Genomic DNA, 461,373 nt, shown 5'->3' with positions numbered 1-461,373 from the left:
CGAGCCTGATGACGTCGTCGGCCCGTTCAACGAGCCGCTGGTCGTGGGTGACGACGAGCACCCCGGCGCCGGCCTTCGTCCACTCCTCCATCAGGTCCATGACCAGGGCGCCAAGGCTCTCGTCACTGCCCGCTGTGGGCTCGTCGAGGACGACAAGGGCGGGCTCGCGCATGAGCCGTGTGCGTGCGAGCGCCACCCTCATCCGTTCGCCGCCGCTGAGGGAGGCCACACGCCTACGCGCGAAGGCCGTTACACCGGTGCGGGCCATGACCTCCGTCACGAGGCCCGTGCGCTGCCGCCACGGCAGGGCGAGCGACCACGCGGCGTGCCACAGGTTGCGTGCAACGCTCCAGGAGTCCTCCAGCAGGAGGTCCTGGGGCTGAAGGGCGATCGTGCGACGGTGGAGGGAACGTAGGGACCGCGCGCTCATCTCGCGGGCGGGGACGCCGTCGACGGTGATAACACCGGAACAGTCGCGGTCGTGGAGGCTCAGGCACCACGCCGTCGTCGACTTGCCGGAGCCGTTGGGGCCGGTCAGGGCGGTGACGGCGCCCCGGGGCAGCGAGAGGTCGAGATCCTCGACGAGGGTGCGTCCCCCGCGTGCGATGGTCAGTCCGGTGGCGGTGAGCGCATCAGTCATGGCGTGTCCTCGTGAGGTGGTGGCCGGTGGCCTGTCGGTACGCGATGACGGCGGCCGCGGTGAGTGCGGTGGCGCACACGGCATGGGTGATGGCGACAGGAGCATCTGGGGTGAGCAGCGAGTGCAGAGCCAGGACGACGAGCTCGATGAGGACGAGGACAAGCGGCACGAGACGGACCATCAGGCCTGTGCGCCCGCCAAACAGTCGTCCGATCTGCTGCTGTCTGCGGTGCACCTGCACCCAGGATCGTGTGGCGACGCTCGTGCTCACGACAGCAGCCGCGCCGGAGGCCGCCAGGACCAGGACGTCGAGGACGAACCGGTGCGTGCTAAGACCGATGGTGGCGGTGTGTCCGCCGCCAACGGCGTCGACCCGAGCGACCAGACCGGCCAGACGGTGGGCACTGAGGTCATTGAGCAACTCCTCCTGGGTGTCGGCGGTGACAAGGGCGGCGCCCTGCGACAGCGCGGACAGGTAGTTCGTGGGTGCGAAGTACCCGTCGGGCACGACGACGATGAGGCAGTCGCTCGTGGTCGTTGCGGTGGCGCCGAGGAAGAAGCTGATCTCGGGCAGGGACTGGGGTAGGTGCGCGGTGGTCTGCTCCAGGTCGTGGATGGAGACCGTGGGTGTGGCGACGCTGCCGCCGAGCTGAGCCTCGAAGGCTGCGTTCCGGCTCAGCTGGGATGAGAGGTTCGCGTCATCGTCGGCATCCTGCCGAGGCCGGTAGAGCGCCATCTCGGTGGGGCTGACGGTCCCCAGGCCATAGTGGGTGGCGGCGGCGTTGTTGAGGTAGAGGGTCGGTGGGCCGCTCGCGTCTGGGGTCGTGCCGTCAGGGATGGCCCAGGCGAGCACGAGGGAGCCGGAGGTCTCGAGATCGTTGACGAAAGCGCCGATGCGCGGCATGAGGCTGTCGTAAGTGGGCTCTGAGGCGGTGCGGATGCTCAGGGAGTATGCGGCGGGCAGTGAGTTCTGCGCCTGCGCCTGCCGCCGCAGCGACTGGTCCTGGAGGATGCCAGTGACTGCGGTGCTGCTGGAGGAAGCGAATGACCATGTCATGGACACAGCCACGACGCACAGGAGCGCGCCGAGCACCGTCCGCACCCGCGGAGCAAGTGCGGATGATCCAGCGCCGCGCCCCCGGCTGGTGCGCGCAAGCACCCCCCACCCGATGGTGATGCCGACGGCGGTGGCGCTGAGGGCGGCAAGCGCGGCGACAACGATGAGCTCCGTCATGAGGCGGTGGACGCTGAGCAGGGCGTTGGCGTAGACGTCGTAGACGATGGCGAGTCCGAGAGCGCCCAGGGGGATGAGGACCCAGGTGCTGACCGAGACGAGTCCCAGCCTCATCAGGTGGATGAGCAGACGGGCGCGCGAGCGCCCTGAAAGGAGGCTGCTGCGCCAGGGCGCAGGGCGTGTGAGCACCGCTGATGCGGTGACGACCGCGTGCGTGGCCAGTGCGAGAAGCAGCGCCCGGCCGAGGGGGGCATGCAGCATCATCTCCGTCGCTGTTCCCGGGACCAGGACGCGCGAGCTCTGGATCGCGTGGCTCCACTGTGCCTGCACCGCGTCGAGTGCGTGATAGACGTTCGCCTCACGGCCAATGACGTGCCATGCGCCAAGCGCCGAGTCCTGAGCGTGGCTGCCTGCGTACACGATGGGTGCCTCGGCGAACATGGGTGTCAGCGGCGGGCGGATGTAGTCGTCCGGGTCGTGGCCGAGTATCTCGATGACATTCGTGGCGAGCGGCTCGCTGTTAAGGCCCATGGTGTCCGTGGTCATGAGCAGCTGCACGAACTCGACGTCGTGCTGCTCGGACAGTTCCAGCAGTTCGCTGGGGCTGACGCCCGTCTCGGTGATGATGAACTGACAGGTGCTCTCAGCTGGGAAGGTGTATTCCACTTGTCTCGGGACGAGGAGAACTGTCGCGAACGTGAGAGTCAGTAGCAGGGCCCAGGTGGCGCGAGTGATGAGGGTCATGTTTGAGATGGCGGTGGTCCTGGGTGCCCTTCAGCAGAACTGAGCACCCAGGACAACCGCAACGCGTCACTTGAACCAGTAGTACGCCTCATTGGAGTCTGCTGAGCGAGTCATTTGCGCGTGAGACCACGCGCCAGGCGCAGTGACGGGACTGCGCAAAAACACACCCCCGTCGTACTTACTCACTGTGGAGCCGTGATAGCGAGTCGGGTGATAGAACCTCGACCAGACGGTGGTTGCGTTTGTCCCGTAACTCCACTGGCCTCCAGCAACTGAAACCGTGTGGGAACCAACAATGCCGTAAGGCCTGGCGCCGCTACTCCATGTCGTCGCCTGGTCCTCAATGACGACCGATCCCGATCCTGCGGCGTCGTCTGGAACTGGTGATTCGGCGGCTGAGGCGGTTGGTGTGACTGCGAGTGCGAGAGCGAGAAGTGGGATAGCGAGTAGTGATGAGAAGTGGGGAATACGCATGAGTCCATCCTCTCTGACGATCCGTCCTCTTTGACGGTACCCTAAAGCATACCTTTACTTGCCAGTCTCTTCCAGTGGGCGACGAGACTCGTCGGGAGCGCCCGCGAAAGCGCGTGTTGGCGCAGCGCTGTCAGCCCCAGTGCTTCCTCAGTTCCTGGACGGCACTGGTGAAGACGGCCCGGCTCATCGTCGCGCCCTCACGTCGCACCGCGGAGGGGTCGACGAGGAGCAGGCGGTCCAGGCGCATCTCGCTGGGGCGCCCCTTGGGGTCCCAGGCGCCGGTGCCGACGTCGAACCAGTAGCGGCCGTGACGCGCCTGTTGGGCGCGGTCGTGGTCGTGGTCCTTGCTCGTGAGCTGGGCGACGATGAGGCGCGCGGAGGAGCCGGAGCCCTCGCGTGCCAGGACGAGGACCGGACGGTCCTTGCCCTGGGTGGCGTCCTCCTCGTAGGGCACCCACGTCCACACGACCTCGCCAGGATCGGCGTCGCCGTCGGGATCGGGGGAGTAGGAGAAGGCGGGCAGGCCGTGTGTGGCGACGTCGTACTCGGTGACGTCTGCCCGGGGGCGGCTGGCCTGCGCGTGGGGGCGTGCAGGCCGCCCGGCCTTCGGGGTCCGGCCGGAGCTGGCGTCCTCGAGGACGTCGCGGACGACGCGGGCGAGGATCGCGATGATCCGGTTGAGCAGAGAAACCATGCCCCGACCCTACCCGCGAGAACTGGTGTTATCCGGCGCGAGAACTGGTGTTGTCTGACGCGAGAACTGGTGCTGCGTGCTGGAACCGGTGTGGTGGAGGACAACACCAGGTCTGGTGAGGTTTAACACCAGTTCTCGTGGGGAATGACACCAGTTTTGGTGAGGTTTAACACCAGTTCTCGCGGGAAGGAAGGAGGAGGATATGGAGGTTACTAGCTGTCTGTGCGGAGGGTGGCGGCCTTCATCGCGCACACGAAGCCCACCAGGTCCTCGCACAGTGCCCCCTGCGCCACCTGGCGCGTGCTGGCATCGCCGCCCAGCAGCGCCGGCACGTGGGACTCGATGATCCTCACCACCGCCGAGCCGGAGATCGCCCCGTCCGCCCCGGCCGCCACCGCCTCGGCAACCTGCTGCGGTGTCGAGATGCCGAAGCCGAGCATGACCGGCGCGGCCGCGTCCGCACGCAGACGTGCCACCGACTCTGCCAGCCCCACGGTCGACGAGGCCCGCTCGGTGCCCGTCACCCCGACGCGCGAGACCGCATACACGTAGCCGCGCGAGCGGCGGGCCACACCGTCAAGGGTCTCGGCGGAGGCCGAGGGCGGGGCGATGTAGACGGCGTCGACCCCGGCCGCCTCGGCCGCGGCCGAGAAGGCCTCGCCCTCGCGCACCGGCACATCCGGCAGCAGCACCGAGTCCACGCCGCTGGCGGCGCACAGGCGGTAGAACTCCTCCAGCCCGACGGCGAAGGGCACGTTGCCGTAGACCAGCAGCCCAACCGGCAGCTGCGGGTGGCGCTCGCGCACCCGCAGCACGATCTCCAGCGAGGTGCGCAGCCCCGCCTCGGCCCGAAGCGCCCGGATGTGGGCGCGCTGGATCGTCGGGCCGTCGGCCACCGGGTCGGAGAAGGGCACGCCCAGCTCCAGGGCGTCGGCACCGCCCTCAATGAGCGCCTCGATGACGGCCTCACTGAGTTCGGGCGTGGGGTCGCCGAGCATGACGAAGGGGACGAAGGCCCCCTCGGCCTGCTCGTTCAGACGACGGAACATCTCGGGGTAGCGGGTCATCTCAGGCCTCCTGGCCGGCGTCGGCGGACTCGTGCTGGGTCAGTCCCAGGTACTCGGTACGCGTGCCCATCTCCTTAAGCATGCGCGAGGCGTGGCCCACGGCGCCGTCGGTGGAGAAGGATCCGCCCAGGCGCAGGCGGACCTGGTCCAGGTCCTTGTCCCCGCGGCCGGACAGGCACACGAGCAGGTGCGGGGTCGGAGCGTCGGGCGGGGTCTCACGCGCGATCCGCAGGGCCATGGCCAGGGCGTGAGCGGACTCCAGGGCGGGGATGATGCCCTCCCATCGGGAGAGCTGGACGAAGGCGTCGATGGCCTCGTCGTCGGTGACACCCACGTAGCCGGCGCGCCCGGTGTCCGCCAGCCAGGCGTGCTCAGGGCCGACCCCCGGGTAGTCCAGGCCCGCGGAGACACTGAAGGACTCCTCGACCTGCCCCTCCTCGGTGCGCATGAGGTAGGAGCGCGCACCGTGCAGGATGCCGACCCTGCCCGCGTTGACCGGGGCGCCGTGACGCCCCGAGTCCAGGCCCTCACCGGCCGGCTCGACGCCGATGAGGCCCACACCCTCGTCCGCGATGAACTCGCTGAACATCCCGATGGCATTGGATCCGCCGCCCACGCAGGCGATGACATGGTCGGGCAGGCGCCCGGTGAGGGCGAGCACCTGGGCGCGCGCCTCGGTGGAGATGCACCGGTGGTACTCGTGCACGATGGTGGGGAAGGGGTGGGGGCCGGCGGCCGTGCCCAGCAGGTAGTGGGTGGTGGCGAAGGAGGCGGTCCAGTCACGCAGGGCCTCGTTGACGGCGTCCTTGAGCGTGCCCGCCCCACTGTCGACCGGCACCACGGTCGCGCCCATGAGCTCCATGCGCTCGACGTTGGCGGCCTGGCGCACGACGTCGGTGGCCCCCATGTACACGGTGCACTCCAGGCCCAGCAGCGCACAGACCATCGCGGTGGCCGTGCCGTGCTGGCCTGCGCCGGTCTCGGCGATGATGCGGCTCTTGCCCATCCGCTTGGCCAGCAGCGCCTGGCCGAGCACCTGGTTGCCCTTGTGGGCGCCGCCGTGGACGAGGTCCTCGCGCTTGAGGAAGATGCGGGCGTTGCCCTGGCGCGGCAGGTTGCGCAGCTCGGTCACCGGGGTGGGACGCCCAAGGTAGCGGCGCAGGAGCTCGTCGAACTCGGCCTGGAAGGACGGGTCCGCCTGCGCCTCGATGAAGGCGTCCTCGAGCTCATCGAGGGCGGGGATGAGCAGCTCGGGCACGTACTGGCCGCCGTAGGGGCCGAAGTACGCGCTCAGCCGGGGGTGGTGGTGCCCGTCGTGCTCGCGCCCACCCTGCGGGGGGACGGTGGCCGACGGCGAGGCGGCAGGAGGCACGGCGGCATCGGTTCCGACGTCGTCGGCTCCGACAGCGGTCGGCGCGCTCCGGGGGTGGGCACCCGTGTCGGCGGGGTTGGCAGTCATGGTCTTCTCCCGGGTGGTGGGGACGGGGATGGCGGTGGCGAAGGAGGCGGCCAGGGCTGCCGGGTCCTCGGCGGACGACAGGGAGGAGCCGATGAGCAGGGCGTCAACGAACGGCGCCAGGCGGCGCACGTCGTCGGCACTGCCCACCCCGGACTCGCCCACGAGGACCACCCCGGCCGGAGCCAGCGGCGCCATCTGCTCGGTGCGGGCCACGTCCGTGGCCAGGGTGCGCAGGTCACGGTTGTTGATCCCGACGACGGCGGCGCCCAGCGCGGCCGCCCGGTGCATCTCCTCCACGGTCGAGACCTCCGTGAGCACCTCCATGCCCAGGCAGGAGGCCAGGTGTGCGAGCTCGCGGTAGACGTCGTCGGGCACGATGGAGAGCATGAGCAGGATTGCGTCGGCCCCCAGGTGGCGGGCGGCGAGCACCTGCACCTCGTCGACGATGAAGTCCTTGCACAGCACCGGGCAGTCGACGACGGCGCGCACGGCCGCCAGGTCCTCGAAGGAGCCGTTGAAGCGGTCCGGCTCGGTGAGCACGGACACGGCCGCCGCGTAGGGCCGGTACATGCGGGCCAGCGACGCCGGGTCGTAGTCGGCGCGGATCGTGCCCAAGGACGGCGAGGCGGACTTGCACTCCAGCACCAGGGCCGGTTGCGGGGATGCCAGCGGGCCCGAACGGTGGCGCAGGGCTGCGCTGAAGGAGCGCTCACTGCGGGGCAGGTCCTCGGCGCGCAGGTGGCCGAAGCGCTCGCGCAGCTCGGGCAGGCGGGCGCGGCGCGCCTCGACGATGGCGTCCAGGACGGTGCCGGAGACGATGAGACGCTGCGAGACGGGCAGCCGCTCGGGGCGGTCGGCGGCGGTGGTTGAGGCTCCCATCAGGCGACCGTCCCGTCCGCCTGGCCGGAGTCGGCGCCAGAGATGGTGGCAGAGACAGTGGCAGCGGCGGCGACCATGCGCTCCAGGTGCTTGGCCACCCGGCCGCTAGCCAGCTGCTCAAGCGCCGCCTCGGTGCCCTCGCGCAGCGTGCCCACCCGGCCCGCGAGGTACAGCAGCGCCCCCGTGTTGACCGCGATGGCGTCACGGTGCCCCGCCCGCCCCCGGTTCTCGAAGACGTCGCGCAGGATCCGGGCGTTCTCGGCGGGCGTGCCACCCAGCATCTCGGACAGGTGACGCGTGGGCACCCCCAGCTCCTCGGGGGTGACCGTAAAGGAGCGCACGCCGTCGGGAGTCACCTCGCGCACGCTCGTGGCCCCGTGGACGGTGATCTCGTCCAGGCCCAGGCCGTGGATGACCAGGGCGCGCTCGCGGCCCAGGCGCTGGAGGGTGGAGGCGATCATGTCCATCATCGCCGGGTTGGAAACGCCCATGACCTGGTAGCTCAGGCGGGCGGGGTTGATGAGCGGTCCCAGGACGTTGAAGATCGTCGGGGTGCGCAGGGTGGCACGCACGGGGGCGACGAAGCGCATGGCCGGGTGGTAGGCCTGGGCGAAGAGGAAGGTGAAGCCGACCTCCTGAAGAACCTTGGCGGACTGCTCGGGGCTGAGCTCCAGCGGCAGCCCGAGGGCGCTGATGACATCGGCGGCACCGGTCTTGGAGGACACGGCACGGTTGCCGTGCTTGGAGACCGCCAGGCCCATCGAGGCGGCGGTGATGCCTGCGCCGGTGGAGATGTTGATGGTCCCCACTCCGTCACCGCCGGTGCCGACGATGTCGAGCAGGGGCATGGGGACCTCGGGGAAGGGCCGGGCGGCTGCCCTGAAGGCGTGGGCGGCGCCGGCGACCTCCTCGGCGCGCTCGCCGCGGGCGTGCATGGCCGCCAGCAGGGCCGCGGTCTCGACCTCGCTCAGCAGACCTGCGCCCAGTGCGGCGAAGACGGTGGAGGCGTCCTCGTAGGACAGGACCTGTCCCTGGACAGTGGTGCGCATGAGGGCGCGTGCGGCCTCGGTGCGCTCGTGACGGCTGTCCGTCCCGGTACTCATGGCGTTGTTCTCGGCGGGGGCGGTGGTCATGGTGTTCTCCTCGGGGGTGGGCGCCGGTGGCCGGGTGGGGCTGGGCGCTGTGTCGTGGTCGGGTGTGGGCCCGGGCGCTCGCGGCCCGGACGGGGCGGCTCAGGCGGTGCTGCTCTCGCCGGTCAGTGAGACGGTCAGGGCCCGCAGGAGCGCCGGCCCCTGGGGCGTCAGGAGCGACTCGGGGTGGAACTGCAGGCCGACGGCGGGGCGATACCGGTGGCGCGCCGCCATGACGACGTCGGCGCCGACCGGGTCCTGCTCACGGGTGACGGCCAGGGCGGCCAGGTCCGGGGGCAGGGTGCGCGTGCCCAGCGAGTGGTAGCGGGCGACGTCGAGCGGGCCGCCCGCCAGGACGGCGAGTGCGGCATCGTGGCGCCCGGCCTCGGTGACGTGCACGCGCGCGCTGCGCCCGTGGACCGCGCCCACCGGTCCAATGACGCCCCCACAGGCCTCGACGAGCGCCTGGAAGCCCAGACAGATGCCGAGCGTGGGCACGCCCCGCTCCAGGGCCGCCTCGGTCAGGGGCATGAGGCAGCCGCTCGTGCGGGGGTGGCCGGGGCCGGGGGACAGGCACAGGAGGGGGTGCTCACCACGGTCCCGCTCCTCAGCCGTGGGCTCGAGGGCCGCAAGCAGGACCTCGGTGGGCAGGGTGTTGCGGTAGACCCCGGTCCGGGCGCCCAGCAGGGCGAGCTGGTCCACGAGGTTGTAGACGAAGGAGTCGCGGTTGTCGAGCAGGACGACGCGCATCTCAGGCCTCCTTGGGAGTGTCGGAACCGATGAGGAGCTCGGCCCCCTGGGCGGCGGCCACCGCCTGCAGGACCGCAGCCGCCTTGTGGACCGTCTCGGCGGCCTCCGCCTCGGGCACGGAGGCGGCGACGACGCCGGCCCCCGCCTGGACCAGGGCGCGGCCTGCGGCGACGAAGGCCGAGCGGATGACGATGCACGTGTCGAGTTCGCCGTCGCCGCGCAGGTAGCCGACCGAGCCGCCGTAGGAGCCGCGGCGCACGCCTTCGGTCAGGCGGATGAGCTCGGCGGCACGCAGCTTGGGGGCGCCGGTGAGCGTGCCCATCGTCATGGAGGCCCGCAGCGCATCCAGCGCGTCGAGCCCCGGGGCGAGCGTGCCGCTGACCTCGCTCACCAGGTGCATGACCCGGCTGTAGCGGTCCACGCGCAGCAGGTCTGTGACGTGGCGGGTGCCGGGCACGCTCACCCGGGCCACGTCGTTGCGGGCCAGGTCCACGAGCATGACGTGCTCGGCGACCTCCTTGGTGTCCGTGCGCAGCTCCAGTTCCAGGCGCGTGTCGAGCTCGTGGTCCACCGAGCCGTCCGGGGCCAGGCCGCGCGGGCGGGTGCCGGCGATGGGGCGAATCGAGACCGTGCCGGTGCGTGCCGAGTGCAGCAGGGCGGACTCGGGGGAGGCCCCCAGCAGCTCGAAGCCGGGGGCGGCCACGTAGAACATGTAGGGGCTGGGGTTGGTGCGGCGCAGCTCGTGGTAGGCGGCCAGTGCGTCCGGGCAGGGCATCGTGAAGCCCCGGGAGGGCACCACCTGGTAGATGTCCCCGGCGCTGATCGACTCCTTGAGGCGGCTGACGGTGGCTGCGAAGTCCTCGTCGCTCTGGGTGGGCACGGCCCGCACCACTGGGCGCTCTGTGCCGACGGCGTGTCCCGTGCCGACGACGCGCTCCGGCTCGTCGTCGTGCCCCGGCTCGAGCGGAGCGAAGGAGTCGATGGCCCGGGCCAGCGCCTCCATTCGGGCCGCCAGGTCCTCGGCGTCGACGCTCGCCCCCACGAGGGTCGCCTCGCGAGTGGGGTGGTCGACGACGAGGATGATGCGCGCATCGTAGAAGAGGTAGTCGGGGCAGGTATTGGCCCCCATTGCCACCGCCGGCAGCGTCTCGAAGGTCGCCAGGTAGTCGAAGGCGACCACGCCCGCCTCCAGGGGCAGGTGCGGGTGGTCGACCTCCACGCCGGCGAGCACCCGCAGCGGCTCCACCGTTGAGCAGGCCCTCAGGCGCTCGCTCTCCTCCAGGTGGGCGGCGTCAGCCGTCGGGATCATGAGGGCCAGGCGGTACTCGGCGTCGGAGCTCACGTGCTCACCCAGCGCAGTGCGCAGGCGGGCGAGGGCGGCCTCGCCGTCGGCTCGCGCTTGCGGCAGGGCCTCGATGAGGACCTGCTCGCCCTCGCAGGTGAGCCGGGCGGAGGCCTCAAGGACCGCGATGGTGGTGCGCGAGACCTTGGTGGCGATGTCGACGGACTCCAGCAGGACCGTGTCCACGGGCCGACGGCGGCCGGTGTGGGGGTCCGTCGTCGTGGCCAGGAGGTCGGCTGCGACCAGGTGCTCCAGGAGGCGCCCGCAGTCCGGCTGGTAGCGCACCTGCTGGGTGAGCACCGTCGGTGGTGGGGTGGGTGTCGTCATGGGAGGTGGTCTCCTCGGTTCGTGCCACCGACGACCTGCTCCGAATGCACGAAGAGCCCGCCTGGTGGCGAGCTCTGGTGTTCTGCTTCCGCGTACGCGACTGGGTGGCTCGCCCTCAGGGGAGCCACCACCAGCAACGGGAGAAGAACGTGGTCACGGCCGTGAGCCTAGGCCACGCCGTTCCGGTGACCCAAATCCGTGCCGAGTCGTGTCTCATCGTGAGACGGACCGGGCGGGCGCTGCCCGGCCGCCGGGATCAGGCCTCGACAGCCTCACGGACCCGGATAGGTGCGGCGTGCTCCTGGACAGTGGCGTCGACGGCGGACTGGGCCCGCTGGCGGCGGCCGCGCGCCCAGATGACGAGCGCGGCGACCGCGACGAGCGCGGCGATGGCCCAGCCTCCGCCGGCACCGACCCACGCGGCGAAGACCGCAAGGCCCACGGTGGCGTAGATCGTCGCCCAGATCGCTGCCCCGACCATGACGGCGGGCAGGTAGCGGCGCAGTGGCATGAGGGTCACGCCCGCCCACAGCTGGACGAAGGACTGCACCCCGACCGTCATGAAGGACAGCGGGACCGCGATGATCCCCCAGCGCTCGGCCATCGCCTGGGCGCTGACGTACATCGGGCTGGTGAGCATCCCGGAGAAGCGCGAGTGCTCTGCCCCCTTGCCCAGCCCTCGGCCCATCCAGTGGATGAGGTTGGCGCGCAACATCGCCACGCACCACAGCACACCCCAGGCCCAGATGAGAGGAAGCTCAAGAATCCGATCGATCACGGTCGGCAAGCGTAGGGCGGCAGGTGACGCCACGGCCATCGGTGTCAGAAAAACTCGGAGGTTCGGGCCCGAGCGCGGGTCATGAGCCGTGCGGACGACGAGCCGTGCAGACCGGGTCCGTGCAGGCCGGGGCCGCGCAGATCATGAGCGCACAGCGACAGGTTGTGCACAGCGCGGTGCACCACCCCCGGTTGCCACGGTGAGATGAGTACGTCACCTGGCCCGGCCCCTGCCGCGCGCCAGCGCGTGAGAACCGTATGAGTTCCACCCAGACCGTGCTCACCCCGGCGCGGCGAGAGAGAGGAAACCCCCGACAATGCTGTCGATCAACTGGGACGACGTCATCAACGTCCTGGTGAGCCTGCGCACCCAGCTCATCATCATCGGCGTCGCCCTTGCCCTGGCCATCATCGTCACGATTGCCGCGCACTGGCTCAGGAGGCCTGAGCGCAAGCTCGTCCGCTCCACCACGTGGGTGGCCGCCGTCGTCGCGGTCGCCCTGGCAGTGACCGCCATGATGTACGGAGGCCTCAAGACAATCCTCGACCTGTCCTCCGGCTCGGGTGTGCTGTCCGCCCAGACCTCCGCGATGGCCGAGGAGCTCGGCAACGCGATCGCCGACGAGGGCATGGTGCTGCTCAAGAACGACAACGCCACCCTGCCGCTTGAGGACGGCTCCGCCCTCAACGTCCTGGGCTGGGCATCGACCAACCCGGTCTACGGCGGCACCGGCTCCGGCTCGCTGAGCGCCGAGAACCCGACGACCTCGCTGCTCGACGGCCTGACGAACGCGGGCTTCACGCTCAACAGCACCCTCACCGACCTCTACACCGGCTACCGCGACGCGCGCCCGGAGGTCGGGATGTTCGCCGCCGACTGGAGCCTTCCCGAGCCCACCGCCGAGGCCTACACCGAGGACGTCCTGTCCTCCATCCGCTCGTACTCCGACACCTCCGTCGTCGTCATCAGCCGCTCCGGTGGCGAGGGCTTCGACCTGCCCCAGGACGTCAACGCCGAGATCGCGGCCAACCCGGCCTTCTCCTACACGAACAACTCCAGCTCCGAGCCGGACTTTGACGACGGTCAGGGCTACCTGGAGCTGACCAACCCTGAGAAGCACCTCATCGAGGTCGCCACACAGAACTCCGAGAAGGTCGTCGTCGTCATCAACGCCGCCAACGCCTTCCAGCTCGGCGAGCTGGCCGACAACCCCGAGATCGACGCCATCATCTGGGCGCTTCCCCCCGGCCAGGTCGGCTTCAACGCGCTGGGCCGCATTCTCGACGGCGAGGTCAACCCCTCCGGCAGGACCCCCGACACCTTCGCCTACGACATCGCCTCCTCCCCGGCGGCCAACAACTTCGGTGCCTTCACCTACACGAACATGGAGGAGTTCGCCCAGACCTCCGTCTTCACCGGCGCCACCACCCGCCCCGGCTTCGTGTCCTACAACGAGGGCATCTACGTCGGCTACCGCTGGTACGAGACCGCTGCCGCTGAGGGCGTCATCGACTACGACTCGAGTGTTGTCTACCCCTTCGGCTACGGCCTGAGCTACACGACCTTCGACCAGGAGCTTGTCGACGTCGAGCACGCCGCCGACGGCGAGATCACGGTGACGGTCAACGTCACCAACACCGGCGATGTCGCGGGCAAGGACGTCGTCGAGGCCTACTACACCCCGCCGTACACCAACGGCGGCATCGAGAAGGCCGCGGTCAACCTTGTCGAGTACACCAAGACCGGGCTGCTCGAGCCCGGGCAGTCCGAGACCGTCACCCTGACCTTCGAGCAGGACGACATGGCCTCCTACGACGAGAACGGGGCCAAGGCCTACGTTCTCGAGGCCGGTGACTACGTCATCTCCCTGCGCTCGGACTCCCACACGCAGATCGCCGCCCAGACCCTCACCGTCGCCCAGACCGTCACCTACGACACGGCGGACAACACCCACGACGGCGACGTCGCGCCCGCCACGAACGTCTTCGACGACGCCGACGGCGCGGTGACGTACCTGTCGCGTGCCGACTCCTTCGCCAACTACGCCGTGGCCACCGCCGCTCCCGCCTCCTTCGAGTTGAGCGAGGCACTCAAGGCCACCTTCATCAACAACGACACCTACGACGCCGCCGCTGCCGACGCGGCCGCCGATGACGTGACGATGCCGACGACGGGCGCTGACAACGGCCTCGTCCTGGGCGACATGTACGGCCTGGCCTACGACGACCCGACGTGGGACCAGCTGCTTGACCAGCTCACCGTCGGGGAGATGAACAACCTCATCGCCAACGGCGGCTACGGCTCGGTCGCCATCGGCTCGGTCGGCAAGCTGCGCGTGTCCGACGTCGACGGGCCCGCCGCCCTGAACAACAACTTCACGGGCGTGGGCTCCATCGGCCTGCCCGTGTCGGTGGCCGTGGCCGCGACCTGGAACAAGGACCTCGCCCACGACTTCGGTACCGCCATCGGCACGATGGCGCACGACATGGACGTCGCCGGCTGGTACGCCCCGGCCACGAACACGCACCGCTACGCCTACGCGGGCCGCAACTTCGAGTACTTCTCGGAGGACCCGCTGCTGGCCGGAACGCAGGTCGCCCAGGAGATCCGGGGCGCATCCGAGCTGGGCGTGTACGCCTTCATCAAGCACTTCGCCCTCAACGACCAGGAGTCCAAGCGCACCGACATGCTCATGACCTGGTCCAACGAGCAGGCCATCCGCGAGATCTACCTGCGCTCCTTCGAGATCGGCATCAAGGAGGGCGGCGCCGGCGCGGTCATGACGGCCTTCAACTACATCGGCACCGTCTATGCGGGCGCTCACCCCGGGCTGCTGCAGACCGTCCTGCGTCAGGAGTGGGGCTTCACCGGCATGACGCTGACGGACTACTTCGGTGGCTACGGCTACCAGAACGCCGACCAGCTTGTGCGCAACGGCGGTGACATGATGCTCGCCACCACGGATATCGGGGTCAACTTCGTCCAGGTCACCAACTCGCCGGTGGCGGTCACGGCCATGCGAGAGGCTTCGCACAACATCCTCTACACGGTGGCCAACTCCTGGATCTACGCCAACGGCCAGCCCGAGGCCGAGCGCGCCCGCTGGGAGTACATCACCTGGACGGTCCTGGGCGTCGGCGCCGTGCTACTCATCGGCCTGGAGGTCATTGCGGTGCGCCGCTTCCTCGCCCGACGCGGTGAGGTGACGGCCGCTAGGAAGGACCCTGTGTCGTGACCGTCAACGCCTCGGACCTCAGTCTCATCGAGGCTGCCGCCCTGCTGTCGGGCGCCAGCGAGTGGGACTCACGCGCCCTGCCCGCCAGGGGCATCCGCTCCTTCGTCATGTCCGACGGCCCGCACGGGGTGCGACGCCAGCTGGGCAGCGGCGACCACCTGGGCATCGCGGAGTCCGAGCCGGCCACCTGCTTCCCGACGGCGGCGGCGCTGGCCTGCTCCTGGGACCCGGCCCTCGCCGAGGAGATGGGTGCGGCCCTGGGGCAGGAGGCGCGCGCGCTCGGCGTTGACGTCCTGCTCGGCCCGGGCCTCAACATCAAGCGCTCACCCCTGTGCGGACGCAACTTCGAGTACTACTCGGAGGACCCGCTCCTGGCGGGCCGTATGGCGGCGGGGCTGGTGCGTGGCATCCAGTCCCAGGGTGTGGCGGCCACGCCCAAGCACTTCGCCGTCAACTCTCAGGAGCTGCGGCGCATGTCCTCCGACTCGGTCGTCGACGAGCGCACCATGCGCGAGATCTACCTCACCGCCTTCGAGATCGTCGTGCGCGAGGCCCATCCCCGGGCCCTCATGAGTGCCTACAACCGGGTCAACGGCGTCTACGCCAACGAGAACCGCCACCTGCTCACCGAGATCCTGCGCGAGGAGTGGGGCTACGACGGGCTTGTCGTCTCGGACTGGGGCGGGTCCAATGACGCCGCCGCGGCGGCCGGTGCCGGCTCCTCCCTGGAGATGCCGGCTCCGGGCCTGTACGGGGCGCGCGCCATCGTGCGTGCCGTCATGGAGGGTCGCCTGAGCCGTCAGTCCCTGCGTGAGCGCGCCACGGAGGTCATCGCCATGAGCGAGGCCGCCCTGTCCCACGGCGAGCGTCCGGCGCTGGAGGCTGAGGCCCACCATGACGTGGCCCGCCGGGTTGCCGAACAGTCCATCGTCCTGCTCAAGAACGATGACGCTGTGCTGCCGCTGGTCGGCGGCACCCGCGTCGCCGTCATCGGGGACATGGCCGCCACCCCGCGCTACCAGGGCTCCGGCTCCTCCCAGATCAACCCCACGCGTCTGGAGACCTTCCTCGACGTCGTGGGCGACAGCGACCTCGACGTCGTCGGCTACGCCCCGGGCTACGACCGCCAGGGCGCCGACGACGAGGCCCTGGTCCGCGAGGCCGTTGAGCTGGCCCGCCGTAGCGACGTCGTCCTGGCCTGGATCGGCCTCGACGAGCTCAGTGAGTCCGAGGGCCTGGACCGCTCCCACATGCGCCTGCCGGCCGTGCAGACCCGGATGCTTCAGGCCGTGGCGGAGGCGAACCCCAAGGTCGTCGTCGTCCTGTCGGCCGGATCCGCCGTCGAGACCGCCTGGGAGGCGCACGCCCGCGCCGTCATCCACACCTCCCTGTCGGGGCAGGCCGGAGCATCGGCCGCACTGCACGTGCTCACGGGCGAGGTCAACCCGTCGGGCCGCCTGGCCGAGACCTACCCCGTCTCCTACGAGGACCACCCCACCTCCGCGTGGTTCCCGGCCACCGGCGAGCTCGCGCTGTACACGGACGGCCCCTACGTCGGCTACCGCTACTTCCAGACGGCTGGCGTCGAGGTGGCTCACCCCTTCGGCTTCGGCCTGTCGTACTCGACCTTCGACTACTCCGACCTGCGGGTGGACGCCGACGGGGCGAGCGTGACGGTGACGAACACCTCCGAGGTCGACGGCGCCGAGGTCGTCCAGCTCTACGTGAGCCCGCCGCAGGGCGTGTGGGGCCCGGTGCGCGAGCTCAAGGGCTTTGCCAAGGTCATGGTGCCCGCCGGCGCGAGCGTGACGGTGACGATCCCCTTTGACGAGTACACCTTCCGTCACTACTCCACGGCTGCCGGCGCCTGGAGGGTCACCGGCGGCGCCTGGACGGTGCTGGTGGGGCGCAACGTGGAGGACCTGCCGCTTGAGGCGGTCCTCGACGTCGAGGGTGAGGCCCCCGAGCCCGCCGACCCCGCCCTGGGGGCTTACCTCACGGGGCGGGTCGACCAGGTTGGTGAGGCCGAGTTCGCCGCCCTGCTGGGCCGGCCGGTGCCCACGCCCGCCCCCGACGGCGAGATAGGGCCCAACGACCCGCTGTCGGCGATGAGCGGGGCCCGCTCGCGCCTGGCGCGCACCGTTGCCGCCTTCCTCACGCGCCGTCGGGCCAAGGCCGACGCGACCGGCAAGCCGGACCTCAACATCCTCTTCGTGCTCAACATGCCGCTACGGGCCACGAGCAAGATGACCCGCGGCGCCGTGTCCGACGAGATGGTCGGAGGCCTGGTGGACCTCGTCAACGGCCACACCCTGCGCGGCCTGCGCGCCGCGCTCGGCGGTTACGTGCGCAACCGTCGAGCCGACAAGGCGGTCCAGCGGGTCCTCGACCACCCGCGCCGCTGAGCGGCGCCTGACCAGCAACAGCTTGACCAGTTAGACACAGACACTCCTGAAAGCAGACCAACCATGAACGCCCTGACGGCCTGGTGGAAGAACGTCGAGAAGAAGCACGAGACCGCTGCCCAGTTCGTCGTGTTCTTCATCCTGTCCAACGGCATCACCGTGCTCCAGCTCGTCCTCATGCCGGTCTTCCGCTGGTTCTTCGGCCTGACGTCCTTGGAGGGCACCGCCTTCCAGTTCCTGCCGGTGGGCTCCAGCGGCGGCCAGACCGTCTACCTCTTCGACTACACGGCGGGGCCCATCCTGCCCGACGGAACCGGCGGCGGCCTGGCCTACTTCCTGGCCGTCGAGGTCACCCTGCTCATCGCCCAGGTCATCAACTTCTTCGCGCAGCGCTCCATCACCTTCAAGTCGAACTCCTCGATCTGGAAGGCGGCCATGTGGTACGCGATCGCCTACGTCGTGATCACGATCGTCGCCGCCGCCCTGCAGGTGCTCTACAAGGCCCCCATCTACTCGTGGAGCATCGACCTCCTGGGCGCGCGCACGGGCGAGACGGTTGCCGACGTCGTCACGATGATCATCAACGCGGCCGTCTCCTTCTGGGTGTTCTTCCCGATCTTCAAGGTCATCTTCACGCAGGTGCCCGAGAAGACCGAGGCGGCCGAGACTGCTGAGGCAGCTGAGGCGGTTGAGGCAGTTGAGGCGCGGTCCTGAGCGCACCGGCTCTGCCTGCCCCGTCTCACCGTACGACCGCGGTGCCGCCCGTCGCCTTGCTAGGCTCGGCCCGTCCGCGTTCCCCTGAGAGGACCTGCTGCCCGTGGAGCCGCTGCTGAGCGTCGTCGTGCCCTCCTACAACGCCGAGGCATGGCTCGAGCGCTGCGTCGACAGCCTCGTTGTCGACGGCGGCGAGGTCGAGGTCATCATCGTCGACGACGGCTCCACGGACTCCACTCTCGCTCTGGCCACGGACCTGGCTGCACGCGCCCCCGGCGTCGTCGTCGTCCACCAGGACAACAAGGGCCACGGGGGCGCCGTCAACACCGGCGTCGCCCACGCCACCGGCACCTGGCTCAAGGTCTGCGACGCCGACGACGCCCTGGACCCCGTCGCCCTGCGCGACCTGCTGGCCCGCCTGCGCCAGTGGGACATCGACTCCACCGCCCCGGACCTCGTCGTGACCAACTTCGTGTACGTGCGCGAGGGCTCCGAGGCCTGGCACAGCATGGGGCGGCGCTCGCGCCTGCTCGTGCCCCACCGTCCGACGGCCAGGCGTGCCGCCCACGCCGTGCGCTTCCACGGACTCATTCCCGAGGACCGGGTGGGCACCTGGGACGACGTGGGCCGCTTCCGTGCGGACCAGTACCTCATGATGCACGCCCTGCTCTACCGCACCGAGGTGCTGCGCGCCTCGGGCACGGTCCTGCCAGAGCACTGCTTCTACGTCGACAGCGTCTTCGCCTTCGAGCCGCTGACCGCCGTGAGGTCCCTGACCTACCTCGACCTCGACCTCTACCTCTACACGATCGGGCGTGAGGGCCAGTCCGTCGCCGACGACGTCATCGTGCGCCGCCTTGACCAGCACGACCGGGTCAACGCCCTCATGCTCGAGGCTCTGCCGCAGGAGGGTGAGATCGGCTCCTCCCTCTACGGCTACCTCCTGCACTACTACCTCATCAACTGCGTCGTCATCTCCACTATGGCGCTGCGCTCGGGGACCGAGCAGAACCTTGCCATCAAGGAGCAGCTGTGGACGCGGATGGCTGAGCGCCGCCCGGACGTTCACCGTCGTCTGCGCCGCACGGTGCTGGGCCGTGCCATGAACCTGCGCGGGCCGCTGGGGCGGCGCGTGCCCGTCGTCGGCTACCACGTCGCCCGCCGCGCCCTCAACCTCAACTGATCCGGCCCGGCTGCCGTGAGAGGCGGCTCAGCCCTCGCCCGCCTGCACGGGGCCCGGGGGAGCAGCGCTCGTGGGGGAGGCGCAATCACAGGGCCAGGCCGCAGCGTCACTTGACCGGGGGAGCAGCGCTCGTGGGGGAGGCGCTCTCCGGCACCGGCAGGAGCACGCGCAGCCGGAAGGTGCCGTGGCCGGTGGGCGAGGCACTCATCTCGCCGTCGTAGCGGGCCGCCGCCTGACGGATGGAGGCCAGGCCGAAGCCGTGCTGGGATGTGTCCTCCTTCGTCGTGGCGAACAGCCCGTCCCTGCTCACACCGCTCACAGCGGCGCCAACCAGTGGGTTCTCGATCTCGATGACAACGAAGCCCCGACGTCGTCGGATATCGAGACGGATGACGCGGTCCTCGGGCGCTGCGACCCTCACGGCGGCCTCGATGGCGTTGTCGAGCCCGTTGCCGAGGATCGCCGCCATGTCCATGGGTGACAGGAAGGCCAGGGCGGCGCCGTCGGCCATCATCCTCAGCGTCACCTCCCGCTCGGCGCAGACCTGCCCCTTGTCGGTGAGGATGACATCAAGGACCGGGTTGCCTGAGCGGACGAAGGCCGCGTAGGGGCGCACACTGGCCTCGAGCTCGTCGAGCTGGTCGCGGCGCACCTGAGGGTCCTCCTCGCCCCGGATCGCCGTCACCAGGTTGCGCAGGTCGTGGTACTTGCGGTTGACGACGTCCATCGCCCGCTTGGAGGCCAGGTACTGGTCGTACTGCGAGCGCAGCAGCGCACGCGAGGTGGCCAGCTCGCGTGCGGCACTGGTCTGGCGCGCCGTCTCCCGCTGGGCGTACAGCACGACGTAGCCGCACAGGTCCACGAGAGTGCGGATGTAGAAGATCTCGCGGCCCAGCCGCCCGGAGAAGGGGGTCGCCGTCGACACGAAGGACAGGTTGGACAGGGCGAAGGTGATCGCCGCGATCGCTGTGGAGACGGCCACGTCCACCGGCGTGGGGGACGGGTCCGAGTGCATCTGGCGGCGCTCGATGGCCAGGAGCAGGCCCAGCATGAGGGTGTCGAAGACGACCATGGTGGCGACTGCGAGCGCGAATGACGACGCGGGGGCGGCGATGGTGGACAGGCTCAGCTGCCACTGCAGGGAGGCTACGAGCTCGGCGACGACGAAGGCCCGTACGACCAGATACGTCGAGCGCCGCACCGAGCCGCCCAGGGCGAGGTGCAGGACGAGCCACATGAGGCCGACCGCCCCCACCATGGCCGGCAGCCACGCCCACATGGGCAGGGTGCCGGCCAGGAGCTGGTAGAGGGCGATGACCGGCAGCGCGGTGCCCAGGACGACGACGGCCCGCCGGGCCGGGTCCGTGGCGCGCCAGGCGGCCAGCACGTAGACGAGGCAGGCGCCCCACTCGGCCGCCGCTGTCCACAGCCGGGGGATGTCGGGCAGCTCCTCGCTCATGGGTCCGCCCCGGCAAGGTGCTCGGTCAAGGCCTCTATGAAGCCCTTCTTGCGTGGGCGCGAGATGCGCAGTCCCTGCCCGGTGCTCATGACCGACTCCTGGTCGTGCACCCGCATGACGTGGGCGAGGTTGACGATGTAGCAGGAGTTCGAGCGGTAGAAGCCGTGCGGGACAAGCAGCGGCTCCATCTCCTTCAGGGTCCCGGTCAGGGAGATGACCCGTGAGGTCAGGTGGATGTCGAGGCGGTGGCCGACGGACTCCAGGTAGACGATGTCAGCCATGGGCACGCGCTGCACGCCCGAGGAGTCGCGCACGGTGAGGCTGCGCCGCTCGCGCCGGCCCAGCGACTCCAGCGCCCGCGACATCTCCTGGGCGAAGGAGGAATAGGGCACGGGCTTGAGGAGGTAGCCCAGGGCGGAGACCTCATAGCCGTTGATGGCGTACTGGGGGGCGGAGGTGATGAAGATGATGATGACGCTGGGGTCTCGGCGTCGGATCTGGCGGGCGGTGTCCAGGCCGTCCGTGCCCGCCATCTGGATGTCGAGCAGGAGGATGTCGTACTCGGGGCGGTAGGAGCGCAGGAGCTGGTCGCCGTCGGGGAACAGACGGGTGCGCAGCTCCAGGTCCCGCTCGGCGGCGAAGCGCTCGAGGTAGTCGGTGATGACGCGCGCGTGCCTCGCGTCGTCCTCGACGACGCCGATCAGCAGGCCCGCCACACATTCCTCCTCCCGTCGTGCCATCACCCTTCATCATGCCCGTTTGGGACGGCGACGATGAAGGACCTCGGGGCCGAAGGGGCCCGTCTCACAGCGCACGGCTGGGAGCGTGCACGCGGGGCGTGGGAGACTGGAGGACATCTCCTCGCACCTCACCCGGAAGAACCCACGTGTCACCGATCCCCACGCCCGAGCAGGCCGCCACCGTTACCCCTGCGGCCACCGCGCCCGAGCTGCTGCGGAACTTCTCGATCATTGCGCACATCGACCACGGCAAGTCGACCCTGGCGGACCGCATGCTGCAGGCCACCGGTGTCGTCCAGCCCCGAGACATGCGCGCCCAGTACCTCGACCGCATGGACATCGAGCGCGAGCGCGGCATCACCATCAAGTCGCAGGCCGTGCGCATGCCCTGGACCGTCGGCACCGGGGATGCGGCGCGCACCTACGCGCTCAACATGATCGACACCCCGGGGCACGTCGACTTCTCCTACGAGGTCAACCGCTCCCTGGCCGCCTGCGAGGGCGCCGTCCTGCTCGTTGACGCCGCCCAGGGCGTCCAGGCCCAGACGCTGGCCAACCTCTACATGGCCATCGAGGGTGACCTCACCCTCATCCCGGTGCTCAACAAGATCGACCTGCCGGCGGCGGAGCCGGAGAAGTACGCGCGCGAGATCGCCTCGATCATCGGCTGCGACCCCGAGGACGTCCTGCGGGTCTCCGGCAAGACCGGCGACGGCGTGCCCGAGCTGCTGGACCGCATCGTCGAGACTGTCCCCGCGCCCGCGGGGGAGCCGACGGGCCCGGCCCGCGCCATGATCTTCGACTCCGTGTACGACACCTACCGCGGCGTCGTCACCTACGTGCGCGTCGTCGACGGCGCCTTGCGGCCCCGTGAGCGCATCGAGATGCTCTCGACCGGCGCTGTGCACGACCTGCTGGAGATCGGCGTCATCAGCCCCGAGCCGCAGCCCTCCACGGGCCTGGGCGCGGGCGAGGTCGGCTACCTCATCACGGGCGTCAAGGACGTACGCCAGTCAAAGGTCGGTGACACGGTCACCACGGCCCAGGACCCCGCCACCGAGCCGCTCGAGGGCTACCAGGACCCCAAGCCCATGGTCTTCTCCGGCCTGTTCCCCGTGGACGGCTCGGACTTCCCGAACCTGCGCGACGCCCTGGACAAGCTCAAGCTCAACGACGCCGCTCTGACCTATGAGCCCGAGACCTCCGTGGCGCTGGGCTTCGGCTTCCGCTGCGGCTACCTCGGCCTGCTGCACCTGGAGATCATCCGCGAGCGCCTGGAGCGCGAGTTCAACCTCGACATCATCTCCACCGCCCCCTCGGTGGTGTACCAGGTGACGATGGAGGACCGCAGCACCCACACGGTCACCAACCCCTCGGAGTTCCCCGAGGGCAAGGTGGTGGACGTGCGCGAGCCGGTCGTCTCCGCCACGATCCTGACCCCCAGCGAGTTCGTGGGCACGGTGATGGAGCTGTGCCAGTCGCGCCGCGGCACGATGACGGGCATGGACTACCTGTCCGAGGAGCGCGTGGAGATGCACTACACGCTGCCGCTGGCGGAGATCGTCTTCGACTTCTTCGACGCGCTGAAGTCGCGCACCCGCGGCTACGCCTCGCTCGACTACGACATGGACGGCGAGCAGAGCGCCGACCTGGTCAAGGTGGACATCCTGCTCAACGGGGACAAGGTGGACGCCTTCAGCGCCATCGTCCACAAGGACGCCGCATACTCCTACGGCCTGATGATGACCAAGCGCCTCAAAGAGCTCATCCCGCGCCAGCAGTTCGAGGTCCCGGTGCAGGCCGCTGTGGGCTCGCGCATCATCTCGCGTGAGACGATCCGCGCCCTGCGCAAGGACATGCTCGCCAAGTGCTACGGCGGTGACATCTCCCGCAAGCGCAAGCTGCTGGAGAAGCAGAAGGAGGGCAAGAAGCGCATGAAGGCCATCGGCCGCGTGGAGGTCCCCCAGGAGGCCTTCATCGCCGCCCTCGGGGCGGACACCCCCACCGGTAAGGACAAGTGAGCGATGGCCCAGGTCCACCCGTTGCAGTCGCACGCCATACACTCGCGCGTGCGCTCCTACTCGCGCGCCGGCGGGCGCCTGACGCAGGCGCAGAGGCAGGCGCTGGCCGAGCACGGTCCCGCCTACGTCGTCGACGTGCCCCGGGCCGACGCCATCCGCACCGTGGACGCCGGCTTCCGGCTCGACCCCGCGGCCGCCCTGGGCCACCTCGGCCAGGCCCGCCCCGTCGTCGTCGAGGTCGGCTCCGGCGGCGGCGAGGCGGTGCTCTCGGCCGCCGCCGCGAACCCGGGCACGGACTACCTGGCCGTCGAAGTGTGGGAGACGGCGATCGCCAGGATCGTGCGCGAGGCGGCCCGGGCGGGGCTGCGCAACCTCAAGGTGGTGCCGGCCGACGCCTCCCAGCTGCTGGCCACCGCGCTGCCCGTGGCGAGTGTGAGCGAGGTGTGGGTCTTCTTCCCCGACCCCTGGCGCAAGCCGCGCCACCGCAAGCGCCGCCTCGTCAACGAGGCTTTCGCGGACGCAGTGGCGCGTGTGCTGCGCCCGGGCGGCGTGTGGCGCCTGGCCACCGACTGGGCGGACTACGCCTGGCAGATGCGCGACGTCCTCGAGGCAGCCTCCGCCCTGCCCGAAGGGTTGGAGACCGACCAGACCCGCCCCTACTTCAGGTACGACGACGCCGGGGCCCGGGCCGAGCTCGGAGCGGCCAGTGCCGAACCGGGCTCGCGGGGCAACGGGCCGGACCCCGGCTCGCCGTCGGGCGTCCTGGGCGGCTGGTCCGAACGCTTCGAGGGCCGGGGCCTCACCCGTTTCGAGCAGCGCGGCATCGACGCCGGGCGCACGATCCGTGACCTGACCGCCGTGCGCACCGAGGAGGCCTGGGTGCCGCGCCGCCGCCAGCCGGTGCTTGAGCAGATCGATGACCGGACAGCCACCCAGGCCCCGGCCGCCTGGCGGAGCGCGGCGGGCGGGCACGTGTGAGCCCGCGCCAGCCCGACGGCGAGCCCCTGCCAGGGGCGGGCGACCTGCCCGCCCAGGTCCTGGCCCCGGCGCCCGACGGGAGCGCGCGGCCCTTCTCGGTGTACCTGCACGTGCCCTACTGCCGGGTGCGCTGCGGCTACTGCGACTTCAACACGTACACGAACCTCAACATGGGCGGCGGGGCGTCGGCGTCGGACTACGTGAGCACCCTGGCGGGCGAGCTGCGCCTGGCGCGCGAGGCGATGGACCGGGCGGGCCTGCCGAAGCGTGCCGCACAGACGGTGTTCCTCGGCGGGGGCACGCCCACGATGCTTCCGGCCGGCGACCTGGCGCGGATGGTCGCCCTTGTGCGCTCCACCTGGGGGCTGGCCGAGGACGCGGAGGTGACGACCGAGGCCAACCCGGAGACCGTCGACGAGCGCTACCTGGTGGCGCTGGCCGAGGCGGGTTTCACACGCGTGTCCTTCGGGATGCAGTCGGCTGTGCCCCATGTGCTGGCGACGCTGGACAGGACGCACACGCCCGAGCGGGTGCCGCTCGTCGTCGAGTGGGCGCGCAGGGCGGGGCTGTCGACGAGCCTCGACCTCATCTACGGCACGCCGGGGGAGTCCATGGAGGACTGGGCCCGGAGCCTGGAGGCGGCGGTGCTCACCGGGCCGGACCACATCAGCGCCTACGCCCTCGTCATCGAGGAGGGCACGCGGATGTGGGCCCAGGTGCGTCGCGGCGAGCTGGAGATGCCGCAGGACGACGACGAGGCCACGAAGTACGAGATGGCGGACGCCGCCCTGGCCGCCGCCGGGTACGAGTGGTACGAGATCTCCAACTGGGCCAGACCCGGGGCGCAGTGCCGCCACAACCGGGCGTACTGGCAGGACTGGGACTGGTACGGCGCGGGGCCCGGGGCGCACTCGCACTTCGGTGACGTGCGCATGTGGGGCCTCAAGGCTCCGGTGGCCTGGGCCGCGCAGGTTGCCGCGGGGTGCCTGCCGGTGGCCGGGCACGAGGTCGTCGACGCCGAGGCGCGCGAGCTCGAGCGGGTCATGCTCGGCATCCGCCTGCGCGAGGGGATCGCGCTGGACGCTCTGGCGCGCCCCGGTGAGGCGACGACGTCGGACGGCACGCCCCGGCGGCTCGTGCCCGTGGTGGCGCGCCTCGTGGGGCAGGGGCTGCTCGAGGCGGCGCCCGCTCTGCGCGGGCGCGCCGTGCTTACCCTGCGCGGTCGGCTCATGGCGGATCACGTCACCGGCTGCCTCGTCGGGCAGTGAGGCCCGGGCGGGACCTCGGGTGCGGCGGCGGGGTGTGCGGCGGACGGCGGTCCTCCCCGAGATCGCCCGTGCCCGCCCTCCGCTCTCCCCGGCCATGGCGGCCAGGGAGGCCTCGGCGGTCGCCGCTATCGCGCGCTTCGACCAGGACTCGGGAGCCGCGCTCCTGCCCTACACAGCCCTGCTGCTGCGCAGCGAGTCATCCGCCTCGTCCCGGATCGAGAGACTCACCTCCTCCGCCAGGAAGGTCATTGAGGAGGAGTCCTTCGGCGGGATCGGGGGCAACGCCAGGGCCGTCGTCGCCAACACCCGAGCCATGCGAGAGGCGCTGGCGCACGACGGAGCGCTCAGCACGGGCTCGCTCCTGCGCATGCACGAGGCCCTGCTTCGTCCCCATGCCCCTGACGTCGCCGGGCGGCTGCGTGACGAACCCATATGGATCGGCGGCGGCGAGCACGCACCCGTCGACGCACTGTTCGTCCCGCCCGTCCACACTCGGGTCCCTGGCGCCCTCGACGACCTCATCGCCTTCACCGTGCGCACCGACCTCCCGCCCCTCACGCGTGCCGCCATCGCCCACGCCCAGCTCGAGACCATCCACCCCTTCGCCGACGGCAACGGACGCACGGGGCGGGCCCTCATCCACGTGCTCCTGCGGCAGTCGGGGCTGGGGGTCTATGCGCCCCTGCCCATCTCCGCGGTCCTCCTGGCAGACACGAGCACCTACTTCCACGCCCTCGACGCCTACCGTGAGGGCCGTTGCGAGGCGGTCATCGATCTCGTCGTCGACGCCGCCCAGGAGGCGGCCGACCTCGGCCTCAGGGCCGGGACGTCCCTGCGCGCCGTCCACGAGCACTGGGAGACGCTCATCACCTCTCGTACCGGTACTCCCGACAGGTCGATCGTCCGTCTGCTCCTCAGCCAGCCGGTGCTCGACGTCGCCACGACCGCACGCGAGCTGGGCGTCAGCGAGCAGGCCGCTCGGCGAGCCTTCTCCCGGCTCGAGAGCGCGGGCGTCGTCGTCGGCTACCAGGTGGCGCGGGGCCGTCGGGCGTGGCGGGCGCCGGACGTCCTCGATCTCATGGACGACGTCACCGCGGGCCTGCGCCGCCCCCGTGAGCCCTGCCCGGCGGGCGGGGCCCGCGCCACCGCGGCGCGGGGGAGATGACACGACGTCGGTCAACAGACGTCGTCGCGGCGGCTAGACTCCCGTGACGACGAAACGGCGGGATGTGTCGCGAAATGCCGTCACGATCCCCGCACCCCCATGACCCACCGAAGGAGGGCCAGTGGCCCCCGACGCCGACGCACGTCCACTCGACCCGCGCCCCGCGCTCGTCATCGCCAACCTCGGCACCCCGGCAACCCCCACCGCCAAGGACGTGCGCCCGTACCTGCGCGAGTTCCTCTCCGACCGCCGCGTCGTCGAGATGCACCCCCTCCTGTGGCGCCCCATCCTCGAGACGATGGTCCTCATCCGCCGCCCCGCGGACTCCGCCGCCAAGTACCGCACCGTCTGGCGCGAAGGGATGGAGCACACCCGCTCCGGCAGCCCCCTCATGCACTACACCGAGCGGCAGGTCGCACTCGTCCAGGAGGCCCTGGGAGACGACGTCGTCGTGCGCGTGGCCATGCGCTACGGCGATCCCGGCGTCCAGGACGTCATGCGTGAGCTCATGGACTCGGGCCACCGCCGCATCGCCCTTCTGCCCGCCTACCCCCAGTACTCCGCCTCCAGCCAGGCGCCCGTCATCGACGAGGCCATGCGCTTCATGCTCGCCTCACGCAACCAGCCCGAGCTGCGCACCGTGCGCTCCTTCCCCGTCAACGAGACCTACATCGAGGCCCTGGCCGCCCCCATCGAGGCCCACTGGGCCGAGCACGGACGCCCCGACCCCTCGCGCGGGGAGCACCTGCTGTGCTCCTTCCACTCCATCCCCGCCGCCATGCACGCGGCCGGCGACCCCTACCGCTCCGAGTGCGAGGCCACCGTCGCCGCCCTCGCTGAGCGCCTGGGCGTCACCGTCAGCCAGGACAACGGGGACGACGGCGCTCTCGTGCTCACCACCTTCCAGTCCGTCTTCGGGCGCTCGGAGTGGATCGGCCCCGCCACCATCGACACCGTCGAGGCGCTGGGGCGGGCGGGTTGTCCGCGCCTGGACGTCATCTGCCCCGGCTTCATGAGCGACTGCCTGGAGACCCTGGAGGAGATCGACCAGCTCAACCGCGAGACCTTCACCGAGGCCGGCGGCGGCACCTTCACCTACCTGCGCTGGGGCAACGATTCCGAGGGCTGCGCCCAGACCCTCATCGAGCAGGCACGAGGGCTCCTGGCCGGCTGGCTCTGACTCTCCTCCCTGATCCTGGGACGTGCAGCGTCGTACAGTGGAGCGGCGCGCCCGGCCGCCCTTCTCGTGGGCCCCAGCCGCACCAGACCGATCCGTCCTCGAGGAGTCTCAGTGCACCTGCAGTGGTGGTCCATCCTGCCTTTTGCCGCAATGCTCGCGTCTATCGCGGTCCTGCCGCTTGTGCCCAGGACCGCCCACTGGTGGGAGAAGCAGTCCAGCCAGCTCGCCGTCGCCCTCCTGCTGGGCCTGCCCGTGGCCGTGTGGATGTGGTTCGCCCTCGGCTGGCAGGCGGTCTTCGCCTCCGTCGTCGAGTACGGGCAGTTCATCGCCCTGCTGCTCGCCCTCTTCATCGTCTCCGGCGGCATCTTCCTCAAGGGAGACATCGAGGCCACCCCGCGCAACAACACTCTCTTCCTCGCCGTCGGTGGCGTGCTCGCCTCCTTCATCGGCACCACGGGCGCGGCCATGCTCCTCATCCGGCCCCTGCTCAACACCAACCAGGAGCGCCGCTACCGCGTGCACACCGTGCTGTTCACGATCTTCGTCGTCGCCAACTGCGGAGGTCTGCTCACCCCGCTGGGGGACCCGCCGCTCTTCCTCGGCTTCCTGCGCGGCGTCCCCTTCACCTGGACCTTCAGCCTCGTGTGGGAGTGGGCCTTCGTCCTGGCCATGATGCTCGCCGCCTACTTCGCCCTCGACTCCTACTACTACGCCCAGGAGCCCGCCTCCGCCGTGCGTGAGGACCGCGAGGACATCGAGCCCCTCGGCCTTCGCGGTGCCAGCAACCTCGTGTGGTTCGTCGTCATTATCGGCGCTGTCGCCCTGACTCCGTCCGTCGACGTTGAGGCCATCGAGGCCGGACACGCCACCCTCACCGACTGGGTGCCGCTACGCGAGATCATCATGCTCGCCGCCGCCTGGTGCTCCTACCGCTTCGGGGACAAGCGCGCCCGCTTCGAGGACAACCAGTTCGAGTGGGGCCCCATTGCCGAGGTCGCCACCCTGTTCATCGGCATCTTCCTGACGATGATCCCGGCCCTGCACTACCTCGACCAGGTCGCCGGCTCCCTGCCGCTGAACGAGATCACCTTCTTCGTCTTCACCGGGGGCCTGTCCTCAGTGCTCGACAACGCCCCCACCTACGCGACCTTCTTCGAGATGGCCGGGCAGGTTGCCCACCCGGGCGGTGCGACGGTGGCAGGCGTGCCCGAGACCTATCTCGTGTCCATCTCGCTGGGTGCGGTGCTGTGCGGGGCGCTGACCTACATCGGCAATGGCCCCAACTTCATGGTCAAGTCCGTCGCCGAGGGCCGTGGGGTCGAGATGCCCTCCTTCGGTGGCTACGTCGCCAAGTCCTTCACCTACCTGGCGCCCGTGCTCGCCGCCATGGTGTGCCTGTTCATCGCCGAGCCGCTGTGGGCCAAGGCCCTAGGCTCCCTCATCGTCGCCCTCCTGCTGGGCAACAACGTCCGACTGCTCGCTCACGCCCGCCGCCTTAAGCTCCAAGACTCCTAACCGCGAGAACTGGTGTTATTCCCCACGAGTTCTGGTGTTATCCGCCGCGAAAACTGGTGACGTTCCCCGCGAGGCCTGACGTACCGGCTCAGCAGGTGCCCGGGGCGGTGACGAAGTCGATGAGCTCCTCCATGCGCCCCAGCAGGCTCGGCTCAAGATCCTTGTAGTTGCGCACGGTGGCGAGGATGCGCTGCCAGCCGCGGGCGACGTCGGCCTGGTCCGCGTGCGGCCAGCCAAGGACCTCAAGAGTGCCGCGCTTGATGTCGGTGCCGCGCGGCACGTGCGGCCACGCCCGCAACCCCAGGCGCTCAGGCCGGACCGCCTGCCACACGTCCACGTAAGGGTGGCCTAGGACCAACACGTTGTCCCCGCCGGGCATGGCGCGCACGCGCTCGGCGATGCGCGACTCCTTGGAGTCGGGCACGAGGTGGTCGACGAGCACGCCGGCACGGCGCTCGGGGGAGGGGCCGAAGGAGGCCATGACCTCCTCGAGGTGGTCGACGCCGTCGAGCATGAGCACGACGACGCCCTCGTGGCGCAGGTCATCACCCCACACCTTCTCCACGAGCTCGGCGTCGTGGCGGCCCTCGACCCAGATGCGTGAGGCCCGCGCGACCCTCGCCGGGCCGCGCTCGACCGCGTAGGAGCCGGAGGCCGTGAGCCTCCTGCCGGCGGCGCTGACGGGGCCGGTGGGCGCCGTCGGACGGGTGACGGGCGGGTCGAGGATGACGGGCCGTCCATCGATCCAGAAGCCGGGGCCCAGGGGGAAGCCCCGGCGGGTGCCGTGACGGTCCTCGAGGACGACGACGTGGCGGCCACCGGACTTCTCGACGGCGACGGCGGCGCCGACGAAGCCGGTCTGGCGGTCCTCGACGACGAGCCCGTGGCTGACAGGCACGTGGACGGACTCGGGGCGCACCGCATGGGGCCCCACCCGGTGGGGGTCGGTGCGCAGTACGTCCCCGCCATAGCGGTCCGACGTCGTGGGTCGAGCGGACGGGGCAGCCTCGGCCCGGCGCCGCTCCAGTGGGGTCATGGCGCGCCTGCCGGCAGCGCGCATGGCCTCCTGCTCGCGCTGGGCCTGCTCTCGCAGGGCGGCGCGTCTGGCCGCCGTCGAACCTGGCACGGGTGCGGTGCCCCGCATAGGCACGGGTGCGGTGCCCCGCATAGGAGCGGGTGCGGTGCCCCGCATGGCTCCGGGGGTGGTGCCGGCTGCTGAGGGTCGTCGGGGCGTGTTCACTCAGGGCACGGTAGGGGAACCTCACGGCTAGGGGTGGCCTGACCCGCCGAGCCCCGGCGTAGGATGGCACTCACACCGCGAGAGTGCTAACAGCCCGGCGCGCTGCCGGGGTGAGAGCGGGACGAGGAGGAAAGGAGACCCGCATGGCCGACGACCGCCGCCTCAAGGTCCTGTCCGCCATCGTCACTGACTTTGTGCGCACCCGCGAGCCGGTGGGCTCACGCGCCCTGGTCGAGCGCTATCAGCTCGGCGTCTCCCCGGCCACGATCCGCAACGACATGGCGGCCCTCGAGGACGAGGGCTACATCCAGCAGCCCCACACCAGCGCCGGGCGCGTGCCCACAGAGAAGGGCTACCGCCTCTTCGTCGACGAGGTCGCCCGCGTCAAGCCTCTGTCAGCCCCCGAGCGGGCCGCCATTACCGCCCTGCTCACCGGAGAGGCGGACCTTGAGCAGGTCGTCGCCCGCACTGTGCGCGTGCTCGCCCAGCTCACGGGCCAGCTCGCCGTCGTCGAGTACCCCAGCCTCAGACTCACCTCCCTGCGCCACCTCGAGCTCGTGGCCCTTGGCCCCACCCGCATCCTGCTCGTCATCATCACCGACACCGGCCGCGTCGAGCAGCGCACCGTCATCATGGACGGCGACGTCGTCAGCCTCCCGGCCCTGGAGCACCTGCGCGTGCGGCTCAACGCCGCCCTCGTCGGCTGCCGCGCGGCCGACGTCGTCCCCGCCCTGGAAGCCCTGGGCGAGCAGGCCCCCGCCGAGGAGCGCGTCTTGCTGCGCGCCGTCACCGGCGCCCTCGAGGATGCCCTGTGCCCCGACGCCGAGGAACGCCTCGTTGTCGCCGGGACCGCGAACCTGGCCCGCTCCACCCCGGACTTCTCCTCCCTGGGCCCCCTGCTCGACGCCGTCGAGGAGCAGGTCGTGCTGCTGCGCCTGCTGGCCGACGGCGGCGCCCCGGCCTCACACGCCGCCGACGACGGCATGCGCGTGTCCATCGGTTCGGAGAACCGCGACGACGCCCTGGCGGAGGCCAGCGTCGTCTCAGCCTCCTACACGGCCGGCTCGGACGACGCCGTCGCCCACCTGGGAGTCATCGGTCCCACCCGCATGGACTACCCGGCGACGATGGCCTCCGTACGCGCCGTCGCCCGCTACCTCACCCGTTTCCTCGCGGGGTCTGCTCACCAGTGAGCCCCCGCCCCCTGCTGAACGCACGATGATGAACACGAAGGACGATCCCCACCTGTGAGCGACTACTACGAGCTGCTGGGCGTGAGCCGAGACGCCACCGCCGACGAGATCAAGAAGGCCTACCGCAAGAGGGCCCGACAACTGCACCCCGACGTCGCCGGCCCGGGGCACGAGGACGAGTTCAAGGCCGTGTCGGTCGCCTACGACGTGCTCTCGGACGCTGACAAGCGCAAGATGTACGACCTCGGCGGCGAGGATGCGCTGCGCGGTGGCCCCGGCGGCTTCCCCGGTGGGGACTTCTCCGACCTGGGGGGCATGTTCCAGGCCTTCTTCGGAGGTGGGCAGGGCCGGGGCCCGATCTCACGGGCCCGCCGCGGCCAAGACGGGATGGTGGCCGTGCCGGTCACGCTCGCGGACGTCGCCTTCGGGGCGACCAAGAGCGTGAAGGTGGACACCTACGTCCAGTGCGCCACCTGCCACGGCTCGTGCTGCGCGCCGGGAACCTCCCCGGTGCAGTGCACCGGCTGCAACGGCCAGGGCCAGGTCCAGCGCGTTCAGCGCTCCTTCCTGGGCAACATCATGACCAGCGTCCCGTGCCCCGAGTGCGGCGGCTACGGCACGAAGATCGTCACCCCCTGCCGCGACTGCGCGGGCGAGGGACGCAACCACGTGCGCCGCGACATTGAGATCAACGTTCCCGCCGGCGTCTCCACGGGCACGCGCCTGCGCCTGTCCGGCCAGGGGGAGGCCGGGGTCGGCGGCGGCCCCGCGGGTGACCTCTACGCCATCATCCAGGAGGAGCAGCACCCCAGCCTCGAGCGCGACGGCGACGACCTCTACACCGAGCTGCGGGTGCCGATGACCGCCGCGGCCCTGGGCGCCAACCTCAGTGTGGAGACTCTGGACGGGGACCAGGAGGTGACCGTGCGCGCGGGCGCCCAGTCGGGTGACGACATCCGCTTGGAGGGCCTGGGCGTGGGGCGCTTGCGCCGTAAGGGCCGTGGTGACCTGCACGTCGTGCTCACCGTCGAGACGCCCACCCGGCTCACCGACCGCCAGAGGGAGCTGCTCGAGGAGCTGGCCGCCCTGCGCGGTGAGGACGGGTTCGTCGCCGTCGAGGAGGGGCTGCTCGACCGGATCAAGAACGCCGGCAAGGGCGGCAAGTCCCGCAAGCGCCGCTGAGCCCGGCCCCCACCGGCTGGGGCTTGCACGCTCATGTGACTGGTGTGACTTGGCCGATTCGGACTTTTCGTTGGTATTCCGCCGTTTGGGCCGTTTTGCCGAACGTGGCCTTTTTTGCTCCCATGTGCATGGGCAACCTCCATGCACATGGGAGCTGAAGCACTCGAGAACGCCGATCGAGAAAACCGCATGATTCCGCCGTTTTCAACAGACGTCGACGAGCGTGAGCGTGCAAGCCCGCCAACACGGGTCTTCGCGGGGCCACCACGCCACGGAGCTCAGTCCTCACCCCGTCGTGAGCCATGGGTGACGCCACCCGCTGAGGCTCAGCGACCGCTGGGACGGCCGGGCCAGTAGAGGCTGTCCGGGGTGGGACGCCGCCCGAAGATCGCCTGGCCCACCCGCACGCAGGTCGAGCCGTGCTCGACGGCGAGCTCGAAGTCGCCGCTCATCCCCATCGACAGCTCACCCTCGCCCACGGTGCCGGCCTGCCGGGCCGCGTCACGCAGATCGCGCATGAGCTGGAAGCAGCCGATGACGCGCTCACGGTCCTCGGTGTGGGCGGCGAGCGTCATGAGCCCGCGGACCCTGAGTGAGGAGTAGACGCTCAAGGAGGTCAGGAATTCAGGCACATCCTCGGGCACCAGACCGAACTTGGTGTCCTCGCCGGAGGAGTTGACCTGGACGTAGACGTCAAGGCCGCGCCCGGCGGCCTGGAGACGCCGGTCAAGCGCCTCGGCCACACGTAGGGAGTCCAGTGCCTGGAACTCGTGGGCGAAGGCGGCGACGTCCTTGGCCTTGTTGGTCTGGAGGTGGCCGATGACGGCCCAGTGGATCGCCAGGTCCGCCATGGCCCGGGCCTTGCCCAGGGCCTCCTGGACCTTGTTCTCACCCATCTGGGTCACCCCGGCCTCGTAGGCGGCGCGCAGGCGGGGCTCGGTGACGGTCTTGGTCACGGGCAGGAGCCGGACGGCGGCGCCCTCGCGCCCGACGCGTGCGGCAGCGGCGTCGATGCGTGCGCGCACCGCCGCCAGGTTCGCGGCGATCTCGGTGACGCTGTGGGCGTGCTCGGGGAAGGTGTCGGACTCACGGGCGCTCATGGCAGGCGACGCTAGCACCGGGGTGCCAGGGTGCCGAGGTGCCCGGGCCCGGCCCGTAGGCTGGGGCGCGTGACCGCCCCTGTCTTCGTTCTCACCGCCGACACCCTCGAGCCCGCCGGGGTGGCCGCCACCGCGCAGGCCGGGACCTCCCTCGTCCTCACCGGAGCGGAGGCCCGCCACGCGGTGACGGTGCGGCGTCTGCGCCGCGGTGAGCGGGTCGATCTGGTCGACGGCGAGGGGCTGCGTCTCGTGTGCGAGGTCACCGAGGCGGGGGCCGACGGCGCGAAGGACCGGCTGGGCGTGCGCGTGAGCGAGCGCGTGGAGGAGCCGGCCCCACCGGTGCGGCTGACGCTGGTTCAGGCGCTGGCCAAGGGCGGGCGCGACGAGCAGGCGGTCGAGACAGCGACGGAGGTCGGCGTCGACCTCGTGCTGCCCTGGCAGGCGGGGCGCTGCGTGTCGGTGTGGAACGGGCCGAAGGCCGCCAAGGGCCGGGCCCGATGGGAGACGACGGCGCGCGAGGCCGCCAAGCAGGCCCGTCGGGCGCGTGTGCCGGTGGTGGATGAGGCGCGCTCGACGGCGCAGCTGTGCACCTGGGTGCGAGACACGGTCGGGGCCGGGGGAGTGGTGCTCGTGCTGCACGAGGAGGCCACGGCCCCGGTCGGTGGTGTGAGCCTGCCGACGGCGGCCGGGTACACCGGTCAGGCTGCCGAGACTGTCGGTGGCGGGGCAGGCGGTGCCGGGCACGGGCACCTCGGTCAGGCCGACGGCGGAGCCCAGGCCGGGGCCGACGCCACGAGCGCACCCGCCCCGGTGGTGGCCGTCGTCGTCGGACCCGAAGGTGGTATCAGCAGTGAGGAGACCGCAGCCCTGGAGGCGGTGGGGGCGACGACGGTGCGGCTGGGACCGCACGTGATGCGCACGGCCAGCGCCGGGCCGGTGGCCCTCGCGGTGATCGCCCAGCGGGCCGGGCTGTGGCGATGACAGGCAACCGGGGGACGCGCCCGTGCGGGGCGTGCTCGGCCCGACAGTGACCGGCGGAGAGCGACTGACACGTGTGGATCCTCCTGGCCGTGGCCTCCGCCCTGTTCGCGGGGCTGACCGCCGTGCTCGCCAAGCTCGGCGTGCGCACCACCGACTCCGTGCTCGCCACCGCGCTGCGCACCCCGGTGATCCTCGTGGGGGCGTGGGCGATGACCGTCCTCAGCGGGTCGGTCACGCAGCTGGGGCACGTGCCGCTGGCCGGGCTCGGCTGGCTGGCCTGCTCGGGTCTGGCGACGGGCGCATCATGGCTGTGCTACTTCCGGGCGCTCCAGCTCGGCAACGTCTCCCAGGTGGCACCCGTGGACAAGATGAGCACCGTGCTCACCGTGCTGCTGGCGGTCGGCCTGCTCGGTGAGCCGCTCGGCCCGCTGGGCTGGGTCGGCCTGGTGACCATGACAGTTGGGACGCTGCTCATGCTCGAGCCCGACGACCTGCGTGCGCTGGCCCACTCGCTGGGACCGGGGGTGCGGGAGAGGGGATGGCTCGTCTACGCCTGCGGGTCGGCGTTCTTCGCCGCCCTGACGGCGATCCTCAGCAAGCTCGGAGTGGCCGGCGCCGATGCGGTGCCCTCAGACCTGGCGACGGCGGTGCGCACCCTCGTCGTGCTCATCATGGTCTGGACCATGGTTGCGGTCTCCCGCTTGAGCCAGGGAGCGGCCTCCGGTGGCCGGCTGCGCGTCGTGCGCCGCGAGCTCGGCTGGGTGCTGGCCTCCGGGGCGGCGACCTGCGCGTCGTGGCTGTGCTACTTCGCGGCGCTGGCGGACGGTCCTGCGAGCGTGGTCGTGCCGATCGACAAGCTCGGTGTGCTCGTCACCGTCGGCTTCTCGGTCCTTGTGCTGGGAGAGCGGGTTGGGTGCCGGTCCCTGGCCGGCCTGGTGCTGCTGACGGCCGGCACCATCATGATGGCCGTGGGGTGAGGCCGGGTCGGGCGCCGCCTCAGCGGGCGCCTGACGCCAGCGGGCGCCGGGACGCTCAGGAGGCCCAGCGGAAGCTGTCGCAGCCGGCACCGACCTCGAAGAAGTACCTCACGATGCCGCGGTCCTGGCCGCGTCATCGCCCTCGGGGCGCGTCAGCGTCGCCTTGTCGCCCCTGCCGGTGAGCGTAAAGGCCTGCGTGCCGAGGCGTTGGCCTGCTCGACGTGCGAGCGCAGGGCCGCGACAACGTCATCGGCGAGGGGAGTGTCGAGGTACTCCCGCACCGCGTGGCAGGTACGCATGGCATTGGTGACGGGTATGAGAAGCCGTTCCTTTCGTTGCGTACTACGAATCCTATGGCTCGCTCGATGGCCCGGTAAGAGGCGTCGGTAGCCGCGGTCGAGCTCGTCCTGGTCCCTACCGCCGTTCGGCGACGCTACCGACGGTTGCTGATGTTCGTGACGGTGGCGCCGCCGTCGGACTTCGTGGCCTTGGCCGTCCAGTTGGGGACGTACGGGCGCTCAAGCGCCGCGAACCAGTTATCGATGTGCTCGGGCGCGTTGGGGGGCGGGACGAGTGCAGTGGCGATGAGCCAATGGACGGGCTGGTCCGGCCCGCAGAGGGAATCAACCCACCCCTCCCACTCTTCTTCCTCGACGGTGGTGTTGTCCTCAATGAGGAGGTCGTGGGAGGCGATGACAGCTCCGAGGGCGAGGATGTCGTGGAGGACGAGAGCCTCAGCCATGCTGCGCACCAGGGGCTCCGCGGGCGCAGGGGCTCCGTCGTGCAGACGCCGGGTGAGGTCCATTGCCACTGCCCGCATCTGGAAGACGAACTCGTAGTCGTACCGGGTCAGCCACAGCGCGGGCAGGGTGTCGGCGATGTGCGACTCATCGAGCAGGCCCAGGTGAGCGCCGCGGGGCAGGAGGGCGAGATCGCGGAGGTTCTCCTCGACGGCCTGGTGGTAGAGGAAGGAACCCAGGGCGAAGCAGCGGGCCGCCCGCTCGCCCAAAGTGCTGGCGAGAAGAGGTGAGTAGGCGACGGCGAGCATCGTAGGAATCTTGTCCCACGGAGGCACCCCGAGGTCGTCGGTGGGGGCATCATCGTAGATGCCGGTGAGGGCGATCCGCTCCTCCCAGGTGGGCAGGTGCCAGCCCAGGGCGTCCCACACCTGTTCCTGCTTGTCGCCACGCACCTGAGTGCGTCCGGCCTCGTAATTGCGCCAGGTCTGTTCCGTCACGCCGGCGAGCTGGGCCATCTGCTGCACGCTCAGCCCCAGTTGCCGACGGCGATCGCGCATGTCCTCCCCGATGGCCGGGTCGTAGGGGTCATGAAACATGAGATGAAGGTGGCCTGGCTCCTGCTTGTCAACCATGGCGGGTGCTCCTCGTTATCGGAACGTGTGATGCCGACGACGGTAACAGGGGGAGGGGCGGGCAGCGAGAGGTGGTCGATCTAGGGCGCGCCGAGGCTCGGCGTCTGTCAGTGCGAAGGCCGTTGACAGGTAGTCGACGACTGCGGCGCGGATGTGCTCATCCTGGAGGCTGGGGAGCAGGAGGGGCATGGTGCTGTGGTGAAGGGTGAAGAAGAGCGCAGGCTGGTGGCTGGTGCTGGGCTCGTGGGCCTGAGGTGAGGCTAGCGCAGAGGGAGCATGTCTGGGCTGAGCCTGGAGGCAAGAGATAGGCTGGGGCAGTGGTGCTGTGTGCTAGGGCGCAGTGAGGTCGTGATGGTTGTGTGCGAGGCCGGTCTGGTCGAGTCTGACCAGCACGATCATCCTTGGATAGGTCAATAGAATGGTCTGAGAATGTGGGGAGGGGCTCGCTGTGGCAGGGAATCGCGAGGGTGAGGACCGCGGCGCGATCAACGCTGCGAAGCGCCGCCACCGCTCTGTGCCGACGGCGCCGCAGCGGCGGATGTTCTTCTCTGACGTGAAGCCTTACGAGGTCCCGGAGAAATCGGATGACTTGAAAGGACCGGCGTCTGGTGTTGTCCACCTGCCGCACAGGGTGCTGTGGGCGCCGGGGAATGGACGCATTGATCTTGATGCGGAGGGAGGCGTCGGGTTGGCCTATCGGGCGGTGTTGGCTGAGGGTACTGTCGAGGATCAGACGGCCGTTGTCAATTGGGATCGGCTTGTGGAGGTGTGGCCGGAACTGTTGCTGCCGCACCGGGTGCGGCGGCTGTGGGAGGAGCGATTTCCTGAGCTACGTGCTGGGGCGAGCGCATGAGCGAGAAAAACCACACGCAGCGGGAAGTGACCCGTATTGCCCTGGCTGGAATTGCGCAGGCCGGCTTCGCCTTGGCTGGGTCCGGTGCTATCCGTGAGCACGGCGTCATCGATCGGCCAACGGAGGATGTCGATCTGTTCACTACGATGCAGGACGCTGACGAGTTCGCGAGAGCTATCGATCGGGTGGTACGGGACCTGCGCGAGAACGGCTACGAGGTTGAGGAGGTTCGTCGGGTCGAGTATTTTGCACGCTTGGAGGTACGCGCCGGTGGCGAACTCCAACTCGATGTTGATATGGGGGTGGACTGGCGTGCGAACGATCCAGTGTGGCTTGATATCGGTCCAGTTCTCAGCGTCGAGGACGCGGTGGGGAACAAGATCTCTGCGGTCTACTCGCGGGGAGAACCTCGTGACTATCTCGATGTCGATGCCATCCGTCAGTGGGGCCGTTTCACTGACGAGCAGTTGCTGACTGTTGCTGCTGCACGTGATGACGGATTCGAGATGGCTATGTTCGCCCACCAGCTGGAGGCAGTACGCCAGGTGACGCTTCTGGATGTCGAGCGTTATGGAATCGGTGCGGAGCAGTTGGAGGCTGTCAAGGCGCGTTGCCTGCAATGGGCTGTAAGTGTGCGCGGACAGTCAGGTGGTGCTGACAGGACTGGCGGAGGCTAACGGACGGGGTCGGAACGGCCGTGAACGCTAGTTTAGCGTCACACCGTCGTCGGCGCGGGCGCCCAGATGCTGCCCTTCGGAGGGGCCTCTGACGCCCCGACGCTTGGTGACGCCGTCAATATGATCGACAACAAGGCCATCGACTCCTTCGAAGACCCGCGCCTCGCAGCTCCCACGGTGCCGGAGCCCCACGTGCTGGACCCTGGGAGGACGGACGACGAGGCCGACCATTCGCACAGCGTGCGTCAGGCGCTGCGGTGGCTGCTGTCGGCGGGTGAGAGTGTCCTCGCCCTGGTGGAGACCGACCAGAGTGCGCACGACCTTGTCGTCACCACGAGCCGCTGGGGGCATGTCACGCTTCGTGACCTGCTCACTGCACAGTCCGACGCTCGCGATCCTCTTGGGGACGCTCTCACACCCCTTGAGGACCTGCGTCACGTCGTCGGCCCCGGACCCAAGGACGCCAAGCGATGCGTGGAGATCGTCACCCGCGAGCGTGTCGTCACCGTCGACCTCACAGGCATCGAGGAGGGCACGGCTCACGCCAGCGCCGTCGACCGGACGTTGTGCCTGCTGCGCACCGCGATGAACCTGCCCGACGACGAGCGCGAGCACGACCCGCTCCTGAGCCGGTCGCAGCCGGCTTGTGCCGTGCTGCTCCCGACGGGCGCCTGACAGGGCCGGGATGAGCAACACGTGCAGGTGCTGGAGGTCGCGGTCGTCGCCGTCACCGGACTCGTCTTGGTCCTCGCCGCCGTCCGACGGCCCCGCCGCGGACGGTGGTGGCCGGACTCCGCCCGGTGGCCCGTCCCCGAGACGGCGATGGCCGTCGCACTGCTGACGCCCCTCGTCCTCCACCTTCTCGTCGACGGCTACCGCACCGTCATGCTCCCGGCCTACACGATGTGCGTCGGCCTTGTCCTCATGCTCGCTCGGCGCGCCCGCAGGGCCAGCGGGATCCTGGCCCCGTCCACGGCGCGCCGGCACCCGCGGCTGCGAGCGCTCGGCCGCGTCGTCACCGCGCTGCTCGGGCTCGTCGCGCTGGCCGCAGCGTCCCTGGGCGCCACGCTCCTGCCCGTCTTCGGGCTTCCCGCCCCGCGGGCCCCTACGCCGTTGGACGCACCGATCTGCACCTGACCGACATGCAGCGTGAGGAGTGGGCCACCAGTGCCGACGACGACGTGCGGGAGGTGGTCGCCACCGTCTGGTACCCCGCCGACCCCGCGCCCGCTCACGACGCCGACACCGAGGTCCTCGGCGACGAGTCGCCCAGTCCGTCGCCGGCCTGGTGGCGGCCGCTGTGTCCTCCCTCAGGCCGGTGGCCGGCGTGCTGGGCGCGCCCCTGGGCCACCTCCAGCGGATCGAGACCCGCGCGGTGCGCGACGCTGCACCCGCGGCCCACGACGGGGACGGGTTCCCGGTCGTCCTGTACTCACCGGGGCTGGCCTCCAGCCGCTTCGAGAACGTCGCGCTCATGGTTGCTGCGGTCATCGACGCGGAGGACCTTGAACTTCTGATGGAGGCGGCGGAGGACCTCGCGGACATCGAGGCCGCGGAGGCCGCTCGCACCGCGATCACTGAGAATGGAACTGTTCCATGGGATGAGGTCAAGGTGGAGCTCGGGCTCGCATGACCTACCGGATCGGGCTCAGCCCTGCGGCGGTACGTCAGCTGCGCAGGCTGGACGAACAAGCGCGGCGTCGGATCCAAGCGGCCGTGGAGCTGCTAGCTGTACTGACCGGGATCGCTGTCTACCGTGGGAAGCCTCAAGGAGCCGCCCGCTCATACACACTGGCCTCCAGGTCCCACATCTGCTTCTCGACGCTCGCTGCCAGGGCAGAGTCATCCACGCGCAGGCCGAGCTCGACGTTCCGCTCCTCGGCGCTGTAGGAGAAGTTCGCGCTACCCACCAGCAGGAACCGGTGGTCCACACTGAGAAACTTCGCATGACTCGTCACCGGCCGCTCGCCGTCGCCCGGCACCCGTGTTCGCAGCACGGCGGCGCCCGGAAGCAGTTGCGCCATCTCGTCAGTACTGAGTCTCTGCGCACCTCGTGATCCGCCCTTCAAACCAGCCCCGCCACCATGACGCCGGGCAGATCGGCCATCCGTCCTCGCGAACCACCCATCAGCCGCCTGCGCATCGACATACAACCGCACCGCCACGCCCGGCCGCTCCCGCACCAGCACCGTGAGCGCTGTCCACAACGCGGAGGAGGGCTGCAGGTTGTAGGTGGCGCAGACGACCGACGTCATCGCATTGCTCACCATGCCGAAGACGTCTCCCGTGAGGGCGCCCGCGCCCAACAGACCCGCAGGCGCCGTCCATACGGGTTCGGCCACGCGCATCCTGCTCGCTGCCCCGGCAATGGCAGACAGGACCGCAATGCTGCGCTCCCGCGCCCGGGGCCCGAGCTCGGCCGTCTCGAACAGCTCCCGGGCCCGAACGCGGTGCTCAGCGGGAACGACGACGAGTGCCTGGCTGAGCGTCGCACCGGCAGCCAGACGCGTAGCGATCCCCTCCGCCTCGGTGCCGGTGAGAAGGGCGCCGAGCATCCGCAGGGGTTCGCGATCAGCCGATGACATGCGACAGCCCTGTCTTACCCGAGCCGGACATCGCGGAAGAACGCCAGATCCGCAGAGGTCACCGTTCTGCCGTCTACCGTGTAGCCCCCGGTCAGTGGCACGACGAGGCGGCGGTCGAGGAATCGGTTCGCTCGCTCGCAGGACGTCTCCGAGACCATCGTGCAGCAGTGGCAGGCGGCACCGTGAAGGAAGTCCTCGGGATCCTGCGGCACGCGCCTGGTACACACCGGGTCCGATGAGCAGCGCATCATCCTTGTGAGCGCGGCATCGACCACCTGGGCAAGACGGTCGGGTGCCGAAAGTGCCACAAGGCCGCCGAGCGTCCCGTCGGAGTCGGAGGCCGTCGTGGTCAGCAGCATCCCGGCCGCTGCGGGCCGCGACTTACTCGCCACCCAGGCGTAGATGCGTTCGGAGATCGAAGCGGCGCCGTAGCCCGAGGACATCGCCATCTCGCGAATCAGCGCATGAGCGAGCGTGTGTACCAGCCAGTAGCGCGGCGGGACGAAACGCTCATCAGGATTGACCTCCTTGGCGGTCTCCGAGAAGCGCCGCTCCACGTTCCGCCGGTGCGCCTCCCGATGCGCCGCCCACAGCGGGCTGACGAGCACCCGCGCCTCCCAGGCAGCAACTGCCTGCTCATCGAGTTGGAGGAAGATCCCCTCACCACGGTCCTCCGTGGCGGGCACCCAGGTCGGGCAGCCACCCCGGGCAAGAGGCACGAGCCGCGCCCCGGTGTCATCGATGCGGTCGAAGTCGTCAATGCGGGTAAAGCCGAGGACGGCGTTGACCTTCCTCAGCCGGTCGACGGCGAGGACCCGGTCGACCCCGCTCGGCATCTCCCCAAGTCGGCGGGGTGAGACCACAAGCCCGCTGGCGGGGTCCTCGTGCCGTTCACCCGAAGGCTCCTGCTGGAGGTAGTTCCACTCAGGGACGAGGAGGTCCACCGGGTTCCACTCCTCACGGCGGCGCAGCCGGGCCTCCTCGCTCTCAGCCGGAGCCGCGAGCTTCCTCAGCAGGCCGATGAGCTCGGCGTTGCTGAGACCAAGCAGTCCCACGGCCTCGGCGTCACCGCGCTTGAGAAGCATCCGGGCCATGGGCACATCCTCCCCGACGGTCTCACGGTCCTCCCCGAGTGCCCTGCCGAGCGCCGCCACCCGGTCCCGCTCAACCTCGGCGGGGTCGAGTCTCGGCATGTCGATGATGGACTGCGTGGTGGCGAACCAGAGGTTGGAGGCGCCCACGAGCATGACCCTGGGCTCGGCCTGGCACCCCTGGGGATCGAAGATACCCAGGTGCGGGTGGCGTCCGCGGCAGCGCGGCAGTCGGCTGCGCCCCTCCTCGCCCTGGGCCTGGGACATGGGGCGGCTGGCCCCGCAGGCCCGGCAGCTGATGATGGCGGTGGCTCCGCGCTGGGAAGTGTCGCGCATCTCCAGCTCGGGATTGGGGGCCTTGGTGCAGTGCGCCCCCTCATGCACCCACCAGTCGTAGGGGAACTCGTCGAGGTGTCCGGTGGGGCAGGCCAGCAGATAGCGCGCGGGCACGCACGGAGACCGGCGCTTCCCCTGTTTCCGCCCCGCCGATCCCGTGGGGCGCGAGCCGGATCGACGCCGACCGCGCCCGGGGCAGTCGAGGTGCTCGAAGACAGCCTGGTCCGGGCGGTAGGGGTGGGTATTGGAGTACCCGGCGACGAAGCGGCTGACCGGCGCGAGCAGGTCGCAGCCGGTGCAACGCAGCCACTGGGGGAAGATCCTTGCGGGCACGCCCAGGTCATCGCCCTCGCGGCGCCGTCCTGGCCGGGTGGGCTGCCAGGGGAAGCGCCGCAGCTCACCGACCTGGTGGCCGAGCATGAGCTGAACGGTCTCCAGGAGGCGGGGCGCGTGGACGGTGACGGGGGCGGAGTCCCGGCGCCGCCAGATGCGCTCCCAGTCATCCAGGCCGACGGGCATGATCGTGAAGTGCGGCAGGTCGATGACCGCACCGGGCCCGTAGGTATACAGCAGAGTCGTGGGCCGTGCGGAGCCGACCTTCGCGTAGTTCTTCTTCGCCTGATCGGCTGCGAGCCGGTCACCGTCACCCAGCGGGTCGACGGCGGTGGGCTCGTCCTCGATCACGGTGGCGTCAGGCTCGTTCCCCTGCGCGGTGCCCTGCTTCACTGCTCCTCCTCCTGCTCGGCGTCATCACTACTCGCGGGTTCCTGCCTCTGCCAAGCCGGTCCGTCCTCCACGGAGCGATCCATGAGACGGCTGGGATCGGGGGAGACGAGCAGATTGATCTCCGGCTGCACCTCCCGCATCGAGCCGGCGACGGCGAGGGGCGCCTCGTCTCGCTGTGGGGCGTGACCGCCACCGGATTCCGCCGAGTGTAGGAGCGCGAAGAAACGAGCGTCATCCGCGCCGCGCTCGTAGACGAGCTCGCCGCCCCGTTTCATGACGTCGGTCCCGCGGCGCGCCCATTCGCTGAGTCGAGACCGCAGGCGATCAGTCGTGTAGCGGGCGGCCTCCTCACCTCCTGCGGACCGCACCCGGTTGCGGAGGGTGTCCGCGAGACCGTCGAGCCTTTCCCGTTGGCCCGCGATGTTCCCGGCGTCGTGCTCGGGGTTGACTCCCCCGGAAGTGGCGGCCTGGGTGACGCGGGCGGCGGCGACGAGCGCCCCGTCGAGGCCACGGTCCACGGCGGTCACTGAGAACGGCGTGACGGACAGCGGCTCGACGCGGGCGTAGAAGGTCTCGTGGAAGTGCCGGAACTGCTCATAGTGGGCAAGGTCCCTCGGGCGCGCCCAGTTGCCCAGCGTGACGACGAGCCCGGGGCGGCTCGCGTCGCGGCCGACTCGGGAAGTCGCCTGGATGTACTCGGCGGTGTTCTTGGGCTGCCCGACGACGAGCATGAGGCCGAGCCGGGACACATCCACCCCCACCTGGAGCATGGAGGTCGCCAGGACCACGTCGTAGGGGTTGGCCGCCGCCTGCCGGCGTGGGACGCTCTTGCCAGCAAGGGTCGCCGCCATGGCCGCGTCCTTCGCGGCCGTGGAGTCGACATCGGGATCGAAGGTGAGTCCCATGCGGTCGAGGGTCGCGGTGATGTCGGCCGAGGAGATCCGGGAGGTGAGCTCGCCCAGGTGCAGGGCGCCGAAGTCCGTGCCCCGGCGGCGCGGCAGGCGCGAGTCTCGGCCGGGCTTGGCCAGGCCGGTCTGGATGTCGTCCTGGACGTAGCGGGCCATGCCGGCGAGCTCACGGGTGGCGGAGAAGTAGCCGACGAGCGTCATGTAGGGATCGGCCGCCTTCCCGACGCGGTCGAGGAGCAGCTGGGCGCCGGCCATGAGCACCTGGGTCACCTGGATCTCGGCGGCGGTCAGGCGCACTCCGGTGGTGGACAGGCCCACGTACAGGCGCCCCGGGTGCTCCTCGTCCACAGGAGTGACTCGGGAGAAGAACGTGTCCGAGGCGTCGAGCACCTGAGGTGGGAAGATGGTGAGGTCACGGCCGTAGAGGAGCCGGACCTGGTCGGCGGCCTTACGGACGGTAGCCGAGGAGGCGACGAGCAGTGGGGCGGCGGGGCGCCCGTCAGGGGCGGTCCAGGCGCACATGGTTTCGACGGCGGTCTCGAACAGGCCGACGGTGGTGCCCAGCGCCCCGGTGATGAGGTGGAGCTCGTCCTGGATGATGAGGTCCGGCGGCCGGAGCCTCACGGCGGGCCGGACGGTGGCGGCGGGAAGGCTTCCTTTGGCCTGGTGCCGTCCGTTGTCCGCCAGAGCGCAGCCCGCGTAGTCCGACTTTCCCCGGTGGTCGAGGCGAGGGACGTAGCCGTGGCGCTCACAGCGGCGGGCGACGTGCCCGAAGAGCGTGGCGGCGTGCCCCTCGCGGGCGAGCCGGGCGAGCTTGTCCACGGTGGCGATGACGAAGGCGGGGACCAGCCGGTAGATCTCCTCGTCCGTTGTCAGCACGGGCAGGCCGTCGGGGACGTTGTGGTCCTCGGCGGAGAAGGGGCACTCGCCATAAGGGTCGGGGCAGCGCACGACGACGCGCTCGGCCATCCCGGCCGCGTCGCCCACGGTCACGTCGTTTGGGGTCAGGGGCAGGCCGCACCAGGGGCAGTGACCGAGTTGGAGGGCGGAGAAGCGGCGTCCGGCACCGCTGCCGGGGCGGTCGCGCAGGCGCTGGAGCTCCTCGGCGGCCTCGCTCACGCGTTTGGGGGAGACGCTCGTGCCGACCCACAGGCCGATGCGGAAGGGCTCACTGCCCCAGGTGGCGGGGTCCTCGCGGCGGGCTAGCTCGGCGGCGCACACGAGGGTGGTGGCGCGCTGGAACTGCTGGGAGGTGAGCAGGCGCAGCGTGTAGCGCATGAGGACGGTGACGCCGGCGCGCCCGTCGATCGGCCCGTCCGGGGTCTCAAGGAGTCCCTGGCGGCGGCGGATGGCGAAGGCGTAGGCGGCCAGCCCCAGGTAGGCCTCGGTCTTGCCGCCACCGGTGGGGAAGAAGAGGAGTTCGACGGTGGCGAGGTCCCCGGCGCGCCGCTCGGCCGCTGGGTCGGCGAGGGCGGGCAGCTGCATGAGGATGAAGGCGAGCTGGAAGACGCGCCAGTGGTGTGGGTAGCCGCCCGCGAGGACGCGCGCCTCGGCCTCATCGAGGCTCAGGCGCCGATCTGCTGCCCGGAGGACGGCGATCTGGGAGTGGACACGCTGGTCGGCCATGACCCGGTTCATGAAGGCGAAGCAGCGGCGGACCTCCGCGCCTTCCGAGGTGTCAGCGGTGAGGTGCTCGATGCCCTCGGCGAGCTGGTCGAGGACCTGGCGGGCCTCGGCAAGAGCCTCCTCGGCCGTTACCCGCAGGTGCTCGGGCAGATTCGCGGCCGCTCTCGCCTGCTTATCCAGCCAGGTGCGGTAGGCGCTGACCATGGGCTCTAAGGCGTCGCGCAAAGCAGCAGGGCTGTTCGGGGCGGCGGAAGCGGCGGCGAGGGCACGCATGTCGAGGAGTGCACCGGGGACGTCCGCGGCGGTGGTCTGGGGCGTCTCGACCGTGGGGATCCAGGTGGTGCGGACCTGGATGGCGCGGCGGGGCGCCTCCTCGCCGGGGCACGTGCGCGGCAGGCACCAGTCGGCAGAGCAGGTGCGGCCGACGGCGAACTCAAGCCGGTCCCGGTACTGGAGGTCCAGGCGGGCTTCCTCGCTGCCGGGCTGCGGCCGTGGCCCGGAGCCCGGGGCGGGAGGGAGCATCGGGTCGTGGACGGGGAGGAAAACGGCGCGACCGTCCGCGTCCACGTCGATGTGGGTCTGGAACATCCAGGCCTCGGTGGGGATGCGCCGGGGCGTGGTGCGGTCGTTGCACAGGGCAAGCTCAATGAGGTACCGGTCGGCGGACTCATCAAGGTAGGAGTCAATGCGGAGGGTGACGTCCCCTTCGAGGAGCCGGTCCTCGGTTCGGCCCGGAGTGAGGGCAGCGGGTTCGAGGTGGATGCTGTGCTCGTGGGGGATGCGCCGGTAGCGGGTGCCCGCACCGGCAGCGTCCTGGCCTGCGTCGGTTGCCGCGGAGGTGGGTTCGTAGGTGCCCCAGCTGACGTGGACGTTGAGGGCGTCGAAGTCGGCGGGGACCTGGAAGCGCAGGCCCATGGAGGCGGGGATCATGAGCCCACGACGGACGGGCTCATCATCAGTGTCCTCGCCCCGGTCCTCCTCGGCGGTGGCATCGAGCGTGTCCTCCTCGGAGCCGGTGACGGGGACACCGGTGGAGGCCGCCGCGTCCAGCGGGTCAATGCCCTCGGAGCTGTCACCTGAAGCATCGGCGTTCGGACTCTCACCAGCGCCGCGCAGGCGGGTGGGCGCGATACGCCCGAGGAGGTAGCGCTGACTGGGCTGGGTCGAGAGAACCTCCCGGTCGCCCTCGGCGGGGCCAAGGACCTCGCGGCGCAGGACCTCCAGGAGCCCGTCTCTGGCCGAGGCGGAGGCGGTGGAGGGCTCCTCGTCGAAGACATAAGCAGTGCCATCGTGAGGAGGCGTGCTAGCGGCGCCGGGGCCGGTGGGCGGACGGAGTGGGGTGTTAGACATCGAGGGTCTCTTCCTGGACGGGGGCGGGGCTGTGCTTCCGACGCTGCTTCGTCGCGGGCTGCGCGGGTGCCTGGGTGGCGGCGCGGCGGTGGTTCTCCTCTAGGAGCCGGTCGAGGAGCTCGACGCGGGCGGCTGGGGAGATGGTCCAGCGGGTCATCTTCCGGTAGGTGTGGAAGCCGTGGCCCAAGGGGATGTCCTCCCAGCCGTAGGCGGCGGCCACGGCCTCGTCCAGCTCGCGGTGAGTATCCCGCAGGCGGTCGACATCCAGGTCCACACCGGGTGCGATGCTCGGGTCGTTGACGAGGTTGTAGAGCCTCGTGAGGCCGAGGTCCCGGCACAGCATGATCTCCCGGCGCTCCGTATCCAAGGCGCGGCCGACCGTCTCCAAGGCCTCGGTGGGCTCGGGGCGAGGGAAGGTCTCGAAGACGTCCGACGGCGTGTAGCGAGGATCGCCCCGCATTCCCGAGCCGTTCCTGATCGCCCAGGCCTGATGCAGAGAGGAGGACAGCGCCGCCTGCTCGCCGTAGGAGTCCGTCGCGAAGACGCCAAGCGCGTGGCTGAATACCTGTCCGGTCGGTACGCGCATGGGCATGACCGCCTTGCTCACCAGGGCGATAGCCAGCACCTCGTCGAGGTCCGCAATCGCCCGCCGCATGGCAGGTCGCTTCTCTCCGTACTGCCACCACCGCTGAGGCAGTGGCCTGCGGAGCGCGTAAGACCCGTCCTCCTTGAGGCGCTGACGTTCAGGCTTCACCTCGCTGAGTAGTCGCCGATAAGGTTCTTCATACGTTGAAGACCGTTCCTCCGGCCAATCATTGAAGTCAATGACCCACCGGGAGGCCGAGCAGTCGGGGCGGGAATTGAGGTCCTCGCCGTTGAGGTAGGGAAAGAGCACCTCGGCATTGCGCGGGTACTGCTCGATCCAGGCCTGCGCTTCTGTCGGTTCCAGGATGAAGCCCTTGCCGAGGACGATGCAGCCTTGGAAGGCGATGTCGGCGTTTTCCGCCAGTCGCTCGGGCCTGCCAGTCACGCGCCCCTCTGGTTCCAGGAGGGTGCTGATGCGGGCGACGGGCGCGTCGTCGCACACGCGTGGCACATTGTCCAGGACGTGACCCCGGGTGCCCCAGACGGCGGCGTATTCGAGGTTGGCGCTCTTGGCCGGCCAGGCGCGGGATTGGATGGCGCGGGTGATGGTGAAGCCTCCCTCGACCATGCGGTCGAGCCCAACTTCGCGAGTGTCTCCCTGGGCGAGGGTGTTAGTCGCGATGAGCCCGAGTGTTCCGTGACGCCGCAGCAGACTGAGAGTACGGAGGAAGAAGTAGGCGACGAGGTCCGCACTCCCCCGCTGTCCAGAGGCCAGGACGTGGACGAACCAGTCGCGGATGTTCTCACCCATGGACCCGGTGAGCTTCTGCCCACCGAGGAACGGCGGGTTCCCCACGATCGCATCGAATCCGCCGCGCTCCATGACCTCGGGGACGGCGAGCGGCCAGTGCAGGCAGTGCCAGCGCTTGTAGTCCGTCTCCACCGTCGGGATGAGACCGCGCTCGAGGATCGCCTCCAGCATGGTCACGTCTTCCTCACCCTCAGGCGGGAAGGCGCGGCCGAGGGCGACCGCCAGGTCTCCGTAGGCCTCGTTGAGCTTCTTGCCGGGCTTGGCGCCGACCGCCGGGTTTAGCCCCACGGCGACCACGGCGTCGGCCACACGCTCCAGGAGGCGCAGGTCCTCCTCGTTCTCCCGCTGAAGCCGCTGCTTCGTCGTCGTTGAGCGAGCCGGGTCTCCATCATCTACCTCGGAGGCGAGAGTGCTGCGCCGCTCCTGGACCCGCGCCAGGATCGAGTCCACATCCAAGTCCTCCGTGTGCTTGCCTGCGTGGCCGAAATCGAAAGGCCTGATGCCACTGGCGGCAGCCGGGTCAATGTGCTGGGCCCTCAGCTGGCGCAGGTCCGTGATCCCCAGCAGCGAGTTGCCCACGAAGACCTTGTCGTCCACAAAGCTGAAGGGCTTGTCCTTGTCCAGGGAGACGAGCCACAGGGAGAGCTTGCACATCTCCACGGCCATCTCGTTGATATCCACCCCATACAGGCAGCGGGCCACCACCTGGCGCAGGGCGTGGCTGCGGGCCCCGCCGGGTGAACCCGCATAAGTTCCGATGACCCCTTCGCGGGTCCACGCCTCCACCAGGTGGTCGGAGAGGAAGCGGGCCGCGGCCACGAGGAAGGCGCCCGAGCCGCAGGCGATGTCCGCCACGTGCAGGCCGAGGATCTGGTCCGAGCTCAGCGGCCGCCACGCCGATCGGTCGTTCGTCTGGTGCGGGCCCGGGTGGAAGACCAGTGGCTCCAGGGCGTAGTGCACGACCTCCTCGGCGAGGGCGCGAGGCGTGTAGTGGGCACCGGCGTTGCTCCGCGACGGCGTCTCGGTCACCACCAGGCCACCGGCCTCAATGACCACCGGACGGCCGCGCAGGTCGCGGCGGATCGCACCGATCCATGGCCGCAGGGCATCGCGCAGCTCCGGGTCCCGGGTGACAGCCAGCAGGGCCCGCTCCGCCTCTGCCGGATCCATCGTGTCCCCGGAGCGGAAGGCCTTGGCCAGGGCGCTCTTCGTGGGAGGCTTCGCCGCGCTCTGGTGCTCCTTGAGCCAGGCGATGACGGCCTCGGCGAGGTCGGCGTCATCAGCGTGCTCCTCGGCCAGGTCCTCCAGGAGACTCAGGGGCACCTCCGGCTCCGCTCCCTCGGTGCCAACGAGCCCCAGCACCGTCTCCCGAGCGCGCGTGCACGTGTAGCCGAGCAGGCCCTCGTAGATGTAGCCGATCTGCTCCACGTCAATGTCCCGGAAGGACAGGCGACGCACTTCCCCTCCTTTACCGGTCCGGGCCGTCTGGAGCGAGCGCAGCACGTGCATCATGACCCGGTCGGAGACCGCCAGGCGCAGAGCACCACTCGCGTCCGTCGCCGTGAGGAAGGGAAAGCGGGCAGGGTCGACAAGCGAGCCACCATAGGCAGGGATCCGCATGTCCTCCGTGTTGACGCCGCTGTACAGAGCCCGGGAGGTCGCCAGCAGCCGGTGCCAGGTCAGGCTCGTGCCATCCATGGACTCCTCGCCCTCGTCCCGGGCGCGCGCCTCCAGCACGTCCAGGACGCCCGCCAGGCCGTAGCCGCCGGTGTAGAGGGCCTGCGCGGGCAGGAGCCCGCGCTCCTCGGCGAAGAGCAGGAAGACGGCGCGCATCATGACGGTGACGACGGCTTCGTAGACCTCGTGGGCCTCCTCGGGCAGCGGGTCCGACCGGTCACTCGCCTCGGCGTTGAGGGCGGCCTCGGACAGGGCCGTCACCACGAGCTCGACCGCCCGGCGCACCTGCGTGCCCAGAGCCTCCGTCACCTCCTCCGCCGCCAGGACGGAGCCCTCGAAGAGGGTGGGCAGCCGGTTCTCGCTCTCCCCGCCCAGGAGGCGGCGCACGGACAGGAGCTCGCAGAAGGCGTCGCGGGTGGCCGGCTCCTCCACCCAGGTCTGGCAGTCCACGACGCCCGAGGCCGTCGCGCCGCCCTGCGGGGCGCTGACCAGTGCCCACCAGCGCCCGTCCGTCACCACGCCGATCGTGCAGGCCGACTCCCGGCTGCGCAGCATGGCCGTCATCCGGTCAATGGGGCTCGCCGCCCAGCCGTCGTCACCCGCAGCCCGCAGAGAGTCCACCGGGTCGGTGACGAGTACGAGGGCGCCGATGCTCGTCCCGTGGGCCAGGGCACCGTTCGGTGTCACCGTGACCGAGGGGAAGCCGTCGGAGACCACCCGATAGACCTCGCCGAGGGCGGGGCGCTTCGCTGCACTCGCATAGTCCCCACTCCAGCCGATGACATCGGTGAGGACCGTTTCTACCCAGGCTTCGCGCGCCCGGCGGTAGTCGGCCAGAGCCCGCTCCGAGTCCCGGTGGCTGTCCCAGGCGTCCCAGGCGCGGTCGAAGGAGGGCTTCGCCGCGCGCAGGGCCTCCCGGCGGGCCCGGTCCAGTAACGGCATACCCTGCGGGTACAGCCCTGTCATGACCGGGACCGACAGGAAGGGCCCGTCGGTGTCCACCAGCTCCAGCCACTCGCGGTGCTGCTGGGCCGCCGAACGAGCGGCGCTGCTCTTCGCACCCGCGGCACGACCTCGCCCCGCCGTCGTTCTCCGGCCTGCTCCACGCCTCGGGCTCATGACTGCGCCTCCCACTTAGTCGCGTCCTCCTCGGTGATCGCCAGCACGAGGGCCACGGGTGAGACGTAGGGCCGCACGTCCTGGTATCGCAACGCCATCGCTTCAGCCTCTCGCGCCTCCTCGCCGTCGAGGTCAACCAGGCGGTCCTCCATGGCGCGCACGTCCCGGGCACGCTGGTGGCGCTGGTCCTCCGCCCACAAAGCGAGCATCCCCTGCTGCTCGCGCTCCTCGGCGTGCAGATGCTCCAGGGAGTCGGCGAGGTTGGCACGGAAGGCCGCGAAGATGTCGTGGACGCGCTGGCTATCCGCCTGCCGACGCTCCTCAAGGTTGGCTGCCACCCTGTTCTGGAGGGTTACCGCCCGTCGCTCCGTCTCCTCCACGAGTCGGGCGCGCAGGTGCCCGTCGTCGTTCCACAGGTCGGTCAGGCGGCGGCGCACCTCCGGTCCCGCCAGCCGGTAACCGTCCGGGTCCAGGGCGCGATCCAGCACGCGGGAGAGCGTTTCCTCGGCGACCCTGTGCCCACGCAACCGCACCCCGGTGACGAAGACCTCCTCGTGCAACCGCAGGCCCCCGCGGCCCACGAGGACCAGTCGGGACAGGGAGGCGGCACACGAGTGCTCCAGACCCGGTAGCACCACCGCCGTGACCCGGCTCATCTGAGAGTGCGGGCTGAAGAGGTTCGCCCGCAGGGTGCGGGTCGCCTTGCGCATGAGCGCATGACCGAGGTGGACGTGGACGATCCCGGGCACGCGCCCCGCTTCCTCGTCGAAGGTGATCGGCCGCAGCTGCCCCGGCGCCAAGCGGGTATCGAGGCCCACCAGGGCGTCCTGCCAGGAGCGCCCCAGGAGCGGCACGGCAAAGACCGGTGCGTCGGTGTCCTCGCTGCCGACCTCCTCCAGGTGCGGCTGATGCGTGAGACTCAGTGCCTCATCGACCACTCGTCGGCCCGCTGGGGCCGTCAGGTGCATCCGCTCCTTACGGTTCTCGTAACCTGCCGCGAGGGCCGTCAGCTGCTGGTTGAGCGTGGCCGAGCCGGCCAGAGCCCGGACGATGGCCTGCTCGTCGCTCCCCCCCCCCCCGCGGGAGCCTTGCGCAGAGCGTGCCCGAGGAACTGGGTGGTCACTTCCTCGTCGATAAGCGGGTTGACGACACCCAGGTCCTGGGTCTCGGTGGCGATCTTCTCCGCAAGCCGCCCCAGGAACTCCTGGTGGCCCGCGTACAGGCCGGTTCTGCCCGTGGGAGTGAGGTAGTAGATCTCCGGGACCTCCCGCTGACCGTAGCGGTCGATGCGCCCCACCCGCTGCTCCAGCCGGGAGGGGTTGAAGGGGACGTCGAAGTTCACCAGGCGGTGGCAGTAGTCCTGAAGGTCGATGCCCTCCCCGGCGGCGTCGGTGGCCACGAGGACGCGCACCTTCTCCTCGGAGGGGCTCGCGGTGAAGCGTGCTCTGACCTCCTCGCGCTCCTCCGCGGAGGTCGATCCCCGGATCACCTCCAGGCGCTCGCCGTAACCCTGCTGGCGCAGCACAGAGACGATCCAGTCGAGGGTATCCGTGTACTCAGTGAAGATGACCACCCGCTCATTCGTCCACGTCTTCCCGTCGGGCCGGCACACGGCGTCGAGGAAGGAGAGGAGGGCCTCCAGGCGGGAGTCGGGGCGGGACTGATAGCCCCGGCCCCACGCGGCCAGTTCCTCCAGTTGCTCGCGCGTCGCAGTTGAGAGCGGGTCCGAGGCGCGGGTGGCTAGGAGCGTGTCCATCTCCGGCTGGGCGGTCAGCCCCTCCTCCTCATCGGACTGCCCCGAGCCCATGACCTCCGTGTAGTAGTCGTCATCCAGGTCGTCGAAGTCGTCGAGGCCACCGCCGGGGAGCGACTGGTCGAGGTAGCGCTCCAGGGTCTGTGCAAAGGCCCAGGGGCTGGACAGCAAGCGCTTCTTGAGCAGGAGCGCGGCGATGTCCAGGTGGCGGCGACCCTGCGAGCGGCCGGAGTCCCGCAGGAGGCCGTCGAGGGTGGCGTAGGCCTGCTCCTCATCGGGGGACGCGTCATAGGGCAGGACCTTGACCTGGCGGTTGCGGAAGTCCTTCTCCTTGATCTGCGACTTCAGGCGGCGCACCGTCACCTCGTCCAGGGCGGTGGTGTCGATGCTGGCGCCGCGGGCAAAGCGACGCGGGTCGATCATTTCCAGCAGGGCGGAGAAGGACTCGGTGTACCCGTTGTGGGGTGTGGCCGACAGGAAGAGGCGGTGCTCGCAGTTCTCGGCCAGGCGCCGCAGCGCGCGGGTGCGTTGGGAGTCGACCGCGTAGCCGCGTCCACCGCCCACCGCCGAGGGGGCCGCCGGGGCTACATGGTGCGCCTCGTCGACGACGAGCACGTCGAAGGCGTAGGAGCGGGCCGTGCCGGACCGGGCGGCGTCGGCCAGGACCTCGCGCAGGAGTCGCTGGGCGCGTACGCCGGGCAGCCATGCCATGGAGACGATGACGCGCGGGTGGAGGCGCAGTGGGTTGGCGGCCAGCCCGTAGGTGCGCCGGTCGCTGGCCATGCGGGCCGAGTCCACGATGACGAAGTCGAGGCCGAACTTCTCGCGCATCTCGTCGCGCCACTTGAGGGCCAGGCTCGGTGGGCACACGATGATGACAGAGCGGGCACGGTGGCGCAGCAGCAGTTCCTGGACCACCAGGCCCGCCTCGATCGTCTTACCCAGGCCGACGTCGTCGGCCAGTAGGAGGTTCGTACGCGGGGCTGCCAGTGCCCGGCGCAGGGGCTCGAGCTGGTAGGGCTCCAAGGTGGCCCCGGAGCGGAAGGGCGCCTGGAAGGCCTTGGGGTCGGCGGAGGTGACGGTGCCCCAGCGCACGGCGTCGACGAAGGCGCCGAGCGTGTCGGGACCGTCGAAGGCATCCGCGTCGATGGTCTCAGGCAGGCCGCGGTCCGGCACCACCGACTGCCCGACCTCCAGCTCCCAGACCACGGTGAGCTCCTCACCCATGCGGTCCTCGTCGAGGGACTGGAGGTCGACGACATGCTCGAGACGAGCGGTGCCGTCGTCGGCCGAGCTGCGGAGAAGTCCCTGGGCCTCGACATTGGTGACCGCCCAGACTGAGCCGCGGACCTGGACGACCTGTCCGGGTTCTGGCGGGGCCGGGAGGCTTCCGGCGGGAACAGGGACGTCGGTGGGTGCCGGGGTGGTCTGGGTGGTCATGATGCCTGGGTTGGGGGTTGCTGAGCGGGGCGGTGGGGGAGTGGACCTGCATCGCACTATAAGCGAGTCGTTGTGAGAGTCCTCGTATGGCAGGCGTTGCTATCGGGTCGCGAGCTACCTGGTGCCTGGGTCGATGCGCTCAGCTCTCGGTAGATCAACGGTTGCTCTGGCTCACTCAGGTGCTCGTGCCGCCCAGCGCAAGGCGGACACCGGTGCGGCGGAGCATCTCGAAGGTGTTGACCCATGCGACGCCGAGAGCCTGACAGGCATTGGGGATCTTGACTCGCTTACGTGAGCCGGACCCTGCCGTCTCGTGAGCGACGACGGTGCACGCGTGAGCGTGGTCGAGCCAGGCCCAGAAGCCGGGTGCGATGTCGAAGGCGTAGTAGCGGTTCTTCACCTTGATGAGGATGTTGGCGTCGACGAGGTACATCACGCGACTCCTACCTTCTCCGCCAGGTCCTCAAAGGTCGAGTGCTTCGCCGTCCCGAGCAGCCTGTATGCGTCGCGGTACGTCGTCCGGCCCTCCAAGGCCGAGGACACCACGGCCCGGGTAAACGGGCGCCCAAGCCGATCCAACTCGTCCTCGCCGTAGGTCCCATCCCACTCGTCCCGGAGGGAGTTGAGAGGGACGAGCGCCTTCGCTGCGACCTGGTTGCACCAGCGCTCCTCATCCTGGCCACCCCGGGCGTCGGTGTCGGCGTCGGACAGGGCGCTGCGTCCCAGCCACAGGTGCGCGAGCTCGTGAACGAGGGTGAAGATCTGAGCAGCCTTCGTGTCCGCACCGTTGACGAAGATCAGTGGTGCGACGTCGTCGGCCAGGGCGAAGCCCCGGAACTCCGCCGGGTCGAGCCTGCGGTGCGTGTCGGCGTCGACGACACCGTTGACCATGACGAGGACGCCCGATGGTCTCGGCGCGTGCGATGAGGTCGGTCATCGCCTCGGACCGGCTGTTCATGGATCGCCCGTCGAGATGGAGCGTGGAACGAATGCGAGCGGCGGCTTCCTCCACCGGAGTGGACAGCGTTGCGGAGCCGATGAAGCCGAGCGGGCTCGCGCCGGAGTTGATGACCTCGTCGCGGTACCGGTCCTGGCGCCTCTGGCAGAGGTAGATCGTCTCCAACAACTCCGCCGAGGGCTCGTCCACCCCGGCGTCGCGCATGGCCCGCATATCCGGGATGGGGAGGTTCTCAACCGGCGGCTCGGGCAGGAAGAGGAGCCCGAAGGGCGTGTGGGTGTCGGCGGCGAACTTCTCGATCTGCTTGAGGGTAGGGCGAGCGGTCCCTGTGACCCACGCGTCGAGCTTGGGGGCACGCCGGTGGGTGGTCTCCTCGTCCCAGCGCGCCCGCCGCACGGCCCAGCGCAGCTGGTCGGGCGCGACGTCAACGCGGACAGTCGTCATGTCCCCTCCTCTGCGCGCGGCCCTCTGGGCCAGTCTGCCTCATGCGTCCGGCGTGATCCGCGTGCGCTCGGGACCTGCGCGGGCGCTGATACGGCAGAGGCGCCCGCTACCTCTCCCGGGGCCGGGCTCGATTCCTGTCCGACCAGGCCACTACAGTGGACCCTGCATACGGAAGGAGGATCAGCATGCCGACTAGCAACCTGGTCCGCGTCTTCACCGAGGAAGAGCTTGAGACCCGCAGGGCGACCGTGATCGCCGAGCTGGAGCGCCGCTTCGGCAGCCTCGAGCGCGCACTCGAGCGCGAGCAGGACTGGGACTACGACGACGAGGAGGCTCGCCTGTTCTCCGAGTACCACGCCGTGGTCTTCCTCCTGTCCGACTGATGGAGGACCTCTCTGCGCAGGAGCGTCAGACCCACGACTTCGCCGCTCAGACCACGACGACCGTGCGCACGGTGTGCCCTACTGCACCCGACTGGGTCGCTGAGGTCAGCATCCACAAGGGTGTCTGGAAGGCCACCATTGCCGCCCCTGACGACAAGCCGGTTGTCCTGACCGTCGAGGGTAGAAGGCTCCTCCGGCTCAAGGTGTCTTACGAGTGCACGACTTCTGCACGGCACTCCTACATGCTGGTGGAGACGTCGACCTTCGAACTGCTGCCCGCTAAGGGGAGAGAACCGCTGGTGCGAATTGACTACCTTCGTCATCCAGAGTCGGACGTGCCGTGCGGCCACCTTCACGTGCACGCGCACCGAGACGACTGGACCTTCGCGATGACCCGTAACGGGGTCGGAAGCAGACGGCGTTCAGTCGCCCGGCGAGCGAGCGCGGAACGTGCCCCTCAACTCTCCGATGTCCACTTCCCGGTCGGCGGTCCGCGACTGCGTCCCACCCTCGAGGACTTCTTGGAGATGCTCATCCACGACATCGGTGTGGACCACACCGATGACGCCCTTGTGGTCCTGGCCCGGCAACGTCAGGCATGGCGCATCGACCAGATTCGGGCTGCCGTCGCCTCACTGCCTGAGGTTGCTGCCGACGTCCTGCGCGACGCGGGATACACCGTAAGCCCAGCTGCTGAGAAGGATCGGCCTCTTGCCGATCCCCGCGCCTGGCTCACCCGGTACTAACCGTTGTCGGCCACGACGCCAGCATGAGCAGTCATCGGCGAGCCCGATGCAGGGCGGTCGCGTAGTCTGCCGACGAATCCTCGTGCAGGCCTGATACGACGGCCTCTCGGGTGATCCCTCAAGCCGCCCGGCACCGCTGGCTGCCAGGTGCGCTGACCGTCTGTCGTCAGCGGCGTCGGCCGCATCCCAGGGGGTTCGCGTGGTCGTCGGGGGTGGCATCCTCCAGCTACCCGCCCACCGCGCCCGTGGCACAGTCGCTGGCCTGACGGGCTCAGCCGCCGGTCGCGCACACCGCCCATGTCCACGCGGCGGACATGAACCGTGAGCGCCGTCGGCACCCCTGCCTAGATTCGCGGAATCGCGCCGTTTCCTTTCGGCAGGTTGAGTGTGTGGGTCGGTCATGTCCGCCGCGTGGACACTGCTCGCGCCGAGGGGCTGACTGGGATCGCGACCACCTGGGTGGGCTCGGCGGCGGGATACTCCTCGCGCCAGGGCGCTGCCCCTCGAGCCCACCAGTGGCCCAGAGGCGTCAAGAGTCAGGCCAGACGACCAGGTCCTGACCCAATGCTCCTGTGGCTCTGGGGTGACTGGTGCTGGCGGGTGAGGCTGTCGGTGGGACGGCCCCGGCGCGTCTGCTCACCAACGATCGCTCGAGGGGCCCGTTCGGACTCCGAGGGCCTGTCTGACGATACGATTTCTGAAGCCACTCGGCGCCGTTGGCTGCCGGGTGCGCCGACCGTCTGTCGTCAGCGGCGCCGGCGGCATCCCAGGAGGTTCGTGTGATCGTCAGTGCCCGCCGTGCCTGTATCCGGCCCGCCGCGCCCCGGCTGGCGTCTTCGCGCCCCGCCGTGTCCCGGCCCGCTTCGCCCGGGCCGGCCTCCTCGCGCCCCGCCGTGTCCCGCCCCGCCGCCCGCCTCGGAGCCGCCTCATGACCCCCCGCGGACGCCGACCGGCGGGCAGCCCCGACGCGCGCGAGGCGATCCTCGCCGCCGCGCGCACGGCCTTCGCCCGCGACGGCTACACCACCTCCCTGCGCGGGATCGCCCGCGACGCCGGGGTGGACCCGGCGCTCGTCCACCACTACTTCCCCGACCGTGCCGCGCTCTTCTCCCAGGCGGTCGTCGGCGGCGTTGACAGCATCGACGTCACCCTCGACCCCGCCGTCATCGAGCAGGTGCGCCAGGCCGAACCGTCGCGGCAGGGGGAGATGATCATTCGGCTGTTCCTCACTACCTGGGACCGGATGGGGCGCGAGCGCTTCACCGCTGTCGTGCGCGCCGCCATGAGCGACGAGTCCGTCATCGCCGGCATCCGTGACGTGCTCGTCGGTGTGGTCATCGCCCCGGTTGTGGCCGCCGTCGCCCCCGACCGGGTCGAGCTGCGCACCCAGCTCATCGCGAGCCAGGTCATCGGCCTGGGCATGGTGCGCTGGGTCGCGCAGATGTCCGCCGTGCGCGACGCCGACCGTGAGGCGCTGGTGCGCGCCGTCGGACCGGTCGTCCAGCGCTACCTCACCGGCGACCTCGGCCCCGAGGCCTGAGCGTCCGGCGGGGCTGGCCGACCCGGCCGGCCGCCTCGCGCATTCCGGCTGAGCCGACCGGCGGGCCCGCCCGACCCGGCCGGCCGCCTCGCCTGCTCCTCTTGACCGGGGAAAGCCCCGTTCCTATATTCATCACATGATGAAAAACGTCGGAGGCGCCCCCGGCGCCGCATCCGGCCTCCCGTCGGCCGCATCCCGCCCCGCCGTCGAGGTCCGCGACCTGCACGTGAGCCGCTCGGGCACCGAGATCCTCCACGGCCTCGACCTCACCCTCGACCCCGGCACCGTCACCGGCCTGCTCGGTCCCTCCGGCAGCGGCAAGACGACCCTCATGCGCACCCTCGTCGGCGTCCAGCGCTACCACGGGCACGTCACCGTCCTCGGCTGTGAGCCCGGCCGCCCGTCCGTGCGCGGGCGCGTGGGCTACATGACCCAGGGCCTGGCCGTCTACCGCGACCTCACCGGCAGGCAGAACGTGCGCTACTTCGCCCGCCTGGCGGGTACCCGCGCCCGCGACGTCGAGGAGGCCCTCGACACCGTCGGGCTCAGCTCCATCATGGACCGGCCCGTGTCCACCTACTCCGGGGGAGAGGCCAACCGCGTGAGCCTGGCCTGCGCACTCGTCGCCGACCCCGACCTGCTCGTCATGGACGAGCCCACCGTCGGCCTCGACCCGCTCACCCGCGAGGACCTGTGGACCACCTTTAGGACCATGGCCGACTGCGGCACCACGCTGCTCGTCTCCAGCCACGTCATGGACGAGGCCTTCCGCTGCGACCGGGTCCTGCTCATGCGCGAAGGCCGGCTCCTGGCCTCCACCACCGCCGACGACCTGCTGGATACCACCGGCGAAAACACCCTTGACGCCGCCTTCCTCGCCGTCGTCACCGGCTCTCAGGCCGGTCACCCCGGTTCCCCGGCCGGCACGAGCCCAGGCTCTCCGGCCGGCCGCCCCGGTTCCCCGGCCGGCACGAGCCCCGCCGGCCCGGCCGACCACCCTGCCACCCCCTCCAACCCCACCCAGGACGCCCGATGATGACACTGCGCACCTACCTGGCCACCACCGCCCGCATCCTCGCCCAGCTGCGCGCCGACCGGCGCACCGTCGCCCTCATCGTGGCCGTGCCCTCCGTCCTGCTCACCCTGCTGTACTTCGTCTACCAGGACTCGCCGGGTGCTGACCTGCTGTTCAACCGCATCGCCGTGTCCATGACAGCGATCCTGCCCATGACCGTCATGTTCCTCGTCACCTCCGTCGCCATGCTGCGCGAGCGCGTCAGTGGCACCCTCGAGCGGCTGTGGACGACGCCCACCCACCGCGCCGACGTCCTGTTCGGCTACGCCGCCGCCTTCAGTGCCACGGCCGTCGGCCAGAGCCTCGTCCTGTGCGCCGTCGCCGGGTGGGCGCTCGGCGTCACCGTCGAGGCCGGATGGGCCTGGGTGGTCCTGCTCGCCCTCATGAACGGCTTCGTGGGCGTGTCCCTGGGCCTGCTCGTCTCCGCCTTCGCCCGCAGCGAGTTCCAGGCCGTGCAGTTCATGCCCGTCGTCGTCGCCCCCCAGCTCTTCCTGTGCGGCCTGCTCGTGCCGCGCGAGAACATGCCCCGCCTGCTGGAGGTCGTCGGCGACGCCCTGCCCATGAGCTGGGCGGTCGACGCCGTCACCGAGGTGGCGGTCTCAACGGATGTCTCCACGGACTACGCGCGCCGCCTGGGCCTCCTGCTGATCTTCGGCCTTGTTGCGCTCACGGTGGCTGCTCTCACGGTCCCGCGCCGCACCCGGTGAGCGACGGCGGGCCGCTAGCATGTGCCCACGATGACGAATCCGCCCATCAGCCCAGTAGCCGCACCGACGGCGACCATCTCCCGCAGCCCCCGGAGTACAGCGACCGCACCTCGCGCAGCGCACACCGTGCGCACAGTGCACACAGCGCACGAGGACGTCACCCGCAGCCTCGTGCTGCCCAGTGACCTCGCCCCCGTGACCCTCCTCGGCGCCCACGACGAGGTGCTGCGCGCCATCGAGCGCGGTTTCCCCGACGTGCGCATCCACGTGCGCGGTACGGGCGTGTCCGTCACCGGCGACAGCACCCGCGTCGACATGGTCATCCTGCTCGTCACCGAGCTCATCGACGTCGCCCGCGCCGGGACACCCCTGACCGCAGACGCCGTCGAGAGGTCCATCGGCCTGCTGGACGCCGCCGCCCGCCCCACCGAGGTCCTCACCGACGACGTCCTGACCACCCACGGCCGCTCCATCCGCCCCAAGTCCCTCGGACAGAAGGCCTACACCGACGCCATCGAGACCTCCACGATCACCTTCGGCATCGGCCCCGCCGGCACCGGCAAGACCTACCTCGCCATGGCCAAGGCCGTCGACGCCCTCGCCCGGCGCCGCGTCTCACGCATCATCCTCACCCGCCCCGCCGTTGAGGCCGGTGAGAACCTCGGCTTCCTGCCCGGCTCCCTCACCGACAAGATCGACCCCTACCTGCGGCCCCTCTACGACGCCCTGCACGACATGCTCGAGCCCGAGGCCCTGCCCAAGCTCATGGCGGCCGGCACCATCGAGGTCGCGCCCCTGGCCTACATGCGCGGGCGCACCCTCAACGATGCCTTCGTCATCCTCGATGAGGCCCAGAACACGAGCCCCGAGCAGATGAAGATGTTCCTCACCCGCCTCGGCTTCGGCTCCACAATGGTCGTCACCGGCGACATCTCCCAGATCGACCTGCCGGGCTCGCGCCCCTCCGGCCTCGTCCTCGTGCGTCGCATCCTCGACGGCGTGGATGACATCAGTTTCTGCGAGCTCTCCAGCGCCGACGTCGTGCGCCACCGCCTCGTGGGCCGCATCATCGACGCCTACGCCCAGCATGACGCCGAACGCGCCGCCGCCCAGGCGCAGGCGGGCCTGGCGCACGCGGGGGAGGATCACCGCCCCCGGCCCGCCACCGCCCGCCGCGCACGCACACCCCAGGACGTCCGCAACGCCACAGGGAGGACCAGCGCATGAGCACTGAGGTCAACAACGAGACCGAGGTCGCCCTCGACCTCGCCGAGTTCGCCGCCATCGCCGAGCACGTCCTGCACCACATGCACGTCAACCCCCGCGCCGAGCTCAACATCCTGTTCATCGACCCCGAGCCGATGGAGGAGCTGCACGTGCGTTGGCTGGACCTGCCCGGCCCCACCGACGTCATGAGCTTCCCCATGGACGAGCTGCGCCCGGGCACCGCCGAGTCCGAGACCCCCGCCGGCACCCTCGGCGACATCGTCATCTGCCCGCAGGTGGCCGCCCGTCAGGCCCTGGAGGCCGGGCACTCCACCGCCGAGGAGATGCTGCTGCTCACCGTCCACGGCATCCTCCACCTCTTGGGTTACGACCACGCCGAGCCCGAGGAGAAGAAGGAGATGTTCGACCTCCAGCGCACCCTCCTGCTCACCTTCCTCGCGGAGCGAGGCGCATGAGCGCACCCCCCGCCGCGCTCCTGCTTGTCGCCGCGGTCCTCACCCTGGCCTGTGGCGCCCTGCTGTCCGCCGGGGAGGCCGCGCTTACCCGCATCACCCGGGCAGCCGCCGAGGACCTCGTGGAGGAGGGGCGCCGGGGTGCCGAGCGCGTCCTCGACCTCGCCAGTCGGCGCAGCCGGGTGCTCGCCTCCGTCGGCGCGGTGCGCGTGGGCGTCGATATGCTCGCCGCAGTCCTGCTCACCCTGGCCGTCTCCGGTCTCATCGAGGTCTGGTGGGCCGTCCTGGCGGTCTCCGTGGCCGCCAACGCCGTCCTGCTCGGGCTCGTCGTCGGCATCTCCCCACGCTCCCTGGGCCGACGAAACCCCAGCGGTACGCTGCTCTTCCTTGCCGGTGCCCTCGAGCGCGTCGACGCCCTCGGCGCGCCCTGGCGCTGGTTCGACGAGCGCTTCGGACGCGCCTCCACCCTCACCGACGCCGAGGCCCTGGCCGAGGTCACCGAGGACCTGCGCGAGATGATCGACGAGATCGGCGAGGCCGAGTCCATCGAGGACGAGGACCGCGAGATGCTGCGCAGCGTCGTCGCACTCGGCCAGACCCTCGTGCGCGAGGTCATGGTCCCACGCACGGACATGGTCACCATTGACGTCAACGAGCCCGCCAGCGCCGCCATGCGCCTGTTCACCCTTTCCGGCTACTCACGCGTTCCCGTCGTGGGGGAGGACGCCGACGACGTGCGCGGCATCGTCTACCTCAAGGACGTCCTGCGCCGCCTGGCCGACCACCCCGAGCACGCCGAGCGGCCCGTCCTCGGCTTCGTGCGCGAGGCCACCTGGGTGCCTGAGACCAAGGCCGCCGACGACCTCCTGCGCGAGATGCAGACCGACCACGTCCACATGGTGCTCGCCGTGGACGAGTACGGCGGCACCGCGGGCCTGGTGACCATGGAGGACCTGCTCGAGGAGGTCGTCGGCGAGCTCCAGGACGAGCACGACCACGCCGAGCCCGAGGTCGAGGACCTGGGGCAGGGCGCCTACCGCGTGCCCGCCCGCCTTGGTCTGGATGACCTGGGTGCGCTCTTCGACCTGGAGATTGACGACGACGACGTCGACACCGCCGGTGGTTTGCTCACCAAGGCCATCGGCCGGGTCCCGCTGCCCGGCGCCACCGGCCGCACGCAGGGGCTCAGGCTCGTCGCGGACGAGGCCACGGGCCGGCGTCGGCAGGTCACGAGCCTCATCGTCAGCCGCGACGAGCAGAGCAGCCAGGAGCACTGACCCCGGCGCCCAGGTGGGACGGACGACGCAGCCGGGTCCACGTTCAGCTCCAGCCGCCTGACCCCGGCGCCCAGGTGGGACGGACGCTCCCACCGGCGGGGAGTACCGATACCATCTCAGCCGCGGCACCCGCCCGCACGAGTAGGCCCCACGGGCCGTGACCACCTAGGAGAACCCATGTCTGACGCCCCCTTCCGCTTCCCCAGCGACGACGAGCTCATGGCCGGCCCCAACGCCTTCGACGACGAGGGCGCTGAGTCGGTCGAGGATGAGCATGAGGGCCAGGACGACGACGGCGCCCTGCCCGCCTCCGCCCGGGTCGAGATCACCGTCCCCGAGGTGCCCGAGGGCCACCGTGCCGGCTTCGCCTGCCTCGTCGGCCGCCCCAACGCCGGCAAGTCCACCCTCACCAACGCCATGGTCGGCCAGAAGGTCGCCATCACCTCCGGGCGCCCTCAGACCACCCGCCACAACGTGCGCGGCGTCGTCAACCGCGCCGACGCCCAGCTCGTCCTCGTCGACACCCCCGGCCTGCACCGCCCCAGGACCCTCCTGGGCAAGCGCCTCAACGACCTCGTGCGCGAGACCCTGGCTGACGTCGACGTCATTGTCTTCTGCGTGCCCGCCGACGAGAAGGTCGGACCTGGGGACCGCTTCATCGCACGTGACCTCGCGGACTCGCGTCGCCCCGTCGTCGCCGTCGTCACCAAGGCGGACACCGTCAGCCGCGAGGCCCTGGCCGCCCAGCTGCTCGCCGTCAACGACCTGGGCGACTGGGCCGACATCGTCCCCGTCTCCGCCCTGCGCGGCGAGCAGGTTGACGTCCTCGAGGACGTCCTCATCGGCCACCTGCCGCCCTCCCCGCCCCTCTACCCGACCGGCGAGGTCACCGACGAGCCCCAGGCCGTCATGATCGCCGAGCTCGTGCGCGAGGCCGCTCTCGAGGGCGTGCGTGACGAGCTGCCCCACTCCCTGGCCGTCGTCGTCGACGAGATCGTTGACCCCCGCACCGACCGCACCGGCTCCTTCATCAAGGGCGCCGGGGGCCGCCTGCAAGTGCGGGTGAGCCTCGTCGTCGAGCGGGACTCGCAGAAGGCCATCATGATCGGCAAGGGAGGCTCGCGCCTGAAGGAGATCGGCGTCATCTCCCGCAAAGGCATCGAGACGCTGCTCGACCGCCCCGTCTACCTCGACCTGCACGTGCGTACCTCCAGGGACTGGCAGTCGGACCCGAAGGCGCTCGCCAGGCTCGGCTTCTGATCCCCGGTGCGCCCCGTCGAGCCCGAGGAGCGTGAACGCAGGCAGCGGGAGCGCGCCTCCCGCCGCCGGGCCCGGCGCGCCGACCCGGCCCACCTCACACGTGGCGAGCTCACCGCCACGATCACCTGGCTGCGCGTCGTGCCCCCACGCGCCTGGAGCCTGCTCACGCGCCTGTGGCGCGAGGAACGTGCCCGCCTGGCCGTCATGGCGGCCGGTGTGCTCGCCGCCGTCCTGGTCCTCACCCTCGTCGGTGCCGGGCAGGCCGAGATCGTCGGGATCGTCACCACGGTGGCCCTGGGTGCGCTCGTGCTCGCCGTCTCCTGGGACCACCGCACCGCCGGGTCCGTCGTCGTCACGGTCCTGGCACTGTCACTGCTGGGCTCCCTCGCCGGACCCCGATGGTCCCCGCAGCCCGCCCAGGACGCGCTCGTGCCCTCCACCACCGACACGCGCATCGGGGGCGCCGTCACCACCGCCGACGTCGGTACCTACGCCATCCGCGCCACCGAGGTGAGCCTGCCGCAGAAGGACGGCACGACGGTCACCGGCCTGCTGCGCCAGCCCCTGGGCGCCGACGGCGAGCCCCTGACCGGCACCGTCGGCGTCGTCTTCATGCACGGTGCCGGCACCCACACCTGGCGCGGCTTCCGCGAGCAGGCTGAGGCCCTGAGCGGCGCCGGCGCCACCACCCTGGTCCCGGACAAGCCCACCCAGGACTACACGCTCACCGAGCGCGACTACGAGCTTATGGCGGACAACTACGCCTACTCGATCAGCTACCTGCGTTCCCTGCCCACCGTCAAGGCCGACGGCGTCGGTGTCTATGCCGAGTCCGAGGGCGGATTCCCCGGCGTCATCGCCGCAGGGCGCGATGCGGACCTCGCCTTCCTCGTGCTCGCCAGCGCCCCCGTGGTCCAGTTGCGCCAGCAGGCGACATACGCGGCAGGCACCTACCTGAGCAGGGTCGGGGTGCCCGGCCCGCTGCTGACCGCCGTCGCCCGTCTGCTGGGCACGCGCGAGCTGCCGCGCGGCGCCTTCCGCTACGCCGATTTCGACGCCACCTCCTACCAGCAGCGCGTCACCGCTCCCGTGCTCATGCTCTACGGCACCGCGGACTCCTCCATGCCCCTCGTCCAGGGGCCGGCGACCATCTGGCGCGACATCCAGGTGGCGGGCAACACTCAACTGACCGTGCGCTACTACGCGGACGCCAACCACGGCCTGAAGCTGGGCAACAGCACCGACGGCGTCCTCGCCCCCGGCGTGGCCCGTGACCTCGCCCGCTGGGTCACCGGCCTGCCGATCACCGCCTCAGCTGAGCCGCGCGTCGCCGGGGCCACCCCCGTCCAGGACTTCTGGGCCCAGGCGCCGGGCCGCACGCGCTGGTACGCCTCGGGGGACCTCATGCTTGCCGGCATCCTCACCGGCCTGGCGCTGCTGGTCGCCTCGGGGGCCGGCTGGGCGCTGGGACAGCTGCCCAGGCTCGTGGGACGGCGGGGCATGCACCTGCCCGATCCCGTGGGGCGCTGGGCCGCCGCCCTGGCACTGGCCGTGCTGGCCGCCTGGGTGCTCTACCTCGCCTATGTCGGGATGGTGGCACGCCTGGCCCTGTCCTACTCGTCCAACCCGTGGATCTCCTACGGCGGCTGGCTGGCGGCCCAGCTGACTGCGCTGCTCGCCGTCGTCATCCTCGTCAAGCTCGTCGGGCGGGTCCTGCTCGTGCGTGGGCACGTGCGCCACGGACGAGACGAGGGCGGACGCTGGCTCACGCTGCCCTCGGCCGCGGTGCTGGCCGCCGCGGTGACGGGCTCGGTGCTGCTGCTGGCCGCGCTGGCCTACTGGGGGCTGTTCCCCATGCTCGGCTGAGCAGGGGAGCGGGGCACCGTCGTCGGAACAGCAGGTGGGAGTCCACCGGAGCGTCCACGGAGTGACGCATCATGCACGGACGGGCGGATCGCGGTAACGTCGCACCCGTGCGAGCGACCATGAGCCTGCTGCTTAGTCGCCGCGGCGGGGCCTGACCGGGCCGGCGACCCGACCGCGGCTGATTCGTGTTGCCGGCCCCCGGGCGTGCTCCGTGCCGCCCGCTCACCACACCGCCCAGGAGAAGCCCATGCGCACCGCCCGCCCCGCCCCCCAGCAGCCCTCCGGCATGCCCTACACGAAGTACGCGCCCTTCCAGGACACGGTTGTCACCGACCTGCCCGACCGCACCTGGCCCACCAAGCGTCTGACGCGCGCACCCCGCTGGCTGTCCACCGACCTGCGCGATGGCAACCAGTCCCTCATCGAGCCGATGGGGCCCGAGGCCAAGCGCGCCCTGTTCGACCTGCTCGTGCGCATCGGCTTCAAGGAGATCGAAATCGGCTTCCCCGCCGCCTCCCAGACCGACTTCGACTTCGTGCGCTCCCTCGTCGCCGACAACGCGATCCCCGAGGACGTGACGATCAGCGTCCTGACCCAGTCTCGCGAGGACCTCATCGACCGGACCCTGGACGCCTGCATCGGCATCCCGCGCGCCACGGTCCACCTGTACAACGCCCTGTCCCCGCTGTTTCGCGAGGTCGTCTTCCGCATGGGCAAGGACGACGTGCGCGAGCTCGCCGTCGCCGGCACCCGCATGGTCATGGCCCGCGCCGAGAAGGTCCTGACCGAGGACACCATCTTCGGCTACGAGTACTCCCCGGAGATCTTCGTCGACACCGAGCGCGACTACACCCTCGAGGTCTGCGAGGCCGTCATGGACGTGTGGCAGCCGGAGGCTGATCGCGAGATCATCCTCAACTTGCCCGCCACCGTCGAGCGTGCCACCCCCAACGTGTACGCGGACCAGATCGAGTGGATGAGCCGCAACCTCTCGCGCCGCGACGTCGTCGCCCTGTCGCTGCACAACCACAACGACCGGGGCTCGGGTGTCGCCGCCGCCGAGCTGGGTCTGCTTGCTGGTGCCGACCGGGTCGAGGGCTGCCTCTTCGGTCACGGTGAGCGCACTGGCAACGTCGACCTCATCACCCTGGCCCTCAACCTCTTCAGCCAGGGTGTGGACCCGATGCTCGACCTGTCGGACATTGACGAGGTCCGCCGCGTGGTGGAGACCTCCACCCAGATGGACGTGCCTCCGCGCACGCCCTACGCCGGTGAGCTCGTCTACACCTCCTTCTCCGGCTCCCACCAGGACGCCATCAAGAAGGGCTTCGCCGCCCGGGCCGAGGCGGTCGCCGCCGCGCATGCCGAGGGGCTCGACGGCGAGGCCGCGGAGACGGCGGTGCCCTGGGTGATGCCGTACCTGCCCATCGACCCGCACGACGTCGGCCGCTCCTACGAGGCCGTCGTGCGCGTCAACTCCCAGTCCGGCAAGGGGGGCGTGTCCTACCTGCTCAAGCACAGGTACAACCTCGACCTGCCGCGCCGGCTCCAGATCGAGTTCTCCCGCATTGTCCAGCGGCACACGGACACCTATGGCGGCGAGATCGACGCGGCCACCCTGTGGTCGATCTTCGCCGACGAGTACCTGCCCGCCCGCCAGGCGCCCGAGTCGGGGCTGGAGTCCTGGGGCCGCTTCGAGCTCAAGGGCGCGACGCTCACCTCGGCCGGCGACGAGGACTCGATCCTCACGGTCACGGTGCGCGACAACGGCGAGCGTCGACTGCTGACCGCCTCCGGCAACGGTCCGCTCGGCGCCTTCGTCACTGCGCTGGAGCAGACGGGCGTGAGCGTGCGCATTCTCGACTACGTCGAGCACGCGCTGAGTGAGGGCCGTGACGCGCGCGCCGCCTCCTACGTCGAGTGCGAGGTCAACGGCCAGGTCCTGTGGGGTGTGGGCATCGACCCGTCGATCACGACCTCCTCCTTCAAGGCCGTCATCTCCGCCGTCAACCGCGCCCTGCGCTGACACCCCTGACGCCCAACTCGCGACGTTCAGGGCCGAAAGTCCTGCGCGTCGCGGCGTTGTGTCGCACACTCGGATCTGTCCCTGATCATCGAGTGAGAGCGAGCCGCATATGGCGACCCAGGACAGCCCCACCCCGACGAGCCCCGCCCACACCCGCGCCTGCCCCGACGACCTGTGGGCCGTCGGCCAGCGTGCCACCGCCCGAGCCCGCCGCTGGGCCGACGCCTCCGCCCACGAGCCCGTCCCGCGCAGTGCCTCCCTCCTGGCCGGCATCCTCGCCGACCCCGATGGCCTCGAGTTCATCACCCGCTTCACCGACGACGTCGTGCGCCCCACCGACCTCGACGTCGCCGGGGCCGCGCTCGCCCGCCTGGCCGCCAGGCGCACCAGCTTCCTGCCGAGGCTGCTCGGTGCCGCCACCGGCGTCGGCGGGCGCGTTGCGCGCCTCGCCCCGCGCACCTCCGCCAGGATCGCCCGCCGCACCTTCCGCGAGCTCGTCGGCGACCTCGTCGTCGACGCCACCGAGGCCAATCTCGGACCCGCGCTCGCCCGCCTGCGCGAGGGCGGCAACCGCCTCAACGTCAACCTCCTGGGCGAGGCCGTCCTGGGGGAGAAGGAGGCCGAGCGGCGCCTCGCCGCGGTCACAGGACTCGTCACGCGCGACGACGTCGACTACGCCTCCGTCAAGGTCTCCGCCGTCACCGGCCCCCACAACCCCTGGGGACACGAGGAGGTCGTCGCCCACGGCGTCGAGGCCCTCACACCCCTGTACCGCACCGCCCGCGACCACGGCACCTTCCTCAACCTCGACATGGAGGACTACAAGGACCTCGATCTGACCATCGAGGTCTTCACCGCCATCCTCGATCAACCTGACCTGCGAGGCTACGAGGCGGGCATCGTCCTGCAGGCCTACCTGCCCGACTCCCTGGCCGCCATGGAGCGCCTCCAGGACTGGGCCGCCGCCCGCGTCGCCTCCGGCGGAAGCCGGGTCAAGGTCCGCATCGTCAAGGGCGCCAACCTGTCCATGGAGCGCGTCGACGCCGAGATCCACGGCTGGGAGCTGGTCACCTGGCCCAGCAAGCAGGCCACCGACACCAACTACAAGCGGATGCTTCAGTGGGCCATGACGCCTGAGCGCCTGGCCAACGTCCGCCTGGGCGTAGCCGGCCAGAACCTCTTCGACGTCGCCTTCGCCTACGAGCTGCGCGAGGCCCGCGGCGCCCAGGACGACGTCGAGTTCGAGATGCTCTCCGGCATGGCCCCCGGCATCGCCGAGGTCGTGCGCCGCGACGTCGGCCAGCTCCTCCTGTACGTGCCCGTGGTGGACCCCGGCGAGTTCGACGTCGCCATCTCCTACCTCGTGCGCCGTCTCGAGGAGAACGCCGCCCCCGAGAACTTCATGTCGGGCGTCTTCGACCTCGCCTCCGACCCCGTCGTCTTCGCTCGCGAGCAGCAGCGCTTCCTCGATGCCCTTGCCGACCTCGACCCCGGTGCCCCCGTGCCCGCGCCTCGCCGCGCCCAGGACCGCCTCGCCGAGCAGGGAGCCCCCGTTGCCGGGCCGCCCGCCCCGGGTCCCCTGCCCGAGTACGCCCCCGCCCCCGACTCCGACCCCGCCCTGCCCGCCAACCGCGAATGGGCGCGCCGCATCGCCGCCGCCATCCCCGGCTCGAAGCGCGGCATCGACGACGTGCGCTCCGGCGAGGCCCTCCTGGCCACCGTCGAGGATGTGGACAGCGCCATCGCCGGACTCACGAGCGCGCAGAGGGCCTGGGCGGCCCGACCCGCCGCAGAGCGCGCCGCCATCATCGACCATGCCGGGGACATCCTCGCCTCCCGCCGGGCCGAGCTCATCGAAGTGGCCGCCGCCGAGACCGGCAAGACCATCGACCAGTCCGACCCAGAGGTCAGCGAGGCCATCGACTTCTGCCGCCACTACGCGCGGATGGCCCTGGAGCTGGCCGATCCCGACTACCTCACCGGCGCCCGCTTCACCCCCGCGCGGGTGAGCGTCGTCGCCTCGCCCTGGAACTTCCCACTGGCCATCCCCACCGGGGGAGTCGTGGCCGCCCTGGCCGTGGGCAGCGCCGTCGTCCTCAAGCCCGCCCCTCCCGCCCGCCGCTGCGGCGCCGAGATCGTGCGCGCCCTCCACGCCGCCGGGGTGCCGCAGGACGTCCTCATGCTCGCCCCCATCGAGGATGGTGATGTCTCCCAACACCTCGTCACCCATGAGGGCGTCGAGCGCGTCATCCTCACCGGCTCCTACGACACCGCCCGCCTCTTCCGCTCCTGGAAGCCCTCCATGCGCCTCCTGGGGGAGACCAGCGGCAAGAACGCCATCATCATCACCCCCTCGGCCGATCCCGACCTCGCCGTGCGCGACGCCGTCGCCTCGGCCTTCGGGCACGCCGGCCAGAAGTGCTCGGCCGCTTCCCTCCTCGTGCTCGTCGGCTCGGCGGGCCGGTCGGAGCGCATCGCCCGCCAGCTCGTCGACGCCACCGCCTCCCTGCGGGTCAAAGGGCCGGAGCACCTGGACTCCCAGGTGGGGCCCGTCGTCGTCCCGGACGACCCCAAGGCGCGGCGGGGGCTGACCACCCTGGGGCGCGGGGAGCACTGGGTGCTCGCCCCCAAGCATCTGGGCGGGGGCCTGTGGCGCCCCGGCGTCCGCGCCGGTGTGGCCCCCGGCAGCGAGTATCACCTCACCGAGTACTTCGCGCCGGTCATCGGCATCATGAGGGTGGATACGCTCGCCGAGGCGATCGAGGTGGTCAACGCCGTCGACTACGGGCTGACCTCCGGGCTGCAGACCCTCGACCCCGCCGAGCTCGCCCAGTGGCTCGACGGGATCGAGGCCGGCAACCTCTACGTCAACCGTGGCATCACCGGCGCCATCGTGCGGCGCCAGCCCTTCGGCGGCTGGAAGCGCTCCGCCATCGGCGCCACCACGAAGGCCGGCGGCCCCTCCTACCTGCTCGGCCTGGGGGAGGTCTCCCCGGCGGAGGGCGCCGAGGCGGAGGCCGAGAGCGGCTCACTGTCCGACGTCGATGAGCGCGTCGCGGGGCTCTTCGAGGCTGTGCGCCACGAGCTCGTCCGCGCCGACGCCGCCTGGCTGCGCCGCGCCCTCGTCGCAGACGCCGCCGCCTGGCAGGAGCGCTACGGCCGGGCGCTCGATGTCACGGGGCTGGTCTGCGAGCGCAATATCCTGCGCTACCGGCCCACCCCCGTCATCGTGCGCTCCGTGCGTGGCGTGGAGACGGTCGACCTCGTGCGTGTCCTCGCCGCGGGCGTGCTCGCGGGCTCCGACGTGGAGCTCTCCGTGGAGGCGCCGCTGCAGGCGGGCCTGACCGCCGCAGCTCAGGCGGCGGGCGTGCGCGTGGCGCTGGAGCCCGAGGGCGTGTGGTCCGCCCGCCTGGCGGACCTGGGCACCTCTCACGCCTTGGGCACGCGCGTGCGCATCCTCGCCCCGCGCGGCGTCCCCGAGGCCTCCGTCTGGGAGGAGGCGACGTCGTTGACCATCGGCAGTCCCGACGTCGCCCTCTACACGGGGGCAGTCACCCCCTGCCCGCACACGGAGCTCCTGCCCTTCCTGCGCGAGCAGTCCGTCGCGATCACCAACCACCGCTTCGGCACACCCCTCGACCTCGCCGCCGGCCTCATCTGAGCGCCCTCGGCCCGGCCTTGCACCTCATCCTGGCAGTTCGAGGGCGCAAGACCGGGCCGAGAGGGTTTCTGGGCGCGACGGCGCGGCGGCCCGCCTCGCCCCCGGGTGGCGCGGCGCGTGAGAGACTGCGGCCGTGCCCAGCAAGCTCTACCGCGACGAGGCCCTCGTCCTGCGCACCTACACGCTGGGCGAGGCGGACCGCATCATCGTCCTGCTCACCCGCACCCACGGGCAGGTCCGCGCCGTCGCCAAGGGCGTGCGCCGCACCACCTCCCGTTTCGGCGCCCGCCTCGAGCCCTTCTCCATGATCGACATCCAGCTCCACCAGGGCCGCACCCTCGACGTCGTCACCCAGGTGGAGACCATTGAGCCCTTCGCGCGTGACATCACCGACGACTACGCCGTCTTCACCTGCGCCTCCACCATGGTCGAGACCGCCGAGCGCCTGACCGAGGACGACGGCGACCTCGGCACCACCGACTCCGCCCAGCAGTTCCTCCTGCTGTACGGCGCCCTGTTCGCCCTGGCCCGCCGTCGGCACGCCCCCGGACTGGTCCTCGACTCCTACCTGCTGCGCGCCCTCGCCCTGGCCGGCTGGGCCCCCTCCTGCTTCGAGTGCGCCACGTGCGGCGCCCCCGGCCCCCACACGGCCTTCCACGTCCAGGCCGGTGGCGCCGTGTGCCCCTCGTGCCGCCCCGCGGGCAGCGTCGAGCTCGAACCGGGCACCATGGTGCTGCTCGGCGCACTCCTGTCCGGGCACTGGCCCGTGGCGGAGCGCTCGACCGACCGCGAGCGTGCCCAAGCCTCCGGCCTGGTCTCGGCATACGTGACCTGGCACGTGGAGCGCCGCCTGCGCTCCCTCTCCCTCGTCGAAAGGGTCTGACGATGGCCGCCAAGAGCACCGCCGTGTACGAGACCGTCCCCCTGCACCGCGAGGGGCTGACGCCCCCGCCCCTGGCGCCCGCCAGTGTGCCCGGCCACGTCGCCTGCGTCATGGACGGCAACGGACGCTGGGCCAACAGCCGCGGGCTGCCGCGCACCGAGGGGCACCGGGTGGGCGAGTCCACGATGATGGATGTCGTCGCGGGCGCCGTCGAGATCGGGATCAAGGAGCTGAGCGTCTACGCCTTCTCCACGGAGAACTGGCGGCGATCCCCGGCCGAGGTCCGCTTCCTCATGGGCTTCACCCGCGAGGTCCTGCGCGCCCAGACCGACGACCTGCTCGCCTGGGGCGTGCGCGTGAACTGGGTGGGGCGCGAGCCGCGCCTGTGGCGCTCCGTGCTGTCCGAGCTTCGTCGTTCCGAGCGGATCACGGCCGGCAACGAGACGCTCGTGCTCAACATGTGCCTCAACTACGGCGGGCGGGCGGAGATCGCCGACGCCGCCCGGGCACTTGCGGCCGATGTCGAGGCGGGCCGGATCACGGCGTCGTCCGTCAACGAGCGCACAATCCAGCGCTACCTGTACTCGCCGTCGATGCGCGACGTCGACCTGTTGATCCGTACCGGCGGGGAGCAGCGCACGAGCAACTTCCTCATGTGGGAGTCGGCTTACGCCGAGCTGTACTTCTCCGACCTGCCATGGCCGGAGTTCGACCGCACCCGGCTGTGGCACGCCGTCGAGGCCTACGCCCACCGTGAGCGCCGCTTCGGGGGAGCCGTCGACGTCGTGACAGGTGCGGGTACGCCGCACGGGCCGGGCGTGACCGCCTGAGCCGGACCCAGCACCGGGTCCGCCGGGCCCAGCGCTCAGGCGCGCTCCGGGGCCAGAGGCACGGCCGCGGTGGTCTCTGCCAGCAGGTGATGGACGACGGCGAGCCCCGGGTCCGCACCACGCGCCTCGGCGGAGCGCGCCACGGCCAGCTGACGCTCGGAGCCGTTGCCGACCTCAAGCACCGTGCCCGCCCACGCCAGCTCGGCCTCGCAGCCGAGATCCTCGGCGATGGGCGCCAGCCGCGCCAGGAGCCCGGGCAGCGACTCGCGCAGCGGCACCGGGTCCGCCCCGGCCTCCTCAACGAGTGCGGCGTCAAGACCGTAGCGCGCCGAGTACCACTTGTTGGCCGCCAGCAGCCAGCGGGGCATGCGGCGCAGCGCTCTCCCGGCGTCGAGGATGCGCGCGGCCTCCTCGACCAGGCAGTGCACGAGCGCGGCGACGGCACCCACCTCGGCGAGGTTGGAGGAGGCGTCGCAGGCGCGCACCTCGACCGTCCCGAAGGCGGGGGCCGGGCGCACGTCCCAGCGCAGCTCGTTGACCTCGCGGATCGCCCCGGCCTGGCGCAGGTCACGCGCGCAGTCCTCGAAGTCCTGCCAGGTGCTCAGGGGCTCGGGCAGGCCCGCCGTCGGCAGCTGCTGGAACATCATGGCGCGGTTGTCCGCGTAGCCGGTCTCCTGCCCGGCCCACGTGGGGGAGGAGGCGGCCACGGCCTGAAGGTGGCCGATGTAGGTGGCCATGTGGGTGAGGATCGGCACGGCCCGGTCGACGTCGTCGACGCCGACGTGCACGTGAGTGCCGAAGATGAGCATCTGGCGCCCCCACCAGCGCGTGCGCTCGACGAGCTCGACGTAGCGGGGCGTGCAGGTGACCTCGTGCTCCGCCGGGTTCTCGAAGGGGTGGGTGCCCGCGCCGGTGAGCGCGGCACCGTGGGCGGCGAAGGCGGGGGTGACGAGCTCGAGGGAGGCGGCCAGGTCCCCGAGCGCGTCAGGGACCCGGGTGCGCCGGGCCGAGACAAGCTCGATCATGCAGCGGTGCATCTCCTTGTGGACGCGCTCGGCGCCCGAGGTCTCGGCCGCGTGGAGCTCGCCGAGGACGTCGGGGCCGAGGGGGGCCAGGCGGCCGGTGGCCGGGTCGACCACCTGCAGCTCCCACTCGACGCCGACGCTCGAGCGCGGTGAGCGCGCGAAGACGATACTCATGGGGTGTCCTCGCGGTAGCGCTGGACGAAGCCGCTGACGATGCGGTTGGCAGGGCGCACGTCCGCGGCGTCGCAGCGCTCGATGACGGCGGCGCGCTCATGGGCGGGGTAGTAGGCGTCGCCGTAGGTGTCGATGCGTATGCGCATCCCGGCCGTGGTGATCTCGGGATGGAACTGGGTGCCATAGACATGGCGTCCCCAGCGGCCCATCTGGATGGGGCAGTGTGCGCCCGTGGCCAGGACGACACCCCCGCCGGGCAGGCTGGTCACCGAGTGCGAGTGCCCGACGTAGGCCCTGAAGCTCGGGGCCAGGGGAGCGGTGAGCGGGTCCTCGGCGCCGGTGTCGGTCAGAGTCATGACGGGTGCCTGGAGCTCCTCGCCGACGTCGTCGCGCAGGCTGCCGCCCAGCGCCAGGACGATGGACTGCAGACCGAAGCACAGGCCCAGGGTGGGCACGTCCTCCTGGACCAGACGCAGGGACAGGGCCAGGACGCGCTCGCGCAGCCGCTCGTGGGCGGGGTCGGCGGACAGGGGGCCGGTGAGGGACAGGGGCGAGCCGGTGATGAGCACGCCGGCCCAGGACGACAGGTCGAGCGTGTCCGGCTCCGGGCAGTCGTCGTCGAGCAGGCGGATGACGTCGAGCCCCCGACCGGGCGTAAGGCCCGTCTGCTGGTCGAGGAAGGTGATCTCGTCGTCGGCGATGGCCCCGGGGCGGCGGCAGACGGCGAGGAGGAAGGGGGCGCTCACGCTCGCAGGCTACCGCGTGTTCTGCTCATCGTCGGCCAGGGCCGAGCACTGTGCGCACAGGCCGAAGAACTCGGCGGTGTGCTCCATGCGGGTGAAGCCGTGGGTGGAGGAGACCTGAGAGACCCAGGTCTCCAGGGCGGAGTCGGAGACCTCGACGGCGTGCCCGCAGCGCCGGCACACGAGGTGGTGATGGTGGTGGCCCAGGCCATCGCAGGCGCGGTAGAGGATCTCGCCGTCGGCGTTGCGCACCTGGTCGACGTCACCGGCCTCTGCCATGGCAGTGAGGTTGCGGTAGACGGTGGCGAGCCCCACCCTGGAGCCCTCGGCTTCGAGGGCGGCGTGGATCTGCTGGGCGGAGCGGAACTCGGCCGTGCGGGTGAGCAGGTCAGCGACGGCGGCCCGCTGCCAGGTGGCACGGGGCCGGCTGGACGTGGAGCCTGAGGTCGAGCGTGCCGTCGTCATGGGGAGACCTCCTGGTGACCGGTGGTAACGGCATCGAGCATATCGGTACGGTGGCCGCGACGGTTGCGTCGCAGGATGTGCAACGCCGCGCTGAGAACCGCGGTCAGGGCATACAGGCCCACCAGCAGCACGACGATCATGGCGCCGGGCGAGGCGGGCACCACGTAGGTGATCGTCAGGCCGGTGACGCAGGTGATGACACCGATGGCCATGGCCAGGTGCATGGTGCGGATGAAGGAGCGCGAGACGAGCTGGGCGATGGCCACCGGCACGATCATGACGGCGGAGACGAGCAGCGCTCCAACGACCCGCATGGACACCGACACGGTCAGGGCAGCCACGACGGCGATGGTCACGTTGAGCAGGCCGGTGGGCAGGCCGGTGGCGCGGGCGAACTCCTCATCGTTGGACAGGGAGAACAGGGGGCCGCGCAGCCCGAGGCCGACGAGCAGGACGGCGGTGGCGAGCACGGCGGTGTAGGCGACGTCCTGGTGTGAGACGGTCGAGATGGAGCCGAAGAGGTAGGAGTTGAGGTTGGTGGTGGTGCCGCCCGCCAGCTTGATGAGCAGGACACCGCCGGCGATCCCGCCGTAGAAGAGGATGGCGAGGGCGACGTCGCCGCGGGTGCGCCCGCGGGCCCGGATGAGCTCAATGAGCACGGCCCCCAGGACGGAGATGACGACGGCGAAGGGCACGGCGAGCGTGTCCTGGGGGCTGAGGTGGGCCACACCTCCGGCGATCCAGCCGAGCGCGACTCCGGTCAGGGCGATGTGGCCGATGCCGTCGCCCAGCAGGGCCAGTCCCCGTTGGACGAGGTAGGTGCCGACGACGGGGGCGGCCAGGCCCACGAGGACGGCGACGACGAGGGCGCGCTGCATGAGGGCGCTGGAGAGCATGGTGGCGATGGTGTCCGGGGTCATCGCTGGTCCTGACTGGAGCGGGTGGACAGGACGGGGGCGTGGTGCGCGATGGGCGGGCCGGCGTGCGGGTGGTCGTGGTCGTCCTCGACGCGCTTCGCCAGGACGGTGCGCAGGTCGTGCTGGTCGGCGCCCAGGTCCTGCACGGGCGCGTCGAGCACGACCCGGCCCTCGTCCAGGACGACGGCCCGCTCGACGACCTGGGCGAGCTCTCCCATCTCGTGCAGGACGGTGACGAGGGTCAGGCCGCTGCGGCGCAGGTCGGTGAGGATCTGGGCCAGTGACTCGCGGCTGGCGCGGTCGATGCCGGCCAGGGGCTCGTCGAGCAGCAGCAGCTCGGGCGCTCGCACGAGGGCGCGTGCGATGAGCACGCGCTGCATCTGCCCACCGGAGAAGACCTGGACATGGTCCTGGGCGCGGTGGGCGAGGCCGACGGCGTCGAGTGCGTTCATGGCGGCCTGGCGGGCGCGTCGGCCGCGGTCGGCAAGCAGGTGCCTGGGACCGAGCAGACCGGAGCGCACCACTTCCAGGGCCGTGGCGGGCACGCCGGAGGCTGAGCCGATGCGCTGGGGGACGTAGCCCACGCGCTGCCAGGCGACGTCGCGGCGGTTGGTGACGTCGGAGCCGAAGAGCGTGACGGTACCGGAGGCGACGGGCAGCAGCCCGAGCACGGTGCGCACGAGGGTCGATTTGCCCGAACCGTTGGCCCCGAGCAGGGCGACGGACTCACCGGAGCGAACGAGAAGGTCCACGCCGTCGAGGACGAGGCTGTCGCCCAGGACGACGCGGACTCCTTCCGCGTGGATCGGGTGCGTGAGGGTGCTCACTTGCAGGCGAGCGCGGTGCGCAGGGCCTCGAGGTTGGCGCTCATGCCCGCGGCGTAGTCCCCGGCTTCGGGCTGGGACTCCATGGGGGACAGGACGGCGGTGGTGGCGCCGGTCTCGTCGGCGAGGGCCTGGGCCGTCTCGGGGGAGACGAGCTCCTCGGTGAAGATCGTCGTCGTGCCGGTGGCCTGGACGACCTCCTTGACGGCGGCGAGTTCCGCGGGGCTGGGCTCGCCCTCGGGGTCGACGCCGGAGACGGAGACCTGGGTGAGCCCGTAGCGGTCCGCGAGGTAGCCGAAGGCGGAGTGGGAGGTGACGAAGGTGGTGCGCTCGCAGCTGCCCAGCCCGGTGGTGTAGTCCTCGTCGATGCCGTTGAGAGTGGTGACGAGCTCGGCCAGGCCGGCCTGGTAGGTGGCGGCGTTGTCGGGGTCGGCCTTCTCCAGGGTGGCCTCGATGGCGTTCGCGGCGGCGATCATGCGCTCGGGGTCGAGCCAGAAGTGCGGGTCGGCGCCATCGGCGTGGTCGTGATCGTGTCCGGCCTCCTCGCTCTCGTGGTCGCGGTCGTGACCGGCCTCCTCGCTCTCGTGGTCGTGGTCGTGACCGGCCTCCTCGCTCTCGTGGTCGTGCTCGACGCCCTCATGCTCGTGGTCGTGCTCGACGCCCTCGTGGTGGACGAGGTCGACGGCGTTGGAGATGTCGAGGACGGTGGGGCCGTCGATCTGGGCCAGGGCCTCGTCCAGGGAGGTCTGGAAGCCGGAGGCGTAAGCGACGAGGTCGGCCTTCTCCAGGGCGGCGACGTCGGCGGGGGAGAGCTCGAAGTCGTGCGGCTCGACGTTGACGGGGGTGACGCTGGTGACGTTGACGGCGTCACCGCCGATGGTCTCGACGAGGTACTGGATGGGGTAGAAGGAGACGGAGACGTCCAGGATGCCGTCGTCGGTGGACGTGCCGGAGGAGGCGGCACCGCCACAGGCGGCGAGCGAGCCGGCCAGGGCGATGGCGGCGGTGACGGCGAGGGGACGGCGCAGGCGCGACAAGTTCATGGGAACCATTCTCATGTCTTTACGTCAGGCCGTCAAACCTGTCATGACACGCCGCCTGAGGAACGGGTCGCCGTCGTCGTCGCCACGGCGCAGCGTCCGCGTCCGCCGGAAGCACAGCTGTGATCGTCACGGTGACCGCGCCACGGCCAAGACGATCGCGACGGGGGCGCCGGCGGCTGCACCGCTCTCAGCGGTACCTCCGGCGCTAATTCGATATATCAGTGGTGATGGAATTGTCGCATGTGAGTAAATCGCATATGATGCAACTCGGCGACACGGAGCGCCGAAAACGGTTGTCCTTAGTATGGACAACCGGGCAAACAAGGAGGTTTGTCGTGACAAGACGAAGTTGGGGGCGGGTGGCCGTCCTGGCTGCACTGCCCCTGACGCTTATGGGCATGACGGGAACTGCCCATGCGGCGCAGGGTGACTGCGGTAGCGGATACACCTGCATGTGGGAGCAAAACTACGACCAGGAGGGGGGAGGTATCTCATTCCAGAGGTACATCCCTGATCTCTCTTTATGGGATCTGACCAACGGGCATGGGGCCAATGACACCATCAGCTCGGTGAAGAATCGCGGTTCCTATGAAGGAACCTGCCTCTTCCCTGACGCCTACGCAGGAGGGTACGGGATCCATCTGGCGAGGGGATACAGTTTCAGCAACCTTGCCGTGAGCACGAACCTCAACGACGCGATCTCCTCCGCATACGTCGACGGGTTCGCATCGTGCTGAAGCGACGGGCTGGCTCGCCCGCGGTGGCGGTGTTGGCCGCTGTCGCGGGCGCGCTCCTGCTCAGCGTGACCGTTACCTCCTGTGAAGCTGGCGACGGTGGGAGCGCGGAGGCAGGTGCCGCGGAGACCGGTGCCGCGGAAGCGATGAGCGTAGACGTCACCTCCATGACGGCCGAGGATGTCCCCGCTGACGGGACGGCCTCGGCGAACGGCCTCATTGTGATGAGCTATGAGACGGGTGCCCTGCCACTGGACCCCTACGTGCAACCGGATGTCCGCCTTCAGGGCTACGCCCACGACGTCGCCATGGCGCTGTGCATGAAGACCGAGGGGTACCACTACCCCGTGATCGAGTTCGACTGGAACTCACCTGATGCGACACCTTCCACGCGCTACAGGCGAGCACGTACCCCGGAAGAGGCGCAGCTCTACGGCTACCGGCTCTCGCCCTCCGACGGTGACCCACGGGTTCGCGAGGCGGGCGACTACATCTCCTCCCAACCCGCCGCTTACCAGACCCAGCTGGGCGCCTGTGCCGACTCCGTCAGCGAGATGGATATGTTCTCAACCGTCGTCGTTGGCACCAACGCTGAGATCGCCGGGATCGAGGAGAACCGGCCCCTGAGGGACGCCATGCAGCAGTGGCGCGACTGCATGATGCCGCTGGGCATCCCGGACCTGCCGGAGGACCATCCCGGCCTGGCCCCCTCACTCGCCAGCACGTGGGAACTCAACCTGCCTGACAGCAACGCGCTCATCGACCTGACCTCACTGACCAGCGAGGAGGTGACCATCGCCGTCCAGGACGCGCAGTGCAACGCCTCCAGCGGCTACGACCGCCTGCGCTACGGGCTGTACTGGGCCGCCGAGGACCAGATCCTTGCCGAGAACGGTCCCGAGTACGCCGCCAGGCGTGAGCAGATCGCCGCACAGGAGCAGGTCTTCAAGGATTACATCCTGGAGCACCGCGATGAGCTCTGAGCGCCGCCGCACGGTTCCCCGCCTGCTCATCGCCGTCCTGGCCGTCCTCGTCGCCGTGGGGCTGGTGGCAGGAACCTGGGCAGTGGCGAGAACGATCCAGTCACCCGCCCAGAGGGACGCCGCCGCCGCCCCGCCGTCGGCCGCGCCGGTGACCACAACCGTCGCCCTGGGAGACCTCAGCGACGAGATCACGGCGATGGCTTCGGTGACCTCGGCCCACACTCTCACCGTGCCCCTCAGCCTGGCCTCCTCGGGCCGCAGCGTCGTCACCAGGACCCCGGTCCGTGCAGGCGAGGCCCTCTCCGCGGGAGCCGCAGCGCTGTGGGTCAACGGTCGGCCGGTCCTCGCCCTGCCCGGGACCTTCCCCGCATACCGGGACCTGGTCCAGGGGGACGCCGGCGACGACGTCGCCCAGCTCCAGCGAGCCCTCATTGCGCTGGGCTACTCCCTCACCGACGACGGGCAGTTCGGTCCCGTCACCGCGGACGCGCTGAGCCGGCTCTACCGGTCGCTCGGCTGCACCGCGGCGACCGTGACGCGAACGAGCCCGACGACGCCGGACCAGGGTTCCGCCGCGGGTACCGACTCGGCCGCTGGATCGGCCAGAGGCGAGGACGCCGGCGCGGCGAGTGCACCCGACGGCACCGGGACCCAGCCCGGCGGAACCGGCGGACAGAGCGCTGGGCAGGCGGCCCAGCAGACGACGCTCGGCGCCCTGCCAATGAGCGAGGTCGTCTACATTCCTGCACTGGACACCAGCAGCCACACCCTGGCAGCGGTTCCAGCGGAGGGCACGGTCCTCAGCGCGGATACTGCCGTCCTCACCCTCGCCTCCGGCCAGCCCCAGGTCGTCGCCGAGGTCCCCGCGACGGTCGCCGACGCGCTCGCGCCCGGAGCCACCGCCATGACGACGCGTGACGGGCAGACAATCACGCTCAGGCTGCGCGAGCTCAACGAGCGACCGGTGGACACATCCCATCAGGTCGCCCCCGGCCAGCAGGGCGTGTACACCCCCGCGGCGACCTGGGACCTTGTCTTCGACCAGGTGGACGGCGAGCCCCTGTCGGCGACGACGGGCACCCCTGACACGCTCCTGACCATCCAGCGCACGGTAACCCTGACCGACGTGCTCCTCGTGCCCAAGCGGGCGATCACGCAGGGCTTGACCGAGAACACCGGCTCGGTGCTGCGCCAGGAGCCCGACGGCTCCTACACCACGGTGGCCGTCACGGTCCTGGGCTGCGTCGGAGGAACCTGCGCGCTCGACCCGGGCGGCGAGGTCGCACAGGGCGACGAGCTCAGGATCGACGGCGCATGACCGTCCTCGAGCTGCGGTCCCTCGCCCGTACCTACCCCGGTGCCGTGCCCGTCGAGGCGCTGCGGCCCGCCGACCTCGTCATCAACCAGGGTGAGATGGTCGCCATCGAGGGCCCTTCGGGAGCCGGCAAGTCCACCCTCCTCAACCTCCTCGCGCTTCTGGACACACCCACCGACGGCGACTACCTCATCGGCGGGCGCTCGACGAGAGGACTCGACGATGCTTCCCGGGCGCGTCTGCGCTGCGAGACCTTCGGCTTCGTCTTCCAGTCCTTCCACCTCCTGACCTCGCGCACCGCCGAGGAGAACGTCGCCCTGGGCGCCGCCTACCACGGCCTGGACCCCCAGCCGGCCCTGGACCGGGCCCGCAACGCGCTTCAGTTCGTCGGCCTCGCCGAGCGCGCCGGATTCCGCTCGGAACTCCTCTCCGGAGGGGAGAAGCAGCGCGTTGCCATCGCGCGGGCCATCGTCGCGGACGCGCCCGTCATCCTGGCGGACGAGCCCACCGGCAACCTCGACTCCGCCAGCTCCGACGCCGTCATCGGCGTCCTGGAGCGTCTCAATCGCACGGGTGTCACCGTCGTCATCGTGACGCACGATCCACGTGTTGCGGCCCGCACCACCCGACGCCTGCACGTGGAGGACGGAGTCGTCACCGACAGGACGTCGGCCTCCCAACAACAGGTCGTACAGCAACAGCCCTCGCAGCCGGGTTATGAGCCCGACCGCCGGAACGACCGCACAGCCCCACGAGCCGCCTCGCGGGCATCCTCACGGGTCACCTGGCGCGCCATGCTGACCGACGCCGCCGCCTCGCTGCGCTCCGACAGGCGGCGCACCGCCCGACTCATCGGGGTCGTCGTGCTGTCCGTCACGCTCGCCCTGACCACCCTCAGACTCTCCCAGAGCGCCCGCAGCCAAGTCTCCGACGCCTTCGACGCGCAGCGCAACCGGCGCGTCGCCGTCGGCTCCACCCTGGGCGGAGCCGTCCCGGCAATCGACGTCCTGACCGCGACGGACCCCGAGTCGCTGCGCCGCGTGCGCTCCGTACCCGGGGTGGAGGAGGTCCTCGCGCTGTCCACCCACATCCAGGTCCCGGCCTCTGCCCAGCCGGGAGACCTCACGAACAAGGAGAGGCTGTTCGGCATCGACGCCGTGCCCGCCAACACCTCCCTCCTGGTGGTCACGGGCGTCGAGGCGGGCACGACCCTGAAGGACAACCAGGTCCTTCTCGGAGCCTCGGCCGCCAGCCGGCTCGGCATCGGGCCGCTGGAGACCTCCCCGACCGTGTGGCTCGCCGGCCAGCCCTACGAGGTCGTGGGAATCGTGACCTCCGCCGGGCTGAGAACCGAGGTCGAGACCGGGGTCATCGCCTCCCTGAGCGAGGCCTCGCGCCTGACCGCGACCGAGTCGATGTCGCTCGAGATCCGCGTGGTGCCCGGTGCCGGGGCACAGGTGGCCCGCGCCGCGCCGCTCGCCTGGGCACCGCAGTACGCCGACTTCCTCGTCGTCGCGGCCCCGCCGGACCCGACCTCGATGCGCGAGACGATCGAGTCCAGCGTCAGGGCGATCCTGCTCACCCTGTCCGTCGTGTCCGCGGCCGCCGCGCTCATCAGCCTGTCCAATGCGATGTCGACGTCGGTTGCCGCCCGCACCGGCGAGTTGGCGCTGCGCCGAGCGATGGGGGCCAGACGCGTCCACCTGCGCTCCCTCATCGGCTACGAGGCCGCGGCCATCGGTCTTGTGGGAGGACTGCTCGGCGCCGTCGCCTCCGTCCTGACCGTCCTCGTCGTCACCATTGCTCAGCGCTGGCAGCCCGTCATCGACCCCTGGTCGCTGCCGATCGGCGTCCTGGGCGGGCTGGTTGCCGGCGCCGTCGGGTCGCTGGGCGCCTCCCGCCGGGCCTCGCGCATCGACCCGGCGTCGGCCCTTCGCTGAGGCTAGGTGTAGTGCCCTTGAGAGTGGTATCACCGATACACCTTCGGGTGTGAAGAGCCCCTCACGCAAACCATCGAAGTCCTTGGACTGCCACATCCGGGCCTCACCAGTATGACGAGTCCCAGTCGACGGCGGCCTTTGTGACCTCCACTATATTACCGGTGTCGTAAACCCTCAGATCGTGCTCGCGCAACAGGTCTTTCAGCACGTCTTGCTGCTCGTCGCCGTTCATGTCATAGAACTCCGAGCAGGTGGTGCTTCCTGCGCTTGGGCACCCTGCCGGTGGCAGGACGCCGACCGCCAGCATGAGACAGGGCATCGAGGTGGTCGCCATGGACAGCTTCACGGGGTACCAGGACCGCCACCAAGGAGCTGTTCAAAGACGACGACCACACCCAGGTCAAGGCGACCTGGGACGTGTACCAGAAGATGGTCGCCGCCTACCGCCATCCCGACAGGGCCAAGAGCAAGACCCTCATGCGACTACCACCGCTTCTTGAGGTAGCTCGGATCGACGTCGACATCGACCTCCGTGTTGCCGAACATGCCTTCGAGGGTGAAGTGGACGCGGCAGCTCGAGCTGGTCCAGCTCGAACTCAGGACGACGCCTTTCGATCCTGCGGGCACGTCCTGTGAGAAGATCCCACCTCTAATGTCGACGACAGCCTCAACCTTGTCGCCCTGCGAAAATGACATTTTCTACTCCTTCTTTCAGCTAGTCGCTGCGACGACCATCTGTTTGGTCGCTTATGCACATCGAAATACGCGAGAAGTCCTTGGACTGCCGCATCCGGGTCTCACCAGTATGACGAGTCCCAGTCGACGGCGTCCTCCAGGGTCGCGCTGCCCGGGTTGGAGGTGCAGTACCCGAGCACGGCCTTTGTGACCCCCGAGAGGTTAACAGGGTCGTAAACCACCAGATCGTGCTCGCGCAACAGGTCTTTCAGCACGTCGATCCGCTCGTCGCTGTTCATGTCATAGAATTCCGAGCAGGTGGTGTCTCCTGCGCTTGAGCACCCTGCCAGTGGCAGGACGCCGACCGCCAGCATGAGACAGGCGGCGAGGCGGCGGGAACGAGTGGACGTGGACACGGTCATGGCGTCTCCTGTGTCGTGGTGTGGGTTCTTGTCATTGGTCCGGTGACGCGGAGCTCACAGCTCTTCGTTGATGCCGCCGAGTCGTTTGGCAGCCATTCTCAGTGCGCGTTCCTTGGCCACGAAAGCGGAGCCCGCCAGCGCAACGCGCCCGACCCACGCCGTCTTGGGCATGGACTCGACGGTGACGACGGTCCTGGGGCCCTCGCCCACCGCCGCCGCCTCGCCGCCGTTCCCACTGGCCGCGGCCTGCACTGACACGCACACCGTGGAGCCGTAGTCGCCGTCCATCACGAGGACGCTGGGCCTGGCGTCAATGACAAGATGGTTGTTCTTGACGCTGACGACCTGCATACCGGGTGTCGCCTCGGCGCCTCGCCGGTAGGCGTCCAGGACGCTGTCGGGCGGGGCGAGCATGATCCGCTGGTCCCGGTGGTCCGGCTCGAACTGCGTGAGGTCTGCGGGCGGCCCGAATCCCCGGAAGGTCACGTAGGCCTGCAGCGCCCCGACGCCGATGCCCAGGACAATGAGCAGGGTGGTCATGTCAGTCGTCCAGGGGGCGGGTCGTCACCTGAGCGCTGGGATCGAGGAGCTGGATCTCCTTGACGAAGGCGTCCAGCCGCATCCGCAGGGTGTAGGCCTTGTTGGGCGCGCCGTACTTCTCGCTCCACCGGATGACCTCGACCGTTGCCCGGCACCGTCCCGCGTCCTGGTCGGTCTCCAGGGCGATCTGCTGACGGATCCCCGTGATGAGCGGACTCTGGGCGATCATGGGGTTACCGTCGTCGGTGATCTTCCACGTGCTCCCCGCGACCTTCTGGACGAAGACCTCGCGCACCCTGTCCGCCGGCAGCGTGGTCACCACGACCCGGGTCGCCATTCCCTGCGTGAGGAACTTGGTGTAGACACTGAAAATGACGAAGCCGCCGCCGAAGATGGCAATGAAGATGATTGTACCTAACATGTCCGCTACAGCTCTTCCTGTTCAGCCTGTCTCGCTGTCCCCGCGAGCGCGTCGTCGCGGCGGTCCTGACGCTAAGCGTCCCGGCGAGGGCCATCCAGGTCCATTACTCGTATACAAAAAATGCACCTTGACCAGGAATCGGGGGTCTGCCGCCTACGTGGTACGACGTGCAGCCTGGGATCGGATGCGCTAGCCTGCGGCCAGGCCTCACCGGCCCAACGCCCGGTCCCCACGGCGAGTATCCCCGACCCCGCACAGGCCCAGCATGAGCACCAGCGTCCATATCATCTGCGTCGATGACCACAAGATCGTCGCCTCCGGCTGTCAGGCCGAGTTCACTCGGGTCGGCCTGCCATGGATCGTCTCCTGGTACCCCCGCCTGGCCGATATCGTCTGGCCGGTCAGTGAACGCGTCGTCGCCCTGTTGGACCTGCGGCTCGCGGACAGGACGGACCCCGCGAAGAACATCGCCGACCTTGAGGGCCGTGGCGTCCCGGTCGTCGTCTACACCTCGGGCGAGAAGCGATACCTCCTGCGACAGGCGATTGAGGCGGGCGCCTTGGCCATCGTCAACAAGAAGGAGGAGATCTCGGTCCTCATCGAGGCCGTCGACAGCGCCCTGGAGGGCCGGGCGACCGGCAGCTTCGACTGGGCCACGGCCCTGGATGAGGACGAGGACTTCACCAAGCGCCTGACGGTAAGCAAGCTCGAGGTCCTGCGCCTGTATGCGGGGGGCCTGTCCGCCAAGCAGGTGGCTCACCGTCTCGACCTTGCTCTCAACACAGTCAACAAGTACGTCTCCGAGATCAAGGACGAGTACCGCAAGGTGGGCCGCCTGTCACAGGGGGACCGGGTGACCCTTTTCCGAGAGGCTGTCCACGACGGGATCCTTCCTGACTGATCCCCGTTGATTCGTCGAGGCGCCTGTCGCTCATAGGAAAGGCTCAACTATCGGAACTGGTATCTTGACGGCCCGCTGACCAGGGGATGACCGTGTATCTGAGGGCTGTGTTGTGTGGCCTTGCGCACCTGGGCCACGCCCATTCACTGATGGTGGTATCTCATGAACATCCCCGGTTCCGGAATCACTGACATCCGTGCCATGTCGGCTAGGGATCCTCACTCATGACATCGCGCAGCCCCACTGCACGCTCCCAGGTCTTGTGGCCCGAGTTGTTCCTGCTGCGCCCGGTTGACGACGTCGGCCCGCAGACGCGCAACCTGCGGCGGCTCGTGACCACCCTCGTGGCCCTCGCGGCCTGCTCCGTCACCCCCTTCCTCGCCGTGGACGTGCGGGCCATGACGTCAGCGAGCGGCCAGCAGTGGTACTGGCTGGTTCTCCCGGTCCTTGTCGTCCCACCGGTAGTGGCGGGCATCGCGGGCCGGATGGCCAGAAGGCTCGACTCGCGCCGTGCGGGCGCCTGGGCGCGCTGGTCGCTGCTGGCCACCCTCACGCTCTTCGCCCTCCTGTGCCTGACCGCGGGCCTCCACCTCCTCATCCCCTCAGACGACTGGGCAGAGGCGGGTGCTTCACGCTCTCATGTCCTGGTCACCTACCTCATCGTCGTGGCTGTCGCAGCTGTCGCCGCTCTGCGACCTCGCGCAGCAGTCGCGTACCTTCTCACTCTCGGCGCCGCCATCAGCGCCTCCTACCCGGTCGCCGTGGCGTGGGGTGCCAGGACGGTGGAGATTCTCATCTACCTCACCGCAGCCCTCGAAGACCTGAGCATCCTCGCCTGGCTGCTCATCCAGGCCGAGCAGTTTGATGAGGAGGACGCCAGGGAACGCGCCCTTCGTCTCGAGCTGGCGACCCAAGCGTCGCTCACGCGCAGCCGCCAGGAGTCCAACAGCTTCATCCACGACCACATCCTGTCCGTCCTCAGGGCCGTGCCCATGCTGTCGGGACGTGCCCCGGACCTCCGCGCCGCCGCCCGCGAGACCCTGGCGTCGCTCCACGAGGCCCGCAGGCCGGTACCCTCACGCCCCAGCGAGCTCGCCGAGGCGCTCGCCCACGACGCGAGCAGGTTCGGCAGCGACGTCGATCTGACCACGAGCCTGGCCGCTGACCTGCCACTGCCGTCTGACGTCGCCCACGCCTTGCGCGAGGCTGGAGGGGAGGCACTTCGCAACTCGATCATCCACGCCGGCCGGGGGCCGGTCGCACGCAGCATCACGCTCAAGGCCACTGCCGACACCGTCACGCTGAGGGTGGCCGACGACGGCTGCGGCTTCGACCCCACGAATGCGCCACGAGACCGCTTCGGCTTGCGCGAGTCCGTCATCGCCGCCATGGACGGTGTGGGCGGGTGCGCAGAGATCGATTCCCAGCCCGGCCGGGGAACCGCTGTCACACTGTCCTGGCGCCGTGACCGGGCGGATGCCGAGCGGCCGGTTCCCGGCGCGCGCACGGCCCCGCTCGCCCTCGTGTCCTGTATGGAGTCTCCCACTGCGCGGCTGTTGAGCGGGTTGATCTTCCTGGCCTACATCGTCATCGCATGCCGGGAGGTCAGCGTTGGCTCCTATGCCAGTGGGCAGGCTGTGCTGCTGGCGGTGGACATTGATGCTGCCGCAGCCCTCATGCTCGTGTGGTCCTGGCCTGGGCACCGCCTGCCGGGCTGGGCGAGCCTCGCGGTCGTCGTCATGGCCGCGAGCGCCAACGCGCTCACCATGAGCCAGATCGCCCTGGACGGACATCCTGGATACACCAGCTGGTCGGTCGGAGCGAGCACCGCCCTGTCCTGTGCTCTGCTGGTGCGCAGCCGACCGGGCTCCTCCTGGGCGTTGCTCACCCTCGTCACCGTGACGACCACCGTCTGGACCGTCTCGACGGGTCGTAGCCTGTGGGTCGCAGTCGGAATATCTGTGGGGCACATCGTGTCCCTTGCCATCTGGCACCTCATGGCGCGCCTGTCTGCGAGCCTCACGGCCCGCACCGCTCGGGCTCAGGCCGTCAGCGCGGAGATCATCGCCCGTCAGCACGCCCAGGAGATCAGACGCAACACGATGCGCGCCCACCTCGACGCCGTACGCAGCCGCGTCACCCCTGTTCTCGCTGCCATCGCCGTCGGTGGAGCGCTGAGTGAGGACCTGCGCACCCGTGCCCGTCTGCTGGAGGCCGAGTTACGCGATGAGCTACGCGCCCCCGCCTTCACCCGCACACCCGTCACCACCGCGGCCCGAGCCGCCCGTGAGCGAGGTGTCGACGTCACCCTCCTGGATGACCACAGCCCTGTCCTACTGGACACCGCCGCTCAGCGCACTGCCATCGAGCATGCCGCCGCCGCGCTCCAGACCGCCACCGCAGGACGAGCCCTCATCCGGCTTCTTCCACCTCATCAGCATCCTAACCTCATGACGATCATGATCGACGACGGCGCCAACCCCAGCCTTCACACCGTCACCATCCCCGCCACAGAGTCTGCATGAGTGGGTCGTCCCGCCGGGCCTCGCGCATCGACCCGGCATCGGCCCCGCGCTGAGGCTCCCCGAACACTCCGTACACTGTGCCCACCTCGTTCCCACCATCCAGGTGCGGACAACGACGACATCAGGAGACCCACGGTGGCCAAGACCCCCTCCACCCTTGACAACGTCATCAACCTGGCCAAGCGCCGCGGATTCGTCTTCCCCTGCGGAGAGATCTACGGCGGTACCCGCTCCGCGTGGGACTACGGCCCGCTGGGCGTCGAGTTCAAGGAGAACATCAAGCGCCAGTGGTGGCAGTACATGGTCCGCTCACGCGACGACGTCGTCGGGCTGGACTCCTCCGTCATCCTGCCGCGCGAGACCTGGGTCGCCTCCGGCCACGTCGGTGCCTTCACCGACCCGCTCGTGGAGTCCCTGCACACCCACAAGCGCTACCGTGCCGACCAGCTCATCGAGGAGTACGCCGAGCGCAAGGGCCTCGACCCCGAGACCGTCACCCTCGACATGGTGCCGGACCCCGTCACCGGACAGCCCGGCTCCTGGACCGAGCCGCGCGAGTTCTCCGGCCTGCTCAAGACCTTCCTCGGCCCCGTGGATGACGAGGCGGGCCTGCACTACCTGCGCCCCGAGACGGCCCAGGGCATCTTCATCAACTTCGCCAATGTCATGAGCGCGGCCCGCAAGAAGCCGCCCTTCGGCATCGGCCAGGTCGGCAAGTCCTTCCGCAACGAGATCACCCCCGGCAACTTCATCTTCCGCACCCGCGAGTTCGAGCAGATGGAGCTGGAGTTCTTCTGCGAGCCCGGTACGGACGAGCAGTGGCACCAGTACTGGATCGACTACCGCAAGGCCTGGTACGTGGGCCTGGGCATCGACCCCGCCAACCTGCGCGAGTACGAGCACCCCGCCGAGAAGCTCTCCCACTACTCCAAGCGCACTGTTGACCTGGAGTACCGCTTCGGCTTCCAGGGCTCTGAGTGGGGCGAGCTCGAGGGCATTGCCAACCGCACCGACTTCGACCTGTCCACCCACGCCGAGCACTCGGGCAAGGACCTGTCCTACTTCGACCAGACGAAGAACGAGCGCTGGACCCCCTACGTCATCGAGCCCTCCGCAGGCCTGACCCGCTCCCTCATGGCCTTCCTCGTCGAGGCCTACACCGAGGACGAGGCCCCCAACACCAAGGGCGGCACCGACACCCGCGTGCTGCTGCGCCTGGACCCGCGCCTGGCCCCCGTCAAGGCCGCCGTCCTGCCCCTGAGCCGCAAGGAGGAGCTCACCGGCCCCGCCCGCGAGGTCGCCGCCCGCCTGCGCCAGATCTGGAACGTCGAGTACGACGACGCCGGCGCCGTCGGCCGCCGCTACCGCCGTCAGGACGAGATCGGCACCCCCTACTGCGTCACCTACGACTTCGAGTCGCCCGAGGACGGCGCCGTCACCGTGCGTGAGCGCGACACGATGGCCCAGGAGCGCGTGCCGCTCGAGGGCCTTGAGCGCTACCTGGCCGAGCGCCTCGTCGGCTGCTGAGTCCGGTGTGACCCAACGCCCCGCCGTCGGATTGAGGACCGACGGCGGGACGTCCTCATCTGACGCCCGTGAGCCGCCCATCGCCGTCGGAGCTCACGGACCGTGGCTCGAGCGTCACCGGGACGATCCCCACGCACTGCACCTGGTCGGGCACTGCGTCGAGGCCCTGCGGCCACGGATGGTCACGCCTTGCGTCCGCACTGCCGTGCTGACGCTGCCCTGGTTCCCCTTCGCGATCGCGTGGTTGAGCACCGGGGGCATGTGGGCCTGGCACGCCCGTGCGGCACGGCCGTCTGCCCGATGCGCAGACGTGGCCGCCGCACTCCACGCCAACTCACCGCCTCGCGAGCGGGGGCAGTGGCGTCGGGCATGATGACCGGGTGACACACGCAGCAGGACCCAGCACCCCCTCCGCGCCGCACGCCGACACCGACGCCCCCGCGCACGGCCACTCGCACTCGGGCCCCCTGCACCTGAGCCAGAACGAGCACCGCCGGGTCGTCACCGTCCTGGCCGCCCTCGTCGTCCCGCTCGTCGTGGCTACCCTCGTCGGCCTGGCGGTGCTGTGGCCGGGGCGCTCCGACCTCGTCGGCTCCCAGTCCTTCAACGCCCAGGGCACGAGCACCGAGTCCGCCACCGTCACCAGCCTCGACGTCGCCGACTGCGCCCAGGCCGCCGCGCCGCTCGGTGCTGTGAGCGACGGCTCGCTCCTGGACTCGGCCGTCTGCGCCGAGATCACCACGGGCGCGGCGGCCGGTGCCATCATGCCCGTGCACGTGCCCGCCGAGTCCCTGCCCGCCGCGGATGTCGGCGACCGCCTCAACGTCATCTACACGGCCGACGCGCTCGTGGGAGGTACCCCCTTCATCTTCGTCGACTACCAGCGGCAGCTGCCCGTCGGGGCGCTCGCCCTGGTCTACGCCGTCGTCGTCGTCGCTGTGGCAGGCCGCAAGGGGGTGCTCAGCGTCGTCGGCCTCCTGCTGTCCTCCGGTGTGCTCCTGCTGTTCATGATCCCGGCCCTGCTCGAGGGCGGCTCGCCCATGGCGGTGACGCTCACCGGCTCGGTCGCCATGATGCTGCTGGCCGTCTACGTCGCCCACGGGGTGAGCGTGCGTACCACCACCGCCCTGCTGGGGACCCTCGCAGGCGTCGTCATCACCGTGATGCTCGCCCTGTGGGGCGTGGGCGCGGCGAACCTCACCGGCGCGGTGGGCGACGACGCCCTCACCCTCACCACCCGCGTGCCCGGCCTGGACCTGCGCTCCCTGCTGACCTGCGGCATGGTCATCGCGGGGCTCGGAGTTCTCAACGACGTCACCATCACCCAGGCCTCCGCCGTCTGGGAGCTGCACGCCGCGAACCCTGCGCTCGGGCGCGGGCGCCTGTTCACCGGCGGGATGCGCATCGGGCGCGACCACATCGCCTCGACCGTCTACACCCTCGCCTTCGCCTACGCCGGAACCGCCCTGCCGCTCATCCTGTCGGCCTCGCTCATCGACCGGGCGGTTATCGACACGGTCCTGTCGGGCGAGATCGCCGAGGAGCTTGTGCGCACGCTCGTGTCCTCCATCGGTCTGGTCCTGGCCATCCCCGCGACGACGCTCATCGCCGCCCTCCTGTGCCGCACCGAGCGTCCTGAGCACGCTGAGCCCACTGAGCGCACCCCACACGCTGAGCCCTGACCCGGGGTATCAGGGCTCAGCATGAACGCTCAGGCGTCAGCGACGGGGCAAGCCGAGGACGTGCGGGCCAGGGTCATCCGCCGGAGACGTCGGACTCGGCGTCGAGCAGCAGCACCTTCTGCTCCTCAGTGAGGTACGGCGAGTCCAGCCAGCCGTCAGGCAGGTGCGGGCGCTTGGGCCTCCCGGCCCGCCCACGTGGCCCCTCCACCGTCTCGCCCGGGTAGGGCACCACCTCAGGCAGGCGCGCGCGCATGGCCGCCAGCGCCTCGTGCAGCTCCTCGAGCGTGTCCACATGCATGAGCGCGTCGCGCGCCGCCCCGCCCACCGGGTAGCCCTTGAGGTACCAGCCCACATGCTTGCGCAGGTCGCGCACACCGCGCCGCTCGCCCATCTCCTGCGCCAGCAGCCGCCCGTGCTCCTCGATGACCTCGATGACACGGTCCAGGTCCGGGTGCGTGCGCACCTCAGAGCCGTGCAGGGCGCTGACGATGTCCGCGAAGAGCCACGGGCGCCCCTGGCAGCCGCGTCCCACGACGACGCCGTCGCAGCCCGTCTCGCGCATCATCCGCAGCGCGTCGTCACCCGTCCACAGGTCCCCGTTGCCGAGCACCGGCAGGCTCGTCGCCTCCTTCAGACGAGCGATCGCCTCCCAGCTGGCGTGCCCCGCGTAGTGCTGTCGGGCCGTGCGCCCGTGCAGCGCGATCGCCGCCACACCCGCGTTGGCGGCCGCATGCGCCACGTCCAGGAAGGTCTCGTGCTCCTCGTCCACGCCGACACGCGTCTTGACCGTCACCGGCACCGGGTGGTCACGGCCCGCCGCCGCCGACGCCGCCTCCGAGGCCCGCACCGTCTCACGCAGGATCGCCGCCATGAGGTCACGCTTCCACGGCAGGGCCGCGCCGCCACCCTTGCGCGTCACCTTGGGCACCGGGCAGCCGAAGTTGAGGTCGATGTGGTCCGCCAGGTCCTCCTCGACGAGGATGCGCACCGCCGTGCCGGCGACGGACGGGTCCACCCCGTACAGCTGGATCGAGCGCACCCTCTCGCCGGGGTCCGTGCGCACCATCGCCAGCGTCTTGTCGTTGCGCTCCACCAGCGCGCGGGTCGTCACCATCTCGGTGACGTACAGCCCGGCCGGGGCGGACAGCCGCCCACCGGGCAGCGGGACGGGCCCCTCGCCGTCGGGACGCAGCGCCTCGGGCAGCGCACTCTCGCCATACAGGCGGCACAGGCGCCTGAAGGACGCGTTCGTCACCCCCGCCATCGGCGCGAGCTCGACCGGGGTGGTCACCTCGATGGGACCGATGCGCAGCGGGGGCATGAGTTTAGCGGGCACGTCGGTCGTCGCGGGAGCCTGAGTCACCCGGACACTCTCGCACACCCCCGTCGCTGGGGCGCAGCCGTCGTGGTTGTCCGACGGCCAGGGCCCGGCCACGTACCCTGAGCCCATGACCAGCGAGACCGCCGTGCACGACGACGCCCGGCACGACGGCGATGCCGGCGGCGTCCCGGCGCGCACCGTCGTCGTCACCGGCGCCTCCCGGGGCATCGGTGCCGCCGTCGCCACGGCCCTGGCCCGACGTGGAGACCGCGTCGTTGGCCTCTCGCGCACCGGCACCGCCCCCGACGGGGTGCTCGGCATGGTCGCCGACGTCACCGACCCGCAGGCCGTCGAGCGCGCCGTCGCCACCGCCCTGGTCGAGACCGGCTCCGCAGTCGTGGACGTCCTCGTGGCCGCCGCGGGCACACACGTCGACGCCCTGGCCATGCGCACGTCCGACGCCGCCTGGGACGAGGTGCTGCGCACCAACCTCACCGGCTCCTTCCACGCGGCCCGCGCCGTCCTGCCCGGGATGCTGCGCGCGCGCCGAGGCCGCATCGTCCTCGTCTCCTCCGTCATCGCCGCGCGCGGCGGGACGGGGCTGGCGGCCTACGGCGCCTCCAAGGGCGGTGTGGAGGGCCTGACCCGCAGCCTGGCGCGCGAGGTCGCCGGGCGGGGGGTGACGGTCAACGCCGTCGCCCCGGGCCTCGTCGCCACGGACATGACCGCCTCGCTGGGTGAGCGGGCCCGCGCCTCCTACCTCGCCGCGATCCCGGCCGGACGCTTCGCCACGGTCGAGGAGGTCGTCGACCCCGTCGTCTTCCTCGCCTCGCCCGGGGCCTCCTACGTCACCGGCACGGTCCTGGCCGTCGACGGCGGAATGGGGATGGGACGGTGAGCGCGCCCGCGGGCCTGCTGACGCACCGCACCATCCTGGTCACCGGGGTGCTGCGCCCACGCTCGATCGCGGCCGCCGTCGCCCGCACCGCGAGCGAGCAGGGGGCGCGCGTCCTGCTCACCGGCCATCCGCGCACCCTGCGCCTGACGCAGCACCTGGCGGCCGGCCTGGGGGTCACCGACCCGGTCCTGCCCCTGGACGTGGCCGACGCCGCCTCCCTGGACGCGCTGCCCGGGCGGCTGGCGCACATGGGAGTCGAGCGTCTGGACGGCCTCGTCCACGCCGTCGCCCACACCGGGCGCGACCTGCTCGGCGATGCACTCGCCGGATCGCTCACGGCCCATCCGGCCGACGCCTCCGGCCCCACCGCCGGGTCGGCTTGCGCGGATGTGCTCTCCCGCCGCCTCGACGCCCTCGCCGCGGCCGGCACCGTCAGCGCCGCCTCGCTCGCCGCGCTCGTCGGCGTCCTGGCCCCGATGCTCGGTGCGGGCTCGAGCGTCGTCACCCTGACCTTCACCTCCGAGAGGGTGATGCCCGGCTACGGCTGGATGGGGCCGATCAAGGCCGCCCTGGAGGCCAGCGTGCGCGGGCTCGCCGTCGAGCTCGGGCCCGCTGGGGTGCGCGTCAACGCGGTCTGCTCCGGCCCCCTGCGCACACCCGCCGCCGGCGCCGTGCCCGGGCTCGAGGCGCTCGCCGCCACCTGGCAGGAGCGGGCGCCTCTCGGCTGGGAGGCCGACGACGCTGCGCCGGTGGCCCGAACAGTGGTCTCACTCCTGTCTGATTGGCTGCCCGCCACCACCGGCCAGGTGGTGCGCGCCGACGGAGGAATGGGCCTCCTGGGCGTCTGAGGCCCCGTGGGCGCCAGGGCGCGGCCTGTTGACCCGCGTGCCGTATGGTGGCCGCCGTGACGACACCCGCTCCCGTTGGCCCTGTCACGCGCACCCTTGTGCTCGTCAGGCACTCCAAGGCCTCTCATAACGCTCTGACCGACCTTGAGCGGCCCCTGACCTCCCGGGGCTGGGACATGGCCGACGACCTCGCCCGCGACCTCCACCTCGCCGTCGGGGACGCGGACCTGCTGCTCGTGTCGCCCGCCGCCCGTGCTCGCCAGAGCGCCCAGCCGGTCGAGCAGCGCCTGAGCCCCGCCGAGGTTCGGGTGGAGCCCGCGATCTACCACGAGGGGCCCTCCGGGATCCTCGACCTCGTCACCGCCCTCGACGACGAGGTCCGCACCGTCGTCGTCGTGGGCCACGAGCCGACGGTCTCGGTGCTGGCCCACATGCTTCACGACGCCGATGACGCCCTGGCCTCGCAGGTGTCCTTCGGCGTGCCCACGGCCACGGCCCTCATCCTTCAGGTGTCGACCTCCTGGGCGGAGCTCGGCCCGCGCACCGCCCACCTGGGGCGCGTCCTGACCGCCGCCCGCTGAGGCGCACACTCGTCGGCGTGGCCGCCGGGCGCGACACCGGTTAGCCGAGCAGGTCGAGCACGGCCCGCAGGTCACGCACGTGCACCGCGGCCGGAGCCTGCTCCACCACCACGGGCTTGGCGCAGAAGGCCACGCCCAGGCCCGCCACCGAGATCATCCCCAGGTCGTTGGCACCGTCGCCCACCGCCACGGTGCGCTCGATCGGCACGGCGTCGGCCTCGGCCCAGGCACGCAGGCAGCGCACCTTCTCGTCGCGGTCCACCACGCGCCCCAGCACCCTGCCGGTGAGCACGCCGTCGGCCACCCCCAGGCGGTTGGCCGCCACGTGATCGATCCCCAAGCTCTCCGCCAGCGGCACGACGACCTCCTCGAAGCCGCCCGAGACCACGCCGACCCGGCAGCCGCGCGCGTGCAGCGCGTCGATGAGCTCACGGGCCCCACGGGTCACGCGGACCTCGGCCAGCACCTCGGCGACGACCTGCTCCGGCACACCGGCCAGGGTCGCCACCCGCTCGTGCAATGACTGGACGAAGTCGAGCTCACCGCGCATGGCGCGCGCCGTCACCTCGGCGACCCGCTCGCGGGTCCCCGCACGCTCAGCGATGAGCTCGATGACCTCCTGCTCGATGAGCGTGGAGTCCACGTCCATCACCAGCAGGCCCGGGCCCTGGGCGGCCAGGGCCCCCGTGGCCCGGGCACCGCTGACCCGGGGCAGGGCGGTGGGGCTCAAGGCGTCACTCATGGCACGGATCGTATCGGCAGCACGCGAGGGGCCCCGGGACCCGCTCACAACGGCGGTCCCGGGGCCCATGTCCTCGTGGCGGCCCCCTCGGGCGCCGGGGTGGTGTCAGCGGGTGACGACCTGCCCCTTGGCGACGACGGTGATGCCGGACTCGGTCACCGTGAAGCCACGCTCGCGGTCGTGCTCGTGGTCGAGGCCCACCATGGCGCCCTCCTCGACGACGACGTACTTGTCGAGGATCGCGCGCGAGACCACCGTGTTGCGGCCGACGTTGGCCCCGTCCATGAGGACCGACTCACGCACGCTGGACCAGGAGTTGACGCGCACGCCGGGCGAGAGCACCGAGGAGATGACCTCACCACCGGAGACGATGACACCCGGGGAGACGATGGAGTCCACGGCGTGGCCCAAACGCTCGTGGTAGCCATAGACGAACTTCGCCGGGGGCATGGCGTTGGTGTACCCGGCGAACAGCGGCCAGCGCTCGTTGTACAGGTTGAAGACGGGGTTGACGCTGATGAGGTCCTGGTGGGCCTCGTAAAAGGCGTCGACCGTACCCACGTCACGCCAGTAGTCGCGGTCGCGGTCGGTGGCGCCCGGGACATCGTTGTCCTTGAAGTCGTAGACGCCGGCGGCACCCTTGGCCACGAACCAGGGGACGATGTTGCCGCCCATGTCGTGCTTGGAGGTCTCGTCCGCGGCGTCGACCGTCACGGCCTCGAGCAGGGCGTCGGCGTCCATGATGTAGTTGCCCATCGAGGCCAGGATCTCGTCGGGGGAGTCCGGCAGGCCGGGCGTCTCCTGCGGCTTCTCGACGAAGGCCTTGATCCGGCCGGGGTCGGTCGGGTCCGTCTCGATGACGCCGAACTGGTCCGCGAGGGAGCGCGGCTGGCGGATGCCGGCGACCGTCAGCGGCAGGCCGGAGGCGATGTGGTGCTCCAGCATCTGCGAGAAGTCCATGCGGTAGATGTTGTCCGCACCGGTGATGACGACGTAGTCCGGACGCTCGTCGTCCAGGAGGTTGAGGGACTGGTAGATCGCGTCCGCCGAGCCCAGGAACCAGTGCTTGCCGACGCGCTGCTGCGCGGGTACGGGGGCGATGTAGTTGCCGAGCATGTCGGACATGCGCCAGGTCTTGGCGATGTGGCGGTCCAAGGAGTGAGACTTGTACTGGGTGAGCACGACCACCTTGAGGAAGCCCGAGTTGATCATGTTCGACAGCGAGAAGTCGATGAGCCGGTAGATGCCTCCGAAGGGGACGGCGGGCTTAGCACGGTCGACCGTCAGCGGCATGAGGCGCTTGCCTTCGCCACCGGCGAGGATGATTGCGAGGACGCGAGGGGATGCCATAGGCACAGGTTAGGTGAGCCGCCCCCGGTGCGGGAGTAAACCGTGTGAACAGATGCGGTGGTGTCGGTGACGCCGGAGGGCTGGGGCGCCGGAATCCTCCCCCGTGCGCGTGGGGAACCGATAGCGTCAGCACTGGCCGCGGGTGCGCCACCCCAGCGGCCGACCCGGACCGGAGCCCGCCGGAGCCGGTACCTTCGAGCGAGGAGCACCAGACTATGAGGGTTGACCTGCTGACCAAGGAGTATCCGCCGTTCATCTACGGCGGTGCCGGAGTACATGTCAACGAGCTGGCGAAGGTCCTCAGAGCCCATGCCGACGTGCGCGTCCACGCCTTCGGCGGCCCTCGTGAGGGCGCTGAGGAGGGCGTGACCGGGTACTCGGACCTGCCCGAGCTGGCGGGCACCAACGCCGCCCTGCAGACCCTCGGCGTGGATCTCCAGATGGTGCCCGGCGTCGCCGGGGCGGACATCGTCCACTCCCACACCTGGTACGCGAACATGGCCGGCCACCTCGCCGGGCTCCTGCACTCCATCCCGCACGTCGTCTCCGCCCACTCGCTGGAGCCCATGCGCCCCTGGAAGGCGGAGCAGCTCGGTGGTGGCTACGCCCTGTCCTCCTGGGCCGAGCGGCAGGCCTATGAGGGGGCCTCCGCGATCATCGCGGTGTCGAACGGGATGCGTGCGGACATCCTGCGCTCCTACCCGGCTGTCGACCCCGGGCGCGTCAAGGTGGTCCACAACGGCATCGACCTGGAGGACTGGGCGCGCCCCGAGGATGCTGAGTTCGAGGCCCTGAGCGTGCAGGTGCGTGAGCGCTTCGCCATTGACCCCACGCGGCCGACGGTCGTCTTCGTCGGTCGCGTCACCCGTCAGAAGGGCCTGCCGCACCTACTGCGCGCGGTTGAGATGCTGCCCGCTGAGGTGCAGGTCATCCTGTGCGCCGGCGCCCCGGACACCAAGGAGATCAAGGCCGAGGTGGACGCCGCCGTCGCAGCGCTCCAGGCGCAGCGCACGGGCGTGGTCCTCATCGAGGAGATGCTTCCGCACCGCGAGCTCCAGGCGGTGCTGGCCTCCTCGGACGTCTTCGTGTGCCCGTCGGTCTACGAGCCGCTGGGCATCGTCAACCTCGAGGCGATGGCCATGGGGCTTCCCGTCGTCGGCTCGGCCACCGGGGGCATCCCGGACGTCATTGTCGACGGCGAGACCGGCTACCTTGTCCCCCTCGAGCAGCTGCAGGACGGCACCGGTACCCCGATCCACCCCGAGGTCTTCGCCTCCGACCTGGCTGCGCGCCTGACCGACCTCGTGACCGACGAGGGCAGGGCCAAGCGGATGGGGGCGGCTGCCCGCGCCCGCGTGGAGGAGCACTTCTCGTGGGCCGCGATCGCCGAGCGGACCATGGAGGTCTACCGGTGGGCCTTGGACAACCCGCGCTGAGGACTGTGTGACGTGGCGCCGCCGTCCCGTGGAGGGGCGGCGGCGCCCGTGTTCTCGGCAGCCGTGAGCCGGCCGCGCTCACCCCTGGTGCGCGCCCCAGGTCTCCGTGGCGGCCGCCACCCCGTGGCGCGCCACCGCGCCGAGCCGGCGCAGCACCCGGCTGCGTGCCAGGCCCTGGGAGGCGGTGGCCGCAGCCCCATCGTCCTCAAGCGCCAGCTCGCAGATGCCCAGCAGGCGCAGCGAGCGCTCCAGCAGGTCGCGCTGACGCGCCGGTAGCGAGGGCGGCAGGAGCCTCGGGTCCAAGACGGCCGTCACCAGATCCGTCAGCGCCTCGGCCATCTGAGGGCGCTCACGAGCCAGGTCCAGCGCCACCAGCGCCTCAATGGCCTCCTCGGTGGCGCGGTGCACGTCGCGGCGCGCCTGCGAGGCGTCGAAGGGGGCGGGGGAGGCGGACAGCACGTGCGCCGCCCAGGTGACGCTCGTGCCTGAGGCTCGGGGCACCAGCAGGACGCTGAGGCCCTCGAGGGACGAGCCCGCACCGCCCTCGAGCAGGACCGCCTGCCCCTCATCGAGTGCCAGCGCCAGACCCGGCACCGGGTCCGCGGGCGAGGGCAGCACGGCCGCGCACCGGCGAAACGGGCGCGCCGCCTCCAACCAGGACGCCAGGTCCACCGCCGTCGTGACACGACCGGGGGCTTTGTGCGCGTCCCACCCGGCGGCCCCGGACCCGTCCCAGCCGGAGGCCGCGGGTCCCGTGGCGGCGGCGACGACGTCGTGGACGCCGTCGGGACCTTGCACGAGGGCGGTCCCGACGGAGGAGGGCACGGGCGCCCACAGTGCGAGCAGGACGCCGACCGGCGCATCGAGGATGGGCATGGACGGACCCTACCGGCCCGGCCGGGCACGGGTAGCGCTGCCCGTTGCGCCACGGCGTGGACATAGGACTCAGGTCACTGAGGCACGCTAAGGTAACGCTATGACCAGCGTGCTGCGCCTCGACGACGTCTCCCTGCACCGGGGGACCAAGCAGATCCTCTCCCACGTGAGCTGGCGCGTCGACGAGGGCCAGCACTGGGTCGTCCTTGGACCCAATGGCGCCGGTAAGACCACCGTCTCGCGCCTCGCCTCGGCCCGGCTCTTCCCCTCCTCCGGGACGGTCGACGTCCTCGGCGAGCGCATGGGCCGCGTCGACGTCTCCGAGCTCCGCCCGCGCATCGGCCTGTGCTCCTTCGCCCTGGCCCAGAACGTGCCGGCCTCCGAAACGGTCCTGAGCATCGTCCTGTCCGCCTCCTACGGGCACATCGGGGTCTGGCGCGAGGAGTACGACGACTTCGACGTCGAGCGCGCCCGCGCCCTGCTCGGGGCCCTGGGGGCCGGCGCCCTGGTCGAGCGCGCCTGGGGGAGCCTGTCCTCGGGGGAGCGCAAGCGCGTCGAGATCGCCCGCGCCCTCATGCCCGACCCGGAGCTGCTCGTCCTCGACGAGCCCGCCTCCGGCCTCGACGTCGCCGGGCGCGAGCTCCTGCTGGCGGCTCTGAGCGAGATCATCGCCGCCCCCGGCTCGCCGTCGATGCTGCTCGTCACCCACCACCTTGAGGAGATCCCCGTGGGCTTCACCCACGCCCTGGCCCTGCGCGACGGACGCGTCCAGGGCAGTGGGACGCTTACCGAGGTCCTCAACGGCCCGACGATGTCCACCACCTTTGGCCTGCCGCTGGAGATCACCCTCGAACGCGGCCGCTACAGCGCACGAGGCGCGTTCCCGGCCGCTGTGGCCACCTGACCCCGCACCCTCAGACAGGAGAACACCCATGGTATGGCTCTGGTGGCTCGGAGGAGCCCTCGTCCTCGCCGTCGTCGAGACGCTCAGCGCGGACCTCACCTTCATCATGATCGCCGGGGGAGCCCTGGGCGGTGCGGCCGCCGCCGGACTCGGCGCGAACCTGACCGTTCAGGTCATCGTCTTCTGCGTCGTCTCCGTTCTCCTGCTCTTCCTTGTGCGGCCCTGGGCCAAGGCCCAGCTCGCCAGGCGCACGCCCCACATGCTCACCAACGTCGAGGCCAAGATCGGCCGTGAGGCCACCGCCCTGACCGCCGTCGACATTCACGGCGGCCGTGTGCTCCTGGCCGGGGAGGAGTGGAGCGCCCGTCTCGCCGACCCGCAGGCCGACCACCCCGCGCCCCCGGTCATCCCGGCCGGCGCCCACGTGCGTGTCATCTCGGTCGACGGCGCGGTCGCCGTCGTGCGATCCGAGTGACCCGGCGCCGCCCCCACCCCCGCTGAACCACCACACCACCCACCCGAAAGGAGCCCGATGGACACCGCAACGGGCCTTGGAATGGCCACCCTCATCGTCCTCATCCTCGTCGCGCTGCTCGCCGTCGTCGCGATCTTCAAGGCTGTGCGGATCGTCCCGCAGTCCTACGCGATCATCGTCGAGCGCCTGGGCAAGTTCCAGGCCGAGTACGGCGCCGGCATGCACTTCCTCGTGCCCTTCATCGACCGGGTGCGCACCATGGTGGACCTGCGCGAGCAGGTCGTCTCCTTCCCGCCCCAGCCGGTGATCACCTCCGACAACCTCGTGGTGTCCATCGACTCCGTCATCTACTACCAGGTGACCGACCCCAAGCGCGCCACCTACGAGATCGCCAACTACCTCCAGGCCATCGAGCAGCTGACCGTCACCACGCTGCGTAACGTCATCGGCGCCATGGACCTGGAGCAGACGCTCACGAGCCGTGACCAGATCAACGGCCAGCTGCGTGGCGTCCTCGACCAGGCCACCGGCCGCTGGGGCATCCGCGTGAGCAACGTCGAGCTCAAGTCCATCGACCCGCCGGCCTCCATCCAGGGCGCCATGGAGCAGCAGATGCGTGCCGAGCGTGACCGCCGTGCCGCCATCCTGACCGCTGAGGGTGTCAAGCAGTCCCAGATCCTCACGGCCGAGGGTGACAAGCAGTCCGCCATTCTGCGCGCCGAGGGTCAGGCCCAGTCCGCGATCCTCAAGGCCCAGGGCGAGTCCCGCGCCATCCTCCAGGTCTTCGACGCCATCCACCGCGGCAACGCCGACCCGAAGCTGCTGGCCTACCAGTACCTGCAGACCCTGCCGAAGATCGCCAACGGCAGCTCCTCCAAGATGTGGATCGTGCCCACCGAGTTCACCGCCGCCCTTGATGGCATCGCGGGGGCGCTGGGCGGCAAGGGCTCCCCGGCCCCCGGCTCGGGCGCCTTCTCCGCGGACTCCGATGAGCCCGTGAAGGTGGACATGTCCGGCCTGGGCGACCTGTCCCTGACCTCCGAGCTCGCCTCCACCAACCTGGCCGCCCCCGAGGAGGCCCTGGCTGAGGCCAAGGGCGAGGCCGAGACCGCCTCGAGCGTCGCCGAGCAGAACGCCTCGGACGCCACGACGACGCTGCCCGCCCGCGGCACGCACGCCGCCCCGGCCCCCTCGGACGACGGGCTGCCCCCGGTGGTGCCTCCGGCCGGCACCTGACCGGCCTGTCGGGGCATGTGAGACGTGTCCCAGAACCCTCCAGACGGCGGGGAGACACAGGAACCGTTCAGCAAACGGTCCTAGTCTCCCCGCCGTGCTGTTCACGACCCTGCGTCATTACCTGAGGCCTTACCGCTTCCCACTGCTCGCGGTCCTCGTCCTCAAGGTGGCTGAGACGATCGCCGTCCTGACCCTGCCGACCCTCAACGCCTCCATCATCAACGAGGGCGTTGTCGCCGGGGACACGGACCGGATCTGGAGCCTGGGCGGCCTCATGCTCGCCGTCACCGTCGTCCAGGGCATCGCCGCCGTCGTGGCCACCTACCTCGCCGCCAAGGCCTCCATGGGGCTGGGCCGCCAGATGCGCCGCGACATCTTCACCCACGTCCAGCGCCTCAACCTCGAGGAGGTCTCCCGCTTCGGGGCGCCCTCCCTCATCACCCGCTCGACCAACGACATCCAGCAGATTCAGATGCTCGTGTTCATGGTCTGCGCCATGATGCTCATGGCGCCGATCATGCTCGTGGGCGGCACCATCATGGCGCTGAGCGTGGACGTGCCCCTGTCCGGCCTCCTGCTCGTTCTCATCCCGCTGCTGCTCGTCGTCGTCGGGGCGCTGACCACCCGCCTGCTGCCGCACTTCAAGGTGATGCAGTCACGCATTGACCGTGTCAACCTCGTGATGCGCGAGCAGATTCAGGGTGTGCGCGTGATCCGTGCCTTCGTGCGCCAGGACGAGCGCCGACGCGTCTTCGACGAGGCCAACGACGCCCTGACCGCCACCTCGCTGTCCATCGGGCGGCTCTTCGCGCTGCTCATGCCCGCCGTCCAGGTCATCATGAACCTGTCCGTCATCGGCGTGTACTGGTTCGGCAGCCAGCGCGTCATCAGCGGCGGCATGGAGATCGGGGACCTGACGGCCTTCGTCAACTACATCATGCAGATCCTCTTCTCCGTCATGATCGCCATCATGCTGGTGGTGCAGCTGCCGCGCGCCCAGGTGGCCGCCGAGCGCTACCAGGAGGTCATGGCCGTCGAGCCCGCCATCACCGCGCCCGCCACGCCGGTGCACCTGCCCGCCCCGACCGGATCGCCCGCCGGGCCCAGGGGCCGTGAGGTGCGCTTCGAGCACGTGACCTTCCGCTACCCCGGGGCCGAGGCCGCGGTCCTCAGCGACGTCGACCTCGTCATGCGCCCTGGCCGTACCACCGCCTTCATCGGCTCCACCGGCTCCGGCAAGACCACCCTCGTCAACCTCATCCCTCGCCTGCTGGACGTCACCGAGGGCCGTGTGACCATCGACGGCGTCGACGTGCGCGACCTGGACCCCCACGAGCTGCGCAGCGCGGTGGCCACCGTCCCGCAGAAGGCCTTCCTCTTCTCCGGCACCATCCGCAGTACCCTGAGGCACGGCAAGAAGGACGCCGACGACGCCGAGATCTGGGACGCCCTCGAGGCCGCTCAGGCCGCGGGCTTCGTCCAGGACCTCGACGACGGCTTGGACCACGACGTCGACCAGGGCGGTGTCAACTTCTCCGGCGGCCAACGCCAGCGCCTGGCCATCGCCCGTGCCCTCGTGCGCGACGCCGGCGTCTACATCTTCGACGACTCCTTCTCCGCTCTCGACTACGCCACCGACGCGCGCCTGCGCGCCGGCCTGCCCGCCGCCACCGACGGCGCCACGCTCGTCGTCGTCGCCCAGCGAGTCGCCTCCATCCGTCACGCCGAGCAGATCGTCGTCCTTGACGAGGGGCGCGTCGTCGGCACCGGCACCCACGAGGAGCTCATGAGCACCTGCCCCACCTACTCCGAGATCGTCCTGTCCCAGATCAGCGAGCAGGAGGCGGCATGAGCCACGGACCCGGCCCCCGCGGCCCCCAGCAGAAGGCCGCCGACTTCCGCGGCACGTGGAGGCGCCTGCTCGGCGAGCTGCGCCCCGAGCGCGCCCGGATCGCCCTCGTCATCGCCCTGACCACCATCGCGGTCGTCCTCACCGTCGTCGCCCCCAAGATCCTCGCCCACGCGATGAACATCCTCTTCGAGGGGATCATCGGCACCGTCCTGTCCAACGCGGGCCTGCCCGCCGGCCTCAGCGGCGACGCGCTGGCCCAGGCGCTGAATGTCGGCGGCATGAGCGAGTACGCGGACATGGTCGGCGCCTACAACGTCGTCGTCGGCCAGGGCATCGACACCCACGCCCTGCTTGTCGTCCTCGGCCAGGTCCTGGCCGTCTACCTGCTGTCCGCCCTGTTCATGTGGGTACAGGGCTACATCCTCGCCGGGGTCGTCCAGCGCACCGGCCGGCGCATGCGCGCCGAGGTCGAGGCCAAGCTGGGCCGCGTGCCCCTGTCCTACCTCGACTCGGGTTCGCGCGGCGACATCCTCTCGCGCGTGACCAACGACGTCGACAACATCACCCAGACGCTCCAGCAGACCCTCTCCCAGGCGCTGAACTCCATCATCTCCGTCGTCGGTGTCCTGGCCATGATGGTGACGATCTCCGTGCAGCTCTCGCTCGTCACCGTGGCGATGGTGCCCGTGGCCGTGATCATCACCGTGCTCATCGCCCGCCGTGCCCAGCCCCACTTCACCCAGCAGTGGGACGCCACCGGCAAGGTGACCGGCGTGGTCGAGGAGGCCTTCACCGGTCACGAGACCGTCGTGCTGTTCGGCTCGGAGGAGGAGTTCGCCCGCCTGTTCGACGAGGAGAACACGCGTCTGTACGAGGGGTCCTACAAGGCCCAGTGGATCTCCGGCACCATCCAGCCCGCAATGCGACTGGTCTCCAACCTCAGCTTCGTCATCGTCGCCGTCATCGGTGGCGTGCGCGTGACCAGCGGGACGATGACCCTGGGTGACGTCCAGGCCTTCATCCAGTACACGCAGCAGTTCACCCAGCCCATCACCCAGCTCGCCTCCATGGCGAACCTCCTGCAGTCCGGCGCCGCCAGCGCCGAGCGCCTGTTCGGCATCATGGACGCGCCCGAGGAGGAGCAGGCGGACGCCCCCGCGCACCTGGCCGAGCGCGTGGCCGGCAGGGTCGTCTTCGACCACGTGCGCTTCTCCTACAGCCCCGACACCGAGCTCATCACGGACCTCAGCCTCACCGTGGAGCCCGGCCAGACGGTCGCCATCGTCGGCCCCACCGGGGCCGGCAAGACGACCCTGGTCAACCTCCTGCTGCGCTTCTACGACCCCCAGGCCGGCAGGATCACGCTCGACGGCGTCGACACGCGCGAGCTCAGCCGCGACCGTCTGCGCGAGCAGATCGGCATGGTCCTACAGGACACGTGGCTGTTCGAGGGCACGATCCGCGACAACATCGCCTTCGGCGCCGCCGGGGCGAGCGAGGAGCAGGTGCTGGCCGCCGCCCGCGCCGCCAACGTCGACCACATCGTCCAGGCCCTGCCCAAGGGCTACGACACGGTCATCGACGACTCCGGTTCCGGCGTGTCCGCCGGTGAGAAGCAGCTCATCACGATTGCCCGCGCCTTCCTGGCCGACCGCCAGATCCTCGTCCTGGACGAGGCGACGAGCTCGGTGGACACCCGCACCGAGCTGCTGGTTCAGAAGGCGATGGTGGGTCTGCGCCAGGGGCGCACGTCCTTCGTCATCGCCCACCGACTGTCCACCATCCGTGACGCGGATATCATCCTCGTGATGGAGCACGGTGACATTGTCGAGCAGGGTGGGCATGACGAGCTCATCGCCGCCCGGGGAGCCTACTACCGGCTCTACCAGAGCCAGTTCAGCGGCCCGGCCGGTCAGGACGAGCCCGCCGTCGTCGCCGACCCGCTGCTCAAGGCCTTGGGCCGCACGGAGCGGCACTACTCGTGATCATCCGCATCCACGCCCTCGAAGAGCTCGACGACCCTGCCCTGGGTCACCTGCTGGCCGACTACACGGGCCTGACCGACATCGCCCTGCGCCGTCGTCTGGAGACCGAGCGCGGCCTGTACATGGCCGAGTCCTCCAAGGTGATTGAGCGGGCCGTGCGGGCCGGTCACGAGCCGCGCTCCTTCCTCATGGCCGAGCGCTGGCACGAGCCGCTGCGCGACCTCATCGCCGCGGCTGCGGGCACCGGTGGCAGGGACGACGGCGGCGACGTGCCCGTCATCCTCGCCCCTGAGGAGGTGCTGGAGCGGCTCACGGGCTTCCACCTGCACCGCGGCGCCATGGCGGCCATGAACCGGCCGGTGCTGGCGGGCGTGACCGAGCTGCTGTCCTCGGCACGCGGCGGGCTGGGGGCGCGTCGGGTGGCGGTCCTGGAGGACCTGGTGGACCACACGAACGTCGGTGCCGCTGTCCGCAGCGCTGCCGCCCTGGGCGTTGACGCCGTGCTCGTGACCCCGCAGTGCGCGGACCCGCTCTACCGGCGCAGCGTGCGCGTGTCGATGGGCACGGTGTTCCAGGTGCCGTGGACGCGTATCGAGCGCTGGCCCGCGCTGGACGAGCTTCACGCCGCCGGTTGGACGGTGGCGGCCATGGCGCTGAGCGAGGGTGCGGTGAGCCTGGAGGAGTTCTCGGCCTCGCCCGCCTGCACCGCCCCGGACTCCAAGGTCGCCGTGGTGCTGGGCACGGAGGGCGATGGGCTCAGGGCCCGGACGGTGGCGGCTGCCGACGTCGTGGTGCGCATCCCCATGGCCGGGGGAGTGGACTCCCTCAACGTGGCCGCGGCGGCCGCCGTCGCCTTCTGGGAGCTGCGGGTGCGCAACTGAGGTGGTGCCGACGGCGCCGGACGAGTCGTCGGCACTGGGACGTCGTCGTCGGAACTGAACGAATGGGGGCGGGCCCGGCAGTGCCGGGCCCGCCCCCATTCGTGTGCTCACGCGGTGACGCGCAGGAGCAGGTCGCCGGCGGCGACCTCGCCCTCGGCGGCGGCATCCACCGAGGCGAAGGTCGCCGTGTTGGTCACGAGCACCGGGGTGGTCAGCGCGTAGCCGGCCGCCTCGACGGTGGCGCGGTCCACGCGGACGAGCTCCTGCCCGTCCTCGACCCGGTCACCCTGGGCGACCTTGATGTCGAAGCCCGTGCCGCCAAGGTTGACGGTGTCGATGCCCACGTGGATGAGGACCTCGATTCCGTTGTCGAGGGTCAGCCCGTAGGCGTGACCCGAGGAGGGCGCGACAACCACCGTGCCGGCGGCCGGAGCCGTGACGACGATGGTCTCGCCCACGGGCTCGATGGCTGCGCCGTTGCCAAGGGCGCCGGAGGCGAAGACCTGGTCCTCGACGTCGGCCAGGGCCAGGACGCGGCCGGCCAGCGGGGCGACGACGTCGGTGACGCTACCCGCGGTCGGCGGGGCAGCCGGCACCGCAGCGGGCGCGGGGCCGCCGTCCTGCACCGCGGTGGCGGTGGTGGAGGCGGACTGGGCGGCCAGGTCCGCGGCGGTCTCGGCCGGGTCCGCCTGGACCGCGCCACCCGCGACGCCACCGGCGGCGGCCAGGGCGGCAGCATCCTGAGCCTTGTCCTCCTCGGTGCGGTAGTCCGTGACAAGGATGATGAGGAAGGACGTCATGAAGGCCGCGAGCACGGCCAGGGCGTACAGCCCCATGGGGGAGAAGACCGGGATGGTCAGCAAAGAGGTAAAGGCAAAGGTGGAGGCGTTGACACCGCCGCCGATGCCGACGACGAGGCCGCCGACGACGCATCCGACGAGCATGCGCGGGTAGATGCGCTTGTAACGCAGGTGGATGCCGTACAGGCTCGGCTCGGAGATGCCGCCGAACAGGCCGGCGAACAGGGCGCCGGAGGCGGTCTGCCTCATGGCGGAGTTGCGGTTGCGGATCGCGATGACGAGGACCGCGGCGGTGGCCCCGAAGCAGGCGAAGTTCCAGGCACCCATGGGGCCCTGGATGAAGTCGTAGCCCAGGGTGTCGATGTTGGCCAGCATGAGGGCGTTGAGCGGCCAGTGCAGGCCCAGCGGCACGAGGAAGGGGTAGATGATCGGGATGAGGATCGCGAAGATGATGGGCGCGGTGGTGTTGAGCCAGGCGAGCGCCGAGCCGAGGGCGGAGCCGACCCAGATGCCCAGGGGGCCGATGAGGAAGCCGGTGACCGGCATCATGATGAGGAAGGACAGGAAGGGCACGAAGACCATCTGGAGGTTGGCCGGGATGATCTTGGTCAGTGCCTTGTAGATGGGGGCGAGGATCGCCACCATCATGAGCGGCACGAAGACCTGGCCGCCGTAGTCGGCCAACTGCATCGGGATCCCGAAGACGCTTGCGGTGCAGGACTGGGTGTCCAGGACCTCGTTGGTGGTGCAGGTCACGCCGGTGGTGGTGCTCGGATCCGCCAGAGCGATGAAGTTCGGCGTGAGGAAGGTGGCCATGACGGCGGTGCCCACCCACGGGTCGATCTTGAGCTTCTTGGAGGCGTTGTAGGCCACCATGATCGGCAGGAAGTAGAAGACCGAGCGGAACATCGCGTCGGTGAAGACGAGCCAGGCAGGCTTGATGGGGGCGCGCGTGTCGATGTAGCCCAGGGCCTCGAAGACGGCCTCGAGGGCGATGATGATCGAGGTGCCCAGCAGCACCGGCAGCAGGGGTCTGAAGGAGTCGGACAGGTACTCGAAGAAGGCGTCCACCCAGGCGTTCTTGCCGCGGGCCCGGGCGCGTGCGGCGGCCTTGACCTCGGCGTCGCTGGGGGCGGCGGCCCCGCCCTTCATGGCGGGCAGGGAGGTGATCTGCTCGTAGACGCTCTGCACGGCCCCGCCGATGATGATCTGGTAGCGGTCCCCGGACTGGGGGACGGCACCCATGACTCCGGGGATGGCCTCGACGGCGGCCTTGTCGACCACGGAGGCGTCGTGGAGCTCGAAGCGCAGGCGGGTGGCGCAATGGGTGAGGCTGGAGATGTTCCCGGGGCCGCCGACGGCCTCCAGGATTGCTTCTGGTACTGACGTGGTTGTCGTCATGATGAACCTTTCGCAGGCCTGCGTGCGGTGGCGCCGACGCGGCGGGGTGCCGCGGGCAGCCAAGGACGCGCAGGAGGTGGGGGTCACCGTCAGCGCGCTGACGGTCCAAAGAGGGTAGCCCACGGCCGGGGCTCCACAGACGGTCTCGGCGGCAGGGGGTGGGCGGGTGCCTGGGGAAAGCCTTGTGAGCACAGGGGAAGGTGATGGCGGGTGGACGACACGACTGCCCGTCATCTATGGAGGAGGACCTGTTGTGAGCACGACGACGACCCCGAGCACCGCTGTGGCAGACGACGGCGGGGAGGAGGGCTACGAGCGTGGCCTGTACGGGCCCCGCGGCTGGAGCGTGAGAGTGGGTGTCTGGGACGTCCTGGATACCTGTCACGACGAGATGCGTTCGGCCACGGTGCCTGCCGCTTTCGGGTTGAAGCCCCGCGGCATCATCGAGGACGGTGAGCCCGTGGACGACTACACACCCTTCCACGACTTGGGCCCGAGCCAGGCCCGCCGTCTGCTGGAGATCCTGCCCGCGGCCCAGCTCGAGGACCGCCAGAACCTCTCGCCGACCCTCGGCTCCCTGTTGCGGGCCTGTGCGCGCTCGCAGGGCCGCATCAGGCTCTCCGGCTACGGGATCGGGCCGCAGCGGCCTGACGAGAGGGTGACGGTCGAGGCCCTGTGGGTCCAGGACCCGGACCTTCTCGACCTCGAGCTCCTTGAGACGCACGACGACGGCTGCCACTGCCGCGAGGTGTGGGACCTGGTGCGCCAGCGCTATGACCTGGACGCCCAGTGCGTGCCCGACGAGATACGGGTGTGCCGACGGCGGTGGACCCGTGGACAGACGGGCACCTGGCTCTGGTGGGACTGAGCGCGGTGTGACCGATGCCTGGTGGCCGGACGGCAGGCCCTGAGCAGGCCGGCGGCAGCGGGCCCGTAGCATGACGGGCGTGATCAACGTCCAGGACCTCACCATGCGTATCGGCGCCCGCCAGCTTGTCGCCGGTGCGAGCTACCGCGTTGACAAGGGCATGCGCATCGGTCTGGTCGGGCGCAACGGCGCAGGCAAGACGACCATGACCAAGCTTCTGGCCGCCCAGTCCGTCGCCCAGGGCGCGAGCCAGGCGGTGGCCGACGCCGACGAGACCCACGGCCTGCAGGCCGTGGAGTACGAGGGCACCATCAACTGCAACGGCTCGGTCGGCTACCTGCCCCAGGACACGAAGGTCGGCGACCTGGAGGAGATCGCCCGCGACCGCATCCTGTCCGCCCGCGGCATCGACGCGCTGCTGGCCCGCATCCGCAAGGCCGAGGAGCGCATCGCCACCACCGAGGGCGACGCCATGGCCAAGGCCCTGGACCGCTACACCCGCCTGGACCACGAGTTCACCATGGCCGGGGGATACGCGGCCGCCAGCGAGGCCGCCCGCATCGCGGCCGCCCTCGGCCTGCCCGACCGCGTGCTCGACCAGCCGGTCGGCACCCTGTCGGGTGGCCAGCGCCGACGCGTCGAGCTGGCGCGCGTGCTCTTCCAGCAGCCGGACACCCTCCTGCTCGATGAGCCCACCAACCACCTCGACCACGACTCCGTGCTGTGGCTGCGCGACCACCTGCGCACCTACGCCGGCGGCTTCATCGTCATCTCCCACGACGTCGAGCTCCTGCGCGACACGGTCAACCAGATCATGTACCTCGACGCCAACCGGGGTGTCCTGGACGTCTACCACCTGGGCTGGGACGCGTACCTGCGTCAGCGCGCCGAGGATGAGGCGCGCCGTCGCAAGGAGCGCGCCAACGCCGAGAAGAAGGCGGCCGCGCTGCGCGCCCAGGGGGAGAAGATGCGGGCCAAGGCCACCAAGGCCGTTGCCGCGCAGCAGATGTTGCGCCGCGCCGAGCGCCTTCTCGAGGGCCTGGACGAGCAGCGTGCAGCCGAGAAGGTCGCCCACCTGCGCTTCCCCGACCCCGCCCCCTGCGGCAAGACCCCCCTGAGGGCCTCGCGCCTGAGCAAGGCCTACGGCTCCCTCGAGGTGTTCTCCGGCGTGGACCTGGCCATTGACCGCGGCAGCCGCGTCGTCATCCTGGGTCTCAACGGTGCGGGCAAGACGACGATGCTGCGCATCCTCGCCGGCGTCGAGACCCCGGACTCCGGTGAGGTGGTGCCCGGTCACGGGCTCAAGATCGGCTACTACGCCCAGGAGCACGAGACCATCGACACCGACCGCACGGTGGTGGAGAACCTGCGCAGTGCCGCCCCGGACATGGACGACACTCAGGTGCGCAGCGTGCTGGGCTCCTTCCTGTTCTCCGGCGCCGACGCGGACAAGCCCGCCCGCGTGCTCTCCGGTGGGGAGAAGACCCGCCTGGCGCTCGCCATCCTCGTGGTCTCCAGCGCCAACGTCCTGCTGCTGGACGAGCCGACGAACAACCTCGACCCGGCCAGCCGCGAGGAGATCCTGCGCGCGCTGGGCACCTTCGAGGGCGCCGTCGTCCTCGTCACCCACGACGAGGGAGCGGTCGAGGCCCTTGAGCCGGACCGGGTCCTGCTCCTTCCCGACGGCGACGAGGACCTGTGGGGCGAGGAGTACCTCGAGCTCGTCACCCTGGCCTGACCCTCGCCTGCCCAGCTGTGCTGCCGGGCTTATGATCGCGCTGGGCCCGGCGCGGTGAGTGCCGCCACAGCGGTTCTGGACGGGGATGGACGTAGGCTGACGGGGAAGAACCTGCCCGACCTGGGTGTTGGAGCCCGCGCAACCGTACCCCGGGCCCGACGGACCCACGAACGAGGAGACTCACATGTCTCAGACCACCCTGACTGACCAGACGACGGCCGTGCCCGAGCACGAGGTGCTTCTCACCGAGGCCGCCGCTGCCAAGGTCGCTGCACTGCTGACTCAGGAGGGCCGCGACGACCTGCGTCTGCGCGTGGCGGTCCAGCCCGGCGGCTGCTCCGGCCTGGTCTACCAGCTCTACTTCGACGAGCGTCTGCTCGACGGTGACGCCGTGCGCTCCTTCGAGACGGGCTTTGACGAGATGTCCACCGTCGAGGTCGTCGTCGACCGCATGAGCGTGCCCTACCTGTCCGGTGCGACCATCGACTTCGCCGACTCCATCGAGAAGCAGGGCTTCACCATCGACAACCCGAACGCCTCCGGCTCCTGCGCCTGTGGCGAGTCCTTCCACTGAGGGGTGCACGGTCCGGCCCGCCCGGACCGCACCACGGCCGCTGTGCCCACGCGCACGCCGACCGTCTCACGCCTCACCGCCACACAGACTGCCCGCCAAGGAGACCATGTTGCGCCGCCCCCACCTCGTCCTGAGCGCCCTCGCGCTCACGTCCAGCCTCGTCCTCGCCGCCTGCGGCTCCTCCTCTGGGGGGAGCGATGCGACGGCCTCCGCGACGGCGACGGCGAGCGCCGCGACCTCGGGCGTGGCCACCAACGTGGTCTGCTCCGACCTCACCATCGACGACTCCTCCGCCGCGCTGCCGTCGCTCGCCGGTGAGGCCGACACCACCCCGACGCCCACGTGGACGGGTGAGGCGGCCCCCGCCAACCTCACGGTCGCCACCCTGGAGGAGGGCGACGGCCCGACGGTGACGGAGGCCGACTTCATCACCGTGTCCTACGCGGGCTGGAAGTGGGATGACAACGCGACCTTCGACTCCTCCTACGACCGCGCTGCGCCGACGACCTTCAGCCTCCAGGGCGTCATCACCGGCTGGCGCTGCGGTCTTGCCGGGCACAAGGTGGGTGAGAGGGTACTCATGAGCGTGCCCTCCCAGTACGCCTACGGCGACGTCGCGACCGGTGGTGGTGCCCCGACCGGCCCGCTCGTCTTCGTCGTCGAGATCAAGGCCGTCGGCAGCACCGCCGACGCGACGGTCGAGGGCGAGCAGGCCCTGGCCGACCGTGGCATCACGGTGACCGGCGATCTCGGCTCCGCCGCGTCGATCAGTGTGAGCCCGGACGCCGTCGAGCCCACGCAGACGGAGGTCATCGTCCTGGCCCGCGGAACGGGCGCCGCCATCACCGCCGAGGACACGATCGGCCTGCACATGGCCTTCACCTCCTGGGACGGAACGGTCAACCAGTCCTCCTGGGAGCAGGCGAGCCCGCAGCGCGTGACGATGGCTCAGGCGCCGGGCCTGACCGGGCTCATCGGCGTGCCGGTGGGCTCCCGGGTGGTTGTCCTCATGCCCGCGGGCACGGACTCCTCCTCGGGTGAGGCCCTCCCGGCCATGGCTTACGTCCTGGACATCGCCGCGATTCTTTGACATGTGAGCCTCCGGCGGCTCCGGTCGTCCTGAGGAGGCAGCGTCCCGGCCACCCATGAGGGGTGGCCGGGACGCTGTGTCGAGATGGGGCGGGCAGCCCGTAGTGCTCAGCGGACGATGAGGCCCGGGGCCTGGGTGGTCGCGGCGGCCAGGCGCTCGGAGACGTCCTGCCAGTTGGCGATGTTCCAGATGGCCTTGACGTAGTCGGCCTTGACGTTGAGGTAGTCGAGGTAGAAGGCGTGCTCCCACATGTCGACCTGGAACAGCGGGATGGTGCCGACCGGGACGTTGCCCTGCTGGTCGAAGAGCTGGAAGGTCACGAGCGTGCCGGAGACGGAGTCCCAGGCCAGGACGGCCCAGCCGGAGCCCTGGATGCCCAGCGCGTTGGCGGTGAACTGGGCCTGGAACTTCTCGAAGGAGCCGAAGGAGTCGTCGATGGCCGCGGCGAGCTCGCCCTCGGGGCGGCCGCCGCCGTTGGGGGAGAGGTTCTTCCAGAAGATCGAGTGGTTGATGTGGCCGCCGAGGTTGAAGGCGAGGTTCTTCTCCAGGAGGTTGATGGCGGCGTGGTCACCGGACTCGCGGGCGGCCTTAAGCTGCTCGAGGGCGGCGTTGGCACCGGCGACATAGGCAGCGTGGTGCTTGTCGTGGTGGAGCTCCATGATCTTGGCGGAGATGTGGGGCTCGAGAGCGGCGTAGTCGTAGGGCAGCTCGGGGAGCGTGTACACGGCCATGTGCGGGTGCCTTTCGTGCGGGCCGGGATGCCCCGGCGCGTCGACTCCGGCTCATAGCGTGAACCGAGGTCCTGGACGTCATTTATCGTATCCGCCGATTGAAGGCTTCGCCAACACAGCGGCTGTGATTACACTGACGGCGCAGCGCCAACCGTGCCGTTCCCCGACGTGCCCGGACAACAACCGGCCCTGCCACGCACGTCCGATCGCACGGAGGATCCATGACTGACCAGGCCGCCAGCTCCCGCCTCGACCTCCTTGTCTTCTCCGACGACGCCAACGTGCGCCAGGAGGTCATCACCGGCGTCGGACGACGCCCCGCCAAGGGACTGCCCCTTGTGCGCTGGACCGAGTGCGCCACCGCCGAGGGCGTGCGCCTGGCCCTCAAGGACCGTGCGGCCGAGGGACGCGCCCCCTTCGACGTCCTCATCTTCGACGCCGAGGTCAAGGGGCTGGGCGGAATGGGGCTGGCCCACGAGCTCCTGGTCGAGCTCGACCAGCGTCCCCCGGTGGTGCTGCTGACCGCCCGCCCCCAGGACGCCTGGCTGTCCGCCTGGGCCAAGGCGCAGACCATCGTCCCGCGCCCCCTGGACCCCATGGCCCTGCAGGAGGCCGTCACCTCCGCGCTGAGCGCCCGCCGCGGCGCTGTCGTCGCCGTCGGCTGACCACCCCGAGCCCACTCAGCCCTCGGCTCGCAGCACCCGCTGGTGGCGCGCCGCCGCCCCCACCGGCCAGGTGAGGGCCGCGTACACCTCGCCTAGCGCCCCGCCGTCGGCAGCGCCGACCTCCACGATCCTCGCCCCGGTCTCCAGCACCCACTCGGCCAGCAGTAGCGTCTCCTCGGTACTCGTCGTCTCCCCGACCCTGTCGGGGCGCCCGACCACCTGCGCCGTCGCCCGCAGCGCCTCCACGGCCGGGCGGGGGTCTGCGCCCGGCGGCGTCACCGCACTGCCCGCCAGGCGCCCCCAGCGCACCACCACGAGCTCCCAGCCGCCGCCCTCACGACGCCGAGCGGCCACGAGGTGCGGACAGGCCAGTAGTGGGCGCGCCGCCTCCGCGCGCCGCGAGGCCGCCAGGAAGGAGCGCAGCCGTGTCGTCCACAGGCCCGCCTCCTCGAAGCGCTCGGCGGCCGCCAGCGACGCCACCCGCTCCAGCAGCGGCACCGCCACAACATCGCACTCGCCAGACAGGGCCCGGCGGGCCAGCGCCACCCGCTGATCGCCCTGTGGGGCCGGGTCGGCGGCGCCGTGACCGTCCCAGGAGCGCAGGCGTAGCACCGACTCCGCCGCACGCTGGGCGTCGAGCAGCGCACTGCGCGAGGAGAAGGGCCCCACCGCGCAGCCCACCTCCTCAGTCGGCAGCCTCGTGGTGGACGCCAGGTGCGGCTCGGCCCCGGCCGCCAGACGCAACCACGGCCGGCGCTGCGGGCTGCGCGAGCGGCGGTTGACCGGAGGGTCGAGCTCAGCGATGAGGCGCAGCTCGCGCACCCGGGCCTCGATCTGCGTCGGCGTCGGGATGACACGCACGTCCACGGTGGTGTCAAGCATCTGCGCCACCCGCGAGCGCTTCTCGGCCGCCGTGAAGTAGGAACGCACCCGCCGACGCAGGTCCACGGCCGAGCCCACATAGAGCACCTCGCCGGTGGCGGACAGGAACTCGTAGACGCCCGGGGTTGAGGGCAGGCCCTGGGCCAGGCGGCTCTTGGCCCGCCGCCTGGGCGGGACCGGGTCGGTTGCCGTCGCCAGATCCTCAACGTGGGTGACGCCCAGGGGGGCCAGCGCCTCCAGGGCGGCGTGCAGCACATCCACCGTGGCGCGCGCGTCGTCCAGGGCCCGGTGGGTGGGGCGCGTGGGGGAGCCGACGAAGGAGGCGAGGGTGGCGAGCGTGTGGTTGGGCACATCCGTGCGGCTCCAGGCCCGTCGTGCCAGGGCCAGCGTGTCCAGCACGACCGGCTCCGGCCAGTCCAGCCCCAGGGTGCGGGCGGCGGCGGTGAGGTGGCCGACGTCGAAACGGGCGTTGTGCGCGACCAGCACAGTTCCCGGCTCATCCAGGCGGGCCCAGGCGAGGAAGCGCTCGAGCGCCTCAGTGACGACGGGCGCGCCGGCGACCATTGCGTTCGTGATGCCCGTGAGCACGGTGATCTGGGCGGGGATGACAGCGCCGGGGTTGACGAGCGTGCTCATGTCGGAGTCGACCTGCCCGCCGCGCACCCGCACCGCCCCGATCTCCGTGATGGCGTGGGCTCCCGGGGCGCCGCCGGTGGTCTCCAGGTCGACGACGACGAAGACCGCCTCGCTCAGCGCCAGCCCCATCTGCTCGAAGGCGGGCTGCACCGCCTGCTCACGCGCCGATTCCGCGGGGCGGAGGGAGACGTGGAAGGGCACACGTTGAGGCTAGACTCCGGGCAGCGGCCGCGTACACCAGCACGCCGACTCCAGACGAGCTCAACCCAGGCGCAGGAGGTCCCCGTGGGATACCGAGGTATCAAGACGGCCGTCGGCCCCGCTTTTGAGATGCTCTACCAGCCCTGGATCCGTGGGGAGGAGAACATCCCCGCCGAGGGGGCCGCCATCCTCGCCTCCAACCACCTGGCCGTCATCGACTCCTTCTTCCTGCCGCTGCTCATCGAGCGCGAGGTCGCCTTCATCGGCAAGTCGGACTACTTCACCGGCAAGGGCGTCAAGGGGTGGGCCGTGAAGAACTTCATGACCGCCGTCGGCACGATCCCTGTGGACCGCTCCGGCGGGCGAGCCTCCCAGGCGGCCCTGCAGGCCGGCATTGACCGCCTGCGTGCGGGCGAGCTCTTCGGGATCTACCCGGAGGGCACGCGCAGCCCCGACGGGCGTCTGTACCGCGGCAAGACGGGCGTGGCCCGCATCGCCCTGGCCACGGGTGCCCCCGTCATCCCCGTGGCGATGATCGGCTCGGACCTCGCCCAGCCCATCGGCCAGGTGGTGCCCTCTACCCGCCACCGCGTGGGCATCGTCGTCGGTGAGCCGCTGGACTTCTCGCGCTACAAGGGCCTGGAGAACGACCGCTTCGTCCTGCGCTCGATCACCGACGAGATCATGTACTCCCTCATGGCGCTGTCCGGCCAGGAGTACGTCGACCTCTACGCGGCCGAGGTCAAGAAGGCCATGGACGCCGAGAAGAAGAGCGCTGACGAGGTCGTCTCCGAGATGCTCCAGGCGCGGGCCGTGCGCCGCCCGGCTGCCGCGCCCGTGCAAGCCCCCGGTGGCCGCCCAGCGCCCGAGACCAGCGTGCCCGAGCCGCCTGAGGAGCCCGAGGAGGCTGCCGAGCCCCAGGACCCCGGCAGCGAGGGCCCCCGGCAGACGGGCACCGACGACGAGGCCTGAGCGGGCAGACCGGACAGGACGGACCGCTCAGGGCCGGAGGACGAACGGGCTCTGATCGGCCCCTGCGGCGGCGGGTAGACTGCGCGTCGAGGCGCGGCACGTGCCGCCCCCGCCCCGGTCCGCGGTGCTCTCGCCCCGGCACCGGGCTGCAAGCTCCCAACCTGAAAGGTTCTCGATGTCGATCCGTCGCGTCGCCCTGCTCACCGCGGGTGGTTTCGCCCCCTGCCTGTCCGCCGCCGTCGGCGACCTTATCGAGCGCTACACCGAGGTCGCTCCCGAGGTTGAGATCATCGCCTACCAGTACGGCTACCACGGCCTGCTCACCGGCAACTACATCGTCATCGACGACGAGGGCCGCAAGAACGCCGGCATCCTGCGCGAGTTCGGCGGATCCCCGATCGGCAACTCCCGCGTCAAGCTCACCAACGCCAAGAACCTCGTCGAGCGCGGCCTCGTCGCCGAGGGCGTCAACCCCCTCGAGTTCGCGGCTGAGCAACTGCGCAAGGACGGCGTCGACGTCCTGCACACCATCGGTGGCGACGACACCAACACCACCGCCGCGGACCTGGCCGCCTACCTCAAGGAGCACGACTACGACCTCACCGTCGTCGGGCTGCCCAAGACCATTGACAATGACATCGTGCCCATCCGCCAGTCCCTGGGCGCCTGGTCCGCCGCCGAGGAGGGCGCCGGCTTCGCCTTCAACGTCATCGGTGAGCACCGCTCCAACCCGCGCATGCTCATCATCCACGAGTGCATGGGCCGCAACTGCGGCTACCTCACCGCCGAGACCGCCAAGCGCTACCACGAGTTGCTCAAGACCAAGCGCTGGGCGCCGTCGCTGGGCCTGTCCCGCGAGCGCTGGGACGTCCACGCCGTCTTCCTGCCCGAGATGACGCTCAACCTTGAGGCCGAGGCCGAGCGGCTCAAGGCCCTCATGGATGAGCAGGGCAACGTCAACATCTTCCTGTCCGAGGGCGCCGGCGTGCCCGAGATCATCGCGGAGATGCAGGCCCGTGGCGAGGAGGTCCAGCGCGATCCCTTCGGCCACGTCAAGCTCGACACCATCAACCCCGGCCAGTGGTTCGCCAAGCAGTTCGCGAGCCTCATCGGCGCCGAGAAGGTCATGGTTCAGAAGTCCGGCTACTACTCGCGCGCCACCAACGCCAACGCCGAGGACCTGGACCTCATCACGTCCATGTGCGACCTGGCCGTCGAGTGCGCCCTCAAGGGCGAGTCCGGCGTGATCGGCAACGACGAGGAGAACAACGACGAGCTGAGCCTCATCGCCTTCCCGCGCATCGCCGGCCACAAGGCCTTCGACATCACCCAGCCCTGGTTCACCGAGCTCATGGCCGAGCTCGGTCAGGGTGTCGAGCCCGCTGAGGCCAACTGAGGTCGCAGCGGAGCACTGAGCCCCGTCCTGACGACGACTGACGACGACGGCCCCCGTGTCCCGCCTGGTGGTGGGCACGGGGGCCGTCGCAACCCCTCCGTATGATGCTGCTGTGATGAACGAGCTCGACGCCCCCCGGACCCCCGCCAGCTGGCGCGACCGCCCCGCCGCCCAGCAGCCCTCGTACCCGGACGCCGACCGTCTTGCCGAGGTCGCCGCGGACCTGCGCTCCCGGCCCCCGCTCGTCTTCGCCGGTGAGGTCGACTCCCTGCGCCAGCAGATGGCCAAGGCTGAGCGCGGCGACGCCTTCGTCCTCATGGGCGGTGACTGCGCCGAGTCCTTCCGGGACAACACGGCCACGAACATCCGTCTCAAGCTCCAGACCATCCTCCAGATGGCCGCGGTGCTCACCTACGGCGCCTCCACCCCGGTGGTCAAGATCGGCCGCATGGCCGGCCAGTACGCCAAGCCCCGCAGCGCGGACACCGAGACCCGCGACGGCATCACCCTGCCGTCCTACCGGGGCGACTCGGTCAACGGCCACCCCTTCACCCCCGAGGCGCGCGTGCCCGACCCCCAGCGCATGCTCGACGCCTACCTGCGGGCCGGCACCACGCTCAACCTCATCCGCTCCTTCACCATGGGTGGCTACGCGGACCTGCGCGAGGTCCACTCCTGGAACCGCGGCTTCACCGCCAACCCCGCCTACAAGCGCTTCGAGTCCTTCGCCGAGGAGATCGACCGGGCCATGCGCTTCATGGCCGCGGCCGGCGTCGACTTCGACGCCCTGCGCCAGGTCGACTTCTACGCCTCCCACGAGGCCCTGCTGCTGGAGTACGAGGACGCCATGACGCGCGAGGACTCGCGCTCCGGGCGCCTGTACGACACCAGCGCCCACATGCTGTGGATCGGTGAGCGCACCCGCGGGGCCGAGGACGCGCACGTGGCCCTGCTCGCGGGCGTGCACAACCCGGTGGGCGTCAAGGTCGGTCCGACGACGACGCCCGAGGAGCTCCTCAGCCTCATCGACCACCTCAACCCACATGGCGAGGCCGGCAGGCTTACGGTCATCACCCGCATGGGTGCCGAGCGCATCCGCGACGTCCTGCCGGTCCTCATCGAGGCGGTCAGGGCGGACGGCCGCCCGCTGACCTGGGTGGCGGACCCCATGCACGGCAACACGATCACGGCCGAAACCGGCTACAAGACCCGCGAGTTCGACACGATCATGGATGAGGTCCGCGGCTTCTTCGAGGTCCACCGCTGCCTGGGCACGGTCCCCGGCGGTATCCACGTCGAACTCACGGGCGACGACGTCACCGAGGTTCTGGGCGGTGGCGAGCACATCGACGTCGAGCGCCTGGCCGAGCGCTACGAGACGCTTGTGGACCCGCGCCTGAACCACCAGCAGTCCCTCGAGATTGCCTTCGAGGTCGCCGAGATGCTGCGCGGCTGAGGGCCCGCTGCGGGCTCGTCTCAGACCACGTACAGCTCTTAGACGACGTACAGCGTCACCGTCGAGCCCTTGCGCACGCTCTGGCCGCCCGCCGGGTCCGTTGAGCGGGCCGTGCCGAACAGGCCGCCCCACACGTAGGAGACCGTGACGACCAGACCGGCCGCCTCCAGGGCGCTGACCGCCTCCGACTCACTCTTGCCGGTGACCTCCGGGACGGTGACCATCTCGGGACCGAGTGAGACCACGAGGTCGACGCCGTCCCCGACGTGCACGTTGGCGGCACCAGTCGCGGGGCTGGAGGAGATGACGCGTCCTTCCTCCACCGTGTCGTGGTAGGAGGTCGTCACCTCGCCCAGGGTCAGGCCCGCGTTCCCAAGCGCCGTGGTGGCCTCCTGCTGGCTCAGCCCGGCCAGCGTGGGCACGGTCGCGGGCTGGCGGCCCTTGGAGATGACGACGGCGACGGCGGAGGAGTGGTCGGCCAGCTCACCGGCGGCCGGGCTGGTGGAGACCACCTGCCCCGCGGGCACGGAGTCGGAGAAGGACTGGGTGACGGCGCCGACGGCCAGGCCCGCCTCCGTGATCGCCGTCGTGGCCTCCTCCCGGGTGCGCCCGAGGACGTCGGGCACCTGCTTCTGCTCGATGCCGCGCGAGATGACCGCTGTGACGGCCGCCCCCAGCCGCACCGAGGAGCCCGGCTCCGGGTCGCAGGAGATGACGCAATCCAGGGCGACCGTGTCGGAGAAGGCGCGAGTGGGGGCCGCCCAGACGAGGCCGGCGGCTTGGACGGCGGCCTGTGCCTCCTGCTGAGTAAGCCCGACGACCTGGGGGACGTCGACGTGGCGTCCCGGCCCCTCCTGCGTGTACCACCAGCCCGCTCCGGCCCCGCCCACGCCGAGGACGGCGAGGGCCCCCATGACGACGGCACGACGGCGCACCCGCCCGTGGCGCGGGCGGGCCAGCGACGTTGTCGCCTGGCTGGAGGTGGCGAGCCCCGAGCGGTCCAGGGAACGCGTGGCCCCCGCGGCGTCGGTGCCGATGGACCCGATGGGCAGGGAGACGGTCCTGAATCCGGCGGCCGGGGTCACGTCCTCGTCGTCGGCCTCGGGTTCTTGGCGCACGGCCTGGCGGGCCGCCTCCGCGTTGGCGGCCAGCACCTCCTGCGTGCGCAGGGAGCCGGTGGCGCCCCCGCGCTTGACGCTCATCTCACTGGGGGACAGCTCGGCGACGACGGCGCGCAGCCGGGCCAGGGCCTCGTCGGCGTCGGCCAGGCGCTCATTCGGCTCGCGACGGGTCATGGCGGTGACCAGGGCGTCCACGGGCGCGGGCGTTTGCGGCACGAGCGTGGAGACCAGGGGCACATCCTCGTGGACGTTACGGAAGGCGATCTGGATGGGGGTGTCCGCCGCTAAGGGCTGCTCACCGGTGAGCAGCTCGTAGAGGATGACGCCGGCGGAGAAGACGTCGGCGCGCGGCGAGGAGACGCCTGCGGTGATGAGCTCGGGGGCGAGGTAGGCGACGGTGCCGAGCACGTTGCCGGTGGTGGTCTGCGCGGACTCGGTGACGGCGCGCGCCAGCCCGAAGTCAGCAACCTTGGCGACTGAGCCGTCAGAGGGAAGGAGCACGTTCTCCGGCTTGACGTCGCGGTGGACGAGGCCGGCACGGTGCGCAGCGCCCAGCGGCCGCAGCACCTGGGCGATGAGACCCAGCGCCTCCTTGACGCTCAGCGGGCCGGTGGCGATGAGGTCACGCAGGTTGGGGCCCTCGACGAGCTCCATGACGAGGTAGGCGACGCCGTCGAGACTGCCCTGGTCGTAGACGGCGACGACGCCGGGGTTGCTCAGGCGGGCCGCGGCGCGCGCCTCACGGCGGAAGCGGGAGACGAAGTCGGGTGAGTCCGCCAGGTGCGGGTGCATGAGCTTGAGGGCCACACGGCGCTCGAGCCTGCGGTCATGCGCCTTGTAGACCGTGGCCATGCCGCCACGGGCCACCCGGTCGACGATCTCGTAGCGAGAGTCGACGAGACGTCCGATGAGGGGATCCGTGACCACGCGGGCAGTCTACGGGTGGCCGGGTCCCGCACCGGAACCAACGCGCCCGGCCGCTCAGGCGCGGCGGCGCGTGAGGGCGTGGGCCGCCTCCTCAAGGGTGCGTGAGGAGACCTCGGGCATCGTGCCCGCCTCCAGGCCGTGCAGAGCCGCCAGGCCGGCCGTCAGGTGGGCCTCAACCTCGGCCTCGTGGGCCTCGCGCGCACCGCAGTCCTCGATGACCCGGGCCGCGGACGCCAGATCGGCCTCCGTGGCCCCGGGCTGGGCCAGGACGGCGCGCAGGGCGTGGCGGCCGTCGTCGTCGGTCAGGCGCCAGGCCAGGGACAGCAGGACGGTCCGCTTGCCCTCGCGCAGGTCGTCGCCCGCGGGCTTGCCGGTGACCCGCGGGTCGCCGAAGACCCCGAGGTCGTCGTCGCGCAGCTGGAAGGCGGTGCCGACCTCCTCGCCGAAGACTGCCAGGGCCTTGTACAGGGCGGTGCCGGGCTCGACGCCTCCCAGGAGCGCGCCGATGAGCAGCGGGTGCATGACGGAGTAGCGCGCGGACTTGTGGCGCACGACGGCCAGGGCGTGCTCGTGCATGTCCTGTGCGCAGGCGAGCGGGTCGTCCCCCGGGGCGGACAGGGCAGTGACCTCGCTGCGGATGTCGAGGTACTGGCCGACGGCGACCTCCGCCGTCATGGAGTCGAAGGCGCTGCGCGCCAGGGCGCGACGGGCGGCGTCCGGGCCGGGTCCGACGAGTCGGTCGGCGGCCAGGCCGCTCATCTCCTCGGCCGCCAGGGACAGCAGCACGTCGCCCAGGAGGAGGGCGCCGTGACGCCCGAAGGTCTCTGAGTCCCCGAGCCAGCCGGAGTCTCGGTGCAGGACCTCCAAACGCCGGTGCGCGGCCGGCATGCCGCGGCGGGTGTGCGCCGAGTCAATGATGTCGTCGTGCACGAGGGCGCTGGCCTGGTAGAGCTCAAGAGCCGCGCCGGTGCGTGCGACCACGGGGGAGGCGAGCGTGAGCTCCCTCTGGTCGCCGTCGAGCAGGAGGGTGGCACCGAGCGCGCTGAGCAGGGCGCGGGTGCGCTTGCCGCCGCTGAGCAGCTGGGCGGCGGCGTCGAGGAGCTCGTCACTGGCGGGCACGAGTCCGCGCCAGCGCCGACGGTAGTCCTGCAGGACCTGGATGAGGCGGGCGTCGACGGCGGCACCCACGCGCTCACCGGTACCCGGCAGGGCGGGCGCGTAGGCGCCGTCCGGCTGAGGATGGGGGGAGGTGGTCGAGCTGGTGGCGGGTGCGCTCATGGGCGCAGCGTAGCGGGCGGGGTGTGCGGACCCGGGGGTGATCGGCCGCGGCTATGGGCGCGCAAGGGCACGCGGGAATAAACGCTACAATGGCGCGGTTGCCTGCTGCGTCGGTGGCTGCGTGCGCCCTGCGCGCACCGCCGCCGGAGACGTCACCCCACGTGAAAGGACATCCGTGGCCACTTCCACAGCCTCGCGCAAGCGCGCCTCCTCGCGCAAGGACGACATCGAGGAGGTCGAGGAGGTCGAGGACTTCGACCTCGACGACTCGGACGAGGATGACGAGGACTCGGATGACTCCGACGACGAGTTCGACTCCGGGGACGAGGAGGATGACAAGGCCTCGGAGGACTCGGATGACTCGGATGACTCTGACGACGAGGCGGGCGACGCCGACGCCCCGAGCCAGGACAGCGAGGACGATGAGCCCGCCCCGGAGCTGCGCGACTACTACCTCGACGTGAGCCTGGAGAAGGACGGCGACGGCACCAAGCGCGCCCCCTTCAACTCCCCGGCCTCCCTCAAGGGCGTGCGACTGGCCCCCGGCGCCACCCTCTTCGTGCGCTCGCGCACCGTGGTCGAGGGCTTGGAGATCGCTGGTAACGGCACGCTCGAGAACCCCATCACCCTGGCCCCCTACGGCCACGGCCCCGTGCCGCGCTTCGTGCTGCCCGACGAGGAGGAGCCCGTCGTCGCCCGCGACTTCCTCACCCGCAACGGCTTCATCTTCCGCGGCTGGATCATCAAGGGCATCAAGATGGAGCCCTCCATCGCCGCCCTCACCGGTGAGCTCGAGCGCATCCGCCGCGAGGAGGCGGAGAAGGCCGCCGCCAAGAAGGCGGGCAAGCGCTCGCGCTCGTCCAAGGACAAGGACGGCTCCTACACGGTCTCGGACTCCGACGAGGCCGACGAGCCCGCCCAGAAGGTCGTCACCGCAGGCGCCACCGCGGACCCGGTCAAGGACTACCTCAAGCAGATCGGTAAGGTCGCGCTCCTCAACGCCGAGCAGGAGGTTGAGCTCGCCAAGCGCATCGAGGCCGGCATGTACGCCGAGTACCTGCTCAGCACCGACAACGGTGAGCTCGAGGCCAAGTACCGCCGTGAGCTCCTGTGGATCTCCAACGACGGCCAGCGGGCCAAGAACCACCTGCTCGAGGCGAACCTGCGACTGGTCGTCTCCCTGGCCAAGCGCTACACGGGCCGCGGCATGCTCTTCCTCGACCTCATCCAGGAGGGCAATCTCGGTCTCATCCGCGCCGTGGAGAAGTTCGACTACACCAAGGGCTTCAAGTTCTCCACCTACGCGACCTGGTGGATCCGCCAGGCCATCACCCGCGCCATGGCGGACCAGGCCCGCACGATCCGCATCCCCGTCCACATGGTCGAGGTCATCAACAAGCTGGCCCGCGTCCAGCGCCAGATGCTCCAGGACCTGGGCCGTGAACCCACCCCGGAGGAGCTGGCCGTCGAGCTCGACATGACCCCTGAGAAGGTCATTGAGGTCCAGAAGTACGGGCGCGAGCCCATCAGCCTGCACACGCCCCTGGGCGAGGACGGCGACAGCGAGTTCGGCGACCTCATCGAGGACTCCGAGGCCGTGGTCCCGGCGGACGCGGTGAGCTTCACGCTTTTGCAGGAGCAGCTGCACGCGGTGCTTGACACGCTCTCTGAGCGTGAGGCGGGCGTGGTGTCCATGCGCTTCGGCCTGACCGACGGCCAGCCCAAGACGCTGGACGAGATCGGCAAGGTCTACGGTGTCACGCGCGAGCGGATCCGTCAGATCGAGTCCAAGACGATGAGCAAGTTGCGCCACCCCTCGCGCAGCCAGGTCCTGCGCGACTACCTCGACTGACCGTCGCCTCAACGCCTGGGGGCCCGGACCACCATGAGGTGGTCCGGGCCCCCACGCGTGTGGTGCGCGGCGTCACGCGGTTCGGCGAAGGTCTCCCGCTGCCAGTGCACCCAGCGGGCGTCTGCTCACTGGGCGGGGGACAGGGTCGCGGTCTCGTCCTGGATGTACAGGGCCTGACGCTTGAGGGCCGGCATGTGTGCGCGGGCGTGGTGTCCGCACAGCAGCAGCTGGCCCGAGGTCAGGACTGCGCGGACGAAGGCCTGCGCGCCGCAGGCGTCGCAACGGTCAGCGGTTGTCAACGGGCGCTCGATGGTGCCCGCAACGGTGACCTCGGACTCGGCAGGGACAGTCGCCTCGGCGGCGATGTCTGGGGCGCTTATCTGACTCATGACCCCATCCTGCGGTCTTCGCAGGCACCGGAGGGGCCGCTTTCCGCCCCGGGCGCAGCCGCTGAGCCGTGGGCGAACCCGGGAAGGTGGAGGAACACCACATCGCTCAGGCCGCGCGGGAGAACGGTCGGCGAACATCTGTCCGATAGGTTGCGTGCGTGTCCGAGAGCTCGACCTCCTACTCAGCCCGCCACCTCTCCGTCCTCGAGGGGCTTGAGGCCGTGCGCAAGCGGCCCGGCATGTACATCGGCTCGACCGACCAGCGTGGGCTCATGCACTGCGTCTGGGAGATCGTGGACAACGCCGTCGATGAGGCCCTGGAGGGCCACGGCACCTCCATCGACGTCGTCGTCCACGCCGACGGCTCCGTCGAGGTCCGCGACACCGGCCGCGGCGTGCCCGTCGACGTCGAGCCCGCCTCGGGCCTGACCGGCGTCGAGCTCGTCTACACCAAGCTCCACGCGGGCGGGAAGTTCGGCGGCGGCTCCTATGGCGCCGCAGGCGGCCTGCACGGTGTGGGCGCCAGTGTCGTCAACGCCCTGAGCGTGCGCATGGACGTCGAGGTGGACCGGGGCGGCAGCACCTACGCCATGAGCTTCCACCGCGGTGTGCCCGGCGTCTTCGACGACGGCGGTAAGGCCCCTACGCCCGACGCCCCCTTCACCGAGTTCACTGAGGCCTCCGGGCTGCGCGTCGTCGGCAAGGTCCGCCGCGGTGTCTCCGGCACCCGGGTGCGCTACTGGGCCGACCCCCAGATCTTTCCCCGCCCCACCGAGTACGACGCCTCCGCCCTGCGCGCCCGCCTGCGCCAGACCAGCTTCCTCGTGCCGGGCCTGACCCTGACCCTGGCCGACGAGCGCCCCGCAGAGGAGGCCGCCCGGGCCGAGCGCCGGCCGTCGTCGGACCCGGAGGCCACGCAGCTTGCCGGTGTCCGCAACGTCACTGTGGGGGCCGGGGACCTGTTCGACACCAGCGGGGACGACGGCGTCGAGACCTTCCTCGCCAAGGGCGGCACCTGCGACTTCGTCGACTTCCTGGCCACCGACGCCTCCGTCACCGACACCTTCCACCTCACCGGCCAGGGCACCTACAGCGAGACCGTCCAGCAGCTCGACAAGCGTTCGGGACACCTGCGTCCCGTTGAGGTTGAGCGCACCTGTCAGGTCGACGTCGCCCTGCGCTGGGGCATCGGCTACGACACGCTGGAGCGCTCCTTCGTCAACATCATCGCCACCCCCATGGGCGGCACGCACCTGACGGGCTTCGAGCAGGCGGTCACCAAGGTCCTGCGCAAGCAGATCGAGACCAACGCCCGGGCACTGAAGGTCACCGCCCGCGACGCACGTATTGAGAAGGACGACATCCTCGCGGGCCTGACCGCCGTGGTGACGGTGCGTGTGCCTGAGCCGCAGTTCGAGGGGCAGACCAAGGAGGTGCTGGGCACCGCACCCGTGCGCCAGATCGTCGCGAAGGTGGTTGAGACCGAGCTGGCCGCCCTGCTGACCTCCTCCAAGCGAGACCTCAAGACCCAGTCGCGGGCCCTGCAGGAGAAGATCGTGGGGGAGATGCGCGCGCGTGTCAGCGCCCGCATGCACAAGGAGCTCACACGCCGCAAGACAGCCCTGGAGACCTCCACCCTGCCCGCCAAGCTCGCCGACTGTCGCAGCGACGACGTGACGTCCTCCGAGCTGTTCATCGTCGAGGGTGACTCGGCACTGGGCACCGCCAAGAATGCCCGCAACTCCGAGTTCCAGGCGCTGCTGCCCATCCGCGGCAAGATCCTCAACGTCCAGAAGGCCTCCCAGGCGGACATGCTGCGCAACGTTGAGTGCTCCGCCATCATCCAGGTGGTCGGTGCCGGCTCCGGGCGCACCTTCGACCTGGACGCGGCGCGCTACGGCAAGGTCATCCTCATGACGGATGCCGACGTCGACGGCGCCCACATCCGCACGCTCCTGCTCACGCTCTTCTTCCGCTACATGCGCCCCATGATCGAGGCCGGCAGGGTCTACGCGGCCGTCCCGCCGCTGCACCGCATCGAGGTCTCGGCGCAGGGGCGACGCAAGAAGGAGATCGTCTACACCTACTCCGACGACGAGCTGGTGCGCACCCTGCGCACGCTCGAGAAGCAGGGCCGCTCCTTCAAGGAGCCCCAGCGCTACAAGGGCCTGGGGGAGATGGATGCCCACCAGCTGGCGGAGACGACGATGGAGCCCGAGCACCGTACCCTGCGTCGTATCACCCTGGGTGATGAGGCGGAGCTGCTGGCGGCGGAGGCTGTCTTCGAGCTCCTCATGGGTCAGAGTGTCGAGCCCCGGCGCGACTTCATCATTGAGGGGGCGCACGACATCGACCGCGAGCGCATCGACGCCTGAGACAGGAGGGACCAGTGGCCGTCTACGGATGCACCCGCCACCCCGGCGAGAACGAGCTGTGGGGCATGATGCGCCCCGGTCCGCGCTCGGCGCTGCCCCGGGACCTCGCCTGGCTGCCGCTCGGTCCCGCCGACAACCAGGACCTGGCGCACCTGCTGCACCGGGCGGAGGTGGTGGACGACCCTCCCTACCGCACGACGGCGCAGGAGACGGCCGAGTACTTCATCGACCCGACCTACTCGGGTGTTGCCGGTCGTGACGCCGAGGGTGTCATGCGTGCCTTCGGGCTCGTGCGGCTGCGCCCGGCGGAGAAGGTGTACGCCTCCATCATCGGCATCGTGGACCCGCTGTGGCGCCGCCGTGGCATCGGCGGGGCCCTGCTGCACTGGCAGGTCGAGCGGGCTCGCCACCTCATCGGCGTCGAGCGCGCCGCGGCGGTGGGTACGCCGCGTGCCGAGGCCCCCGCGCATGTGGTGACGACCGTCCTCGAGGGTGATGAGCGGATGATGCAGCACCTGGCCGAGCTCAACTTCGAGCCGCGACGCTGGTACCGCGAGCTGCGCCGTGACCTGTCCGTGCCGGTGCCCGACGTCGACCTCGACGGGTTCCTCTCGGTTGAGCCGTGGAGTGAGGAGCTGGACGACGCGGCCCGCCGCGCCCACAACGAGGCCCTGCTGTCGGACTCCACTGGCCAGGCGCCCATGAGTGTGGAGGAATGGGCGTCCGGGCGCGCCTACTTCGCGCCTGCCTGGAGCTTCATGGCGGTGGACCGCTCGGGAGACCGGGCCCGGGTGGCCGGCTATCTGCGTTCGGGGCGTTACGAGCAGGACTGGGAGGCACTGGGCTGGCGCGAGGGCTACACGGACATGCTCGGCGTCAGGGCCGAGTACCGCGGCCGGCAGGTGGGCGAGGCCCTGCTGACGGCCGCCATGCGGGCCTACGCGCGTGACGGCATGCAGTTCGCGGCCACGGGCGTGGACTCGGACAACCCGACGGGGGCGCTGGACCTGTACCACGAGCTCGGCTACACCCCCACGCGCGGCTCGGTGCTGTACTCCCTGCAGGTGTAACTCCCACGTCCGGGCCCGCCCGCTGCGGAGCCGGTCGGCCCTGTCACAGAGCCTGCTGTCCGCCTCAACGAGGCGTCTCCACGCGGTGCGCACACCACGAGGGCAGTGCGCACCTGGGGACGTCAGCCGATGCCGGTGATCGGCGCGGCCAGCGGCGTGCCGGAGGCGTCACGGCGCTCGTCCACCTCGGGCAGCACCACGTCCTGACCACCGGAGCCGACCGCACGCGCCGGGCCGACCCCCACCCAGGCGAGCACCAACTGGCTCTCACCGCGCAAGAAGCGCTGGGCGCGCACACCACCGGTGGCACGCCCCTTGGCGGGGTAGCGGTCCAGGGGCGTGACCTTGACCGAACCGGAGCCCATCCCCGGCAGCGCCTCCTCGGAGTCCGCGACCGTGACGACGACGGCCTCGGCGAGCAACGCCTCCGGTACCGCGGCCCCGGACAGGACCGTCGCCCCCTCACGCAGGCTGACGCCCACCATGCCGCCGGCAGCGCGCCCCTGCGGGCGCACCTTCACCGCCTCGAAACGCAGCAGCTGGGCGTCGGAGGTGACGAGCACGAGCACGTCGGTGTCCGCGGCCGTTCCGGCGAAGACGATCCGGTCGCCCTCGGACAGGCTGATGACCTCCCAGGAGGAGCCGCGCACCGGCTCGTCACCGGGCTTGACGCGCTTGATGACGCCCTGGGCCGTGGCCAGCACGAGCGGTGTCGAGGCGCCGCTGCCCACGGGCACGAGCCCCACGACCCGCTCTGAGGGCTCGAGGTCCACGAGCAGGTGGGCGGGCTGACCTCCAGCGAGGGAGGGCGCGCCCTCCAGGCGCGGCACCTCGGGGGTGGCGAGCACGTCCATGAGGACGAGTCGGCCGGTGTCCGTGACCGCACCGACCTGGCCGCGCGCCGTCGTCGGCACCTGGCTCGTGAGCGCGTCGTGGCGCTGGCGGGCGCCCGCGCGGGAGACCGGCTCCGGACCGCTGACACGGGCCACCAGCCCCGTGGCAGACAGCAGCACCCGGCAGGGGTCGTCGGGGACGGTCAAGGGCACGTCGCCGGCGCCCGCCATGACGCTGGCGGCGATCGCCGCGGTCATGGCGTTGGAGGCCCCGGCCCCCGCCCCGCCGGGCGCGCCGCTGCCGCCGGTGAGGGCCCCGGCACCGGCACCCGCGGCCTCGAGCAGCACGGTGCGCCTGGGTGTGCCGTACTGCTCGGCGACCTGGGCCAGCTCGCGCGAGACCACCCTGCGCAGCAGGACCTCATCGGCCAGGATCGCCTCCAGCTCGGCGATCTCCTGGGCGAGCGCGTCGCGCTCCTTCTCCAGCTCGATGACCGAGAACTTCGTCAGGCGCCGCAGCTGCAGCTCGAGGATGTAGGAGGCCTGTGCCTCGGACAGGTCGAAGACCTGCATGAGCCGGGTGCGGGCGGTGGCCGCGTCCTCGCTGGAGCGGACCACCTGGATGACCTCGTCGATGTCGAGGATGGCGATGAGCAGGCCCTCGACCAGGTGCTGGCGCTCGCGTCGCCGGGCCAGGCGGAAGCGCGTGCGCCGCTCGACCACGGTCAGGCGGTGGCGCACGAAGACCTCGAGCAGCTCGCGCAGGCCCAGGGTGCGCGGCTGGCCGTCCACGAGGCACACGTTGTTGATGCCGAAGGAGTCCTCCAGCGGCGTGTGCTTGTACAGCTGGGCGAGGACGGCCTCCGGGTTGTAACCGTTCTTGACGCTGATGACCAGGCGTGTGCCGTTCTTGCGGTCGGTGAGGTCCGCGACGTCGGTGATGCCCTGGAGCTTCTTGGAGGCGACCGTCTCCTTGATGCGCGCGATGACCTTCTCCGGACCCACGAGGTAGGGCAGCTCGGTGACGACGATGCCCTTCTTGCGCGGCGTGATGTTCTCGATGCGCGCGGTGGCGCGGGTGAGGAACTTGCCTCGCCCCGTGCGGTAGGCCTCGCGGATGCCGTCCAGGCCCACGATCATGCCGCCGGTGGGCAGGTCCGGCCCGGGCACGAAGGCCATGAGGTCCTTGAGGCTGGCGTCGGGGTGCTCAAGCAGGTGCCGGGCCGCGGCGACAACCTCGATGAGGTTGTGCGGCGCCATGTTCGTCGCCATGCCGACGGCGATGCCGGAGGTGCCGTTGACCAGGAGGTTCGGGAAGGCTGCGGGCAGGACCTCGGGCTCAGTGAGGGTGTAGTCGTAGTTGGGGGTGAAGTCGACCGTGTCCTCGTCGATGTCCGCGGTCAGCGCCAGGGCGGGGGAGGCCAGGCGGGCCTCGGTGTAGCGGGGTGCGGCGGGGCCGTCGTCGAGGGAGCCGAAGTTGCCGTGACCGTCGACCAGCGGCAGACGCATGGTGAAGGGCTGGGCCAGGCGCACCAGGGCCTCGTAGATGGCGACGTCGCCGTGGGGGTGCAGACGGCCCATGACGTCACCGACGACGCGCGAGGACTTCACGTGCGGGCGGTCCGGGCGCAGGCCCATGCGGTCCATCTGGAACAGGATGCGGCGCTGGACGGGTTTGAGGCCATCGCGGGCGTCCGGTAGGGCGCGCGCGTAGATGACGGAGTAGGCGTACTCGAGGAAGGACGTCTTCATCTCCGTGGAGAGGTCCATCTCCACGATCTCGCCGTCAACCGGGGAAGGGGTCTTGGTAGGCGTCGGCATGTGCGCATTGTCCCGGCCGGGTGCGGCTGCCGCGACAGCGACACCCGGGCGTGATGAGGACGACGCCGGCCTTACCCGGACGAGACTCGTATCGCGCACGTCAGGCGGGCCCTCGCCGCCTGGGGTGAGGAGGCTTAACCCCGCTGCCGGTGACCAGCGACCTGTCGTCGTCGGCAGGCGTGTGTCGCCCCCGTCGTCGGGGCTCGTGCGCTCGTTCGTGTCGGGGGCGGATGGCATGATCGCTCCCATGACCCAGCCCGAGATGACAACCCTGACGGACGAGGTCACTCGCGCCGGCTACTACCCCGAGCTCGTGCTCGGCACGCTGCGCACTGCCCTCGCCGGGGAGGAGCCCGTTGCGAGCCTCGTCCAGGCGGAGACCACCTTCGACGAGGCCGTCCACCGCCACCTCACCGTCCTGGCGCTCACGCCCAGCCGCCTCGTCATCGTCCACGTCGACGACGCCCTGCGTGAGGACGGCACGCCCGCGGCCGTCGCCACGAGCGAAGCCGTCCCCGTGGGACGCATCTCCTCCGTGGCCCTTACCCACGGCGTGAGCATGCCCGCGGCCGGTGGCGGCCGACTGACCGAGATGACCATCGCGCTGTCCTGGGGCGCCGTGCGTCGCATCGACCTGGAGCCGGCCAGCTGCCCGGACCCCGACTGCCAGGCCGATCACGGCCTGACCGGCGTGTCCGTGCCCGACGACATCGTCGTGCGCGTCGCCCTTGGGGTCGAGGGGGACACGGCACTGGCCCGCGCTGAGGCCTTCGCCATGGCGCTCTCACGCGCCACCGCACGTTCCTCCCTGCACGCCCAGGGCCTGGTGTGAGCACCGCAGGGACCAGCCCGGGTGGTACCCGCGCACCCCACCTGCGTCAGGTCCTGGGTGCGGCCGCCGTCAGCGCCGGCCTGCGCCTGCGCGAGTCCATCGTCCCGGCCACCCTGAGCCAGGAGGAGGCCCTCGCCGCCGCCACATCCTGGGGGATTCGTCCCGACGGCGACCGCGGCCCCCGCGCGGGCGGCGGCACCGTCGTCGTCCTCGTTGATGGCCTTGGGCTGGAGAACCTGCGGGCCCGCAAGGGCCACGCCCCCACACTGCGCTCCTGGCTGTCCAGCGCCGAGGCCAACGCCCCCGGCCCCGAGGCCCGCACCTGCCTGCCGTCGACCACCGCCGCGGCCCTGACCACGCTGGGCACCGGTGCTCTTCCGGGCACCACCGGCATGGTCGGCTACAGCGTCCTCAACCCCCTGCTGTCACGTGAACGCCTGGCCGGGCGTGAGCCCTCCCGTGAGGACCAGCTGAGCCTCATCAGCTGGGAGGGCCACAACCTCGACCCCCGCGCCTGGCAGGACGTGCCCACCATCTTCGAACGCCTCGAGCGCGACCCCGGCAGGTCCCATCGCACCGACGGTCAGAGCGCGCCGCTCGCCGTCTCCATTGGCCCCGCGCGCTTCGCCGGCTCCGGGCTCACCCTGGCCGGCCTACGCGGCGCCGCGCACCGGGGGGCCGACCGCATGGAGGACCGCCCCGCCCTCGCCGCCCGCGCCCTCGCCCAGGGCGTGGCGCTGGTCTACCTGTATGTCGGCGAGCTCGACCACGCTGGACACGCCCACGGCTGGCGCTCAGCCCAGTGGCTCACCCAGCTCGAGCGCCTGGACGGCATGCTTGCCGAGCTCGCCCGCCGCGTCCCGCGCGGCACCCGGATCCTGCTCACCGCCGACCACGGCATGGTGGACACCGAGGCCGCTCACCGTGTGGACCTGTCGGCGGACCCGGTGCTGGCGCGCGACGTCGTCGCCGTCGCCGGGGAGCCGCGGTTCACCCACCTGTACGTCACCGGATCAGACCCCGAGGTCGCCGCCGAGACCGCCGCACGGTGGCGCGAGAGGCTGGGGGACAGGGCGCTGTGGGTGGGTACACGCGACGAGGCCCACACGCTGCTCGGGCCGCTGAGCGAGCGTGCCCGCTCAGTCGTGGGCGACGTCGTCGTGGCAATGGCTGACGCCTGGGTGCTCGTGGACCCGCGTGTGCACTCGCCCGAGGCCATCGCCATGCCCGGGGTACACGGTTCGCTCACCGTGCAGGAGACGACCATCCCCCTGCTTCTGACCCGAGCCTGAGGGCGCCGTGACGTCGGCGCTCAGCGGGCAGGACGCCTCACTCCGGCTTGGAGCCGAAGACGATCTCGTCCCAGGAGGGCACCGAGCGGCGCGCCCGCCGCTTCGGCTTGGGCTCTGGCGCCGCAGGCATGTCCGGCAGGGTGTCCTGCGTGGTCCCCTCCCCGGAGGCCTGCGAGGCGGCCTCGGGCTCTGCGGCCGCGGATCCGGGTGAGGGTGCCGACACCGGCGTGGAAGCAGCGGATCGCCCATGGGGCAGGCGTGATCCTGCCGGATGGCTACCGGTCAGGGCCCGGCGGCGCTCCTGCATGGAGACCACCTGGGCGTTGCCATAGGGCGAGGTGACGGGGCCTTGCGCCTCGGCGCCCTCCTCGTCGTCAACAGGTGAGACGACCTCGGTGCGTCGGCCACGGTTGGAGGCGAGGTCCGCCAGCAGCGCCTCCGTCGGAGAGGCCGCAGCATCTGCCGACCCACCGGCTGACTCCGCGGCGCCCGGCTCGGGGCCGGCCTCCTGGACGGCACGGTCATGGCCGTGGGGGGCCTCAGGCGCGGGGGTCGTCCCCTGCGGGCGGGAGGAGGCCCGCACGGCTGAGGAGTCCTGGTCGAAGACCTCCGCCATCCGCGGGGCGGCCGCCGCCTCGGTCAGCCAACGGGACTCCTCGTCCATCGCGGACACCGAGTGGGCGGCGAGGTCGAGCTCCCAGCGGGCCTGCTTGTTCTCCGCGCCCTGCACGAAGGTGAGGACCACCTGCCACGGCTCACGGCCCTCGCGCAGCGCGTCCCACTGCAGGCTGGAGGGCTCCACACCCCGCGTGGCCAGACGGTCGACGACGAGCTCGCCCAGCACGGGGGAGTCCTTCTCCCAGCCGATGCGGCAGGCCTGCGCCTGGGACACCGCCCAGGCACGTTCGGCGGTCACCGGGCCCTCGAAGCGGCGCACGTGCGCGACGTCCATCCCGGCGGCCTGGGCGACCTCCTCCGCGGAGGCGCCCGCACGCATGAGGGCCTGAAGGTCTCGCGGGCGCACCACCGCGCCGGGCGCGGGAGGCTCAGGTGCGGGGACGAGCGCCGCTGGCCGGGCCCGGCGCACGGCGGCGCGCAGGGCGGCGTCGACGACGATGGCGTACCGCTGTCCGTCCCGGTCCGTCATGACGACGCGGTCGCCGTCGGCGCCCAGCAGCTCAAGCTCGATCATGGGGTCGGCCTCCTCAGTACCCTTCAGCGGTCCCGCAGGTTCCGGGTGCCACCGGCGCCCTGCGGGACCCAGACTGCCACCTTCAGGACCGACCCCCCGGGAGGCGGGCCCGGTGAGCCGTGCAGGCAGTGCGCGAGACCGCTCACGACTGTGTGACACATGGTGTACCGACACCGGTGCGGTGGTGCTATGGTGCGCGTGCCCTGCCCACAGGGGCGTTCCGGCTCGTCCTACGGGCGGGATGGAACCCCCGGTACCGCTCAAGCCACAGCGACCGCCGTCCATGAGGAGAGAGTGACGAGCCATGGCCACTGACTACGACGCCCCGCGCAAGAATGACGACGAGCCCGAGGCCGACTCTATTGAGGAGCTCACCGCCCGGCAGAAGGACCACTCCTCGGAGGCCATCGAGGAGGACGAGAACGAGGTCGCCGAGGGCTTCGAGCTCCCGGGCGCGGACCTGTCCCGTGAGGAGCTGAGCGTCCACGTGGTGCCTCAGCTTGAGGACGAGTTCACCTGCTCTGAGTGCTTCCTCGTTCACCACCGCAGCCAGCTCGCCTACGTCGACGACGCCACGGGCCTGCCCGTGTGCACCGACTGCGCCGGCTGAGACCGTCGCGCGACCACGTCGGCGGGACCACCACCCGCCGCACCCTGACAACGACAGAACCTGGGGTCGCCCGCACCGTCCCCATCAGAGGAGCTCCCATGGGCCTGTTCTCCCGCCGACGCGACGAGGCTCGCGCCGTCGACACAGATGAGGAGACGACCCCGGCGGGGACCGACGCTGCCGCCGGGGCCGGCACCGGGGCGGCCAGTGCCACCGGTCCGTGGGATGCCGCCGCCGCGCCCGACACACCCCGCATCGACCTCGGCTCCCTGCGTGTGCCCGCCGTCGACGGCATGCAGATGCGCCTGGATCAGCCCCGCGAAGGGGGATCGCCCGTCGCGCTCGTCCTCGCCCTGGGCGGCTCCACCCTTGAGCTGCGCGCCTTCGCCGCCCCCCGCAGCGACGGCATCTGGGAGGAGCTGCGCGCCGACATCACCGCCGAGCTCACCCGCGCCCACGCGAGCCTCAAGGTGCTCCAGGGGCCCCACGGCACCGAGCTGCTGGCCCAGGTCCCTGTGCGCAGCCCCGAGGGGGACAGGTCCAGCGTCCCCGCCCGCTTCATCGGCGTCGACGGCCCCCGCTGGTTCCTGCGCGGCGTCCTGCAGGGGCGTGCCGCCACGGATGACGAGGCCGCCGCGGCCCTGCGCGAGGTGTTCGACGACGTCGTCGTCGTCCGTGACAGCCAGGCCCGCCCGCCCCGCGAGGTCCTGCCTCTGCACGTACCCGGTGCGGCCCCGGCGCCCGTCGTGGAGAACCTGCCCGGCCTGGCCCCCCTCGAGCCCGGCCCGACCATTGCCGAAGTCCGATGAGCCTGTGGTCACGGATGTCCCATGCGGTTGCCGACCTGCGCATCAGCCGCGAGCAGATCGACGCCGATGACGAGGCCCGCATCGCCGCCCGCCGGGGCACGACGCCGGTCGGTGAGGTCGTCCCCCGCACCCGCGCCACCGTCTCCGGGGTCCTCAGGGCCGTCACCTACGGCCCCGTGACCGCCAAGCCCGTGCTCACGGGCCAGCTCTACGACGGCACCGGCAGTATCGACCTGGTGTGGATCGGACGCCGCTCGATCGCCGGCATCCGCCCGGGCGTGCACCTGCGCGCTGAGGGCGTGGTGGCCGCCGGCCGCACGCGCCCCACGATGTCCAACCCCGCCTACGAGCTCCTGGGGGAGGACCAGTGACCCAGCCCGTTCGCGACGGCGTGAGCGACGCCGCCGTCGCCCACAGCGCCCAGGACCCCACGGCCCAGGCCTCCGCCGCTCAGGTCCCCGCCGGTCCGCGCACCGGCCTCGGTGCGATCAGTGGTGAGCGTTTCGACGCCGCCGCCGCAGTGGGCGGCTGGCGGGGGGCGGCGGAGTCCGTCCTGCCGACACTCGTCTTCGTCGTCGTCATGGCGCTGCGCCCGACGGCGCTCGTGGCGGCCGTGGCGGCCTCCCTCGCCCTGAGCGCCCTGGCCACGGCGGCGCGCCTGGCCCAGCGCCAGCCGCTCACCCAGGCCCTGGGCGGTGCGGCCCTCGCCCTTGTGAGCGCCGTGTGGGCCTGGCGCAGTGGCCAGGCGTCGAACTTCTACGCCACCGGCCTCATCATCAACGCCGTGTGGCTCACCGCCTGCCTCGTGTCCCTCGCGGCGCGCTGGCCGCTGGTGGGCGTGCTCATGGAGCTGTGGCGCGCCAGTGCCCAGCAGCCCGGCCAGGAGACGGCGGACGGCACCGCCTCACCCGGCCGCTCCTCCTGGCGCACCGACCCCGAGCGTGCCGCCGACCGCCGCCGCTACGTGCTGGGCACCGTCGTGCTCGCCGCGATGTTCGCCCTGCGCCTGGTGGTGGAGGTGCCGCTCTACCTCGCGGGCCAGGAGACCATCAGCGCCCTGGGCGTGGCGCGCCTGGTCCTGGGGGTGCCGCTGTTCGCCGTCGTCCTGTGGTTCGTCTGGCTGCTCGTGCGGCCCGCCCACCGGCCCTGAGGCGCCCCGGCGGGGCCACCCTCAGCCAAGCATCGGCGCCTCATCGTCCCGGGGGACCGGCTCGTCCTGGGCGGTGAAGATCACCGGGATCTCCTCCAGGGCGCTCTCACCCTCCTTCGCCGTGAGGAACAGCAGCTCGTCACCGCGCTCGAAACGCTCATCCGTGTCCGGCGTGATCGGCCGGTAGTCGCGCAGGATCGCCGAGAGCACCGTGTGCGGGGGCAGCTCCACCTGGCTGACCAGCTGACCGATGACGGGTGAGTCGTCCGGCAGGGTCAGCTCGTGCATGTGCGCGCCCGACTGGTGGAAGCGGAAGACCGGCACGAGCGAGCCGACGCTCACGGCCTCCTCCACCAGGGCCGTCATGATGCGCGGGGTGGACACGGACACGTCCACGCCCCAGGTCTCGTCGAACAGCCACTCGTTCTTCGGGTTGTTCACGCGCGCCACGGTGCGCGGCACGCCGTACTCCGTCTTGGACAGGAGCGAGACAACGAGGTTCGCCTTGTCATCACCGGTGGCGGAGACCACGACGTCGGCATCACCCGCGCCGGCCTGCGCCAGGGAGTCGACGTCGCAGGCGTCGGCCAGCAGCCAGTCGGCGTCTGCCACGGAGGCGACGCGCATGGCCTCGGGGGAGCGGTCCACGAGCGTGACCTCATGGCCGTGGGAGATGAGCTCGCGAGCGATGGAGCGGCCGACGGAGCCGGCACCGGCGATCAGGACCTTCATGGCTCAGGCCTCCTTCACGGGGGGACGGGACAAGGCGCGCTGCACCGCGGGCAGACGGTCCGTGGGCACTGCCACGTGGAGACGGTCGTGCTCCTGCAGGATCGTCGACGCCGTCGGCACGATCGCGGAGGAGGCGCGCGAGAGCCAGGCCACACGCACCTGGAGGCGCTCCTCCAGGACCGCGACGCTCGTTCCCACCCAGGCCTCCGACACGTCCGGCTGCACCAGGGCGACGGCGCCCGACGGGTCCTCCGCCTCCCTCGTGATCACACCGGGCAGGACCCGGCGCATCATCTGCTCAGCCGTCTCACGCACAGTCGCGACCGTGGGGATGCCCAACCGCTCATAGACGTCCGCACGGCGCGCGTCGTAGATACGCGCGACGACGTGCTCCACGCCGAAGGTCTCGCGGGCCACACGAGCCGCCAAGATGTTCGAGTTGTCTCCCGAGGACACGGCGGCGAAGGCGTAGGCCTCGTCGATGCCGGCCTGCTCCAGAGCGTCACGGTCGAAGCCGACGCCCTTGACCTTACGGCCCTGGAAACCCGAGGACAGGCGCCTGAAGGCCTCCGGGTTCTGATCGATGACGGCCACCGAGTGACCCCTGCTGTCCAGCTGGGAGGCCATGGTGGATCCCACGCGGCCGCAGCCCATGATGACGAAGTGCACGAGCCGAACGGTACCCCTCGTGTGGCCCTCGCCGGGAAGCGGACGTAGGCTCCTGCACCATGCGTGACTTCGCAGACCGCCTCAAGCGTGTCCTTGTCGGGCGCCCGGTGCCCAGCAAGGCTCTTGGCGGGACACTTCTGCCCAAGCGGATCGCCCTGCCGGTGTTCGCCTCCGACGCCCTGTCCTCAGTCGGCTACGCCCCCGACGAGGTGCTCGTCACCCTCGCCGTCGCAGGCGTGGCCGCCACGGCCCTGTCTCCATGGATCGCCCTGGCCGTCGTCGCCGTCCTCGTCGTCGTCGTCGCCTCCTACCGCCAGACCGTCTACGCCTACCCCTCCGGCGGTGGCGACTACGAGGTGGTCACCACCAATCTTGGTCCCCGGGCCGGGCTGCTCGTGGCCTCCTCCCTGTTCGTGGACTACATCCTGACCGTCGCCGTGTCCGTCTCCTCCGGCGCGGGCTACCTCGCGACCGCCGTGCCCGCCGTGGCCCCCTACAAGGTGGAGGTCGCCGTCGGCATCGTCACCGTCCTGGCGCTGCTCAACCTGCGCGGCTCACGCCAGTCGGGCAGCGCCTTCGCCATCCCCACCTACCTGTACATGGCGGCGATCGGGGCCATGGCCGTGGCCGGTCTCGTCCAGGAGGTCACCGGCACCCTGGGCCAGGCGCCCAGTGCCGCCTACGAGGTGGTCGCCCAGGGAGGCTGGGAACAGGGGCTGACCGGCCTGGCCGGTGCCTTCCTCGTCCTGCGGGCCTTCTCCTCCGGCTGCGCCGCACTGACCGGCGTCGAGGCCATCTCCAACGGCGTGCCCTCCTTCCGGCGGCCCAAGTCCAAGAACGCGGCCACCACACTGCTGCTCCTGGGCGCCATCGCCGCCGCCATGCTCATGAGCATCATCCACCTGGCCGGAGCCACCGGCGTGCGCATGGTGGAGGACCCTGCCACGCAGCTGCTCGACCACGGCGCCCCACTGGGCGAGAGCTACCACCAGGACCCCGTCATCGGTCAGATCGCCGCCACCGTCTTCACCGGCTTCGCCCCGATGTTCTACCTCGTCACCGCCGTCACCGGACTCATCCTCGTCCTGGCGGCCAACACGGCCTTCAACGGCTTCCCGGTGCTCGCCAGCGTCCTGGCCCGCGACGAGTTCCTTCCCCGCCAGCTCTCCCAGCGCGGAGACCGGCTGGCCTACTCCAACGGCATCCTCGTCCTGTGGCTGGGCGCTACCGCCTTCATCATCGGCTTCGGCGCCAGCACCAACCGCCTCATCCAGCTCTACATCGTCGGCGTGTTCATCTCCTTCACGCTGTCCCAGGTGGGGATGGTGCGCCACTGGACCCGTGCGCTGGCCACCGCCACCGACGCGCGCGAGCGCTCGCGCATGCAGCGCTCGCGCGCGGTCAACCTCGTCGGCATGGTCGGCACCGGCCTCGTCCTGCTCATCGTGCTCGCCACCAAGCTCACGCGTGGCGCCTGGATCACGCTGACGATCATGGCCCTGATCTACCTCGTCATGACCGCCGTGCGCCGCCACTACCGGCGAGTCTCCCAGGAGATCGCCATCAAGGACCTGCACGACGCGCGTGTCCTGCCCGCCCACGTACACGCCATCGTCCTGGCCTCGCGCCTGCACCAGGCAACCCTGCGGGCCCTGACCTACGCCCAGTCCACGCACCCGACCTCCATCGAGGCCGTCACCGTCGACACCGGCGACGGCGGCGCAGAGGCGCTTCTGGAGGCCTGGGACGACGCCGAGCTGCCCGTGGCGCTGACGGTCCTGGACTCGCCCTTCCGCGACATCACCCGGCCGATCATCTCCTACGTGCGCAGTGTGCGCCGCGAGTCCCCCCGCGACCTCGTCGTCGTCTTCCTGCCCGAGTACCTCGTGCGCCACTGGTGGCAGCAGGCCCTGCACAACCAGACCGCTCTGCGGCTCAAGACGGCGCTACTGTTCACCCCCGGCGTCGTCGTGGCCTCCGTGCCCTGGCAGCTTGGCCTGCCGGGCGACCGGCTCATCCACCACGGGGTGCGTCAGACCTCCCCGACCGGCATCATCGACGCCGACCAGGCCATGCGCGACGCCGCGGCCGACCGCCAGCACAACCTGCACGGCCAGCACGGCCAGCACGGCGAGCACAGCCAGCACAGCCAGGAGACCCGATGACCACCCGCCCCGCACGCAGGAGCCCCCGCCCCGAGACCACCCGCCCCGCCGCGCGCGAGGAGGTCCTTCTCGACGTCGGCGCCCCCGCCCACGGCGGGCACTGCGTCGCCCGCACCACCGACGACCCTGACGGACGTGTGATCTTCGTGCGCCACGCCCTGCCCGGCGAGCGGGTCCGTGCGGTCATGACCCAGAAGACCTCCAAGATCTGGCGCGCCGACGCCATCGAGATCCTCAGCGCCTCCCCGGACCGGGTCGAGCCCGTGTGGCCCCAGGCCGGTCCTGGTGGAGTGGGCGGGGGAGAGCTCTCCCACGTGGCGCTGGGTGCCCAACGCACCTGGAAGCGGTGGGTGCTCGCCGACTGCCTGCGCCGCATCGGTGGCCCGGACGTCGCCCAGGCCGTCACCGAGGCCGCCGGGGGCACCGCGGTCAGCGTCGAGCCCCTGCCCTCCGAGGTGCGCGCGGAGGCCTCTGAGGATGCCCGCACCCGCGCCCTGGCCGGGACCGGCACCCGCACCCGCCTGGCCCTGACGGCCGATGAGCGGGGCCGTTTCGGTATGCACGCCTTCCGCTCCTCCACCGTCCTGGACCCCGGCCGCCTGCCGCTGGCGGTGGCGGCCATCGCCGACCTGGGCCTGACCGAGCGCGCCCTGTGGCGCAGGCATGCCCGTCCCGGCAGCCGCCTGGAGGCCGTGGCCCCCTCCGTCGGCGAGCCGCTGGTCCTCATCGACGGTCGGGTGCTCACCGCTGAGGGCCGCGCCGCCAGCCGTCGGCGCGTCGGCGAGGTGGTGGACGCCTCCGGCCTGGGCCTGGGCGAGCTGCGCTACAGCGTGCACGCCGACGGCTTCTGGCAGGTCCACAAGGACGCTCCGGCCGCCCTGGTCGACGCCGTCGTGCGGGCCGTCGTCACCGGCTCGCCCTCGGGCGGCGGGGCCTCCTTGGTCGCGGACCGGGTGGCTGGGACCAGTGTCCTCGAGCTGTACTCCGGTGCCGGACTGTTCACCCTGCCGCTGGCCGCCGCCGGGGCCCGCGTCGTCAGCCTGGAGGGCTCCGCACAGGCCGTCGGCGACGCCCGGCGCACCCTGCACGGCTACGACACGGTGAGCCTGCACACCGGGCGTGCGAGTGCCCGGGCGGTGGACGAGCTCGGCCGGCTCGATGGCACGCCGGCCGATGTCGTCGTCCTCGACCCGCCGCGCCAGGGTGCCGGCCGGGAGGTCATCGAGGCCGTCGCAGCCCTCGGCCCGCGCCGGGTGGTGCTCGTGGCCTGCGACCCGGCGGCCCTCGCCCGGGACCTGGGCTCCCTGCTGCACTCGGGATACACGGTCCGCGGGGTGCGTGCGCTCGACATGTTCCCGCACACCCACCACTTCGAGACGGTCGTGGTCCTCGACCGACACTGAGCCGACCGAACACTGAGCCCGACGCCGTTGGGTAAAGCGGGTGTGACGTAAACGCGGGGCCGCTCGTCGGCAAATGCGGGCTATTGCCGTCTTCATCCCGCCTTGTGACGCAGTGTCGTCTACGGTGTGACTGAGCACTCACGACTTCTGACCGCTAGGAGCGACGTTGACCAGCCTCGACACCTTCCACTCCCGCGCCACGCTCGACGTGGAGGGCACCGCCTACGAGATCTTCCGCCTCGACGCCGTCGAGGGCCTGGAGCGCCTGCCCTACGCCCTCAAGGTTCTCGCCGAGAACCTGCTGCGCACCGAGGACGGCGCCAACGTCACCGCGGACCACGTGCGCGCCCTCGCCCAGTGGGACCCCGCGGCCGAGCCGGACACGGAGATCCAGTTCACCCCCGCGCGCGTCGTCATGCAGGACTTCACCGGCGTGCCCTGCATCGTCGACCTCGCCACCATGCGCGAGGCCGTCGCGGAGCTCGGCGGTGACCCCAAGGTCATCAACCCGCTCGCCCCCGCCGAGATGGTCATCGACCACTCCGTCCAGATCGACTCCTTCGGCCTGGCCAGCTCGCTGGAGACCAACAAGGAGCGCGAGTACGAGCGCAACGCCGAGCGCTACCAGTTCCTGCGCTGGGGCCAGGGGGCGCTGGACAACTTCCGCGTCGTGCCGCCGGGCACCGGCATCGTCCACCAGGTCAACATCGAGTACCTCGCCCGCACCGTCGTCACCCGGCCGGTGGCCGGAGCCGACGGCGAGACGGTGACCCAGGCGTACCCGGACACCTGCGTGGGCACGGACTCCCACACGACGATGGTCAACGGCCTGGGTGTGCTCGGTTGGGGCGTCGGCGGCATCGAGGCCGAGGCCGCCATGCTCGGCCAGCCGGTGTCCATGCTCATCCCGCGCGTCGTCGGGTTCCGCCTGACCGGCGCGATCCCCGCCGGTGCCACCGCCACCGACGTCGTGCTCACCATCACCGAGATGCTGCGCCGCCACGGGGTTGTCGGCAAGTTCGTCGAGTTCTACGGCGAGGGCGTCGCCGCCGTGCCGCTCGCCAACCGCGCCACCATCGGCAACATGAGCCCCGAGTTCGGCTCCACCGCCGCGATCTTCCCCATCGACGACGTCACTCTGGACTACCTGCGCCTGACCGGCCGCAGCGAGCAGTCCATCCGCCTGGTCGAGGCCTACGCCCGCACCCAGGGCCTGTGGCACGACCCCTCGCGCGAGCCCGCCTACTCCGAGTACCTCGAGCTCGACCTGTCCACGGTTGTGCCCTCCATCGCGGGTCCCAAGCGCCCCCAGGACCGCATCGTGCTCAGCCGGGCCAAGGAGGCCTTCCGCCAGGCACTGCCGGCCTACGCCTCGCAGACGTCCAAGCCGACCCCGGTGACACTGGCCAACGGCACCGTCACGGAGCTCGACCACGGGCACGTCGCCATCGCCTCGATCACCTCCTGCACGAACACCTCCAACCCCTCGGTCATGGTCGCGGCCGGCCTGCTGGCCCGCAACGCCGTCGCCCGGGGCCTGACGTCCAAGCCGTGGGTCAAGACCTCGACGGCTCCCGGCAGCCAGGTCGTCACCGAGTACTACGAGAAGGCCGGCCTGTGGCCCGCCCTCAACGAGCTGGGATTCAACGTCGTCGGCTACGGCTGCGCCACCTGCATCGGCAACTCCGGGCCCCTGCCCGCCGAGGTCTCGGCGGCCGTCAACGATGCGGACCTCGCCGTCGTCTCCGTGCTCTCCGGCAACCGCAACTTCGAGGGCCGCATCAACCCCGACGTCAAGATGAACTACCTGGCGTCCCCGCCGCTGGTCATCGCATACGCGCTGGCCGGCACGATGGACTTCGACTTCGCCACCGAGCCGCTGGGCCAGGAGCCGGACGGCAAGGACGTCTTCCTCGCCGACATCTGGCCGGACCCGGCCGAGGTGCAGGCCACCATCGATGCCACCATCGACCGCGAGATGTACGCCTCCGGCTACGCCGACGTCTTCGCCGGTGATGAGCGCTGGCGGGGCCTGGACACGCCCGAGGGCGAGACCTTCGCCTGGGACGAGGACTCCACCTACGTGCGCAAGGCCCCCTTCTTCGAGGGGCTGACGATGGCTTTGACCCCGGTCGAGGACATCACCGGTGCCCGTGTGCTCGCGCTGCTGGGCGACTCAGTGACCACGGACCACATCTCCCCGGCGGGTGCCATCAAGGCGGACTCCCCGGCGGGCCGCTACCTGGCCGAGCGCGGTGTGGAGCGCAAGGACTTCAACTCCTACGGGTCCAGGCGCGGCAACCATGAGGTGATGATCCGTGGGACCTTCGCCAACATCCGCCTGCGCAACCAGCTGCTCGACGGTGTTGAGGGCGGCTACACCAGGAACTTCCTCACCGGTGAGCAGGAGACGATCTTCGACGCCTCCCAGGCCTACCAGGCGGCCGGTGTGCCGCTCGTGGTGCTGGGTGGCAAGGAGTACGGCTCGGGCTCCTCACGCGACTGGGCGGCCAAGGGCACGGCGCTGCTGGGTGTCAAGGCCGTTATTTGTGAGTCCTTCGAGCGCATTCACCGCTCCAACCTCATCGGCATGGGCGTGGTCCCGCTCCAGCTGCCCGCGGGGCAGACGACGGCGAGCCTGGGCCTGGACGGTACGGAGACCTTCTCCATCGAGGGGCTGACGGCCCTCAACGAGGGTGTCACGCCGTCCACGGTGCGGGTCACCGCGGTCAAGGACGACGGCGGCCAGGTGGTCTTCGACGCCGTGGTTCGCATCGACACCCCCGGGGAGGCGGACTACTTCCGTCACGGGGGCATCCTGCAGTACGTGCTGCGTCACCTCGCACGAGGCGAGTGAACGGAAGTACCGCGTGAGTCCGGGTGGCCCGGGGATGCGTCCTCGGGCCACCCGTCTGTCACTTCTTGCCGGGGGCGTAGGCGGTGACCTGCCCGTCGTCGTAGGCGATGACGAGCGAGGGCGTCGCCAGCCACATGAGTTGCTCGCCCAGGTCGGACCCTGCGAAGTGCACGGGCTTGCCGTCCGCCATGGACCACATCCCGACCAGCCCCATCGACACGTTCGTCTGGGCGGGGTGACCAGTCACGGCCATGAGCAGGGAGTCGTCGGAGGAGAGGCTGTACCAGGAGTTTTCAGCGGAGACGCATTCGCCGTCCTCCAGGGAGGGAACGATCGTGCGCTCACCGATGGTCAGGGTGATGGCGCAACCGTCGTCCCTCTTGTCCTTGTCCGGGTCGTACCGGGACGTTATGGCCGACGACGAGAGGTCCTTGTCGACGACGTAGGCACGAGCCTGTGCGACGGTTATCCGGGGAGAGTCGAAGGTGGTCGCGTACCGCTCCTCATCGAAGTCGGGGAAGGTGCCCTCGAAGGCGTCGATCTGCTCTCCCGAGGGGCTCAGGACCCGCATCTCCTCATCGTCGTTATCGATGACGAGCCATCCATCAGCCAGAGGGACAACCTGCTCATCGTTGTCGATGTCGAGCTCGGTGAGCGTGCCGTCCTCGAGCCGGATGGCAGTGTCCTTGGCGACGAGGGTGACCAGGGCGCCGTCATGCACGGCCCAGCCGTAGTAGGCGACGTCTCCATACCCCCAGTCGGCGGAGCCGTCGACCTCCTGCTCCCACAGTGGCGTGGTGGGGTCGGAGGCGGACCATCCGGTGCAGTGGTCGCGTGTGTCGCAGTGCCAGGCGTAAGTGCCGATGAAGGAGAGGTGGTCGTCCTCGTCCCAGTCGGCCTCAACGGAGGTGCCGTCAGAGGCCTTGAGCAGCTGGTTGTCACCGACGCGGATCCAGTCGCCCCAGTAACTGAGGTTTCCGTACTCCTGGTCGACCTTGACCTCCCACTGCTCCTCGGGCTCGGAGCCGGAGATGTCGTAGGCGGTCACGCGTGTGAGATTGTGGCTGCGGTTGTACGAGCCGACGATCATCTGGTTCCCGTTGACGGCGATCGCTGCGTCGTCGACGTCGAGCTTCCAGATCTTGTGGCTGCCCTCAGTCCAGTCGGAGGAGACGTCTTGGAGGGTCTCTGCCGCCGAAGAGGAGGCGCCGCCCCGTCCCAGCAGTGCCCACACTCCCCATCCTGCGCCGACCAGAGCCAGGACCACGACGGCGGCGCCAATGAGCAGCGGTGCGTGCCTGCGGCGGCGTGGCGCGGCCGGGAGGCCCGGGGCTCCGGCCGAGGGAACCTGGGGGTAACTGCCCAATATCGGAGCGTTGTACTGCGGGTAGCCCGCCGAGGGGGGCGAGCCGACCACGGGAGCGGAGCTGACCACCGGAGCCGAGGTCGCTACGGGAGCCGAGCCCGTGGTGAGGCCCGTCGGTGGGAGTGGAGCCGGGGCCGCGGCGTCAGGCTGGGCGTCGCTGCGGTTGAGGAGGGCGGCCTGGACTGCTGGGTCATGGGACTCGCGCAGCCACTCCAGCAACTCGGGGTAGGTACCCGGGTTGGCGGCCAGGACGGCGTGCAGATCCGGGCGCTCGCCGGCAATGCGCTGCTGCTCCGAGGGGGGCGTGCTGGGAGACAACGCAGCCAAGAGGTCGGGGTCAGGGCCCGTCTGGGGCTGATGGGGGGAGGGAGGCAGAGGGGGAGTGCTCATGGGCCGATGCTAGGAATCCCCGTGCGGGCTTGTCGAGACGTGGACGGACTGCGCCGTGGCAGGATGTGCGCCGTGCTGCACGTGATCTTCTTCGAGCCCCGGATCCCCGGCAACTCCGGGGCGGCGATCCGCCTGTCGGCCAACACGGGCTCGATGCTGCACCTGGTGGACCCGCTCTTCGAGATGGACGACGCGAGGCTGCGCCGGGCGGGCCTGGACTACCACGACCTCGCCCTGACCCGGGTGCACGCGACCTGGCAGGAGTGTCTGGAGCAGGTGCCGGGCAGGATCTTCGCCTTCACAGCGCACACGGACACGCTCTACACCGACGTCGACTGGCATGACGATGACGCCCTCCTCTTCGGCCCGGAACCCACGGGACTACCGCAGGAGATCATGGAGCACCCGCGTGTGGACGCACTCGTGCGCATCCCCATGGTCGAGGGCAACCGCTCTCTCAACCTCGCCAACTCCGCCGCCATCGGCCTGTACCAGGCCTGGCACAGCCTCGGCTTCCCGGGTGGGCGCTGACTGCGGCGGAGGGGCCCACAGCGGACTCAGTGGTCGCAGTGGTCGCAGTGGTCGCAGTGGTCGCAGTGATCTTGGTGCGGGGCGGCTACTGCCCGCCCGTACCGGTGGCCGGGTCGAGCGCTGCGCGGGCACCCGGAGACAGTGGCCCGGGCATCGAGTACGCGGCGGTGAGCAGGGCACGGCCCAGGCTGTGGAAGGAGACCTGGCAGGCGACGGCGGCTGCGGAGGCCTCGTCGTCCAGGCCGAGGGTGTCGACGTCGAGGGCGTGTACCGCGAAGACGTAACGGTGCTCGCCGTCGCCGTCGGGCGGGTAGGGGCCGTACCAGGCGTGCGTGCCGCCGTCGTTGCGCACGTGCGTGGCAGCGCCCTCCAGGAGCAGGTCGGACTCACCGGCCCCACGGGGAAGAGCGGTGACGGAGGCGTCCAGATCGAGGATCGTCCAGTGCCAGAAGCCTGAGGGGCTCGGGGCGTCGGGGTCGAAGCAGGAGACGACGAAGGACCGCGTGCCCTGTGGCGCCCCGCTCCAGTGAAGCTCGGGGGAGACGTTGTCGTGGACGGCGGTGAACTGGTCCTCCATGCGCTCGCCCTCGGCGATGTCGTCGGAGGCCAGTGTGAAGGCGGGGACCTGGGGGAGCAGGTCGTAGGGGAAGGGGCTGCGCGGGCGGCTGACGTCGGCGGTCACGTTCGTCTCCTGAGTGCGGGGCGGCCTGTGGTACTCGTCTGGTGAGGTGCACCACTGTAGACGGCTGTGGGTGGCTGTGGCAGGCCCGTGGGGCGCGGGGGAGGGCCTCTCAGGGGGCGAGGGGCATGTCGAGCGGTGTTGCGTGTCCCTGCCTGGCGCTACTCTGATATCGGATCGAACGCCTGTTCGATCCGTGCGTGCCGGATGAGTGAGGAAGGGGAAGGGATGCGGGCACAGAACATGACCACAGCCGTGGCAGCCGAGGCAGCCGCACCGCTTCGCGCGGGTGCCGCTGGGGCGCCCGCCGCTGGAGCGCCGTCGCGTCTGGCTGCCGCCCGCACTGCCCTCGCGCAGGCCGAGGCCCGCACTGGTCTGCGGACCCTGCTGCCCACTGGTGCCCGGCCCGCCGCCCCGGTGGGCGTCTCGGCCTCCGCATCCGGCGCGCGTGCCGCGGCCCTTCCTGCCCCGGCTCTCGCACCCTCCGAGCCCGCCCCCGAGGCCGTGGGGCCCTGGGAAGCCATCGGCCTCGCCACCATCGGCTCCCTGTCCCTCACAGGCTCCATGACCCTCCTGCTCGCGGCCGCCGCGCGCCGCCAGGGCCTCCGGGGCTGGTGCGCCGTCGTCGGCGGGAAGGACCTGTGCTGGTGCGCCGCCGCGGAGCTTGGCCTGGACCTCTCGCGCGTCCTCGTCGTGCCGACCCGGGACCTCGCTCCGGCCTCCCTGCCCGCCGTCCTTGCCGCTCTGGTCGACGGTCTCGACGTCGTCCTGCTCACGGACGGGATCGCCCGGCTGCTCACCGCGCGGCAGCAGCGGACCATCGCCGCCCGCGCCCGCGAGCGGGGTTGCCTCGTCCTGCTCGACGAGCCCTGGGAGGGGACCCGCCTCCTGCAGGCCCGCGCCCTGGGGGGCACCCGCCTCGCGGACGCGGGTCGGGAGGCTGAGGGGGGCGACGCCGTCGTCCCGCGGGTCGAGGGCGCGCGCGTCCTGCCGCTGCGCCCCGGGCAGGAGCGTGCGCAGGCTCCGGTGGAGATGCCCGAGGGCTACCTGCAACACCTCGACTGGGCGCTCACCGAGCCGCAGCGGGGGAGGGCCGACACCCTCCTGCGCTGCGGCCCCCACGGGGTGCACACCCTGAGGGCCCAGGCCCCGCAGCAGGCCCACTGGCCGGAGCCCGCGCTCACCGTCCTGCCCGGAGGCCTGCCGTGAGCGGGACGCACCAGCCCTCCGAGCAGAACGGCGCCCGCCCCCGCGACACGGGTCCCGTCCCGGCCGTGCCACGGCTGCTCGCCATCTGGGTCCCCGACTGGCCCGTCGTCGCCCTCACCCTCGAGCAGCACCATCACCCACCCGGGCTCCACCACCCGGACAAGGGGCCCGGCTCCCGGCCCGGGCGCACCGCGCCGCCTAACCCCGCCCTCGAGCCCGTCGCCGTCGTCGGTGCCCGTGGCGTCCGGGCCGCCTCCGCTCCCGCCCGCACTGCCGGGGTGCGCCGTGGCATGAGGCTGCGCCTGGCCCGCTCCCTGTGTCCCGAGCTCGTCGTCCTGCCGCCGGACCCCGCACGCGAGGCCCGTGCCTTCGAACCCGTCATGGATGCCCTGAGCACCGTCCTGGCCGAGCCTGTCGTTGCGCGCCCCGGCCTCGCCCTGTCTGGCGCCCGCGGCCCCGCGCACTGGTTCGGAGGTGAGGAGGAGGTTGCGTCCGCCCTCGTCGACGCTGTCGCCCGGGACGTCGGCGTCGAGTGCCTGGTCGGCGGTGGCGACTCCCTCCTGGCAGCCATCCTCGCCGCCCGCAGAGGGATCCTCGTCCCCGAGGGACAGTCCGCCGCCTTCCTCGCGCCCTGGGACCTCGGCCGCGTCCTGGCCGCCCTGCCCACCGAGCAGGAGCGGGCGCGGACCGAGCCCGTCCTTGAGGCACTGGCCCGCCTCGGGGTGCGCACGCTCGGGGACCTGGCCGCCCTGCCCCGCGCGGACGTCACCGCCCGTTTCGGCCCCGCCGGTGAACGGGCGCACCGCCTCGCCACAGGTGAGGCGTGGCAGGTCCCCTCCAGCCCGCGCCCCGCCGCGGACATTGAGGCCGCCCTCGTGCTCGACCCTCCCGTCGAGCGCGCCGACGCCGCCGCCTTCGCCTCCCGGACCCTCGCCGAGAGGCTCTCCTCCTCTCTCGTGGCACACGGCCTGGCCGCAGGCCGGCTCCTCGTCGAGGCCGAGTGCGAGGACGGCAGCCTCCTGTCGCGCTCCTGGGCCCTTGAGACCGTCCCCAGCCCCGCCGACCTCACCGACAGGGTGCGATGGCAGATCGAGGGCTGGCTCGCCGCACGCCCGGGCGCGCGCCTGGCCGGAGCCCTGGTCCGCCTGCGCCTGCTCGCCCGCGAGACCTTCGCCGCCGGCACCTCTCAGACGGGCCTGTGGTCCGCCCCGGGAGAGGAGGGCCGACGCCGTGCCGCGCGCGCCGCCGAGCGCGTTGAGTCCCTGCTGGGCGCCGGCAGCGTGAGTGTGCCCGTCCTGGACGAGGGCTGGGACCCGCGCTCACGGGCACGGCTCGTGCCCTGGGGACAGCACGGTCCGGATAGTCCTGTCCGTGCAAAGCCGGGACGGGGCGCGGCCTCCGACGACGGTCGGGCGACCTGGGTGGGGTCCCTGCCCTCGCCGTCACCCTCACGTGTCCTGGCTGAGCCCGCGCCGACGGTCCTGCTCGACGCCCAGGGGCGAGAGGTTCTTGTCGACGCCCAGGGACAGCTCACATGCGCGCCCTGGGAGGTCCTGGTGGACCTGACGGACCTGGTGGACGCAGGGTCCGCGCCCGACGGACGGCAACGGGTGCGGTCCTGGGCCGGCCCGTGGCCCGTGGACGAGGGGTGGTGGCGGCCCACAGGGGCCTTGCGACGCGCCTACCTGCAGCTCGTCCCGCAGGACGGGCCCGCCCTGCTGCTCGTGCGCCGCTCAGGCTGGTGGCTCGAAGGCATCTACTCCTGAGCCGGCCCCGGCTCGCTCCGGAGCCCCCACGGGCGGTGCCCGCGCAGCAGCAGCACCGTCGCCGCCACCAGCGACAGCCACGCCACGGCCAGTGACCAGCCGGCAAGCACGTCCGTCATCCAGTGGTACGCCAGATAGACCCGTGACAGCCCCACGAGGAGGGAGGCCACCACGGCCCCCAGGACCGCCACCGCCTTGCGGGCCCGAGGTGCGCCGGACAGCAGCACGACCCCAGCCAGGGCCCCGACCAGCACCGCGGTGTTGAAGGAGTGGCCTGAGGGAAAGGCGAAGGAGGAGGACGGCTCCCCGAGCAGCAGGGCGACCGAGGGGCGCTCACGGCCGAAGGCGAGCTTGAGCAGCACGGTGAGCGCGGCCGAGCCCGCCATCATCACCGCCAGCACACCCGCCTGGAGTCGGCGACCGTGCACCGCCAGCACTGCGCAGGCCAGAAGGGCAAGCAGCGTCAGGCCCGTCGTCCCACCCAGGTGCGTTGCCACCCAGGCGACCTGCGTGAGCCACGGACGTCGCAGGCTCACGGCGTGCGCCGTCGCCGTCGGGTCAAGGAGCGTCAGCGCGCTGCCCGTGACCACCTGGGCGGCGATCGCGGCGAACAGCGCCAACCCGATGGCCCCTGCCACCAGGATCGTGGGCACGAGCCGGTGGCTCGGATGGGGGTCGGCGGATGTCGAGGGCGTGACGGGCATGAGGGAGACGGTAACGGAGACCGGTAGCATCCCGGAGGGTGCCCTGCCGCGGGGCCGCCCGGTCCCCGAGGAGAGGCGCGCACGATGGCCAAGCTCTACTTCCGCTACGGCGCGATGAACTCAGGCAAGACCACCGGCCTGCTGCAGACCGCCTACAACTACGAGGAGCGCGGGCAGAGCGTCCTGCTCGTCAAGGCGGGTGTCGACACCAAGGGCGACGACACGGTCGTCTCGCGCCTGGGCATGGTGCGCCGGGTGGATCTGCTCGTCGGCGTCGGCGACGATCTGCGCGCCCTTGTGCGGGAGCGCGCGTTGGGCGATCGGGCCTCGCACGAGGGCGTGAGTGTGCGCGAGACGGTGGACTGCGTGCTTGTGGACGAGGCTCAGTTCCTCACGCCCCTCCAGGTGGACCAGCTCATGACTCTCGTGCTCATCGACGACGTGCCCGTCCTCGCCTACGGCATCCGCACGGACTTCCGCACCGTGTCCTTCCCCGGCTCACGGCGCCTGCTGGAGATCGCCCACTCCCTGGAGGAGCTCAAGACGATCTGCCGGTGCGGGCGCAAGGCGATCTTCAACGCCCGCAAGGTGGGCGAACGCTTCGTCTTCGACGGCGACCAGATCGCCATCGACGGGGAGGACGTCACCTACGAGTCCCTGTGCGGCAAGTGCTACCTGGCGGCGGGTGGGGTGCTGGCGGGCGAGTAGAACCCCGCCCGGCACTCAAGCCGATGACTTGTATTCCCTGGAATATAAGAGAATGACGTGAGCGGAGGTCGTGGCCTGCCCGTGTTGCGCGTCGACGACAAGTAGAGTCCCTGAGCATGTCCGTCTCCTACGCGATCCTCGCCGACATCGTCGGCTCCCGGACCCTCTCCGACCGGCCTGACGCGCAACGGACCTTCCACGAGGCCCTCAGGTGCGCGGCCCGGGACCTCGGGCTCCTCCAGGAGCCCTACGCCACCGTCGGCGACGAGTTCCAGGCCCTCGCCCCCACGCTCGACGGCGCGCTCCTGCTCACCCTGCGCACCCAGCTTCTCCTGCCCGAGGGCCTCGAGCTGCGCTTCGGCATCGGGCAGGGCGAGGCCCGCACCGTCTCCGACGACGCCGCCACCCCCATCCAGGACGGCCCGGCCTGGTGGAGGGCCCGGGAGGCGATCGACGCCGCCCACGAGGCCCAGCAGCGCACCGGCTTCGTGCGCACCCGCGCCGTCCTCGACGACGCCGGGGCCACGGCGACGCTCAACGCGATGCTCGTGCTCAGGGACCAGGCCGTCTCCCGCCTCCAGGACCGGCCCCGACGCATGCTCGCCGCCCTGCTGGGCGGCGCCACCCAGGTGGAGGTCGCCGCCCAGCAGGGCGTGAGCCAGTCCGCCGTCTCCTCTGTCGTCAGGGGCAGCGGTGCCGGTCTCCTGGAGGCCCAGCACCTGCTCGAAGCGCTCGGTGGGGCGGGGGAGCAGGAGCGGGCGTCATGACCGCCCTCCTGCTCCTGGCCGCGGGACTCACCGGGGTCCTGGAGGGCTGGGCCCGATACCGCCCCCGTCGCACGCAGCCTGCCCTCCTGTGGGGCGGCGGAGCCCTCGCCACCGTCCTGGTGGCGCTGCTCGGCCTCGGGCCCGCCGACCTGAGCGTGCCGGCCCTGCTGCCCGGCCTGCTCACCCCCGTCCTGTGGCTCGCCTGGGGCCGGGCCTGGGGAGGAGGGCGCGGCCCACTCGCCCGGGTGGTGGCGCTCGCGGCCGCGCTCGCGCTGTCGCTCGTGCCCCTGCTCGCCGCCGGGGCCCCCGAGCCCACGGCGGGGGAGCAGGTCCTCGCCGTCCTCGGTACCGGCCTGCTCATGGGCGGGCCGTCCAACGACGCCGTCGCCGCCCTGCTCACGCTCGTGCGCGAGGGTGCGGCCGGGGCTGAGGGGGCGAGTGGCGCCCTGCTGCGCGGAGGACGCTGGATCGGGGCCCTGGAGCGCATGCTCGTGCTCGTCCTCGCCTTCTCGGACGTGCCTGCGGCCGTGGGGGCCGTCGTCGCCGCCAAGGGCGTCATCCGCTTCCCCGAGATCAGCCGGGACGCGGGCGAGGGGACGAACGGCGGGGCCAAGGCCGAGGAGTTCCTCATCGGCTCCTTCTCCTCCTGGCTGCTGGCCGCCGGGGTCTACCTCCTCCTGCGGGCCCTGGGCGTGGGCTGAAGGATGGTCTGAGGGGGCACCGGGACGGTCCCGGTGCAGGGCTGTGCGGCCCTTGTCCTCTGTGGCGTGCCCCTCTCTCGGACCGTGGAGCGTGTCGGAGCCCACTATGCTGTACATATGTTCGATTCCTGTGCGGTGGGGGAGGGCGTCCCCCGCGTCCGTGCCCACCGATACGCCGAGCTGCACGCCCACTCCGCCTACTCCTTCCTCGACGGTGCCAACGAGCCCGAGGACCTCGCAGCCGCCGCCGTCGCCCTGGGCCTTGAGGCCCTCGCCCTCACCGACCACGACGGCATGCCCGGCATCGTCAAGCACGCCGAGGCCGGGCGCAGGTACGCGCTGCCCACCATCCACGGCACCGAGCTCACCCTTGAGGACGGCTCCCACCTGCCCGTCCTGGCCCGCAGCCCCCTGGGCTACCGGCGCCTGTGTGCAGCGGTCTCCCGCCACAACCTCGACGCCGGCCAGCGCGCCGAGCCCGCCCACCGCCTGGCGGACCTCGCCACCGCTCTGCGCGAGGGCTACGGGGCCGCGGTGGGGGACACCACCGGGAGCAGACCGGGGAGCGGGGGCGCTACCGCCTCACCCGTCCTCGTCCTGACCGGCACCGCCAACGGCCCCCTGCGCCGCGCCCTGGGCGACCCCCGGCACCCCGGCACCTGGAACCACCGCGCCGCCGACGCCGTCCTGGGCCACCTGGTCGAGCTCTTCGGCACCGAGGGCGTCGCCGTCGAGATCACCCTCGACGGCGGCCCCACCGACGCGGCCTTGACCAAGGCCCTCAGCCGTCTCGCCGCCACCCACCGCCTGCCGCTGCTGGCCACCGGCGCCGTGCGCTGCGCCCGCCCCGCCGACGCCCGTCTCGCCGACGTCCTGACCGCCACCCGCCTGTGTACCGACCTTGAGGGCGCCCGCAGCCACCTGCCCGCCCTCGGCCGCTGGCTGCGCGGCCCCGACGACATGGCCCGCCTGCACCGGCGCGCCCCGCAGGCCGTCGACGCCACCGCCGAGATCGCCACCGACCTCGCCTTCGACCTGTCCCTCGTCGCCCCCGACCTGCCCGCGCCCGAGGTCCCCGAGGGACACACCCCCGCCAGCTGGCTGCGCGAGCTCACCTACCGCGGCGCACTGCGCTGCTACGGCACAGCCCAGCAGGACCCCCGGGCCTGGCAGGTCCTTGCCCACGAGCTCGAGGTCATCGAGTCCTTGGACTTTCCCGGCTACTTCCTCATCGTGCGCTCCGTCGTCGACTTCTGCGAGCAGGCCGGCATCCTCTGCCAGGGCCGGGGCAGCGCCGCCAACTCCGCCGTCTGCTACGCACTGGGCATCACCGCCGTCGACGCCGTGCGGCACCAGATGCTCTTCGAGCGGTTCCTGTCACCCGGCCGATCCGGCTACCCGGACATCGACCTCGACATCGAGGCCTGCCGCCGCGAAGAGGTCATCCAGCACGTCTACGCCCGCTACGGACGCGACTACGCCGCCCAGGTCGCCAACGTCATCTCCTACCGGTCCCGCTCGGCCGTGCGCGACGCCGCTCGGGCGCTCGGCCACCCCCCGGGTGTCATCGACGCCTGGACCCGTTCCCTGGAGCACCGCTGGTCCCCTCTGCCCGAGCCCACCGCGCAGGCGGGTGCCGATGAGCCGCCCGAGCAGGTGCGCGCCGTCGCCAACCGTCTTCTGCTGCTGCCGCGCCACCTTGGCATCCACTCCGGTGGCATGGTGCTCGCCGCTCAGCCCGTCACCGAGGTCTGCCCCGTGCGCTGGGCCGCCATGGAGGGACGCACCGTCCTGCAGTGGGACAAGGACGACTGCGCCGCCGCCGGCCTGGTCAAGTTCGACCTGCTCGGCCTGGGCATGCTCACCGCCCTGCGCCTGGCCTTCACCACCCTCGCTGAGCGCGGTGAGACGGTCCCCGAGCCCCTGCACGAGGACGGGGCAGGCACCCTGCGCCCCGCCCAGAGCGGGCGCCCCTGGGGCCTGCACACCCTGCCGGAGGAGGACCCGGCGGTCTACCGCCTCCTGAGCGCCGCGGACACCATCGGCGTCTTCCAGGTCGAGTCCCGCGCCCAGATGGCGACCCTGCCACGTCTGCGGCCCTCGACCTTCTACGACATCGTCGTCGAGGTCGCCCTCATCCGCCCCGGCCCCATCCAGGGCGACGCCGTCAACCCCTACCTGCGTCGCCGCCTGGGCGAGGAGCCCGTCACCTACCCTCACCCCCTCCTTGAGCCCGCTCTTTCCAAGACCCTCGGCGTGCCGCTCTTCCAGGAGCAGCTCATGCAGATCGCCGTCGACACCGCCGGCTTCAGCCCCGCCGAGGCCGACGCCCTGCGCCAGGCCATGGGCTCCAAGCGTTCACGTGCGCGCATGGAGGCCCTGCACACCCGCCTCGTCGAGGGCATGGGGCAGCGGGGGATCGACCGCTCCACGGCTGAGGCCATCTACGACAAGCTGTGCGCCTTCTCCGACTTCGGCTTCCCCGAGTCCCACGCCTTCTCCTTCGCCTACCTCGTCTACGCCTCCGCCTGGCTCAAGGTCCGGCGCCCCGAGGACTTCTACGCCGGGGTCCTGGCCGCCCAGCCCATGGGCTTCTGGTCCCCACAGACCCTCGTCGGTGACGCCCGCCGCCACGGGGTGCGTGTCGAGCCCGCTGACGTCAACCGCTCCGGCGTCCAGGCCGGTGTGGAGCGGATTCCCGACGACGGCGTCCGGCCCGCCGGTCCCACGCCCTACGCCCTGAGCCCCCTCGACGTCCACCCGGAGCTGGCGGTGCGCCTGGGACTGGCCCCCGTCAAGGGGATCGGGGCGCGCGCCGCTGAGGAGATCGTCAGCGAGCGCGAGGCCCACGGCGCCTACCGGAACGTGGCCGACCTCGCCCGCCGCGTGAGGCTCAGCCGCGCGCGCCTGGAGAACCTGGCCGCCGCCGGGGCCCTGGCCAGCCTCGGGATGAGCCGCCGTGAGGCCCTGTGGTCCGCCGGTGCCCTGGCCGGTGAGCACGGGACCCGGCACACTGTGCGCCTGAGCGCCCGCCCGGCTGGAGGGCACCAGTCAGACGGCGTGGCGGGCGCCAGTGCCGAGCAGCCCGCCGCCTGGTACCAGCCCACCCTGCCCGGGACCACGCCCGGCGTCCGGGCCCCGCAGCTGAGGGCCATGAGCGCCCACGAGGAGCACGTGGCAGACCTGCGCCTGACCGGGGTGTCCGCCTTCACCCACCCTCTGGCCTTCCTGCGTCCCCTGCTGCAGGCCGATGGTGTGATGAGCGCCGACGCGCTCATCCGCGGCGGCGGCGTTCTTCATGGCCACCGGGTGCGGGCGGCGGGCGTCATCACGCACCGCCAGCGTCCCCACACCGCAGCAGGCACCATCTTCCTCAACCTCGAGGACGAGACCGGCCTGCTCAACGTCATCTGCAGCGCTGGCATGTGGAAGCGCTACCGCGGCGTCGGGCGCAGGGCCGCAGCCGTCGTCGTCACCGGCAGCGTCGAGAGTGCCGACGGGGTCACCGCTGTGCGGGCCGACCGCCTCGAGGCCCTGGGTGGTGTCCCCACCACCGGCAGCCGAGACTGGGCCTGAGCCAATTGCGGCGCCTAGCGGGAAGCGTCAAAACGAGGCAGGTCGCCCTGAAGGGGTGCGTCCTTCGTGTGCAGCACCGAGTACACCGACCACGCCACGCTCACCACCGGGACGGCGACGATCGCACCCAGCAGGCCGGCCGAATAGGTCCCCACGGCCACTGCGATGATGACGACCACCGGGTGCAGGGACACCTGCCGGCCCATGATGAGCGGCTGGAGGATGTGCCCCTCGATCTGGCCGATCCCCGCTACGCCCAGGCCCACGACGATCGCCATGACGAGACCCTTGGCCGCCAGCGCCACGATCATGGCCACGATCATGGCGGCCGGGGCTCCCACGATGGGGATGAAGGCACCGATGAACACGAGCACCGCCAGGGGCGCCGAGAGCGGGATGCCGATGACCTGCAGGAAGGCGCCCGCCATGATCGCGTCCGTCAGCGCCACGATCATCGTGCCGCGCGCGTAGCCGGCGAAGGTGTACCAGCCTGCCCCAGCGGCCCGGTGCACCTTGGGGCGCAAATGCGTCGGCATCTCGTTGAGGAACCAGCGCCACATGCGCCCGCCGGAGGCCAGGAAGAAGATCGTGCAGAACAGGGCCAGGGCCAGGACCGTGAAGACCTCCACGACTGTGCCCGCGTTGGACAGGACCTCGCTGGCCAGCGACGGCGCGTTCGACTCCACGTACTGCTGGCCCTTCTCAAGCCACGTGTGGAACTGGTTGACGAGCTCTTGCTGGGTCAGGTGCAGCGGCAGGGGCCCGTTTTCCAGGTAGTCGAGGATCGTCGTGACACCGCTGGAGAACTGCTTGGCCAAGGAGGACCACTGGTTCGTCACCGAGGTCACGACGTAGGTGACCAGGCCCGCGACAATGCCGAGTGTGCCCAGCAGTGCCAGGAAGGTGGCCGGGTAGCGGGGCATCACCCGCGTCAGCAGGCCCACGACCGGCTGCAGCAGGGAGGTGACGACGAGCGCGATGAAGATGCCGATGAAGACCTGCACGATCTGCGAGGTCGCGAAGACCACGAGGCCGATGACGATGACGATGCCCAGCAGGAGCCAGGCGCTGAGGCCGCCGCGCACGAGCCAGGAGGGCAGCGACTCCAGCGGCGTCGTCGGGGACGGGGCGCTCTCGGGTTCCTCTTCCTCAACCGGGCGGTCGGGGGAGGGCTCCGGCTGGGCGACGGCCATGGAAGCAGGGGCGATAACCATGCCCGGATCGAGCCGCAGCACGATCTGGCGGCGCTCTTCACGGTGCTGCTCCGCCCGGTCGATCTGTGCTCTGAGAGTGCGCCGGGCACGACCCACCAGGCGGGGCAGGCCGGCCCTCAACCGCGCTGAGGTGGGTGCCGGGGGCGTGGAGGCAGCATGCTCGGTGGCAGGGGTGGCAGGAGCGCCGTCCTGGCTTCTGGCGTCGACGCTGTCCCGGGGGCTGACGCTGTCCTGGGGATCGGTGCTCACAGCCCCGCCTCCGAGACGTGCGCGCCCAGGGGGAGGCCGGTCAGCCCGGTCAGCAGATCGCTCAGCTGTGCGGGGGAGTCCACCAGCCAGTCGGCACCGGCCATCTCCTCGGCGTCCCCGTAGCCCCACAGGACGCCGACGCACTCGACACCCGCCTCGTGAGCGCCCTCGACGTCGTGCGCGCGGTCACCCACATGCACCACCCGGGAGGTGTCCGCCCCGGCCTCGCCCAGGCGCCGCACGGCGGTGCCGATGACCTCGGCCTTGCGCCCTCCGCGGTCCGCCAGGTCCGCGCCCGCCGTGGCCGTCAGACGGGAGACGAGCCCCTTGTGCTCAAGAAGCCTGACCGCCAGGTCCTCCCGCTTCGAGGTCGCCAGGCAGGTGGGCACGCCCGCGGCGGCAAGGGCGTCGAGCAGCCCGGGCACGCCGTCGTAGACCGGGGCCTTGTGCATGTGCCGGGTGTAGTGGGAGCGGTAGATGCGCACCGCCTCGTCCACGTCCTGCCCCTCAAGGCCCGCGTGCAGCCGGAAGCCCTCGTGCAGGGGCGGACCGATGAACACGCCCAGCTCCTCGCGGCTGCCCACGGCAAGACCCAGGTCGCTCAGCGTGTGGGCAAAGGCGTCAAGGATCGTGGGGCCGGAGTCGATGAGCGTGCCGTCCAGGTCCAGGAGCACGGCCGTCACCGGCGTCGTCGGTGGCCCGGGGGGTCTCAGGGCGTCCACGCGCGTCTCCTCCTGTGTGCCTCGGATGTGTGTCCCACACTACTAGGGTGGTTCCGGGCCCCCGACCACCTGACGCGGGGCACGTGCCCCGACACCTGACGACAAGGAAGCACCGTGCACCACACGAACGTGTCCCTTCCCCGCACCGCCGCCCTCAGCGCCGGACGAGGGGGCCGGCCCCGTCTGCTCATTGACGCCCCCGCGGGCTCCGCCGAGATCTACCTCCACGGCGCGCACCTGGCCTCCTGGCGCCCCCGCGGTGGTAGTGAGGTCCTCTTCCTCTCCCGCGACGCCGTCTTCGACGGCACCCGCGGGATCCGCGGCGGAGTGCCCCTGTGCGCCCCCTGGTTCGCCAAGGGGCCCCGGGGCGACAAGCAGCCCATCCACGGCACGGTCCGCCTGTCCACGTGGCGGTTGCGCAGTGTCACCTCCCGGCCCGACGGCGGGGTCAACGCCCTGCTCGCCCTCGAGTCGGATGGGCTCAGGTTCCTCTACGAGGTCGGGGTGGGCGAGGAGCTCACCCTGTCGCTGTCGGTGCGCAACAATGGCGACGCCCCGAGGTCCGTCGAGATGGCGCTGCACAGCTACTACAGCGTCGGCGACGTCACCGCGGTCACCATCGACGGCCTGGAGGACCTCGCGTTCTGGACCCTTGCCGAGGGTTCGGACCAGCACGAGCCCGGCGCGGTAGTCCTGCGCGGGGTGACAGACCGCGTCTACGACGTGCCCGCCACGGGCCACACCATGACGGTCAACGACCCGGCTAAGGGACGTCGCCTCCTCATCACCGGCCAGGGCACACCCAATTCCATCGTCTGGAACCCGGGGACCGAGACCGTCGGGACCATGACGGACCTCGCCGACGACGAGTGGCCCACTTTCGTGTGCGTGGAGAACGCGATCATCCGGGACAATGCAGTCGTGCTCGCACCCGGTCAGACCCTGAGCGTGGGCACGCGCGTCGTCGTCGAACCGCTGGACTGAGGCGTACCCGCACGGCGCCGTCACGTCCCCGGTCCTTGTGACACACCTCCTTGTGACACACCGCACCGGTGACCGATTTGCCCGGCCCAACCGGGACCGTGCTAAGTTTCTCTTCGTTGTCAGCGGGGTTGAAGCCCTGCGGGCAGTGACAAAGTCCGAGTGGCGGAATAGGTAGACGCGCTAGCTTGAGGTGCTAGTGCCTTATTAAACGGGCGTGGGGGTTCAAGTCCCCCCTCGGACACCCGGTGCGAAGGCCCCGACAGCATGCTCGGGGCCTTCGTCATGCCCGGGGTTACCCTCGGCCCATGCAGCCCTTCGAGATCCGCGTTCCGGCCGCCACCCACAACGGCAACGCCCTGCCCGAGCTTCTCCTGAGCACACCGACCGCCGCCGACGTCGAGCGCATCACCGAGATCTGCCAGGACCCCGAGATCGCGGCCTGGACGTCCATCCCCTCACCCTACCGGCGCGAGGACGCCGTCGCCTTCATCGAGTCGGTCGTCGTCCCCGGGTGGGAGGCGGGCACCGACATCACCTTCGCCGTGCGCGAGGTCCAAAGTGCCGGTGAGAACCTGCTCGTCGGCATGGTCGGCATCCAGCGCTCGGGCTCGGGCCGCGGCGAGGTCGGCTACTGGCTCGCCGCCGAGGCACGCGGGCGTGGCACGATCCTGCGGGCAACGCGCGCCCTCATCGACGTCGTGCTCGACCCCATCGGACCCTTCCCCGTCAAGGCGCTCGGCTGGGCCTGCGACATCCACGACGGCGTGCCCAACTGGGCCTCCTGGCGCGTGGCCTGGCGCCTGGGCTTCGTCTGTGACGGGCGCACCCGCGCCGCCCTCGCTAACGGCGGCGAGCTCGTCGACTCCCTGCGCGCCACCCTCCTGCCCACCGACCCGCGCGAGCCCCAGGCCCCCTGGGACGGCCCCGTCCCGGTGTCGGACGAGCCCACCGGCCGGGGCAACGGCTCGGCCAACACCCAGGGCGACGCGACACCGCTCGTGGCCCAAGACGGGGTCGGACGGCGCGAGGGCGACGACCCCGAGGCCCTCGTGCGCCGCTTCCACCGGGTCTACGGCCTGCCGATCCGCACCGACGGGCCGAGCCTGGAGCGTGAGAGCCTGAGCATGCGTATGAGCCTCATCGCCGAGGAGTTCGCCGAGCTCACCGGCGCGGTCTACGGCCAGGCCGCCCGGAGCGAGATCGAGCAGGCCTACGCGCGGGCTGTGGCCGCCGACGACGCCACCCGCGACACCGTCGAGGCGGCCGACGCCCTGGCGGACCTCATCTACGTCATCTACGGCATGGCCCTGGAGACCGGCATCGACCTTGCGGCCGTGCTCAGCGAGGTCCAGCGTTCCAACATGTCCAAGCTCGGTGAGGACGGCCGGCCGATCTACCGCGAGGACGGCAAGGTCCTCAAGGGCCCCGGCTACTTCCAGCCCGACGTCGCCGGGGTGCTGGGGCTCAGCGAGAACTGACCCCGGGGCTTCCCGGGGCTCTCCTGACGCTCCCCTGGGCAGCGACAGGGCGCTGGGGTCGGTCAGCGGGGCACCAGCGGCGCCAGCCTGGGCTGCGGCCTCCATGTGACGGCAGACGCGTGTGGCATGGAACGATTGGGCCCATGACTAAGACCGGCCTCCCGCAGCTGCCCGACTCCAACCCTTTCGCCACCCCCTGGAGCCTGGACCTCGCTCTGCCCGACTTCGCCGCCGTGGCCCCAGCGGACATCGAGCCCGCTGTGCGTGTGGGCATGGCGCACCAGCGCGCACAGTGGGAGGCCGTGGCCACTGACCCCGCCGAGCCGACGGTGACCAACACGGTGGCGGCGCTGGAGTCCTCCGGCGAGCTGCTGGAGCGTGCGCTGACGGTCCTGTATGCCCTGACCTCAGCCACCGACTCACCTGAGCTCGACGAGCTTGAGGAGCGGCTGGCTCCGGAGCTGGCGGCCCACAACGACGCCCACGACCTCGACCCCCGCCTGTACCGGCGGTTCAAGGCCCTCGATGAGCTCGTGGCCCAGGCCCGGCAGGCCGGGCGCACCCCGGTGGACGCCGCGGGTGAGGAGATCGACGAGGAGACCGCCCGCTACATCCGGCTCGCCGTTGAGGCCTTCGAGCGCGAGGGCGTGGCCCTGACCGGCAAGGCGGCCGAGCGCCTGCGCGAGATCAACGCCGAGCTGACGTCCCTGAGCACACGGGTCGGCACGCTCATCGCCAAGGCCATGCACGAGGCCGGCGTGGCCAACTACACCGCCACCCCCGAGCTCGCGGAGCTGACTGAGCACGCCGACCGCGTCGCGCTTGCCACCAAGGCCATGAGCCGCGGGCTCACGGGTCAGACGGACACCCGCGCCCTCATCCTGCGCGAGGTGGCGCTGCGGGCTGAACGTGCCCAGCTGCTCGGCTTCGACCACCACGCCGCCCTCACCGCTGCTGAGTCGGCTGCCGGCACCACGCAGGCGGTGACCGAGATGCTCTCGCGTCTGGTCCCACCGGCCATGGCCAACGCCCGCCGGGACGCTGAGGTCTACGCCGCCCGCATGGCCGCGGATCCCGCTACGAAGCCGGGGGAGGCCTTCGGGACGGCGGACTGGCCGCGTTACGAGGAGGCCGAGCGCAAGGACCGCTTCGGCGTCGATGACGCAACCCTGGCCCCCTACCTGGAGCTGGACAGCGTCGTGGTCAAGGGCGTCTTCTATGCGGCCACCCGCCTGTACGGCATCACCTTCCATGAGCGGGCGGACCTCGCCCAGCACATGTACGACCCGGATATGCGGGTGTGGGAGGTGCGTGACCCGGCGGCCCTGAGCGAGGCCGAGCGCGAGGCGGGGGCCCAGGCCCCGGTGCTGGGCCTGTTCGTGGGCGACTACTACGCCCGCACCGGCAAGCAGGGCGGGGCGTGGATGGACAACCTGGTCGAGCAAGGGCACCTGACCGGTCGCAGGCCGGTGATCATCAACTGCCTCAACCTCACCAAGCCGGAATCCGGCCCCACGCTGCTGACGTGGGACAACGTCATCACCGCCTTCCACGAGTTCGGCCACGCCCTGCACGGGCTCTTCGCCGACACCCGCTGGCCCGGCGCCTCGGGGACCAACGTGCCGCGTGACGTCGTGGAGTTCCCCAGCCAGGTCAACGAGTCCTGGGCCCTTCACCCCCAGGTCCTGGCCTCCTACGCCCGTCACGTCGACACCGGTGAGCCGATGCCGGCCGAGCTGGTCGAGCAGCTGCGCAGCCAGGGATCCTTCGGCCAGGGCTACACGACGACCGAGTATCTGGGTGCGGCGCTGCTGGACCAGGCCTGGCACACCCTCGGCCCCGAGCAGGTGCCGACCGGTCCCGAGGAGGTGGAGGCCTTCGAGCACGCGGCGCTGGAGGCCGTCGGCATCGACGACTGCCTGGTCCCGCCGCGCTACCGCACCACCTACTTCAACCACATCTTCGCCGGCGGTTACGCCGCGGCGTACTACGCCTACATCTGGAGCGAGGTGATGGACGCGGACACCACCCAGTGGTTCCGCACCGACGGCGAGGGCGCACGCGACGGGGACCTGGGGCTCAACCGTGAGGCGGGCGAGCGCTTCCGCCGCGAGTTCCTCTCGCGCGGAGACTCACGTGACCCGCTGGTCTCCTACCGGGCCTATCGCGGGCGTGACCCGCGCCTGGAGCCCCTGCTCGAGCGTCGAGGACTGGCCTGAGGGCCCTGACGGCAGAGCACTCAGGCCGGACAGGCCCGGCCCCTCAGGCCGGCTCAGGACGGTGAGGGGGTGGCGAACCCAGTCTGGTCGAAGTGGAGGAGTCAGAGGCCGTTGGAGCCGGGACTGTGCCCGAACACCCGGCCAGTCCCCAGGCTGCGGCCCCGGCCACGAGAAGGATGCTGAAGCGCTCGAGCACGGTGCCGTGGTCACTCATCGAGAGCATCCACAGGCATGGAGAGGAAAAATGTGGCGAGGAGGATGACGATTCGGGAACGATGACGGTGAAGACGGGACACGGTGTACTCCTTAAATCACACATCGGCCGATCGGTGACACTCGTCATAGTGTGAGATCGGACATAGGTCGAGGGTCCTGTTCGGGATGTCTGGGTCGGGACCGTGACGGTAGTCTGCCCCTACCACCCGAACGGAAGAAGAGGACTCCATGGTTCGCGTCACCATCGTCGGAGGCGGCTACGGCGGAATCACTGTCGCCAAGGCTCTCGACGACGTTGCCGAAGTCACCCTCGTCGAGCAGAAGGACACCTTCGTCAACCACGCCGCCGCCCTGCGCGCCGCCGTGGACCGCGAGTGGGCCGAGAAAATCTTCATGCCCTACGACCGGCTGCTGACCCGCGGCCGCGTCATCCACGGCACCGCCCTCGCCGTCAAGGGCACCACCGTCGAGGTCTCCGGTGGAGTCGGCCCCATTGAGGCCGACCACCTCGTCCTGGCCACCGGCACCGTCTACCCCTTCCCGGCCAAGCACCTGGAGTCCTCCTCCGTGGTCGCCAAGGCCCGCATCGAGCGCATGCACACCAACCTCGAGCAGGCCGGCCGCGTCCTCGTCGTCGGTGGCGGCGACGTCGGCATCGAGCTCGTCGGTGAGATCACCTCCGCCTTCCCCAAGATCGAGGTCACCCTCCTCGAGGCCGCCGAGGACATCCTCGCCACCAAGGACTACAAGCCCGAGCTGCGCCAGGCCATCCGCTTCCAGCTCGAGCAGCGCGGGGTCGAGGTCATCACCGGCGAGACGCTCGCCGCCCTGCCCCCGGTGGACCCGGGCGTGCTCTCGCCCTTCCGCGTGCCCACCACCGGTGGACATCGCCTCGAAGCGGACATGTGGTTCCGCGCCTGGGGCTCGTCCGCCGCCACGGGCTTCCTCGGCGACGACTACGACGACATCCGCCACCACAACGGCACGATCCGCGTCGACAGCCACCTGCGCGTCGTCGACCACCCGGGCGTGTGGGCCGTCGGTGACATCACCGACGTGCGCGAGTCCAAGCGCGCCGACGCCGCCCGCGCCCACGCGAAGGTGGTGGCCGACAACATCCGCTCCCTCATCGCCGGCGGCGAGGCCACCGCCACCTACCAGCCCCGGCCCGAGCTCGTCGTGCTGCCGCTGGGCCCGGACGGCGGCGCCTCCCAGGTCATGCGCGAGGGCGTGCGCGTCGTCGTCGGCCCCGAGGAGACCGCCCGTTTCAAGGGCGAGGACCTGTACCTGGGCTACATCACCCAGCAGCTCGGCATCGAGGAGTGAGCGCCACCGCACGCGACCGAGGCTGAACGCCGTCGGGACTGCGGCCCTGCTGCCCGCGTCCGGATCGCTCATCTGGACGCGGGCAGCACTCGTGCCGGTATTCTGACCGCATGACGAATGACCCGCGGTCCGCGCTCAACCGACTCATCGCCGCCTTCGAGGCGCACCTGGACGCCGCAGCCGCGGGCGACGAGCTCTCGCCCGCGGTCGTCGCCGCGGAGAACAACCTCCAGGACGCCTTCTTCACCTATGACGACGCCCTCTTCACCGCTCACGGCATCGAGCTGCCCTTCGACATCGTCGACTCCGACGACGCCGACGACGACTACGAGACCGGGTCCGATGAGGACGATGACTATGACGACGACTACGACGATGATGAGGACGAGGACGAGGAGGACTATGAGGACGAGGACTGAGCCTCGCCCATCCTGAGCCTGTCCTGAGGGGTCCGCACCGCTGGTGCGGACCCCTCAGCCGTCTATCACCGGGCGGTTGTCACAGGGCGGTGACGTCGTCGAGCGCGTGGCGGATCTGCGCGGGAAGCACCAGGTCCTCGGCCGCCAGCACCCCCTGCAGCTGGGCGGGCGTGCGAGCTCCGACGACGGTCGCGGCGATCCCCGGGGCCTCACGGGCCCAGGCCAGAGCCACCTCCACGGGCTTACGGTCCAGGCCCGCGGCCGCCGTCGCCACGGCCTCGACCACGCCCTCGTGCCCGGGCTGGAGGTAGGGGGCCACGTAGGAGCGCAGGTGCGGCGATGCCCCGCGCGAGTCCGCCGGGACCGTCGCCCGGTACTTGCCGGACAGGACCCCTCGTCCCAGCGGGGCGTAGCCGATCACCCCGAAGCCCAGCGCCTCGGCCGCAGGCAGGACCTCACGCTCGGCACCGCGCGCCAGCAGCGAGTGCTCGACCTCGACCGCCGCCATACCGGGCCCTGTGTGCTCACGCAGCAGGTTGGCCGCGTGCACGCTGGACCAGGCCGGGTGGTTCGACACGCCGACGTAGCGGGCACGGCCAGAGGCGACCGCCAGGCGCAGCGCGTCGACCGTCTCCTCCATCGGGGTGGTGTCGTCCGGCACCTGCACAAGCCACAGGTCGAGGTGGTCGGTGCCCAGGCGGTGCAGGGAGGCGTCGAGCGTGTCCAGAAGGGTGCCGCGCGAGGCGTCCGCGGTCGCGGGCCGCTCCCCGGTGCGCCACGTGCGCACACCCGCCTTCGACACGAGCACGATGTCCTGGCGCTCGACATGCTCACGCAGGAGCGAACCGATGACCTCCTCGCTCAGCCCTCCGCAGTAGGAGGCGGCCGTGTCCAGGAGGGTGCCGCCGGCGTCGAGGAAGACGTCGAGCTGGTCGCGGGCCTCGATCTCGTCCGTGTCGCGCCCCCAGGTCATCGTGCCCAGGCCGACCGACGAGACCCTCAGGCCGGTGCGGCCCAGTCTGCGATGCTCCATGGGCCCACCGTAGGCCAGTGGCCGCGATCCAGAGCCGATCAGGCGGTCGGGCGGCGTGCCGTGAGCAGCTGTGCGATGCCCTCCCCGGGCAGGGGTGGCGTCGTGCCCCCGAAGAGCGGGCAGGAGGACTGGAAGGCGCACCAGTCGCACAGGCGGGAGCGCTGCGGCGCGAACTCGCCGCGTGCGGCACAGTCCTCGACCTCGTCCCAGATGTGCTCCAGGCGCGTCTGCGCCGCATCCAGCTCGCCCAGGTGAGGGTCGTGGGTCAGGGTGCGCCCGTCACGCAGGTAGAGCAGCTGGAGGCGCTGGGGTGCCCGGCCGCGCAGCCGCAGCAGCACGAGCGCGTAGAAGCGCATCTGGAACAGCGCCTCCTGTGCGAAGCGCGGTGCGGGGGAGCGGCCGGTCTTGTAGTCGACCACGCGCATCGCCCCGTTGGAGGCGACGTCGAGGCGGTCGACGAAGCCCCGCAGCAGCAGACCGCCCTCGGTCTCGACCTCGACGAAGAGCTCGCGCTCGGCGGGCTCGAGCCGTGAGGGGTTCTCCATCGTGAAGTAGGAGCGCAGCAGAGTGCGCGCCTCCTCCAGCCACGGCTCGACCTGCTCGGGGGACTCGAAGAGCTCCATGACCACCGGGTGGTGCTCCCGGTGGGCCTGCCACTGCGCGGGCAGCATGTCCAGGGCCGCCTGCGGGCGGCGCTCGGGCGCGGGCAGGTCGTAGAGGCGCTCGAGCACCGCGTGCACGAGCGTGCCCTTGTGCGTGGCCAGCGAGCCGGGCTCGGGCAGGTGGTCGACCGTGCGCAGACGGAACAGGAGCGGGCACTGCAAGAAGTCCTTCGCCCGCGACGGCGACAGGGCGGTGCGCCTGGGGCCGGAGGTCGCGGGCCTGCGGGCACCGGGGCCGGTGGCCCGGGTCGTGTCGCTCGTCGTCTCGTTCGTCGTGCTCACATGACGAACCTATCCTGACGCGCTGACATGTCTCCCCAAGCCGGGCGCGCACGGCCGCACCCTGCGACGCTGTGGAGCCCGGTGCGCTTGTCCCACCCGTGCCACCGTTAGGCTCCCGGTCATGACCCCGACACAGCGACCCGCACGCACCAGCACCCAGGGATGGGTCCTCGGCACGGTCGGTGGCGCCCCCATCGTCGTCGCCCCCACCTCCCTGCTGCTGGGCCTGCTCCTCGCCGGCTCCTGGCTGCCAACGGTCCGCTCCTACCTCGGTGCACTCGGCTGGGTCGCCGTCGTCGGCGTCGTCGTGCTCACCGTCATGGGCGTGGCCGTGAGCATCCTGCTCCACGAGCTCGCCCACGGGCTGACCGGCACCCTTCTGGGCCGCCGCCCGGTCCTGTACCAGCTGCACCTGTGGGGCGGGCGCACGACCTTCGGCCCCGCCACCAACTGGCGGCCCTGGAAAGACATGCTGACCTCCCTCGCGGGGCCGGTGACCAACCTCGTGCTGTGGGCACTGTGCCGCGGGGCTTTCAGCGTCCTCTCCCTCGCCCTGCCCCTGGGGATCTCCTTCACCCTGTGGGCCCTGAGCTGGGTCAACCTCGCCCTGGCCGTCTTCAACGCCCTGCCCGGGCTGCCGCTCGACGGCGGCCACGCCCTGGCCGCGCTGGTGGAGCAGCTGAGTGGCCGCCGTCGTCTGGGTCTTCAGGTCGCCGCCTGGGGAGGGCTCGGCGTCGTCGCCCTCATCGCCTGGTACTGGGTGCTGCGCCCCCTGCTGCTTGTGCACCGCCAGCCCGACGCCTTCGACCTCATGATCGTCGTCCTTGTGGCCTGGCCCATCGCCTCCACCTGCTGGACGGTTCTGGGCCTGGGTGGAAGGAACCGGGCCGCCGCGAGCCTCGACCTGCGAGGCCTCCTCCAGCCCGTGGCCACCGTCGGCGCCACGGCGACCGTGAGCCGGGTGCACGCCGTCCTGTCCGACGGCGCCCGGCTCGTGCTCGTGTCCGACGGCGCACGCCTCCTCGGCACCATTGACGCCGTCGGCCTGGAGGAGCTCGGGCCGCTGGACGAGCACGTCGCCACCGCCGGCCAGGTGTGCACGGCCCTGCCCGCCCGCGCCGTCACCACCCAGGTGGTGGGGGAGCAGGCCGCTGCCGCGCTCCAGGCGGCTCGCAGCGTCTCGCGCTGGCTGCTCGTGGTCGAGAGCGGCTCAGTCCTCGGGGCGGTACCCACCGGGGCCCGGTGAGTGTCCCCGGGGCATGTGGCCCACAGGCGGGTCGGCACCCTCTGATGCGGGCCGTGCGGACGAGCTGATCGTGGCCGTGCCCCTTTCTCGTGGACGGTGCAGCGGGACCCAGAACCCGCTCACTACACTGCGCTGCGATGAGTGACACGCAGCCCGAGCACGTCGACCCCACGACGCCGCCCCCCGCCCACGACCCCGCCCGGGACACGGTCGTCATCCCCACGGCACCCTCGCGCTACGACGAGCACGACCCCTCCGAGCCCAAGCAGTCGGCGCCCAAGCTGCCCCCGCGCATGCTCACCCAGGACGTCCTGGGCCAGGCCGGGCGCCGCGGCCCCCTCCACTACGGCGAGCGCGTCCAGGTCACGGACGTCAAGGGCTCCAAGCACACCTTCCAGCTCGACCCACACGGCTACTTCCAGTCCGGGCGCGGCTCCTTCCACCACCGCGACGTCGTCGGCCTGGACGAGGGCACGGTCCTGACCACCGCCTCCGGCCATGAGCTGCTCCTGCTGCGCCCCCTGCTGGCGGACTACGTCCTGTCCATGCCCCGCGGCGCCCAGGTCGTCTATGCCAAGGACTCCGGCCAGATCATCGCCCTGGGAGACATCTTCCCCGGGGCCCGTGTGCTCGAGGCCGGCGTCGGCTCCGGCGCCTTGACGATGAACCTGCTGTCCGCCATTGGGGAGAGCGGCCACCTGCTGTCCATTGAGCGGCGCACCGACTTCGCCCAGATCGCCGCCTCCAACGTTGACTCCTGGTTCGGTCGCCACCACCCCGCCTGGGAGCTGCGCACCGGTGACTTCGCCGAGGTCACCGCCGCCCGCGTCACCGATGCGAGCGTCGACCGCGTCGTGCTGGACATGCTCGCCCCCTGGGAGAACATCGCCGCCAGCGCCCGTGTGCTCGTGCCCGGTGGGGTGTTCCTCGCCTACGTCGCCACCACGACCCAGCTCTCGCGTACCGTCGAGGCGCTGCGGCACTCCGCGCTGTTCACCGAGCCCGAGTCCTGGGAGTCGATGGTGCGCACCTGGAATGTGGACGGCCTGTCGGTGCGCCCGGACCACACGATGGTCGCTCACACGGGCTTCCTGCTCACTGCCCGCCGCCTGGCCGCCGGCTCCACACCGCTGACCCGTAAGCGCCCGCCCGCCCGCGGCGCCTACGACGAGGGCGGCTACTGGCTGCCCGAGGACGTCAAGGAGCGCACGAGCACGGACCGCAAGGTCCGCCGCGTCCTGCGCGATAGCCTCGCCAAACAGCCCGTGGACGCCACCCCCGTCCTTGGCGGCACCCGTGATGAGGAGGCCGACGGCGATGCCTGAGTCCCAGCACCACCCCACCGGGCCGGACAGCCCCCGGCCCGCCGCCCCGGCCGAGGCGGCCACGGCCCGGCAGCAGCTGGGCCCGCCCCCACCCTCCTTCGCCTCCCACCAGCTGCGCGAGGCCCGCGCCGAGGCCGTGAGCCTGGCCGCCAAGAACGAGCGGCTGGTCGCAGCGCTGCGGTCGGCCCGCGAGCAGATCACCGAGCTGGCCACCCAGCTCGACGCCGTCACCCTGCCGCCCGTCACCCTCGCCCTGCTCACCGGGCTGCCTGCCGCCGGTGCCGCGACCGCCGTGCGCACGCAGGCCCCGACGTCGGCCGACCACGCACACGCCGCCGCCCGCGCCCGCACCGACGCCGCCCCCGCTGCGCTGGAGCGCCCCGCCGAGGTCGAGGTCGTCCTTGGTGGACGCACCATGCGCCTGGGCCTGCACCCCAGCCTCGAGAGCGCCCGCCTCAGCGTCGGCCAGCTCGTCGCCGTCAACGACCAGATGCTCGTCGTCGACGCCCTGCCCGCCCCCGACACCGGTGAGGCCGTCACCCTCGACGAGGTCCTCTTGGGCCCTGGGCGAGTCGGGCCACGTGCCCTCGTCACCACGGGCTCCGGTGCCACCCGCGTCCTCACCCTCGCCGGGCACCTGGACCCCGCCGCCCTCCAGCCGGGGGACACCCTCGCCGCGGACCTCAGGGCGGACGTCGCCACCGAGCACGTCGAGCGCACGAACGTTGAGCAGCTCGTCGTCGCCGAGACCCCGGACGTCTCCTGGGAGGACATCGGGGGCCTGGGTCCCCAGATCGAGGAGATCCGCGACGCCCTCGAGCTGCCCTTCAGCCACCCCGGGCTCTACCGCTCATACGGGCTGCGCGCCCCCAAGGGCGTCCTGCTGTACGGGCCCCCCGGCTGCGGCAAGACCCTCATCGCCAAGGCCGTGGCCACATCCCTGGCCAACAGCGCCGGTGGTGCGACCACGGGCCGCTCGGCCGCCTTCCTCAACATCAAGGGCCCAGAGCTGCTGAGCAAGTTCGTGGGCGAGACCGAGCGGCAGATACGCGCGATCTTCGAGCAGGCCCGCAAGGTCGCCGCCGAGGACCGTCCCGTCGTCATCTTCTTCGACGAGATGGAAGCCCTGTTCCGCACCCGCGGCACGGGCGTGTCCTCCGACGTCGAGACGATGATCGTCCCCCAGGTGCTGGCCGAGATCGACGGCGTGGAGTCCCTGCGCAACGTCGTCATCATCGGCGCCTCGAACCGCGAGGACATGATCGACCCGGCGATCCTGCGCCCGGGTCGCTTGGACGTGAAGATCCGCATCGACCGGCCCGACGCCGACGGCGCCCTCGAGATCATGGCCCGCCACCTGACCGCCGACCTGCCGCTGGATCCCACCGAGCTCGCCGCCCACGACGGCGACGCCCAGGCCACCGCCCAGGACATGCGCCGCGCCGCCGTCGAGGCCCTGTACGCGCGCACGCCGGCCAACGCGGTCCTGGAGATCACCTATGCCTCCGGCGCCACCGCACCCCTGTACCTGGCGGACCTCGCCAGCGGCGCCATGCTCGCCGCCGTCGTCCGACGCGCCAAGACCCAGGCCGTCAAGGACGAGCTCGCGGGCGGCCCCGGCGGCCTGAGCACCGCGGCACTGCTCGAGGCCGTCGCCACCGAGGCCCGCCAGAACGAGGAGATCACCAGCGCCACCAACCCTGAGGGGTGGGCGCGCGTCGTCGGCCACCGCGGTGAGTCCATCCGGGCCGTGCGGCGCCTCGGGCTCGACGCGACCCGCCGGAAGGAGCACCTGTGACGGAGCCCGTCCACCGCCCGGTTGGCCTCGAGACCGAGTACGGGGTCCTGCAACCGGGCAACCCCTACGCCAACGCCGTCGCCATGTCCACCCGGGTCGTCGCCGCCTACGCCGCCCGCTCACGCCCCGGCCTGACCAGCGCCGACGGCGCTCCGGTCGCACCCGTGCGCTGGGACTACGAGGGCGAGGACCCCCTGGCCGACCTGCGCGGCGGCCACCTGACGCGCGCCGGCGCCCACCCCTCAATGCTCACCGACGACCCCACGCGCCCGGCACCCTCCGGCGACGCGGCTGAGGACCTGGATCTGCCGCCCGCCCCCTGGGGGGCGCGGCCCCGCCCCGGCGAGGCAGAGGCGGCCCTGCCGCGGGCCACGACGGCGGTCCTCGCCAACGGTGCGCGCCTGTACGTCGACCACGCCCACCCCGAGTACGCCTCCCCGGAGGTCCTCAGCCCCCTGGATGCCCTGACCTGGGACCGTGCCGGAGAGGTCATCGCCCGGCGCGCCATGACCGCCCTGGCCCAAGACGAGGGCACAGCGGATGAGGAGGTCGTGCTCTACAAGAACAACGTTGACGGCAAGGGCGCCGCCTACGGCTCCCACGAGAGCTACCTCGTGCGCCGAGACCTGCCTGTCGACCTGCTCGTCGCCGCCCTCATCCCCTTCCTCGTCACCCGACCCGTCATTGCCGGCGCCGGACGGGTGGGCATCGGTCAGCGCTCCGAGCGTGCCGGTTTCCAGATCAGCCAGCGGGCCGACTACGTGCAGACCGACATCGGCCTGCAGACCACCTTCAACCGGCCCATCGTCAACACCCGCGACGAGCCCCACGCAGACGCGACCCGCTGGCGCCGCCTGCACGTCATCAACGGCGATGCCAACCGCCTCGACACCCCCATCTACCTCAAGGTCGCCACCACGAACCTCCTGCTGTGGTACCTCGAGCGCGCCCGCGGCGAGGACCTCGGCACACTCACGGGCCTGGCCGAGCTCGCGCTCGTGCGAGACCCCGTCGAGGAGCACTGGGCCATGTCGCACGACACGAGCCTTAGCCACGAGCTCGTCACCGCCTCCGGGCCCCTGACCGCCCTCGTGATCCAGCGCCGCTACCTCGACCTCGTGCGCACCGCCCTGGAGGAGGACGCGCAGGCAGGAGCCGTCACCGGACCGGACACCCGCGCGGCCCTGGCCCTGTGGGACGAGGTGCTCGGCGGTCTCGAGACCTACGCGGCGGCCCTGGGCACACCCCATGAGGCGGCTGCGACCGCCGTCGTGGCCCGCGACGTCGAGTGGGTCGCCAAGAAGCAGCTGTGCGAGGCCCTGCGTGCGCGCACCGCCACCGGCTGGCAGGACGAGCGCCTGGCGGCCCTCGACATCCAGTGGGCGGACCTGCGCGCAGGCAAGGGCATCGCGGAGAAACTCATCGCCGCCGGGCGCACCCGGCGCCTGGTGACCGACGCCGAGGTCGAGCGCGCCGCCGACACCCCGCCCAGTGGCACGCGGGCCGCCGTGCGCGGCCGGGCCGTAGCGGGCGCGGCCGAGGTTGTCGCCGCCTCCTGGACGAGCCTCGTGCTTGACGTGCCTGGAAGCCCGAGCCTCATGCGCCTGGCGCTGCCCGACGTCGCCTGCGACGAGGCCCGGGCCCAGGCGCTGCTCGAGGAGCTGCGCACCGCCGCACATCCCGACGCAGAGCGACCCGCAGGCGGCCCGATTGGGCCCAGCACCACCACCGGAGGAAGACTGACCCCATGAGCCTCAACGAGCAGATCCAGCCCACCGGCGGCCCCGCCGAGGACGCGACCGACCTGGGCCCCACCACCGGCGGCCAGGTCCAGGTCACCGGCGTCGACGACATCCTTGACGAGATCGACGCCGTCCTGGAGACCAATGCTGCCGCCTTCGTCCAGGGCTTCGTGCAGAAGGGCGGCGAGTGAGGTGACGGCCCCGGCGCGGCGCGTCATCGGCATCGAGACGGAGTACGGCATCACCTGTGCCTCCACCGCCGGGTCCGTGCCGCCGCTCGACGCGGACCACGCCGCCCGCGAGCTCTTCGCTCCCGTCGTCGCCCGGGGCCGCTCCTCCAACGTCTTCACCCGCGCTGGGGCCCGCCTGTACCTCGACGTCGGCTCGCACCCCGAGTACGCCACCGCCGAGTGCGACCGCCTTGAGGACCTGCTCGCCCAGGACCGTGCTGGTGAGATTCGCATGGCGCGCCTGGCCCAGCAGGCCAATGACCGGCTGGCCGAGCAAGGCGTGCCCGGCCGCATCCACCTGCTCAAGAACAACCTCGACGCCGAGGGCAGCGGTTTCGGCTGTCACGAGAACTATCTCGTGCGTCGGCGCGGCGACTTCTGGAATGACGCGCGCACCCTTGTGTCCCACCTCGTCACCCGGCAGGTGCTCGTCGGCGCCGGGCATGTGATGGACGCGCCGGACGGCTCCGGCGCGCGCTACGTCTTCTCCCAGCGCGCCGACCAGATGGAGGACGCCGTCTCCTCCGCCACCACTCGTTCACGCCCCCTCATCAACACCCGCGACGAGCCCCACGCCGACGCCGAACGCTATCGGCGCATGCACGTCATCGTCGGGGACTCCAACATCGCCCAGGGCTCCACCCTGCTCAAGACCGGGCAGATGGACCTGCTGCTGTCCTACCTGGAGGAGGGGGGCTCGCTCGCGGACCTGCGCCTGGCCCAGCCCATGCGCGCGATCCGCGAGACCTGCCACGACCTGAGCGGCACCGTGGTCCTCGAGCTCGCGGACGGGCGCACCATCACCCCCCTCGACCTGCAGGAGGAGCACCTGGCGCGCGTGAGCCGGCACGCCGACGGCCTCGACCTGACGCCGCTGCACCGCGATGTCCTGGACCTGTGGGAGCGGGGCCTGACCGCTGTGCGCCACCAACGCCCCCGGGACGTGGTCACCGAGCTGGACTGGGCCGCCAAGCACCAGCTGCTCACCCGCTACGCCGAACGTGCCGGTACGGGGCTTGACGACCCGCGCGTGGCCCGCCTGGCGCTGGCCTACCACGACGTGTCTGCCACCGACGGGCTGCGTGGCCGTCTGGAGTCCGCGGGCCTGCTGCGCCGCTGGGTGTCCGAGGCTGACTGCGAGGCCGCGACGCGAATCCCGCCGGCCACCACCCGGGCCCATCTGCGCGGTAGCGCTATCGGCCGGGCCGAGGACCTGCGTCTCGACCTGAGCGCCGACTGGGTCAATCTCAAGCTGGACGACGGGCGCACGGCCCCGGTTGCTCTGCGCGACCCCTTCGCGGTCGTCGACGCCCGGGTCGATGCCCTGCTGGAGACGATGGACGCCCTGGCCGCCGCTCGTGACGGGCGGGTGCCCGCTGGAGTCTGAGGGACGTCTCAGGCAGTGACGGTGGACGTCTGACATACTCGGTGGTCTCATGAGTGACGACGCGACGAATCCGGGCACGGCCGTGTCCCGCGACGCCCTGCTGCCCGACGGCAGACCCATGACCCGCAAGCGTCTGCGCGAGCTCGAGCGTGCCCGCCAGGCGGAGCTGGAGAGGGCCCGTGCGGTGGAGGCCGAGCGTGCCCGCCAGGCGGAGCTGGAGAGGGCCCGTGCGGTGGAGGCCGAGCGTGCCCGCCAGGCGGAGCTGGAGAGGGCCCGTGCGGTGGAGGCCGAGCGTGCCCGCCAGGCCGAGCAGGAGCCGGCGCCCCGGTCCACTCCCGCGCAGACCGAACCCCCCGCCGTCACCGGCGCACAACGCGCCATCGGCGCCACTCTTGGCCGCCCCCGCCCACGCGGCAAGGCCGCCGTCGCACTCGCCGTTCTCGCAGCCCTCGCTGTCGTCCTCGTGCCCCTTGGCCTGGCCAACCGCGGCGGTGGGCTCTCCAACGACTCCGCCGTCGGCACCTTCGGCTCGAACACGCCGTCACTGCCCACCGTCGACGCGGACGCCCCCATCGGCGACGTGCTCGAGGTCGCCGGGCGCCTCGGCTCGACTCCCGTCGTCTCCGTGCTGGCATCGGCCCCACCCCCCGCCGGCATCCTCACCGACGTCCTCCTCGAAGGCGACGGCCGCACCGTCAACAGCGGGGACGCGGTCCTGCTGTCCGTCTCGGTCTTCAACGGCACCGACGTCACCAACACCACCGGAACCGCCGTCGGCACCCGGCTCTACCGGGGCCTCCTCGACGCCTCCCAGCTGGGGCGGGTGCTCGCCGAGGCGGTCGAGGGCGCCACCGAAGGCACCCGCCTCGTGCTGCGCGCCCCCGCCGAGGCGGCGGACGGCGGCCCCTGCACCGAGATCACCGTCGTCGACGTCCTGCGCACGAGTGCCAACGGAACCACCCGCGAGGTGCCCGACGGCACACCGCTCGCCGTCCTCAACGCGGACGGCACCATGACGGTCTCCCTCAACGGGCTACCGGCCCCCACCCGTCCGAGAGCCACCGTGCTCATCGAGGGCGACGGGCCGCAGGTGTCCTCCACGGACACCGTCATCGCCCGCTACCAGACGGTCTCGTGGGCCGACGCCGCAGCGCGCACGGACAGCTATGGCTGGGACGTCGTGCCGGGCATCATCCGGATGACGGACACCCTTACGGGCATCTCCTCACTGCTTGTCGACGTCACGGTTGGCTCGCGCGTCATCCTGTCACTGCCGACGGACCAGGCCCGCGGTGAGGAGCCGGTCGCCGTCGTCATCGACGTCCTCGCCGTCGTCTCTGAGGACGCGCTCACCAACGTCAGTGCCGAGCCCAGCCCCACCGCCAGCCCTGAGGTCGTGCGCGTGACCCCCTCGGCCACCGCCTCCCCAGACAGCACCGGCTCCTAAGACAACTCACCGGTCTGGGAGGCAGGACCCTGGCCGTGGCGCACGAGCACCTGCGGCCACCACGCCGGGGTCTGCTCCCAGGCCAGGCGCACACGCTCCTCCTGCGCCTGCCAGGCCTCAATGTCCCACGTGTAGCTGTCACGCGCGGCAATACGCGTGTATCGCAGCTCCTGCGGCGCCTCGACAAGCACCCTTACGACGGTGAGCGGCGCCAGATCCTGGGCGGCTGCCGCCAGCGCACCGCAGCCCTCCACCACCAGCACCCCGTCGGCGAGTGCCGGCAGGCGCAGCTCGTCACCAGGGGCCATGCGCTCCCAGTCCCAGGTGGGTGCCCGCCCCTCGCCGCCGCGAGCCAGGGCCGCCAGCAGCTCGGCGGTACGCGTGACGCCTTCCGCCAGCGTCTGCCAGCCCGGCACGAGCAGGTCCGTCGGCAGCAGGTACGTCTCACGCCCCTGGTGCGCCAGGAGCTGGCGCACACGACCCGCCAGGTCCGTCTTGCCCGAGCCCGTCGTGCCGTCGATGACGACGAGCGTGCCCGCGCCCGAGCGCCCGACCCGGGAGACGACGGCGTCGGGTGCCCCGGCCGGGCCCGTGAGGAGAACACCGGGACGGCCGGTCAGCAGGTCCGAGCGCCAGCCGCCGGGGGAGTGGACGGTGTGGGAGGTGTCGGCGGGGGAGGGTGTGCTGGACACGTCGGCAGGCTACCGTCGCCACCGCGCTACCCTGGCCGCGAGCCGACGGCGCGCCCGGGCGCCGGCACAACGACAGGAGCCTTCATGAGCGTGGCCGTGCGCGTCATCCCCTGCCTCGACGTCAAGGATGGCCGCGTCGTCAAGGGCGTCAACTTTCAGGGGCTGAGGGACGCCGGTGACCCCGTCGAGCTCGCCCGCCGCTACGACGAGCAGGGTGCCGACGAGATCACCTTCCTGGATGTCTCCGCCTCCTCCGAGGGCCGGGCGACGATGCTCGACGTCGTCTCCGCCACCGCGGAGCAGGTCTTCGTGCCACTGACCGTCGGCGGGGGAGTGCGCAGTGTCGACGACGTCGCCACCCTCCTGGCGGCCGGAGCCGACAAGGTCGGGATCAACACCGCCGCCATCGCCCGGCCCGAGCTGCTGACCGAGGTCTCACGGCGCTTCGGTGCCCAGGTCATCGTCCTGAGCGTTGACGCCCGCCGCTGCCCCGAGGGTGTGAGCACCCCCTCGGGCTATGAGGTCACCACCCACGGCGGCCGACGCTCCACCGGCATCGATGCCGTCGAGTGGACGGTGCGCGCCTGCGAGCTGGGGGCGGGGGAGATCCTGCTCAACTCCATGGACGCCGACGGCGTCACCGGCGGATTCGACCTGCAGATGCTCGATGACGTGCGCCGCCGGGTGAGCGTGCCCCTCATTGCCTCCGGCGGCGCCGGGTGCCCCGAGGACTTCGCCGCGGCCGCGGACCACGGCGCCGACGCCGTCCTGGCCGCCAGCGTCTTCCACTACGGCACGATGACCATCGGTCAGGCCAAGGAGGCGCTGAGCTCGGCCGGGCACCCGGTGCGTGCTCGGACCCGTTGCGATGGGTAGTACTCCACAGTGACATCCACTGGCTCTGGGAGGGTGCTGGCATATAGTTGCCGGGCCCGGTCCAGAGGGGTCCCCGCACGCCTGGCCTCATCGCCGAGAGACCGGGTACCTTATCCTGCGCGCCTCGCCGGCGACACCGACTTCTCAGCAGAAAGGCTACGATGAGTACCTACGACCCCGGCCAGTACCCGACCGGACAGCCGACTCCCCAGTACCCGCAGGGGCAGGGAGCCCCGACCGGACAGCCGATGGGCTACGTCGGCCAGCAGTCCACCGAGAAGAACAACCTGGGTGCCTGGGCGCTGGGCCTCGGCATCGCCGCGCTGGCCTGCTGTGGCCTCTTCACCGGCATCCCGGCGATCATCCTCGGCATCATGGGGGTGCAGGCGGCCAACCAGGGACGCGCCAGCAACAAGGGGCTGGCCATCGCCGGTATCGTCCTGGGAGTCCTGTCCATCATCTGGACGTTCGTGGTCTTCAACCTGGGCCTGTATGACCAGTTCCTGCAGTAGGGCTGAGCCCGACGCCAGGGCGGAGGGCCGCCGTCGTGTCCTGACGGGAACGGCGGTGGCCGTCTCCTTCCTCCCGGGAGCCGCGATCGTCGCAGCGGGTCTGCTGCGCGCACCGGGCACGGGGGTGGACCTGTGCCCGGTTCACCGTCTCACCGGCTTCTGGTGCCCCCTGTGCGGGGGGACTCGAGCGACGAGGGCCCTGCTGCACGGCGACCTGCTCACGGCCGTGGGATACAACCCTGTCGCGCCGGTCGTCCTCGCGCTGGCTGCGGCGGTCGCCGTGCGTTGGGTCCTGAGCCGTCGCGCGGGCCGCGAGCGTCCGATCCTCACCGGCAGGGAGATGGTGGCCCTGTTCTGCCTCGCCGGCGCCTTCGGCGTGGCGCGCAACCTTCCGGGCATGTGGGTCTACCTCGGCCCGCTGCTGGGCCCCGCCGGCTGAGACTCGGCCACGGCGACGGGCATGAGAGGATCATGTCGTGACCACGGCCCCGCCCTCACCGGGTTTCCCGCCCCTGCCCGACGCCCTGAGCGCACGCCTCAAACGGGACGAGCACGGTCTTGTCGCCGCGATCATCCAGCAGTACGACACCCGTGAGGTCCTCATGCTCGGCTGGATGGACGACGAGGCGCTGCGGCGCACCCTCACCGAGGGGCGCGTGACCTTCTGGTCGCGCTCGCGCCAGGAGTACTGGCGCAAGGGAGACACCTCCGGCCACCGCCAGTACGTGAGGTCGGTGAGTCTGGACTGTGACGGCGACGCCCTGCTGGTCGAGGTCGACCAGGTTGGGGCCGCCTGCCACACGGGAGCACGCACCTGCTTCCTCACCGGAGGGGACCTCGGCGCCGCCGTCGGCACCCGCCCCTGAGCGTCCCGACGAGGGGAGGATTTGCCAGGCCGCGGCGCCACCGAGGACGATGGGGGTGCAGGACGTCGCCGTCTGTCGAGGAGGTGCACCGTGATCGACTTGCCCGAGCTGGCCGCCGCGGCCCGCGCCGCCGTCGCCGAGCGCGAGCAGCGCGTGAGCCTTGACGCCCTGCGTGAGGCGGTCCGCCAGGCCCCCAGCAGCGTCGACGCCGTCAGTGCCCTGCGCTCGCACGGGCGCGCCGTCTCCGTCATCGCGGAGGTCAAGCGCGCCACCGCCACCTTCGCCGACCTCAGCGGCGTCGGCGACGTCGCCGTGCTCGCACGCTTCTACGAGGCCGGGGGCGCGGCCTGCGTCTCCGTGGTCACCGAGCCCACCCACGCCCGCGGCAACCTTGCGGACCTCGACGTCGTGCGTCGGGCCGTGGACGTGCCCGTCATGGTCAACGACGTCGTCGTCACCCCCTACCAGGTGCACGAGGCGCGTGCCCACGGCGCCGACCTGCTCATGCTGGACGCCCGCCTGGAGACGATCGTTCTGGAGTCGCTCATCGAGCGCACGCACTCCCTGGGCATGCTCGCCGTCGTCGAGGCGCACTCACGCCGCGAAGCCCTGACCGCTGTCGAGGCCGGGGCCCGCGCGATCTTCGTCGACGCCCGCGACCCCGTCTCCCAGCACGTGTACCACTCGCGTTTCGAGCAGGTCGCCGAGCTGCTGCCCTCCTCCGTCATCCGCATCACCGGTGGTGGGGTTGCCAGCGCGCGTGACGTCATGACCTACGCTCGGGCGGGAGCTGACGTTGTGCTCGTTGGTGAGGCGCTCATCCGCTCGGGCGACCCTCAGCAGTTTGTCGCCGAGCTCGTTGCTGCCGGCTCCCACCCCTCCCTGCTTCACGCTGTTCACCGAGAGGCCATGTGAGTGCACCCCCTTGATGCCGCCGTCGCCGTCCTGACGACCTCAATCCCCAGCCCATCACAGAGCGTGTGGCACCTGGGTCCCTTCCCGTTGCGTGCCTACGCCGTGTGCATGCTCACCGGCATCTTCGTTGCCGCCTGGTGGACCCACCGGCGCTACCGGGCCCGTGGCGGGGACGAGGACACCACCTACGACATTGCGCTGCTGGCCGTGCCCCTGGGCATCATTGGGGCACGGGTCTACCACGTGCTGTCCTCACCGGACGCGTACTTCGGGGCCAATGGGGACCTGTCCCTCATCCCGCAGATCTGGCGCGGCGGACTGGGCGTGTGGGGGGCGATCCCCGCGGGCATTGCCGCCGGCGCCTGGCTGCTGCACCGACGTGGTCTGCGTTTGGGGCCCTTCGCGGACTCCGTCGCCCCCGCCTTCCTCGTCGCCCAGGCCATCGGCCGGCTCGGCAACTGGTTCAACCAGGAGCTGTTCGGGGCGCCGACGACGTTGCCCTGGGGGCTGGAGATCGACGACGCCCACCTGCCCGCCGGCTTCGCCTCCGGCACGCTGTTCCACCCGACCTTCCTGTACGAGGCCCTGTGGAACCTCGCGGGCGCCGTCTTCCTGGTGTGGCTCGAGAAGCGGCTGCGCACGCGCGACGGCGCCGTCGGTGGGCGGCTCATCTGGGCGTACGTCATGGTCTATGCCTTGGGGCGCGTGTGGATCGAGTACCTGCGCATCGACGAGGCCAAGCACGTGCTCGGGCTGCGCCTGAACGTGTGGACCTCGATCGTCGTGGGGATCATCGGGCTGGTCGGCTACATCGTCGCCTCCCGTCGCACACCCAGTGACGTCATCGCCCGGCGGGACGGGCCGCAGACGGCGGTCGCCAAGGACATCACAGAAGACGGCACGGAGGACATCACTGACGACGTCACGGGCGTCGCAACGGACATTGAGGCCGACGTCGACACGGAGGAACATCCGTCCGCGCGACGAAGGTCCCGCCGCCACGGTGCTGTGGACAGCGCTTAGGTTCTGGCTGTCCGGTCCCGTAGGCTGAGACCATGCGTAGAGCCAAGATCGTGTGCACCCTCGGCCCCGCCACCGACTCCCCAGAGCAGGTTCAGGCGCTGGTCGACGCGGGCATGAACGTCTGCCGTATCAACCGTTCCCACGGCCGTGCGGAGGACCAGGAGGTCCTCATCGCACGTGTGCGCGACGCCGCTGAGGCCTCCGGCCGGTCGATCGCCATCCTCGTCGACCTCCAGGGCCCCAAGATCCGTCTGGGCAAGTTCGTCAACGACCAGAAGGTCATGCTCAACAAGGGCGACGAGTTCACCATCACCGTCGAGGACGTCCTCGGCACGGTCAAGCGCTGCTCCACCACCTTCAAGGGCCTGCCGGGCGACTGCCGCCCCGGCGACCGGCTCCTCATCGACGACGGCAACGTCGCCGTGCGCGTCACCGCCGTCACAGACACCGACGTCGTCACCCGCGTCGAGGTCCCCGGCTACGTGTCGAACAACAAGGGCATCAACCTGCCCGGCGTCGCCGTCTCCGTCCCGGCCCTGAGCGAGAAGGACCGCGAGGACCTGCGCTGGGCCCTGACAATCGGTGCCGACCTTATCGCCCTGTCCTTCGTGCGCGACGCCAACGACATCGCGGACGTTCACGAGATCATGGACGAGGTCGGGGTGCGCATCCCCGTCATCGCCAAGATCGAGAAGCCGCAGGCCGTCGACAACCTCTTCGACATCGTCTCCGCCTTCGACGGCATCATGGTGGCCCGCGGCGACCTCGGCGTCGAGATGCCCCTTGAGGCCGTGCCGCTCGTCCAGAAGCGCGCCATCGAGCTCGCCCGCCGCCAGGCCAAGCCGGTCATCGTCGCCACCCAGGTGCTGGAGTCGATGATCCAGAACCCGCGCCCCACGCGCGCCGAGGCCTCCGACTGCGCCAACGCGATCCTCGACGGCGCCGACGCCGTCATGCTCTCCGGTGAGACGAGCGTGGGCGCCTACCCGATCGAGGCCGTGCGCACCATGGCCCGCATCATCGAGAACGTCGAGGAGAACGGCGGCGAGCGGATCGCCGGCCTCGGCTCCTACCCGCAGACCCGCGGCGGTGCGCTCACCCGCGCGGCCGCGGAGATGGGCGAGCAGCTCGACGCGACCTACCTCGTGACCTTCACGCAGTCCGGCGACACGGCCCGGCGCCTGTCCCGCCTGCGCTCTCCCATCCCGCTGCTGGCCTTCACCCCGCTGACCACGACCCGCAACCAGCTCTCCGTGTCCTGGGGCGTGGCCACCTACGAGACGCCCGAGGTGCGCCACACCGACGAGATGGTCGCGCAGGTCGATGAGGTCCTGCAGGAGAAGGCGCTCGCGCAGCCGGGCGACCAGATCATCATCGTCGCGGGCATGCCGCCGGGCACCCCCGGCTCGACGAACTCCATCCGCATCCACACCGTGGGCGAGACCGGCGACTACCGCCTCTGAGCCGCCCAGACGGAGCCCCGTGCCGAGGCAAGACCTCAGCACGGGGCTCTTGCTGTCCCGTGCGGGCGAAAGCGTGCCCCCGGTGGGATTCGAACCCACAACCCTCCGATTTTGAGTCGGATGCCTCTGCCAGTTGGGCTACGGGGGCCTGTCGTGCGTGGCTGAGCATACTAAGGTTGCCCCGTGAGCAACGAGTCCATGAGTACCCCCGCGTCCACCACCAGCCGCCGAGTCGTCGTCGCTGAGGACGAGACCCTCATCCGCCTGGACATCGTCGAGACCCTCACCGAGGCCGGCTACGAGGTCGTCGGAGAGGCCAGCGACGGTGAGGAGGCTGTGCGTCTCGTCGACGAGCTCGAGCCCGACCTGTGCGTCATGGACGTCAAGATGCCCGTCATGGACGGCATCACCGCGGCCGAGAGGATCCTCGACAAGCACTCCGTCGCCGTCGTCATGCTCACCGCTTTCTCACAGACCGACCTTGTGGAGCGCGCCAGCGCCGCGGGCGCCATGGCCTACGTCGTCAAGCCCTTCACCCCGGCAGACCTCATCCCCGCGGTGGAGATCGCCGCCTCCCGCCACGAGGAGCTGCAGTCCCTGGAGAACGAGATCGCGGACCTGCAGGAGCGCTTCGAGACCCGCAAGCGCGTGGACCGCGCCAAGGGCCTGCTCATGGAGAAGACGGGGCAGACCGAGCCCGAGGCCTTCCGCTGGCTGCAGAAGACCTCGATGAACCGCCGTCTGACCATGCGTGAGGTCGCGGATGCCGTCATCGAGCAGGTCGGCGGCGGTAAGGAGTGACGCCCAGGGGCGCCCCTCCCGAGCCGGAAGGCGCCTCAGCCCGCCTCGATGTAGAGGCAGCGCAGCGTCCCGCGGGCGACGGCGCGCCCCTCGTCGTCATTGACCGTCACCTCGTGCACCGCCGTACGGCGCCCCAGGTGCACCGGCACCGCCACAGCCGTCACATGCCCCGACCGCACCGGCCGCAGGTGCGAGACATGCAGCTCGGCCCCCGCGGGCACCATGCCCTGCGGCGCAGCCTGCCGGGCCGCCACGGAGGCGGCCGTCTCAACGAGCGCCGCGCTGGCCCCACCGTGCAGGACCCCCGCCACCTGCGTGGCCCCAAGCACCGGCATCCGTACGACAACCCGCTCAGGCCCGCGCTCGACCACCTCCATCGCGAGCGTCGTCATGAGCGTGCCCTGCTCCCAGGCCTCCAGGCCCGCCCGTAAAGCGCTGGGCGCCGAGACAGCCGAGCCGGCAGGCCGCGTGGCGGGGAAGGGACGCGTGCCGTGCACCGGGAACGCCACCGGGGCCTCGACGTCGGCCGGCGACATGGTGGGGGAGGGGGCAGCAGGCAGGACGTCCTCATTGCTCATGCCCGTAGGCTGACACGGTGAGCACCACGAAGACCACCCCGACCGCCGACACGACCCGCACCGAGCCCCGCGGCCGGCTCCTGCTCATCGACGGCCACTCGATGGCCTTCCGCGCCTACTACGCCCTGCCAGTGGACTCCTTCACCACCTCCACCGGCCAAGCCACCAACGCGGTCCACGGCTTCACCTCCATGTTCCTGTCCCTCATGGAGAACGAGGAGCCCACGCACGTCGCCGTCGCCTTCGACCTGGCGGGCGGCACCTTCCGCACCCAGGAGTACAGCGAGTACAAGGCCACCCGTGACGCCGCTCCGGAACCCTTCGTCGGCCAGGTCGAGCTCATTCAGGACGTGCTCAGCGCCATGGGGGTGCGCACTGTCACCGCCCCCGGCTACGAGGCCGACGACATCCTGGCCACGTTGGCCGCGCGCGCCCAGGAGCAGGGGATGGAGGTGCTGGTGTGCTCCGGCGACCGCGACTCCTTCCAGACCGTCACCGACCACTGCACCGTCCTGTACCCGGTCAAGGGCGTCTCCACGCTGCGCCGCATGACGCCCGCGGAGGTCGAGGAGCGCTACGGCGTGCCCCCGCAGCGCTACCCGCACCTGGCCGCCCTCGTGGGCGAGACGAGCGACAACCTTCCGGGCGTTCCCGGAGTGGGCCCCAAGACCGCCGCGAAGTGGATCAACCTCTACGACGGTCTCGACGGCGTCATCGCCCACGCCGAGCAGATCTCCGGCAAGGCCGGGGCGTCCCTGCGCGAGCACCTCGACGACGTCCTGCGCAACCGCAGGCTCAACCGTCTGCTCACGGACCTTGACCTCGGCATCGATCCCGCTGCCGACCTGCCCGCCGGTCGCGCGGACCGCGCCGCCCTGGCCCGCGTCATGGAGTCCCTCGAGTTCCGCACCCTCGCCCAGCGGGCCCAGCGCGTCCTGACCTTCTCGGACGCCGTCGAGCCGGGCGAGGCCGACGACGCCCTCACCGGTCCCACCACCGATGTCCTTGGCCGTGACCTCCAGCCCGGCGACGTCGGCCGCTGGCTGCACCGCCACCTCGGCGACGCCGGGGTGCTGCTCGGCCTCGACGTCGTCGGTACACTGATGCCCGGGCAGGGCGACGCCCGTCTGCTGGCCGTCACCGACGGGCGCCGGGCACTGGCCGTCGATCTGGCCGATCTCAGCGCCGACGACGAGGCCGAGCTGGCAGAGCTGCTGGCGGACCCGGACCACCCCACGGTGGTCGCGGACGCCAAGGGCGTGTGGCATGCCCTGCGCGCCCGGGGCCTCGACCTCGACGGCGTCGTCGCCGACCCCTCGCTCGCCGGCTACCTGTGCCGCCCGGAGCAGCGCACCTACGACGTCGCCTCCCTCGCCCAGCGCTGGCTCGGCGTGGACATCGACGCCCTCGGCAACGGGGAGGAGCCCGCCCAGGGCGAGCAGCAGTCCGCCTTCGACCTCGAGGCGCTGTCCGCCGACGACGCCGCCCCCGCCCAGCTGCTCGCCTGCGCCCGCCGCGCCGGGGTCCTCCTGCCGCTGCAGGCGGCTCTCGATGCGCAGATGACGGCACGCGGCGTCGCGCACCTGTTCACCGACCTGGAGATGCCCGTCGCCGCCCGCCTGGCCCAGATGGAGGACGCGGGCATCGCCGTCGACGACGCGGTCCTCGCCGAGCGCGAGAGCGAGCTCGACTCCCGTGTCACCCGGGCCGCCGAGTCCGCCTACGAGGCGGCCGGGCACGAGGTCAACCTCTCCAGCCCCAAGCAGCTGCAGACCGTCCTGTTCGACGAGCTCACGATGCCGCGCACGCGTCGCACCAAGACGGGCTACACCACGGACGCCGGGGCCCTGGCGGACCTGTACGCCAAGACCGGCCACCCCTTCCTCCAGCACCTGCTCGAGCATCGCGACGCCATCAAGCTGCGCCAGACCGTCGAGGGGCTGCGCAAGGCCGTCCTGCCCGACGGGCGCGTCCACACGACCTTCCAGCAGACCGTCGCGGCCACCGGCCGCCTGTCCTCAACGGACCCCAACCTGCAGAACATCCCCGCCCGCACCGAGGAGGGGATGCGCATCCGCGAGGCCTTCATCGTGGGCGAGGGCTATGAGTGCCTGCTCACCGCGGACTACTCCCAGATCGAGATGCGCATCATGGCCCACCTGTCGGGCGATGAGGCCCTGGTTGAGGCCTTCCGCTCGGGCGAGGACCTGCACCGCTATGTCGCCGCCCTCGTGCACGGCATCGACGTCGAGGACGTCACCGCCCAGCAGCGCAGCCATGTCAAGGCCATGAGTTACGGCCTGGCCTACGGCCTGTCCACCTTCGGCCTGGCCAAGCAGCTGGGTATCGGCAACGCCGAGGCGACGGCGCTGCGCGATGCCTACTTCGACCGCTTCGGCAAGGTCCACGACTACCTCGAGGACGTGGTGGAGCAGGCCCGGCGCGACGGCTACACCGAAACCATGCTTGGTCGGCGCCGCTACCTGCCGGACCTCACGAGCGACAACCGTCAGCGCCGCGAGATGGCCGAGCGGGCGGCCCTCAACGCCCCCATCCAGGGCAGCGCCGCGGATATCGTCAAGAGGGCGATGATCAACGTCGCCGACCGTCTCGAGGCGCTGGGGCTCTCCTCGCGCATCCTGCTGCAGATCCACGACGAGCTCCTGCTTGAGGTGGCCCCGGGGGAGGCGAGTGCCGTCGAGGAGGTCGTGCGCCAGATGATGTCGGGGGCCGCGCACCTGTCCGTGCCGCTGGACGTGTCGGTCGGGATGGGACGCACCTGGCGCGAGGCTGCCCACTAAGACCGGGGCGGCTGGCTGGGCCCGAAGTCCTGACCGCCGGTGTGGTGCCCGCGCTGTGGCGTCGCATGTGATTGATGACATGGCGAAACAAGCGCGTTTGGGCGCTTTCCCCAGGTTCTTCCGCTGGGACGGTCCTGGTAGACTCCTGTAGGTGCGCCCCTGGGCGCCCGTCAGGGCCCCACCGCGCGTCGGTGCCAGTCCGGGCTGGCCCGAAGTGACGGGGGACGCGCGGTACCTGACCACCCGACCCATCTGTCCGTATTCGGAGCAACCACTCAATGACCACCAACACGCCCAGCCCCGCCCCGGTCGCCGTCAACGACATCGGCTCGACCGAGGAGATCCTCGCCGCCGTCGACGAGACCATCAAGTACTTCGACGACGGCGACATCGTCGAGGGCACTGTCGTCAAGGTCGACCACGACGAGGTCCTGCTCGACATCGGCTACAAGACCGAGGGCGTCATCCTCGCTCGTGAGCTGTCCATCAAGCACGACGTCGACCCCGACGAGATCGTCTCCGTCGGCGACGAGATCGAGGCCCTTGTGCTCCAGAAGGAGGACAAGGAGGGGCGCCTGCTTCTGAGCAAGAAGCGCGCCCAGTACGAGCGTGCCTGGGGCACCATCGAGCGCGTCAAGGAGGACGACGGCGTCGTCACCGGTACCGTCATCGAGGTCGTCAAGGGCGGTCTCATCCTCGACATCGGCCTGCGTGGCTTCCTGCCCGCCTCCCTCGTGGAGATGCGCCGCGTGCGCGACCTGCAGCCCTACGTGGGCCGCGAGCTCGAGGCCAAGATCATCGAGCTGGACAAGAACCGCAACAACGTCGTCCTCTCCCGCCGCGCCTACCTCGAGCAGACCCAGTCCGAGGTCCGCACGAACTTCCTCCAGACCCTGCAGAAGGGTCAGGTCCGCACCGGTGTGGTCTCCTCCATCGTCAACTTCGGTGCCTTCGTGGACCTCGGCGGCGTCGACGGCCTCGTCCACGTCTCCGAGCTGTCCTGGAAGCACATCGACCACCCGTCCGAGGTTGTCGAGGTCGGCAACGAGGTCACCGTCGAGGTTCTCGACGTCGACTTCGACCGCGAGCGCGTCTCCCTGTCGCTCAAGGCGACCCAGGAGGACCCGTGGCAGGCCTTCGCCCGCACGCACGCCATCGGCCAGGTCGTCCCGGGCAAGGTCACCAAGCTCGTCCCCTTCGGTGCCTTCGTCCGCGTCGAGGACGGCATCGAGGGCCTGGTCCACATCTCCGAGCTGGCCCAGCGTCACGTCGAGGTGCCCGAGCAGGTCGCCAAGGTCGGTGACGAGGTCTTCGTCAAGGTCATCGACATCGACCTCGAGCGTCGCCGCATCTCGCTGTCCCTCAAGCAGGCCAACGAGGGTGTCGACCCCGCCTCCGAGGACTTCGACCCGTCGCTGTACGGCATGGCCGCCGAGTACGACGAGAACGGCAACTACAAGTACCCCGAGGGCTTCGACCCGGAGACCAACGAGTGGCTCGAGGGCTACGACGCCCAGCGCGAGGCCTGGGAGGCGGAGTACGCCGCCGCCCACGCCCGGTGGGAGGCCCACAAGGCTCAGGTCGCCAAGGCTCTCGAGGAGGACACCGAGACGGGCGACGCCGCGGCCCCGGCCGGTGCCGCCTCGTACTCCTCGACCTCGAACGAGTCCACCGGCACCCTGGCCTCCGACGAGGCGCTGGCCGCTCTGCGCGAGAAGCTGACCGGCAACTGAGCACATTGAGCAGCCGGGTACGCGCGCGTACCCGAAGCTGACAGGACGAACGTCGCCCCGACCACTGCGGTGGTCGGGGCGACGCCGTGCTGGGCCCGTGACGTCCAGGACCTCGTTGGACGTGGGCCGCAGTCCCCGTCGCGCACCCCGCCCCGTGTGCCAGGCTGTGCCAGGAGGGTCGGGCCGACCTTCCGAGCACCCCTTGACGAGAGGCAGACATGACCCGCTGGAGCAGCGTTCCCGAGGCCCTGGCGGCGGCCGGCGACCCCCGCAGCCCCCAGACCGCCACTCGGCTGCTCGAGCTACTCGTCTCCGACGCGCCCGACGAGGAACCCTCAGCTGAGGAGGCCGTTGGAATTGCCGCCGCCGTGGCCGCGGTGGACCGGCGCTGGCTCGTCACCCTCGGCGAGGACCCGGCCCACCCGCTCGGCGTCATTGAGGCGGCCACCGCCGCCTGCCGGGCCTGGCGCATGCTCACCGGTGCCTCACTCCTGCCCCTGCGCTACGCCGCCGTCGAGCTCTGCGGACCGCTCGGCACCCCCGACGAGGCCGTGCCCGCCCTGCGCTCGGCACGTCTGGACACCTTCGGCGCCCCCGATGTCCACGCCACGCTCGCCACCGCCCGTCTCCACGACGACGACACCGGCGCCGTGCGCACCGCGACCGCCGCCTCCGGGCCCCTCGCCCAGGACCCCCTGCTCCTGTCCGGTGTCCTGCTCGCCCACCTCGCCCAGGGCCAGCGCGTCGAGGCCGAGGACGCCCTCATGCGCCTGACACTCTCGGAGGTGCCCGGCGTCGTTGCGGCGCGTGTGCGCGCAGACGTCAGCAGCTACCTGGCCCTGTCCGGTCAGTGGGAGCGGGGCCTTGCGCTCCTGCGGCACGCGACCGCGCCCGAGCCGACGGCGGCCACGCCCTGGTCGGTACTCCAGCAGGCCGTCGGCACCGGCCAGCTGCTCGCCGAGGCGGTGCGCCAGGGCGACAGTGCGCGGGCTCTGGGCGCCGACATCCTCCTGGAGGCGGCCGGGCAGCGGCTCAAGGTCTCCTCCTGGGACACCCTCAGCCACGCCCACGAGGACGTTACCGCCTTCGCCCGGGCCCTGGCCGCCTCCTTCGACATGCGCAACGGCAGCACGGGCGTGGGCACGAGGGTGGGGCGACGGCTGTCCGCCGCGGCGGGCTCGCTTGGGCCCAGGGCCTACGGCACCGTCACCGGCACCGTGGCCGACCGGCGGGTCCTGGCCAACCAGGCGCGTTTGCTGGCCCGCACCCGGGAGGTGCTGGTCACCGCCTCCGGCTACGGCGTGGACAGTGTGCGCGAGCAGGCGATGACGACGGCGGAGGAGGTCAGCCAGTCGCTGGCCCTCGTCATCGACGAGTCCCAGCTCGAGACCATCGTCGAGCTGCGCCTGGCCTTCGCCCGCCTGCTCGTCCTGCTCGGCGCGAGTGAGCGGGCCTGCCGCGAGTGCGAGGACACCACGGAGCTGTGCCTGTCCCAGGGGTGGACGGACCTGGCCCTGGCCTCAACGGTGATCGGCGCGCGCGCCGCGGAGAACTCCGGGGCCACGGCCCGCTCGGAGCACGGCTGGGAGCGGGCGGCCGAGCTCGTCGGGGCCTGGAACGTCTCACGTACCCGCGAGCGCCTGACCGTCCTGGCCGACGCCATCGGAAACGCCGCCACCACGGCACGCACCATGACGCTTATCGCTGAGCACCTGACGCGCCGTCTCACCGACGCCCCGGCTGAGGACGCCTCCGACGCCGCCCACGAGGCACTGTCGCGCGCCCGCGCTCAGCTGGCGCGCACCCCCGAACCGGACGCGGACCTCGTCGCCCGGCTGGAGGCTGTGGCCGCGAGCCTGGCCGGACCGGAGGCGGGCAGCGAGCAGTTGTGAGCCCGGTACACCCACACGGCAGCGGCCTCGTTACCCTCACGACATGAACGGCGCCGACCACGCCCTCACCGCCCTCGTCACCGCCTGCGCTCCCACAGCCGGCGGCCGGGACCTCCTGAGCCTGGTGCCGACACAGATCCCCCTGGCCGGGGCCGGCCCGCTGCGCCTGGAGCGCAAGCTCCTACCCGCTGACCCTGCCGGGGCCGGCGCCCGGGCCGCCGCGCTCATCGAGACCCTGAGCCCCGACGTCGTCGTGCACCTGGCGGTCGGCACCCAGGCCGCCGGACTGTGCCTGGTGGCCACGGCCCGCACCGAGGACGGCACCCGTCTGGAGCCCACGTGGCCGGCGGACCCGCTGGCCGGGCGGCTGCGCGCCCACGGCGCCACCGCTGAGGTCTGCAACAGCACCGACCCGCTGAGCGCCGCGGTCCTGGCAGCCTGCCTCACCGCCTGCCGGGCGCAGGGGCGTGACGAGGCCCTCGCTGGGATGCTGCACCTGCCCGCCGCCGAACCCTCCACCGCTGTGGAGCAGGAGGCCCTGGCACGGCTCCTCGTCGAGCTCATCGACCAGGTCCGTCGACACCGGGCCTGGCGCGAGGGCCACAGCAGGATCCGCGTCCCGCGCCCGGCGCGCCCCCTGCGCGTGGGCCTGACCGGCGGCATCGGCTCCGGCAAGTCCACCGTCGCCCGCCTGCTCGCCCACCACGGCGCCCTCGTCGTCGACGCCGACGCCCTGGCCCGCGAGGCCCTGGCTCCCGGCTCCGCCAGGATCGGGCGGCTGCGTGAGCGCTTCGGCGACGAGGTTCTCACCGCCGACGGGGCCGTCAATCGCCCGGCCCTGGCCGCACGGGTCTTCGAGGACCCGCGGGCACGCGCCGACCTGGAGGCGATCACCCTGCCGTGGATCGCCCAGACCGCCGCCGAGCAGCTTGAGGCCGTCGGCCCCGGTCGCGTGGGCGTCTACGACGTCCCGCTGCTGGCCGAGGCGGGCATGGCGGACCTCTTCGACCTCGTCGTCGTCGTCGAGGCCCCCATGGCCCAACGCCTGGCCAGGCTCGAACAGCGCGGGCTGCCTCCGGAGCAGGCCGAGGCACGAGTGCGTGCCCAAGCCACCGACACCCACCGGCGTGCCCTCGCCGACGTCGTCCTGCTCAACGACGGCACCGAGGAGGCCCTCGCCGACGGCGTCGCCTGGCTCTGGGAGCACCGAGTCCAGCAGGCGCGTGCCGAGGACCCCGAGATCGAGAACTGAGGCACGCGAGCGTAGCCTGCACCCATGCGACCCGTCACCGACTTGCGCCGTACCAACAAGCCCTTCGAGGTCGTCAGCCGGTACACCCCCAGCGGTGACCAGCCCATCGCCATCACCGATCTCACCGAGCGCCTCAACGCCGGTGAGAAGGACGTCGTCCTGCTCGGTGCCACCGGCACGGGCAAGTCCGCCACCACTGCCTGGCTCATCGAGCAGGTCCAGCGCCCCACCCTCATCCTCGAGCCCAACAAGACCCTCGCCGCGCAGATGGCCGCCGAGTTCCGTGAGCTCCTGCCGAACAACGCGGTCGAGTACTTCGTCTCCTACTACGACTACTACCAGCCCGAGGCCTACGTCCCGCAGACGGACACCTTCATTGAGAAGGACTCCTCCATCAACGACGAGGTCGAGCGCCTGCGTCACTCCGCGACGAACTCCCTGCTTACCCGCCGCGACGTCGTCGTGGTGTCCTCGGTGTCCTGCATCTACGGCCTGGGCACGCCCCAGGAGTACGTCGACCGGATGACCCCACTGTCCGTGGGGGAGGAGATCGACCGCGACGAGCTCCTGCGGCGCTTCGTCACCATGCAGTACACGCGCAACGACATCGACTTCACGCGCGGCACCTTCCGCGTGCGTGGCGACACCGTCGAGATCATCCCCATGTATGAGGAACTGGCGATCCGCATCGAGTTCTTCGGCGACGAGATCGAGTCCCTGTCCACCCTGCACCCGGTCACCGGCGATGTCATCGCCAAGACCGACCAGGTCTACGTCTTTCCCGCCTCCCACTACGTCGCCGGCCCCGAGAGGCTCGCCAAGGCCATCGAGGGCATCGAGGTCGAGCTGGCCGAGCGGCTGGCGATCCTTGAGCGCGACGGCAAGCTCCTGGAGGCCCAGCGCCTGCGCATGCGCACCACCTACGACCTTGAGATGCTCCAGCAGATCGGCAGCTGCAGCGGCGTCGAGAACTACTCCATGCACATGGACGGGCGCAGCCCCGGCACGCCCCCCAACACGCTCCTGGACTACTTCCCCGAGGACTTCCTCCTCGTCATCGACGAGTCGCACGTGACCGTCCCGCAGGTGGGCGCCATGTACGAGGGCGACGCCTCGCGCAAGCGCGTCCTCGTCGAGCACGGCTTCCGTCTGCCCTCCGCCCTGGACAACCGGCCGCTGACCTTCGCCGAGTTCGAGGACCGGGTCGGCCAGACCGTCTACCTGTCCGCCACGCCCGGCACCTATGAGATGGAGCGTTCCGACGGCGTCGTCGAACAGATCATCCGACCCACGGGTCTGGTGGACCCCAAGGTCGTCGTCAAGCCCACCGAGGGGCAGATCGACGACCTCTTCGAGGAGATCCGCTCGCGCACCGACAAGGACGAGCGCGTCCTGGTCACCACCCTGACCAAGCGCATGGCGGAGGACCTGACCACCTACCTGGCGGACCGGGGTGTGCGGGTGGAGTACCTGCACTCCGACGTCGACACCCTGCGCCGCGTCGAGCTCCTGCGCGAGCTGCGGCTGGGGCAGTTCGACGTGCTCGTGGGCATCAACCTCCTGCGCGAGGGCCTGGACCTGCCCGAGGTCTCCCTCGTGGCGATCCTGGATGCGGACAAGGAGGGCTTCCTGCGCTCGACCACCTCCCTCATCCAGACCATCGGGCGTGCTGCCCGCAACGTCTCCGGTGAGGTCCACATGTACGCCGACAAGGTGACCCCCGCGATGCGTGAGGCCATCGAGGAGACCGAGCGGCGCCGCATCAAGCAGATCGCCTACAACACCGAGCACGGGATCGACCCTCAGCCCCTGCGCAAGAGGATCGCGGACGTCACCGACATGCTCGCGCGTGAGGACGTTGACACCGAGGAGCTCCTGGCCGGCGGTTACCGCGGGCACGAGCCCGCGAGCGTGACCGCCCGGCGCAAGCGGGCGGCCGAGGCGACCGTGCGCGAGAGGCTCGCCGGGGCTGCGCAGGAGGACCTGGTGGGTCTCATTGACGAGCTGAGCCAGCAGATGCACCAGGCCGCGGAGAACCTCAGTTTCGAGCTTGCCGCCCGCCTGCGCGACGAGATCCAGGACCTCAAGAAGGAGCTGCGCGACATGCGCGGCGCCTCCTGACGGCCCCGAGAGCGTCGGCGGGTGCGCAAGCGCACACCCGCCGTCCGGATGCGGGTCGTTTCCGGGGGACTGAGGGCCTATAGACTCTGCCTGTCGATTCGGAGGGGAGTACTCCCACCAACGGCGGCGTCGTCATCACGGCGGACCGGCACCGGGCCACGGCCCGTGACGGCCCCCGGCGCCGCAGGCCGCCCCCGGCGCCCCATGCGGGCGGGGAGGCGGGAGGAGACCTCCGGTACCACCCCTGTACCGGAGGAGCATCACGTGGACGTCCACGTCCTTGGATGGCTGGCACTGGCCGTCATCATCATCGTCATGATCGGCGTCGACATCGTCGGCCACGTCAAGACCCCGCACGAGCCCTCCATGAAGGAGGCCGCCTCGTGGTCCATCGCCTACATCGCCATCGCCATCGTCTTCGGCTTCATCGTGTGGGGCGTGTGGGGCGGTGAGTACGGCCAGCAGTACGTCGCCGGCTACATCACCGAGAAGTCGCTGAGCGTCGACAACCTCTTCGTCTTCGTCATCATGATCTCCTCCTTCCGGGTCCCCCGGAAGTACCAGCAGGAGGTTCTGCTCGCGGGCATCGTCATCGCCCTGATCCTGCGCCTGGTCTTCATCCTCGCCGGCGCCGCCCTCATCGAGAACTTCTCCTGGGTCTTCTACATCTTCGGTGCCTACCTGCTGTGGACGGCCATCTCCCAGGCCCGCCAGGGGGTTGAGGATGACAGCGCGCAGGACGAGGAGTGGAGGCCCACGGGCTTCGTCAAGCTCATCGCCCACGTCATCCCGATGACCGACGGCTTCGTGGGCGGCAAGCTCCTCCACCGTCACGCCGGGCGCACGATGATCACCCCCCTGCTGCTGTGCATCATCGCCGTGGGCACCACGGACGTCATGTTCGCCGTCGACTCCATCCCCGCGATCTACTCGCTCACCTCCGAGCCCTACCTCGTCTTCGCAGCCAACGCCTTCTCCCTGCTGGGCCTGCGTCAGCTCTACTTCCTCATCGACGGCCTGCTCGACCGCCTCATCTACCTGCACTACGGCCTGGCCGCGATCCTCGGCTTCATCGGCTTCAAGCTCGTCAACCACGCCCTGCACACCAACGAGGTGCCCTTCATCAACGGTGGTGAGCACTGGGAGGTCATCCCCGAGCCCTCCACCGCCGTCTCCCTGGGCCTTATCGTCGTCGTCGTCCTCATCACCCTGATCGCCTCGGTCATCGGCTCGCGACACCGCTCGCGTGCCCAGAGCGAGGCCACCCGGGTCTGAACGGCGCCGGTCGAGTACGAGGAGGCGAATGGTGAGTGACAGCGAGGGCGGGCAGCGTCCCGTCGAGGGCACCGGGCGCAGCCGTGCGCGCGCCATTGCCAGCCGCACCGGGGCGCGCATGTCCCGCGAGAGCCAGGACCGGCGCGCCCGGCGTGACACCAGGCGCGCTCGGTGCCGCGGTGAACCCACGGGAGTGCCCAGCGCCACCGGCCTGACGGGCCTGAGTGCCGCCGAGGTCGCCGCGCGGGTGAGGCAGGGGCGCACCAACGCCTTCAGGGTGCGCACCTCCCGCTCGGCCGCCCAGATCCTGCGCGGCAACGTCTTCACGATCTTCAACGCGATCATCGTCGTCGCCCTCGTCCTCACCCTCATCTTCGGGCACTGGGCGGACGCCCTCTTCGGCTTCGTCCTCGTCATCAACACGGCCACCGGCACCCTTGCGGAGGTCAAGGCCAAGCGTGCGCTCGACCGCCTCAGCCTCCTCGACGCCCCCGTCGCCCACGCCATCCGCGACGGGCACGAGGACGATATTGACCCCGCCGACGTCGTGCTCGACGACGTCCTGCGCCTGCGCAGTGGCGAGCAGGTGCCCGCTGACGCCCTCGTCCTGGAGGCGGACGGCCTTGAGGTCGACGAGTCGATCCTCACCGGGGAGTCGGACCCGGTACGCCCCGACCCGGGGGACCGGGTGCTGTCGGGCACCACCGTCACCGCCGGCACGGCGCTCGTGCGCACCACCGCGGTGGGCGCCGACGCCTACGCCAACCGCCTGGCCACGGAAGCCAGGCGCTACAGCCTCGTGACCTCCGAGCTGCAGGCCGGCACGAACCGCATCCTGCGGTGGATCTCCTGGGTCATCGTGCCCGTCGGCCTACTCGTCTTCTGGTCCCAGCTGCGTCTGTCCGACGGCGGCACGGCGGCCGCGCTGGCCGACGGTCAGTGGCGGACCGCGCTCGTCTCGGGCGTCGCCAGCGTCGTCGGCATGGTCCCGCAGGGCCTGGTCCTGCTCACCAGCGTCAACTTCGCCACGGCCTCCCTCAAGCTCGCCCGTCGGAAGGTCCTCGTCCAGGAGCTGCCGGCCGTTGAGGTCCTGGCCCGCGTCGACACGCTGTGCCTGGACAAGACCGGCACGCTCACCACGGGCCGCATCACGCTGCACGACGTCCTCGGTCCCGATGGGGCCCCGGGGGCGATGGAGTCCCTGCGCCAGCCGCTGCTCGCGCTGACGGGCACCACGGACCCCAACGCCACCGCAGAGGCCGTCCTTGAGGGGCTGAGCGGACGGTCCATCGGCTCCGGGACGGACGGCCGGCTCGTCGAGGGGGTGCGGGCGGTGGCCCCCCGTAGCCACTCGGCGGTTGCCTTCTCCTCGCGCCGCAAGTGGTCCGGCATCGTGCTCGACGGCGAGGCCTGGGTGCTCGGCGCCCCCGAGATCGTTCTCGACGGCGCAGGCGACCCCCACGGCCTGCTGGCGCGCTCACGTGATCTGGCCGGCGAGGGCACGCGCGTCGTCGCGCTGGCGCGCTCAGCCCAGACCTTCGGCACTGCCGACGACGGCGACGCAGCCCTGCCCGCTGACCGTGAGGCGGCCGGCCTGGTCCTGCTGCGCGAGGAGATCCGGCCCGACGCCGGGCAGACCCTGGGCTACTTCGCCGAGCAGGGCGTCGAGGTCAAGGTCATCAGTGGCGACAACCCCGTCACCGTCGCCGCCGTCGCCCGCGGCGCCGGTGTGCGGGCCCCCGACGGCGGGGCCCCCGTCGCCCTGGACGCACGGGATCTGCCCACCGAGGTCTCCGACCCCGACGACCTCGAGCGCCTGGCGACGGCCCTCGACGCGGCGCAGGTCCTGGGCCGGGTGACGCCCGAGCAGAAGAAGGCCGTCGTGCGCGCCCTGCACCACCGCGAGCGCACCGTCGCTATGACCGGTGACGGCGTCAACGACGCCCTGGCCTTGAAGGAGGCGGACCTGGGCATCGCGATGGGCAACGGGGCGCCGGCCACCAAGGCCGTGGCCCGCATGGTCCTGCTCAGCGGCGAGTTCTCCACCCTGCCGGGGGTGGTCGCCGAGGGCCGGCGCGTCATGGCCAACACTGAGCGCATCGCCTCCCTGTTCCTGGCCAAGACGGTCTACGCCAGCCTCATCGCGGTGGTTGTCGCCATCACGGCGATCTCCTACCCCTTCCTGCCGCGCCAGCTCACCATCGTCTCCTCGCTCACCATCGGCATCCCGGCCTTCGTCCTGGCCCTGGCGCCCAACACCCAGCGCTACCGCTCGGGCTTCCTGGGCCGGGTGCTCGCCCTGGCGGTGCCCGCCGGGCTCGTCGCCGGCACGGCCACGCTACTGACCCGCCAGTGGCTCGTCATCGCCGGCGCCCCCGACGGGCAAGTGACGACGGCAGCCACCCTCGTGCTCGTCGTGGCCGGGCTGTGGCTGCTCACGCTCACCGCCCGACCGCTGCTGGGCTGGCGGCTCGGCCTCATCATCCTCATGGGATCCCTGGCGGTGCTCGGCGTCCTCATCGCGCCGGTGCGCGAGTTCTTCCTGCTGCAGTGGCCCACCTGGGGAACGTGGAGCGTCATCGCCGTCGGCGGTGGGGCAGCGGTGGCCGGGATCCAGACACTGGCGATGGCCCGGTGGATGCTCGCACTGAGCGACCGGGTGAACCGAGACCGGCGCTAAGACCAGTCCCGGCTGACGCGAGGACTACGCGAGGATGCCGATAACCGGGTTGTACTCGCGCACGGCGCGCTCGGCGATGAAGCCGGCCTGGTGGAAGGGGTCCTCCTCGAGCAGGGCCAGCGCCCCCGCCTCGTCCTCGGCGCGCACGATGATGAGGGCGTCGTGGGAGCCCACATAGGGGCCGGCCGCCAGCAGACGGTCTTGCTCGGCCAGCGAGGCGTTGAAGGCCCGGTGGGAGGGACGGACCTCGGCCATGGCCTCGTCCCGGTCGGTGACGTAGTGGTACTCGACGGCGAAGATCTTGCTCATGGTCACACCCTAGAACCAATGCCATCCGTCACGGCAGGGGAGCCGGGAGGGCGGACCCTGGGGTGATGAACGTGGGCAAGGCCTCGCACACTCCAATCGAACACGTGTTCCACAGCCGCCTGAACCCCCATAGACTGAACGCCGTGAACGACTCCCTCATCATTCGCGGCGCCCGCGAGCACAACCTCAAGGGCGTGAGTCTGGACCTGCCCCGTGACACGATGATCGTCTTCACGGGCTTGTCCGGCTCAGGCAAGTCCTCCCTCGCCTTCGACACGATCTTCGCCGAGGGGCAGCGTCGCTACGTCGAGTCCCTGTCCTCCTACGCCCGCCAGTTCCTCGGCCAGATGGACAAGCCGGACGTCGACTTCATCGAGGGCCTGTCCCCGGCCGTCTCCATCGACCAGAAGTCCACCTCACGCAACCCGCGCTCCACCGTCGGCACCGTCACCGAGGTCTACGACTACCTGCGTCTGCTCTACGCCCGCGCCGGCGTACAGCACTGCCCCGTGTGCGACGCCGTCATCTCCTCCCAGACTCCCCAGCAGATCGTCGACCGGGTGCGCTCCATGGACGAGGGCACCCGCTTCCAGGTCCTCGCGCCTGTCGTGCGCGGACGCAAGGGCGAGTACACCGAGCTCTTCGAGGAGCTCACCGGCCGTGGCTTCTCGCGCGTGCGTGTGGACGGCGAGACCCACCGCCTGGGTGAGGTCCCCGCCCTGAATAAGAAGATCAAGCACGACATCGAGGTCGTCGTCGACCGCCTCGTCGTGCGCGACGGCATCCGCCAGCGCCTCACCGACTCCGTCGAGACCGCCCTGCAGCTCTCCGACGGGCTCGTCATCATCGACAAGGTGGACCTGGCCGAGGAGGACCCGGACCGCTACCACCGCTACTCCGAGAAGCGCGCCTGCCCCAACGAGCACCCCCTCCAGCTCGACGAGATGGAGCCGCGCACCTTCTCCTTCAACGCCCCCTACGGCGCCTGCCCCGCCTGCACCGGCCTGGGTAGCCGCCTCGAGGTCGACCCCGACCTCGTCGTCCCCGACGAGGAGCTGACCCTCGCCGAGGGCGCCGTCGCCCCCTGGACCATCCACCAGAAGTATTTCACCCGCACCCTCAAGGCGCTGGGAGCCGACCTCGGTTTCGATGTCGACACCCCGTGGCGCGCCCTGCCCGAGCGCGCCAAGGAGGCGATCCTGCGCGGCAATGACTACGAGGTCAAGGTCCGCTACCGCAACCGCTGGGGCCGTGAGCGCATCTACTCCACCGGCTTTGAGGGCGTCATCGACTACGTCATGCGCAAGCACGACGAGACCGACTCCGAGTGGTCCAAGGAGCGCTACCAGGGCTACATGCGCGAGGTGCCCTGCCCCGTCTGCTCCGGCACGCGCCTGAAGCCCGAGGTCCTGGCCGTGCGTGTGGGGGACAAGTCCATCGCCGAGCTGTGCGACATGAGCGTGAGCGACACTCGCGACTTCCTGCACGACCTCGAGCTCACCGGCCAGACCGCCCAGATCGCCCGCAGCGTCCTGGCGGAGATCAGCGCCCGCCTGGGCTTCCTCGTCGACGTCGGCCTGGACTACCTCAGCCTCTCGCGCGGTGCCGCTACCCTGTCCGGCGGCGAGGCCCAGCGTATCCGCCTGGCCACCCAGATCGGCTCCGGGCTCGTCGGCGTCCTGTACGTCCTGGATGAGCCCTCCATCGGCCTGCACCAGCGCGACAACACGCGCCTGATCGAGACGCTGGAGAAGCTGCGCGACCTGGGCAACACGCTCATCGTCGTCGAGCACGACGAGGACACGATCCGCTCGGCCGACTACGTCGTCGACATCGGCCCCGGCGCGGGGGAGAAGGGTGGCGAGATCGTCTACGCCGGTCCCGTCGCCGGGCTGCTGGCCTGCGAGGGCTCCGTCACCGGCGACTACCTTGCCGGCCGACGCCGCATCGAGGTGCCCGCGAAGCGTCGGCGCCCGGTCAAGGGACGTGAGCTCACCGTCGTGGGTGCGCGCGAGAACAACCTCAAGGACGTGACCGTCTCCTTCCCGCTGGGCCTGCTCACGGCGGTCACGGGCGTGTCCGGCTCCGGCAAGTCCTCCCTCGTCAACGCGATCCTCTACCAGGTGCTGGCCAACCGTCTCAACCACGCCCGGGGCGTGCCCGGACGGCACAAGACCGTGCGCGGGCTCGAGCACCTGGACAAGGTGGTCCACGTGGACCAGTCGCCCATCGGGCGCACCCCGCGCTCGAACCCGGCGACCTACACCGGCGTGTGGGACCACATCCGTAAGATCTTCGCCTCCGTGCCCGAGTCGAAGGTCCGTGGCTACGGCCCCGGCCGCTTCTCCTTCAACGTCAAGGGCGGGCGCTGTGAGTCCTGCAAGGGTGACGGCACGCTCAAGATCGAGATGAACTTCCTGCCGGACGTGTACGTGCCCTGCGAGGTCTGTGACGGTGCGCGCTACAACCGCGAGACCCTGGAGATCCGCTACAAGGACAAGACGGTCGCCGACGTCCTTAACATGACGATCCGCCAGGCCGCGGACTTCTTCGCGGCGACGCCGATTATCGCCCGACACCTCAACACGCTTGTCGAGGTGGGACTGGGCTACGTGCGCCTGGGCCAGGCGGCCACGACCCTCTCGGGCGGTGAGGCCCAGCGTGTCAAGCTCGCCACCGAGCTCCAGCGCCGCTCGACCGGCCGCACGATCTACGTGCTGGACGAGCCGACGACGGGCCTGCACTTCGAGGACATCCGCAAGCTCCTCGGCGTCTTGCAAGGGCTGGTCGACAAGGGCAACTCGGTGGTCGTCATCGAGCACAACCTGGACATCATCGCCAACGCCGACTGGGTCATCGACATGGGCCCCGAGGGCGGCAAGGGCGGCGGCACCGTCGTCGCCACGGGCGCGCCCGAAGCGGTGGCCAAGGACGAGGCCTCCTACACGGGACGCTACCTGCGCCCGCTTCTCGAGCGCGCCCGGGCCTGAGCCCGCCGCAGATTCGGGCTCAGGACTGCGGCGGCTGCCAGCGCCCCGCCCCCTCGGGAGGCACGCCATACGAGGGCGGCGCCACCGGTGCCTGGGTCCCGGAACCCGGCTGGGTCCCGGAGCCCGGCTGCGGCCCGTTGGCTCGTGAGGCCTGGGCGGCGTCACTGGCGTCATTGGCCACCTTGTTGTAGGCCAGGGACAGGCCGAAGCAGACCAGGCCGGCGGTCAGCAGGGCCAGAATCCTCGTGAGCGGGCTCTGGTCGCCGATGTCGAGTACCGCCAGCTTGAGCACGGACACGAGCACGAGCACAAGACCGTAGTGGCGCAGCATCGTCAGACGCGCCTTGAATCCCAGCACGATGCACACGGAGCCCGTCGCCAGGATCGTGACCGTCATGAGGACGCTCTGCATGCCGGTGTCCGCCAAGGTGAGCACACTGGCGCACGTGACGACGGTCAGCAGCACGGCGCTGGCTATCAGCGGCGCCGTCCGGCGGATCCAGGGGCTCAGGACCCGCACGGCGAGCACCGCCAGGCCGAGCGCCACGACGACGTGCGCTCCGTCCCAGACGACGCCGGTCGTGCGCGTCACCGCCAGCTGGGACACGCTCAGCAGACCCGAGGCAGCGAAACCCAGCCAGGCCAGTGGTGCCGGCGCCGGTGAGGCGGGAACGGGTCGGCTCAGCGCCTGGCCCCGGATGAGCTCGAGGGGCGTGACTGGCTGCCGGAACAGGCCGGCGAGCACGAGGCCGGCGCCCACACCTCCGGCCAGCAGCGTCGGGAACGAGGCCTGTTCCTGGCCCTCAAGCCAGCCGGAGACGATGACGGGCAGTGCTACGCCGAGGGCAGCGGCCAGGACCCAGGTCGCGGCCAGGAGCGTGCGGTGGCGCTGCGCCAGGGCCGCCGCACGCATGTCCGGAGCCTCGGTGTGCCCACCAGCCTGCGCGGTGGTCGGAGGGACCCAGCCGGCCGGCGGCATGACGGGCACCTGCACCGGCGCAGTGAGCAGCTGCGCCTCGAGCATGGGCGCCGCGGCCACGGCGACGAGCAGGGCGATGAGTTGTCCCAGGCGCTCGATGGAGGACACGCGGTACTGCTGGACCACCGTCAGGAGCATGATGACGGTCGGGGTGAGGACGGCGAAGGCGAAGGACTCGCTGACCGCCGGCAGGGCCGCGATCACGATCGCCGCTGCGGCGAGAAGGCTGAGTGCCGGCTCGGCGAGCACGGACATCCCGCTGACGACGGCGACCACCACAAGATGGGCGATGACCGAGGGTCGCCGCCAGCCCTCACGTGAGGGACGCAGGAGCAGCAGGACCAGCGTGAGGGCGGTCAGCAGCAGGAGGACGCCGGCGGCACCGATGGTGGGACCGTGCTGTGAGCGCCACTGGGGCCACGGCGCGGCCAGCAGCTGGCCGACGACAACCAAGGACATGAGACCCGCGGCGCCAATACCGAAGCCGGCGGGAAGCCGCCACCGGTTGGGGACAAGAGCATCATCGATCGTCTCCGCGTACAGCGCCGCCACCGGCACCAGCATGAGGACCAGCACGAGGAAGGCGTAGGAGGAGGTGAGGTCGTACAGCGGCGCCATGAGGATGGCACCGAGGGCAACGGGGGAAGCGGGACGTACGAGGGCGGCGGTGTCAGCGCGCATGCGCAGCAGGACGGCGGAGGTGATCGCCAGGACGACGATGAGCAGAGCAACCATCGCCCAGGTCTGTACCGCGTCTGCCGCACCGGTGCGCACTTGGTTGGCCGAGAAGCCGACGGTGACGAGGCCGCCGAGGGCCGAGATGATGGAGGTGAAGCCCTGGGCGGTCATCCGGGAGACGAGTAGCAGGACCACGCCCCACAGGGACATGAGCCCGAAGGCGTCCAGGGAGCCCATGCCGGTGTCGAGCAGGACCGCGCCGATGACTGTGACAAAGCCAAGGGCCCCGCCGGTGCCCGTCAGCGTCGCCGCGGCAACCGCCTGACGCAGTCGGCTCCGGCCCAGCAGGGTGCCGCCGACGACCAGGCTGATGCTCACGACCCCCAGGGCGACGACCTTGACCGTGTCGGGGATCGAGTCCCACACGTAGGCGATGAGCGTGACGGCGGCGAGCAGCACGAGCAGCGCGGCGGCGCCGGACAGCGCGTAGCGGCCGATGTTGCCCTCCGAGCGCGCCTGGCTCCACCACCCCGGACTGGCTGGGGCCACTGGCCTGGCCGTTCCCACCGGGCCGACCGGCCGGGGCGTTGGCATCGGCTGGGGCTGGGAGGAGCTGGCCGCCGTCGGCCTGATGAAGGGGTCGGCCGCCGGGGAAACAGGGGCCGCCGGGCGGGGCGTCGCCGTCGGCGCGGCGAAGGGGTCCGCAGACGATGGCCGGGGCTGGGACGGGGCGGCCGCCGTCGGCGGGGCGAAGCGATGTGCCGTGGCCGGTTCAGGCACCGTCGACCGGGCGGGAGCCGCCGCCACGGGCGCCGCCGACCGCTCAGCCGCAGGTGCCTCTCCAGGACTGACGCGGCGCGCGATCCAGTCGATCTTGCGGTCCAAGACGTCGAGGCGGCGTAGGACCTCAGAGAGATCGACGGGCCGCTCTTCGCGACGTGCCCTGGGGTCGTCGGCGTCAGTGTCGAGGGACATGGGGATGCCTCCGTTCGGGGTCTGCAGGGCCAGGCTATGCGCTCAGGTGCCTGACGCCCAGGGGAAGTGCGTCCCCTGTGGACAACTCGCCGGATGCACTGGTGCACTGATGGGTCACGGAGGGGCCACTGAGTCTGGTCAAGGCCCGGGCAATCCGTGGTCACATACGTTGCCGCCAGGGAGATAACCTGCGTCCATGAGCGAGAACGGACTCACTGCTGCCCAGGACAAGATGCGTGCCGGCGGCGTCGCCGAGCAGGCCATCGGCGTCTTCACCCACTACTACCGCTCCCTCGAGCAGGGCGCGACCGGTCTCATCCCCGAGGAGACGATCGAGCCGCTCACCGAGATCGACTCCATCGAGGACGTTGAGGTCAGCGAGGAGCAGGCGCGCGAGGCGCTCTCACGCACGGTGCTCATCAAGCTCAACGGCGGGCTGGGCACCTCCATGGGCATGGACCAGGCCAAGTCCCTGCTGCCGGTGCGCGACGGCAAGACCTTCCTCGACCTGCTCGTCGACCAAGTGATGGCCGCGCGCGCCACCTACGACGTCGAGCTACCGCTCATCTTCATGAACTCCTTCCGCACCCGCCAGGACACCCTCAACGCCCTCGCGCAGCACCCCGGCATCGAGGTCGAGGGCCTGCCCCTGGACTTCCTGCAGAACCGCGAGCCCAAGCTGCGCGCCGACGACCTGACCCCCGTGACGTGGGAGGCGGAGCCGTCGCTGGAGTGGTGCCCGCCGGGCCACGGCGACATCTACACGGCGCTCGTCGCCTCCGGGGTCCTCGACGCCCTCCTTGAGCGCGGCTTCCGCTACGCCATGACCTCCAACTCCGACAACCTCGGTGCCGCCCCCTCCGCCCACATCGCCGGCTGGTTCGCCGCCTCAGGCGCCCCCTACGCCCCCGAGATGTGCCGACGCACCCCGGCCGACGTCAAGGGTGGACACCTCGCCGTGCGCAAGAGTGACGGCCGCATCATCCTGCGCGACACGGCCCAGACGCCGCCGGAGCAGATGCACTACTTCACCGACCAGTTCCGCCACCCCTTCTTCCACACCAACAACCTCTGGTTCGACCTGCAGGTCCTGCGCGACACACTCGTTGAGCGCCAAGGCATCCTCGGCCTGCCGCTCATCAGGAACGAGAAGACCGTCGACCCCTCCGACGCCTCCTCCACCCCCGTCATCCAGATGGAGACGGCCATGGGGGCAGCCGTCGAGGCCTTCGAGGGCGCGACCGCGGTCGAGGTGCCCCGCAGCCGCTTCCTGCCGGTCAAGACCACCAACGACCTGCTGCTCGTGCGCTCGGACGTCTACGAGGTCGACGAGGACGGCCTGCTGCAGATGGTGCCCGACGAGGCCTGCACCGTCAGCCTGGACCAGCGCTACTACAAGCGGATCGCGGACTTCGAGGCCCGCTTCGCCCAGGGAGTGCCCTCGATCCGCGAGGCCCACACCCTCACCGTCACCGGTGACTGGACCTTCGAGAACGACGTCGTGGCCACGGGTGACGCCGTCGTGGGGGAGGAGGGCGCCCCGGGGGTCATCGCCTCCGGCACGCGCCTGTGAGGCGTCGGCCCCAGGTACCGGTAAGCAATGAGGGCCCGGAACCACCACGGTTCCGGGCCCTCACGCATCCGGTGGGCGATACTGGAATCGAACCAGTGACCTCCTCGGTGTGAACGAGGCGCTCTAACCCCTGAGCCAATCGCCCGGTGCGCGGCCAGGCTAACGGCAGGCGGGCCACCGGAGCAAACAGGGTGCCGGTGAGGTGGATCACCGCCATGTCATTTGCACAGCCTTGAGACGCCGGGCTACTGTTCAATCTGTCGCGAACGTCTCCTCGGAGCAGTTCATGGCAGCACGCGGATGTGGCTCAGTTGGTAGAGCATCACCTTGCCAAGGTGAGGGTCGCGGGTTCGAGTCCCGTCATCCGCTCTGAGGAGCCGGGAGCTCTCCCAGCAGCCCCCAGCACTCAGCGGTGGGTTGGCCGAGAGGTTAGGCACCGGCCTGCAAAGCCGTTGACACCGGTTCGAATCCGGTACCCACCTCGGGCGATTGGCGCAGCGGTAGCGCGCTTCCCTGACACGGAAGAGGTCACTGGTTCGAACCCAGTATCGCCCACCACCCACGGTGCCACTGTGGCACCCCGATACGCTGCACCTCATGGCCGACCCCTCGACGTACCGCCCCGCACCCGGGGAGATCCCCACGTCGCCCGGCGTCTACCGCTTCATCGACGCCGAGGGGCGCGTCATCTACGTCGGCAAGGCCAAGAACCTGCGCGCGCGCCTGTCGAGCTACTTCCAGGACCTGGCGGCCCTGCACCCGCGCACCCAGAAGATGGTGACCACCGCCTGCGCGGTCGAGTGGACCGTCGTGTCCACCGAGGTCGAGTCCCTGGCCCTGGAGTACTCCTGGATCAAGGAGTTCAACCCCCGCTTCAACGTCATGTACAAGGACGACAAGTCCTACCCGTACCTGGCCGTCACCATGCAGGAGACCTACCCCCGGGCCATGGTGGTGCGCGGCGCCCGCAAACCCGGCACCCGCTACTTCGGCCCCTACGTCCAGGCCTGGTCCATCCGCGAGACCCTCGACCAGCTCTTGCGAGTCTTCCCCGTGCGCTCCTGCTCCTCGGGCGTCTTCAAGCGCGCCCACGCGTCGGGCCGCCCCTGCCTGCTCGGCTACATCGACAAGTGCGCCGCCCCCTGCGTCGGGCGCGTGAGCGCTCCCGAGCACCGGCGCCTCGCGGAGGACCTGTGCGCCTTCATGTCCGGGCGCACAGGCCCGTACCTGCGCGAGCTCGAGTCCGAGATGCAGGTGGCCGCAGCCGCCCTCGACTTCGAGAAGGCCGCCCGCCTGCGCGACGACGTCGCCGCCCTGAGGAAGGTCATTGAGCAGAACGCCGTCGTCCTCGACGACGCGACGGACGCCGACGTCTTCGCCCTCGTGAGGGACGAGCTGACCGCCGCCGTCCAGGTCTTCCACGTGCGCGGCGGGCGCGTGCGCGGCCAGCGCGGCTGGGTCATCGACCTTCTCGACGAGGCCTCCGACGCCGAGCTGGTGGAGCGCCTGCTCCAGCAGGTCTACGCCGATCTCGTCACCCCCTCCGACAACGTCGACGCCGCCGACGCGGCCCCGGCCGCCACCCCCGTGGGCACCGCCATGGGCGCCCCGGCCGCCTCCGGCCCGACGACCTCCCTCGGCGTCGGGCACCGCGCCCCCTCCGCCCCCGCCCAGCGGGTCGGCACGGGGGCCGAGGGTCGCGACGGCCGCCTGCGCGAGGACCGCACAGCCGCCGCCACGAGCGTCGACGACGTCGCCCACACCGCCACCACCGCCGTGCCCCGCGAGATCCTCGTCCCCGTCCTGCCGCCGGACGCCGCCTCCGTGACCTCCTGGCTCACCGCCCTGCGCGGTGCCAAGGTGGACCTGCGTGTGCCCCGCCGCGGAGACAAGGCCGCCCTCATGGACACGGTGCGCAAGAACGCCGAGGAGGCCCTGCGCCTGCACCGCACCCGACGTGCCGGGGACCTGACCCAGCGCGCCCAGGCCCTGGAGGAGCTGGCCGACGCCCTCGACCTGCCCGAGGCGCCGCTGCGCGTCGAGTGCTACGACATCTCCCACACGCAGGGCACCTACCAGGTCGGCTCCATGGTCGTCTTCGAGGACGGCGCCCCCAGGAAGTCCGACTACCGCCGCTTCACGGTCCGCGGGCCCGAGGGCCACGGGGCCGCCGACGACACCGCCGCCATGAGCGAGGTCCTCACCCGCCGCTTCACCCGCCTGCTGGCCGAGCAGGGCGCTGAGCTGAGCGAGGCCGAGCGCGAGCTCGTCGGTGAGGAGGGCGACGGCGTCGCCATCGCCTCGGGCCCGGTGGACCCCACCACCGGCCGCGCCCGGCGCTTCTCCTACGCCCCCGGCCTCGTCGTCGTCGACGGCGGCCTGCCACAGGTCAACGCGGCCCGTGCCGTCCTGGACGGACTCGGCCTGGACACGCCCCTCATCGGCCTGGCCAAGCGCCTGGAGGAGGTGTGGGTGCCGGGGGAGGAGTTCCCCGTCGTCCTGCCCCGGACCTCACCGGCCCTCTACCTGCTGCAGCACCTGCGCGACGAGTCGCACCGCTTCGCCATCACCCACCACCGCTCCAAGCGCACCAAGGGGATGACCCGCTCGGTCCTCGACGCCGTCCCCGGGCTCGGGCCCGCCCGCCAGGCGGCCCTGCTCAAGGCCTTCGGGTCGGTCAAGCGCCTGCGCCAGGCCACGCCTGAGCAGGTCGCCGCCGTCAAGGGCATCGGCCCCGTGCTGGCCGCGAGCGTCCTGGAGCACCTGGGCGGCCAGACGCCCGCCCCCACCCCGAGTGAAGGAGAACGATGATGACCTGCGCACCTGCCGGCCCCAGCGCGCCGGAGCGCTTCCCCGACGGCTTCCTGTGGGGCGGAGCCCTGGCCGCCAACCAGTACGAAGGAGCCTACGACGTCGCCGGTAAGGGCCTGAGCGTCCAGGACGTTATGCCGCGCGGCGTCGTCGGCCCTCCCACCGAGGGACCCACACCGGACAACCTCAAGCTCGTCGGAACCGACTTCTACCACCGCTACGCCGAGGACATCGCCCTGCTGGCGGAGATGGGCTTCACGACCTTCCGCTTCTCGATCGCCTGGTCGAGGATCTTCCCCCGCGGCGACGAGGAGCGGCCCAACGAGGATGGCCTGGCCTTCTACGACCGCGTCCTGGACGAGCTCGAGCGCCACGGCATCGAGCCGGTCGTCACGATCAGCCACTACGAGACGCCACTCGCCCTCGCCCGCGAGTACAACGGGTGGACCGACCGGCGCCTCATCGGTTTCTACGAGCGCTACGCACGCACTCTCTTCGAGCGCTACGGCTCGCGCGTGCGCTACTGGCTGACCTTCAACGAGATCAACTCCGTCCTCCACGAGCCCTTCATGTCGGGCGGCATCGCCACCCCCAAGGAGGAGCTGAGCGAGCAGGACCTCTACCAGGCTATCCACCACGAGCTCGTCGCCTCGGCCGGCGCCACGCGCATCGCCCACGAGATCGACCCCGCGCTCAAGGTCGGGTGCATGATCCTGGCCGTCCCCTTCTACCCCCTCACCCCGGACCCGCGCGACGTGTGGGCGGCCAAGCAGGCCGAGCGCGCCAACTACGCCTTCGGCGACGTGCACGTGAGGGGCCGCTACCCCGGCTACTTCCTGCGCTCCCTGGCCTCCAAGGGCGTCGAGCTGGTGGTTACCGAGGAGGACCGCCGCACCCTGGCCGAGCACACGGTCGACTTCGTGTCCTTCTCCTACTACATGTCCTCGTGCGAGACGGCCACCCGGCCGCGCCAGCCCGGGGGCGGCAACCTCATGGGCGGCGTCGTCAACCCCACCCTGGAGGTCTCCGACTGGGGATGGGCCATCGACCCGCTGGGCCTGCGCACCATCCTCAACGACTACTGGGACCGCTGGGGCAAGCCCCTGTTCATCGTCGAGAACGGCCTGGGCACCCACGACGAGCTCGTCACCGGTGCCGACGGTCGTCCCACGGTGGAGGACTCCTACCGCATCAGCTACCTCAACGACCACCTCGTCCAGGTGCGCGAGGCCATCGCCGACGGCGTCGAGGTCATGGGCTTCACCGCGTGGGGCTGCATCGACTGCGTCAGCGCCTCCACCGCGCAGATGTCCAAGCGCTACGGCTTCGTCTACGTCGACCGCCACGACGACGGCACGGGCAGCCTGGAGCGCTACCGCAAGCAGTCCTTCAGCTGGTACCGCCGGGTCATTGCCTCCAACGGCGCTGTCCTGACTCCCTGAGCCCGGCTGCGCCCGGGGCGCGCAGGGCCGTGTCCACCGGCAGCCCCAGCGGGGCGGCGCTCGTCGCGCTCGTCGTCCAGGGCGTGCCCAGCGGACCGAGAGTGCTGCTCATGGGCCCACGTCGCCGGGGTGCATGCCATGATCGCTCCATGAGCGTCCAGCGCGACCCGGTCCAGGACACGGTGCCCATCGAGATCCCCGCCATCGACGAGGCCACGCCTCCGGTGCCTCCCGCCGGGCGCCCCGAGATGATCATCATCACCGGCATGTCCGGGGCCGGACGCTCACGCGCCGCCAACGCGCTCGAAGACCTCGACTGGTACGTCGTCGACAACCTGCCGCCCCAGCTGCTGCCCGCCCTGGCGGGCATGATGACCACCGTCGGCCCCGGCGTGCACCGCCTGGCCGCCGTGGTGGATGTGCGCTCACGGGCCTTCTTCTCCTCCTTCCTGCGCTACCTGGGCGAGCTGCGCGACACCGGCACGACGGTGCGCGTCATCTTCCTCGACGCCGACGACACCTCCCTCGTGCGCCGCTTCGAGTCCTCGCGCCGCCCCCACCCGCTGCAGGGCTCGGGCACCATCCTCGACGGCATCGCGCACGAGCGCACGCTCCTGGCGGGACTCAAGGGCATCGCCGACGAGGTCATCGACACCACCAGCCTGTCCGTGCACGAGCTCGCCCGGCGGGTGCGTGAAGTGGTGGCCGACGACGCCGAGCTGCCGCTGCACGTGACGGTCATGTCCTTCGGCTTCAAGTACGGGCTGCCGATGGACGCCGACCACGTGCTCGACGTCCGCTTCATCCCCAACCCCTACTGGGTCTCCGAGCTGCGCCACCTCACCGGCCGCGACGCGCCCGTCGCGGAGTACGTCTTCCGGCAGGACGGGGCGGCCGCCTTCGTCGACGGTTACGCCGACCTGCTCGCCCAGGCACTGCCGCACTATGTTGACGAGCTCAAGCCCAACGTCACCATCGCCGTCGGCTGCACCGGGGGCAAGCACCGTTCAGTGGCCACGGCCGAACGGGTGGGGGCGAGGCTGCGCTCCCAGGGCCTGAGCGTGGTCACCCAGCACCGGGACCTCGGCAGGGAGTGAGGCGTCGTGACTGAGAACACTGTGTCCACAGCACACACCGCAACCACCACCGTTGACGCCGAGGGCTGGCGCCGACGCGGTCAGGAGGGCCCGCGCGTCGTCGCCCTGGGTGGTGGGCACGGCCTGTCCGCCACCCTGCGGGCCCTGCGCCACGTCACACAGCGCCTGACCGCCGTCGTCACCGTGGCCGACGACGGCGGCTCCTCGGGCCGGTTGCGCCAGGAGTTCGACTGCCTGCCCCCCGGGGACCTGCGCATGGCCCTGGCGGCCCTCACCGACGACTCCGAGTGGGGCCTGACCTGGCGTGACGTTCTCCAGCACCGCTTCGCCGGTGACGGCGAGCTCGACAACCACGCCCTGGGAAACCTCCTCATCCTCGCCCTGTGGCAGCTGCTGGGTGACGACGTCGGGGGCCTGGACTGGGTGGGGCGCCTGCTGTCCATCCACGGCCGGGTCGTGCCCATGAGCTCCTCGCCACTGGTCATCGAGGCGGACGTCGTCGACGGCGAGCGGCGCTCACGCGTGAGCGGGCAGGTCGCCGTCGCCACGGCACGCGGACGCATCGAGCACGTGTGCCTGAGCCCGGCCGACGCCGTCGCCCACCCCGTGGCCGTCAAGGCCATCGCCGAGGCCGACTGGGTCGTGCTCGGCCCGGGCTCCTGGTACTCCTCCGTCCTTCCCCACCTGGTGCTCGACTCCATGCGCGAGGCCCTGGTGAGCACCCGCGCCCGCAAGGTCCTCGTGCTCAACCTCACCGCGCAGCGCGGCGAGACTGAGAACATGACGCCGGCGGACCACGTGCGCGTGCTGCACGAGTACGCCCCCGAGCTGCGCCTGGACGTCGTCGTGGCCGACCCCTCCACCGTCGACGACGTCGCCGCCCTCGAGGAGGCGGCCCGCCTCACGGGCGCCGTGCTCGTCCTGCGCCAGGTCCGCACCAGTGACGGTCTGGGCCACCACGACTCGCTGCGTCTGGCCGCCGCCTTCCGCGACTCCTTCGACGGGGTGATCGCGGACCTGGCAACGCCCCCGACCCCTGACACCACAGGCTGAGGCGTTACCCTGCACCCCAGTACAACCACCACCCCAGTACCGCCACTGCCCCGACGAACAGGAGCCACCCCATGTCGCTGACGGTGACCGTCAAGGACGAACTGGCCCAGGTGGCCCCCGGCACCTCCTCCCAACGCCGTGCCGAAGTCGCCTCCATGCTCCGTTTCGCCGGCGGACTGCATATCGTCGGCGGCACGATCGTCGTCGAGGCCGAGCTCGACCACGGGGGAGCGGTCCGCCGCCTGCACCGCGAGCTCAAGGACCTCTACAGCGTCGAGCCTGAGGTCGTCGTCGTACGCGGCGGCTCCCTGCACCGGGGCAACCGTTACGTCCTGCGCGTGAGCGAGCGCGGAAAGGACCTCGCACGCCTGACCGGCCTGGTCGACGGGCGCGGCAGGCCCGTGCGCGGCATGCCCGTCGCCGTCATCCAGGGTGGGCGCAGCGCCGCGGCGGCGGCCTGGCGCGGTGCCTTCCTCGCGCGCGGATCGCTCACCGAGCCAGGACGCTCCTCCTCCCTCGAGGTCACCTGCCCGGGCTCCGAGGCGGCCCTGGCCCTGGTTGGGGCCGCACGGCGATTCGACATCGTTGCCAAGGCGCGCGAGGTGCGCGGAGCCGACCGCGTGGTCGTGCGCGACGGTGAGGCCATCGGCATCCTGCTCGAGCGGATGGGTGCCACCCAGGCCCACACCGCCTGGGGGGAGCGCCGCTCGCGCCGCGAGACGCGCGGCACCGCCAACCGGCTGGCGAACTTCGACGACGCGAACCTGCGGCGCTCGGCCCGCGCCGCCGTGGCCTCCGGTGCCCGCGTCGAGCGCGCCTTCGAGATCCTGGGGGAGGAGGTGCCCGAGCACCTGCTGCAGGCCGGCCGCCTGCGCGTGGAGCACAAGCAGGCCTCGCTGGAGGAGCTCGGTCAGCTCTCCGATCCGCCGCTGACCAAGGACGCCGTGGCCGGGCGCATCCGCCGCCTGCTGGCCATGGCGGACAAGCGGGCCCACGAGCGGGGGGTGGCGGACACCGAGTCCGTGCTCACCCGGGACATGCTCGACCTCTGAACCCTAGGACCAGGGTCCCTGACGTCAACGCCGACCCTGGTGCGCCGTCGCCTCACGGTCCGCGTCGGGCCGCCGTGTTCGCCTGTGGCGTGCCGGGCGCTCGCGGTGGGACCCGACGTGACGCTAGACTCCCGAGCGTCGGGACTGCGGCTCCGCCGTGAGATCCCGTAGGGCACACACGCTTGTGCCCTTCAGTAACAAGGACGTGCGCCCACCGGCGCACTAGGAGGACACAAAGTGACCACCCGCGTTGGTATCAACGGCTTCGGCCGCATCGGCCGCAACTTCTTCCGCGCTGCCCTGGAGCAGGGGGCGGACATCGAGATCGTCGCCGTCAACGACCTCACCGACACCAAGACCCTCGCTCACCTCCTGAAGTACGACTCCATCCTGGGCCGTTTCACCGGCGAGGTCTCCTACGACGAGGAGTCCATCATCGTCAACGGCAAGACCATCAAGGTTCTCGCCCAGCGCGACCCCAAGGACCTGCCCTGGGGCGACCTCGGTGTCGAGGTTGTCGTCGAGTCCACCGGTTTCTTCACCGACGGTGAGAAGGCTGCCGCCCACATCGCGGCCGGCGCCAAGAAGGTCGTCATCTCCGCTCCCGCGAAGAACGTCGACGGCACCTTCGTCATGGGTGTCAACGAGGGTGACTACGACGGCGCGACGATGAACATCGTCTCCAACGCCTCCTGCACCACCAACTGCCTCGCCCCGCTGGCCAAGGTTCTCCACGAGAACTTCGGCATCGTCCGCGGCATCATGACGACCATTCACTCCTACACGGGTGACCAGCGTGTCCTCGACGCCCCGCACAGCGACCTGCGCCGCGCCCGCGCCGCCGCCCTCAACATGATCCCGACGAAGACTGGCGCCGCCCAGGCCGTCGCCCTCGTCCTTCCCGAGCTCAAGGGCAAGTTCGACGGCCTCGCCGTCCGCGTGCCCACCCCGACCGGCTCCCTGACCGACCTGACCTTCCAGGCCGAGAAGGAGGTCTCCGTCGAGTCCATCAAGGCCGCCGTCAAGGCTGCCGCCGAGGGAGAGCTCAAGGGCATCCTCAGGTACACCGAGGACCCGATCGTCTCCACCGACATCGTGGGCGACCCGCACTCCTCGATCTTCGACGCCACCGAGACCAAGGTCATCGGTGACCTCGTCAAGGTCCTGTCCTGGTACGACAACGAGTGGGGCTACTCCAACCGCCTCGTCGAGCTCACCGCTCTCGTTGGCTCCAAGCTCGCCTGAGCATCTGACGTCAGCCGCATGAGCACCTGAAGGCCGACGCCCGCGCACGCCCACGCGTGCGCGGGCGTCGGTCCGTCAGCGGCTGACGCTCGGCCGCTCACCCGGCACCCGACCACCACCACAACCAGCAGGTAAGAGGTTTCATGAAGACCATCGAGTCCCTGGGCGACCTCAAGGGCAAGCGCGTCCTCGTCCGCTCCGACTTCAACGTCCCGCTCGACGCGGACAAGAACATCACCGACGACGGCCGCATCCAGGCCGCCCTCCCCACCCTCACGACGCTGCTCGACGCCGGCGCCAAGGTCATCGTCACCGCTCACCTCGGCCGCCCGAAGGGCCAGGTCAACCCGGACTACTCCCTCGCCCCCGTCGCCGCCCGCCTCGCTGAGGTCACCGGCGTCAAGGTCACCCTCGCCAAGGACACCGTCGGCGAGTCCGCCAGGGCCGCCGTCGCCGCCATGAGCGAGGGCGAGATCGTCCTGCTCGAGAACGTCCGCTTCAACGCCGCCGAGACCAGCAAGGACGACGCCGAGCGCGCCGCCTTTGCCGCCGAGCTCGCCGCGCTCGCCGACGTCTTCGTCTCCGACGGCTTCGGTGTCGTCCACCGCAAGCAGGCCTCCGTCTATGACGTCGCCACGATCCTCCCGGCCGCCGCGGGCCTGCTCGTGCGCAAGGAGATCGAGTCCCTGTCCAGGGCCGTCACCAACCCCGAGCGCCCCTACACGGTGGTGCTCGGCGGCTCCAAGGTCTCCGACAAGCTCGGTGTCATCGCCAACCTCCTGTCCAAGGCGGACCGTCTGCTCATCGGCGGCGGCATGGCCTACACCTTCCTCGCCGCCCACGGCCACGAGGTCGGCACCTCCCTGCTGGAGAAGGACCAGATCGACACGGTCAAGGGCTACCTCGCCACCGCCAAGGCCAACGGCGTCGAGCTCCTGCTGCCCGTCGACACGGTTGTCGCCCCGGCCTTCGCCGCGGACGCCCCCGCCACCGTCGTCGCGGCCGACGCGATCCCCGCCGACCAGATGGGCCTCGACATCGGCCCGAAGACGGCCGCCCTCTACGCCGAGGCCATCTCCACGTCCAAGACGGTCGTCTGGAACGGTCCCATGGGCGTCTTCGAGTTCGAGGCCTTCGCGGCCGGAACCAAGGCCGTCGCCAAGGCCATGAGCGAGTCCGACGCGTTCACCGTCATCGGCGGTGGCGACTCCGCCGCGGCCGTGCGTACGCTCGGCTTCGACGAGTCCACCTTCTCCCACATCTCCACCGGTGGTGGCGCCTCCCTCGAGCTCCTCGAGGGCAAGGTGCTGCCCGGCGTCTCCGTCCTGGAAGGCTGATACCACTATGAGCAACCGCACCCCGCTGATGGCGGGCAACTGGAAGATGAACCTCGACCACCTCGAGGCCAACCACCTGGTCCAGGGCCTGGCCATGGCCCTGAAGGATGCCGAGCACGACTACTCCAAGTGCGAGGTCCTCGTCATCCCCCCGTTCACGGACATCCGCACCGTGCAGACGATCGTCGAGGCTGACTCCCTGGGCATCGCGTACGGCGCCCAGGACGTCTCCGTCCATGACAACGGCGCCTACACCGGTGAGATCTCCACCGCGATGCTCGGCAAGCTTGGCGTCACCTACGTTGTCATGGGCCACTCCGAGCGTCGTGAGTACCACCAGGAGTCCGACGAGCTCGTCGGTGCCAAGGCCCGCAAGGTCCTCGACGCCGGTATGACGCCGATCCTGTGCTGCGGCGAGGCCCTTGAGGTTCGCAAGGCAGGCACGCACGTGGACTTCGTCCTCAGCCAGGTCCGTGCCGCGCTGGCCGGCTGGTCCGCTGAGGACGTCGCCAAGATCGTCATCGCCTACGAACCCATCTGGGCCATCGGCACCGGCGAGACCGCCACGGCCGCCGACGCCCAGGAGGTCTGCGGCGCGATCCGCGAGGCGCTGCGCGCCGACTACGGCGACGCCACCGCGGACGCCACCCGCGTTCTGTACGGCGGCTCCGCCAAGCCGGACAACATCAAGGAGCTCATGGCTCAGAGCGACGTCGACGGTGCTCTCGTCGGTGGCGCCTCACTCAAGGCCGAGTCCTTCGCCGCCATGGCGGGCTTCTACGCCTGAGGCGCACGTCGGCGTCTCCGGCCCCTGATGGGCTGCCACCCGCACCTGACCTGACCGGGGCCCGGCAACCTCACACGTGAGGTGGCCGGGTCCCGGTCCGTGTATCCGCGCCCCGTGGGGTAAAGTCCGTTGCGCAACCTTGCCCCGTCACGAAGGACACCGCAGCATGGACATCCTGGAGATCATCCTCAAGATCCTCCTCGTGCTCTCGAGCTTCTTCCTTATTGCCACGGTCCTGCTGCACAAGGGACGTGGCGGCGGCCTGTCCGACATGTTCGGCGGCGGCGTCTCCTCGGTCGCCGGCTCCTCCGGCGTCGCCGAGCGCAACCTCAACCGCATCACCATCGGCGTCGGCATCGTCTGGGCTCTGGCCATCGTCGGCCTGGGCCTGGTCGCCAGGTTCGCCTGATCCCACCCGCGGCCCCGACGACGTGGCTGCCGACATCCTCACCCGCGCCCTGGGCGGCTACCTCGCTCACCTCAGGGTCGAGCGCGGGCTGAGTGCCAACACCCTGGCCGCCTACGAGCGCGACCTCGGCCGCTACACGTCCTTCCTCGCGTCCCGGGGCCTGGATCGCCCCGAGAGCGTCACCGAGGTGGACGTCGCCGCCTTCCTCGAGGCCATCCGTACCGGCGCCGACGGCGGCCGCCCCCTGTCGGCCTCATCCGCCTCACGCACCGTCACGGCCGTGCGCGGCTGGCACCGCTTCCTCCTGGCCGAGGGACGCACCAGCACCGACCCGTCGGCCGCCGTACGCCCGCCCCAGGTGGGTCGGCGCCTGCCCAAGGCCCTGAGCGTTGAGCAGGTCCAGGCGCTGCTTGAGGCCGCCTCCACAGACGAGAGCGCCACCGGCCTGCGCGACCGCGCGTTGCTCGAGCTGCTGTACGCCACCGGCGCGCGCATCTCAGAGGCCGTCGGCCTCGTCATCGACGACCTCGACCGCGACTCCGGCTGCCTGCGGCTGTTCGGCAAGGGCCGCAAGGAGAGGATCGTGCCCGTGGGGCGCCTGGCCTGGGACGCCCTGGACGCCTACCTCGTTCAGGGCAGGCCCGAGCTTGCCGCCCGGGGCAGGGGAGTGCCGGAGGTCTTCCTCAACACGCTGGGACGCCCCCTGTCGCGCCAGTCCGCCTGGGGGGTGCTGCGTCAGGCGGCGGCACGCGCCGGACTGGAGGAGGACCTGCACGTGTCCCCCCACACGCTGCGCCACTCCTTCGCCACCCACCTGCTGGCCGGTGGGGCGGACGTGCGTGTCGTGCAGGAGATGCTCGGCCACGCCTCGGTCACCACGACCCAGATCTACACGAAGGTCACGGTGGATCACCTGCGTGAGGTCTACGCAACCAGCCATCCGCGTGCTTTCGGTTAGGCTGCCCGTGTGAGTACCTCCAGCACGACGGACCGCCAGCAGCCCGGGCTCATCGACTTGCCCTCCGAGGGCGAGGACGTGACGTTCCCCGTGCCGGCACCCCTGGAGTCCCACGGCCCCGCGCGCGTGATCTCCATGTGCAACCAGAAGGGCGGCGTCGGCAAGACGACGACGACCATCAACCTGGGCGCTTGCCTGGCCGAGTACGGCCGCAAGGTCCTCATCGTCGACTTCGACCCCCAGGGCGCCGCCTCCGCGGGCCTGGGCATCAACGCCAACGAGCTCGACGCCACCATCTACGACACGCTCATCGCCGCGCGCCCCGACGTGCGCCCCATCATCCGCCAGACCTCCACCCCCGGGCTCGACATCGTCCCGGCCAACATTGACCTGTCGGCCGCGGAGGTCCAGCTCGTCAACGAGGTGGCGCGCGAGCAGTCGCTGGCACGGGTGCTGCGGCCCGTGCTGGACGAGTACGACGTCGTCCTCATCGACTGCCAGCCCTCCCTGGGCCTGCTGACCGTCAACGCGCTCACCGCCTCGCACGGCGTCATCATCCCGCTCGAGACCGAGTACTTTGCGCTGCGCGGCGTCGCCCTGCTGGTTGAGACGGTCGAGCGTGTGCGTGACCGCCTCAACCCGCGCCTGCAGATCGACGGCATCCTCGCCACCATGGTGGACCACCGAACCCTGCACTCGCGCGAGGTGCTCGAGACCCTCACCAAGGCCTTCGGCGACCAGCTCTTCCACACGCAGATCCGCCGCACCGTCAAGTTCCCCGACGCCTCCGTGGCTGCCGAGCCGATCACGAGCTACGCTCCCACCCACGCTGGGGCCGACTCCTACCGCCGCCTGGCGCGCGAGCTCGTCGCCCGCGGCGATGTCGCCTGAACCGCCGCCCCCCTCCGCGGGCGCCACGGATCGGCCCGCCGACACCCACGAGGAGGAGTCCGGGCCCGAACGGGTGCCGGGCTTCCGCGTCAGCCTCGAGCAGTTCGAGGGCCCCTTCGACCTCCTGCTCACCCTCATCGCCCGCCGTCGCCTCGACGTCACCGAGCTCGCCCTGGCGGAGGTCACCGACGAGTTCCTGGCCCACATGCGCGCCGACTGGGACCTCGGGCACGCCAGTGAGTTCCTCGTCGTCGCCGCCACCCTCCTGGCGCTCAAGGCCCACCGTCTGCTGCCGCACGACGGCGAGGAGGACGACGACGAGGACCTCGAGCTCCTCGAGGCCCGCGACCTGCTCTTCGCCCGGCTCCTGCAGTACCGCGCCTACAAGCAGGCCGCAGCCCACCTGCGTGAGCGCGCCGAGAGTGCCCAGCGCAGCCACCCGCGCGTCGTCGGCCTCACACCGGAGCTCGCCGCCCTGCTGCCCAAGCTGGTGGCCACCCTCGGCGCCGAGGACCTGGCCCGTGTGGCCGCCGAGGTCTTCTCCCGCCCCGCCGACGAGGGCGTCCAGACCATCCACCTGCACGAGAGCGTGCCCGTGGGGGAGCAGGTCAGCCTCGTCGCCCTGAGGCTGCGGCACCACGGCACCCTCACCTTCACCCAGATCGCCGCCGACGCCGAACGCACAGCCGTGGTCGTCGCCCGCTTCCTCGCGCTGCTCATCCTGTACCGCCAGGGCAGCGTCGAGCTCGACCAGGACCGGCCAATGGACGAGATCACGGTCACCTGGTGCGGCGGCCAGGACGACCTGACGGGCATCATGACCCCAGACGTCGAGGAGGAGTTCGCATGAGCGAGAGCACGCAGGCGCCCAGGAGCAGCCGGCTCGACCGCCTCCTGGGCCTGACCAGCACCACCCAGCCCGGCCAGGCCGGCACAAGCGCCACCGAGCCCTTGTTCGAGCAGGGCTCACTCAGTGCCGTGCCCGACACCCAGCTGCGCGCCGCCGCCGAGGCCGTCCTCATCGTCGCCGACGAGCCGGTGACAACCGCGGCCCTCGCCGAAGCCCTGGGCATCGAGGAGGACGAGACCGAGGCCCTGCTCGAGTCCCTGGCGGCCGAGTACGAGGGACGCGGACCCGACGGCGAGGGCACCGCGGCACCGCGTGGATTCGTCCTGCGCCGAGCCGCCGGCGGCTGGCGGCTCGCCTCCGCACCCCTGTTCCACGACCTCGTCGAGCGCTTCGTCATCGGCGGCGCCACCTCGCGCCTGTCACAGGCCGCGCTCGAGACCCTCGCCGTCATCGCCTACCGCCAGCCCGTGACCCGCGGGCGCGTCGCCGCGGTCCGCGGCGTCAACGTCGACGGCGTCGTGCGGACCCTGCACGCCCGCGGCCTCATCGAGGAGGCCGGGCAGGAACCCTCCGGTGCCTACCTGTACCGCACGACCCGCGAGTTCCTCGAGTTCCTCGGGCTCGACTCCCTCGATGAGCTGCCCCCGCTCGCCCCCTACCTCCCGGACGCCTCCGCCCTCGCCGAGATCGACGACGAGGCCGGCGAGCGCGCCGCCGACACCACCCACCGCAGGAGCCACGCATGAACCACCACCCCAAGGACCCACGTCCCGGCACTCAGGCACGCCCCCGCTGGGATGACGGGCTTGCGCCGACCGGCGAGCTCGGCGCCGAGGAGTTCTACGACGAGGACGACCTCGAGGAGCTCGATGAGCAGGCCGACGCCGATCTGCTGGCCCGCTTCGACGCCGAGGCCATCGGTGAGGACGAGGAGGCCGCCATTCTCGCCGCCCGCCACCGGGCCGGGCGCGGGGGAGAGGCAGACCCCCACGTTGAGGACGGCGAGCGCCTCCAGAAGGTTCTGGCCCACGCCGGCATCGCCTCCCGACGCGCCTGCGAGAACCTCATCGCCTCCGGGCGCGTGAGCGTCGACGGCGTCGTCGTCACCGAGGTCGGGGTCCGCGTCGACCCCCTGACCCAGGAGATCCGCGTGGACGGCACCCGCGTGCTGACCAACCCCGACGTCATCACCGTGCTGCTGCACAAGCCCGCCGGCATCGTCACCACCATGGAGGACCCTCAGGGGCGGCCCACCGTCGCCGAGCTCGCCGAACGCTACATCGCTGAGCACGCCGAGGAGATCGATCACCCCGCCTCCGTGCGCCTGGTGCACGTCGGTCGCCTCGACGCCGAGACCGAGGGGCTCATCCTGCTGTCCAACGACGGCGAGCTGTCCCACCGGCTCATGCACCCCAGCTATGAGATCTCCAAGACCTACGTCGCCATCGTCAAGGGCGAGGTCGAGCACTGGGTGCCCCGCAAGCTCAAGCGCGGCATCGAGCTCGAGGACGGGCCCGCTCAGGCCGACCGCGTCGTCGTCAAGGACTCCGGGCCCGCCGGCTCCATCGTCGAGATCACCCTCCACTCAGGTAAGAACCGCATTGTGCGCCGCATGCTCGAGGCCGTCGGTCACCCGGTCACGCGCCTGGCCCGCACCCGCCTCGGGCCCCTGTCCCTCGGCACCCTCAAGCCCGGGCAGATGCGCCGCCTGAGCGGTGACGAGCTCGTGGCCCTGCAGCGGGAGGTGGGCCTGTGAGCACGGGCCCCTCGCCGCGGACCAACCCGCACGCCGTCGTCTCCACCGAGGGGCCGGTGCTCATCGTCGGCACCGGACTGCTCGGCACCTCCCTCGCCCTGGCGCTGAGCGCGGTCGGCGTCGAAGTCCAGCTTGAGGACACCTCACCGACCTCCCTGGCTCTCGCCCGCGACATGGGGGCCGGGACAGTCCGCGAGGCCTCCAGCCCCGAGCCGCGGCTCGTCATCGTCGCCACCCCGCCGGACGTGGCCGCCGCCGTCGTCCTGCGCGAGCTGCAGGCGCACCCGCAGGCCGTCGTCACGGACGTCGCCAGCGTCAAGGACCGTGTGCGCGCCGAGGTCCTGGCCCACGCAGGCGAGCACGCACGCCGCTACGTCGGCTCCCACCCCATGGCGGGGCGTGAGCGCTCCGGTGCGGCCGCCGCCGACTCCGACCTATTCGTTGGCCGCCCTTGGATCATCGTGGCTGACGGCGCGGATCCCGCGGACGAGCTCGTCGTGCGCAACCTCGCCGTGGACGTCGGCGCCACCCCGGTCCGCATGGGCTCAGCGGACCACGACGCCGCGGTCGCCGCCGTCAGCCACGTGCCCCAGCTCATGTCCTCCCTGCTGGCCGCACGCCTGGAGGACCTGCCCGAGAGCGCTCTCGCCCTGGCCGGGCAGGGCCTGCGCGACACGACCCGTATCGCGGCCTCCGACCCGCGCCTGTGGGCCGCGATCCTCGTAGGCAACGCCGGACCGGTGGCCGGGCTCCTGCGCGAGGTCCGCGCCGACCTTGACGCCCTCATCGACGGCATCGAGCAGGCGGCGCTGGAGCCCGGATCCGAGCAGTACGCCGCTAGCGGTGGCGTCGAGACCATCGCTCCGGGGGCTGTCGGGGCGGTCGTGGACGTCATGGCCCGGGGCAACACGGGCCGCTCGCGCATCCCCGGCAAGCACGGTGGACCGCCGCGCCGCTACACCGAGGTCCAGGTCCTCGTGCCGGACGTCGCCGGCTCGCTGGGGCGCCTGTTCTCCGACGTCGGAGAGGCCGGCATCAACATTGAGGACTTCTCCATGGAGCACTCCGCCGGCCAGAGCGTCGGCGTGGCGATGCTGTCGGTCGTGCCCGCTGCGGCCGCGGGCCTCGAGGAGGCCCTGGACGCTCGCGGCTGGCGCGTCATCCCGGGCTGAACGGAGGCAGTGGTGCGCGTCCTCGTCATTGGTGCCGGCACGATCGGCTGCGCCTACGGGCTCATGCTGAGCCGTGTCGCCGAGCTGTCCGTCCTGGCCCGTCCCGAGTCGGCCAGCAGGGTGCGCGGGGGTGTGCCCGTGACCTTGCGCAGTCCCGACGGCGGCCGGCTCATTCGCCGGGTCCTGCGCCCCCGGGTCGTCACCGAGGCGGTGGACGCCGATCTCGTGCTCGTGGCCGTCGACCGGACGCGTCTTGCCACGGTGCTGCCGCTTCTCGACACGCTCTCGCGCGCGACTGCGGTCCTCTTCATGCTCAACCACTGGGACCTCCTGGCCGAGCTCGGTCACCGCTACGACGAGCGTGACTGGCTCCTCGGCTTCCCGGGGCAGATCGGTGGGGGACGCGACCGGGAGGGCGTCGATGTCACCCTGTTCCCCCGGGGGACCGTCCTGGAACGCGGGAGGGGGAGCAGACGGGACCTCGCCGACGGTGTCGGAGCACTGCTCGCCCGCGCCGGGCTGAGCGTGCGCCGCGAGGCCCGGATGAACGAGTGGCTCGCGGTCCACTGGCTCCAGCAGTCCGTCACGCCCGGCGCGCTCGCCGAGGCCGGCGGCTACGAGGCGCTCCTGACCGACCGGCGGGCGCTGACGCGCATGGCCCGTGCCCTGCGCGAGGGCGTGACGGTGTGCCGGGCGCGTGGGATCAGGACCGAACGGATGATGCCGGCGCCCCTCCTGTCGCTTCCTGCGCCTCTCGTAGGGCGGTCCCTGGGCACGATGCTCGCCGCACCGTCGACCCGCCGGATGGTGGAGTCCCATATGGCCCACGGCCTGCCGGAGTGGCGGGCGGGGCTCGTCGAGGTGGCCCGGACCGGGCGCCGGCTCGGTGTCGACATGCCGGTGTGGTGGTCCTATGAGGCGGCGCTGGGCGTCGGCCCGGAGCTGCCGCCTGGGCCCTGAGCAGTGCGAGATCTCATGGGTGCGGCGCAGGAGTCCCGCCCCCGGGCATGGCAGGCTAGTGCGGGATCGTGATCAACCGAGCCCGAGGAGGCAGCCCCATGGGAATCGTCGTCGCCATTGACGGACCGAGCGGGTCGGGCAAGTCCACCGTCGCCAGGCGGGTGGCCGCCGAGCTCGGCCTGGCCTACCTCGACACCGGTGCCATGTACCGTGCCGCCGCCTGGTGGTGCGAGCGCACCGGCATTGATCTCGCGGCCCACGACGTCGACGCCGCGGCCGTCACCCGCGCCGTCGAGACCATGCCCCTGGACATGGGCCTGAACCCCGACGCCCCCGACGTCGTGTGCGACGGGGTGGACGTCTCCGCCGCCATCCGTGAGCCGCACGTGGCCGCCGTCGTCTCCACGGTCGCCACGAACCTCGACGTGCGCGCCGAGCTCGCCCGGCTCCAGCGCGAGATCATCCGCAAGGAGGCAACGGGTCCGGTGGGTAGCTTCTCCGGCGGGGCCGGCGTCGTCGCCGAGGGCCGTGACATCACCACCGTCATCGCCCCCGACGCCGACGTCCGCCTCCTCATCACGGCCAGCGAGGAGGCCCGCCTGGCCCGTCGTGCGGGCGACCTCGAGGCCGCCGGCAAGGACGTTGACGCCGCCGCCCTGCGCGACCAGGTGCTGCGCCGCGACCGCGACGACGCCACCGTCTCGCAGTTCCTCACCGCGCCGGAGGGCGTCACGCTCGTCGACACCAGCGACATGGACCTGCCCGAGACCGTCGAGCACGTCATCAACCTCATTGAGACCGCCGTCGATGAGGCGGCCACCCGCGACGCCGAAGACGACCTGCGTGCCCAGGCCCTGCGCGCCGGGCTGGAGGACTACGCGCTCGACGAGGAGGACCTGGCCCTGCTTGAGGCCGACGAGGTTCCCCAGGCTGACGAGGGCATGGAGCACGGCCTGCCCGTCCTGGCCGTCATCGGCCGGCCCAACGTCGGCAAGTCGACGCTCGTCAACCGTGTGCTCGGCCGGCGCGTCGCCGTCGTCCAGGACACCCCCGGCGTCACCCGCGACCGCGTCTCCTACCCGGCGGAGTGGGCCGGGCGCCGTTTCACCATCGTGGACACTGGCGGCTGGGAGGTGGACGTCGAGGGCCTGGACTCCGCCGTCGCCACCCAGGCGGAGGTGGCCATCGCCATGTCCGACGCCGTCATCCTCGTGGTCGATGCCACTGTCGGCATCACGGAGACCGACGCGCAGGTCGTGCGCATGCTGCGCAGGAGCGGCAGGCCGGTCGTGTTGGCCGCCAACAAGGTGGACTCACCCGCCCAGGAGGGTGACGCCGCCGCCCTGTGGAACCTCGGCCTGGGCGAGCCCTACGCCGTCTCCGCGCTCCACGGGCGCGGCTCCGGGGACGTGCTCGACGCCGCCATGGCGATCCTGCCGGAGGTCTCCGCCGTCGCCGCACCGTCCCCGGCCGAGGGCTCGCTGCACCGCATCGCCCTTGTCGGCCGACCCAATGTCGGCAAGTCGAGCCTGCTCAACGCCATCGCCGGCAGTGAGCGCGTCGTCGTCAACGAGCTGGCAGGAACGACCCGCGACCCGGTGGACGAGGTCATTGAGCTCGATGGGCGCCAGTGGCTCTTCATTGACACCGCGGGGATCCGTCGGCGTGTGCGCCAGTCGCGCGGGGCCGACTACTATGCGGTGCTGCGCACCCAGGGCGCCATCGAGAGGGCGGAGGTCGCCGTCGTCCTCCTCGACGTCTCTGAGCCGATCACCGAGCAGGACGTGCGCGTCATTCAGCAGGTGGTGGACGCCGGGCGTGCCCTTGTGCTCGTCAACAACAAGTGGGACCTTGTGGACGAGGAGCGTCGCACGATGCTCGCCTGGGAGACGGAGCATGACCTCGCGCACGTCGCCTGGGCGCCGCACATCAACCTCGCCGCCGCCACCGGCTGGCACACGAACCGGCTCGTGCGTGCGCTCGACGCCGCGATCGAGGGGTGGACCACCCGCATCCCCACGGGACGGCTCAACGCCTTCCTGGGAGAGATTCAGGGGGCGACGCCGCACCCGTTGCGCGGGGGCAAGCAGCCCCGCATCCTGTTCGCGACCCAGGTGCAGACGGCGCCGCCGCGCATCGTCCTGTTCACCACCGGCTTCCTTGACGCCGGCTACCGGCGCTTCATCGAGCGCAGGCTGCGTGAGGAGTTCGGCTTCGTCGGCTCGCCGATCCAGATCGGTGTGCGCGTGAGGGAGAAGCGCCGGCGGCGGTGACGGGCGTCACCCGACGGCCAGGAAGAGGAAGACCCACCCGACAAGGCTGAGTGGCAGGCTGAGCGGCACGCTGACGCCGACGGCCAACTTGAGCACGCGCTCGTCCGTCGCACACTGCCATCCATCGGCGCAGTTACCGGGGCGGGGCCCCCGCCGCCCGGCCCAGGACTAGAGTTATCAACGTCACACGGTGGTCGGTTCTTGGCTAAAATTGGGTGCATGATTGATCACATGTCGGTGCCCGTCGCCGTGCCCGCCGTCTCAGCCGACTTCTACTCCAAGGCCCTCGCCCCGCTCGGCTACACCGTCGTCATGGAGATGGGGCCCGTGTCTGCCCTGGGAGCCCCGGGGGAGGCGGGCGAGGCTCTCCCAGACCTGTGGCTCACGCCTGGTGAGAGCTTCGCGCCCCTCCACCTGGCGCTGACGGCCACCAGCCCTGAGCAGGTGGACGCCTTCCACGCGGCGGCCCTGGCAGCGGGCGGTCGGGACAACGGCGCCCCTGGGGAGCGCGCCCACTACCACCCCGGCTACTACGCCGCCTTCGTCCTCGACCCCGACGGGCACAACCTTGAGGTCGTCTGCCATAACGGCCCCGTGGGGCAGGCGCCGTCCTGAGACGCCCGAGGCGCGGCTGGCTTCCCCGCCGGTCGAGTCAGGCGGGGGAGCCGCAGTCCTGGGTGGCTGACTGCTCGGCCGCCCAGGCGGCGACGCGGCGGGCGCTCTCGGCCTCGGAGATGTCCTCGACTCGGGTCATGAGCGACCATCGCACGCCGAAGGGGTCGCGCAGGGAGGCGTAGCGGTCGCCGGACACGAAGGTCGCGACGGGCTTGCGGATGAGCGCGCCGGCCCGGACGGCGGCCTCGACGACGGCGTCGACGTCCGGGCAGTACAGGCCCATCGAGTAGCAGACCTCCTCGCCGTCGGGCGGGGGTACGAGGCCGTAGTCGGGCAGGGGAGCGCCGAGCTGGAGCTTGCCATGACCGAAGTCGAGCTCGGCGTGCGCGACGACGCCGCCCATCTCGGTGACGTCGACGACCCTGGCGCCGAAGACGTCACGGTAGAAGTCGATGGCCCCACGGGCGCCGGCGAGGACGAGGAAGGGGGTGAGGTTCGTCGAGCCGTGCGGTCGGCCGTCGGTGCTGTACTGTCCGGTGGCCCCGGTGCGGGGCACCTCCTGCGTGCTGCTCATGCGGCGACGCTAGGCGGTGCAACTCGCTCGGAACCCGCACGACGAACCGTCCCGAGTGAGCGCTCGGCCAGAGGAGCGGGAGGCTCCTCACCACTGTGTGCCATGTCTGTGACGACGTTCGCAACGAGCGTGCGCGGGCCCGCGAAGGCCTGCTCTGGGCTGGGAGACAGCCAGGAGAGAGACGGGAGCTCAGCGACCGTCGCGAGGTACTCGCCGTCCTCCGCCGACCAACGTACGCAATACGCGTAGTGCTCGGTCATCACTTCTCCTCGAGGTGGGCGATGGCTGCCAGGACCCGTCGCAGCTGGTACGCCGTCGCTGTTGCGGATGATGACGCAAGGATCTCCGGTCTCGAGCGGTCGGTGCCAGTGGGGAAGAGGAACCGTAGACTGACTCCATGCTCACTCCGGTTGACCCCACCACCACACCCGCCTGGGCGGCGCTCACCGCCCTCCACGACTCTCTCACCCCCGACCTGCGCGCCTGGTTCGCCGCCGACCCCGGCCGTGCCGAGCGCTTCTCCTACGAGCTCGGCGACCTCTTCGTCGACCTGTCGAAGAACCTCCTGACCGACGAGGTCCGTGACACCCTCGTCGCCCTGGCCGAGCAGGTGGACGTGCCCGGCCGGCGCGACGCCATGTACGCCGGCGAGCACATCAACGTCACCGAGGACCGGGCCGTCCTCCACACCGCCCTGCGCCGCCCCGCCACTGACACCCTCACCGTCGACGGCCAGGACGTCGTCGCCGACGTCCACGCGACCCTGGCGAAGATCTACGCCTTCGCCGAGCGCGTGCGCTCGGGGGAGTGGACGGGCGTGACCGGCAAGCCGATCGAGACGGTCGTCAACATCGGCATCGGCGGCTCCGACCTCGGCCCCGTCATGGTCTACGAGGCCCTGAGGCCCTACGTCCAGGAGGGGCTCACCGCCCGGTTCATCTCCAACATCGACCCCACCGACTGCGCCGAGAAGGTCAAGGACCTCGACCCCGAGACGACCCTGTTCATCATTGCCTCCAAGACCTTCACCACCTTGGAGACCCTCACCAACGCGCGCATGGCCCGCGACTGGTTCCTCGCCGCGCTTGAGGCCAAGGGCATCCCCACCGACGGCGCCGTCGCCAAGCACTTCGTTGCCGTGTCCACCGCCCTGGACAAGGTCGCCGAGTTCGGCATCGACCCGGACAACGCCTTCGGATTCTGGAACTGGGTGGGGGGCCGCTACTCGGTGGACTCCGCCGTCGGCACCGTTTTGGCCGTGGCCATCGGCCCGGAGAGCTTCGCCGACTTCCTCGCCGGCTTCCGCGCCGTCGACGAGCACTTCGCCACCAAGGCGCCCGCTGAGAACGTCCCCATGCTCATGGGCCTGCTCAACGTCTGGTACGTCAACTTCTTCAAGGCCGCCTCCCACGCGGTACTGCCCTACGCCCAGTACCTGCACCGCTTCCCCGCCTACCTCCAGCAGCTGACCATGGAGTCCAACGGCAAGTCCGTGCGCTGGGACGGCTCCCCGGTGACCACCGAGACCGGTGAGATCTTCTGGGGCGAGCCGGGCACCAACGGCCAGCACGCCTTCTACCAGCTCATCCACCAGGGCACCCAGCTCATCCCCGCCGACTTCATCGCCGTCGCCAACCCCGCCCACCCCACCAAGGACGGGGGAGTGGACGTCCACGAGCTGTTCCTGTCCAACTACCTCGCCCAGACCGCGGCGCTGGCCTTCGGCAAGACGGCCGAGGAGGTGCGCGCCGAGGGCACGCCCGAGGATATCGTCCCGGCGCGCGTCTTCAGCGGTAACAGGCCGACGACGTCGATCCTCGCCCCCGCGCTCACCCCGAGCGTCGTGGGCCAGCTCATTGCCCTCTACGAGCACATCACCTTCACTCAGGGCATCGTGTGGGGCATCGACTCCTTCGACCAGTGGGGCGTCGAGCTGGGCAAGAAGCTCGCCCTGGAGATCGCTCCAGCCGTGCAGGGCGACGAGGCCGCGCTGGAGGCCCAGGACGCCTCGACGCAGCAGCTCATCCGCCGCTACCGCGCCGAGCGCCATTGAGACGGGACGCGAGCCGTGGAGGATGTAAGCGCGCAGGAGTTGCGTGACCGTATCGCGTCCGGTTCTCGGGCGGCATGAGGGAGTGGAACGCCTCAGCCTGAGTATCAGGGACACCTGAGAACGGTGGGCGGTGATGGGCGTCACCGCCCACCGATTTCGGCCCCGGGGCTCCGATGGGCTAGGGTTCTTCTCGTTCCGAGCGGATGCAGTCCGCGAGGTACGGGCTGTGGCGCAGTTTGGTAGCGCACTTGACTGGGGGTCAAGGGGTCGTGGGTTCAAATCCCGCCAGCCCGACCGAGAGGTCCCGGAAACTCAAGGGTTTCCGGGACTTTCCAGTTGGTGAGATTTGATCCGGTCATCACAAACCTATCTTTTTGACCTCCCTGCGCCCCTCTGCGGCTGCTGCGTTCTGGCAGGGGCGCGACCGCTCTGGTTGATTCCGATGGTTGTGGGTGGGTGCTTCGCACCTGCTCGACATGAGCATCGAACACTTCACGACAGACCACCCCTGGGGCCTGGAGTCCCTGCTCGACGTCGGCGAACTGGCGGCCTATCTCGGCGTTCCGGTCTCGACGGTCTACGACTGGCGGACCCGCGGCCTTGGACCCCGCGTGTATCGCTTCGGCAAGCATCTGAAGTTCGCCGTCTCCGACGTGCGTAGCTGGATCGAAGAGCAACGCGACGTGTCCTCTCCTCAGGGGAGGTGATCGTGTGGCACGTCAGCGCCTGACCATCGGCACCTTCGGCGACATCGGCTTTCGGACGGGCCCGAACGGCCGCGTCGTGGCTCGCGCTCGGTATCGCGACTGGGACGGCAAGAGTCGGCTTGTGCAGGCCACCGGCGATACCCGGAAGCAGGCCGAGCGGACGCTGAAGGCAAAGCTTGCTGAGCGGAGCCTGTTCCAGCCGACCTTCTCGACATTGACGGCAGACAGCCCGTTGACCGATCTGGTCTCCTACTGGCTGGAGGACATCGAGCTGGAAGACAGACTCTCCAAGACCACGCGCAACCTCTACGAGCGCAACATGCGTACGCTCGTGCTGCCGGTCTTGACAAAGAGCTGGTGGTGGAGCCGCATGGTCTGGTGTCGGCCGGTAGCGACTGGTATCTGTGCGCGAGCGGCGAGGAGACGGTGCGGTTCTTCAAGGCAGTCCGTATCAAGCACGCCGCCCTGTTGGCTGAACCGTGCTCCGGTCCTGAGCTGGATGTGGCCCAAGCATGGCGGGATCACCGCGCTCGGTTCCTCAACCAGTTCACTCCTGTCAGTGTTGATGCCTGGGCCCGGGCGGCTCGGTGGGATGACGCGCGCGAGTGGAGTATTTGCTCCAGCCCGATGGATGCGGCCGGGAGCCCGCCGGGTGAGGGGTGGCGGTCGGTGCGCCTGGAGTTCATGGATGACCTGCACGCGGTCACTGTCCTCTTGCGTCTCGGCTCTGACGTCCGCGTCGAAGCCCCCGACGACATCAAAACCAAGCTCCTGGACAACATCGACCAGATCGCCACGCTGTACCGCTCCTGATCCCGCTCCGTGCGGTCGCCTCTGAGCACCCGGGCTTTCAGCCTGCTATGGCCACCTTCTGGAGTTGCCCTGGAGCTGCCACGCCTCTTGCAGATCGAGGAGAAGCGACCCGTGGGCGACGGTTGGCGCTGCACCGAGCGTCGCTGGAAGTGTTCTCGTTGAGCTGGAACCGATGGGTCGAAACCTCGATTTGCAAGAGGCGTGGCCCGTTCGTGTGAGTGTGCAGCGATGTCCACTTTGTCCTCGGGCTTGAGGAAGGGGCCCTCGCGAAGATGACGCATCATCGATTTCAGGGATGACGAATCCTAGAGTTGAGACATGACGGATGACCGATTTCATGTCGGGCGGTCCGAACAACGCGGGGTCGGTTTCCACAAGCTTGCTGCGTGAACCTGCCCGAAGCGCAACCCAAGCGAGCTGGTTATCGTCATCAGTCGGCCGTTCACTCCCAGGCGCTGAGGTGCGGGTTCCATCATCCTGTCGCCGTGCCTGACAGTACCGGATTGGCGAAGCGCGCGACAGCGGCGAGTACGTCGGCGAACGCTGTCGGGAGTTCGTCTTCACGGTGGGATCGGGTGCGCCACGCACGGTACTTCTGCTGCGCTCGTTCATTCATTGGCGCGAGCGCAGGCAACAGAGGCGCAAGTGCGACCTTGCGGTACTTGGCAACGGTCTCTATCGACGTGCGGAGTTCGTCCGCGTCGACCGGGTGGAGCCTGATGAGCGTGTAGACGTCAGCGAAGTCGCGCCAACGGGTGTTGGCGATGCCACGATCGAAGGCAGTGACGATCTTCTCTGAGAGCACCATCGTCAGTGGGTAGCCCAGCAACGTCATGGCTGGCAGATCGAGAGGCACGACGCGGGGCAGTTCGATGAGGCGCGGCGCGGGCCAGATCGGGTCGCCGAAGTTCACGTCCACGCCGATCGTCAGTCGGGCGGTGCCGAGCTTCGTGGTGAGCTTCACTCGAACCCCGGCGTACTCGTCCTCGTCACGGATCATCGTCGCGGCGACGCTGGCAGGATCGAACACGAGCCCGTCGGCAACATCCAGCGCAGCGATGACGCGGACGCGCTCTGCGACCTCCGCGGGGTTGCCGGTGAGTCGGGTGGCCTGCAGGTCGATGTCCTTCGTGGGGCGACGCGCGTTGAACACGGCAAGCAGGACGCCGCCCTTCAGGACGAAGTCCTCTCGGTACTCAGAGCGCGCGATCCGCGCCAGCAGTCCATCGAGCGCGTACAGAGTCATGAGTTCCTGTACGTCCGCGCCGGTCCGCCGGGCGAGACCGTGAATGGCGATGGTCGCGTCGCCCGCCGGGGTGCCGTGCTGCGGCTTCGGGCTCATAGAAGCACCTCCAAGGCCTGCTGGATCGCGGGGCGAGCTTTCGGGAAGCTCTCCGCGAGCGCCAGCAATGTGCCGGGGCTGTTGTTGCCATGCCCGCGCAGCCACCGCTTCAGCGCGCCATGGGCAAGGTCACTGCCCCAGGTGTGTCGCAGCCGGAACAGGTCGATCAGAGTGCGCTCGGCTGTGTACAGACCGATGGATCGCCCGCCCGGCAGGGCATGTTCGCCGCGGCCGATGCGGAACGTGTCGGTGTCGAAGCGGTGCCAGGCGATGGGTGCGTGATGGATGGTGACCGGCTGCGTGCCGCGCGGGATGGCGATGTCGCTCCGGGCGGGGATCTCATCGGTCAACTCGTGCAATGACAGTGCCGTGAGCAGGCACAACGTTGCGTCTGGCTTCTTCGCAGCGATCGCGATCCACGCCGCCGTCGTGTCGTCCGCGAGTCCCGACCGTATGAACAGACCGGGGGCGACGCGCTCGAACTCTCCGGCCTCGATCAGCCGGTCGAGGCCATGCCGGGTGAGGCCCTGCAGCGCCAGGTCGTCATAGCGGAACAGATCGGGCAGCGTCGCGGTGTCCATCACTACCTCCTCGTCAGCGGAATCCATGACAGATAGAGCATACCTGTGATGGATTCTGTCGGGTGGGGCGCAGCGCGATCCGGTGACCGGATTTGCGAAAAAAGCCTCCCGCGTGGCCCGCTCGGACGAGCCAGCCGGCTCTCGCGTGTTCTTGATTCGAGCCTTGCGGCGAAGTCTTCGGGAACCCATCTCAATCACCCGCCACGGTCCGCCACCAACCGGCTACGCTCGGACCTAGCGAACCGCCCGGTTCCCTGTCAACACAAGGGAGTCCGCGAGTTCCCGAGACGATCGGTGGAGTCCGGCAGATGCCAGTAACCTCCAAGGGGTCATGGGTTCAAATCCCGCCAGCCCGACGAAAAGCCCGGAATCTCAACGATCGAGGTTCCGGATCATATCGTCTCCGGGACCAAGAACGGATGCGGTCCGTAGTGCGCTCAGCTGCGCAGCGGTGTCCAGCCGACAGGCCGCGGGCCACCAATGGCCGCGCGGTCCTCATCGGCCTGCTGTGACCAGCCCTGCCCGGCGTGGGCACCGGCCTCGCCGACAGGCCCCTGCGCAACACGGAACCCGACGTCGTCCAGCTGCGCGCCCGGCATGCTGCCCCGGCGCACCGAGGCACGCACGCTCCAGTGCTTGTCCGCGTACCCGCCGCCGCGCAGCACACGGTAGTCGGCGTAGCGGGCGGGGTCGGAGTAGTCCCAGCACCACTCCCACACGTTGCCGAGCATGTCGAACAGGCCGAAGGCATTGGGTTGCTTGCGCCCCACAGGCTGCGCACCGGCGACGGCGTCGCCATCGCTCCAGGCAATGGCCTCGAGCGCGCCGTAGCGCGGGCCCGTTGAGCCCGCCCGGCAGGCATGCTCCCACTCGGCCTGAGTGGGCAACCGGAACCCGTCGGCACTGACGTCCCAATGCACCCCGGCCTCGTCGACCTCGTAGGCCGGAGCGAGTCCAGTCTCGGCAGACAGGGCGTTGCACCAGGACACGGCATCGGTCCACGACACCGACTGCGCGGGCGCGTCCGCCTCCTCGCCGTTGGGCACGGCCGTCCCCAGCAGGTGCGAGTACAGCCCCCACGTCACCGGGGTGGCGGCGATACGGAAGGGCAGCAGTTGTACCTCGCGCTCGGTCCTCGTCCGGGCGTCGCGCAGCACGACGGTCCCGACGGGCACCGGAACCATCGTGGGCGCGAGCACAGACACCCTGCGATCGTAGCCGCAGGCCGCTGCCCTCTCAGGGGAGGCGAGTTCCAGGGGCTCAGGCAGCCCGCGGGGTGTGAGACCGCTTGCGCGTGGCGAGATAGGCGGCCGAGTGGACCGCCAGCCCGAAGACGGGGAATGCGGGGATTGTCCACAGGTGAGGCTTGAGAGCCACGCCGTCGGCCTTGAGCGCCTTGCTGGCCATGGCCCAAAAGGGAAGGACAATGGGCAGTGCCGTGGCACTCCCACAGGTGTAGCGGCATGCGGCGGCCGCCGACGCCAGGTGGAGCACGCCGTGCATTCCGTAGCCGTAGAGCACCGACTGGTAGAAGGCCGAACGCCCACGGGTGCGGTAGCCGTCGACGGAGGCGGCCGCCATGAGAACGCCGACAGCGCTGATGGCGAGGGTGACGTGAGCGCGTGTCGGTCCGTGCTCGCGCAGCTCCCGGGGCAGCCAGGGCGCTGAGCCGACGAAGGGGGGCGGCCGCCCCGGCATCGTCACCAGCTCCTCGACGTCGTGGGCGAGCCAGGAGAAGAAGAGTCCTGAGGTCGCCAGATCCACCGTGTCCACCGCGCCCTCCTGGAGGCTGTTCGTCACCGCTTCCGATACTGATGGTAGCGTAACTCACGTAGTCTCGCTACCATTGGTAGCGGAACTAGTGGTGTCGCGAAGCCCCGCCCTCTGAGAGGATGCGGGCGTACGAGCCAGCAGGCGGACGCGACCGGACGGAGGTGATGACATGCCCGCACGGCAGCGTCCCGGGGGCGGTCGCCCCCGGGACGCCTCCCTGGACGAGCGGATCCTGGCCCAGACCTTCGCACTGCTCGCCGCCAAGGGCTTGCGCGGCCTACGCGCCGACGAGGTCGCCCGCGGCTCGGGCGTGCCGAAGTCGACGATCTACCGCCGCTGGCCCTCGCTCGCCGAACTCGCCGTCGACGCCGTGGACGCGGCCCTGGGGCCCCGCGAGTGCGTGGCGGGACCGGACCCGTTGGCCGACCTCACCGAGATCATCGTCAAGGCCCACACCGCCTTCGTCTCCTCCCCGCTGGCGCCGGCCCTGCCGCAGCTGGCGATCGAGCTCGCCTCGCACCCCGAGGCGGCCACCTCCTACCGCCAGCGTGTCATCGCCCCCCTGCGCTCCGGCGCCATCGCCGCCGTGCGGCGCGCCCAGGCCATCGGGCAGTGGCCCGGTCCCGACCCGGTCACCAGCGTCGACATGATGCTGGGCACCGTCGCCTACCGCATGAACTACCTCGGGCACACCGCCGACCTGGAGGAGACCTTCGAGGTCGCCGAGGCCGTCGCCCGACGCACCCTTCCTCGCCCCGCGCGCAGCGAGCCGGACGGTGAGCCGGGCGGCGCCGCTACCGCCCGCCTGCCGTAGCCGGAGCTACCCGCGCAGCGCGGCGACGACCTCGCGCCGCCAGGACCCGACAAGGTGGGTGTTGACCAGACCGATCGCCTCCATGAGCGCGAAGGCCGTCGTCGGCCCGACGAAACGGAAGCCCCGCCTCTTCAGCTCACGGTCCAGGGCCTGGGACTCCGCTGAGCGCGTGGGAACCTGCGCGAGCGTGCGCGGTGCCGGCTGCGTACGCGGACGGTAGGACCACACGAGCCCGGCCAGGGCGCCGACGACGTCGTCGGCCTCGCGCAGGGCGAGCGCGGCCCGTGCATTGCCCACGGTCGCCTCGATCTTGGCCCGGTTGCGCACGATGCGCGCGTCACCCATGAGCCGCTCCACGTCCTCGGGTCCGAAGGCGGCCACGACGGAGGGCTCGAAGTCCTCGAAGGCCTCACGGAAGGCCGGGCGCTTGGCCAGGATCGTGCGCCAGGACAGCCCCGATTGGAAGGCCTCCAGGCTCAGCCGCTCGAACACGCCCCGCTCGTCGCGTACCGGTACGCCCCACTCGGTGTCGTAGTACTCGCGCAGCAGCGGGTCCGAGGCCGCCCAGACCGGTCGTGCCAGCCCGTCCTGACCGATGACCAGGTCACTCATGCCCCCACCCTCGCAACCGACGGGGCCGTGCGCAAGCGCCCGGCGTGCGAGTGGTGCCGTCCGCCCGCCGTCCCGCTCAGGTGCGCGAGCACGGCCACCGGCCAGCGCACCCACCGCGACGGCCAGGCAGGGGCACTCGTGCTCGTCGCCTCATCTGACGAGGGCGCCACGGAAGGCCTCCTCGAGCTCCGCGTTGAGCCGCGCCATGAGTGCCGGCTCCACCTTGACCACCTCGCGGTCGTAGGTCATGAGCCCATTCGTCTCACGCTCGACGTCGCTGACCTGCGTGTACGTGCAGGCCGCCAGCCCGTGGGCGGCCAGCGGCACGAGCTGCTCGCGGTACAGGCGCGTCATCGCCCGAGCCAGCTCCTTGGCGTCGGCGCTGAACCCGTAGCCGAACTGCGCGTCCAGCCCCTCGCCGTCCCACACATGCCCGTGCACCGCCAGGTTGAGGCCCCCGAACTCGGAGAGGTAGAAGGGGCGGCGGTCATACCGGGGCGCCCGGCGCAGCCGCAGCACGTAGCGGTGGCGCGAGCGCAGGTCCCCGCGCCCCTGGTCGAACCAGCCGGAAACGGCGTCAACCAGGCGCGTGGGGTCCAGGCGTCGCACGGCCGCCTCGGCACGACGGCTGTCGAACTGCCCCCAGCCCTCGTTGAAGGGCACCCACATGATGATCGAGGGGTGGCCGCGCAGGTGGCGCACCATGGCGGTTAGCTCGCGTGCGAACTGCGCACGGTCCGCCGCCTTGCCACGCCCGGTCCACTGGCGGAACAGACGCGAGCGGTCCGGCACCGTGTACCCCAGCGCCTGCATGACGCCCGAGGCCTGGATCCCGAGCGGCGGGCGGCCGCCAGAGACCATGTCCTGCACCACCATGAGCCCCAGCCGGTCGCACAGGTGGTAGAAGCGACGGCTCTCAACCTTGACGTGCACGCGCACCGCGTTGAAGCCCATGTCCTTGAGCGTGCGCAGGTCGTGCTCGATGGCCTGCTCGTCGGGCGGGGTCATGCCCGAGGACGGCCAGTAGCCCTGGGACAGGGGCGCGTTGACGAGCACCGGCCGCCCGTTGAGCACAATCCGACGACGCCGGACGCCGGCGCGCCCGGGGGTCAGTCCCACCGTGCGCAGGCCCGCCCAGCTGGACACCTCGTCCTCGCCGACGCGCACGCGCACCCGGTACAGGGCGGGGGAGCGGGGGCTCCACAGCTGGGGGCGGTCGACCGGCCGGAGGAACCAGGTGCCGGTGCGCGCCCTGGTGACCGTCCGCTCGCCGTCGGGAGCGACGAGGCTCAGCTCGCAGTCCGCGGGCCGGGCGGCGTCGGTGTCCACCCGGACGCGGAAGCCGTCGAGCCCGGGCAGGGGCTCCACCCGCAGGCCGGTGACGGCGACCTCGGGCACGGGCTCCATCCACGTCGTGCCCCAGATGCCGGAGGTTGCCGTGTACCAGATCGTGCGCGGGTTGAGCACCTGCTTGCCGCGCTGGATGGAGGCGGTGTCCGTCGGGTCGGTGACGAGCACCGTCAACTCCAGGCCGCCCGCGACACCGGCCGCCACCACGTCGGGTCTGAGCACCGCCTCGACCGGCAGGTACCCGCCCACGTGCTCGGCCACGACCCGGCCGCCGACTCTCACCTGGCAGGAGTGGTCCACTGCGCTGAGCACGATCCGTAGCCGGCGCCCGGCCCACGTGGCCGGGACCTCGAGCCGACGGCGGTAGACCAGCGTCTTGTCAGGCTGCAGCGCCCGCTCCACACCGGAGTCGCGGGTCTCGACGGCGAAGGGCACGCGCACCGGCGCCCACCCCTGCTCGGGCAGGTCCTGGCGGTCGAGGTCCGCTCCAGGCAGGACCACGTGCTCCCACCAGCCGTCGAGCGGCACGAACGCGGCGCGTTCGAGCATCGGGTCAGGGTGCTGAACGTCCAGAGCGTCCATGGTGCTCCTCTCGGTGCCGGACCCTCATGTTATGCAGCCATGGCCGCATAGCCTTAAGGGCATGAGCAAGAACCTGCATCTTCCCGCCATCGGACTGGGCACCTACAACCTGCGCGGACGCGAGGACGGCCGGGCCGTCACCTCGGCGATCGCCGTCGGCTACCGGCTCATCGACTCCGCCTTCTCCTACGAGAACGAGGGCATCGTGGCCGAGGGCGTGGCCCGTGCCGTCGATGAGGGACACGCTGCACGCGAGGAGCTGGTCGTCACCTCCAAGGTTCCCGGGCGCCACTTCGGACGCGACCGCGCCCTGTGGGCCGTGGAGGAGTCCGCCGCCAGGATGCGGCCCATCGGTCCGATCGACCTCTACCTCATCCACTGGCCCAACCCTGCACAGGACCTCTACGTCGACACGTGGCGCGCCCTCATCGAGGCCCGCGAGCAGGGCCTCGTGCGCCACATCGGCGTCTCCAACTTCCTGCCCGAGCACATCGCGCGCCTGGAGGACGAGAGCGGCGTCCTGCCGGCCGTCAACCAGATCGAGTCCCACCCCCGCTTCCCCAACACGGAGCAGATCGCCTACGACGCCTCGCGCGGCATCCTCACCGAGGCCTGGAGCCCCATCGGCCGCTCCGGTGAGCTGCTGACGGACCCGGTGGTCGCCGCCGTCGCCCAGGCGCACGGCGTCACACCCGCCCAGGCGGTCCTGGCCTGGCATGTGGCCCGCGGGGTCACCCCGATCCCGAAGTCGAGCAGCCCGCAGCGCCAGGCCGAGAACCTGGCGGCTGCGGACGTGGTCCTCACCGCTGAGGAGGTTGCCGCCCTCACGGCGCTCGGGCGGCCCGACGGGCGGCTCAAGGGCCAAGACCCGGCCGTGTATGAGGAGATGTGAGTACCAGGTCCACTCCGGTGAAGCCCACCCCCGCCACCGACCTGCCCGCTGAGTGGTCTGAGACGGCGTCGTCAGGGAGTTCCGTCGTGACCGGGCTGCCGGCTACCTGTCCATCGTAGAGGACGGACCGAGTATCCGTGGCGCCCGGCGGGTGGCGCCTTGAGTTCTCGTGTCCGCCAGAGCTCTTGTACGAGCGCCTCTGCGAGCACTTGCAGCGTTGGGGTAAGGCAGCGTGTTGTCAAACATCTGCATGCCGACCTCCCAAACCCGAACTGGGGGGGGGTGACCACCACCGCGTCGAGCGTTGGACCTTCGACGTGATATCGGCTGAGCTTCGCCCGTCGAGCCCTGGGACGTGGGCAGACGAGAGTCCGGGCGTCCATCTCTCGGTAGTGGAGGCCGATCCCCGGATCCCTTGGATTAGGCTGCTCACCGCCGAGATGGCTCCCGCATTCCCGCCGTCCAAGGACGGATCGTGTTCCGCCGATATCGAGGTCTTGGTCCAACGAGAGTCGGCAACGATCAGCGTTGTCTCCTGTAGCCATTTAGCCCCATGATGTTTCTATTCCCTTCACCTCCCAGGAGAGAGATTTAAATGAACTACGGTTTGCTCTCAGTGGCACCTGATCGAACCAATCAGGACCTGACTTACACGCCTATGGACATGGAAACGGCGAGAGTTATCGCCGATAACTGGAAATACTCGCCTCCTTACGACTTTTACAACATGACCGCGGATCCGGAAGATTATCAGGAGTTTGTGACTCCGGAACTGTGGCCCAACTTCTTCCTACAGGTGCGGCAGGGCGGTCAATTGATCGGTTTCCTTTCCGGTCGTGTTGCCGAAGAGGGTGACTGCGTGGAGATCGGACTGGGGCTGCGCCCCGACCTCACGGGCCGCGGCCTGGGCCGCAACTTCATGAGGGGCAATCTGAAGTGGATCCAACAAGAGTATTCGGGCATGGAGATTCGCTTGTCGGTAGCATTATTCAACCGGCGTGGCATCAGGGTGTATGAATCCATTGGGTTCAAGGTCATTCGCCACTTCACGCAGGTGACCAATGGTGGCGAATATGACTTCGTAGAGATGAAATTCGTAGAGACGAGACAAGGCACCTGAGTCGCTGACCTCGTCCCAAGCACACTTAAACCCAGGCCATTGATGAGAACTGCATGACTACCACGTCCGGAACTCCTAATAGCATGTTTTGGCGAGTAGCCGCGACCTCCGGCTTCGGAGAACTCGCGCAGGGGGTCGCTGACGTCGTCCTGCCGCTCATCGCGGTAGGTACCCTCGGCGCAACCGGATGGCAAGCGAGTGCCGTCACGTCCGCTGAGTCTGTCGGACTGGTGGCCTTCGGCCTCCTGGCGGGTGTCGTGGCCGATCGGTATAACCGAGTATCAGTCATCACGACCGCCAACTTGCTACGCGCGGCGGCATTCCTTGCGCTGCCTATCGGGGGCCTCTTCCACGTCGTCAACACTCCTATGCTCATCCTGCTTGGCGTCATCGCCGGCGCGTGTGGCGTCTTCGCCGATGCAGCGGCCCAAGCACTGACCCCCACCATCGCATCGGAGGAAGCCCTTCTCGCGCGTAACTCCCAGTTGCTCGCTGTGGACTCCGCGACCCAAATCGGCGCCCCGGCGCTTGCAGGAACGATGACCCAGTGGTTGAGCAGCCAAGTAGCGGCCGGTGTCACGTCGATCGGCTACTTTCTGGCCGCCGCCCCGCTGTTCGGCTGCCACGCGATCGACGCAGCCCGAGTCACCGGCGCGGTGGCGCCTGGAAGACAGCCTAATCTCATGCGGGAACTGAAGGATGGGTTCACGGAGCTTTGGCACCAGCGCGAACTGCGGAGCACCATCGCTTGTACGGCAACATTTAATTTCGCCTACGGTATGCTGCAGCCCGTGTTCTTTCCCTTTTTGTTGCAGGAACTCGGTGTTAGCGAAGGCATTGTCGGCTTGGTTCTTGCAATGGGCGGTATTGGAGCCGTCCTGGCCGCCATCTTTGCGGAGAAGGTCGTTGCAAGAATTGGTATTGGTGCCGCGATCTGGCTGCCAGCAATTCTGGCGGGATGCAGTATCGCGGCAATGGCGTTACTCAGCCCACGCACCGCCCTTCTCGTGGGAGGACTGCTTCAAGGAGTCCTGTCGATCTCAGTCACTGTATATAACATCACCGTATTTACGTTACGACAGGCCGGCACATCGCCGGACATCCTAGGTCGAGTCGGCGTCTCCAGTCGCGTGATTGTATTGGGAACCGCCCCCTTGGGAAGCTTCTTCGCCGCCTCATCCATGATATTCTTTGAGATCCGCGGATCCTTGATCGCATCAGGTTCGATTGCTTGCCTTTCGTCTCTCTGGATCCTTGTCTCCCCGATCCGAAAGGTGCAACGCATGACGGAGTTCCGACGTGATTGCTAACATCGCGAACCTGAGTGGAACAACGTCAACGGTCCCAGCTCCACGACGCGTGCGGTACCGAAGCGACTGTTTGCTGCGCAGCGCTGGTCTTCCGGTGGCCACTTTGCATGCCCTGCGCATCCAGCGGCCCACGCACGCAACGCAGTGCTCCGAGGCCGCCCAGGACGCAGACGAACTGTTCATCGCGCGGGTGGCGCAAATTTTCCGCGAGACACCCGTCGGTGAGGCGTTGGCGTGGCAAAATCCACGCATCTGGAAGAACAACTTGGCAACTCTCGAACCGATCAACAATAGCAAAAACCGACGCCGCGCCGCCGCGCTGTTCGCCTACATCTCGCGATATGTTGCAAGGAACGACACCATAGGATTCTTTGGCTCTCTTTGCTGGGGAACGGTCGATCAGTCGATGCATACCTCCTTTGTGGCTGACGAGCCGACCCTTAAGCAGCGTGAAGTCTATTTCGAGTCTTGGACGGTAGACGAGTTGGCTCGCGTTTTGGCCTCCGTTCTTGGTATCTTCCCTTACCTGCCCCTCATAGCGCATGGGACGTCGCCAAGGCATGCGCCGCGCCATCAACATGATCCGAACGGCCTCGAGACACGGATCTTGGAGCTTCAAGGGGAGTTCGACACCATCGGCGAACTTGCCTGTCATCTACGGGAAGAGACCGGTGATGATTTTGAAGAGGTCGCTCTCGCTATTGCTAGGCTAGTGTGACAGGGCCACCTGACTTGCATCCCCGCCCCAGATATCAACGAGGACGGCCTCCGCTACCTCGACCAATGGCTGGCGGAGGTTCCCGATACCGAAGTCCGCCGCCGCGGTCAACGCTTACTGCAACCGTTCACGGCCTTGCGTACAGAACTCGAACACGCGCGAGGTGACGCAAACGCTGTGGCCCGGCTACAGGAGTTGCTCGGGGACAGATTCAATCAGTTGACGAAGTCTGACGCGTGGCGCCGACCAGGCGAGCAATACGCCGGCAGGGGCTTGGTGTACGAAGATTCGACACGTAACGTGGAGTTCGTCATCGGCCAAGATTATCTTGACCTCTGGGACCGGCCTCTGGCTATCATGCTTCGGGCAGCCGATTGGTACATCGACCTGTCGGGCGTACGTTCGCGCATCTCGCGGAGGAGGTATTTACCAAGGCGGTGGCGAACGCTGGTGGCCAGCAGATGTCCCTAGAACGGCTCTTCTTTATGCTCACCGACCAGTTGGCTCGTGGAGTTCGTGAGGCCCCAAGTTTCGCGACCGTCGGCCAATGAGAACTGCAGAAGCGATGGGCGGTGCTCGCGCGACGAGGGGCTGAACCGTACGTCACCGCCGACGGCCTCGAGCGCGGCCACCGTGCAGATGACGGACATGATGATGCCGATGACGTCCCACGGGATGTCCTCGGTTGAGGTTGGCACGCCTGTGGCGGTCAGCACGAGCACGCCCGCGGCACCGGCCAGGCCGATGCCAATGCCGCCCAGGCGCGCACCGATGACGATGAAGACGAGCACAACGATGAGATGGAACCAGATCATGGTTGGGGTCTCCTTTGACTCGGGGAGGCGCTCGGTCGCCTCCGAGGGCTGCGCACCGCTGAGCACGGGTGAGGTCCGAGTGGCAGTGCGGGGGACTCACACTCACAGCACGTGTGACATTGCCCATAGTGCGCTCTTATAACGATAGGGTGTGCTGCCTGCGTGCCGCTCGATTCATCGAGATGTCTCACCTATCGGCGCCCGCCGTGACCGCATCGTGGTAGCTGGTCCCGCCACGGGGCGGCGGCATCGGTCACGTTCCGGCCCGCCCGGCGCCGTCGGAGCCGATGGCGGGGGAGGATCACCCCATGACGTCCATCCAGCCCACCCCCGCCGCCGACCTGCCCGCAGAGATCGACCTGCGGCTGGTCGTCACCGACATGGACGGCACGCTCCTTGACAAGGACTCGCGCCCGCCCGCCGGGATCACCGCCCTCATGGATCGGATGCGTGCCCACGGCGTCGCCTTCTGCCCGGCCTCTGGCCGCCAGCTGGCCAACCTGCGCGCCGTGCTGGGCCCCGGCATCGACGACGGACCCGTCATCCCGGAGAACGGCCTGTTCTCGCTCGTCGGTGGCGTCGAGCTCCACTCGGACCTGCTCAGCCGTGAGCAGGTCCTGCGCGTCATCGCGGCCGTGCGTGACCTGCTCGCCCGCGGCGGTGACGTCGGCGCCGTCGTCGCCACCCGGCACATGGCCTACATCGAGCGCGGGGACGAGCGGTTTGCCGCCCAAGTCGCCAACTACTACGAGCAGCGCGCCCTCGTACCCGACCTGACGGCGCTGGACCTCGACGACGTCCTCAAGGTCGCCGTCTACGACTTCGGGGTGGCGGAGCAGGAGTCGGGCCCGCGGTTGCGCGCGGCCGTCCCCGATGTGCGGACCGTCGCCTCCGGCCTGCAGTGGACCGACGTCATGAACCCGGCCGGCTCCAAGGGGCGTGCGCTGAGCATCATTCAGAAGCACCTGGGGGTGGGCCCCGAGCAGACGGCCGTCTTCGGCGACTACCTCAATGACCTCGAGCTGTACGCGCACTCCACGCTGGGCTTCGCCATGGCCAACGCCCACCCCGGGATCCTTCAGGCCGCGCAGTACGTCGCGCCGGCCAACACCGAGGACGGCGTCGTGCGCACGGTCAACCTCCTGCTCAACCGCCTGCCCGCCGGACGCTGAGGCCCGCCGGTCCCGCCAGTCCCGTCAGGCTCGTTGGTCTGCGTCGAGGATCCGCTCGATGTCGACGGCGGGGCCGGTGTCCCGCAGCCGGTCAAGCGCCCGACGCTCCTTCTTCGTGGGCCTGCCCGCACCCCGGTCGCGCACGATCGCCGCCGGGGCCTCCAGCGGTGAGGGCCGTGGGGGAGTGCGGTCGAGGTAGGCGGTGCGGGCGATGGGGGCGCCGACCCTCTTGGACAGCAGACGCAGCACCACGAGGTCACGGTCGAAGCCGGCCACCCGGTAGCGGATCTCGTCACCGACGGTGATGCGCTGCGCCGGCTTGGCGGTCTCACCGTTGACCCGCACGTGCCCCGCCTTGCAGGCCGCCGTGGCCGCCGCACGCGACTTGACCTGCCGCACGCTCCACAGCCACGCATCCACCCGCACCGATGCGGGGTCACCGGCCTCGGCGGCGGCGAGGCGTGCCTGCGCGATCCTCGAATCCTGGCTCGTCATGCCGGGATCCTAACGGCGCTGCGCCCGCGCCCGGCGCCGCCGCAGGTCTCGCCGCCGACCGACGCGCGGCACAATGCCCACCACGAGCAGCGCCGCGCCAACGGCGGCCATGGCCAGGAGTCCCGGACGCTCCGTCAGCCCGTGGCCGACCGCCCCGACGACCCGCTCAGCCTCGCCGAGCGCACTGCCCGCGCCATCCCCACCGGCCACACAGTCCTCGAGCACCTCGCGCAGTGCGGCCGTGTCCGCCTCGGGCACGCCCACCTCGTAGGCGGCCAGCACGGAGACGAAGCGTGCGGCGTACGTGCAGCGGTAGCCGTCATCCTCGGGCCACCAGCCCGAGCCCCCGGACGGGTTCCAGGAGTTCGTCCCCGTGGATCCCACCGGGCAGGTTGCGGGCCCGCAGGCTCCCTTGTCCTGGTTGGCCTGCCCGTCCACGGCGAGCAGGTTGAGCGGGTCGTTCGCGACCAGCAGCCGTCTGCGCGCGTCCCAGGCCCAGGCGCCGTGCGCGTACAGGTAGTTCAGCGCAACCACGTGGTCGATCTGGACCTCAGCGGAGGTGTCCGCACCCCGGGTGAAGGTGATGGTCGCGCCGGTGTACGGGTCGTGGAGCGTGCCGAACCACACCGTGGCGTTGGGGCACACACCTGCCCCTTCGCCCACGCCCTGCTCCACCGTCTGGATGCCTGCGGCACGCGAGTAGTCGGCGTTGGTCAGGTCGCGCGCGAGGATCTCGTTGCGGGTGTCGCAGCCGTCGCCGTCGACGTCCTCCCAGGACTCGCCGAACCACCCCGTGCGCGAGCCGCCCTCGGCCCAGGAGACCGGGGCGGGGTTGTCGTCGGGCAGCAGTGCCAGAGCCTCCAGGGCCTCCGCACTGCTGAGGACGGCCTCGCCCCGCTCGTCCCAGGCCGGCGCCTCGTCGGCAAGCGCCGCCGGGACGGCCAGCACGGTGGCCAGCGCGGCCGCCGGCACTCCGGCCAGTACAGCGGCCAGGGCACAGAGGACGGCCACGAACCTCATCCTCGTCATGTCTCCAGGCTAGAGGCTGCCTCGGACACGATCCCCAGGCCGAGGCCCCGGCCCGGGCAGCCAACAGGTCAGGGGCCGATGAGGGGATGGTCAGGGACAGTCACGGGACAGTTAGGGGCCAGTTAGGGGACGATGTGTCCCGCGGCACGGAAGAGCTCGTACCACTCCTCGCGCCCGAGCCTCAGCTCCGAGCCGGCGGCCGCAGCACGCACGCGCTCGGGCCGGGTGGTGCCCAGGACCACCTGCATGTTGGCCGGGTGGCGGGTGATCCACGCCGCCGCGATCCCGTCGGGGGTCACCCCGTACGTCGCGGCGAGACGGTCGAGGACGTCGTTGAGCTCGGCGTACTGCTCGCGGTTGCCGATGAAGGGCCCCGAGCCGTCACCGGACTGGTAGGGCGACCAGGCCTGGATCGTCGTCGAGGTCAGGCGGCAGTAGTCGAGGATCCCGTCGGTGCGCACCACGGACTGCTCGTGCTGCATGTTCTGGGTCATGCCCTCGGCGACGAGGTGGGCGTGCGTGAGGGAGAGCTGCAGCTGGTTGGCCAGGAGAGGCTGGTCGATCGTGGCGCGCAGGAGCTCGAGCTGACCGCGGGTGTGGTTGGAGACGCCGAAGTGACGGACCTTTCCGGAGGCGGCGAGCGTGTCGAAGGCGGAGGCGACCTCCTCGGGCTCGACGAGGGAGTCAGGGCGGTGGAGCAGGAGCACATCGATGTAGTCGGTGCGCAGAGCCTTGAGGGAGGCGTCGACGTTGTCGAGGATGTGCTTCTCGGAGAAGTCGAACCAGACGGAGGGGTCGGCGATGCCGCACTTGGTCTGGAGGATGACCTTCTCGCGCTCGGCCGCGGACCAGTCGAGCGCGGCACCGGCGCGGGCCTCGCAGGCGTGGTCGGAGCCGTAGATGTTGGCGTGGTCGAACATCGTGATGCCCTCGTCGAGGGCGGTGGAGACGAGCTCGCGGATCTCCGCGTCGCTCTTGTCCTTGATGCGCATGAGCCCGAGGACGATGTTGGGCACGACGGGCCCGCTGGCGCCGAGGGTGAAGGTTCTCATGCACCCACGCTAACGAGGTTCGCCTCACCCTGGAAGGATCGTCAGCGCTCGATGTGCGCGGCCCGGTGGTCCGCCGCCAGCGCAGCCAGGACCTCCTCGTAGACGACGTCGGGGCTGAGCCTGCGAAGCTCCTCGTTGAGCGTCGTGATCGGCTCACGGCGCGGCATCGTGACGATCTGCGGTTGCGCGGCGTCGGGGGAGGAGATGCGTACCCGCTCCTGGTCCGCGCGCTCGATGCTCCACGTCCCACCGGAGGTCGCCACCGCCACCTGGGCGATCCCGGAGAAGTCCTCGACGTCCACACGCTCCACCGGCACGCCCAAGCGCAGGCGCAGCCAGTGGAACATGAGGGACAGAGAGGCGTTCGCACGTTCACCGGCCACCGTGACGCTGCGGACCTCGTGCTCGCGCAGCACCGGCCCCAGGGTGGCGGCGACGATCGCCCGCCACAGGGTCATCCGGGTCCAGGCCAGGTCGATGTCGCCGCGTGCGTGGCTCGGGGCGAGCGCGCTCAGTGCGGCCGCGGGGTCGGCCTGGGCCGGGGCGTTGGTGATACGGGTCGAGGCCAGGCGCCCCAGCGGGTCCTGGGCGGCGCAGGCCGGCATCGTCGTCGGCCACCACGTGACCACCGGCACGTCCGGCAGCAGGAAGGGCACGACGAGCGTGTCCGGGTGCGCCGCGGCCGCACCGTGGGGGCGCAGCACGAGAGTCTCGCCCGCCCCGGCGTCGTGACCCACGCGGATCTCGGCGTCCAGGGTGTCCGCACCATCGTCACTGCCCGCCCCGTCCTCGGGGTGGACGACGGCGATGATCCGGCTCGGGTGGTCCAGTGAGGCGCCGTGGGCCGCCGTCAGCGCCTCCTCCAGGTCCGCGGCATGGGTCGAGATGAGGAGCGTGAGGACCCGGGAGCCGCCCATCGTCCCCTCGGCGTCCAGCAGCTCGGACACGATGCGCTCGGTGGATGCGGCCGTGAGCGTGGTGATCATGAGCGCCTCCAGGTGCGCGAGTCGCGGGCGAGCAGGTCGTGGGCACTGTGCGGGCCCCAGGAGCCCGGCCGGTAGTCCTCAGGCGCCCCTGAGCGCGCCCAGTGCTCCATGACCGGGTCGAGGATCTTCCAGGACAGGTCCACCTCCCGCTGGTGCGGGAACAGGGGCGCGTCACCCAGCAGGGCGTCGAGGATGAGACGCTCATAGGCCTCCGGGGACTCCTGGTTGAAGGAGCCGCCGTAGGCGAAGTCCATGAGCACGTCGCGTAGCTCCATCTGGGTGCCCGGCACCTTGGAGGCCAGACGCATCGTCACACCCTCGTCCGGCTGGATCCTCACGACGATGGCGTTGGCGCCGACGGCGGCGGTCGAGGCGGCGTCGAAGGGCAGGAAGGGCGGCTGGCGGAAGACGACGGCGACCTCGGTCACCCGCCGCGCCAGGCGCTTGCCGGCGCGCAGGTAGAAGGGCACACCCGCCCAGCGCCGGTTGGCGATCTCCAGGCGCAGCGCCGCGAAGGTCTCCGTCGTCGAGTCGTCGGGAACGCCGTCCTCCTCGAGGTACCCGGCCACCGCCGCACCGCCCTGGAAGCCGGCGGCGTAGCGACCACGGGCCGTGGTGGCCGACAGGTCGAGGACCCCGCCGCGCTCAAGACGGACAGCCGCCAGGACCTTCTCCTTCTCCGCGCGCACGGCGGCAGCGCTCATCGACGTCGGCTCCTCCATCGCGGTCAGGGCCAGCAGCTGCAGGAGGTGGTTCTGGATGACGTCACGGGCCGCGCCGATGGAGTCGTAGTAGCCCGCGCGCGAGCCGATGCCGATGTCCTCCGCCATCGTGATCTGCACGTGGTCGACGTAGCGCTGGTTCCACAGCGGCTCGAAGATCGTGTTGGCGAAGCGCAGCGCCAGGATGTTCTGGACCGTCTCCTTGCCCAGGTAGTGGTCGACGCGGAAGACGTCGTCGGGACGCACGATGCGCGAGACCAGGCTGTCGAGCTCGGCAGCCGAGGCGCGGTCATGACCGAAGGGCTTCTCGACGACCACTCGCCGCCAGGCATTGCCGGAGGCGTCCACGAGCCCGGAGGCGGCCACCCGCTTGGTCACGGCGGGGAACCAGGCCGGCGGGATCGACAGGTAGAAGGCGCGGTTGCCGCGCGTGAGCCGCGTCGCGTCCAGGTCCTCCACCACCTCGGTGAGGCGGGCGTAGGCGGCTTCGTCCTCGAAGGAGTCCAGGGTGACGAATCGCATCCCCGCAGCCAGCTGCTCCCAGATGCTCTCGTGCCAGGCGGTGCGCGCGTAGGCCTCGACGCTGGCACGCACGTAGGCGCGCATGGCGTCATCGTCCCAGTCGCGGCGGCCGACGCCGACGAGGCTGAAGGCGGGGGAGAGCAGGCCCCGGTTGGCCAGGTCGTAGATCGCCGGCAGCAGCTTGTGGCGCGCCAGGTCCCCGGTGATGCCGAACATCACCAGCACGCACGGGTCCGCGACATGCGGCATGCGCAGGTCGCGGGGGTCCAGGAGCGGGTTGTCGGGGGCGCTCACATCAGCCTTCCTTAGTACGCGACAGTATGCGACGCGCACGGTGCGCGTGCCCGCCCCACTGTACTGAGCAGCAGACCTCCGGCGTGACAGGGGCCTTGGCGGTTTTGGCGTCACAATCGTGGGCAAAAAGGCAGACCTCCGGCGTGACAGGGGCCTTGGTCCGTTCATCCTGCGAGAAGGTCCGCTGTGCGCGAAAGTTCGTCCTGAGTCCCAACCCTCATGCGTCCATCGTCCTGGGGTCCCACCCGCGTTAGGCTCCGACCGGATCCCGGCAGAGCCCGCGCAACCGCTGCGGGCCTCAGCCCCGCCGCCAGCACCAGTTGGAACACCAGTAGGAAGAGGCCAGCCCATGAGCGCGACCAGTGCCGCCACGACCTTTACCCCGGCCCCCGCGAGCGCCGACATCGGCGTCTACGGCCTCGGCGTCATGGGAGCGAACCTCGCCCGCAACCTGGCCCGTCACGGCCACGCCGTCGCCGTCTTCAACCGCTCGCACCAGCGCACCGAGCGGCTCATGGCCCGCTACGCCGACGAGGGGGCCTTCGTGCCCGCCAGCGAGCTCGCCGACTTCGTCGCCTCCCTGCGCCGCCCGCGCGTGGCCATCATCATGGTGCAGGCCGGTGCCGGTACCGAGGCCGTCGTCGAGCAGCTGCGCGCCCTGCTCGAGCCGGGCGACATCATCGTCGATGCCGGCAACACCTTCTACAAGGACACCCAGCGCCGTGAGGCCTCCCTGCGCGAGCAGGGCATCCACTTCGTCGGCATGGGTGTCTCCGGCGGTGAGGAGGGCGCGCTGCTGGGGCCCTCGATCATGCCCGGCGGCACCCAGGAGTCCTACGACCGCCTGGGCCCCATGCTCGAGTCCATCTCCGCCCACGTGGACGGTACGCCGTGCTGCACCCACGTCGGTCCCGACGGCGCCGGCCACTTCGTCAAGATGGTCCACAACGGCATTGAGTACGCCGACATGCAGCTCATCGCCGAGGCCTATGACCTCCTGCGTCACGTCGGCGGGCTCAGCGTGCCCGAGATCGCCGCCGTCTTCCGCTCCTGGAAGGACTCCGAGCTCGACTCCTACCTCATCGACGTCACCACCGAGGTCCTTGAGCGTGTGGACCCCGCCACCGGTGCCGCCTTCGTTGACGTCATCGTTGACGCGGCCGGGCAGAAGGGCACGGGCTCGTGGACCACGCAGAGCGCCCTCGAGCTGGGTGTGGCCGTCCCGGCCATCGCCGAGGCGACCTTCGCCCGCGCCGCCTCCTCCTCGTCCGCTCAGCGCCGGGCCGTGCGCGAGGCCGCCTTGGACTCGGGCGCCCGCGAGATCGGCTACGACACCGCCGAGGAGCGTCAGTCCTTCATCGACGCCGTCCGCCAGGCCCTCTACGGCTCGAAGATTGCCGCCTACGCCCAGGGCTTTGACGAGATCGCCACGGCCTCGACCACCTACGGCTGGGACGTGGACCTGGGGGCCATGGCCCGCATCTGGCGCGGGGGCTGCATCATCCGCGCCCGCTTCCTCGATGACATCACCCGCGCCTACGAGGCCGAGCCGGCTCTTGCCTCCCTGCTCGTGGCACCGACCTTCGCCACCGCCCTGGAGTCGGTCCTGCCCGCATGGCGTGAGGTGGTCGCCACCGCGGCGCTGGCCGGTGTCCCGGCACCCGCTTTCGCCTCCTCGCTGGCCTACCTCGACCAGCTGCGCGCCGAGCGCCTGCCCGCCGCCCTCATCCAGGGCCAGCGTGACTTCTTCGGCTCGCACACCTACCACCGCACGGACGACCCCACCGGCGTCTATCACGTGCTGTGGGCTGAGGACGGCCGCGCCGAAGAGAAGTGGGACTGACGGACGTGGAGCCGATGCCCCCAGCCGGCCGGGCCCCGCAGCGCCTGGACTCACTGACGAACCTCTCGCGCGAGGAGGCCACCTGGCGCTCGGGCGTGCTGTCGCTGACCTCGCTCACCGTCATCATCGACGTCACCAGCGCTCCCGACACCTCCCGCACCGACTTCGCTGTGCGCAGCGAGGCGGTCGTTGACCTGCGCGAGGCCGCCGAGGGCCTGTGGCTGGACTTCCTCGGCGAGGCGGTCACCGGCCTCGAGATCGACGGCGCGGCACTCGAGCCGCAGTGGGACGGGGTCCGCGTTGCCCTGCCTGTCCTGGGCCCGGGCACGCACCGGGTGGTGGTTGAGGCTCGTGGCCGCTACTCCACCTCCGGCCAGGGCCTGCACCGCTTCCACGACCCCGTGGACGGCGCGACCTACCTCTACACGCACTTCGAGCCTTCGGACGCGCGCCGGGCGTGGCCATGCGCGGACCAGCCGGACCTCAAGGCTCCCTTCAGCCTCACGGTCCGCCACCCCGAGGGGTGGACGGTGCTGGCCAACGGGACCCCCGTGCGAACTGAGCCGACTGTGGCGACTGGGTCGGCTGAGGGCCGGCCCGGCGCCGAGACGACGGCCATGGCCACAACCATGACCACGACGCAGCCCCTGCCCTCCTACCTCACGGCAATGGCCGCCGGGCCGTGGCACCGCGTGCACGGCCAGTGGTCCTCGCGCCTGCGCCCCGACGACGCCCCGGTCCCCCTGTCATGGTCCTGCCGGGCGAGCCTGGCCCGGCACCTGGACGCCGACGAGCTCCTGGCGGTCACCCGCTGCGGCATGGACCTGTTCGACACGACCTACGACTACCCCTACCCCTGGGGCACCTACGACAGCGTCCTCGTGCCCGAGTACAACATCGGCGCCATGGAGAACCCGGGCTGCGTCACCTTCAACGAGGACAGATTCCTCTTCCAGGGGCCCGTCACCCGGGCACAGCACGCAGGCCGGGCCAATACGATCCTGCACGAGATGTGCCACATGTGGTTCGGAGACCTCGTGACCCCGCGCTGGTGGGAGGACACCTGGCTCAAGGAGTCCTTCGCCGACCACCAGGGCACCTGGGCGCAGGCACTGGCCACCGAGTGGATCGAGGCCTGGGCGACCTTCGCGCTGGGCCGCAAGGCCTGGGCCTACGCCGAGGACTCGCGCCCGCTCACAACCCACCCCATCACCGCCACCGTCGACGACGTCGAGGCAGCCCGTCAGACCTTCGACGGCATCACCTACGCCAAGGGCGCCGCCGTCCTCAAGCAGCTCGTCGCCCACGCCGGGCAGGACGCCTTCGTTGAGGCGGCCCGCAGCTGGTTCCGCGAGCACGCCTTCGACAACGCGGGCCTGGCGGACTTCCTCGACACGCTCTCGCGTGCTTCGGGCCGGGACATGCAGGCCTGGGCACGGGTGTGGCTGTCGACCTCCGGTCCCTCTGTCCTGACCCCTGAGGTCGAGTCCGACGGCGGTCTGCTCACGCGTCTGACCGTCCGCCAGGAGGGGACGGACCTGTCGACGGGCCAGGCCGTGCTGCGTCCGCACACGCTCGTCGTCGGCCTGTACTCCTTCGACGACAACGGCGACCTCGTGCGCACCGACCGCTGTGAGGTGACCCTGGAGGGGGCTCGGACGGAGGTTTCCAGCGCGGTGGGCCTGGCGGTGCCCGACCTCGTGACGCTCAACGACGAGGACCTCACCTACGCCGTCGTGCGCCCCGATGCGGCCTCCCTGGCCACCGCGCGCCGGGCCCTGGGACGGCTGAAGGACCCGCTGGCACGGGCAGTGTGGTGGTCGAGCCTGACCCTGCTGACCCGCGATGCCCTGCTGGTGCCCGAGGACTTCATCGCCACCGTCCTGAGCCAGGCAGACGACTCGGCCCAGCCGGCGGTTCTCGCTCAGCTGCTGGCCGACGCTCGCCTGTGCGCCACGCGCTACACCCCGCCGTCTGAGCGGGCCGCGGCCCTCGCCCCGCTCGTGGGTACCGGCTCGGCCGCGCAGCCCAGTGCCTGGGATCTGCTGCTCGCCGCAGCACCGGGCTCGGACGCCCAGCTGGTACGCGTGCGCGCCTGGGCCGAGGCTGCGGGCCAGGGGCTGGAACTCACCGACGGCGAGGCCGACCTGCTCGCCGAGCGCCTTCGCACGGTGCTGGAGGGCGGGCTGGCCGGCGTCGTCGTCGACTCTGACCTGCGCTGGCGCCTGTTGACCGCACTGGCGCAGCTGGGGCGGACCCGTGAGGAGGAACTCGACGCCGCGCTGGCCAAGGCGCCCGAGGCCTCCAACGTCACCCGCCACCTCAGGGCCCTGTCCTCGACCCCTGACGCCCGCGTCAAGGAGAACATCGTCGAGCGTGCGCTGACGGATGAGTCCTTGAGCAACGATCACCTGGCGGCCCTGCTGGACGGCTATGCGGTCGACGCCCACCGTGACCTCACCGCGCCCCTGACGGGGCGCTACCTCGAGGCTCTCGAGGGCCTGTGGGCCTCGCGCGGCCAGGAGACGGCGACGCGGCTCGTCACGGGGCTCTTCCCGTCCTGCGGCGACGCTGAGGACCTGGAAGCGGTGGACGCCTGGCTGGCGGAGCACGGACAGGCGCCCGGGGCGCTCAGGCGCCTGATGCTCAAGCATCGTGACGACCTCGCCCGTGCGCTGCGGGCGCGAGAGCGATACCAGGAATGAAGGGCGGTGACCTTCCTCGCCCGCGTTTCGATGGAGCGCGGGACGGGTATGGTGTAGGCACACGTGGCGTGTCCTGGCGCCACCCGACCTGAGGGGGAAAGATGTCGAGCACTCCGACCGAGCCGGACACCTCGTCCACCCAGATCTTCGGGGCTGTTGACCTCACGGATGACCGCGAGGTTCCCCTCCTCGGACTGTCTCAGCAGGACCGTGCGGCGATCACGGCACTGCCCGTCGGCACCGCCCTCATGCTTGTGGGCGAGGGGCCCGCGACGGGCTCGCGCTTCCTGCTCGACGCCGATCAGACGACCGTTGGCCGCCATCCGCGCGCCGACATCTTTCTCGACGATGTCACCGTCTCGCGTAAGCACGCGGTGTTCATTCGGCAGAGCGACGGCGGTTTCGCCGTGCGCGACTCCGGCTCGCTCAACGGCACCTACGTCAACCGTGAGCGCGTGGAGCAGGCTGTGCTGCACCCCGGTGATGAGGTTCAGATCGGCAAGTACCGCATGACCTACCACCCCGGCCCGGCCCCGGCCCCCGCCCCGCAGTGAGGACGGGCGCCACCGGCGCGGCCCGCCGGGACACTCCCGCCGGCCAGGAGTCGGCTGCGTCCCGCTCCTGGCCGCAGAACGTCTCCCATGAGCCGGGAATGAAGATCGGGGAGGTCGTCGGCCTCCTCAAGGGGTCTTTTCCGGCGCTGTCGATCTCAAAGGTCCGCTACCTCGAGGCCGAGGGCCTCATCAGCCCGCACCGGGTGGGAAACGGCTACCGTCAGTACTCGCAGGCCGACGTCGAGCGACTGCGTTTCGCCCTCACGGCGCAGCGCGATGAGTACCTGCCGATCTCCGTCATTCGTGAGCGGCTGACCGAGCTCGACGCCACCGGCACCTCGACCGGGCCCGTCGCCCGGGTGATCGCCGCTCACGGCAGGCGCCTCGACGACGGCCCGACCGATCTCGATGGCTTGCTGGAACGCACGGGTGTGAGCGAGGAGGAGCTTGACGAGCTCATCGCCATCGGCCTGGTGGCCGCCGACGCGCACGGCCGCTTCGACTCTCGGGCGGTGCGCACTGTCTCCCTGGCGCGTGAGATTCACGCCCTGGGTGTGCCGCTGCGCAACCTGCGGATGTTGCGCACCTCGGCCGAGCGCGAGGCCGACGTTATTGACCAGGCGGTCCAGCACAAGCGTTCTCGCTCGTCCTCAGCAGGGGAGGAGGCCGCCGCAGAGCTCGCGGGCAGGGTCGGCGAGCTGCATGCGCTGCTGCTGCGGCGCGCGGTCGACGCTCTCGCCTGACCTCGTCGCGCGCGTCGTCGGTCTGCCGGTTTCCAGGACACCGGGTGCCTGGCGACACTAGCCTGGGCAGGTGCACGGGATGAGCCTCATGGGCGTTCGCGCCTCGCAGGAGGGCGGTGGGCTCGTCGCGATCCTCGTTGAGGAGGACGGCCCCCGGATGGTTGCCGTGCCTGTCAGTGCTCGTGACGCACTCACCCTGTCCTCGGGGGAGGGGACGGCCTCGTCGACATGGTCGGCGCTGCTGACCTCCACCCTTCACGCGGTGGGGGCGCAGCTGAGGGGCCTCGTGCTCGATGTTGACGCTGATGGGGCACTGTCCACGGGGGTGCGAGTGGTGGCCGCTGACGGCGGGGAGCATCTGGTGCCCTGCTGCCCGGCGGAGGCCCTCATCCTCGCTTACGAGCGGCGTGCGCGCCTGCGGGCCTCCTCGGCGCTGCTGCGGCTGCGCGCGGTCGATCTGACGGGGGAGACGGTGCAGGAGCAGGTGGCGCGCCTGCGCTCGGCCTTGGACGCGGGTCCCGGGGGCCTCGGCCCCTGAGCCGGTCATCGCTTCTCGCGACACGCGGGATGCGTGTGACTCATGTGACTCGTGTGACTCAGCATGTGCAATACATCACACAGCGATTCCTTGGGGTCGTGAGCTTTGCCCGGAATCACGCCCGAAGGTCCAGGGCGTTCGGGCGCCTACTCAACCTCATCCTCAGGTTGAGGTCGATTCCTGCCTCAGCCACCGCGTGGCCTTCGTTGAGGAGGGCCCCAACCGGCCTTATCGTGGTCCCCGCTGGGGCCACACAGGCACCGCACCAACAGCCCGTGCCCCCAGCACGGATCCCGAACCGACAGGAGCAGGCAAGTGAGCGCGAACGAAGCGGTCAGTCACGGGCTCGCACCCCAGCGCACCCAGGGCATGCTCTTTGGGGACCCGCTCCCTGAGCTCGACGTCCACACCGGTTACCGCGGCCCGGTGGCCTGCCGCGCCGCGGGCATCACCTACCGCCAGCTCGACTACTGGGCCCGCACGGGCCTGGTCGAGCCCTCCATCCGTGGAGCCAAGGGATCCGGCTCCCAGCGCCTGTACTCCTTCCGCGACATCCTCCTGCTCAAGGTCGTCAAGCGTCTGCTCGACACCGGTGTCTCCCTCCAGCAGATCCGCACCGCCGTCAACGCCCTGCACGCCCGCGGCGTCGACGACCTCACCAGTATCACGCTCATGAGCGACGGCGCCTCCGTCTACGAGTGCACCAGTGCCGACGAGGTCATCGACCTCGTCCAGGGCGGACAGGGCGTCTTCGGTATCGCCGTCGGCCGCGTGTGGCAGGAGGTCGAGGGCTCCCTCGTCAACATGCCCACCGAGCAGGCCGAGCCCGTCGTCGAGGACGAGCTCGCCCGGCGTCGCGCCGCCCGCCGCCGCGCCATGTGACCCGCGGGGCGCGCCCAGAGCGCCCCGCCGCGGGGCCACCTCAGGACGCATCGCCCCCGATGAGCCGGGACCGCGAGTAGCCGTCCGTCAGGTCCGTCAGCGTCACCCGGACGACGCCGTCGGCACCCACCTCGTAGCGCTCGCGCAGCAGCGGCCCCTGGCCCGTGCGCACGACGGGCACCCCGGACAGGTCCTCCACCTCACGCAGGCCGCGCTCAGCCGGGAACAGCAGCTCACCGCAGGGTGAGACCCGTCCCGCAGGCCCTCCGTTCTCGTCCGTGCCCGCGCACTCGACGTAACGCAGTCGCGCCACGTTGTGCACCGCCCGGTACTCGCGCTCGACGACGGCGGTGTGCGCCTGGGTCGAGCCGTCATGGGACAGCACCGCGTCGGGGGAGAGCACGAGGTCGAAGGTCACGGCACTGCCGTCATCGGCCTCGCGGAAGACGCCCAGTGCGCGCGACAGGCGGTCGGTAAGGGTCATGCCGGAGCTCGGGTCCACCGCGATGGCCAAGCCGATCGCCGTCGACGCCCCCGGCTGGGCCGCGCGGTGCACACGCCTGCCGAAGGCCTCCCGCAGAAGCCGGGGGACCTGCGGGTAGGACGAGGCCCCGCCCACGAGGTAGAGCCCGGCCACGTCCGTCAGCGCGGGCGCCCCGTCCTCCAGCCGACCGACCAGGGGCGTGAGGACCTCGAGCGAGCGCTGTACCAAGGGGAGCGTGGCCTCGTACAGGTCCGCGACCGGCAGGACCACGGGCTCGCCGTGCAGCTCGACGACAAGGCGCCGCGTCTGCGGTGACAAGGACTCCTTCGCCTGCTGGCACTGGTCGAGCAGGTCGTCGCGCTCGGCCAGGGTGAGCTCTCGCTCCGCCACGCCCGCGCGCTCAAGCACCAGCTGGGATAGGACGAGGTCGATGTCGTCACCGCCGAGGTCCGGCAGGCCGCGAGAGGCCAGCACCTCATGGTCGGCGCCCGCGACATCGACGAGGGACGTGTCGAAGGTGCCCCCGCCCAGGTCGTAGACGAGCACCCGCGTGCGGCGCGAGGTCACCGTCGCACCCTGGCGGTGCGTGTACTCAAAGCCCGCCGCCGAGGGCTCGTGGAGCATGTGCGCGACGTGGAAGCCGGCCGCTGCGAAGGCGTCCAGGGTGAGCATGCGCTGCGCCCCGTAGGCGTGGGCCGGCACCGCCACCGCGATCTGGTGCTGCGGGGCGGACAGGTCGGTGCCGGTGAGATCCGGTGCCGTCTCCAGCTCGGCTCGTAGGTGGCGCAGGAAGCCCGTGAGGATCTGGCCGACCTCGTGCTCCTCGTGACCGATGCGCACGGGCGTGCTCCAGGACACGGCGGGGGAGGCGAGGACCCGTTTGAGGCTGCGCAGCACGGGAGCGCCGCTGCGGGCGGCCTCCTGCGCCTCGAAGCCGTGGACAAGACCGTCCTCAGTCAGGGCGGTGAGGGAGGGCAGGAACTCATGGCGGTCGCCACGGGTGTCGGCGAAGCCCAGGACGGGGTAGTTGCCTCGGTCCACGAGGCTGACGACCGTGCGGGTCGTGCCCAGGTCGATCCCGAGGCCTACCGTGCGCTCGGCGGCGTCAGAACCACCGCCCCGAGAACGGTGCCCACGGGAGGCGGTGCGCTCAGTGGACATGTGCCTGCTCCTCGTCTCGATGATCCAATCGCTCTGGCTGTCGCAGCCTATCGTCCGCGAGAGGACTCACCGAGGGACTGTTGCCGGGTTGTACCCTCCACCACATGACCGAGAACCTCAGGACGCTGGCTCTCGAGGCTGCCGCGACCTCCGCCGCCCAGGCCGACCCGGACTACCCGCTGGTCCATCTTGCCCCGCCCGTGGGCCGTCTCAACGATCCCAACGGCCTGCTCGTCGATACCGGCACCTGTCACGCCTTTTATCAGTACACGCCCATGCACGGCAGCCGTCGGCTCGTGTACTGGGGACATGCGAGCTCGGCCGACATGCTCCACTGGGAGCACCATGACCCGGCAGTGGTGCCGGACTCGTACTACGACGCCAACGGTGCCTACTCGGGCAACGCCATCGTGCTGGAGGGCGAGGAGCTCACCGAGGCCCCGGCCGCAGCCCCGTACCAGCTCTTCTACACCGGCAACGTCAAGGACCCGCTGACCGACGAGCGCACGGCCAGCCAGTGCCTGGTCACCAGTGCGGACCTGGTCACCTTCACCAAGTGGCCCGGCAACCCTCTGCTGCCCACGCACGCGCCCGGCTACACCGCTCACTTCCGCGACCCCCAGGTGGCGCGGGACCCCGAGCGGCCGGGCGGCTACCGCATGCTGCTGGGCGTCCAGCGTGAGGATGAGACGGGCGCTGCGCTGCTCTACCGCTCAGCGGACCTGCTGTCCTGGGAGCTCGACGGCGAGATCACCTTCCCCGGCGCCGGCGGACGCCTCGACGCACTGGGCTACATGTGGGAGTGCCCCGGCCTGGCCACGCTCACCGACGAGCTGACCGGGCAGGACTGGGACGTCCTCATCTTCTGCCCACAGGGGGCGGACAGTGAGGCCGCCGGTGGCTACCGGACGGTCTTTCCGTGCGTGTACGCGGTCGGGCACCTAGTGGGTACCGAACTGCGCGACTGCGATGGGACCCTGCGCCAGGTGGACCACGGCTTGGAGTTCTACGCCCCGCAGATCTTCGCGCGTCGCCCGTCCGAGCCCGGAGAGGTGCTGCTCGCCGGGTGGGCGGGTAACGCCGGCCAGGACGACCAGCCCTCGATCGGCACGGGTGGCTGGGTCCACTGCCTGACCGTGCCGCGCGCGCTCAGCCTGCGCGGCGGGCGCCTGATCCAGCGGCCCTGCATCGAGGCCGGGCCGACGACGTCGGCGAACCTGGCGAGTCTGGAGGGGCACCGTTCCTGGCACCTCGTGCTCGACCTGGCGCGGCAGGCGGGTCGGGTCGGTGCGCAGACAGGGGCGCAGGCAGAGCCGGAGGCCGAGGCGGGCGTGTGCCTGACCATCGGTGATGAGGAGTGCTTCGTCACCGTTGAACTGGTCGCGGGGGAGGTACCGCGGCTTGTCATCGACCGTGGGCACTCGCGCTACCACGAGCCCGAGGCCGTGCGCATCGTCGAGCTGGACCCGGCGACGCCGCTGCGCCTGGAGGTCCTCCACGACCGTTCGGTGACGGAGGTCTTCGTCGGTGACGGTGACTGCGCCGCGACGTTCCGCTCCTTCGTGGCGCCGACGGCGAGCGGTGCGCGTCTTGCCTGTGGCACCGGTGTGCGGGTGGTGGAGGTGCGGGCGACCGCCCTCGACTGAGCGCGCGCGACACCCACCGCCAGTATGTGCTCCGCATCACGTTATGCGAGTCTGTTGGGACAGAAGTAGGCCGCGGTAATGTGACCATCGATTGACACAGGTCTGGTCGGACTGGTGGTCGCGACGTCCCCGCGTCCCGCCTCCCATTCCCGCTCACCGCCGAGCGACCGGGCCCCAGAGAAAGGAGACCCGGGTGGCAATGGATCATGCCCGCGTAGCCAGGGACGTCCTGACGTATGTCGGAGGCGCCGACAACATCACCGCGGCCGCGCACTGCGCGACACGCCTGCGACTCGTTCTGGCCGACATGGACAAGGTCGACCAGGCCGCCCTCGACAAGGACCCCGACCTCAAGGGCACCTTCATCGCCGGCGGCATGTTCCAGATCATCGTCGGCCCCGGCGACGTCGACCAGGTCTTCGCCCACATGGTGCGCAGCGGAGGCGTCAAGGAGGTCTCCAAGGACGAGGCCAAGGAGCAGGCCGCTAAGGGCGGCAACGTCTTCTCCCGCTTCATCAAGATGGTCGCGGACATCTTCGTCCCGGTCCTGCCCGCCCTCATCGCCGGCGGCCTCATGATGGCGCTCAACAACGTCCTGACCGCCGACTTCTTCACCTCCTCGGCCTACATCACCAACGACAACCCCCAGGGCATGTACTCCCTCGTCGACCGGTGGACGTGGCTCACCGACTACGCGGCCCTGGTCAACATGATCTCCGCGGCCGCCTTCTCCTTCCTGCCGATCCTCATTGGCTTCTCCGCAGCCAAGCGCTTCGGGGGCAACGTCTACCTCGGTGCCGCCATCGGTGGTGCCATGGTCTCCAGCGACCTGCTCAACGCCTGGAACACCGGCGCAGCACTCGTCGGCGAGTCCACGGTCGAGTACTGGCACCTGTTCGGCATGGAGGTCGCCAAGATCGGCTACCAGGCCCAGGTCATCCCGACGCTCGCCGTCACCTTCGTCATGTGCGTCATCGAGAAGCGCCTGCACACGTGGCTGTCGGGCACTGCCGACTTCCTGCTCACGCCACTGTTCACGATGCTCGTCACGGGCTTCCTCGCCTTCATCATCATTGGCCCGATCACCCGCCAGCTCGCCCAGTGGCTCACCGACGGCATCGCCTGGAGCTACGACAACCTCAGCCTCTTCGGCGGCCTGCTCTTCGGCCTGGTCTACTCGCCCATCGTCGTCACCGGCCTGCACCAGTCCTTCCCGGCCATCGAGATCCCGCTCATCACCCAGGGCGTGGGCGACTTCATCTTCCCCATCGCCTCCATGGCCAACGTCGCCCAGGGCGCCGTCGCCCTCGCCGTCTTCTTCAAGACCCAGGACGCCAAGATGAAGGGCCTGGCCGGTGCCGGTGGTGCCTCCGCCGTCTTCGGCATCACCGAGCCCGCCATCTTCGGTGTCAACCTGCGCCTGCGCTGGCCCTTCTTCATCGGTATGGGCGCCGCTGCCATCGGCTCCGCCCTCGTCTCCATCTTCGACGTACGCGGCCAGGCCCTGGGCGCTGCGGGCTTCGTCGGCTTCGTGTCGATCCGCCCGCAGGACATCGCGACCTACCTCATCCTCGAGCTCATCGTCTTCGCCCTCGCCTTCGCCGCCGCCTTCGTCTACGGCTCCACCCGTGGCGCCGCCTCACTGGGCGGTGACGTCGTGACCGACGAGGACGAGAAGGCCCTGGAGGCGGCCGCAGTCACTGCCCACGAGAGCCACGCCGTCGAGCTGCCCGCCGAGGCCGCCACCGACTACACGGTCACCGCTCCCATCGCGGGCCGCGCCATCGCCTTGGCCGAGGTTGAGGACCCGACCTTCTCCTCCGGCTTGCTCGGCCCGGGCCTGGCCGTTGACCCCGCTGAGGGACCGGTCGTCTCGCCGGTCGACGGCGAGGTTCTCGTCGCCTTCCCGACGGCCCACGCCTACGGTATCCGCTCCGCCTCAGGCATCGAGCTGCTCATCCACGTCGGCATGGACACCGTCCAGCTCGACGGCAAGCACTTCACGGCTCGGGTCAGGGCGGGCGACACCATCCGTCGCGGCCAGCCGCTGGTCGACGTCGACTGGGCCGCGGTCAAGGCCGCCGGGTATCAGACCGTCACCCCCGTCGTCGTGTCGAACGCGACCGCCTTCGGCGGCCTGGCTGACGAGCACACCGGCGAGGTGCAGCGCGGCGACGCCTTCTACAGCGTCGTGCCTGCCCCGGTGCAGGTGTAAGGCCTGACGTACGCAGCACGAGGGCCGGCATCCCGGAACACGGGGTGCCGGCCCTCGGCCGTCTAGGTGGGGGAGAGGACGCTCGGTGGGGGAGAGGGTCAGGTCGTGCGGCCCTGGAGCAAGGTGCCCGGCAGCTCGATGACCTGGTGTGCCGGCCGGGGACGTTCGTCGTCGTCACGTAGGGCCGTGATCTGCTCCAGGAGCAGGTCGACGGCGGTGCGGGCGATGGCGCGAATCGGCTGCTGCACCGTGGTCAGCCCCGGCAGTGCCCGGCGCAGCGCCGCCGTGCCGTCGAAGCCGACCACCTTGAACTCGCCGGGCACGTCAAGCCCGCGCGCATGGGCCCACTCCAGGGCGTCGGCTGCGGACAGGTCATCCGTGGCGAAGACGGCGTCCACCTGGTCCCTCAGCGCATCGAGGCCCTCACGGATCATCTGTGCGCGCCGCTCATCGGGGGTGTGGAAGTCGATCGCGATGATGACCGGCTCGATACCGGCCTCCTCGAGCACCGCCCGGTAGCCGGCCTCACGACGGTTGTGGGCTCCCGTACGGGAGGTCAGCAGCGCCGGACGGCGCGCACCGCGCGCGAGCAGGTGCTCGGTGGCCTGGCGGGCGCTGTCCTCGTTGGCGCAGCGCACGTTCGGCACGATGGGCGACAGGTCCCGGTCCACTGCGACCAGCGGCTTGTGGATGCTGCGGTACTCGCTGAGGTCCTCGTTGTGGGCGCCGGAGATGATCCCGTCGACCCGGTGGGAGACGAGCAGGTCGAGGTAGTCGTGCTCACGGTCCCGCCGGTCCAGGGAGTTGCAGATGAGCGTACGGTAGCCGTGCTCCGCCAGGGCGTCCTCGATCTCGGACGACAGCTCGCCGAAGAAGGGGAGGGCCACGGTGGGCACGATGATGCCGATGCTGTGTGTGGACTTGCCGTGCAGGGCACGTGCCACCTGGTTGGGGCGGTAGCCGAGCTCTTTGATGGCTTCGGCGACGCACGAGCGCGTGGCTTGGGAGAGGTAGCCGCGGTTGTTGAGCACCCGGGAGACGGTGGTGAGGGAGACCCCCGCCCGTTCGGCGACGTCGGCGAGCGTGGGCTCGCGGTGGTGGGGCACAGGGAACTCCTCATACATGTGACACAGGTATCCCGCACACACTATGCCACCGGGTGGCCTCTCCGGGCGGTGAGCGCTGTTGTCAGCGCCCGGTGACCGCTCCTTTCAGGCTGAAGGGCCGGGCGCGGGGGAGCACAGCGCCGGGACCAGGTCCTCGTAGAGGCGGATCATCGAGCGGGCGATGGCGGCGTGACCGGCGTCGTTCGGGTGGATGCCGTCGACGCTCAGCAGGTCCTCGTCGCCGTCGATCGCCAGGCTCATGGCATCGGTTGAGACAAGACCGAGTGTCGTTGCCTGCTCGTGGACCATGCGGCGCACGAGCTCGAAGCGCGGCCCGACGCCGAGGGTGGGGAAGTAGGGGGCGACGACGACGCTCACGCCCCGCAGCCGGGAGGCGAGGAAGGACAGGTCGTGCTCAACAGCCTGCTGGATGAGCTCGAGCTGGGAGGGCAGCAGCACGGCGTCGTTGAGCCCGAGGCTCACGGTGACGACATCGGGCTCGGCGCGCAGGACGGTCTCGAGCCAGGTGGTGTCCCGGGACGAGGGGGTGCGCCCACCGCCGGGCAGGTGTCCGCCGCGGCGGGCGAAGAAACCCATGCCGTCGTCGGCGAGGTTGACCTCGCGCCAGCGCAGGTGCTCGCACACGAGTGAGGTCCAGCGGTTGCGCGGGTGCGTGATGGCCTGCCAGCCGGTGGTGATGGAGTCCCCGAGGAAGACGGCGGTGGGGAAGGGGGTGGAGCGTGGAAGTGCGGGCACAGACCAACACAGTAGCCCCTGCATGTGTTCCGGCCTCACACAGGTCCCGTTTCTCAGAGGTCTCACAGGTGCACAGGGGGATACGAGCAGGAGATGGGCCTAACGTCATACGTATGACAACGATGAGAGGCGCGCAGACGCCCGATGGTGCCCGGGGTACCTTCCTCATAGGGCCGCACGGTCCGTTGCGCGACATGAATGTCTATGACACCAACTCCACGGGGAGCGAGAGGGTCGTCGCCGACGACGGTGCGTCGGGTCAGTGGGAGGTGTCTGCCACTGACGGGTCGGGGAACGTCTCGGGGGTGCTCAGCCCGGTGTGGCACACGGGGACGGTCGTCGGGGTGCTGGGCGTCGTCGTCGGCCTGGCGATGATTCTTGGCACGAGCGGGCTGGCGGCGGTGGTGCTGTGGCCGATAGGCGCGCTGTCCTTCATCAGCGGTGCGAGCGTGCTGTGGGCGACGCACCAGGCGCGACGCGCCGCGCGCAGCATGAGCGTGCGGATGACTCAGGTGCGGGTGACGCGATCCTGGCCGTGACGCGGCTGGAAGGGGAGGATGCCCGGCGTGCGGTCGGGCATCTCCGCATCGCCAGAATGACATAATGTACATTATCGGCGATATGTGAGAGAGGGCGTTCAGGCCGGGCGCATCTCCAGGCGGGCGACGATCGGGGTCGGGTCGTCCTTGAGACGCCCGTAGATGACGACATCCTCGCGCACGAGCACCACGTCCTCGCCGTCGTGCACCTCGACCAGACGCGCCTCGCGCAGCACGCCCTCCTGCAGGAAGCCCGCGGCGCGCGCAATGTTGCCGGCGTGACGGTACGAGGACACGTGCTCGAGCTCCAGACGGTCCAGGACCAGGCCGTCGTCGGACAGCGCCCAGTCAGCCACCGTCGCCACCGCACGGCGGGTCAGCCCGCGGCCGCGGTAGTCGTCCCCCATCCAGAAGCTGAGCGCGCCCGTGCCGTTGTCCTCATCCGCGGCAACGGAGACGAGACCCATGAGGACGTCATCCCCACCCACGATGGCCCAGCCATGCAGGGGCGAGCTCGCGTCCGAACGCGTTCTGACATAAGTCTGCGCAGACTCGAGGTCGACCACGCTGCCCTCCAAGGACATCCCCGTCGAGCCCGTGAAGGCACGGCGCACGGCCTCGGCGTCGTCGTCGCGCAGCGGACGCAGGTAGACGGTCTCAGCGGACGGAGAAGAAGCGACGTTGCTACTCATACGACTATCCAATCATCCCGCGTCGGCCCTCGCACAGGGGGCTCAGTCCCCCAGCGCCGTTCCGACGGCGCGCGCCGCCTCGATCCACTCGTGATCACGCGGCACGTACTTGACCTTGCCCGCCACCCGGCGCAGCGGCACAAGCTCCGTGCCGTGGCCGCGGTCCGCCACCATGACACCGAAGGAGCCGTCGGCGATCGCCCGCGCCCCGGCCACGCCCAGGCGGGTGCCCAGCAGGCGGTCAGCGGCGTTCGGCGTGCCACCGCGCTGGACGTAACCCAGGATCGTCACCCGGGCCTCAAGCCCGGTGCGCTCCTCGAGCTGGGAGGCCAAGGTGAAGGTGTTCGCCCGGTGGGAGGCCTCCAGGCGCTTGACACCCCGCTTGGCCGCCGCCTTCGACTCCGGCGACGAGGCCTCCTTGACCAGGGCCTGCGCGTGGTCGATCTCCTCGCGGTCCTCGCGCGACAGCGCCCCCTCGGCGACCGCGACGACGGAGAAGTTGGAGCCGTGCGAGCGGCGCCGCTCGATCCTTTGAGCGATGGCGTCGACGTCGTAGGGGATCTCGGGCAGGAGGATGACGTCCGCTCCCCCGGCGATACCGGCGCCGAGCGCCAGCCACCCCGCCCGGTGGCCCATGATCTCGGTGAGGATGATGCGGTGGTGGGAGTGGGCGGTTGAGTGCAAGCGGTCCACGGCCTCGGTGGCGATCTCCAGCGCCGTGGAGAAGCCGAAGGACGAGTCCGTCTCGACGATGTCGTTGTCAATCGTCTTGGGCAGGTGGAGGACGTTGAGCCCGGCGTCCATGAGTCGGCGGGCGTTCTTGGCCGTGCCTCCCCCACCGAGGCACACGAGTGCGTCCAGCTCGTTGCGCTCGTAGTTCTCAACGATGGTGGGCACCATGTCCCGCTCCTCGCCGTCAACCATCATGCGGTGGACCTTGTCACGGCTCGTGCCGAGCATGGTCCCGCCGGTGGTGAGGATGCCGGACAGCGAGAATGCGTCCAGCGCAGTCAAGCGGTTCTCGGCCAGACCGCGCATGCCGTCACGGAAGCCGATGAGCTCCCACCCGTACTCCTGGATCGCCGCCTTGCCGAATCCGCGGATCGCCGCGTTGAGTCCAGGGGCGTCTCCGCCAGCGGTCAGGATGCCGATGCGCTTGGTGGCCATGGGCTGATTATGCCCTGCCCTCAGCGCTCACGTGCCCGCCCAGACGGGTGTACATGGCGCCTGCCCGCCACCCGGTAGCATGGCCGCCGGACACACACGCACGTCCCGCCAGGAACAATCCGGTCGGTGGAGGCGTTGCAGCCAACAGGTCCCGTGCCGCCGTCCCGGGCTGCTATGTCATGTATGCCATGGGACCGACGGTGATCATCAGGTGATCTTCAAGGAGAGGCAACAACATGGCAGACCGCGCACTGCGTGGCATGACCATCGGCGCGAAGTCGATGGAGTCCGAGGAGGGCGTCGAGTTCGCCGAGCGCCAGATGGTCACCTTCGAGTGCCCGATGGCCCATGTGACAACCGTCCCCATGTCCCTGGAGGCGGAGATCCCGCCCACCTGGGAGTGCCCCGAGTGCGGTCAAACCGCGAGCCTGCGCGGCGAGGAGGAGACCGAGTCCGACGAACCCAAGAAGGCGCCGCGCACCCACTGGGACATGCTCCTGGAGCGCCGTTCCCTCGACGAGCTCAAGGTCCTCCTCGAGGAACGGCTCGAGCTCCTGCGCTCGGGCGAGATCTACCGCCAGCGCTTCTGAGCGGCTCAGCGCCTCACAACCCGCTCGCGCACCTCGCGCACGAGGCCATCGAGCTGAGCGACGCGTCGGCGCAGCCCCCACTTGGTCACCAGGGTCAGCTCCTCGGTGAAGATGCCCCCTGAGAGCTTGGACTGGCCGGCCTCACGCTCAACGAAGGTGATCGGCATCTCCACGATCCGGCCGCCCGCCTCCTCGACCAGCAGGGTCATGTTGACCTGGAAGCCGTAGCCGAGGGCCTCGACCCGCGACAGGTTCAGGCGGCGCAGGATGGAGGCGGTGTACACGCGGAATCCCGCCGTCGCATCCTTCACGCGCGTGCCGAGCATGACGTTGATGTAGAGGTTGCCCGCTCGCGACAGGGCCACGCGCCGCGCGTCCCAGCCCTCGGTGGCGCCGCCCGAGACCCATCGCGAGCCGATGACGAGGTCGGGAGCGTCCGACATCTCGGCGCGCTGGAGGAGCAGCGCCATGTCCTCAGCGCGGTGCGAGCCGTCCGCATCCATCTCCACGATGAGCTCGTAGCCGGCGTCCAGCGCCCAGGCGAAGCCTGCGAGGTAGGCCGGGCCGAGGCCGTTCTTCTCCTTGCGGTGCAGCACGTGAACGTGGTCGTCCTCCGCGGCCCGGGCGTCCGCGAAGGCACCCGTGCCGTCCGGTGAGGAGTCGTCGACGACGAGGATGTGGGCCTCGGGCGCCGCGGCGCGCACACGCTTAAGCGCGCCGGGCAGGGACTCGATCTCGTTGTAGGTCGGGATGACGACGACAGTCCTCACAGCACTCTCCTCCTGCGTCAGCGGCCGGACCGGCGTCGACGCCGGACCTGTGCACGTGCGTGGGACACGATACCTGCGGCGGCCAGCAACCCCGCCCCCACCATGATCACCGTGGCGGGCCAGGCACCGAGCCGGTCAGCCACGGTGATGGAGTGACGCAGCCCCACGTCGGCCACGAGCGCTCCCTGGACGCCGTCGTCGAGACGCTGGACGACCGTCCCGCGGGGGCTGATGACAGCGGTGATGCCGACCGTCGAGACCTGCACGACGCTGCGCCCGTGGATGACCGCCTGCACCCGCCCCTGGGCGAGCTGCTGCGCGGACTCGGAGGAGCCGACGAAGGAGGCGTTGTTGGTGGGGATGACGATGATGCTGCCGCCCTCGAGCACGCCGGTGCGCAGCACGTCGTCGTAGGCGACCTCGAAGCAGATCCCCAGGGCCAGGACGACGTCACGCTCCTGGGTCGCGGCCCGCACGGTCAGCGTGTGGGGGCCCGTGCCGGCCACCATGTCCGTGCCGATGCGGTCGGCCTGAGCGGTGACCGAGCGGATGAAGGAGCGCAGCGGGATGAACTCGCCGAAGGGCACAGGACGGTGCTTGCGGTAGTAGTCGCCCGCCCCCTGGCCGGGAGTCCACACGACGACGTCGTTGTAGCGTACGCCATCCGCATACGGGACGGCACCGACGAGCACCGGGGCCCCTATGCCCTGGGCCGCGCCCTCAACGAGGACAGCGCTGGCCGAGTACTCCCTCGGGTCGCGGTCGGCGGCGTTCTCCGGCCACACCACGAGGTCGACACTCCCCTCCCCCAACTCCTCCGCCAGGTCCAGGGTCGCCCGCGCATGGTTGTCCGTCACCTCCAGGGCACGGGCGAAGGCCTCCTCGTCGTGAGCCACCGACCCCTGGACGGCGGCGACACGGACCGTGCCGTCCTGCGTCGCTGAGGCCAGTGGCAGGGCCAGCGGTGCCAGGACCAGCACGCCTGTCACGGCGCCGGCGGCTAGCGCCCCCAGGAGGCGGCGCTCACGCAGCCCGTCCACCGCCTCGGCCAGGCAGCCCGCGGTCAGGGCGACGAGCAGGCTAAGGCCCACCGACCCGCCGTAGGCTGCCAGTGGCAGCGAGGGTGAGTCCGCCATGGCGAAGGCGAGCCGACCGAAGGGGAAGCCTCCCCAGGGCCAGCTCGAGCGCAGCTCCTCAACCCCGCACCACAGCACTGCGAAGGAGGCCGCACGCCCGGCCAGTGCCCACCGCTGCAGCATCTGGCTGCGCGAGACACATGCCCAGGCGGCGCCGAAGGCGGCGAGGTAGAGGCTCTCGACGACGGTCAGTGCCACCCAGCCGATGGGGGTGCCCATCGAGACGTGGGTGAAGTGCAGCAGCGGGGCGAAGAAGCCGACGCCGAAGAGCAGGCTCGTGGTCGCGGCCTCGACGGCGCCCCGGCCACGCGTGGTCAGGGCGAGCAGGGCGAGCGCCACAGGGGCGAGGAACCACAGGTCGTGCGGCGGGAAGGCGGCCCACAGCAGCAGGCCCGCCACGAGGCCGCCGGCCAGGCGGCGCAGGCGCGCGCGTGAGGACCGGCGGGTGCTCCCACCCCGGGCCGCCGAGCCGGGCCGCCGACGCACGTCCCGGCTGCGCACGCCCTTCTTCGGCACATCCCTTCTGCCCGCCACCTCAGCGCGCCAGCCTCGTGACTGCCGTGACCAGCAGGGCCAGGACGATACCCACGAGCGCCCCGAAGACGCAGGCGGCCGCCGTCGTCAGCACCCAGGAGACGACACCCACGTGCACCAGCTGCCCCACGTGCTCCATGAGGTGGTGCGGGCCCGCCACCCCGAGCGCGGCGAGGTTGTGGGCAAGGATCTGCCCGCCCACCCACAGCATGGCCACCGTGCCGAGCACCCCGATGGCGCTGAACAGGCCCGGAGCCAGGCGCACGACGGCGCGGCCGGCCCGGCGGGAGTGCTCGGTGCGCGCCCCGGAGGCCAGACGCAGGCCCAGGTCGTCGAGCTTGATGAGAGCGGCAACCAGCCCGTAGACGGCGAAGGTGATGAGCAGGGCGATGAGGATGAGCACGACGACCCGACGCCCCGATGACTCCCCCTGCACCTCGGCCAGCGCGAGCAGCATGATCTCGGTGGACAGGATGACGTCCGTCGTCGTGGCACGCCGGACGATCGTGTCCTCATCGACAGGCCCGCTGCTCTCGGCGCCGTGGTGGGCGTGCCCGAGCCGGTGGGCGATGGTCTCAAGGACCTTCTGCCCGCCTTCGAAGCACAGGTACGTGCCGCCGATGACGAGCGCCACCGGCAGCAGCGTGGGCGCGATCCAGCTCAGGGCCAGGGCGAGCGGCAGGATGATGAGGAGCTTGTTGCGCAGCGACCCCAGGGCGATGCGCCGAATGATGGGGATCTCCCGGTCCGGGGTGATGCCGGTGACGTACTGCGGCGTGGCGGCGACGTCGTCGACCGCGGCGGCGGAGACCTTCGCGGAGGTCTTGACGGCCATGGCCGCGGTGTCGTCGACGGTGGCCAGGGTGAGCTTGGCGAGCGTGGCGATGTCGTCCAGCAGGGCGAAGAATCCGGACACGGGAAGGGTGCTCCTCACGGTGGGGGCGGGCGCCCGTGCTCACACACAGCGGGCGTCCCGGAGCCTACCGTCCGGCGGCGGGCGGATCAGACCGAGGACCAGGCGACGACGCCGCGGCTGATGTCCAGGCTCGCCTCGGCGGACAGGACCGCCAGGCCCGCGACGCGGGCGGACAGCTCCGGGTCCTCAGCGTCAGGCGGCAGGCTCGCGACCTGGCCGAGCAGGTCGAGCAGCTGCTTGACCCAGCGGACGAAGTCGCCCGCCGTCAGCTCAGAGTCCTCCAGCACGTGGGCCAGACCCGCCCCCTGGGCCCAGGCCGCGACGGCCCCGGCCAGGGCGGGCTCGGCGCCGGAGGAGGCCGGCAGGCGCATAAGGGACTCCAGGTCGTTCAGGCGCCGCGAGACCCGCGCCTCGGCACGCAGCGCCGCGCCGAGGGCCGTGCCCGGTGCCACCGGCAGCCACATGCCCTGGGCGGTGGCGCGCGGCTCGTACACGCAGGCGGACAGGGCGGCAGCAAGCTCGGCGGAGTCCAGCCCGTCCCACACGCCCTGGCGCAGGCACTCGGCGACAAGCAGGTCACGTTCGGCGTAGACGCGCGCGAGCAGGCGCCCGGCGGCGCTCACGCGCAGCTCGCGCTCGGGGTGTCCGCGGTCAACGGGCTCGAGGTAGCCCAGCTCGAGCAGGACCTGGCAGACGGCGTCGAAGACCCGGGCGACGGTTCCGGTGCGTGACTCGATCCGGGCCTGGAGCCGGTCCGCCTCCGCCAGGGCCTTGGACCAGGTGCGTCCCACCCGGGCGTGCTCCTCGCGGTCGGGGCAGGCGTGGCAGGGGTGGGCGCGCATCTCGTGGCGCAGCGCCTCGATCCTCTCCTGGGCACCGCCCGTACCATCACTGCCCCCGCCGCCGCGGGTCCGACGGCGTCGGCGCTCCTCCTGCTCCAGGCCGCCCGAGCGCAGCGCCTCCACCAGCCTGCCCACCAGGCGGTCGCGCTCGCGCGGCCTGCGCACGTCCACGGTCTCGCTCACGCGCAACGAGCCGACGCGCACCACGCCGTCGGGCACCGTGTCCGGGCTGAGGGTGAGCACGCGCGAGTCCTCCCCCAGGACGGTCAGGGCCGGGGTGGCGGTGCGGTCCTCACCGACCTCCAGCACGACACCGTGGCGCGAGCGGCGCCCCGTGCGGAAGACGACGACGTCTCCCCTGCGCAGGCTCGACATCTCGCGGCTGGTGTCGGTGCGGCGTGAAGCGCGGTTCTGCCGGGACAGGTCCGCCTCGGCGTCGGCGATGCGTTGGCGCAGCAGCGCGTACTCGCGGAAGTCCCCCAGGTGGCAGGCCATCTGCTCCTCCAGGCCGGCGACCGAGTGGCGTCGGCGCCGGGCCTGGGCGGCGAGCTCAACCACCCCGCGGTCCGCCTGGAACTGCGCGAAGGAGGACTCCAGCACCTCGCGGGCACGCTGGCGCGTTGAGCGCCCCAGGAGGTTGACGGCCATGTTGTAGGTGGGCCGGAAGGCGGAGACGAGTGGGTAGGTGCGCCGGGAGGCGAGGGAGGACACGAGTGCGGGCTCGACGTCGTCGGCGGCCAGGACGACGGCGTGGCCCTCGACGTCGATGCCGCGACGGCCTGCGCGGCCGGTGAGCTGGGTGTACTCCCCCGGCGTGAGGGTCACGTGCGCGGAACCGTTCCACTTGCGCAGGGACTCCAGGACCACGGTGCGCGCGGGCATGTTGATGCCCAGGGCGAGGGTCTCGGTGGCGTAGACGACCTTGACAAGGCCCGCGCTGAACAGCTCCTCGACGGTCTCCTTGAACACCGGCAGCAGGCCTGCGTGGTGGGCGGCGACGCCGCGCTCGAGGGCGTGCGCCCAGGCATGGAAGCCCACCACCGTCAGGTCCGCCACGGGTACCTCGGCGGTGCGCCGTTCGATCACCTCGCGGATGCGCCGGGCCTCGGCCTCGGTGGTGAGGTCTACTCCCCCGGCAACCACCTGGGAGACGGCCTGCTCGCAGCCGGTGCGCGAGAAGATGAAGATGATGGCGGGCAGGAGGTGGGCGGCCTCGAGGGCGTCGATGACGCTCAGGCGCGAGGGAGGGCGCAGGCGTGCGATGCGGGCGCCGCTCTCGCTCCGGCGCGGGGCTCGACCGCCGACCGCACTACCCCGCCGCCACGGCTGTTGGTACCGACGTGCGTGTGTGGAGGCGCCCGTGCCCCCGGCCGCGGCGCGACGGGCGCTGCGCACGGCCGTAAGCAGCTCGGGGTTGAGCGGGGGCAGTACGGAGGCCGCGCCGTCCGCCTCGCCGGGGGTGCCCACGGTGCTGTCCGGGACCGTGTAGAGGTCCAGCAGTCGCCGTCCCACCATCATGTGCTGGGTCAGTGGCACCGGCCGCTGCTCGGAGACGACGACGGCGGTGGTGCCGCGCACGTGCCCGAGCCAGTCGCCGAGCTCCTCAGCGTTGGAGACGGTCGCGGACAGGGAGACCACCTGGACCTGCGGGGCCAGGTGGATGATGACCTCCTCCCACACGGGGCCGCGGAAGCGGTCCGCGAGGTAGTGCACCTCGTCCATGACGACGAAGCCGAGGCGGCCCAGGTCCCGCGAGCCCGAGTACAGCATGTTGCGCAGGACCTCAGTGGTCATGACGATGACGTCCGCGTGGGGGTTGATCGAGGTGTCGCCGGTGAGCAGGCCGACCTTCTCCCGACCGTAGCGCTCGGCGAGGTTGAGGTACTTCTGGTTGGACAGGGCCTTGATGGGCGTGGTGTAGAAGGTCTTGAGTCCCTTGGCCAGCCCGAGGTGGACGGCGAACTCTCCGACGACGGTCTTGCCGGCACCGGTCGGGGCGGCGACGAGGACGCCCTCGCCGCGTTCCAGGGCCTCGCAGCCCTGGACCTGGAAGTCGTCCAGGGGGAAGTCGTACCCGGCGGCGAAGCGGGCGAGCTCCGTGCGCGCGGCGGCCTGGCGGCGGCGCGCGGCGGCGTAGCGCTCGGAGGCTGAGGGTGTCATGCCTCCCACCCTACGTGGGCTCGCCCGCCGTCAGGCGTCGGCGTCCTGGGCGGCCGGTGCCGGCACGAGCACGCGCACGGCCGAGGGCACGGCCTCAACGCGCAGGGGCAGTGTGGTCAGGGGCTCTCCGTCCGCCATGGGGTGTGGGGGCAGACTCAGCCCCTCACGCTCCAGGGCCTCGATGACGACGGCGCGGGTGCGCTCGATGTGGACTGCCGGGTGGCCGATGTGAGCGCCGGTGAAGACCTTCGACAGGAGCCTGAGCAGGCCGGGGCGCGACATGGGGTCCAGGCGCACGACCTCAAGCAGGCCGTCGGTGGTGCTGGCATCTGGCACCAGGTCCATGCCTCCGCCGAAGTAGCGGGTGTTGGCGGCGGTGAGGATGAGGGCGCCGCCCTCCCAGGTGCCCGAGTCCGTCCTCACTCGGTAGCCGTAGGGGCGCAGGCGGGCGAGCTCGCCGAAGACGGCGACGGTGTAGCGGGCCTCCCCGTGCGGCCATACGAGGGCATTGGCGCGGGCGTTGACGGCGGCCTCGACGCCGGTGCTGACGGTGGACATGCACCACTCGTGCTCGGGGGCGACGGGAGTTCCGTCAGGGCGGGTGACGTGGATGGCGTCGGCGTTGACCACGTGGCGGTCGCGCAGGGCGGCGTCGATGACGTCGAGGGAGGCGTCGACGTCCCTGGCGGGCAGGCCGTAGTAGCGGGCGACGTCGTTGCCGGTGCCGACGGCGACGATACCCAGGGGAATGTCTGTGAGGGCGACGACGTCGAGTCCCAGGTGGACCATGCCGTCCCCGCCGACGACGACGAGGGCGTCAAGCTCGTGGTGCTCGAGCAGGGCGGTGGCGGCCTCGCGGGTGGCGTTGTAGGAGTCGGCGGTGACGACGAGGACGTCGTGGCCACGGCGCACGAGCCCGACGCGTGCCAGCTCGGCCGCGTCGGTGTGGCGGCCGTGCCCGGCGCACGGGTTGGAGGCGAGGGCGATGCGCATGAGGTCTCTTAGCCGGGTAGGGAGGACGGACCCGTGGGGCTCGGGTGGGGTGGTGGCGCCGGGTCAGGACTCGCTCGTGCCGGCCGGAAGCTGGGCAGTGCTCTCGGAGTCGGGCAGGGCCGGGGTGGTGGGCTTGTCCGCGAGGGCGGCGTCGAGCTCGGCGTCCTCCTTGGCGCGGCGCCGGGCCACCCGCTTGTCATGGCTGATCGACATGAAGCAGGCGAGGAAGTACAGGCCGGTGATCGGCAGTGCCATGAGGATCATCGACCAGGGGTCCGGCAGGGGGTTGGCGAAGGCCATGAAGGTGAAGATCGCCAGAACTGCCCAGCGCCAGCCCTTGAGCATCGTCGTGCCCTTGAGCAGACCGAGGCGGTTGAGAGCCACGAGCAGCTCGGGCAGCAGGAAGGCGGCACCGAAGACGAGCAGCAGCCTCATGACGAAACTGAGGTAGAGCGTGGCCTGGATGAAGCCGGTGCCGGACTTGGGGATGAAGCTGGTGAGGATGGACACCGCGTGGGGCAGAATCCACACGCCCAGGCCAACACCCGAGGCGAACAGGACGAGGCCGACGAGGCCATAGGCCCAGGTGTACAGCTTCTCCTTGCGGGTCATGCCGGGGCCGACGTAGGCCCAGAACTCGTACATCCACAGGGGCGAGGAGAACAGGACGCCGAGCCAGATCGACACCTTGAGTCGCATGTCGAAGGAGGACAGGACGGTGTCGAAGTTCATCGAAATGTTGGCGCCGTTGGCGTTGGCGACCTCAATGGGCCGGGTGATGAGGGAGAAGACCGGGTCATAGACCATGTAGCCGACGACCGCCATGACGAGCACGCCCGCCGCTGAGATGACCAGGCGGTTGCGTGCCTCGCGCAGGTGGTCCCCGATGGACATGATCGCCTCAGGGTTGTCCTTGCGCCTGGTCGGCCTGACCTTCGGCTTCTGAGGCTCCTTCGGCTCCTTGGCCATGACCTGCTCCTGTCCGAGTTCACGTGGTGGTGCGCGAGTGCGGGGGCGATGACGTCAGCAGTGACGGCACCGCCCCGGCATCACACTCACCGGGGCTCAGGCCTGCGGGGTGGTGCCGTCCGTGTGCTGCTGCGGGGCGGTCTGACCCATCTGGGTCGGCTGCGTGTAGTAGGTGCCCTGCTGCGGCTGCTGGATCTGGGCCGGCTCGACGGGGGTCGCGGAGGCGCCGTCGTCCTCGCGCAGCTCCTTGACCTCCTTCTTGAAGACCTTCATCGACTTGCCGATGGAGCCGGCGATCTCCGGGAGCTTGCCGGCCCCGAAGATGAGCAGGACGAGGACGAGGAGGACAACGATGTGGGTGGGTGAGAACTTCACAGCACTACTCCAATGTGGGTTTCGGCCCGGTGAGACACATGAGAGTCTAACGGCACGTCATGAGGGCTCCCGCGCACCCATCGCGTGTTCCACCCTGGGCGTAGGCGCGTGAGACTGCCTGTGGCGGGACGGACGGAGCCCGCTGCGCCCAGGACAGGCCCTCAGGACAAGGCTCTCAGGATGTGCTGTCGCCCTGCCTGTCACCCTGCGCGAGGGCCAGGGCGGCTCGGGCACGGGCCGCGGCCTCCTCGCGCAGCTCGGGCGGACTGACATCCAGGACGTGACGTCCAGCACTGAGCACGAGGCCCACGAGCCAGTCCCGGCTGCGCCCACGCACGGTGGCGGTGAGCGTGCCGTCCGGATGCTCCTCGACCCGCTCGCAGCCGGCCTGCTCCACGAGCCAGCGGCCGGCCGGCGCCAGGTGCAGCTCGGCCGTTTGCGCCTCCTCACGGTCAGCCAGGCGCTCCAGGCCTTGGGCGCGCAGACGCCGGTGCGGCGCGGCCGCCTGCTCGGTCACCGTGGCCTGAAGGATCCGGTCGAGGCGGAAGGTGCGCTCGGCGCGCCGGTGCGTGCACCAGGCCCTCAGGGACAGGTGCGAGCCGTCGGAGACGATCTCGAAGGGGTCGACGTCGCGCTCGCTGCGCTCGTCGGTGGCCGAGGCGTACACCAGGTGCAGGCGCCGGCCCTCGGCCAGGGCGCGGGTGACGGCGGCGAGCACCGGGTCCTCGCTCTCCCCCACCGCCTGCACAGGGGCCTCGAGCAGGTCGGACAGCACCTGCTCCGCACGGCGCAGCGGTGCGGTAGCACCGGGGACGGCGGACAGGAGGCGGGCCAGGACCCGCAGAGACAGCAGGAGGGCGGTGCCCTCCTCACGGGTGAGGGTGACGGGGCGGTCGAGTCCCAGCGGCGCGGTCAGGCGCAGTCGGCCCTCGTCGAGCAGGTCGGCGTCGAAGTCCACGAGGAGGTCCGGCGTGCCACCGGGCAGTCCGGAGACCCACAGGGTCTCGACGTCGCGGCGCAACTGGCCCTCGGTGACCCCGAACTGGGCGGCGGCCTGCGCGAGCGTCGCCCCGGGGTGGTCGCTCACCCAGGCAGGCAGGGCGAGCAGGCGCAGGAGGCGGTCGGTGGAGGAGGGTCGTGCCATCACTGCTCCTTGCCGAGCGCGGCGGCCCCGCGCAGGTGGTCGAGGACGGCCTCACGCAGGGCCTCGGGCTCAAGGACGACGACGGCGTCCGCAAGGGCGGCCAGGCCACCCGCCATGACCATGAGGTCCTCGTAGGCGACGGCGACGACGTCCCAGCCCTCGGGGGCCCGACGCCGGGGTTGGGCGGCGGGCTCCTGCCCGCGTCGGCGCAGGGCGTGGGCCCGCCCCGGGGCGAGGGCGAGCACGGCGGCGGCGTGCGCCTCGGGGTCGGTGCCGGGCTCCGGGTCGGGGGTGAAGGCGCCGGGCTCACTCACGACGCTCACCTCACCGCGCAGGCGTGCCAGGCGGAAGACGCGCCGACCGTCGTCGGAGCTGCCGGAGCTGCCGGAAGCTCCGCTGGACCCGGCAGCCGGGGGCGGGGCCACCCGCGTGTCGCGGGCGTCGAGGTACCAGGCGCCCTCACTCAGGCGCAGTCGGTACGGCTCGACGATCCTGTGGCGCACGGTGCCCGTACGGGCGGAGAGGTAGTCGAAGGAGACCCGGCGGCGCTCCTCGATGGCGGTGAGCAGCACGGTGGGCACGTCCTGGCCGGCCAGGTCGATGCTCAGGTCCGGCACCACCTCCTGACCTGTGCGGGCGGGGGCGACGGCGAGCAGCTTGGTCAGGGCGCGCCGGGCGGGCTGGGGCAGGGTGCCGTCGCGCCAGGCGGAGGCCGCCAGCTCCAGGACGGCGACGTCCTCGGCCTGAAGCCGCAGGGGCGGCAGGACGTAGTGGTCCTCGTCCACTCGGTAGCAGGGCTCGCCGGCCACCGACTCGACGACGAGGGGCACGCCGATGGAGCGCAGGACCTCCTTGTCCCGCTCGAACATGCGCCGCGCCCCATCGCCGCCGTCGGGGTCGTAGCCGCTGACCCGGCTGATGATGTCGGTGGCGCTCATCCCGTCGCGGGTGTGGCGCAGGGCCAGCAGGAGGTTGACCTGCCGCTCCTCGGCCGGGACCTGGGACACGCTGCTGCTCACGCGCACAGACTAGGGCCACCGTAGGCTGGGGACATGATGTGGCGCGACGGCGAGGTGCTCTCAGTGCGACGTGCGTGGGGGCCGGCGAACCGCTCCTGCGCCGAGCTTGAGGTGCGTATCAGTGCCGGCCCGGCGGGCGCCGGGTGCTTCGGCCCCGGGCAGTGCCTGCGTGCCATCGCCTACGAGCAGGTGACCGGGGTGCCCGAGCCGGGTGAGCGTGTGCGCCTGGAGGTCTCCGCCCTCGAGCGCGGCCTGGGCACCGGCGGTCACGCAATGGTCACGGCCCGGCTGTCAGTGCTGGTGGCCGATGACGTGAGCGAGGGCCACCTTGTCAAGGCCCGGTACATGCCCGACCAGGTGATGGTTGTCGGCATCGACGAGCAGGGCGCCGCGCACCACGAGCTCCTGTCCCAGCCGGTGGGAACGCTCAGCCTGGACGCCGTGCCCGTCGTCGTCGCGGACCTGCACTCGAGCCTGCCGGCGGTGCTCACCGGCCTGCGCAGCCCCTCTGTTGGCCGGTGGGAGGAGGCGCCGCGCACCGTGTACGTCATGACCGACGGCGGCGCCCTGCCCCTGGCCTACTCGCGCACCGTCGCGCAGCTGCGTGAGGCCGGCTGGCTCGCCGGGACGGTGACGGCCGGGCAGGCGTGGGGCGGGGACCTGGAGGCGGTGAGCCTGCACAACGCGCTTCTGGCCGCGCGGCACGTGCTGGACGCCGAGGTCGTCGTCGTTGTTCAAGGGCCGGGCAACCTGGGCACGGACACGCCGTGGGGCTTTTCCGGGGTGGCCTGCGGGGATGCGGTCAATGCCGTGGCCGCGCTCGGTGGGCGCGCCGTCGCCTGCCTGCGCGTGTCCGAGGCGGATGCGCGTGAGCGCCACCGGGGCGTCTCCCACCACTCGCTCACGGCCTACGGGCGTGTGGCGCTGGCCGGGGCGGACGTCGTGGTGCCGCTGCTCGACGGGCCCCTGGGTGAGCAGGTCCGGGCACAGGCGCAGGCCTTGTGCGAGCCGCGATCAGTGGGAGCGCAGCACCGGCGTGTCGACGTCGCCCTCGACGGGCTCCTGGAGGCCCTCAAGCACATGGAGGCGGCCACGGGGGTGAGGCTGTCGACGATGGGTAGGGGGCTGGATGCGGACCGGGCCGCCTTCCTCGCCGCCGCGGCGGCGGGGCGTCACGCCGCGGGCCTGCTGGCAGGGCGCTGAAGCGCACGTGCAGCCGGGCCGCGGCAGGGGTGCGCCCAGGGTATGAACCGGCCGGCGGGGCCCGGGCACGGGTGCACTAACGTTGGGAGCATGAAGAACTTCGAGGACCTGTTCGCCGAGCTGCAGCACAAGGCCGCCACCCGCCCCGAGGGCTCGGGCACGGTCGAGGAGCTGGACCGGGGTGTGCACTTCATCGGCAAGAAGCTGGTTGAGGAGGCAGCCGAGGCCTGGATGGCTTGCGAGCATGAGTCGGACGAGGCCGCCTGCGAGGAGCTGAGCCAGCTGCTGTACCACGCGCAGGTAATGATGGTGGCCAAGGGCTACACCCTCGACGACGTCTACCGCTACCTCTGACGTCCCCCGGGACTTCGCCGTCGTCCCCTCCCCTCCCCCGTACCTGCACCGACTGACTCAAGGAGCGCCCTCGTGCTGCGCATCGCCGTCCCCAACAAGGGGTCCCTGTCCGAGCCCGCCACCACCATGCTCAAGGAGGCCGGCTACCGCACGCGCCGCACCGGCCGCGAGCTCGTCCTCGTCGACCAGGACAACGACGTCGAACTGTTCTTCCTGCGCCCGCGCGACATTGCCGTCTACGTCGGCCAGGGCACGGTCCACGCCGGCATCACGGGACGCGACCTGCTGCTCGACTCCGGTGTTGAGGCTCTCGAGCACCTGCCGCTCGGCTTCGCCCGCTCGACCTTCCGCTTCGCCGCCCCGGCGGGCACGATGCGCAGCCTTGAGGACGTCGTCGGCAAGCGCGTGGCCACCTCCTACGACGTGCTCGTGCGCAACTACCTCGAGTCCCAGGGTGTTCAGGCCTCGACCGTCCACCTCGACGGGGCCGTGGAGTCCTCCGTCCAGCTGGGCGTGGCGGACCTCATCGCGGATGTGGTGGAGACGGGCACGACCCTGCGCGCCGCGGGCCTGGAGGTCTTCGGCGAGCCGATCCTCTCAAGCGAGGCCGTGCTCATCACCACCGAGCGCTACCGCGACGAGCCGAGCCTGGCCACGCTCGTGCGCCGCCTGGAGGGCGTCATGCGGGCCCGCTCCTACGTGCTCATCGACTACGACGTGCGCATGAACGACCTGCACCTGGCGACGGCGATCACGCCGGGGCTGGAGTCCCCGACGGTCTCGCCACTGCAGAACCCGGACTGGGTGGCGGTGCGGGCCATGGTGCCGCGCAAGGACATGAACCGGGTGATGGACGAGCTCTACGAGGTGGGCGCGCGCGCCATCCTCGTTTCCTCGCTGCTGGCCTGCCGCCTGTGAGCAGCCCGCTGGCCTGCCGCCGAGCGGTCAGCTGAGCGGGTCGCAGACCTCGTCCGTGGAGGGCGTCGTCTCCCCCAGCAGGCCGTGGCCGGCGAGGAAGTCGATCATCTCCCCCACGTGCTCGGACGTGAGGGAGCCGACGACGGTGTCCGCGTCGGGCTTGACGAGGGCGGCGGTGGCGTTGGCGACCTCGCGGGCACGGGCTGCCTGGGTGCCGTCAACGAGGTCGGTGACATAGGCGCGGGTGGCCTCGACGGCGCCGTCGGGGTCGGCCACGAAGAGCTCCATGCCGGCCACCGAGGCGGTCACCGCCGCAGCGAGATCCTCACGACGGGTATCCAGCAGGGCCCGGGTGGTCACGAGTGAGGCGCCGACCAGCGGCACCTGGGGGGCGACGTCGATCGTGCGCACCGGCAGGCCGTTCTGGGCGAGCTGGACGGCGTCGTTGTTGGTGAAGCCCGAGATGGCGTCCACCTTGCCGGAGACGAGGGCCGCCTGCTGGGTGAAGCCGATCTCCTGGACATCGACGTCGGACTCGCTCAGGCCCGCGGTCTCCAGCGCGAGCTGGACGGTGAACCAGGTGGAGCCCGTGCGGCCGGGCACGCCGAGGCGGCGGCCCTTGAGGTTGGCCAGGGCGGTGATGGTGGAGTCCTCGGGGACGATGATGCTGCCGGGGTAGCGCTGGTAGTAGCCGCCGACGACGACGAGGTCGTTGCCGCGCGAGGCGGCGACGACGGCCTCGTCCGCGGAGGCGACGACGAGGTGCTCGGTCCCGGCGAGCAGGGCGTCGAACTGCCCCTCCTGGGCTCCGTGGTGGCGCAGGCTCACGCCATCGGCGTACTCGCCGGCGTTGGCGGCCATGTAGAAGGGGGCGAATTGGACGTTGGGCGTGTAGGTCATGCCGATGACGAGGTCGGCGGCCGCGGAGGCGGTACCGCCGCGCGAGGCGGTGCCCGAGGAGCAGGAGGCGAGCATGACGGCGGGTCCGGCAACCAGCGCTGCGGCCAGGAGGCTGCGGCGGGTGAGGGTCGAGCGGGCGAGGCTGCGGGTCATGGCGGTTCCTTTCAGTGTCTGAGGGCGTCGCAACGGTGCGTGGTCGGGTGCTGTGGTGGTGGTCTTAGGTGGCGCGGCGCCCGCGCATGGCGGCCACGACGCGGCTGCGCCGCTCGAGCTCGTACAGGCACCAGTGGATCGACGTCGCCATGACGCACAGCAGGACGATGGTGGAGAACAGGCCCGTGGTGTCCACGCTGTCACGCTGGTGTGACAGGACCATGCCCAGTCCCTCACCGCCCATGGTCATCTCGCCGACGACGGCGCCGGTGACCGACAGGGTGAAGCCGGTGCGCAGCCCCGCGAGGATCGAGGGCAGGGCCATGGGCAGCTCCATGTAGGCCAGGAGCGTGAGGCCGTGGGCGCCGTCGAGGCGGGCGGCGTCGAGGACGTCGGTGTCCAGGCCCCTGAGGCCCAGCAGGACGGAGACGGTGATGGGGAAGAAGACCATGAAGGCGCACAGGACGATGACCGGCAGCGTGCCGTAGCCGATCCACAGGACGAGCAGGGGGGCGACGGCGATGGCGGGCACGGCCTGGGAGGCGGCGACGTAGGGCAGGACGATGCGGCTGAACAGGGCCCAGCGGTACAGGGCCCAGGCCAGTGGGAGGGCTGCGGTGGCGGCGAGCAGGCAGCCGAGCAGGGCCTCGCGCAAGGTCACACCGGCGTAGGTGAGGATCCCGCCCTGGGCGACGGCGAGCCATAGGCGGCGGGCGACGTCCAGCGGGTTCGGCAGGAACACGGCGGGCAGCACGCCTGCGACGGCGACCGCCCACCAGGCGGCGAGAATGACGAGTCCCAGGGCGAGCGCGGGCACCGGGCCGGGGCGGCGGGCGGAGGTCTGGGCGGCTGCTGTCTGGGTGGCGGCCGTCCGGGCTGCTCTGGTGTGGGCGACGGCGGGCGCCGGGGGCGCGACGAGCGCGCGCGTGGGGGCGCTCGGCTGGTGAGGGGTGCGGCTCACGGGTCCTCCCGGCTCTCCCCCGGGACGGACGCCCCGGGCATTCTCCGGGGTGACGGGCGCGCGTCAGCGCGTACCCGAGCGGCGCGCACGCCCGACTGCGGCGCCGTACGCAGGACGCTGAGCGTCCAGGACGGCGACGGCGTTGGGACGCCTGCGCCTCGTGCTTCCTCCCATCCGGACTTTCACCGTCGGTGCTGGAGTTCCACCAGCTCAGCCGCTCACAACGCCCCGGCGGGGCGCGTGCGCGGGTCGCGGACTATCACCGCCGGCTCGGACTTTCACCGACCCCGGAGCACGTGCTCTGTGCGCTGAGGCTAGCCGGTGACCGGTCGGGAGGCAAACGCGCCCAAACCCAGCCCGACAGCGGCCCACCGGTCATCAGTGAGGACGGAACCGTCACCCTCAAGGCAGATGCTGACCCGGATGAGTACCTGGCCGAACGCGAGGCGCTGCTGGGTGAGACCCGCCTGTTTCCACCTCGCCTACGCGCAGCAGTACCAGCGGCTCCATGAGGCTTTGGTGGATTATCCGGGCACGTTCAAAGGGGGTCAGGCGGAGGCCTATGCAAGCCTGATGGACATCCTCGACAACACCCAGCTGACTCAAGACGCGGATGGTGGGGCAAGAAAATGCTGGGACACGTGTGGTGTGTCCCAGCATTTTCTGCCGTGGAGGGTTAGGCGTTCTTGGTGGTCTTGGATGGCCACCAGGCTGCTTTACCGGTGAGGTGGAGCAGGGCAGGGATAAGGATGAGTCGGATGAGGTAGGCGTCGATGGCGATTCCTACGGCCAGGGCCATGCCGAGGGCTTTGATGGTCGCGGAGTCGTTGAAGATGAATCCGGCGAAGACGCTGACCATGATGGCGGCAGCGGCGATGACAACACGGGCGGCGGTGGTTCTTCCGCTGGCGACAGCCTGGTACGGTGACTGTCCTTCATCGAGGGCTTCTCGCATGCCGGTGGTGAGGAATAGCTGGTAGTCCATGGCTAGTCCGAAGAGGATGCCGATCATCACGGTAGGCAAGAAGGACGGGATGGGTCCCAGGGTGGTCAGCTGGAATAGGTCGGCTCCCCATCCCCATTGGAAGACAGCCACCAAAACACCCAGGGTTGCGACCAGGGAGGCGATGAACCCGGCCGAAGCGATGACGGGGATGAGCAGGGAGCGGAATACGATTCCCATGATGATCAGGCTGAGTCCTACCACCACCGCGAGATAGACAGGCAGCGAGTCAGCGAGTTTCTCAGAGACGTCAATACTGGCGCTGGTGTTACCGGCCACGGCCAGGTCAACACGTCCCAGGTCCCCGCTGGAGGCGGTGATGCTCACGGGTGATTGGTCGCGCAGCCGGTGAACCAGGTCGATAGTGGATTGCGCGTTGGGTCCTTCCTTGGGGGTGACTTTGAACGCGATCCGGGTGCGGTCTGGTGAGAGAGCGACGGGGACGACGGCGCGAATGTCCGGGGTGTCCATTAACTGGTGGGCGATGGCGGCCTGGGCGCTGTAGGTGGCTAGTTCGTTATCGTCGACGGCCTGGGGCAGGTGGGCGATCAGCATGAGTGGGGCATTGTCCCCGTCACTGAAGTGCCTGCTGATCTGCTGGTAGGCGATATTCGCGGTGCTGCCTTCCGGCTCATAGGACCCGTCAGGAAGCCCCAGTCGTACATCCGTGGCCGGGATCGCCAGCAGCGCCAAGGCCCCCAGAGAGGCTACGACACTCAGTACGGCCCGCCGGGTGGACATGGGATGGGACATAGTCGGGTTTTCAGACGTGTCCAGGTGAGCTTTTCGGATATTCTTTCCCAGAACTTTGGAACCCAACAGGCCCAGGAGGGCTGGGGTGAGGGTGATCGCAACCAGCACGGCGGTGAGGATTGAGGCGGCTCCCACACTACCCATGATTCCGAGGAAGGGAATCCCGGTCAGGTTCAGGGCTAGCAGGGCGATCATCACCGTTGAGCCTGCGAAGACAACGGCTCGCCCGCTCGTGGCTCCGGCTTTCGCGATGGAATCATGCAACTCCATCCCGTCGGCATACATGGTGCGGTGACGGTTGACGATGAACAGCGAGTAGTCGATCCCCACGGCCAGACCCAGCATGAGACCCAGAATTGGGGTGATGGTGTTCATCTCGACCAGGGACGAGAAGGCCATCGCGCCACTGATTCCTACCCCGACACCGGTCAAGGCAGCCACCAGCGGCAGCCCGGCAGTCAGGAAGGAGGCGAACATGACCAGCAAAATGAGTCCCGCCACGACCAGGCCGATCACTTCGCTCACCCCCATGAGTTGGGGAACGGCGCGGGCAATTTCCGTTGAGTAGTTCACCTCAATGCCACTCAGATGGGCGTCACTGATGGTGTCCATGACCTGGTTGCGCAGGCCCTCGGGCAGATCCAAGCTTTGCTCGCTAAAGCGCACCATTCCCAGTGCGGCGTTCTGATCCGCAGAAACGGTGCTGGCGTGTTCAGCGGCATCGACGAGCTGCTGACCATCATCCAGACTCGCCTTGGCAGCAGCAATCTGCTCTGGGGTCATGGGTGGGATTCCCATCGCGGCGCGCTGCTGCGGGGTGAGCTGAGCTAACTGCTCAAATGTCTGCTTCCCCTCGGCCACCTCAGTCGATGCGGCATCGAGTGTGGCTTGAGCGGTGAATGGATCAACCACCTGCGCCACCCCATCAATGTCTTCAAGCTTTTTCATCGCAGCAGCAATGCTGTGGTTTTGATCGGTGGTGAAGGGGGCGCCGTTGTCGGTGGTGAACACGATGGTGCCCCACGTTCCCGACGCGTCGGGGAAGTGAGCTATCAACTCATCACTGACCTGCGTGGTCGGAGTGCCAGGGATCTCAATCGCATTCGTGGTTTGGCCATGGAAGCCCGCAAAGCAGGCAACCGCAACACCGAGGATCACCAGCCACGACACGATAACGTGCCACGGCTTGAGCGAGCAGTAGCGAGACACAGACGATACCGACATATCATGACCTTTCTCTAGGAGGAGGGAGGGAGAAACGGGAAAAGAGTGCACGAACCCCGACCCAGTGGTTGCTGAGCCTCGCGAAGGAGGAAAAGGGCGCGCAAACCCAACGGAACGTCACACCGTGACTTCCTTACCGGGGCGTCCAGCCCAGAAAATAAGTGGAGCCCCCGACCATGCCAGTCGAAGGCCCAGGAGGGTTACTCTCGCAGTGGGTAACCCATAGCGATCCGATTCGTCACGTACTCAAACAGCGCATTCCAGCGGCGCAGATCCTCACTCGACAGCTCGAGAGGGTCAGCTGGCTGCCACTGGGCCGCCACCAGCTCCAGAGAGTGGATCACACTCATCACCGCCAGACGAACATCCAAGGCAGGGGCAGACGGATACCGCTTCGTCATGACCTCGGCCAGATCGGCTTCGATCCGGGAAAAAGCAGCCGCCAAACGCTGAGCCTGACGAGGTGTCATCACCGCCGCATCCCCAACCGCCAAGCGGATGTAGCCACTGACCGCCGCCAGGTCCGCACGGGCCAACAGCTCCACAAACCGGTGGAACACATCGGCCGCATCTGTCACTGACGGGTCAATGCTCATCTCCGGCGGGGTCACCTGATCCACCGCATGCTGGATCTCGGCCAAACACGATGAGACCAGAATGTCGTCCATCGAATCGAAGTGGTTAAACACCGTCCGGCGAGATACCCCCGCTAGCGAGGCCACCTCGTCACCGGTAAACGGGTCGCCACGCTTTTGCAGCACCAGGCTGCGGGCAGCGTGCAGGATCAGGGTGCGAGAATCGCCCTTGTCAACGGAGCCCACGGAACCAGTCATGCACTAAGAGTAACACTTGCTTGCACACCGTGCAATGGTTTGTTTCTCTCTGTGTCTTCCGGGTCCGGAACCACCATCGCCCTGGCTGCCGTCTCATCTGCTCCAGGCAGGACAGGCACCGAGCTTGTCCTTGCACACCAAGCCCCTTGAAGCCATTCCTGAGACATGACACCGCCCGAGCACGGTCGATGTCCGTGGCCAGCTGCACGTGCGTGCGGTGCGCTACCCCAGGCGGCACCCGCTCCTGCACCGCCCGCGCGACACCCGCACCCTCACAAAACGCAGACGACGAGCAATCAGACTGGTTCTGGCCTCACCCACCAGACCCACCCAGACAACCCCCGCCCGGGCGGCCCTCGTGCGGGTTGGCTGCGACCAGCGGCCGGGAGACGCCTCGCCCCAGCACAACCGCCAAGCTCCCACCAGGCTCATGGCAACCAGATGTTCGACAAGCGCATCACGATGTTCAAAAGCGCCCGCCGCCCCGCCCAGCGCGTCGGCGGGCGCGACAGGCGACACGGGATCACCGCCCGTCCATCTCGTTCCCCGCCCGTCCATCTCGTTCCCCAGCGCTCGACCTCGTTCGTTCAAGGGACGAGATCGACTCCCGGGGAACGAGATCAGAACCTGAGGAACGAGATCGACGCCAGTAGTCGAGTCCTCCATGGGCCGCGACGGACTCCAGCCCCACTTAACCAAGCCCGCCGCACTCAACCAAGCCCGACCGGGCCCGCCTTTGCGTCCACCACACCCGGGAACACAAGGAGGGGTGGGTCTGTCAGAGAAATGGTGTAGGTGGCTCCGTCGTCCGACGGGGCGGGAGGAGTCATGGTGATCGAGGCGACAACCAGCACCGGCTCGTCGTTCGTGGGGGGCGGCCAGGCTGGAGGCTGTGGCCCCAGCACCACCACCGGAGGGGTCGGCCGGGCTGGACCGCGCCCAGTGGGACGTCGTCGCCCAGGTGGTGCGTCAGGCCAGGGACACGGGTACCGCCCTGACTCGCCCTGACGGGCTGCTGAAGGCGTTGGCCGCCTGAGCTGTCGAGGCGGCTCTGGACGAAGAGATGGACGAGTAACTGGGGTGTGACACGCACGGCCCCGTGGGCCGCGGCTCGGGCAGCTCCCGCAACGGCGCCCGCTCGAAGACGGTCGTCACCGACAGCGTCGGTGCCATCCAGATCGAGGTCCCGCGGGACCGTGACGGAGCCTCCGAGCCGCAGCTGGTCAACAAGCGCCGACACCGCTTGCCGGGCAGGGGCGCCGCGGTGCTGTCGCTGTTGGCGAAGGGGCTGACGGGCGGGGAGATCGCCGCCCGCCTCGCCGAGATGTGTGGCACCAGCGTCGGCAAGGACACGATCAGCCGGGTCACCGGCCGCGTCATCGACGAGATGAACACCTGGATGAGCCGCTCCTTGGGGCCGGTCTACGCGGCGGTACTCATCGGCGCGATCGTGGTCAAACTCAGGGATGGGCGGGTCCGTGACCAGCCCTGCCACGCCACGGTCGGCGTCGGTCTCGAGGGACGCAAGGACATCGTGGGCATCCGGCCCGGCAACGGCGACGGCGGGCCGGCAAAGCTCTGGTCCGCCTGTCCGGCAAAGCTCTGGTCCGCCTGTCCGGCAAAGCTCCGGTCCGCCTGTCTGACCAGGCTGAAAAAGCCGCGGCGTCACCGATGTGCTCCTCATGGTCTGCGACGGCCTGCGGGTTCATTGACGTGGCCGGCTTGAACGCACACATCGAGAACTCTGCTGGGGTCAAACCGGCTCTTCAGAACGTCGGGGATCGCACGGTGCAACTCTGCACGCTCAGTATGTCCGCTCACAACCAGTCCTCGCCGTCGATTCGCTGCGCGGTCGGGCGGCACAGTCGCAGTCTGACCCACCACCGACACAATGAACCAACCGAGCCGCGTCGCGTGCGCCGTCAGTACTCCAGCGACGCCGTGCCGTTGGCGACGGCAACGGCCTCGTCGAACTCCGCCTCGACGGCAGGATCGGGCGCGCCCACTAGGGACAGGCCGACGGCGACCGCAATGTTGGCAACAAAGCCGGGCAAGATCTCGTACAGGTCGAAGACGCCACCATCGAGATTGCCCCACAGCATGACGACAGCCGCGCCCGTCACCATCCCGGCCAGAGCCCCGGCGGGGGTCAGCCGCTTCCAGTACAGGGCCAGCAGCACGGTGGGGCCGAAGGAGGCGCCAAAGCCCGCCCAGGCGAAGGCCACAAGCGCAAGGATCGTGTCATTGGGGGACCACGCCATCGCCGCGGCAACGACGGCGACCAGCAGCACGGAGAAGCGCGAGTACATCACCAGTCGGCGCTGAGAGACCTCCCGCTTGGTCACCTGGAGGTACAGGTCCTCGATGAGGGCCGAGGAGGTCACGAGCAGCTGGCTGGCGACTGTGGACATGATGGCGGCCAGGATCGCGGCGAGCATGAAGCCCGCGACGAAGGGGTGGAAGAGCATCTGGCCGAGGCTGATGAACACGGTTTCAGGGTTGGCCAGCGCCCCACCGTCACGCTGGTAGACGGCCACACCGACGACGGCCGTACCCGCAGCGCCCGCACAGGCGAACAGCATCCAGCCGATGCCCACCCGGCGGCCCGCCTTCGCCTCCTGGGGCGAGCGCATCGCCATGAAGCGCACGATGATGTGGGGCTGGCCGAAGTAGCCCAACCCCCAGGCCAGCGCCGAGATGATGCCAAGCAGTGAGGTGGAGGGCCCAACGACAGCCCAGTAGTCGGGGTCGACGGCGGCCACCGCCTCCAGAGTGGCCCCCACTCCCCCGAGGTGGATGACGCCCACGATCGGCACGGCCAGCAGCGCCGCGACCATCATGAGCCCCTGGACGAGGTCCGTGTAGGACACGGCGAGGAAGCCGCCCACGAGCGTGTAGATCACCGTGATCCCGGCGACAAGGGCCAGCCCCAGACGGTAGTCCATGCCGAAGGAGGACTCGAAGAAGTAGCCGCCGGAGACCATGCCGCTGGAGACGTAGAAGGTGAAGAAGACGAGGATGATGAGACCACTGGCCCAGCGCAGCAGGTGGCTCGCATCGTGCAGGCGGTTGTCGAGGAAGGACGGCACGGTGATGGAATTGCCGGCCACCTCCGTGTACGTGCGCAGACGCGGGGCTACATACCGCCAGTTGAGCCAGGCCCCAACCGTCAGTCCGACGGCGATCCATCCCTCAACGATGCCCGTGATGTACAGGGCCCCGGGCAGGCCCATGAGCAGCCACCCCGACATGTCGGAGGCGCCCGCGGACAGCGCCGTGACGACGGGGCCGAGCCCGCGCCCGGCGAGCATGTAGTCGTCAAAGTCGTCATTGCGCCCGTAGGCCCACCATCCAATGGCAAGCATCGCGATGAAGTAGATGATCATCGCCATGGCCTGGAACGTCGTTACTGTCATGAGTCCTCCTGCGGGGAGTTGGGGAGTTGGGGAGTTGGGGAGCGTTCAGGAATATGACGGCCTCGCGCGGATGTCTGGCCATGGCCACCAGCACCCGTCCACGGGCCCGGCCGGATCAGGGCAGGAAGCTGGGGGCGGGCATACCGACGTAGACGGTCTCGAGGTAGTCCTCGATGCCCTCCTTGCCGCCCTCACGGCCCATGCCAGACTGCTTGACGCCGCCGAAGGGCGCTGCGGCGTTGGAGATCGTCGCCGAGTTGACGCCGATCATGCCGAACTCCAGGCGCTCGGCCAGGCGCATCACGCGGTTCATGTCCCTGGTGTGGACGTAGGCGCTCAGGCCCACGGAGTCATCGTTGGCCAGGGCGATGACCTCCTCCTCACGTGAAAAAGGCACGATGGGGGCCACGGGCCCGAAGATCTCCTCGCGGATGATGTCGGTGCGCGGGTCGACGTCGACCAGGACCGTCGGCGGGTAGAAGAAGCCCGGCCCCTCGGGCACGCGGCCACCGGTGAGCGCCCTGGCCCCAGCGGCCAGCGCCCCGTCCACCATGGCGGCGATGGCGTCGCGCTGACGGGCCGAGACGAGCGGGCCGATGTCCACGCCCTTCTGCGTGCCGTCGCCCACGCGCTGGGCCTCCAGGGCCTCGGCCAGGCGGCGGCCGAACTCCTCGCTCACCGACTCGTGGACGAGGAAGTGGTCGGAGGCGTTGCAGGCCTGGCCCATGTTGCGCATCTTCGTCACAAGAGCCGCGGCGACGGCGGCGTCGAGGTCCGCGTCCTCGAAGACGATGAAGGGCGCGTTGCCGCCCAGCTCCATGGAGGTGCGCAGGACGTTGTCGGCCGCTTCCTTGAGCAGCGCCCGGCCCACGGGGGTGGAACCAGTGAAGGAGACCTTGCGCAGGCGCGGGTCCTGGATGAGCGGGCCGGTGATCTCGCGGTTGCGCTCGGAGGGCAGGACGGACAGGACCCCGGCGGGCAGCCCCGCCTCAGCCATGATCTTGGCGAAGAACAAGGAGGTCAGCGGCGTGTCCTTCGAGGGCTTGAGAATAGCGACGTTCCCGGCGGCGAGCGCCGGGCCGGCCTTGCGGGTGGCCATGGCCAGCGGAAAGTTCCACGGGGTGATGAGCAGGCACGGGCCGACGGGCCGACGCACGACGACGGCCTGGAGGTGACCCTCGGGGACACGGAAGTAGTCGCCGCGCACACGCACGGCCTCCTCGGCGAACCAGCGCAGGAACTCAGCGCCGTAGGTGACCTCGGCGTCGGCCTGGGCCAGGGGCTTGCCCATCTCCAGGGTCATGAGCAGGGCCAGGTCCGCGCGGTAGGTGGTGGTGGCCAGCTCGAAGGCGCGGCGCAGGATCTCGGAGCGCTCGCGCGGGGAGGTGAACTGCCAGGTCAGCTGGGCGGCCGCGGCCTGGTCCATGGCGGCGGCGGCGTCCTCGGAGGTGGCGCTCGCGACCGTGGCCAGGACCTCCCCCGTGGCGGGGTTGAGGACGTCGAAGCACTCACCGGAGGAGGACTCGGTGAACTCGCCGTTGAGGAAGATCCCGGTGGGGATACGGCTGAGGAGGTCGGCGACCGCCTCCTGGATGGTCGTGTGGTCCATGTGACTTCTCCTTTGACGTCCTGCCGGGCACCGGTCCCGGCCAAGTCCCGTCCCGTGCCCAAAACACGAGGTTGTGTGTGGCGATCTCGATCGGTCTGTGGGGATCTTAGAAGAGATGTTGACAGATCCCGTGACCTGGGTCATGATTCTAGCAGACATCGTATACGATCTCATATACGGTTCTCCCGGCGGCCCGCCAGCGACAACGCAGCCCACAGGGACCCAACGGCCATACACCCCAGCCAGTCCTCAGCAGTCTCAGCCAGAACACCGCCAGACCTCAGCAAGGAGCAGCCCGTGACCACCACCCCCACCGACGTCATCAGCGAGGCCCTCGGCCACCGCGCCGGCAAGGTCATCGCGGTGCACCTGTCCTACGCCTCCCGCGCCGCCCAGCGCGGACGCACCCCCACGGAAGCCTCCTACTTCCTCAAGGCCTCCTCCTCCATCACCGGCCCCGGCACCGTCACACGCCCCGAGGGCACCGAGCTGCTCGTCTTCGAGGGAGAGATCGCCCTCGTCATCGGCACCGCCGCCCGCAACGTCACCGAGGAGCAGGCCTGGTCCCACGTCGGCTGGGTCACCGCCGGCAACGACATGGGCCTGCTCGACCTGCGCGCCGCGGACAAGGGCTCCAACACCCGATCCAAGTCCGGCGACGGTATGACCGCCCTCGGCCCCGTCCTCCTCGACGCCTCCCGCCTCGACCCGACCCGCATCGGCCTGCGCACACGCGTCGACGGCAACACGGTCCAGGACGACTCCACCGTCGGCATGCTCTTCAGCCTCGGCTACTTCATCGCCGACCTCTCGCGCGTCATGACCCTCGAGCCCGGCGACGTCATCCTCACCGGCACCCCCGCGGGGTCCTCCGTCATGAAGCCCGGCCAGAGCGTGAGCGTCGAGGTCTACAGCCTCGACGAGCCCACCCTCACCACCGGCGAGCTCACCACCACCGTCGTCGCCGGCCCCGCCCTCGGCCCCACCGGCTCCCAGCCCGCCGCCGACGACACACAACGCATCGACGCCTGGGGCAGCGCCGAGGCCGCCGGCCTCGAGCCGGCCCCCGCCCCCTTCGTCCTCACCGAGGATCTGCGCGAGCGCCTGGGGCGTCTGGCCGTCTCCACCATCTCCTCCCAGCTGCGCCGACGCGGCTACCCCGGCACCTCCATCGACGGCGTCCACCCCCTCGTGCCCGGAAGCCGCATGGTCGGCACCGCCCGCACCCTGCGCTACATCGCCTACCGCCCTGACCTCTTCACGACCCACGGCGGCGGCTACAACGCCCAGAAGCGCGCCGTCGACGCCATCGGCGAGGGCGAGATCCTCGTCATGGAGGCCCGCGGCATCCCCACCGCCGGCACCCTCGGCGACGTCCTGGCCCTGCGGGCCAAGGTCCGCGGCGCCACTGGCATCATCACCGACGGCGCCGTGCGCGACGCCGCCGCCGTCGCCGAGGTCGGTCTGCCCGTCATGTGCGCCTGTGCCCACCCCTCCGTCCTCGGCCGGGTCCACGTCCCCTGGGAGACCGACGTCACCATCACCTGTGGCGGCACCGCGGTCCAGCCCGGTGACGTCATCGTTGCCGACGACGACGGCGCCGTCGTCATCCCCCCGTCCCTCGTCATCGAGGTCATCGAGTCCAGCGAGCAGCAGGAGCACGAGGAGGTCTTCATCGCCGAGATGGTCGCCGCAGGTCACCCCGTCGATGGCCTCTTCCCCCTCAACGCCCACTGGCGCGAGCGCTACGAGACCTGGCGCGATAACCAGGACTGACCCACACCACCCGCCCACCACTCAGGAGGACACCTTGGCCACCACGCCCCCGGGCCTGCCCGACAGGATTCAGCACTACATCGACGGTGCTCTCGTCGACTCCGCCAACGGCGAGACCTTCGACGTCATCGAGCCCACGACCAACCAGCCCTACATCACCTGCGCCAGTGGCCAGCAGGCCGACGTTGACGCCGCCGTCGCCGCCGCCACGAAGGCCTTCGACTCCGGCCCCTGGCCCCGCATGCTGCCCCGCCAGCGCGCCGCCATCCTCAACAAGATCGCCGACGAGGTCTCCGCGCTCAACGACGGGCTCGCCGCCATCGAGTCCTTCGACTCCGGGCTGCCCATCCGCCAGGCCCGCGGCCAGGCCAACCGCGCCGCCGAGAACTTCCGCTTCTTCGCCGACCTCATCGTCGCCCAGGTCGACGGTGCCTTCAAGATGCCCGGACGCCAGATCAACTACGTCAACCGCAAGCCGATGGGCGTTGCCGGGCTCATCACCCCCTGGAACACGCCTTTCATGCAGGAGTCCTGGAAGCTCGCCCCCGCGCTCGCCTCCGGCTGCACCGTGGTCCTCAAGCCCGCCGAGTTCACCCCCGTCTCCGCCCAGCTGTGGGCCGGGATCATGGAGCGCGCGGGCGTGCCCGAGGGCGTGTTCAACATCGTCCACGGCTTCGGCGAGTCCGCCGGCGACGCCCTGGTCAAGCACCCCGACGTGCCCCTCATCTCCTTCACCGGAGAGCTCGGCACCGGCAAGATCATCTACGGCAACTGCGCGCGCCACATGAAGCACATGTCGCTCGAGCTCGGCGGCAAGTCCCCCGCCATCGTCTTCGCCGACGCCGACGTCGAGGCCGCCCTCGACTCCACTCTCTTCGGCGTGTTCTCCCTCAACGGCGAGCGCTGCACCGCCTCCTCGCGCATCCTCGTCGAGCGCCCCATCTACGACCGCTTCGTGGCCGCCTACGCCGAGCGCGCCAGCAGGATCGTCGTCGGCCCGCCCTCCGACCCCGACACCGAGATCGCCGCCCTCGTCCACCCCGAGCACTACCGCAAGGTCACCGAGTACATCGAGATCGGTAAGAGCGAGGCCCGCCTCGTCGCCGGCGGCTCGCGACCCGAGCACCTGAGCAAGGGCAACTACGTCCAGGCCACCGTCTTCGCCGACGTGCCCCCTACCGCCCGGATCTTCCAGGAGGAGATCTTCGGCCCCGTCGTCGCCATCACCCCCTTCGACACCGAGGAGGAGGCCATCCGCCTGGCCAACGACGTCGAGTACGGCCTGGCCGCCTACGTGTGGACCAACGACGTCGCCCGCGCCCACAACGTCGCCGGCGCCATTGAGTCCGGCATGGTGTGGATCAACTCCCACAACGTGCGCGACCTGCGCACGCCCTTCGGTGGCGTCAAGGGATCCGGCCTCGGCCACGAGGGCGGCTACCGCTCCCTGGACTTCTACACCGTCCAGCAGTCCGTGCACGTGCGCCTGGGCGACGTGCACACCACGCGCTTCGGCGCCACCGGGTACGCCGACGGCGACCTCGGCCTGGGCGGACCCTCCGCCTGAGCCCACCCCCAGACCGCTGTGGTGCGTCAGGTAATGGCGCCTGACGCACCACAGCCACCACCCACCCACCACCGCAGGGCATGGAAGCCCCGCCCGACCAGCCACAACCCTCTGGTCCGAGCCACGGCGGCTCAGCGACCACCACGTCACAACAGCCAAAGGAGACTGTCATGTCGGATCTCATCCCTACGCCCCAGGCCCCCGCACCGGACGTCCTGCGTTGCGCCTACATGGACATCGTTGTCACCGACCTCGCCAAGTCGCGTGAGTTCTATGTCGACATCCTCGGCCTCGTCGTCACAGAGGAGGACGACAACGCCATCTACCTGCGCAGCTTCGAGGAGTTCATCCACCACAACCTCGTCCTGCGCAAGGGCCCCGAGGCCGCCGTCGCGGCCTTCGCCTTCCGTGTGCGCAGCCAGGAGGACGTCGACAAGGCGGAGGCCTACTACCGCGAGCTCGGCTGCGAGACCCGCCGCGGTGACTTCACCAAGGGTGTGCGCAACGCCGTGCGCGTGGCCGACCCGCTCGGCTTCACCTACGAGTTCTTCTACGAGGTCGACCACGTCGAGCGCCTCGCCTGGGCCTACGAGCTCCAAGGCGCCGGCGCCCTCGTCCGCCTCGACCACTTCAACCAGGTCTACCCCGACGTCGTCAAGGGCACCGCCTACCTCAACGACCTCGGCTTCAAGACCACCGAGTCCATCAAGGACGAGACCGGCGTCACCTACGCCGCCTGGATGACCCGCAAGCACACCGTGCACGACACCGCCATGACCGGCGGCACCGGCCCGCGCATGCACCACATCGCCTTCTCCACCCACGAGAAGCACAACATCCTCTACATCTGCGACAAGCTCGGCGCCCTGCGCCGCTCCGACTCCATCGAGCGCGGCCCCGGCCGTCACGGCGTGTCCAACGCCTTCTACCTCTACCTGCGCGACCCCGACGGCCACCGCGTCGAGATCTACACGCAGGACTACTACACCGGCGACCCGGACAACCCCGAGGTCGTGTGGGACGTCCACGACAACCAGCGCCGTGACTTCTGGGGCCACGCCGTCGTGCCCTCCTGGTACACCGAGGCCTCGCGCGTGCTCGACCTCGACGGCAACCTCGTGCCCCTCATCGAGCGTGAGGAACCCAAGGAGATCGAGGTGACCATCGGTGCCGACGGCTTCTCCTACACCCGCAAGGGCGACACCGAGGCCGGCTTCAAGGTCGGGGGGCAGGTCTGATCATGACGTCGCACACCACGGGTACCGCTGGCGCGGACCGTATCATCCTCGACGCGCACAAGCCGCAGGACCGGCGCGTGGCGCTCGGCACCCTCGTGGGCACCGCCGTCGAGTGGTACGACTTCTTCATCTACGCCAACGCGGCCGCGATCATCCTCGCCCCGCTGTTCTTCAACCCCTTCGTCGCCAACTCCGGGGAAATCGCGGGCCGCCTCATCTCCTTCGCCACGGTCGGCATCTCCTTCTTCTTCAGGCCGCTGGGCGCCGCCGTCGCCGGCCACTACGGGGACCGGCTCGGACGCAAGGCGATGCTCGTGCTCACCCTCGTGCTCATGGGCACAGCCACCTTCCTTATCGGTGTCCTGCCCACCTACTCCGTCATCGGCGTGTGGGCCCCCATCCTGCTCATCACCCTGAGGGTCATCCAGGGCTTCGCCGCCGGCGGTGAGTGGGGTGGAGCCGCCCTCATGGCCGTCGAGCACGCACCGGCCAACAAGCGCGGCCTCTTCGGCGGGTTCCCGCAGATCGGCGTGCCCCTGGGCATGCTCATGGCCACCCTCGCCCTGGCCGTCGTCGACGCCATGATCACCGACAGCCAGTTCGAGAGCTGGGGCTGGCGGGTGCCCTTCCTGCTGTCCTTCCTCCTCGTCGTCATCGGCATGGCCATCCGCCTGGGTGTGTCCGAGTCGCCCGTGATGCACGAGCTGGCCGAGGCCGACAAGCAGGTGCGCCTGCCCCTGGTCGACATGTTCAGGACCTCATGGCGCCCCCTGATCCAGGGCACCCTCATCTTCGCCGGCAACGGCGTCGCCGGGTACATGATCACGGGCGGCTACATCCTGTCCTACACCACCAACGACCTGGGGCTGCAGCGTGAGACCATCCTCCACCTCGTGTCACTGGCCGCCCTGTGCTGGATCTTCACCACCCTGACCTCCGCCCACCTGTCGGACAAGGTGGGACGCAAGAAGATCTACCTCGTCGGCTTCCTGTTCCAGATGGTCTGGATCTTCGTCACCTTCCGGCTCATCGACACCGAGAACTACGCCCTCATCGGGCTGGGCATGGTGGTGCTCACCATCCCGCTCGGCATGACGTACGGCCCTCAGGCCGCACTCTTCGCCGAGATGTTCCCCGCGAGGATCCGCTACTCCGGTGCGGGCCTGGCCAACGCCTTCGGCGCGATCGCGGGTGGCGCCTTCGCCCCCTTCATCGCGACCGCGCTGCAGGCGCGCTTCGGCACCTCGCTGGCCGTCGCCTTCTACCTGTTCACCGTCACCACCATCGCCCTGTTCGTCACGGTGATGATGCGCGACCGCACCGGACGCGACCTGTCCGCGGCCGCCGACGCCGAGGCCAACGCCCTCATCGACGAGGTGGCTCGTACCCACCACGCCACCGAGGCGACCTTTGAGCGCGGCGCCGGGTACTGATCAGGGCGGGCGACACGAGCATGGCCAGGACGGTGGTGGCGCGGCGCGTCCCTACACTGCGGGTGATAACTCCTCGCAGCCCGTACCACGGGGCGAGGGCACCGCGCGGGCACGCCCCCGCCACCACCGCAGGAGCCAGCGTGAGCACGACCAATGGGTCCAAGTCAGAGATGGTCTACGACTATCTGCGCTCACGCATCCTCGATGGCCGCTACTCCCCCGGGTTCCGGCTCGTCCTGACGGCAATCGCCGCCGAGACCGGGGTGTCGGTGGTACCGGTGCGCGAGGCCGTGCGCAGGCTCGAGTCCGAGGGCCTGGTGGCCTACACCCACAACGTCGGCGCCCAGGTCCTCGGGATCAACTTCACCGAGTACCAGGACACGATGACCACCCTCGCCCTGCTCGAGGGACTGGCGACCGCCCTGTCCGCCCCGCACCTGTCCTCCGACCAGCTGGCGCAGGCGAGTGACCTCAACGCGCAGATGTTCCAGCTCGTCGCCAACGACTTCGTCTCCGCCGAGTACCGGCGGCTCAACTCACGATTCCACACCGTGCTCACCTCCTCGTGCCCCAACGAGCGGCTGCTGGCCCTGATGAACACTGAGGCCGAGCGGGTCGCCATGATCCGGCGCTCCGCGCTCGACTTCAGCCCCACCGCCTCGGTGGCCTCCGTCCGCCAGCACGACCACCTCCTCGAGCTCATCCGCTCAGGTGCCGCCGCGCGCGAGATCGAGCACTACGCGCGTGCCCACAAGCTCGCGTCCCTCAAGAGCCACCTGCCGCAGGGCGCCGGCCTCACCGGCGGCCCGCTGGCCTGACTCCGAGCGGGGTGCCGCCCCGCCATGCCGCAGCACCTGCGGCCCCACCACCACAACGACGTGAAGGTCTTATCGCCATGAAATTCCACCACCACGGGTATGTCTCTGAGAACCCCCGTATCCGTCCGGCTGCCGGCGTCGGCGTCGAGCGCTCGCCCGAGCTGCCCGAGCAGATGGACGTGCTCATCGTCGGCTCCGGCCCGGCGGCGATCGTCGCCGCCGCACAACTGTCCGTCTTCCCCGACATCGTCTCCTGCATGATTGAGAAGCGCGACTCCCGCCTCGTCCTCGGTCACGCCGACGGCGTCCAGCAGCGCTCGATCGAGACCTTCCAGGCCTTCGGCTTCGCCGACGAGATCATCAACGAGGCGTACCAGATCACCGAGACGGCCTTCTGGTCCCCCGACCCCGATGAGCCCGGGCACATCGTGCGCACCCGGTACACCGACGACGACCCCCACGGGATCTCCGAGTTCCCCCACCTCATCGTCAACCAGGCGCGCGTGCTCGACTACTTCCGCGAGTTCATGGAGCGTCAGCCCTCGCGCTCACGCCCCTACTACGGGCTGGAGTTCCTCGACCTGACCATCGGCGAGGGCGAGTACCCCGTCGAGGTCCGGCTGCGCCGCACCGCGGGCGAGCGCACCGGCGAGGAGTTCACCGTGCGCACGAGGTACCTCATCGGTGGCGACGGTGCGCGCTCGGGCGTGCGCAAGGCCATCGGTGCCACCCACCAGGGCAACATCGCCTACCACGCCTGGGGCGTGGTCGACATGGTCGCCGACACCGACTTCCCCGACATCCGCACCAAGTCGATCATCTCCTCCAACCAGGGGCACATCCTCCACATCCCGCGTGAGGGCGGCTACCTCTTCCGCTCCTACGTCGACCTCGGTGAGGTCGCTGCCGACGACAACCACGCGGTGCGCCTCACGCCCCTGGAGGAGATCATCCGGCGCCTCAACGCCATCGTCGCCCCCTACACGGTGACCCCCAAGGAGGTCGCCTGGTGGAGCGTCTACGAGGTCGGTCACCGCGTCACCGACCGCTTCGACGAGGTCGGCCTCGACCCCGACGAGTCGCGCAACCCGCACGTCTTCATCTGCGGCGACGCCTGCCACACGCACTCCGCCAAGGCCGGACAGGGCATGAACGTGTCGATGCAGGACTCGTGGAACATCGGCTGGAAGCTCGCTCAGGTCCTGCGCGGGTACTCCTCCGACAAGCTCCTGCGCACCTACAACGCCGAGCGTCAGCAGATCGCCCAGGACCTCATCGACTTCGACGCCGAGTGGTCGGCCCGCATGGCGGGACAGTTCAGCGACGACGAGTCCATTGAGGACTTCTACGTCCGCACCTCCGAGTTCCCGGCCGGCTTCATGACCCAGTACCCGCCCTCGCAGGTCATCTCCGCCCGGGCCGTCCAGGAGGCCGCCACCGGCTACCCGCTGGGCAAGCGCTTCAAGTCCCACCCGGCCGTGCGCCGCTGCGACGCCACGACCCTGGGGCTGGGCCACCAGCACGAGGCCGATGGGCGCTGGCGCGTCTACGTCTTCGCCGACGCCGCCGCCCCCGGTGAGTCCGGCCGCGTGGCCGACTTCGCCCAGTGGTGGGCCACGGACCCGTCCTCGCCGATGGTCCGCCACACCCGGCCCGGTGATGACCCGGACACCCTGTTCGACCTCAAGGTCGTCTACCGTCAGCACCACCGCGAGTACGACATCACCGACACCCCCGAGGCCTTCCGCCCGCGCACCGGGCCCTTCCAGGTCGAGGACTGGAACCAGGTGTGGTCGGCCCTGCCGGAGGACTCGGTTTTCCAGGCCCGCGGCATCGCCGACTCCGGGGCCGTCGTCGTCGTCCGTCCGGACCAGTACGTCGCCGACGTCCAGCCGCTGGACGGCACCGCCGCACTCAGTGAGTTCTTCGACGGCGTCTTCGACCTTTCCGACTGACCGACCCCGACCGGGTGTGCTGGGGGCCGTTCATCGAGACGCGCCCCCAGCACACCCGGCACACTCACGTCAAGACCCAGACAGCACCGCACGGTGAACGACACTGTGGGAGACGAGGACAGGATGCTCACCCAGGACCAGATCGAGCAGATCGCCGCCGAGCTCGAGCAGGCCGAGCGCACACACACGCTCATCGAACGGATCACGGCCCGCTACCCCGAGGCGACGGTCGAGGACTCCTACGCCATCCAGGACATGTGGAGCCGACGGCGCCTGGCCGCCGGGCACCGGATCGTCGGCCGCAAGATCGGGCTCACCTCCAAGGCCATGCAGGACGCCACCGGCATCACCGAGCCCGACTACGGGGTGATGTTCGACGACACCGTCGTGCACACGGGCGCCGTCCTCGACTTCCACGCCTTCACCAACGTGCGCATCGAGGTCGAGCTCGCCTTCGTGCTCAAGGCGGACCTCGTCGGCCCTGGCTGCACGATCATGGACGTCATGCGCGCCACCGAGTACGTCGTGCCGGCACTGGAGGTCCTCAACTCCCACATCCAGCTCGAGGGCCGCACCATCGTCGACACCATCGCCGACAACGCCGCCTACGGCGCCATGGTCATCGGCGGCACCCCCACCCCGCCCCACGCCGTGGACCTGCGGCGCGTGGGCGCGATGCTCTACCGCAACGAGATCATTGAGGAGACCGGGCTGGCAGCCGGCGTGCTCAACCACCCCGCCGCCGGTGTGGCGTGGCTGGCCGACAAGCTCCACCAGCACGGCCAGCGCCTCGGGGCCGGGCAGATCATCCTGGCCGGGTCCTTCACGAGACCGATGTGGGTCGAGCGCAACGACACCATCGTGTGTGACTACGGCGAGATGGGAACGATCACATGCCGTTTCGTGTGACCCTGCCCCTGACCTTCGGCCAGCGCCTGGCCGCCTCCGAGCGCGCCCAGGTCGGCATGTGGGTGTGCTCCGGCTCCACCACCGCCGCGGAGATCTGTGCGGGCAGTGGTGTGGACTGGCTGCTCATCGACGGTGAGCACGCCCCCCTGTCACTGGCCTCGATCCAGGAGCAGCTGCGGGCTGTTGCCGCCTACCCCGTGACCCCCGTGGTGCGCGTGCCCGCCAATGACCGGGTGCTCATCAAGCAGTACCTGGACCTGGGCGCGCAGAACCTGCTCGTACCCATGGTCGACACACCGGAGCAGGCCGCTGAGGCCGTGCGTGCCGCCCGCTACCCCCCGGCCGGTGTGCGCGGGGTCGGCTCCGCCCTGGCCCGGGGCGCCCGCTGGAACCGGGTCGAGGACTACCTGGGACGGGCGAATAACGAGCACGTCTCGCTCACCGTCCAGATCGAGTCCGCCACGGCGGTCGCCAACGCCGAGGTCATCGCCGCCACCGACGGCGTGGACGCCGTCTTCATCGGGCCCTCGGACCTGGCCGCCTCAATGGGGCTCATCGGCCAGCAGACGCACCCGGAGGTCGTGGCGGCCGTCGGGCGGGCCATCGAGGCCGCCCGACGCGCTGGCACGAAGGTCGGGATCAACGCCTTCGACCCGGCCGTCGCCCACGGCTACCTCGACCAGGGTGTCGACTTCATCCTCGTGGGCGCCGACGTCGCCCTCCTGGCCCGCCAGTCCGAGGCCCTGGCCGCACGCTTCATCGACGAGCGCGCCGGGCGCGCCGCAGGGCAGGAGCGCGCCAGCTACTGAGCCGCGGTGCACAGCACCACGGCCGCCGCCCAGTCGCCGTCGTGACTCAGGGACACGGGCCAGCAGGTCGACATCGCCTGGCCCTCACCCAGGGAGAGCTCGACAGCGGTGGCGACCCGTCCCGTCAGCCGCAGGCCGGGACGCCCCCATCGGTCGGCGACGACCTCGATCTCACGCCAGTCGAGGCTGTCGGGAGCCAGTGCTGGGGGCACGGCGCTGCCGGCCAGTGTGTTGGCGGCCTGCGACCAGGCCTTGACCAGGGCCTCCTTGGCCGCCCAGCGCGCCGCCAGGTGCTCGGCCTGGAGGGAGCCGGACTCGTCCGCACGGCGCCGGACCTCGCGCAGCTCACGGGCGGTGAAGGCCCGCTCGGCGAAGACCGTGCCGGGGATCGTCAGCTGGTGGGCCAGGCTCGGCACGTGCACGAGGTCCATGCCCACGCCCAGGACGCGGGCGCCGTCGGCGGCGGGGACCTCGGGCAGGTGGGGGGCGCTGGCCAGGCGCCTGCGGCCGGCGCTCAGCGGATCCAGTCGCTGATCCACATCCTCACCTCTGCCATGGTCTGCGAGTCGACCCGGCCGATCCTCTCGACGAGGCGCTGCCGAGAGATCGTGCGCACCTGCTCCGTCATCGCGAACGACGCCCGCCCCAGACCCTCCGGGCATACGCGAACGTGGTTCGACCAGCCCCTGTCCGTCGTTGTCAAGGGCACGGTGATCACGAGCGTCGTGACAACCTGGTGGTACTGCTCGTTCGACACGATGAGGACGGGCCTGCGACCGAACTGCTCCCGGCCGACGGTGGAGTCGGGTTGCGCCCACCATATCTCGCCGGTGATCGGACGAGGCGTCATGTCCACGCGTCCGACTCCCAGTCCTTGAGCTCGGCGACGTAGCTCGCATCAGGCGGGTTCGCCTCGATCTCCGTGCGCAACTGGGCCAGGCGCTGCTCGCGCTCGGCTACCTCGGTCATCTGCCGCAGGGCGGCATCCATCGTCAAGCCCTGACGTGCTGCGTACGAGCGGAGCCTGTCGCGAGTGGTGGAGTCGACCTTGATCGTCGTGATCGTCATACCAAAAGTATGACACGCTGGCGGTGCGCCACACCACGTGCTCCTACCGGACGCCGCTCGGTCTCGCGCGGAGCGGAGGGCGGGTCAGTACCCGGGGCGGCGGCTCCCCTGAGGGAGCCGCCGCCCAGACGCTGGCGTCACAGGCCGGGTCGCACCCGCTCAGCCCTCCTGACCGGTGGCCTCCCCGGTGTGGTAGGCGCCGTCGGCGCCCAGGCGGGCCGCGGGGTCGAGCAGCATGGCGGCCTCCACCTCGTGCGGGTCGCGCAAGCCCGTCCTGTCGCCCAGGCGACGGCCCTCAACGGGCTCGAAGAGCGAGGCCCGGCCGATCATGCCGGCTCGACGACGGCGCGAGCCCTGGGCCAGGCGCCGGTTCGCCGAGGCGAGCCACTCCTGGACCGCCTGCTCACCGTGTTCCTTGCGCACGGCCGCCTCGAAGGCTCCCGGGTGGACGATGGCGATGAGGCCGGAGACGTGCCCGAAGCCCAGGCTTGTGAGCATGCCCGCACGCACCACGCCGCCGCGCGTGGGCAGCGAGATCGGCGTGCGCGGCCACACCCAGAAGGCATCCCTGGCCAGCGGGGCGTCCACGACGTCGAGACTGGCGTTACCGGGCGCGATGCCCGTGGCCAGGACCTCGGTCAGGCCCGCGATCTGGAAGAGTGCCGCACCGCCCTTGGCGTGACCGGTCACCGACTTCTGCGACACGGCCACGAGCGGGTTGCCCTCGGTGCGCCCCAGCGCCCTGGCCAGGCGCGTGTGCAGCTCGGACTCGTTGGGGTCATTGGCGTTGGTGGACGTGTCGTGCTTGGACACCACGGCGATGTCGTCCGCCTCCACGCCCAGGGCGCGCAGCGCCTTGGCCAGGCGCGAGCCCGCACCACCGCGCCCGGCACCCAGGGCGCCCAGGCCCGGGGCGGGGATGGAGGTGTGGGCGCCGTCGGCGTAGGAGGAGACGAAGCCGAGCACACCCGCCACGGGCAGGCCCATGCGCAGGGCCACGCTGGCGCGGGCCAGGATGACCGTGCCGCCGCCCTCGGCCTCGACGAAGCCGCCGCGGCGACGGTCGTTGGCCCGCGAGAAGTGGCGGTCGGAGATGCCCTTGGCACGCATGGCGGACGCCTCGGCGGTGGCGTTCATATTGCCGAATCCGACCACCGACTCGATCGAGATGTCGTCGATGGCGCCGGCGACGACAACGTCCGCCTTGCCGAGCGCGATCTTGTCGAAGCCCTCCTCAACCGAGACCGCGGCGGTGGCGCAGGCCGAGACCGGCTGGACCATCGAGCCGTAGCCGCCGACGTAGGACTGCATGACGTGTGCGGCCACGACGTTGGGCAGCGCCTCCTGGAGGATGTCGCTGGGACGCTCCTCGTCCAGGAGCCGGCCGACGAACATCTTGCGCATCGACTCCATGCCGCCGAAGCCCGTGCCCTGCGTCGAGGCGACGTCGGAGGGGTGGACGGCCTGGAGGAGCTCGGCGGGGGTGAAGCCGGCCGCGAGGAAGGCCTCGACCGCCGTCACGAGGTTCCACGAGGCGATCGTGTCCATGCCCTCGACCATCGAGGCGGGGATGCCCCAGCGGCGCGGGTCGAAGCCCGTGGGCATCTGGCCGCCGACGGTGCGCGAGAGCGCCGCCCGGCGCGGCACGCGCACGAGGGAGCCGGCCAGTCGCGTGACCGTCCACTCCCCCGTCTCGGGGTCGGGGGCAATGAGCGTGTGCTCGGGATCGGCCTGCGCCACGGTGCGGGCGGTGGCCTCGTCCGGCACGCTCAGGGTGATGTCGGTGTCGAGGTAGACCGAGACGTCGATCTCCGCGTCGGGGGCGATGACCCCGTCGTCGGTGAACTGGCGGATGCCGCAGCGGGCGACCACCTCGTCGCGGTAGCGCTCATAGATCTCGTCCTCACCGACGAGCTCGCCGTCGGCGTCGTACCAGCCGGCCGTGGGCGAGTCCTGCCAGGTGAGCAGGCCCATGCCCCAGGCGAGCTCGAGGACGCCCGCGGCGGTGAGCTCAACGTCCTCGCCGCCGCTCATGCCCAGCTCGGCCTCGCGGCGGGTACGGGCGGTGCCCCAGGTGGAGACCTCGCCGGTGGAGATGATGACGACCATGTCCTCCAGGTCCGTGGTGACCTCGCCCCAGTCGGGGGCGGTCGGCTGGAGAGGGGTGGCAGGCGTCGGCAGGGCCGGCACGGTGACCGGGGTCTGCGCCTGCTCATCCGAGGCGGCCCGCGGCGCGGCGGCGTTCTCCCGCAGGGCCACGAGGTCGACGTCGGCGCCGAGACCGCCGGTGAGGTCGGCGTCCACCGGGGCCTGGGTCGCGACGGCACGCACCTCGGCGCTGCACAGGGCGACGAGCTCGGCAGCGATCTCCTCGGTGGCCCACGTGCGCACGCCGACGGCCTCGACCGCGGCGACGAGCGGATCGTTGCCACCCATGAGGCCGGTGCCGCGCACCCAGCCGATGCGCGGGTGGGCGAGCGTCACGCGCTGCGCCCAGGTGCGCTCGGAGGACCAGCGGTTGACCACGGCGTCCAGGGCGGACTTGACCTCACCGTAGGCGCCGTCGCCGCCGAAGGTCCCGCGGTTGGGCGAGCCCGGCAGCACGACGTGCAGACGGTGGTCGACGTGCGTGTCCGTGCCGATGGCGGACAGCGCCGCGATGGTCCGCTCGACGCTCCACAGCAGCAGGCGCGTCTGGGACTCGGCCTCGGGGCCGGCGTCTGCCAGCGTGCCGGAGACACGGGGCGCCGCGAAGGGGAACAGGAGGGTCGGGACCAGGGCCTCCTTGACGAGGGTGGAGGTCCCGCCGGAGGTGACGACCTCGTCGTGCCCGATCCACTCGGCCAGTGCGTCGACGTCGCGGTAGGAGGCAAGGTTGGCCGGGGCGATCCACAGCCGGGCCCCGGCCGAGGCGTGCTCGCGGTAGAGCGTGGTGGCGAAGGCCAGGCGCTCGTGAGTCAGGCGCGAGGCGGTCGCGATGACCGTGGCGCCTCCCGCCAGGAGCTCGCCGACCACCGCTGCGGCGATGGAGCCGGGTGCCACGCCGGTGACGACGGCGACGTCGTCGGCCCAGCGCACCTGCGCGGAACCGGGCGCCGGTGCCGTCCGGGCGGCCTGGCTGATGGCTCGGGCCAGGGCGGCGCGCTCAGGCTGGCCCTCGACCTCGAGACGCTGCGCCCACCAGGCGGCCTGGTCGGCCACGGCCTGTCCGAGGCCGATGAAGCGCTCGGGGTTCAGGCGCTCGCGGGCCTGCGACAGCGTCGTCTCACCGGTGCCCAGGCGTGCCAGGTCCTCACGGGCGGTGGCCCAGCGGTCGTCGATGAGCACGGCGCGGCGCGGGTCGAAGGCCTGGGTGACGGAGGCGAGCCAGCCGGAGCCCAGCTCGGCGTCGACGGCGGCGACCAGGGCCTGCGTGGCCGCGGAGTCCGCGGCCTCCTCGGCGAGTGTCTCGGCGCTGGCGCCTGCGGGGGCCGCCAGACCGAGGGCATCAAGGAGGGTGCGTGCCGTCGTCGCCAGCACGCCGGCCTGGCCGGTGACGCTCTCGCTGAAGGCGTCCAGGGCGGCGGAGTCCACGACGGCCCCGCCTGCGCCACCACCGGCGGAGGGCTTGGCGACGGCGACACCGTGCTCGGCGGCGACCACCTGGACGGCCTTGTCGATGAGGGCATCCACGGCCCCGGCCGAACCCAGCGGCGCGGAGGTACCCAGGGTCGCCAGGTCCTCGCCGCGCACGGAGGAGCCCTCGCGGGTGCCCAGGAACAGGGTGGCGGTGACGTGGGAGACCCAGCCCTCGCCCAGGGCCCACGTGCCCGTCACACGCTCGGCCACACGGGTGGCGCGCACGCCCGAGGGGCCGAGCAGACGGCCCAGGCCCGAGCGGATTGCGTCGGTGAGCACGGGGCCGAAGGGCTTGTAGCCGGGGGCGCCCTTGGCGACGATGGCCGCCAGGGAGGGCATGTCGGCGTCCGCGGCCCCGTCGATGGAGGCGAGCTGGAGCTCGGTGCCCAGGTCCATGAGGAGCTGGTTGCGCCGGGAGGACACGCCGTTGGTGAGGGTCTCGGTCGTGTCGGTGGCACCGATCTGGTCGGGGGCCAGGCGGGCGGCGTAGGCGAGCAGGACGGTGAGGGCGTCCGTGGCGCCGAAGGGCAGGTCCTGCACCGGTCCTGAGGCGACGGCGGCCTCGACCGGGGCGGCAGGTGCCGTCTCGACGGCGGTCGGCTCGGAGGTCGACGCAGCAACCGGCTCAGGGGCCGAGGCAGCAGCGTCCGCGGACGGGGCGGCCGGAGCCGCAGGCGCGGCGGCCGACGTGTCAGCACCGGGCAGGGCGTTGTCCATGACCTCCTCAACCGCCGGGTCGGTGTCCGTGGCCAGGACGCGCGACTCGTCACGGCGGGCGTTGTGCACGACGACCTTGCGGTCGGCGTAGGTCGGCAGGAGCAGCGTGCGCGCCGCCATGTTCGCCAGCGTCGGGGAGGCCGCCAGGCCCACCTCGACGAGGTGCTCGATGCCCAGCCCGCCCTTGGCCGGGGAGCTGAAGAGCACGTCCTGGGTCTCGATCCAGCGCACCGGGGAGGCGAACTGCCAGGCCAGGAGCTCGACGAGCAGCAGGCGGGCGAGCTCACGCGGATGCTCCAGGCGCGCCTGCCAGTCGGCCAGCGCCTCGCGCAGCGGCTGGGAGGGCACGACCGCCAGCACCGACTCGGCGAAGTCCCGGGTCAGGGCGAAGGGGCGGGCCACAAGGTTGGGCACGTAGCGGCCGATGAGCCGCTCGTGGTCCAGGTCCTGCGGGATGAGGGCGAGCAGCCGCTCACGGAACTCGGGCACGCCCGGGCGCAGCACCTCGGAGTGGAAGGGCACGTCGATGCCCGGCACGTACATGAAGGGGTTCTTGGCCCCACGGGCCTCGGCCCGGGCGCGCGAGTCCTCAGCCAGCGCCTCCAGACCCTTGATGGTGCCCGCAACCGCGTACTGCTGGCCGGCGAGGTTGTAGTTGACGATCTGCAGGAACTCGCCCGAATCCGCGGCGATGCCGGCGACGTAGGACTCAACGTCCTCGGCGTGGATGCCCGCCATGACCGGGCGCAGGGCACCCATGCGGTAGTTCGAGGCGCCGTTGTCGTCGCGCTCGACCAGGCCGTGCATCGTGGAGCCGCGCTGGAAGACGATGGAGATCGTCGTCTCGACCGGCATGACCCGGCCGTAGGCGCTCAGCGCCGTGTACTCGCCCAGCGAGTGGCCGGCGAAGGCGGCGTCCTCGACCAGGGCGCCGGCCTCCTCCAGCCTGGCCACGGTGGCCATGGCGACGGTCGCCAGGGCGACCTGCGTGAACTGGGTGAGGTTGAGCAGACCCTCGGGGTGGCGGTAGGTGGTGCCGCGAGCCGTCATCTCGGTGGGGTTGTCCCGCACGAGGTTGATGACGGAGAAGCCGAGCTCGGCGCGGGTGTGTGCGTCGGCACGCTCCCACACCTCGCGGGCGGCCCGCGAGACGTTCATCTCGTCCAGCCCCATGCCCTGGGCCTGGATGCCCTGGCCGGGGAAGACGTAGGCGGTGGGCTCGGGCACGGTGACGGCGGTACCCCGGGAGACGACCTCATCGCCCTTGCGGCAGGTGACTTCCAGGGCGTAGCCGCCGCCGCGCACGAGGCCCGTGCGCTCAACGGAGATCTCGACGACGTCCTCCAGGTCGACGGTGCCGAGCATGACGTAGGTCCAGCCGGCGAGCACGTGGTGGGCGCCGTCGACGTCGGTGGATGCGGCAGCCTGCTCGGCGGTGGCCGACAGCCACATGCCGTGGACGAGCGGCGCCTGCATACCGGCGACCTTCGCCGCGTGGTAGCTCGTGTGGATGGGGTTGTAGTCGCCCGATACGCGGGCGAAGGCCGTCATGTCCGAGGGGGCCGTGACCCGCAGGCGGCGCAGCAGACGGCGGGCGGCGGGCTCGATCTCGCGGCCGGTGCCGCCGGCGGTCTCGGGGGTGGAGGGCACGGCGGTGCCGTGGGCGCGACCGCGGATGGCGAAGCGCTCACGCATGAGGGCGATGACCTCACCGGCACGCTCGCCCTGCGAGGCATCGGTCAGCTGCAGGCGCACGTCGACCACGCGTCCGGCGCTGGACTCCTCCAGGGCGGCCACCCAGCCGTCGACCTTCACCCGGGCATCGGGGCCGGCCCACTGGGCCAGCTCCGCCAGCGAGCGGTGCAGGTCGACGGTGTGGTCGAGGTGGACGGCGCCGAGCAGTCCCTCGATGAGCGGCATGCCGTCCTCCACGACGGAGCCCAGGGCGGCGTACACGGTGGGCCAGCACGGGCCGAGCAGGGCGTCGGGCACGAGTCCGGCCGGGGTCAGGCCCGCCGGCAGGGCGTCGGCGGTGACGGCGGCGTGGTCGACACCGAGGGTGGCGGCCAGGGTGAAGGCGTCGTGGACGGTGCCGAAGGGCTGCGTGACGGTGCGGCCGAGCGCGTCGGTGGCACCCCAGACGGCGGGGACGACCTCGGGCAGGGCCTCGATGCGGTCACCCGCGGCGGAGATGGAGCCGACGCCGGCGGTGCGGCGCAGCAGCTCGTTCATCGTCTCGCTGATCCGCGTGGGGTCAACGAGCGGGGCGGCGCCGTCCCAGGCGGCCGCCAGGCGCAGGGGCACGACGAGGCGGCGCACCGCGTGGATGGCCTCGCCGCCGGGCATGGCGTCCCAGTGGGTGTCGAGGTGGATGTCGAGGTCGTAGGCGTCCTCGGCGACGTCGGGACGGTGGACGACGTCGTAGGCGTCGTCCTCAAGCACGCGCGCCGGGTTGACGGTGAGGTGACCGTTCCACAGGACGTGCGGGGCCGAGCGCACGAGCTCGGTGGCATCCTTGACCGGCTCGGCAGCCACGGCCGGGGCGGAAGCACCCAGGCGCCCGGCGGCGGTGCGCTCGGCGGTGCCGGAGGACTGGACGGCCTCGACGGCGGCGGCCTCGAAGCGGCCCAGCAGGTGGCCGATGGGCTCGTTGACGGTGGTGATGCCGGCGACGGCGACCGGGCCGGGGATGATGCGCACCTGGTCGGCCGTGTAGCGCGGGTCCTGGGACTGCCACAGGGAGTCCTGGCCCCAGCGGCGCAGGATGTCCGCGTCGAGAACGGGCACGAAGGGGCAGGGCTTGGGGTGCTTGGCGCACAGGTCGACGAACCAGGCGGCGTCGGCGGGCTCAACGAGCGTCGTGGCGGCGGCCGGGTAGCGCTCAGCGATGGCGGCCAGGGCGGCGTCGGAGTCGAAGACGGCGGCGTGGTCGGCGAACAGGGTGGGGATCTCGCCGTGGTCGGCCGCGCTCAGGCGGGCCTCGACGCGGTGGAGCATGTCGAGGAAGCGGTCGTACCAGCCCTCGTCCATCCAGTCGGCCTCGGTGGCCGGCCGCCCCTCGTGGGGGGAGACGACGAGCTCGGCGTAGCGGGTGAGCCACTCAAGGTAGGTCATGGAGTCGACGTCGCCGAAGTAGGGCTTGGCGGTCTTGGCCATGGCCTCGATGAGCTCGTCGCGGTGGGCGGACACGGCCTCCTCGTCACCGGCGACGGCCTGGATGAGGCGGGCGGCGCGGGCGGAGGAGTTGTCGATCTCGTACAGGTCGGCACGCAGGTGCGACAGGCCGGAGGTCATGCCGCCCGCGGAGGCGCCGGAGGCGACCCAGCCGTCGACGGCGCCCTCGGTGCCCTCGGTGATACCGGGGGTGGCGACGAGCAGCTGCTTGACGTCCTCGTTGGTCCTGGCCTCCAGGGCCGTCATGGCTGCGGTGCCGACCATGACGCCGTCGACAGGGGCGTCGGCGGTGCCGTAGCGGCGGGCCCAGGTGCCGGTGAGGTAGCGGGCGGCCTTCTCGGGGGTGCCGATGCCGCCGCCGACGACGAGGACGAGGTTGTCGTGGGCGCGCACGGCGTCGTAGGTGGCCAGGAGCATCGTGTCCAGGTCCTCCCACGAGTGGTGGCCACCGGCGTGGCCGTCCTCGACCTGCATGATGACCTGGACGTCGGGGGCCGCCGTGGCGATGGCGATGACCTGGCGGATCTGGTCGACGGTGCCGGGCTTGAAGGCGATGTAGGGGAAGCCCTCGGCGTGCAGGCGCTCGATGAGCTCGAGGGCCTCGTCGAGCTCGGGGATGCCCGCGGAGATGACGATGCCGTCGATGGGGGTGCCGGCGCCGCGGGCTTTGGACAGCAGGCGCTGCGTGCCCAGCTGGAGGTTCCACAGGTAGCGGTCCATGAACATGGCGTTGAAGGCGGCCGTGCGCCCGGGTTCGAGCTGCTTCTCCAGGGAGGCGAGGTTGTCGGCCAGGACGGTGGCGGTGACCTGCCCGCCGCCGGCGAGCTCGGCCCAGTACCCGGCGTTGGCGGCCGCCGCGACGATCTCGGCGTCCACGGTCGTCGGCGTCATGCCCGCCAGCAGGACGGCGGAGCGGCCGGTCAGGCGGGTGAAGGCGGTGGACAGGGTGAGGCGGCCGTCGGGCAGGCGGGTCAGGCCCGGCGCGAAGCGGGAACGGTCCACGGGCTGGGCGGGCACCGCCCCGGGGCGGTCGAGGTCGTCCAGGGCCTTGGCGGTCCCGGCGGCGACGACGCTCGTGCCGGTGCCGGCGACGACGCCCTCAGTCAGGCGCACGAGGACGGTGCCGGGGCCCAGGTCCAGGACGAGGCGGGCGCCACCGGCATCGGACAGGGCGGCGGTGACGACGCCCGGCCAGTCGACGGGGTCGGTGAGGACGGCGATGGCGAGGTCACGGGCGAGGTCCGTGTCGATGCCGCAGCGCTCGGCCCAGGCCACCGTGTCGGTGACGGCCTGCGTGAGCAGGGGGGTGTGGAAGGGCACGGAGGTGGCGATGAACTCGGTGACGGGGGCAAGGACGGCGCCGCCGCGGCGACGCTCCTTGCGGTCCTCGGCCGAGCGTGCCGCCGCCTTCTCAAGGGCGGTGACGACCCGCTCGAGGTCGGCGGGGCGGCCGGAGAGGATGTGGGCCAGACGACCGTTGGCGACGCCCACGGTGACCGCGTGCTCACCGGCCAGGCCCGGGACCCGGGCGAGGACGGCGTTCAGGACGTCGCGGGTGACGCCGCGCACCGACAGCATCGGCGTCGACTCACCGGCCGGACCCATGCCCAGGCGCTGGGTGGTGCGGGCGGCGGCCGCGCCGATGAGACGTGCCAGGGCGTGGACATCGATGACGGACGGGGCGGTGGCCTCGCCGTCGGCGGCGGCCAGGGCCTGCAGGAGGGCGACGCCGAGCACACCCTGGGAGTGGCCGATTACCCGCGCGGGGGCGGCGGAGCCCAGGACGTCGACGCCGGCGGCCGGCAGACCCGCGAGGGCGGCGTGCTGGGCCATGAGGATGCCGGGGACGGAGAGGTCGGCGGTGTCGGCGCTGGTGGTGGTGGGGGCGAGGGGGGCGGCCGCGTCGTCGAGCAGGCGCGCACCGCGCGGGGTGACGACGAGCAGGTCGGTGGCCACGGGGGCCAGGCGCTGCGAGACGGCCTCGTCGATGGCGACGAGGCGGGCGGCCAGGTCGCGGTCGGTGCCGACCAGCTCGCTGAGGGTCTGGCGCCACGGGGTGGCCTGTCCTCCGAAGGTGAGGACGTAGGGCTCGCCCTGAGTGAGGCGGTCGGCCGTCGTGGTGCGGGTGGTGGTGGGCTGGCTGCTCATGCGGTCCTCAGTCGTCGGGGTCTGGTTGCCGGTCGGGGTGGTCATGGGTGTCCTCGTGTCCTTGTGCTTGCGCGGGTGGTCACAGAGGACCGTTGTCGTGCTTCTTGCCGTCCGCGTGCGCCGCGTCCCGCTTGGCCGCCAGGGCCGCCAAGGAGTCGACGATGACGGTGCGGGTGTCCTCGGGGGCGATGACGGCGTCGATCTCGCCGATGGCGACGGCCCTGTCCGGGTTGATGACGCTGTCCTCGTACTCGCGGATCAGCCGCTCCTGCTCGGCGGCGGCGGTCTGTTCGCCCTGCTCGTCGCGCACTCGCGCCAGATCACGGCGGTGGATGATGCCGACGGCGCCCGCGGCACCGAGCACGGCGATCTCCGCACCCGGCCAGGCGAAGTTGAGGTCGGCGCCGATCGCCTTGGAACCCATGACGATGTAGGCGCCGCCGTAGGCCTTGCGCAGGACGACGGTGACGAGTGGGACGGTGGCGGTGGCGTAGGCGTTGATGACCTTCGCGCCTCGGCGGATGATGCCCGCGTGCTCCTGCTCGGCACCGGGACGGTAACCGGGCACGTCCACGAAGGTGACCACCGGCAGGCCGAAGGCGTCGCAGAAGCGCACGAAGCGGGCGAGCTTCTCGGAGGCGTCGACGTCCAGGGTGCCGGCGTCGACCATCGGCTGGTTGGCGACCACGCCCACGGGCCGTCCCTCGAAGCAGGCGAAGCCGATGACGACGTTGGCGGCGAAGTCCTCCTGGACCTGGACGAGCTCGCCGTGGTCGACCAGGGCGGAGACGACGTCGACGACGTCGTAGGCCTGGCGGGTGGAGGCGGGCACGAGGGCGCCGACGCCGGCGGCGGACAGGGAGTCCTGGACACGGTCGGCGTCGTCGTAGGCGTAGCGGGGGGCCTCCTGGGCGGCGCAGGAGGGCAGGTAGGCCAGCAGGGTGCGCACCTGGGCCAGGGCGTCGGCCTCGTCCTCGGCGACGTAGTGGACAACACCAGTGACCGAGCCGTGGATGTCGGCCCCGCCCAGGTCCTCGGCACTGATGCGCTCACCGGTGACGGCGCGCACGACGTCGGGGCCGGTGACGAACATGTGGGAGGCCTCGCGGGTGGCGATGACGAAGTCGGTCAGGGCCGGGCTGTAGACCGCGCCGCCGGCGCAGGGGCCGAGGATGACGCTGATCTGGGGCACGAGCCCGGAGGCGGCGCAGGTGCGGTTGAAGATACGCCCGTACTGGCGCAGGGCCGCAACCCCCTCCTGGATCTTGGCGCCGCCGGAGTCGATGAGGCCGATGACCGGGATCTGCAGGCGCAGGGCGTCGTCGAGCAGGCCGACGATCTTGTCGCCCTCGACTGTGCCCAGTGCACCGCCGGAGACGGAGAAGTCCTGGGAGTAGACGGCCACCTGGCGGCCGTCGATCTGGCCGAAGCCGGTGACGACGCCGCTGGGGCGGGCCCGCTGCCCCGACCCGGAGCCGGTGTAACGGCCGATCTCGAGGAAGGTGGAGGGGTCGAGCAGGGCGTCGATGCGCTCACGGGCGGTCTGCTTGCCCTTGGCGTGCTGGCGGGCGGCGGCCTTGTCCTCAGCGGCGCGGGCAATGCGCTCGGCGCTGTGGCGGAAGGACTCGGTGACCGGTGAGCCGGCCATCGTCTGCTCCAGGGGCAGGGAGCCCACGATCGTGGGCACGGTGGTGGTGGGCATGGTGCCGGGCGTGCTGGGCGTGCCGGGGGTGGCGGTGGTGGTCATGACTCAGTCCTCCTTGGCCTCAGTGCTCGGCGTACCGGTCGACGCCCCGGCCAGGCGCAGCAGCTCCGCGCCGGCACTCACGGTCTGGCCGGCGCTGACATCAACGGCCTCAACCACGCCGTCATGGGGCGCGTGCACGTAGTTCTCCATCTTCATGGACTCCAGGACCACGAGGAGATCGCCCTCGTGGACACGTTCGCCCGGCTCAACGCAGATGCGGGTGACGATCGCCTGCATGGGGGCGGCGATGACGCCGTCGAGGGCCAGGGCCCCGCCGTCGACGGCGAGGGCGCTGCGGGCGCGTGAGCGCGAGCGCAGTGGCTGGGGGGCCCGGTGGGGGCGCGAGCCGATGCCCGGCCGGGCTCCGGGTCCGCCGAGGATGCCGTCGGGCAGGGTCAGGCTCAGGCGACGGCCGTTGAGCTCGATGACATAGGTCGAGCGGGTGCGCCAAGAGCCGTCGGCACTGGTGTCCGCGGCCAGGAGCTCGCCGACGACAGGCACGGTGGCGCCGGCCGGGGCGGCGAGCTCGGGCAGGACGGAGCTCTCAATCCAGCGGGTGGTGACGCCCAGACCGCCCGCGGCGTCAGGACCGGTGAGCTCGGGGCGCGCCAGGACGTGCTCGTGCAGGGCGGTGCAGACGGTGACGCCCTCGACGACGGTCTCGCGCAGGGCGCGGCGGGCGCGGGCGAGGGCCTGCTCGCGAGTGGCGCCGGTGACGACGATCTTGGCGAGCATGGGGTCGAAGAGCGGGGTGACGACGTCGCCCTCGACCACGCCGGACTCGATGCGGATGCCGGGGCCGGCGGGCCAGCGCAGGCGGGTGATGGTGCCGGTTGAGGGGGCCATGCCCGCCGCCGGGTCCTCACAGGTGACGCGCAGCTCGATCGAGTGCCCGCGCACCTCGGGGACCTCGCCAAGGTCGCCTCCGGCGGCGATGCGCAGCTGGGTCTCAACCAGGTCGGTGCCGGTGACCTCCTCGGAGACGCAGTGCTCGACCTGCAGGCGGGGGTTGACCTCGAGGAACCACAGGTCCCCCTCGGGGGTGAGCAGGAACTCGCAGGTGGCGACGCCGACGTAGTCGACGGTCTCGAGCAGGCGGCGGGAGGCCTCGACGAGCCGGTCGTGGAGCCCCTCGGGCAGGTAGGGGGCGGGGGCCTCCTCGAGGAGCTTCTGGTTGCGGCGCTGGAGGGTGCAGTCGCGGGTGGAGACGACGGCGAAGGCGCCGTGGGCGTCGCGGGCGCACTGGGTCTCGACGTGGCGGGCGGCGGTGACGAACTTTTCGAGGATGAGGATGCCGTCGCCGGCTGCGGCGGAGGCGAAGGCCGGGGTGCTGTGGGCCTCGTCGTCGGAGGCGATAACGGTGATGCCGCGTCCACCGCCGCCGTCGGTGCGCTTGAGGGCGACGGGGTAGCCGTGCTCGGCGGCAAAGGCGATGACGGTGGCGGGGTCGGTGACCGGGCTCGTGATACCGGGCACGGGGGCGACGTCGGCCTTCTCGGCGGTGGCGCGGGCGCTCATCTTGTCCCCCAGGGCGCGCATGGCGTTCGGGCTGGGGCCGATCCAGGCGATTCCGGCGTCGATGACGGCCTGAGCGAAGGCGTCGTTCTCGGACAGGAATCCGTAGCCGGGGTGAACGGCCTGGGCACCGGTCTGCTGGGCCAGGGCGAGGATGGCCTCGACGTCGGTGTAGCCGCTGCCCTCGGGCAGGGCGTAGGCCTCGTCGGCGAGCTCCGCGGCCGGGGACATGAGGTCCTCGGGGGTGTAGGGCAGGATCGACGTGCCGCCGAGGTCACGGACGGTTCGGATGACCCGCAGGGCGATCTCGCCGCGGTTGGCGATGAGGACGCGGTCAAGGACCCTGGTGGTCGCTCTCGTGGGCACGGTGCTCCTCTGTGTCTCGATGCTCTGAGGAAGATCCTCGTGGCCCCCCACAAAGAGGGGGCCTCTCGGTCTTCCGGGCCGGACGGGAGTGCCAGCGTCGGTGCGCTGAGGGCTGTGTTCGTCCGTCAGTGCCGTCGCAGCACGTTCTGTACAAGGATCAGGGACGGCCGCGGCAACAACTCAACGCTAGAGGGTGATCCGACCGAGGGTCACTTGTGCGCATCACACAAAACGCGCCCCTCATCTTGTGTCGATGGCGCCGTTTCGCGGAATCGTGGGAGGAAGGGCCGCCGCGTGAGGGAGTGAGGAGATGAGGAACGAGTTTTAGATGTTACCTACAATACCCGTCAGTGGCAGTGCCCGGAGGCCAGCGCACGCAGGTGCTCAATCTCCGCCAGGGCGTCCTCCACCCCGTAGACAGCCGAGCCCGCCACGAAGACCGTGGCCCCCGCCTCGGCCGCACGCTCAATCGTCGAGCGCTTGATACCGCCGTCCACCTGGATGCGCAGCTCGAGGTTCTGGGCGCTGATGGCGCGCCGTGCCGCGGCGATCTTGGGGAGCATGAGGTCGATGAAGGACTGCCCGCCGAAACCGGGCTCAACGGTCATGAGCAGCAGCAGATCGATCTCGCCCAGGACATCCTCGACCGCGCTCAGCGGGGTCGCCGGGCGCAGGGCCAGACCCGCGCCCGCACCCAGACGGTGTAGCTCACGCGCCAGAACGAAGGGCGCCCGGGTGGCCTCCATGTGGGCGGTGACGATCGCGCAGCCCATCTCCGCGTACTGGGGGGCCCAGCGGTCCGCGTTCTCGATCATGAGGTGGGCGTCCACCGGCAGGCTCGTGTGCTCCAGCACCGTCTGAGCGAAGGAGGGGCCGCCGAAGTGGTTGTCGACGAAGTGGTTGTCCATGATGTCGAGGTGGAGACCGTCCGCACCCTCAACGCGGGCGAGCTCGTCCGCCAGGTGTGCCTGGTCGGCGTTGAGGATCGAGGGGTGGATCGCAACGCACGAGGTCATCGGGGCTCCTTCATGAACGGGACGAACGGGCGGGCACTCATCGGTCAGGAGACCCGCCGCAACAGCGTGCAGAACATGGCATCCGCACGGTCCAGGTGCGGCCACAGCTGAAGCATCTCGTCAGCCGCCCCGGCCGGGGGCACGGGTGCCACGCGGGTGGCGACATCGCCGGCGTGCAGGATCTCGACCTCGTGGCCGTAACGGGCCAGGCGCCTCATGACGTCCTGGACCACCAGGCGGGTCTCCATCAGGTGCGGTGAGCAGGTGACGTAGGCGACCACTCCCCCGGTGCGCACCGCCGTCAGGGCGCTGGTGAGCAGCTCGCGCTGGACGTCGGCCAGCTCGGTGACGTCCTTCGGCTCGCGGCGCCAGCGGGCCTCGGGGCGGCGCCGCAGGGAGCCGAGTCCCGAGCAGGGGGCGTCGACGAGCACGCGGTCGTAGCAGCCCGGCTCGGCCACGCCGTAGTCGCGCCCATCCTCGCAGCGGACCTCGACCACGCCCTCGGGCACGTCGCGCACGGCCGAGCGCACGAGTTCGGCACGGTGCGCGCTGACCTCGTTGGCAACCAGGCGGGCACCGCGCTGAGCGGCGCGGGCGGCCAGCAGCGCCGCCTTGCCGCCGGGGCCGGCGCACAGGTCGAGCCAGCGCTCGTCGCGGCCCTCAAGGGGGGCCTCGGACAACAGGAGGGCGACGAGCTGGGAGCCCTCGTCCTCCACGCCCGCGCGTGAGCGGCGCACGGCATCAATGCGGCCGGGGTCTCCTCCGTCCATCACAAGGGCGCAGGGGCTCAGGTCACCGGGACGGGGCTCGGTGCGGGTGGCGGCCTCGACCTGCCGGGCCAGCTGCTCGGGGGTGATGAGGCCGGGGCGGGCGCACAGGACGACGGCCGGGTCGGTGTTGTCCGCGGCGAGCAGGGCGGCGAGCTCGTCCTCCTCGCGCCCGTGGGCCTTGAGGGCCTGGCGCATCGCCTTGGTGACCCACAGGGGGTGGGACTCGGTAAGCGACAGGGAGGTCAGAGCGTCGGGGGCATCGGCGTCGATCTCCTGAAGCCAGGCGTCCAGGTCCTTGCCCGCCACGCGCCGCAGCACGGCGTTGACGAACCCGGCGGCGCCCCGCCCGGCGGCGTGGGTGGCGAGGTTGACGGTGGCGTCGACGGCGCCGTGGGTGGCCACGCGCATACCGAGCAGCTGGTGGGCGCCCAGGCGCAGAACATCGAGGACCACGCCGTCGATCCGGCCCAGCGGGCGGTCCACACAGCGCGAGATGATGGCGTCGTAGCGGCCCTGCAAGCGCAGGGTCCCGTAGGTCAGGGCCGTGGCGAAGCCGGCGTCGCGGCGGCTGAGATGAGCCTGGTCGAGCAGCGAGGGCAGGACGAGGTTGGCGTAGGCGCCGTCCTCACGCACCCGCCTGAGCACCTCCAGACTCACCTGGCGCGCCGGGTCCGCCTCGCGCCGGCGCGACCCCGAGCCGCGGCCTCCTCGTGCGCCCTTGTGGTCGCTCATGCGCGCTCCTGCCCGTCAGTGTCGAGGCGGTCGAGGCGGGTGCCGGGCGCGGGGCGCGCACCGCGGGCCCAGGCCTCGGCCTCCATCCAGCTCCTGCCTGCCGGCGCCACCCGCCCCAGTCTCAGGGGGATGGTGCCGCTGCCCACGAGGACATCCCGCTTCGTCACGTACAGCTCGCCGGGCGCCAGGGACGTGGGGGCGGCGTCGTCGGCGATGGAGAGCGGGCCCAGGCGCAGGGTCTGCCCGAGGTAGGTGGTGCGGGCGCCGGGGGCGGGGGTGACGCCCCGGACCTGGTGGTCGATCTGCTCGGCCGGGCGGCTCCAGTCGACGTCGCCGTCCCGGGGGCTGAGCACAGGGGCGAGGCTCACGCCCGTCCCCGGCTGCGCGGTGGCGACGGCGGTGCCGCGGGCCAGGGCATCGAGCACATCGAGGACGAGGGGGGCGCCGTCGGCGGCGAGGCGCTCAAGGAGGTCACCGGCTGTGTCGCGCGCCCCCACGGGCTCGGTGCGCGTGGCGTAGACGGGTCCGGTGTCCAAGCCCGCCTCGAGGCGGAAGACGCTCGCACCCGTCACCCGGTCCCCGGCCATGAGGGCGCGTTGCACGGGGGCGGCGCCGCGCCAGGCGGGCAGGAGGGAGAAGTGGAGGTTGAGCCAGCCGTGGGTGGGCACGTCGAGCAGGTCGGGGGGCACGAGCCTGCCGTAGGCGACGACGACGGCAACATCCGCGTCCAGGCCGCGCACCCAGGCCTGGGTGTCCTCGTCCTTGAGGGTGGTGGGGGTGCGCACGTCGAGGCCTGCCTCGCGGGCGAGGGCGGCGACGGGTGAGGGGTGCAGCGTGCGTCCGCGGCCGCGGCGGGCGTCGGCCCGGGTGAGGACCCCGACGACGTCGTGCTCCTCGTGGTCCATGAGGGCACGCAGCACAGGCAGGGCGACCTCGGGGGTGCCCGCGAAGAGAACACGCATGGGTCTCAGTCTAGGGCGGCGGGCAGCAGGCCCCGTGCGGCCAAGTCCTCGTGCAACGCGGCGGCGGTGGTGAAGTGGTGGGTGACGAGGCCCACGGCCCGGGCCCCGGCGACATTGGCGGCGGAGTCATCGACGAAGAGGGTGCGCTCGGCGGTCAGCCCGTAGCGCTCGAGCAGGAGGCGGTAGATGCGGGCGCCGGGCTTGACCAGGCGTTCCCGGCCGGAGACGACGATGCCGTCGAAGCGGGCGAGCTCGGGCACGCGTCCCTGCCCGTGGCGCCAGAGCAGGTGGTTGAAGTTCGTCAGGCAGTACACGCCGGTGCCGGCGTCCAGCAGCGTCCTGACAAGGGGCGCGGTGCCGGGGATGGGCTCGGTGAGGGTGTCCTCGAAGTGGTCCCAGTAGGTGCGCATGACCTCGACCTTGTCGGGGCGCGTCGGCTGCTCGGCGGCGAGGGCGTCCAGGACCTCCTCACGGGTGGCGCCGGCGTCCCACCGCAGGTTCCACCGGGTGAACTCACCGGAGGCGGTCATCTCCTCCCACACGGCAGGATCGATGCGGCCCTCGACGGCCCGGTGCGCCTGCCAGCGGTGCAGGACGTTGCCCCAGTCGAGGATGACGGCGTCGATGGCGGGGGTGCTGGTGCGCTCCACGTCCTCTCCTCACGCTCGGTGGCGCCTGGCGCTCATGCTACCGGCGCGCCTACCACAGCACCGTCGGGTCAAGCTCGATGCGCACCGGGTCCTCGCGGTGCACGGAGCGTTCGCGCGCCTGCAGCCGCAGCGCCTCGGCCAGCTCGCGGCCCTGGGCGAGCGGCACCCGGACGAGGGCGCGCACACGCTCGGGGGCCGGCGCGCCTGCCCTCGTGGGCTGCGCCGCCGGTTCGGGGGCGCGGACCGGCCCGAGCACGTCCCAGCCCCGGGCCTTGGCCGCCGCGAGGTAGGCCTCAACCGCCGGTAGGGGGCCGTCGAGGCGGGCGCAGCGCACGGCGGGCGGCAGCTCGAGCTCGAGGCGTTCACGCAGCTCATCGGCTGCGAAACCTGCGTGGTTCCAGCGCACGAGGGCCTGGGAGACGGCCAGGTCCGGGGAGCCCAGGAGGATGACCCGGGCGTCCTGGCGGGCGAGGGTGGCGGCATTGGCCCACCGGCGCAGGGCCTCGCTGGAGGCCCCGAGCTCGGGACGCGCCGACAGCACGGCACCGTCGAGCAGGAGGACGGCCGTGTAGCCGCCCTCGGCGACGGGCTCGGCACCGGGGGTGGCCACGACGAGCCGGGGCCTGCGGTCCACCGTGGCGACGACGCCGTGGTCGGCGCGGGTGCCGGAGACGACGACGGGCACACCCGGGAAGGCACGCCCGAGCTCATCCCCCGTGCGCACGGAGCCCGAACCGGCCATACGCAGCTGCTCACCGCCGCAGTGGGGGCACGCCCACCCGGCCCCGGAGCGCCCGCACCAGCGGCAGGACGCCTCGCCGCTCCGACCCATCGACAGTGGGCCGGAGCAGGCGCGGCAGCGGGCCACGGCGCGGCACGTGGCGCACACGACGACGGGGGCGTAGCCGGAGCGGGCGACCTGGACGAGGACGGGGCCGCGGTCCAGGGCCTGGCGCAGCGCGCGGTGCGCCAGGGAGGGGATGCGGGCGCGGCCGCCGGCGCCCTCGCGGTCGAGCTCGCTGTCACCGGGAACCTCGATGCGGGGCACGGTGGCGCGGATGAGGGGGCGCGGGGCCTCAAGGTCGCGGGCCCACCCCTGCAGCACGTAGGACTGGGCCTCGACGCTGCGCGTGCGCGAGGCGATGAGCAGGGCGCAGTGCTCGAGCCCGCTGCGCAGGGCCAGGACGGTGCGGGCATGGACGTAGGGGGCGCGGGGCTCGTCGAGGCGGTCGTCGCCGTCGTCCCAGATGACGGCCAGGCCCAGGTCCATCACGGGGGCGAAGGCGACGGCGCGGGTGCCGACGACGACGCGGGCGTGGCCCAGCAGGAGCCGGGTGAAGACGCGGTAGCGGCGCGCCGGCCCGTGCTCGGCGCTGAGGACGAGCACCTCCTCGCCGTCGAGGGCGGCGCTGAGCCGCTCGGCCAGCAGCTCGGCCTGGGCGGTGGTGGCGACGGCGATGAGGGCGCCGCGGCCACCGGACAGGCTGGCCTGCACGGCCTGGGCGAGCAGGCTCTCCCAGTCCTCAAGGACACCTTCACGCCCGGGCAGGGCGGTCAGGACCGTCCGGGGCGCGTGCCCGTCGCTGATGGCGTCCAGCAGCTCGGCGCCGCCGGTGTAGGCGCCCCAGCCGGTGGGGCGGGCCTCGGGGCGGGAGGGCCGGTGCGGGTGCCCTGTGTGTTCTGTGTGTTCTGTGTGTGCTGAGCGCACAGCGCGCTCGGTGGTGGCGTGCCGGGTGGGCACGGCCAGGCGCAGGACGTCCGAGCGGGTGCCCGCGGTGCGGGCGGCAACCGCCTCCACGAGCCGGCGGGTGCGCTCGGGCACCACCGGCAGGTCGGAGACGACGCGGCGCACAGGGGCCAGACGGCCGGTGTGGGTGGTTGTCTCGGCGCGCTGCCAGACCCAGCCGTGCACCTCCTGCCCGCCGAAGCGCACGACGACGCGCACGCCCTCGGCTGCTGCGACGTCGAGCTCGGGCGGGACGAGGTAGTCGAAGAGGCGGTCCAGGTGCGGGACACCGGAGTCCAGCAGCACCCTGGCGACGGGGTTGGCAACGCCGTCACCGGTGACACGGTGCTGGGCCGGGGCGGGGGCCACGAGCAGCGCGTCCTGCTGGCCGTGCTCGCTCATCGCTCCTCCTCCCGCTCATCGGGTGATTAGACCGCGGCCCGCAGGTCCGCTGCGCGGCTCGTGTCCTCCCAGGCGAATCCGGGACGGCCGAAGTGCCCATAGGCGCTGGTCGTGCGGTAGATCGGCCGCAGCAGGTCAAGGTCGCGGATGATCGCAGCCGGGCGCAGGTCGAAGACCTCCTGCACGGCGGCCTGGATCCTGGCCACCGGGACCGTCTCGGTACCGAAGGTCTCAACGTACAGGCCCACGGGGCGCGCCGAGCCAATGGCGTAGGCGACCTGGATCTCGCAGCGCTCGGCCAGGCCGGCGGCCACGACGTTCTTGGCCACCCAACGCATCGCGTAGGCGCCCGAACGGTCCACCTTCGAGGGGTCCTTGCCGGAGAAGGCACCACCGCCGTGGCGGGCCATGCCCCCGTAGGTGTCGACGATGATCTTGCGGCCGGTCAGGCCCGCGTCCCCGGCCGGGCCACCGATGATGAACTGTCCGGAGGGGTTGACGAGGACCGTGACGTCGGAGACGTTGAGGTCGAGTCCCTTGGCCTGCTCAACCTCAAGCACGGGGGCGAGGACCTCCTGGGTCAGGGCGTCCGTCAGCCAGCTGCGGCTGCGGTCCTCGTCGTGCTGGGTGGAGATGACGACATTCGTCAGGCTCACAGGGCGGTCACCCTCGTAGCCGATGGTGACCTGGGTCTTGCCGTCGGGGCGCAGGCCCTCGACGACGCCCTGCTTGCGCACGGCGGTCAGGCGCTCGGCGAGGCGGTGGGCCAGGTGGATGGGCAGCGGCATGAGCTCGCTGGTCTCCGTGCAGGCGTAGCCGAACATCAGGCCCTGGTCCCCGGCGCCCTGGACGTCGAGCGGGTCGAGGCCGACACCCTCTCCGCGGACCTCAAGAGCCTTGTCCACGCCGGCCGCGATGTCCGGGGACTGCTGGCCGATGGAGATGGACACGCCGCAGGAGCGGCCGTCGAAGCACACATCGGAGGAGTCGTAGCCGATGGCCACAATCTCGTCGCGCACGATCTGAGGGATCTCCACGTAGGCGCTCGTCGTGACCTCTCCGGCGACATGGACAAGACCGGTGGTCATGAGGGTCTCGACGGCAACGTGGGCGGCAGGGTCCTGCACGAGGATCGCGTCAAGGATGGAGTCGGAGATCCGGTCGCAGATCTTGTCCGGGTGGCCCTCGGTGACGGACTCGGAGGTAAACAGACGGAGGGAGGAGTTCACGAACTCAGCCTACCGGCGTGTCAGGACACGAATCGGGCCCCGAACACGCTCGTCACTGTGCGTCGGCGCACGTCGCCGCCAGGCGCTCGGCCACCAGCGACACGAGGGCGCGGGCGACCTCATCCTTCGCCCCCTGGGCACGCGCCACCTCGGCGCCGTCGGCATCGAGCACGACAACGGCGTTGGGCACGTCACCAAAACCCAGATCCTGGCCGACTGCGTTGACGGCCATCAGGTCGGCGCCCTTGCGCCGTGCCTTGGCGGCGCCGTGGGCCAGGACGTCGCCGTCGGCGTCGCCCGTCTCCGCAGCGAAGCCGACGACGAGGGTGCGATGACCATCGGTGCGCGGCGGGCGGCTCACCAGGCCGGCGAGGACATCGGGGTTCTCGACAAGCTCGATGGGTGCCGGGCCGGTGGCCTTGCCCTCCTCGCCCGGGGCGAGGCCGTGCTTCTTGATCTTGGCGCCCTGCACGCTGCGCGGCCGGTAGTCGGCGACGGCGGCCGCCATGACGACGGCGTCGGCGTCCACGCAGGTCGAGCGCACCGCGTCCTCAAGCTCCAGGGCGGTGCCGACGCCGACGACGCTCACCGTCGGCGGCAGGTCGCGCAGTACCTCGCCGTCGAGGTTGGCGGCCACGAGGGTGACCCGGGCGCCCTCGGCGGCGGCGGCGCGGGCGACGGCGGTGCCCTGACGCCCGGAGGAACGGTTGCCAAGGAAGCGCACCGGGTCCAGGGGCTCGCGAGTGCCCCCGGCGGAGACGACGACGTGGCGCCCGGCCAGGGCGCGGCCCGCAGCCTCACGCGCGTCAGCCTCAGCCAGGACGCGCAGGGCCTCGGCGACGATGACCTCAGGCTCGGGCAGGCGCCCGGTGCCGCTGTCCTGGCCGGTCAGGCGCCCGTCGGCGGGGTTGAGGACGGCCAGGCCGCGCCGGCGCAGGGTGGCGACGTTCTCGACGGTCGCCGGGTTGAGCCACATCTGGGTGTGCATGGCCGGGCAGAGCAGCACCGGCGCGGTGGTGGTGAGGATCGTGGCGGTCAGGAGGTCGTCCGCGCGCCCAGCGGCGACCCGGGCCAGCAGGTCCGCGGAGGCGGGGGCCACCACGACGAGCTCGGCCCACTCCCCCACGGCCACATGCTCCACCGCCGCGGGGTCGTCGAAGACGCCGGTGGACACCGGGCCCCCGGCCACCGCGGCGAGGGCGGGGGCGCCGATGAAGCGCAGGGCGGCCTCGGTGGCGACCACCTTGACCTCGCAGCCGGCCTCACGCAGGCGGCGGATCACCGTCGGCGCCTTGTAGGCGGCGATGGACCCGGCCACGCCGACGACGACGCGCCGCGTCCCGGTCGGGGACGCGGCGCGCGTACTCACCTGCTGGTGCACGAGGGGCCCGGGTCTTCAGAACTGGATGTCGTCCAGGCTGGTGGTCGAACCCTCCTCACCCATCGACAGCGGGGTGTCGAGGGAGATGTCGGAGAACATGTCCGCCTCGGCGGCCCGGCGGGCCTCCTCGGCCTCGGCGCGGCGGGCGCGGGCGACCTCGCCGGGGATGACCTCGAGCTTGTCCTCGGCGATCTCGCGCAGGGCGATGCCCAGCGGCTTCTCGCCGGTCTCGGCCTCCACGAGGGGGCCGAAGAACTCGAGGTGGTTGTCCTCGAGCTGCTGGGTGTAGCTGTTGATCTGCCGGGCACGCTTCGCAGCCTCCACCACGAGCCCGTACTTGGAGTCGACCTTCTCCAGGAGGTCGTCGATCGGCGGGTTCGTGATGCCCTCGGGCTGGGCGGAGGTACCGAGCATGTGCGTGACCTGCTTTCTGAGCGCGTGACCGGCCTTCTCGGGCCGTGCGGTAACCGGGACAGTTTAGCCTGTGAGGCCGAGCAGGCCCTCGAGCTCGTCCGTGGCACGCGCCACGGTGTCGTTGACGATGACGTGGTCGAACTCGTTGGCCGCGGCCATCTCCGTGCGGGCCGTGGCCAGGCGCCTGGTCCTCTCGGCCTCGTCCTCGGTGCCCCGGCCGACGAGACGGCTGACGAGGTCCTCCCAGCGGGGCGGCGCGACGAAGACGAGGTGCGCCTGCGGCATCGCGCGCCGCACCTGCCGGGCGCCGTCGAGGTCGATCTCCAGCAGGGCGGGGCGCCCGGCGGCAAGCTCGGCCTCCACCGGGCCCCGGGGTGTGCCGTAGCGGTGGCGACCGTGCACGAGCGCCCACTCGAGCATCCGGCCCTCGGCGATCATGCGCTCGAAGTCCTCCTCGCTGACGAAGAGGTAGTGCACGCCGTCGACCTCACCGGGCCGGGGGCTGCGGGTGGTGGCCGAGACGGAGACGAAGAGGTCGGGGTGGCGACGGCGCAGCTCAGTGACGATCGTCCCCTTGCCGACGGCGGTGGGACCGGCGAGGACGGTGAGACGGGCGGCGGGCTCCGGGTGCGTCATGGTGAACATCATGCCTGCTGCCGGAGGCCTCTCAGACCACGCCGGCGCTCATCCCCCGCAGCCGGCCTCGCCGCCCTCACTGGGCGCGGCCGCCGCGTTGGCGAGAACACTGCCCACACCGGCCACCGACTCGATCTCGTCCTCGAGGTAGTACCACCACAGGGGCGCCGCCCACACGTCGTGGCGCCCCAGCGCCGCGGCCGTGAGGTCCCGGGCGACGACGGCGCGCCCGGTGGAGGTGTCCGTGGGTGAGCCGTACCACCAGGGGCCGTCGTCGAGGTCCTCAGCCCCGTAGCCGAGCTCACTCAGGGCGATCAGTCTGTCTCCGGCGAGCGCCGACAGGGCGTCGAGGACCCGGTCGGCGGCGCAGCCCAGCGGGTGCCACTGGGGGTAGACCGACAGTCCGACGACGTCGCTGAGCTCGAGCAGCTCGGGGGCAAGCGCGTCCTGGGCGACGGTGAAGGTCGAGTTCTCTGCCCGCCCCTGGCCGAGCTGGTAGTAGAGGGTCAGCACCCGCGTCGCCGCAGAGGTCTGCGGGGACTCACTCAGCCTGCGGGTGGCCTCGAGGGTGCGCTTGATGGCCTTCTCGCCCAACCAGTCACCGCCGATCTCGTTGCCGGTCTCCCACGCGTCGGCGTCGGGGAAGGCCTCGATGAGCCGGTCGAGGCGACGGTTGAAGTCCTCGTCGTCAAGGGTCGACAGGTCGATCGAGTCGCAGACCTGGACCATGGCCTTGGCGCCCTGGGCGTGGAGCTCGTCCAGGCAGCTGCGCCAGGCCGTCATCTCCTCATCGTCTGAGGCGTCGGTGATGACGAGGCGCACGAGCAGGTCCCGGCCCGCGTCCGTCAGGGGCGCGAGCACCCGGCCGACCGCTGGCGCCGACGGAGGGTGGGTGAAGGTCACTCCGAGCAGGGCGGTGCCCGGTGCGCCGTGGGCCCGGGCACGGTCGAGACCGCTCCGGGCGGCGCAGGCGGCCTCCAGGGCCTCGGCCGCACGTGCGGCGCGCGAGGCCGGCTCCTCGGTCCCCCGGCAGGCGTCCAGGGCCGCGGCGGTGCGTTCACGCAGCGCCTTAACGGTCATACCGCTGACGGGGTCGATAAGCGCGCCGGTGTCCGCCCCATCCTCCTGAGCCTCGTGCAGGGAGCATGCGGCGAGCTCGGCGAGCGCGTAGCGGCCGGGGCCGGGCAGGTCCACGAGCAGGGCGCTGTAGCCCGCTGACGTCGGCCAGGACAGGGACAGGCAGGCGCGGGTGTCCTCGGGCAGCGCGAGGCGGGCGCTGGCACGGGCGTCGGGCTCCAGGGGGGCGAGGCTGAGGACCTCGAGAGTCTCCGCGTCCAGGAGGGCGTCATCACGCTCGTCCCGGCCGACGCCGTTGGTCACGGCGTCAAGCAGCCCGTCAAGGTCGAGCAGCGTCCCGTCGGGCCCGGTCGCATCGAGCAGGACGAGCCCGTCGGTGACCTCCTCGCGGCGACGCAGGAGGGCCACGGCATAGAGCACCACGGCGACGACGGCCGCCACGAGGACGGCCAGCGCCCCGAGTGCGCGTCGTCGGCTCACACGCCCCGGGGGTGGGCCCCCCGCATGGGAGGGCCCACCCCGGGGACGGCCGTCACTCATCACAGCTCAGCCGCGCAGGGCGGCCACTGCCTGCCCAGTCGCCGTCTCGGCGGCTGCCCGCAGCGCCCCGACGTCGGGGCCCGCCTGCAGCACGCCTCGGGAGGTGGAGGCCAGCACCTGGCGACGTGCCACACCGAAGACCTGCTCGAGCTCGGGCGCGCCGGCCCCCTGCGCACCAACCCCGGGCGCCAGCAACGGGGCGGCCGAGGCCGCCAGGTCCAGGCCCAGGTCGTGCACGGCCCGCCCCACGGTCGCCCCGACGACGAGTCCGACACTGCCGAGCGTGCCGTCGGCCCGGGCGGCCGCGTTGGCCACGGTCACGCCGTCGACCACCCCGCCCGCCACCGAGCGGCCGGAGGGGTCCGTCGCATGCTGGACGCTGCGCCCTTCCGGGTTGGAGGTCAGGCCCAGCACGAAGACCCCTCGGCCGGTCTCCCGGGCGAGCTCGAGCACCGGTGCGAGCGAGCCGAAGCCCAGGTAGGGCGAGACCGTGAGGGCGTCGACCACCAGCGGTGAGCCGTCGGACAGGTAGGCGTCGGCGTATCCGGACATCGTCGAGCCGATGTCTCCGCGCTTGACGTCCAGGACGCTGAGCGTGCCCGCCTCCCGCAGGGCCGTGAGGGTCTCCTCCAGGACCGCCACACCGGCGGAGCCGTGGCGCTCGAAGAAGGCGGACTGCGGCTTGACGGCGGCCACGCGGCCGACGACCGCCTCGACCACCCTGAGGCTGAACTCGCGCAGCCCGGCGGCGTCGTCGCTCAGCCCCCAGGCCTCCAGCAGGCTCCTGTGGGGGTCGATGCCCACGCACAGGGGTCCCAGCTCGTCCATCGCCCGGGCCAGACGGGCACCGAACGCCTCGCGGCCGGTGCTCATGCCACGGCCTGTGTGCGGCGTGCGGCGCGATCGGCGTCGTGCTCCTGGAGAGAGCGGACCCGGTGCGGGCCGCGCAGCTGGGCCTCGAGGGCCTGGACGGCGGCCTGCAGCTCCTGGACGGTCGTGATGATCGGCCGGTCGGCGCCGGTGGTCGCCGCGCGGATCGAGTAGCCGTCGGCGCGAGCGCCCTGCCCCTTGGGGGTGTTGACGACCATGTCGACCATGCCGGACTCGATGAGCTCGACGATCGTCTGCTCCCCGTGCTCACCCTGGCCCTCGCTCACCTTGCGCACGGCGGTGGCCCGGATGCCGTTGCGGCGCAGGACCTGGGCGGTGCCCGTGGTGGCCAGCACCGTGAAGCCGAGCTCGGCCAGGCGGGCGATCGGCAGGATGACGGCGCGCTTGTCGCGGTCCGCCACGGAGACGAAGACCGTGCCCTCGGTGGGCAGGCCGCCGTAGGCCCCGGCCTGGGACTTGGCGAAAGCCCGGGGGAAGTCGACGTCGTAGCCCATGACCTCACCGGTCGAGCGCATCTCGGGGCCAAGGACGGTGTCGACGACGCGGCCCTCGGAGGTACGGAAGCGCTTGAAGGGCAGCACCGCCTCCTTCACCGCGATGGGGTCGAGCGGGTCGGTGACGGAGGCGTCGTGCTCGGGCAGGTGCCCCTGGGCGCGCAGGGAGGCGATGGTCTGGCCCGCCATGAGCAGGGACGCCGCCTTGGCCAGCTGCACGCCCGTGGCCTTGGAGACGAAGGGCACGGTGCGCGAGGCACGCGGGTTGGCCTCGATGACGTAGAGCGTGTCGTTCATGAGGGCGAACTGGATGTTGATGAGGCCGCGCACCCCCACACCGGCGGCGATGGCCTCGGTGGAGCGGCGGATGCGGGCGATCTCCGTGTCCGACAGCGTCATGGGCGGCAGCACGCAGGCGGAGTCGCCCGAGTGGATCCCAGCCTCCTCGATGTGCTCCATGACGCCGCCGAGGAAGAGCTCGGTGCCGTCGTAGAGGGCGTCGACGTCAATCTCGATGGCGTCGTCGAGAAAGCGGTCGATGAGCAGCGGGCCGTTGGCGTAGGCGCCGCCGGGCTCCCGTCCGGCCCGCGCGAGGTAGTCCGCCAGGCCGGAGGCGTCGTAGACGATCTCCATGCCGCGACCACCCAGCACGTAGCTGGGGCGCACGAGGACGGGGAAGCCGATCTCGTCGGCCACCGCCAGGGTCTGCTCGTCACTCAGGGCCGTGCCGTGGGCGGGCGCTGGCAGGCCAGCCCGCTCCAGCACCACGCCGAAGACCTCCCGGTCCTCGGCGGCGTCGATCGCCTCCGGGGTGGTGCCCAGGATGGGCACGCCCGCCGCCTTCAGCCGGGCCGCCAGCGACAAGGGGGTTTGTCCGCCCAGCTGGACGATGACGCCGGCCACGGGACCGGCGGCGAGCTCGGCCTCGTAGACCTCCATGACGTCCTCGAAGGTCAGCGGCTCGAAGTAGAGGCGGTCGGAGATGTCGTAGTCCGTCGAGACCGTCTCCGGGTTGCAGTTGACCATGACGGTCTCGTAGCGCTCGGCGAGCGCCATCGTGGCGTGCACGCAGGAGTAGTCGAACTCGATGCCCTGCCCGATCCTGTTGGGCCCGGCGCCGAGGATGATGACGGCCTCGCGCTCGCGCGGCGCCACCTCAGTCTCGGTGTCGTAGGTGGAGTACAGGTAGGGGGTGACGGCCTCCACGCCCGCGGCGCAGGTGTCGACCATCTTGTAGACGGGGCGCAGGTCGAAGGCGTGGCGCACCTCGCGCACGGTGTCCTCGCTGATGGAGCGCAGGGAGGCGATCTGGGCGTCGGAGAAGCCGTTGCGCTTGGCCTCCTGGAGCACCTCGCGCGTGAGCGCCGGGGCGTCGCGGACGGTCTCGGCCACCTCCTGCAGGACCTGGACCTGATCGATGAACCAGGGGTCGATGCAGGTGATCTCGACGATCTCCTCGGTGGTGGCGCCCGCGCGCACGGCCTGCTGCAGGTCGATGAGGCGGTGCTCGGTGGGGGTGCGCAGGGACTCCAGCAGGGCGGGCAGCTCCTCGCGTGTGGGCGCGGGGCCGTCCCAGTGGAAGACGGTGCCCTTCTTGTCGATGGAGCGCATGGCCTTGTGCAGGGCCTCGTTGTAGCTGCGGCCGATGGCCATGGCCTCGCCGACGGACTTCATGGTCGTCGTCAGCGTCGGGTCGGCGCCCCGGAACTTCTCGAAGGCGAAGCGCGGGACCTTGACAACGATGTAGTCGACGGTGGGCTCCTGGGCGGCGGTCGTCACCCCGGTGATGTCGTTGGGGATCTCGTCGAAGGTGTAGCCCAGGGCGAGACGGGTGGCGATCTTGGCGATCGGGAAGCCGGTGGCCTTGGAGGCCAGGGCGGAGGAGCGCGAGACACGCGGGTTCATCTCGATGACGATGACGCGGCCGGTCGTCGGGTGGATGGCGAACTGCAGGTTGCAGCCGCCGGTGTCGACGCCGACCTCGCGGATGATGTCGATGCCGATCTGCTTGAGGCGGCTCAGCTCGGCGTCGGTGAGGGTGAGCGCCGGAGCCAGGGTGATGGAGTCACCCGTGTGCACGCCCACGGGGTCGACGTTCTCGATGGAGCACACCATGATGCAGGTGTCGGCGCCATCGCGCATGAGCTCGAGCTCGATCTCCTTCCAGCCGAGGATCGACTCCTCCAGGAGCACCTCGGTGGTCATGGAGTCGCTCAGGCCCTGCCCGGCGATGCGCTCGAGGTCGGTGGCGTCGAAGGCGATGCCGGAGCCGAGACCGCCCATGGTGAAGGAGGGGCGCACGACGACGGGGTAGCCGCCCAGCGCCTCGACGCCCGCGTGGCACTCGGCCATGGAGTGCGCGATGACGGAGCGGGCCACCTCGGCGCCGCAGCGCTCGACGACCTTCTTGAACTCGTCGCGGTCCTCACCGGCGTTGATGGCCCGGGCGCGCACACCGATCATCTTCACGCCGTACTGCTCAAGGACGCCCGCCTGGTCCAGGGCCATGGCCATGTTGAGGGCGGTCTGCCCACCAAGGTTGGGCAGGAGGGCGTCGGGGCGCTCCTTGGCGATGATGGAGGTCAGCACCTCCAGGGTGATGGGCTCGACGTAGGTGGCGTCAGCGACGCCAGGGTCGGTCATGATCGTCGCCGGGTTGGAGTTGACGAGGATGGTGCGCACGCCCTCCTCACGCAGAACGCGGCACGCCTGGGTGCCGGAATAGTCGAACTCGCAGGCCTGGCCGATGACGATCGGGCCGGAGCCAATGACGAGGACGGAGGAGATATCGGTGCGGCGGGGCATCAGCTCTCCTCGGCGGCGGTGGCGAACAGGGCGGTGACGTCGATGGAGGCCTCGGCGGCACCGTCGGGCAGGGCGTCACCGGAGACGACGGCGGCCCGCAGGGGGCCGTGGTCGCGCAGGTGGCGGGTGAGCGCACGGGTGTCGATGCGGCAGATGCCGACGACGCCCGCGGCGACGAGGTCGTCCTCGAGCTCGCGGCGCGCGAGCCAGGAGGAGGCCCTGCGGGCCGGCTCGCGCACGATGACGCCGGTGGCCCAGCCGGCGGAGCGGGCGTCGTCGTCGTTGGTGCCGGTGTTGCCCACGTGGGGCGCGGTGAACAGGACGATGCGCTCGGCGTTGGCGGGGTCGGTGAGGATCTCCTGGTAGCCGGTGACCGCGGTGGTGACCGTGACGGGGGCGGCCACGAGGCCGGTGGCGCCGTAGGTGCGGCCGGTGAGCGTGAAGCCGTCCTCGAGGATGAGCAGCGCAGGGCCGCGGTCCGCACCTCGCCTCACAACGGTGGAGATGATGGTTGTCATCATCAGTCCTCGTCCCTCTTCTCGACGGGCGCTCCCGCCAGGACCGTGGGGCGTCCGTGCAGGAAGGTGGCGATGACCTGGCCCGGCAGCTCCATGCCCGCGTAGGGCGTGTTGGTGGAGTGGGTCCACTGGGAGGCCCCGTCGATGGTGCGTCGCACCGTGGGGTCGACGACGGTGATGTTGGCGGGGGCGCCGACCTCGAGGCCCTGGCCCTGGTCGCGCACGCGGCCGATAAGGGCGGGGGTGGTGGACATGACCCGGGCGATGTCGCGCCAGGTCATGCGGCCCGTGCTCACCATCGTCTCGATGAGGATCGGCAGGGCGGTCTCCAGGCCGGTCATGCCGAAGGCGCCGGCCTGCCACTCGCAGTCCTTGTCCTCCAGCGGGTGCGGGGCGTGGTCGGTGCCGACGACGTCGATGGTGCCGTCGGCCAGGGCCTCACGCACGGCCTCGACGTCCTCGGCGGTGCGCAGAGGCGGGTTGACCTTGTACAGCGGCGAGTAGCTGCGGGCCATCTCGTCGGTGAGCAGCAGGTGGTGCGGGGTGACCTCGGCGGTGACGTCGATCCCGCGGGCCTTGGCCCAGCGGATGATGTCGACGCTGCCGGAGGTGGACAGGTGGCACACGTGCAGGCGCGAACCGACGTGCTCGGCGAGCAGGACGTCGCGGGCGATGATGGACTCCTCGGCGACCGCCGGCCAGCCGCGCAGGCCGAGCTCGGCGGAGACGGCCCCCTCGTGCATCTGGGAGCCCTCGGTCAGGCGCGGGTCCTGGGAGTGCTGGGCAATGACGCCGTCGAAGGACTTGACGTACTCCAGGGCCCGGCGCATGAGGACGGGGTCGTAGACGCACCTGCCGTCGTCGGAGAAGACGCGCACCTGGGCGGCGGAGCCGGCCATGGCGCCCATCTCGCTCAGCTGCTCGCCCTTGAGGCCCTGGGAGACGGCGCCGACGGGGTGGACGTCCACCCAGCCGGCGTCCTGGCCCAGACGTAGGACCTGCTCGACGACGCCGGCGTTGTCCTGGACCGGGTTGGTGTTGGCCATGGCGAAGACGGCGGTGTAGCCGCCGACGGCGGCGGCGCGGGTGCCGGTGTAGACCGTCTCGGCCGACTCGCCACCGGGCTCACGCAGGTGGGTGTGGATGTCGACCAGGCCCGGTAGGGCGATGAGCTCGTCGAAGGCGTGGCGCTCGGCCTCGGCGGGCGCCTGGGCGGCGGCCTCGGGGCCGATGGCGGCGATGCGACCGTCGATGACGAGGATGTCGGCGGCGTCCTCGCCGTAGGGGCGGACACCGGTGAGGAGGTGGGCGGTCACAGCTGGGTCCCTTCGTCGGCAAGGAGGAGGTAGAGGGCGGCCATGCGCACGGAGACGCCGTTGCCGACCTGCTCGATGATGCGCGAGCGGGGGTCGTCGGCGGCCTCGGCGGTGATTTCCAGGCCGCGGTTCATCGGGCCGGGGTGCATGACGATGGCGTGCTCGGGCATGGCGGCGCGGCGGGCGCTGTCGAGGCCGTAGGCGCGCGAGTACTCGGCGGGGCTGGGGAAGTAGCCGCCACCGGCGGCGCTCATGCGCTCACGCTGGACGCGCAGCATCATGACGGCGTCGGGCTGGACGGAGGCGACGGTCTCGTCGAGGTCGTAGGAGACCTCGCAGGGCCAGCCCTCCATACCGATGGGCAGGAGGGTGGGCGGGGCCACGAGGGTGACGCCGGCACCGAGGGTGGTGAGCAGGTCGACGTTGGAGCGGGCGACGCGCGAGTGCAGGACGTCGCCGACGATGACGACCTTGGCGCCCTCGAGGTCGCGTCCACGCGGGGCGGGCGAACCATCGGCGCCGCCGGTGCCGGGGGCGTACCAGCGGCGCAGGGTCATGGCGTCGAGCAGGGCCTGGGTGGGGTGCTGGTGCTTGCCGTCCCCGGCGTTGAGCACGGGCACGTCGATCCAGCCGGCGTGGGCGAGCAGGTGGGCGGCGCCGTCGGCACTGTGCCGCACGACGACGGCGTCGGCACCCATCGCCATGATCGTCTGGGCGGTGTCCTTGAGCGACTCACCCTTGGAGACCGACGAGCCCTTGGCGGAGAAGTTGATGACGTCGGCGCTGAGCCTCTTGGCGGCGGCCTCGAAGGACAGGCGGGTGCGGGTGGAGTCCTCGAAGAAGAGGTTGACGACCGTCTTGCCGCGCAGGGTGGGCAGCTTCTTGACGGCGTGGCGCTGGGTGGCGGCCATGGCCTCGGCGGTGTCCAGGGTCATGACGGCTTCGTCGTGGGACAGGTCCTTGGCGCTCAGCAGGTGCTTCATCGGGCGTCCTCCGTGGCGGGCTCGGTCGACGGGTGGATGGCGACCGAGTCGGCGGCGGCGCCGAGCTCGGTGAGGGAGACGACAACCTTCTCCTTGCGGGAGGTCGGCAGGTTCTTGCCGACGTAGTCCGCGCGGATGGGCAGCTGGCGGTGGCCGCGGTCCACGAGGACGGCGAGCTGGACGGCCTCGGCTCGGCCGATGGAGCCCAGGGCGTCGAGGGCGGCGCGGATGGTGCGCCCGGAGTACAGGACGTCGTCGACGAGGACGACCGTGCGGCCCTCGAGGACCTCACCGGGGATGACGGTGGGCTGGGGCACGCGGATGGGGTGGCGGCCGAGGTCGTCGCGGTACATGGTGATGTCGAGGGTGCCGACGGGGACCTCGGGGCCGCCGGTGGCGAAGGCGAGGGCCTTGGCCAGGCGCTGGGCGAGGGGGACGCCGCCGGAGGGGATGCCGAGGAGCAGAAGGTCCTCCACACCTCGGTTGCGCTCAACGATCTCGTGAGCGATACGGACAAGGGAGCGTGCGATCTCGGGTTCTCCGAGGATCTGCTTCCCGGTGGACTGCGCGTTGGCCACGGTGCGTGGACCTCCTTCCCCGCCTCACTGGACGGACTTCAAGGATGTCTGACGCTCGCATCGTAAACCCCACCCGGTGCGGCCCGTTGGGCGAGCCCGCATGGTGGCACGTGAGATATCCGTCAGGCACGCGCGCCGGAGAGGAGCTCGGCCAGGCTCAGGGGCTCGCGGCCGGTCAGGCGCAGGACGTCGTCGGTGACGGCGGCCAGCTGGCCGGAGGCGATGGCGGTGTAGGTGCTCACCCACCCGTCGACCTCCCAGGCGGGGGCGCCGTAGTGGGCGCGCGAGGCGTAGGCCTGCTCGATGCTCTCCTCGCGGTAGGTGGTGGGCGAGCCCAGCTCGGTGAGGATGCGGGCGACGTCGGTCAGGCTCAGGGCCTCGGGACCGGTCATCGTGTAGATGGCGCCGTCGTGGGCGCCGGAGCCGGCGGCGAGGTCGTTGAGCACGGCGCTGGCCGAGCGCACGACGTCGGCCCGGGCGACGGCGCCCACGCCGCCGCCCGTGGGGCCGGCCGGACCGGAGATGACGCCGTCGACGGCGAGCTCGGGCAGGAAGTCGAGGTAGAAGGAGTCGCGCAGGATGGTGGCGGTCATACCGGAGGCCGCCAGGTGGGCCTCGGTGGCGCCGTGGGTGCGTCCGAAGGTGAAGACGGAGTCCGGTCCCGCCCCGACGAAGCTGGTGTAGATGACGTGACGCACACCGGCCTGGGCGGCGGAGTCGATGAAGGCGCGGTGCTGCTCAAGGCGGTCTGCCGACTCGGCGGCCGAGACCATGAACAGGACGTCGACTCCGGTGAGTGCTACGGGGGCGGCCTGGCGGTCGCCGTAGCTGGTGACGGCGACGTCGTCGGCCCAGGCGGGCGCCCGGGTGGCATCACGCACGATGAGGCGGGCGGCCAGGCCCGCGTCGTGCAGGCGGGTCGCGACGGCGCCGCCGACGTGGCCGGTGGCGCCCGTGATGGCGATGACGGGGGTGCGGGTCGCAGTGCTCATGGCGCCACCCTATGCGCCCTATCGCTGTTATCGGATAGCCGACGTCGTGGGCGGCCCCGGTGTGGGACCGCCCACGAGGGCAGGTGATAGCAGGTGCGCGGCGCTCAGCGCAGCATGTCCGCGAGATCCCCGATGCGGCCGAGCACGCCTCCGAGGTAGCGGGGCGAGTCGTCCGTCGAGAGCATCCGCGCCAGCGTCATGGCCTCATCGACCGCCACGGGGGCGTCGACGTCGTCGTTGTAGACGATCTCCCAGGTGGCGACGCGGGCGATGGCGCGGTCCACGGCCGGCATCCGGGCGAGCGTCCAGCCCTGGGCGTAGGTCTCGATGGTGTCGTCGACGTCGGCGAGGTGGTCCGCCACACCGGCGAGGATCTCGCGCGTGTAAGCGGGCGCCTCGGTGTGGTTGGCGGACTCGACGGCCCGACGGGCGGCAAAGTCCCGCAGGGCATTGGCGACCTCAGCGTCCGAGAGGCTCTCGGCAGCCGGGGCCTCGTCACGCTCGTCCCAACGAGGCTCGTTCCATCGGCGCTCGTCGTCGGCGTCCCGCTGACGGCCCCTGCCCAACATGCCGCGCTGGTCCGCCTCGAAGAGGATCTCGATGGCGCGACGACGGGCCTTGGTACGCGCCGTGACAGGGTGCTTGACGGGGCGCTCGGGCACCTCGGCGCGGGAGCTGGTCTCGGTCATCGGGTCAGTCGGTGACGCGGGAGAGGTAGTCGCCGGTGCGGGTGTCGACCTTGACACGGTCGCCCTCGTTGAGGAACAGCGGAACCTGGATCTCCGCACCCGTCTCCAGGGTGGCGGGCTTGGTGCCGGCCGAGGAGCGGTCGCCCTGCAGGCCCGGCTCCGTGTGGGAGATCGTCAGCACGACGGAGGCGGGCAGCTCGACGAACAGGACGGAGTCCTCGTGGAAGGCCACAATGACGTCCTGACCCTCGAGCATGTAGGTGGCGGCCTCGCCGACGGTCGCGGCCGAGACCGGGACCTGCTCGTAGTCCTTGACGTCCATGAAGACGAAGTCCTCGCCGTCCCTGTAGGAGAACTGCATGTCGCGGCGGTCGACGGTGGCGGTCTCGACCTTGAGGCCGGCGTTGAAGGTGCGGTCGACGGTCTTGCCGGACAGGACGTTCTTGAGCTTGGTGCGCACGAAGGCGGGGCCCTTGCCAGGCTTGACGTGCTGGAACTCGACCACCTGCCAGAGCTGGCCCTCGATGTTGAGTACGAGGCCGTTCCTCAGGTCGTTCGTCGTTGCCACGGGTGTTCCTCACTGTCGGGGGACGTCTTGTCGCCGCAAGACTACCGTCCGGCCGAGCCACTGCCCGAGCCGGGGCGTGCGAGGCCTGTCACGACGGCGCGGGGGCGCCCAGCAGTCCGGCCGTCTCGGCAGCCGCCTGCTCGGGCGTCGTGGACGTCGTGTCGACGACGACGGCCTCGGCGCCCGCCGCCCGCCGGCACAGGTCCTCGCGGGCGCGCAGCATCTGGGTGAAGGCGTGGTGGACGTTGCCCAGGGCCACCGAGCGCGGGGCGTCCAGCCCGTTGCGGGTGGCCAGGCGGCGGGTGGTCGCGGTCAGCAGCACCGTGCGGGCCCCACCGCAGCGGGCGCGCTCCAGGGCGCTGCGCACCCCGGCGTCGGCCAGGCAGCCCGAGCCCAGGGCCGTGACGGTGCCGGCCAGGTCGGCGAGCAGCGCGCAGGCGGCCTCGGCCTCGACCCTGCGGTAGCGCTCCTCCCCCACGGCGACGAGCGCCAGCGACTCCTCCACGCCCAGGCGCTCGGCGACGACGGCCCCGAGGTCGCGCACCGGCAGGCCCATGGCCCGGCCCAGGGCGCGCGCGACGGAGCCGCACCCCGCACCGGGGGCGCCCAGGAGCACGATCCCGTCGGGGCCCGTTGGGCTCACCCCGCTCACGGCTTCGGCGTCCCGTCGCTCGTGACGGCCGCGTGCGCCTCGCGCAGGACCGCCTCCCGAGGCTCGACGCCCCAGACGGGCTGGGCGAGGCCGTTGAGCAGAACCATGCGGATGCGCCCGGAGCGGACCTTCTTGTCCGAGAGCATGACCTCCGCCAGCTCCTCATAGCGGCCGACGCCCTCGGGGAAGGAGACCGGCAGGCCCGCGGCGGCCAGGGCCCGGCGGTGCGTGAGGAGCAGATCGGCGTCGATGCGTCCGCTGCGGTGCGCGACCTCGGCGGCGAAGACGCAGCCGACGGCCACCGCCTCACCGTGGCGCCAGACGTAGCCGGTGACGGTCTCGATGGCGTGGGCGTAGGTGTGCCCGTAGTTGAGGATCTCGCGCGAGCCCGCCTCGGTGAGGTCCTCGCTGACCACGTCGGCCTTGACGGCGACGGAGCGTGCGACGAGCTCGGCCAGCACGGCGCAGTGCGGGCTCAGCAGGTCGGCGGGCGGTGAGGCGAGCATGAGGTCGAGGATCGCGGGATCGGCGATAAGACCGCATTTGACGACCTCGCCGAGCCCCGCACGCAGATCCTCGTCACCCAGCGTGCTCAGGGTCTCCAGGTCGCACACGACGGCGGCCGGCGGGTGGAAGGCACCCACGAGGTTCTTTCCGGCGGCCGTGTCGATGCCCGTCTTGCCGCCGACGGCGGCGTCCACCATCGCCAGCAACGTCGTGGGCACCTGGACGACACTCACACCCCGCAGCCAGGTGGCGGCCGCGAAACCGGCGAGGTCCGTGGTGGCGCCGCCGCCCAGGGCGACGACGCAGCCGTCACGGCCCATGCGGAAGGCTCCCAGGGCCCGCCAGACCCGGTCGAGGACGGCCGTGCACTTGGCGGCCTCTCCCCCGGGCACCGTCACACGGGTGACCCGCGCCCCTGCGGCGGTCAGTGCCGCCTCGAGCGCGCGGGCGCGCTCATCCAGGGCGTCGGCGTGGACGATCGCTACCCCTCCGGCGCCGTGGCCCGGTGCGGCGGCCACGGCCTCAGTGACGCAGCTCTCCAGGCCGCGGCCGATGACGACGTCGTAGGGGCGGGCACCGCCCACGCTCACGGTGACCAGGCCGTCGGGGTCGGCCGCCGGGGCCGGCGGAGCGGCAGGCTCGCGCGCGGGGGCCGGCCGCTCGAGCCGGCGCAGGACCTCCTCGGCCACGGCCTCGGGCGTGAGGTCGTCGGCGACGACGGTGAGGGTGGCCACCTGCGCGTACAGGTCCGAGCGCTCGGCGGCCAGCTGCTCCATGCGGCTGCGCACGGCCAGGTCGCCTGCGTCCTGCGGGGCGGGCGCCTGCGGCCCGGCCATGAGGGGGCGGCCGCAGCCGTCACCGACCCGGGCGGCCGCGGTGGCGGGGGTGACGGACAGGTGCACGACCGTGTGCCCGGCGAGCATGTCGCGGTTGGCGGGGCGCAGCACGGCCCCGCCGCCCAGGGAGATGACACCGGCCGTGGTGGCAGCCCCGGTGAGCAGCGAGCGCAGGGCGCTGGTCTCCCGGTCGCGGAAGCCCTCCTCCCCCTCGGCCTCGAAGATCGCGGGCACGCTCATGCGCGCGCGGCGCCGGATCTCGGCGTCGAGGTCCACGGACACTGTCCTCAGCTCCCGGGCGAGCAGGCGGGCGACGGTGGTCTTGCCTGCGCCGGGCAGGCCGACGAGGACGAGCGGCAGGTGCTCGCGCAGCGCTGTGGTGCGGCCGGTGGTCCGGTCGGTGGTGCTCATGCTCACGCCCTTCTCACCAGCGGGTCCGCTCGGCCACGCGGGCGAGGTAGGCCTCGAGGTTGCGGCGGCACTCCTCAACGCTGTCGCCTCCGGTCTTCTCCAGCAGGGCGTCGGCAAGCACGAGCGCCACCATCGCCTCCACGATGACGGCCCCGGGCACGACGGCCGTCGTGTCGGAACGCTGGTGCAGGCCCTTGGCCTCCTCGCCGTTGGCGAGGTCCACCGTGCGCAGGGCGCGCGGGACCGTCGAGATGGGCTTGAGGGCGGCGCGCACGACGACGGCCGAACCGTTGGAGATCCCACCCTCGATGCCACCGGCGCGGTTGGAGGCGCGCTCCACCCGCCCGCCGTCGACCGACAGGATCTCGTCGTGGGCATGAGAACCGCGGCGGGCCGCCTGAGCGAAACCATCCCCGATCTCGACGCCCTTGACGGACTGGATGCCCATGACGGCGGCCGCCAGGCGGGCGTCGAGGCGGCGCGAGGAGTCCACATGGGTGCCCAGGCCGATGGGCACCTCGGTGGCGATGACCTCGACGACGCCGCCCAGGGTGTCACCGGCCCGACGGGCGGTGTCGATCTCGGTGACCATGGCGGCGCTCACGGCGGGGTCGGTGCAGCGCACGGGGTCGGCACTCAGGCGCCGCTCGTCGTCGGGGCCCGGCCGGGGGGCGTCGTCGGGCAGGGTGACGGAGCCGATGCGCAGGACGTGGCTGACCAGGCGGATGCCGGCGACCTGCTCGAGCAGGGCCTCGGCCACCGCACCCAGGGCCACCCGGGCGGCGGTCTCGCGTGCGGAGGCGCGCTCGAGGACGGGGCGCGCGTCGGGCAGGTCGTACTTGAGCACGCCGGGCAGGTCCGCGTGACCTGGCCTGGGGCGGGTGAGCGGCCGGTTGCGGGCGATCTCCCGCTCGTCACCGGTGCCGGCGTCGATGAGCAGGTCGGCCGGGTCGACGGGGTCCGCGCTCATGACGGTGGACCACTTGGGCCACTCGGCGTTGCCGATCCTCATGGCGATGGGGCTGCCGATGGTGCGACCGTGGCGCACGCCTCCCAGGAGGGAGAGCTCGTCGCGCTCGAAGACCTGGCGTGCACCTCGCCCGTGGCCCAGGCGCCTGCGGGCAAGGGCGGCACTGATCTCCTCAGTGGTGATCTCCACGCCCGCGGGCACGCCCTCCATGAGGGCAGTCAAGGCCTCGCCGTGCGACTCGCCGGCAGTCATCCATCGCAGCATGGCGCCGATCATCGCACACGGCGGTGAGCCGGGCCCGTGACGCTCCGGCCCGTGAGAGCTCCAGGCCCCGGGCGCGGGTCAGGGCCGGCCCAGTGCCGCCGTCAGCGCCGTGCGCATGGCCTCAACGTCGGGCGTCATGCCGGTCATGAGGCGCACCTGCGGCACGGCCTGGTGCAGGAGCATGAGCCAACCGGGGGCGATGAGGCCACCGGCACCCTGCCAGGCGGCGGCCAGCGCCGTCGGCCAGGGCTCGTAGACGACGTCGAGCAGGGCCGCGCCGCCACGCACCCGGCCGACCAGGGGGGCCAGGACGTCGGCACCGTGCGCGGGCAGCGTGGAGACCACGAGGTCGGCCCCGCCCAGGGCCTCGGCCACGACGGCGTCGGAGGCGGCGACCCCCGGGCGCCAGGTGACGGTCTCAATCTCCAGGCCCATGCGGTGGGCGGCGGACAGTGCCCGTCCCGGCCCGGCATGGCTGCGTGCGGCGACGACGATGCGCCCGGCTCCGAGCTCGGTGAGCGCGGCCAGCGCCGAGCAGGCCGTCGCGCCGGAGCCCAGGACGAGGGCCGTGGCGCCGGCCGCCGGCTGCTTCCCCGTGACCTCTCGCAGGGCGCCGACGATCCCGGCCACGTCGGTGTTGAAGCCGGTGAGCAAGGCGGGACCCCGGCCGGAGCGCTGGGCGACGACGGTGTTGGCGGCGCCGACGGTCTGCGCGAGCGGGTCGACGGCGTCGAGGTGAGTGAGCAGCGCCTGCTTGTGCGGCATGGTGACGCTCAGGCCCGCCCAGACGGGGCCGGGTCCAGCGGGGGCGGCGAGCTCGGCCAGCAGCGGGCCCAACTCCTCGGGGCTCGTCTCGCGGCGCTCGTACTGCCAGCCGTCCAGACCGAGCGCGGCGTAGGCCGCACGGTGCAGGACCGGGGAGAGCGAGTGGGTGACGGGCAGGCCAATGACGGCCGCCTTCTGGCCGACGGTCATGACCCGGCTCCTGTGGAGCACAAGGCCTCGTGCTCCTCGCAGAAGACCATGAGCCGCTCGGTGTTGGTCTGCTGCTCATCCGGTGTCGAGGCGAAGAGGGTCTCGCCCGTCTCGGGGTTGACGGTGACGAAGTAGAGCCACTGTCCCTCGGGCGGGCTGACGACGGCGGCGAGAGCGGCCTCCCCGGGGCTGGAGATGGGGGTCGGGGGCAGTCCCGCGTGCTCGTAGGTGTTGTACGGGTTGTTCGTGTCCAGAATCTCGTCGCTCGTGGGGATGCCACCGGTGCGGCCCAGGCCGTACAGGACGGTGGAGACCATCTGCAGCCTGCCCTGGGTGGCGCCGCCGGTGTCCGCCAGGCGGTTCTCGATGACGCGGGCAACCTGCCCGTAGTAGGCGCTGGAGACGACCTCGTGCTCGACGATCGAGGCCTTGATGAGGACCTGCTGATAGTCGGCCGGGTCCACACCCAGGCGGTCCAGACGGGTCAGGGTGAGCAAGACCATGGAGGCGACGACGTCGGTGGCCGTGGCCTCCGTGGCGATGGCGTAGGTGGAGGGAGCGAGCCAGCCCTCGACCTCGCCGCCGGCGACCTCGGGCAGGCCGATGGCCCGGGCGTCGGCGAAGGCGGCATCGACATCCGCCTCGCTGAAGCGGCCCACACTCACCAGGCGCTCCTTGACCTGGTCGCGGGTACTGCCCTCGGGGACGGTGAGGGTGTGCTCGGAGCGCGAGGCCGGGTCGAGCAGTGCGGCGACGGCGTTGGCGGCGGACATCCCCAGGTGCAGCGTGTAGGTGCCGGCCTGGATGCTGGCCGCGTTGACGTTGGCCGCGTAGGCCTGTGTGAAGGCGTCCGCGGTGGCCACGACCCCGGCCTGCTCGAGGATCTGGGCGATCTCGGTGCCTGAGGCGCCCTCCGGGATGGTGACGACGACGCTGCCGTGACCGGTGCCGCTGTAGTCGGAGACGCCGGTCTGCTCGGGGCGGGTGCCCTGGGCGCCGCTCGGGGTCCGGCCGGTGAACAGGCCGATGGCGAACAGGACGACGGCGGCGAGCACCGTGACGACTATGACGGCAAGCGCAATGCGGCGCAGGCGCCGACGTCGTGCCCGGCCGCGCCGGTCATGCCGGGAACCCTTGGGGGGCGGGCCCACCGGCAGGCCGATGATCTCGGTGAAGAACTCGTCGCTCACCATCGTCCTCCCCGCCGCTGCGTGACGAGCTCGCCCGCGGGTGCACCGGTGCGGCGCTCGGTCTCGAGCGCGTGCTCGAGGATGACGACGGCGGCCGCCTGGTCGACGACACCGCGGAAGTCCTTGGCGTGGCGTCCTGCGGCGTGCAGCGCCTGCTGTGCGGTGACGGTGGTCATCCGCTCGTCCACCAGGCGCACAGGCACGGGGGTGATGAGCGAGGCGAGCTGGCGGGCCCAGTGGCGTGCGTCCCTGGTGGAGGAGGAGGAGCCTCCCGCCATGTGCCGGGGCAGGCCGACAACGGCCTCAATGGCCCCGTGCTCCTCGACGAGGTCAGCGGCCTCGTCGAGGTCACCGCCGTAGCGGTCGCGGCGCAGAGTGCTCACCGGGACGGCGAGGATCGCCTCGGCGTCGCAGCGGGCGACGCCGACGCGGGCCGTGCCGACGTCGAAGGCGAGTCTGGCGCCGGGGCGCATGGTGGTCCGGTGACTCACGCGCCCAGCGCGCGGGTGACAGCGGCCATCGCCTCGCCCACGCGGGAGGCGTCCTGGCCACCGCCCTGGGCGAGGTCGGGTCGGCCACCTCCGCCGCCGCCAAGGGTCGTGGCGGCGACCTTGACGAGGTCGCCGGCCCGGGCGCCGGCGTCGCGGGCGGCCTGGTTGGTGGCGATGATGACGAGCGGGCGCTCACCGACGACACCCATGGCGACGACGACGACGGGTTCGGCCTCACCCAGGCGCTCGCGCACGTCGAGCACGAGGCTGCGCAGGGCGTCGCCGGAGCCGACGGTGCCCAGGTTCGCGGCGGCCAAGCGGTAGGGCCCGACCGTGACGACACCGCCGAGGACCTCGGCGGCCTTGGCGACCATGGCGGTCTGCTCGGCCTGGGCGAGCTTCTTCTCGGCCTCCTTCAGGCGGCTCATGAGGGACTCGATGCGCGCGGGCAGGTCCTCGGCGCGGCCGCCCACCAGGGTGGACAGGCGCGAGACGAGGGCGTGCTCCTTGGCCTGGTAGCCGTAGGCGCCGTCGCCGACGAGGGCGTCGATGCGCCGCACGCCGGAGCCGATGGAGGACTCGCCCAGCAGGGCGATGCGGCCGATGTGCCCGGTGGTGGGCACGTGGGTGCCGCCGCACAGCTCGCGGTCGAAGCCGTCACCGATGGTGACCACGCGCACCTGCTGACCGTACTTCTCGCCGAACAGGGCGATGGCGCCCTGTGCACGGGCCGCATCGAGGCTCATGACCTCGGTGCGCACGTCCAGGTCCTGGGCGAGCGTGGTGTTGACCAGCTCCTCGATGTCGTTGATCTGGGCGCCGCTGAGCGCCGAGCCGTGACGGAAGTCGAAGCGCAGGCGCGAGGGCGAGTTCTCACTGCCGGCCTGGTCGGCGTGCTCGTTGACCACCCGGCGCAGGCCCGCGTAGACCATGTGGGTGGCCGTGTGGGCGCGGGCAATGGCCAGGCGGCGGGCGGTGTCGATCTCGGCGTAGGCCTTCTCTCCGACGGCGAGGGTGCCCTCGGTGAGCGTGCCGCGGTGCACCGTCAGGCCCCTGATGGGGGCCTGGACGTCACTGACCTCGACGACGCCGCCGTCGGCCAGGCGGATGGTGCCGTGGTCGGCGAGCTGGCCACCCATCTCGGCGTAGAAGGGGGTGCGGTCGAGGACGACCTCGACCTCGGCGGGGGCGGTGGCGACAGGCTGGGGCACGCCGTCGACCAGCAGACCAGTGACGACGGCGTCGGCCGCGTTCTCGGTGTAGCCCAGGAAGGTGGAGCCACCCCCCATGGCCTTCTCAATGTCCTGGAAGGCGCGGATATCGGCGTGGCCGGTCTTCTTGGCGCGAGCGTCGGCGCGGGCGCGCTCCTTCTGCTCAGTCATGAGGGTGCGGAAGGCCTCCTCGTCGACGGCGACGCCCTGCTCGGCAGCCATCTCGAGGGTGAGGTCGATGGGGAAGCCCGAGGTGTCGTGCAGCTCGAAGGCGACCGAGCCGGGAACGACGGCCTTGCCGCCCGTGGCGGCGGCCGTGGCCTTGGCCTGGGCGACCGCGGTGTCAAGGATCGTGGTGCCGGCCGCCAGGGTGCGCCTGAAGGCGTCCTCCTCGGCGTAGGCGACCTCGGCGATCTGCGACCAGCGCTCCTCCAGCTCGGGGTAGGACAGGCGCATGACGTCCTTGGAGGCGGTCAGGAGGGTCGGCATCGCGGCCTCCTCGACACCGAGCAGGCGCATGGAGCGCACGGCTCGGCGGATGAGGCGGCGCAGGACGTAGCCGCGCCCGTCGTTGCCCGGGCGCACGCCGTCGCCAATGAGCATGAGGGCTGAGCGCACGTGGTCGGCGACGACGCGCATATGCACGTCGTTCTCGTAGTCGATGCCTGCGCTGGGGCCCGCGGCGCCACGGCCGTAGGTCTTGGCGCTCATGGCCTCGGCGGCGGCGATGACGGGGTAGACCTCGTCGATCTCGTACATGTTGGGCTTGTCCTGCAGGACGAAGGCCAGACGCTCAAGGCCGGCGCCGGTGTCGATGGCGGTGGAGTCGAGCGTGCCAACGAGCTCGAAGTTGTGCCCCTCGCCCTCGCCGCGGATGAACTCGTCGAAGACGAGGTTCCAGATCTCGAGGAAGCGGTCGCCCTGGATGTCGGCCAGGGGCCCGCCGTCGGGACCGAACTCGGGGCCGCGGTCGTAGTGGATCTCGCAGCAGGCGCCGGCGGGGCCGGGCTGGCCGGTGGACCAGGAGATCTCCTCGAAGGGGAGCTTTTGGACGTGGGTCGGGTCCATGCCGAGGGTGCGGGTGAGATAGTCCCAGGAGACGTCGTCCTTCTCCCAGATGGTCATCCACAGGCGGTCGCCGTCAAGTCCGTAGCGGCCCTCGGACACGGGGCCGGTCAGCAGGTTCCAGGCGTGCTGGATGGCCCCCTCCTTGAAGTAGTCCCCGAAGGAGAAGTTGCCGTTCATCTGGAAGAACGTGCCGTGGCGGGTGGTGCGTCCGACGTTGTCGATGTCGTTGGTGCGGATGCACTTCTGCACGCTGGCGGCCGTGGGCCAGGGGGCCGGCTCGGTGCCGAGGATGTAGGGGATGAAGGGGACCATCCCGGCGACCGTGAACAGGATCGAGGGGTCCGGGGAGACCAGGGAGACCGAGGGGCGGATCTCGTGACCGTTCGCCGCGAAGTAGCCGAGCCAGCGGGAGCGGATCTCTGAGGTGCGCATGGGCTGTTCTTGCTCCTGAGTCGAGTGCGTGGGTGGGTGCGTGCGCGGGGAGCGCGGGCCGCGTCGTCGGCATCCACGCTAAAGGACCGTGGCGAGACTACCCCGCCTGGTAGACGGGACGCCCCTCACCGGCGTGCGGTGCGGGGCGTCCCGGGGCTGTCTCCTCCAGGGAGGAGATCAGCGCGAGTAGTACTCGACGACCATCTGGACGTCGCAGGTCACGGGGACCTCGTCGCGCTTGGGGCGGCGCACCAGGGTGGCGGTGAGCTTCTCGATCTCAACGCTGAGGTACTCCGGCACGGGGGGCAGGACGTCGCGGTGCGCACCGGTGGCGGCGATCTGGAAGGGGACCATCACCTGCGAGCGCGGGCGGACCTGGATGGTCTGGCCGGGCTTGACGCGGTAGGAGGGGCGGTCGACGACCTTGCCGTCGACGAGGATGTGGCGGTGGACGACGTCCTGGCGGGCCTGGGCGATGGTGCGGGCGAAGCCGGAGCGCAGGACGAGGGCGTCCAGGCGCATCTCGAGCAGCTCGACCAGGGACTCACCGGTCAGGCCCTTCTCACGGCGGGCCTCCTCGAAGACGCGCTGGAGCTGAGCCTCGCGGATGCCGTACTGGGCACGCAGACGCTGCTTCTCCTTCAGACGCACGGCGTAGTCGGACTCGGTGCGGCGACGGGCGCGGCCGTGCTCGCCGGGGCCGTAGGGGCGCTTCTCGAAGTAGCGCACGGCCTTGGGGGTCAGCGGGATGCCGAGGGCACGCGAGAGGCGCACCTGACGGCGGGAGCGGGAGGAGCTCATGCTCGTCTCTTCTTCCTGTCGGAGTGATCGCACGCCCCGTGCGGGTGCTCGGGGCGCGGGGTCAGCCACATGGATGGGCCAGGACCCCAGGGGCGCCGCGCACGGTGCGTGCCCGTACGACGGCGACCCGGGAACACTAGCGGTTGACGGGCGCTGCGGCGAGCCGCAACCGGCCCGTGTGACCGGTTCCTCAGGCTCCGGCCTGCTCGTCGGCACTGTCCTCGCCCGGGGCCTCGCGCGCCTGTCGGCGCAGGCGGGCGCGTTCCTTGAGGAGCATGTTGAGCACGACGCACACGAGGAAGACGTTGAACAGCACGTTGCCGGCGGCGGGGCTCAGGGCTGCGGCCGCCCGGGTGCCCAGTGGCGCGGCCACGACGGCGGCTGCGCCGACGAGCAGGCCGACGCGCAGGTCCACCGTGCCGTGACGCAGGTTCGACCAGGTGCCGGCCGCCGCGGTGGGGATCATGATGAGCAGGGAGGTTCCGCGGGCCAGGAGGTCGCCGACGCCGACGGCGAGCTGCAGGCCGGGCACGATGACACCGCCGCCTCCCACACCCACCAGCCCGGCCAGGATCCCTGCCACCAGTCCGACGGCGACGAGGCCGACTGCCCGCAATGGGTCGAGGATGAGCGCGGCCTCGCGCACCGGTGAGCGCAGCTGCTGGGAGACGATGACGATGAGGGTGAAGCCGACGAAGACCCACGGCAAGACCCTGTGGGGCAGGCGCCGCAGCAGCCGGGTGCCCAGCGGCGCCCCGGCCAGGGAGCCCACGCTCACGATGGCGAAGGCCGCCAGCGAGACCTCGCCGCGCTGGGCGTAGGAGATGGTGCCGACGGCGGCGGTGACGACGATGGCGGCCAGTGAGGTGGCGGCCGCGCGGCGCTGGTCCATGTCGAGGACGGTCATGAGCGCGGGCACGATGATGAGGCCGCCGCCGACGCCGAACAAGCCGGCGAGGAATCCGGCCGCCAGGCCCGTGGTGAGCACGAGCAGTGTGGTGCGGGCGGACGGGCGCCCGGCGGGTGCAGGGGTGCTCATCGGGCGGTCCCGTCGTGAAGGATCCGGCGCACGGCCTCAAGGCGGGTGGCGATCTGCTTCTCAAAGCCGTTGCCTGTGGGCTCGTAGTAGCGCTGCCCGGCGAGCTCGTCAGGCAGGTACTGCTGGGCGACGACGCCGTGCGGGTAGTCGTGGGGGTAGCGGTAGTCGGCGCCGTGCCCCAGGCGCTGGGCACCGGCGTAGTGGGAGTCGCGCAGGTGCACGGGCACCTGCCCCGCCTTGCCTGCGGCGACGTCGGCGCAGGCCCGCGAGATGCCCACGGTCACCGCGTTGGACTTGGGTGCGGTGGCAACCGCCAGGGCCGCCTCGGCCAGGACGAGCCGGGCCTCGGGCATGCCGATGAGGGCGACGGCCTGCTGGGCGGCGACCGCGGTGGACAGGACGGTGGGGTCGGCCAGGCCGACGTCCTCGGCGGCGTGGATGGTGATGCGGCGGGCGATGAACCGGGGGTCCTCCCCCGCGGCGAGCATCCGGGCGAGGTAGTGCAGGGTGGCGTCGGGGTCGGAGCCGCGCATGGACTTGATGAAGGCGCTGATGACGTCGTAGTGCTGGTCGCCCTGACGGTCGTAGCGCACGGCGGCGACGTCGGCGGCCTGCTCGACGTCGGCCAGGGTGAGGGCCGCGACCGTCGGGGACCCGTCGTCGTCCGCCTGATGTGGGGCGGCGGCGAGGACGGCGCCGGCTGCGGCCTCCAGGATGGTGAGGGACTTGCGGGCGTCGGAGCCGGCCATGCGCACGATCTGCTCACGGGCGTCGTCGTCGAGACGCACCCGCCCGCCCAGTCCCCGGCTGTCGGCGACGGCCCGCTCAACGAGGGTGCGCACGTCGTCGGCCCCGAGCGGGTGCAGAGTCAGCAGTAGCGAACGTGACAGCAGTGGGGAGACGACCGAGAAGCTGGGGTTCTCGGTCGTGGCGGCCATGAGGGTGACCCAGCGGTTCTCAACGCTGGGCAGCAGGGCATCCTGCTGGGAGCGCGAGAAGCGGTGGACCTCGTCGACGAAGAGGACGGTCTCCTCCCCCGAGGCGGTCAGCCGCCGTCGTGCCTCCTCGACGACGGCGCGCACGTCCTTGACCCCGGCGGTGACCGCCGAGAGCTCGACGAAGCGTCGGCCGCTACCGCGGGCGACGAGGTAGGCGAGGGTCGTCTTGCCGGTGCCGGGCGGCCCCCACAGGATGACTGACGAGACTCCGGCGCCCTGCCCGGAGCCGGGGTCGTCGGGTGAGACGAGGCGTTGGAGGGGTGAGCCGGGTGTGAGCAGGTGATCCTGGCCCACGAGCTCGGACAGGTTGCGCGGGCGCATGCGCACTGCCAGGGGCGCGTGCGTGTCCACGGGCAGGCCGACGTCGTCCGTGCCGACGCTGTCAAAGAGGTCCACTCGGCGATCCTATCGATCCTCTCGTTGCCCGTCGCCCGGTCCGCCCCGGTCCGTCGCGGCACCCCGCCGACCGCGTGCCTGGCCCGGTGGCGCGTGCCGGTGTCTGTAAGAATGGCCTGGTGCTCCACTGGCTCTCCCGACGCGTTGTTAAGGACGCTTCCCTCGTCGTCGCCGCGTGGGTGGTCATCGCGCTCCTGGCGCTGACGGTCGCCGCCACGGGCCTGGGCGCCGGCTCGCTCACGAGCCGCCTGGTCGGTGAGACCGGGGCTCCCGGGGGCAGCGAGTCGAGGGACGGCCAGGAGATCATCGCGGCCCTGTCCGGTGACGGCCAGACCGTGAGCCTGCTCGTCACCGGGGTTGATATCTCCACGCTTGCGCGCCAGGAGGCGGTGGCCTACGCCCTTGGGAACGCCCACAGGGACCTTGTGGCCATCGTCGGTGAGACGAACGTGCTCGACCCCTTCGTCGTGCCCGGCATGCTCGAGGAGCCGGCCGCCCAGGCGCTCGCCTCCAAGGACCTCGACGGCTTCCTCATCGTGGTCTCAGTGGACCCCAATGGCACTGAGGTGGCAGGCAAGGAGGACAAGGCGTACGCGCATGACCTCGCCGAGACGGTCTCGCGCGTCCAGGCCAGGCTCGAGAGGATCCCCGGTGAACTGTCCGGGTTGAGCCCGGGGGCGTCAGGCATCGTCTCCCATGAGGGCCTGCGCGAGCAGGCCGTCGTCGACCAGGCCTGGCGGGACGTGCTCGTCGGCCTGCTCATCGCGCTGCCCCTCGTCCTGCTCCTCATGATTCTCGTTTTCGGGGCTGTCCTGCCGGCGCTGGTGCCCGTGGCCACGGCGGTGACCACGCTCCTGCTGAGCCTGGGGGCCCTGTGGGTGCTGAGCCTGTCCGTCGAGCTGCCCGCCTTCATCCTGTCGGTGACGGCCATCATCGCCCTGGCGCTGGCCACGGACTACGGCTTCGTCCTGACCACACACTTCCGCGAGGAGCTGGCCCATCTGCGCCAGAGCGAGGGGGTGGACTCGCCCAAGGAGCGGGGCCGCACGGGACGCGCAGAGCGCCGTCGTCGTCGCCGCTCCTCCCCCATGACGCAGGCTCTGGTGCTCACGCTCATGAGCACGGGCCGCACCATCTTGTTCGCGTCGTTGACGATGATCGTGGCCCTGCTGGGGCTGATGCTCATCGGCACCGACGTCCTGCGCGCCATCGCGCAGGCAGGCATCGCCGCCGTCGCCATCGCCACCGTCGTGTGCTTGTCACTCGCGCCGGCGCTGGTGGCGCTGGTTGGCAGGAAGCTGCACCGTCCCTCTCCGCTGCGCCGCGTGGTGCCGCTGCGGAGCCTGCGCTCGTCGATCGGGGACATTGTGCGCGACAAGGGCGTGTTCTCGCACACGGTTGGGCTCATCCAGCGGGTGCCGTGGGTGGCGCTGGCGGTTTCCCTCGTCATCCTCGTGGTGCTCGCCTCCCCCGCCCGTCACCTGCATGTGCTCGTCTCCAACGATGACCTGCTGCCGGCCTCCTCCGACCAGGCCGTCCACCTTGAGACGCTCAAGGCCTCCTACCCGGCTGCGCAGGACGCGGACGCCACTGTTGTGCTGGCGCAGGCCGGGGAGCGCGCAACCGCCTTCATCAACAGTCAGGTGGCTCACGTCGATGGCGTGACCTCGATCCTGCGCACCGCGACGGCGGGCGAGTACACGGTGGTGTACCTCGAGCTCGAGGGCGAGGGCGCCACCACCGAGGCGGAGGCGGCTGTGCGGGCGGTGCGCGCCCTGGCGGCCCCGGCGGACATGTGGGTCACCGGCCAGGCCGCGGCCCAGGTGGACCTGCAGGACGCGATCACGGGCGCGCTGCCCTGGGTGGTCATCGTCTTCTCCCTCGTGCTCATCATCCTCATGCTGCTGACGACGGGCTCGCTCGTGGTGCCGGTCAAGACGCTGCTGGTCAACACGATGTCGGTGCTGGCGAGCTACGGCGTGATGACGTGGGTGTTCCAGGAGGGACACCTGTCGGGCCTCCTCGGCTTTGAGCCGCTGGGCGGTGTGGAGGCCTACGCCGTCGCCGTCGTCATCGGTGTCGGTCTGGGGCTGGTGACCGATGACGACCTCTTCCTGCTGGACGGGGTGGCGGCGCACCGCGGGCGCTCGGGCAACGACGCCGTGGCCGTCGAGGCCGGGTGGCAGCGCACGGGCCGTCTGACGAGCACGACGGCGGCCATCCTCATCGTCGTGTTCCTCAGCTTTGTCAGCGCCGACCTGCTCATCGTCGACCAGGTGGCGCTCGCGCTGGCGGTGCTCATGGCGGTGGACGCGACGGTCGTGCGCCTGCTGCTCATGCCGGCCGCCATGTCCCTCCTGGGCGGGTGGAACTGGTGGCTGCCGACGTGGCTGGTGCCCGTTGTCGAGCGCTACGGGCTGGCCGAGCCGCTGGTGTCGGTGCCGCGTGCTGACGCGCCCGTCGCCGTCGATGCGGTCGCCGTCGGGGCCGACGTCGACACCGACGTGAGTGTGGGGCAGCCGGCCGACGATTCCGGGGCGGCCGCCACTCAGGCCTGAGGCTCTACAGGAGGCTGGTGTCTCCCGCGCCCTCGCGGGCGACCTCGGGCACATCCTGGGTGAGGTCGACAACGGTGGTGGGCTCGGTCGAGCCGACGGGGCCCTCGATGACGACGTCAATGAGGTGGCCGAAGGTGTCCTCGATCTCCCAGCCGCTGGTCTCGGGGATCTCGTTGCCCGGGCGGATGAAGGTGGAGGACAGCAGGGGTGTGCCGTAGGCGGCGACGAGCGCCTGCGTGATGGCGTGGTCCGGGATGCGCACGCCGAGGGTGTGCTTCTTCGGATTGAGGGTCATGCGCGGAACCTCCTTGGTGCCCTTGAGGATGAAGGTCCAGGGGCCGGGGGTCAGGCGCTTGATGAGGCGGAAGGCGTTGTTGCCGACAATGGCCAGGGGGCCGGCCTGGGCGAAGTCCGCACACACGAAGGTGAAGTTGTGCTTGTCGGAGAGCTGGCGGATCTGGCGGATGCGGTCCAGGCCCTCCTTGTTGCCGGGGGTACAGGCCAGGGCGTAGCCGGAGTCGGTCGGGTAGGCGACAAGGCCACCGTTCTTGATGACGTCAACGACCTTGTCGACGAGGCGTGCCTGGGGGTTGGCGGGGTGGAGCTCGATGTAGCGCGACATGGGCTCATTGTGCCCCCGGTGCGGGCCGCGCGCACCCACGCGTGAATGACGTCGATTCTCATTACCATATCGCCCGCGAGTAAGAATGATTTTCATTGCGGAAATGAATGAAGAATCATTTTCATGTTTGTATCGTCGAGGCATTTCTCGTTATTGTTAACGTAATTGCGCAGGCGTCCCACCGGGGCGAGTACCACGCATTCCCCGCCCAGACACGGAGGCTCCCATGACCGCCACCCTCACGCACCACCCCGCCGAGACCCACGCGCACACCCACGGTCCCGGCTGCGGGCACATGGCCGTCATCCACGGCGACCACGTCGACTACCTCCACGATGGCCACGCCCACCGTGAGGACTCCGGCCACTACGACGAGTGCACCGTGTGCGAGTGCGTGGACTGTAACGACCTCTGCGCGGTCTGCGAGTGCTCCGACTGCACTTGCCCCACCTGTAACCACGCCACCTGCTCCTGCGAGCATTGCACGGACTCCTGCTCGTCCTGCGTGTGCGAGGACTGCACCTGCGCGACCTGCACCCACGCGGCCTGACGCAAGGCCTGACCGGGGTGTCCTCGCCCTGAGACCCCCGGCCTCACAGCACAGCATGGTGCCCCGGCTGCCATCACCGGCAGCCGGGGCACCATGCTGTCCAGCCCGACGTGGACCTCCAACTCCTCGGTGGAGATCAGCTGGCCTGAGGAGCGGGCGCCTCCTCGCCGACGAGCGCGTCGACGCCGGCCTCCTTGCGCTGCTCCGCCGTGATCGGGGCGGGCGCCTCGGTCAGCGGGTCGTAGCCTCCACCGGACTTGGGGAAGGCGATGACGTCGCGGATGGAGTCAGCATGGGTCAGCAGGCTCACGATGCGGTCCCAGCCGAAGGCGATGCCGCCGTGCGGCGGAGCACCGTACGCGAAGGCGTCGAGCAGGAAGCCGAACTTCTCCCGGGCCTCATCCTCCCCGATCCCCATGACGTCGAAGACGCGCTTCTGGACGTCAGAGCGGTGAATACGGATCGAGCCGCCGCCGATCTCGTTGCCGTTGCACACGATGTCGTAGGCGTAGGCCAGGGCGTGGCCCGGGTCCTGGTCGAAGGTGTCGAGCCACTCCGGCTTCGGGGAGGTGAAGGCGTGGTGCACGGCCGTCCAGGGCGAGGCGCCCAGCGCCACGTCGCCCTCCTCCTTCGCCGCCACAGAGGGCTTGAACAGGGGGGCGTCAACGACCCACACGAAGGACCAGGCGTCCTCGTCGATGAGGCCGCAGCGCTTACCGATCTCCAGACGCGCCGCACCCAGCAGTGCCCGGGCGGCCTCGGCAGAGCCGGCGGCGAAGAAGATCGCGTCACCTGGCTGGGCACCCGTGGCCGTGGCCAGGCCCGCACGCTCGGCCTCGGTGATGTTCTTGGCGACGGGGCCGCCGAGCTCACCGGTCTCGGAGACGGTGACGTAGGCCAGGCCCCTGGCGCCGCGCTGCTTGGCCCAGTCCTGCCAGGCGTCGAAAGTGCGGCGCGACTGCGAGGCGCCCCCGGGCATGACGACGGCACCGACGTACTCGCTGTGGAAGACCCGGAAGGTCGTGTCCTTGAAGTAGTCGGTGAGCTCGACGAGCTCGAGGCCGAAGCGCAGGTCCGGCTTGTCGGTGCCGTAGCGCTCCATGGCGTCCTTGTACGTCATGTGCGGGATAGGCGTGGTCAGGTCGTAGCCGATGAGGGCCCACACCTCCTTCAGGACGTCCTCCGCAACACGCATGACGTCCTCCTGCTCGACGAAGGACATCTCGATGTCGAGCTGGGTGAACTCGGGCTGGCGGTCGGCCCGGAAGTCCTCATCGCGGTAGCAGCGCGCGATCTGGTAGTAGCGCTCCATGCCGGCAACCATGAGCAGCTGCTTGAAGAGCTGGGGGCTCTGCGGCAGGGCGTACCAGGAGCCGGGGGCCAGGCGCGCCGGAACGAGGAAGTCGCGGGCCCCCTCCGGGGTCGAGCGGGTGAGCGTGGGGGTCTCGATCTCGACGAAGTCGTGGCGGGCCAGGACGGCGCGCGCGGCCTGCGAGACCTTCGAGCGCAGGCGGATGGCGTGCTGCATGGGCGAGCGGCGCAGGTCGAGGTAGCGGTAGCGCAGACGCGCCTCCTCGCCCACCTGGCCCGCGTCCTCGGCGTGGTCGGAGACCTGGAAGGGCAGGGCGGCCGCCGTGTTGAGGATCTCGATGTCGTTGACGACGACCTCGACCTCGCCGGTGGGCAGGTGAGGGTTGGCGTTACCCTCGGGGCGCCGGGTGACCTCGCCGGTCACACGAAGCACGTACTCCGAGCGTAGGTCGTGGGCGACATCCTCGCGGATGACGACCTGGGCGATGCCGGAGGCATCACGCAGGTCGATGAAGGCGACGCCTCCGTGGTCGCGGCGGCGATCAACCCAGCCGGTGAGGGTGACGGTCGATCCGATGTCGGCAACGCGCAGGGAACCTGCGTGGCGGGTGCGCAGCATGGGCGCTGTGGTCCTTCCGTTGGGGGCGCGTGGTCCCGGCGCCCGGCGGGGCGCACCGCGAGACGGGCGGGCGCCGACGCCGATAGTACGCGTGCCCGCACCACGTCCCTCCACACGAGCGGAGCCCCTCCAAGAGAGCGGAATCACGTGTGACCTGCGACCTCGGGCCGGGTCGACCGCTGTCAAACCCCGGCACGGCCGATACAGTACTGCCCGGAGCGATCCGTGCTGTGAACCCCGTTCGGGGCTGCGCCGCCCTTGGCGACCAGGCAGTTCCCGTGAGTCTGTGCGTGAAGCCCATCAGCCATCGTCGACCATCGTGTCGAGCCAGGTGCAGGGCGAGTGTGGTGGGTGCGGTACGGCAAGAGGTGGGCCGACCGAGCCTCCCCCACGCTTCGCGACAGGTCCGCACCGGACCGGATACGGGAACAACACCAATGAACACTATGACCCCTGGCAGCACTACGCCCTCTGACGGGCCCCTGAGCCTCGACGCCCTCTTCAAGGCCGAGGTCAACCGCACCGACGGCGACGCCGTCGCCTCCCCCACGGACTCGACGTCGGCGGCCTGCGCCGACTCCTTCGAGTCCGCCTCCTCCTTCGACACCCCCGCCTCCTCCGACTCCCCCGAGGACCCGGAGGACGTCGACCACGAGGATGAGGAGGACGACGTCGACACGGCCGCCGCCCTCGCCCTTGAGGAGAACGACCCCGAGGACCCCGACGACGAGGCGGAGGTCGAGGACGACGGTGCCGAGGACCTCGACGAGGACGAGGTTGACGGCCACGCCCCCTTCGTCGACGACGGCGAGGACGAGGAGGAGCAGGTGGACAAGGCCCCCGAGGAGGTCACCTTCAGCGACCTGGGCCTGCCCGCCGACCTGCTCAAGGCCGTGACGGACATGGGCTTTACCACCCCCACCCCCATCCAGCGCGAGGCCATCCCCGTGCTGCTCGGAGGGCGCGACGTCGTCGGCGTCGCCCAGACCGGTACCGGCAAGACCGCCGCCTTCGGCCTGCCCCTGCTCGACGCCGTCGACTCGCGTGACGGCACGGTCCAGGCACTCGTCCTGGCCCCCACCCGCGAGCTCGCCATCCAGAGCACCGACGCCATCACCGACATGGCCCAGCGCTCGCGCGGCCTCGACGTCGTCGCCGTCTACGGCGGCGCCCCCTATGGCCCGCAGATCGGCGCCCTCAAGGGCGGCGCGCAGGTCGTCGTCGGCACCCCCGGCCGCATCATCGACCTCATCGAGAAGGGCGCCCTGCACCTGGAGGACGTGCGCTTCTTCGTCCTGGACGAGGCCGACGAGATGCTGCGCATGGGCTTCGCCGAGGACGTGGAGACCATCGCCTCCTCCCTGCCCGCCGAGCGCCGCACCGCCCTGTTCTCGGCGACGATGCCGCCGGCCATCCAGGCCGTCGCCCGCCAGCACCTGACCGACCCTCAGCGCATCGAGGTCTCGCGCCAGTCCTCCACCGTGGACACCGTCCACCAGACCTACGCGGTCGTGCCCTTCCGTCACAAGATCGGGGCCGTCTCACGCGTCCTGGCCGTCACCGACGCCGCCGCCGCCATCGTCTTCGTGCGCACCAAGTCCACGGCTGAGGACGTCGCCATCGAGCTCGCGGGCCGGGGTATCCAGGCTGCCGCCATCAGCGGTGACGTGCCCCAGCGTGAGCGTGAGCGCCTGGTCGAGCGCCTGCGCCAGGGCACGCTTGACGTCCTCGTCGCCACCGACGTGGCCGCCCGCGGTCTCGATGTCGAACGCATCGGGCTCGTCGTCAACTTCGACGTGCCCCGTGAGGCCGGGGCCTACGTACACCGCATCGGTCGCACTGGCCGCGCCGGCCGCCACGGTGAGGCCGTCACCTTCCTCACCCCCAAGGAGAAGGGCAAGCTCCGCCAGATCGAGCGGCTGACCGGCACCCGCCTGGAGGAGATCACCCTGCCCTCGCCGGCCGACGTCTCACGCCACCGCGCGGGCACACTGCTGGGCAAGGCCGCTGCGAGGCTCGAGCGTGGCCGCCTCGAGATGTACACCGAGCTCGTCACCGCCAAGGCCGCCGAGCTCGAGATCGAGGTCGAGGACCTGGCCGCGACCCTGATGGCCCTCGCCGTGGGCGACGAGGGCCCCCGCACCTGGAAGGAGCGCAAGGAGGAGCCACGTCAGCGCGTGCGCCGCGAGGAGACCGTGGACTCCGAGGGCACCTTCGTGTCCGCCTCCTTCGAGGGCGGCCGGGACCGTGATGACCGCCGTGGGCGCGGTGAGCGTCCCGACGGCAAGCCCGGCGCCGCCCGTGGTGGTCGCCGCAGGCACGAGGACGGCACCGGCACCGTCTACCGGGTCGAGGTCGGTCACCGTGACCGCGTCCTGCCCGGCGCGATCGTCGGCGCGCTGGCCAACGAGGGCGGGATCTCCGGCTCCGACATCGGCAAGATTGACATCCTCCAGTCCTTCTCCCTTGTGGAGATCCACGCGCCCCTGTCCGCGGAGCAGCTTGAGGCCATGAGCCACGCGACCTTCGGTGGGCGCGAGCTGCGCATCCACCCCGACGAGGGTCCGGGCCGCGGCTGGGACGGTTCCGACAACCCGTCCTCTGAGAGCCAGCAGCGCCGCACCGAGCGTCCCCGTTTTGATCGCGACGGCGAGCGTGGCGGCTTCCGGCGCGACAACGACCGTGGTGGCTTCCGCGGCGGACGCGGTGGTTTCCGCGGTGGGCGTGACGGCGAGCGTGGCGGCTTCCGCCGCGACAACGACCGTGGTGGCTTCCGCGGCGGACGTGACAATGAGCGTGGCGGCTTCCGTGGCGGACGTGACGGCGAGCGCGGCGGCTTCCGGCGCGACAACGACCGTGGCGGCTTCCGCGGCGGACGTGACAATGAGCGTGGCGGCTTCCGCCGCGACAACGACCGTGGCGGCTTCCGCGGCGGGCGCGACAGCGGGCGCGGTGGCTTCCGCCGTGACAACGACCGTTGGTGAGCTGAGCGCGAGCTGAGAGGTGTGGGCCGGTACCGGAAGGTGTCGGCCCACACCCGTACCCGCCCCGTGTCCACCAGCCGAGCACCTCAGGCCACACGACAAGCAGCGAGAGCAATCGGCCGCACGTGGGAATAACAGCGGCAGCATTCGTGTTGCACGGGCCAGACACCACCACTGACACCTGCCCGGCACGAGAGGCACGACTGTGACCCCAGCCCTCTACCTTCTCGCCGTCGTCATTCTGGGCTTCGCCGCCACCCTCCTGCACCTGCCGCCCCTCGTCGGCTTCCTCATCGCAGGATTCGTCATCGGCTCCTCGGGGCTGCCCAACCTGCCGGTCGTCGACGTCATGGGCGACGTCGGCGTCGCGATCCTGCTGTTCACGATCGGCCTCAAGCTCGACCTTCGCACCCTTACGCGCCGGGAGGTCTTCGGCACCGCCGTCGCCACCATGGTCCTGCTCACCGGCCTCGGCGCTGTCGTCATCGGCGGATTGCTCCTGCTCGGCCTGCAGGTGGACACCGTCACCCCCACCGGAGTGGTGCTGCTCGGCTTCGCCCTGTCCTTCTCCTCGACCGTCGTCGTCATCAAGCTCCTGGAGGAGCGCGATGACACCGGCTCGCTGTACGGGCGCATCGCCATCGGCGTCCTCGTCGTCCAGGACATCGCCGCCGTCGTGTACATGACCTTCACCTCCGGGCGCACCCCGAGCCCCTGGGCACTGGCGCTTGTCCTGCTGTGGCCCGGGGCGAAGCTTCTGGGCCTGGTCCTCGACCGCATCGACCACCGTGAGATGCGCACCCTGTTCGGCATCGCAGTCGCCCTGCTGCCCGGCTACCTCCTCTTCGATGCCCTTGGCATCGACGGCGACCTCGGCGCCCTGCTCATGGGCGCCCTCATGGCCTCCCACCCGGCCGCCAAGGAGCTCTCCAGCTCCCTGTTCACCATCAAGGAGCTGCTTCTCGTCGGCTTCTTCCTGTCCATCGGCATGGACGGGGTCCCCGGCACCGGTGCTTTCATCCTTGCCGGCGTCCTGCTCGTCCTGGTCCCCCTCAGGGCCGTGGTGTACACGGTGACCGTGCGCGTGCTGCGCATGCGACGGCGCACAAGCGCGCTCACCGGCCTGGCGATGACCGCCTACTCCGAGTTCGCGCTCATCGTCGTCGCCGTCGCCGTCGAGCACGGCGTCCTCGGGGGCGAGTGGACCGCCGCGGTCTCGCTCGCCCTGGCCCTGTCCTTCATGCTCTCGGCCGTCGTCAACCGCCGCCCCGCCGCCCTCATCACCTGGATCACCCATCTCATCCCCCACCGCCCCGCCAACACCCTGCACCCAGAGGAGCGGCCCCTCGACCTCACCGGCGTGCAGACCGTCATCTTCGGCATGGGCCGCATCGGCCGCGCCACCTACGCGCGCCTGTACGCCGACGGCGCGCGCGGGGTTCTCGGCATCGACAACGACGCCAGCAAGGTCGAGCAGCTCGCCGCCAAGGGCTACAACATCCTCGAGGCCGACGCCACCGACCAGGAGTTCTGGCAGCGTCTGGACGCCGTGCACGCCACCAAGGCCGTCCTCGCCATGCCGGACCCGGGCGCCAACCTCCACGTCATCGAGTGGCTGAGCCGTTCGAGCTTCACCGGCCGCATCCTCGCCATCGCCCGCTACGACGACGAGGCCAAGCAGATGTGCGCCAAGGGCGTCGACGTCGTCCTCAACGTCTATGACGGGCTGGGCGCCTCCCTCGCCGAGGCCGTCGAGGCCCTCGATCCCGACTCGTGCGACCGGCATGGGCCCGAGTGCACGCAGACGCACGAGAGCGCCACTGAATCAGCCGCTGAGCCCGCCACCGGGTCAGCGCCCACCCTGAGCCCGCCACCGGCTGAGCCGCCCGGAGCGCGCCCCAGCCACCAGCCTCTCGGAAGGACCACATGACCGCCGCCGCCTACCTCCTGACCGTGATCCTGCTCGGCTTCGCTGCCGCGCTCATGCGCCTTCCCCCGCTCGTGGGCTACATCGCCGCAGGCTTCGTCCTCGGGGCGGCCGGTCTGCCGACGATCTCCTGGGTCAGCACCGTCGGAGACCTGGGTGCGGCGCTCCTGCTGTTCTCCATCGGACTGGACCTCGAGCCCCGCGCCCTGTCACGGCGGGTCGTCTCCGGCACCGCGGCCATCACCATGCTCATCCTCATCGCCGTGACCAGCCTCGTCGTCGGCTTCCTCGCCCTCGTCGTCGGGGTCGGCGTGGGCCACATGGCCGGGTGGGGCGCCGCCCTCGTCGTCGGCTTCGCCCTCGCCTCCTCCTCGACCATCGTCATCATGAAGATCCTCGAGGAGCGCGACGACGGCTCCGCCCACTACGGGCGCATCGCCGTCGGAACCTCCATCTTGCAGGACACGGCCTCCATCGCCCTGCTCATCTTCATCTCCGGCCAGACCCCCAGCCCCTGGGCGCTGCTCCTCGTGCTGCTGTGGCCCGCCCGCTACCTCGCCGGCTGGGTGCTCTCACACATCTCCCACCGTGAGATGTACACGCTGTTCGGCATCGCGGTCGCCCTGCTGCCCGGCTACGAGCTCTTCGAGATCGTCGGCCTGCCCGGCACCCTCGGCTCCCTCGTCGTCGGCGCCCTGCTCGCCTCGCACCCGAGCTCTACCGACCTGGCCGAGTCCTTCCGCCCCGTCCAGGAGCTCTTCCTCGTCGCCTTCTTCGTCTCCATCGGCACAGCCGGCCTGCCCGGACCGGGGGCCCTCATCATGGGCCTGGCCCTCCTGGCCCTCGTGCCCCTGCGCTCGGCGGTCTACACGGGCGTGCTGTGGGCCATGCGCCTGCGCCACCGCAGCGCCGTCCTGACCGGCCTGGCCGTCGGCTCCTACTCCGAGCTGGCGCTCGTCGTCGCAGGCGTGGGCGTCACCCAGGGCATGCTCGGCAGCGAGTGGCTCCAAGCCCTGTCCCTGGCCGTCGCCGGCTCCTTCATCCTCGCCAGCGTCGTCAACAAGCGCCCCGGGCGCCTCGTGCGGTTGTTCTCCCACGCCCTGCCCGACCACGCCCCCGACGCCCTGCACCCGACGGAAGCGCCCGTGGACCTCACAGGTGTGGAGGTTGTCGTCTTCGGCATGGGGCGTGTGGGACGCAGCACCTACCGTCGGCTCGTCTCCCAGCTCCCCCGCCACGGCGAGAACGCCCCCCTGCCCGTCCTCGCCGTCGACTCGGACACCGACAAGGTCCAGGGCCTGTCCGCCCTCGGGATCAACGTCATCGAGGGCGATGCCACCGACACCGACTTCTGGCTGCGTCTGGGGGCTGGGGAGGTGCGCACCGCCGTCCTGGCCATGCCGGAACCGGGGGCGAACCTGCGGGTCCTGGACTGGATCGAGCGTCACGGCTTCGCCGGCGAGGTGGTCGCCGTCGCACGTTTCGACGACGAGGCGTTGGAGATGCACGAGCGCGGTGTCGACACCGTCATCAATGTCTACCAGGGCGTCGGAACCGCTCTGGCGGATGCCGTCACGGTCCCGCGCGGGCCCGTCAACGCAAACGCTCCAGCAGGGCGCTGACCTCCTCAAGGCGGGCCAGCTCCTCCTCCAGCGGCTCGACCAGCGTGGCGCCCACGACCTGCGCCACTGCCCGGTTCAGACGTCGGCGCACGCGCGCACCGCGCCGTGAGGCGCCCACGCGTGCCAGGAGCGTGCCCACCCAACTGAGCACGAGCCCCACAGCCAGGCCGCCCACCAGCAGGAGGGTCGGCCAGGGCACGATGCCCCAGCGCGGCGGGTCCACCGTCAGCAGCAGGACATGGCTCATGACGTGCAGGACCACAAGCCACCCGCCGCCCACCAGTGCCACCAGTGCCAGGAGCACCTGCAGGACGTTGGCGAGCGTCCACCAGCGCGGGAGCTTGCCCTGCTCCAGGTCCGTGCGTGCGACGGCGGCGTCGAGCCGGTCGGCCAGCTCCTCCACCCCGGTGCCGCAGCGCTCAACGGCCCGGTCCTGGGCCTCAGGGTGCAGGTCGCGTGAGCGGCCCACCACGTAGGCGTGAGCGGCAGCACGCAGGGCCGAGGACTCGGCCGCACCCATCGCGGGAGCCGAGGTCCGGGCCACCGGGGCCTCCTCGCCCGCGGCCTGGGGCCGCCGTGCCGCAGCGTCCCCGAGGTGCAGGCGGCGCAGCGGATCCACACGCAGGCGCACCAGCCAGCGCAGCGGCAGCCAGCCGACACGGCGGGCCGCTTCCAGGCGCATCGAGGCCTCCACGGCCTTCGCCACGCGCTCAGTGCCCGCGCCGCGCCGCGCAACCTCCTCCAGCGCCTCACGACCGCCGTCGCCAGTGACTGCCTGCGCGTACGAGGCCTGCTGCCTGAGGCTGTCGCGCGCCCGAGCCGCCAGGGTGCGGGCGTCCGCCGCCAGACGCCGGGCAGTGACGTCGTCGGACTCGGCGACCTGACGGATGCGCACGCGCAGCTCCTGCACCCCCTCCCCGGTGCGGGCACTGACCTCCACCACGTCGATGTCCGCCAGACCCTCCTGGGCGAGCAGGCGGGTGAGGTCACGCACGGCCTGCTGCCGCTCGTCCCTGCCCAGGCGGTCCACCTGGTTGAGGGCGACGACGGCGACGGCGGCATGCTCGGCCATGGGGGCGATGAAGTCATGGTGGATGACGGCGTCGGCGTACTTCTCGGGGTCCAGGACCCACACGAGGACATCGACAAGGGAGGCCAGGCGCTCGGCCACCACACGGTGGTGGCGGGTGTCGGAGTCGATGTCGGGCAGGTCGAGCAGGACGGTGCTGCGCCCCACGCCGACAGCGGCGGGCCCCCAGGACGGGGTCTCGGGCAGCTGAACGCGCTGATCGACCTCGAGCCAGTCCAGCAGCCGGGCGGCACCGGCCACGGTCTCGGCCGAGGGCTGGGCGGGCAGGGCGGCCAGGGGCTGAGTCGTCGTCGGCCGGGTGACGGCCGTCGGCGCGAGGTCTGCCCCACAGACCGCGTTGAAGAGGCTCGACTTGCCCGATCCGGTCGCCCCCAGCAGGGCGACCACCTGGATGCCCGGGGCGATGAGCCGACGCTGACCGGCGCGCTCGATGAGGTCGCGAGCAGGGTCGAGCACCTCAGCGGGCAGCAGGCCGTCGCCGATCTCGACCAGCCGCGCCAGCAGGGCGAGGGGGTCCTGGGAGCTGCGGGCGCCCACGGTATCTGGGCTGGTGGCTGTCATCGCGTCATCTCTCGCGTGAGCGCCCCAACGGCGTCAGAGGCCTGACGGGCGTGCTCGTCAAGGACCTCGGGCCTGGGAGACGGTATGGGCAGGGCGGAGGTGAAGACGGACTCCTGCTCGTCCAAAAGCGCCGCCACGCGTTGGCCGAGGACCAGGCGGGAGCGTCGGGTGAGGTCGCGCACCGCCTGGTCCCCGAAGACCGCCTCGAGCAGGCGCTGCGCGACCAGCGCGGTGCCGCCCGCGACACCCACCTCCACGCCGGTCAGGCCACCGGTGTGGGCGAAGACGACGACCATGAGGGCGACGCCGACGCCGTTGACGCCCAGGGACAGCAGGCGTGCACCCAGGCGCTTGCCCGCTCCCTCGGCCCGGACCATGTCGAGGATGTCGCCCTGCCAGTGGCGCACCAGGTCCTCGCCCTGCCGGGCGCGCTCAGCCGTTGTCGCCAGCGCGGACAGGGCGGATGACAGCGGCCAGGCGGCGCTGCCCGCCCGTCGCCAGGCCCGCTCGGTCTCCAGGGCGGCCCGCTGGGTCTCGCCGACGAGCAGGTTCGCCACGGAGGACTCAATGGCCTCCTCGACGCGGTCGGCTGGGGCCGGGCGCCCCAGGATGGTGGAGGTCACGCGGTCGCGCAGGCGACCGACCTGCGACTCGAGCCCGCGCCAGAGCTCGCCCGTCCCGACGAACTCCTGCCAGCGGGCCAGCACCTCGCCGCGCAGCAGGGAGCCGTCCGCACTCGCCATGGTGATCCGCTCCAGCGCTTCGGCGTGGGCGGTGACGGCGGCTGCGGCCAGGCGGTCGTGCTCGGCGTCCTGGGCGCGCACGGCCTCTAGGAGGCCGTCCATCTGGCTCAGGACTGAGCCGAGGGCACCGGTGAGGGTCTGGCGGGCCACCTCGCCTCGGGCGCTCGCGTCAGCCGCCAGCGTGCCCAGCCAGTGGCGCAGCGGCGCCACGTACGCGTCCGGCAGGAAACCATCGGCCTCAAGCGGGGTCTCGGGGACGACGAAGACGGGTGCGCCTGCCAGGCCCGCGGCGTCGAGCCGACGGCGCAGGTCACCCGTGACCGTCTCGGTGGCGTCCGTGGGCACGCGGTCCAGGACGACGGCGGTCACGACCCCGCGTGCGGCCGCCCCGCGCAGGTGGTCCCAGGGCACGGCGTCGGCGTAGCGGGAGGCGGTGGTGACGAAGATCCACAGGTCGGCGGCCGCCAGCAGGGTGGCGGCCAGGGCGCGGTTGTCGTCGACGACCGAGTCGACGTCGGGCGCGTCCAGCAGGGCCAGGCCCGGCGGCAGACTGGAGCAGGCGCGCACCTCAACCTCTCGGGGCGTGTGGGCACCCGCAGGGGTGGGTGGGGCCGCCTCAGCCACACGCACGCGAGCGAGTGAGCCGAGCACACGCCCGTCCTCGAACCAGGGCCCGTCGCCGGTGGCGTGTAACAGCAGGGGCCGGCGCGTCGTCGGACGGATGGCGGAGGAGACGCTCACCTGGCGGCGCACGAGCGAGGACACGAGGGTGGATTTGCCCGCGCCCGTGGAGCCGCCGACGACGGCGAGCAGGGGCGCGTCCATCGCCCACAGGCGCGGCAGCACGTAGTCGCCGAGCTGGTCGCGCAGGAGGCGGGAGGTGCCCACAGCGCGGTCCGCGCCCGCGAGCGTGTAGGGCAGGTGGAGGCCGGACAGGTCCTCCTGGAGCTGGCGCAGAGCCGCCTCGGTGACGGTGGTGCCGGCGGCCGGTCCGTGTGCGCTGCCCGCCCCTCTGTCCATCGCTCAGCCCTGCCCGCCGGTGTCGGGCTCCGCCGTCGCCACGGGCTGAAGCTGCGGCGTGAGGTCGGCGTCGTCGGCGGGCCGCCAGGTCTCAGCCTCAGCCGGGCTCTGCTCGCCCGAGCGGATGTCCTTGACGGAGTCGCCCTCGCCGTCGGCCCCCGGGAACCAGACGAAGGGGATGCCGCGCTTGTCCGCGAACTTGATCTGCTTGCCGAACTTGGCGGCCGTGGGGGCCACGTCCGCCGAGATGCCGCGGCGACGCAGCGTGTCCGCGACGGTGTCGGAGGCCGCGCGGTGCTCCTCGTCGGTGACGGCCACGAGCACCGCGGTGGGCACCGCCCGGCTGACCTCGACCAGGCCGTCGGCGAGCACGCGCGACAGCAGCCGGGACAGGCCGATGGAGATGCCCACGCCCGGGAAGGTGCGCTTGCCGTTGGTGGCGAGGTTGTCGAATCGTCCGCCGGAGCACACCGAGCCCAGGTCCTCGGCACCGGCCATGAAGGACTCGTAGACCGTGCCCGTGTAGTAGTCCAGGCCGCGGGCGATCTTGAGGTCCGCGATGATCGCACCCGGGCGACGGCGGTGGGCGGCGTCGAGCAGGGCGGTGAGCTCGTCCAGGCCGGTGAGCAGCAGCTCGTGCGGCGCGGCGCCCTCAAGGGCCGCCAGGACGGCCTCGCGCACGGCCTCGGGCTCCTGTCCCGTGATTGTCGCCAGCCTCAGGGCCGCGGCGGCCTGCTGCGCGGTGGTGCCGACGGTGCTGACGAGCTCGTCGGCCACGGCCTGGGCACCGATCTTGTCGAGCTTGTCCACCACGCGCAGCACCTCGATGAGCTGGTCCTCACCGATGCCGACGGACTGGTAGAAGCCCTGAGCGACCTTGCGGTTGGAGACGTGGATCGTCACCGGCGGGATGGGCAGGGCCGCCAGGGCCTCGCTCATGACGAGGGGGACCTCGACGTCGTAGTGCAGGGGCAGGGCGCCGTCCCCGACGACGTCGATGTCGACCTGGTAGAACTCGCGGAAGCGGCCCTCCTGGGGGCGCTCACCGCGCCAGACCTTCTGGATCTGGTAGCGCTTGAAGGGGAAGGTGAGCACACCCGCGTTGTCCACCACGTAGCGGGTGAAGGGCACGGTGAGGTCGAAGTGCAGGCCCAGCTGCTTGGACGGGTCGGTGGAGTCACGGTCCCGCGGGTCCGCCTGTAGGCGCGAGAGCAGGTAGACCTCCTTGGAGGTCTCGCCCTTCTTCGTCAGCTGGGCTAGCGGCTCGACCGCGCGCGTCTCGATCCCGCAGAAGCCGTGCAGCTCGAAGGTGCGGCGCAGCTGGTCGATGAAGGCCTGCTCGACGACGCGGCCCGCGGGGAGCCACTCGGGGAACCCGGAGAGGGAGGACTGCGCCGGACGTACCTGTGCTGATGACATGCGCGCATTGTGTCATGAGGCCCGCCCCGGCCCTCGCTCCGCTCAGGCCCGCCGTAGTTGTGCGCCGTGCCCGCCCCGGCCCTCGCTCCGCTCAGGCCCGCCGGTCCCCTCCTCTGATCCTGGCCTCGGCCAGGTACGGGTTGCCGTGGTGCTCGTGCTCCATCGTGGTGACGGCGCCGTGCCCGCCCCGGCCCTCGCTCCGCTCAGGCCCGCCGGTCCCCTCCTCTGATCCTGGCCTCGGCCAGGTACGGGTTGCCGTGGTGCTCGTGCTCCATCGTGGTGACGGCGCCGTGCCCGGGCAGCAGCACCGTCTCAGGGGCAATCGCGGAGGCCAGGAAGCGCAGCGTCGCCCACATCTGCACCTGGTCGCCGCCCGGCAGGTCCGTGCGCCCCACGCTGCCCTTGAAGATGACGTCCCCGGACAAGGCCACGAGGTAGTCCCTCTCCTCGATCGCCGAGGGGTCGTCGAGGACCTCCGCCTCGAAGAGGAGCTGGTTGTCGCCCAGGCGGGCGTTGAGGAAGAACATCGAGGAGCCCTCCGAGTGGCCGGGGGCGGCCACCGCCTGCAGCCCAACACCGGGGACGATCTCGAAGGCCCGGGTGAAGCCCTCGGCCGGGAAGGCCCGCAGGTCCGTCGGCGCCAGCCAGGGGCTGCCCGCCATCTCGGCGAAGCCCATGCCGCTGGCCCGGATGCCCGTCGTCGCGTCCGGGTCCTCGAGGCGGTAGCGGTCCGGTTCGGGCACGTACACCGGCACCGTGACGGCGTCGTCCGATGACAACAGGCCCTCGGCGTGGGCGGCATCGATGAGCCTCTGGGCATCCCACACGTGGTCGGCGTGAGCGTGGGTGAGCAGAACTGCGCCGAGCGTGAGCCGGTTCGAGCGCAGCAGCGCCAGGGCTCCCCGGGTGGCCCCGGCCCCGGGGTCGACGACGAGGGCCGACCGGTCGGGCCCTGCCGCCAGGACGTAGCAGTTGGCTCCGAAGACGGCGGCGAGGGTGCGCTCGAGGATCATGCGCCCAGCCTACCGGGGGCGACGCCCCAGTCCCGAGCCGAGCCCGCGGTCACGCACTCAGTCGCGACCCCGCAGGGAGGGGCTTGCACGCTCATGTGACAGTTGTTAACGGTTGTCCTGGGGTTTGAGGGGGTCGCCTCGGCTCCCATGTGCATCGCGGGTGCCCTTGCACATGGGAGCCGAAGCTCTTCACCACGCCGATCTCAAAAACCGCGGAATCCTGCGGTTTTCGACAGAGGCCGAAAAGCGTGAGCGTGCAAGCCGCACCACCGCACCGACCAGGGCGGGCGACACCGTACCCACAAGCACCACGGCCGCCGTCTGCCCCATCCAGGTCACGGGCCGAGCCGCCGTCGAAGGCCCCAGCAGGATCCCTCCCAGCGCCAGCGCGCCAATGGGGAAGGTCGCGCCGAACCACCCAGGGGTGAAGGGCATATCGCCACCGCGCCCACCACGGACTGCCCCACGATGCCCAGTGGGATGAGCGCCGATGGGTCCGGGCTGACAAGCAGACCAAGGCGTCGCGTGGTGGGGCTGGGCACGGTATCCCATGCTGCCACGCCCGAGCCGACTGCCATCAGACCATCGTCACACCGCCGTCCGGCTGCCGGGACACCGCCGGGGCTCGGGCTACCGCACTGCGCCGGAGGCGGGCCGGGCGGGCTCCATCTCCAGGCGCCGACCCACCCAGTGCCGGGTCAGCCAACGGTCGTGGCTGGCAACGAGCAGCGTCCCGCTCCACCCCGCCAGCGCCTGCTCCAGCGCCTCGATCGTGTCCAGGTCGAGGTAGTTGGTCGGCTCATCAATGACCAGGACCTCTGGGGCCGCCGCGGCCGCCAGGGCGAGCTGCACACGCCGCTGGTTGCCCGCGGACAGCTCGCCCACGCACCGGTGCCAGTAGGCGGGGTGCAGGACCCCGGTGCCGCGCTCGCCGATGCCGCGGGCCCAGGTCTCCTCGTCCAGGCCCCTGTCGCCGGGGCGCGGCAGCCGCTGGGGCACGACAGCGAGGGCTCCGTCGAGGGTGAGCGTGCCCGTGGCCTGCTCCGCCGGGGCACGGCCGGTGGCGGCCCAACGCAGCAGGGTGCTCTTGCCACAGCCGTTGGGGCCGGTGAGCAGCAGGTGCTCGCCGACCCTGAGGTCAAGGGTCACGGGGGCGAGACGTCCGGGGACGGCGGCCTGGCGCGCGGCGAGGGCCACGCCCGCTCCAGCGGCCACCGGCGGCAGGTCGAGGTGAAGGCGGTACTCGCGGGGCTTGCGCACCTCGCGGGCGGTCAGGGCCTCCATCTTGCGGTCGTCGTGGTGGGCGCGGCGCGTGAAGGTCTTCGAGGCCCGGTCGGCGAAGAACTTCTTCTGCTTGCCGGATGCCTCCTTCAGCCGCACCCCACCGCGGGCGATGTCCTCGCTGGCGCGCCGGTGGGCCCGGATGTCCCTCTTGCCCTCCTGCTGGGCGGTGTGCAGGGCCGCATGGCCGGCCCGGGCAGCCGCCTTGCGCACGAGGTAGTCCGTGTAGGTGCCGGCGCAGCGCTGCACACCCGGCAGAGCCGGGGCGCCCTCGGCGGTCACCAGCGCCTGCCAAGGCGCGGTGTCGAGGTCGAGCAGGACCGTGGCGACGTCGTCGAGGAAGGCGCGGTCATGGCTGGCGAGCAGCACCGGCCCGCCGAAGTCGATGAGGAAGGCGGTGAGGTAGGCGATGGCCTCGTCGTCCAGGTGGTTGGTGGGTTCGTCCAGGATGAGGGCCGACGGCGAGGCCAGCAGTGTCGCGGCCAGCTCCAGGCGTCCGCGCTGGCCCGGCGAGAGGGTGAGGAGGTCACGTCCTCGGCCCTCGGGCCCGGTGAGCGCCGCGAGGCCGAGACCGGCGAGGGTCTGCTCGATGCGCGCCTCCAGCCCCCACACGTCGGCGGCGGTCATGGCGGCCAGCAGGTGGTCGTACTCGCGGGTCAGGCGGGTCTCGTCGGCCGCCGACGGCGAGGAGGCGAGGGCGGCGGCGACCTCGTCGAAGCGGGTGAGCAGGTCGCGCGGGGCCGCGGTGGCGGCGTCGAGGTAGTCCCCGACGCTGCCCGTCATGGTGAGCACGTCCGGGGCCGGGCGCAGCCCACAGCCCCAGTCATCCAGGCCGGTGACGGTGGCGCTGCCGGAGTCGGGGGCGAGGGCTCCGGTGACGAGCTGGAGCAGGGTGGTCTTACCGCAGCCATTCGGACCCACGAGACAGGCGCGTTCGCCGTCGACGACGGTGAAGGAGACCCTCTCGAGCAGCGGCTCGGCAGTGTGGGAGAAGGTGAGGTCAATGAGAGTGATCGCGGGCATGAGGGCTCCTGGGCGCAGCGGTACGGGCGGGGCGTGACCCGGCTCCGGCGGTTTCGGCCGGAGGGGCAGGGGCTCAAACGATCACGGGCTGAGATTACCAGGACCGTTTCCAGCCGCGCGATGGCGCCGGAACACCGGTGAGCACGTAGACTTTCGGGTGCTGCCTCCTGCCGAGGCGGCACCCATCATCCGGCCGCGCGCCGGGCGAGAACGGAACGGACCACCGTGTCCCACCCCGTCAACCCATGAAGGAGCACACCGTGACCGAGCAGACCCAGCCGGACACCGAGGGCGTCGTGGACCTCGAGCCCACCGCCACGACTGAGCAGACGGCCGTCGAGGCCGCCACCTCCCCCGCCGAGCAGGACGCCGCCGTGTCCGCCGCCGTCGGCATGTCCGACGAGAAGACCAGTGAGAAGACCGACGAGGAGCCCGAGGCGGCCGAGGCCACTGAGGACAGTGAGGCCACCCCGGCCGCCGACACCGACGTGCCTGAGGCCACCGCCGAGGCGAGCGAGGCGCCCGCTGAGGCCAGTGAGGCCGCTGAGGTGCCTGTCGAGACGTCCGAGGCTGCTTCTGAGCCCGCCGCGTCACCCGCCGCCGTCCCCACCCCCACCGCGCCCGCCGAGCCTGAGGTCGACCCCCAGGAGGCCATGGACGCCGCCAAGTGGGGCCGCGTCGACGGCGAGGGCCGTGTCTATGTCCAGGACGCCGACACCGAGCGCGAGGTCGGTCAGTTCCCCGACGCCCCCATCGCCGAGGCCCTGGCCTTCTACGTGCGCCGGTTCCTCGACCTCAAGGCCACCGTCGACCTCTTCGCCACGCGCCTGCCCCAGCTCTCAGTGCGTGAGATCGACTCCACGGTCTCCTCCCTGGAGGAGTCGCTCAAGGCGCCGGCCGCCGTCGGCGACCTCGAGGGTCTGCGTGCGCGCTTCGCGGCCCTCAAGGACGTCGCCTCTGAGCGGCGTGCCGCGGTCAACGCCGAGCGTGCCGCCGCCCGTGAGCAGGCGCTCAAGGACCGCACCGCGCTCGTCGAGCGCGCCGAGGCCATCGCCGACCAGGACCCGGGCCGCACGCAGTGGAAGAACTCGGGCGCCGAGCTGCGCGACCTGCTCGAGCAGTGGAAGGGTGCCCAGCGCCGTGGCCCGCGCCTGGACCGCCCCACCGAGGACGGCCTGTGGAAGCGCTTCAGCCACGCCCGCACCACCTTCGACCGCCACCGCCGTCAGTACTTCTCCGAGCTCGACGCCAAGCAGTCCGCGGTCAAGGCCGCCAAGGAGGCGCTCATCAAGCGCGCCGAGGAGCTCTCCGGCTCCACGGACTGGGCGGGCACCTCCGCCAAGTACCGCGACCTCATGGAGGAGTGGAAGAAGGCCGGACGCGCCTCCCGCAAGGAGGACGACGCCCTGTGGGCCCGCTTCCGCGCCGCCCAGCAGGTCTTCTTCGACGCTCGCCGCGCCAAGGACGAGGCCACCGACACCGAGTACGCCGAGAACCTCAAGGTCAAGGAGGCGCTCGTCGCCAAGGCCGAGGCGCTGCTGCCGATCAAGGACGTCAAGGTCGCCAAGAAGGCCCTGCGCCCGATCCAGGACGCCTGGGAGGAGGTCGGCCGCGTGCCCAGGGCTGCCGTGCGCCGCATCGAGGGCCGTATGCGCGCCGTCGAGGACGCCATCCGCGACGCGGAGAACGCCGAATGGCGCCGCAGCGACCCTGAGACCAAGGCGCGTGCTGAGGGGCTGGCCGGCCAGCTCGAGGACTCCATCGCCGCGCTCGAGCGCGACCTCGAGGCCGCCCGCAGCGCCGGCAACACGAAGAAGGTCGCAGAGGCTGAGGCTGCTCTCACCGCCCGGCGCGCCTGGCTGGAGCAGGTGCGCCTGTCCAGCCGCGCCTGAACGCGCACGGCCGGGAGCCACGCTCCTGACCAACGTGGCGGGCCCCGTCGCCCTCGGGGTGGCGGGGCCCGCCACGTCCTCCTCCGTCCACAGGCCGGTTTGCCTGTCCCACCGGTCCACAGACATGCAGGCCCACCGTCAATTCACAGACCCGGCCGCCCGCCTGCCGCCACCTGTCCACAGCCTCGGCTCACGCCTCGTGCTAAGAGCACCCAGCGGTGCACGATGCGCTCATGACGCACCGCCTCGGCTCCCCCACCGGCACCCCCACTGCCTCCGCCTCCAGCGCGGGCCCGCGCGCCACGGCCCTGGCGGCTCTGCGCGCCCCAGTCCTGCGCCCCACACGCCCCGCCCTCGGGGCACTCGAAGCCTACGAGCGCGCCGTCCTGCGCGACGCACGTCTCGACGCCAGGATCCTCACAGACGTCGTCGGCACAGCCGTGCCCACGGACCTGTTGCGCACCCCTGTCCAGCGGGCGCGCGCCCTGGCCGCTCTCGTCCCCCGCGGCGCCGTCGTCGGCGGCGAGGCCGCCCTGTGGGTGCACACCGGCGGGCGCGCACCCTCATCCCTGGCCCTCATCATCCCCTCACGCCAAGGCCGCGGCCCTGGCACGGTCGTCTACCGCGGGTCGGTGCCGCCCTGCGACGTCGTCACACTCGGTGGCCTGCGGTGCCTGGGCCTGGCGCGAGCGGTAGTGGACCTCGCGCGTACGGCCGTTCCGGCCCGCGCCGTCGAGGTGGTCCTGACCGCCCGGTCCCTCGGGCTGAACAGCACCGAACTGCACCTGGCACTGACCCGCTGCCGGGGTGCCGCCTGCCGGGGCCGGCCGCGCGCCCGGAGGATCATCGAGGCGCTCGTGCCTTCCGCTCAGCCGTGACGGCGGGAGGTGGAGGTCGAGCGGTGGGCCTCAAACACGCCGTCGATACGGCGCAGGGAGGACAGGGTGTGGTCCAGGTGGCTGGGGGCGGCCAGCTCCACGACGAAGCGGGCCGTCACCACCCGGTCCCGGCTGGTCGAGATATTCGCGCTCATGAGGTTGACGTGGTTGTCCGCGAGCACTCGCGTGATGTCGGCCAGCAGCCCGCCGCGGTCCAGGGCCTCGACGTCGATCTGCACGAGGTAGGCGGACTGCGCGTGGTCCGCCCAGCGCACCGCCACGATCCGCTCGGGCTCGCGCTGGAGATGGTCGACGTTCTGGCAGTCCGCCCGGTGGACGGAGATCCCGGAGCCGCGCGTGATGAAGCCGACGATGGGATCGCCGGGCATGGGTGTGCAGCAGCGCGCAAGCTTGACGTAGATGTCCCCCTCGTCCATGCCCTCGACGATGACGCCTGAGTCGGAGCGAGGGCGCTGGTGGGCGCGCGCGGCCTTCGTCGGCAGGACGCCCTCGGCCAGGGTCTCCTCCGTGCCCGCCTCGCCGCCCAGCGCCGCCACCAACGTGTCGACGACGTGCTGGGCGGAGACATGCCCCTCCCCGACCGCCGCGTACAGGCCGTCGATGTCGCCCTTGTCGAGGATCTTGGCAACGTCCGTCAGGGACTCGTGGCTCATGAGCCGCTGGATCGGCAGATCCTTCTTGCGCAGGGCACGCGCGATGAGGGACTTGCCCTCCTCGATGGCCTCCTCGCGCCGCTCCTTGGAGAACCAGGAGCGGATCTTGTTGCGTGCCCGGTTGGAGCCGATGAAGCTGAGCCAGTCGCGGCTCGGCCCGGCGCCCTGCGCCTTGGAGGTGAAGACCTCGACGTTGTCGCCGTTCTCCAGGCGCGTGTCCAGCGGGACCAGGCGCCCGTTGACCCTCGCGCCCACCGTGCGGTGACCGACCTCCGTGTGCACGGCGTAGGCGAAGTCCACGGGCGTCGAGCCGCTGGGCAGGGCCAGCACGTCACCCTTGGGGGTGAAGACGTAGACCTGGGTGCCGGCCATCTCGTAGCGCAGCGAGTCCAGGAACTCGGTGGGGTCCTGCGTCTCCTTCTGCCAGTCGACGAGCTGGCGCAGCCACGCCATCTCACCGGCGTCCTCCTCGCCCTTGCCCCGCACCGGAGCCGGGCCGGAGGCGTTGGGGTCCTCCTTGTACTTCCAGTGGGCCGCGACACCGTACTCCGCCATGCGGTGCATCTCATGGGTGCGGATCTGGATCTCCACGGGCTTGCCGTCAGGACCGACCACCGTGGTGTGCAGGGACTGGTAGAGGTTGAATTTGGGGACTGCGATGTAGTCCTTGAAACGTCCGGACATCGGGGTCCAGCGCGAGTGCAGCGCGCCGAGGACCGCGTAACAGTCCTGGATGGTGTCGACGATGACGCGCACAGCCACGAGGTCGTAGATGTCGTCGAAGTCCTTACCCCTCACGATCATCTTCTGGTAGATCGAGTAGTAGTGCTTCGGCCGCCCGGTGACGGTGCCCTTGATCTTGTTGAGCCGCAGGTCCTCCTCGATCTGCAGGCGGACCTGGCGCAGGTACTCCTCACGGGCGGGCGCGCGCTCGGCGACCATGTGCTCGATCTCGTCGTACACGCCCGGATAGAGGGCCTTGAAGGACCGGTCCTCCAGTTCCCACTTGATCGTGTTCATGCCCAGGCGGTGCGCCAGCGGGGCGTAGATCTCCAGGGTCTCCTTGGCCTTGCGCGCCGCGTTCTCCTTGGACACGTGCTTCCACGTGCGCGCGTTGTGCAGCCGGTCCCCAAGCTTGATGAGCAGCACGCGGATGTCCTTGGACATCGCGACAATCATTTTGCGCACCGTCTCAGCCTGGGCGGCGTCACCGTACTGGAGCTTGTCAAGCTTGGTGACGCCGTCGACGAGCAGGGCGATCTCGTCACCGAAGTCGGCCCGCAGGCGCTCGAGCGAGTAGTCGGTGTCCTCGACGGTGTCATGCAGCAGGGCGGCCGCGAGGGTCTGCGGGGTCATGCCGAGCTCACCGAGGATCGTGGCCACCGCCACCGGGTGGGTGATATACGGCTCGCCGGACTTACGCTTCTGGCCCTCATGGGCTTTCTCGGCCACCTGGTAGGCGCGCACGATGAGACTCGTGTCCGCCTTGGGGTGGTTGGCACGCAGGGCGCGCAGCAGCGGCTCGATGGCGGCGGGCGTGGAGTGTCCGCGGGACCCGAACCAGGCCAGCCGGCTGCGCACCCGGGAGCCGGGGACGAGGGTGTCGTCGGCTGCGTCGGTGGTGCTGCGCGTGTCCGTCATAGCCGGATCATAGGACCACGCGCGCCGCCAACGGTGTCAGGACGAGGGGTAGACGACGACGGAGTCGACCTGCCGTCCGGGCAACTGCTCGCGTCCGCCGAGCCCAGCGAGCTCGAGCAGCATGCAGACGGCGACGACCTGGGCGCCGGAGCGCTCCAGCAGGTCGATCGAGGCCGCCGCGGTGCCGCCGGTGGCGAGCACGTCGTCGATGACGAGCACGCGCTGGCCCTCCTGGACCGTTTCGGGGCGCAACTCCATGCGGGCGGAGCCGTACTCGAGGTCGTAGTCCACGCCGAGGACGGGGCCGGGAAGCTTGCCGCCCTTGCGGACGGTGAGCATGCCGATGCCCAAGGTGTAGGCCAGCGGGGCGGCAAGGATGAAGCCACGCGACTCCAGGCCGGCGACGGCGTCGATGTGTCCCCGGTAGTGCTCGGCGAGGCCGGTGATGAAGGTGGAGAAGGCCTCGCCGTTGGCCAGCAGCGGGGTGATGTCGCGGAACAGGACGCCGGGCTCGGGGAAGTCTGGCACCTCGCGGAGGTTGTCCAGAACGAGGCCGGTGAGCTCGGTGGGCAGGGAGTTGGGGAATGTCATGACCGCTTCTTCTTCCTCTTGGGCTGGGCGGCGACTCCCAGGTGGTGGCCCGGGATCAGGGGGGATGCTGCGGGGGCGGCGGCCAGGGAGGCCACGGCCTGCGGGTCGTCACCGGCCTCGGCCAGGCGTTGGGCGCGGGCCTCAGTCACCTTCTGCGTGTGCTCGACGACGGCCTTCTCACGGCGGCGCATGTCCACCAGCAGCGGGGTCGCCAGGAAGACGGAGGACAGGGTTCCGGCGATCATGCCGATGAACAGCGTCAGGGCGATGTCGCGCAGGGTGCCGGCCCCGAGGATGAAGGCGCCGACGACGAGCAGGGAGGCTACGGGCAGCACGCCGACGACGGAGGTGTTGACCGAGCGCACGAAGGTCTGGTTGACGGCGAGGTTGGCCAGCTCGGGGTAGGTCGAGCGCGTCTGGGCCTGCCAGGCGTCGGTGTTCTCACGGATCTTGTCGAAGACGACCACCGTGTCGTACAGGGAGTACCCGAGGATCGTCAGCACACCGATGATGGTGGCGGGCGTGACCTCGAAGCCGGTGGCGGCGTACACGCCGACGGTCACGAGGATGTCGTGGCACAGGGCGAGCAACGCGGCCACTGCCATCTTCCAGGTGCGGAAGTACGCCCAGATGAGGGCTCCGACGAGCAGGAAGAACAGGATGAGGCCGCGCAGGGCCTTGGAGGTGACGTCCGAGGACCAGGTGGGGCCGATGGTCGTGGCGGAAACGTTGGTGGTCTCCACGTTGTAGGCCTCGGCCAGGGCGGTGCGCAGCGCGTCGCTCTGGTCGGAGGTCAGCTCGGCGGTCTGGACGCGCACGGAGGAGGCGCCCGTGGTGGTCACAGCGGTGGAGGCGGGCAGTCCCTGGGCGGTCACGACGGCGTTGGCCGGCGCCTCGCCGGGGGACTCGATGCCCGTGACGGTGACCTCGGTGCCGCCCTTGAAGTCAATACCCGGGTTGAGCCCGACGGTGCCGAGCAGGATGAGGGCGATGGCGATGACGCTCAGGGCGATCGCGTACCAGACCTTGCGCTTGGCGATGAAGGGGATCGAGGTCCTGCCGGAGTAGAGCTCGTTGCCGAGCTGGGCCAGGTTCTTCACTTGTCCTCGCCCTCCTTTCGGCTCGAGGCGGGTGCAGCGACGGCGTCGGCTCCCCCGCCGGTACTCTCGGCGGCGCGGGCGGCCTTGCGCCGTGCCAGGGAGGTGGCGGCGGCGTCGGCCAGCGCCTGGCGTCCACGGCCGTAGACGGACTGGGACCGGGCACCCAGGTGCTCGGGGTCGAGCCCGGACAGGCGGTGCCCCTGACCGAAGAACGGCAGGCGCAGAATCCACACCATCATCGGGTGGGTGAACAGGATGATGACGCCGAGGTCAACGATGGTGGTGACACCCAGGGTGAAGGCGAAGCCCTGGACCCCGCCGACGGCCAGGAAGTAGAGCACGACGGCGGCGACGAGGTTGACGGCGTCGGAGACGACGATGGTGCGCCGGGCGTGCAGCCAGCCCTCGTTGACGGCGGCGACGAGTGTGCGCCCAGAACGGACCTCGTCGCGCACGCGCTCGAAGTAGATGATGAAGGAGTCCATCGTGATACCGATGGAGATGATGAGTCCGGCCACGCCCGCCAGGGACAGGCGGTAGCCCATACCCCAGGACAGCAGGGTGATCGCCAGGTAGGTCACGGCCGCGGCGACCAGGAGCGAGGCGACGGCGATGACCGACAGCCCGCGGTACTGCCAGGTCAGGTAGACGATGATGAGCAGGAAGCCCACCAGTCCGGCGATCAGGCCGTTGCGCAGCTGCTCGGTGCCCAGGGTGGCGGAGACGGCCTGCTCGGACTGGACGGTGAAGGTCAGCGGCAGGGAGCCGAAGGACAGCTGGTTGGCGAGCGTGTTCGCGCTCTCCTGGGTGAAGCCGCCCGAGATCTGCACCTTGCCGTCGGTGATGCCGGTGGTGACCGACTTGTTGAAGCCGGAGGCCATGAGGGTCAGGCCGTCGAGGACGATGGCGAACTGGGCCTTGGCCGAGTTGACGCTGGCCGGGCTGTTGATCCCGCCGGTGGAGGTGCCGGTGGTGGCCGGCGCGGCGTCTCGGTAGCCGATGAGGCGCGAGGAGACCTCGGAGAAGGTCTGGGTGCCCTGGCTGTTGAACTCGAGGTTGACGACCCAGTTGTTGGTCGTCACGCCCTGGCTGGTGACCTCGAGGGAGGAGTCCGCCTTGGCGATGTCGGTGCCGGCGATGTCGGCGGGCCCCAGGATGTAGGTGGCGCCCTGGCCGTCGCGGGCGCAGGAGATGACGGCGACGGTCGGGTCCTGGGCGGTCCCGGTGAGGTTGGCCGGGTCCTTGCAGTCGGTCATGTAGGCGTCGTAGATCAGCTGCTCGCTGATCCAGGAGTCGGAGGAGTTGTCCTCCGAGGTCGAGGGCAGGGGGTCGGAGGAGATGGTGCCGTCACCGTTGACGTCGGCGTTGGTCCGGGCGATGTCTTCCGCCGTCGCGGTGGGCTGGGCGCCAGTAGTCTGGATCGGCGTGCCGCCCGTGATGAGCCGGTGGAACCCGTTTTTGAGGAGGAAGGGGCTCTGGACGGATCCGCCGGCGGCGGCCGCTGCGGAGGCCTCGGCCGAGGCGGAGGCCTGAGCCTGGGCGGCGTACTGGTTCTGCGCCTCAGCCAGGGCAGCGGCGGAGCTCCGGATGGTCCGGATGACGGGGCGGAAGTACAGCACGGCGGAGGTGCGCACGAGGGCGAGGGTCTCCTCCGAGGGGGTGCCGGGCAGGGAGACGACGATGTTCTGGCCGCCCTGGCGGGAGATCTGGGCCTCGGAGACGCCGGAGGCGTCCACACGCTGACGGATGATCCCGATGGCCTGCTCGATGTCCTCGTCGGAGATGGCCGAGCCGTCGCTGGTGGTCGGCGTGAGGATGATCTGGGTGCCGCCCTCGAGGTCGAGGGCGAGGCCCGGTGTCATCGACGTCCGTCCGGTAGCGGCGCCGACGGCGAGCGCGCCGAATCCGAGCGCGATGAGGAGGAGCAGCACCAGGAGCTGTCGCCCCGGGCGCCTGAGCTGTTTGGTGGACACGCGGTTGTTCCTCGTGGGGGTTGTCGTGGTGTGGGCGCGGTACAAGCGGTCTCGAGGATGCGCCGCGCGCCGATCTGGGGATGGTTCGTGGGGCCCTCAGGCCCGCCCGGTGGTCTCGTCGGGGCCGGAGGTCTCCTCGACGACGGCGGGATCCTGGTCGGCCGGGATCTCGGTCCCGGTGACGTCCTCGTCGTCCTGGACGGAGGCGAAGGGGGGCTCCTCGGCTCCGACGATGGCGCTCTTGGCCCACAGGGACTCGTCGCCAAGCGGGGTGGCCAGGGTGACGACCTCGCCGTCGACCTCAACGACCCTGCCGTAGAAGCCGGCGCGGGTGCGCACCCACGTGCCGGGCTCAGCCAGAGCCTCGTCGGTACGCGCCTGCTGCTGGGCCTGGAGCTTCTTCTGCTGCTTGCCGGCGAAGTGCGACATGGCCAAGAAGGCCAGCAGCATGGCAAGGATCATCCAGAGCATGGAGGGGTCTCCGTTCGGTCGCGTCAGCCGCACCAGGACATGGGCAGCCTCCGCGAGTCTAGGTCACTGCTCGGCTTCCGTGCCGCCAGCAACGTCACTCGACGGTGTGACTCGCGCCCCGGTTTGTCCGCAACGGTGCGCCCGCTCACCCGAAGAGGGTGCCCTCCGCGGGGACCTCAAGGCCCAGGTGCGCGTAGGCGGCCCGGGTGGCGGCCCGGCCCTGGCGGGTGCGCACCATCAGTCCCTCGCGCACGAGGTAGGGCTCTGCGACCGTCTCAACGGTCTCCGGCTCCTCCCCGACGCTCACGGCCAGTGTGGCCAGACCCACGGGACCACCGCCGAAGCGGGTGCACAGGGCCTGCAGGACCGAGCGGTCCAGCCGGTCCAGGCCGAGGGCGTCGACCTCGAAGACCTCCAGCGCGGCACGAGCGGCCTCAAGGTCGAGGCATCCGGGCGTGCCGTGAACCTCGGCCCAGTCCTGCACACGCCGCAGAAGCCGGTTGGCGATACGGGGGGTGCCGCGCGAGCGGCGGGCGAGCTCGGTGCCGGCCTCGGGGTCCAGGTGCACGCCGAGCAGTCCGGCGGAGCGGGCGACGATGCGGCCCAGCTCGGCGGGCCCGTAGTAGTCCAGGTGCCCGGTGAAACCGAAGCGGTCACGCAGCGGGGCGGGCAGCAGGCCCGCGCGGGTGGTGGCGCCGACGACGGTGAAGGGCGGCAGCGTCAGCGGGATCGAGGTGGCCCCGGGCCCCTTGCCGACGATGACGTCCACCCGGTAGTCCTCCATCGCCAGGTAGAGCATCTCCTCGGCGGTGCGCGCCAGGCGGTGGATCTCGTCAATGAAGAGGACGTCGCCCTCCTCCAGCGAGGACAGGATCGCGGCGAGGTCTCCGGCGTGCTGGACGGCGGGTCCGCTCGTCAGGCGCAGGGAGCCCTCGACCTCCGCGGCGATGATCATCGCGAGGGTGGTCTTGCCCAGTCCGGGCGGGCCTGAGAGCAGGACGTGGTCCGGGGTGGTGCCACGGGCCAGGGCGGCACGCAGGACGACGGAGAGCTGGCCGCGCACGACCTCCTGGCCGACGAAGTCCTCCAGCCGCTTGGGGCGCAGTGCCGCCTCGGCGGCCCGCTCGGTCTCGTCGGCGCCGTCGGCAACGACGCGGTCGTACTCAGCCACGGTGGCCGCCTCCCAACCACCTGAGCGAGGCGCGCAGGAGCTCGGGCACGGGCATGGGGGCGGCCCCCTCCCCGTTGGCGGCTGTGTGGGCGGCCTCGACGGTGCTCACAGCCTCCGCCGCCGCGGCCTCGTTCCAGCCGAGCTGGACGAGGGCGGCGACGACGTCGGGGCAGGGGGCGGGGCCCGTGCTCGAGGCGGTGCCCGCCCCGGTGCCGGCGTCGGCGGGCTCCTCGCCCGTCACGGGGCCGAGCTTGTCGCCGACGTCGATGATGACCCGCTGGGCGCCCTTGGGGCCCAGGCCGGGCACCCGGGTGAGGGCGGCGACGTCGGCACCGGCGATGGCGCGGCGCAGGGTGTCGGGAGTGTGCACGCTCAGCACCGCCAGCGCGAGCCGGGCGCCCACACCCTTGGCACCCATGAGGACCCTGAAGCAGTGGCGCTCGTCGGCGTCGGCAAAACCGACGAGGGTGAGGGAGTCCTCGCGGACGATGAGCTCGGTGTGGACCAGGGCCTCCTGGCCCGGGCGCAGGCCGGCGAGGGTGGCCGGCGTCGCCTGGAAGGTCATGCCGACGCCGCCGACCTCGATGGTGGCGCCGCTCAGTGAGGTCTCGAGCACGGTGCCGCGCAAGGAGGCGATCATCGGGGCTTCTCCTAGGGTGAGGGTGACGGCGCCCGCCGTCGAACGTCTGTACAGACCGTACCAGGTGTGGCCGGGTGTCAGCGCCTTGGACGGCGCGGGTCGACCGCGCCAGTGCGGCGGGCGGCCGCCTGGGCCTCAGCCCACTGGCGCTGGGCGGGCGTGCGGGCGCTGGTCCGCACCTGTCCCCCGGCCGAGACCATGTCGGTGGCGCCGTCCGCACCGGTGCCACCGCCACGCCACCCGTGGCAGATCGCCTGGGCGAGGGCGTCGGCGGCGTCCGCGGGGCTGGGCGGCTCGGACAGGCCGAGGATGCGCGCGACCATGGCCTGCACCTGCGGCTTGTCCGCCGTGCCGGAGCCGGTGACAGCGGCCTTGGCCTCGCTGGGGGTGTGCTGGGCGACCTCGAGGCCGTGGCGGGCTCCCGCGAGCATCGCCACGCCCATGACCTGAGCCACCCCGATGACGGAGCGCAGGTTGTCCTGGGCGAAGACGCGCTCGACGGACACGCTTGTGGGCCCCAGGCGGGCGATCCAGTCGTCCAGGGCCTCAGCGATGGCCAGCAGGCGCAGCTCGGGGCTCTGTGACGGGGGTGTGCGCACGACCCCCACCTCCACGAGACGTACGTGGCGGCGGGGGTCGATATCCACACAGCCCAGGCCGCAGCGGGTCAGCCCGGGGTCAACCCCGAGGACCCGCTGCTCGGCGACGACGGCGCTGCGCGAGCGGGCGGCGCCCGCGGGCCGGGTGCTCAGTCCTCGTCCTCAAGCTGGGCGGCGACGTCGGCGGGGATCTCGACGGAGGTGAAGACGTTCTGGACGTCGTCCAGGTCCTCAAGCGCGTCGATCAGGCGCATAACCTTGCGGGCGCCCTCGAGGTCCACCTCGACCTTGGTGCCGGCCACGAACTGGGACTCGGCGGACTCGTACTCCCAGCCGGCACCGGTGACGGCGTCGCGCACGGCGATGAGGGCATGCGGCTCGGAGATGATCTCGAAGGACTCGGCGCCCTCAACGACCTCCTCGACGTCCGCGCCGGACTCGAGCACGGCCATGAGGATGGCGTCCTCGTCGACGCCGTCGGCCTTGGCGACCTCGACGACGCCCTTGCGCGAGAAGTTGTAGGCCACGGAGCCGGGGTCCGCGAGGTTGCCGCCCGTGCGGCTGAAGGCGACGCGCACGTCGGAGGCGGCGCGGTTGCGGTTGTCGGTGAGGCACTCGACGAGGAAGGCGACGCCGGCCGGGCCGTAGCCCTCGTACATGATCGTCTGCCAGTCGGCGCCGCCGGCCTCCTCACCGGAGCCGCGCTTGACGGCACGGGTGATGTTGTCGGCGGGCACCGAGTTGCGCTTGGCCTTCTGGATGGCGTCGAAGAGGGTCGGGTTGCCGGCGGGGTCACCACCGCCGGTGCGGGCCGCGACCTCGATGTTCTTGATGAGGCGGGCGAAGAGCTTGCCGCGCTTGGCGTCGATAGCCGCCTTCTTGTGCTTGGTGGTGGCCCACTTGGAGTGTCCCGACATGTGTCCTCCTGGGAGTCGAGGGTGGCGCGCTGCCCGGGCCGACGCCCGGCAGTGGTGGCGAGAAGAGCCCGCGCACCGCCGGGCACGGCCCACGGAGCGCGGAAAACCTGTGTAAGCCTAACGCCGTGCGCGCGGCGGCGTCGGGAGGGATACGGCTGCGCGCGCAGTCAGTCGTGAGGCGATCATCACGGCACGCAGGCTGGGCCCGTACCCACGGAGCCCGCCGGACCCGCGCGACGCTCAGTCCTGCTCTCAGTCCTCCTCGTTGATGTAGCGGGTCGCCCCGTCCCATCCGGCCAGCAGCTCGCGCGCCAGCCGGGGAAGCACATGGGGATAGACGGTCATCCCGGCCTCCACCGCGGCATCGAGCTCGTCCAGGCCCCACCAGCGCAGGGAGTCCAGGACCTCCCTTTCGAGATCCGTCCAGCCGGAGCGGTCAATCGGCCCTGACGCGGCGGGATATGCGAGGAACATCTCCTCCTCCTGCCGGCAGGTGACGAGGTTGAACATGAAGCGGGAGCTGCGCCGGACCACCGGCCCGACGAGGTCGGCATCCTCAAGGACAATCCCGGTCTCCTCGGCGAGCTCACGCCGTGCGCCCGTGCGGGCGTCCTCGCCGTCGAGAATCCCACCGCCGGGGGTGAAGGCCCACGAGTGCGCGGCGTCGGTGAAGTCGTGGCCCACGACGAGCAGGATCTCGGGGCGAGGGCTGTGACGCAGGGCCACGACGCGGGCGGCGCGCCGGGCCGGCAGCCCCTCCGCGTTGAGCCGCCACTCGGTCGGGTCGAGCAGCTCGGTCCAGTTCTCCGGGACCTGGGCCGGGTCGCGGCCATCGGGCGCGAGCCGGGGCCGATCCTCGCCCGCGCTCATGGGCGCCCCAGGAAGACCTGCTTGCAACGGCGTACCACGCCCAGCAGCTGGGTCTCCCTCGCGGCGTAGTCGGCATCGGCATGGCCGCTCAGCGCCTGCTGACGCAGCGAGGCCAGCTGCAGCGAGGCGGATAGGAAGTCCCTCATTGCCAGCTCGACCGCAGGCCCGTGAGCCTTGGCCCAGCGGCGCGCGGTCGCACGCCCAGCGGCGGTGGTGAGCATCGTGACCTCGGTGGGGGCATACCAGCCGGAGCGCGCGTAGTCCGTCAGGCGGTTGCTCAGGGTGCGCCGCTCGCTTGCCCGCAGGGCAATGACGATGCCGATGCAGGCGAGGAAGAAGGGGACCTCGGTGAGCAGGTACATCTCCAGGCGCACGGAGACCACGCCGTTCCAGAAGGCGTGCAGGGCGATCGCGCCGGCCAGCCCGATGGGTGTCATCCACACCCAGGCCCAGCGTGAGCGGCGGCGGGCGCTGAGCCCCACGGCCAGACCGGTGCAGGCCGTGAAGGTCACGTGGGCGAAGGGCGAGGCGAGCCCACGCATGACGAAGACCCCGAGGATCTGGTCGGAGAAGCGTGCGAAGTACAGGATGTTCTCGGCGAAGGCGAAGCCGGCGGCGATGACGGCGGCGTACACGATGCCGTCCACGGGCCCGCTGAAGGACCGGCGCCGGATGAGGAAGACGAGCAGGACCCCCAGGCCCTTGGTGCCCTCCTCAACCACGGGGGCGGTCACGACGGCGGAGAAGAGCTCGGCCCCGTCCACGTCGCCCGTCGTCGCCATCACCAGCAGGGAGGCGGAGGTGTTGACGATCATCGACACGACGGTGGCCACGCCCGCGCCCCACAGGAAGGCGGCGACAAGCGGGCCCAGAGGCTCCGGCTCCCACCTGTCGAGCCAGCGCACGGAGACCAGGACGATGCCGAGCGGAACGAGGGCGAGCAGGAAGGGCAGGATGAGGGCACCGGCCCGGCCCGCCTCGGTGTAGACGACGAAGAGGACGACGGCGAGGCCGAGCCCACCGAGCAGCGCGAGCACGTAGGTGGCGATGTCACCGGCGCGGCGCCGCCGGATCGCGGGTGGCTGGGCCCACCCGCCCGCTGCGACGGGTGATGTCACGGCTGCGCGGACGGGCGGCAGGCTGCCGGCCGGAGGGTAGGTACTGCGGTGGTAGCCGCTACGCGGGCTCCAGCCGCTGTACGGGTGCTGGGTCATGCGCGCTCCTCGTCGTGTCGGGCGGGTGGATGCTCGGGGCCGAGGTCGTCGTCCATGTCGAAGGTACCCGGCAGCGGCGCGCGACCGGCAAGCCGAAACAGGCGCACGACCCAGCTGCGGCGCAGACGCCTGGTCTCCGAGACATGAGTGTCGTGGAAGCGACGGGCGAGCACCAGCCGGTATCCGGCCCGGTCGAGCCGCGACAGGCACTGGGCGGCCAGGGGGTCCCCCATGAGCTCGCAGCGGGTCTGCGGATCCAGGACCGCGCGACTCACGCGCGACAGATCCGACTCGACCGCGGCGCGGGTACGCATGTGCACGTCCGGGTCAGGGGCGACGGAGGAGGGATCGAGCCCGTCCTCGACGAGGGGGGCCTCGCACTCGAGGGCATCGTGCGCGGCGCGCGAGAGCAGGTGGGAGGAGTCGGCGTCGAGGCAGCCGGAGGCGGCGAGCTCGGCCGCGGCCTGGGCACGGTGGACGAGCTGGGTCTCCAGGGTGGCGCGCGAGCCGAGCACTTGGCGGTGCAGGCGGTCCACTCTCAGCGCCTGGGCGTACAGGGCCCAGCCGGTGGCCACCGCCACCAGGAGCAGCAGGACACCGGCCAGGAGAGCGTCCCAGCCTGCGTTCACCGCTCACCCCCGTCAAGGACACCGCGCAGGCGCGCGACCATGGTGCGTGCCCCACGAGCGGGGCCGACGCGCGTATGGGCGGTGGACAGGGCCATGTCGTAGACGTCGAGGACGGCGTCGGTCACCGTGGCCCAGTCGTAGCGTCCAACCACCTCCCGTGCGGCCTGGCGCCGCTGCTCGGCGGCCTCGGGGTGGGTGAGCGTGTCAATGATGACCCGGGCCAGGTCGTCACTGTCCCCATTGCTGAAGAGGGCGCCGTACTGTCCGGCCCCCAGGACGTCGGAGAAGGCCGTCAGGTCCGAGGCGATGACCCGGCTGCCGGCGGCCATGGCCTCGACGAGCACGATGCCGAAGGACTCTCCCCCGGTCTGCGGGGCCACGTAGCAGGTGGCGGAGGCGAGCATCGCGGCCTTGTCCTCGTCGCTCACACCGCCGAGGAACTGCACGTGCTCGCCGTAGCGCGCCAGGGCCTGGCGCTGCTCCTCGGCCTCGCCGCGCCCGGCGATGAGGAAGCGGGCGCCGGGGACGGCCGCGAGGACGGGGCCGATGGCTCCGGCGAGCACCTGCAGGCCCTTGCGGGGCTCGTCCAGGCGTCCCAGGAAGGCGATCGTGGGCGCCTGGTCGGTGCCCGCGAAGCGGGGGTCGTCGCTGGGGGCTTCGGCGAATGGGGCGACGTTGACGCCGTTGGGGATGACAACGGCGTCACCCCCGTGGAAGTGCACAAGGGTACGGCGGGCCTCCTCTGAGACGGCGATGCGCGCGGCGATGCGCTCGATGAGCGGGACGGTGGCCGGCGAGAGGATCTCACGGGCCCGGGAGCGGTCCAAGGCGGCGTGGAAGGTCGCCACGACCGGCGCCTGCGCGGCCTGCAGGACGAGCATGCCGACGCTCGGGGTGATCGGCTCGTGGATGTGCAGCAGGTCGTACTGACCCTCATCGAGCCAGCGGCGGGCGCGCCGGGCGACGACCGGGCCGAAGTTGAGCCGGGCCACTGAGCCGTTGTAGGGGATGGCGACGCTGTCCCCCGCGCTGGTCACGCCCTCGGGCAGCTCGGTGTCCTCAGAGGCGGGGGCGAGGATGCCGACCTCATGGCCCCGGCGTCTGAGCTCGGCGGCGAGGTCGAGCACGTGGACCTGCACGCCGCCGTGGGCGTCGAGGGAGTAGGGGCAGACAAGGCCGACTCTCATGATCGCTCCTCCCCCGTCGTCGCGGCGTCGGGCGGGCTCTGGTTCTTCTCACGGGCGTGGGCGCGCGCAAGGCGCTCGGGATCCAGGTCCTCGTCGAAGACGGGCTGGAGCATATGCCAGTCGGTGGCGTGGGCTGCGAGCTCGGGGGCCAGGGCGCTGACCCAGGCCCGGGTCCAGGCCTCGACGCGCTCGCGCTCGCTCGCCCCGGCGGGCGCGGGCTCCTCAACCTTGCGCAGGCGCAAGGTGACGCCCCAGGGGCCGGCGGCGTCTCGGCGGCGCTCGCCCGTCAGGCGCTCGTAAAAGATGCTGGCGTAGTACAGGGGCAGGTCCAGGCGCACGGCAAGCGCGGCCGGCCCGGCCGCCGCCCTCATGGCGTGTCCGCTGAGCTCGGCCTGGACCCCGGCGGAGGACAGGTCGCGGTCGGCGAGCAGGGCGATGGCGTGGTGGCCCTCCTGGGCGGCGGCAAGGAGGCGGTCGAAGACCCTCTGGCCGCGCCGCTGGCCGATGACACGCATGCCCAGGCCCTCACGGAAGGCCACGAACTGCTGGAAGAGGTCGTCGGGCTCCAGGTGCTCGGCAACGGTGAGGACCTGCGCGAGCTCGGACGAGGCCCAGGCGCCCACGAGGTCCCAGTTGCCCATGTGGGGCAGGGCGACGACGATCGATCCGGACGCCAGGTCCTCGTAGGCCCGGGGGTCGATGTCGGGGCGCACGCGGGCCAGGCGCTGGGCGGGGCTGGTACCGGGCAGGGCGAAGGCCTCGTAGAAGTAGCGCATGTAGGAGCGCATGCCCTGCCTGGTGGCGCGCCGCAGCCCGACCGGGCTGGCCTCTGGCAGTAGGCGGGCGAGGTTGCGCCTGAGCTGGCCGACGCCGGTGCGCCTGCCCTGGAGCGTGTGCAGGAGCCAGGCGGCGTCGGCGCCCAGGTGGCACATCGCGTAGCCCAGGCGCGGCGGAAGACGGTGGGCGTACCGCCAGGCGAAGCGGTAGAGGTCCTCGACGGCGGGGCTCACGGCGTCGCGTCCTCGCCCTGCTCGCGCCGGCTCAGCTGGGTGCGCACGGTCAGGACCCGCTGGAGCACCGTGATGAGGGAGCCGACGGCGATGAGCCCCAGGGCGGCGGTGAGCACCCACTGCGGGGCGCCCAGGCCCACGGCGACGGCGCCGACCCCGGCGACAACGAGGCGGTCGCTGCGCTCGGCGATGCCCACGCTGGCGCTGGTGCCCACGGACTCGGCCTTGGCACGCGTGTAGGACACGACCTCGGCGAGGACGACGACGGCCAGGCCCACGGCGATGGTCGTCGTGCGCAGGGCGCCGGCCTCCAGGCGCAGCGCCGCCCAGGCGACCAGGGAGCCGAAGATGGCGCCGTCGGCAAGGCGGTCCATGGTGGAGTCGAGGAAGGCGCCGAAGACGGAGGTGGTGCCGGTGGCGCGCGCGAGGATGCCGTCGAAGGAGTCACCGATGACGACAAGGATCAGCAGGGCCACGCCGAGCAGGAAGCGCCCCTGCGGCAGGGTGGTGACGGCGACGAGGATGGTCAGAAGCGTGCCGGTGACGGTCAGTGCGTTGGGCGTGACGCCGACGCGGGCGAGCGCAAGCGCCGGCCGGGTGAACAGGGCCTTGGTCAGGCCGCGTCCGTGCTGTCCGAGCATGGTGTCCTCGTGTGGTCGTGGCGGGTCGTGTCGAGTGGCAGCAGGTCAGTGCTGCGGGCCCGCCGTGGTCGGGGCGGCGAGCCAGGCGGCGGCGAGCATGTCGCGCTGCTCGCCCAGGAGCTGAGGCACGGGCTTGGTCTTGCCGATGATCGGCATGAAGTTGGCGTCACCCGTCCACCGCGGCACGATGTGCTGGTGCAGGTGGGCGGCGATGCCCGCACCGGCAACCTCGCCCTGGTTCATGCCCAGGTTGAAGCCGTGCGGGTGGGACACGTGGCGCAGGACCTCCATGGCGCGCGCCGTCAGGCGTCCGATCTCGACGCGTTCGGCGTCGTCGGCCTCGGTCCAGTCGGAGACGTGGCGGTAGGGGCACACGAGCAGGTGACCGGTGTTGTAGGGGTAGAGGTTCATGAGCACGTAGGCGTGCTCGCCCCGGTGCACAATGAGCGCCGCCTCGTCCTCGCGGGCGGGGGCCGCACAGAAGGGGCACTGGGCCTCGGTGGAGTCCGTCGGCTTGTCCTGGCCACCGATGTAGACCATGCGGTGCGGCGTCCACAGGCGCCCGAAGGGCTCAGGCAGGTCCGGGAACTGGAAGGGCTGCTCAACGGTGACGGGCCCGAGCGGCCCGGCGAGGACGCTTCCCTCGAGCTCGTCGAGGGAACCGGGCGCGGCACCGGGCGCCTGCTCGGGCTGGCCCGTCATCGCTCGATCTTCTCCCCCGCCGGGTCGTTGACCCGCTCGGCGATGACCCGCACGATGTGCTCGATCGCCTCGGACACGGGCACACCGTTGGTCTGGGAGCCGTCGCGGAAGCGGAAGGACACGGCGCCCGCCTCGGCGTCATCACCGCCTGCAATGAGGATGAAGGGGACCCTCTCCTTGGAGGCGTTGCGGATCTTCTTGCCGAAGCGGTCGTCGGACAGGTCGGTCTCGACGCGCACGCCGCGCTCGCGCAGGCGGGCGGCGACCTCGCTGACATAGTCGTCGAAGGCCTCGGCGACGGGCACCAGGCGCACCTGGATGGGGGCGAGCCACGCGGGGAAGGCCCCGGCGTAGTGCTCGGTGAGCACGCCGATGAAGCGCTCGACGCTGCCGAGCTTGGCCGAGTGCAGCATGATCGGGCGCTGGTGGGTGCCGTCGGGAGCGGTGTACTGCAGGTCGAAGCGCTCGGGCTGGTTGAAGTCGTACTGGATGGTCGACATCTGCCAGGTGCGGCCGATGGCGTCCTTGACCTGGACGGAGACCTTCGGGCCGTAGAAGGCGGCGCCGCCCGGGTCCGGGACGAGGTCGAGGCCGGTGGAGGCACAGACCTCCTCAAGGGTGCGGGTGGCGGCCTGCCAGTCCTCGTCCGAGCCGATGAACTTGTCCTTCTTGGCACCGTCCTCATCGCGGGTGGACAGCTCAAGGTAGAAGTCGCTCAGGCCAAAGGCGGTGAGGATCGAGATGAAGAACTCGATCTGGGTGCGGATCTCGGCGGGCGCCTGCTCACGGGTGCAGTAGGTGTGCGAGTCGTCCTGGGTGAAGCCGCGCATGCGGGTCAGGCCGTGGACAACGCCGGACTTCTCGTAGCGGTAGTCGTGCCCCATCTCGAACAGGCGCAGCGGCAGCTCACGGTAGGAGCGTCCACGCGAGCGGAAGATGAGGTTGTGCATCGGGCAGTTCATGGCCTTGAGGTAGTACTCCTGGCCGGCCCTGGTCACCGTGCCCTCGGCATCGGTCTCCTCGTCCGCGAGCATGGGCGGGAACATCGTGTCCGCGTAGTACGGCAGGTGCCCGGAGGTGTGGAACAGCCCGCCCTTGGAGATCTCCGGCGTGTGGACGAAGTCGAAGCCGGCCTCCTCGTGACGCCGGATGACGTACTGCTCGATCTGGTGGCGCAGCATGCCTCCCTTGGGGTGGAAGACGACCAGGCCCGGGCCGATCTCCTCGGGGAAGGAGTACAGGTCCAGCTCGGCACCGATCTTGCGGTGGTCGCGGCGGGCGGCCTCGGCCATGCGCTCCTGATGGGCCTTGAGGTCCTCCTTGGAGGCCCAGGCGGTGCCGTAGATGCGCTGGAGGGAGTCGCCGTTCTGGTCGCCCTTCCAGTAGGCGGCTGAGGAGCGGGTGAGGGCGAAGCCCTGGCCGATGAGACGGGTGGAGGGCAGGTGCGGGCCGCGGCACAGGTCGGTCCAGGCGACCTCGCCGTCGCGGCGGACGTTGTCGTACATGGTCAGGCCGCCGGCGCCGACCTCGACGCTCGCGGTGGCCTCCGCGCCCTGGCCCTTGGTGGTGATGAGCTCGAGCTTGTAGGGCTGGTCGGCCAGCTCGGCGCGGCCCTGCTCCTCGGTGATGTCGCGACGTCGGAAGGCCTGGCCCTCCTTGACGATGCGCTTCATCCGCTTCTCGATCTCCTTGAGGAGCTCGGGGGTGACGGCGTCGATGCCTCCGAAGTCGTAGTAGAAGCCGTCGGTGATGAAGGGGCCGATGCCCAGGTTGACGTCGGGGAAGAGCTCCTGGACGGCCTGGGCCATGACGTGGGTGGCGGAGTGGCGCAGGATGTTGAGGCCGTCCTCGCTGTCGAGGGTGATGGCCTCGACGGCGGCACCGGCGGGCACGATGCGCTCGAGGTCCCAGGGCTCGCCGTCGACCCTCATGGCGACGACGCCGTCGGCGTCGGCCAGGAGCATCGTGCCGGTGGTGCCCTCCTCGATGCTGCGCGAAACGCCGTCAAGGGTGATGTCGATGCTGGGCCGAGTTGACACGAGGGTGCTCCTGACGTGGGGGACGGCGGACGCTGTACGGGTGCGCCCGCTTGTGCCGGATCATACCGACCGCGCGGTGGGCTCAGGCTCCCCGGTGGCGGCGCAGGGCGTGACGCGCGCGACGCGCCTGCACCATGGCGCGGTAGACCACGGGGCGCACGAGCACGTCCCAGGCGCCGTCGACCTCGGTGGGGTGCTGGGCGAAGCGTCGCTTGTACCGGCCCACGGAGTACAGCTCGGGCACCCGGGTGGACTCGGCGCCCATGAGGTCCAGGCCGGTGCGGCCCTCGTCGGCCATGGCGCAGGCGACGAACCAGTCCAGGGCCTCGGCGCCGCGGAAGCCGCGTGAGGCGTTGGAGGAGGCGCCGTAGTAGGCGGTGGCCATCGTGCCGGAGACTGTCACGAGGTCCCAGCAGTGAGGGATGCCGTCCTTGCGCAGGACGAAGACGCGGGCGTGCTCGGGGCCCAGGGCGGTGAGCATGTCCCAGTAGACCTGGCTGGGGTGGGGACTGAAGCCGTCGCGCCGGGCGGTCTCCTCCAGGACGGCGTAGAGCTCCTCGAAGGCGGCGCGGTCCAGGCCGGTCTCCTCCGCGATGGTGCATCCGGCCTCGCGGGCGGTGCGCTCGGCGCGGCGCACACCGCGGCGCCCGTCCTTGGGCATTGCCGCGCTGATCGCCTCGGGGGTGCCCGGGCGCAGGTCGATGACGTAGGTGCGGTCGTAGGTGATGGTGGAGATGAGCTCGTGGGTGTCGGGGGCCTGGAAGCGGGCGTGCATGCGGATGAAGACGATGCGCGGGTCGCGGGCGCGCACGGCGGCCACGAGCCTGCGGCGAAGGTCGGCCTCACGCTCGGGGGTCTGCTCCTTGAGCCAGACGGGGCCGTGCTTGGCCCACAGGAAGGGCTGTCCGCCGATGGTGTAGCGGTAGAGGCTGATGACGGCGGTGGGCTTGCCCTCGCACTCGTAGAGGAAGCGCCCGAAGAGCTCGTGGCCCTGGCTGGTCTCGAAGGCCTGCCAGACCTCATGCTGCTCAAGCGGGCAGGGGGTGCAGCCCACCGCGATGCGCGCGTCCCGGGCGTTGACGGGACGCAGGATGGCGGTCGGCTCACCGTTCGTCGAGGTCTCGGTGGCGGCTGGGCTCATCTGCTCTCTCCTACATCTGTCGGGCGCGCACCATGTTGCGCTTCGTTATCGGTGGTCCGAGCCTAACCACCCGGGTTCTGCCTGCGCCTCATCCTTGGCAGTGAGGTGCCCATCGGTGTGCTCGGGGCCGGGGCGAGGCGCTCAGGGGCGCCGAGCGGCAATCCAGTTCAGGACGCGGTAGCGCAGGGGCTTGAGGACGACCTCCACGGGCGCGGGCACACGCGTCGTCTCCGACGTCCACTTCGTCTTGAAGCGGTTGAGCGTGTTGAGGGCGGGGTTGTAGTCGGAGCCGACGGCGACGAGGTCCACGGCCCGAACGCCATCGGCCTGCAGGGCGAGCAGGCCGTTGTAGAGCGTGAGGTCCGGTGCCCCCGTGCGCCGCGCCTCCTCGGTCGAGGCGGCCACCTCATAGGTGGCGAAGTCATCTCGGACGATGAACATGCCCCAGTTGACCGGGCGGCCGTCCTGGCGGCCGACGAAGAGCCGCGCCATGCCCTTGTCGCGGAAAGTCGTGAAGAAGGTCCAGTAGTAGTCGGCGTCGTGGGCGTTGAACCCCTGGCGCTCGCTCGTGACCGTCATGACGGCGATGAGCTCGTCGAAGCCGGCACGATCGATCGTCGTCGTCTCCTCGGCGATGGTGGCGGGGCACTCACGCTGGGCCTTGTTGACGTCGCGCCGACCCCGCTTCTTCATGCGGGCGCGCAGGTCCTCCTCAGTTCCCGTCGTGTCGATGACAACCGTGGTGTCGTGCGCGTACAGGTCCTGGCAGGCAGGGACTGTGCCGGTGACGTCCTCGTGGTGCAGGACGTCGAGGCGCACGAAGGCCTGAGCGCTGTCCTCGGAGCGCACGAGGTTGCCCAGGGCTGCGGCGAGGGCCGTCTCCTCCTCGGCGCTGGGCTCGGCCCCCACCCACACGGGGCCGCCCTCGGCCCACAGGAAGGGCATGGCGTGGATGTGGAACTGGCGCAAGGTGATGACAGCGCGCGGGCGGGTGGCGCCGTCGGGCAGGTAGGCGAGCCTGGAGCCTCGCCAGATGGCGCGCTCGGGCAGGAGGGCGGCGTAGTCGTCCCACTCGACGGAGGCACGGTGCGGGTAGGCGCTGCCGGCGATGAGCCGCGCGTAGTCCTCGTCAGTGACTGGTCGGAAGGTCTGGGGCATGGGCAACTGGTCCCTTCCTCGTCGTCCCGGGCCCACGGCTCAGCAGTAGAGCCCCTCGGGACGCGGGTAGAAGCGGTTGAGCTTGCGGTAGTAGTTGAGGCGCTGGAGGTGGACAACGACCGCGCGTCTGACGTTCTTCTCCTCAGGGTTGAGCATGGGGTCGTGCACGCCTGAGCGGCGGATGACGGCGCGCACCCGTGAGGCGAGGCCCGGCTCCCTGAGGTAACGATAGATGAGGCGACGCGGGATGAGGCTGTAGACGGCAGGGGCGGCGGCCCGGCGCGGCTCGAGGCTGCGCCCGTCCACGAGGTCGGCGAGCATGGGCTCCATGAGGTTGATCCCGCCGGCGCGCACGTAATAGCAGTTGCGGCCCATGCGGGGGTTGATCTCGAAGAAGTAGTGGGCGCCGTCGCGCGGGTCCACCTTGACGTCGACGTTGGCGAAGCCCGTGTAGCCCACGGCCCGGAAGAAGGACTCGATCTGCTCGTGCATCTGCGGGTAGTCCTCGACGAGCATGGCGATCGGGTTGCCGATGGCGGTGGGATCGTGGTCCTCGACGAGGACGCGGGCGGAGGAGCGCAGTGTGACCCTGCCGTGCGAGTCGACGTAGGAGGTCAGGGAGACGCCGCACGTGTCATCCCCGGGGATGCGCTCCTGGACGAGGAAGCGCCCGGTGAATCCGGCGGCCCGCATGGGTGCCCACAGGGCGTCGAGCTCGTCCTGGCTGTCGACGAAGAAGACCTTTGCCTTGCCCTCGAAGGACACGCGGGCGTAGTCGAGGGCGTCGATGGCCTTGGCGACGACGGGGAAGCGCAGGTCGACCTGGGGGGCGGTCCACTCGCCTTCCTGCGGGTCGGCCAGGTCGACGACGGTGTCCGGCGGGGTGGGGATGCCCTGCGCACGGCAGATCTCGGAGAACCGACCCTTGTCCTGGACGGCGTCGAAGACGTCGAGGCTTGGGTAGGGCATGATGACGCGCTCACCCAGGCGCTCGCGGTGAACGGCGGCGAAGCGGGCGAAGTTGTCGTGGTTGGCCATGACGACGAGGGTCCGGCCCACGTGGGCGTCGCGGATCTCCTCCAGGGTCGCACACAGGGCGTCGTCGTCCTGGCGGAGCGGCACGCGGTGAACATCGATGAAGGACGAGCGGGTGATCGCCTCGATCGGCTGGGGGCTCACACACAGCACGCGCGAGCCCGTGGCCTCATGCATGAGGCGGGCGAGCGCGTAGGCGCTCTGCTCGCCGGAGACGATGACGGGCAGCACGTCGGGGCGCATGTGTCCTCCCAGTGGTCATGTGGCGGTTGCGGCGCCCTGCCCGATCGCGAGGACGGGCGACGGACACGCACAAGGGGCCCAGAGCCGTGCGGCTCCGAACCCCTGCCGTGGGCGATACTGGGATCGAACCAGTGACCTCTTCCGTGTCAGGGAAGCGCGCTCCCGCTGCGCCAATCGCCCGAGCGGATGACGGGACTCGAACCCGCGACCCTCACCTTGGCAAGGTGATGCTCTACCAACTGAGCCACATCCGCGTGGCCGCCCATGAGCGGCGCGAGAAGAAAGTTAGCAGAGCACTCACCCGGGCGCCAAGTCAGCCTTGCGTGTCACAGGCCACGTTCACCGTGCGCGCCTTGGTAACGCTCGATGTCTCCCCGACCTCGTGCCTGCGCGTGTCCGGCGTGGGAGACCGGCGGCGTCGGTAGCCTGGGCCGGTGACCGACAGCCGTGCACGTACACCAGACCGGGCGGGGGCGGACCTCCCCGCGCGCTTCGAGGAGGCATTACTCAGCCTCAGGGCCGCTGCCCGACCCCGTGGGCTTGTCCTGGACGAGGTGCCGGCTCCTCGCGGGCTTGCGCCCTTCGCGGCCGCGCTGACCGCCGAGACCACCGAGACCCAGGCGGGCACACCACTGGCCTCCGGGCGCTTCGTCGTCCTGCACGACCCCGGCGGCCAGGCGGCCTGGGACGGCGACTTCCGTCTTGTCATCATGGCCCGGGCCAGGGTCGACGCCGAGGTCGGCACGGACCCCGTCCTGGGGGCCGCCGCCTGGTCCTGGCTCTCCGAGGCCCTTGACCACCAGGGGGCGGGGCACCGTGCACTGGTCGGGACCGTCACGCGGGTCCTGTCCGAGACCTTCGGCGGTCTGGAGCTGACCGACGCCTGTGCTCACGCCGAGGTGCGTGCCTCCTGGTCCCCCATCTCACCCGACCTGGGCCCGCACCTGGCCGCCTGGTACGAGCTCCTCCATGTCGCCGCCGGGCATGAGCCCGAGCAGGCGACCGCCCTTTTGCTGACGGGACTGTCTCGATGACGCCCGCGCCCCGGCCCGTGAGCGTGCCCGGCACCACCGCCCACCCGGTCCTTGAGGAAGAGGTGGTGGACTACACCAGGCCACGTGACGGGTTGCCGGAGGTGTCCGACACGCCTGCAGCTCTGGCGGCGGCCACGGCCGCACTGGTGTCCGGCACGGGTCCGGTCGCCGTCGACGCGGAGCGGGCCTCCGGGTTCCGCTACGGCCAGGACGCCTACCTCGTCCAACTGCGTCGCGCCGGCGCGGGCACCGTCCTGGTCGACCCGGTCTCCTGCGGTCAGACGCACGAGCTGGCCGCGGCGCTCGACGGGCCGGAGTGGATCCTGCACGCCGCCGACCAGGACCTGCCGTGCCTCGCGGACCTCGGGCTGCGGCCCGCCCGCCTGTTCGACACCGAGCTGGCCGCTCGACTCCTGGGACGCGAGCACGTGGGGCTCGGCGCGGTGGTTGAGGAGACCCTGGGGCTGCGTCTGGCTAAGGATCATGCGGCCGCCGACTGGTCGACCCGTCCCCTGCCCCGCACGTGGCTCATCTACGCGGCGCTCGACGTCGAGCACCTCATCGACCTGCGCGACGCCCTGGCCGCCGAGCTCGAGGCGGCGGGCAAGGCGGAGTGGGCGGCCCAGGAGTTCGAGTACGAGCGGACCCGCCCGCCGCGGCCGGCGAAGGTGGACCCGTGGCGCAAGACGCCGAGGGCTGGGCGCGCCGTGCGCTCGCCGCGGTCCCTGGCGGTGCTGCGCGAGCTGTGGACCGCCCGGGAGGACGTGGCGCGCGAGCTTGACCGCACGCCGTCGAAGGTCCTGTCGCATCAGGCGCTCGTGGCCGCAGCGGTGGCGCGTCCCACCTCGCGCAGGAAGATGCAGGCGCTCAGGGAGTTCTCCTCCCGTCAGGCCCGCCAGCACCAGGAGCTGTGGTGGCAGGCCATCGACCGTGCTCTGCAGATGGACGAGTCGGAGCTGCCGGCAGTGCACGCCCCCCTGGGTGAGGGCGAGCTTCCGCAGCCGCGGTCGTGGGCGCGTCGGCACGCTGAGGCGGCGACGGCCCTGGAGGAGGTGCGCTCCGCCGTGCGTGAGCGCGCCGAGGTTCTGCGCCTGCCCCAGGAGCTGCTGCTCAGTCCGGAGGTCCAGCGTCGTCTGGCCTGGCAGATCGGTGAGCAGGAGGCCGACGGCGGGGTGCCGGACGTGAGCGTGCGTGCCCTCAGCGAGATCCTCGCCGGTCTGGGGGCGCGCCCCTGGCAGGTCGAGCAGTCCGCTCAGGCCCTGTCCGACGCCCTCGCCTGACCGCCGGGCGCCTACCACGCACCGGCCGGGCTCACAGCACACGACGTGGGCGCCCCGGCTCGATGGAGTCGGGGCGCCCACCGTGTGGTGTGACCGACCGCCGTGTCAGGGGCGTGTCACGGTCGTCTCAGTGTCCGGCGAGCTTCTCGCGGATCACGATGTCGAGGATGCGCAGGTTCGTCACGACGAACTTGCCGGCCTGGACCGGCAGGAACCGGCGTCGGCGCAGCGTCTGCTTCGTGGGCAGCGGGGCCCGGCGGATGCGCTCGGCCTGAACCGGGTCCAGCTCCTCGACGAGGAGGCCAACCGTCGGCTGCTCCTCGGCCGCGGTGGAGGCGTCGTCGGTGCTCTTGGGGGTTGCAGTCATGTCGATCACTCCGGGAGAAGGGACCAGCCCAGCCGGGACTTGGCCTTGTAGATGAACAGGTGGTGGAGCATGTACTTGATCCAGTGGCCGAAGAGGCCGATCTCGCCACGCGTGTGGTAGGGGTGGCGGCCGGTCTCCGGGTACTTCCGCTCATCGGGCACGACGGGGTACATGATCATCGCCGCGGCCGAGCCGGTCAGCAGGTTCGCACCCGTCGAGGCCACACAGGAGGCGCCCATCTCCGCCATCGAGGCGTGGTGCAGCGGCCTGTCGCGACCGAGCACCATGTCTGCGATCGACTCGGCGCAGGCGCGGCCGATCGTGCCCGAGGGCTGGCCGGTGCGAGGCGGGGCGGGCGCGATGAGCGTGCCGTTGGGCGTCTTGCACGGCTTGGAGATGGCGTGCGGCGGGGCGAAGGCGATGCCCGCGGCGAACAGCTCGGGGTAGGTCGGGTTCTGGTAGGTGCGCGGCCAGTCGTCGGCGCTCCACTCCTCGTACGGACGCGGGGTGTAGTCGGCGTCGACCTTCATGAAGCCGCTCGGCGCGAAGACGGTCGAGGTGATGTCCTCGTCGGCACGGTTGTAGGCCTTGATGGGGTGGCCGGAGAAGGGGGGCAGGAGCATCGCGAAGTCGAAGTCGAGGCGGTGGGTCTTGCCGTCGAGCGACTCGTAGACCAGGGAGCCCTCCTCGACGCGCTTGACGGCCGCCCCGGAGATCGCCTTGACGCCGCGCTCGCGGAAGAGCGACTCCGTCCACAACTGGGAGGTGGTCTGGTAACCCTCCTGGCGGAAGCGCATGCCGCCCACGCCGAAGTCGCCCAGTTCGACCTCGTTGGTGAGGTAGACGACCTCGCACATGTCGCGGACCCCGGCCTCACGCAGCTCGAAGTCGACATTGAAGGTGTACTCGAAAGCGGCGCCCTGGCAGGTGCAGGTGCCGTTACCCGTGCCGATGACGAGGCGCTGGCGCTCGCCGGCGCGAGCCGCCTCGATGACCTTGCGCAGCTCTGCGGCCGTCTGGACGGCGTGGGACGCCGTGCACACCGACAGGCTGTTGCCGCCCTCGGGCCCCAGCCCCGGGGTGGCGTCGAAGTTCAGCTTCGGACCGGTGGAGTTGATGAGGTAGTCGTAGGCAAGGCGGCGGGTCTCGCCCTCGCGACCGGGCTCCGTGAAGACGAGTTCCACCTGGGGCCGCTCGTCGGTCGCGGTGCCCTCCGGGTGGAGCGCCACGGCCTTGGCCTGATGGAAGGTGATGCCCTTGCGCTTGTAGATGGGCGCGAGTGGGAAAACGACCTGCTCCTCACGCATGCGCCCCGTTCCCACCCAGATGTTGGACGGGATCCAGTTCCAGTGGGAATTGGGGCTGATGACAACCACCTCATGCTCACGCGGAAGCAGGCGACGCAGGTGCTGCGCGGCCGTGTGACCGGAGACTCCCGCGCCCAGAACGACCACTCTGGCCATGTTGAGCTCACCTCATTGTTGACTCGTGGGGGGCCTCATCGCCCGCCTCGGCCGATCATACCCCCAGGGGTATCACGAGAGGAAATCGAGACCCCCGCCCGTGAGGGGCGGCCGGGGCCGAGCCGACGTCGACTCCGCTGAGCCCGGGCGGGCTCAGCCAGGCTCAGTCAGGCTTAGTGGACCACGAAGCCGTGGGAGCGGAAGATCTCGCGAGTGGCCTCGACCAGCTCGGGCTCGGGAGGCCGGGTGTCGCGCAGCTGGTAGTCCAGCCCGAGTGCGTCCCACTTGTCCGTACCCATCTGGTGGAAGGGAAGGACCTCGACGCGCTCGACCGCCTCACCCCACCGCTCGATGATCCGGGCGACGTTCTCGACGTTACGCGGGTCCGAGGTGAGTCCGGGCACGAGCACGAAGCGCGCCCAGATGGACACGCCCTTGGCGGCGAGCCTGTCGCCGAACTCGATGGTCGGCGCGAGGGCGCGGCCCGTGACCTTCTTGTAGGTCTCCTCATCACCGCTCTTGACGTCCAGGAGCACAAGGTCGACGTCCTCAAGAAACTCGTCGCTCGCATTGGCCCCGAGGAATCCGGAGGTGTCGATGCAGGTGTGGATGCCCATCTCCTTGGCGCCGCGCAGCAGCGTGCGCGCAAAGGCCGGCTGCATGAGGACCTCGCCGCCGGACAGGGTGATGCCGCCGCCGGAGGCGCGGAAGACGCCGCGGTAGCGCCTCATCCGGCGCAACAGCTCCTGCGCCTCGACCGGCTCGCCGTCCTTCATGAGGAAGGTGTCCGGGTTGTGGCAGTACAGGCAGCGCAGCGGGCAGCCGTTGAAGAAGATCGTCATCCGGGTGCCCGGACCGTCGACGGCGGTGACGAGCTCCCAGGAGTGGATGGACCCGAGAGACCCCTCACGCATGCGGGCCAGGCGCTCCGACCGCTGGAGGTCGGTCAGCTCCTCGAGCCCGCCGATTCCCGCCCCGCGCAGGCGGGCGGCCGGGGCCAGGAAGTCCTGGTCCCGGCCGCCCCGTGTCGCGGAGGTGATGGTGTCAGTCATCTGGCTCCTTCACCCCGTGCCGGCTCAGGCGCCGGCGTGGAAGGTGCGGTTGAGGACGTCCAGCTGCTGCTCGCGCGTGAGCTTGACGAAGTTGACGGCGTAGCCGGAGACGCGAACCGTGAGGTTCGGGTAGTTCTCCGGGTGCTCCATCGCGTCCTCGAGGGTGTTGCGGTCCAGGACGTTGATGTTGGCGTGGTACAGGCCCTTAACGCCGCCATTGTCCTCGCGCTGCGCCTTCATCGAGGCGAGGCGCTCTTCGTACGTGGCCATGATTGGCCCCTTTCACATTGGTGTTGAGTGTTCGACAGAGAGTCGGTGGTGCCACTCCCCGTTGGCACCCGGCAGGTGCGCTGCGGGCGCCGTCGGGTGAGCGGCGCAGAGGGTCAGTCCTCCTCGGGGACGAAGCCCGCATCGAGGATGCCGACGAGGTTGGAAACACGCTCGTCGAGCGTGCGGCCCAGGCCCTGGGGCGTGATGGTGTTGGTCAGCGAGATGCCGTCCAGGGCGTCGTTGTAGTCGAGCTTGCCCACGGAGAGCATGGAGGCAACCATGCCGTGCGTGTCCATGCCGTTCTCCGGGTTGGCGCCAGGCGAGAAGGGGGTGCCCTTCTGGTGGCCGGAGGGGAAGGAGCCGGTGGCGCGGCCGTAGACGACGTTCGAGGTGATCGTCAGGACGGACTGCGTCGGGATGGCGTCGCGGTAGAAGGGCTGCGCCTTGATCTTCGCCATGATCGTGTGGACCACGGTGGCGGCGATGTCGTCGGCGCGGTCGTCGTCGTTGCCGTAGATCGGGAAGTCGCCCTCGGTGACGTAGTCGACCACGAGGCCGGTCTCGTCGCGCACCGGGGTGACCTTGGCGTACTTGATGGCGCTCAGGGAGTCGGCGACGATGGACAGGCCGGCGATGCCGCAGCCCATGGTGCGCACGATCTCAGAGTCGTGCAGCGCCATCTCGATGGCCTCGTAGGCGTAGCGGTCGTGGCAGTAGTGGATGATGTTGAGGGCCTCGACGTAGGTGCCCACGACCCAGTCGAGCATCTTCTCGTACTTGTCCCAGACCTCGTCGAAGTCGAGCGGGCCGTCGCCCTCGATGCCGGGCAGGCCGGTGACGATCTGCTTGCCGCTCATCTCATCACGGCCACCGTTGATGGCGTACAGCAGGGCCTTGGCGGAGTTGACACGGGCACCGAAGAACTGCATCTGCTTGCCCACGCGCATCGGGGACACGCAGCAGGCGATGGCGGCGTCGTCGCCCCAGTGGTCACGGATCTGCTCGTCGGCCTCGTACTGGATGGAGGAGGTCGTGATCGAGATCAGGGCGCAGAAGTCCTTGTAGCCCTGCGGCAGGCGCTCGTCCCAGAAGATCGTGATGTTCGGCTCCGGGGCGGGGCCGAGGTTGCGCAGCGTCTGGAGCAGGCGGAAGGAGGTCTTGGTGACCAGGGAGCGGCCGTCCTCACCGAAGCCGGCGTCGGACCAGGTGGCCCAGTACGGGTCGCCGGAGAAGATCTGGTCGTAGTCAGTCGTGCGCAGGAAGCGGGTGATGCGCAGCTTCATCACCATGTTGTCGATGAGCTCCTGGGCGCGGGTTTCGTCGATGAGGCCGGCCTTGAGGTCACGCTCGAAGTAGATGTCGAGGAAGGCCGACAGGCGGCCGATCGACATGGCGGCGCCGTCCTGGGACTTGACCGAGGCCAGGTAGGCGAAGTAGGTCCACTGGACGGCCTCGTGGGCGTTCGTGGCCGGGCCCGAGATGTCGAAGCCGTAGGACTGGGCCATGTTCTTGAGCTTCTTGAGGGCCTTGATCTGCTCGGAGTGCTCCTCGCGGTAGCGGGCCCAGTGCTCGGAGAAGGGCTTGTCCGCCACGGCGTCCTTGGCCTTGAGCTTCTCCTCGATGAGGTAGTCAACGCCGTAGAGGGCGACGCGACGGTAGTCGCCGATGATGCGGCCGCGGCCGTAGGCGTCCGGCAGGCCGGTGATGATGTGGGAGGAGCGGGCCGCGCGGATACGCGGGGTGTAGATGTCGAAGACGGCGTCGTTGTGGGTCTTGCGGTAGTGGGTGAAGATCTTCTCGACGTCGGGGTTGACCTCCTTGCCCGCCTCCTTGATCGCCTGGGCGACCATGCGCCAGCCGCCGTTGGGCATCATGGCGCGCTTGAGGGGGGAGTCGGTCTGGAGACCGACGATGACGTCGTCGTCCTCGGAGATGTAGCCGGCCGGGAAGGCGTCAATGTCCGAGGGGGTGTCGGTGTCGACATCGAGGATGCGAACCTTGCGCTCCTCCTTGAGGTAGTTCTCCTCGAGGTGGTCCCACAGGCGCAGCGTCTTGTCGGTGGCGCCGGCGAGGAAGGAGGCGTCGCCGGCGTAGGGGGTGTAGTTGCGCTGGATGAAGTCGCGGACGTCAATGCCCTCCGACCAGGAGCCCTTCTCGAAGCCCTCCCAAGCGTCGCGAGTAGCGCCGTTCTCAGCGGTGGCAGAAGCTGTGACCTCAGTGGTCATCCGTGTCCTCCTGTTGGTGGGTGACCTCCAGCCACCCGTATGTCGTCGCCCTCGTGAGGCGGGGCGGCACGTCGTCGCGCCGCTGAACCCAGCCTAGGACTACCGGCCCGGGTTGCGGAATAGTCCCGCGCGGCGTTCCGGTGGGATCACTCACACGGGCGCCGTCGCCAGCCCCCACGGGACCGCCATGGCGCCAGTCGCGCGTCCGCCAAGCCCCGCCGTCGCCGGTGGGGCGGACCGCACCCGCCCGTCCGAGGCACCATCCGCTGCTGGGACCCCGGTCCCAGGGGCGCTCGGGCCCACCGACCCGGCCCCGACCCCGTAGGACCCGAGTACAGCCCGAGTACAGACGGTCTACGGACTGAGTACGGACCTGTGTCACCGACCACGTAGGGTGGTGGCACCACGGCGCGGGGCCGCGACGCCCGCGCGCGGGCACAGCACGAGCGATCAGGAGCACCCATGAGCACCACGGCCCCGTACGGCACCTGGCCCTCCCCCATCACGCCCGGCACCATCACGACCCGCACCGTCGGCCTGGCCCAGGTGCGCGTCGACGGCGCCGACACCTACTGGATCGAGCAGCGTGCCTCCCAGGCCGGCCGCCAGGTCCTCCTGCGCCGCGACGGCTCCGGTCAGACCGGTGAGATCCTGCCGCTGACGCCCTTCGACGAGCTCGTCGACGTGCGCACCCGCGTGCACGAGTACGGCGGGCGCGCCTACGCCGTCGACTCCGGCATCATCGTCGTCTCCCACGCCGGCGACGGGCGCCTGTACCGCTACGACGTCAACCACCGCCTGCGTGGCCTCGTGCCGCTGACCATCTATGGGGACGTGCGCCACGGCGACCTCGAGATCGACACCGCCCGCGGCCTGGTCTATGCCGTGCGCGAGGACCACCGCCAGGGCGGCGAGCCGGTCAGCAGCCTCGTCGCCATCCCCCTGGACGGCTCCGCAGCCCGCGACGACTCCCCCGTGCGCACCGTCGTCGAGGGCACCGACTTCGTCACCTCCCCCACCCTGTCTCCCGACGGCGAGCACCTGGCCTGGATCACCTGGAACCACCCCTCCATGCCCTGGGACGAGGCCACCCTGCACGCGGGCGACCTCGCCCCCGACGGCACCGCGCGCGACCAGGTCGTCATCGACGGCGGCAACGGCTACTCCGTCTCCGAGCCTCGCTGGACCGAGCAGTGCGAGCTCGTCCACCTCGCCAACGGCTCGGGCTTCTGGAACCTCTACCGCACCGAGGGCTTCCCCAGGCGCGGCACCCACCGCGAGGGCTGGACCACCGCCCTGCGCACCCGCCCCCTGCACCCCAAGCAGGCCACCTTCACCGCGCCCGCCTGGCAGCTGGGCCCCCACCACTACGACATCCTCGACTCCGAGCACCTCATCGCCTCCTGGGCGCAGGAAGGCGTGTGGCACCTGGGCACCATCAAGCTCGCCAACGGAGAGCTCGAGGAGTGGAACGTCGGGTGGCAGCCCTTCGGCAACGTCGCCTCCAGCGGCGGGCGCGTCGTCATGCTCGCCTCCAACGAGTCGCGCCTGCGCTCCATCGTCGAGGTGCGTCACAGAGGCGTCGTCGTCCTACGCGACTCCGGCGACTTCGACCCGGTGTCGGTCGGCGTGTCCGTCGCCGAGCCCGTGTCCTGGCCCACCACCGACGACGCCACCGCCTACGGCTTCTTCTACCCGCCGGCCTCTGCCAGCTACGAGGGCCCCGCCGATGAGCTGCCCCCACTCATCGTCTCCGTCCACGGTGGACCGACCGCCGCCGCCGCCCCCGGCTACTCGCTGCCCGTGCAGTACTGGACCAGCCGCGGCTTCGCCTACCTCGACGTCAACTACCGGGGCTCGTCGGGCTACTCCTCCGGCTACCGCAAGGCCCTCAACGGCCACTGGGGCGTGCGCGACGCCGACGACGTCATCTCGGGTGCGCAGCACCTCATCGACACCGGGCGCGTCGACCCCGCCCGCATCGCCGTGCACGGCGCCTCATCCGGTGGCTTCACCGTCCTGTCCGCGATCCGCCGCTCCACGGTGTTCTCCGCCGCCACCAGCGTCTTCGGCGTCACCGACCTGGTGCGGATGGCTCACACCACCCACAAGTTCGAGTCGCACTACATCCAGAGCCTCGTCGGCGCTGAGGACCTGAGTGACCCGGTCTACGCCGAGCGCTCACCGATCCACCACGTCGATGAGATCCACGCCCCGCTGCTGCTGCTGCAGGGCAGCGAGGACCCGATCGTGCCCGCCGAGCAGGCCACCGTCCTGCACCGTGCGGTGGCGGACAAGGGCCTGCCCGTGGCCCTGGAGGTCTTCCACGGTGAGGGCCACGGCTTCCGCATCGCCTCCAACATCCACCGGGCCTTGACCGCCGAGCTCAGCTTCTACACCCAGGTGTGGGGCATGGCCCAGGACGACGACGCCGAACCCGTCGCCGTGGAGAACCTCGCCCGCTGAGCCCGGGAACCCACAAGGCCCAGGAGGAAGACCCAGCGTGAACGGCCCGCGCGCACGCCGTCGTACCGGCACGCAGGCCGTTCTGCGCCTGCTGCGCCACCACCGCACTGGCCTGTACACCCTGGCGCTGCTCGTCGGGCTCATCGCGGGCCTGGGTGCCATCGCCTTCCGCCTGGGAATCGACGCCTGGACCCAGCTCATGACCGGGTCCCCGGAGTACGCGGGCGGTGTGAGCACCGGGCTGCTGGCGCCGTTAGGACCCTGGTTCGTCCTGGCCACCCCCGTGCTCTCCGGCGCCCTCGTCGGCCCCCTCATGGCCCTGGCGGGACGCACCACCACCGGCCACGGCGTCTCCGGCGTCATCTGGGCCGCCCGGCGCTCCGACGGCGCCATGGCCCCCGCTCCCGCGGTCGCCTCGACGGCCAGCGCCTGCCTGACCATCGGCGGCGGCGGCTCGGTCGGCCCGGAGGGCCCCATCGCCGAGCTCGGGGCCAGCGCAGCCACGCTCTTCGGGCGGCGCCTGGGGCTGCCGACCCGCTCCGTGCGCCTGCTGGCCGCAGCCGGGACCGCCGCCGGCATCGCGGCGGCCTTCAACGCCCCGCTCGCGGCGGCCTTCTTCGCGATGGAGGTCATCCTCCTCGACTTCACCCTCGACGCCTTCGCCTTCGTCGTGCTGGCCTCCGTCTCAGCCACCGTGCTGTCCCACCACGTCCTGGGCGAGGCGCTGGCGACCTCCCTGCCAGTGCTCGACCTCGCCGGGGACACCCGGCTCGGCTGGGTCGCGGTCCTCGGCCTGGTCGGCGGCGCCGTCGGAGTCGGCTTCTCACGCTGCCGCTACCTCATGGCCGACGCCGCCCGGAGCCTGCTCGACCGCCTACGGGTACCCGTCTGGGCCCGCCCGGCACTGGGCGGCCTGGCAATCGGGGCCATGCTGCTGGCCTTCCCGCAGACCTACGGCGAGAGCGAGGCCGTGCTCGACCACGTCCTCGACGGCGGGTACGGTGCCGGGGTCCTGCTCCTGCTCGTCCTGGTCAAGGTGATCGCCACCTGCCTCACCCTCGCCGTCGGCTTTACCGGCGGGGTCTTCGCCCCCTCCCTGTTCATCGGGGCGGCACTGGGTGCCGCCTTCGGCACCGCGCTGGTGCCCGGCCAGCCGTCGGCCGCCGCCGTCTTCGGCGTTATCGGCATGGGGGCGGTGTTCACGGGTGCGGCGCGCGCCCCCATCACCGCCGTCGTGCTCATCATCGAGATGACGGGCCAGTACTCCCTCCTGCTGCCCCTCATGCTCGCCAGCGTCCTGGCCACCTTCATGAGCCGCTTCCTCACCCGCACGACGATCTACACCGAGGAGCTGCGCCGCCGGGGCGACGACGTCGAGGACCCGCTCGGCACGACCCTCATCGGGCGGGCCCTGGCCCGCGAGGTGATGACCTCTCCCCCGGGCGTGCTCGAGGCCGACACGACACTGGCCGAGGCCGCCCGAGAGCTGCGCGACTCGGGCTCGAGCGTCCTGCCGGTGGTCGGCCCCGACCACGGCCGTCCGGGGGCCTTCGGCTACCTCCTGGGCTGCGTGAGCGCGCTGCAGGTGGCGGAGGCCTCACTGGCGGCAGGCGCCGCCGCCAGGACGGTCGCCGACCTGGACCTCGCGCAGGAGCGGGTGCCCGCCTCCGACAGCGCCACCATGGCCCTTGAGCGCCTCACGCGCGGGCAGGCGGACGGCCTGCCGGTGGTCGAGCCCACTGCCCGGGGCGATGCGCTGGTCGGCTGGGTCTCGCAGCAGGACATGGTCAGGCGGCTCTACCGCCACCAACGGGACGCCTACGAGGCGGCCCAGGCGCGCACCTCCTTCGGTGCCCGGGTCCAGGGCTGGTGGCGCCGGGGCGTCACTCGCCGGGGCGGCGGCCCGGACGCGGGCGCTCAGCCCGCCTCCCGCTGATCGACTGCCCCAGCCCCTCCATGCGCTCGGCCGTCACCACGATGCGCCGGGGGTCCGAGAACCACATCCACACACCCGCCACGAGGGGCAGGAGCAGAGGCAGGTAGAGGTGCTTGCGGCCGCCGTCGGCCCACACTGAGGCACTGAGCTCCATCGCCGTACCGGTCCAGGTCAGCAGGCCGAAGAGCACGGCGCCGGTGAGCAGGGTCGCCAGGGTCATCCAGCCGATGATGCGCATCCTGCGGCCGTTGTGGGCCACGCACACCGCCAGGAGCAGGTACAGCAGGCCGGCCACGACGTTGAGGCTGCCCAGGACGGGCGCGCTCATGGGGTCGCGGATAAGGCTGACGGTGCTGGGGCTCAGCAGCACGAGGCCGAAGACGGCCAGTACGAGGACGAGGAGTCGGCTCAGACCGCGAGCGGGCCGTCGGCGGTCCTCCACCCCCCTGACCACCAACTCTTGTTGGGCGTGCTCGTGCGTGGTCATGAGTCGTCCCTCCTGGGCGTCACGCTGCATCGGGGGTCGCGGCGGCTTACGCCCCGACAGACGCTCGGACACTACCATCCGACCCATGACGACCTTCGATGCCCCCGTGTCCCTGACCACCCTGCCCTCACTGTCCTTCGCCGGCGGCCCCGCCGCCGAGGCGGGCGCCGACGTGCTCGTCCTTGCGGCCCGCACTCCTGAGGGGCACGAGAACGGCCCGCAGCTGCTGGCCGACGGCGCAGGCCTGGACGGCCTGGACCTGCCGGCCCTTGAGGCGCTGCTCGCCACGCTCGGATTCACGGGCGCCCTGGACGAGGTCGTACGGGTCCCGGCCGCAGCGCTGCCCGGCTCCCGGGCGGGGGCGGACGTGCTGCTCATCGTCGGCACCGGCGAGGAGCTGGCCCGCAGCGCCGACCCCGCCCGGGACAGTGGGGCCCTCGGGGTCACGCGCGCCTCGGTGCTCGAGCGGGCCGCCGCGCGCGCCGCCCGCGCCCTGGCCGGCACCGGTTCGGCCTGCTTCGCCCTGTGTGCCGACGATGAGGCCGGGGTTCTGCGGGTGGCCCAGGGTGCTCTCACCGGGGCGTACGCCTGGGCTGGTCGGGTGCCGGCTCCGACGGCACCGTTGGGTCGGGTGGTCGTGCTGCTGCCCGCGGGGGTGGCCGAGCCCGAGGCGGCAGCGGTGCTTGCGCTCGCTGAGGGCGTCGCGCTGACCCGCGACCTGGTCAACGAGCCGCCGAACCGGCTGACGCCGGAGGTCTTCGCCCGGGTCGCCCGCGCCGCGGCGAGCTCGGTCGGCCTGGAGGTTGAGGTCCTGGATGAGGCAGTGCTGGCCGAGCAGGGCTTCGGCGGGATCCTCAGCGTCGGGCAGGGCTCTGTCCACCCGCCGCGTCTGGTGCACCTGACCTGGGCGCCCGAGGGCGCGCGGCGCAGCGTGGCGCTGGTCGGCAAGGGCATCACCTTTGACTCCGGCGGCCTGTCCCTCAAGCCGGCGGCCTCGATGCCGGAGATGAAGTCGGACATGGCCGGGGCCGCAGCGGTCCTCGGTACGGTCCTGGCGGCCGCGCGCCAGGGGCTGGGGGTGCGCGTGGAGGCCTGGCTCGCGCTGGCGGAGAACCTGCCCGCGGCCGACGCCCAGCGCCCCAGCGACATCGTCACGATGTACGGGGGCACGACGGTCGAGATCACGAACACGGACGCGGAGGGCCGCCTCGTCATGGCGGACGCCCTGGCCCGGGCGGCCGAGGAGCAGCCTGACGCCCTGCTGGACGTGGCCACACTCACCGGCGCCCAGATCGTGGCGCTGGGTGAGCGCATTGCCGGCGTCATGGGCACGCCGGCCCTGCGCGATGCCGTGGTGGGCGCCGCGGTCGCGGCGGGCGAGGCCTTCTGGCCGATGCCTCTGCCCGAGCACCTGCGCTCGCGGCTCGACAGCCCCTACGCGGCCCTGCGCAACGCGGTGATGGGTTCGCGCGGCGGGGGCATGCTCACGGCGGGGCTCTTCCTGCGCGAGTTCACCGGCTCGGTGCCGTGGGCGCACCTGGACGTGGCCGGCCCGGCCTTCAACGACGGCGAGCCGTGGGCGGGTGTGCCCAAGGGCGGCACCGGTGCCGGGGTGGCGACGCTGCTGGAGCTGCTGCGCGGCTACGAGGGCTGAGGGGACAGCGCGGGTCCTCGCCGGATCCCCGCCGGGTCCTCGCCGGATCCCCGCGCGGGGCACCGCTCGTAACGTGAGCAGTCTCACGCCCCACGGGGGACTCTAGTCCCTGCCCGATCGTCACTTCCGGGGGTGGGAGGCCGTCACCAGTGAAAGAATGTCCGCGTGCCGACACGCCCGCCACGAGGGCGAAGGACATCAACGAGGAGTGAATTCGTGACTGACACCGTCTACGACATGGTCGTCTTGGGCGCCGGCTCGGGTGGCTACGCCGCTGCCCTGCGCGGGGCACAGCTGGGCCTGAGCGTGGCCCTCATCGAGGCCGACAAGGTCGGGGGCACCTGCCTGCACCGTGGCTGTGTGCCCACCAAGGCGATCCTGCACGCCGCCGAGACCGCCGATGCCGTGCGCGAGGCCGGAGCCCTGGGCATCCGCGCCCACCTCGAGGGCATCGACATGAACACCGTCAACGACTACAAGGACGGTGTCATCACGAGGATGTACAAGGGCCTGCAGGGCCTGGTCTCCTCGCGCGGCATCGAGCTCGTCCAGGGCTGGGGCAAGCTCGTGGCCAAGGACGCCGTCGAAGTGGACGGCCGCGTCATCCGGGGCCGCAACATCATTCTCGCCTCCGGCTCCTACTCCAAGACCATCGGTCAGCAGGTCGACGACAAGGTCCTCACCTCCGAGGGCGCCCTGCAGATGGACCACGTGCCGGCCTCCGCCGTCATCCTCGGTGGTGGTGTCATCGGTGTCGAGTTCGCCTCCGCCTGGGCCTCGCTCGGCTGCCAGGTGACGATCATCGAGGGCCTGCCCCGCCTCGTGCCCAACGAGGACGAGGCGATCTCCAAGATGCTTGAGCGCTCCTTCCGCAAGCGCAAGATCACGTTCAAGACCAAGACGATGTTCGCCTCGGTGGACCGCACCGAGGCGGGCGTACGCGTCCACACCGAGGACGGCGCCTCCTACGACGCCGAGGTCATGCTCATCGCCGTCGGACGTGGCCCGGCCACCGCCAACCTCGGCTACGAGGAGGTCGGCGTCGCCATGGACCGCGGTTTCGTCCTGGCCGACGAGTACGGGCGCACCAACATCGAGGGCGTGTGGGCCGTGGGCGACATCGTCCCCGGCGTCCAGCTCGCCCACCGCGGCTTCGCCCAAGGCATCGTCGTGGCCGAGAAGATCGCGGGCCTGGCCCCCGAGCCGGTCGACGACGTCAAGGTCCCCAAGGTCACCTTCTGCGAGCCGGAGATCGCCTCCGTCGGTCTGACCGAGGCGAAGGCCAAGGAGATCCACGGCGCGGAGAACGTCACCACTGCCGAGTTCAAGGTCGCGGGCAACGCCAAGAGCCAGATCCTGGGCACCCAGGGCTTCGTCAAGCTGGTCTCGGTCAAGGGCGGGCCGATCGTCGGCTTCCACGCCATCGGCGCCCGTATGGGCGAGCAGGTCGGAGAGGGCCAGCTCATCGTCAACTGGGAGGCCGACGCCGACGACCTCGCCGCACTTGTCCACGCACACCCCACGCAGAATGAGACCATCGGTGAGGCCGCCATGGTCCTGGCCGGCAAGGCTCTGCACAACCACGGCTGAGCAACCGCAGAAGAGGAATGACTCCAATGTCCGAATCCGTGAAGATGCCCGCTCTGGGCGAGTCCGTCACTGAGGGAACCGTCTCCTCCTGGCTCAAGGCCGTGGGTGACACCGTCGAGGCCGACGAGCCACTGCTCGAGGTCGCCACCGACAAGGTCGACACCGAGGTCCCCGCCCCCGTGTCCGGCACGATCCTCGAGATCCGTGTCGCCGAGGACGAGACCGTCGAGGTCGGCACCGTCCTGGCCGTCATCGGAGACCCCTCTGAGGCCTCCACCGGCGCTGCCCCGGCCGCTCCGGCTCCCGCCGCGGAGCCCGAGCCCGCCGCCCCGGCCGCCGCCGCGGAGCCCGCGCCCGCCGCTGCCCCGTCCGGCAGCGCCTCGGGCACTAAGGTGACGATGCCCGCTCTGGGCGAGTCCGTCGCTGAGGGAACCGTCTCCTCCTGGCTCAAGGCCGTGGGTGACACCGTCGAGGCCGACGAGCCACTGCTCGAGGTCGCCACCGACAAGGTCGACACCGAGGTCCCCGCCCCCGTGTCCGGCACGATCCTCGAGATCCGTGTCGCCGAGGACGAGACCGTCGAGGTCGGCACCGTCCTGGCCGTCATCGGAGACCCCTCTGAGGCCTCCACCGGCGCTGCCCCGGCCGCTCCGGCTCCCGCCGCGGAGCCCGAGCCCGCCGCCCCGGCCGCCGCCGAGCCGACACCCACTGCACCCGCCGAGCCTGCCGCTCCCTCTGCCGCCGCTGTCGCCTCCGCCGCCTACGTCACGCCCATCGTGCGCAAGCTCGCCCGTGACAAGGGCGTGGACCTGACAACGGTCACCGGCACGGGCGTTGGTGGTCGCATCCGCAAGCAGGACGTCGAAAAGGCCGCCGAGGCCCTCGAGGCTGCCAAGGCTGCTGCTGCGGCGACGCCGGCTGCCGCTGCCCCCGCTGCGGCTACCGCCGCTCCCGCCGCCTCAAAGCCCGTGGTCGACACGACGCTGCGCGGCACGACCCAGAAGATGAGCCGCCTGCGTCAGGTCATCTCCGAGCGCATGATCGACTCGCTGCAGACCTCCGCCCAGCTCACCACGGTGGTCGAGGTGGACGTCACCCGTATCGCCGCCCTGCGCGCGCGTGCGAAGAACGACTTCCTTGCCAAGAACGGCACGAAGCTCACCTTCCTGCCCTTCTTCGTCCAGGCCGCCACGGAGGCCCTCAAGGCCCACCCGAAGCTCAACGCCTCGATCAACGGCAAAGAGGTCACCTACCACGACGTCGAGCACATCGGCATCGCCGTCGACACGCCTCGCGGCCTGCTCGTCCCCGTCGTCAAGAACGCGGGCGACCTCAACATCCCCGGCCTGGCCAAGCGCATCAACGACCTGGCCGGCCGCACCCGTGACAACAAGGTCAACCCGGACGAGCTGTCCGGCTCGACCTTCACGATCACGAACACCGGCTCTGGTGGCGCGCTCTTCGACACGCCCATCATCAACCAGCCGGAGGTCGCGATCCTCGGCCTGGGTGCCATCCAGCGCCAGCCGCGCGTCATCAAGGACGCCGAGGGCAACGAGGTCATCGCCATCCGCTCCGTGTGCTACCTGGCGATCTCCTACGACCACCGCCTGGTGGACGGTGCCGACGCCTCGCGTTACCTCATGACGGTCAAGAAGCGTCTCGAGGAGGGCGACTTCGCCGGCGAGCTCGGCCTGTGACGAGTCGCTGACGGCGCGAAAGCGGGCCGGGACAGCACCCTTTGCGGGTGCGCCCCGGCCCGCTCGCGTACCCGGCGGGTTGCGCCCGTCGGCCGTCTCACCCGGCCTGGCGGACCTCCAGTACCCGCCACGGATCCGGCAGGAGAACAAGCACGACCCGCTGGGGCTGCTGCGCCGGGACCGTCCGGCGGTTCCCGTCCGCCCCCACCCGCACGCTTGCTGACTGGGTACGGATGAGCGCCACCGCCACAGCGCCGTCGGGAAGGTCCTGCGCATCAACGCTGACAATGTCACTCACCCGGGTCTCGAGCCCCTCGACGTGCTCACCTGAGGCCTGAAGGGCGGCCAGGATCGCGGCATCGGCCTGCGCGGCGCTGGAGCCCTGGACACTCGTCGCCGCCAGCGCCTGGGCGTCGCCGGCCTCGATCGCCTCATCACGCGCCCGGACAAGCCCGACGACGATCCTCGTGAGCTCGTCGGCCCCCACCGCCTCCGCGACCGACGCCTGCGGACCGGAGACAGGCCCCTCACGCGCAGCGGTGACATGCAGAGCCCACGCACCGGCCAGGCCCACGGCAAGCAGCAGCACCGCGGCCAGCATCCTGGCGGCAACCCGCCGAGACAGAGCCGCAGGCCTGCCTGCCCGGCCCACGCGCGCACGCTGGTGGGCACTGCGGCTGGTGAGCGTGCGGGTCGGAGTCGCTGCCGCCGCTCTGAGCGCGCCAGCGGCGAGTCGAGCACCGTCGGGCAGCTCGATGACGCCGGGCCGGGCGATCTCCGGCGCACGCGCCGCCAACGTCCTCGCACGGGGCCTGGCCTCGGGGTCGGTGACGAGCACATCGCCGAGCACCCGCTCGAGCGCCTGCCCCAGCAGCGCCCCGCCCTCAGCGCACGAGCGCAGCAGCATGCCAAGTGAGTAGACGTCGGAGGCGGGCGTCGCCGGCCCTCCCGACTCGCGCTCGGGCGCAGCCCAGGGAGGCGTCCCGCTCTGGGTCAGCTCGCTCACGAGGTCGATGAGCACTGCCCCTCCCCCGGTGCTCACCATGACGTTCGAGGCCGACAGGTCCCCGTGGGCCAGCCCGGCCCCGTGCAGGCAGGCGAGGGCCGAGCCCACGTCCTGAAGCACCCGGGCCCCCTCAGAGCGGGTGAGGCTGCCGCGCGCCCCGAGGACGACGGCGAGGTCAGCGCCCTCGATGAGCTCGCTCGTCACCGCTGCGCGATCCCCTGGCAGGGCGATGACCTCGCGGACCGCAGCGAGCGCTGGGTGGCGCAGCTCGCGCAGATCCGCCAGACGGGCAAGCAGGCGGGTGCCGACACGTCCCGGCGGCAGGTTGACCACGCGCAGGACGATGTGGTGGCCGCGTGCGTCCACGGCACGCAGCGCGCCGCCGGCCAGGGCCGGGCCCAGCGGTGCGCCGACGTCGATGCCGGCACTCGCCAGGGCGTGGCGGGTGGGGGCGTCGAGTCCCGAGGGGTGGTCGTCGTCGGACCTGGTGCCGATCTGGGGTGGCCGACGGCGTAGGCCCGCACCCACCCCACCTCGGCTCGTGGCCCGGCGGGTGCCCCGGGAGGCGGCCCGGCGGGAGCTGCGGGAGCCGCCCGAGGTGAGCCGGGAGGCGGGGTGGGCGGTGGGCTCTGCTGCGCTCATGCCCCATGCTCTGCGCAGGCGGTGCTCCGGGGCCAGTGGACCCGGCTCCCCTGTGGATAACTCCCCTCCGCCTGTCCCCCAGGTCCCGAGCCGCGCCCCTGGTCCGGGCGCCCGGGCGAGCGGCCTATGGTGGGGGCGTGCAGCGCATCGACGTCGACCTCGGCTCCCGCCTGGTCCCCTACGAGGAGGGCTGGGCCCTGCAACGCCAGGTCCACGCCGCGGTCGTGGCGGGTGAGCGGCCGTCCTCGGTCATCGTCCTGGAGCACGAGGCCGTCTACACCGTCGGTCGGCGCACCCACTCCTGGGAGCGGCCCGCCAGCGCCTTCGTCGAGCCCGGTCATGTCCCTGTCATCGACGTCGACCGGGGCGGCAAGACCACCTGGCACGGTCCCGGTCAGCTCACCGTCTACCCGGTTCTCCGGCTCACCAGCCCCATTGACGTCATCCGCTACGTCCGCGCGCTGGAGCAGGCCGTCATCGAGGTCTGCGCGGACCGCGGCGTCGAGGCGGTGCGGGTGGAGGGCCGCTCGGGCGTGTGGGTTCCGGGCGAGCGTGAGGCGCGGGACGCTTGCCAACGCGCCGAGCGCAAGGTCTGCGCCCTGGGCGTGCGCGTGGCCCGCGGGGTGACGATGCACGGTATCGGCCTCAATGTCAGCCCGGACCTGGCGGCCTTCGCTCTGGATCGGATCGTGCCCTGCGGGATCGACGACGCCGGAGTCACCTCCCTCGCAGTGGAGACGGGCACCCGTCTGCAAGCCGCGGACCTGGCGGACGAGGTCGTGGCGGCGCTCGAGCGCCATCTGTCCCCGCTCGTGGCGGACGCCACGTGAGCCCACGCCCAGGGCGTAGGTCGTGAGTCCTATATCCCGGTTCGTGAGGCATAGGATCGGGGAAGTTCGCCGAGACGAGGAGAGCACCGTGACGAGCACGATCGCGCCCGAGGGCCGCCGGCTCCTGCGTGTGGAGGCACGCAACGCGCAGACCCCCATCGAGCGCAAGCCCCAGTGGCTGCGCACCAAGGCCGTCGTCTCCGAGACCTACCAGGAGGTCCGGAGCATGGTGAAGGAGAAGAAGCTCCACACCGTGTGCGCGGAGGCGAACTGCCCCAACGTCTACGAGTGCTGGAACGACCGCGAGGCCTCCTTCCTCATCGGCGGCGAGATCTGCACGCGCCGGTGCGACTTCTGCGACATCGCCACCGGGCGCCCCACCGCCTACGACGAGGACGAGCCCCGGCGCGTGGCCGCCTCCGTCGCCGAGATGCAGCTGCGTTACGCCACCGTCACCGGAGTCGCCCGCGACGACCGTCCCGACGGCGGCGCCTGGCTCTACGCCGAGGTCGCCCGGCAGATCCACACCCAGCTGCCCGGCTGCGGCGTCGAGCTGCTCGTGCCGGACTTCAGGGGCAACCGTGAGGCCCTCGAAGAGGTCTTCTCCTCACAGCCTGAGGTCTTCGCCCACAACCTCGAGACCGTGCCCCGCATCTTCCACCGCATCCGGCCGGCCTTCTCCTACGAACGCTCCCTGTCCGTCCTCGAGCAGGCCTCCGACGCCGGCCTGCTGACGAAGTCGAACCTCATCCTCGGGATGGGTGAGACCCGTCAGGAGACCGAGGACGCGATCCGTGCCCTCGTCGACCACAAGGTCGACATCCTCACCATCACGCAGTACATGCGCCCCTCCAAGCTTCACCACCCCATCGACCGGTGGGTCAAGCCGCAGGAGTTCCTCGAGCTCGCCGAGTTCGCGGAGCAGGCGGGGATCCCGGCCGTCATGAGCGGTCCGATGGTGCGCTCCTCCTACCGCTCCGGCATGTTGTGGAGCCGCGCCATGAAGGCCAAGGGCCGCCCCATCCCGGCTGAGATGGCGGCCCTGGCCCAGGAGGGCACCGCCCGTCAGGAGGCGGCCTCCCTCGTGGCCAGGGGCCTGACCGGCCACGAGCCCGAGGCGGTCGCGGCAAGCGCCTGAGCCGCCCCTCGGGGCTGCACCCCTGCGAGGGCCACAGAGGTCGTGGTTGTGCGCCGCGTGTCGGCTATGGTGGACCATCGTGAGCAGCACCCACAGCCCCGCCGCCGCCAAGAAGCGCCGCTTCGGGCAGTACGTCCAGAACCTCAAGGACTCCTACACGATCTCCCGCCGGACCTTCCCCTGGGTCGGCTGGGCACTGGTCGGCGTCCTCGTCGTCGGCCTGGGCCTGTCGGTGCTGCTGGCCATCCTGACGAGCCAGTCCTTCATCTACTGGATCATCATGGGGCTGATGACCGCCCTCATGCTGGACCTGCTCCTGCTCAGCTTCTTGACCCGGCGCGCCTCCTACACCCAGATCGAGGGCATGCCCGGAGCCGCCAAGGCGATCCTCGACCAGGTGGGGCGCGGCTGGTACATCGAGTCGACGCCTGTGGCCGTCAACCCGAGCACGCAGGACGTCGTGTGGCGCATGGTCGGCCGCCCCGGCGTCGTCCTCGTCGTCGAGGGCCCCAAGGACCGGACTCGGAAGATGGTCGCCGAGGAGACCCGTACCCTCCAGCGCATCCTGTCCACAGTGCCCGTGCACGTCATCAACGTCGGCACGCAGGAGGGCCAGACCCGTCTCATTGACCTGCAGCGCACGCTGCGCCGTCTACCCACCAAGCCGGTCAAGCTCACCGACGCCGAGATCTCCCAGGTCGCCAAGCGACTGACCTCGCTCAGCGCGAAGGGGCTGCCGATCCCCAAGGGCATCGACCCGCTGCGTGCGCGCCCGGACCGGCGCGCGATGCGCGGGCACTGATGGGACACGGAGCGTCCGGCTCCCATACGAGCAGGAGGGCCACCACCCCGAGGGGCGGTGGCCCTCCTCGTGTCCGCCGGCAGGCCGGCGACGACACGCACGAAACACTCAGGACACATGCGCGGCACGTTGGTGACACCGCCCTGCCCTACGGTTGCGCCATGCGGTGCCGAGCCCGAGCGGCTTACCCTGCCCGCCGACCACCCGACACGGAGGACCCATGTTCCAGGATGCAGCAGAGGCTCAGGCATACATCGAGAAGGAGGACGTGCGGATCCTCGACGTCCGCTTCTGCGACTTGCCCGGGGTCATGCAGCACTTCACGATCCCGGCCGAGGCCTTCAACCCCGAGGCCTTGACCGAGGGGCTCATGTTCGACGGCTCCTCCATCCGGGGCTTCACCGAGATCCACGAGTCCGACATGAAGCTCATCCCGGACGTCACCACGGCCTTCATCGACCCCTTCCGCACGATGAAGACCCTGGTGGTCACGGCCTCCATCGTCGATCCCTTCACGGACCAGGTCTTCTCGCGCGACCCACGCTCCATCGCCGCCAAGGCCGAGGCCCACCTGCGCTCGACCGGGATCGCGGACACCTGCTACATCGGGGCGGAGGCGGAGTTCTACCTCATGGACTCCGTGCGCTTCGCCTCCAGCCCGCGCGGATCCTTCTACGAGATCGACTCCGACGAGGCCTCGTGGAACACCGACCGCGTCGAGGAGGGCGGCAACAAGGGCTACAAGACCGCGTTCCAGGGCGGATACTTCCCCGTCGGCCCCACGGACCAGAACGCGGACCTGCGCGACGAGATGGTGCGCGTGTGCCAGGAGGTCGGGCTGGCGGTCGAGCGCGCCCACCACGAGGTCGGCGCCGCGGGCCAGCAGGAGATCAACTACCGTTTCAACTCCCTGCTGGCGGCCGGTGACGACATGATGACGTTCAAGTACGTCATCAAGAACGTCGCCTACCAGGCTGGCAAGACGGCAACCTTCATGCCCAAGCCTGTCTTCGGTGAGGCGGGCTCGGGTATGCACACGCACCACTCGCTGTGGAAGAACGGGGAGCCCCTGTTCTTCGACGAGCGCGGCTACGGCCAGCTCTCCGACCTCGCGCGGTGGTACATCGGCGGTATCCTCACGCACGCCCCGAGCCTGCTGGCCTTCACCAACCCGTCGGTCAACTCCTACCGCCGCCTGGTTCCGGGCTTCGAGGCGCCGGTCAACCTCGTCTACTCGGCTCGCAACCGCTCGGCCTGCATCCGCATCCCGGTCACCGGCTCCTCCGCCACGGCCAAGCGGGTGGAGTACCGGGTGCCGGACCCCTCAAGCAACCCCTACCTGGCCTTCGCCGCGGTGCTCATGGCGGGCATCGACGGCATCCGCAACCGGATCGAGCCCCGCGAGCCCATCGACAAGGACCTCTACGAGCTCGCGCCCGAGGAGTACCACGACATCGAGAAGCTGCCCGGCAGCCTCGATGAGGCCCTGGAGGCCCTGGAGGCGGACAACGACTACCTCGCCGAGGGTGACGTATTCACGCCGGACCTCCTTGAGACCTGGGTCCGGTACAAGCGTGAGAACGAGCTGGCGCCGATCCGTCAGCGCCCGCACCCCTACGAGTTCGAGCTGTACTACGACCTGTGAGCCTCGGCCGGTGCGGGCCCTCGTGACCCGGACCGGCTGCCTGCCGTCGGCAGGCGCGTGAAAGCCCTCACAACGGGGTCGAGAACCCCACCGGAGTGTATATATATGACTTCCGGCGGATAGTGTGTGGGTATTCCCGACATAAGGAGCCCCCTCATGCGGACCTCCCGCCTCAGGCGCGCCGCCGCCGTCGGACTGTGCCTGGCACTGCCCGCCGCCGTCACCGCCTGCACCCACGCCGAGGACTGGAGCGCCCAGCCCGGCACCAGTGCCTCCGCCCAGGCGCAGGGCTACGACGTCTCCGGCATCCAGCCCCAGGCGGACATCATCGCCATGCTGCCCGAAGGCGCTCTTTCCGACGGCGTCCTCGACATCGGCGCCTCCACCGACTACGCCCCCGCGGAGTTCCTCGACTCCAACGGTGAGGCCATCGGCTACGAGGTTGACCTTGACCACGCCATCGCCGCCGTGCTCGGCGTGACGGCCGAGGTCCACACCGCCGAGTTCGACTCGATCATCGCCTCCATCGGCTCGCGCTACGACATCGGCGTCTCCGCCTTCACCGTCACCAGCGAGCGCACCGCCTCGATGGACATGATCTCAATCTCCAACGTCGGCTCGCGCTTCTACGTCGCCGCCGGCAACCCCGAGGGCGTCGACCCCAGCGACCACTTCAACCTGTGTGGCCTGTCCATCGGCGTCCAGACCGGCACCTTCCAGGAGGAGGTCCTCACGAAGGACTCCGCCGCCTGCACCACGGCCGGCCGGGAGGCCATCAAGATCCGCTCCTACTCCTCCAACTCCGAGGCCACCACCGCCCTCATCGGCCACACCATCGACGCCGTCTACTCCGACTCCACCGTCGCGGGCTACGCCGTCGAGCTCACCGGCGGCCAGGTCGACACCGTCGGCGAGATCGAGGACGCCCTGCCCCAGGGCATCGTCCTGTCCAAGGACGACCCCCAGTTCACCGCAGCCGTGCTCGCCGCGGTCCAGTACCTCATGGGCGAGGGCATCTGGGCCGACATCCTCGCCACCTGGGGTGTTCAGGACGCAGCCCTGAGCACCGCCGTCCTCAACCCCGTCGTGGAGGAGTGACATGAGCACCGTCGCCGAACCCGAGCAGCAGGACGCCCCCGTCCAGCTCAACCACCTCAAACCCGTCCCCCGGCCGGGCACCTGGATCAGCGCCGCCGTCGTCCTGGTCCTGAGCGCCATGCTCGTCAACGCGCTGCTGACCAACGACAAGTTCCACTGGGCAACCGTCTGGTTCTTCTTCCGTGAGGTCCGCGTCGTCCAGGCCGTCGGCATCACCCTGCTGCTGACCTTCCTCGCCATGGCCATCGGCATCGTCCTGGCCGTGACGACGGCGATCATGCGCCAGTCCTCCAACCCGGTGCTGCGGTGGGTGGCTCTGGCCTACCTGTGGCTCTTCCGCGGCACCCCGATCTACACCCAGCTCGTCTTCTGGGGCGCCCTGTCCGCCCTCTACCAGAACCTCAGCCTCGGCGTCCCCTTCGGCCCCGAGCTGCTGACCTTCAAGACGACGACGGTCTTCACGCCCTTTGTCGCCGCGATCCTGGGCCTGGGCATCAACGAGGGCGCCTACCTGTCGGAGATCGTGCGCTCGGGCCTGGCCAGTGTCGACGTCGGCCAGAGCGAGGCCGCCGGGGCGCTGGGCATGAGCAAGGGCCAGATCCTCAGGCGCATCATCCTGCCCCAGGCCATGCGCGTCATCGTCCCGCCCACGGGCAACGAGACGATCTCCATGCTCAAGACGACCTCCCTCGTCCTGGCCGTGCCCTACACGCTGGATCTGACCTTCGTCACCAACGCCTACGCCTCAACCACCTACCAGACGATCCCGCTGCTCATCGTCGCCGCCCTGTGGTACATCATCATCACCTCGATCCTCATGGTCGGCCAGCACTACATCGAGCGCTACTACGGCAAGGGCTTCGACGGCCCCACAGGCTCCGGCGGCAAGAAGGCTCGCGGCCTGCCCGCACGCCAGCAGGCGATCCTCGCCGCCGGCACCACCACACCCGATCCCTTCCTGGAGGTCACCCCGTGAGCACCCGTCCTTCCGAGGCCGTGATCCCCAAGGTGGAGATCACGGGCCTGCACAAGTTCTTCGGCGAGCTCCACGTCCTCAAGGGCATCGACCTCACCGTCCAGCCCGGCTCCGTCACCGTCCTCATTGGCCCCTCGGGATCCGGCAAGTCGACGCTGCTGCGCTGCATCAACGAGCTCGAGATCATCGATGCCGGGCGTGTGCAGGTCGACGGCGAGCTCATCGGCATGCGCGAGGAGGTCAAGGCGGACGGCAGGGTCGTCCTGCACGCCCTCACCGACCGCCAGCGTGCCGCCCAGAGGGCGAAGATCGGCATGGTCTTCCAGCGCTTCAACCTCTTCCCGCACATGACGGCCCTGCAGAACGTCATCGAGGCGCCGGTCCAGGTCAAGGACATGGGCAAGGCCGAGGCCAAGCGCCTGGGCCTGGAGCTGCTTGAGCGGGTGGGCCTGGCCGACCGCGTCGACCACTACCCCTCCCAGCTCTCCGGCGGCCAGCAGCAGCGCGTGGCCATCGCCCGTGCACTGGCCATGGACCCCGAGCTCATGCTCTTCGATGAGCCCACCAGTGCCCTGGACCCCGAGCTCGTCGGCGAGGTGCTGCAGGTGATGAAGGACCTGGCGGCGGACGGCATGACGATGGTTGTCGTCACCCACGAGATGGGCTTCGCCCGCGAGGTCGGCGACCAGCTGATCTTCATGGACGGCGGTCTCGTCTGCGAGTCCGGCGACCCCGTGAGCGTGCTCGACAACCCACAGCAGGAGCGCACCCGCACCTTCCTCGCCTCCGTCTTGTAAGGACGCGGCGACACCATCGGCCCCTCCCCGGGCCTTCCCTCGACCGTCCCGGTCGGCCGTCTCGGCCCGGCCGGGACGGTTCGTGTTCCGACGGCGTGCGGCACGGCCCGGGCGACAAGCGGGCTCAGGCGCTCCAGGTGCCGTCGGCCCAGGAGCGCAGCACCCATCCCCGCCCGGGGTCACCCTCGACGACGGAGATACCCGCGTTGGCCATGGGGTGGTCCGCGATCCAGGCGGGGTCCACCCCGGCACCGGGGGCCGCGGCCAGCGCCGCCCACAGGCGCAGGATCGTGCCGTGCGCGACCAGCAGGGCGTCAGGTCGCTGCTCCTCCTGCCCGGCCACCTGCCCGGCTGCCTGGGCGGCCTCGCGCACCACGGCGTCGAAACGCTCGAAGGTGTCCTGCCCGTTCTCCGGCGAGCCCGGCAGACGGGCGTGGAGCCGTCCCACCATCCAGGCGCGTGTGGTGTCGGTGTAGCACAGGACCGACTCGCGGTCCGTGTGCATCTCCAGGTCACCGGCCAGGACCTCGCGCAGACCGGAGCGAACGTGTGCCTCACGGCCCGTGGCCCGCTCAATGGGGGCGATGGTCTGCCGTGCGCGCTCGATGGGCGAGACCCACAGGGAGCCCACGGTGCCCAGCAGCCCGGTGGTCAGGCGCTCGGGCAGGGCCTCGGCCTGGGCGCGGCCCACGGCGTCGAGGTCGTTGCCGGGGAAGGCGGTGTCCAGCGCCCCCATGACATTGGCGATGGTGCGGCCGTGGCGCACAAGGATGAGCTTCACGCCCCCATCCTGCCAGGCCCCGGCACCCGTCCCTGATCCCCCACCTCCTCGTTTTGCGCTCGTGAGTGCGGTGTTGTGCTGTTGTGGTGTCTTAGGGCGTCGCTGGCAGTTCTGTCCCAGGGCATCGGTGACAGTTCCGGGGTTTGTGGGGGGTGGGGTTTCTGGCTGGTCGTGGTGGTGGTCTCCTCCAGCACACCCCGCCGCGCCCGTGACGGTTTGAGCCTGGTGCCGGCATCCGTCGGTGACCGGCCGCCGACGGGGCCCGGGGCGTGCCCCGCAGGCTGCCGACAGGGGGGCTCGCACGCTCATGTGACAGGTGTTAACGGTTGCACTGCGGTTTGCGGTGGTGGCCCAAGCTCCCATGTGCACGGGCAACCCCCATGCACATGGGAGCCGACGCACTGGAGAGCACCAGTCGACAAACCCTAGCAATGGCGCCGTTGCCGACGAGTGTCGAAAAGCGTGAGCGTGCAAGCCCCACCCCCGGGCCCCACGACACCCGCCTGCACCGCGCTGGTGTGCGTACGGCGGGCACCAACCGTTGCCAAACACCGTGCTCTCCAGAGCAGACCGAGGAGTTGGGCGAGGGCCGGGGGCGTCAGGACCAGGGGTAAGGGCCGTTGCGGCGGCGCACGCGCCCCTGCCCGGGCGGCAGCCGCCTGCCGCCCGGGTTCGACGTCGTGCCGCCCGGTGCCGACGACGCGGCACTCCCCCGGCCGACCTCACGCGCCCTGGAACGCGCGGCGGTGGTCGGCAGAGTCCGCGACGGGTCCGCCCCACCCACGAGCGAGGAGGTCGCCATGGTCGGTGAGGCGGGGTCGTCAGGAAGCGCCTGGCGAGCCCCGAAGACGAGGCGCTCGGCCACCGGACGGGCGTGGCGGGCGGCACGCCGGTACAGGTCCTCCAGCTCACGCTCATGCCCGGGCTCCAGGCCGAGCAGGCGCCCGACGACGCGCACGTCGCGCGGGTCTGAGGGCAGGACATCCGCCCTGGCCGCCACGGTCCTGCCCGCACCCACGACATTCGCGGCCCGCACCCGCGTGGCCAGCAGCCAGGCCTCGCTCAGGACACGGGCCTCGGCGGCGCTGAGCAACCCGGCCGTGCGCGCCGCCTCAAGCGCCTCAAGCGTGGAGGTGGTGCGCACGGCCGCCACTCGCCCGGCGTGGGTGAGCTGGAGGACTTGGACGGCCCACTCGACGTCGGACAGGCCGCCCGGCCCGAGCTTGAGGTGCCGGTGTGGGTCCGTACCGCGAGGCATGCGCTCGGACTCCATGCGGGCCTTGAGCCGACGCACCTCGCGCAAGCAGGACTCGTCCGCACCCTCCTCCGACCAGCGCAGCGGGGCGACGAGCGTGAGGAAGGCCTGGCCCAGCGCCCGGTCACCCGCGCAGGGGCGGGCACGCAGCAGCGCCTGGCGCTCCCAGGCACTCATCCAACGCTCGTAGTAGGTGGCGTAGGAGGCCAGGGAACGACTCATCGGACCCTGCCGGCCCTCGGGACGCAGACCCGCATCCGCCTCCAGCGGGTGGGGACGGGCGGTGGCGAGCAGCCTGAGGACCGTGCGGGCAACGGCCTCCGCCTCCTGGGCGGCCTCGTGCTCATCGGCACCCGCGACGGCCTCGTGCACGAAGAGCAGGTCGGCGTCGGAGCAGTAGGAGGTCTCCCGGCCGCCGAGGCGCCCCATGGCGATGACGGCGTGCCGGGCCCGGGCCGTGAGCCACCGGCCGTCGTCGTCGGGACCCTCACCCGCACCGCCCTCACGCTCGGAGAGCACGAGGGCCAGGGCGATGTGCAGGACCCCCGCGATGGCGGCGTCGGTGGCGTCGGTGAGCATGCGCGCGGTGCGGCGCGGGTCCAGGCCGAAGAGGGAGTCGGCCAGCGCCGCCCGCAGCAGCTCACGCGAGCGCAGGGACATGACGGCGTGAACGGCATCGTCAGCCTGCCGCTCACGCTCCTGCTCGTCCTCGGCGTCCAGCACGCGCCGGTGCAGCAGCCGCGAGACCTCCTCCTCCAGGGCGCCGGGCTCGCGTGGAGCCAGCTCGGCGTCGTCGTCAAGCCAGGCGATGGCCTCGGGGCGCTCAGCCAGCAGGTCCGTGGTCCAGCGCGCTCCGGAGAGCACGAGGCACAGGCGTCGCGCCGCCGAAGGCGAGTCGCGCAGGGTCGCCAGGTACCAGTGCGAGCCCCCGATGGCCTCGGACAGGCGCCTGAAGGACAGCAGCCCCGAGTCCGGGTCGGGGCCGTCGGCCAGCCAGCCGATGATGACGGGCAGGAGCTGGCGCTGGATGGCGGCCCGGCGGCTGACGCCCTCGGTGAGGGCCTGGATGTGGTGCAGGGCGCCGTCGGGGTCGAGGTAGCCGCCGGCGGTCAGGCGCTCGCGCGCCGCCTGGGCCGTCATGGTCATCTCGTCGGCCGTCAGGCGCGCGGCCGCCCCCAGCAAGGGCCGGTAGTAGATCTGCTCGTGGATGTCGCGCACCCGTCTGCGGGTGGCCTCGAACATGGCCCGCAGGGTGGCGGGCTCGGCGAGGCTGCTGTGCTCCAGCGCCCGGTGGACGGCCAGGTCACTGCCCGCCACGGTGCCCTCGCCGGGCGGGGGCAGGGCCCTGCCGATGCGCCGCAGGTCCTCGTCGCGGGCGGGCAGCTCGTGGGTGCGGCACAGGCGGAAGAGCTGGCTGCGGTGCTCCAGCAGGCGCAGGACCCGGTAGTCGTCCGCCAGTGCCGCCGAGTCCTGCCTGGAGACGTAGCCGCCCGCGGTCAGGGCGTCGAGGGCGTCGAGGGTCCCGGGCACGCGCAGGGCCTCATCCCCGCGCCCGTGGACGAGCTGGAGGAGTTGGACGGTGAACTCGACGTCCCGCAGGCCCCCGGGGCCCAGCTTGATGCGACGGTCGGGGGTGCCGGGGCGCAAGGACTCGCGCTCGACCCTGCGGCGCATCGCCTGGGCGTCGTCGACGAAGTTCTCGCGCAGGCTGGCGCTCCACACGAAGGGGGCGACGGCCTGCTCGTAGGCGGCTCCGAGAGCCCGGTCGCCGGCGCAGGCGCGGGCCTTGAGCAGGGCCTGGAACTCCCAGGAGGAGGCCCAGCGCTCGTAGTAGGCCACGTGGGAGTCCAGGGTGCGCACCAGGGCGCCGTCCTTGCCCTCGGGCCGCAGGCCCGTGTCGAGCGGCCACAGCGCCGGCTCGTCGCTGGGGCCGGAGACGACGCGGGCGAGCTCAAGGGCGAGGGCTGTGCCGACCTCGAGCAGGTGGGCCTCCGGCGGGGCGTCGCCCGCGTCGGCGGGTCCGACGACGTAGACGACGTCGACGTCGGAGATGTAGTTGAGCTCGCGCGCCCCGGTCTTACCCAGTGCGATGACGGCCAGGGCAACGTCGTCGCAGGCCGGCCCGACGGCGGCGCGGGCGACGGCGAGCCCGGCGTCGAGGGCGGCGTCGGCCAGTGCGCTCAGGCGGGTGGCGGCCGTGCTCACGTGCGCCAAGGGGTCCGTGCTCGTCAGATCGTCCGCGGCGACACCGAGCAGCTCGCTGTAGTAGGCGGCGCGCAGCGCACTCGTCGCCTCGGCCACGGGCCGGTCCCCGTTCTCAAGGGCCCGGGCGGTGGCGGTGGCGACCCGCTCGTGGACAGCGGCGGTGAAGGCGTCGTCGTCGGCCTCCGGGGCGCAGGCGGGGCCCAGTGACCGGATGCGTTCGGGATGGGAGACGAGGAAGTCGCCCAGGGCGCGTGAGGAGCCCAGGACGGCGAGAAGCCGCTGCAGGTGTGTGCCGGAGGGGGCGGAGGCCGTGTTCTGCTCGGGCCCCGCCGCGCTGTGCACGAGCCCGTGCAGGAGGCCGTGCAGCTCGGCACGGGTGCGCCCGTCGCAGGCCGCGAGCAGCCGCAGGAGGGTCAGCAGCGCGAGGTCCGGGTCCGCGGTGCGCCCCAGCGCCTCGATGAGGACGTCGGTGTCGCCGTCGAGACCAAGCCCCGGCTCCTCAAGGCAGGTCTGGGCCCTGGTGGTGTCCGTGAAGCCCGCTGCGAGCAGCCGTGAGCGCGTGCTCCTCGTGCGCGGGCCGCCCAGGGAGCCCGCCGGAGCCCCCGGTGCGTGCGTGTGTGCGGCCTCCACCGTGCCTCCCGGGTCAGATCCGTGGGAAGAACTGGGAGAGCTCGAAGTCGGTGACCTGCGCGTCGTAGGCGCGGTACTCGCGGCGCTTGTTGCGCATGAAGAACTCGAAGGCGTCCTCACCGAGGGTGTCGGCCACGAGGTCGGACTCGCCCATGGCGCCGACAGCACGCTTGAGTGAGGTCGGCAGGGCACCGATCCCCAGCGCGGCGCGCTCGGACTCGGACAGCTGCCAGACGTCGTCCTCTGCCTCCGGGGGCAGCTCGTAGCCCTCCTCGATGCCCTTGAGGCCGGCGGCGAGGATGACGGCGAAGGCGAGGTAGGGGTTGGCGGCGGAGTCGATGCCGCGGTACTCGATGCGGGCGGACTGGGCCTTGCCCGGCTTGTGGTTGGGCACCCGCACGAGGGCGGAGCGGTTGGCGTGGCCCCAGCAGACGTAGCTGGGGGCCTCGTCACCGCCCCACAGGCGCTTGTAGGAGTTGACGTGCTGGTTGGTGACGGCTGTGATCTCGCTGGCGTGGCGCAGCAGCCCGGCGACGAAGGCGCGGCCGGTGGCGGAGAGCTGGTACTGGGCGGTGGGGTCGTAGAAGGCGTTGCGGTCGCCCTCGAAGAGGGAGAAGTGCGTGTGCATGCCGGAGCCGGGCTGGCCGACGAAGGGCTTGGGCATGAAGGTGGCCACGCAGCCGGACTGCATGGCGACCTCCTCGACGACGGCGCGGAAGGTCATGATGTTGTCGGCGGTGGACAGGGCGTCGGCGAAGCGCAGGTCGATCTCGTTCTGGCCGGGCCCGCCCTCATGGTGGGAGAACTCGACGCTGATGCCCATCTGCTCGAGCATGAGAATGGCGTGGCGGCGGAAGTCGTGGGCGGTCCCACCCGGGACGTGGTCGAAGTAGCCGGCGTGGTCGGTGGGGGTGATGCGTCCGTCGGTGCCGCGGTTGACGAGGTAGAACTCGATCTCGGGGTGGACGTAGCAGGTGAAGCCGGCCTCGGCGACACGGGCGATCTGGCGCTCGAGGACGGCGCGGGGGTCCGTGCGCACGGTCTCGCCGTCGGGGGTGAGCACGTCGCAGAACATGCGGGCGACGCCGTTCTCCCCCTCGCGCCAGGGCAGCATCTGGAAGGTGGAGGGGTCGGGGGCGAGCAGCATGTCGGACTCGTAGACCCGGGTCAGTCCCTCGATGGCGGAGCCGTCGAAGCCGATGCCCTCCTCGAAGGCGCTCTCGACCTCGGCGGGGGCGATGGCCACGGACTTGAGCTGGCCGAGGACGTCGGTGAACCACAGGCGCACGAAGCGGATGTCACGCTCCTCAATGGCGCGAAGAACGTACTCCTGCTGCTTGTCCATGGTGGGCCTTCCTGGCGGGGACACTGGTACCGGCTTCTATCATGCCGCGCGTGCACGTGTCGGTGTCGTGGTACGCGGCATAAGGTGGGGTCATGACGTGTCCGGCCGGTTCCTCCCCCGAGTCCCAGAAGTCCTCCTCCGCTGCCGCTGAGGCCGGCGCGCCCTACGGCTCTGCTGTGCCCGGCGGTCCGACGGCGTCGTCCGCACCCGCCCCGACGGCCACTGACACGCAGGCCCCGCCCCGGCGGGTGCGGGTGCACCACCTGGCCCAGTGGCGCCAGGAGGGCCGCCAACAGGTGTGGCTCACCGCCTACGACGCGCTCACGGCCCGGATCCTGGACGAGGCCGGCACGGACGTGCTGCTCGTGGGCGACTCGGTGGGCAACGTGGTGCTCGGCTATGACTCGACCCTGCCGGTCGAGCTGGACGAGATGGTCGTGGCGACCCGCTCGGTGGCACGGGCGGTCAGGCGTGCGCTGGTGGTGGCGGACCTGCCCTTCGGCTCCTACGAGGCGGGTCCCGGGCAGGCGCTGGCCTCGGCGGTGCGCCTGGTCAAAGTCGGGGCGAACGCCGTCAAGCTCGAGGGTGGGCGCCAACGGGCGGACGCGGTGCGGATGCTGACGCAGGCCGGGATCCCGGTGGTCGCCCACGTGGGCTTCACCCCCCAATCGGTCAACAAGCTCGGCGGCTTCCGGGTCCAGGGCCGGGGCGAGGCCGCCGCAGAGGCGATGATCGAGGACGTGCGCCTGCTGGCCGAGGCGGGTGCCGTCGCCGTCGTGCTGGAGATGGTGCCGGAGCCGGTGGCCGCGCGTGTGACCGAGGCCTCCCCGGTGCCGACCATCGGCATCGGTGCGGGGGCGCGCTGTGACGGCCAGGTGCTCGTGTGGTCCGACATGGCGGGGATGACGGACTGGACACCGCGCTTCGCCCGCCGCTTCGGCGAGGTGGGTCAGGCGCTGCGCGAGGCCGCGCAGGACTACGGCGAGGCGGTGCGCTCCGCCGCCTTCCCGACGGCCGAGCACTGGTTCGACTCCTGAGCCCCGACGACGAGACCCGCCCGGCCCCTGAGGCGACGGGCTCGGGGTGGCTGAGGTCCACGGGCACGCTCCTATGCTGTCGCCATGACGAACCCGATCCTGAGCGCCGCCGCGCTGGCGGACCGCGCCCCCCGAGGCACCCTCACCAAGGGCGAGCTCTCACCTGAGCGGCACGTGCCCCGTTCCATCGCCCGCCCCGAGTACATGTTCCACGACGGCCCCGAGCGCGTGAGCGCCCCGGACGTCAAGGACGCCGAGACCATCGAGCGCATCCGGGTGGCCGGCAGGATCGCGGCACGCGCCATGGCTGAGGCCGCCGCCGCCATCGCGCCGGGGGTGACGACCGACGAGCTCGACCGCATTGCCCACGAGTACCTGTGCGACCACGGCGCCTACCCCTCGTGCCTGGGCTACATGGGCTTCCCGAAGTCGATCTGCACCTCGGTCAATGAGGTCATCTGCCACGGCATCCCGGACTCGACCGTGCTCAACGAGGGCGATCTCATCAACCTTGATGTCACGGCCTATGTCGACGGCGTCCACGGGGACACGAACGCCACCTACGCGGTAGGCGAGACGGACCCCGAGACCCTCCTGCTCATCGAGCGCACCCGCGAGGCCATGAACCGCGGGATCAAGGCGGTGCGCCCGGGGCGCGAGGTCAATGTCATCGGCCGGGTCATCGAGCGCTACGCCAGGCGCTTCGACTACGGCGTCGTGCGCGACTACACCGGCCACGGCGTCGGTGAGGCCTTCCACTCGGGCCTCATCATCCCGCACTACGACGCCGCGCCCCTGCACGCCGAGGTGATGGAGGTGGGCATGGTCTTCACCATTGAGCCGATGCTCACTCTCGGCTCCCAGGACTGGGAGCAGTGGGATGACGGCTGGACCGTGGTGACCCGGGACCGCTCCCGCACCGCCCAGTTCGAGCACACGCTCGTCGTCACCGAGACCGGCGCGCAGGTGCTCACGCTGCCCTGACGCAGGCACCGGCAGACCGCCGCCGGGTAGCACTCCCCTGCCGCCGGGCCCGGTCGGACTCCCGCCCGCGCCCGGCCCCGATGTAGATTGCCCTCAGCACGACCACGCGTCGTCCCTCGTCCCTTCACACACCCGGAGGATGCCTATGTCCCTGCGCTTCAACCCCCCGCCGAACTGGCCCGCTCCTCCGGAGGGCTTTGTGCCCCCGGCAGGGTGGCAGCCCGACCCCGCCTGGGGCCCCGCCCCGGAGGGTTGGCAGCTGTGGGTCGACGACGCCTCTGTGCCCTCGGCGCCGGCGGTCCCCTCGGCCAGCGACCCCGCGTGGGCACCGACCCAGGCCGTGTCCACGAGCAGCGCCCCGGTGGCTGACCCGACCGGTCGGCCGGTCTCGGCTCCCTCGGCGGCCGACTACTCCGCCCCGATGGCCGCCTCCGGCCCCGACCAGACGAGCTTCCAGCCGACGGCGGCGCCCATGGGTGCGGCGGTTCAGCCGAGCTTCCAGCCCCCGGTGACGGGCGGCTCTGCTCCAATGGCGGCCTCCGCGCCGACGTCGAGCCCCTACGCCGCGAACATGAACTACGCGCAGTCCCCCACGCCCTACCAGCCGGGTCCGGCCCCGCAGGGCTTCGGCGCTCAGCCTCAGACCGGGTCCTGGCAGCCGCTCGACATCAACCAGCAGCAGGGCCCCGGCTCGACGCCGGTGACGAAGAAGTGGTGGTTCTGGGCGATCATCGTCGTGGCCGTCCTCGCCCTCGTCGGCGGCCTCGTCCTGGCACTGACCGGTGGCAAGGACGACGACCCCAAGCCCACTGCGGCCCAGACGAGCCAGCAGGACGATCCCGCGCCGCAGCCTTCCGGGAACGGAGGCTCGGACCCCGCGTCCAAGCCCACCGACGATGCCCGCCCCTCCGCGACGTCGGGTTCCTCCGGCGGCTCCGGTAACTCTGGCAACTGCCAGCAGGGAACCTCGCAGAAGTGCCCCGGTGACCTGGCCACCCAGACCCTGACACTCAAGGCCTCCGAGTACTCCAACGACCCGAACGCCACGGTCGACCTCGCCTTCGGCGACGTCGTGTGGGACGGCACCGAGCAGGTGCGCGCCGGCTGGCAGCACGGCTTCGTCGAGCCGGGCGAGGGCAAGGTCTATATGCGCCTGCCCGTGACGGTCACCTACCACGGCGAGGGACAGGCCAACCTGTACTCGCTGAACATCAAGTACGTGCATGACGGCAACAGCTTCACCCAGGAGTTCATCGTCCCCTCCGACGAGCTGCTCTCCCAGTCGGCGCCCTACGACGGCGGCTCCGTGAGCGGTTACGTCACCTTCATCATCCCGGCTGAGTACGCCAACTCCGGTGCCTTCGCCATCTCGTACAACTACAAGGACGAGTACTGGATGGCCGAGCTGTGACAGTGTGACTAGTTGTGACAGTGAACGCCTGAGCGCGCACTGACGCCATGGGCGGCGGCCCCCACACCTTGAGGGTGGGGGCCGCCGCCCGTTGTACTGAGTTGTACTAGTTGTACTGACGCGAGGCGGAACGAGCCGACCTGTACGCCGGGTTCTGTTGCCGCCGCCCGTTACCGGTGCGACGGTGGCGACCATCCATCTTGGCCCACCGTTACCGGTGGGCTCACGCGACCTACCCGCTGACTCGGACGAGCAGCCCTCAAGCGTCAGCTGTGCGGTCTTGCTCCGGGCGGGGTTTGCCTAGCCGCCCCAGTCACCCGGGGCGCTGGTGGGCTCTTACCCCACCCTTTCACCATCACCGGCGGGTAGCCCCGTCGGCTGTCTACTCTCTGTGGCACTGTTCCCGCGGGTCACCCCGGGTGGCCGTTAGCCACCGCCCTGCTCTGTGGAGCCCGGACGTTCCTCGATCCGGAGCGAACCCCGGTACCGCGGCCGCCCGGTCGGCTCGTCCGCGTGAGGAACTGTACCCGACGGCGTGGGCCCGTAGAGTGCCCCCGTGCTCATCCTCCTGCCGCCCTCAGAGGGCAAGACCTCGCCCGTCTCAGGTCCCACCCTCGACCTGGCCTCCCTGCTGGGCGCCGAGGCGCTCAGCGACCCCAGGCGCGAGGTGATGTCCGCGCTCGCACGCGTCAGCGCCCGTAGCGACGCCTCCTCGCTGCTGGGGCTGGGGCCGCGCAGCGCCGGTGACGTGGCGCTCAACCTCGTGCTTGAGCAGGCGGCCTGCGCCCCGGCCCACGCGCTGTTCACCGGTGTGCTCTATGACGCGGCGGGTATGGCGCTGCTGGGGGCGGACCCGGCCACCCGCCGGGTGCTGGGCGGGCACGTCGTCATCATGTCCGGGGTGTGGGGCGCGCTGCGCGCGACCGACTCGGTGCCCGACCACCGGCTGTCCATGGCCACGTCCTTGGAGGGACCGGGCCGCCTGGCGTCCTTCTGGCGACCGTGGCTCACCCCGGTGCTCGAAGGGCTTGCCGGGGACGGGATCGTCGTCGACTGCCGTTCCGGGGCCTACTCCCCCGCCTGGCAGCCGACGCCCGCCCGTACGGCGACGCTGCTGCGGGTCTCGGTCGTAGTCGAGCGCGCGGACGGCTCCCGCTCGGCGGTCTCCCATCACGTCAAGCACACGCGGGGCCTGCTCACAGGCGCGCTCGTGCGGGCGCTGGCTGCGGGCACACTCTCACCGGATGACGACGTCGAGGCGGTCGTGCGGGTGGCCGGGGGCCTTGAGGCGGTGCGCGGTGCGGAGCTGGGGCTGGCGGACCGGGCGGGCCGACGTGACCTCGTGCTCGTGCTGGCCGGGGCCGCACGCTGAGCCGGGTTCCGCGCTGAGCGGCAGTGCCGGCCGGTCTCAGTCCTCCATGCGCACGAGGATGACGTCGTTGTCCTCGGCGTGGATCACCTGGTCCTGGGGGGCGGCGGCGATGCGGGCGTGCTCCTGGGGGCTGATCTCGACGTTGCCCTCCACGCGGCGCCCGTAGAGCGCGACGGCCCCCAGGCCACCGGTGGCGCGGCGCACGTCGTCGTACTCGGCCAGGAGGTCGGCCGGGATGGCGGAGGCCAGGGCGTCGCGGCGGCTCTGGGTGTCCCGGAGCTCGGCGTCGATGCGGGCGAACTCCGCGTCGCGCTCGGCGGTGAGCTCGCGCCCGGCGGCACGCACCTCCTGCTCGGACTGGGCGAGCCGGTCGACCTCGGCCTGGGCGCGCTCGAGGGCCTCCATGGCGGCGAACTGGGCCTCCTCGAGGTCCCCCTGGCGGCGTCCGAGCTGGTCGATCTCGCCCTGGATGGCGGTCAGGTCACGGGCGCCGGCGGCGCCGGAGGACAGGAGCTCGCGCAGGGCGGCGGCCCGGTGCACGACCTTGGCGACCTCGTCATCGGCATGAGTGGCCTCACGCTTGGCCTCAGCGAGGGAGGCTGCGGCGACGACGGCGTCACGCTTGTTGGCCTTCAGCTCACCCACGGTGGCCTCGATGCGTGCGAGCACCGGCAGGTCATGGCGCTCGTGGACGAGCCTGGCGAGCTGGGAGTCCAGCTGCTGGAGGTCGATGAGCAGTCGCTGGTCGCTGAGGGAAGCGCTCGTCACGGGGTGTCCTTCGTCGACGGGTGGGGAGGGTCTGGGCGGGCCGACGTCCTAGGAGCCGGTGCTCAGGCGCAGGGTCCAGGGATCGGTGACGACCGTCGAGACCCGCGTGGTGAGTGTACGTCCCCGCTGTGCGGCCCCGGCCTCGAGCCGGGCGGCCAGGGCGTCCAGGCCCAGCCACTCGGTGGCCCAGTGGGTGCCGCACAGCAGGTAGGGGCGCCCGTCGGCCAGGTGGTCGGTGGCCGGGTGGTGGCGCAGGTCGGCGGTGAGAAAGACGTCGGCCCTCGCCTGGCGGGCGGCGTCGAGGAGGGAGTCGCCGGAGCCGCCGGAGACGGCGACAAAGCTGACCTCGGCCTCCGGGTCGCCACCGACGAGCAGGCCGGGGGCCGAGTCGGGCAGGGCTGTGGCGACGCGCTCGGCCAGGGCACGCAGGGTCATGGGCTGTGGCAGGTGCCCGACGCGGCCGATGCCGAGGGAGGGGTCGGCGCTGGACGGGGACAGGACGGTGGTGCTGGTCAGGCCGACGGCTGCGGCCAGGGCGTCGGCGTTGCCGCCGGCCGCGCAGTCCCACGTGGTGTGGGCGTTGGCCAGCGCGATGCCGGCGCGGATGAGGCGGTGGACGCTGCGTCCCTTGGCAGTGGTGGCGCTGACGTGGTCGGTGCCGCGCAGGAAGAGGGGGTGGTGCGTGATGACCATCTCGACGCCGGTGCTGATGGCCTCGTCGATGACGGCCGGCAGGGGGTCGACGGCGAGCAGGACGGTGTGCACGACGTCGGCGGGGTCGCCGCAGATGAGCTGGTTGGAGTCCCAGGATTCGGCGAGCTCGGGCGGTGCGGCCTGGCGGAGGATCTCGACGACGGCGGCGACGGTGAGGGGTGCCGACTCACTGGGGGCGGTGGTGCTCATGGCCTCAGGCTATCGGGGCCGGTGCGCCCGGGGGCCGCCTGGGCGCGCCTGACCGCCAGTGGTACCCCCGACGGGGCTCGAACCCGTACACCCTAAGGTCTCGGCTTTTAAGGCCGCTGCGTCTACCGATTTCGCCACGGGGGCTGGGCACCCCCAGAAGACCAGGGGCTGGGCACCCCCGGAAGACCAGGGGCTGGGACCCCGGGTCAGCGGGGGCTCGTACCCCCACTGGGACTCGAACCCAGGACCATGTGCTTATCAGGCACGGACGAGGTATAAGCTCGCTGCTCTAACCACTGAGCTATGGGGGCGGGTGCGGCGGCGGTCGCCGTCGGCGCAGCACAGACTACCGCGTGGGTGCTGCACCCGGGTCCACCAGACGGCCCCTGCGGACAGGGGCTGGGAGCCCGACCTACGCTGCACGCCATGAAACTCGCCCGGCGTGCCGTGACCGCCCAACCCTTCCACGCGATGACTATCGGCGCCCGGGCGCAGGCCCTGGAGGCGTCGGGCGGGGACGTGGCGAAGCTGAGCCTGGGTGAGCCCTCCTTCGGTGCTCCCCCGGGCGTGCACGAGGCCATGCGTGAGGTGATGGACGGCCGGGCGCTGCCGTACACGCCCGCACCGGGCCTACCGGCCCTGCGGGAGGCGATCGCGCACTGGTACGGGCAGCGTCACCACGTGGACCTGGACCCGAGGCGGGTGATTGTCACGGCGGGCGGCTCGGCCGCCCTGGTCCTGGCGACGGCGCTGACAGTGGAGGAGGGTGACGACGTCGTCATGGCGGACCCGTGCTACCCGTGCAACCGGGAGCTGGTTGAGGCCTTCGGTGGCCGGGTGGTGCTCGCGCCCTCAAACCCGGCCTCGCGCTACCAGCTCAGCCGCCCGCTCATGGAGGCGGCCTGGACACCTGCGACCACGGCCGTGCAGATGGCGACGCCGTCGAACCCGACGGGCACGTCCATCCCCTTCGGGGAGCTGGCGGAGATCTGCGCCTCGGCGCGTGAGCGCGGCGCCTGGCGGGTGGTGGACGAGATCTACCTGGGGCTGGCCGACCCGGATGAGGACGGGCGCGTCGCGCGCACGGTCCTGGAGACCGACCCCGAGGCGCTGGTCGTGTCCTCCTTCTCGAAGTTCTTCTCGATGACGGGCTGGCGGCTGGGCTGGCTGGTGGTGCCCGAGTCCCTGGTGGAGGCGGCGGAGAACCTCGCGGTGAATTTCTTCCTGTGCGCCGCGGCGCACACGCAGCGCGCGGCACTGGCCTGCTTCACGCCCGAGGCCCTGGCGGCCTGCGAGGAGCGCAGGGTGGAGCTGGTCGAGCGCCGTCGGCTGGCGCTGGAGGGGCTGGGTCGTCTGGGACTGAAGGTCCCGGTGGAGCCCGACGGCGCCTTCTACGTGTACTTCGATGTCTCGGCGAGCGGGCTGAGCTCCTGGGACTTCTGCGTGCGGGCGCTGGAGGAGGCGCATGTGGCCCTGACCCCGGGGCGCGACTTCGGGGCGGCGACGGCGGACACCCACGTGCGCCTGTCCTATGCGGCAAGCCGACAGGAGATCGCGCTGGGCCTGGATCGCCTGGCGGGATTTATGGCCTCGCTGCGCTGAGGGCGGCAGGCACGGGGCTGTGGTGTCTCAGGTCATCGGTGACGGTTCTGTGTCAGGGCATTGGTGACGCTTGGGGTTGGGGGTGTGGGTGGACATGTATGTGGTGACGGGTTCGGGCTGGGTGTGTGTTCGGTCAGGGCCTTGGCCGTCTGAGCGGAGTCTCGACGCTTCTGGGGTGCCGGTGGCCGCGAGGAGGTGGGGCTCTGGATCCAGGAGTGTCCACGGCGCGGACATGACCAGCCTGGGTGTTCGACCCGCCGGGAGGAGAACGGGGTGATCGCGCGCCTGTGGGCCGGGGTGTCAACGGCATCCCCGGTTCATGCCCGCCGTGTGGACACCGGCGGTGCGCGAGTGGCGGCCCGGGCCCGTGCGCACCTGCGAGACGACCGGGTCCGGGCGCGAGGGGGCCGAGCCCCGGCCCCGCGGGTGTCTACGGCGCGGACATGACCGGCCTGGGTGTTCGACCCGCGGGGAGGAGTACGGCGTGATCGCGCGCCTGTGGGCTGGGGTGTCGACGGCGGCCTCGGTTGATGTCCGCCGTGTGGACACCGGCGGTGCGCGAGCGGCGGCCCGGGCCCGTACGAGCCCGGTGGGACGACGAGCTGGTGGCAGCACCAGGGCCTCCAGGCCGGCGACTGCCACGGGCCCAGTGGGCCGGAAGCCGGAGGACACCACCCCCGAGGCCACCCGGACGTGTCACCTACGCAGACACCCCAGGTGTCACCGACGTCCTGACACAGAACTGTCACCGAGCAGCTGGAGGGTGGCAGCGCGCCGCGCGCCCGCCGAGGGGCCACGAGCACGCGCCAGGATGGGCGCGTCTGGTCGCGGCGCCCGGAGGACCCGACGAGGACCGGCGTCGACCTCGTTGCCCAGGTCCTGCTCTCGTCCCTCGCACGTCGACCTCGCTCCTCACACGTTGATCTCGTTGCGTGAACGAACGAGATGGAGGGCTGAGGAACGAGATGGAAGGTAGAGGGACGAGATGGAGGGCTGAGGCTCGTTCCTGGCACGTCGATCTCGTTGTCCAGGTCTTGATCTCGCTTCTCGTACGTCGATCTCGTTCCGCACACGTTGATCTCGTTGCGTGAACGAACGAGATGGAAGGCCGAGGGACGAGATGGAAGGCTGAGGAACGAGATGGACGGGCTTGGCGTGCGCTGTCCAGGCCCCTGCCCCGAAGACCATGACGTCGGGCCATGACCTGTGGGTGCCATCGGGGAGCTGACGCCCGTGTTCGCAGTGTGGTCACGGGCAGCGCGCACGACCGGCGGCCCGAGCCCGTCCACACCCGCACGGCGACAGGAGCAGGGCACGAGGCGACCGCGCCCCTGGCACCAGGAGAGCCCACGGCGCGCAGGGCGGGCTCATGGCCTGCTCGCGACCGCGCCCCGGCACCAGGAGAGCCCACGGCGCGGACATGACCAGCCCACACGCCCGACCCGCCCGGAGGAGTACGGCATGATCGCGCGCCTCCGGGCCAGGGCGTCAACGCCATCCCCGGTCCATGCCCACCGCGTCGACACCAACAGCGCGTGCCACCGGCGGCCCGGGCCCGTCCACACCCGTGGGACGACGAGCTGGCGGCAGCACCAGGGCCTGAAGGCCGGCAACTGCCACGGCCCCGGTGGGCGGCCGGCCGGCCGGAGAAGACCATCCCCGACACCAACCCGAAGTGTCACCCCACAAACACCCGAACTGTCACCAATGCCCTGACACAGAACTATCACCAATGTCCTGAGACATCACACGGCAGGCACGGGGCCCGTATCAGGACAAAGGACATCGTGGTGGACCCGGCCGGACTCGAACCGACGACCGACGCGGTGTAAACGCGTTGCTCTACCAGCTGAGCTACAGGTCCTGGGGGGGCGGGGCCGGCCGACCGGCTCCCGCGAGGGCGGTACCTCAGCGCCTACGGCTGGAGACCCGGATGCCGCTCCAACGCTCGCCCATGGCGGCGGCGCTGGTGGCGTGCATGCCCGCCGTGCGGGCCGCCTCCTCCACGTCACCGGTGGGGACGGCACCGGTGGTGCGGGCCTTGGGGGTCAGGACCCAGATGACGCCGTCGCCGTCGAGGTTCGACTGGGCGTCGACAAGGAGGTCGGTGAGGTCGTCGACATCGCCGTCGTCGTCACGCCACCAGACGATGGCGGAGTCTGCGACGTCCTCGTAGTCCTCGTCCACGAGTCCAGTGCCGGTCTCGGTCTCGGCGGCCTGACGCAGGGCCTGGTCGACGTCGTCGTCGTACCCGAACTCCTGGATGATGAGGCCGGAGGCGAAGCCGAAGGCCCCGCCCGCTCTGGTCGTCACTGTGTCTCTCCGTTTTCTGGACCGTGGGTCCCTGGTGCGTGGCGGCGCGCGTCGCGGTCGCGGCGCATGCCCTAAGTTCACGGTACAAGAGCACCGCTGTGCAAGTGATGACGAGAGCATGTGCGCGTACCACCGGCCTGCCGGGAATCACCTAGGATTGCCCGCGTGCCTGACCTCACAGGCCGCATGGGACTTTCTGCCCTGCCATGAGGTCTTTCTTCCTCCGCCAGGCCGTAGATTAGTAGGCACAGTCAATCGCGGCCGCGCCCGGTCGCCCCTGGAGCCACCAGGGACGACCGACAACCGACCACCACCCGATCCGCTCAGCACCGACGCGAGGAAAGAGGGAACACGTGAGCCCGACCAGCGACTCCACGCCGCTCATCGACGGTCTCCTGACCAAGGTCAACGACAACGACCCCGAGGAGACCAGGGAGTGGCGCGACTCCCTCGATGCGCTCATCGAGGAGAAGGGCGCCCCCCGTGCCCGCTTCATCCTCCTGTCGATGCTCGCCGAGGCGCGCAGGAAGAACGTCAACCTGCCCACGCAGACGACGACGCCCTACGTCAACACCATCAACGTCGTTGACGAGCCCTACTTCCCGGGCGACGAGGACACCGAGCGCACCTACCGCCGCTGGCTGCGCTGGAACGCCGCCGTCATGGTCACACGCGCCCAGCGCCCCGGCGTCAGCGTCGGCGGTCACATCTCCTCCTACGCCTCGACGGCGACGCTGTACGAGGTGGGCATGAACCACTTCTTCCGCGGCAAGGATCACCCGGGCGGCGGCGACCACGTCTTCTTCCAGGGCCACGCCTCCCCCGGCAACTACGCCCGAGGCTTCCTTGAGGGCCGCCTGAGCGAGGCGGACCTCGACGGCTTCCGCCAGGAGTACTCGCACCCGGCGGCCTCCGAGGGCCGCGGCATGCCCTCCTACCCGCACCCGCGCCGCATGGAGGACTTCTGGGAGTACCCGACCGTCTCCATGGGCCTGGGCCCCGCCGAGGCGATCTACCACGCCTGGTTCGACAAGTACCTGCAGGGCGCAGGCATCAAGGACACCTCCCAGCAGCACACCTGGGCCTTCCTCGGCGACGGCGAGATGGACGAGCCCGAGTCCCGCGGCATGCTCCAGCTCGCGGCCAACCAGCAGCTCGACAACCTCACCTTCGTCATCAACTGCAACCTCCAGCGCCTCGACGGCCCGGTGCGCGGCAACGGCAAGATCGTCCAGGAGCTCGAGGCCTTCTTCCGGGGCGCCGGCTGGAACGTCATCAAGGTCATGTGGGGCCGCGGCTGGGACCAGCTCTTCGCCGCCGACAAGGACCACGCCCTCGAGCACCTCATGATGGAAACCCTCGACGGCGACTTCCAGGCCTTCAAGGCCAACGACGGCGCCTATGTGCGCGAGCACTTCTTCAACCGCGACCCGCGCACCGCCGCGCTCGTCAAGGACTGGACCGACGACGAGATCTGGGCCCTGCAGCGCGGCGGCAACGACTACCGCAAGGTCTACGCCGCCTACAAGGCCGCCACTGAGCACAAGGGCCAGCCGACGGTCATCCTCGCGCACACCATCAAGGGCTACCTGCTCGGCTCCCACTTCGCCGGTCGCAACGCCACCCACCAGATGAAGAAGCTGACGCTGGAGGACCTCAAGGGCCTGCGCGACCGGCTCCACATCCCGATCACGGACGAGCAGCTCGAGGCCGACCCGAAGATGCCGCCCTACTACCGTCCGGCCGACGACGACCCGGCGTTGATGTACATGCTTCAGCGTCGCCGCGAGCTCGGCGGATTCGTCCCCGAGCGCCGTGACAACGGCACGCTTCTCGAGCTGCCGGGCGACAAGGCCTACGAGGTTCTCAAGGGCGGCTCGGGCAAGCGCGAGGTCGCCTCGACGATGGCCTTCGTCCAGCTGCTCAAGGAGCTCGTCAAGGACAAGGTCATCGGCCGGCGCATCGTGCCGATCGTTCCGGACGAGTCGCGCACCTTCGGTCTGGAGTCCCTGTTCCCGACGAAGAAGATCTACAACACGCTCGGCCAGAACTACACGCCGGTGGACGCCGACATGATGCTGTCCTACCGCGAGTCCACCTCCGGCCAGCTCATGCACACCGGCATCAACGAGGCAGGCTCCGCCGCCGTCTTCCAGGTCGCGGGCACCAGCTACGCCACCCACGGCGAGCCGATGATCCCGGTCTACATCCTGTACTCGATGTTCGGCTTCCAGCGCACGGCGGACCAGTTCTGGGCGGCGGGTGACCAGCTCGCGCGCGGCTTCCTCATCGGCGCCACCGCGGGCCGCACGACCCTCCAGGGTGAGGGCACCCAGCACATGGACGGGCACTCGCCGCTCATCGCCTGGACCAACGAGGCCTTCGCCTCCTACGACCCGGCCTACGCCTACGAGATCCGCCACATCGTGCGTGACGGTCTCCAGCGCTGGTACGGCCCGGATGAGACCCGCAACCGCAACATCATGTACTACCTCACGGTGTACAACGAGCCCATCCACCAGCCGGCTGAGCCCGAGGACGTCGACGTCGAGGGCATCATCAAGGGCATCCACAAGATCGCCAATGCTCCCGCCGGCGACGGCCCTGAGGTCCAGCTCCTGGCCTCGGGCATCGCGGTGCCGTGGATCCTGGAGGCCCGCGACATGCTGGCCGAGCACTGGGGCGTGCGCGCCAGCGTCTGGTCCGTCACCTCCTGGGGCGAGCTGCGTCGCGAAGCCCTGGAGGTCGAGCGGCACAACTTCCTCAACCCCGACGACCAGCGGGTGGCGTACCTGACCCAGAAGCTCTCCGGCGCTCAGGGTCCCTTCATCGCCACGAGCGACTACGACCACGCCGTGCAGGACCTCATCCGTCCGTGGGTGCCCGGCTCCTACCACGTGCTGGGTGCCGACGGCTTCGGCTTCTCCGACACCCGCAAGGCGGCCCGCCGTCACTACCTCATCGACTCGGCCTCCGTCGTCACCAAGGCGCTGCAGGCCCTGGCGAAGGAGGGCAAGGTGGACGCCTCCGCCCCGACCCAGGCGATCTCTCGCTACGACCTGACCAACGTCAACGCCGGCACCTCCGGCTCCGACGGCGGCGATGCCTGACGGCGAGTCTGGCGACGCCGGGGCCCGGACCAGCTCGCTGCTGGTCCGGGCCCCGGCGTCATCCGCCCCTGAGCCTCACCGGCGTCGGCCCGGCTACGCCTCAGCCCCGTCCTCGGTGGCGGGCACCGACGGGTCGGAGCCCGTGTAGAAGCGGGCATCGCGGTAGTGGGGGTGCAGCAGGTTCTCCGGGCTCAGCAGCTCATCCAGCGTCCGCTCGTCCAACAGCCCCATCTCGAGGACCACCTCGCGCACGTCACGACCGCTGCGGGCGCACTCGCGCCCCACGAGGTCGCCGTTGTGGTGGCCGATGACCTCATTGAGGTAGGTGACGATCCCGATGGAGGACAGCACGTGGTCGCGGCAGACCTCCTCATTGGCCTCGATCCCGATGACGCACAGCTCGCGCAGTGTGCGCATGGCGTTGGTCAGCAGCCGGATGGACTCCAGGCTCGTCTGCCCGATGACGGGCTCCATGACGTTGAGCTGGAGCTGGCCGGCCTCGGCGGCGAAGGTGAGGGCGACGTCGTTGCCCATGACCTTGAAACACACCTGGTTGACGACCTCGGGGATGACCGGGTTGACCTTGGCCGGCATGATCGAGGAGCCCGCCGCCCGCTCGGGCAGGCGGATCTCGCCGAGCCCCGCGCGCGGGCCAGAGGACAGCAGGCGCAGGTCGTTGCAGATCTTGGAGAGCTTGACGGCCAGGCGCTTGATCGCGGCGTGCATGGACACGTAGGCACCCGTGTCGCTCGTGGCCTCCATGAGGTTGGCGGCGCCCTGCACGGGCAGATCGGTGATCTGCTGCAGGTGACGTACCGCCGTCTGCTGGTAGGAGGGAGGGGTGTTGAGCCCGGTGCCGATCGCCGTGGCCCCGAGGTTGACCTCCAGCAGCAACGCCGAGTTGTTGCGCAGGCGCAGCACCTCCTCCCCCAGCAGGACGCTGAAGGCCTCGAACTCCTGACCCAGGCTCATGGGCACGGCGTCCTGGAGCTGGGTGCGGCCCATCTTGAGCACGTTCTTGAACTGCAGGCCCTTGGAGTGGAAGGCGTCAATGAGCCGCTCGAGCTCGGCGACCATCTCCTCGACGCGCGCGTAGAGCCCCAGCCTGAAGCCGGTGGGGTAGGCGTCGTTGGTGGACTGTGACTTGTTGACGTGGTCGTTGGGGTTGACGACGTCGTAGCGGCCCTTGGCATAGCCCATGTGCTCGAGGGCGAGGTTGGCGATGACCTCGTTGGTGTTCATGTTGACGCTGGTGCCGGCGCCGCCCTGGAACACGTCGACGGGGAACTGGTCCATGCAGCGCCCGTCCTCAAGCACCTGGTCGCAGGCCCACACGATCGCCTCGGCGATCTCGTCGCTGAGGGTGCCGAGCTCCTGGTTGGCCAGTGCCGCGGCCTTCTTGACCTGGACCATGCCGCGCACGAAGGCGGGCTCCTCACCGACCGTGTTGCCGGAGATCTGGTAGTTCTCGCAGGCGCGTAGCGTGTGGATCCCCCAGTAGGCCTCCAGCGGGACGTCCCGCTTACCAAGCAGGTCCTCCTCGGTACGAGTGGCCTGAGACATCATCGTCCCTCCTGACCGCGCCTGTGGCGCGTGTGATCAACTCGGCGCTGCTCGTGCAGCGGCGGCACGGCAAGCCTAGCCGGATCCGGCCATCCGCGAGCAGTTGTCGCATTCCTACAAGGCCACCGCTTACGATGACGGTATGAACGAGTTGAGCCAGCCCGCGGTGGCGGCGCTGCGCCGGGCCCAGGACACGATCATTGAGCACTGCATCGACCGCATCAGCTCCGCCCACTCCTGGTACCGCACCCTGCCGGAGGCCCCGCGCCGCCAGATCGAGAAGGTCGCGCGCCTGGGCGTGACGATGTTCGTCGACATGGTGGACAACCCGACGACCGCCGTCGCCCCCTCCCGCATCTTCTCTGTCGCCCCCGCCGCCCTGACGGGCACGATCACGCTGGAGCAGACGCTCTCGCTCGTGCGCAGCGTGCTCGACGTCGTCGTCGAGGAGGCGCCACAGGCCGTGCCCGAGGACATGCGCGACCGGGTGACGATCCTCGTGCTCACCTTCGGGCGCGACGTCGGCTTCGCCGCCGCGGAGGTCTACGCGCGCGTGGCCGAGGCCCGCGGCGCCTGGGACGCGCGCCTGGAGTCGGTGGCGGTGGACGCCATGCTCCACGACTCCCCCGAGGACGCCACCACCCGTGCCGGTTCCGCCGGGTGGTCCGGGTCCGGGCCCGTCGTCGCCATCGCAGCCGAGGCGGTGCTCGATGCGCTGGCGGTCTCGCGCCTGCGCCGCCACTGCCGTCAGGTGGCCGCTGACTGCCTCGTGTCCGTGCGGAGCGGCTCCGTCATCATCATCCTCGGAGGATCGCTCTCCTCCCAGGCCCCCGGGGAGACGCCCGAGCGGGCCCTCGACCGTGTCGCCGGCCAGGTGGCCGAGCGCCTGGACGGCCCGGCCGTCATCGGTCCGGTCGTGGCGGGCGTGGCTCAGGCGGGGCGCTCGCTGCGCTCGGCGCTGGCCGGACTGCATGCCCGGGCGGGCTGGGCCCAGGCCCCCAACCCGGTTCACGCCGACGACCTCCTGCCCGAGCGGCTGCTCAACGGCGACAAGCTCGCCATCGAGCAGATCTCTGCCCTCGTTGCCGCTCCCCTGCACGCGATGGGCGAGCCCTTCGAGGAGACGGTCGCGACCTACCTCGCCCTGGGCCGCAGCCTTGAGGCGACGGCGAGGACCCTGTTCGTGCACGCCAACACGGTGCGCTACCGCCTGGGTCGGGTCACCGAGCACATCGGGTGGGACGCCACCGATGCCCGCGACGGCTTCATACTCCATATGGCGGTCATCGTCGCCCGGCTTGCGGCTGAGCGGGAGGACTGAGGGTGCGCGCCATCCTGTGCCCGGGTCAGGGCTCACGGCCCACGGCGCTGCTGCCCGACGTTGAGGACGGTGCCCCGCAGCAGGAGAGCGTCGGCTCGTCCCCGGTCCCCAAGGCCGTCCGGCGCCTCGTGCGCGAGGCGTCCGCCGTCTGCGGCCTGGACCTGCCGAAGCTGGTGAGACAGTCTGTTGAGAATCCCGACGGCGAGCCGCTCGGTACGCATGTGGCCCAACCGCTCACGGTCCTTATCTCGCTGCTCAGCGCCCTGCGCGTCGGCTTGCTCGGCCCGGCCGAGGGCGAGCGGGCGGCCCTTGACGGCCCGCAGCCGGGCACCGTCGTCGCAGGCCACTCACTGGGCTCCGTCACCGCGCTGGCCCTCGCGGGCGCACTCAGTCCCCTTGAGGCGGTGCGGCTGGCGGCGGTGCGAGGCCGGGCGATGGCCTCGTGCTGCACGGCCGATGACGGCACCCGCCTGGGAGGGATGAGCGCTGTCGTCGGCGGCGAGCGCGAGGACGTGCTCGCACAGATCCACGCGGCGGGGCTGACCGTGGCCAATGTCAACGGCGCCACGCAGGTCGTGGCCTCCGGGACCTTCGAGGCCCTGGCCCGGCTGAGTGCTCCCACCGGGGCCCGGCTCGTGCCCCTCGACGTCGCCGGCCCCTTCCACTGCCCGTTGCTGGCGGGGGCGGCCCCTGCGTTGGAGCAGGCAGTCCGCTGCCTGCCCGACCGGCCACTGCTGCGCCCCGTGGTCGATGACGCGACCGGTGAGCTCCACCCGGTCGGCACGTCCTCGCGCGTGCTTCTCGAGGCGCTGGCGGGCAAGCTGACGGCACCGGTGCGCTGGGACCTGGTCCAGGAGCGCCTGGTCGCCCTGGGCACCGACGAGGCCGTGGTGCTGGCTCCCGCTCAGGTCCTGGCGGGCCTGGCCCGGCGCGGCCTGCCGGGCGTCAGGCTCACCCGCCTGAGCTGAGCCCGTCGCTGGTCACGCGCACCACCACCGATGAGGGACAATCGTCCCGGACCGGGCTCACCGCCCGACACGCCGGGCCCGGGCACGGCGACCAGCCGCTGCCGGGCCCGCGCGGACCCGTACCACCCGAAGGAGACACCATGGCCGATGAGACCAGTACCGACGTCCTCGCCGCCGTCCTTGAAATCACCGCGGAGGAGGCCGGGGTGGACGTGAGCGAGGTGAGCGAGACCTCCCGCTTCGCCGACGACCTCGACATCGACTCGCTGGGCCTGCTCACGATCGCCACCCAGGTGGAGGAGCGTTTCGGCGTCGCGCTGGACGACTCCCTCATCCCGACGCTGCCGACGGTGGGCTCCCTCGTCGAGCTCGTGACCTCCCAGAAGGGCTGAGGTCCGCGTGCTCGACGCCGCCTCGCTTGCGCCGCGCACCGCGGTTGTCACGGGCCTGGGGACCACGAACCCGCTGGCGGGTGACGTCGCCGGGACCTGGCAGGCGCTGCACACCTCTCGTACGGCCGTGTGCGCCCTTGACGAGGACTGGGCCGAGGCGCTCGACCTGCCCGTGAGGATCGCCGCGCCGCTCGCCGTCGACCCGTCGGTGCTGCTCACGCCGCGTGAGCTGCGCCGTGTGGACCGTGCCAGCCAGTGTGCGCTGTTGGCGGCCCGTGAGGCCTGGGCCCAGGCCGGCGGGGAGGCCCTGGCCGCCCGGGTGCCCGGTGAGCGTCTGGCGGTGTCGCTCTCCCCCGGCATGGGCCCGGTGCTCTCCGTCATGGCGGCCTGGGACACCCTGAGGGAACGGGGCCCCAGGCGGGTCCTGCCGACGGCGGTGCCCGCGCTCATGCCCAACGCCCCCGCAGCCACGGTCGGCATTGAGCTGGGGGCCCGGGCCGGTATCCACGCACCTGTCTCGGCCTGTGCCTCGGGGGCGGAGGCCATCGCCTACGCGGCTGACCTCATCGCCCTTGGCCGGGCCGACGTCGTCGTCGCCGGCGGCACGGACGCGGCCCTGCACCCGATGACGGTGGCGGCCTTCGCAGCAATGAGGGCCCTGTCCACGCGGAACGAGGATCCGACGACGGCCTCACGGCCCTTCGCCCCGGACCGCGACGGCTTTGTCCTGGGTGAGGGTGCGGGGGTGCTCGTCCTGGAGGCCGCCGAGCACGCGGCGGCGCGCGGCGCCACGGTGCTGGCGGTGCTGGCGGGCACCGCGGTGACGGCGGACGCTTACGACGTCGCTCGGCCCGAGCCCAGCGGCGCCGAGCAGGAGCGGGCCCTGCGCCTGGCCCTGGAGCGCGGTGGGATCGACCCGGCCGAGGTGGGGCACGTCAACGCCCACGCGACCTCGACGCCGGCCGGTGACGTGGTCGAAGCGCGGGTCCTTGCCCGCACGGTCCCGGCGGCCGCGGTCTCAGCCACGAAGTCCTCCACCGGACACCTGCTGGGCGGCGCGGGCGGTCTTGAGGCGGTGCTCGCCGTCATGGCGCTCGTGGAGGGGTGGCTGCCGCCGACGCTGCTGCCGGGCGGGATTGACGCGGAGGTCTCAGCGACGGGTCTGGACGTCGTGGGCCCCGAGGGGCGCGAGGCGCCCGGGCTGCGGGTGGCGGTGAGTACGTCCTTCGGCTTTGGCGGGCACGACGTGGCTCTGGCCTTCACGGCCTGAGACAGCGAGGCTGCGAGGAGGCTCAGCCGACCCGGTGGAGCCAGCGCACGGGGGCTCCCGCCCCGGCGTAGCGGAAGGGCTCGAGCTCGTCGTCCCAGGCCTGGCCGAGGGCGAGGTCGAGCTCGCGTCGCATGACTGCGGGCTCGTCGGCGTGCAGGAGCGCGGCCCGCACCCGGTCCTCGGGGATGACGACGTTGCCGTGCGCGTCCGTCTGGGCGTGGAAGATGCCGAGGTCGGGCGTGTGGGACCAGCGTCCGCCGTCGGTGCCGGGCGAGGCCTCCTCAGTCACCTCGTAGCGCAGGTTCGCCCAGCCGCGCAGGGCGCTGGTCAGGCGCGCGCCGGTGCCGACCTGACCGACCCAACTGACCTCGGAGCGCATCATGCCGGGGGCCGCGGGCTGCTCGGTCCAGTCCAGGTGCACGCGGGCGCCCAGGGCCTCGGCGGCTGCCCACTCGATGTGCGGGCACAGCGCACGCGGCGCAGAGTGCACGAAAAGTACACCGCGGGTGTAAGCACCGTTCACGACGGATCGCCTCCTGTGGTTCGAGATTCGTCTTCCCCAACGTTCTCGAACCGAGCCCAGCGGCCCTCATGACGCACGCGGTGTGCGTCACCAGTATGACGCGGGCGGGCGCGCCGGTCCACCCGACGCGCCCGCCCCACGCAGTTGCACCACCTGGCGCAGGCGGCGCTGTTACCCCCTACAGCCTTCTGCCGGCCTTTACAGCCCCTTGGCCAGCAGGTCCTTCATCGCCTTGGCGCGGGTGCGCCGGTCGAGGCGGTCGAGGTAGAGGTGGCCGTCCAGGTGGTCACACTCGTGCTGGATGCAGCGCCCCATGAGCTCCTCCCCCTCGACGACGACCTCCTTGCCGTCCAGGTCGATGCCGACGGCGCGCGCGTACCAGGCCCGCTTGGTGGGGTACCACAGGTCCGGAACGGACAGGCAGCCCTCGTCACCGTCCTGGTACTCGTCGAAGTCGAGCTCCTGGATGCGGGGGTTGAGGACGTAGCCGATCTCGCCGTCGATGTTCCAGGAGAAGGCGCGCAGGCTGACGCCGATCTGGTTGGCGGCCAGGCCCGCACGGCCCTCGGCGTCGACGTTCTCGAGCAGGTCCTCGACGAGCTGCTTGACAGAGTCATCGATGTCGGTGATCCAGTCACACTCCGTGCGCAGGACAGGGTCGCCGATGATGCGGATGTCGCGATAAGCCATGGGCACATCCTCGCACGCGCGTGCCGGGCTCGTGACGGGGCGCCGGTAGCCTGCGGGTATGCCACTGCCCCGTCCGGCCCGGCTGCTGCGCCCGCGCAGGTCCCGTGCCACCGCCGTCCCACCGCAGTCTCTTGTGCGCACCCTCGACCGGGGTACGCGCGTGCTGGGGGCGGTGCCCGTCGACGCGCAGGGGGTCTGCTGGCTCGTGTCCACCCCGGCCGCACTCCTGACCCTCAGCGCCACGGGCAGCGCCGACGGCGCGGAGGGCACGACGGCGCCCCCACTGCCCGAGCGCCTGACCTGGGACCGCCTGAGCCGGGCGTCCTGGGACGCTGAGGAGCGCGTCATCACCCTCCGGCTGCTTGGAGAGGGTGCCGAGAGGCGGGTGCAGGTACCGGCGGTGCTGCGCTACGAGGTCGGCGCGGACGCCCGCGGCCCCCTGGAGGAGGTGCACGAGGTGGACGAGGTGCCCTTCCTGCGCTCCCTGCGCGAGCGGGTGGAGGCCATGATCGTTCACCACGTCTCGACCACCCTGCCCAGCGGGGTGCGGCTGACCGCCTCGGTGCGCAGGGCGCCCGACGGCGGGCTGTACACCGTCCTGGAGCCTGAGGCGCACTCGGAGGGCGTGGTGAGGTTCCCCGACGAGGTCGAGGCGCTCCTGCGCCGCGTCCACGACGGTGTGGGGCTGCCCACACGGAGCGATTCTCGCGGGATTCCACCATTCCCCTGAACGGGACCGATTCGACGCCTTCGGGCGCGGTTGCTAGAGTTCTACCCGCGCCTAGCGCCATTCCCGCGTAGCTCAATGGCAGAGCACTCGACTGTTAATCGAACGGTTGCTGGTTCGAGTCCAGCCGCGGGAGCCATTCGGAGGCCCGGTCGTGAGGACCGGGCCTCTGTCGTGTCCCCCGGATCGCCCGGCCGGGACCGCCCGGCCCAGACCTGTCGGCTCAGACGGGCCGACCCAGCTGGATGCGCCGGTTCTCCAGACCGATGATCTCCTCGAAGACCTCACGATAGCCCTCGTCCTCGGGCGACATGCGCCGCTGGCGCCCGCGCAGCTCAGTCAGGCGCCGGTTGACGCCCATGCGGGCCAGGGAGGTGATGACCTCCCGCGCGTAGCGCTCGACGGCAGTCTCGTCCACCACGCCGTTGGCGTCACGGCGCAGTGCCAGGGGCAGCTCGACAACGGCCAGCGCGGTCAGGGCGTTGTCCACCTCGGGGGCCGCCCCCAGGCGCACCTGCTCAACCCAGCGGCCAATGGCCCTGCGCTCGACGGCCTCGCGACCCGCCCCGCCCGCGGTCAGCGCCTGCACCTCCTGCTCGGCGCGGTCCACACCACCGGCAGCCTCAAGTGCCTCAAAGGCCGCACGGTGGAGCGGGTCAATGAAGGCCGCCGGCTCGATGGAATCTGCACCGACGCGTGAGGCGATGAGCGGCATCTGGACCATGACGGCCAGGACCTGCCGCTCGAGAGCCGTGACCTTGTCCTGGGCGGGCGTCAGGGCGGTACGCGCGACGGCCTCGTCGCCCTGGGACGCGAGAGCACCGCCGCTGCGGCGCTCGGCCGCCTGGACGGCGCCCAGGACCTCGCTCTCGGGCAGGGCGAGCCAGCCGGCGAGCCGGCGCGTGTACTCGCGGCGCAGCGCCCGGTCGCGGATACCGGCGACCACCGGGGCCGCGGTGCGCAGGCCGCGTACGCGTCCCTCGGCCGTCTCCAGGTCGAAGGAGGCCAACGAGGTGCGGATGACGAACTCGAAGAGCGGCTTGCGCCGCTCGAGCAGGCGCGGGATCCCGTCGGCACCCTCCTGCAGGCGCAGGTCGCAGGGGTCCAGGCCGTTGGGGTCGACGGCGACGAAGGTCTGGGCGGCGAAGTGCTGGTCCTCGCCGTAGGCGCGCAGGGCGGCCGTGCGTCCGGCGGCGTCGCCGTCGAAAGTAAAGACGACTTCACCGCCGCGCACTCGGTTGCCCATGAGGACCCCCGCCGAGGGGTCGGCCGCGTCGCCCAGCAGGCGTCGCACGATGCGCACGTGGTCCTCACCGAAGGCGGTGCCGCAGGTGGCGACGGCGCACTCGACGCCGGACAAGTGCGCGGCCATGACGTCCGTGTAGCCCTCGACGACGACGACGCGCCGGTCGCGGGCGATGCTCTTCTTGGCCAGGTCGAGGCCGTAGAGGACCTGGCTCTTGTGATAGATGGCGGTCTCGGGGGTGTTGAGGTACTTGGGGACGCTCGGGTCGTCGTCGGACAGGCGCCGACCGCCGAAGCCGACGGTGGCACCGGTGACGTCGCGGATGGGCCACATGACACGGTCGCGAAAGCGGTCGTAGACGCGGCGGCCGCCTCCGCCGCCCTGGCCGCACAGACCGGAGTCGACGAGCTCCTTCTCGGTGAAGCCCTTGGAGCGCAGGTGCTGGGCGAGGTTGTCCCAGCCGGGCGGGGCGTAACCGACCCCGAAGTGCGCCAGGGCGGCGGCGTCGAAGCCGCGCCCGAAGAGGAACCGGCCGGCGCCGGCGGCAGCCGGGTTGGAGGGGCTGAGCTGGGTGCGGAACCACTCCTCGGCGACGCGGTTGGCCTCGAGCAGGCGCTGGCGGGTACCGGGCTCGACGCCTCGCCGCACCTGGCCGCCGCCCTCCTCGTAGCGCAGCTGGACGCCGACGCGTCCGGCCAGGTACTCGACGGCTTCGGTGAAGCCAAGGTGGTTGATCTTCTGGACGAAGGCGATGACGTCGCCTCCCTCGCCACAACCGAAGCAGTGCCACAGGCCCAGCTGCGGGCGGACGTTGAAGGAGGGCGTGCGCTCGTCGTGGAAGGGGCACAGTCCCTTCATGGATCCGACACCGGCGCTTTTGAGGGTGACGTGCTCGCCGACAACATCCTCGATCTTGGCGCGCTCGCGCACGGCCTCGATGTCCTCGCGCTTGATGAGTCCCGCCATGGCCTCATCCTAGACGGGCGGATGAGGCTGCCGCCGTCGGGCCCTGAGGGCTGTGGATGGCGCTCAGACCTCGGAGAGCATTCCGCACAGGCGGGCGTGCCACTGGCGTGCGGAGGTGTCGGTCAGGGAGGCGATCTGGTCGACGACGGCGCGCAGCCGCCCGGCATCGTCACCGGCCTCGCGCCAGGCGTGGGCGAAGACGGGTTCGAGGTGGCGCTCGCCCGTCTCGATGAGCGCGTCGGCGAGGTCGAAGAGCTCGGTGCGCTGGCGCAGGTAGACGGGCTCATGCTCGCGTGGCGCCATGACGTAGCGCACAGCCGCGCCCTTGAGCACGAGGATCTCATCGGCCGTCTCCTCGGGGATGACGAGGTCGGCCTCGTAACGCGACAGAGGCCCGTCGCCAAAGACCTCGCGGGTGGCCGCGGCGACGTCGGAGACGAAACGGCCGATGAGCTGGCTCGTGAGGTTCTTCAACCCCACTGCGTCCCGGGGCGAGCCGGTGTAGCGGTGGATCCAGAAGCCGGAGGTGGTCAGGCGCTCCCAGGCCGCGCCCAGACGGTCAGCGCTGGTAACCGGCCCGTACCAGTCCAGTGTCGCGGCAACGATGGCCTCGGCGTCGGCAGTGACGGCGGCGGGGTCCATGCGCCCCAGGGCGATGGCGTCCTCGACGTCGTGGACGGAGTAGGCGACGTCGTCGGACAGGTCCATCACCTGTGCCTCGAGGCAGCGGCGGTGGGCGGGCGCGCCCTGACGCATCCAGGTGAAGACGGGCAGGTCGTCGTCGTAGCAGCCGTACTTGCGGGCGCTCTTGCCCTCGGGCCCACCGGGGCCGGCGCCCCGGGTCCAGGGGTACTTCGCGATGGCGTCGAGGCTGGCCCGGGTGAGGTTGAGGCCGACGCTGCGGCCCTCGGCGTCGAGGCTCTTGGGCTCGAGGCGGGTGACCAGCCTCATGGTCTGGGCGTTGCCCTCGAAACCGCCGATGGAAGCGGCAACGACGTCCAGTGCCCGCTCCCCGTTGTGCCCGTAGGGCGGGTGGCCCAGGTCGTGGGCGAGGCAGGCGGTGTCGACGACGTCGGGGTCGCAGCCCAGCGCCTGGCCGATCGCGCGGCCCACCTGGGCCACCTCGAGGGAGTGGGTCAGGCGGGTGCGCACGAAGTCGTCGCTGGAGGGTCCCAGCACCTGGGTCTTGGCACCCAGACGACGCAGCCCCGAGGAGTGCAGCACTCGGGCGCGGTCGCGCTCGAAGGGGGTGCGCTGAGGGTTCTTGGCGGGCTCGGGGACGTATCGCTCGACATCGTGGCCCCGATAGCCGATGAGGTCGCCGGTGTCCTCGCTGCGTGCCGGGTCGCCGTCGGTTCTTGACATGGGATAGAGCCTACGCAGGGGCACGCTACTATGACGGAGGGGTTCCCCCCGGGTGCTGGAAGGTGCTCGGTCCCGTCGGTGTCCGGACCCGGCGGCCGGGGAACCGGGCTGCGGGCTCCGGCCCGGACAGAAGGGAGCGGCTCGCGTGACGACCACGACGACTCTCGCGCACCGTGTGCAGAACGGTCCTCTCCAGTGGTGGCGCAAGGCCCTCGTGTACGAGATTGCCTCCCCCGAGCTCGGCGCTGAGGATCTGGCGCAGATGCACGGCGTGCTTGACCACGTGTGCTCCCTGGGCTTCACCACTGTCCTCATGCGCCCGAGCCTGGTTGATGTTCCCGCCGAGTCTGCGGCGGTCGAGGCCCTGGCACAGGCGGCGCACGAGCGCGGGCTGCATCTGCTGCTGCGCATCTCGGGGGCGCTGGGGCCGGTGACAGGACCGCACGCGGGTGAGGACCAGCGCATCGTCGTTGGTCGTGAGCGCAAGGGCGACGGCCTGCTCGAGCGGGCGGAGGCCTTCCTCGCGGCGGGCGCGGACGGGATCGACCTGGGCCTCATCATCCCCCCGGAGGTGACTGAGGCCACGGACCTGCTCCAGCTGACCGACTACCTCAACGTCCTGCACGGGCTGCTGGCCTCCTACGCGGAGGACGGGGTGCTGGGGGCGGACGTCTCCGCGGACTACCCCGAGACGTGGCGGCGCCACTTCCAGGAGGACTGGCTGCACCACCTGCGTGACGACGCGCTCATGCTCGTGCGCTGGGACGCGGGGTCCATGACGCGTCACCTCACCCGTTCCCTGGCCGAGCACGACCGTTTCGGTGCCCCGCCCGTGTGGCGCCACCTGCCCGGGCACATTCTTGGCACCGCCACGGACCCCGGGGACGGTCGGCGCTGGTTCACCCAGCCCGAGGAGCGTGAGCAGCGCAGCCTGGCGCTTCAGGCGCTGCTGCTGGCGCTGCCGGGGTCGGTGTACCTGCGGCAGGGTGATGAGGTCTCGTTGCCTGATGTGCTCAGGCCCGCCTCGCCCCGACAGGTCCAGGACCTTGTCAACGCGCACGCGGCCGCGCAGGGCGCCCAGTTCGATTCGCCGTTGGCGACGGTGCGCCACGCGACGTGGCTGCGTCAGGAGCGCCGTCTGGCCTCGGCCCCGCTCGCCTTTGTCACGGGCCTGGACTGGTGCGCCGAGGAGGTCTTCACGATGCTCGTGCGTGACGTGCTCGTGGTGGTCAACACGACAGCGGACCCGGTGCTCCTACCGGAGCACGCCGAGGTGCTGTTGTCCTCTCAGTGGCTCGGCCAGGCGGACAGCAGGGTCGTGGTGCCGCCGACGACGACGGTGTGGCTGCACGCTGCGACTGTCGCCTGAGCGCATGTTGCGGCCTTGTTGGCGGCACGCTGTTCACTGGCTTGCAGGTCTTGCACGGGGGCGTTACATTACTTGCACCGCCGGATGTCCCCTACTCTGATTCGAAGGAGAATCACAGTGTCCCTTAACCGCAGGTCCTTCCTGTCATTTACGGCCATCGCCGCCACCCTCTCCGCGGCTGCCGCCTGCTCTGGCGGCACCGACGCCCCCGAGACCGCCACGGCCGACTCGACCGAGGCCATGGCCTCCGACGACTCGGTCATGCGCGACCCCGACGCCGACCTCGTCATCTGGGCCGACGAGAAGAAGGCCAACTCCCTTCGGGAGGCCGCCATCACGTGGGGCAAGGCGCAGGGCATCACCGTGGCCGTTCAGGTCGTGGCCAACGAGCTCCAGTCGACCTTCATCACCGCCAACCAGGCAGGCAACGGCCCCGACGTCGTGCTGGGCGCTCACGACTGGATCGGTAACCTGGTCCAGAACAACTCCGTCTCCCCGGTCACGCTGTCCGAGGCGGCCAAGTCCAACATCGTCGAGGTCGGCATCAACGCCGTCACCTACGACGGCCAGATGTACGGTGTCCCCTACGCCGTAGAGACCCTGGCCCTGTTCGTCAACAAGGGCCTGACCTCCGTCACCGCCCCCACCACGATCGAGGAGCTCGTGGCCGCCGGCCAGGCCGCCGGTACCGAGGCCGTCCTGTCCCTGCCGGTCGGCGAGTCCGGCGACGCCTACCACATGCAGCCCCTCTACACCTCCGGCGGCGGCTACCTGTTCGGCAAGAACGCTGACGGCTCCCTCAACCCGCAGGACGTCGGCGTCGGCGCCGAGGGCTCCCTGGCGTCCGCTGCCAAGATCGGTGAGCTCGGCACCCAGGGCGTGCTCAGGACCTCCATCACCGGCGACAACGCGATCTCGCTGTTCACCGAGGGCAAGGCACCGTACCTGGTGTCCGGCCCCTGGGCCCTGGCCGACATCGTCAACGCCGGCATCGACTACACGGTCTCCCAGATCCCCGGCTTCGAGGGGCTGAACACGGCTCGTCCCTTCGCCGGTGTCAACGCCTTCTACGTCGCCTCGAAGGGCAAGAACGCCGCCTTCGCGCAGACCTTCGTCACCGACGTCGTCAAGGACACGACCATCACCCGTGCCATGTTCGACCTCAACCAGCTCCCGCCGGTCCAGAAGGACCTGACCGAGGAGCTCAAGGCGGACTACCCGGACATGGTTACCTTTGCCACCCTCGCCAGCGAGCACGCCGACCCGATGCCCTCCATCCCCGAGATGTCGGAGATCTGGGGCCCGCTGGGCAAGGCTGAGGCCAACATCGTGGGCGGGTCTGACCCCGCGACCACCATGACCAGCGCCGGCGACGAGATCAAGTCGGCCATCGCGGGCTGAGTCCCGCCCGGCTGGGGGCCGGCGCGTTTGGGCGTGCCGGCCCCCAGCCCCCTTCCACCTCAACCGAGCCGCACCAGTGGTCCGGTCTCTCCCACGTGCCCGTAACGGATACCCCCTCCCTGCCCATCGATGCCGCCGCGTGCCTGTGCCGACGGCATGGAAAGGAATAGACAATGTCGTCCGCCCTTACCAACGTGAGCGGCCCTACGGAGAGGACCTCGACGATTCGTTCGCTGCTCGGTCGCGTCCTCGTCCTCGGGGCCGCTCTGTCCGTGGCGATCTATCTCGTCCCCCTGCTCATCCAGTTCCAGATGTGGATGTGGCTCGCAGTCGTCGTCCTGGCCACCCTGGCGATCTTCGCCCTGTACTCCACCAAGCGGTTCGTCCCCGCCAAGTACGTCTTCCCGGGAACCTTCTTCCTGGCCGTCTTCCTCATCATCCCCATCGTGCTCACAGTGCAGACCGCCTTCACGAACTTCGGTGACGGCTTCCGCGGGACCAAGGAGGAGGCGATCACCGCGATCACCAACAACTCGGTCCAGCAGACGGCGGACTCCCCCATCTACAACCTCACCGTGGCCACCACCGGCAGCCCTGACGAGGGCCCCTACTCGCTGTTCCTCGTCAACCCGGAGACCAACGAGGTACTCTACGGGGCCGACGGGGAGACGGTGCGCAAGGCCAAGCCCGGCGACGTCACCGTCACGGACGGCTTCGTCACCGCCGCCGAGGGCTACAGCATCCTCACGCCCCAGGAAGTCAACAGCAACTACGAGGCGATCAGTGCCCTGACCCTGTCCGTCTCGGAGAACTCGGCCATCAAGGTCCAGGGCGTGCGCAACGCCTTCGAGGGCACCAAGACGATGGTCTACGACGAGGCCACCGACACCATCACCGACACGGCCACGGGCAACACCTACACCGTGCAGAAGATCGGCAAGTCCGAGTACTTCGTCGACGCCAACGGCAACCGGCTCGCCCAGTCCTGGCTGCAGAACGTCGGGCTGGCCAACTTCAAGGAGCTGTTCACCAACACGTCCCTGCTCAAGCAGCTCGGCGGCGCCTTCACGTGGACCCTCGTCTTCGCCGGCGGCTCGATGCTCCTGACCTTCCTGGTCGGCTACTTCCTGGCGCTGACCCTCAACGACGACCGGGTGCGCGGCAAGAAATTCTACCGCTCCTTCCTGCTGCTGCCCTACGCGGTGCCCGGCTTCATCTCCCTGCTCATCTGGTCGAACTTCTACAACCGGGACTTCGGCCTCATTAACAACGCCCTGCACCTGAGCATCAACTGGCTGGGCGACCCGACCTGGGCGAAGGTGGCCGTGCTGCTCACCAACACCTGGATGGGCTTCCCCTACATGTTCATCGTGTGCACCGGTGCCCTGCAGTCGATCTCCGGGGACCTCAAAGAGGCGGCCAGGATCGACGGTGCCAACGGCTGGCAGACCACCACGAGGATCACCACCCCGCTGCTGCTGGTCTCCGTCGCCCCGCTGCTGGTGAGCACCTTCGCCTTCAACTTCAACAACTTCAACGCCATCCAGCTGCTCACGCGTGGTGGCCCCTTCGGTGAGGGCGAGTACATCCGCGGTGGCACGGACATCCTCATCTCCGTGGTCTACCGCATCGCCTTCGGCGGCAGCGGCGCCGACTACGGCTTCGCCTCAGCGGTCTCCGTCATCCTGTTCGTCATCACCGGCGCGCTCGCCGCCATCCAGTTCCGGGCGACGCGTGCGCTCGAGGACGTCAACTGAGGCCCGGAAGGAAGTACGACCATGACTACTACTCAGAACACGACCGGGCACCCGTCGTCCGCCGTGACGAAGGCCGACAAGCCCATTCAGAACCACATGTCCTTCGGACGGTGGTTCGCGGAGATCGGCTGGCGCCACCTGGTGGGTGTCATTGCCCTGGTCTTCGCTGCCTTCCCGGTGCTGTACGTCATCAGCGCCTCGCTCAACCCCGTGGGCACCGTCGCCTCGACGAGCCTCATCCCCACGCGGATCTCCCTGGTGCACTACGAGACCCTGCTGTCGGGGGCCAAGGGCCCCTTCGTCCGCTGGTACATCAACACCCTCGTGGTGTGTGCTGTCGTGGCGGCCGTGCAGATCTTCCTGTCGGTGCTTGCCGCCTACGCCTTCAGCCGCTTCCGCTTCAAGGGCCGTCGCGGCGGCCTGCTGAGCCTGCTGCTCATCATGATGTTCCCGGCGACCCTGTCGATGATCGCCATCTACAACATGATCTCCGACATCGGCTCGATCATCCCAGCCATCGGGCTCAACACCCTCACCGGCTACTGCCTGGCCCTCATGGGTGGGGCGCTGGGCCAGGTGTGGCTCATTAAAGGAACCTTCGACACCATCCCGAAGTCCCTGGACGAGGCCGCCATCCTCGACGGCTGCACCCACTGGCAGGTCTTCTCCAAGATCCTGCTGCCCTCGCTCAAGCCGATCCTGGCCACGACCTTCCTGCTGGCCTTCGTCGGCATCATCTCCGAGTTCCTCTTGGGTTCGATCTTCCTGACCGATGACTCCAAGAAGACTCTCGCCGTGGGCCTGTACGGCATGCTCTCGGGCGACCGCTCCAACAACCTGGGCGTGTTCGCCGCCGGTGCCGTCATGACGATGATCCCGGTCATCGCCCTGTTCCAGTACCTGCAGAAGTACATTGTCGGCGGCGCCACCGCCGGTGCCGTCAAGGGCTGAGCCCTCGTGGCCAGCAGGCTCGGCCAGGCACGTCCCGGCGCCGTTCCCTCGGGAGCGGTGGTCGGATCGTGCCTGGCCGAGCCGCATCATGACACCGGCCCCTCCTACCTGGTGGGCCATCGGGTACCCGGTGCCGTACTCACCGCCCGCCTGTGGGTCCCGGCAGGGATGGCGCCCGAGCAGGTGGTCCTGCGTCAGGTCGTCGACGGCGAGCCCGCCATCACCCTCATGAAGAGGGTCTCCCATCATGAGGACGGTTCCTGGTGGCACGGCCCGGTCCGCCTGGTCAACCCGCTCAACCGCTATCGCTTCCTGCTGCTCGAGCCCGGGGCGGACGAACCCTACCTGTGGCTCACAGCCGCAGGCACGGTGAACCACGATCCCGCCGACGCCACCGACTTCTCCGTCCTGTCTGAGGACACCGGCCCCGACTGGGTGCTCGATGCCGTGATGTACCAGGTCTTCCCCGACCGCTTCGCCCGGCACACCGACCCCAGCACACGTCAGGCTCCTGCCTGGGCAGTGCCCCACAACTGGCTCGACGAGCCACCCGTCGCAGGCGACGCGACCGCCGCCGCCTGGTACGGCGGTGACCTGGACGGTGTCATCGACCACCTCGACTACCTCCAGGGTCTCGGCGTCAACACCGTCTACCTCACCCCCATCTTCCAGGCCCGCTCCGTGCACCGCTACGACTCGGTGACCTTCGAGCACGTCGACCCCCTGCTGGGCGGCGATGAGGCGCTGGAACGTCTATCCCGTGCCCTGCACGAGCGCGGCATGCGCCTGCTGCTGGACCTGACCACCAACCACACCGGTGACGCCCACGAGTGGTTCCGCAGCGCCGTGGCCGATCCGCACTCCCCCGAGGCCTCCTTCTACGCCTTTCGCAAGCACCCCGACGACTACGCCGCATGGCTGGATGTGCCCAGCCTGCCCAAGCTCGACCACCGCTCCTCGCTGCTGCGCGACCGGCTCCTGCGTGGCCCGGGCTCCGTCACCGCGCGCTGGCTCACCGAGCCTGTCAACGCCGACGGCTGGCGCACCGACGTGGCCAACATGACAGGCCGCTTCGGGCAGGTCGACCTCAACCACCAGGTGGCGGCGGACATGCGCGCCACCATGGCCGAGGTCGAGGCGAGCACAGGGCGCCCGCTGTGGCTGGTCGCCGAGCACGGACACGACGCCAGCCGTGACCTGGAGGGCACCGGCTGGCACGGCACCATGAGTTACGCCGGCTTCACCCGCCCCCTGTGGTCCTGGCTGTCCGACCCCGACCCTGCCGACGCCCTGACCTGGCTCGGCATCCCCACCGCCATCCCCCACCGGCCCGGCAGCGCGGTGGTGCGTGGAGTGCGCTCCTACCACGCACATATGCCCGCCACCTCGGTGGCCCGCTCCATGAACCTGCTGTCCTCGCACGACACCCCGCGTACGCGCACCGTCGTCGGCTCCCGCGACGCCCACCTGGTGGCCGCCACGGCCCTGTTCACCGCCCCGGGGGTGCCCACCGTCTTCGCCGGGGACGAGCTGGGGGCCACCGGGCGCACCGGTGAGCACTCGCGCACCACCATCCCGTGGGCACTGGCACCCGACGGAACCCAGCACCACACGGAGCTGGCGGACCACGGCTCGTGGGGACCGGTGGACCGCGCCGTCCTGGAGCGCTACCAGCAGCTCTCCGCCCTGCGCCGTGCGCTGCCCGCCCTGCGCCGGGGCGGCCTGCGCTGGGTCCACGCCGGTGACGACGTCGTCGCCTGGGTGCGCACCCACCCGGCCGGAGATGTCCTCGTCGTCCTGGCCCGTGGTGCCGCAGCGCCTCTGCGCCTGCCGCTGGCCACGCTGCACGCCTGCGGCACAACCGCGCAGACATGCTTCGACGACATCGAGATCGTCTACGGTGAAGCCGGTACTCTCAACCTGTCCGTCCTAGGC

At 70.9% G+C, this 461,373-nt stretch carries 368 protein-coding genes, 13 tRNA genes, 1 other RNA gene and 1 riboswitch (2 of these 383 cut by a window edge); of the genes, 200 read left to right on the top strand and 182 right to left on the bottom strand.

What is annotated here, in order from left to right; translation table 11 throughout:
- From ID810_RS07420 to ID810_RS07375, 10 genes are all read right to left on the bottom strand, one after another.
- On the bottom strand, positions 1–640 hold the 5' portion of the coding sequence (locus ID810_RS07420; protein WP_166854784.1) for an ATP-binding cassette domain-containing protein. Its footprint begins 20 nt before the window's first position; 640 of the gene's 660 nt are visible here — the first part of the coding sequence; it begins with the start codon at positions 638–640; its stop codon lies beyond the left edge, outside the window.
- Positions 633–2,618, bottom strand: a complete 1,986-nt coding sequence (locus ID810_RS07415) for a hypothetical protein (protein ID WP_166854785.1) — start codon at positions 2,616–2,618, stop codon at positions 633–635. Before ID810_RS07415 ends, ID810_RS07420 begins: the two co-directional genes overlap by 8 nt.
- Before the next feature lie 66 nt (positions 2,619–2,684).
- Entirely contained in the window at positions 2,685–3,092 is a 408-nt protein-coding gene (locus ID810_RS12830; protein ID WP_166854786.1) for a lactococcin 972 family bacteriocin, read from the bottom strand.
- A 130-nt stretch (positions 3,093–3,222) separates the two neighbouring features.
- Complete coding sequence (locus ID810_RS07405; protein WP_166854787.1) at positions 3,223–3,786, bottom strand: type II toxin-antitoxin system PemK/MazF family toxin; 564 nt, start codon at positions 3,784–3,786, stop codon at positions 3,223–3,225.
- 212 nt (positions 3,787–3,998) lie between these two features.
- A complete protein-coding gene (gene trpA / locus ID810_RS07400) occupies positions 3,999–4,853 on the bottom strand; it encodes a tryptophan synthase subunit alpha (protein WP_166854788.1) in 855 nt (284 codons plus the stop codon).
- A gap of 1 nt (position 4,854) precedes the next feature.
- A complete protein-coding gene (trpB, locus tag ID810_RS07395; protein WP_166854789.1) occupies positions 4,855–7,191 on the bottom strand; it encodes a tryptophan synthase subunit beta in 2,337 nt (778 codons plus the stop codon).
- Positions 7,191–8,324, bottom strand: a complete 1,134-nt coding sequence (gene trpD / locus ID810_RS07390) for an anthranilate phosphoribosyltransferase (protein WP_166854790.1) — start codon at positions 8,322–8,324, stop codon at positions 7,191–7,193. The genes trpB and trpD overlap by 1 nt, the downstream gene beginning before the upstream one ends.
- Before the next feature lie 99 nt (positions 8,325–8,423).
- A complete protein-coding gene (locus tag ID810_RS07385; protein ID WP_166854791.1) occupies positions 8,424–9,071 on the bottom strand; it encodes an anthranilate synthase component II in 648 nt (215 codons plus the stop codon).
- Position 9,072: 1 nt separating this feature from the next.
- Positions 9,073–10,740 carry an anthranilate synthase component 1 gene (locus ID810_RS07380; RefSeq protein WP_166854792.1) on the bottom strand — a complete coding sequence of 556 codons (1,668 nt, stop codon included), beginning with the start codon at positions 10,738–10,740 and terminating at the stop codon, positions 9,073–9,075.
- Positions 10,741–10,996: 256 nt separating this feature from the next.
- Entirely contained in the window at positions 10,997–11,518 is a 522-nt protein-coding gene (locus tag ID810_RS07375; protein ID WP_166854793.1) for a DedA family protein, read from the bottom strand.
- A 316-nt stretch (positions 11,519–11,834) separates the two neighbouring features.
- Here ID810_RS07375 and ID810_RS07370 point away from each other — a divergent pair, with 316 nt between their 5' ends.
- The 4 genes from ID810_RS07370 (at position 11,835) to ID810_RS07355 (ending at position 19,055) form a co-directional block, all read left to right on the top strand.
- Complete coding sequence (locus ID810_RS07370; RefSeq protein WP_166854794.1) at positions 11,835–14,753, top strand: glycoside hydrolase family 3 protein; 2,919 nt, start codon at positions 11,835–11,837, stop codon at positions 14,751–14,753.
- A complete protein-coding gene (locus tag ID810_RS07365; RefSeq protein ID WP_166854795.1) occupies positions 14,750–17,158 on the top strand; it encodes a beta-glucosidase in 2,409 nt (802 codons plus the stop codon). Before ID810_RS07370 ends, ID810_RS07365 begins: the two co-directional genes overlap by 4 nt.
- Before the next feature lie 63 nt (positions 17,159–17,221).
- Positions 17,222–17,872 carry a hypothetical protein gene (locus ID810_RS07360; RefSeq protein ID WP_166854796.1) on the top strand — a complete coding sequence of 217 codons (651 nt, stop codon included), beginning with the start codon at positions 17,222–17,224 and terminating at the stop codon, positions 17,870–17,872.
- Positions 17,873–17,975: 103 nt separating this feature from the next.
- Complete coding sequence (locus tag ID810_RS07355; RefSeq protein ID WP_196781485.1) at positions 17,976–19,055, top strand: glycosyltransferase family 2 protein; 1,080 nt, start codon at positions 17,976–17,978, stop codon at positions 19,053–19,055.
- Between the two features lie 106 nt (positions 19,056–19,161).
- Here ID810_RS07355 and ID810_RS07350 read toward each other — a convergent pair whose 3' ends face one another.
- Together ID810_RS07350 and ID810_RS07345 are read right to left on the bottom strand one after the other, a co-directional pair.
- Positions 19,162–20,514, bottom strand: a complete 1,353-nt coding sequence (locus ID810_RS07350) for a sensor histidine kinase (protein ID WP_166854797.1) — start codon at positions 20,512–20,514, stop codon at positions 19,162–19,164.
- Positions 20,511–21,230, bottom strand: coding sequence for a LytR/AlgR family response regulator transcription factor (locus tag ID810_RS07345; RefSeq protein ID WP_235931398.1), 720 nt, complete (start codon positions 21,228–21,230; stop codon positions 20,511–20,513). The genes ID810_RS07350 and ID810_RS07345 overlap by 4 nt, the downstream gene beginning before the upstream one ends.
- A gap of 170 nt (positions 21,231–21,400) precedes the next feature.
- On the opposite strand from ID810_RS07345, the gene lepA reads away from it, so the two are divergent.
- The 6 genes from lepA (at position 21,401) to ID810_RS07315 (ending at position 29,381) form a co-directional block, all read left to right on the top strand.
- Positions 21,401–23,275 carry a translation elongation factor 4 gene (gene lepA, locus ID810_RS07340; protein ID WP_166854799.1) on the top strand — a complete coding sequence of 625 codons (1,875 nt, stop codon included), beginning with the start codon at positions 21,401–21,403 and terminating at the stop codon, positions 23,273–23,275.
- Positions 23,276–23,278: 3 nt separating this feature from the next.
- Complete coding sequence (gene trmB, locus ID810_RS07335) at positions 23,279–24,253, top strand: tRNA (guanosine(46)-N7)-methyltransferase TrmB (protein ID WP_166854800.1); 975 nt, start codon at positions 23,279–23,281, stop codon at positions 24,251–24,253.
- A complete protein-coding gene (hemW, locus tag ID810_RS07330; RefSeq protein WP_166854801.1) occupies positions 24,250–25,521 on the top strand; it encodes a radical SAM family heme chaperone HemW in 1,272 nt (423 codons plus the stop codon). Before trmB ends, hemW begins: the two co-directional genes overlap by 4 nt.
- A 94-nt stretch (positions 25,522–25,615) precedes the next feature.
- Positions 25,616–26,686, top strand: coding sequence for a Fic family protein (locus ID810_RS07325; RefSeq protein WP_166854802.1), 1,071 nt, complete (start codon positions 25,616–25,618; stop codon positions 26,684–26,686).
- 121 nt (positions 26,687–26,807) lie between these two features.
- Positions 26,808–27,866 (top strand): ferrochelatase, encoded by a 1,059-nt coding sequence (hemH, locus tag ID810_RS07320; RefSeq protein WP_166854803.1) that lies wholly within the window; start codon positions 26,808–26,810, stop codon positions 27,864–27,866.
- 111 nt (positions 27,867–27,977) lie between these two features.
- Positions 27,978–29,381, top strand: coding sequence for a sodium:proton antiporter (locus ID810_RS07315; protein ID WP_166854804.1), 1,404 nt, complete (start codon positions 27,978–27,980; stop codon positions 29,379–29,381).
- An 88-nt stretch (positions 29,382–29,469) separates the two neighbouring features.
- Here ID810_RS07315 and ID810_RS07310 read toward each other — a convergent pair whose 3' ends face one another.
- Entirely contained in the window at positions 29,470–30,417 is a 948-nt protein-coding gene (locus ID810_RS07310; RefSeq protein WP_413227857.1) for a DUF3097 domain-containing protein, read from the bottom strand.
- A gap of 347 nt (positions 30,418–30,764) precedes the next feature.
- Here ID810_RS07310 and hrcA point away from each other — a divergent pair, with 347 nt between their 5' ends.
- Together hrcA and dnaJ are read left to right on the top strand one after the other, a co-directional pair.
- Entirely contained in the window at positions 30,765–31,814 is a 1,050-nt protein-coding gene (gene hrcA / locus ID810_RS07305) for a heat-inducible transcriptional repressor HrcA (RefSeq protein ID WP_166854806.1), read from the top strand.
- A 54-nt stretch (positions 31,815–31,868) separates the two neighbouring features.
- On the top strand, positions 31,869–32,996 hold the full coding sequence (gene dnaJ, locus ID810_RS07300; RefSeq protein ID WP_166854807.1) for a molecular chaperone DnaJ: 1,128 nt from the start codon (positions 31,869–31,871) through the stop codon (positions 32,994–32,996).
- A gap of 326 nt (positions 32,997–33,322) precedes the next feature.
- Here the strand turns inward: dnaJ and ID810_RS07295 are convergent, their stop codons facing one another.
- Positions 33,323–34,096, bottom strand: coding sequence for a YggS family pyridoxal phosphate-dependent enzyme (locus ID810_RS07295; RefSeq protein ID WP_166854808.1), 774 nt, complete (start codon positions 34,094–34,096; stop codon positions 33,323–33,325).
- A gap of 69 nt (positions 34,097–34,165) precedes the next feature.
- Between ID810_RS07295 and ID810_RS07290 the strand changes: the two genes are divergently transcribed.
- Positions 34,166–35,077, top strand: coding sequence for a 16S rRNA (uracil(1498)-N(3))-methyltransferase (locus tag ID810_RS07290; protein ID WP_166854809.1), 912 nt, complete (start codon positions 34,166–34,168; stop codon positions 35,075–35,077).
- Between the two features lie 71 nt (positions 35,078–35,148).
- Positions 35,149–36,054 (top strand): EamA family transporter, encoded by a 906-nt coding sequence (locus ID810_RS07285; RefSeq protein ID WP_166854810.1) that lies wholly within the window; start codon positions 35,149–35,151, stop codon positions 36,052–36,054.
- Between the two features lie 433 nt (positions 36,055–36,487).
- Here the strand turns inward: ID810_RS07285 and ID810_RS07280 are convergent, their stop codons facing one another.
- Positions 36,488–37,390 (bottom strand): helix-turn-helix domain-containing protein, encoded by a 903-nt coding sequence (locus tag ID810_RS07280; protein WP_166854811.1) that lies wholly within the window; start codon positions 37,388–37,390, stop codon positions 36,488–36,490.
- A 484-nt stretch (positions 37,391–37,874) separates the two neighbouring features.
- Here ID810_RS07280 and ID810_RS07275 point away from each other — a divergent pair, with 484 nt between their 5' ends.
- The 5 genes from ID810_RS07275 to ID810_RS12470 all read left to right on the top strand — a co-directional run bounded on the left by ID810_RS07275 (position 37,875) and on the right by ID810_RS12470 (position 40,589).
- Positions 37,875–38,279 carry a transcriptional regulator gene (locus ID810_RS07275; protein ID WP_196781484.1) on the top strand — a complete coding sequence of 135 codons (405 nt, stop codon included), beginning with the start codon at positions 37,875–37,877 and terminating at the stop codon, positions 38,277–38,279.
- Entirely contained in the window at positions 38,276–38,956 is a 681-nt protein-coding gene (locus ID810_RS07270) for a nucleotidyl transferase AbiEii/AbiGii toxin family protein (protein WP_166854812.1), read from the top strand. The genes ID810_RS07275 and ID810_RS07270 overlap by 4 nt, the downstream gene beginning before the upstream one ends.
- Before the next feature lie 66 nt (positions 38,957–39,022).
- A complete protein-coding gene (locus ID810_RS07265; protein ID WP_166854813.1) occupies positions 39,023–39,631 on the top strand; it encodes a hypothetical protein in 609 nt (202 codons plus the stop codon).
- A 21-nt stretch (positions 39,632–39,652) separates the two neighbouring features.
- A complete protein-coding gene (locus tag ID810_RS07260; RefSeq protein WP_166854814.1) occupies positions 39,653–40,093 on the top strand; it encodes a hypothetical protein in 441 nt (146 codons plus the stop codon).
- A 163-nt stretch (positions 40,094–40,256) separates the two neighbouring features.
- Positions 40,257–40,589, top strand: coding sequence for a hypothetical protein (locus tag ID810_RS12470; protein ID WP_243856449.1), 333 nt, complete (start codon positions 40,257–40,259; stop codon positions 40,587–40,589).
- A 133-nt stretch (positions 40,590–40,722) separates the two neighbouring features.
- On the opposite strand, the gene ID810_RS07250 is transcribed toward ID810_RS12470, so the two are convergent.
- The 8 genes from ID810_RS07250 to ID810_RS12465 form a co-directional block, all read right to left on the bottom strand.
- Positions 40,723–41,541: a phospholipase D-like domain-containing protein gene (locus ID810_RS07250; protein ID WP_166854815.1), complete on the bottom strand. Its 819-nt coding sequence runs from the start codon at positions 41,539–41,541 to the stop codon at positions 40,723–40,725.
- Between the two features lie 14 nt (positions 41,542–41,555).
- Positions 41,556–43,694, bottom strand: a complete 2,139-nt coding sequence (gene drmB / locus ID810_RS07245; RefSeq protein ID WP_196781483.1) for a DUF1998 domain-containing protein — start codon at positions 43,692–43,694, stop codon at positions 41,556–41,558.
- Positions 43,691–47,578, bottom strand: a complete 3,888-nt coding sequence (gene drmA, locus ID810_RS07240; protein WP_166854816.1) for a DISARM system helicase DrmA — start codon at positions 47,576–47,578, stop codon at positions 43,691–43,693. The genes drmB and drmA overlap by 4 nt, the downstream gene beginning before the upstream one ends.
- Entirely contained in the window at positions 47,571–51,593 is a 4,023-nt protein-coding gene (locus ID810_RS07235) for an Eco57I restriction-modification methylase domain-containing protein (RefSeq protein WP_243856451.1), read from the bottom strand. Before ID810_RS07235 ends, drmA begins: the two co-directional genes overlap by 8 nt.
- A 173-nt stretch (positions 51,594–51,766) precedes the next feature.
- Positions 51,767–52,738, bottom strand: a complete 972-nt coding sequence (locus tag ID810_RS12245; protein ID WP_196781482.1) for a hypothetical protein — start codon at positions 52,736–52,738, stop codon at positions 51,767–51,769.
- Positions 52,739–52,776: 38 nt separating this feature from the next.
- Positions 52,777–54,963 carry a DISARM system SNF2-like helicase DrmD gene (gene drmD / locus ID810_RS07230; protein ID WP_196781481.1) on the bottom strand — a complete coding sequence of 729 codons (2,187 nt, stop codon included), beginning with the start codon at positions 54,961–54,963 and terminating at the stop codon, positions 52,777–52,779.
- Between the two features lie 175 nt (positions 54,964–55,138).
- Complete coding sequence (locus tag ID810_RS07225; protein ID WP_166855075.1) at positions 55,139–55,396, bottom strand: DUF4411 family protein; 258 nt, start codon at positions 55,394–55,396, stop codon at positions 55,139–55,141.
- Positions 55,396–55,854: an ImmA/IrrE family metallo-endopeptidase gene (locus tag ID810_RS12465; RefSeq protein ID WP_243856452.1), complete on the bottom strand. Its 459-nt coding sequence runs from the start codon at positions 55,852–55,854 to the stop codon at positions 55,396–55,398. Before ID810_RS12465 ends, ID810_RS07225 begins: the two co-directional genes overlap by 1 nt.
- Positions 55,855–56,550: 696 nt before the next feature.
- Between ID810_RS12465 and ID810_RS07215 the strand changes: the two genes are divergently transcribed.
- The 14 genes from ID810_RS07215 (at position 56,551) to uppS (ending at position 74,298) form a co-directional block, all read left to right on the top strand.
- Positions 56,551–56,748 (top strand): hypothetical protein, encoded by a 198-nt coding sequence (locus ID810_RS07215; protein ID WP_166854818.1) that lies wholly within the window; start codon positions 56,551–56,553, stop codon positions 56,746–56,748.
- Entirely contained in the window at positions 56,748–57,494 is a 747-nt protein-coding gene (locus ID810_RS07210; protein WP_166854819.1) for a hypothetical protein, read from the top strand. The genes ID810_RS07215 and ID810_RS07210 overlap by 1 nt, the downstream gene beginning before the upstream one ends.
- A gap of 928 nt (positions 57,495–58,422) precedes the next feature.
- Complete coding sequence (locus ID810_RS07200; protein WP_166854820.1) at positions 58,423–59,034, top strand: TetR/AcrR family transcriptional regulator; 612 nt, start codon at positions 58,423–58,425, stop codon at positions 59,032–59,034.
- 136 nt (positions 59,035–59,170) lie between these two features.
- On the top strand, positions 59,171–60,070 hold the full coding sequence (locus ID810_RS07195; protein WP_166854821.1) for an ABC transporter ATP-binding protein: 900 nt from the start codon (positions 59,171–59,173) through the stop codon (positions 60,068–60,070).
- Entirely contained in the window at positions 60,070–60,816 is a 747-nt protein-coding gene (locus ID810_RS07190; RefSeq protein ID WP_166855076.1) for an ABC transporter permease, read from the top strand. Before ID810_RS07195 ends, ID810_RS07190 begins: the two co-directional genes overlap by 1 nt.
- Positions 60,817–60,846: 30 nt before the next feature.
- On the top strand, positions 60,847–62,043 hold the full coding sequence (locus tag ID810_RS07185) for a PhoH family protein (RefSeq protein WP_166854822.1): 1,197 nt from the start codon (positions 60,847–60,849) through the stop codon (positions 62,041–62,043).
- A complete protein-coding gene (gene ybeY, locus ID810_RS07180; protein WP_166854823.1) occupies positions 62,040–62,498 on the top strand; it encodes an rRNA maturation RNase YbeY in 459 nt (152 codons plus the stop codon). The genes ID810_RS07185 and ybeY overlap by 4 nt, the downstream gene beginning before the upstream one ends.
- Complete coding sequence (locus ID810_RS07175) at positions 62,495–63,772, top strand: hemolysin family protein (protein WP_166854824.1); 1,278 nt, start codon at positions 62,495–62,497, stop codon at positions 63,770–63,772. Before ybeY ends, ID810_RS07175 begins: the two co-directional genes overlap by 4 nt.
- Before the next feature lie 177 nt (positions 63,773–63,949).
- A complete protein-coding gene (gene era, locus ID810_RS07170; RefSeq protein WP_166854825.1) occupies positions 63,950–65,032 on the top strand; it encodes a GTPase Era in 1,083 nt (360 codons plus the stop codon).
- Between the two features lie 6 nt (positions 65,033–65,038).
- Complete coding sequence (locus ID810_RS07165) at positions 65,039–66,898, top strand: alpha/beta hydrolase family protein (protein WP_166854826.1); 1,860 nt, start codon at positions 65,039–65,041, stop codon at positions 66,896–66,898.
- A gap of 247 nt (positions 66,899–67,145) precedes the next feature.
- Positions 67,146–68,924, top strand: a complete 1,779-nt coding sequence (gene leuA / locus ID810_RS07160) for a 2-isopropylmalate synthase (protein WP_166854827.1) — start codon at positions 67,146–67,148, stop codon at positions 68,922–68,924.
- Positions 68,925–69,033: 109 nt separating this feature from the next.
- On the top strand, positions 69,034–72,585 hold the full coding sequence (locus tag ID810_RS07155) for a proline dehydrogenase family protein (RefSeq protein WP_166854828.1): 3,552 nt from the start codon (positions 69,034–69,036) through the stop codon (positions 72,583–72,585).
- A 133-nt stretch (positions 72,586–72,718) separates the two neighbouring features.
- Positions 72,719–73,468, top strand: coding sequence for a DNA repair protein RecO (recO, locus tag ID810_RS07150; protein WP_166854829.1), 750 nt, complete (start codon positions 72,719–72,721; stop codon positions 73,466–73,468).
- Between the two features lie 2 nt (positions 73,469–73,470).
- Positions 73,471–74,298, top strand: coding sequence for a polyprenyl diphosphate synthase (gene uppS, locus ID810_RS07145; RefSeq protein WP_166854830.1), 828 nt, complete (start codon positions 73,471–73,473; stop codon positions 74,296–74,298).
- A gap of 35 nt (positions 74,299–74,333) precedes the next feature.
- Here uppS and ID810_RS07140 read toward each other — a convergent pair whose 3' ends face one another.
- From ID810_RS07140 to ID810_RS07115, 6 genes are read right to left on the bottom strand one after another with little or no spacing between them, the layout of a single operon-like run.
- Positions 74,334–75,497, bottom strand: coding sequence for a carboxylate-amine ligase (locus ID810_RS07140; RefSeq protein ID WP_166854831.1), 1,164 nt, complete (start codon positions 75,495–75,497; stop codon positions 74,334–74,336).
- A complete protein-coding gene (locus ID810_RS07135; protein WP_166854832.1) occupies positions 75,494–76,243 on the bottom strand; it encodes a glutamine amidotransferase-related protein in 750 nt (249 codons plus the stop codon). The genes ID810_RS07140 and ID810_RS07135 overlap by 4 nt, the downstream gene beginning before the upstream one ends.
- Before the next feature lie 9 nt (positions 76,244–76,252).
- A complete protein-coding gene (locus ID810_RS07130) occupies positions 76,253–76,705 on the bottom strand; it encodes a Fur family transcriptional regulator (RefSeq protein WP_166854833.1) in 453 nt (150 codons plus the stop codon).
- Positions 76,702–77,625: a metal ABC transporter permease gene (locus ID810_RS07125; RefSeq protein WP_166854834.1), complete on the bottom strand. Its 924-nt coding sequence runs from the start codon at positions 77,623–77,625 to the stop codon at positions 76,702–76,704. Before ID810_RS07125 ends, ID810_RS07130 begins: the two co-directional genes overlap by 4 nt.
- Positions 77,622–78,449, bottom strand: coding sequence for a metal ABC transporter ATP-binding protein (locus ID810_RS07120; RefSeq protein WP_243856454.1), 828 nt, complete (start codon positions 78,447–78,449; stop codon positions 77,622–77,624). Before ID810_RS07120 ends, ID810_RS07125 begins: the two co-directional genes overlap by 4 nt.
- Positions 78,446–79,498, bottom strand: a complete 1,053-nt coding sequence (locus tag ID810_RS07115; RefSeq protein ID WP_243856485.1) for a metal ABC transporter substrate-binding protein — start codon at positions 79,496–79,498, stop codon at positions 78,446–78,448. Before ID810_RS07115 ends, ID810_RS07120 begins: the two co-directional genes overlap by 4 nt.
- Before the next feature lie 218 nt (positions 79,499–79,716).
- On the opposite strand from ID810_RS07115, the gene ID810_RS12825 reads away from it, so the two are divergent.
- From ID810_RS12825 to ID810_RS07095, 4 genes are all read left to right on the top strand, one after another.
- Entirely contained in the window at positions 79,717–80,226 is a 510-nt protein-coding gene (locus ID810_RS12825) for a peptidase inhibitor family I36 protein (protein WP_425321785.1), read from the top strand.
- A 143-nt stretch (positions 80,227–80,369) separates the two neighbouring features.
- A complete protein-coding gene (locus ID810_RS07105) occupies positions 80,370–81,206 on the top strand; it encodes a hypothetical protein (protein ID WP_166854836.1) in 837 nt (278 codons plus the stop codon).
- Positions 81,196–82,524 carry a peptidoglycan-binding domain-containing protein gene (locus tag ID810_RS07100; RefSeq protein WP_166854837.1) on the top strand — a complete coding sequence of 443 codons (1,329 nt, stop codon included), beginning with the start codon at positions 81,196–81,198 and terminating at the stop codon, positions 82,522–82,524. Before ID810_RS07105 ends, ID810_RS07100 begins: the two co-directional genes overlap by 11 nt.
- Entirely contained in the window at positions 82,521–84,461 is a 1,941-nt protein-coding gene (locus ID810_RS07095; RefSeq protein ID WP_166854838.1) for an ABC transporter ATP-binding protein/permease, read from the top strand. Before ID810_RS07100 ends, ID810_RS07095 begins: the two co-directional genes overlap by 4 nt.
- A gap of 103 nt (positions 84,462–84,564) precedes the next feature.
- Here the strand turns inward: ID810_RS07095 and ID810_RS07090 are convergent, their stop codons facing one another.
- From ID810_RS07090 to ID810_RS07070, 5 genes are all read right to left on the bottom strand, one after another.
- On the bottom strand, positions 84,565–84,807 hold the full coding sequence (locus tag ID810_RS07090; RefSeq protein ID WP_166854839.1) for a hypothetical protein: 243 nt from the start codon (positions 84,805–84,807) through the stop codon (positions 84,565–84,567).
- A gap of 137 nt (positions 84,808–84,944) precedes the next feature.
- Positions 84,945–85,157, bottom strand: coding sequence for a hypothetical protein (locus ID810_RS07085; protein WP_166854840.1), 213 nt, complete (start codon positions 85,155–85,157; stop codon positions 84,945–84,947).
- 101 nt (positions 85,158–85,258) lie between these two features.
- On the bottom strand, positions 85,259–85,558 hold the full coding sequence (locus tag ID810_RS07080) for a hypothetical protein (protein ID WP_166854841.1): 300 nt from the start codon (positions 85,556–85,558) through the stop codon (positions 85,259–85,261).
- A gap of 54 nt (positions 85,559–85,612) precedes the next feature.
- On the bottom strand, positions 85,613–86,098 hold the full coding sequence (locus ID810_RS07075; RefSeq protein WP_166854842.1) for a hypothetical protein: 486 nt from the start codon (positions 86,096–86,098) through the stop codon (positions 85,613–85,615).
- A gap of 1 nt (position 86,099) precedes the next feature.
- On the bottom strand, positions 86,100–86,519 hold the full coding sequence (locus ID810_RS07070; protein WP_166854843.1) for a hypothetical protein: 420 nt from the start codon (positions 86,517–86,519) through the stop codon (positions 86,100–86,102).
- 265 nt (positions 86,520–86,784) lie between these two features.
- Here ID810_RS07070 and ID810_RS07065 point away from each other — a divergent pair, with 265 nt between their 5' ends.
- The 4 genes from ID810_RS07065 (at position 86,785) to ID810_RS07050 (ending at position 93,154) form a co-directional block, all read left to right on the top strand.
- Entirely contained in the window at positions 86,785–87,420 is a 636-nt protein-coding gene (locus ID810_RS07065) for a helix-turn-helix transcriptional regulator (protein WP_166854844.1), read from the top strand.
- A gap of 224 nt (positions 87,421–87,644) precedes the next feature.
- Positions 87,645–89,945 (top strand): sensor histidine kinase, encoded by a 2,301-nt coding sequence (locus tag ID810_RS07060; protein ID WP_166854845.1) that lies wholly within the window; start codon positions 87,645–87,647, stop codon positions 89,943–89,945.
- A gap of 135 nt (positions 89,946–90,080) precedes the next feature.
- Complete coding sequence (locus tag ID810_RS07055) at positions 90,081–91,472, top strand: glycine--tRNA ligase (protein WP_166854846.1); 1,392 nt, start codon at positions 90,081–90,083, stop codon at positions 91,470–91,472.
- A gap of 380 nt (positions 91,473–91,852) precedes the next feature.
- Complete coding sequence (locus ID810_RS07050) at positions 91,853–93,154, top strand: YibE/F family protein (protein ID WP_166854847.1); 1,302 nt, start codon at positions 91,853–91,855, stop codon at positions 93,152–93,154.
- A 73-nt stretch (positions 93,155–93,227) separates the two neighbouring features.
- On the opposite strand, the gene dusB is transcribed toward ID810_RS07050, so the two are convergent.
- Positions 93,228–94,475, bottom strand: coding sequence for a tRNA dihydrouridine synthase DusB (dusB, locus tag ID810_RS07045; RefSeq protein ID WP_235931432.1), 1,248 nt, complete (start codon positions 94,473–94,475; stop codon positions 93,228–93,230).
- Positions 94,476–94,602: 127 nt separating this feature from the next.
- On the opposite strand from dusB, the gene ID810_RS07040 reads away from it, so the two are divergent.
- Genes ID810_RS07040 through ID810_RS07030 form a run of 3 tightly spaced genes read left to right on the top strand, consistent with a single transcriptional unit; the run spans position 94,603 to position 96,802 of the window.
- Positions 94,603–95,373, top strand: a complete 771-nt coding sequence (locus ID810_RS07040; RefSeq protein ID WP_166854849.1) for an SDR family oxidoreductase — start codon at positions 94,603–94,605, stop codon at positions 95,371–95,373.
- Complete coding sequence (locus tag ID810_RS07035; RefSeq protein WP_166854850.1) at positions 95,370–96,221, top strand: SDR family oxidoreductase; 852 nt, start codon at positions 95,370–95,372, stop codon at positions 96,219–96,221. The genes ID810_RS07040 and ID810_RS07035 overlap by 4 nt, the downstream gene beginning before the upstream one ends.
- 56 nt (positions 96,222–96,277) lie before the next feature.
- On the top strand, positions 96,278–96,802 hold the full coding sequence (locus ID810_RS07030) for a SixA phosphatase family protein (RefSeq protein ID WP_243856456.1): 525 nt from the start codon (positions 96,278–96,280) through the stop codon (positions 96,800–96,802).
- 40 nt (positions 96,803–96,842) lie between these two features.
- On the opposite strand, the gene serB is transcribed toward ID810_RS07030, so the two are convergent.
- Together serB and ID810_RS07020 are read right to left on the bottom strand one after the other, a co-directional pair.
- Complete coding sequence (gene serB, locus ID810_RS07025) at positions 96,843–97,544, bottom strand: phosphoserine phosphatase SerB (RefSeq protein ID WP_166854852.1); 702 nt, start codon at positions 97,542–97,544, stop codon at positions 96,843–96,845.
- A gap of 105 nt (positions 97,545–97,649) precedes the next feature.
- The gene (locus tag ID810_RS07020; protein WP_166854853.1) at positions 97,650–98,894 is read right to left on the bottom strand and encodes a glucose-1-phosphate adenylyltransferase; all 1,245 of its coding nucleotides are present in this window, start codon (positions 98,892–98,894) and stop codon (positions 97,650–97,652) included.
- 215 nt (positions 98,895–99,109) lie between these two features.
- Here ID810_RS07020 and glgA point away from each other — a divergent pair, with 215 nt between their 5' ends.
- Positions 99,110–100,330, top strand: coding sequence for a glycogen synthase (glgA, locus tag ID810_RS07015; RefSeq protein WP_166854854.1), 1,221 nt, complete (start codon positions 99,110–99,112; stop codon positions 100,328–100,330).
- A 78-nt stretch (positions 100,331–100,408) separates the two neighbouring features.
- On the opposite strand, the gene ID810_RS07010 is transcribed toward glgA, so the two are convergent.
- Entirely contained in the window at positions 100,409–101,206 is a 798-nt protein-coding gene (locus ID810_RS07010; protein WP_166854855.1) for a hypothetical protein, read from the bottom strand.
- Positions 101,207–101,306: 100 nt separating this feature from the next.
- Between ID810_RS07010 and ID810_RS07005 the strand changes: the two genes are divergently transcribed.
- The 6 genes from ID810_RS07005 (at position 101,307) to ID810_RS06980 (ending at position 108,539) form a co-directional block, all read left to right on the top strand.
- On the top strand, positions 101,307–102,110 hold the full coding sequence (locus tag ID810_RS07005; protein WP_166854856.1) for an ABC transporter ATP-binding protein: 804 nt from the start codon (positions 101,307–101,309) through the stop codon (positions 102,108–102,110).
- 28 nt (positions 102,111–102,138) lie between these two features.
- Positions 102,139–102,585 (top strand): NfeD family protein, encoded by a 447-nt coding sequence (locus ID810_RS07000; RefSeq protein ID WP_166854857.1) that lies wholly within the window; start codon positions 102,139–102,141, stop codon positions 102,583–102,585.
- An 81-nt stretch (positions 102,586–102,666) separates the two neighbouring features.
- Positions 102,667–103,821, top strand: coding sequence for an SPFH domain-containing protein (locus ID810_RS06995; protein WP_425321784.1), 1,155 nt, complete (start codon positions 102,667–102,669; stop codon positions 103,819–103,821).
- A 94-nt stretch (positions 103,822–103,915) separates the two neighbouring features.
- The gene (locus ID810_RS06990; RefSeq protein WP_166854858.1) at positions 103,916–105,673 is read left to right on the top strand and encodes an ABC transporter ATP-binding protein; all 1,758 of its coding nucleotides are present in this window, start codon (positions 103,916–103,918) and stop codon (positions 105,671–105,673) included.
- On the top strand, positions 105,670–107,658 hold the full coding sequence (locus ID810_RS06985; RefSeq protein ID WP_166854859.1) for an ABC transporter ATP-binding protein: 1,989 nt from the start codon (positions 105,670–105,672) through the stop codon (positions 107,656–107,658). The genes ID810_RS06990 and ID810_RS06985 overlap by 4 nt, the downstream gene beginning before the upstream one ends.
- The gene (locus tag ID810_RS06980) at positions 107,655–108,539 is read left to right on the top strand and encodes a TrmH family RNA methyltransferase (protein ID WP_243856460.1); all 885 of its coding nucleotides are present in this window, start codon (positions 107,655–107,657) and stop codon (positions 108,537–108,539) included. The genes ID810_RS06985 and ID810_RS06980 overlap by 4 nt, the downstream gene beginning before the upstream one ends.
- A 107-nt stretch (positions 108,540–108,646) precedes the next feature.
- Here ID810_RS06980 and ID810_RS06975 read toward each other — a convergent pair whose 3' ends face one another.
- Complete coding sequence (locus tag ID810_RS06975) at positions 108,647–110,740, bottom strand: glucose PTS transporter subunit IIA (protein WP_166854860.1); 2,094 nt, start codon at positions 110,738–110,740, stop codon at positions 108,647–108,649.
- A gap of 253 nt (positions 110,741–110,993) precedes the next feature.
- On the opposite strand from ID810_RS06975, the gene ID810_RS06970 reads away from it, so the two are divergent.
- From ID810_RS06970 to ID810_RS06955, 4 genes are all read left to right on the top strand, one after another.
- Positions 110,994–111,608 (top strand): hypothetical protein, encoded by a 615-nt coding sequence (locus ID810_RS06970; RefSeq protein WP_243856467.1) that lies wholly within the window; start codon positions 110,994–110,996, stop codon positions 111,606–111,608.
- A 79-nt stretch (positions 111,609–111,687) separates the two neighbouring features.
- Positions 111,688–113,346, top strand: coding sequence for an ABC-F family ATP-binding cassette domain-containing protein (locus tag ID810_RS06965; RefSeq protein ID WP_188232539.1), 1,659 nt, complete (start codon positions 111,688–111,690; stop codon positions 113,344–113,346).
- 184 nt (positions 113,347–113,530) lie between these two features.
- Positions 113,531–113,920 carry a HesB/IscA family protein gene (locus ID810_RS06960; RefSeq protein ID WP_166854862.1) on the top strand — a complete coding sequence of 130 codons (390 nt, stop codon included), beginning with the start codon at positions 113,531–113,533 and terminating at the stop codon, positions 113,918–113,920.
- A 106-nt stretch (positions 113,921–114,026) separates the two neighbouring features.
- Positions 114,027–115,010, top strand: a complete 984-nt coding sequence (locus tag ID810_RS06955) for an FKBP-type peptidyl-prolyl cis-trans isomerase (protein WP_166854863.1) — start codon at positions 114,027–114,029, stop codon at positions 115,008–115,010.
- 107 nt (positions 115,011–115,117) lie between these two features.
- Here the strand turns inward: ID810_RS06955 and ID810_RS06950 are convergent, their stop codons facing one another.
- Positions 115,118–115,741 carry a superoxide dismutase gene (locus ID810_RS06950; RefSeq protein ID WP_166854864.1) on the bottom strand — a complete coding sequence of 208 codons (624 nt, stop codon included), beginning with the start codon at positions 115,739–115,741 and terminating at the stop codon, positions 115,118–115,120.
- A gap of 221 nt (positions 115,742–115,962) precedes the next feature.
- Here ID810_RS06950 and ID810_RS06945 point away from each other — a divergent pair, with 221 nt between their 5' ends.
- Positions 115,963–116,406: a DNA-binding transcriptional response regulator gene (locus tag ID810_RS06945; protein ID WP_166854865.1), complete on the top strand. Its 444-nt coding sequence runs from the start codon at positions 115,963–115,965 to the stop codon at positions 116,404–116,406.
- Positions 116,407–116,421: 15 nt separating this feature from the next.
- Here the strand turns inward: ID810_RS06945 and ID810_RS06940 are convergent, their stop codons facing one another.
- Entirely contained in the window at positions 116,422–118,053 is a 1,632-nt protein-coding gene (locus tag ID810_RS06940; protein WP_243856492.1) for a DEDD exonuclease domain-containing protein, read from the bottom strand.
- A 156-nt stretch (positions 118,054–118,209) separates the two neighbouring features.
- Between ID810_RS06940 and ID810_RS06935 the strand changes: the two genes are divergently transcribed.
- The 3 genes from ID810_RS06935 to ID810_RS06925 all read left to right on the top strand — a co-directional run bounded on the left by ID810_RS06935 (position 118,210) and on the right by ID810_RS06925 (position 121,949).
- Positions 118,210–119,097 (top strand): lysophospholipid acyltransferase family protein, encoded by an 888-nt coding sequence (locus tag ID810_RS06935; protein WP_166854866.1) that lies wholly within the window; start codon positions 118,210–118,212, stop codon positions 119,095–119,097.
- Between the two features lie 175 nt (positions 119,098–119,272).
- Positions 119,273–120,493, top strand: coding sequence for a pyrophosphate--fructose-6-phosphate 1-phosphotransferase (locus tag ID810_RS06930; RefSeq protein ID WP_166854867.1), 1,221 nt, complete (start codon positions 119,273–119,275; stop codon positions 120,491–120,493).
- Positions 120,494–120,608: 115 nt separating this feature from the next.
- Positions 120,609–121,949, top strand: a complete 1,341-nt coding sequence (locus tag ID810_RS06925; RefSeq protein ID WP_166855082.1) for a class II 3-deoxy-7-phosphoheptulonate synthase — start codon at positions 120,609–120,611, stop codon at positions 121,947–121,949.
- A 38-nt stretch (positions 121,950–121,987) separates the two neighbouring features.
- On the opposite strand, the gene pknB is transcribed toward ID810_RS06925, so the two are convergent.
- Together pknB and ID810_RS06915 are read right to left on the bottom strand one after the other, a co-directional pair.
- A complete protein-coding gene (gene pknB / locus ID810_RS06920; protein WP_166854868.1) occupies positions 121,988–123,997 on the bottom strand; it encodes a Stk1 family PASTA domain-containing Ser/Thr kinase in 2,010 nt (669 codons plus the stop codon).
- Between the two features lie 54 nt (positions 123,998–124,051).
- On the bottom strand, positions 124,052–125,275 hold the full coding sequence (locus ID810_RS06915; protein WP_166854869.1) for a polyprenyl synthetase family protein: 1,224 nt from the start codon (positions 125,273–125,275) through the stop codon (positions 124,052–124,054).
- A gap of 175 nt (positions 125,276–125,450) precedes the next feature.
- On the opposite strand from ID810_RS06915, the gene ID810_RS12460 reads away from it, so the two are divergent.
- Entirely contained in the window at positions 125,451–127,127 is a 1,677-nt protein-coding gene (locus ID810_RS12460) for an RNA polymerase sigma factor (protein ID WP_166854870.1), read from the top strand.
- A gap of 125 nt (positions 127,128–127,252) precedes the next feature.
- Here ID810_RS12460 and ID810_RS06905 read toward each other — a convergent pair whose 3' ends face one another.
- Complete coding sequence (locus ID810_RS06905) at positions 127,253–127,516, bottom strand: DUF7455 domain-containing protein (protein ID WP_188232540.1); 264 nt, start codon at positions 127,514–127,516, stop codon at positions 127,253–127,255.
- 158 nt (positions 127,517–127,674) lie between these two features.
- Between ID810_RS06905 and ID810_RS06900 the strand changes: the two genes are divergently transcribed.
- On the top strand, positions 127,675–129,891 hold the full coding sequence (locus ID810_RS06900) for a DNA gyrase/topoisomerase IV subunit B (RefSeq protein WP_166854871.1): 2,217 nt from the start codon (positions 127,675–127,677) through the stop codon (positions 129,889–129,891).
- A 65-nt stretch (positions 129,892–129,956) separates the two neighbouring features.
- On the top strand, positions 129,957–130,961 hold the full coding sequence (locus tag ID810_RS06895; protein WP_166855083.1) for a GNAT family N-acetyltransferase: 1,005 nt from the start codon (positions 129,957–129,959) through the stop codon (positions 130,959–130,961).
- A 122-nt stretch (positions 130,962–131,083) separates the two neighbouring features.
- Here ID810_RS06895 and ID810_RS06890 read toward each other — a convergent pair whose 3' ends face one another.
- Complete coding sequence (locus tag ID810_RS06890) at positions 131,084–133,615, bottom strand: DNA gyrase/topoisomerase IV subunit A (RefSeq protein ID WP_166854872.1); 2,532 nt, start codon at positions 133,613–133,615, stop codon at positions 131,084–131,086.
- A gap of 247 nt (positions 133,616–133,862) precedes the next feature.
- Here ID810_RS06890 and ID810_RS06885 point away from each other — a divergent pair, with 247 nt between their 5' ends.
- Both ID810_RS06885 and ID810_RS06880 read left to right on the top strand, forming a co-directional pair.
- Positions 133,863–134,447: a DUF5998 family protein gene (locus ID810_RS06885; RefSeq protein ID WP_243856469.1), complete on the top strand. Its 585-nt coding sequence runs from the start codon at positions 133,863–133,865 to the stop codon at positions 134,445–134,447.
- Positions 134,444–135,739, top strand: coding sequence for an alkaline phosphatase family protein (locus ID810_RS06880; protein ID WP_166854874.1), 1,296 nt, complete (start codon positions 134,444–134,446; stop codon positions 135,737–135,739). Before ID810_RS06885 ends, ID810_RS06880 begins: the two co-directional genes overlap by 4 nt.
- A 37-nt stretch (positions 135,740–135,776) precedes the next feature.
- Here the strand turns inward: ID810_RS06880 and sepH are convergent, their stop codons facing one another.
- Positions 135,777–136,931, bottom strand: a complete 1,155-nt coding sequence (sepH, locus tag ID810_RS06875) for a septation protein SepH (protein ID WP_166854875.1) — start codon at positions 136,929–136,931, stop codon at positions 135,777–135,779.
- Between the two features lie 304 nt (positions 136,932–137,235).
- On the opposite strand from sepH, the gene ID810_RS06870 reads away from it, so the two are divergent.
- From ID810_RS06870 to ID810_RS06855, 4 genes are all read left to right on the top strand, one after another.
- The gene (locus tag ID810_RS06870) at positions 137,236–137,541 is read left to right on the top strand and encodes a DUF4193 domain-containing protein (RefSeq protein WP_006549617.1); all 306 of its coding nucleotides are present in this window, start codon (positions 137,236–137,238) and stop codon (positions 137,539–137,541) included.
- A 98-nt stretch (positions 137,542–137,639) separates the two neighbouring features.
- Complete coding sequence (locus ID810_RS06865; protein ID WP_166854876.1) at positions 137,640–138,350, top strand: DUF3710 domain-containing protein; 711 nt, start codon at positions 137,640–137,642, stop codon at positions 138,348–138,350.
- A gap of 14 nt (positions 138,351–138,364) precedes the next feature.
- A complete protein-coding gene (locus ID810_RS06860) occupies positions 138,365–138,721 on the top strand; it encodes an OB-fold nucleic acid binding domain-containing protein (protein WP_166854877.1) in 357 nt (118 codons plus the stop codon).
- Between the two features lie 116 nt (positions 138,722–138,837).
- Positions 138,838–139,500 carry a DUF3159 domain-containing protein gene (locus ID810_RS06855; protein WP_166855084.1) on the top strand — a complete coding sequence of 221 codons (663 nt, stop codon included), beginning with the start codon at positions 138,838–138,840 and terminating at the stop codon, positions 139,498–139,500.
- Positions 139,501–139,521: 21 nt separating this feature from the next.
- Here ID810_RS06855 and ID810_RS06850 read toward each other — a convergent pair whose 3' ends face one another.
- Together ID810_RS06850 and ID810_RS06845 are read right to left on the bottom strand one after the other, a co-directional pair.
- Positions 139,522–140,232, bottom strand: a complete 711-nt coding sequence (locus ID810_RS06850; RefSeq protein WP_166854878.1) for a potassium channel family protein — start codon at positions 140,230–140,232, stop codon at positions 139,522–139,524.
- 3 nt (positions 140,233–140,235) lie between these two features.
- Positions 140,236–140,901 carry a potassium channel family protein gene (locus ID810_RS06845; RefSeq protein WP_166854879.1) on the bottom strand — a complete coding sequence of 222 codons (666 nt, stop codon included), beginning with the start codon at positions 140,899–140,901 and terminating at the stop codon, positions 140,236–140,238.
- Positions 140,902–140,960: 59 nt separating this feature from the next.
- Here ID810_RS06845 and ID810_RS06840 point away from each other — a divergent pair, with 59 nt between their 5' ends.
- The 3 genes from ID810_RS06840 to acnA all read left to right on the top strand — a co-directional run bounded on the left by ID810_RS06840 (position 140,961) and on the right by acnA (position 147,326).
- The gene (locus tag ID810_RS06840; protein ID WP_166854880.1) at positions 140,961–143,066 is read left to right on the top strand and encodes an APC family permease; all 2,106 of its coding nucleotides are present in this window, start codon (positions 140,961–140,963) and stop codon (positions 143,064–143,066) included.
- Positions 143,063–144,469: a class I SAM-dependent RNA methyltransferase gene (locus ID810_RS06835; RefSeq protein ID WP_166854881.1), complete on the top strand. Its 1,407-nt coding sequence runs from the start codon at positions 143,063–143,065 to the stop codon at positions 144,467–144,469. Before ID810_RS06840 ends, ID810_RS06835 begins: the two co-directional genes overlap by 4 nt.
- A 166-nt stretch (positions 144,470–144,635) precedes the next feature.
- On the top strand, positions 144,636–147,326 hold the full coding sequence (gene acnA / locus ID810_RS06830) for an aconitate hydratase AcnA (protein WP_166854882.1): 2,691 nt from the start codon (positions 144,636–144,638) through the stop codon (positions 147,324–147,326).
- 58 nt (positions 147,327–147,384) lie between these two features.
- Here acnA and ID810_RS06825 read toward each other — a convergent pair whose 3' ends face one another.
- The gene (locus tag ID810_RS06825; protein ID WP_166854883.1) at positions 147,385–149,082 is read right to left on the bottom strand and encodes a variant leucine-rich repeat-containing protein; all 1,698 of its coding nucleotides are present in this window, start codon (positions 149,080–149,082) and stop codon (positions 147,385–147,387) included.
- 72 nt (positions 149,083–149,154) lie between these two features.
- On the opposite strand from ID810_RS06825, the gene ID810_RS06820 reads away from it, so the two are divergent.
- The gene (locus ID810_RS06820; RefSeq protein ID WP_166854884.1) at positions 149,155–149,613 is read left to right on the top strand and encodes a tRNA (cytidine(34)-2'-O)-methyltransferase; all 459 of its coding nucleotides are present in this window, start codon (positions 149,155–149,157) and stop codon (positions 149,611–149,613) included.
- An 85-nt stretch (positions 149,614–149,698) separates the two neighbouring features.
- On the opposite strand, the gene ID810_RS06815 is transcribed toward ID810_RS06820, so the two are convergent.
- Positions 149,699–150,295, bottom strand: coding sequence for a YbhB/YbcL family Raf kinase inhibitor-like protein (locus ID810_RS06815; RefSeq protein WP_166854885.1), 597 nt, complete (start codon positions 150,293–150,295; stop codon positions 149,699–149,701).
- A 240-nt stretch (positions 150,296–150,535) separates the two neighbouring features.
- Here ID810_RS06815 and ID810_RS06810 point away from each other — a divergent pair, with 240 nt between their 5' ends.
- Complete coding sequence (locus tag ID810_RS06810; RefSeq protein WP_166854886.1) at positions 150,536–151,501, top strand: hypothetical protein; 966 nt, start codon at positions 150,536–150,538, stop codon at positions 151,499–151,501.
- Positions 151,498–153,267: a DNA polymerase Y family protein gene (locus ID810_RS06805; RefSeq protein ID WP_166854887.1), complete on the top strand. Its 1,770-nt coding sequence runs from the start codon at positions 151,498–151,500 to the stop codon at positions 153,265–153,267. Before ID810_RS06810 ends, ID810_RS06805 begins: the two co-directional genes overlap by 4 nt.
- Here the strand turns inward: ID810_RS06805 and ID810_RS06800 are convergent.
- The gene (locus ID810_RS06800) at positions 153,258–153,971 is read right to left on the bottom strand and encodes a phosphatase PAP2 family protein (RefSeq protein ID WP_166854888.1); all 714 of its coding nucleotides are present in this window, start codon (positions 153,969–153,971) and stop codon (positions 153,258–153,260) included. The two genes, ID810_RS06805 and ID810_RS06800, sit on opposite strands and share 10 nt — an antisense overlap.
- 84 nt (positions 153,972–154,055) lie before the next feature.
- Here ID810_RS06800 and ID810_RS06795 point away from each other — a divergent pair, with 84 nt between their 5' ends.
- From ID810_RS06795 to ID810_RS06780, 4 genes are all read left to right on the top strand, one after another.
- Positions 154,056–154,679 (top strand): thymidine kinase, encoded by a 624-nt coding sequence (locus ID810_RS06795; RefSeq protein ID WP_166854889.1) that lies wholly within the window; start codon positions 154,056–154,058, stop codon positions 154,677–154,679.
- Between the two features lie 116 nt (positions 154,680–154,795).
- Positions 154,796–155,446, top strand: a complete 651-nt coding sequence (locus ID810_RS06790) for a SatD family protein (protein ID WP_166854890.1) — start codon at positions 154,796–154,798, stop codon at positions 155,444–155,446.
- Positions 155,443–156,147 carry a hypothetical protein gene (locus tag ID810_RS06785; RefSeq protein ID WP_166854891.1) on the top strand — a complete coding sequence of 235 codons (705 nt, stop codon included), beginning with the start codon at positions 155,443–155,445 and terminating at the stop codon, positions 156,145–156,147. Before ID810_RS06790 ends, ID810_RS06785 begins: the two co-directional genes overlap by 4 nt.
- Before the next feature lie 117 nt (positions 156,148–156,264).
- Positions 156,265–159,723, top strand: coding sequence for an error-prone DNA polymerase (locus tag ID810_RS06780; RefSeq protein WP_166854892.1), 3,459 nt, complete (start codon positions 156,265–156,267; stop codon positions 159,721–159,723).
- Between the two features lie 14 nt (positions 159,724–159,737).
- Here the strand turns inward: ID810_RS06780 and ID810_RS06775 are convergent, their stop codons facing one another.
- Positions 159,738–161,186, bottom strand: coding sequence for an AI-2E family transporter (locus ID810_RS06775; RefSeq protein WP_425321763.1), 1,449 nt, complete (start codon positions 161,184–161,186; stop codon positions 159,738–159,740).
- A complete protein-coding gene (locus ID810_RS06770) occupies positions 161,183–161,908 on the bottom strand; it encodes an HAD hydrolase-like protein (protein ID WP_243856471.1) in 726 nt (241 codons plus the stop codon). Before ID810_RS06770 ends, ID810_RS06775 begins: the two co-directional genes overlap by 4 nt.
- Before the next feature lie 114 nt (positions 161,909–162,022).
- On the opposite strand from ID810_RS06770, the gene ID810_RS06765 reads away from it, so the two are divergent.
- The 6 genes from ID810_RS06765 (at position 162,023) to ID810_RS06740 (ending at position 168,550) form a co-directional block, all read left to right on the top strand.
- Positions 162,023–162,892 carry a D-hexose-6-phosphate mutarotase gene (locus tag ID810_RS06765; protein WP_235931408.1) on the top strand — a complete coding sequence of 290 codons (870 nt, stop codon included), beginning with the start codon at positions 162,023–162,025 and terminating at the stop codon, positions 162,890–162,892.
- Between the two features lie 153 nt (positions 162,893–163,045).
- Positions 163,046–163,133 (top strand) — tRNA-Leu (locus ID810_RS06760).
- A 64-nt stretch (positions 163,134–163,197) separates the two neighbouring features.
- Positions 163,198–164,370, top strand: coding sequence for a GNAT family N-acetyltransferase (locus ID810_RS06755; RefSeq protein WP_166854893.1), 1,173 nt, complete (start codon positions 163,198–163,200; stop codon positions 164,368–164,370).
- A gap of 143 nt (positions 164,371–164,513) precedes the next feature.
- Positions 164,514–166,589 (top strand): M3 family metallopeptidase, encoded by a 2,076-nt coding sequence (locus ID810_RS06750; protein ID WP_166854894.1) that lies wholly within the window; start codon positions 164,514–164,516, stop codon positions 166,587–166,589.
- A 444-nt stretch (positions 166,590–167,033) separates the two neighbouring features.
- A complete protein-coding gene (locus ID810_RS06745; RefSeq protein WP_166854895.1) occupies positions 167,034–168,131 on the top strand; it encodes an NAD(P)/FAD-dependent oxidoreductase in 1,098 nt (365 codons plus the stop codon).
- Positions 168,132–168,241: 110 nt separating this feature from the next.
- On the top strand, positions 168,242–168,550 hold the full coding sequence (locus ID810_RS06740) for a DNA primase (protein ID WP_166854896.1): 309 nt from the start codon (positions 168,242–168,244) through the stop codon (positions 168,548–168,550).
- A 79-nt stretch (positions 168,551–168,629) separates the two neighbouring features.
- On the opposite strand, the gene ID810_RS06735 is transcribed toward ID810_RS06740, so the two are convergent.
- Both ID810_RS06735 and ID810_RS06730 read right to left on the bottom strand, forming a co-directional pair.
- The gene (locus ID810_RS06735; RefSeq protein ID WP_166854897.1) at positions 168,630–169,583 is read right to left on the bottom strand and encodes an aldo/keto reductase; all 954 of its coding nucleotides are present in this window, start codon (positions 169,581–169,583) and stop codon (positions 168,630–168,632) included.
- A gap of 38 nt (positions 169,584–169,621) precedes the next feature.
- Entirely contained in the window at positions 169,622–170,527 is a 906-nt protein-coding gene (locus ID810_RS06730) for a RecB family exonuclease (protein ID WP_243856473.1), read from the bottom strand.
- Between the two features lie 121 nt (positions 170,528–170,648).
- Here ID810_RS06730 and ID810_RS06725 point away from each other — a divergent pair, with 121 nt between their 5' ends.
- The 7 genes from ID810_RS06725 to ID810_RS06695 all read left to right on the top strand — a co-directional run bounded on the left by ID810_RS06725 (position 170,649) and on the right by ID810_RS06695 (position 179,702).
- Positions 170,649–171,773 carry a site-2 protease family protein gene (locus ID810_RS06725; protein WP_166854898.1) on the top strand — a complete coding sequence of 375 codons (1,125 nt, stop codon included), beginning with the start codon at positions 170,649–170,651 and terminating at the stop codon, positions 171,771–171,773.
- A gap of 293 nt (positions 171,774–172,066) precedes the next feature.
- Positions 172,067–173,098: a tRNA (adenine-N1)-methyltransferase gene (locus tag ID810_RS06720; RefSeq protein WP_166855089.1), complete on the top strand. Its 1,032-nt coding sequence runs from the start codon at positions 172,067–172,069 to the stop codon at positions 173,096–173,098.
- Positions 173,091–174,896, top strand: a complete 1,806-nt coding sequence (arc, locus tag ID810_RS06715; RefSeq protein WP_166854899.1) for a proteasome ATPase — start codon at positions 173,091–173,093, stop codon at positions 174,894–174,896. Before ID810_RS06720 ends, arc begins: the two co-directional genes overlap by 8 nt.
- Positions 174,893–176,647, top strand: coding sequence for a proteasome accessory factor PafA2 family protein (locus ID810_RS06710; RefSeq protein ID WP_166854900.1), 1,755 nt, complete (start codon positions 174,893–174,895; stop codon positions 176,645–176,647). The genes arc and ID810_RS06710 overlap by 4 nt, the downstream gene beginning before the upstream one ends.
- Positions 176,644–176,829, top strand: coding sequence for a ubiquitin-like protein Pup (locus ID810_RS06705; RefSeq protein WP_166854901.1), 186 nt, complete (start codon positions 176,644–176,646; stop codon positions 176,827–176,829). The genes ID810_RS06710 and ID810_RS06705 overlap by 4 nt, the downstream gene beginning before the upstream one ends.
- Positions 176,783–178,255: a Pup--protein ligase gene (gene pafA / locus ID810_RS06700; protein ID WP_166854902.1), complete on the top strand. Its 1,473-nt coding sequence runs from the start codon at positions 176,783–176,785 to the stop codon at positions 178,253–178,255. Before ID810_RS06705 ends, pafA begins: the two co-directional genes overlap by 47 nt.
- 49 nt (positions 178,256–178,304) lie before the next feature.
- Positions 178,305–179,702 (top strand): MAP7 domain-containing protein, encoded by a 1,398-nt coding sequence (locus tag ID810_RS06695; RefSeq protein WP_166854903.1) that lies wholly within the window; start codon positions 178,305–178,307, stop codon positions 179,700–179,702.
- Here ID810_RS06695 and ID810_RS06690 read toward each other — a convergent pair.
- A complete protein-coding gene (locus ID810_RS06690; protein ID WP_166854904.1) occupies positions 179,699–180,394 on the bottom strand; it encodes a nucleoside/nucleotide kinase family protein in 696 nt (231 codons plus the stop codon). The two genes, ID810_RS06695 and ID810_RS06690, sit on opposite strands and share 4 nt — an antisense overlap.
- An 84-nt stretch (positions 180,395–180,478) precedes the next feature.
- On the opposite strand from ID810_RS06690, the gene hisF reads away from it, so the two are divergent.
- The 7 genes from hisF to pyk all read left to right on the top strand — a co-directional run bounded on the left by hisF (position 180,479) and on the right by pyk (position 186,049).
- Complete coding sequence (hisF, locus tag ID810_RS06685) at positions 180,479–181,270, top strand: imidazole glycerol phosphate synthase subunit HisF (RefSeq protein WP_166854905.1); 792 nt, start codon at positions 180,479–180,481, stop codon at positions 181,268–181,270.
- A 161-nt stretch (positions 181,271–181,431) separates the two neighbouring features.
- Positions 181,432–181,782, top strand: a complete 351-nt coding sequence (locus tag ID810_RS06680; protein WP_166854906.1) for a DUF4190 domain-containing protein — start codon at positions 181,432–181,434, stop codon at positions 181,780–181,782.
- Positions 181,763–182,221: a DUF2752 domain-containing protein gene (locus tag ID810_RS06675; protein WP_166854907.1), complete on the top strand. Its 459-nt coding sequence runs from the start codon at positions 181,763–181,765 to the stop codon at positions 182,219–182,221. The genes ID810_RS06680 and ID810_RS06675 overlap by 20 nt, the downstream gene beginning before the upstream one ends.
- Before the next feature lie 37 nt (positions 182,222–182,258).
- Positions 182,259–182,648 carry a phosphoribosyl-AMP cyclohydrolase gene (gene hisI / locus ID810_RS06670; protein WP_235931411.1) on the top strand — a complete coding sequence of 130 codons (390 nt, stop codon included), beginning with the start codon at positions 182,259–182,261 and terminating at the stop codon, positions 182,646–182,648.
- 90 nt (positions 182,649–182,738) lie between these two features.
- Positions 182,739–183,563, top strand: a complete 825-nt coding sequence (locus tag ID810_RS06665) for an indole-3-glycerol phosphate synthase TrpC (RefSeq protein ID WP_166854908.1) — start codon at positions 182,739–182,741, stop codon at positions 183,561–183,563.
- Positions 183,564–184,586: a prolipoprotein diacylglyceryl transferase gene (lgt, locus tag ID810_RS06660; protein ID WP_342355761.1), complete on the top strand. Its 1,023-nt coding sequence runs from the start codon at positions 183,564–183,566 to the stop codon at positions 184,584–184,586.
- A 32-nt stretch (positions 184,587–184,618) separates the two neighbouring features.
- Positions 184,619–186,049: a pyruvate kinase gene (gene pyk, locus ID810_RS06655; protein WP_166854909.1), complete on the top strand. Its 1,431-nt coding sequence runs from the start codon at positions 184,619–184,621 to the stop codon at positions 186,047–186,049.
- Positions 186,050–186,123: 74 nt separating this feature from the next.
- Here pyk and ID810_RS06650 read toward each other — a convergent pair.
- A tRNA-Leu gene (locus tag ID810_RS06650) sits at positions 186,124–186,197 on the bottom strand.
- A 50-nt stretch (positions 186,198–186,247) separates the two neighbouring features.
- On the opposite strand from ID810_RS06650, the gene ID810_RS06645 reads away from it, so the two are divergent.
- Positions 186,248–186,850 carry an ANTAR domain-containing response regulator gene (locus ID810_RS06645; RefSeq protein WP_413227858.1) on the top strand — a complete coding sequence of 201 codons (603 nt, stop codon included), beginning with the start codon at positions 186,248–186,250 and terminating at the stop codon, positions 186,848–186,850.
- Between the two features lie 35 nt (positions 186,851–186,885).
- On the opposite strand, the gene ID810_RS06640 is transcribed toward ID810_RS06645, so the two are convergent.
- The gene (locus tag ID810_RS06640; RefSeq protein WP_243856475.1) at positions 186,886–187,428 is read right to left on the bottom strand and encodes a PaaI family thioesterase; all 543 of its coding nucleotides are present in this window, start codon (positions 187,426–187,428) and stop codon (positions 186,886–186,888) included.
- A 17-nt stretch (positions 187,429–187,445) separates the two neighbouring features.
- Here ID810_RS06640 and polA point away from each other — a divergent pair, with 17 nt between their 5' ends.
- The 7 genes from polA (at position 187,446) to ID810_RS06605 (ending at position 201,182) form a co-directional block, all read left to right on the top strand.
- Positions 187,446–190,229, top strand: coding sequence for a DNA polymerase I (gene polA / locus ID810_RS06635; protein WP_166854911.1), 2,784 nt, complete (start codon positions 187,446–187,448; stop codon positions 190,227–190,229).
- A 278-nt stretch (positions 190,230–190,507) separates the two neighbouring features.
- Positions 190,508–191,962 (top strand): 30S ribosomal protein S1, encoded by a 1,455-nt coding sequence (rpsA, locus tag ID810_RS06630; protein ID WP_166854912.1) that lies wholly within the window; start codon positions 190,508–190,510, stop codon positions 191,960–191,962.
- A gap of 218 nt (positions 191,963–192,180) precedes the next feature.
- Entirely contained in the window at positions 192,181–193,854 is a 1,674-nt protein-coding gene (locus tag ID810_RS06625; RefSeq protein WP_166854913.1) for a hypothetical protein, read from the top strand.
- A 43-nt stretch (positions 193,855–193,897) separates the two neighbouring features.
- On the top strand, positions 193,898–195,106 hold the full coding sequence (gene coaE, locus ID810_RS12455) for a dephospho-CoA kinase (protein WP_166854914.1): 1,209 nt from the start codon (positions 193,898–193,900) through the stop codon (positions 195,104–195,106).
- Between the two features lie 24 nt (positions 195,107–195,130).
- The gene (gene uvrB, locus ID810_RS06615) at positions 195,131–197,227 is read left to right on the top strand and encodes an excinuclease ABC subunit UvrB (RefSeq protein ID WP_166854915.1); all 2,097 of its coding nucleotides are present in this window, start codon (positions 195,131–195,133) and stop codon (positions 197,225–197,227) included.
- A 264-nt stretch (positions 197,228–197,491) separates the two neighbouring features.
- Positions 197,492–198,502, top strand: a complete 1,011-nt coding sequence (locus ID810_RS06610) for a TerC family protein (protein ID WP_166854916.1) — start codon at positions 197,492–197,494, stop codon at positions 198,500–198,502.
- Between the two features lie 31 nt (positions 198,503–198,533).
- The gene (locus ID810_RS06605) at positions 198,534–201,182 is read left to right on the top strand and encodes an HAD-IC family P-type ATPase (protein ID WP_243856477.1); all 2,649 of its coding nucleotides are present in this window, start codon (positions 198,534–198,536) and stop codon (positions 201,180–201,182) included.
- Positions 201,183–201,206: 24 nt separating this feature from the next.
- Here the strand turns inward: ID810_RS06605 and ID810_RS06600 are convergent, their stop codons facing one another.
- Positions 201,207–201,491: a YciI family protein gene (locus tag ID810_RS06600; RefSeq protein WP_166854917.1), complete on the bottom strand. Its 285-nt coding sequence runs from the start codon at positions 201,489–201,491 to the stop codon at positions 201,207–201,209.
- Positions 201,492–201,634: 143 nt separating this feature from the next.
- Between ID810_RS06600 and uvrA the strand changes: the two genes are divergently transcribed.
- Positions 201,635–204,481: an excinuclease ABC subunit UvrA gene (gene uvrA / locus ID810_RS06595; protein ID WP_166854918.1), complete on the top strand. Its 2,847-nt coding sequence runs from the start codon at positions 201,635–201,637 to the stop codon at positions 204,479–204,481.
- Positions 204,482–204,500: 19 nt separating this feature from the next.
- Here uvrA and ID810_RS06590 read toward each other — a convergent pair whose 3' ends face one another.
- Positions 204,501–207,113, bottom strand: a complete 2,613-nt coding sequence (locus ID810_RS06590) for a DUF2339 domain-containing protein (protein ID WP_166854919.1) — start codon at positions 207,111–207,113, stop codon at positions 204,501–204,503.
- Between the two features lie 196 nt (positions 207,114–207,309).
- On the opposite strand from ID810_RS06590, the gene ID810_RS06585 reads away from it, so the two are divergent.
- Positions 207,310–208,686 (top strand): UTP--glucose-1-phosphate uridylyltransferase, encoded by a 1,377-nt coding sequence (locus ID810_RS06585; protein ID WP_166854920.1) that lies wholly within the window; start codon positions 207,310–207,312, stop codon positions 208,684–208,686.
- 72 nt (positions 208,687–208,758) lie between these two features.
- On the opposite strand, the gene ID810_RS06580 is transcribed toward ID810_RS06585, so the two are convergent.
- Positions 208,759–208,831: transfer RNA gene (locus ID810_RS06580), tRNA-Val, on the bottom strand.
- Positions 208,832–208,982: 151 nt separating this feature from the next.
- Here ID810_RS06580 and ID810_RS06575 point away from each other — a divergent pair.
- The 5 genes from ID810_RS06575 to ID810_RS06555 all read left to right on the top strand — a co-directional run bounded on the left by ID810_RS06575 (position 208,983) and on the right by ID810_RS06555 (position 212,939).
- Positions 208,983–209,055 (top strand) — tRNA-Gly (locus tag ID810_RS06575).
- 42 nt (positions 209,056–209,097) lie between these two features.
- Positions 209,098–209,168 (top strand) — tRNA-Cys (locus ID810_RS06570).
- Position 209,169: 1 nt separating this feature from the next.
- A tRNA-Val gene (locus ID810_RS06565) sits at positions 209,170–209,244 on the top strand.
- A gap of 39 nt (positions 209,245–209,283) precedes the next feature.
- The gene (gene uvrC, locus ID810_RS06560) at positions 209,284–211,497 is read left to right on the top strand and encodes an excinuclease ABC subunit UvrC (protein ID WP_166854921.1); all 2,214 of its coding nucleotides are present in this window, start codon (positions 209,284–209,286) and stop codon (positions 211,495–211,497) included.
- Positions 211,497–212,939, top strand: coding sequence for a glycoside hydrolase family 1 protein (locus tag ID810_RS06555; RefSeq protein ID WP_166854922.1), 1,443 nt, complete (start codon positions 211,497–211,499; stop codon positions 212,937–212,939). The genes uvrC and ID810_RS06555 overlap by 1 nt, the downstream gene beginning before the upstream one ends.
- Here ID810_RS06555 and ID810_RS06550 read toward each other — a convergent pair.
- Positions 212,905–213,051 (bottom strand): hypothetical protein, encoded by a 147-nt coding sequence (locus ID810_RS06550; protein WP_166854923.1) that lies wholly within the window; start codon positions 213,049–213,051, stop codon positions 212,905–212,907. The genes ID810_RS06555 and ID810_RS06550 overlap by 35 nt on opposite strands.
- A gap of 37 nt (positions 213,052–213,088) precedes the next feature.
- Between ID810_RS06550 and rapZ the strand changes: the two genes are divergently transcribed.
- The 16 genes from rapZ (at position 213,089) to ID810_RS06470 (ending at position 229,394) form a co-directional block, all read left to right on the top strand.
- Positions 213,089–214,036 carry an RNase adapter RapZ gene (gene rapZ, locus ID810_RS06545; RefSeq protein WP_166854924.1) on the top strand — a complete coding sequence of 316 codons (948 nt, stop codon included), beginning with the start codon at positions 213,089–213,091 and terminating at the stop codon, positions 214,034–214,036.
- A 6-nt stretch (positions 214,037–214,042) separates the two neighbouring features.
- A complete protein-coding gene (locus tag ID810_RS06540) occupies positions 214,043–215,089 on the top strand; it encodes a gluconeogenesis factor YvcK family protein (protein WP_235931415.1) in 1,047 nt (348 codons plus the stop codon).
- A gap of 71 nt (positions 215,090–215,160) precedes the next feature.
- Entirely contained in the window at positions 215,161–216,141 is a 981-nt protein-coding gene (gene whiA / locus ID810_RS06535; RefSeq protein WP_166854925.1) for a DNA-binding protein WhiA, read from the top strand.
- Positions 216,142–216,378: 237 nt separating this feature from the next.
- Positions 216,379–217,386, top strand: a complete 1,008-nt coding sequence (gene gap, locus ID810_RS06530; RefSeq protein WP_166854926.1) for a type I glyceraldehyde-3-phosphate dehydrogenase — start codon at positions 216,379–216,381, stop codon at positions 217,384–217,386.
- 143 nt (positions 217,387–217,529) lie between these two features.
- A complete protein-coding gene (locus tag ID810_RS06525; RefSeq protein ID WP_166854927.1) occupies positions 217,530–218,723 on the top strand; it encodes a phosphoglycerate kinase in 1,194 nt (397 codons plus the stop codon).
- Positions 218,724–218,730: 7 nt separating this feature from the next.
- The gene (gene tpiA / locus ID810_RS06520) at positions 218,731–219,510 is read left to right on the top strand and encodes a triose-phosphate isomerase (protein WP_166854928.1); all 780 of its coding nucleotides are present in this window, start codon (positions 218,731–218,733) and stop codon (positions 219,508–219,510) included.
- A gap of 166 nt (positions 219,511–219,676) precedes the next feature.
- Positions 219,677–219,919 carry a preprotein translocase subunit SecG gene (secG, locus tag ID810_RS06515; RefSeq protein ID WP_166854929.1) on the top strand — a complete coding sequence of 81 codons (243 nt, stop codon included), beginning with the start codon at positions 219,677–219,679 and terminating at the stop codon, positions 219,917–219,919.
- A 49-nt stretch (positions 219,920–219,968) separates the two neighbouring features.
- Positions 219,969–220,877, top strand: coding sequence for a site-specific tyrosine recombinase XerD (gene xerD / locus ID810_RS06510; RefSeq protein ID WP_166855095.1), 909 nt, complete (start codon positions 219,969–219,971; stop codon positions 220,875–220,877).
- Positions 220,878–220,886: 9 nt separating this feature from the next.
- Complete coding sequence (locus ID810_RS06505) at positions 220,887–221,768, top strand: ParA family protein (RefSeq protein WP_166854930.1); 882 nt, start codon at positions 220,887–220,889, stop codon at positions 221,766–221,768.
- Positions 221,758–222,618 carry a segregation and condensation protein A gene (locus ID810_RS06500; protein ID WP_166854931.1) on the top strand — a complete coding sequence of 287 codons (861 nt, stop codon included), beginning with the start codon at positions 221,758–221,760 and terminating at the stop codon, positions 222,616–222,618. Before ID810_RS06505 ends, ID810_RS06500 begins: the two co-directional genes overlap by 11 nt.
- Before the next feature lie 128 nt (positions 222,619–222,746).
- Complete coding sequence (gene scpB, locus ID810_RS06495) at positions 222,747–223,364, top strand: SMC-Scp complex subunit ScpB (protein ID WP_413227859.1); 618 nt, start codon at positions 222,747–222,749, stop codon at positions 223,362–223,364.
- Positions 223,361–224,374 carry a pseudouridine synthase gene (locus ID810_RS06490; protein ID WP_166854933.1) on the top strand — a complete coding sequence of 338 codons (1,014 nt, stop codon included), beginning with the start codon at positions 223,361–223,363 and terminating at the stop codon, positions 224,372–224,374. The genes scpB and ID810_RS06490 overlap by 4 nt, the downstream gene beginning before the upstream one ends.
- The gene (locus ID810_RS06485) at positions 224,371–225,546 is read left to right on the top strand and encodes a prephenate dehydrogenase (RefSeq protein ID WP_166854934.1); all 1,176 of its coding nucleotides are present in this window, start codon (positions 224,371–224,373) and stop codon (positions 225,544–225,546) included. Before ID810_RS06490 ends, ID810_RS06485 begins: the two co-directional genes overlap by 4 nt.
- 12 nt (positions 225,547–225,558) lie before the next feature.
- Positions 225,559–226,506 carry a ketopantoate reductase family protein gene (locus ID810_RS06480; RefSeq protein WP_166854935.1) on the top strand — a complete coding sequence of 316 codons (948 nt, stop codon included), beginning with the start codon at positions 225,559–225,561 and terminating at the stop codon, positions 226,504–226,506.
- 98 nt (positions 226,507–226,604) lie between these two features.
- The gene (der, locus tag ID810_RS06475; protein WP_166854936.1) at positions 226,605–228,779 is read left to right on the top strand and encodes a bifunctional cytidylate kinase/GTPase Der; all 2,175 of its coding nucleotides are present in this window, start codon (positions 226,605–226,607) and stop codon (positions 228,777–228,779) included.
- Between the two features lie 219 nt (positions 228,780–228,998).
- Positions 228,999–229,394 (top strand): VOC family protein, encoded by a 396-nt coding sequence (locus tag ID810_RS06470; RefSeq protein WP_166854937.1) that lies wholly within the window; start codon positions 228,999–229,001, stop codon positions 229,392–229,394.
- 37 nt (positions 229,395–229,431) lie between these two features.
- On the opposite strand, the gene ID810_RS06465 is transcribed toward ID810_RS06470, so the two are convergent.
- Complete coding sequence (locus tag ID810_RS06465) at positions 229,432–229,968, bottom strand: VOC family protein (protein ID WP_166854938.1); 537 nt, start codon at positions 229,966–229,968, stop codon at positions 229,432–229,434.
- Between the two features lie 397 nt (positions 229,969–230,365).
- On the opposite strand from ID810_RS06465, the gene pgi reads away from it, so the two are divergent.
- From pgi to ID810_RS06445, 4 genes are all read left to right on the top strand, one after another.
- On the top strand, positions 230,366–232,021 hold the full coding sequence (gene pgi / locus ID810_RS06460; protein WP_166854939.1) for a glucose-6-phosphate isomerase: 1,656 nt from the start codon (positions 230,366–230,368) through the stop codon (positions 232,019–232,021).
- A gap of 220 nt (positions 232,022–232,241) precedes the next feature.
- Positions 232,242–232,315, top strand: a tRNA-Pro gene (locus ID810_RS06455).
- Between the two features lie 182 nt (positions 232,316–232,497).
- On the top strand, positions 232,498–232,728 hold the full coding sequence (locus tag ID810_RS06450) for a helix-turn-helix domain-containing protein (protein WP_166854940.1): 231 nt from the start codon (positions 232,498–232,500) through the stop codon (positions 232,726–232,728).
- Between the two features lie 213 nt (positions 232,729–232,941).
- On the top strand, positions 232,942–233,541 hold the full coding sequence (locus tag ID810_RS06445; RefSeq protein ID WP_166855096.1) for a WYL domain-containing protein: 600 nt from the start codon (positions 232,942–232,944) through the stop codon (positions 233,539–233,541).
- Between the two features lie 472 nt (positions 233,542–234,013).
- On the opposite strand, the gene ID810_RS06440 is transcribed toward ID810_RS06445, so the two are convergent.
- The 4 genes from ID810_RS06440 to ID810_RS06425 all read right to left on the bottom strand — a co-directional run bounded on the left by ID810_RS06440 (position 234,014) and on the right by ID810_RS06425 (position 237,264).
- Positions 234,014–234,883 (bottom strand): nucleotidyl transferase AbiEii/AbiGii toxin family protein, encoded by an 870-nt coding sequence (locus tag ID810_RS06440; RefSeq protein WP_166854941.1) that lies wholly within the window; start codon positions 234,881–234,883, stop codon positions 234,014–234,016.
- Positions 234,880–235,464 (bottom strand): type IV toxin-antitoxin system AbiEi family antitoxin domain-containing protein, encoded by a 585-nt coding sequence (locus tag ID810_RS06435; RefSeq protein WP_166854942.1) that lies wholly within the window; start codon positions 235,462–235,464, stop codon positions 234,880–234,882. The genes ID810_RS06440 and ID810_RS06435 overlap by 4 nt, the downstream gene beginning before the upstream one ends.
- Positions 235,465–235,901: 437 nt before the next feature.
- Entirely contained in the window at positions 235,902–236,669 is a 768-nt protein-coding gene (locus ID810_RS06430; RefSeq protein ID WP_235931416.1) for a formylglycine-generating enzyme family protein, read from the bottom strand.
- Positions 236,670–236,724: 55 nt separating this feature from the next.
- The gene (locus tag ID810_RS06425; protein WP_235931417.1) at positions 236,725–237,264 is read right to left on the bottom strand and encodes an HXXEE domain-containing protein; all 540 of its coding nucleotides are present in this window, start codon (positions 237,262–237,264) and stop codon (positions 236,725–236,727) included.
- A gap of 142 nt (positions 237,265–237,406) precedes the next feature.
- Between ID810_RS06425 and ID810_RS06420 the strand changes: the two genes are divergently transcribed.
- On the top strand, positions 237,407–238,051 hold the full coding sequence (locus ID810_RS06420) for a TetR/AcrR family transcriptional regulator (protein WP_166854943.1): 645 nt from the start codon (positions 237,407–237,409) through the stop codon (positions 238,049–238,051).
- A gap of 6 nt (positions 238,052–238,057) precedes the next feature.
- Here the strand turns inward: ID810_RS06420 and ID810_RS06415 are convergent, their stop codons facing one another.
- Positions 238,058–238,663, bottom strand: a complete 606-nt coding sequence (locus ID810_RS06415; RefSeq protein ID WP_166854944.1) for a DNA-3-methyladenine glycosylase I — start codon at positions 238,661–238,663, stop codon at positions 238,058–238,060.
- Positions 238,664–238,813: 150 nt separating this feature from the next.
- On the bottom strand, positions 238,814–240,595 hold the full coding sequence (locus ID810_RS06410) for a glycoside hydrolase family 2 protein (RefSeq protein ID WP_166854945.1): 1,782 nt from the start codon (positions 240,593–240,595) through the stop codon (positions 238,814–238,816).
- Positions 240,596–240,656: 61 nt separating this feature from the next.
- On the opposite strand from ID810_RS06410, the gene ID810_RS06405 reads away from it, so the two are divergent.
- The 4 genes from ID810_RS06405 (at position 240,657) to ID810_RS06390 (ending at position 244,635) form a co-directional block, all read left to right on the top strand.
- Positions 240,657–241,487: an aldo/keto reductase gene (locus tag ID810_RS06405; protein WP_166854946.1), complete on the top strand. Its 831-nt coding sequence runs from the start codon at positions 240,657–240,659 to the stop codon at positions 241,485–241,487.
- Positions 241,488–242,082: 595 nt separating this feature from the next.
- Positions 242,083–242,607, top strand: coding sequence for a GNAT family N-acetyltransferase (locus tag ID810_RS06400; protein ID WP_166854947.1), 525 nt, complete (start codon positions 242,083–242,085; stop codon positions 242,605–242,607).
- A gap of 53 nt (positions 242,608–242,660) precedes the next feature.
- Entirely contained in the window at positions 242,661–243,917 is a 1,257-nt protein-coding gene (locus tag ID810_RS06395; RefSeq protein ID WP_166854948.1) for an MFS transporter, read from the top strand.
- Positions 243,918–243,987: 70 nt separating this feature from the next.
- Complete coding sequence (locus tag ID810_RS06390) at positions 243,988–244,635, top strand: lantibiotic dehydratase (RefSeq protein WP_166854949.1); 648 nt, start codon at positions 243,988–243,990, stop codon at positions 244,633–244,635.
- A gap of 467 nt (positions 244,636–245,102) precedes the next feature.
- On the opposite strand, the gene ID810_RS12450 is transcribed toward ID810_RS06390, so the two are convergent.
- Complete coding sequence (locus tag ID810_RS12450; RefSeq protein WP_235931418.1) at positions 245,103–245,450, bottom strand: anaerobic C4-dicarboxylate transporter family protein; 348 nt, start codon at positions 245,448–245,450, stop codon at positions 245,103–245,105.
- A 308-nt stretch (positions 245,451–245,758) separates the two neighbouring features.
- On the opposite strand from ID810_RS12450, the gene ID810_RS06380 reads away from it, so the two are divergent.
- The gene (locus ID810_RS06380; protein ID WP_235931419.1) at positions 245,759–246,622 is read left to right on the top strand and encodes an HAD family hydrolase; all 864 of its coding nucleotides are present in this window, start codon (positions 245,759–245,761) and stop codon (positions 246,620–246,622) included.
- Positions 246,623–246,646: 24 nt separating this feature from the next.
- Here ID810_RS06380 and ID810_RS06375 read toward each other — a convergent pair whose 3' ends face one another.
- From ID810_RS06375 to zwf, 5 genes are all read right to left on the bottom strand, one after another.
- Complete coding sequence (locus ID810_RS06375; protein ID WP_166854950.1) at positions 246,647–247,117, bottom strand: RNA-binding S4 domain-containing protein; 471 nt, start codon at positions 247,115–247,117, stop codon at positions 246,647–246,649.
- 9 nt (positions 247,118–247,126) lie between these two features.
- Positions 247,127–248,137 carry an HNH endonuclease family protein gene (locus ID810_RS06370; protein WP_235931438.1) on the bottom strand — a complete coding sequence of 337 codons (1,011 nt, stop codon included), beginning with the start codon at positions 248,135–248,137 and terminating at the stop codon, positions 247,127–247,129.
- Positions 248,138–248,268: 131 nt separating this feature from the next.
- A complete protein-coding gene (locus ID810_RS06365; protein WP_166854952.1) occupies positions 248,269–249,198 on the bottom strand; it encodes an aldo/keto reductase in 930 nt (309 codons plus the stop codon).
- A gap of 41 nt (positions 249,199–249,239) precedes the next feature.
- Positions 249,240–250,184: a glucose-6-phosphate dehydrogenase assembly protein OpcA gene (locus ID810_RS06360; protein ID WP_166854953.1), complete on the bottom strand. Its 945-nt coding sequence runs from the start codon at positions 250,182–250,184 to the stop codon at positions 249,240–249,242.
- Positions 250,181–251,677 carry a glucose-6-phosphate dehydrogenase gene (gene zwf / locus ID810_RS06355; RefSeq protein ID WP_196781536.1) on the bottom strand — a complete coding sequence of 499 codons (1,497 nt, stop codon included), beginning with the start codon at positions 251,675–251,677 and terminating at the stop codon, positions 250,181–250,183. Before zwf ends, ID810_RS06360 begins: the two co-directional genes overlap by 4 nt.
- Positions 251,678–252,071: 394 nt before the next feature.
- Between zwf and gndA the strand changes: the two genes are divergently transcribed.
- The 6 genes from gndA (at position 252,072) to ID810_RS06325 (ending at position 258,987) form a co-directional block, all read left to right on the top strand.
- Positions 252,072–253,565, top strand: a complete 1,494-nt coding sequence (gndA, locus tag ID810_RS06350) for an NADP-dependent phosphogluconate dehydrogenase (protein ID WP_166854955.1) — start codon at positions 252,072–252,074, stop codon at positions 253,563–253,565.
- A 14-nt stretch (positions 253,566–253,579) separates the two neighbouring features.
- Positions 253,580–256,270: an aminopeptidase N gene (gene pepN / locus ID810_RS06345; protein WP_166854956.1), complete on the top strand. Its 2,691-nt coding sequence runs from the start codon at positions 253,580–253,582 to the stop codon at positions 256,268–256,270.
- A gap of 101 nt (positions 256,271–256,371) precedes the next feature.
- The gene (locus ID810_RS06340) at positions 256,372–256,824 is read left to right on the top strand and encodes an FHA domain-containing protein (protein WP_166854957.1); all 453 of its coding nucleotides are present in this window, start codon (positions 256,372–256,374) and stop codon (positions 256,822–256,824) included.
- A gap of 98 nt (positions 256,825–256,922) precedes the next feature.
- Positions 256,923–257,567: a transcriptional regulator FtsR gene (gene ftsR, locus ID810_RS06335; RefSeq protein ID WP_166854958.1), complete on the top strand. Its 645-nt coding sequence runs from the start codon at positions 256,923–256,925 to the stop codon at positions 257,565–257,567.
- 70 nt (positions 257,568–257,637) lie between these two features.
- The gene (locus ID810_RS06330) at positions 257,638–258,105 is read left to right on the top strand and encodes a DUF151 domain-containing protein (RefSeq protein ID WP_166854959.1); all 468 of its coding nucleotides are present in this window, start codon (positions 257,638–257,640) and stop codon (positions 258,103–258,105) included.
- A 369-nt stretch (positions 258,106–258,474) separates the two neighbouring features.
- A complete protein-coding gene (locus tag ID810_RS06325; protein ID WP_166855100.1) occupies positions 258,475–258,987 on the top strand; it encodes a MerR family transcriptional regulator in 513 nt (170 codons plus the stop codon).
- A 40-nt stretch (positions 258,988–259,027) separates the two neighbouring features.
- On the opposite strand, the gene ID810_RS06320 is transcribed toward ID810_RS06325, so the two are convergent.
- Positions 259,028–260,632 (bottom strand): Hsp70 family protein, encoded by a 1,605-nt coding sequence (locus ID810_RS06320; protein ID WP_166854960.1) that lies wholly within the window; start codon positions 260,630–260,632, stop codon positions 259,028–259,030.
- A 104-nt stretch (positions 260,633–260,736) separates the two neighbouring features.
- On the opposite strand from ID810_RS06320, the gene ID810_RS06315 reads away from it, so the two are divergent.
- Positions 260,737–262,278, top strand: a complete 1,542-nt coding sequence (locus ID810_RS06315; protein ID WP_166854961.1) for a glycoside hydrolase family 32 protein — start codon at positions 260,737–260,739, stop codon at positions 262,276–262,278.
- A gap of 199 nt (positions 262,279–262,477) precedes the next feature.
- Positions 262,478–264,493, top strand: a complete 2,016-nt coding sequence (locus ID810_RS06310; protein ID WP_188232549.1) for a PTS sucrose transporter subunit IIABC — start codon at positions 262,478–262,480, stop codon at positions 264,491–264,493.
- Between the two features lie 98 nt (positions 264,494–264,591).
- Here the strand turns inward: ID810_RS06310 and ID810_RS06305 are convergent, their stop codons facing one another.
- Together ID810_RS06305 and ID810_RS06300 are read right to left on the bottom strand one after the other, a co-directional pair.
- Complete coding sequence (locus ID810_RS06305; protein WP_166854963.1) at positions 264,592–265,599, bottom strand: LacI family DNA-binding transcriptional regulator; 1,008 nt, start codon at positions 265,597–265,599, stop codon at positions 264,592–264,594.
- 105 nt (positions 265,600–265,704) lie between these two features.
- The gene (locus ID810_RS06300; RefSeq protein WP_188232542.1) at positions 265,705–266,379 is read right to left on the bottom strand and encodes an SGNH/GDSL hydrolase family protein; all 675 of its coding nucleotides are present in this window, start codon (positions 266,377–266,379) and stop codon (positions 265,705–265,707) included.
- Between the two features lie 89 nt (positions 266,380–266,468).
- Between ID810_RS06300 and ID810_RS06295 the strand changes: the two genes are divergently transcribed.
- The gene (locus ID810_RS06295; protein ID WP_167202229.1) at positions 266,469–266,894 is read left to right on the top strand and encodes a hypothetical protein; all 426 of its coding nucleotides are present in this window, start codon (positions 266,469–266,471) and stop codon (positions 266,892–266,894) included.
- Positions 266,895–266,992: 98 nt separating this feature from the next.
- On the opposite strand, the gene ID810_RS06290 is transcribed toward ID810_RS06295, so the two are convergent.
- Both ID810_RS06290 and ID810_RS06285 read right to left on the bottom strand, forming a co-directional pair.
- A complete protein-coding gene (locus ID810_RS06290) occupies positions 266,993–267,586 on the bottom strand; it encodes a GNAT family N-acetyltransferase (protein WP_166854966.1) in 594 nt (197 codons plus the stop codon).
- A gap of 42 nt (positions 267,587–267,628) precedes the next feature.
- Complete coding sequence (locus ID810_RS06285; protein ID WP_166854967.1) at positions 267,629–268,753, bottom strand: 6-phosphofructokinase; 1,125 nt, start codon at positions 268,751–268,753, stop codon at positions 267,629–267,631.
- Between the two features lie 236 nt (positions 268,754–268,989).
- Here ID810_RS06285 and ID810_RS06280 point away from each other — a divergent pair, with 236 nt between their 5' ends.
- The gene (locus ID810_RS06280) at positions 268,990–269,343 is read left to right on the top strand and encodes an RNA polymerase-binding protein RbpA (RefSeq protein WP_166854968.1); all 354 of its coding nucleotides are present in this window, start codon (positions 268,990–268,992) and stop codon (positions 269,341–269,343) included.
- Between the two features lie 5 nt (positions 269,344–269,348).
- Here ID810_RS06280 and ID810_RS06275 read toward each other — a convergent pair whose 3' ends face one another.
- The 9 genes from ID810_RS06275 to ID810_RS06235 all read right to left on the bottom strand — a co-directional run bounded on the left by ID810_RS06275 (position 269,349) and on the right by ID810_RS06235 (position 280,201).
- Positions 269,349–270,113: a polyprenol monophosphomannose synthase gene (locus ID810_RS06275; RefSeq protein ID WP_166854969.1), complete on the bottom strand. Its 765-nt coding sequence runs from the start codon at positions 270,111–270,113 to the stop codon at positions 269,349–269,351.
- A 17-nt stretch (positions 270,114–270,130) separates the two neighbouring features.
- On the bottom strand, positions 270,131–271,648 hold the full coding sequence (lnt, locus tag ID810_RS06270) for an apolipoprotein N-acyltransferase (protein ID WP_235931439.1): 1,518 nt from the start codon (positions 271,646–271,648) through the stop codon (positions 270,131–270,133).
- Between the two features lie 136 nt (positions 271,649–271,784).
- On the bottom strand, positions 271,785–272,699 hold the full coding sequence (locus tag ID810_RS06265) for a DUF808 family protein (protein ID WP_166854970.1): 915 nt from the start codon (positions 272,697–272,699) through the stop codon (positions 271,785–271,787).
- An 86-nt stretch (positions 272,700–272,785) separates the two neighbouring features.
- Positions 272,786–275,701: a DEAD/DEAH box helicase gene (locus ID810_RS06260; RefSeq protein ID WP_166854971.1), complete on the bottom strand. Its 2,916-nt coding sequence runs from the start codon at positions 275,699–275,701 to the stop codon at positions 272,786–272,788.
- 30 nt (positions 275,702–275,731) lie between these two features.
- Positions 275,732–276,694 (bottom strand): diacylglycerol/lipid kinase family protein, encoded by a 963-nt coding sequence (locus ID810_RS06255; protein ID WP_166854972.1) that lies wholly within the window; start codon positions 276,692–276,694, stop codon positions 275,732–275,734.
- Positions 276,695–276,757: 63 nt separating this feature from the next.
- Positions 276,758–277,588, bottom strand: coding sequence for a twin-arginine translocase subunit TatC (gene tatC, locus ID810_RS06250; protein WP_166855102.1), 831 nt, complete (start codon positions 277,586–277,588; stop codon positions 276,758–276,760).
- A gap of 171 nt (positions 277,589–277,759) precedes the next feature.
- On the bottom strand, positions 277,760–278,038 hold the full coding sequence (tatA, locus tag ID810_RS06245; RefSeq protein WP_166854973.1) for a Sec-independent protein translocase subunit TatA: 279 nt from the start codon (positions 278,036–278,038) through the stop codon (positions 277,760–277,762).
- Between the two features lie 175 nt (positions 278,039–278,213).
- Entirely contained in the window at positions 278,214–279,182 is a 969-nt protein-coding gene (locus tag ID810_RS06240) for a helix-turn-helix transcriptional regulator (protein WP_166854974.1), read from the bottom strand.
- Positions 279,182–280,201 carry a helix-turn-helix transcriptional regulator gene (locus ID810_RS06235; RefSeq protein ID WP_328703743.1) on the bottom strand — a complete coding sequence of 340 codons (1,020 nt, stop codon included), beginning with the start codon at positions 280,199–280,201 and terminating at the stop codon, positions 279,182–279,184. Before ID810_RS06235 ends, ID810_RS06240 begins: the two co-directional genes overlap by 1 nt.
- Positions 280,202–280,234: 33 nt before the next feature.
- On the opposite strand from ID810_RS06235, the gene ID810_RS06230 reads away from it, so the two are divergent.
- From ID810_RS06230 to hisG, 3 genes are all read left to right on the top strand, one after another.
- Positions 280,235–281,404, top strand: coding sequence for a DUF3866 family protein (locus tag ID810_RS06230; RefSeq protein WP_166854975.1), 1,170 nt, complete (start codon positions 280,235–280,237; stop codon positions 281,402–281,404).
- Positions 281,405–281,494: 90 nt separating this feature from the next.
- Positions 281,495–281,758: a phosphoribosyl-ATP diphosphatase gene (locus ID810_RS06225; RefSeq protein ID WP_166854976.1), complete on the top strand. Its 264-nt coding sequence runs from the start codon at positions 281,495–281,497 to the stop codon at positions 281,756–281,758.
- 72 nt (positions 281,759–281,830) lie between these two features.
- Positions 281,831–282,676: an ATP phosphoribosyltransferase gene (gene hisG, locus ID810_RS06220; RefSeq protein WP_166854977.1), complete on the top strand. Its 846-nt coding sequence runs from the start codon at positions 281,831–281,833 to the stop codon at positions 282,674–282,676.
- A 27-nt stretch (positions 282,677–282,703) separates the two neighbouring features.
- Here the strand turns inward: hisG and ID810_RS06215 are convergent, their stop codons facing one another.
- The 4 genes from ID810_RS06215 to ID810_RS06200 all read right to left on the bottom strand — a co-directional run bounded on the left by ID810_RS06215 (position 282,704) and on the right by ID810_RS06200 (position 288,503).
- Complete coding sequence (locus tag ID810_RS06215; RefSeq protein WP_166854978.1) at positions 282,704–283,729, bottom strand: ABC transporter substrate-binding protein; 1,026 nt, start codon at positions 283,727–283,729, stop codon at positions 282,704–282,706.
- A 64-nt stretch (positions 283,730–283,793) separates the two neighbouring features.
- Entirely contained in the window at positions 283,794–284,690 is an 897-nt protein-coding gene (locus ID810_RS06210; RefSeq protein ID WP_413227855.1) for an ABC transporter permease, read from the bottom strand.
- Positions 284,691–284,848: 158 nt separating this feature from the next.
- Positions 284,849–284,988: riboswitch (FMN riboswitch) on the bottom strand.
- 378 nt (positions 284,989–285,366) lie between these two features.
- Positions 285,367–287,670 carry an MMPL family transporter gene (locus ID810_RS06205; RefSeq protein WP_166854979.1) on the bottom strand — a complete coding sequence of 768 codons (2,304 nt, stop codon included), beginning with the start codon at positions 287,668–287,670 and terminating at the stop codon, positions 285,367–285,369.
- Positions 287,671–287,870: 200 nt separating this feature from the next.
- Positions 287,871–288,503: a TetR/AcrR family transcriptional regulator gene (locus ID810_RS06200; RefSeq protein ID WP_166854980.1), complete on the bottom strand. Its 633-nt coding sequence runs from the start codon at positions 288,501–288,503 to the stop codon at positions 287,871–287,873.
- An 892-nt stretch (positions 288,504–289,395) separates the two neighbouring features.
- Here ID810_RS06200 and ID810_RS06195 point away from each other — a divergent pair.
- Together ID810_RS06195 and ID810_RS06190 are read left to right on the top strand one after the other, a co-directional pair.
- The gene (locus tag ID810_RS06195) at positions 289,396–289,539 is read left to right on the top strand and encodes a hypothetical protein (protein ID WP_166854981.1); all 144 of its coding nucleotides are present in this window, start codon (positions 289,396–289,398) and stop codon (positions 289,537–289,539) included.
- 39 nt (positions 289,540–289,578) lie between these two features.
- A complete protein-coding gene (locus ID810_RS06190; RefSeq protein WP_342355790.1) occupies positions 289,579–290,229 on the top strand; it encodes a transposase in 651 nt (216 codons plus the stop codon).
- Between the two features lie 196 nt (positions 290,230–290,425).
- On the opposite strand, the gene putP is transcribed toward ID810_RS06190, so the two are convergent.
- Both putP and ID810_RS06180 read right to left on the bottom strand, forming a co-directional pair.
- Positions 290,426–291,919, bottom strand: coding sequence for a sodium/proline symporter PutP (gene putP / locus ID810_RS06185; RefSeq protein WP_166854983.1), 1,494 nt, complete (start codon positions 291,917–291,919; stop codon positions 290,426–290,428).
- Positions 291,920–292,034: 115 nt separating this feature from the next.
- Positions 292,035–293,528 (bottom strand): NAD-dependent succinate-semialdehyde dehydrogenase, encoded by a 1,494-nt coding sequence (locus tag ID810_RS06180; RefSeq protein WP_166854984.1) that lies wholly within the window; start codon positions 293,526–293,528, stop codon positions 292,035–292,037.
- A 297-nt stretch (positions 293,529–293,825) separates the two neighbouring features.
- On the opposite strand from ID810_RS06180, the gene ID810_RS06175 reads away from it, so the two are divergent.
- The 8 genes from ID810_RS06175 (at position 293,826) to ID810_RS06140 (ending at position 304,033) form a co-directional block, all read left to right on the top strand.
- On the top strand, positions 293,826–295,304 hold the full coding sequence (locus ID810_RS06175; RefSeq protein ID WP_166854985.1) for a fumarylacetoacetate hydrolase family protein: 1,479 nt from the start codon (positions 293,826–293,828) through the stop codon (positions 295,302–295,304).
- Between the two features lie 34 nt (positions 295,305–295,338).
- Positions 295,339–296,871 carry a 5-carboxymethyl-2-hydroxymuconate semialdehyde dehydrogenase gene (hpaE, locus tag ID810_RS06170; protein WP_243856479.1) on the top strand — a complete coding sequence of 511 codons (1,533 nt, stop codon included), beginning with the start codon at positions 295,339–295,341 and terminating at the stop codon, positions 296,869–296,871.
- Between the two features lie 170 nt (positions 296,872–297,041).
- Positions 297,042–298,109 (top strand): 3,4-dihydroxyphenylacetate 2,3-dioxygenase, encoded by a 1,068-nt coding sequence (gene hpaD / locus ID810_RS06165; protein WP_166854987.1) that lies wholly within the window; start codon positions 297,042–297,044, stop codon positions 298,107–298,109.
- 2 nt (positions 298,110–298,111) lie between these two features.
- A complete protein-coding gene (locus ID810_RS06160; protein WP_166854988.1) occupies positions 298,112–299,542 on the top strand; it encodes an MFS transporter in 1,431 nt (476 codons plus the stop codon).
- A gap of 140 nt (positions 299,543–299,682) precedes the next feature.
- Positions 299,683–300,360 carry a GntR family transcriptional regulator gene (locus tag ID810_RS06155; RefSeq protein WP_235931423.1) on the top strand — a complete coding sequence of 226 codons (678 nt, stop codon included), beginning with the start codon at positions 299,683–299,685 and terminating at the stop codon, positions 300,358–300,360.
- Positions 300,361–300,437: 77 nt separating this feature from the next.
- Positions 300,438–302,315 carry an FAD-dependent monooxygenase gene (locus ID810_RS06150; protein WP_166854990.1) on the top strand — a complete coding sequence of 626 codons (1,878 nt, stop codon included), beginning with the start codon at positions 300,438–300,440 and terminating at the stop codon, positions 302,313–302,315.
- 93 nt (positions 302,316–302,408) lie between these two features.
- Positions 302,409–303,224, top strand: a complete 816-nt coding sequence (locus tag ID810_RS06145; protein ID WP_235931424.1) for a 2-keto-4-pentenoate hydratase — start codon at positions 302,409–302,411, stop codon at positions 303,222–303,224.
- Positions 303,209–304,033, top strand: coding sequence for an HpcH/HpaI aldolase family protein (locus ID810_RS06140; RefSeq protein WP_166854991.1), 825 nt, complete (start codon positions 303,209–303,211; stop codon positions 304,031–304,033). Before ID810_RS06145 ends, ID810_RS06140 begins: the two co-directional genes overlap by 16 nt.
- Here the strand turns inward: ID810_RS06140 and acpS are convergent.
- From acpS to ID810_RS05965, 35 genes are all read right to left on the bottom strand, one after another.
- Entirely contained in the window at positions 304,027–304,572 is a 546-nt protein-coding gene (gene acpS / locus ID810_RS06135) for a holo-ACP synthase AcpS (RefSeq protein WP_413227856.1), read from the bottom strand. The genes ID810_RS06140 and acpS overlap by 7 nt on opposite strands.
- Complete coding sequence (locus tag ID810_RS06130; protein WP_235931425.1) at positions 304,548–304,883, bottom strand: type II toxin-antitoxin system PemK/MazF family toxin; 336 nt, start codon at positions 304,881–304,883, stop codon at positions 304,548–304,550. Before ID810_RS06130 ends, acpS begins: the two co-directional genes overlap by 25 nt.
- Entirely contained in the window at positions 304,880–305,101 is a 222-nt protein-coding gene (locus ID810_RS06125; RefSeq protein WP_166854992.1) for a hypothetical protein, read from the bottom strand. The genes ID810_RS06130 and ID810_RS06125 overlap by 4 nt, the downstream gene beginning before the upstream one ends.
- Before the next feature lie 159 nt (positions 305,102–305,260).
- Complete coding sequence (locus ID810_RS06120; protein WP_166855108.1) at positions 305,261–314,758, bottom strand: type I polyketide synthase; 9,498 nt, start codon at positions 314,756–314,758, stop codon at positions 305,261–305,263.
- Between the two features lie 79 nt (positions 314,759–314,837).
- Positions 314,838–316,406: an acyl-CoA carboxylase subunit beta gene (locus ID810_RS06115; protein WP_235931440.1), complete on the bottom strand. Its 1,569-nt coding sequence runs from the start codon at positions 316,404–316,406 to the stop codon at positions 314,838–314,840.
- Between the two features lie 102 nt (positions 316,407–316,508).
- Positions 316,509–318,386, bottom strand: coding sequence for an acetyl/propionyl/methylcrotonyl-CoA carboxylase subunit alpha (locus ID810_RS06110; RefSeq protein ID WP_166854993.1), 1,878 nt, complete (start codon positions 318,384–318,386; stop codon positions 316,509–316,511).
- 347 nt (positions 318,387–318,733) lie between these two features.
- Complete coding sequence (gene rpe / locus ID810_RS06105; protein ID WP_166854994.1) at positions 318,734–319,402, bottom strand: ribulose-phosphate 3-epimerase; 669 nt, start codon at positions 319,400–319,402, stop codon at positions 318,734–318,736.
- A 44-nt stretch (positions 319,403–319,446) separates the two neighbouring features.
- Positions 319,447–320,904, bottom strand: coding sequence for an RsmB/NOP family class I SAM-dependent RNA methyltransferase (locus ID810_RS06100; protein ID WP_166854995.1), 1,458 nt, complete (start codon positions 320,902–320,904; stop codon positions 319,447–319,449).
- Positions 320,901–321,866 (bottom strand): methionyl-tRNA formyltransferase, encoded by a 966-nt coding sequence (gene fmt / locus ID810_RS06095; protein ID WP_166854996.1) that lies wholly within the window; start codon positions 321,864–321,866, stop codon positions 320,901–320,903. The genes ID810_RS06100 and fmt overlap by 4 nt, the downstream gene beginning before the upstream one ends.
- Positions 321,867–321,871: 5 nt before the next feature.
- Positions 321,872–322,516 carry an HAD family hydrolase gene (locus tag ID810_RS06090; protein ID WP_166854997.1) on the bottom strand — a complete coding sequence of 215 codons (645 nt, stop codon included), beginning with the start codon at positions 322,514–322,516 and terminating at the stop codon, positions 321,872–321,874.
- A 49-nt stretch (positions 322,517–322,565) separates the two neighbouring features.
- Positions 322,566–324,644, bottom strand: a complete 2,079-nt coding sequence (locus ID810_RS06085) for a primosomal protein N' family DNA-binding protein (protein WP_166854998.1) — start codon at positions 324,642–324,644, stop codon at positions 322,566–322,568.
- Positions 324,645–324,670: 26 nt separating this feature from the next.
- Positions 324,671–325,873 carry a methionine adenosyltransferase gene (gene metK, locus ID810_RS06080; RefSeq protein ID WP_166854999.1) on the bottom strand — a complete coding sequence of 401 codons (1,203 nt, stop codon included), beginning with the start codon at positions 325,871–325,873 and terminating at the stop codon, positions 324,671–324,673.
- Between the two features lie 52 nt (positions 325,874–325,925).
- Entirely contained in the window at positions 325,926–327,242 is a 1,317-nt protein-coding gene (gene coaBC, locus ID810_RS06075; protein ID WP_243856481.1) for a bifunctional phosphopantothenoylcysteine decarboxylase/phosphopantothenate--cysteine ligase CoaBC, read from the bottom strand.
- 27 nt (positions 327,243–327,269) lie between these two features.
- Complete coding sequence (rpoZ, locus tag ID810_RS06070) at positions 327,270–327,668, bottom strand: DNA-directed RNA polymerase subunit omega (protein WP_166855001.1); 399 nt, start codon at positions 327,666–327,668, stop codon at positions 327,270–327,272.
- Positions 327,669–327,731: 63 nt separating this feature from the next.
- Positions 327,732–328,304, bottom strand: coding sequence for a guanylate kinase (gmk, locus tag ID810_RS06065; RefSeq protein WP_235931427.1), 573 nt, complete (start codon positions 328,302–328,304; stop codon positions 327,732–327,734).
- A 48-nt stretch (positions 328,305–328,352) separates the two neighbouring features.
- Positions 328,353–329,861: a Tat pathway signal sequence gene (locus ID810_RS06060; protein WP_166855003.1), complete on the bottom strand. Its 1,509-nt coding sequence runs from the start codon at positions 329,859–329,861 to the stop codon at positions 328,353–328,355.
- A gap of 66 nt (positions 329,862–329,927) precedes the next feature.
- Positions 329,928–330,794 (bottom strand): orotidine-5'-phosphate decarboxylase, encoded by an 867-nt coding sequence (gene pyrF / locus ID810_RS06055; RefSeq protein WP_166855004.1) that lies wholly within the window; start codon positions 330,792–330,794, stop codon positions 329,928–329,930.
- Positions 330,791–334,111 carry a carbamoyl-phosphate synthase large subunit gene (gene carB, locus ID810_RS06050; protein ID WP_166855005.1) on the bottom strand — a complete coding sequence of 1,107 codons (3,321 nt, stop codon included), beginning with the start codon at positions 334,109–334,111 and terminating at the stop codon, positions 330,791–330,793. The genes pyrF and carB overlap by 4 nt, the downstream gene beginning before the upstream one ends.
- Positions 334,111–334,629 carry a carbamoyl-phosphate synthase domain-containing protein gene (locus tag ID810_RS06045; protein ID WP_166855006.1) on the bottom strand — a complete coding sequence of 173 codons (519 nt, stop codon included), beginning with the start codon at positions 334,627–334,629 and terminating at the stop codon, positions 334,111–334,113. Before ID810_RS06045 ends, carB begins: the two co-directional genes overlap by 1 nt.
- A gap of 2 nt (positions 334,630–334,631) precedes the next feature.
- Positions 334,632–335,945, bottom strand: coding sequence for a dihydroorotase (locus ID810_RS06040; RefSeq protein ID WP_166855007.1), 1,314 nt, complete (start codon positions 335,943–335,945; stop codon positions 334,632–334,634).
- The gene (locus tag ID810_RS06035) at positions 335,942–336,928 is read right to left on the bottom strand and encodes an aspartate carbamoyltransferase catalytic subunit (RefSeq protein WP_166855008.1); all 987 of its coding nucleotides are present in this window, start codon (positions 336,926–336,928) and stop codon (positions 335,942–335,944) included. Before ID810_RS06035 ends, ID810_RS06040 begins: the two co-directional genes overlap by 4 nt.
- Complete coding sequence (gene pyrR, locus ID810_RS06030) at positions 336,925–337,506, bottom strand: bifunctional pyr operon transcriptional regulator/uracil phosphoribosyltransferase PyrR (protein ID WP_166855009.1); 582 nt, start codon at positions 337,504–337,506, stop codon at positions 336,925–336,927. The genes ID810_RS06035 and pyrR overlap by 4 nt, the downstream gene beginning before the upstream one ends.
- 122 nt (positions 337,507–337,628) lie before the next feature.
- Positions 337,629–338,498, bottom strand: a complete 870-nt coding sequence (locus ID810_RS06025) for an SDR family oxidoreductase (protein WP_166855010.1) — start codon at positions 338,496–338,498, stop codon at positions 337,629–337,631.
- A gap of 104 nt (positions 338,499–338,602) precedes the next feature.
- Positions 338,603–339,187, bottom strand: a complete 585-nt coding sequence (nusB, locus tag ID810_RS06020; protein WP_166855011.1) for a transcription antitermination factor NusB — start codon at positions 339,185–339,187, stop codon at positions 338,603–338,605.
- 4 nt (positions 339,188–339,191) lie between these two features.
- Positions 339,192–339,755, bottom strand: coding sequence for an elongation factor P (gene efp, locus ID810_RS06015; RefSeq protein WP_166855012.1), 564 nt, complete (start codon positions 339,753–339,755; stop codon positions 339,192–339,194).
- A gap of 88 nt (positions 339,756–339,843) precedes the next feature.
- The gene (locus ID810_RS06010) at positions 339,844–340,398 is read right to left on the bottom strand and encodes a shikimate kinase (protein ID WP_166855013.1); all 555 of its coding nucleotides are present in this window, start codon (positions 340,396–340,398) and stop codon (positions 339,844–339,846) included.
- A gap of 5 nt (positions 340,399–340,403) precedes the next feature.
- Positions 340,404–342,161, bottom strand: coding sequence for a 3-dehydroquinate synthase (aroB, locus tag ID810_RS06005; RefSeq protein ID WP_166855014.1), 1,758 nt, complete (start codon positions 342,159–342,161; stop codon positions 340,404–340,406).
- Between the two features lie 13 nt (positions 342,162–342,174).
- Positions 342,175–343,395 (bottom strand): chorismate synthase, encoded by a 1,221-nt coding sequence (gene aroC, locus ID810_RS06000; protein WP_188232543.1) that lies wholly within the window; start codon positions 343,393–343,395, stop codon positions 342,175–342,177.
- 78 nt (positions 343,396–343,473) lie between these two features.
- Positions 343,474–344,370 carry a shikimate dehydrogenase gene (locus tag ID810_RS05995; protein ID WP_166855016.1) on the bottom strand — a complete coding sequence of 299 codons (897 nt, stop codon included), beginning with the start codon at positions 344,368–344,370 and terminating at the stop codon, positions 343,474–343,476.
- Complete coding sequence (mltG, locus tag ID810_RS05990; RefSeq protein WP_166855017.1) at positions 344,367–345,563, bottom strand: endolytic transglycosylase MltG; 1,197 nt, start codon at positions 345,561–345,563, stop codon at positions 344,367–344,369. The genes ID810_RS05995 and mltG overlap by 4 nt, the downstream gene beginning before the upstream one ends.
- A complete protein-coding gene (gene ruvX / locus ID810_RS05985) occupies positions 345,557–346,033 on the bottom strand; it encodes a Holliday junction resolvase RuvX (protein ID WP_166855110.1) in 477 nt (158 codons plus the stop codon). The genes mltG and ruvX overlap by 7 nt, the downstream gene beginning before the upstream one ends.
- A 14-nt stretch (positions 346,034–346,047) precedes the next feature.
- Positions 346,048–348,762 carry an alanine--tRNA ligase gene (alaS, locus tag ID810_RS05980; RefSeq protein WP_166855018.1) on the bottom strand — a complete coding sequence of 905 codons (2,715 nt, stop codon included), beginning with the start codon at positions 348,760–348,762 and terminating at the stop codon, positions 346,048–346,050.
- A 177-nt stretch (positions 348,763–348,939) separates the two neighbouring features.
- Complete coding sequence (gene rpsD / locus ID810_RS05975; RefSeq protein ID WP_166855019.1) at positions 348,940–349,563, bottom strand: 30S ribosomal protein S4; 624 nt, start codon at positions 349,561–349,563, stop codon at positions 348,940–348,942.
- Positions 349,564–349,753: 190 nt separating this feature from the next.
- Positions 349,754–350,602: a sulfite exporter TauE/SafE family protein gene (locus tag ID810_RS05970; protein WP_166855020.1), complete on the bottom strand. Its 849-nt coding sequence runs from the start codon at positions 350,600–350,602 to the stop codon at positions 349,754–349,756.
- Positions 350,599–351,996, bottom strand: a complete 1,398-nt coding sequence (locus ID810_RS05965; protein ID WP_166855021.1) for a replication-associated recombination protein A — start codon at positions 351,994–351,996, stop codon at positions 350,599–350,601. The genes ID810_RS05970 and ID810_RS05965 overlap by 4 nt, the downstream gene beginning before the upstream one ends.
- A 119-nt stretch (positions 351,997–352,115) precedes the next feature.
- Between ID810_RS05965 and ID810_RS05960 the strand changes: the two genes are divergently transcribed.
- Positions 352,116–354,554: an MMPL family transporter gene (locus ID810_RS05960; protein WP_188232544.1), complete on the top strand. Its 2,439-nt coding sequence runs from the start codon at positions 352,116–352,118 to the stop codon at positions 354,552–354,554.
- 4 nt (positions 354,555–354,558) lie between these two features.
- Here ID810_RS05960 and ID810_RS05955 read toward each other — a convergent pair whose 3' ends face one another.
- A complete protein-coding gene (locus ID810_RS05955) occupies positions 354,559–355,176 on the bottom strand; it encodes an L-threonylcarbamoyladenylate synthase (RefSeq protein ID WP_166855022.1) in 618 nt (205 codons plus the stop codon).
- Between the two features lie 226 nt (positions 355,177–355,402).
- Here ID810_RS05955 and ID810_RS05950 point away from each other — a divergent pair, with 226 nt between their 5' ends.
- Entirely contained in the window at positions 355,403–355,726 is a 324-nt protein-coding gene (locus ID810_RS05950; RefSeq protein WP_166855023.1) for a hypothetical protein, read from the top strand.
- 136 nt (positions 355,727–355,862) lie between these two features.
- Here ID810_RS05950 and aspS read toward each other — a convergent pair whose 3' ends face one another.
- On the bottom strand, positions 355,863–357,656 hold the full coding sequence (gene aspS, locus ID810_RS05945) for an aspartate--tRNA ligase (protein WP_166855024.1): 1,794 nt from the start codon (positions 357,654–357,656) through the stop codon (positions 355,863–355,865).
- Positions 357,657–358,093: 437 nt separating this feature from the next.
- Here aspS and ID810_RS05940 point away from each other — a divergent pair, with 437 nt between their 5' ends.
- The 3 genes from ID810_RS05940 to ID810_RS05930 all read left to right on the top strand — a co-directional run bounded on the left by ID810_RS05940 (position 358,094) and on the right by ID810_RS05930 (position 364,189).
- The gene (locus tag ID810_RS05940) at positions 358,094–360,640 is read left to right on the top strand and encodes a DEAD/DEAH box helicase (protein ID WP_166855025.1); all 2,547 of its coding nucleotides are present in this window, start codon (positions 358,094–358,096) and stop codon (positions 360,638–360,640) included.
- 205 nt (positions 360,641–360,845) lie between these two features.
- The gene (locus tag ID810_RS05935) at positions 360,846–362,570 is read left to right on the top strand and encodes a cation:proton antiporter family protein (protein WP_166855026.1); all 1,725 of its coding nucleotides are present in this window, start codon (positions 360,846–360,848) and stop codon (positions 362,568–362,570) included.
- Complete coding sequence (locus ID810_RS05930; protein ID WP_166855027.1) at positions 362,567–364,189, top strand: cation:proton antiporter family protein; 1,623 nt, start codon at positions 362,567–362,569, stop codon at positions 364,187–364,189. Before ID810_RS05935 ends, ID810_RS05930 begins: the two co-directional genes overlap by 4 nt.
- Here ID810_RS05930 and ID810_RS05925 read toward each other — a convergent pair.
- The 6 genes from ID810_RS05925 to ID810_RS05900 all read right to left on the bottom strand — a co-directional run bounded on the left by ID810_RS05925 (position 364,161) and on the right by ID810_RS05900 (position 372,339).
- Positions 364,161–365,840, bottom strand: a complete 1,680-nt coding sequence (locus tag ID810_RS05925) for a GTPase (protein WP_166855028.1) — start codon at positions 365,838–365,840, stop codon at positions 364,161–364,163. The genes ID810_RS05930 and ID810_RS05925 overlap by 29 nt on opposite strands.
- Positions 365,837–367,603, bottom strand: a complete 1,767-nt coding sequence (locus tag ID810_RS05920; protein WP_166855029.1) for a dynamin family protein — start codon at positions 367,601–367,603, stop codon at positions 365,837–365,839. Before ID810_RS05920 ends, ID810_RS05925 begins: the two co-directional genes overlap by 4 nt.
- 3 nt (positions 367,604–367,606) lie before the next feature.
- Positions 367,607–369,022 (bottom strand): histidine--tRNA ligase, encoded by a 1,416-nt coding sequence (hisS, locus tag ID810_RS05915; protein ID WP_166855030.1) that lies wholly within the window; start codon positions 369,020–369,022, stop codon positions 367,607–367,609.
- Between the two features lie 203 nt (positions 369,023–369,225).
- A complete protein-coding gene (locus tag ID810_RS05910; protein WP_166855031.1) occupies positions 369,226–370,035 on the bottom strand; it encodes an MBL fold metallo-hydrolase in 810 nt (269 codons plus the stop codon).
- 189 nt (positions 370,036–370,224) lie between these two features.
- Positions 370,225–370,470, bottom strand: coding sequence for a hypothetical protein (locus ID810_RS12820; RefSeq protein WP_166855032.1), 246 nt, complete (start codon positions 370,468–370,470; stop codon positions 370,225–370,227).
- A 195-nt stretch (positions 370,471–370,665) separates the two neighbouring features.
- On the bottom strand, positions 370,666–372,339 hold the full coding sequence (locus tag ID810_RS05900) for an ATP-binding cassette domain-containing protein (protein ID WP_166855033.1): 1,674 nt from the start codon (positions 372,337–372,339) through the stop codon (positions 370,666–370,668).
- A 260-nt stretch (positions 372,340–372,599) separates the two neighbouring features.
- On the opposite strand from ID810_RS05900, the gene ID810_RS05895 reads away from it, so the two are divergent.
- Complete coding sequence (locus ID810_RS05895) at positions 372,600–374,231, top strand: DUF349 domain-containing protein (RefSeq protein ID WP_166855034.1); 1,632 nt, start codon at positions 372,600–372,602, stop codon at positions 374,229–374,231.
- 233 nt (positions 374,232–374,464) lie between these two features.
- Entirely contained in the window at positions 374,465–375,109 is a 645-nt protein-coding gene (locus ID810_RS05890) for a hypothetical protein (RefSeq protein ID WP_166855035.1), read from the top strand.
- Here ID810_RS05890 and ID810_RS05885 read toward each other — a convergent pair.
- From ID810_RS05885 to ID810_RS05780, 22 genes are all read right to left on the bottom strand, one after another.
- The gene (locus ID810_RS05885) at positions 375,100–377,424 is read right to left on the bottom strand and encodes a RelA/SpoT family protein (RefSeq protein ID WP_166855036.1); all 2,325 of its coding nucleotides are present in this window, start codon (positions 377,422–377,424) and stop codon (positions 375,100–375,102) included. The genes ID810_RS05890 and ID810_RS05885 overlap by 10 nt on opposite strands.
- A 36-nt stretch (positions 377,425–377,460) precedes the next feature.
- Positions 377,461–378,015 carry an adenine phosphoribosyltransferase gene (locus ID810_RS05880; RefSeq protein WP_166855037.1) on the bottom strand — a complete coding sequence of 185 codons (555 nt, stop codon included), beginning with the start codon at positions 378,013–378,015 and terminating at the stop codon, positions 377,461–377,463.
- Positions 378,012–379,115, bottom strand: coding sequence for a protein translocase subunit SecF (secF, locus tag ID810_RS05875; RefSeq protein ID WP_166855038.1), 1,104 nt, complete (start codon positions 379,113–379,115; stop codon positions 378,012–378,014). The genes ID810_RS05880 and secF overlap by 4 nt, the downstream gene beginning before the upstream one ends.
- Complete coding sequence (gene secD, locus ID810_RS05870) at positions 379,112–381,088, bottom strand: protein translocase subunit SecD (protein WP_166855039.1); 1,977 nt, start codon at positions 381,086–381,088, stop codon at positions 379,112–379,114. Before secD ends, secF begins: the two co-directional genes overlap by 4 nt.
- Positions 381,089–381,184: 96 nt before the next feature.
- Positions 381,185–381,559 (bottom strand): preprotein translocase subunit YajC, encoded by a 375-nt coding sequence (locus ID810_RS05865; protein ID WP_166855040.1) that lies wholly within the window; start codon positions 381,557–381,559, stop codon positions 381,185–381,187.
- A gap of 145 nt (positions 381,560–381,704) precedes the next feature.
- Positions 381,705–382,730: a Holliday junction branch migration DNA helicase RuvB gene (gene ruvB / locus ID810_RS05860; RefSeq protein WP_166855041.1), complete on the bottom strand. Its 1,026-nt coding sequence runs from the start codon at positions 382,728–382,730 to the stop codon at positions 381,705–381,707.
- On the bottom strand, positions 382,723–383,370 hold the full coding sequence (gene ruvA, locus ID810_RS05855) for a Holliday junction branch migration protein RuvA (protein ID WP_166855042.1): 648 nt from the start codon (positions 383,368–383,370) through the stop codon (positions 382,723–382,725). The genes ruvB and ruvA overlap by 8 nt, the downstream gene beginning before the upstream one ends.
- Positions 383,371–383,447: 77 nt before the next feature.
- Entirely contained in the window at positions 383,448–384,122 is a 675-nt protein-coding gene (gene ruvC / locus ID810_RS05850; RefSeq protein ID WP_166855111.1) for a crossover junction endodeoxyribonuclease RuvC, read from the bottom strand.
- Entirely contained in the window at positions 384,119–384,886 is a 768-nt protein-coding gene (locus tag ID810_RS05845; protein ID WP_166855043.1) for a YebC/PmpR family DNA-binding transcriptional regulator, read from the bottom strand. Before ID810_RS05845 ends, ruvC begins: the two co-directional genes overlap by 4 nt.
- A 252-nt stretch (positions 384,887–385,138) precedes the next feature.
- Positions 385,139–385,756: an NUDIX hydrolase gene (locus tag ID810_RS05840; protein WP_166855044.1), complete on the bottom strand. Its 618-nt coding sequence runs from the start codon at positions 385,754–385,756 to the stop codon at positions 385,139–385,141.
- The gene (locus ID810_RS05835; RefSeq protein ID WP_166855045.1) at positions 385,753–386,970 is read right to left on the bottom strand and encodes a PrsW family intramembrane metalloprotease; all 1,218 of its coding nucleotides are present in this window, start codon (positions 386,968–386,970) and stop codon (positions 385,753–385,755) included. The genes ID810_RS05840 and ID810_RS05835 overlap by 4 nt, the downstream gene beginning before the upstream one ends.
- Positions 386,967–387,599 (bottom strand): hypothetical protein, encoded by a 633-nt coding sequence (locus ID810_RS05830; protein ID WP_166855046.1) that lies wholly within the window; start codon positions 387,597–387,599, stop codon positions 386,967–386,969. The genes ID810_RS05835 and ID810_RS05830 overlap by 4 nt, the downstream gene beginning before the upstream one ends.
- Complete coding sequence (locus ID810_RS05825; RefSeq protein ID WP_166855047.1) at positions 387,596–388,786, bottom strand: glycosyltransferase family 4 protein; 1,191 nt, start codon at positions 388,784–388,786, stop codon at positions 387,596–387,598. The genes ID810_RS05830 and ID810_RS05825 overlap by 4 nt, the downstream gene beginning before the upstream one ends.
- Positions 388,783–389,796, bottom strand: coding sequence for a phosphatidylinositol mannoside acyltransferase (locus ID810_RS05820; protein WP_166855048.1), 1,014 nt, complete (start codon positions 389,794–389,796; stop codon positions 388,783–388,785). The genes ID810_RS05825 and ID810_RS05820 overlap by 4 nt, the downstream gene beginning before the upstream one ends.
- The gene (pgsA, locus tag ID810_RS05815) at positions 389,793–390,437 is read right to left on the bottom strand and encodes a phosphatidylinositol phosphate synthase (RefSeq protein WP_166855049.1); all 645 of its coding nucleotides are present in this window, start codon (positions 390,435–390,437) and stop codon (positions 389,793–389,795) included. Before pgsA ends, ID810_RS05820 begins: the two co-directional genes overlap by 4 nt.
- Before the next feature lie 45 nt (positions 390,438–390,482).
- Complete coding sequence (locus ID810_RS05810; RefSeq protein ID WP_166855050.1) at positions 390,483–391,139, bottom strand: HIT family protein; 657 nt, start codon at positions 391,137–391,139, stop codon at positions 390,483–390,485.
- A complete protein-coding gene (gene thrS / locus ID810_RS05805; protein ID WP_166855051.1) occupies positions 391,136–393,178 on the bottom strand; it encodes a threonine--tRNA ligase in 2,043 nt (680 codons plus the stop codon). The genes ID810_RS05810 and thrS overlap by 4 nt, the downstream gene beginning before the upstream one ends.
- An 82-nt stretch (positions 393,179–393,260) precedes the next feature.
- Positions 393,261–394,319: a lipid II:glycine glycyltransferase FemX gene (locus ID810_RS05800; RefSeq protein ID WP_166855052.1), complete on the bottom strand. Its 1,059-nt coding sequence runs from the start codon at positions 394,317–394,319 to the stop codon at positions 393,261–393,263.
- A gap of 141 nt (positions 394,320–394,460) precedes the next feature.
- The gene (locus ID810_RS05795; RefSeq protein ID WP_166855053.1) at positions 394,461–395,477 is read right to left on the bottom strand and encodes a lipid II:glycine glycyltransferase FemX; all 1,017 of its coding nucleotides are present in this window, start codon (positions 395,475–395,477) and stop codon (positions 394,461–394,463) included.
- Between the two features lie 39 nt (positions 395,478–395,516).
- Complete coding sequence (locus tag ID810_RS05790; protein WP_166855054.1) at positions 395,517–396,755, bottom strand: carboxylate--amine ligase; 1,239 nt, start codon at positions 396,753–396,755, stop codon at positions 395,517–395,519.
- 108 nt (positions 396,756–396,863) lie between these two features.
- Positions 396,864–396,935: transfer RNA gene (locus ID810_RS05785), tRNA-Val, on the bottom strand.
- A 1-nt stretch (position 396,936) separates the two neighbouring features.
- Positions 396,937–397,009, bottom strand: a tRNA-Gly gene (locus tag ID810_RS05780).
- 180 nt (positions 397,010–397,189) lie between these two features.
- On the opposite strand from ID810_RS05780, the gene ID810_RS05775 reads away from it, so the two are divergent.
- Together ID810_RS05775 and ID810_RS05770 are read left to right on the top strand one after the other, a co-directional pair.
- Positions 397,190–397,789: a DUF3000 domain-containing protein gene (locus tag ID810_RS05775; protein WP_166855055.1), complete on the top strand. Its 600-nt coding sequence runs from the start codon at positions 397,190–397,192 to the stop codon at positions 397,787–397,789.
- Positions 397,786–399,069, top strand: a complete 1,284-nt coding sequence (locus ID810_RS05770; protein WP_166855056.1) for an HRDC domain-containing protein — start codon at positions 397,786–397,788, stop codon at positions 399,067–399,069. Before ID810_RS05775 ends, ID810_RS05770 begins: the two co-directional genes overlap by 4 nt.
- A gap of 127 nt (positions 399,070–399,196) precedes the next feature.
- Here ID810_RS05770 and ID810_RS05765 read toward each other — a convergent pair whose 3' ends face one another.
- The 5 genes from ID810_RS05765 to pflB form a co-directional block, all read right to left on the bottom strand.
- Complete coding sequence (locus ID810_RS05765) at positions 399,197–399,436, bottom strand: hypothetical protein (RefSeq protein ID WP_166854751.1); 240 nt, start codon at positions 399,434–399,436, stop codon at positions 399,197–399,199.
- Between the two features lie 5 nt (positions 399,437–399,441).
- Positions 399,442–400,899 (bottom strand): NAD(P)/FAD-dependent oxidoreductase, encoded by a 1,458-nt coding sequence (locus ID810_RS05760; RefSeq protein WP_166855057.1) that lies wholly within the window; start codon positions 400,897–400,899, stop codon positions 399,442–399,444.
- A 173-nt stretch (positions 400,900–401,072) separates the two neighbouring features.
- Positions 401,073–401,951 (bottom strand): pyruvate formate-lyase-activating protein, encoded by an 879-nt coding sequence (gene pflA, locus ID810_RS05755; protein ID WP_166855058.1) that lies wholly within the window; start codon positions 401,949–401,951, stop codon positions 401,073–401,075.
- 24 nt (positions 401,952–401,975) lie between these two features.
- Positions 401,976–402,221: an autonomous glycyl radical cofactor GrcA2 gene (gene grcA2 / locus ID810_RS05750; RefSeq protein ID WP_006549837.1), complete on the bottom strand. Its 246-nt coding sequence runs from the start codon at positions 402,219–402,221 to the stop codon at positions 401,976–401,978.
- Between the two features lie 113 nt (positions 402,222–402,334).
- Positions 402,335–404,446, bottom strand: coding sequence for a formate C-acetyltransferase (gene pflB, locus ID810_RS05745; RefSeq protein WP_166855059.1), 2,112 nt, complete (start codon positions 404,444–404,446; stop codon positions 402,335–402,337).
- 462 nt (positions 404,447–404,908) lie between these two features.
- Between pflB and ID810_RS05740 the strand changes: the two genes are divergently transcribed.
- Both ID810_RS05740 and ID810_RS05735 read left to right on the top strand, forming a co-directional pair.
- The gene (locus ID810_RS05740) at positions 404,909–406,912 is read left to right on the top strand and encodes an alpha/beta hydrolase family protein (RefSeq protein WP_166855060.1); all 2,004 of its coding nucleotides are present in this window, start codon (positions 404,909–404,911) and stop codon (positions 406,910–406,912) included.
- 37 nt (positions 406,913–406,949) lie between these two features.
- Positions 406,950–408,848, top strand: a complete 1,899-nt coding sequence (locus ID810_RS05735) for a chloride channel protein (protein WP_166855061.1) — start codon at positions 406,950–406,952, stop codon at positions 408,846–408,848.
- Here the strand turns inward: ID810_RS05735 and ID810_RS05730 are convergent.
- Entirely contained in the window at positions 408,796–409,335 is a 540-nt protein-coding gene (locus ID810_RS05730) for an MATE family efflux transporter (protein WP_166855062.1), read from the bottom strand. The genes ID810_RS05735 and ID810_RS05730 overlap by 53 nt on opposite strands.
- Before the next feature lie 85 nt (positions 409,336–409,420).
- Here ID810_RS05730 and ID810_RS05725 point away from each other — a divergent pair, with 85 nt between their 5' ends.
- The 3 genes from ID810_RS05725 to sucB all read left to right on the top strand — a co-directional run bounded on the left by ID810_RS05725 (position 409,421) and on the right by sucB (position 414,279).
- Positions 409,421–410,989, top strand: coding sequence for a leucyl aminopeptidase (locus ID810_RS05725; protein ID WP_166855063.1), 1,569 nt, complete (start codon positions 409,421–409,423; stop codon positions 410,987–410,989).
- Between the two features lie 216 nt (positions 410,990–411,205).
- Positions 411,206–412,579: a dihydrolipoyl dehydrogenase gene (lpdA, locus tag ID810_RS05720; RefSeq protein WP_166855064.1), complete on the top strand. Its 1,374-nt coding sequence runs from the start codon at positions 411,206–411,208 to the stop codon at positions 412,577–412,579.
- 26 nt (positions 412,580–412,605) lie between these two features.
- Positions 412,606–414,279 (top strand): 2-oxoglutarate dehydrogenase, E2 component, dihydrolipoamide succinyltransferase, encoded by a 1,674-nt coding sequence (sucB, locus tag ID810_RS05715; RefSeq protein WP_195858802.1) that lies wholly within the window; start codon positions 412,606–412,608, stop codon positions 414,277–414,279.
- Between the two features lie 97 nt (positions 414,280–414,376).
- Here sucB and ID810_RS05710 read toward each other — a convergent pair whose 3' ends face one another.
- On the bottom strand, positions 414,377–415,927 hold the full coding sequence (locus ID810_RS05710) for a protein kinase domain-containing protein (RefSeq protein WP_235931663.1): 1,551 nt from the start codon (positions 415,925–415,927) through the stop codon (positions 414,377–414,379).
- Between the two features lie 137 nt (positions 415,928–416,064).
- On the opposite strand from ID810_RS05710, the gene lipB reads away from it, so the two are divergent.
- From lipB to ID810_RS05675, 7 genes are all read left to right on the top strand, one after another.
- Positions 416,065–416,757 carry a lipoyl(octanoyl) transferase LipB gene (lipB, locus tag ID810_RS05705; RefSeq protein WP_166858649.1) on the top strand — a complete coding sequence of 231 codons (693 nt, stop codon included), beginning with the start codon at positions 416,065–416,067 and terminating at the stop codon, positions 416,755–416,757.
- An 88-nt stretch (positions 416,758–416,845) separates the two neighbouring features.
- Positions 416,846–417,895: a lipoyl synthase gene (gene lipA, locus ID810_RS05700; RefSeq protein WP_166858651.1), complete on the top strand. Its 1,050-nt coding sequence runs from the start codon at positions 416,846–416,848 to the stop codon at positions 417,893–417,895.
- Between the two features lie 79 nt (positions 417,896–417,974).
- Positions 417,975–418,697: a DUF4191 family protein gene (locus ID810_RS05695; RefSeq protein ID WP_166858653.1), complete on the top strand. Its 723-nt coding sequence runs from the start codon at positions 417,975–417,977 to the stop codon at positions 418,695–418,697.
- 220 nt (positions 418,698–418,917) lie between these two features.
- On the top strand, positions 418,918–420,342 hold the full coding sequence (gene glnA, locus ID810_RS05690; protein ID WP_166858655.1) for a type I glutamate--ammonia ligase: 1,425 nt from the start codon (positions 418,918–418,920) through the stop codon (positions 420,340–420,342).
- A gap of 156 nt (positions 420,343–420,498) precedes the next feature.
- Positions 420,499–421,440 (top strand): ABC transporter substrate-binding protein, encoded by a 942-nt coding sequence (locus ID810_RS05685; RefSeq protein ID WP_166858657.1) that lies wholly within the window; start codon positions 420,499–420,501, stop codon positions 421,438–421,440.
- A gap of 1 nt (position 421,441) precedes the next feature.
- Complete coding sequence (locus ID810_RS05680) at positions 421,442–422,416, top strand: amino acid ABC transporter permease (RefSeq protein WP_166858659.1); 975 nt, start codon at positions 421,442–421,444, stop codon at positions 422,414–422,416.
- Entirely contained in the window at positions 422,413–423,213 is an 801-nt protein-coding gene (locus ID810_RS05675) for an amino acid ABC transporter ATP-binding protein (RefSeq protein ID WP_279586948.1), read from the top strand. The genes ID810_RS05680 and ID810_RS05675 overlap by 4 nt, the downstream gene beginning before the upstream one ends.
- A gap of 124 nt (positions 423,214–423,337) precedes the next feature.
- Here the strand turns inward: ID810_RS05675 and ID810_RS05670 are convergent, their stop codons facing one another.
- From ID810_RS05670 to ID810_RS05660, 3 genes are all read right to left on the bottom strand, one after another.
- The gene (locus ID810_RS05670) at positions 423,338–423,994 is read right to left on the bottom strand and encodes a histidine phosphatase family protein (RefSeq protein ID WP_166858661.1); all 657 of its coding nucleotides are present in this window, start codon (positions 423,992–423,994) and stop codon (positions 423,338–423,340) included.
- 598 nt (positions 423,995–424,592) lie between these two features.
- A complete protein-coding gene (locus ID810_RS05665; protein ID WP_243856721.1) occupies positions 424,593–428,084 on the bottom strand; it encodes a bifunctional [glutamine synthetase] adenylyltransferase/[glutamine synthetase]-adenylyl-L-tyrosine phosphorylase in 3,492 nt (1,163 codons plus the stop codon).
- 13 nt (positions 428,085–428,097) lie between these two features.
- Positions 428,098–429,429: a glutamine synthetase family protein gene (locus ID810_RS05660; RefSeq protein WP_166858663.1), complete on the bottom strand. Its 1,332-nt coding sequence runs from the start codon at positions 429,427–429,429 to the stop codon at positions 428,098–428,100.
- Positions 429,430–429,677: 248 nt separating this feature from the next.
- Here ID810_RS05660 and panB point away from each other — a divergent pair, with 248 nt between their 5' ends.
- The 3 genes from panB (at position 429,678) to ID810_RS05645 (ending at position 432,861) form a co-directional block, all read left to right on the top strand.
- The gene (gene panB, locus ID810_RS05655; RefSeq protein ID WP_235931667.1) at positions 429,678–430,466 is read left to right on the top strand and encodes a 3-methyl-2-oxobutanoate hydroxymethyltransferase; all 789 of its coding nucleotides are present in this window, start codon (positions 429,678–429,680) and stop codon (positions 430,464–430,466) included.
- 84 nt (positions 430,467–430,550) lie between these two features.
- A complete protein-coding gene (map, locus tag ID810_RS05650; protein ID WP_166858668.1) occupies positions 430,551–431,450 on the top strand; it encodes a type I methionyl aminopeptidase in 900 nt (299 codons plus the stop codon).
- A 145-nt stretch (positions 431,451–431,595) separates the two neighbouring features.
- Positions 431,596–432,861, top strand: a complete 1,266-nt coding sequence (locus tag ID810_RS05645; RefSeq protein WP_166858670.1) for a hypothetical protein — start codon at positions 431,596–431,598, stop codon at positions 432,859–432,861.
- Positions 432,862–432,988: 127 nt separating this feature from the next.
- Here ID810_RS05645 and rnpB read toward each other — a convergent pair.
- Positions 432,989–433,369: RNase P RNA component class A (gene rnpB / locus ID810_RS05640), an RNA gene on the bottom strand.
- Positions 433,370–433,417: 48 nt separating this feature from the next.
- On the opposite strand from rnpB, the gene ID810_RS05635 reads away from it, so the two are divergent.
- Complete coding sequence (locus ID810_RS05635) at positions 433,418–434,233, top strand: YaaA family protein (protein ID WP_166858672.1); 816 nt, start codon at positions 433,418–433,420, stop codon at positions 434,231–434,233.
- Between the two features lie 36 nt (positions 434,234–434,269).
- Here the strand turns inward: ID810_RS05635 and ID810_RS05630 are convergent, their stop codons facing one another.
- The 4 genes from ID810_RS05630 to ID810_RS05615 form a co-directional block, all read right to left on the bottom strand.
- Positions 434,270–435,001, bottom strand: coding sequence for a zinc ribbon domain-containing protein (locus tag ID810_RS05630; RefSeq protein WP_166858674.1), 732 nt, complete (start codon positions 434,999–435,001; stop codon positions 434,270–434,272).
- Between the two features lie 48 nt (positions 435,002–435,049).
- Positions 435,050–435,904: a Nif3-like dinuclear metal center hexameric protein gene (locus ID810_RS05625; protein ID WP_166858676.1), complete on the bottom strand. Its 855-nt coding sequence runs from the start codon at positions 435,902–435,904 to the stop codon at positions 435,050–435,052.
- Positions 435,905–435,963: 59 nt separating this feature from the next.
- A tRNA-Leu gene (locus tag ID810_RS05620) sits at positions 435,964–436,048 on the bottom strand.
- Between the two features lie 76 nt (positions 436,049–436,124).
- Positions 436,125–436,215 (bottom strand) — tRNA-Ile (locus ID810_RS05615).
- Positions 436,216–436,330: 115 nt separating this feature from the next.
- Here ID810_RS05615 and ID810_RS05610 point away from each other — a divergent pair.
- Entirely contained in the window at positions 436,331–437,506 is a 1,176-nt protein-coding gene (locus ID810_RS05610) for an aminotransferase class I/II-fold pyridoxal phosphate-dependent enzyme (RefSeq protein ID WP_166858678.1), read from the top strand.
- Positions 437,507–439,294: 1,788 nt separating this feature from the next.
- On the opposite strand, the gene ID810_RS05605 is transcribed toward ID810_RS05610, so the two are convergent.
- Positions 439,295–439,370, bottom strand: a tRNA-Val gene (locus ID810_RS05605).
- 44 nt (positions 439,371–439,414) lie between these two features.
- Positions 439,415–439,819: a DUF3052 domain-containing protein gene (locus tag ID810_RS05600; RefSeq protein WP_166858680.1), complete on the bottom strand. Its 405-nt coding sequence runs from the start codon at positions 439,817–439,819 to the stop codon at positions 439,415–439,417.
- Between the two features lie 353 nt (positions 439,820–440,172).
- Between ID810_RS05600 and aceE the strand changes: the two genes are divergently transcribed.
- Positions 440,173–442,929 (top strand): pyruvate dehydrogenase (acetyl-transferring), homodimeric type, encoded by a 2,757-nt coding sequence (gene aceE, locus ID810_RS05595; RefSeq protein WP_166858682.1) that lies wholly within the window; start codon positions 440,173–440,175, stop codon positions 442,927–442,929.
- A gap of 93 nt (positions 442,930–443,022) precedes the next feature.
- Here aceE and aspA read toward each other — a convergent pair whose 3' ends face one another.
- Positions 443,023–444,492 carry an aspartate ammonia-lyase gene (aspA, locus tag ID810_RS05590; RefSeq protein WP_166858719.1) on the bottom strand — a complete coding sequence of 490 codons (1,470 nt, stop codon included), beginning with the start codon at positions 444,490–444,492 and terminating at the stop codon, positions 443,023–443,025.
- Between the two features lie 142 nt (positions 444,493–444,634).
- Between aspA and ID810_RS05585 the strand changes: the two genes are divergently transcribed.
- The 4 genes from ID810_RS05585 to ID810_RS05570 all read left to right on the top strand — a co-directional run bounded on the left by ID810_RS05585 (position 444,635) and on the right by ID810_RS05570 (position 448,443).
- The gene (locus tag ID810_RS05585; RefSeq protein ID WP_166858684.1) at positions 444,635–445,813 is read left to right on the top strand and encodes a PucR family transcriptional regulator; all 1,179 of its coding nucleotides are present in this window, start codon (positions 444,635–444,637) and stop codon (positions 445,811–445,813) included.
- A gap of 2 nt (positions 445,814–445,815) precedes the next feature.
- The gene (locus ID810_RS05580) at positions 445,816–446,781 is read left to right on the top strand and encodes an ACP S-malonyltransferase (RefSeq protein WP_166858686.1); all 966 of its coding nucleotides are present in this window, start codon (positions 445,816–445,818) and stop codon (positions 446,779–446,781) included.
- A gap of 140 nt (positions 446,782–446,921) precedes the next feature.
- Complete coding sequence (locus ID810_RS05575) at positions 446,922–447,173, top strand: acyl carrier protein (RefSeq protein ID WP_166858688.1); 252 nt, start codon at positions 446,922–446,924, stop codon at positions 447,171–447,173.
- 7 nt (positions 447,174–447,180) lie between these two features.
- A complete protein-coding gene (locus ID810_RS05570) occupies positions 447,181–448,443 on the top strand; it encodes a beta-ketoacyl-[acyl-carrier-protein] synthase family protein (protein ID WP_166858690.1) in 1,263 nt (420 codons plus the stop codon).
- Between the two features lie 22 nt (positions 448,444–448,465).
- On the opposite strand, the gene ID810_RS05565 is transcribed toward ID810_RS05570, so the two are convergent.
- Together ID810_RS05565 and ID810_RS05560 are read right to left on the bottom strand one after the other, a co-directional pair.
- The gene (locus tag ID810_RS05565) at positions 448,466–448,966 is read right to left on the bottom strand and encodes a DUF3145 domain-containing protein (protein WP_166858692.1); all 501 of its coding nucleotides are present in this window, start codon (positions 448,964–448,966) and stop codon (positions 448,466–448,468) included.
- Positions 448,967–449,164: 198 nt separating this feature from the next.
- Positions 449,165–449,656 (bottom strand): peptide deformylase, encoded by a 492-nt coding sequence (locus tag ID810_RS05560; RefSeq protein WP_166858694.1) that lies wholly within the window; start codon positions 449,654–449,656, stop codon positions 449,165–449,167.
- A gap of 58 nt (positions 449,657–449,714) precedes the next feature.
- Here ID810_RS05560 and ID810_RS05555 point away from each other — a divergent pair, with 58 nt between their 5' ends.
- Positions 449,715–450,386, top strand: a complete 672-nt coding sequence (locus ID810_RS05555) for a hypothetical protein (RefSeq protein ID WP_166858696.1) — start codon at positions 449,715–449,717, stop codon at positions 450,384–450,386.
- Between the two features lie 61 nt (positions 450,387–450,447).
- A tRNA-Asn gene (locus tag ID810_RS05550) sits at positions 450,448–450,522 on the top strand.
- An 84-nt stretch (positions 450,523–450,606) separates the two neighbouring features.
- Here the strand turns inward: ID810_RS05550 and dnaG are convergent.
- Entirely contained in the window at positions 450,607–452,595 is a 1,989-nt protein-coding gene (gene dnaG, locus ID810_RS05545; RefSeq protein WP_166858698.1) for a DNA primase, read from the bottom strand.
- 63 nt (positions 452,596–452,658) lie between these two features.
- On the bottom strand, positions 452,659–453,960 hold the full coding sequence (locus tag ID810_RS05540; protein WP_166858700.1) for a deoxyguanosinetriphosphate triphosphohydrolase: 1,302 nt from the start codon (positions 453,958–453,960) through the stop codon (positions 452,659–452,661).
- A 145-nt stretch (positions 453,961–454,105) separates the two neighbouring features.
- Here ID810_RS05540 and ID810_RS05535 point away from each other — a divergent pair, with 145 nt between their 5' ends.
- The 5 genes from ID810_RS05535 to ID810_RS05515 form a co-directional block, all read left to right on the top strand.
- Positions 454,106–455,329, top strand: a complete 1,224-nt coding sequence (locus ID810_RS05535) for an alpha-amylase family protein (RefSeq protein WP_166858702.1) — start codon at positions 454,106–454,108, stop codon at positions 455,327–455,329.
- Positions 455,330–455,446: 117 nt separating this feature from the next.
- Complete coding sequence (locus ID810_RS05530; RefSeq protein WP_166858704.1) at positions 455,447–456,730, top strand: sugar ABC transporter substrate-binding protein; 1,284 nt, start codon at positions 455,447–455,449, stop codon at positions 456,728–456,730.
- 173 nt (positions 456,731–456,903) lie between these two features.
- Entirely contained in the window at positions 456,904–458,487 is a 1,584-nt protein-coding gene (locus ID810_RS05525) for an ABC transporter permease subunit (RefSeq protein WP_166858706.1), read from the top strand.
- Between the two features lie 21 nt (positions 458,488–458,508).
- On the top strand, positions 458,509–459,438 hold the full coding sequence (locus tag ID810_RS05520) for a sugar ABC transporter permease (protein WP_166858708.1): 930 nt from the start codon (positions 458,509–458,511) through the stop codon (positions 459,436–459,438).
- 6 nt (positions 459,439–459,444) lie between these two features.
- Positions 459,445–461,373 carry the 5' portion of a glycoside hydrolase family 13 protein gene (locus ID810_RS05515; protein WP_166858710.1) on the top strand. It continues 60 nt past the right edge of the window, so the window shows 1,929 of its 1,989 coding nt (coding positions 1–1,929); the start codon lies at positions 459,445–459,447; its stop codon lies beyond the right edge, outside the window.

This window comes from Actinomyces respiraculi (assembly GCF_014595995.2).
Classification (GTDB): Bacteria; Actinomycetota; Actinomycetes; order Actinomycetales; family Actinomycetaceae; genus Actinomyces; species Actinomyces respiraculi.
This window is presented reverse-complemented; position numbering and strand designations above follow the sequence as displayed.

Coding starts and splice junctions, on each gene's coding strand:
- ID810_RS07415 (WP_166854785.1), bottom strand. CDS start 2,618: ATGACCCTCATCACTCGCGCCACCTGGGCCCTGCTACTGACTCTCACG.
- ID810_RS12830 (WP_166854786.1), bottom strand. CDS start 3,092: ATGCGTATTCCCCACTTCTCATCACTACTCGCTATCCCACTTCTCGCT.
- ID810_RS07405 (WP_166854787.1), bottom strand. CDS start 3,786: ATGGTTTCTCTGCTCAACCGGATCATCGCGATCCTCGCCCGCGTCGTC.
- trpA (WP_166854788.1), bottom strand. CDS start 4,853: ATGACCCGCTACCCCGAGATGTTCCGTCGTCTGAACGAGCAGGCCGAG.
- trpB (WP_166854789.1), bottom strand. CDS start 7,191: ATGGGAGCCTCAACCACCGCCGCCGACCGCCCCGAGCGGCTGCCCGTC.
- trpD (WP_166854790.1), bottom strand. CDS start 8,324: ATGACCACCGCCCCCGCCGAGAACAACGCCATGAGTACCGGGACGGAC.
- ID810_RS07385 (WP_166854791.1), bottom strand. CDS start 9,071: ATGCGCGTCGTCCTGCTCGACAACCGCGACTCCTTCGTCTACAACCTC.
- ID810_RS07380 (WP_166854792.1), bottom strand. CDS start 10,740: ATGACGACACCCACCCCACCACCGACGGTGCTCACCCAGCAGGTGCGC.
- ID810_RS07370 (WP_166854794.1), top strand. CDS start 11,835: ATGCTGTCGATCAACTGGGACGACGTCATCAACGTCCTGGTGAGCCTG.
- ID810_RS07360 (WP_166854796.1), top strand. CDS start 17,222: ATGAACGCCCTGACGGCCTGGTGGAAGAACGTCGAGAAGAAGCACGAG.
- ID810_RS07350 (WP_166854797.1), bottom strand. CDS start 20,514: ATGAGCGAGGAGCTGCCCGACATCCCCCGGCTGTGGACAGCGGCGGCC.
- trmB (WP_166854800.1), top strand. CDS start 23,279: ATGGCCCAGGTCCACCCGTTGCAGTCGCACGCCATACACTCGCGCGTG.
- ID810_RS07325 (WP_166854802.1), top strand. CDS start 25,616: ATGGCGGCCAGGGAGGCCTCGGCGGTCGCCGCTATCGCGCGCTTCGAC.
- ID810_RS07310 (WP_413227857.1), bottom strand. CDS start 30,417: ATGACCCCACTGGAGCGGCGCCGGGCCGAGGCTGCCCCGTCCGCTCGA.
- hrcA (WP_166854806.1), top strand. CDS start 30,765: ATGGCCGACGACCGCCGCCTCAAGGTCCTGTCCGCCATCGTCACTGAC.
- ID810_RS07295 (WP_166854808.1), bottom strand. CDS start 34,096: ATGAGCGCCCGTGAGTCCGACACCTTCCCCGAGCACGCCCACAGCGTC.
- ID810_RS07280 (WP_166854811.1), bottom strand. CDS start 37,390: ATGTTTCATGACCCCTACGACCCGGCCATCGGGGAGGACATGCGCGAT.
- ID810_RS07270 (WP_166854812.1), top strand. CDS start 38,276: ATGAGCGAGAAAAACCACACGCAGCGGGAAGTGACCCGTATTGCCCTG.
- ID810_RS07265 (WP_166854813.1), top strand. CDS start 39,023: ATGCTGCCCTTCGGAGGGGCCTCTGACGCCCCGACGCTTGGTGACGCC.
- ID810_RS07250 (WP_166854815.1), bottom strand. CDS start 41,541: ATGTCATCGGCTGATCGCGAACCCCTGCGGATGCTCGGCGCCCTTCTC.
- drmA (WP_166854816.1), bottom strand. CDS start 47,578: ATGTCTAACACCCCACTCCGTCCGCCCACCGGCCCCGGCGCCGCTAGC.
- ID810_RS07235 (WP_243856451.1), bottom strand. CDS start 51,593: ATGCCGTTACTGGACCGGGCCCGCCGGGAGGCCCTGCGCGCGGCGAAG.
- ID810_RS12245 (WP_196781482.1), bottom strand. CDS start 52,738: ATGCACCTGACGGCCCCAGCGGGCCGACGAGTGGTCGATGAGGCACTG.
- drmD (WP_196781481.1), bottom strand. CDS start 54,963: ATGACCACCCAGACCACCCCGGCACCCACCGACGTCCCTGTTCCCGCC.
- ID810_RS07225 (WP_166855075.1), bottom strand. CDS start 55,396: ATGTACCTCGTCGACGCCAACATCCTCATCAAGGTGAAGAACCGCTAC.
- ID810_RS12465 (WP_243856452.1), bottom strand. CDS start 55,854: ATGGTCAACGGTGTCGTCGACGCCGACACGCACCGCAGGCTCGACCCG.
- ID810_RS07215 (WP_166854818.1), top strand. CDS start 56,551: ATGCCGACTAGCAACCTGGTCCGCGTCTTCACCGAGGAAGAGCTTGAG.
- ID810_RS07210 (WP_166854819.1), top strand. CDS start 56,748: ATGGAGGACCTCTCTGCGCAGGAGCGTCAGACCCACGACTTCGCCGCT.
- ID810_RS07200 (WP_166854820.1), top strand. CDS start 58,423: ATGACCCCCCGCGGACGCCGACCGGCGGGCAGCCCCGACGCGCGCGAG.
- ID810_RS07195 (WP_166854821.1), top strand. CDS start 59,171: ATGATGAAAAACGTCGGAGGCGCCCCCGGCGCCGCATCCGGCCTCCCG.
- ID810_RS07190 (WP_166855076.1), top strand. CDS start 60,070: ATGACACTGCGCACCTACCTGGCCACCACCGCCCGCATCCTCGCCCAG.
- ID810_RS07185 (WP_166854822.1), top strand. CDS start 60,847: ATGACGAATCCGCCCATCAGCCCAGTAGCCGCACCGACGGCGACCATC.
- ybeY (WP_166854823.1), top strand. CDS start 62,040: ATGAGCACTGAGGTCAACAACGAGACCGAGGTCGCCCTCGACCTCGCC.
- ID810_RS07175 (WP_166854824.1), top strand. CDS start 62,495: ATGAGCGCACCCCCCGCCGCGCTCCTGCTTGTCGCCGCGGTCCTCACC.
- era (WP_166854825.1), top strand. CDS start 63,950: ATGTCTGACGCCCCCTTCCGCTTCCCCAGCGACGACGAGCTCATGGCC.
- leuA (WP_166854827.1), top strand. CDS start 67,146: ATGCGCACCGCCCGCCCCGCCCCCCAGCAGCCCTCCGGCATGCCCTAC.
- ID810_RS07155 (WP_166854828.1), top strand. CDS start 69,034: ATGGCGACCCAGGACAGCCCCACCCCGACGAGCCCCGCCCACACCCGC.
- uppS (WP_166854830.1), top strand. CDS start 73,471: ATGGCCGCCAAGAGCACCGCCGTGTACGAGACCGTCCCCCTGCACCGC.
- ID810_RS07140 (WP_166854831.1), bottom strand. CDS start 75,497: ATGAGTATCGTCTTCGCGCGCTCACCGCGCTCGAGCGTCGGCGTCGAG.
- ID810_RS07130 (WP_166854833.1), bottom strand. CDS start 76,705: ATGACGACGGCACGCTCGACCTCAGGCTCCACGTCCAGCCGGCCCCGT.
- ID810_RS07125 (WP_166854834.1), bottom strand. CDS start 77,625: ATGACCCCGGACACCATCGCCACCATGCTCTCCAGCGCCCTCATGCAG.
- ID810_RS07115 (WP_243856485.1), bottom strand. CDS start 79,498: ATGGTTCCCATGAACTTGTCGCGCCTGCGCCGTCCCCTCGCCGTCACC.
- ID810_RS12825 (WP_425321785.1), top strand. CDS start 79,717: ATGGAATTGTCGCATGTGAGTAAATCGCATATGATGCAACTCGGCGAC.
- ID810_RS07105 (WP_166854836.1), top strand. CDS start 80,370: ATGAGCGTAGACGTCACCTCCATGACGGCCGAGGATGTCCCCGCTGAC.
- ID810_RS07100 (WP_166854837.1), top strand. CDS start 81,196: ATGAGCTCTGAGCGCCGCCGCACGGTTCCCCGCCTGCTCATCGCCGTC.
- ID810_RS07095 (WP_166854838.1), top strand. CDS start 82,521: ATGACCGTCCTCGAGCTGCGGTCCCTCGCCCGTACCTACCCCGGTGCC.
- ID810_RS07085 (WP_166854840.1), bottom strand. CDS start 85,157: ATGTCATTTTCGCAGGGCGACAAGGTTGAGGCTGTCGTCGACATTAGA.
- ID810_RS07080 (WP_166854841.1), bottom strand. CDS start 85,558: ATGACCGTGTCCACGTCCACTCGTTCCCGCCGCCTCGCCGCCTGTCTC.
- ID810_RS07075 (WP_166854842.1), bottom strand. CDS start 86,098: ATGACCACCCTGCTCATTGTCCTGGGCATCGGCGTCGGGGCGCTGCAG.
- ID810_RS07070 (WP_166854843.1), bottom strand. CDS start 86,519: ATGTTAGGTACAATCATCTTCATTGCCATCTTCGGCGGCGGCTTCGTC.
- ID810_RS07065 (WP_166854844.1), top strand. CDS start 86,785: ATGAGCACCAGCGTCCATATCATCTGCGTCGATGACCACAAGATCGTC.
- ID810_RS07060 (WP_166854845.1), top strand. CDS start 87,645: ATGACATCGCGCAGCCCCACTGCACGCTCCCAGGTCTTGTGGCCCGAG.
- dusB (WP_235931432.1), bottom strand. CDS start 94,475: ATGCCCCCGCTGCGCATCGGTCCCATCGAGGTGACCACCCCGGTCGAG.
- ID810_RS07040 (WP_166854849.1), top strand. CDS start 94,603: ATGACCAGCGAGACCGCCGTGCACGACGACGCCCGGCACGACGGCGAT.
- serB (WP_166854852.1), bottom strand. CDS start 97,544: ATGAGTGACGCCTTGAGCCCCACCGCCCTGCCCCGGGTCAGCGGTGCC.
- ID810_RS07020 (WP_166854853.1), bottom strand. CDS start 98,894: ATGGCATCCCCTCGCGTCCTCGCAATCATCCTCGCCGGTGGCGAAGGC.
- glgA (WP_166854854.1), top strand. CDS start 99,110: ATGAGGGTTGACCTGCTGACCAAGGAGTATCCGCCGTTCATCTACGGC.
- ID810_RS07010 (WP_166854855.1), bottom strand. CDS start 101,206: ATGCCCATCCTCGATGCGCCGGTCGGCGTCCTGCTCGCACTGTGGGCG.
- ID810_RS07005 (WP_166854856.1), top strand. CDS start 101,307: ATGACCAGCGTGCTGCGCCTCGACGACGTCTCCCTGCACCGGGGGACC.
- ID810_RS07000 (WP_166854857.1), top strand. CDS start 102,139: ATGGTATGGCTCTGGTGGCTCGGAGGAGCCCTCGTCCTCGCCGTCGTC.
- ID810_RS06995 (WP_425321784.1), top strand. CDS start 102,667: ATGGCCACCCTCATCGTCCTCATCCTCGTCGCGCTGCTCGCCGTCGTC.
- ID810_RS06985 (WP_166854859.1), top strand. CDS start 105,670: ATGAGCCACGGACCCGGCCCCCGCGGCCCCCAGCAGAAGGCCGCCGAC.
- ID810_RS06975 (WP_166854860.1), bottom strand. CDS start 110,740: ATGACGACAACCACGTCAGTACCAGAAGCAATCCTGGAGGCCGTCGGC.
- ID810_RS06960 (WP_166854862.1), top strand. CDS start 113,531: ATGTCTCAGACCACCCTGACTGACCAGACGACGGCCGTGCCCGAGCAC.
- ID810_RS06955 (WP_166854863.1), top strand. CDS start 114,027: ATGTTGCGCCGCCCCCACCTCGTCCTGAGCGCCCTCGCGCTCACGTCC.
- ID810_RS06950 (WP_166854864.1), bottom strand. CDS start 115,741: ATGGCCGTGTACACGCTCCCCGAGCTGCCCTACGACTACGCCGCTCTC.
- ID810_RS06945 (WP_166854865.1), top strand. CDS start 115,963: ATGACTGACCAGGCCGCCAGCTCCCGCCTCGACCTCCTTGTCTTCTCC.
- ID810_RS06940 (WP_243856492.1), bottom strand. CDS start 118,053: ATGGGGCTGGCGCTGAGCGAGGCGGTCTTCGTCGTCGTCGACCTGGAG.
- ID810_RS06930 (WP_166854867.1), top strand. CDS start 119,273: ATGTCGATCCGTCGCGTCGCCCTGCTCACCGCGGGTGGTTTCGCCCCC.
- ID810_RS06925 (WP_166855082.1), top strand. CDS start 120,609: ATGAACGAGCTCGACGCCCCCCGGACCCCCGCCAGCTGGCGCGACCGC.
- ID810_RS06915 (WP_166854869.1), bottom strand. CDS start 125,275: ATGAGCGCACCCGCCACCAGCTCGACCACCTCCCCCCATCCTCAGCCG.
- ID810_RS06905 (WP_188232540.1), bottom strand. CDS start 127,516: ATGAGTCAGATAAGCGCCCCAGACATCGCCGCCGAGGCGACTGTCCCT.
- ID810_RS06895 (WP_166855083.1), top strand. CDS start 129,957: ATGATGCGCCCCGGTCCGCGCTCGGCGCTGCCCCGGGACCTCGCCTGG.
- ID810_RS06890 (WP_166854872.1), bottom strand. CDS start 133,615: ATGCCGACGCCTACCAAGACCCCTTCCCCGGTTGACGGCGAGATCGTG.
- ID810_RS06885 (WP_243856469.1), top strand. CDS start 133,863: ATGACCCAGCCCGAGATGACAACCCTGACGGACGAGGTCACTCGCGCC.
- sepH (WP_166854875.1), bottom strand. CDS start 136,931: ATGATCGAGCTTGAGCTGCTGGGCGCCGACGGCGACCGCGTCGTCATG.
- ID810_RS06870 (WP_006549617.1), top strand. CDS start 137,236: ATGGCCACTGACTACGACGCCCCGCGCAAGAATGACGACGAGCCCGAG.
- ID810_RS06865 (WP_166854876.1), top strand. CDS start 137,640: ATGGGCCTGTTCTCCCGCCGACGCGACGAGGCTCGCGCCGTCGACACA.
- ID810_RS06860 (WP_166854877.1), top strand. CDS start 138,365: ATGTCCCATGCGGTTGCCGACCTGCGCATCAGCCGCGAGCAGATCGAC.
- ID810_RS06850 (WP_166854878.1), bottom strand. CDS start 140,232: ATGAAGGTCCTGATCGCCGGTGCCGGCTCCGTCGGCCGCTCCATCGCT.
- ID810_RS06840 (WP_166854880.1), top strand. CDS start 140,961: ATGCGTGACTTCGCAGACCGCCTCAAGCGTGTCCTTGTCGGGCGCCCG.
- ID810_RS06835 (WP_166854881.1), top strand. CDS start 143,063: ATGACCACCCGCCCCGCACGCAGGAGCCCCCGCCCCGAGACCACCCGC.
- ID810_RS06825 (WP_166854883.1), bottom strand. CDS start 149,082: ATGAGCACTCCCCCTCTGCCTCCCTCCCCCCATCAGCCCCAGACGGGC.
- ID810_RS06810 (WP_166854886.1), top strand. CDS start 150,536: ATGACCACAGCCGTGGCAGCCGAGGCAGCCGCACCGCTTCGCGCGGGT.
- ID810_RS06800 (WP_166854888.1), bottom strand. CDS start 153,971: ATGCCCGTCACGCCCTCGACATCCGCCGACCCCCATCCGAGCCACCGG.
- ID810_RS06795 (WP_166854889.1), top strand. CDS start 154,056: ATGGCCAAGCTCTACTTCCGCTACGGCGCGATGAACTCAGGCAAGACC.
- ID810_RS06790 (WP_166854890.1), top strand. CDS start 154,796: ATGTCCGTCTCCTACGCGATCCTCGCCGACATCGTCGGCTCCCGGACC.
- ID810_RS06785 (WP_166854891.1), top strand. CDS start 155,443: ATGACCGCCCTCCTGCTCCTGGCCGCGGGACTCACCGGGGTCCTGGAG.
- ID810_RS06780 (WP_166854892.1), top strand. CDS start 156,265: ATGTTCGATTCCTGTGCGGTGGGGGAGGGCGTCCCCCGCGTCCGTGCC.
- ID810_RS06755 (WP_166854893.1), top strand. CDS start 163,198: ATGCAGCCCTTCGAGATCCGCGTTCCGGCCGCCACCCACAACGGCAAC.
- ID810_RS06750 (WP_166854894.1), top strand. CDS start 164,514: ATGACTAAGACCGGCCTCCCGCAGCTGCCCGACTCCAACCCTTTCGCC.
- ID810_RS06745 (WP_166854895.1), top strand. CDS start 167,034: ATGGTTCGCGTCACCATCGTCGGAGGCGGCTACGGCGGAATCACTGTC.
- ID810_RS06740 (WP_166854896.1), top strand. CDS start 168,242: ATGACGAATGACCCGCGGTCCGCGCTCAACCGACTCATCGCCGCCTTC.
- ID810_RS06735 (WP_166854897.1), bottom strand. CDS start 169,583: ATGGAGCATCGCAGACTGGGCCGCACCGGCCTGAGGGTCTCGTCGGTC.
- ID810_RS06725 (WP_166854898.1), top strand. CDS start 170,649: ATGACCCCGACACAGCGACCCGCACGCACCAGCACCCAGGGATGGGTC.
- ID810_RS06720 (WP_166855089.1), top strand. CDS start 172,067: ATGCTCACCCAGGACGTCCTGGGCCAGGCCGGGCGCCGCGGCCCCCTC.
- arc (WP_166854899.1), top strand. CDS start 173,091: ATGCCTGAGTCCCAGCACCACCCCACCGGGCCGGACAGCCCCCGGCCC.
- ID810_RS06705 (WP_166854901.1), top strand. CDS start 176,644: ATGAGCCTCAACGAGCAGATCCAGCCCACCGGCGGCCCCGCCGAGGAC.
- pafA (WP_166854902.1), top strand. CDS start 176,783: ATGCTGCCGCCTTCGTCCAGGGCTTCGTGCAGAAGGGCGGCGAGTGAG.
- ID810_RS06695 (WP_166854903.1), top strand. CDS start 178,305: ATGAGTGACGACGCGACGAATCCGGGCACGGCCGTGTCCCGCGACGCC.
- hisF (WP_166854905.1), top strand. CDS start 180,479: ATGAGCGTGGCCGTGCGCGTCATCCCCTGCCTCGACGTCAAGGATGGC.
- ID810_RS06680 (WP_166854906.1), top strand. CDS start 181,432: ATGAGTACCTACGACCCCGGCCAGTACCCGACCGGACAGCCGACTCCC.
- ID810_RS06675 (WP_166854907.1), top strand. CDS start 181,763: ATGACCAGTTCCTGCAGTAGGGCTGAGCCCGACGCCAGGGCGGAGGGC.
- pyk (WP_166854909.1), top strand. CDS start 184,619: ATGCGTAGAGCCAAGATCGTGTGCACCCTCGGCCCCGCCACCGACTCC.
- ID810_RS06645 (WP_413227858.1), top strand. CDS start 186,248: ATGAGTACCCCCGCGTCCACCACCAGCCGCCGAGTCGTCGTCGCTGAG.
- ID810_RS06640 (WP_243856475.1), bottom strand. CDS start 187,428: ATGAGCAATGAGGACGTCCTGCCTGCTGCCCCCTCCCCCACCATGTCG.
- rpsA (WP_166854912.1), top strand. CDS start 190,508: ATGACCACCAACACGCCCAGCCCCGCCCCGGTCGCCGTCAACGACATC.
- ID810_RS06625 (WP_166854913.1), top strand. CDS start 192,181: ATGACCCGCTGGAGCAGCGTTCCCGAGGCCCTGGCGGCGGCCGGCGAC.
- coaE (WP_166854914.1), top strand. CDS start 193,898: ATGAACGGCGCCGACCACGCCCTCACCGCCCTCGTCACCGCCTGCGCT.
- uvrB (WP_166854915.1), top strand. CDS start 195,131: ATGCGACCCGTCACCGACTTGCGCCGTACCAACAAGCCCTTCGAGGTC.
- ID810_RS06600 (WP_166854917.1), bottom strand. CDS start 201,491: ATGAGCAAGATCTTCGCCGTCGAGTACCACTACGTCACCGACCGGGAC.
- ID810_RS06590 (WP_166854919.1), bottom strand. CDS start 207,113: ATGTCCCTCGACACTGACGCCGACGACCCCAGGGCACGTCGCGAAGAG.
- ID810_RS06585 (WP_166854920.1), top strand. CDS start 207,310: ATGAGCGAGAACGGACTCACTGCTGCCCAGGACAAGATGCGTGCCGGC.
- uvrC (WP_166854921.1), top strand. CDS start 209,284: ATGGCCGACCCCTCGACGTACCGCCCCGCACCCGGGGAGATCCCCACG.
- ID810_RS06555 (WP_166854922.1), top strand. CDS start 211,497: ATGACCTGCGCACCTGCCGGCCCCAGCGCGCCGGAGCGCTTCCCCGAC.
- ID810_RS06550 (WP_166854923.1), bottom strand. CDS start 213,051: ATGAGCAGCACTCTCGGTCCGCTGGGCACGCCCTGGACGACGAGCGCG.
- rapZ (WP_166854924.1), top strand. CDS start 213,089: ATGAGCGTCCAGCGCGACCCGGTCCAGGACACGGTGCCCATCGAGATC.
- whiA (WP_166854925.1), top strand. CDS start 215,161: ATGTCGCTGACGGTGACCGTCAAGGACGAACTGGCCCAGGTGGCCCCC.
- ID810_RS06525 (WP_166854927.1), top strand. CDS start 217,530: ATGAAGACCATCGAGTCCCTGGGCGACCTCAAGGGCAAGCGCGTCCTC.
- tpiA (WP_166854928.1), top strand. CDS start 218,731: ATGAGCAACCGCACCCCGCTGATGGCGGGCAACTGGAAGATGAACCTC.
- secG (WP_166854929.1), top strand. CDS start 219,677: ATGGACATCCTGGAGATCATCCTCAAGATCCTCCTCGTGCTCTCGAGC.
- ID810_RS06500 (WP_166854931.1), top strand. CDS start 221,758: ATGTCGCCTGAACCGCCGCCCCCCTCCGCGGGCGCCACGGATCGGCCC.
- ID810_RS06490 (WP_166854933.1), top strand. CDS start 223,361: ATGAACCACCACCCCAAGGACCCACGTCCCGGCACTCAGGCACGCCCC.
- der (WP_166854936.1), top strand. CDS start 226,605: ATGGGAATCGTCGTCGCCATTGACGGACCGAGCGGGTCGGGCAAGTCC.
- ID810_RS06470 (WP_166854937.1), top strand. CDS start 228,999: ATGATTGATCACATGTCGGTGCCCGTCGCCGTGCCCGCCGTCTCAGCC.
- ID810_RS06465 (WP_166854938.1), bottom strand. CDS start 229,968: ATGAGCAGCACGCAGGAGGTGCCCCGCACCGGGGCCACCGGACAGTAC.
- pgi (WP_166854939.1), top strand. CDS start 230,366: ATGCTCACTCCGGTTGACCCCACCACCACACCCGCCTGGGCGGCGCTC.
- ID810_RS06450 (WP_166854940.1), top strand. CDS start 232,498: ATGAGCATCGAACACTTCACGACAGACCACCCCTGGGGCCTGGAGTCC.
- ID810_RS06440 (WP_166854941.1), bottom strand. CDS start 234,883: ATGAGCCCGAAGCCGCAGCACGGCACCCCGGCGGGCGACGCGACCATC.
- ID810_RS06435 (WP_166854942.1), bottom strand. CDS start 235,464: ATGGACACCGCGACGCTGCCCGATCTGTTCCGCTATGACGACCTGGCG.
- ID810_RS06420 (WP_166854943.1), top strand. CDS start 237,407: ATGCCCGCACGGCAGCGTCCCGGGGGCGGTCGCCCCCGGGACGCCTCC.
- ID810_RS06415 (WP_166854944.1), bottom strand. CDS start 238,663: ATGAGTGACCTGGTCATCGGTCAGGACGGGCTGGCACGACCGGTCTGG.
- ID810_RS06410 (WP_166854945.1), bottom strand. CDS start 240,595: ATGGACGCTCTGGACGTTCAGCACCCTGACCCGATGCTCGAACGCGCC.
- ID810_RS06405 (WP_166854946.1), top strand. CDS start 240,657: ATGAGCAAGAACCTGCATCTTCCCGCCATCGGACTGGGCACCTACAAC.
- ID810_RS06400 (WP_166854947.1), top strand. CDS start 242,083: ATGAACTACGGTTTGCTCTCAGTGGCACCTGATCGAACCAATCAGGAC.
- ID810_RS06395 (WP_166854948.1), top strand. CDS start 242,661: ATGACTACCACGTCCGGAACTCCTAATAGCATGTTTTGGCGAGTAGCC.
- ID810_RS12450 (WP_235931418.1), bottom strand. CDS start 245,450: ATGATCTGGTTCCATCTCATCGTTGTGCTCGTCTTCATCGTCATCGGT.
- ID810_RS06380 (WP_235931419.1), top strand. CDS start 245,759: ATGACGTCCATCCAGCCCACCCCCGCCGCCGACCTGCCCGCAGAGATC.
- ID810_RS06375 (WP_166854950.1), bottom strand. CDS start 247,117: ATGACGAGCCAGGATTCGAGGATCGCGCAGGCACGCCTCGCCGCCGCC.
- ID810_RS06370 (WP_235931438.1), bottom strand. CDS start 248,137: ATGAGGTTCGTGGCCGTCCTCTGTGCCCTGGCCGCTGTACTGGCCGGA.
- ID810_RS06365 (WP_166854952.1), bottom strand. CDS start 249,198: ATGAGAACCTTCACCCTCGGCGCCAGCGGGCCCGTCGTGCCCAACATC.
- ID810_RS06360 (WP_166854953.1), bottom strand. CDS start 250,184: ATGATCACCACGCTCACGGCCGCATCCACCGAGCGCATCGTGTCCGAG.
- zwf (WP_196781536.1), bottom strand. CDS start 251,677: ATGCCGCATGTCGCGGACCCGTGCGTGCTGGTGATGTTCGGCATCACC.
- gndA (WP_166854955.1), top strand. CDS start 252,072: ATGAGCGCGACCAGTGCCGCCACGACCTTTACCCCGGCCCCCGCGAGC.
- pepN (WP_166854956.1), top strand. CDS start 253,580: ATGCCCCCAGCCGGCCGGGCCCCGCAGCGCCTGGACTCACTGACGAAC.
- ID810_RS06340 (WP_166854957.1), top strand. CDS start 256,372: ATGTCGAGCACTCCGACCGAGCCGGACACCTCGTCCACCCAGATCTTC.
- ftsR (WP_166854958.1), top strand. CDS start 256,923: ATGAAGATCGGGGAGGTCGTCGGCCTCCTCAAGGGGTCTTTTCCGGCG.
- ID810_RS06325 (WP_166855100.1), top strand. CDS start 258,475: ATGCTCTTTGGGGACCCGCTCCCTGAGCTCGACGTCCACACCGGTTAC.
- ID810_RS06320 (WP_166854960.1), bottom strand. CDS start 260,632: ATGTCCACTGAGCGCACCGCCTCCCGTGGGCACCGTTCTCGGGGCGGT.
- ID810_RS06315 (WP_166854961.1), top strand. CDS start 260,737: ATGACCGAGAACCTCAGGACGCTGGCTCTCGAGGCTGCCGCGACCTCC.
- ID810_RS06310 (WP_188232549.1), top strand. CDS start 262,478: ATGGATCATGCCCGCGTAGCCAGGGACGTCCTGACGTATGTCGGAGGC.
- ID810_RS06300 (WP_188232542.1), bottom strand. CDS start 266,379: ATGCAGGGGCTACTGTGTTGGTCTGTGCCCGCACTTCCACGCTCCACC.
- ID810_RS06295 (WP_167202229.1), top strand. CDS start 266,469: ATGACAACGATGAGAGGCGCGCAGACGCCCGATGGTGCCCGGGGTACC.
- ID810_RS06290 (WP_166854966.1), bottom strand. CDS start 267,586: ATGAGTAGCAACGTCGCTTCTTCTCCGTCCGCTGAGACCGTCTACCTG.
- ID810_RS06285 (WP_166854967.1), bottom strand. CDS start 268,753: ATGGCCACCAAGCGCATCGGCATCCTGACCGCTGGCGGAGACGCCCCT.
- ID810_RS06280 (WP_166854968.1), top strand. CDS start 268,990: ATGGCAGACCGCGCACTGCGTGGCATGACCATCGGCGCGAAGTCGATG.
- ID810_RS06260 (WP_166854971.1), bottom strand. CDS start 275,701: ATGACACCCTCAGCCTCCGAGCGCTACGCCGCCGCGCGCCGCCGCCAG.
- ID810_RS06255 (WP_166854972.1), bottom strand. CDS start 276,694: ATGCGCATCGCCCTCGCCTCCAACCCGTGCGCCGGGCACGGCCGCCAC.
- tatC (WP_166855102.1), bottom strand. CDS start 277,588: ATGTCCATCGGGGACCACCTGCGCGAGGCACGCAACCGCCTGGTCATC.
- ID810_RS06240 (WP_166854974.1), bottom strand. CDS start 279,182: ATGGCACGACCCTCCTCCACCGACCGCCTCCTGCGCCTGCTCGCCCTG.
- ID810_RS06230 (WP_166854975.1), top strand. CDS start 280,235: ATGATGTGGCGCGACGGCGAGGTGCTCTCAGTGCGACGTGCGTGGGGG.
- ID810_RS06225 (WP_166854976.1), top strand. CDS start 281,495: ATGAAGAACTTCGAGGACCTGTTCGCCGAGCTGCAGCACAAGGCCGCC.
- ID810_RS06215 (WP_166854978.1), bottom strand. CDS start 283,729: ATGACCCGCAGCCTCGCCCGCTCGACCCTCACCCGCCGCAGCCTCCTG.
- ID810_RS06205 (WP_166854979.1), bottom strand. CDS start 287,670: ATGTCGGTATCGTCTGTGTCTCGCTACTGCTCGCTCAAGCCGTGGCAC.
- ID810_RS06200 (WP_166854980.1), bottom strand. CDS start 288,503: ATGACTGGTTCCGTGGGCTCCGTTGACAAGGGCGATTCTCGCACCCTG.
- putP (WP_166854983.1), bottom strand. CDS start 291,919: ATGACAGTAACGACGTTCCAGGCCATGGCGATGATCATCTACTTCATC.
- ID810_RS06180 (WP_166854984.1), bottom strand. CDS start 293,528: ATGGACCACACGACCATCCAGGAGGCGGTCGCCGACCTCCTCAGCCGT.
- hpaD (WP_166854987.1), top strand. CDS start 297,042: ATGTCGGATCTCATCCCTACGCCCCAGGCCCCCGCACCGGACGTCCTG.
- ID810_RS06160 (WP_166854988.1), top strand. CDS start 298,112: ATGACGTCGCACACCACGGGTACCGCTGGCGCGGACCGTATCATCCTC.
- ID810_RS06150 (WP_166854990.1), top strand. CDS start 300,438: ATGAAATTCCACCACCACGGGTATGTCTCTGAGAACCCCCGTATCCGT.
- ID810_RS06140 (WP_166854991.1), top strand. CDS start 303,209: ATGCCGTTTCGTGTGACCCTGCCCCTGACCTTCGGCCAGCGCCTGGCC.
- ID810_RS06130 (WP_235931425.1), bottom strand. CDS start 304,883: ATGACGCCTCGTCCGATCACCGGCGAGATATGGTGGGCGCAACCCGAC.
- ID810_RS06125 (WP_166854992.1), bottom strand. CDS start 305,101: ATGACGATCACGACGATCAAGGTCGACTCCACCACTCGCGACAGGCTC.
- ID810_RS06120 (WP_166855108.1), bottom strand. CDS start 314,758: ATGAGCAGCCAGCCCACCACCACCCGCACCACGACGGCCGACCGCCTC.
- ID810_RS06115 (WP_235931440.1), bottom strand. CDS start 316,406: ATGGCCGGCTCACCGGTCACCGAGTCCTTCCGCCACAGCGCCGAGCGC.
- rpe (WP_166854994.1), bottom strand. CDS start 319,402: ATGACCTCGTGCGTTGCGATCCACCCCTCGATCCTCAACGCCGACCAG.
- ID810_RS06100 (WP_166854995.1), bottom strand. CDS start 320,904: ATGAGCGACCACAAGGGCGCACGAGGAGGCCGCGGCTCGGGGTCGCGC.
- fmt (WP_166854996.1), bottom strand. CDS start 321,866: ATGCGTGTTCTCTTCGCGGGCACCCCCGAGGTCGCCCTGCCTGTGCTG.
- ID810_RS06085 (WP_166854998.1), bottom strand. CDS start 324,644: ATGAGCGAGCACGGCCAGCAGGACGCGCTGCTCGTGGCCCCCGCCCCG.
- rpoZ (WP_166855001.1), bottom strand. CDS start 327,668: ATGCTCGGTACCTCCGCCCAGCCCGAGGGCATCACGAACCCGCCGATC.
- gmk (WP_235931427.1), bottom strand. CDS start 328,304: ATGACGCACCCGGAGCCCGCCGCCCGTCTCACCGTCCTCGCCGGTCCC.
- pyrF (WP_166855004.1), bottom strand. CDS start 330,794: ATGAGCACCGGCCGCGAGGCGTTCGGTGCCCGTCTGGCCCGGGCGATG.
- carB (WP_166855005.1), bottom strand. CDS start 334,111: ATGCCCCGCCGCACCGATATCTCCTCCGTCCTCGTCATTGGCTCCGGC.
- ID810_RS06045 (WP_166855006.1), bottom strand. CDS start 334,629: ATGACAACCATCATCTCCACCGTTGTGAGGCGAGGTGCGGACCGCGGC.
- ID810_RS06035 (WP_166855008.1), bottom strand. CDS start 336,928: ATGAAGCACCTGCTGAGCGCCAAGGACCTGTCCCACGACGAAGCCGTC.
- ID810_RS06025 (WP_166855010.1), bottom strand. CDS start 338,498: ATGAGCACTGCGACCCGCACCCCCGTCATCGCCATCACGGGCGCCACC.
- nusB (WP_166855011.1), bottom strand. CDS start 339,187: ATGACCGAGACCAGCTCCCGCGCCGAGGTGCCCGAGCGCCCCGTCAAG.
- aroB (WP_166855014.1), bottom strand. CDS start 342,161: ATGAGCACCACCGACCGGACCACCGGCCGCACCACAGCGCTGCGCGAG.
- aroC (WP_188232543.1), bottom strand. CDS start 343,395: ATGCTGCGATGGATGACTGCCGGCGAGTCGCACGGCGAGGCCTTGACT.
- ID810_RS05995 (WP_166855016.1), bottom strand. CDS start 344,370: ATGACCGTCGGCCAGAAGGCGGCCGTCATTGGCCTGCCCGTCACCCAC.
- mltG (WP_166855017.1), bottom strand. CDS start 345,563: ATGGTGAGCGACGAGTTCTTCACCGAGATCATCGGCCTGCCGGTGGGC.
- ruvX (WP_166855110.1), bottom strand. CDS start 346,033: ATGCGCCCCGGCGCCAGACTCGCCTTCGACGTCGGCACGGCCCGCGTC.
- alaS (WP_166855018.1), bottom strand. CDS start 348,762: ATGCGCACCTCAGAGATCCGCTCCCGCTGGCTCGGCTACTTCGCGGCG.
- rpsD (WP_166855019.1), bottom strand. CDS start 349,563: ATGAGCTCCTCCCGCTCCCGCCGTCAGGTGCGCCTCTCGCGTGCCCTC.
- ID810_RS05970 (WP_166855020.1), bottom strand. CDS start 350,602: ATGAGCACCCCTGCACCCGCCGGGCGCCCGTCCGCCCGCACCACACTG.
- ID810_RS05955 (WP_166855022.1), bottom strand. CDS start 355,176: ATGTCGCGCTACATCGAGCTCCACCCCGCCAACCCCCAGGCACGCCTC.
- ID810_RS05950 (WP_166855023.1), top strand. CDS start 355,403: ATGACCGCCACCCTCACGCACCACCCCGCCGAGACCCACGCGCACACC.
- aspS (WP_166855024.1), bottom strand. CDS start 357,656: ATGCTGCGCACCCGCCACGCAGGTTCCCTGCGCGTTGCCGACATCGGA.
- ID810_RS05940 (WP_166855025.1), top strand. CDS start 358,094: ATGAACACTATGACCCCTGGCAGCACTACGCCCTCTGACGGGCCCCTG.
- ID810_RS05930 (WP_166855027.1), top strand. CDS start 362,567: ATGACCGCCGCCGCCTACCTCCTGACCGTGATCCTGCTCGGCTTCGCT.
- ID810_RS05925 (WP_166855028.1), bottom strand. CDS start 365,840: ATGACAGCCACCAGCCCAGATACCGTGGGCGCCCGCAGCTCCCAGGAC.
- ID810_RS05920 (WP_166855029.1), bottom strand. CDS start 367,603: ATGGACAGAGGGGCGGGCAGCGCACACGGACCGGCCGCCGGCACCACC.
- hisS (WP_166855030.1), bottom strand. CDS start 369,022: ATGTCATCAGCACAGGTACGTCCGGCGCAGTCCTCCCTCTCCGGGTTC.
- ID810_RS05910 (WP_166855031.1), bottom strand. CDS start 370,035: ATGATCCTCGAGCGCACCCTCGCCGCCGTCTTCGGAGCCAACTGCTAC.
- ID810_RS12820 (WP_166855032.1), bottom strand. CDS start 370,470: ATGCCCTTCACCCCTGGGTGGTTCGGCGCGACCTTCCCCATTGGCGCG.
- ID810_RS05900 (WP_166855033.1), bottom strand. CDS start 372,339: ATGCCCGCGATCACTCTCATTGACCTCACCTTCTCCCACACTGCCGAG.
- ID810_RS05890 (WP_166855035.1), top strand. CDS start 374,465: ATGACGCACCGCCTCGGCTCCCCCACCGGCACCCCCACTGCCTCCGCC.
- ID810_RS05885 (WP_166855036.1), bottom strand. CDS start 377,424: ATGACGGACACGCGCAGCACCACCGACGCAGCCGACGACACCCTCGTC.
- ID810_RS05880 (WP_166855037.1), bottom strand. CDS start 378,015: ATGACATTCCCCAACTCCCTGCCCACCGAGCTCACCGGCCTCGTTCTG.
- ID810_RS05865 (WP_166855040.1), bottom strand. CDS start 381,559: ATGCTCTGGATGATCCTTGCCATGCTGCTGGCCTTCTTGGCCATGTCG.
- ruvA (WP_166855042.1), bottom strand. CDS start 383,370: ATGATCGCCTCCTTGCGCGGCACCGTGCTCGAGACCTCACTGAGCGGC.
- ID810_RS05845 (WP_166855043.1), bottom strand. CDS start 384,886: ATGTCGGGACACTCCAAGTGGGCCACCACCAAGCACAAGAAGGCGGCT.
- ID810_RS05840 (WP_166855044.1), bottom strand. CDS start 385,756: ATGAGCGCGGGCGAGGATCGGCCCCGGCTCGCGCCCGATGGCCGCGAC.
- ID810_RS05835 (WP_166855045.1), bottom strand. CDS start 386,970: ATGACCCAGCACCCGTACAGCGGCTGGAGCCCGCGTAGCGGCTACCAC.
- ID810_RS05825 (WP_166855047.1), bottom strand. CDS start 388,786: ATGAGAGTCGGCCTTGTCTGCCCCTACTCCCTCGACGCCCACGGCGGC.
- pgsA (WP_166855049.1), bottom strand. CDS start 390,437: ATGCTCGGACAGCACGGACGCGGCCTGACCAAGGCCCTGTTCACCCGG.
- ID810_RS05810 (WP_166855050.1), bottom strand. CDS start 391,139: ATGACGGGCCAGCCCGAGCAGGCGCCCGGTGCCGCGCCCGGTTCCCTC.
- ID810_RS05800 (WP_166855052.1), bottom strand. CDS start 394,319: ATGAGCCCAGCCGCCACCGAGACCTCGACGAACGGTGAGCCGACCGCC.
- ID810_RS05795 (WP_166855053.1), bottom strand. CDS start 395,477: ATGCCCCAGACCTTCCGACCAGTCACTGACGAGGACTACGCGCGGCTC.
- ID810_RS05790 (WP_166855054.1), bottom strand. CDS start 396,755: ATGCGCCCCGACGTGCTGCCCGTCATCGTCTCCGGCGAGCAGAGCGCC.
- ID810_RS05770 (WP_166855056.1), top strand. CDS start 397,786: ATGACGCCCGCGCCCCGGCCCGTGAGCGTGCCCGGCACCACCGCCCAC.
- ID810_RS05765 (WP_166854751.1), bottom strand. CDS start 399,436: ATGACTGCAACCCCCAAGAGCACCGACGACGCCTCCACCGCGGCCGAG.
- ID810_RS05760 (WP_166855057.1), bottom strand. CDS start 400,899: ATGGCCAGAGTGGTCGTTCTGGGCGCGGGAGTCTCCGGTCACACGGCC.
- pflA (WP_166855058.1), bottom strand. CDS start 401,951: ATGACTGACACCATCACCTCCGCGACACGGGGCGGCCGGGACCAGGAC.
- grcA2 (WP_006549837.1), bottom strand. CDS start 402,221: ATGGCCACGTACGAAGAGCGCCTCGCCTCGATGAAGGCGCAGCGCGAG.
- pflB (WP_166855059.1), bottom strand. CDS start 404,446: ATGACCACTGAGGTCACAGCTTCTGCCACCGCTGAGAACGGCGCTACT.
- ID810_RS05740 (WP_166855060.1), top strand. CDS start 404,909: ATGAGCACCACGGCCCCGTACGGCACCTGGCCCTCCCCCATCACGCCC.
- ID810_RS05730 (WP_166855062.1), bottom strand. CDS start 409,335: ATGACCACGCACGAGCACGCCCAACAAGAGTTGGTGGTCAGGGGGGTG.
- ID810_RS05725 (WP_166855063.1), top strand. CDS start 409,421: ATGACGACCTTCGATGCCCCCGTGTCCCTGACCACCCTGCCCTCACTG.
- sucB (WP_195858802.1), top strand. CDS start 412,606: ATGTCCGAATCCGTGAAGATGCCCGCTCTGGGCGAGTCCGTCACTGAG.
- ID810_RS05710 (WP_235931663.1), bottom strand. CDS start 415,927: ATGAGCGCAGCAGAGCCCACCGCCCACCCCGCCTCCCGGCTCACCTCG.
- glnA (WP_166858655.1), top strand. CDS start 418,918: ATGTTCCAGGATGCAGCAGAGGCTCAGGCATACATCGAGAAGGAGGAC.
- ID810_RS05685 (WP_166858657.1), top strand. CDS start 420,499: ATGCGGACCTCCCGCCTCAGGCGCGCCGCCGCCGTCGGACTGTGCCTG.
- ID810_RS05680 (WP_166858659.1), top strand. CDS start 421,442: ATGAGCACCGTCGCCGAACCCGAGCAGCAGGACGCCCCCGTCCAGCTC.
- ID810_RS05660 (WP_166858663.1), bottom strand. CDS start 429,429: ATGGACAAGCAGCAGGAGTACGTTCTTCGCGCCATTGAGGAGCGTGAC.
- map (WP_166858668.1), top strand. CDS start 430,551: ATGACGAACCCGATCCTGAGCGCCGCCGCGCTGGCGGACCGCGCCCCC.
- ID810_RS05645 (WP_166858670.1), top strand. CDS start 431,596: ATGTCCCTGCGCTTCAACCCCCCGCCGAACTGGCCCGCTCCTCCGGAG.
- ID810_RS05625 (WP_166858676.1), bottom strand. CDS start 435,904: ATGAGCACCACCGCCCCCAGTGAGTCGGCACCCCTCACCGTCGCCGCC.
- ID810_RS05610 (WP_166858678.1), top strand. CDS start 436,331: ATGAAACTCGCCCGGCGTGCCGTGACCGCCCAACCCTTCCACGCGATG.
- aspA (WP_166858719.1), bottom strand. CDS start 444,492: ATGTCTCAGGCCACTCGTACCGAGGAGGACCTGCTTGGTAAGCGGGAC.
- ID810_RS05585 (WP_166858684.1), top strand. CDS start 444,635: ATGAACGAGTTGAGCCAGCCCGCGGTGGCGGCGCTGCGCCGGGCCCAG.
- ID810_RS05575 (WP_166858688.1), top strand. CDS start 446,922: ATGGCCGATGAGACCAGTACCGACGTCCTCGCCGCCGTCCTTGAAATC.
- ID810_RS05560 (WP_166858694.1), bottom strand. CDS start 449,656: ATGGCTTATCGCGACATCCGCATCATCGGCGACCCTGTCCTGCGCACG.
- ID810_RS05555 (WP_166858696.1), top strand. CDS start 449,715: ATGCCACTGCCCCGTCCGGCCCGGCTGCTGCGCCCGCGCAGGTCCCGT.
- dnaG (WP_166858698.1), bottom strand. CDS start 452,595: ATGGCGGGACTCATCAAGCGCGAGGACATCGAGGCCGTGCGCGAGCGC.
- ID810_RS05540 (WP_166858700.1), bottom strand. CDS start 453,960: ATGTCAAGAACCGACGGCGACCCGGCACGCAGCGAGGACACCGGCGAC.
- ID810_RS05525 (WP_166858706.1), top strand. CDS start 456,904: ATGTCGTCCGCCCTTACCAACGTGAGCGGCCCTACGGAGAGGACCTCG.
- ID810_RS05520 (WP_166858708.1), top strand. CDS start 458,509: ATGACTACTACTCAGAACACGACCGGGCACCCGTCGTCCGCCGTGACG.